Annotated in this window: 342 protein-coding genes and 5 tRNA genes (2 of these 347 running past the window's edge); 189 read left to right on the forward strand and 158 right to left on the reverse strand. The window is 46.7% G+C overall.

The genetic code is table 11. The features are described from left to right. The 5 genes from GWR21_RS28870 to GWR21_RS28890 form a co-directional block, all read right to left on the reverse strand. On the reverse strand, window positions 1-417 hold the 5' portion of the coding sequence (locus GWR21_RS28870) for an STM4013/SEN3800 family hydrolase (protein ID WP_317165763.1). Its footprint begins 399 nt before the window's first position; the window shows 417 of its 816 coding nt (coding positions 1-417); it begins with the start codon at window positions 415-417; its stop codon lies beyond the left edge, outside the window. Next, window positions 402-1,031 (reverse strand): HAD family hydrolase, encoded by a 630-nt coding sequence (locus GWR21_RS28875; RefSeq protein WP_162335165.1) that lies wholly within the window; start codon window positions 1,029-1,031, stop codon window positions 402-404. Before GWR21_RS28875 ends, GWR21_RS28870 begins: the two co-directional genes overlap by 16 nt. Next, window positions 1,025-2,137 (reverse strand): STM4014 family protein, encoded by a 1,113-nt coding sequence (locus GWR21_RS28880; protein ID WP_162335166.1) that lies wholly within the window; start codon window positions 2,135-2,137, stop codon window positions 1,025-1,027. Before GWR21_RS28880 ends, GWR21_RS28875 begins: the two co-directional genes overlap by 7 nt. A 6-nt stretch (window positions 2,138-2,143) precedes the next feature. Next, window positions 2,144-3,061, reverse strand: a complete 918-nt coding sequence (locus GWR21_RS28885) for an STM4015 family protein (protein ID WP_162335167.1) — start codon at window positions 3,059-3,061, stop codon at window positions 2,144-2,146. Window positions 3,062-3,147: 86 nt separating this feature from the next. Continuing rightward, window positions 3,148-3,513: a hypothetical protein gene (locus tag GWR21_RS28890; RefSeq protein ID WP_162335168.1), complete on the reverse strand. Its 366-nt coding sequence runs from the start codon at window positions 3,511-3,513 to the stop codon at window positions 3,148-3,150. A 98-nt stretch (window positions 3,514-3,611) separates the two neighbouring features. On the opposite strand from GWR21_RS28890, the gene GWR21_RS28895 reads away from it, so the two are divergent. The 4 genes from GWR21_RS28895 to GWR21_RS28910 all read left to right on the forward strand — a co-directional run bounded on the left by GWR21_RS28895 (window position 3,612) and on the right by GWR21_RS28910 (window position 10,480). Continuing rightward, the gene (locus tag GWR21_RS28895; protein WP_162335169.1) at window positions 3,612-4,160 is read left to right on the forward strand and encodes an RNA polymerase sigma-70 factor; all 549 of its coding nucleotides are present in this window, start codon (window positions 3,612-3,614) and stop codon (window positions 4,158-4,160) included. An 81-nt stretch (window positions 4,161-4,241) separates the two neighbouring features. After that, window positions 4,242-5,291 carry a FecR family protein gene (locus GWR21_RS28900; protein WP_162335170.1) on the forward strand — a complete coding sequence of 350 codons (1,050 nt, stop codon included), beginning with the start codon at window positions 4,242-4,244 and terminating at the stop codon, window positions 5,289-5,291. Window positions 5,292-5,385: 94 nt separating this feature from the next. Continuing rightward, window positions 5,386-8,559, forward strand: a complete 3,174-nt coding sequence (locus GWR21_RS28905; protein WP_162335171.1) for a SusC/RagA family TonB-linked outer membrane protein — start codon at window positions 5,386-5,388, stop codon at window positions 8,557-8,559. 19 nt (window positions 8,560-8,578) lie between these two features. Then, window positions 8,579-10,480, forward strand: coding sequence for a RagB/SusD family nutrient uptake outer membrane protein (locus GWR21_RS28910; RefSeq protein ID WP_162335172.1), 1,902 nt, complete (start codon window positions 8,579-8,581; stop codon window positions 10,478-10,480). A 98-nt stretch (window positions 10,481-10,578) separates the two neighbouring features. Here the strand turns inward: GWR21_RS28910 and GWR21_RS28915 are convergent, their stop codons facing one another. The 4 genes from GWR21_RS28915 to GWR21_RS31975 all read right to left on the reverse strand — a co-directional run bounded on the left by GWR21_RS28915 (window position 10,579) and on the right by GWR21_RS31975 (window position 13,183). Beyond that, window positions 10,579-11,298, reverse strand: a complete 720-nt coding sequence (locus GWR21_RS28915) for an AAA family ATPase (protein ID WP_162335173.1) — start codon at window positions 11,296-11,298, stop codon at window positions 10,579-10,581. 129 nt (window positions 11,299-11,427) lie between these two features. Continuing rightward, window positions 11,428-11,934, reverse strand: coding sequence for a YkgJ family cysteine cluster protein (locus GWR21_RS28920; RefSeq protein WP_162335174.1), 507 nt, complete (start codon window positions 11,932-11,934; stop codon window positions 11,428-11,430). A 37-nt stretch (window positions 11,935-11,971) separates the two neighbouring features. Next, window positions 11,972-12,670, reverse strand: coding sequence for an HAD family hydrolase (locus tag GWR21_RS28925; RefSeq protein ID WP_162335175.1), 699 nt, complete (start codon window positions 12,668-12,670; stop codon window positions 11,972-11,974). A 165-nt stretch (window positions 12,671-12,835) separates the two neighbouring features. Further along, on the reverse strand, window positions 12,836-13,183 hold the full coding sequence (locus GWR21_RS31975) for a glycosyl-4,4'-diaponeurosporenoate acyltransferase CrtO family protein (protein WP_394367241.1): 348 nt from the start codon (window positions 13,181-13,183) through the stop codon (window positions 12,836-12,838). Here GWR21_RS31975 and GWR21_RS28930 point away from each other — a divergent pair. The 7 genes from GWR21_RS28930 (at window position 13,072) to GWR21_RS28960 (ending at window position 20,082) form a co-directional block, all read left to right on the forward strand. Further along, window positions 13,072-13,560 carry a CPCC family cysteine-rich protein gene (locus GWR21_RS28930; RefSeq protein WP_162335176.1) on the forward strand — a complete coding sequence of 163 codons (489 nt, stop codon included), beginning with the start codon at window positions 13,072-13,074 and terminating at the stop codon, window positions 13,558-13,560. The genes GWR21_RS31975 and GWR21_RS28930 overlap by 112 nt on opposite strands. Window positions 13,561-13,988: 428 nt before the next feature. Next, on the forward strand, window positions 13,989-14,318 hold the full coding sequence (locus GWR21_RS28935) for a hypothetical protein (protein WP_162335177.1): 330 nt from the start codon (window positions 13,989-13,991) through the stop codon (window positions 14,316-14,318). A gap of 229 nt (window positions 14,319-14,547) precedes the next feature. Next, complete coding sequence (locus GWR21_RS28940) at window positions 14,548-15,540, forward strand: ABC transporter transmembrane domain-containing protein (protein ID WP_162335178.1); 993 nt, start codon at window positions 14,548-14,550, stop codon at window positions 15,538-15,540. Window positions 15,541-15,542: 2 nt separating this feature from the next. Beyond that, a complete protein-coding gene (locus GWR21_RS28945) occupies window positions 15,543-16,910 on the forward strand; it encodes an HlyD family secretion protein (protein WP_162335179.1) in 1,368 nt (455 codons plus the stop codon). Window positions 16,911-16,937: 27 nt separating this feature from the next. Continuing rightward, the gene (locus GWR21_RS28950) at window positions 16,938-18,398 is read left to right on the forward strand and encodes a TolC family protein (RefSeq protein ID WP_238430076.1); all 1,461 of its coding nucleotides are present in this window, start codon (window positions 16,938-16,940) and stop codon (window positions 18,396-18,398) included. A gap of 167 nt (window positions 18,399-18,565) precedes the next feature. After that, window positions 18,566-19,303, forward strand: coding sequence for a hypothetical protein (locus tag GWR21_RS28955; protein WP_162335180.1), 738 nt, complete (start codon window positions 18,566-18,568; stop codon window positions 19,301-19,303). Beyond that, window positions 19,303-20,082: a formylglycine-generating enzyme family protein gene (locus GWR21_RS28960; protein WP_162335181.1), complete on the forward strand. Its 780-nt coding sequence runs from the start codon at window positions 19,303-19,305 to the stop codon at window positions 20,080-20,082. The genes GWR21_RS28955 and GWR21_RS28960 overlap by 1 nt, the downstream gene beginning before the upstream one ends. 26 nt (window positions 20,083-20,108) lie before the next feature. Here the strand turns inward: GWR21_RS28960 and GWR21_RS28965 are convergent, their stop codons facing one another. From GWR21_RS28965 to GWR21_RS28975, 3 genes are all read right to left on the reverse strand, one after another. After that, complete coding sequence (locus tag GWR21_RS28965; RefSeq protein ID WP_162335182.1) at window positions 20,109-20,540, reverse strand: hypothetical protein; 432 nt, start codon at window positions 20,538-20,540, stop codon at window positions 20,109-20,111. A gap of 418 nt (window positions 20,541-20,958) precedes the next feature. Beyond that, a complete protein-coding gene (locus GWR21_RS28970) occupies window positions 20,959-21,792 on the reverse strand; it encodes a tetratricopeptide repeat protein (RefSeq protein ID WP_162335183.1) in 834 nt (277 codons plus the stop codon). Next, the gene (locus GWR21_RS28975; protein WP_162335184.1) at window positions 21,731-22,927 is read right to left on the reverse strand and encodes a sigma-70 family RNA polymerase sigma factor; all 1,197 of its coding nucleotides are present in this window, start codon (window positions 22,925-22,927) and stop codon (window positions 21,731-21,733) included. The genes GWR21_RS28970 and GWR21_RS28975 overlap by 62 nt, the downstream gene beginning before the upstream one ends. Window positions 22,928-23,452: 525 nt before the next feature. Between GWR21_RS28975 and GWR21_RS28980 the strand changes: the two genes are divergently transcribed. Beyond that, on the forward strand, window positions 23,453-23,890 hold the full coding sequence (locus GWR21_RS28980) for a hypothetical protein (RefSeq protein WP_162335185.1): 438 nt from the start codon (window positions 23,453-23,455) through the stop codon (window positions 23,888-23,890). A gap of 7 nt (window positions 23,891-23,897) precedes the next feature. Here GWR21_RS28980 and GWR21_RS28985 read toward each other — a convergent pair whose 3' ends face one another. Together GWR21_RS28985 and GWR21_RS28990 are read right to left on the reverse strand one after the other, a co-directional pair. Then, window positions 23,898-24,977 carry a hypothetical protein gene (locus GWR21_RS28985; RefSeq protein ID WP_162335186.1) on the reverse strand — a complete coding sequence of 360 codons (1,080 nt, stop codon included), beginning with the start codon at window positions 24,975-24,977 and terminating at the stop codon, window positions 23,898-23,900. 202 nt (window positions 24,978-25,179) lie between these two features. Continuing rightward, window positions 25,180-25,629 (reverse strand): GyrI-like domain-containing protein, encoded by a 450-nt coding sequence (locus GWR21_RS28990; protein WP_202929004.1) that lies wholly within the window; start codon window positions 25,627-25,629, stop codon window positions 25,180-25,182. A gap of 171 nt (window positions 25,630-25,800) precedes the next feature. Here GWR21_RS28990 and GWR21_RS28995 point away from each other — a divergent pair, with 171 nt between their 5' ends. After that, window positions 25,801-26,682, forward strand: coding sequence for a helix-turn-helix domain-containing protein (locus GWR21_RS28995; protein ID WP_162335187.1), 882 nt, complete (start codon window positions 25,801-25,803; stop codon window positions 26,680-26,682). Window positions 26,683-26,749: 67 nt separating this feature from the next. Next, complete coding sequence (locus tag GWR21_RS29000; protein WP_162335188.1) at window positions 26,750-27,487, forward strand: SDR family oxidoreductase; 738 nt, start codon at window positions 26,750-26,752, stop codon at window positions 27,485-27,487. A gap of 211 nt (window positions 27,488-27,698) precedes the next feature. On the opposite strand, the gene GWR21_RS29005 is transcribed toward GWR21_RS29000, so the two are convergent. Then, window positions 27,699-28,511: a helix-turn-helix domain-containing protein gene (locus GWR21_RS29005; RefSeq protein WP_162335189.1), complete on the reverse strand. Its 813-nt coding sequence runs from the start codon at window positions 28,509-28,511 to the stop codon at window positions 27,699-27,701. Between the two features lie 72 nt (window positions 28,512-28,583). Between GWR21_RS29005 and GWR21_RS29010 the strand changes: the two genes are divergently transcribed. Further along, window positions 28,584-29,831 (forward strand): S41 family peptidase, encoded by a 1,248-nt coding sequence (locus tag GWR21_RS29010; protein WP_162335190.1) that lies wholly within the window; start codon window positions 28,584-28,586, stop codon window positions 29,829-29,831. Window positions 29,832-30,091: 260 nt separating this feature from the next. Here GWR21_RS29010 and GWR21_RS29015 read toward each other — a convergent pair whose 3' ends face one another. Beyond that, window positions 30,092-30,646: a 2OG-Fe(II) oxygenase gene (locus GWR21_RS29015; protein ID WP_162335191.1), complete on the reverse strand. Its 555-nt coding sequence runs from the start codon at window positions 30,644-30,646 to the stop codon at window positions 30,092-30,094. 190 nt (window positions 30,647-30,836) lie between these two features. Between GWR21_RS29015 and GWR21_RS29020 the strand changes: the two genes are divergently transcribed. Both GWR21_RS29020 and GWR21_RS29025 read left to right on the forward strand, forming a co-directional pair. After that, window positions 30,837-31,556, forward strand: a complete 720-nt coding sequence (locus GWR21_RS29020; protein WP_162335192.1) for an ATP-grasp domain-containing protein — start codon at window positions 30,837-30,839, stop codon at window positions 31,554-31,556. A gap of 205 nt (window positions 31,557-31,761) precedes the next feature. Beyond that, complete coding sequence (locus tag GWR21_RS29025) at window positions 31,762-34,224, forward strand: glutaminase family protein (RefSeq protein WP_162335193.1); 2,463 nt, start codon at window positions 31,762-31,764, stop codon at window positions 34,222-34,224. A 128-nt stretch (window positions 34,225-34,352) separates the two neighbouring features. On the opposite strand, the gene GWR21_RS29030 is transcribed toward GWR21_RS29025, so the two are convergent. From GWR21_RS29030 to GWR21_RS29050, 5 genes are all read right to left on the reverse strand, one after another. After that, window positions 34,353-36,368 carry a M13 family metallopeptidase gene (locus tag GWR21_RS29030; RefSeq protein ID WP_162335194.1) on the reverse strand — a complete coding sequence of 672 codons (2,016 nt, stop codon included), beginning with the start codon at window positions 36,366-36,368 and terminating at the stop codon, window positions 34,353-34,355. Window positions 36,369-36,417: 49 nt separating this feature from the next. Continuing rightward, a complete protein-coding gene (locus GWR21_RS29035) occupies window positions 36,418-37,173 on the reverse strand; it encodes a hypothetical protein (protein ID WP_162335195.1) in 756 nt (251 codons plus the stop codon). 255 nt (window positions 37,174-37,428) lie between these two features. Beyond that, complete coding sequence (locus GWR21_RS29040; RefSeq protein WP_162335196.1) at window positions 37,429-37,923, reverse strand: cupin domain-containing protein; 495 nt, start codon at window positions 37,921-37,923, stop codon at window positions 37,429-37,431. Between the two features lie 49 nt (window positions 37,924-37,972). Then, window positions 37,973-38,917: an NAD(P)-dependent alcohol dehydrogenase gene (locus GWR21_RS29045; protein ID WP_162335197.1), complete on the reverse strand. Its 945-nt coding sequence runs from the start codon at window positions 38,915-38,917 to the stop codon at window positions 37,973-37,975. 130 nt (window positions 38,918-39,047) lie between these two features. Beyond that, complete coding sequence (locus GWR21_RS29050; protein ID WP_162335198.1) at window positions 39,048-39,782, reverse strand: helix-turn-helix domain-containing protein; 735 nt, start codon at window positions 39,780-39,782, stop codon at window positions 39,048-39,050. 371 nt (window positions 39,783-40,153) lie between these two features. On the opposite strand from GWR21_RS29050, the gene GWR21_RS29055 reads away from it, so the two are divergent. Beyond that, window positions 40,154-40,624 (forward strand): hypothetical protein, encoded by a 471-nt coding sequence (locus tag GWR21_RS29055; protein WP_162335199.1) that lies wholly within the window; start codon window positions 40,154-40,156, stop codon window positions 40,622-40,624. Between the two features lie 174 nt (window positions 40,625-40,798). Here GWR21_RS29055 and GWR21_RS29060 read toward each other — a convergent pair whose 3' ends face one another. Beyond that, window positions 40,799-41,671, reverse strand: a complete 873-nt coding sequence (locus GWR21_RS29060; protein ID WP_162335200.1) for a helix-turn-helix domain-containing protein — start codon at window positions 41,669-41,671, stop codon at window positions 40,799-40,801. Window positions 41,672-41,817: 146 nt separating this feature from the next. On the opposite strand from GWR21_RS29060, the gene GWR21_RS29065 reads away from it, so the two are divergent. Further along, window positions 41,818-42,933 (forward strand): sialidase family protein, encoded by a 1,116-nt coding sequence (locus GWR21_RS29065; RefSeq protein ID WP_162335201.1) that lies wholly within the window; start codon window positions 41,818-41,820, stop codon window positions 42,931-42,933. 144 nt (window positions 42,934-43,077) lie between these two features. Here GWR21_RS29065 and GWR21_RS29070 read toward each other — a convergent pair whose 3' ends face one another. Then, window positions 43,078-43,470: a winged helix-turn-helix transcriptional regulator gene (locus GWR21_RS29070; RefSeq protein WP_162335202.1), complete on the reverse strand. Its 393-nt coding sequence runs from the start codon at window positions 43,468-43,470 to the stop codon at window positions 43,078-43,080. Window positions 43,471-43,584: 114 nt separating this feature from the next. Between GWR21_RS29070 and GWR21_RS29075 the strand changes: the two genes are divergently transcribed. Then, window positions 43,585-44,280, forward strand: a complete 696-nt coding sequence (locus GWR21_RS29075) for a nitroreductase family protein (protein ID WP_162335203.1) — start codon at window positions 43,585-43,587, stop codon at window positions 44,278-44,280. A gap of 295 nt (window positions 44,281-44,575) precedes the next feature. Here GWR21_RS29075 and GWR21_RS29080 read toward each other — a convergent pair whose 3' ends face one another. Continuing rightward, window positions 44,576-48,427, reverse strand: a complete 3,852-nt coding sequence (locus GWR21_RS29080) for a hypothetical protein (RefSeq protein WP_162335204.1) — start codon at window positions 48,425-48,427, stop codon at window positions 44,576-44,578. A gap of 24 nt (window positions 48,428-48,451) precedes the next feature. Beyond that, window positions 48,452-48,736: a hypothetical protein gene (locus tag GWR21_RS29085; RefSeq protein WP_162335205.1), complete on the reverse strand. Its 285-nt coding sequence runs from the start codon at window positions 48,734-48,736 to the stop codon at window positions 48,452-48,454. A 1,286-nt stretch (window positions 48,737-50,022) separates the two neighbouring features. Between GWR21_RS29085 and GWR21_RS29090 the strand changes: the two genes are divergently transcribed. Then, window positions 50,023-53,250, forward strand: a complete 3,228-nt coding sequence (locus GWR21_RS29090; RefSeq protein ID WP_162335206.1) for a chemotaxis protein CheB — start codon at window positions 50,023-50,025, stop codon at window positions 53,248-53,250. Between the two features lie 10 nt (window positions 53,251-53,260). Beyond that, window positions 53,261-54,904, forward strand: a complete 1,644-nt coding sequence (locus GWR21_RS29095) for a Na+/H+ antiporter (protein WP_162335207.1) — start codon at window positions 53,261-53,263, stop codon at window positions 54,902-54,904. Here GWR21_RS29095 and GWR21_RS29100 read toward each other — a convergent pair. The 3 genes from GWR21_RS29100 to GWR21_RS31415 form a co-directional block, all read right to left on the reverse strand. Then, entirely contained in the window at window positions 54,885-56,021 is a 1,137-nt protein-coding gene (locus tag GWR21_RS29100; RefSeq protein WP_202929005.1) for a fatty acid desaturase family protein, read from the reverse strand. The two genes, GWR21_RS29095 and GWR21_RS29100, sit on opposite strands and share 20 nt — an antisense overlap. Window positions 56,022-56,770: 749 nt before the next feature. Then, entirely contained in the window at window positions 56,771-57,259 is a 489-nt protein-coding gene (locus GWR21_RS31410) for an amidohydrolase family protein (RefSeq protein WP_202929006.1), read from the reverse strand. Window positions 57,260-57,422: 163 nt separating this feature from the next. Then, window positions 57,423-57,701 carry a hypothetical protein gene (locus GWR21_RS31415; protein WP_202929007.1) on the reverse strand — a complete coding sequence of 93 codons (279 nt, stop codon included), beginning with the start codon at window positions 57,699-57,701 and terminating at the stop codon, window positions 57,423-57,425. A 342-nt stretch (window positions 57,702-58,043) separates the two neighbouring features. Between GWR21_RS31415 and GWR21_RS31980 the strand changes: the two genes are divergently transcribed. Both GWR21_RS31980 and GWR21_RS29115 read left to right on the forward strand, forming a co-directional pair. Further along, window positions 58,044-58,148, forward strand: coding sequence for a hypothetical protein (locus GWR21_RS31980; RefSeq protein ID WP_394367280.1), 105 nt, complete (start codon window positions 58,044-58,046; stop codon window positions 58,146-58,148). Between the two features lie 271 nt (window positions 58,149-58,419). Further along, window positions 58,420-58,941 carry a hypothetical protein gene (locus GWR21_RS29115; protein WP_162335208.1) on the forward strand — a complete coding sequence of 174 codons (522 nt, stop codon included), beginning with the start codon at window positions 58,420-58,422 and terminating at the stop codon, window positions 58,939-58,941. Window positions 58,942-59,025: 84 nt separating this feature from the next. Here GWR21_RS29115 and GWR21_RS29120 read toward each other — a convergent pair. Continuing rightward, window positions 59,026-59,110, reverse strand: a tRNA-Ser gene (locus tag GWR21_RS29120). 147 nt (window positions 59,111-59,257) lie between these two features. Here GWR21_RS29120 and GWR21_RS29125 point away from each other — a divergent pair. Next, on the forward strand, window positions 59,258-61,294 hold the full coding sequence (locus GWR21_RS29125; RefSeq protein ID WP_162335209.1) for a T9SS type B sorting domain-containing protein: 2,037 nt from the start codon (window positions 59,258-59,260) through the stop codon (window positions 61,292-61,294). A gap of 23 nt (window positions 61,295-61,317) precedes the next feature. Here GWR21_RS29125 and GWR21_RS29130 read toward each other — a convergent pair whose 3' ends face one another. The 6 genes from GWR21_RS29130 to GWR21_RS29155 form a co-directional block, all read right to left on the reverse strand. Continuing rightward, window positions 61,318-61,773 (reverse strand): MerC domain-containing protein, encoded by a 456-nt coding sequence (locus GWR21_RS29130; protein ID WP_162335210.1) that lies wholly within the window; start codon window positions 61,771-61,773, stop codon window positions 61,318-61,320. A gap of 197 nt (window positions 61,774-61,970) precedes the next feature. After that, a complete protein-coding gene (locus tag GWR21_RS29135) occupies window positions 61,971-62,546 on the reverse strand; it encodes a histidine phosphatase family protein (RefSeq protein ID WP_162335211.1) in 576 nt (191 codons plus the stop codon). Window positions 62,547-62,603: 57 nt separating this feature from the next. Continuing rightward, window positions 62,604-63,272: a response regulator transcription factor gene (locus GWR21_RS29140; protein WP_162335212.1), complete on the reverse strand. Its 669-nt coding sequence runs from the start codon at window positions 63,270-63,272 to the stop codon at window positions 62,604-62,606. Between the two features lie 58 nt (window positions 63,273-63,330). Continuing rightward, window positions 63,331-64,071, reverse strand: a complete 741-nt coding sequence (locus GWR21_RS29145) for a sensor histidine kinase (RefSeq protein WP_162335213.1) — start codon at window positions 64,069-64,071, stop codon at window positions 63,331-63,333. A 36-nt stretch (window positions 64,072-64,107) separates the two neighbouring features. Further along, on the reverse strand, window positions 64,108-64,770 hold the full coding sequence (locus tag GWR21_RS29150; RefSeq protein ID WP_162335214.1) for a hypothetical protein: 663 nt from the start codon (window positions 64,768-64,770) through the stop codon (window positions 64,108-64,110). Between the two features lie 24 nt (window positions 64,771-64,794). Further along, entirely contained in the window at window positions 64,795-65,307 is a 513-nt protein-coding gene (locus GWR21_RS29155; RefSeq protein WP_162335215.1) for a hypothetical protein, read from the reverse strand. A gap of 349 nt (window positions 65,308-65,656) precedes the next feature. Between GWR21_RS29155 and GWR21_RS29160 the strand changes: the two genes are divergently transcribed. Further along, complete coding sequence (locus GWR21_RS29160) at window positions 65,657-66,313, forward strand: MarR family winged helix-turn-helix transcriptional regulator (RefSeq protein ID WP_162335216.1); 657 nt, start codon at window positions 65,657-65,659, stop codon at window positions 66,311-66,313. Here GWR21_RS29160 and GWR21_RS29165 read toward each other — a convergent pair. Beyond that, a complete protein-coding gene (locus GWR21_RS29165; RefSeq protein WP_162335217.1) occupies window positions 66,308-67,765 on the reverse strand; it encodes an aminotransferase-like domain-containing protein in 1,458 nt (485 codons plus the stop codon). The genes GWR21_RS29160 and GWR21_RS29165 overlap by 6 nt on opposite strands. A 147-nt stretch (window positions 67,766-67,912) precedes the next feature. Between GWR21_RS29165 and GWR21_RS29170 the strand changes: the two genes are divergently transcribed. From GWR21_RS29170 to GWR21_RS29205, 8 genes are all read left to right on the forward strand, one after another. Beyond that, window positions 67,913-68,182: an ArsR/SmtB family transcription factor gene (locus GWR21_RS29170; protein WP_162335218.1), complete on the forward strand. Its 270-nt coding sequence runs from the start codon at window positions 67,913-67,915 to the stop codon at window positions 68,180-68,182. 77 nt (window positions 68,183-68,259) lie between these two features. Next, on the forward strand, window positions 68,260-68,868 hold the full coding sequence (locus tag GWR21_RS29175) for a TetR/AcrR family transcriptional regulator (RefSeq protein WP_162335219.1): 609 nt from the start codon (window positions 68,260-68,262) through the stop codon (window positions 68,866-68,868). 53 nt (window positions 68,869-68,921) lie between these two features. After that, window positions 68,922-70,163, forward strand: coding sequence for a TolC family protein (locus GWR21_RS29180; protein ID WP_238430079.1), 1,242 nt, complete (start codon window positions 68,922-68,924; stop codon window positions 70,161-70,163). Window positions 70,164-70,182: 19 nt separating this feature from the next. After that, entirely contained in the window at window positions 70,183-71,115 is a 933-nt protein-coding gene (locus tag GWR21_RS29185; protein ID WP_162335220.1) for an HlyD family secretion protein, read from the forward strand. A 2-nt stretch (window positions 71,116-71,117) separates the two neighbouring features. Continuing rightward, the gene (locus GWR21_RS29190) at window positions 71,118-72,038 is read left to right on the forward strand and encodes an ABC transporter ATP-binding protein (RefSeq protein ID WP_162335221.1); all 921 of its coding nucleotides are present in this window, start codon (window positions 71,118-71,120) and stop codon (window positions 72,036-72,038) included. A 33-nt stretch (window positions 72,039-72,071) separates the two neighbouring features. Continuing rightward, window positions 72,072-72,815 (forward strand): ABC transporter ATP-binding protein, encoded by a 744-nt coding sequence (locus tag GWR21_RS29195; protein WP_162335222.1) that lies wholly within the window; start codon window positions 72,072-72,074, stop codon window positions 72,813-72,815. A gap of 11 nt (window positions 72,816-72,826) precedes the next feature. Further along, window positions 72,827-73,933 carry an ABC transporter permease gene (locus tag GWR21_RS29200; RefSeq protein WP_162335223.1) on the forward strand — a complete coding sequence of 369 codons (1,107 nt, stop codon included), beginning with the start codon at window positions 72,827-72,829 and terminating at the stop codon, window positions 73,931-73,933. After that, on the forward strand, window positions 73,930-75,045 hold the full coding sequence (locus GWR21_RS29205) for an ABC transporter permease (protein ID WP_162335224.1): 1,116 nt from the start codon (window positions 73,930-73,932) through the stop codon (window positions 75,043-75,045). The genes GWR21_RS29200 and GWR21_RS29205 overlap by 4 nt, the downstream gene beginning before the upstream one ends. A gap of 69 nt (window positions 75,046-75,114) precedes the next feature. Here the strand turns inward: GWR21_RS29205 and GWR21_RS29210 are convergent, their stop codons facing one another. After that, on the reverse strand, window positions 75,115-76,542 hold the full coding sequence (locus GWR21_RS29210) for an aminotransferase-like domain-containing protein (protein WP_162335225.1): 1,428 nt from the start codon (window positions 76,540-76,542) through the stop codon (window positions 75,115-75,117). A 131-nt stretch (window positions 76,543-76,673) separates the two neighbouring features. On the opposite strand from GWR21_RS29210, the gene GWR21_RS29215 reads away from it, so the two are divergent. From GWR21_RS29215 to GWR21_RS29265, 11 genes are all read left to right on the forward strand, one after another. Continuing rightward, a complete protein-coding gene (locus GWR21_RS29215) occupies window positions 76,674-77,204 on the forward strand; it encodes an ArsR/SmtB family transcription factor (protein ID WP_162335226.1) in 531 nt (176 codons plus the stop codon). A gap of 14 nt (window positions 77,205-77,218) precedes the next feature. Continuing rightward, entirely contained in the window at window positions 77,219-78,130 is a 912-nt protein-coding gene (locus GWR21_RS29220; protein WP_162335227.1) for a DNA-3-methyladenine glycosylase family protein, read from the forward strand. 22 nt (window positions 78,131-78,152) lie between these two features. Next, window positions 78,153-78,641: a methylated-DNA--[protein]-cysteine S-methyltransferase gene (locus GWR21_RS29225; protein WP_162335228.1), complete on the forward strand. Its 489-nt coding sequence runs from the start codon at window positions 78,153-78,155 to the stop codon at window positions 78,639-78,641. Between the two features lie 229 nt (window positions 78,642-78,870). Further along, a complete protein-coding gene (locus GWR21_RS29230) occupies window positions 78,871-80,277 on the forward strand; it encodes a pyridoxal phosphate-dependent decarboxylase family protein (RefSeq protein ID WP_162335229.1) in 1,407 nt (468 codons plus the stop codon). A 44-nt stretch (window positions 80,278-80,321) separates the two neighbouring features. Then, window positions 80,322-81,236, forward strand: a complete 915-nt coding sequence (locus GWR21_RS29235) for an EamA family transporter (protein ID WP_162335230.1) — start codon at window positions 80,322-80,324, stop codon at window positions 81,234-81,236. After that, window positions 81,220-82,152, forward strand: a complete 933-nt coding sequence (locus tag GWR21_RS29240) for a GNAT family N-acetyltransferase (protein ID WP_162335231.1) — start codon at window positions 81,220-81,222, stop codon at window positions 82,150-82,152. Before GWR21_RS29235 ends, GWR21_RS29240 begins: the two co-directional genes overlap by 17 nt. Before the next feature lie 109 nt (window positions 82,153-82,261). Beyond that, a complete protein-coding gene (locus GWR21_RS29245; RefSeq protein ID WP_162335232.1) occupies window positions 82,262-82,819 on the forward strand; it encodes an NUDIX domain-containing protein in 558 nt (185 codons plus the stop codon). 24 nt (window positions 82,820-82,843) lie between these two features. Next, on the forward strand, window positions 82,844-83,635 hold the full coding sequence (rlmB, locus tag GWR21_RS29250) for a 23S rRNA (guanosine(2251)-2'-O)-methyltransferase RlmB (protein ID WP_162335233.1): 792 nt from the start codon (window positions 82,844-82,846) through the stop codon (window positions 83,633-83,635). Window positions 83,636-83,649: 14 nt separating this feature from the next. Beyond that, the gene (locus GWR21_RS29255; RefSeq protein ID WP_162335234.1) at window positions 83,650-84,495 is read left to right on the forward strand and encodes a hydroxymethylglutaryl-CoA lyase; all 846 of its coding nucleotides are present in this window, start codon (window positions 83,650-83,652) and stop codon (window positions 84,493-84,495) included. Window positions 84,496-84,504: 9 nt separating this feature from the next. Beyond that, window positions 84,505-85,482 (forward strand): GSCFA domain-containing protein, encoded by a 978-nt coding sequence (locus tag GWR21_RS29260; RefSeq protein WP_162335235.1) that lies wholly within the window; start codon window positions 84,505-84,507, stop codon window positions 85,480-85,482. 105 nt (window positions 85,483-85,587) lie between these two features. Then, window positions 85,588-85,663 (forward strand) — tRNA-Lys (locus GWR21_RS29265). Window positions 85,664-86,546: 883 nt separating this feature from the next. Here GWR21_RS29265 and istB read toward each other — a convergent pair. The 6 genes from istB to GWR21_RS29300 form a co-directional block, all read right to left on the reverse strand. Further along, window positions 86,547-87,278, reverse strand: coding sequence for an IS21-like element helper ATPase IstB (gene istB, locus GWR21_RS29275; RefSeq protein ID WP_162335236.1), 732 nt, complete (start codon window positions 87,276-87,278; stop codon window positions 86,547-86,549). Between the two features lie 58 nt (window positions 87,279-87,336). Beyond that, complete coding sequence (gene istA / locus GWR21_RS29280) at window positions 87,337-88,722, reverse strand: IS21 family transposase (RefSeq protein WP_162335237.1); 1,386 nt, start codon at window positions 88,720-88,722, stop codon at window positions 87,337-87,339. A 15-nt stretch (window positions 88,723-88,737) separates the two neighbouring features. Next, the gene (locus tag GWR21_RS31985) at window positions 88,738-88,893 is read right to left on the reverse strand and encodes an HTH domain-containing protein (RefSeq protein WP_162335238.1); all 156 of its coding nucleotides are present in this window, start codon (window positions 88,891-88,893) and stop codon (window positions 88,738-88,740) included. 237 nt (window positions 88,894-89,130) lie between these two features. Next, window positions 89,131-90,120 carry a DUF4974 domain-containing protein gene (locus GWR21_RS29290; protein ID WP_162335239.1) on the reverse strand — a complete coding sequence of 330 codons (990 nt, stop codon included), beginning with the start codon at window positions 90,118-90,120 and terminating at the stop codon, window positions 89,131-89,133. 135 nt (window positions 90,121-90,255) lie between these two features. Next, a complete protein-coding gene (locus tag GWR21_RS29295; RefSeq protein ID WP_162335240.1) occupies window positions 90,256-91,398 on the reverse strand; it encodes a FecR family protein in 1,143 nt (380 codons plus the stop codon). A 72-nt stretch (window positions 91,399-91,470) separates the two neighbouring features. Then, a complete protein-coding gene (locus GWR21_RS29300) occupies window positions 91,471-92,025 on the reverse strand; it encodes an RNA polymerase sigma factor (RefSeq protein WP_238430081.1) in 555 nt (184 codons plus the stop codon). Between the two features lie 221 nt (window positions 92,026-92,246). Between GWR21_RS29300 and GWR21_RS29305 the strand changes: the two genes are divergently transcribed. Together GWR21_RS29305 and GWR21_RS29310 are read left to right on the forward strand one after the other, a co-directional pair. Beyond that, window positions 92,247-93,269, forward strand: a complete 1,023-nt coding sequence (locus tag GWR21_RS29305; protein ID WP_162335242.1) for a CBASS cGAMP-activated phospholipase — start codon at window positions 92,247-92,249, stop codon at window positions 93,267-93,269. Beyond that, a complete protein-coding gene (locus GWR21_RS29310) occupies window positions 93,266-94,141 on the forward strand; it encodes a nucleotidyltransferase domain-containing protein (RefSeq protein WP_162335243.1) in 876 nt (291 codons plus the stop codon). Before GWR21_RS29305 ends, GWR21_RS29310 begins: the two co-directional genes overlap by 4 nt. On the opposite strand, the gene GWR21_RS29315 is transcribed toward GWR21_RS29310, so the two are convergent. The 7 genes from GWR21_RS29315 to GWR21_RS29345 all read right to left on the reverse strand — a co-directional run bounded on the left by GWR21_RS29315 (window position 94,135) and on the right by GWR21_RS29345 (window position 104,993). Further along, window positions 94,135-95,949: an O-antigen ligase family protein gene (locus tag GWR21_RS29315; protein ID WP_162335244.1), complete on the reverse strand. Its 1,815-nt coding sequence runs from the start codon at window positions 95,947-95,949 to the stop codon at window positions 94,135-94,137. The two genes, GWR21_RS29310 and GWR21_RS29315, sit on opposite strands and share 7 nt — an antisense overlap. A gap of 2 nt (window positions 95,950-95,951) precedes the next feature. Next, window positions 95,952-97,415, reverse strand: coding sequence for a TolC family protein (locus tag GWR21_RS29320; protein WP_162335245.1), 1,464 nt, complete (start codon window positions 97,413-97,415; stop codon window positions 95,952-95,954). A gap of 4 nt (window positions 97,416-97,419) precedes the next feature. Next, a complete protein-coding gene (locus GWR21_RS29325; protein WP_162335246.1) occupies window positions 97,420-100,452 on the reverse strand; it encodes an efflux RND transporter permease subunit in 3,033 nt (1,010 codons plus the stop codon). Then, window positions 100,449-101,555 (reverse strand): efflux RND transporter periplasmic adaptor subunit, encoded by a 1,107-nt coding sequence (locus GWR21_RS29330; protein WP_162335247.1) that lies wholly within the window; start codon window positions 101,553-101,555, stop codon window positions 100,449-100,451. Before GWR21_RS29330 ends, GWR21_RS29325 begins: the two co-directional genes overlap by 4 nt. A 5-nt stretch (window positions 101,556-101,560) precedes the next feature. Then, window positions 101,561-102,043, reverse strand: a complete 483-nt coding sequence (locus GWR21_RS29335; RefSeq protein WP_162335248.1) for a hypothetical protein — start codon at window positions 102,041-102,043, stop codon at window positions 101,561-101,563. After that, on the reverse strand, window positions 102,043-103,221 hold the full coding sequence (locus GWR21_RS29340; protein WP_162335249.1) for a DUF4221 family protein: 1,179 nt from the start codon (window positions 103,219-103,221) through the stop codon (window positions 102,043-102,045). Before GWR21_RS29340 ends, GWR21_RS29335 begins: the two co-directional genes overlap by 1 nt. A gap of 368 nt (window positions 103,222-103,589) precedes the next feature. Then, window positions 103,590-104,993: a TlpA family protein disulfide reductase gene (locus GWR21_RS29345; RefSeq protein WP_162335250.1), complete on the reverse strand. Its 1,404-nt coding sequence runs from the start codon at window positions 104,991-104,993 to the stop codon at window positions 103,590-103,592. 69 nt (window positions 104,994-105,062) lie between these two features. Between GWR21_RS29345 and GWR21_RS29350 the strand changes: the two genes are divergently transcribed. From GWR21_RS29350 to GWR21_RS29360, 3 genes are read left to right on the forward strand one after another with little or no spacing between them, the layout of a single operon-like run. Further along, entirely contained in the window at window positions 105,063-108,038 is a 2,976-nt protein-coding gene (locus GWR21_RS29350) for an efflux RND transporter permease subunit (protein WP_162335251.1), read from the forward strand. Between the two features lie 10 nt (window positions 108,039-108,048). After that, on the forward strand, window positions 108,049-109,083 hold the full coding sequence (locus GWR21_RS29355) for a glycoside hydrolase family 18 protein (RefSeq protein WP_162335252.1): 1,035 nt from the start codon (window positions 108,049-108,051) through the stop codon (window positions 109,081-109,083). After that, window positions 109,076-110,671: an alpha/beta hydrolase gene (locus GWR21_RS29360; protein ID WP_162335253.1), complete on the forward strand. Its 1,596-nt coding sequence runs from the start codon at window positions 109,076-109,078 to the stop codon at window positions 110,669-110,671. The genes GWR21_RS29355 and GWR21_RS29360 overlap by 8 nt, the downstream gene beginning before the upstream one ends. 171 nt (window positions 110,672-110,842) lie before the next feature. Here the strand turns inward: GWR21_RS29360 and tnpC are convergent, their stop codons facing one another. The 4 genes from tnpC to GWR21_RS29380 form a co-directional block, all read right to left on the reverse strand. Then, window positions 110,843-112,333 carry an IS66 family transposase gene (gene tnpC / locus GWR21_RS29365; RefSeq protein WP_162335254.1) on the reverse strand — a complete coding sequence of 497 codons (1,491 nt, stop codon included), beginning with the start codon at window positions 112,331-112,333 and terminating at the stop codon, window positions 110,843-110,845. Window positions 112,334-112,382: 49 nt separating this feature from the next. After that, window positions 112,383-112,739 carry an IS66 family insertion sequence element accessory protein TnpB gene (gene tnpB, locus GWR21_RS29370; RefSeq protein WP_262888477.1) on the reverse strand — a complete coding sequence of 119 codons (357 nt, stop codon included), beginning with the start codon at window positions 112,737-112,739 and terminating at the stop codon, window positions 112,383-112,385. After that, on the reverse strand, window positions 112,740-113,072 hold the full coding sequence (gene tnpA / locus GWR21_RS29375; RefSeq protein WP_162335256.1) for an IS66 family insertion sequence element accessory protein TnpA: 333 nt from the start codon (window positions 113,070-113,072) through the stop codon (window positions 112,740-112,742). It abuts the gene before it with no gap. Between the two features lie 71 nt (window positions 113,073-113,143). Next, window positions 113,144-113,419, reverse strand: a complete 276-nt coding sequence (locus tag GWR21_RS29380) for a hypothetical protein (protein ID WP_162335257.1) — start codon at window positions 113,417-113,419, stop codon at window positions 113,144-113,146. 285 nt (window positions 113,420-113,704) lie between these two features. Here GWR21_RS29380 and GWR21_RS29385 point away from each other — a divergent pair, with 285 nt between their 5' ends. Next, complete coding sequence (locus tag GWR21_RS29385; protein ID WP_162335258.1) at window positions 113,705-113,956, forward strand: hypothetical protein; 252 nt, start codon at window positions 113,705-113,707, stop codon at window positions 113,954-113,956. 314 nt (window positions 113,957-114,270) lie between these two features. Here the strand turns inward: GWR21_RS29385 and GWR21_RS29390 are convergent, their stop codons facing one another. Continuing rightward, entirely contained in the window at window positions 114,271-115,326 is a 1,056-nt protein-coding gene (locus GWR21_RS29390; protein ID WP_162335259.1) for an acyltransferase family protein, read from the reverse strand. Between the two features lie 273 nt (window positions 115,327-115,599). Next, complete coding sequence (locus tag GWR21_RS29395; RefSeq protein ID WP_162335260.1) at window positions 115,600-116,694, reverse strand: baeRF3 domain-containing protein; 1,095 nt, start codon at window positions 116,692-116,694, stop codon at window positions 115,600-115,602. 555 nt (window positions 116,695-117,249) lie between these two features. On the opposite strand from GWR21_RS29395, the gene GWR21_RS29400 reads away from it, so the two are divergent. Together GWR21_RS29400 and GWR21_RS29405 are read left to right on the forward strand one after the other, a co-directional pair. After that, on the forward strand, window positions 117,250-117,873 hold the full coding sequence (locus tag GWR21_RS29400; protein ID WP_162335261.1) for a hypothetical protein: 624 nt from the start codon (window positions 117,250-117,252) through the stop codon (window positions 117,871-117,873). 89 nt (window positions 117,874-117,962) lie between these two features. Further along, window positions 117,963-118,238, forward strand: a complete 276-nt coding sequence (locus tag GWR21_RS29405) for a zinc ribbon domain-containing protein (RefSeq protein ID WP_162335262.1) — start codon at window positions 117,963-117,965, stop codon at window positions 118,236-118,238. Between the two features lie 334 nt (window positions 118,239-118,572). Here the strand turns inward: GWR21_RS29405 and GWR21_RS29410 are convergent, their stop codons facing one another. After that, window positions 118,573-118,869 (reverse strand): hypothetical protein, encoded by a 297-nt coding sequence (locus GWR21_RS29410; protein WP_202929008.1) that lies wholly within the window; start codon window positions 118,867-118,869, stop codon window positions 118,573-118,575. A 272-nt stretch (window positions 118,870-119,141) separates the two neighbouring features. On the opposite strand from GWR21_RS29410, the gene GWR21_RS29415 reads away from it, so the two are divergent. Then, window positions 119,142-119,681: a hypothetical protein gene (locus GWR21_RS29415; RefSeq protein ID WP_162335263.1), complete on the forward strand. Its 540-nt coding sequence runs from the start codon at window positions 119,142-119,144 to the stop codon at window positions 119,679-119,681. A gap of 73 nt (window positions 119,682-119,754) precedes the next feature. On the opposite strand, the gene GWR21_RS29420 is transcribed toward GWR21_RS29415, so the two are convergent. Further along, entirely contained in the window at window positions 119,755-120,027 is a 273-nt protein-coding gene (locus GWR21_RS29420; RefSeq protein WP_162335264.1) for a hypothetical protein, read from the reverse strand. 202 nt (window positions 120,028-120,229) lie between these two features. Between GWR21_RS29420 and GWR21_RS29425 the strand changes: the two genes are divergently transcribed. The 4 genes from GWR21_RS29425 (at window position 120,230) to GWR21_RS29440 (ending at window position 124,527) form a co-directional block, all read left to right on the forward strand. Continuing rightward, the gene (locus GWR21_RS29425; RefSeq protein WP_162335265.1) at window positions 120,230-120,631 is read left to right on the forward strand and encodes a barstar family protein; all 402 of its coding nucleotides are present in this window, start codon (window positions 120,230-120,232) and stop codon (window positions 120,629-120,631) included. A 207-nt stretch (window positions 120,632-120,838) separates the two neighbouring features. Then, complete coding sequence (locus GWR21_RS29430) at window positions 120,839-122,572, forward strand: tetratricopeptide repeat protein (RefSeq protein WP_162335266.1); 1,734 nt, start codon at window positions 120,839-120,841, stop codon at window positions 122,570-122,572. 185 nt (window positions 122,573-122,757) lie between these two features. Continuing rightward, the gene (locus GWR21_RS29435; protein WP_162335267.1) at window positions 122,758-123,078 is read left to right on the forward strand and encodes a hypothetical protein; all 321 of its coding nucleotides are present in this window, start codon (window positions 122,758-122,760) and stop codon (window positions 123,076-123,078) included. 429 nt (window positions 123,079-123,507) lie between these two features. Further along, the gene (locus GWR21_RS29440; RefSeq protein WP_162335268.1) at window positions 123,508-124,527 is read left to right on the forward strand and encodes a lipase family protein; all 1,020 of its coding nucleotides are present in this window, start codon (window positions 123,508-123,510) and stop codon (window positions 124,525-124,527) included. A gap of 197 nt (window positions 124,528-124,724) precedes the next feature. Here GWR21_RS29440 and GWR21_RS29445 read toward each other — a convergent pair whose 3' ends face one another. Together GWR21_RS29445 and GWR21_RS29450 are read right to left on the reverse strand one after the other, a co-directional pair. Further along, window positions 124,725-125,672 (reverse strand): hypothetical protein, encoded by a 948-nt coding sequence (locus GWR21_RS29445; protein WP_162335269.1) that lies wholly within the window; start codon window positions 125,670-125,672, stop codon window positions 124,725-124,727. 97 nt (window positions 125,673-125,769) lie between these two features. Beyond that, a complete protein-coding gene (locus GWR21_RS29450) occupies window positions 125,770-126,342 on the reverse strand; it encodes a helix-turn-helix domain-containing protein (RefSeq protein WP_162335270.1) in 573 nt (190 codons plus the stop codon). A 526-nt stretch (window positions 126,343-126,868) separates the two neighbouring features. Here GWR21_RS29450 and GWR21_RS29455 point away from each other — a divergent pair. Then, window positions 126,869-128,569, forward strand: coding sequence for a GH39 family glycosyl hydrolase (locus GWR21_RS29455; RefSeq protein ID WP_162335271.1), 1,701 nt, complete (start codon window positions 126,869-126,871; stop codon window positions 128,567-128,569). 80 nt (window positions 128,570-128,649) lie between these two features. On the opposite strand, the gene GWR21_RS29460 is transcribed toward GWR21_RS29455, so the two are convergent. After that, complete coding sequence (locus GWR21_RS29460; RefSeq protein ID WP_162335272.1) at window positions 128,650-130,947, reverse strand: GH92 family glycosyl hydrolase; 2,298 nt, start codon at window positions 130,945-130,947, stop codon at window positions 128,650-128,652. A 729-nt stretch (window positions 130,948-131,676) separates the two neighbouring features. Continuing rightward, a complete protein-coding gene (locus GWR21_RS29465; protein WP_162335273.1) occupies window positions 131,677-132,219 on the reverse strand; it encodes an NAD(P)H-dependent oxidoreductase in 543 nt (180 codons plus the stop codon). A 94-nt stretch (window positions 132,220-132,313) separates the two neighbouring features. Here GWR21_RS29465 and GWR21_RS29470 point away from each other — a divergent pair, with 94 nt between their 5' ends. Together GWR21_RS29470 and GWR21_RS29475 are read left to right on the forward strand one after the other, a co-directional pair. Beyond that, a complete protein-coding gene (locus GWR21_RS29470) occupies window positions 132,314-132,688 on the forward strand; it encodes a winged helix-turn-helix transcriptional regulator (protein WP_162335274.1) in 375 nt (124 codons plus the stop codon). Between the two features lie 201 nt (window positions 132,689-132,889). Next, window positions 132,890-132,962 (forward strand) — tRNA-Lys (locus GWR21_RS29475). A 384-nt stretch (window positions 132,963-133,346) separates the two neighbouring features. Here GWR21_RS29475 and GWR21_RS29480 read toward each other — a convergent pair. After that, window positions 133,347-133,736: a hypothetical protein gene (locus GWR21_RS29480; protein ID WP_162335275.1), complete on the reverse strand. Its 390-nt coding sequence runs from the start codon at window positions 133,734-133,736 to the stop codon at window positions 133,347-133,349. A gap of 69 nt (window positions 133,737-133,805) precedes the next feature. On the opposite strand from GWR21_RS29480, the gene GWR21_RS29485 reads away from it, so the two are divergent. Further along, the gene (locus tag GWR21_RS29485; RefSeq protein ID WP_162335276.1) at window positions 133,806-134,963 is read left to right on the forward strand and encodes a hypothetical protein; all 1,158 of its coding nucleotides are present in this window, start codon (window positions 133,806-133,808) and stop codon (window positions 134,961-134,963) included. 169 nt (window positions 134,964-135,132) lie between these two features. Here the strand turns inward: GWR21_RS29485 and GWR21_RS29490 are convergent, their stop codons facing one another. The 5 genes from GWR21_RS29490 to GWR21_RS29510 form a co-directional block, all read right to left on the reverse strand. Beyond that, window positions 135,133-136,017, reverse strand: a complete 885-nt coding sequence (locus GWR21_RS29490) for a bestrophin family protein (protein WP_162335277.1) — start codon at window positions 136,015-136,017, stop codon at window positions 135,133-135,135. 220 nt (window positions 136,018-136,237) lie between these two features. Beyond that, window positions 136,238-138,226, reverse strand: coding sequence for a heavy metal translocating P-type ATPase (locus tag GWR21_RS29495; protein ID WP_162335278.1), 1,989 nt, complete (start codon window positions 138,224-138,226; stop codon window positions 136,238-136,240). A 20-nt stretch (window positions 138,227-138,246) separates the two neighbouring features. After that, the gene (locus tag GWR21_RS29500) at window positions 138,247-139,437 is read right to left on the reverse strand and encodes an efflux RND transporter periplasmic adaptor subunit (protein WP_162335279.1); all 1,191 of its coding nucleotides are present in this window, start codon (window positions 139,435-139,437) and stop codon (window positions 138,247-138,249) included. A gap of 10 nt (window positions 139,438-139,447) precedes the next feature. Further along, window positions 139,448-143,773 (reverse strand): CusA/CzcA family heavy metal efflux RND transporter, encoded by a 4,326-nt coding sequence (locus tag GWR21_RS29505; RefSeq protein WP_162335280.1) that lies wholly within the window; start codon window positions 143,771-143,773, stop codon window positions 139,448-139,450. 194 nt (window positions 143,774-143,967) lie between these two features. Next, window positions 143,968-144,270, reverse strand: a complete 303-nt coding sequence (locus tag GWR21_RS29510) for a hypothetical protein (RefSeq protein WP_162335281.1) — start codon at window positions 144,268-144,270, stop codon at window positions 143,968-143,970. A gap of 143 nt (window positions 144,271-144,413) precedes the next feature. On the opposite strand from GWR21_RS29510, the gene GWR21_RS29515 reads away from it, so the two are divergent. The 9 genes from GWR21_RS29515 to GWR21_RS29555 all read left to right on the forward strand — a co-directional run bounded on the left by GWR21_RS29515 (window position 144,414) and on the right by GWR21_RS29555 (window position 153,562). Then, window positions 144,414-144,761, forward strand: coding sequence for a hypothetical protein (locus GWR21_RS29515; protein ID WP_162335282.1), 348 nt, complete (start codon window positions 144,414-144,416; stop codon window positions 144,759-144,761). A 71-nt stretch (window positions 144,762-144,832) separates the two neighbouring features. Further along, window positions 144,833-147,004 carry a TonB-dependent receptor gene (locus tag GWR21_RS29520; RefSeq protein WP_202929009.1) on the forward strand — a complete coding sequence of 724 codons (2,172 nt, stop codon included), beginning with the start codon at window positions 144,833-144,835 and terminating at the stop codon, window positions 147,002-147,004. Between the two features lie 198 nt (window positions 147,005-147,202). Then, on the forward strand, window positions 147,203-149,128 hold the full coding sequence (locus tag GWR21_RS29525) for a tetratricopeptide repeat-containing sensor histidine kinase (RefSeq protein ID WP_162335283.1): 1,926 nt from the start codon (window positions 147,203-147,205) through the stop codon (window positions 149,126-149,128). Further along, a complete protein-coding gene (locus tag GWR21_RS29530; RefSeq protein ID WP_202929010.1) occupies window positions 149,118-149,759 on the forward strand; it encodes a response regulator in 642 nt (213 codons plus the stop codon). The genes GWR21_RS29525 and GWR21_RS29530 overlap by 11 nt, the downstream gene beginning before the upstream one ends. A 131-nt stretch (window positions 149,760-149,890) precedes the next feature. Further along, on the forward strand, window positions 149,891-150,316 hold the full coding sequence (locus tag GWR21_RS29535) for a hypothetical protein (protein WP_162335284.1): 426 nt from the start codon (window positions 149,891-149,893) through the stop codon (window positions 150,314-150,316). A 27-nt stretch (window positions 150,317-150,343) separates the two neighbouring features. Continuing rightward, the gene (locus GWR21_RS29540; protein WP_162335285.1) at window positions 150,344-150,955 is read left to right on the forward strand and encodes an SIMPL domain-containing protein; all 612 of its coding nucleotides are present in this window, start codon (window positions 150,344-150,346) and stop codon (window positions 150,953-150,955) included. Between the two features lie 584 nt (window positions 150,956-151,539). Beyond that, a complete protein-coding gene (locus GWR21_RS29545) occupies window positions 151,540-152,145 on the forward strand; it encodes a hypothetical protein (protein ID WP_162335286.1) in 606 nt (201 codons plus the stop codon). A 77-nt stretch (window positions 152,146-152,222) separates the two neighbouring features. Next, window positions 152,223-152,804, forward strand: a complete 582-nt coding sequence (locus GWR21_RS29550; RefSeq protein ID WP_162335287.1) for a Crp/Fnr family transcriptional regulator — start codon at window positions 152,223-152,225, stop codon at window positions 152,802-152,804. A 77-nt stretch (window positions 152,805-152,881) separates the two neighbouring features. Continuing rightward, window positions 152,882-153,562, forward strand: coding sequence for a CPBP family intramembrane glutamic endopeptidase (locus GWR21_RS29555; protein WP_162335288.1), 681 nt, complete (start codon window positions 152,882-152,884; stop codon window positions 153,560-153,562). A 68-nt stretch (window positions 153,563-153,630) separates the two neighbouring features. On the opposite strand, the gene GWR21_RS29560 is transcribed toward GWR21_RS29555, so the two are convergent. From GWR21_RS29560 to GWR21_RS29570, 3 genes are all read right to left on the reverse strand, one after another. Further along, a complete protein-coding gene (locus tag GWR21_RS29560) occupies window positions 153,631-156,699 on the reverse strand; it encodes a beta-L-arabinofuranosidase domain-containing protein (RefSeq protein WP_162335289.1) in 3,069 nt (1,022 codons plus the stop codon). 324 nt (window positions 156,700-157,023) lie between these two features. After that, entirely contained in the window at window positions 157,024-157,545 is a 522-nt protein-coding gene (locus GWR21_RS29565) for a YbhB/YbcL family Raf kinase inhibitor-like protein (protein WP_162335290.1), read from the reverse strand. A gap of 95 nt (window positions 157,546-157,640) precedes the next feature. Then, window positions 157,641-158,501 carry a helix-turn-helix domain-containing protein gene (locus tag GWR21_RS29570; RefSeq protein ID WP_162335291.1) on the reverse strand — a complete coding sequence of 287 codons (861 nt, stop codon included), beginning with the start codon at window positions 158,499-158,501 and terminating at the stop codon, window positions 157,641-157,643. 171 nt (window positions 158,502-158,672) lie between these two features. Here GWR21_RS29570 and GWR21_RS29575 point away from each other — a divergent pair, with 171 nt between their 5' ends. Further along, window positions 158,673-159,539 carry a DMT family transporter gene (locus GWR21_RS29575; RefSeq protein ID WP_162335292.1) on the forward strand — a complete coding sequence of 289 codons (867 nt, stop codon included), beginning with the start codon at window positions 158,673-158,675 and terminating at the stop codon, window positions 159,537-159,539. Window positions 159,540-159,598: 59 nt separating this feature from the next. Here the strand turns inward: GWR21_RS29575 and GWR21_RS29580 are convergent, their stop codons facing one another. Then, complete coding sequence (locus GWR21_RS29580; RefSeq protein WP_162335293.1) at window positions 159,599-160,180, reverse strand: DUF4291 domain-containing protein; 582 nt, start codon at window positions 160,178-160,180, stop codon at window positions 159,599-159,601. A 416-nt stretch (window positions 160,181-160,596) separates the two neighbouring features. On the opposite strand from GWR21_RS29580, the gene GWR21_RS29585 reads away from it, so the two are divergent. Both GWR21_RS29585 and GWR21_RS29590 read left to right on the forward strand, forming a co-directional pair. After that, window positions 160,597-161,493 (forward strand): DUF6263 family protein, encoded by an 897-nt coding sequence (locus GWR21_RS29585; protein ID WP_162335294.1) that lies wholly within the window; start codon window positions 160,597-160,599, stop codon window positions 161,491-161,493. Between the two features lie 159 nt (window positions 161,494-161,652). Beyond that, complete coding sequence (locus tag GWR21_RS29590; protein ID WP_162335295.1) at window positions 161,653-162,204, forward strand: hypothetical protein; 552 nt, start codon at window positions 161,653-161,655, stop codon at window positions 162,202-162,204. 103 nt (window positions 162,205-162,307) lie between these two features. On the opposite strand, the gene GWR21_RS29595 is transcribed toward GWR21_RS29590, so the two are convergent. Further along, on the reverse strand, window positions 162,308-163,792 hold the full coding sequence (locus GWR21_RS29595) for an MFS transporter (RefSeq protein ID WP_162335296.1): 1,485 nt from the start codon (window positions 163,790-163,792) through the stop codon (window positions 162,308-162,310). Window positions 163,793-163,956: 164 nt separating this feature from the next. On the opposite strand from GWR21_RS29595, the gene GWR21_RS29600 reads away from it, so the two are divergent. Beyond that, window positions 163,957-166,197, forward strand: coding sequence for a patatin-like phospholipase family protein (locus tag GWR21_RS29600; protein ID WP_162335297.1), 2,241 nt, complete (start codon window positions 163,957-163,959; stop codon window positions 166,195-166,197). Here GWR21_RS29600 and miaE read toward each other — a convergent pair. Beyond that, complete coding sequence (gene miaE, locus GWR21_RS29605) at window positions 166,194-166,790, reverse strand: tRNA-(ms[2]io[6]A)-hydroxylase (RefSeq protein ID WP_162335298.1); 597 nt, start codon at window positions 166,788-166,790, stop codon at window positions 166,194-166,196. The genes GWR21_RS29600 and miaE overlap by 4 nt on opposite strands. Window positions 166,791-166,816: 26 nt before the next feature. Between miaE and GWR21_RS29610 the strand changes: the two genes are divergently transcribed. From GWR21_RS29610 to GWR21_RS29625, 4 genes are all read left to right on the forward strand, one after another. Beyond that, a complete protein-coding gene (locus tag GWR21_RS29610; RefSeq protein WP_162335299.1) occupies window positions 166,817-167,926 on the forward strand; it encodes an aminotransferase class I/II-fold pyridoxal phosphate-dependent enzyme in 1,110 nt (369 codons plus the stop codon). A gap of 52 nt (window positions 167,927-167,978) precedes the next feature. Further along, complete coding sequence (locus tag GWR21_RS29615; protein ID WP_162335300.1) at window positions 167,979-170,402, forward strand: penicillin acylase family protein; 2,424 nt, start codon at window positions 167,979-167,981, stop codon at window positions 170,400-170,402. Between the two features lie 75 nt (window positions 170,403-170,477). Further along, a tRNA-Lys gene (locus tag GWR21_RS29620) sits at window positions 170,478-170,550 on the forward strand. A gap of 567 nt (window positions 170,551-171,117) precedes the next feature. Next, on the forward strand, window positions 171,118-172,002 hold the full coding sequence (locus tag GWR21_RS29625; protein ID WP_162335301.1) for an AAA family ATPase: 885 nt from the start codon (window positions 171,118-171,120) through the stop codon (window positions 172,000-172,002). Between the two features lie 69 nt (window positions 172,003-172,071). Here GWR21_RS29625 and GWR21_RS29630 read toward each other — a convergent pair whose 3' ends face one another. Both GWR21_RS29630 and GWR21_RS29635 read right to left on the reverse strand, forming a co-directional pair. Further along, window positions 172,072-173,472, reverse strand: coding sequence for a M23 family metallopeptidase (locus tag GWR21_RS29630; RefSeq protein ID WP_162335302.1), 1,401 nt, complete (start codon window positions 173,470-173,472; stop codon window positions 172,072-172,074). Between the two features lie 16 nt (window positions 173,473-173,488). Beyond that, a complete protein-coding gene (locus GWR21_RS29635; protein ID WP_162335303.1) occupies window positions 173,489-175,273 on the reverse strand; it encodes a mechanosensitive ion channel family protein in 1,785 nt (594 codons plus the stop codon). A 162-nt stretch (window positions 175,274-175,435) separates the two neighbouring features. Here GWR21_RS29635 and GWR21_RS29640 point away from each other — a divergent pair, with 162 nt between their 5' ends. The 3 genes from GWR21_RS29640 (at window position 175,436) to GWR21_RS29650 (ending at window position 180,756) form a co-directional block, all read left to right on the forward strand. Beyond that, window positions 175,436-175,891 (forward strand): MarR family winged helix-turn-helix transcriptional regulator, encoded by a 456-nt coding sequence (locus GWR21_RS29640; protein ID WP_162335304.1) that lies wholly within the window; start codon window positions 175,436-175,438, stop codon window positions 175,889-175,891. Window positions 175,892-175,908: 17 nt separating this feature from the next. Then, a complete protein-coding gene (gene ppsA / locus GWR21_RS29645; RefSeq protein ID WP_162335305.1) occupies window positions 175,909-178,515 on the forward strand; it encodes a phosphoenolpyruvate synthase in 2,607 nt (868 codons plus the stop codon). 117 nt (window positions 178,516-178,632) lie between these two features. Further along, entirely contained in the window at window positions 178,633-180,756 is a 2,124-nt protein-coding gene (locus GWR21_RS29650) for an NHL repeat-containing protein (RefSeq protein WP_162335306.1), read from the forward strand. 120 nt (window positions 180,757-180,876) lie between these two features. Here the strand turns inward: GWR21_RS29650 and GWR21_RS29655 are convergent, their stop codons facing one another. Together GWR21_RS29655 and GWR21_RS29660 are read right to left on the reverse strand one after the other, a co-directional pair. After that, a complete protein-coding gene (locus tag GWR21_RS29655) occupies window positions 180,877-181,743 on the reverse strand; it encodes a DUF808 domain-containing protein (RefSeq protein WP_162335307.1) in 867 nt (288 codons plus the stop codon). Window positions 181,744-181,847: 104 nt separating this feature from the next. Beyond that, the gene (locus GWR21_RS29660) at window positions 181,848-183,737 is read right to left on the reverse strand and encodes an amidohydrolase (protein WP_162335308.1); all 1,890 of its coding nucleotides are present in this window, start codon (window positions 183,735-183,737) and stop codon (window positions 181,848-181,850) included. Between the two features lie 541 nt (window positions 183,738-184,278). Here GWR21_RS29660 and GWR21_RS29665 point away from each other — a divergent pair. Together GWR21_RS29665 and GWR21_RS29670 are read left to right on the forward strand one after the other, a co-directional pair. After that, on the forward strand, window positions 184,279-184,800 hold the full coding sequence (locus tag GWR21_RS29665) for a DNA-deoxyinosine glycosylase (RefSeq protein WP_162335309.1): 522 nt from the start codon (window positions 184,279-184,281) through the stop codon (window positions 184,798-184,800). A 109-nt stretch (window positions 184,801-184,909) separates the two neighbouring features. After that, window positions 184,910-185,479 carry a hypothetical protein gene (locus tag GWR21_RS29670; RefSeq protein WP_162335310.1) on the forward strand — a complete coding sequence of 190 codons (570 nt, stop codon included), beginning with the start codon at window positions 184,910-184,912 and terminating at the stop codon, window positions 185,477-185,479. Between the two features lie 17 nt (window positions 185,480-185,496). Here GWR21_RS29670 and GWR21_RS29675 read toward each other — a convergent pair whose 3' ends face one another. From GWR21_RS29675 to GWR21_RS29690, 4 genes are read right to left on the reverse strand one after another with little or no spacing between them, the layout of a single operon-like run. Beyond that, entirely contained in the window at window positions 185,497-186,072 is a 576-nt protein-coding gene (locus tag GWR21_RS29675) for a DUF4256 domain-containing protein (RefSeq protein ID WP_162335311.1), read from the reverse strand. A gap of 9 nt (window positions 186,073-186,081) precedes the next feature. Beyond that, a complete protein-coding gene (locus tag GWR21_RS29680; protein ID WP_162335312.1) occupies window positions 186,082-186,480 on the reverse strand; it encodes a DoxX family protein in 399 nt (132 codons plus the stop codon). Continuing rightward, the gene (locus tag GWR21_RS29685; protein ID WP_162335313.1) at window positions 186,464-186,955 is read right to left on the reverse strand and encodes an SRPBCC family protein; all 492 of its coding nucleotides are present in this window, start codon (window positions 186,953-186,955) and stop codon (window positions 186,464-186,466) included. The genes GWR21_RS29680 and GWR21_RS29685 overlap by 17 nt, the downstream gene beginning before the upstream one ends. A 6-nt stretch (window positions 186,956-186,961) precedes the next feature. Continuing rightward, entirely contained in the window at window positions 186,962-187,288 is a 327-nt protein-coding gene (locus GWR21_RS29690; protein ID WP_162335314.1) for an ArsR/SmtB family transcription factor, read from the reverse strand. Between the two features lie 228 nt (window positions 187,289-187,516). Here GWR21_RS29690 and GWR21_RS29695 point away from each other — a divergent pair. Both GWR21_RS29695 and GWR21_RS29700 read left to right on the forward strand, forming a co-directional pair. Continuing rightward, window positions 187,517-187,588 (forward strand) — tRNA-Val (locus GWR21_RS29695). Window positions 187,589-187,620: 32 nt separating this feature from the next. Further along, entirely contained in the window at window positions 187,621-188,991 is a 1,371-nt protein-coding gene (locus GWR21_RS29700; RefSeq protein ID WP_162335315.1) for an SDR family NAD(P)-dependent oxidoreductase, read from the forward strand. 20 nt (window positions 188,992-189,011) lie between these two features. Here the strand turns inward: GWR21_RS29700 and GWR21_RS29705 are convergent, their stop codons facing one another. Then, complete coding sequence (locus GWR21_RS29705) at window positions 189,012-190,262, reverse strand: hypothetical protein (RefSeq protein WP_162335316.1); 1,251 nt, start codon at window positions 190,260-190,262, stop codon at window positions 189,012-189,014. Between the two features lie 112 nt (window positions 190,263-190,374). Here GWR21_RS29705 and GWR21_RS29710 point away from each other — a divergent pair, with 112 nt between their 5' ends. From GWR21_RS29710 to GWR21_RS29770, 13 genes are all read left to right on the forward strand, one after another. Further along, window positions 190,375-190,779 (forward strand): HYC_CC_PP family protein, encoded by a 405-nt coding sequence (locus GWR21_RS29710; protein WP_162335317.1) that lies wholly within the window; start codon window positions 190,375-190,377, stop codon window positions 190,777-190,779. A gap of 255 nt (window positions 190,780-191,034) precedes the next feature. After that, window positions 191,035-191,412: a heavy-metal-associated domain-containing protein gene (locus GWR21_RS29715; RefSeq protein WP_162335318.1), complete on the forward strand. Its 378-nt coding sequence runs from the start codon at window positions 191,035-191,037 to the stop codon at window positions 191,410-191,412. 76 nt (window positions 191,413-191,488) lie between these two features. Continuing rightward, window positions 191,489-192,775, forward strand: coding sequence for an efflux RND transporter permease subunit (locus tag GWR21_RS31740; protein ID WP_162335319.1), 1,287 nt, complete (start codon window positions 191,489-191,491; stop codon window positions 192,773-192,775). Between the two features lie 7 nt (window positions 192,776-192,782). Continuing rightward, window positions 192,783-194,717, forward strand: coding sequence for an efflux RND transporter permease subunit (locus GWR21_RS31745; protein ID WP_202929012.1), 1,935 nt, complete (start codon window positions 192,783-192,785; stop codon window positions 194,715-194,717). Further along, window positions 194,701-195,954 (forward strand): TolC family protein, encoded by a 1,254-nt coding sequence (locus tag GWR21_RS29730; protein ID WP_202929013.1) that lies wholly within the window; start codon window positions 194,701-194,703, stop codon window positions 195,952-195,954. Before GWR21_RS31745 ends, GWR21_RS29730 begins: the two co-directional genes overlap by 17 nt. Beyond that, entirely contained in the window at window positions 195,932-197,134 is a 1,203-nt protein-coding gene (locus GWR21_RS29735; protein ID WP_162335321.1) for an efflux RND transporter periplasmic adaptor subunit, read from the forward strand. The genes GWR21_RS29730 and GWR21_RS29735 overlap by 23 nt, the downstream gene beginning before the upstream one ends. A gap of 13 nt (window positions 197,135-197,147) precedes the next feature. Continuing rightward, entirely contained in the window at window positions 197,148-198,362 is a 1,215-nt protein-coding gene (locus tag GWR21_RS29740) for an efflux RND transporter periplasmic adaptor subunit (RefSeq protein ID WP_162335322.1), read from the forward strand. Window positions 198,363-198,408: 46 nt separating this feature from the next. Beyond that, window positions 198,409-198,957: a DUF3347 domain-containing protein gene (locus GWR21_RS29745; RefSeq protein WP_162335323.1), complete on the forward strand. Its 549-nt coding sequence runs from the start codon at window positions 198,409-198,411 to the stop codon at window positions 198,955-198,957. Window positions 198,958-199,121: 164 nt separating this feature from the next. Continuing rightward, window positions 199,122-199,613, forward strand: coding sequence for a hypothetical protein (locus GWR21_RS29750; protein WP_162335324.1), 492 nt, complete (start codon window positions 199,122-199,124; stop codon window positions 199,611-199,613). Between the two features lie 5 nt (window positions 199,614-199,618). After that, the gene (locus GWR21_RS29755; protein WP_162335325.1) at window positions 199,619-200,437 is read left to right on the forward strand and encodes an SOS response-associated peptidase; all 819 of its coding nucleotides are present in this window, start codon (window positions 199,619-199,621) and stop codon (window positions 200,435-200,437) included. Window positions 200,438-201,014: 577 nt separating this feature from the next. Beyond that, complete coding sequence (locus tag GWR21_RS29760) at window positions 201,015-211,865, forward strand: Ig-like domain-containing protein (protein ID WP_162335326.1); 10,851 nt, start codon at window positions 201,015-201,017, stop codon at window positions 211,863-211,865. A 1-nt stretch (window position 211,866) separates the two neighbouring features. Continuing rightward, window positions 211,867-212,853, forward strand: a complete 987-nt coding sequence (locus GWR21_RS29765; protein ID WP_162335327.1) for a PorP/SprF family type IX secretion system membrane protein — start codon at window positions 211,867-211,869, stop codon at window positions 212,851-212,853. 293 nt (window positions 212,854-213,146) lie between these two features. Beyond that, complete coding sequence (locus GWR21_RS29770) at window positions 213,147-213,686, forward strand: hypothetical protein (RefSeq protein ID WP_162335328.1); 540 nt, start codon at window positions 213,147-213,149, stop codon at window positions 213,684-213,686. A 76-nt stretch (window positions 213,687-213,762) separates the two neighbouring features. Here GWR21_RS29770 and GWR21_RS29775 read toward each other — a convergent pair whose 3' ends face one another. The 10 genes from GWR21_RS29775 to GWR21_RS29820 all read right to left on the reverse strand — a co-directional run bounded on the left by GWR21_RS29775 (window position 213,763) and on the right by GWR21_RS29820 (window position 228,669). After that, window positions 213,763-214,206 (reverse strand): lipocalin-like domain-containing protein, encoded by a 444-nt coding sequence (locus GWR21_RS29775; protein WP_162335329.1) that lies wholly within the window; start codon window positions 214,204-214,206, stop codon window positions 213,763-213,765. Between the two features lie 317 nt (window positions 214,207-214,523). Beyond that, the gene (locus GWR21_RS29780) at window positions 214,524-215,957 is read right to left on the reverse strand and encodes a TolC family protein (RefSeq protein WP_162335330.1); all 1,434 of its coding nucleotides are present in this window, start codon (window positions 215,955-215,957) and stop codon (window positions 214,524-214,526) included. Further along, the gene (locus GWR21_RS29785; RefSeq protein WP_162335331.1) at window positions 215,950-219,123 is read right to left on the reverse strand and encodes an efflux RND transporter permease subunit; all 3,174 of its coding nucleotides are present in this window, start codon (window positions 219,121-219,123) and stop codon (window positions 215,950-215,952) included. Before GWR21_RS29785 ends, GWR21_RS29780 begins: the two co-directional genes overlap by 8 nt. A 26-nt stretch (window positions 219,124-219,149) precedes the next feature. Next, complete coding sequence (locus tag GWR21_RS29790) at window positions 219,150-220,232, reverse strand: efflux RND transporter periplasmic adaptor subunit (RefSeq protein ID WP_162335332.1); 1,083 nt, start codon at window positions 220,230-220,232, stop codon at window positions 219,150-219,152. Window positions 220,233-220,400: 168 nt separating this feature from the next. Further along, window positions 220,401-220,796, reverse strand: a complete 396-nt coding sequence (locus GWR21_RS29795) for a hypothetical protein (protein ID WP_162335333.1) — start codon at window positions 220,794-220,796, stop codon at window positions 220,401-220,403. 144 nt (window positions 220,797-220,940) lie between these two features. Then, complete coding sequence (locus GWR21_RS29800; RefSeq protein ID WP_162335334.1) at window positions 220,941-221,828, reverse strand: retropepsin-like aspartic protease; 888 nt, start codon at window positions 221,826-221,828, stop codon at window positions 220,941-220,943. Between the two features lie 126 nt (window positions 221,829-221,954). Next, entirely contained in the window at window positions 221,955-222,554 is a 600-nt protein-coding gene (gene wrbA, locus GWR21_RS29805) for an NAD(P)H:quinone oxidoreductase (RefSeq protein WP_162335335.1), read from the reverse strand. 162 nt (window positions 222,555-222,716) lie between these two features. Beyond that, window positions 222,717-223,091: an SPW repeat domain-containing protein gene (locus tag GWR21_RS29810; RefSeq protein ID WP_162335336.1), complete on the reverse strand. Its 375-nt coding sequence runs from the start codon at window positions 223,089-223,091 to the stop codon at window positions 222,717-222,719. A gap of 135 nt (window positions 223,092-223,226) precedes the next feature. Then, window positions 223,227-225,374 carry a RagB/SusD family nutrient uptake outer membrane protein gene (locus tag GWR21_RS29815; protein WP_162335337.1) on the reverse strand — a complete coding sequence of 716 codons (2,148 nt, stop codon included), beginning with the start codon at window positions 225,372-225,374 and terminating at the stop codon, window positions 223,227-223,229. Between the two features lie 25 nt (window positions 225,375-225,399). Beyond that, a complete protein-coding gene (locus GWR21_RS29820; protein WP_162335338.1) occupies window positions 225,400-228,669 on the reverse strand; it encodes a SusC/RagA family TonB-linked outer membrane protein in 3,270 nt (1,089 codons plus the stop codon). A gap of 796 nt (window positions 228,670-229,465) precedes the next feature. Between GWR21_RS29820 and GWR21_RS29825 the strand changes: the two genes are divergently transcribed. Beyond that, window positions 229,466-230,491 carry a lipase family protein gene (locus tag GWR21_RS29825; RefSeq protein WP_162335339.1) on the forward strand — a complete coding sequence of 342 codons (1,026 nt, stop codon included), beginning with the start codon at window positions 229,466-229,468 and terminating at the stop codon, window positions 230,489-230,491. A gap of 128 nt (window positions 230,492-230,619) precedes the next feature. Here the strand turns inward: GWR21_RS29825 and GWR21_RS29830 are convergent, their stop codons facing one another. From GWR21_RS29830 to GWR21_RS29855, 6 genes are all read right to left on the reverse strand, one after another. Further along, window positions 230,620-233,220, reverse strand: a complete 2,601-nt coding sequence (locus tag GWR21_RS29830; RefSeq protein WP_162335340.1) for a S9 family peptidase — start codon at window positions 233,218-233,220, stop codon at window positions 230,620-230,622. Beyond that, the gene (locus GWR21_RS31785; protein ID WP_317165765.1) at window positions 233,220-235,217 is read right to left on the reverse strand and encodes a TlpA family protein disulfide reductase; all 1,998 of its coding nucleotides are present in this window, start codon (window positions 235,215-235,217) and stop codon (window positions 233,220-233,222) included. Before GWR21_RS31785 ends, GWR21_RS29830 begins: the two co-directional genes overlap by 1 nt. A gap of 120 nt (window positions 235,218-235,337) precedes the next feature. Continuing rightward, window positions 235,338-236,696, reverse strand: a complete 1,359-nt coding sequence (locus tag GWR21_RS29840; RefSeq protein ID WP_162335341.1) for a RagB/SusD family nutrient uptake outer membrane protein — start codon at window positions 236,694-236,696, stop codon at window positions 235,338-235,340. Window positions 236,697-236,707: 11 nt separating this feature from the next. Then, complete coding sequence (locus tag GWR21_RS29845) at window positions 236,708-240,262, reverse strand: SusC/RagA family TonB-linked outer membrane protein (protein WP_162335342.1); 3,555 nt, start codon at window positions 240,260-240,262, stop codon at window positions 236,708-236,710. A gap of 223 nt (window positions 240,263-240,485) precedes the next feature. Continuing rightward, window positions 240,486-241,643, reverse strand: coding sequence for a FecR family protein (locus tag GWR21_RS29850; protein ID WP_162335343.1), 1,158 nt, complete (start codon window positions 241,641-241,643; stop codon window positions 240,486-240,488). Between the two features lie 75 nt (window positions 241,644-241,718). Further along, the gene (locus GWR21_RS29855; RefSeq protein WP_162335344.1) at window positions 241,719-242,339 is read right to left on the reverse strand and encodes an RNA polymerase sigma factor; all 621 of its coding nucleotides are present in this window, start codon (window positions 242,337-242,339) and stop codon (window positions 241,719-241,721) included. A 291-nt stretch (window positions 242,340-242,630) separates the two neighbouring features. On the opposite strand from GWR21_RS29855, the gene GWR21_RS29860 reads away from it, so the two are divergent. Continuing rightward, window positions 242,631-243,872: a PQQ-dependent sugar dehydrogenase gene (locus tag GWR21_RS29860; protein ID WP_162335345.1), complete on the forward strand. Its 1,242-nt coding sequence runs from the start codon at window positions 242,631-242,633 to the stop codon at window positions 243,870-243,872. Between the two features lie 166 nt (window positions 243,873-244,038). Here the strand turns inward: GWR21_RS29860 and GWR21_RS29865 are convergent, their stop codons facing one another. After that, window positions 244,039-244,590 (reverse strand): lipocalin family protein, encoded by a 552-nt coding sequence (locus GWR21_RS29865; protein ID WP_162335346.1) that lies wholly within the window; start codon window positions 244,588-244,590, stop codon window positions 244,039-244,041. A 120-nt stretch (window positions 244,591-244,710) separates the two neighbouring features. Here GWR21_RS29865 and GWR21_RS29870 point away from each other — a divergent pair, with 120 nt between their 5' ends. Next, window positions 244,711-245,760 (forward strand): sensor histidine kinase, encoded by a 1,050-nt coding sequence (locus GWR21_RS29870; protein WP_162335347.1) that lies wholly within the window; start codon window positions 244,711-244,713, stop codon window positions 245,758-245,760. Then, window positions 245,735-246,496, forward strand: a complete 762-nt coding sequence (locus GWR21_RS29875) for a LytR/AlgR family response regulator transcription factor (protein ID WP_162335348.1) — start codon at window positions 245,735-245,737, stop codon at window positions 246,494-246,496. The genes GWR21_RS29870 and GWR21_RS29875 overlap by 26 nt, the downstream gene beginning before the upstream one ends. Window positions 246,497-246,912: 416 nt before the next feature. Here the strand turns inward: GWR21_RS29875 and GWR21_RS29880 are convergent, their stop codons facing one another. Continuing rightward, on the reverse strand, window positions 246,913-247,377 hold the full coding sequence (locus GWR21_RS29880; RefSeq protein WP_162335349.1) for a MarR family winged helix-turn-helix transcriptional regulator: 465 nt from the start codon (window positions 247,375-247,377) through the stop codon (window positions 246,913-246,915). A gap of 154 nt (window positions 247,378-247,531) precedes the next feature. Here GWR21_RS29880 and GWR21_RS29885 point away from each other — a divergent pair, with 154 nt between their 5' ends. From GWR21_RS29885 to GWR21_RS29915, 7 genes are all read left to right on the forward strand, one after another. Then, window positions 247,532-248,575 carry an HlyD family secretion protein gene (locus GWR21_RS29885; RefSeq protein ID WP_162335350.1) on the forward strand — a complete coding sequence of 348 codons (1,044 nt, stop codon included), beginning with the start codon at window positions 247,532-247,534 and terminating at the stop codon, window positions 248,573-248,575. A gap of 18 nt (window positions 248,576-248,593) precedes the next feature. Continuing rightward, window positions 248,594-250,171, forward strand: a complete 1,578-nt coding sequence (locus GWR21_RS29890) for a DHA2 family efflux MFS transporter permease subunit (protein WP_162335351.1) — start codon at window positions 248,594-248,596, stop codon at window positions 250,169-250,171. Window positions 250,172-250,192: 21 nt separating this feature from the next. Further along, window positions 250,193-251,482 carry a TolC family protein gene (locus GWR21_RS29895; protein WP_162335352.1) on the forward strand — a complete coding sequence of 430 codons (1,290 nt, stop codon included), beginning with the start codon at window positions 250,193-250,195 and terminating at the stop codon, window positions 251,480-251,482. A gap of 264 nt (window positions 251,483-251,746) precedes the next feature. Next, entirely contained in the window at window positions 251,747-253,954 is a 2,208-nt protein-coding gene (locus tag GWR21_RS29900; RefSeq protein WP_162335353.1) for a peptidase domain-containing ABC transporter, read from the forward strand. 31 nt (window positions 253,955-253,985) lie between these two features. Next, a complete protein-coding gene (locus GWR21_RS29905; RefSeq protein ID WP_162335354.1) occupies window positions 253,986-256,550 on the forward strand; it encodes a lantibiotic dehydratase in 2,565 nt (854 codons plus the stop codon). Window positions 256,551-256,553: 3 nt separating this feature from the next. Next, on the forward strand, window positions 256,554-257,378 hold the full coding sequence (locus tag GWR21_RS29910; protein WP_162335355.1) for a thiopeptide-type bacteriocin biosynthesis protein: 825 nt from the start codon (window positions 256,554-256,556) through the stop codon (window positions 257,376-257,378). Continuing rightward, window positions 257,359-259,200, forward strand: a complete 1,842-nt coding sequence (locus tag GWR21_RS29915) for a lanthionine synthetase LanC family protein (protein WP_162335356.1) — start codon at window positions 257,359-257,361, stop codon at window positions 259,198-259,200. Before GWR21_RS29910 ends, GWR21_RS29915 begins: the two co-directional genes overlap by 20 nt. Window positions 259,201-259,267: 67 nt before the next feature. Here GWR21_RS29915 and GWR21_RS29920 read toward each other — a convergent pair whose 3' ends face one another. The 9 genes from GWR21_RS29920 to GWR21_RS29960 form a co-directional block, all read right to left on the reverse strand. Next, the gene (locus GWR21_RS29920; protein ID WP_162335357.1) at window positions 259,268-260,188 is read right to left on the reverse strand and encodes an alpha/beta fold hydrolase; all 921 of its coding nucleotides are present in this window, start codon (window positions 260,186-260,188) and stop codon (window positions 259,268-259,270) included. A 169-nt stretch (window positions 260,189-260,357) separates the two neighbouring features. Beyond that, a complete protein-coding gene (locus GWR21_RS29925) occupies window positions 260,358-260,546 on the reverse strand; it encodes a pinensin family lanthipeptide (protein WP_162335358.1) in 189 nt (62 codons plus the stop codon). 68 nt (window positions 260,547-260,614) lie between these two features. Then, window positions 260,615-262,747 (reverse strand): TonB-dependent siderophore receptor, encoded by a 2,133-nt coding sequence (locus tag GWR21_RS29930; protein WP_162335359.1) that lies wholly within the window; start codon window positions 262,745-262,747, stop codon window positions 260,615-260,617. A 26-nt stretch (window positions 262,748-262,773) separates the two neighbouring features. After that, window positions 262,774-264,222, reverse strand: a complete 1,449-nt coding sequence (locus GWR21_RS29935; RefSeq protein ID WP_162335360.1) for a DUF3526 domain-containing protein — start codon at window positions 264,220-264,222, stop codon at window positions 262,774-262,776. Next, on the reverse strand, window positions 264,206-265,630 hold the full coding sequence (locus GWR21_RS29940; RefSeq protein ID WP_162335361.1) for a DUF3526 domain-containing protein: 1,425 nt from the start codon (window positions 265,628-265,630) through the stop codon (window positions 264,206-264,208). Before GWR21_RS29940 ends, GWR21_RS29935 begins: the two co-directional genes overlap by 17 nt. Before the next feature lie 24 nt (window positions 265,631-265,654). Further along, window positions 265,655-266,359, reverse strand: a complete 705-nt coding sequence (locus GWR21_RS29945; RefSeq protein WP_162335362.1) for an ABC transporter ATP-binding protein — start codon at window positions 266,357-266,359, stop codon at window positions 265,655-265,657. Between the two features lie 52 nt (window positions 266,360-266,411). After that, window positions 266,412-266,744 (reverse strand): hypothetical protein, encoded by a 333-nt coding sequence (locus GWR21_RS29950; protein WP_162335363.1) that lies wholly within the window; start codon window positions 266,742-266,744, stop codon window positions 266,412-266,414. An 83-nt stretch (window positions 266,745-266,827) separates the two neighbouring features. After that, window positions 266,828-267,661 (reverse strand): hypothetical protein, encoded by an 834-nt coding sequence (locus GWR21_RS29955; RefSeq protein ID WP_162335364.1) that lies wholly within the window; start codon window positions 267,659-267,661, stop codon window positions 266,828-266,830. 106 nt (window positions 267,662-267,767) lie between these two features. Then, window positions 267,768-268,973 (reverse strand): multidrug effflux MFS transporter, encoded by a 1,206-nt coding sequence (locus GWR21_RS29960; protein WP_162335365.1) that lies wholly within the window; start codon window positions 268,971-268,973, stop codon window positions 267,768-267,770. A gap of 161 nt (window positions 268,974-269,134) precedes the next feature. Between GWR21_RS29960 and GWR21_RS29965 the strand changes: the two genes are divergently transcribed. From GWR21_RS29965 to GWR21_RS29985, 5 genes are all read left to right on the forward strand, one after another. Then, window positions 269,135-270,004 carry a helix-turn-helix domain-containing protein gene (locus GWR21_RS29965; RefSeq protein ID WP_162335366.1) on the forward strand — a complete coding sequence of 290 codons (870 nt, stop codon included), beginning with the start codon at window positions 269,135-269,137 and terminating at the stop codon, window positions 270,002-270,004. 272 nt (window positions 270,005-270,276) lie between these two features. Continuing rightward, entirely contained in the window at window positions 270,277-270,963 is a 687-nt protein-coding gene (locus tag GWR21_RS29970; RefSeq protein WP_162335367.1) for a hypothetical protein, read from the forward strand. 34 nt (window positions 270,964-270,997) lie between these two features. Further along, window positions 270,998-271,741, forward strand: coding sequence for a hypothetical protein (locus tag GWR21_RS29975; protein WP_162335368.1), 744 nt, complete (start codon window positions 270,998-271,000; stop codon window positions 271,739-271,741). Window positions 271,742-271,821: 80 nt separating this feature from the next. Then, entirely contained in the window at window positions 271,822-275,277 is a 3,456-nt protein-coding gene (locus GWR21_RS29980; protein ID WP_162335369.1) for a hypothetical protein, read from the forward strand. After that, the gene (locus tag GWR21_RS29985) at window positions 275,252-287,479 is read left to right on the forward strand and encodes a LysM peptidoglycan-binding domain-containing protein (RefSeq protein ID WP_162335370.1); all 12,228 of its coding nucleotides are present in this window, start codon (window positions 275,252-275,254) and stop codon (window positions 287,477-287,479) included. Before GWR21_RS29980 ends, GWR21_RS29985 begins: the two co-directional genes overlap by 26 nt. Window positions 287,480-287,533: 54 nt before the next feature. Here the strand turns inward: GWR21_RS29985 and GWR21_RS29990 are convergent, their stop codons facing one another. Together GWR21_RS29990 and GWR21_RS29995 are read right to left on the reverse strand one after the other, a co-directional pair. Beyond that, the gene (locus GWR21_RS29990; protein ID WP_162335371.1) at window positions 287,534-288,973 is read right to left on the reverse strand and encodes a TIGR04222 domain-containing membrane protein; all 1,440 of its coding nucleotides are present in this window, start codon (window positions 288,971-288,973) and stop codon (window positions 287,534-287,536) included. A gap of 6 nt (window positions 288,974-288,979) precedes the next feature. Then, the gene (locus tag GWR21_RS29995) at window positions 288,980-289,684 is read right to left on the reverse strand and encodes a hypothetical protein (protein ID WP_162335372.1); all 705 of its coding nucleotides are present in this window, start codon (window positions 289,682-289,684) and stop codon (window positions 288,980-288,982) included. 185 nt (window positions 289,685-289,869) lie between these two features. On the opposite strand from GWR21_RS29995, the gene GWR21_RS30000 reads away from it, so the two are divergent. From GWR21_RS30000 to GWR21_RS30010, 3 genes are all read left to right on the forward strand, one after another. Continuing rightward, window positions 289,870-290,217: a hypothetical protein gene (locus GWR21_RS30000; protein ID WP_162335373.1), complete on the forward strand. Its 348-nt coding sequence runs from the start codon at window positions 289,870-289,872 to the stop codon at window positions 290,215-290,217. A gap of 53 nt (window positions 290,218-290,270) precedes the next feature. Then, a complete protein-coding gene (locus GWR21_RS30005; RefSeq protein WP_162335374.1) occupies window positions 290,271-291,107 on the forward strand; it encodes a PIN domain-containing protein in 837 nt (278 codons plus the stop codon). Window positions 291,108-291,177: 70 nt separating this feature from the next. Continuing rightward, on the forward strand, window positions 291,178-292,008 hold the full coding sequence (locus GWR21_RS30010) for a class I SAM-dependent methyltransferase (RefSeq protein ID WP_162335375.1): 831 nt from the start codon (window positions 291,178-291,180) through the stop codon (window positions 292,006-292,008). A gap of 194 nt (window positions 292,009-292,202) precedes the next feature. Here GWR21_RS30010 and GWR21_RS30015 read toward each other — a convergent pair whose 3' ends face one another. Further along, a complete protein-coding gene (locus GWR21_RS30015) occupies window positions 292,203-292,469 on the reverse strand; it encodes a hypothetical protein (RefSeq protein WP_162335376.1) in 267 nt (88 codons plus the stop codon). Between the two features lie 193 nt (window positions 292,470-292,662). On the opposite strand from GWR21_RS30015, the gene GWR21_RS30020 reads away from it, so the two are divergent. From GWR21_RS30020 to GWR21_RS30115, 20 genes are all read left to right on the forward strand, one after another. After that, a complete protein-coding gene (locus GWR21_RS30020; RefSeq protein ID WP_162335377.1) occupies window positions 292,663-292,992 on the forward strand; it encodes a Bor family protein in 330 nt (109 codons plus the stop codon). A 26-nt stretch (window positions 292,993-293,018) separates the two neighbouring features. Continuing rightward, window positions 293,019-294,530 carry an FAD-binding protein gene (locus GWR21_RS30025; RefSeq protein WP_162335378.1) on the forward strand — a complete coding sequence of 504 codons (1,512 nt, stop codon included), beginning with the start codon at window positions 293,019-293,021 and terminating at the stop codon, window positions 294,528-294,530. Between the two features lie 307 nt (window positions 294,531-294,837). Then, a complete protein-coding gene (locus tag GWR21_RS30030; RefSeq protein ID WP_162335379.1) occupies window positions 294,838-295,632 on the forward strand; it encodes an MlaE family ABC transporter permease in 795 nt (264 codons plus the stop codon). Between the two features lies 1 nt (window position 295,633). Continuing rightward, window positions 295,634-296,407 (forward strand): ABC transporter ATP-binding protein, encoded by a 774-nt coding sequence (locus GWR21_RS30035; RefSeq protein WP_238430084.1) that lies wholly within the window; start codon window positions 295,634-295,636, stop codon window positions 296,405-296,407. A 3-nt stretch (window positions 296,408-296,410) separates the two neighbouring features. Then, entirely contained in the window at window positions 296,411-297,430 is a 1,020-nt protein-coding gene (locus GWR21_RS30040) for an MlaD family protein (RefSeq protein WP_162335380.1), read from the forward strand. Between the two features lie 584 nt (window positions 297,431-298,014). Next, the gene (locus tag GWR21_RS30045) at window positions 298,015-298,557 is read left to right on the forward strand and encodes a sigma-70 family RNA polymerase sigma factor (protein ID WP_162335381.1); all 543 of its coding nucleotides are present in this window, start codon (window positions 298,015-298,017) and stop codon (window positions 298,555-298,557) included. 99 nt (window positions 298,558-298,656) lie between these two features. Then, window positions 298,657-299,628: a FecR family protein gene (locus tag GWR21_RS30050; RefSeq protein ID WP_162335382.1), complete on the forward strand. Its 972-nt coding sequence runs from the start codon at window positions 298,657-298,659 to the stop codon at window positions 299,626-299,628. 55 nt (window positions 299,629-299,683) lie between these two features. Continuing rightward, complete coding sequence (locus tag GWR21_RS30055; RefSeq protein WP_202929014.1) at window positions 299,684-303,172, forward strand: SusC/RagA family TonB-linked outer membrane protein; 3,489 nt, start codon at window positions 299,684-299,686, stop codon at window positions 303,170-303,172. 11 nt (window positions 303,173-303,183) lie between these two features. Further along, on the forward strand, window positions 303,184-304,692 hold the full coding sequence (locus GWR21_RS30060) for a SusD/RagB family nutrient-binding outer membrane lipoprotein (protein ID WP_162335383.1): 1,509 nt from the start codon (window positions 303,184-303,186) through the stop codon (window positions 304,690-304,692). Window positions 304,693-304,720: 28 nt separating this feature from the next. Next, entirely contained in the window at window positions 304,721-306,235 is a 1,515-nt protein-coding gene (locus tag GWR21_RS30065; RefSeq protein WP_162335384.1) for a DUF5689 domain-containing protein, read from the forward strand. Window positions 306,236-306,333: 98 nt separating this feature from the next. Then, entirely contained in the window at window positions 306,334-307,740 is a 1,407-nt protein-coding gene (locus GWR21_RS30070) for a calcineurin-like phosphoesterase C-terminal domain-containing protein (RefSeq protein ID WP_238430086.1), read from the forward strand. A gap of 254 nt (window positions 307,741-307,994) precedes the next feature. Further along, window positions 307,995-314,534: an Ig-like domain-containing protein gene (locus GWR21_RS30075; RefSeq protein WP_162335386.1), complete on the forward strand. Its 6,540-nt coding sequence runs from the start codon at window positions 307,995-307,997 to the stop codon at window positions 314,532-314,534. Window positions 314,535-314,558: 24 nt separating this feature from the next. Next, window positions 314,559-315,527 (forward strand): PorP/SprF family type IX secretion system membrane protein, encoded by a 969-nt coding sequence (locus GWR21_RS30080; protein WP_162335387.1) that lies wholly within the window; start codon window positions 314,559-314,561, stop codon window positions 315,525-315,527. A gap of 17 nt (window positions 315,528-315,544) precedes the next feature. Beyond that, window positions 315,545-317,356: an OmpA family protein gene (locus GWR21_RS30085; RefSeq protein WP_162335388.1), complete on the forward strand. Its 1,812-nt coding sequence runs from the start codon at window positions 315,545-315,547 to the stop codon at window positions 317,354-317,356. 154 nt (window positions 317,357-317,510) lie between these two features. Continuing rightward, window positions 317,511-318,365, forward strand: a complete 855-nt coding sequence (locus tag GWR21_RS30090) for a helix-turn-helix domain-containing protein (protein WP_162335389.1) — start codon at window positions 317,511-317,513, stop codon at window positions 318,363-318,365. Window positions 318,366-318,506: 141 nt separating this feature from the next. Next, the gene (locus GWR21_RS30095; protein WP_162335390.1) at window positions 318,507-319,076 is read left to right on the forward strand and encodes a DUF417 family protein; all 570 of its coding nucleotides are present in this window, start codon (window positions 318,507-318,509) and stop codon (window positions 319,074-319,076) included. Window positions 319,077-319,112: 36 nt separating this feature from the next. After that, on the forward strand, window positions 319,113-319,652 hold the full coding sequence (locus GWR21_RS30100) for a carboxymuconolactone decarboxylase family protein (RefSeq protein WP_162335391.1): 540 nt from the start codon (window positions 319,113-319,115) through the stop codon (window positions 319,650-319,652). 186 nt (window positions 319,653-319,838) lie between these two features. Beyond that, a complete protein-coding gene (locus tag GWR21_RS30105; protein WP_162335392.1) occupies window positions 319,839-321,548 on the forward strand; it encodes a trypsin-like peptidase domain-containing protein in 1,710 nt (569 codons plus the stop codon). Window positions 321,549-321,654: 106 nt separating this feature from the next. Further along, window positions 321,655-321,927 carry a UBP-type zinc finger domain-containing protein gene (locus GWR21_RS30110; protein WP_162335393.1) on the forward strand — a complete coding sequence of 91 codons (273 nt, stop codon included), beginning with the start codon at window positions 321,655-321,657 and terminating at the stop codon, window positions 321,925-321,927. A gap of 113 nt (window positions 321,928-322,040) precedes the next feature. Next, complete coding sequence (locus GWR21_RS30115) at window positions 322,041-322,598, forward strand: GNAT family N-acetyltransferase (RefSeq protein WP_238430088.1); 558 nt, start codon at window positions 322,041-322,043, stop codon at window positions 322,596-322,598. Between the two features lie 35 nt (window positions 322,599-322,633). Here the strand turns inward: GWR21_RS30115 and GWR21_RS30120 are convergent, their stop codons facing one another. Together GWR21_RS30120 and GWR21_RS30125 are read right to left on the reverse strand one after the other, a co-directional pair. Continuing rightward, window positions 322,634-326,857 carry an nSTAND1 domain-containing NTPase gene (locus tag GWR21_RS30120; protein ID WP_162335394.1) on the reverse strand — a complete coding sequence of 1,408 codons (4,224 nt, stop codon included), beginning with the start codon at window positions 326,855-326,857 and terminating at the stop codon, window positions 322,634-322,636. Continuing rightward, window positions 326,854-328,926, reverse strand: coding sequence for a CHAT domain-containing protein (locus tag GWR21_RS30125; protein WP_162335395.1), 2,073 nt, complete (start codon window positions 328,924-328,926; stop codon window positions 326,854-326,856). Before GWR21_RS30125 ends, GWR21_RS30120 begins: the two co-directional genes overlap by 4 nt. A gap of 382 nt (window positions 328,927-329,308) precedes the next feature. On the opposite strand from GWR21_RS30125, the gene GWR21_RS30130 reads away from it, so the two are divergent. From GWR21_RS30130 to GWR21_RS30240, 24 genes are all read left to right on the forward strand, one after another. Then, complete coding sequence (locus GWR21_RS30130) at window positions 329,309-331,138, forward strand: beta-N-acetylhexosaminidase (protein ID WP_162335396.1); 1,830 nt, start codon at window positions 329,309-329,311, stop codon at window positions 331,136-331,138. Window positions 331,139-331,817: 679 nt separating this feature from the next. Further along, window positions 331,818-332,432 carry a DUF4255 domain-containing protein gene (locus GWR21_RS30135; RefSeq protein ID WP_162335397.1) on the forward strand — a complete coding sequence of 205 codons (615 nt, stop codon included), beginning with the start codon at window positions 331,818-331,820 and terminating at the stop codon, window positions 332,430-332,432. Window positions 332,433-332,434: 2 nt separating this feature from the next. Continuing rightward, window positions 332,435-333,658 carry a hypothetical protein gene (locus tag GWR21_RS30140; RefSeq protein ID WP_162335398.1) on the forward strand — a complete coding sequence of 408 codons (1,224 nt, stop codon included), beginning with the start codon at window positions 332,435-332,437 and terminating at the stop codon, window positions 333,656-333,658. 11 nt (window positions 333,659-333,669) lie between these two features. Continuing rightward, window positions 333,670-335,067: a phage tail sheath family protein gene (locus GWR21_RS30145; RefSeq protein ID WP_162335399.1), complete on the forward strand. Its 1,398-nt coding sequence runs from the start codon at window positions 333,670-333,672 to the stop codon at window positions 335,065-335,067. Window positions 335,068-335,171: 104 nt separating this feature from the next. After that, window positions 335,172-336,116, forward strand: a complete 945-nt coding sequence (locus GWR21_RS30150; protein ID WP_162335400.1) for a hypothetical protein — start codon at window positions 335,172-335,174, stop codon at window positions 336,114-336,116. Window positions 336,117-336,159: 43 nt separating this feature from the next. Further along, on the forward strand, window positions 336,160-337,002 hold the full coding sequence (locus GWR21_RS30155; protein ID WP_162335401.1) for a hypothetical protein: 843 nt from the start codon (window positions 336,160-336,162) through the stop codon (window positions 337,000-337,002). Window positions 337,003-337,045: 43 nt separating this feature from the next. Then, window positions 337,046-337,489 carry a phage tail protein gene (locus GWR21_RS30160; protein WP_162335402.1) on the forward strand — a complete coding sequence of 148 codons (444 nt, stop codon included), beginning with the start codon at window positions 337,046-337,048 and terminating at the stop codon, window positions 337,487-337,489. Window positions 337,490-337,491: 2 nt separating this feature from the next. Then, a complete protein-coding gene (locus GWR21_RS30165; protein ID WP_162335403.1) occupies window positions 337,492-337,956 on the forward strand; it encodes a phage tail protein in 465 nt (154 codons plus the stop codon). A gap of 21 nt (window positions 337,957-337,977) precedes the next feature. Continuing rightward, on the forward strand, window positions 337,978-338,148 hold the full coding sequence (locus GWR21_RS31425; protein WP_202929015.1) for a DUF5908 family protein: 171 nt from the start codon (window positions 337,978-337,980) through the stop codon (window positions 338,146-338,148). Beyond that, entirely contained in the window at window positions 338,148-338,855 is a 708-nt protein-coding gene (locus GWR21_RS30170; protein WP_202929016.1) for a CIS tube protein, read from the forward strand. The genes GWR21_RS31425 and GWR21_RS30170 overlap by 1 nt, the downstream gene beginning before the upstream one ends. A gap of 2 nt (window positions 338,856-338,857) precedes the next feature. Continuing rightward, entirely contained in the window at window positions 338,858-340,648 is a 1,791-nt protein-coding gene (gene vgrG / locus GWR21_RS30175; protein ID WP_162335404.1) for a type VI secretion system tip protein VgrG, read from the forward strand. Between the two features lie 14 nt (window positions 340,649-340,662). Beyond that, window positions 340,663-340,953 carry a PAAR domain-containing protein gene (locus GWR21_RS30180; protein ID WP_162335405.1) on the forward strand — a complete coding sequence of 97 codons (291 nt, stop codon included), beginning with the start codon at window positions 340,663-340,665 and terminating at the stop codon, window positions 340,951-340,953. A 25-nt stretch (window positions 340,954-340,978) separates the two neighbouring features. After that, window positions 340,979-341,437, forward strand: a complete 459-nt coding sequence (locus GWR21_RS30185; protein WP_162335406.1) for a GPW/gp25 family protein — start codon at window positions 340,979-340,981, stop codon at window positions 341,435-341,437. Further along, complete coding sequence (locus GWR21_RS30190; protein WP_162335407.1) at window positions 341,437-345,435, forward strand: baseplate J/gp47 family protein; 3,999 nt, start codon at window positions 341,437-341,439, stop codon at window positions 345,433-345,435. The genes GWR21_RS30185 and GWR21_RS30190 overlap by 1 nt, the downstream gene beginning before the upstream one ends. A gap of 30 nt (window positions 345,436-345,465) precedes the next feature. After that, complete coding sequence (locus GWR21_RS30195; protein WP_162335408.1) at window positions 345,466-347,145, forward strand: tail fiber domain-containing protein; 1,680 nt, start codon at window positions 345,466-345,468, stop codon at window positions 347,143-347,145. 40 nt (window positions 347,146-347,185) lie between these two features. Further along, window positions 347,186-354,373, forward strand: a complete 7,188-nt coding sequence (locus GWR21_RS30200) for a hypothetical protein (protein ID WP_162335409.1) — start codon at window positions 347,186-347,188, stop codon at window positions 354,371-354,373. 28 nt (window positions 354,374-354,401) lie between these two features. Next, entirely contained in the window at window positions 354,402-357,602 is a 3,201-nt protein-coding gene (locus GWR21_RS30205) for a hypothetical protein (protein WP_162335410.1), read from the forward strand. After that, window positions 357,602-359,392 (forward strand): contractile injection system tape measure protein, encoded by a 1,791-nt coding sequence (locus tag GWR21_RS30210; RefSeq protein ID WP_162335411.1) that lies wholly within the window; start codon window positions 357,602-357,604, stop codon window positions 359,390-359,392. Before GWR21_RS30205 ends, GWR21_RS30210 begins: the two co-directional genes overlap by 1 nt. A 69-nt stretch (window positions 359,393-359,461) precedes the next feature. Next, window positions 359,462-363,505 carry an eCIS core domain-containing protein gene (locus tag GWR21_RS30215; protein ID WP_162335412.1) on the forward strand — a complete coding sequence of 1,348 codons (4,044 nt, stop codon included), beginning with the start codon at window positions 359,462-359,464 and terminating at the stop codon, window positions 363,503-363,505. 4 nt (window positions 363,506-363,509) lie between these two features. Then, window positions 363,510-364,145 (forward strand): hypothetical protein, encoded by a 636-nt coding sequence (locus GWR21_RS30220; protein ID WP_162335413.1) that lies wholly within the window; start codon window positions 363,510-363,512, stop codon window positions 364,143-364,145. 28 nt (window positions 364,146-364,173) lie between these two features. Next, window positions 364,174-364,956, forward strand: coding sequence for a ParA family protein (locus tag GWR21_RS30225; RefSeq protein ID WP_162335414.1), 783 nt, complete (start codon window positions 364,174-364,176; stop codon window positions 364,954-364,956). A gap of 22 nt (window positions 364,957-364,978) precedes the next feature. Next, window positions 364,979-366,502 carry an eCIS core domain-containing protein gene (locus tag GWR21_RS30230; RefSeq protein WP_162335415.1) on the forward strand — a complete coding sequence of 508 codons (1,524 nt, stop codon included), beginning with the start codon at window positions 364,979-364,981 and terminating at the stop codon, window positions 366,500-366,502. Between the two features lie 46 nt (window positions 366,503-366,548). After that, window positions 366,549-367,928: an ATP-binding protein gene (locus GWR21_RS30235; RefSeq protein ID WP_162335416.1), complete on the forward strand. Its 1,380-nt coding sequence runs from the start codon at window positions 366,549-366,551 to the stop codon at window positions 367,926-367,928. 165 nt (window positions 367,929-368,093) lie between these two features. Next, a complete protein-coding gene (locus GWR21_RS30240) occupies window positions 368,094-369,653 on the forward strand; it encodes a M81 family metallopeptidase (protein WP_162335417.1) in 1,560 nt (519 codons plus the stop codon). Window positions 369,654-369,691: 38 nt separating this feature from the next. Here the strand turns inward: GWR21_RS30240 and GWR21_RS30245 are convergent, their stop codons facing one another. Then, entirely contained in the window at window positions 369,692-370,108 is a 417-nt protein-coding gene (locus GWR21_RS30245) for a hypothetical protein (protein ID WP_162335418.1), read from the reverse strand. Window positions 370,109-370,188: 80 nt separating this feature from the next. Here GWR21_RS30245 and GWR21_RS30250 point away from each other — a divergent pair, with 80 nt between their 5' ends. Then, window positions 370,189-372,852, forward strand: coding sequence for a T9SS type B sorting domain-containing protein (locus GWR21_RS30250; protein ID WP_162335419.1), 2,664 nt, complete (start codon window positions 370,189-370,191; stop codon window positions 372,850-372,852). A gap of 150 nt (window positions 372,853-373,002) precedes the next feature. Here GWR21_RS30250 and GWR21_RS30255 read toward each other — a convergent pair whose 3' ends face one another. Next, complete coding sequence (locus GWR21_RS30255; protein ID WP_162335420.1) at window positions 373,003-376,497, reverse strand: ABC transporter permease/M1 family aminopeptidase; 3,495 nt, start codon at window positions 376,495-376,497, stop codon at window positions 373,003-373,005. Continuing rightward, the gene (locus GWR21_RS30260; protein ID WP_162335421.1) at window positions 376,491-377,393 is read right to left on the reverse strand and encodes an ABC transporter ATP-binding protein; all 903 of its coding nucleotides are present in this window, start codon (window positions 377,391-377,393) and stop codon (window positions 376,491-376,493) included. Before GWR21_RS30260 ends, GWR21_RS30255 begins: the two co-directional genes overlap by 7 nt. A 204-nt stretch (window positions 377,394-377,597) precedes the next feature. Between GWR21_RS30260 and GWR21_RS30265 the strand changes: the two genes are divergently transcribed. The 5 genes from GWR21_RS30265 to GWR21_RS30285 all read left to right on the forward strand — a co-directional run bounded on the left by GWR21_RS30265 (window position 377,598) and on the right by GWR21_RS30285 (window position 382,418). Beyond that, window positions 377,598-379,082 (forward strand): sensor histidine kinase, encoded by a 1,485-nt coding sequence (locus tag GWR21_RS30265; RefSeq protein ID WP_162335422.1) that lies wholly within the window; start codon window positions 377,598-377,600, stop codon window positions 379,080-379,082. Further along, window positions 379,079-379,810, forward strand: a complete 732-nt coding sequence (locus GWR21_RS30270; protein WP_162335423.1) for a LytR/AlgR family response regulator transcription factor — start codon at window positions 379,079-379,081, stop codon at window positions 379,808-379,810. The genes GWR21_RS30265 and GWR21_RS30270 overlap by 4 nt, the downstream gene beginning before the upstream one ends. A 4-nt stretch (window positions 379,811-379,814) precedes the next feature. Next, complete coding sequence (locus GWR21_RS30275) at window positions 379,815-380,222, forward strand: NUDIX hydrolase (protein ID WP_162335424.1); 408 nt, start codon at window positions 379,815-379,817, stop codon at window positions 380,220-380,222. Window positions 380,223-380,243: 21 nt separating this feature from the next. After that, the gene (locus GWR21_RS30280; protein ID WP_162335425.1) at window positions 380,244-381,227 is read left to right on the forward strand and encodes an aldo/keto reductase; all 984 of its coding nucleotides are present in this window, start codon (window positions 380,244-380,246) and stop codon (window positions 381,225-381,227) included. 75 nt (window positions 381,228-381,302) lie between these two features. After that, the gene (locus GWR21_RS30285) at window positions 381,303-382,418 is read left to right on the forward strand and encodes a metallophosphoesterase family protein (RefSeq protein WP_162335426.1); all 1,116 of its coding nucleotides are present in this window, start codon (window positions 381,303-381,305) and stop codon (window positions 382,416-382,418) included. An 8-nt stretch (window positions 382,419-382,426) separates the two neighbouring features. On the opposite strand, the gene GWR21_RS30290 is transcribed toward GWR21_RS30285, so the two are convergent. Further along, entirely contained in the window at window positions 382,427-383,128 is a 702-nt protein-coding gene (locus GWR21_RS30290) for an alpha/beta fold hydrolase (protein ID WP_162335427.1), read from the reverse strand. 80 nt (window positions 383,129-383,208) lie between these two features. Here GWR21_RS30290 and GWR21_RS30295 point away from each other — a divergent pair, with 80 nt between their 5' ends. Continuing rightward, window positions 383,209-384,267 carry a M48 family metallopeptidase gene (locus tag GWR21_RS30295; RefSeq protein ID WP_162335428.1) on the forward strand — a complete coding sequence of 353 codons (1,059 nt, stop codon included), beginning with the start codon at window positions 383,209-383,211 and terminating at the stop codon, window positions 384,265-384,267. 674 nt (window positions 384,268-384,941) lie between these two features. Here GWR21_RS30295 and GWR21_RS30300 read toward each other — a convergent pair. The 10 genes from GWR21_RS30300 to GWR21_RS30345 form a co-directional block, all read right to left on the reverse strand. Beyond that, the gene (locus tag GWR21_RS30300; protein ID WP_162335429.1) at window positions 384,942-386,024 is read right to left on the reverse strand and encodes a PorP/SprF family type IX secretion system membrane protein; all 1,083 of its coding nucleotides are present in this window, start codon (window positions 386,022-386,024) and stop codon (window positions 384,942-384,944) included. Between the two features lie 11 nt (window positions 386,025-386,035). Continuing rightward, window positions 386,036-390,922 (reverse strand): Ig-like domain-containing protein, encoded by a 4,887-nt coding sequence (locus GWR21_RS30305; RefSeq protein ID WP_162335430.1) that lies wholly within the window; start codon window positions 390,920-390,922, stop codon window positions 386,036-386,038. Window positions 390,923-391,204: 282 nt separating this feature from the next. Next, complete coding sequence (locus GWR21_RS30310; RefSeq protein ID WP_162335431.1) at window positions 391,205-392,389, reverse strand: acyltransferase family protein; 1,185 nt, start codon at window positions 392,387-392,389, stop codon at window positions 391,205-391,207. 37 nt (window positions 392,390-392,426) lie between these two features. After that, window positions 392,427-393,068: a hypothetical protein gene (locus tag GWR21_RS30315; protein ID WP_162335432.1), complete on the reverse strand. Its 642-nt coding sequence runs from the start codon at window positions 393,066-393,068 to the stop codon at window positions 392,427-392,429. A gap of 188 nt (window positions 393,069-393,256) precedes the next feature. Beyond that, complete coding sequence (locus GWR21_RS30320; protein ID WP_162335433.1) at window positions 393,257-393,919, reverse strand: hypothetical protein; 663 nt, start codon at window positions 393,917-393,919, stop codon at window positions 393,257-393,259. 176 nt (window positions 393,920-394,095) lie between these two features. Beyond that, window positions 394,096-395,700, reverse strand: coding sequence for an alpha-N-arabinofuranosidase (locus GWR21_RS30325; protein WP_162335434.1), 1,605 nt, complete (start codon window positions 395,698-395,700; stop codon window positions 394,096-394,098). 74 nt (window positions 395,701-395,774) lie between these two features. Continuing rightward, window positions 395,775-396,950 (reverse strand): tetratricopeptide repeat protein, encoded by a 1,176-nt coding sequence (locus GWR21_RS30330; RefSeq protein WP_162335435.1) that lies wholly within the window; start codon window positions 396,948-396,950, stop codon window positions 395,775-395,777. 64 nt (window positions 396,951-397,014) lie between these two features. Beyond that, the gene (locus tag GWR21_RS30335; protein WP_162335436.1) at window positions 397,015-397,176 is read right to left on the reverse strand and encodes a hypothetical protein; all 162 of its coding nucleotides are present in this window, start codon (window positions 397,174-397,176) and stop codon (window positions 397,015-397,017) included. A gap of 168 nt (window positions 397,177-397,344) precedes the next feature. Continuing rightward, window positions 397,345-398,466 carry an acyltransferase family protein gene (locus tag GWR21_RS30340; protein WP_162335437.1) on the reverse strand — a complete coding sequence of 374 codons (1,122 nt, stop codon included), beginning with the start codon at window positions 398,464-398,466 and terminating at the stop codon, window positions 397,345-397,347. A 140-nt stretch (window positions 398,467-398,606) separates the two neighbouring features. After that, window positions 398,607-399,515, reverse strand: a complete 909-nt coding sequence (locus tag GWR21_RS30345) for a ClpXP adapter SpxH family protein (RefSeq protein WP_162335438.1) — start codon at window positions 399,513-399,515, stop codon at window positions 398,607-398,609. A 190-nt stretch (window positions 399,516-399,705) separates the two neighbouring features. Between GWR21_RS30345 and GWR21_RS30350 the strand changes: the two genes are divergently transcribed. The 10 genes from GWR21_RS30350 (at window position 399,706) to GWR21_RS30395 (ending at window position 415,792) form a co-directional block, all read left to right on the forward strand. Further along, window positions 399,706-400,035 carry a winged helix-turn-helix transcriptional regulator gene (locus tag GWR21_RS30350; protein ID WP_162335439.1) on the forward strand — a complete coding sequence of 110 codons (330 nt, stop codon included), beginning with the start codon at window positions 399,706-399,708 and terminating at the stop codon, window positions 400,033-400,035. A gap of 188 nt (window positions 400,036-400,223) precedes the next feature. Further along, window positions 400,224-404,363 carry an RHS repeat-associated core domain-containing protein gene (locus GWR21_RS30355; protein WP_162335440.1) on the forward strand — a complete coding sequence of 1,380 codons (4,140 nt, stop codon included), beginning with the start codon at window positions 400,224-400,226 and terminating at the stop codon, window positions 404,361-404,363. A 19-nt stretch (window positions 404,364-404,382) separates the two neighbouring features. Continuing rightward, window positions 404,383-404,988, forward strand: a complete 606-nt coding sequence (locus tag GWR21_RS30360; RefSeq protein WP_162335441.1) for a DUF416 family protein — start codon at window positions 404,383-404,385, stop codon at window positions 404,986-404,988. Between the two features lie 160 nt (window positions 404,989-405,148). Next, complete coding sequence (locus GWR21_RS30365) at window positions 405,149-406,213, forward strand: zinc-dependent alcohol dehydrogenase (RefSeq protein WP_162335442.1); 1,065 nt, start codon at window positions 405,149-405,151, stop codon at window positions 406,211-406,213. Window positions 406,214-406,356: 143 nt separating this feature from the next. Further along, window positions 406,357-408,516 (forward strand): glycoside hydrolase family protein, encoded by a 2,160-nt coding sequence (locus GWR21_RS30370; RefSeq protein WP_162335443.1) that lies wholly within the window; start codon window positions 406,357-406,359, stop codon window positions 408,514-408,516. Between the two features lie 14 nt (window positions 408,517-408,530). Next, window positions 408,531-409,301, forward strand: a complete 771-nt coding sequence (locus GWR21_RS30375) for an SDR family oxidoreductase (protein ID WP_162335444.1) — start codon at window positions 408,531-408,533, stop codon at window positions 409,299-409,301. A 48-nt stretch (window positions 409,302-409,349) separates the two neighbouring features. Beyond that, window positions 409,350-409,886, forward strand: coding sequence for a DUF4142 domain-containing protein (locus tag GWR21_RS30380; protein ID WP_162335445.1), 537 nt, complete (start codon window positions 409,350-409,352; stop codon window positions 409,884-409,886). Window positions 409,887-409,907: 21 nt separating this feature from the next. Further along, window positions 409,908-410,558, forward strand: coding sequence for an alpha-ketoglutarate-dependent dioxygenase AlkB family protein (locus tag GWR21_RS30385; RefSeq protein ID WP_202929017.1), 651 nt, complete (start codon window positions 409,908-409,910; stop codon window positions 410,556-410,558). Window positions 410,559-410,990: 432 nt separating this feature from the next. Beyond that, window positions 410,991-414,005, forward strand: coding sequence for a SusC/RagA family TonB-linked outer membrane protein (locus GWR21_RS30390; RefSeq protein WP_162335446.1), 3,015 nt, complete (start codon window positions 410,991-410,993; stop codon window positions 414,003-414,005). A gap of 17 nt (window positions 414,006-414,022) precedes the next feature. Then, window positions 414,023-415,792, forward strand: a complete 1,770-nt coding sequence (locus tag GWR21_RS30395; protein ID WP_162335447.1) for a RagB/SusD family nutrient uptake outer membrane protein — start codon at window positions 414,023-414,025, stop codon at window positions 415,790-415,792. A 286-nt stretch (window positions 415,793-416,078) separates the two neighbouring features. Here GWR21_RS30395 and GWR21_RS30400 read toward each other — a convergent pair whose 3' ends face one another. The 6 genes from GWR21_RS30400 to GWR21_RS30425 all read right to left on the reverse strand — a co-directional run bounded on the left by GWR21_RS30400 (window position 416,079) and on the right by GWR21_RS30425 (window position 423,887). Further along, window positions 416,079-417,554 carry a TolC family protein gene (locus GWR21_RS30400; RefSeq protein WP_238430091.1) on the reverse strand — a complete coding sequence of 492 codons (1,476 nt, stop codon included), beginning with the start codon at window positions 417,552-417,554 and terminating at the stop codon, window positions 416,079-416,081. Continuing rightward, the gene (locus GWR21_RS30405) at window positions 417,508-420,675 is read right to left on the reverse strand and encodes an efflux RND transporter permease subunit (protein ID WP_162335448.1); all 3,168 of its coding nucleotides are present in this window, start codon (window positions 420,673-420,675) and stop codon (window positions 417,508-417,510) included. The genes GWR21_RS30400 and GWR21_RS30405 overlap by 47 nt, the downstream gene beginning before the upstream one ends. Window positions 420,676-420,699: 24 nt before the next feature. Next, window positions 420,700-421,785, reverse strand: a complete 1,086-nt coding sequence (locus GWR21_RS30410) for an efflux RND transporter periplasmic adaptor subunit (protein ID WP_162335449.1) — start codon at window positions 421,783-421,785, stop codon at window positions 420,700-420,702. A 167-nt stretch (window positions 421,786-421,952) separates the two neighbouring features. Beyond that, complete coding sequence (locus GWR21_RS30415; RefSeq protein WP_162335450.1) at window positions 421,953-422,375, reverse strand: hypothetical protein; 423 nt, start codon at window positions 422,373-422,375, stop codon at window positions 421,953-421,955. A 253-nt stretch (window positions 422,376-422,628) separates the two neighbouring features. Beyond that, on the reverse strand, window positions 422,629-423,615 hold the full coding sequence (locus GWR21_RS30420) for a hypothetical protein (RefSeq protein WP_162335451.1): 987 nt from the start codon (window positions 423,613-423,615) through the stop codon (window positions 422,629-422,631). A gap of 92 nt (window positions 423,616-423,707) precedes the next feature. Continuing rightward, the gene (locus GWR21_RS30425) at window positions 423,708-423,887 is read right to left on the reverse strand and encodes a hypothetical protein (protein ID WP_162335452.1); all 180 of its coding nucleotides are present in this window, start codon (window positions 423,885-423,887) and stop codon (window positions 423,708-423,710) included. An 82-nt stretch (window positions 423,888-423,969) separates the two neighbouring features. On the opposite strand from GWR21_RS30425, the gene GWR21_RS30430 reads away from it, so the two are divergent. Beyond that, window positions 423,970-424,587, forward strand: coding sequence for a dihydrofolate reductase family protein (locus tag GWR21_RS30430; RefSeq protein ID WP_162335453.1), 618 nt, complete (start codon window positions 423,970-423,972; stop codon window positions 424,585-424,587). On the opposite strand, the gene GWR21_RS30435 is transcribed toward GWR21_RS30430, so the two are convergent. The 5 genes from GWR21_RS30435 to GWR21_RS30455 form a co-directional block, all read right to left on the reverse strand. Further along, window positions 424,588-425,502: a Ppx/GppA phosphatase family protein gene (locus GWR21_RS30435; RefSeq protein ID WP_162335454.1), complete on the reverse strand. Its 915-nt coding sequence runs from the start codon at window positions 425,500-425,502 to the stop codon at window positions 424,588-424,590. 66 nt (window positions 425,503-425,568) lie between these two features. Then, window positions 425,569-426,381 (reverse strand): HEAT repeat domain-containing protein, encoded by an 813-nt coding sequence (locus GWR21_RS30440; RefSeq protein ID WP_162335455.1) that lies wholly within the window; start codon window positions 426,379-426,381, stop codon window positions 425,569-425,571. A gap of 150 nt (window positions 426,382-426,531) precedes the next feature. Continuing rightward, entirely contained in the window at window positions 426,532-427,095 is a 564-nt protein-coding gene (locus tag GWR21_RS30445; RefSeq protein WP_162335456.1) for a PhnA domain-containing protein, read from the reverse strand. 165 nt (window positions 427,096-427,260) lie between these two features. Beyond that, a complete protein-coding gene (locus GWR21_RS30450; protein WP_162335457.1) occupies window positions 427,261-428,022 on the reverse strand; it encodes a hypothetical protein in 762 nt (253 codons plus the stop codon). A gap of 24 nt (window positions 428,023-428,046) precedes the next feature. Continuing rightward, window positions 428,047-428,238 carry a hypothetical protein gene (locus GWR21_RS30455; protein WP_162335458.1) on the reverse strand — a complete coding sequence of 64 codons (192 nt, stop codon included), beginning with the start codon at window positions 428,236-428,238 and terminating at the stop codon, window positions 428,047-428,049. 525 nt (window positions 428,239-428,763) lie between these two features. On the opposite strand from GWR21_RS30455, the gene GWR21_RS30460 reads away from it, so the two are divergent. From GWR21_RS30460 to GWR21_RS30470, 3 genes are all read left to right on the forward strand, one after another. Further along, window positions 428,764-429,648: a sugar phosphate isomerase/epimerase family protein gene (locus tag GWR21_RS30460; protein WP_162335459.1), complete on the forward strand. Its 885-nt coding sequence runs from the start codon at window positions 428,764-428,766 to the stop codon at window positions 429,646-429,648. Window positions 429,649-429,909: 261 nt separating this feature from the next. After that, the gene (locus GWR21_RS30465) at window positions 429,910-430,254 is read left to right on the forward strand and encodes a hypothetical protein (RefSeq protein WP_162335460.1); all 345 of its coding nucleotides are present in this window, start codon (window positions 429,910-429,912) and stop codon (window positions 430,252-430,254) included. A gap of 813 nt (window positions 430,255-431,067) precedes the next feature. Then, window positions 431,068-431,517, forward strand: coding sequence for a cold-shock protein (locus tag GWR21_RS30470; protein ID WP_162335461.1), 450 nt, complete (start codon window positions 431,068-431,070; stop codon window positions 431,515-431,517). A gap of 129 nt (window positions 431,518-431,646) precedes the next feature. On the opposite strand, the gene GWR21_RS30475 is transcribed toward GWR21_RS30470, so the two are convergent. Further along, window positions 431,647-431,988, reverse strand: a complete 342-nt coding sequence (locus GWR21_RS30475; protein WP_162335462.1) for a winged helix-turn-helix transcriptional regulator — start codon at window positions 431,986-431,988, stop codon at window positions 431,647-431,649. Window positions 431,989-432,092: 104 nt separating this feature from the next. On the opposite strand from GWR21_RS30475, the gene GWR21_RS30480 reads away from it, so the two are divergent. Next, a complete protein-coding gene (locus GWR21_RS30480) occupies window positions 432,093-432,479 on the forward strand; it encodes a DoxX family protein (protein ID WP_162335463.1) in 387 nt (128 codons plus the stop codon). A 114-nt stretch (window positions 432,480-432,593) separates the two neighbouring features. Here GWR21_RS30480 and GWR21_RS30485 read toward each other — a convergent pair whose 3' ends face one another. Both GWR21_RS30485 and GWR21_RS30490 read right to left on the reverse strand, forming a co-directional pair. Continuing rightward, window positions 432,594-433,169 (reverse strand): hypothetical protein, encoded by a 576-nt coding sequence (locus GWR21_RS30485; RefSeq protein ID WP_162335464.1) that lies wholly within the window; start codon window positions 433,167-433,169, stop codon window positions 432,594-432,596. A 245-nt stretch (window positions 433,170-433,414) separates the two neighbouring features. Continuing rightward, complete coding sequence (locus GWR21_RS30490; RefSeq protein WP_238430093.1) at window positions 433,415-434,194, reverse strand: DUF3667 domain-containing protein; 780 nt, start codon at window positions 434,192-434,194, stop codon at window positions 433,415-433,417. A 91-nt stretch (window positions 434,195-434,285) separates the two neighbouring features. On the opposite strand from GWR21_RS30490, the gene GWR21_RS30495 reads away from it, so the two are divergent. Then, window positions 434,286-435,038: a response regulator transcription factor gene (locus GWR21_RS30495; RefSeq protein WP_162335465.1), complete on the forward strand. Its 753-nt coding sequence runs from the start codon at window positions 434,286-434,288 to the stop codon at window positions 435,036-435,038. Here GWR21_RS30495 and GWR21_RS30500 read toward each other — a convergent pair. Together GWR21_RS30500 and GWR21_RS30505 are read right to left on the reverse strand one after the other, a co-directional pair. Then, window positions 435,035-435,844: a helix-turn-helix domain-containing protein gene (locus GWR21_RS30500; RefSeq protein ID WP_162335466.1), complete on the reverse strand. Its 810-nt coding sequence runs from the start codon at window positions 435,842-435,844 to the stop codon at window positions 435,035-435,037. The two genes, GWR21_RS30495 and GWR21_RS30500, sit on opposite strands and share 4 nt — an antisense overlap. A gap of 43 nt (window positions 435,845-435,887) precedes the next feature. Then, window positions 435,888-436,859 carry an aldo/keto reductase gene (locus GWR21_RS30505; RefSeq protein ID WP_162335467.1) on the reverse strand — a complete coding sequence of 324 codons (972 nt, stop codon included), beginning with the start codon at window positions 436,857-436,859 and terminating at the stop codon, window positions 435,888-435,890. Between the two features lie 403 nt (window positions 436,860-437,262). On the opposite strand from GWR21_RS30505, the gene GWR21_RS30510 reads away from it, so the two are divergent. Together GWR21_RS30510 and GWR21_RS30515 are read left to right on the forward strand one after the other, a co-directional pair. Further along, complete coding sequence (locus tag GWR21_RS30510) at window positions 437,263-437,511, forward strand: hypothetical protein (RefSeq protein WP_162335468.1); 249 nt, start codon at window positions 437,263-437,265, stop codon at window positions 437,509-437,511. A gap of 180 nt (window positions 437,512-437,691) precedes the next feature. Continuing rightward, the gene (locus GWR21_RS30515; protein WP_162335469.1) at window positions 437,692-438,264 is read left to right on the forward strand and encodes an RNA polymerase sigma-70 factor; all 573 of its coding nucleotides are present in this window, start codon (window positions 437,692-437,694) and stop codon (window positions 438,262-438,264) included. A 102-nt stretch (window positions 438,265-438,366) separates the two neighbouring features. Here the strand turns inward: GWR21_RS30515 and GWR21_RS30520 are convergent, their stop codons facing one another. From GWR21_RS30520 to GWR21_RS30545, 6 genes are all read right to left on the reverse strand, one after another. Next, window positions 438,367-441,963, reverse strand: a complete 3,597-nt coding sequence (locus GWR21_RS30520; RefSeq protein WP_162335470.1) for a glycoside hydrolase family 2 TIM barrel-domain containing protein — start codon at window positions 441,961-441,963, stop codon at window positions 438,367-438,369. 22 nt (window positions 441,964-441,985) lie between these two features. Beyond that, window positions 441,986-442,954: a BT_3987 domain-containing protein gene (locus GWR21_RS30525; RefSeq protein ID WP_162335471.1), complete on the reverse strand. Its 969-nt coding sequence runs from the start codon at window positions 442,952-442,954 to the stop codon at window positions 441,986-441,988. Between the two features lie 30 nt (window positions 442,955-442,984). Beyond that, window positions 442,985-444,733, reverse strand: a complete 1,749-nt coding sequence (locus GWR21_RS30530; RefSeq protein WP_162335472.1) for a RagB/SusD family nutrient uptake outer membrane protein — start codon at window positions 444,731-444,733, stop codon at window positions 442,985-442,987. Window positions 444,734-444,751: 18 nt separating this feature from the next. Continuing rightward, window positions 444,752-448,048 (reverse strand): SusC/RagA family TonB-linked outer membrane protein, encoded by a 3,297-nt coding sequence (locus GWR21_RS30535; RefSeq protein ID WP_162335473.1) that lies wholly within the window; start codon window positions 448,046-448,048, stop codon window positions 444,752-444,754. Window positions 448,049-448,311: 263 nt separating this feature from the next. Beyond that, window positions 448,312-449,433: a FecR family protein gene (locus tag GWR21_RS30540; protein WP_162335474.1), complete on the reverse strand. Its 1,122-nt coding sequence runs from the start codon at window positions 449,431-449,433 to the stop codon at window positions 448,312-448,314. A 259-nt stretch (window positions 449,434-449,692) separates the two neighbouring features. After that, complete coding sequence (locus GWR21_RS30545; protein ID WP_162335475.1) at window positions 449,693-450,232, reverse strand: hypothetical protein; 540 nt, start codon at window positions 450,230-450,232, stop codon at window positions 449,693-449,695. A gap of 351 nt (window positions 450,233-450,583) precedes the next feature. On the opposite strand from GWR21_RS30545, the gene GWR21_RS30550 reads away from it, so the two are divergent. Next, window positions 450,584-452,410 (forward strand): T9SS type A sorting domain-containing protein, encoded by a 1,827-nt coding sequence (locus tag GWR21_RS30550; protein ID WP_162335476.1) that lies wholly within the window; start codon window positions 450,584-450,586, stop codon window positions 452,408-452,410. An 81-nt stretch (window positions 452,411-452,491) separates the two neighbouring features. On the opposite strand, the gene GWR21_RS30555 is transcribed toward GWR21_RS30550, so the two are convergent. Next, window positions 452,492-453,451, reverse strand: coding sequence for an MBL fold metallo-hydrolase (locus GWR21_RS30555; RefSeq protein WP_162335477.1), 960 nt, complete (start codon window positions 453,449-453,451; stop codon window positions 452,492-452,494). Between the two features lie 551 nt (window positions 453,452-454,002). Between GWR21_RS30555 and GWR21_RS30560 the strand changes: the two genes are divergently transcribed. Further along, on the forward strand, window positions 454,003-455,055 hold the full coding sequence (locus GWR21_RS30560; RefSeq protein ID WP_238430095.1) for an LLM class flavin-dependent oxidoreductase: 1,053 nt from the start codon (window positions 454,003-454,005) through the stop codon (window positions 455,053-455,055). A 44-nt stretch (window positions 455,056-455,099) separates the two neighbouring features. Here GWR21_RS30560 and GWR21_RS30565 read toward each other — a convergent pair whose 3' ends face one another. The 6 genes from GWR21_RS30565 to GWR21_RS30590 form a co-directional block, all read right to left on the reverse strand. Then, window positions 455,100-455,726: a glycosyltransferase gene (locus tag GWR21_RS30565; RefSeq protein ID WP_162335478.1), complete on the reverse strand. Its 627-nt coding sequence runs from the start codon at window positions 455,724-455,726 to the stop codon at window positions 455,100-455,102. A 19-nt stretch (window positions 455,727-455,745) separates the two neighbouring features. Beyond that, window positions 455,746-458,136 carry an outer membrane beta-barrel family protein gene (locus GWR21_RS30570; protein WP_162335479.1) on the reverse strand — a complete coding sequence of 797 codons (2,391 nt, stop codon included), beginning with the start codon at window positions 458,134-458,136 and terminating at the stop codon, window positions 455,746-455,748. 97 nt (window positions 458,137-458,233) lie between these two features. Then, the gene (locus tag GWR21_RS30575) at window positions 458,234-458,554 is read right to left on the reverse strand and encodes a 2Fe-2S iron-sulfur cluster-binding protein (RefSeq protein WP_162335480.1); all 321 of its coding nucleotides are present in this window, start codon (window positions 458,552-458,554) and stop codon (window positions 458,234-458,236) included. A 27-nt stretch (window positions 458,555-458,581) separates the two neighbouring features. Then, window positions 458,582-459,883 carry a GlcNAc-transferase family protein gene (locus tag GWR21_RS30580; RefSeq protein ID WP_162335481.1) on the reverse strand — a complete coding sequence of 434 codons (1,302 nt, stop codon included), beginning with the start codon at window positions 459,881-459,883 and terminating at the stop codon, window positions 458,582-458,584. A 39-nt stretch (window positions 459,884-459,922) separates the two neighbouring features. Continuing rightward, the gene (locus GWR21_RS30585) at window positions 459,923-461,224 is read right to left on the reverse strand and encodes an SPASM domain-containing protein (protein ID WP_162335482.1); all 1,302 of its coding nucleotides are present in this window, start codon (window positions 461,222-461,224) and stop codon (window positions 459,923-459,925) included. Then, window positions 461,221-461,373: the 3' portion of a hypothetical protein gene (locus GWR21_RS30590; protein WP_162335483.1), read on the reverse strand. The gene runs 360 nt beyond the window's last position; 153 of the gene's 513 nt are visible here — the last part of the coding sequence; its start codon lies off the right edge, out of view — the gene reads right to left on this strand; it ends in the stop codon at window positions 461,221-461,223. The genes GWR21_RS30585 and GWR21_RS30590 overlap by 4 nt, the downstream gene beginning before the upstream one ends.

Genomic DNA, 461,373 nt, shown 5'->3' on the forward strand with positions numbered 1-461,373 from the left:
AAGGGAAGGGAGCACACAACCCAGTGCAGTCTGTTTGTTAAAGAAACCTACACCACCTATGCAGACGGTTTTAAATCCCTGTTCTGCAAAGCCACTTACAATATCAGCCGTTTCGAACACCAGGGTTTTCTCTCCGGTCGTTTCACTTCCTGCGAATCTTGCTGCAAACATCCTGGGTGTCTTCTCCGGTGTGGCCGGAGTAGGCAGAAAGCCTGCAAAGAAGGCATGATGTGCCGCATAGGTAAAACTACCAGGCGTACTGCATCGCTGCCACCCTTCGGGCATATATCGCCGGAAATTAGGTGTTCTGTTTTCGAGGAATAAGGAAGCCGCTGCGTCATACCGCAGGCTGTCCAGCGTCATGAACAGTATATTCATATCCCTCGCAATTTCTTTCATGTTCAGCATTCCGTCCATCGATGCAGTTCTGTTATGTGTTGTATTACTATAGCAGGATTGTTCCTGTCGGATGTCTCACCATATGCTACCCAGCAGGTGTTTAATCCACATGCCTGCGCTCCCAGGATATCATTGACCAGGTCATCTCCGATCATACACGCCTGGGCCGGTGAGATGGCTAATGTCTTCAGTATCTCCCTGAAAAATTCCGGGTTTGGTTTGGCCTTGCCCATCTCTCCGGAGATAAAGATATGTTGAAAACAGGCTGTCAGACCACAGGCTGCCAGTTTTAAGCGCTGTATGGTTCCGTTGCCATTGCTGGCCAGCACCAGCTGGTAGCGGCGCTGTAACTGCTCAAGCAGTTGCCGTATAGCGGCATCCGGTCGCAGGGAACCGATGATGAGCTGTTGAATACTACGTAACAGCGTGTCAGGTGCAGCGGCGGGCATCAGCCATTGACAAAAGGCTGTCCTGTCTGTGTTACCACCCGCATCCTGTGCCATGACCTCATCCAGTGTATGCGATACTTCAGGATGTTGCCGGAGCCAGCATTGCATCGCCTGCCGCATAGCCCTGTTCCTGTCAAACAGGGTATTATCCAGGTCGAATATCAGGACGGGGTTATTCAGCATGGCAGGATCGATTGCCGGTGAAGAATAGCGGATAATTCCGCTTCATAGCAGGTTTCTCCCTCATCCAGCAGGTTGGGAAGCAGGTCGCCGAAGGCGTTGACTTCCAGTACATGCGGACGAAGATCGCGGGCCGTCAGCAGTATATCAATTCCCATATAGAATGTGTCAGGAAAACAGGCAGCTGTCTGTTCTGCCAGTTGTTTTACTGCCGTCAGTCGTTGTGCTCCGAATGTATCCAGGAACGTGGACATATTCCCCCGTTTATTACCCAGGTGCAGATTTGTGATCACCTGTTTACTGGTACGCAGCACAGTATGTCTTGCACGCCCTCCGATCACCAGTACCCGCACATCAAAGTAGCGGTCTTCCAGGGTCGCTTTAGGCAGCCATTCTTCTATCTGCACCCCGTCTGTCATCACGGTATTGATCAGGTCAGCAATATCTGGTTCATGTGAGTAGGTACGTACCTTCAGTGAATTATACAGCCTGATACCTCCTGGTGTCCGCCGGAGGTCCGCAGAAGAAACGGCCTGTAAATGATGGCCGTTTCTCCGGAAGGCGATCACGCCGGAGGCAGAGGAAGCATGTGCTGGTTTAATGAATACGCGGGAGACCTTCACCTGTTCCATGACATTCACTAAGGTGGCATAGTTACTGACTGGGGGCAATATCCGGGGTACCGGAATATGATGTTGTTGCAGATAATGCTGGCAGGCAGCTTTATCAAACATCAGACTGATATCTTCCGAAGTATTCATCCGGATGATGCCGGGGCCGGTCAGTGAACCGTCTATCTCTTTCAGCAGGTGCTGAAACCCGGTGTACCACGGACGCATATACCGGATAATACCATGATCATACACATGCAGGTCTTCAGGGATTGTCCCGTTGGACAATCCCCGTTCTATCAGTAAGGCCCTGACGAATTCGTTCTCTCCCGGAGAATCGATCTTTACGATACTTCCTGCCGGTATGTCCGGTAGCCGCCGGCCCGTTAATATGTCTGTATATGGAATGACTGTCACGGTAAGGCCCTTGCTGACAGCTGCTTCGCAGAATGCGGTCGTTCTCCTGTTCTCTGCATTCCCAATGATCACCACATGCATATGTTACTACTCAGATACTTCTATGTATGGACCGTATTCATCCATCGCTTCCTGTTCGTCAATGTTCATTTCAACGCCTATACCCTGTAGTTTTGCCATCATGTTATTGGAGAGATAATGATGTCTCAGATTCAGGAAAGTCAGTTTTCTGATATGGTCGCTGTGCAGTAATGCTTCGCCACCCTTATCGGTTAGTGCGCCCATCGAAAGATCCAGTGTGTGGAGTTTTTCGGTGAAAGGTGCCGCGCTGACCGCAGCAGCAATATCATCCTGGATCTCACTGTTCATCAGTCCGAGATATTGCAGCCCGGGGAACTTTTCTCCGGAGATGATAGGTGCATAGTTACTAATCGTGGAATCAAAGCCATAGTTCTCAGATCCCAGCCAGAGTACCAGCTTTTCGAGTTTAGGCAGATCAGCAGCCAGTATATCTTCTAAGGTAGTGGTAGACAAACCACCTGTTTCAACGATCAGTGTTTTCAGATTGGCATGTGCCAGGTTCGAAAAGCGTAAACCTTCACCACCCCGAACCTGGAAATGTTCCAGTCCGGTATAAGTGCTCAGTAAAGGATGCATATCCGACTGCTGGATCCAGGAGATCTCACATTCTTCATAGGTCATGTCACCGATGAAAAGATGTGTGAGTTGTGGCAGTTTACTGTGGTGTTCCACCAGTTTCTGTATAACTGATGAAGAGTCGGTTGAACTATCTGCGGAGAACATGCCAATGATCAGTTCTTTCACTTCGCCCGCACGGGGATCATTCGCAAACGCATCTACTTTATTGCTAAATGCATCGGCTGGTTCATCATAGTCAGTACTGATACGGTAAACAACGGTCTCAGGATTAACAATACCGGTTTCAGGGTTAAAAATTTCGACTCTTTTCCCTTGGAATTCACTCAGATTTGAAGTAACGGTCATTCTCTTTTTTTGGGGGCTAATATAAAGGAATTTATTCAGAGATGCGGTGCCAGTCAGTAACCGGTACAGCATCTCTGAATAATAATTTAATAATGGAACTGTACATAGGTTGTCAACGAATTTCCGCAGGTACATGTCTCTACATATACCACAATATAGCCGCCGCCAGGCAGTGTTGCATAGCCTTCAAACCGGGTGCAGGGAGAGCTGCTGGTTTTTGACAATACAATCAGTTGGGGTGATGCCGTAGAACCGGACTCTTTATACCATGCATGTGCAATATCGCAGGTAGAGCTGGTTTCAACGCAGTAATACTTTCCATTGAGATCATTGTAATAGTTACAGCTGGCGTCTGCCTTTACTTTCTTTACAGGTTTAACTTTGTCGGCAGCATGGGCGTTGGCAAACAGCGTGAAGCAGAGAATTAACAGGTACGTGAGATGTTTTTTCATAAAAACGGGTTTCGGGTTGGGTTAAATAATTATCTTCAGTAAGGTATTATATTATTTTCGAATTTTACAGTCCCTGAATTATTTTCTATATTAGATGTATGTCCACGTTTAATACAATTTCCGCGCTGAAGGAAGGTGACCCTTCCGTTTTCAGTGATATATTCAATGAATATCACCGGAAGGTATATTTCTACATCCTGTCAAAGACACACTCTCCCTACATAGCTGAAGAAACCACACAGATCACTTTTATTAAATTATGGGACTACCGGCATCAGCTGAATGAATCCGAACCGGTCAGCAGACTGATATTCCACATCGCCAGGGCGACTTCTATAGATCTGCTCAGAAAGGAAGTCGTAAAAGGCCGCTTCCTGAAACAGGAAAGACCCCGGGAGGAAGATACCGGTAACATAGCCGACACGCTTGAAGCCCGGGAAATGCTGCTCAGGGTCAGACAGGCAGTGACCCATATGCCTCCTGTCAGAAGAAAAGTTTTTGAACTCAGCCGTTATGAATTTAAATCCTATAAGGAAATAGCCGATCAGCTGTCCCTGTCCGTTAAAACTGTAGAAAATCACATGTCGTTAGCCCTCAGTTATTTAAGAAATCTGCTCCTCTTATTATTGCTATTCTTCCAGCGCTGAAAAAAATATTTTTCCTGCCATTAGGGGTATGCTCTTTTTCAAACGATATATATAACAAAGGTCCCATTATCTTAACTCAATATGATGCAAAGGGAATTGATTGATAAATATTTCAGGAACGAATGTTCTGATGACGAACGAAGACAGGTACTGGAATATTTTAGGAATAATCCCGAAGAATGGAACAGATACCTGAACGAGGAAGACTGGGATGATTTTATCGTGAATGAAGACCTGGCGCCAGGTCATTCAGCAGCGTTATTCAAGGAAGTAAGCAAACGAACCTTCAGAAAACCTGGAAGGAGCACACTTGTCTGGCTGGCTGCTGCAACCGTTGCGTGCCTGCTTATCGCTTCTTTCTGGCGGTATCTGGCAGTGAGAGAAACGCCTGGGCAAACAACAATAGCCAATACTGGTAAGAATGGTCAGCTGACAGAGAAGAAAAATGATACCCATGTTGCTATGCGCGTACAGCTGGCAGATGGTTCGACTGTATTACTGGCACCCGGTAGCTATATCCGGTATTATGAGCCTTTCCTGGCATCGCATGGTCGTACGGTGCACCTATGGGGGAAAGCCCTGTTTGATATAACAAAAGATAACAGCCGGCCTTTCACTGTCAATGCGGATATGCTGGCCACGACAGTACTGGGCACTTCATTTACCGTGGAGTCAGTCGCTGAAAGCACTTTCATCAAAGTGAAGCTGCATGAGGGTAAGGTACAGGTAGCAGCTGCTGATACTATTGCGCAAACCTGGAATGGTAAAGAGGTCTTATTTCCCGGAGATGAACTGATCTATAATAAAACGACCATGCTGGCCAGTGTAAAACGACATGTGGCAGCGGAACAACTGGTCAGGGCTGCACCGGCATTGGATAAGACGCATAGTGTACGCAGACCCGATTCTTACACCTTCGACATCTCACCGCTGTCAGAAGTGTTCGATCAGCTCAGCATTTATTACCAGGTAGAGATCTATTACTATCCTTCTGAGATAAAGAATAAATACTTCTCCGGAAAGATGCATAAAACAGATACGCTTTCAACAATACTGAACGATATAGCAATACTAAACCAACTTGTCATTGAGAAAAACCAGGATCGTTACATCATAAGAAAGAAAAATTAGCCAAAGTATGTAGACGTAAACTATTGGATATCGGATCGCTGACAGGATCAGCGACAGGGACCTTATTTGCCTAATATCAGACATTACACAGAAAATGAAAAAGTGCAATTCCACGTATGCGCTGCTATGCGTAGCAGCCATTATGACGCTCATTCCATGTAGCCTGCATGCGCAGCAAAGCCGTGCAGATGTATCAGGTATCGTAAAAAGCGAAGAAAGCGGAGAACCGCTCTGGGGAGTGAGTGTTACCGTTAAGAATGCGGCGAACAGTTTTACTGCCTCCGTACAAACTGACAGCGCCGGCTTCTTTACCTTCACCCGCTTACCTGCCGGTCCGGGATATACCTTCGCCTTCTCCTTCATTGGATATGAAAAACAAACGCTTGCCGGCTATAACCTGAAAGCCGGCGCAGCGTTTTCCCTGCGGGTAGACCTGAAGAACAGCGAACAGAAAATAAATGAGGTCGTGGTCGTGGGCTACGGCTCTATGCAGAAGAAAGACCTGACAGGGTCTATCAGTCAGTTAAAAACAGCCAGACTGGAAAAGGAAAGTCCGCGTTCTATACAGGACCTGTTACGTAGTGGTGTGCCAGGTCTCTACGTCGGACAAAACACTTCTGCCAAAGGTGGAGGCGATATGCTCGTTCGCGGGCAACGATCGCTGAAGGCCAGTAATGATCCGCTCATTGTACTGGATGGTGTGATCTTCTTCGGAGAACTATCCGAGATCAATCCACAGGATATAGAACATTTTGACATATTGAAAGACGCTTCTGCGGCAGCTATCTACGGTGCCAAGTCAGCCAATGGTGTCATTATCATCACTACAAAAAAAGGCACTTCCGATAAGCCGGCTATCCGGTTTGATGCAAACAGGGGCGTTGCCACCCATGGTAAGAAACGCGCAGTATATGACGCTCCCGGCTATCTGCAATTCCGTTCTGATCTTTTCAACAGTACTACCCGGTGGGCCGCGCCGGGAAAGTATGTCAACCCCACACCTGAAAATCTTAACAGGTACGGTATCACACTGGATGACTGGCTCGCCTATGACGCCTTAACCGGTACACCGGAAGAGATCTGGACACTACGTATCGGCCTCTTTGAAAAGGAAAGACAGAACTATGCCAGGGGCAGGACATACGACTGGTTCGACGGCTCTTTCCAGCACGGGATACAGCAGAATTATAATGTAAGCTTTTCCGGCAGAAGCAAAGATGCGCTCAACTATTACATGTCCATGGGGTACCTGAATAACGAAGGTATTGTAGTAGGCGATAAATACCGCTCCTACAGGTCGAATATAAAAATAGATGGTAAAGTCAATAAGTGGATGCATACAGGCGTGAATATCAACTTCCAGGACAGGTCAGATGGTAATCTGGCTGCCGACTGGGGCGGACAGATCATCAATAATTCTCCCTTTGCCAATCCACTGGACACTAACGGTATCCTTGACGGGCAGCCCATGGGTGCCAGTGTGAACCAGGGCACCAATACGGCCTATAGCAACCAGTTCAAACAGCTGGAAAAAGGCTATACAGTGCTGAACACCACCATCTATCAGACTATCAAACTTCCATTTAATATTAGCTACCAGCTGAACTTTTCTCCCAGGATGCAATGGTTCTACAACCGGTACCACGAGTCCTCGCAAAATCCGCTGTGGGCCGACAATGGAAAGGTTATAAGAGAGAATACCAAAAACTTCGACTGGCAGATTGATAACATCATCACCTGGGACTATACATTCGCCAAAAGGCATAAAGTGAAAATGACCCTGCTGCAAAATGCAGAAGAGCATTTATCCTGGAATGAAAGTATCACTGCCCGGGACTTTTCTCCGACGGATGCTCTCGGCTTTCATAATATTGGCGCTGCCAATCCGTTAAAGACGACCATCAGCAGCAATGACCAGCGCAGTACCGGCGATGCCTTAATGGCCCGGCTGTTCTATGCATACGATAACCGCTATATGCTGACGGCCTCCGTACGCAGAGACGGCTATTCTGCCTTCGGTGCTTCTCACCCAAGGGCCACTTTCCCCTCACTCGCATTTGCCTGGAACTTTACAGATGAACGCTTCTTTCATTTTAATGCAATGAGCACCGGTAAGCTGCGGTTGTCCTGGGGAATGAACGGTAACCGCTCTATCGGGATCTATCAGGCGTTGTCTAATCTCACCACCGGGGCAGGCCGCTACGCCTATGTGCAATCGAATGGAACGGTGTACGAACTGTCTCAGTTGTACGTAGACCGCATGGCCAACTATGACCTGAAATGGGAAGCCACTTCCTCCTGGAATATCGGTCTGGACTTCGGCTTCCTTAACAACCGGATCACTGGTAATATGGAGCTCTACTACATGCCGACTACCGACCTGCTGATGGACCAGTCCTTACCCGACTTCACAGGCTTCAGTACGGTAACGACCAATCTCGGCGAGGTGGTGAACAAAGGATTTGAACTGGGTATCACTTCACAGAATATACAGAAAAGAAATTTCGACTGGACCACGACCTTCGGCTTCTTCTTCAACAGAAATAAGGTAAGACATCTCTATTATACCTATGAGGACATGCTGAATGCGGATGGTAAAATAGTCGGTTCAAAAGAGATCGACGATATCTCTAACGGATGGTTCATTGGCCGGGATATTGCCGCTATATGGACCTATAATGTACAGGGCATCTGGCAGGAACACGAAAGAGAACAGGCAGCGAAATATGGAGAGATCCCGGGCGATGTGAAAGTGGAAGACGTAAATGGGGACGGTAAGTATACTAATGAAGACAAGCGTTTCCTGGGTTCTACCACACCACGCTTCCGGTTTACGCTACGGAATGATTTTATGTTGTTCCGAAACTTCGATCTCTCATTTAACATCTATGCTAACTGGGGACACAAAGCCACCAATACAGATTACCTGAACAACTTCGGTTCTCAGGCAGACAGGATCAATTCCTATATCAGGGAATACTGGACGCCGGAGAACCCTTCCAATACCTACGCACGACTGAACTCAACCAATGTGCAGAACATCACCCCGTCACGTGTGATCGATAAAACGTACATCCGCCTGGACAATATATCCGTATCCTACTCGCTGCCGGCCGATATTGCCCGCAGAATGGACATGACCCAGCTGAAAGTCTATGCAGGTATCCGCAACGTGGCGGTGTGGGCTAAAGACTGGGAATACTGGGATCCGGAAACGACTTCTCTGATGCCAAGGTATTACACAGTAGGAATCACTGCTTCCTTTTAATGTTTCAAACTGAATTGATATGAAGACTATGCTGAATAAAGTAACAAGGATAGTGTTGCTGACACTGACTATTCAAGTACTGGAAGGATGTTCGAAAGACTTCCTGAATCCTGATCCCATGTCTTTTTATGAGCCGTCTATTACCTTTACCTCCAAGGAAGGATTACAGGCAGCTATTACCAGCTGTAACAGGAACCTGACCTACGTATGGACAGGTGAGGGAGCGCCGCTGCTGACTGACCTGCTCTTTTCAGACGTGGCTATTGACGGTACGACAGATAAATCCGGCCCGGCCCAGGACCTGAATGCAATGATCACACCCACGTCTAATAACAATGACATCAATACCAATAAGATCAATTTTTTCTGGTTTGAAGGCTATAAAGGCATTAAATATGCCAATACGATCGTCACCAACCTGGATAGGGTGCCCGGCCTCGATACTACGCTGCGGAACCAGATGATGGGCATGGCTTATTTCCATCGTACGTTCCGTTACATGTGGCTCATCTTCGACTTTGGAGATGTACCCCTGCTGACGAAAGAGATCACTTCTCCCAAGTTCAACTTCCGGTCCACCAAAAGGCAGGTCATCCTGCAAAAACTGGTGGCAGATATGGAGTTTGCAGTGCAGCATGTACCTGCTACCGGCGATTACGGTACTGTCACCAAAGGTGCCTGTCAGCAGTTATTGATCAAATGTTACCTGGCTGCGGGTGAGTTTGATAAAGCAATAGCAGTTGCTAATACACTGATCAATGCGTCCGGTTACTCCCTCATGATGGACCCCTTCGGTACGTTCGTCAACCCAATGCCCGCAGTCCATAACATTACCCGCAATGTTATATGGGACCTGCACCGTGCACAGAACAAGTCGATCGCTACCAACAGGGAGACGATCTTTAACATCATCAGCCGGGAAGATTTCGCCAATAGCCGCCAGAACATGGTGACCATGAGAAATGCCCTTCCGTTTTATTCCGGTACAGGTAATCAGCTGATCACGACTCCCTCCGGCAAACAGGGGTTAAGCACCAGTTACACGCAGACAAAAGACAAAATAGACCTGCGTAAGACGTACGGTAGAGGTATTGCTAAAACAAGGCCTACCTGGTACAGCAGTTTTACCATATGGGAAGACAGCAGTGACCTTCGTCACAGCAGTAGTACGGGCAACTGGATGCATATGGAAGACATGGTCTATAACCACCCCTCATTGCTTAGCAACGGAGACACCTACTACGGACAAAAACTTCAGAAGTATAACGCAGCCGGTAAGATACTCGTGAATGATACGATCAGGACATGGTTTGACTGGCCCCATTATAAGATATGGGTAGAGACGCCAAGATCGGAAACGGTCGACAATTATGATGGCGGCGCCAGTGACTGGTATATCTATCGGCTGGCAGAAACATATCTGTTACGTGCAGAGGCTTATTTCTGGCAAGGAAATATGGCTGCTGCTGCCGAAGATGTAAATACGATCCGTCGTCGTGCACACTGTACAAAAATGTATGCCGCCGGTAATATGAACATAGGGGTAATTCTGGATGAAAGAGCGCGGGAGCTGTACTATGAAGAACTGCGCCATATGGAACTCAGCCGCATCTCTTACATCTTTGCGACCACAGGAAAGTCCGATGAATTCGGCAAGACCTATCAGGTAGATAACCTGTCAAAAAGCAGCTACTGGTATGAAAGGGTCAGTAAGTATAATAACTATTATAACAAGGGCGTGAAAACAGTCTATGGTACACAGTTCACCGTCAGCCCATACCATTTGTTATGGCCGGTACCACAGTCTGATATAGACGCTAACAGGAACGGACAATTGAACCAGAATTTCGGGTATTCCGGATACGAGTTTAATCAGGCGCCGATAGATAATCTGGAGGAGGCTATCCGTGCGCAGGATTAGTGTGCGGTATAGCCTGGGACTATAAACGAAAAGCGCCGCTACAGTAAAGGATGTACCGGCGCTTCTGTTATTATATTGTCTGATGGTAAGCAGGTTGCTTATGCTGTCACTGGCAGTTTACTTTCCAGGTGTCTGATCACAAATGATTTGATCTGTGTATAGGCATCATCTCTGGCTTCTGCATAAGAGATGTTATACTTCCGCGTAATGGTCTGCATCTCTGCCGGGAATCTTTCCAGTAATTTATCATAGTAGACATCCAGCTCTTCCTTGTTGGGTAGTTCATAACCAATTTGTAACTGGAACCGTCTTAACAGTGCCTTATCGATGATATGCGCATGGTTGGTAGCAGCGATCAGTAATGCTTTTTCCGGGAAATAGTCGATCAACTGTATCATAGTATTCACCAGCCTTCTCATTTCCCCCACGTCTTTGTCGTCGTTTCCACGGGCCTTACCTACCTGGTCAAATTCATCCAGGAATAGCACGGCTCTGTCCCTTGTGGCCTTATCGAATACCTGTTTGATATTCTGAGAGGTTTCCCCGATGCGTGCGGACACAATACTACTCAGGTCGAGGATCAGGAGCGTCCTGTTCAATGCCTTTGCGATGGCTTTGGCAGTTGTTGTCTTCCCGCAACCGGAACTACCATGCAGCAGCAGTTTATTATTGACAGGCAATCCGAACTTATGCAGTTCTTCTATGTGGAAGTGTTCTTTGATCAGCTGCTCAATTTTTGTTTTGTTGTCATGACTTAACAACACATCACTCAATGATACCTGCTCTCTGTCGTTTATAATAAAATCGGCGACGTTCATCTGTACTTACCTGTTTTATATATGATGGAGGTAGCAGACCAGCGATCTGCTGCCTTTGCGGATGTAAAATTAAAAAGGAAATGAGTATCCTGCCAGGGCCAAAAGGCATAAAAGCAGGTAGTCCAGCCTTTATTGATTAAAAGCCAGTCTGCTCTTCATTTCTTCCACTACATTATAGATGATCGGACAACGGCCATAATGGGAAAGTGTGGCGAAAAGCCTTCTGTTGAACTTTGGCATATGCAGACCCGGAAACTCCCTGCACTCTGAGAAACGCTGTTCGTAGATAGTACAGCAGTTATTCTTCAGAAAGTGGCATGGGATCGTATTCATGATCATCATGCTGTCATTGGAGCCGGTTTCGATGTACGCCCCCTTTACGTCGGCTTCCGTCCGGTCCAGGTGTGTGGCCAGCCGGGTCAGTTCCTCTGCAGTTACGTTGATCATCAGGGAGCGGCAGCAGTTGCCACAGGCTGTACAATCTATCTGAGGCGTGACAATAGCATCCAGCTCCTGTACCAGCGCATCGATCTCATCTGCATCTTTTGATTGCAGAAATGTTCTGAATGCCTGATTCTCAGCTTCCTTCTCCTGGCCGATGGCCGCAATTTCCGTAAGTGTGGTAATGATTTTCAAGCCGCAAAGGTACGTAAATAACTACTGTCCGCACCGGCTAAAATGCCATTGTCAGGGGTAAGATGTCTGAAATGCCCTGAATGGTAAAGTCTGGCTTTAGTTCTTCACAGATCGCCGGATGTCCATAACCATAAGCCGCCCAGCAGGAGCGGATGCCGCAGTTGCTCGCAAAAAGTATATCGGCATGGGTATCACCAGTCATTAAGACCTCCCGGCCATCTTTTATATTAAATTGCTTTTTAATGACAGCCTCATACATCATGGTGTCAGGCTTGGGCTTCAGTTGCAGCTCCGGCATGACGCCTTCTGCCATGATCAGGTCCGTGAGTGCATGGAGTCCGTGGGACTGTAATGATTGCTCCACCGCTGCAACCCCCTTATTACTCAATACAATGACCGTCTTGCCTGCTGCCTTCAGCTGTTGAAAGACGGTCAGGGCGCCATCAAACAGGACCGTCAGCCGGGGATCGTGCTCCATATATAGCCGGCGGTAGGCCTTTACCAGGACGTCCGTATCTGCCGTTGTCACTTGTGCTGCATCCGGGTGTAGTACCCTGAGTGTTTCGTGCAGGTTGATACCTGTGCTGACGGCCTTCAGGATCGCAGCTTCTTCCGGTATTTTAACCCCGCTTTCTTCAAAAGCATGTTGCAGGGAATAGACAATAGTAGGAAGCGTGTTGCAGATAGTGCCGTCATAGTCAAACAGGTAGTAGTTGAATGGATGGGTGTTCGTCATGGTTCCGTTTGATGGTGAAATATGCGCCCAAAATTACCGAAATAGGACATACCTGCCATTTTGGAAGGATTTTATCTGCTGCCCTTACTCCCCTGATACCCGGCAGCTCTCCGCCTTCGACCTGGCCAGTGTGGAATACCTGCATATTCAACTGTCTGCTACGCATCATAACATTCGTCTCAGTCTTATACGCACATACTGTTGCAGGAGGACCGGATACGCATTAAATATAACATTACACACGATCATCACCGGCATCCATCGCCATTGATAGCTCAGCGCATGTCCCGTGAGGAGCAGCATTACCAGCAGTAAGCCATAGTGGGGGGCCGGCATCAGGCAAAGAGGGGCACAAATAACTACTTTGTTGCTTTTCCGGGAATGGAATACCTTTAGTCCATATGAACGATGCCGAAATATTAGCCGCTTTCCATGCCAGGAGGTACCATTACGATACCTACCTGCAGGCCAACGATATCCAGCAGTATACCTGTCCGGGATGTGGTTTTCCATCGCTTAACGAGCGGGGAGGTTTTAACATATGTGATGTGTGTACCTGGGAAGATGATGGTCAGGATGACCATGCAGAGGGGCTGATAGCCGCATTGCGGGTGGAAGGTGTGCAAATATCCGGGCCTAACGGACAACTGTCTTTAACAGACAACAGGATGAATATAGGACGGATACTGGAAACAAATACAGAACTGATCAACGGTGAGATAGATTTTGATGTGGCCAGGGTGTTGCAAACACTGGATTTCTACCGGCAGCGCAAAGTGGAGATAGAAGGAAGAATGACAGGAGAGGAATCTTTGCAGGACCATATTCTCCTGGAATGGAAGGAGGTAAAGAAGGATTTGCAGATGGCATTGATAGTGCCAAAAGAATAAAATAGTTAAAATAATGTAGTGCAGCAGCCTTCAGATGTAAAGATCTGAAGGCTGTTGTCATTATACAGATAAGGTACAGGTCATCGTCTGTTATGGAATGCTCCTGCCTTATCTCAGTGCTCTTTTTCCGGGTCGGTCAATGAGACTTTCGCCCCGATATGGAGGAGCCGTGTACCAAACATCCGGTAGTGTTTTTGCGTACAACCAGGAATAAAATGACGCTTTTAGTAACAGCACAAAAACGCTGCGGGGGGGTAAAAAGTAAGAAGCGCATAAGGGAATGGTAAGAGACAGGTAAGAGCGCGGTAAGAAACTGGTAAGAAATGAGATAAAAAGTAATTTTTTTGTTAAATAGTCCCCCTAAAGTGGCTACTGGTTTGTAGAAGATGTTGTCAGGCTATAATTTTGTGTCTGAAGAAATAGTGAACATGTCAAAGCATTTGTCAATTAAGGGGGTCATATGGATACTGCTCATTACAGTGTTTGCTGTAAAGTCATGTGATTTCTTTATTCACTATGGTAGTAGTTTTAAAGCATACGATATAGAGAATGCCGGCGATGAAGCGCCCACTCCTGATAAAGGTGAAGATTGTTTTAAGAGTGTCAAGAAGATCTTTTCATACTTTGGGGATGACATCCTGTCAAATATAAACTGGGCAGCACCGCTGTCAACTCAATGGTGCGTCTATAGTTTTTTCATTTTTAAGGAACCGCTCAGAGACGTACTGACACCACCTCCTAACCACCATACTGCCTGATATTACTCACACTGACCTTAGGCGTTTTCTGTGCGCAGGGCAGATCCGTTTTTTTATATCACACTATACTGAGTTTGTCCGGTACATGACTTATGTGTATGTACGGTTGAACTTATGTGTCTGTGCGGTTGATTGTCTTGTGTGCCTACTCATTTTTAGCAAACGTATTCAGGCAGTGACCTGGTTACTGTAACTGATTTCATTTATTACCTCATATCAATATCTTTTTATGAAGAAAAAGAAGCATGCAGACGCTCCTTCGCCGTGGCAAAGGCTGGTGAGTTTATTGCATCATGAACGCGGCTCTATTAACTATATTTTTATTTATGCTGTACTGATAGGTGCGATCGGACTGACGCTTCCGCTGGGAACAACAGCGGTTTACAATCTGTTGTCCAACGGTTCCATGTATAGCTCTACCTATATATTGATCGCTGTCGTACTGATAGGTGTAGTCATTGTCGGCGCATTGCTGATCGGCCAGTTAACTCTGGTAGAATACCTGGAGCAGAAGATATTTACAAAAGCCTCCATGGAATTTGCATACCGTCTGCCGCGTATTAAGAAAGAAGAACTGGAGGGCGAACATCCACCTGAACTGGTGAACCGTTTCTTTGATATTCTCACCATTCAGAAAGGTTTAACCAAACTGCTGGTAGATATCGTTGCCGCCTCTGTACAGATATTTTTCAGTGCTATCCTGCTTTCTTTTTATCACCCGGTATTCATGGCGGTAGGACTTTTCGCTATTCTCGCCATCGGACTGGTGATCCTGTTGTATTACAAACAAGGGGTACAGACCAGCATGGAGGAATCAGGTCATAAGTATGAACTGGTCGCTCACCTGGAAGAAGTAGCCGGTGACCTGGACAAATACCGTGGCAATCCGGACATGATGAACCAGGTGGTAAGGACGTCCGACGTTATCACCGCAAGGTACCTGTCTGCACGTAATGATCATTTCAGTGTGTTAAGAAAGTTCTTCATCAGCTCTGTGGCCGTGCGCACTATTCTAATGGGTGGACTGTTGCTGCTGGGTAGCTACTTCGTGGTGGAAAGGCAAATGACTTTCGGACAGTTTGTGGCTGCTGAAGTGATAGTCGTGCAGATCAGCTATGCTGTAGAGAAACTGATGACGAATCTGAACACCATTTTTGACATGGTTACCGGCAGCGAGAAACTGGCTGTAGTAACTGATCTGGAATTAGAAGAGGAAAAATAACAATGACTAATCTAGCACATAATAAAGTACATCATACACAGATGGAGTCACTGTGTGTACAGTCCCATCAGGAGCTCATTAATATCAGGGCTTCACGTATACTTGGCAGGATCATTACGGTCCTCCTTATCATGTTCTTCATTATTCTCTTTTTGCCCTGGCGCCAGACTATTCCCGGCAGAGGTACCGTTACCGCATTGACGCCGGAAGACCGTCCGCAAACCGTGCAGAACCAGATCGGTGGCCGCATAGAGCGCTGGGCGGTTCGTGAAGGACAGGAAGTGAAGAGGGGCGACACGATCCTGGTGATCTCTGAGACCAGTCAGTCGTACTTCGACCCCGAACTGCCTTTACGGCTGAATGAGCAGCTGGAAGCCAAGAAAGGAAGCGAATTGGCGGCTATACAAAAGATGGAAGCCACCAATGCACAGATCAGCGCTTTGAACAGCGGTTTGCAGTATCAGTTGCAGGCGGCCGAGAACAAGGTCCGCCAGTCTGAAAACTATGTCAGGATAGACAGTGCCGACCTGGTGGCGGTGCAGAATTTATATGAGACCTCCAAAGCCCGTTTACAGCGTTATGAGGCCGGCTATCAGAACGGCTTATTCTCACTCACGGATATAGAGACCCGTCGTTTGAAACTGCAGGAAGATAATGCGAAAGTGATCGGTCAGCAGAGTAAGCTGAATAACTCAAAGCAGGCATTGCTGAACGCCCGCATAGATCTGGATAATATCAGGGCCAAGTACCAGGAATCGCTGGCGAAAGCACAGTCAGATATGAGTTCTGCATTGTCCAGCCGTGCCAGTGTAAAGGGCGAGATCGCCAAGCTGCGCAATGATATTTCCAATATCACTATCAGACGTGGTCTTTACATAGTACGTGCACCACAGGACGGCTATGTTGTTAAAACACTGAAGGCGGGTATTGGTGAGAACATTAAGGAAGGCGAATCTATTGCTACACTGCAGCCACTGCATCCGCAGGTAGGGGTCGAACTGTATGTTAACGCTATGGACGTACCGTTGATCCTGGATACGAGCGACGTACGTCTTCAGTTTGAAGGATGGCCGTCAGTGCAGTTCTCCGGATGGCCGTCAGTAGCCGTAGGAACCTTTGCAGGTAAAGTATGGACCATTGACCGCGTAAGCAGTAAAGGTGGTAAATACCGCGTGTTGATCAAACCGGCTGTACCCGTTCCTGTAAATGATGAGCCATGGCCGGTTCAGCTCAGACAGGGGTCAGGTGTGTATGGCCGTATCATTCTTCGTTCCGTACCACTATGGTATGAGATCTGGCGACAACTGAACGGTTTCCCGCCAAGTCTGGAAGAGGAACCTTCGGAGAAGATGACCGATGGTAAGAAATAGTTAAGACGGTAAAATTATTTATATAACATGATGATGAGATTAAGACGTTATATAGCTGCCAGTTTGTTCGTGTTACTGTTGCCGGGCGTAAGCGTATTTGCGCAAACGCCACAGGCAGCGGATACGGGTAGGGTGTTTTCGCTGGAAGACCTGGAAGCAATTGTTTTCAGTCATCATCCTATTGTGAAACAGGCCGCATTATTAAGCGAAGCTGCAAGGGCTAACGTATTACAGTCGCTGGGATATTTTGATCCTGCACTGAAGGCCGCATTTGCACGTAAATTATTCGGGAATACAGAATATTATGATAACTGGGGTGGAGAACTGAAAGTACCATTATATGTGGCAGGTGCCGATCTGAAGGTCGGTTATGACCGCAATGTCGGCCCTTATACAGCGCCACAGTATTATACAGGGAACACTGGTCTTACAGCAGTAGGATTAACCATACCGCTGGGTCAGGGGTTACTGATCGATGCACGACGCAGTACCCTGTGGCAGGCCAGGGCCATGGTGAACTATGCAGAAGCAGATAAGGTGAAGCAGATCAACGGCGTATGGTTCAGTGCTGTGCAGGATTACTGGAACTGGTATTATGCCTACCGGGAATATATGCTGGTGAAAGAAGGGGTAGACCTGGCCATGAAGCGCTTCCAGGCGGTGAGGAATCAGACGCTCCTGGGAGACAAGCCACCTATTGACTCCATAGAGGCAGGTATTATCGTACAGGAAAGGGAGATCCAGCTGACAAAAAGTGTGATTGAATTACAGAACGCCATGCTCGTCTTGTCCAACCACTTATGGAATGAGAATGGCAATCCGCTGGAACTGCCTACGAACGCCGTCCCTCAGCAGGTAGACCAGAACCTCGCACTGCCTAACAGGGAGCTGCTGGATGCGTTATTAGGTCAGGCAGATAAGAGACATCCGGAACTGGTGAAGCTGCGCGCCAAGGGGGACCAGCTGGATATTGAACGCCGTTACAGACAGGAGACACTGAAGCCCAAGGTGAATGTCAGCGGGGCATTATTATCCAGAAGAAGGGACTTCAGCACACATGTACCGGAGTATTATGACTTTAACTGGAATAACTACAAGATAGGGGTAGAGGTGGCCTTTCCGTTGTTCCTGCGTGCAGAGCGTGGTAAACTGAAGGAAGTGAAGATCAAGCAGCAGCAGTTAGACTATGACCTGATACAATCAGGCCGTGAGATCGGTAATAACATTACGGCGTCCTATAATAGTCTTACTGCCTATAAGTCCCAGATGACGGTGCAGATCCAGAGTATTAATAATCAGCAGTTACTACTGACAGGTGAGTTGCAGAAATTCGATCTGGGAGAAAGTACCCTCTTCCTCATCAATAGCCGCGAGAGTAAACTGATCGATATGAAGATCAAGCGGGAAAGCATTATCTCGGGTTATCAGAAAAAGCTGGCAGAGCTGTACTACAAAGCGGGTACAAGACAAAACCAGCCTAACTTATAAACAGATCAGTCAGCACAGCGAGCGATATTGTGTCAGCATCCCGGTTACGCGTGTAGCCGGGATGTTTTGTTGATGTACTACTGTACCATACAGGTAAATACCGCTGATTTCCGGGAGTATTTTTATGTAGTACATTAGTATCTTTAGCGGTAAGAATGCATCTAACTATGAAACTAAGAGCTGCTATAATTGCTTTGTTGTTACCGCTGGCCGCATTGGCCCAGGAAGAGAATACGGAAGAAACCTGGAAGCCAGCCAGTGCAGAGAGCCAGGCCTATCGTGAGTATAGGCTGAAAACTACCACTCCGCCCTATGGCCTTGCAAAGGTAAAAGCCCTGATCCAAAAGAACGCCTCCAGCGAGGAGGACTTTACGGTGATGCCTGCTAAAGACTATTTGTCGCTTACGCTCCGCGAGAAATTTACCTATCATATGATCAATCCGGAATCATATAGCCAGAACTGTGATGTCGAACCTCCTATCCAGGATGAGCACAAAAAGATATTCGGTCATCTGCCAGACGTTTATGCTGAGCTTAACTGGAGTGAACGTCAGCGTGACTTCCTGCAGGCTAACAGGGACTCTGTAATGGCTATCATTAAGGAATCTGCTAACCGTAGTAAACGGCTGGGGCTCAACTATAAAATGGCACTGGTAGAGATCAATGCTGTTGAGATGGTGCCGTTCCTGGTGGAATTCTTCAAACGCGATCACAAAGATCTGGACATACTTACGGTATTGATGGAGTTGATGGAACAGACGAAATATGAACCATTTATCAAATCAGCTTCCCATACCAAACTCTATAGTAAGAACAGTACCTATAACTCGTTCCTGGTGTTCAACCAGGCTAATGAAGACCTGATCATACAAAGGGCGATGGCTATGTATAACGCTGCCAACTAATGATATTCTCACTGCTGATAAGTTTATTGCTGACTGATACGTCTTTCGTACAGGTACCTGCCGGCGATTACTGGGTCGGCGCTAAAGGCCATGCCCTGAATCCTCAGCGAAAGGTGCATGTTGATGCCTATGCTATCGGTACAACGGAAATCACCAATCAACAGTTTGCCGCATTTGTAGCTGCTACGCATTATATCACTGATGCGGAGCGGCTGCACAATGCCATGGTTTTCGAACCGGGATTGAAGGAATTTCGCTGGTTAGAAGATAGTACTGCCTGCTGGCGGTATCCTAATGGGGTAAGCCGGGGCGGTATTGAAGAAAAAATGCAGCATCCTGTCACGACTATCAGCTATAACGACGTACAGGCCTATTGTCAATGGGCGCAGGTAAGACTTCCCTCGTTCGAGGAATGGGAGATCGCTTCCCGTGCCGGCGCAAAGACCACCTATTTCTGGGGAAAGGACAGCCGCTTGATCGGTCGCTATGCAAATATCTGGCATGCCCATGACCACCTGGAGGCAGATGCAACCGACGGATATGTATATACAGCTCCGGTAGCCAGTTTTGAACCTAACAGCTGGGGGCTTTACGACATGTACGGTAATGTATTTGAGTTTTGTGAAGGGCATCTGAAAGAGGAGAAAACGGTGCATGCACGGGGCGGTTCATGGTGGTGTAGCCAGCATTCCTGTCACTATTTTAACTCAGTGGATATCGGAAGGGTGCACAGAATGGCCTCTTTCAGCAATCAGGGGTTCCGGGTGGTGAGGCGATGACAGCCATGTAGCTGGGATGTGCACTTTTATGGCATTTTCAGCGCTTTCCGGTAGCGTATGAATGACCAGATCAATCCTATGATAAACGGCCCGTTTAAAAGCCCTAAATACTGCAGATCGTTACTCGCAGAAGATAGTCCGATATCCAGGTAATACCTGTACTCATGAATGATAATAAAGATACAGGGTGACAGCGGTAACAGGAACCAGCTTAAGAACGTCAGTAACCGGTTGTTACGTACTCCTTCCAGTTTGCACAGAAAAATGGTCAGACATAATACATTCATCATCAGGCAGTATAGAAATGTCATTAAAATACCCATCCCGATGATAGCTTCGGGGGTAAACCATTCACTTCTGTATGATTTATTCTCCAGTACGATAAAAATGGAGGTGATGACAATGGTGATCAGGAAGGGCAGGAGTGTTGCCTGTTGATAATACTTACTTAATCTCATCAGGTAATGGGTATGGGAGTCACGCATGCCGGTCATTGCTGCAGCCGTGGATCGTCCGCTGTTTTAGTATAGGGTGAATATACCCCAAATATACTACTGTTCTGTCTGTCTGACAACAGACGATGGTATTATGACTTTTTTAATACTGCTTACATTATCAATAGGCAGATGAGCAACTGATAAGCTTACTTTAGTATCATTAAGAGGTTACTTCAAGGTCACCAAAAGGGCACTTCAATATCCCCGGGATATTGAAGTGCCCTTTTGGTGACCTTGAAGTAACCTCTTTGTATGAATATCTGATACTATATTCACACCGTATACATGCTTGTAAAAAGCATCATCATAGCAGTGGACAATAGTTATCCATGAGTTTGTTGGTGTTATTTCAATCTTACAGTGGCTGAAAGCGGGGTATTTACAGATTATTAAGGGCCATCTGTGCTCTTTTCTTCATTCGGCCATTCATATGAACCAGTTCCTCAAACATACGACGGGCCTTGACCTTCTGTCTTTTGAATTTATAACACATAGCCAGCTGGTAATGAGCCATTTCCCTGTATCGGCTGGTACTATCGGCAGTTAGCTGTGTAAACCTGGACATCGCGTCATCCAGTTTGCCGTCGTGATAGAAGGCCATGGCAGTTTTATACAGCGACTTATCCGGTTCGGCAGCATCTTCTGCAGTCGCATTATCAACAGTAGCTGACTGGGCCGTTGCTGTTCCTGCAGCAGGAAAGGTCGCTGTTACCCCAGTAGTTGCCGCACGGGCCTGGGAGGTGGAGGCCGGCTCCTTCGGACCTGATGCAGGAGCAGCAGCTGGTACAATGGGTTGTTCTACAGCAAAGGAATGTTGTTTGTCCTCATTTTTCACCTGATCATGGATCAGGTAAGCGCAAACTACTATCAGCAATGCTGCTATTACACCCCAGAAGTAAGTTAAAGCGTTCTCTTTGATCTGAACATTCTTCTGGTATCGTTCTGCTTCGTAAACGGAAGCTACATGACTACTGCTACGGATATACTGCTGTACCTTGACACCCATTGCCTGATATTGGGTGTGGTATTTTGGCTTCTGGAGTACTTCTACTGCCTCGCTGCACAATTCACAATTCACAAGATGTTGTTCCAGCAGGTGTTTCTCCATATGAGTTAAACGGCCATCTACATAACGAGGCAGCTGGTCTTTACTAAAACAGTGAACCTTGCTGAAGATCTTTAATATCTTGTCCTTGTTTTCCAGATTTTGCATAATCGAGGTTTATAGCTTTTTCTTGGTTGTCGGTTTGGGGAATTTCCAGAATGATCGTCCGTCTGCGTTTGGAAGGCTTAACAGATGCCGGGGGCATAGTTTCTTCTGCCTGTCCATCTGAAACAATTTCCAGCACGGCGGTCGGTTGTTCCTTTACAGCAGTAGCATAGGCCAGGTGGGCGTTTGGTACCTGTGTATCGGATACGATGTCCTCAACATTTACCGCCATCCGTGTTTTCCTGGGTTTTTTAAATGCAGTAGGCTTGGCTGGCTCCTGCGCATCTGATATTACGTCTTCCACATTGATCACCTGTGTTCTCTTGGTGGATCTGGTTTCTCTCCGTGGTCTGGCAGTTTTCAGATTAACCGGCACACTGTTTTCTTCCGCTATTACGGGTTCGTTATATTCCACGTTAACGACTATTGTCTGAGGCGGTTCGGGTGTATCAGATATTACATCTTCTACATTGATCACCTGTGTACGTTTGGCGGACTTGGTTTCTTTCCGTGGTCTGGCAGTCTTCACATGCGCAGTTACAGTGGATTCTTCGGTCACCACTGGTTTGCTATGCTCCAGGTTAGCGAGCACCTGAGATGCCAGTTCCTGTTTGGACTGTTTGATCAGTAACCGGGTTTCTTCCAGTGTATAGCCTCTTTCACCGGCTATTTCTGCGAATGTTTTCTGTTCGAGATAGAATTCGGTTAACATATCTCTGTCATCGTCTGACAGCTGGTCAAAAGCCGCCTGCATCGCAGCAGAGATGTGTTGTTTCTGTAAGAGGTCAATGTTCGCTTTCTCTACTTTGTATTCAATCCGCGTGATGTCGCTCGAAGCGGAAGTAGGGAAGTAGAAAGCGTTTCTCTCGGTCCGGCTGCCCTGTGACTTTACAAAGAACTGCATCCATTCACCAATTTTAGGAATGGTTTGTGTTTGCAGACTTTTAAAGAGCCTTTTGAGCAAAGACGGAAAGAAGTCGTCCGGCGTATTGCCGTAGCTATTCAAAGAAGGTAGAGAGACGGCGGCCAGCAAATGACTATATCGCTCAAGTAAGATTCCTGCTGCTTCCTCATCTTTCAGCTTTCTTGCCCGGGCCATCAGCTCATTATCTGGCAAATTGGCTAGTTGTTGTAGCATAGGTTTAATAAATATTTACTATTGGAAATATATAGGAAATAAACGCATTGATATTTTAGCCAATAAGTATGCCGTATGTACTAAAAATAGGGAAACGAACTGGAGTATATGGCTGTATTGTTCTGATTGTCAGTGGATAGTGAAGTGTCCGCTATTGTGTAGACGTATTGTACCTATTATATTAATTTAAAAATAATATTGTAAAATTTATTAATAATAATTTATTTTTTTATAATGATTTGGTAACCACATATATGTATGGCTTATTCTTATCAAGTAGTGATGGGTGTTCTGCGTTGATGTGTGCAGTCTAAGTAGTTATCTGTCAGTTAGATATGGCTTTTTAATGCCGTTTGTGATTAACCAGCACATATTGGGGAAAAAGAAGTTACAATTTGAGGAAGAATTGATGAGCGTGTGGAGCAGTGCAAAAACTGATATATGATTGCTCCTTAAGTTAGTATCTTCGTTATAAATACGTCGTTATACCCTTATTAAAATAGTCCCTAACCTAAATCTTACTTCATGGCTGCCGTTGCTATATTACTTGGCTATCTGATTCCGATCACCTATATTCTCGTGATGCTGCTCTCGCTTTACTGCGTAGTCCGCATGCGAAAAAGGCTGGCGATCGCTATCCCGGCGGCCCTCTTCTTTATCTTTCTGCTGATCACTGCTGTTCTATTTATAAAGACAGGAATTAAGCAGCAGGACAAGGATCTGCAGGCATTGCTGGGATACTATACACTGACGTCACTGGATGGGCAGGATTGTCCCAATTGCCTCGTGCGTCTGAACGACAATTATGAGTATGATATTCTCAAAGATGACCAGGTGATCGGACATGGGAAGTGGTGGATGGAATCGGCTGTTGATCTTCCCGGGAAATACCTGAAGATCGAAAATGGTCCTGCTGGTGTGATCTGGCCTCAAATAAGGACCATCGACTATATAAACAGGTAGCGTAATTTTATCTGTTATCAGGTCGCGGATTGGTCGCCCGGATATTTGCATCTATCAGGACACCGATGGATCTATCTTTAACACCATAGTCTCGCTGCAGCACAGCTTTCCTGATCACCTGTAAACTGATAAAAGATTCATCATTGATGCGGGACAGGTCACCTTCAAAGTGTTCGGTCAGTACTTTCCCGTTAAGGATATAGACAACGGTACTGTCCACCGCCAGGGAAGGAACTGTTCTGGCGTAACGGGATGACTTACTTTTAAAGAACTGCCAGTATCTTTTCCGGGCGAATGGCTTTGTCTCGATAAATACCACTCCATTTCCACCCTGTGGTCCCAGTAATTCAGCCCCTTCCGCGTTTTTGTAGATGGTGACAGCTGCAATGTCAGTCGGTTGGTAGGCCTGCATTTGTTCCCTTGTTACGATCACACTATCGATAAAAATCAGTGGGTCTCCGGCCAGCTTCGGCTGCTTTTTGTCGGGTTGATCAAATACACCGTAGCAGGAAAGCGTGATGTCAATCCCGGCTACCCGTTGATCCATATAGTGTGCTTCATCCAGTGGGTACCGTGGTTTATCCGGATCGATCTTCACAAAAAAGGAAAGCGTATCATTCCCTATTTTCCAGAAGCCTGAACAGTCTCTTGAACGCCATAATTCTGTGAACTCAGGATAGCGTGCAAGTACCTCTTTTACTGTCAGGTTCTTTACATCGACGTTCCGGCCATCCGGCAATGGGCCGCTATAGTTGCTGGTCAGTCGTATTTTGCTGATATAGTCCTTACTTTGATCTTTCTGAAAGATCATACCCGGGTATTTGACAGAGGAAAATCCTTTGCCGTTCTCATAGCGGGTATCCTGCGCATAGCAATGCTCCGGTGTATCCATTTCCTCTACTATTACAGGCTGCAGGTCATCCGTTGCATTCCGTAGATCGGTGAGGGTTGTCTGGCACAGGCATACACTACCTACCATGATCTTCTTTTCCAGGGATGTGTGTAATGATGAAACAGGTTTGTTCGTCTGGGCATGCACTGTTAAACAGACTGTCGATGACAGGAGAAAAGGCGTAATGTATTTCATGGATATTTTATAGCTACAGTGGTTCTAATTTAAGGACCTTCTTTGTTAAACGCGAATTTATTTTTGGTGGAGCATATGTTTGTCTGCAGCTGACGAGAGGTGATCGGTGTGGGGGATACGGGCACTGCTGCAGCCAGTTATCATTTGTGCTGAAGATATAAATGATAGCTGGCTGTAACAGATAAATGCTGTTGATGAGACATTACTTAATGGCAACGAAGATATCAACGGCTGCATTTTCGGGGTCCTGTGCCCGTGCTCCATACGCCTCGAAATCAGCTGTAAAGGTTCTTTCCAGACCGGAGTTCCAGATCTTTACCCATTCATTATAAACAGATCCCTGTGATATATTTCCTGTCGCCACCTGCTGGTGGTATTTACCCGCAGGGATCACTTTTCCTGCCATACCCGCGGGGATCTCGTCCAGGGTAGACACTTTACAACCCACAATGGTGGTATAAGGTTTTGTATGATCTTTTTCATAATCCGTATAAACAGCATAGATCGTCTGATCAGTTTTATTAGGTATCCTGTCTGCTATTCCTTCTGAGAAGAAACAGTGCCATAGTGCAGGAATATCCTGTGCTGATTGTCCATTTTCATTTGTAGTGACCACGTCGATGCCGATGATGTTGAAGGATGGTATTTCCATGTAGTTGATCCGTTTTAAACAAAAGTACGGTAGCGATGTGACAACCCTATGTCAGCAGTGTAGCAAACTATCTGTTTACCCACTGTATGCCAGGCAGTGGTGATATATTTTTTAGTACTACCGCAACCATTATCTTTCTATAATATCTTTGTTATCCGTAAAATATTCATCATGGAAGAAACGAAGGGACTATTGGAAAAGATCAGGCATCATGATAAGGTGTGTATCGCACTGAATGAGCACTGTGCCATTCCGTTGCCGGATGACGTAATGGAGATTTTGCTAAAGCCTCACCGGCTTACATATTATTATTTTCAGTACATAGAGCGGGGTACGGCGACCTTTAAGGCTGACCTGCAGGAGTTTACGGTGAATGATGGTGAGCTGGCCTTTGGCCTGCCTAACCAGATATTTACCAAGCTGCCCTACGACAAAAACATGCGGCAATATGCGCTTTCATTTGATGAGCATACATTGACGCTGTTACCTGGACATTATCCTTTCCTGGTCAATCCATTTAATGTAAATACCCTCTCTTTTGATAAGGAGGGGCAGCAACGCGTGAAGAACCTGCTAGCGGGATTGTTTCAGTTGCTTCACAGTCCGGGAAAGCAAAAGAAGGCTGATGTTATTTTGGCGCACCTGCATACACTGCTTACCGAATTTAACTCGGCTTATTTTGAGCAATACCAGCGCCAGGAGATCGTTTCGGGGCCCAAATTATCCAAATACATTGCCTTCAAGCTGGCTGTGGAAACGAACCTTACGGAGCAACATGATGTGCAGCATATTGCTGAAGAGCTGGCATTGAATGCCAGTACATTATATAGTATTGTGAAGGAGTATGCCGGTGTTTCGCCTAAGGAATGGATCATTAACCGCCTGATGATGGAAGCACAGCGCAGGTTGCAGTATTCTTCCATCTCCGTGAAGGAACTGGCGTATGAGCTGGGCTTTAGTGATCCGGGGTATTTCTCCCGCCTCTTCAAGAAAAACACTGGCATGAGCGTTAGCCAATACATAGCTGAGCTACGCGATTTGTCCCGGAATTAAAAAGATTTATCCCTGTTCTCCGGTCGGCAGCTGCATAGCTTTGCTTCATACATTAAATCAAAAAATTATGAAGTCAGCGCTGGTAACAGGTGCCAATAAAGGTATTGGTTTCGAAGTAGCGAAAATACTCGCTCAACAGGGATTCTATGTTTATATCGGTAGCCGCCTGCCGGAAAATGGGGCAGCCGCTGTGGCCAAACTGCAAGCACAGGGATTAAGTAATATAGAAGCCGTACAACTGGATGTAACTGACCAGCGGTCAGTAGATGCCTCGAGAAGGATCATAGGCCAGAAAACAGGCATTTTAGACGTCCTGGTGAACAATGCCGGTATTGCCGGAGAATATGAGCAATCTGCACTTTCCTCTGCAGTAGATCAGTATCAGCTTGTTTATGATACCAATGTGTTTGGTGTTGTAAGGGTTACACAGGCATTCATGGACCTGCTTGAAAAGTCGGCAGCCCCACGCATCGTAAACGTGAGCACCAGTATGGGATCGCTTTCGCTTGCGGCAGATATTTACAATGATAATTATCCTAAACGATATGTTGTGTATCAGTCTTCAAAAACGGCGCTGAACATGTACACCGTCCAGCTGGCGTACGAGCTGCGTCATACGCCGTTTAAAGTGAATGCCGTTTGCCCTGGCTGGACACAGACAGATTTTACGGGTCATCAGGGAACGAGTACACCGGAAGAAGCGGGTCAGCGTATTGCCAAATATGCCTTAATTGGAGAAGAGGGACCGACTGGTCAGTATTTCAGCGAAGAGTATTTTGCTGCACCTGCTAATTGTCCGTGGTAAGTTTGAGCACCAGCCTTCAGATCTTTCGGTTTGAAGGCTGTTTTTCTACAGACATAGGGAATAACTATGGATAGTGATCGTTGAATCCGTAGATACCACCGGTAACAGGATCATCTGTCCTGTCGTCCAGCCTACTTCAGCTGAAGCGGGGGAGACGGCTAACGTGCGATATTGTCAAAGAAATATGGTGCGAAGGAAGTGGCCCGTTTTATCAGATGAGATGCAGGAAATTCTCTGCCAGAGGATTCATCTCATTAAAATAAAGACCGGGAGAGGACCCTACGATCTTCATGAAGTCCTTATTAAAATGAGCCTGGTCATTGTATCCCAGGTCGTACAGGATATTATTATAATTCAGGTGAGAAGATTTATAGCGTTTACTAAAGGCCTTGATCCTGATAATGCCTGCATATTGTTTGGGACTCATGCCTACAAAATCAACAAACTTTCTTCTGAAATTCCGCTCACTCATCAGGTGTGTATGATGTAATACACTGATGTCAAGGTTCCCTTCCGCCATATGAATGTCTTTTACGGCATGTAGTATATTATCCAGGTGATATTCGTGGCTACGTTGTGCTACATATTTCATGAGCAGCTTTTCCAGGAAGTAATGTTTGTCGGCCTCAGACGACAATCCGGTCAGCTGTTCAAGTAACAGGTAGATATCTTTCCCGAATATATCAGCGGCATCAACCGTAGACGCTTTGATATGCTCCAGGCTATCCTTTATAAACAGATGCGCTGTGCCGGGTTGGAAAACGATGCCTACGAGATGCACCTTGTCGGCATAACAAATGAAGCTTCGGTCCGGATAAAGCCCTGTTAAAGACACAGCTGGCATATGATGGAACTGTACTTCATCACGGGACAGACTTACCCCTTTACCTAAATTAAAAACCAGGTCCAGCGTACCATCGGGAAGGCGGCGGTGAATGGTATTGTCACATTCATTGGCAATTACGGAATAGAAGCACTGTACATATTTTGCCAGGAATAGGGGGCTGGTCTTAATGATACCCATAAAAGAATGGCCGATTTGTACAAACAAAGATATGGCATTTAATTCTAACATTGTCCCCGATAAACAATCATTATGAAGGCATTAGCATACCTCTTATTATTAGTAACCGCACCCGCAATGGCACAGGATCTTGGTAACAGTGAAAAAACCAGGGTTATTGATGCTATCTCTCAGCAATTAAAGACCTTGTATGTGTACCCGGAGGTCGCAGAAAAAATGTCTAAACAACTGCATACAAATGCAGAGAAGGGACAATACGCTCAAATTAAAGACCCTAATGCGTTTGCAGAACGGCTGACTACGGACTTGCTGGCGGTGAGTCACGATAAACACCTGAGTGTCAATTATGATCCCCGTCCGGTGGAGCCACATCCGGTGATGGCATTTGACCAGGAGCTGGCAAGGTCCAGGAATTTTGGATTTAAGGAGCTGAAGATCCTTGACGGGAATATCGGGTACCTCAATCTCAGTTACTTTGAAGATCCTGCTAAGGCCGGGGGAATGGCTGCCACAGCCATGAACTTCCTCAGCAATGCAGATGCGATCATCATCGATCTCCGCAACAATGGGGGTGGTTCTACTGATATGGTACAACTGCTGGCGAGTTACTTCTTTGAAGGCGAACCGAAGCCGCTGACCGATATTTACTGGCGCCCGACCAATAGCCTGGTACAATATAGAACACTTCCCTATGTGCCGGGAAAACGTATGCCTGCTGTGGACGTCTATCTGCTGACCAGCCAGCGTACCTTTTCTGCTGCGGAAGACTTCAGTTACAGTCTGCAGAACCTGAAACGCGTGACTATCATTGGTGAGACGACCGGAGGCGGCGCCCATCCGATAGATCAGGCAGTTGTCAGTGATCATTTTATCGTGACCATTCCGGAAGGCAGGTCTATCAGCACCATTACGAAAACCGACTGGGAAGGTACCGGTGTTACACCTGATATTGCTGTGGCGGCAAAGGATGCATTGCTGACAGCGCAGGTGAAAGCGCTCAGCAAGGCACCGGAAGGCGACTATCAGGCGAAATGGGCGCTGATGGGAATAAAAGCGAAACTTAGTCCTGTCACACCGTCTGCCGACAACCTGAAGGAGTATACCGGCAGTTATGGAGAAAGAATGATCTCCGTCGAAGATGGCCAGCTGTATTATGCTAAAGCCGGTGGTCCGAAAAGCCGTTTAATTCCGATGGACAAAGACTTGTTTGCCATGGAGGATAAAGAATACCTGAGGATCAGGTTTGACCGCAAAAACGGGGTGGTGACAGGTTTTACCAGGCTGTTTGAGGACGGGACGGCAGAGGTAAGTTTGAAATAAAAACAGTCGGCAAGTATACTGCTTTCGCTCCTACAGGCAACAGCGCCAGATACAGCTGGCTGCTGTTGCCTGTAGGCATTTCAGGTGTGCGGCACCAAATATGCCAATCTCCTACTGCCGGCTTCCTGCCAATGCCATGTTAGCCACAAATGTAACATCACCTGGCATAGCTGGTCTACAAAAGCGAAAGTTAGCCGACTACATCGGAACTCACTACCAGAATGGTTGTCGCGTTCATCATCGTTTGTAGGAGACTGTGATCAGCCCGGGATACTGTACATAATATCCGTACGCAGTACATACTTCACACCAGCGGTCAGTAATGCACCTTCATGCCTCAACGGATGATGAAAGATCAGCGCAGATCCTGTTTGCGGCCGAATCGTTTCACCGGAAGCAAAGATAGTTTCTCCACCTGTATACTCATTATTCAGATAGATCAGAAAAGTATACTGACTGGCTTCATAGGGGTTTCTATTAAACGAACCATCTTTGTGCATTTTAAAGCGTTGTCCGGGACTGTATTTATAAAAGCGAAATAATTCATTCAGTCCGCAGGCACTTTCTCCTGACTTACCTTCCGGCACTAATCCCTTCAGGCGCTCCCATATAAAGGCTGCATATACTTCATCTTTATAAAGTACTCTTTCATTATTCCTTACGCCTTTGATCATACGCTGCTGCCCACCACCGACATCAACAGTGGCCTCCTCATAGCCCATCTCTTCGCTTTTCCGGATCAGGGTGGCACATTCATCCCGGGTAAGAAAGTTGTCAATCGTAAATATGTCCCGGGTATAAACAATCTTTTCCATAATCAGTTTCCATTGGATGTTATCAAGGAGTTACAAAGATACCATAATTTTATTTGTGTGTTTATGACGCAAAGAGTTTTTTTCAGCATCTTTGTTGTCTTCCAGGCTGAAGATGACGAAAATTGGGTAAGGATGCTGTTTAAAACCAGTACATTTGCAGCCGCATAATTAAACATTATTGTAACCCCCTATGAGACAATTACCTATCCTTTTGATACCCGAAAAAAGAGCTTTTCAGTACGAGATGCTTGATAAGTTCTGGCGCTGGCAGGGAGGTCAGGTCAGGGTACTGGACAACTACCAGGTGAAAGATGATGCTCTTTCCGGACAGGAGATCGCTATATACGGACATCGCGAGTTTGCCACAACTGTGGCAAAGATGTACGGGGTCCGCCTGTTGTCGGTCGACGGCAGAGCGCTCTCCAGGTTTCAACCCGAATATCTGGAGAGAAATGTGACGCATGCCACTATTGGAACCGTAACGCGTGAACAGTTTCCTGCATTTATAAAGCCGGTAGTTCACCGGGTGTTTCCTTCAGGTATTTATAAAAGTATACAGCACTTTAAAGAAACGGTCGATGGTATCCGGCGCAGGGAAGAGATCATCGTATCACAGGTGATACCGCATAAAATTACGGCAAAGGCCAGGGGGTTCATTTTAAATGGTAGAATAATGGCGGCATCCGTTTATGAGGGGCGTACATTGCAGTCATCCACAGAGAGTTTTATCGAGTTAGCGGCGGAGGCGCACCGTGCCATTCTGCCGGCTACGTGTGTGATAGATGTTGCGGATACATATGAGCTGGGCTGGATGGTGTTAGGCATTAAAAATACCTGGGAGACGGACCTGAAAGGGTGTTCCGCCCGTGGAGCGATTGATTGTATTGTCGCGGCCACACTGAATAAATGATAGCGTATATGTATTATGTGTCATTATTAAAAAAGGCCGAGCAAAAGGTAGGGCCCGGTGTGATCAGGAAACCCGTATCGGTGAAAATTGCAGAAACATGCAAAACTTATCCGAATTATTGCAATCTTGGGGCGGAAATCATGAACGTAAAATTCCGGTTATCTATTTTAACCCGCTAAAATTCCATCATTTACAAAAATCGAAGATGATTAAAGTCAACAGATTAAAAGGTCTCAGCGTACTTGCATGCTTTTTTTACACTTGCCAGATACAGGCGCAGGACAGAATAGCGCCTGCATATCCACTTATTACCCACAATCCTAATTTTAGCATCTGGTCAAACACAGACGAGTTAAGTAATTCGACAACGATGCACTGGACAGGAGCAGATCATTCATTACTGGGGATGGTCAGCGTGGATGGGAAGGTATATCGTTTCCTGGGTAAAGAGGAAACAAGATATAAGACGATATTGTCAGCGGCCGATGAGGCACCATACGAGGTAAGTTATACAGAAACGCAACCCGATGGTAACTGGTCCTCACAGGATTACAAACCAACCAGCTGGAAGTCTGGTCAGGCGCCATTCGGTGATGATGATAAAACTGTAAAAACATTATGGAAATCTGACAATCTATGGATCAGGAGAACATTTACAGTGAAGAATACATCCAACATCAATGATCTGTTATTGAAGCTGAATCATGATGACAATGTGGAAGTATTTCTAAATGGCAATAAGATCTATGAGACGACTGGGTGGACGAATAAATTCACATACATCCCGGTCGATAAGAAAATGCTGAAATCTGGTCAGAATACCATTGCCATTCATCTGGCCAATACTGCTGGTGGCAGGTACCTCGATTTTGGTCTGGCAGATAAGCAAAAGGAAGCTGACGAAGGGCTGGTGGCGAAACAAACAAAATCAGCCATCACAGCCACACAAACCAGCTATGAGTTTACCGCAGGCAATATTGATCTGCAACTTACCTTCACCTCACCTCTTTTGCTAAATGATCTGAAGCTGTTATCCCGTCCGGTATCATACATCACATATGCCGTAAAAGCAAATGATGCGAAACAGCATGCTGTGAAAGTCTTTTTAGGTGCATCATCTGATATCGCAGTTTATCAGCCATCTCAGCCTGTTGTTGCCCAACGTTATGATACAGGTAAGATATCTGTGTTAAAGGTGGGTACCAAAGAACAGCCTATATTACAGAAGGGCGCTGACGATATGCGCATCGACTGGGGCTATTTTTATGTAGCTACACAAAAGAACACTGGCGCTGTTCAATACATTACCACTGGCGCTGATGCAGTAGCTGCCTTTAAAAAAGGAATGACCGTATCCTCCGCATCAGAAGGAAGATCATTGTCGCTGAATACAGTTATTCCATTTGGTACTGTTGGCAGTAATAAGGTAGAACGCTTTATAGAACTAGGGTATGACGAAGTGTATGCTGTTCAGTACTTCAATAATAATTTAAGACCGTGGTGGAATGCTGCAGGTAGTGAAACAATGAATGGACAACTGGTCAGCGCTAACAATGAATATAGCACCGTCATGCAAAGATGTAACGATCTGGATAAAGAAGTATATGCCACTGCATTGAAAGCAGGAGGGGAGGAATACGCGCATATATGCGTATTGGCTTACCGGCAGAGCATCGCGGCACACACGTTGGTTAAAAGTCCTGCCGGTGAAACCTTATGGTTATCAAAAGAGAATAACAGCGGTGGTTTCATTAATACCGTTGACGTAACTTATCCTTCTGCACCACTTTATCTTATCTATAATCCTGAGCTGATGCAGGGCATGCTGACCGGCATATTTCATTTTAGTGAATCCGGTAAATATCCTCATCCATGGGCGGCACATGATCTGGGAACATATCCTAAAGCTAACGGTCAGACTTATGGCGAGCCGATGCCGGTAGAGGAATCAGGCAATATGATCATTTTATGTGCGGCTATCACCAGGGCGCAGGGCAATACAGATTACGCAAAAAAGCATTGGCAAACACTGACAACCTGGGTAGATTACCTAACCAGGGAAGGTCTGGATCCCAAGACACAATTATGTACAGATGATTTTGCCGGACACCTGGCCCGTAATGCCAATTTATCGGTTAAAGCGATTGTAGCGATTGGATGTTATGCGCAGATGGCAGAACAACTAGGTGAGCACGAGACAGCCAGGAAATACCGTGCTATTGCGGAAAGTATGGTGCCCAAATGGATGGAAATGGCAGATGCCGGAGATCATTATGCGCTTACATTTGACAATAAAGACACCTGGAGCCAGAAGTATAATTTGATATGGGATAAGGTTTTACACCTTAATCTGTTCCCTCAGAAGGTATATGACACGGAAACAAAATACTATCTCACAAAAGGTAACAAATTTGGTATACCACTGGATAGCCGTAAATCCTATACCAAGAACGACTGGATTGTCTGGACAGCCACGTTTGCACCGGAGAAAGAACAGTTTGAAGCATTGATCAGGCCTCTTTATATACACGCTTTAGAGACGCCTTCCCGTGTGCCGCTGAATGATTTTTACGATTCCGAAACCGGCATCCGTGAGAACTTTAAAGCCAGAAGTGTTGTCGGTGGATTCTATATGAAAGTGCTGGCTGACAAATTGCGCACTAATTAATGTAACCAGGATCAGGTCCATGCAGCGACTATCTATTATACAATAGATAGTCGCTGTAATATCACCGCTATCTTGCCGTAGATTTACTACATCTTATAGCTGATAAGAGGTAAGACGAAGTGTATGTATTACCAGATCCTGATCCGCTTATCTTTGTCCAGGTACATTTTTGCTCCGGGTTGTACATTGAAAGCGGCGTAAAATGCTCCTATATTCATCAGCGGGCCATTTACGCGCCACATCGGCGGAGAGTGAGGATCGTTATTGACCCAATAGCGGAGGTATTCGTCTTTCATTTTTACCCGCCAGATCCTGGCTATAGAGAAGAAAAACCGCTGATCAGGTGTGAAGCCGCCGATCTTCGTTGTATCCTGACCTTGTTTGGTCATTTTAAACGCATCGTATGCCACGGCAACTCCACTGATATCTGCCGTGTTTTCTCCTACTGTAAGGCCTCCTTTGATATGAATGCTATCCAGTACGACGAACTGACTATACAGGTCAATAACCTGTTGTGTTTTAGCCTTAAATTTCTCATAGTCCTGAGGGGTCCACCAGCTTTTCACATTGCCATCTTTATCAAACTGAGCCCCCTGATCGTCGAAAGTATGCGTCATTTCATGCCCGATCACCATACCAATGCCACCATAGTTAAGTGCGTCATCCGCATTATTGTCAAAGTAAGGCGGCTGTAATATTCCGGCAGGAAAGACGATTTCGTTCGCGTAGGGATTGTTATAGGCAGTAACTGTGGAGGGGGTGGTGAACCACTCCGTCTTATCTACTGGTTTTCCCAGTTTGGCCAGATTGTACTGGAAGTTATTTGCGGCTGCGGACACTACATTTTCAAAGTATTTATTCTTAACAACAGTTACACCGTTGTATTCACGCCATTTATCAGGGTATCCGATCTTTTTTGTGATAGCAAACAGCTTCTCTTTTGCTTTTTGCTTTGTGCTGTCACTCATCCAGTCCAGCTGGTCTACCCTGTTGGAGAATGCTTTCTGCAGGTTATTTACCAGCTCCAGCATGCGTTTTTTAGCGGATTCAGGGAAGTATAACTTCGTATATAGTTGTCCTAATGCCTGACCAAGATAGTTGTCTACTACACCTGACATAGTCTCACCACGTGTTTTTTGAACAGCCTGACCCGTCAGTGCCTTATTATATTCAAAGGATGCCTTTACGAATGGCTTGCTGAGGTGATCTGCATAATTACTGATGTAGTTCGCGCTGAGGTATATTTTCCAGTCTTCAACCGGAATGGATTTGAGCAGTGAGTTCAGTTTATCATAATAGCCGGTCTGCGCTACATCCAGTGAATCCATATTAGCGCCCAGCCGCTCAAAGAATGCTGTCCAGCCGATATTAGGTTGTTGTTTATTTAAATCAGCCAGTGCTACTTTATGGAAATTACCTTTTACATCACGTAGATCAATATTGGTCTTATGTGCAGTAGCCAGTTGCTGCTGAATACTGTATACCAGTACTGCGTTTTTTTGTGCGGACGCAGTATCGCTTCCCGTTAGTGTAAACAGGTCTGTGAGGTATTTTTTATATGCCTGTTGTATAGCAACGGTGGCCGCGTCTGTTTTAAAGTAATAATCTCTGTCCGGCATACCAATACCAGTCTGGTAAATATGTCCCATATTCATACTACTGTTCTCCTGGTCAGGCAATACCTGGAAGTCAATAAGTGATACATTTGACAATTTGACTTCTTCGGACACGAACGTCATCATATCTGCAATACTGCTGATGGCCTTGATCCGGTCGAGGCCACCTTTAAGTGGATCGAAGCCACGTTGATCGATCATGTTGGTATCCATACCGGCTGCAAAGAAGTCGCCGATCTTTTGTTCCAGACTGCCGGGTGTATTGTTGCTTTTCGATACACTGTCAAGGATGCCCAGTAGTTTCAGCCGTTGCTGATAATTCATAAACCGGTATGCGCCTACGCCCGATTGACTTGGCGGGATTTGCGCCGTATCATACCATTTTAAATTGACATAATTGTAAAAGTTATCGCCCGGTTGGATGGTTGAATCCAGTCCTTCAATAGCGATAAAGGATTTTTCTTTTGTGCCCGGCTGGCAGGCAGCAAATGCGCCGAAGAAAAGGGATAGCAATAGCCAGTTTCTCATATAGATCATTTAGGAAGAAATGATGTAAACAATTTGGAAAGTTATCTTATCAGAATTTGATAGTAAGCTTCTGTGATACAAGCTTATCATCTTTATAGTATTCAAAGAACCACTCACCGTTCATTTTAAAAACAAGACCTTTTTCTACACCATTGTCTGCAATGAAATGATCAGGTTGCGATGTTTTCAGTAATGTCATTACTTTCCGGGGAGAGGTATCGATCAGTTGATAACCATTATTAGTCGCCTGTGCGTATAGCACATCTTTATTGTCGGTGATCGTAGCCGGAGTGGCGGCAACAGGAGCAGGTGCGGCAGTAGCAGGAGCGGCTGCTGGCGTAGCCGGAGGTGTTTGCTTTACCTGATTGGCGCCTGTACTGTCATACCTGTACTGCGCATCTTTCAGTGAAGCAAAGGCCTTTGTTAAGGCTTCCCTGTAAATGGTGCTCCATTCTTTCTCCCTGCTTACACCTTCTTCACTTTTATAGACTATATTGTCCTGACAGTCTTTTAATAGCACTGTCAAGCTGGTGGACAGGAATTTCTTTTTCTCCAGAAGGTCTACCTTTAGCGCGCTACACTTGTTGTTGACAATATCGGCGGGTAAAGGTTCTTTGGTCATAAAGCAGGTGAATCCTATACTTTCCAGCCAGTATTTTGTGAGTGTATTGGTCCCATACTGGTCGTCCTGTTTAAAGATGTCAAATCGTTCAGGTACTAAGACGTATTTATAATTATTGATGGTATTTTGTGACCTGGCTATAACGGCAAAGAACAGGGCCAGGACTAAAGCAATTACTTTCATATACGTTGATTATTAAGTATTATAACGAATATAAGCAAAACAGCTGTAAGAAAAATGAGGGAGGAGTTTGATGCTGTTGCTTTTCAGATAATGCTACTTGAAATGCACAGTCGATAGCATGTAGCCGTCTACGGGCGTTGCACCGATAAAGGAGCAGTCTACCGATTGGTCATATTATGGTAAGGGAGACCGCTCATCGGTGATGTATAAAAAAGCCTTCAGATCGGTCTGAAGGCTTTTTGCTTTTCTACCCGGCTATTTGTCCAGATAATCAGGAGGATAAATTTCCTGTCCATATTTTCTGGCTGTAGTCATCAGTCTGTTGATTGTGCTTTCATCCAGTGGCGGTGCCGGCAGAAATTCGCCGGCCCTGACAGGCGTACCTATTTCCTCAAAAAAAGCATCTAAACCTGCCGGTACAACGGTACAGAACAGTTGCGCCATATGGGTACTGATATTTTTAAAGCCATGAATGGCCCCTCCCTTTGGTATGGTAATTACATCTCCCTTGCGGGCAATAGTTTTTCCTCCCTCCATTTTAAATTCAATTTCCCCATCCACTACATAAAACGACTCCTGGAAAGATGCATGTGCATGGGGACCAGGACCGCCACCGGGAGGTATCAGCATGTCAATCATGGCAAATTCGTTGTTTGTCTGGCTACCAGGGATCACGATGCGATAGGTAGCACCAGCTATGGACAGATGGGTACCTTCATTGTTACGGATATGTCTTATGTTGTTTGTCATATGTTTTGTTTTGAAGTGTTCTAATAAAAGGTGTTACTAACATACCGGCTTAGTTGATTTCAATGGCCACTTTGCCTATGATGCCACCGGCTTCTGCGTATTGATATGCTTCGACAGACTGGTCAAAGGGAAATATACGGCTGACTTCAATTTGCAGCCCCTCATGGATGGCATTCAACAACATGGTCATGTTTTTGGAAGATGGCTGTGAGAGGATAACAATATGCTTTTTGGCAGTGAATAGATTTTTAAAAAGGGACGTGGGAATTTCGATTGGCCGCGGTGTAGGATTCAGGAATAGTGAAACAGGCTTCATGATCTGTTTCGCATTTGCATATCCCATTTTACCGGAAAGATCAATTACGATGTCGTACCTTTTCTGCTGCGTAAGCACATTTTCCCTGGTGAAATCTATCACTGTACTGGCACCCCATCTTTTCGCTACAGCTGTACCTTTCGTATTGGATACAGCTGTGATGTTTGCTCCTTTATCCTTTAATAATTGCAACAGGAACATACCAAATCCACCTGTTGCACCATTCACCAGTATGTCGGTACCAGGTGCTATTTTGCCTGTTTTTTCCAGGGCTGCTACAGCAGCAGCTCCAGCAATTGGGACTGAAGCAGCCTGCGCATAGCTGAGCATAGCCGGTTTCTTCCATATGTTACTGGAAGGGATAGCTACATATTCGGATAACGCGCCGTCTTTCATATTGTTCTTTACAACGCCAAATACTTCGTCTCCTTTTTTAAAGTGCGTTACAGCAGAACCGGTTTCTTCAATAATGCCGGCAAAGTCAACACCGGTATGTTTTGGGAATGCTGAACCGGACATCAGTTTCATTTCACCCTTCCTGATCTTCCAATCCATAGGATTGATGGAAACAGCTTTGACTTTAACCAATACCTCATTTGCCTTAATAACAGGTGTGGGTTCTTCCACTGGTTGCATAACCTCTGTGTTGCCAAATTTTTGATATACTATCGTTTTCATGGTGTTTTTTTTCGTTTGATTTGATAGCACAAAGATGGAAATAACGAAACCAGAAAACTTGTATCAGATCACTATTCTGCCTGTGATGGGAATTTACCGCTAAAATTGGCAAAAGGAGGATGAACGGCGATCAGTATACCTGTATAAGATCGCTGTTAAGCTTTAATGCCTTAGGGGGCATACCAAACATCTCATACATATATTTATTCAGTTGGGGAAGGTCATAAAACCCTGTGTCATATGCAGTGTCGGTCAGACTTCTGTTCTTATCCGAAAGTATATAGTAAATGACCTGGCGGAGCCTCGTCCACAGCAGGTATTTGGACAAACTGCTGCCGGTTTGGGCTTTAAACAGGGCCGCCAAACGGGAAGGAGAGAGGAATACAATGTCGGCAAATGTCTGTGGGGTAATGTCTTGTCGGAAGTAATTAACCTTGATATAGTCTACTATCTTAGTTACACGCTCGTCGTAATGAACCACGGGCAACCCTGAGAGTAATGCGTCAATGATACTATAGATGTCGAAGGTCTCTTCACCTGTCTGAAAGAACGTATTGATTTCCATAGGCGAATGAAAAATGAGATGGTTTTCACCCGGCGCCAGCCTTTTTAACAGCTCCAGACCGATGGTGGAATAGGGTTCGATGTTCAGAACGTTTAAACTCCCTTTTTCTGCTGTACAGAAATGAGCAATCTGTGGCTTAATCAGAAAGCCGTGAATGCCTTCATACAGTTTCCCATTAATAGTGGAAGTAAAAGGTATATCGTTGGAAAGGACGACCTGGTAGGCAGCGTGATGATGTATCTCTACGGTGAGATTATGGGCTTTTAGTGCCAGAATAAAAGGATTGTTGATCGTTTTCATCTTGCTGGTTTCATGAAAAACGCCGGTATGACGTTAGTGCAGACGTAGGTAAATATTGCTATAATAAAGTCGGAACTGCGTATAAATATATGCATTATATTTAAGGGGTGTACCGGTCGGGTATAAGTAAGCTTTGAGAATGTTTGAGGAAGCCTGGTCAATTAAACGACGCGTTGAGTTGCAGTGTCTGGGTACGGCTTATGCCGCATTATCAACCCTTCATGACGCGAAAGCGAGGTCTCGTGTACTTTGTTAGGCACCGCATCAAAATCCTTACTAATATTGTGTTGTCAATCGAGGTCAAAGGGCGGCGTTCGTAGTAAGATGAGGCTCCTGTTGTACCACGTTAAATAATGAACTAAACCTGGCTTATGAAATTTTTCGTTAGTTTTCTTTTTTTGCTCTACGCAGCGACCGCGCTGGGACAGGCATCCTTCCCTAAAGGGTTTAAATTAATAAAAGGCGAACATCCGATTGGAGAAGATGACATGTATTCCAATGGAAAAGATGCTTTTCAGATGCATTTCTTTTCAAGGGCATATGAAAACGACTATAGCTGGAATGATGATGGCTATAAGCAATTCATGACTGAATCGTTCGGGTTCCCCATGTACCGGACTAAAGATAGTCTACTGTGGGGAACAGGGAAAATTAATAATTATTATTCCTACGTGGTGGTAGACTGGCATGGCGAGATATTTGAGCTTTTTTCGGACTACAATGACGCGGACTTTTCTTTTTATTCAAACTGGCTGCTCTCTTCTATCAGAGAATATCGTAAAAAAGGAAAAGTATTCATGTTCCAAAAGATGTATGATTTTTATTACAAACCCCGTGTTTAACTATAAACCTGACCAGATTATATCGTTCAGTGAGGGGATAATGTCTGGAGGACATAGCGCCTCCGGATATTTTGTTCAGCTTGATGGTTTTGGAAAGGACGGGGTACTTCTGACTACAGGATAACTACACCATCTGAATTTGTCTTACCCTTCACCGGATCTTTCACCAGTCTTTCACTCTATAGTGAATTTATACCCCCTGCCGGGTACGGTAGTAAATTTAATGGAGTTATCGTCACTTAATTTCTTACGTAATTTGGACACCAATACATCAACATTTCTGCTGATAACCACTATGCCATTATCTTCCCAGATCTCTTTCATTAGTTTTTCCCTTTCTACGATCTGATTCATATTCTCTGCGAATATTTTCAGTGCTTTTGTTTCTTTTTCCGAGAGCGTGATATTGTTATCCTTCATTTTGAGAACATTACTATCGGCGTGGAATCTGAAGCTCCCTAATTGTATATAATCCTGGTTATCAAAAACAGCCCCTTTGTCTTCTTTTTTTATATCTGCTTTTTTACCAAACCTATTCTTTACGTAAAAACAAATGACACTCAAGGGAATAGCCAATGGTAGTAGCCAAAAAAAGTTAAATTGAGCCTGCTGCAAAAGGTCAATTTCGATCATGTAGCAACCGGTCTCCAGTTTACGACCTCTGCAAGGCGTTAAATCGCCTTTTTGGTTATTGATTTCGAATGCAAAGACAGTTTCATTTTGTTTACAACTCCTCAGGTTCACTATATAATCTTTTGCCAGGGCATCTTTTTGAAATGTGCGTTGTACTAAATTGATGAGTGTATCTGAGACGAAGCCAAGATCATTCTGGAAGGAGATCTGGTACGTGGTCCCATTTAATTTCCTGACCGGTAGCACCCGGGATGTAGAATCTTTAGCCGCAAGTAACAGCTGATGTCCCAGATCACGTAATACAACTTCCAGGTGTTTCTCAGGGATGTCATTCCTTCTATTGATAAATGTAACGGTGGAGATTGACGTTATAGTTATCATGATCAGGGCTCCGAACAGCATAAATGGCTTCATGCGTGTAAAATTATCTATTAAGCATCAGTTACAGGTCGTTTTACAAACTTTTACGCATCTTTTACATCTTTTTTACGGCTAAAAAACTTCAGCGTAATTGACACCCAATACATTTACGCTGTTGTTTCATCAAATCAATTACGGTCATGAAAATCTATAATTTTGCTTTTTTGCTCCTGATTCAGTCCCTGTATTCCTGTGACCAGGCGCCTGAAATACAGCAGTCGGCTCATCTCGCGGATAGGCTACACGCACAAAAAACAGATACCACTGCAACTGCCAGCTTTGTTTTCAGATCTGCGGACGGCGGACAAACATGGCAGGACATAAGCAATGGGTTACCCGAACCAGTGAAGGATGACTATGGTGTTGGCAGAGATATTTTTTATGCAGATGGCAGTGGGCTTTATTTAACCGATGGAAACTGGATCTATCACACCGACACCAGTTCAACCGCTCCTTTTTGGACCAGGGATATTTTCCCTGACAAACATAGCAATATTGCCCCTGGTAGGACCGGGGTATTTGCCTATAACTTCTATAGCCCCATTTTACAAAAGCTAAATGGAACAAATGTCTGGTCGCCCGTCTTCACAGATCTGCAGGAGAAAAAAGTACGCACGCTTATCGAAACCGCGGGAGGTACTCTTTTCATTGGTACTGACGAGGGCCTTTTTAGATCCACCAACAATGGAAAGACATGGAAACCAGTCTATGCCTGGGGCTTGTTAGGGAAACTGGTGGAGCTGGATGGCGTAATGGTGGCTACTTCCAGTAGAGGTATAATCAGATCGACCGATGGGGGAGAAAACTGGGAGTTGGTCGTTAGTGAGGGGGGCGTGGGCATCGATGTAGAGAGGATCAATGGTGGATTCGCTGCGATCAATTATAGTACAGCAGCCGGGACCAGGAGAGTACGAATATCCTATGACGGCGGAAAATCCTGGCAGCCCATTGATGCGGGCCTTCAGGTGCAAACTTTTAAGGACTCACCCATGCTGCCCATGGATGCGGGCAATCCGGCACAGGGTGCTGACTCAGTTTGGCATCCTAAAGAATCGGCCATGCCGGCGGAAGAATACAAAACTTCGATTATCCAGGTGGGTGAAAGCTTCTTTTGTGGTCATTCTGATGGTGTTTACAGGACATCAGACAAGGGAAAAACATGGAAGTTGATACTCCCTTCTGTAAAAGGGAAGATGTTCAAATTAGCTGTTTCTGGTAACGTGATTTATGCTATACAGCTGGATAATCATTGTTAAATGCCCGGAAACGTTGACAGTGAACGTCAATCAATCTAAAGCCGTGTGCATGATCATTTGCAATAAATAAGCCTTCAGAGCGATCTGGAGGCTTCTTAAAGGTTAACGCTTCCCGTTGCTACAACACCAAAGAAGAGAGCGATATTATCTCGTAACACTCATTGGCTTTTCAAACTTCGCAGCGTTAAAAATTCTTTCTCTATGCGCCAATCCCCAATCGGCCAAACCATCAGTTAACTCCTTCAGACGCTGCCCATATTGCGAGATCTTATAAGTCACCGCCAGCGGCTGACCCTCTGATACTTCTCTAATAATCAGCCCGTTTATCTCCAGATCTTTCAATTCCCTGCTCAACACTTTGCCGGCTATTCCGTTCAGATCTTTCAACAACTCTGAATAACGCATAGGCCTGTAACAAAGATGAGCAAGGAGCACAAGCGTCCATTTACCGCTAAGGATATGAAGGGTATCATCAATTGCACGAACCTTTCTCATGCATTCAGTGAATGTCGGATAATTTAAATTTTCATTTTCCATATGCAAGTTGGTTACTTTTTTGTCACTAAGTTGCCCTGTATGTCACCACCATTCGGCTCCTTAAAGTTACTTATTTACGTCAAGTGAATTTACATTTGTTGAAAATTGGATAATATGAGTTTACTCGAAGATTTACAGTGGCGCTATGCCACTAAAAAGATGAACGGCACGAAGGTTTCTCAGGAAAAATTAGATTATATCTTAGAAGCTGCCCGTATGGCGCCTTCTTCTTCCGGTTTACAGCAATATAAAGTGATCGTGATCTCCGATAAGGCACTGTTGGAAAAAATACAGGGTATCGCTTACAATCAGAGTCAGATTATGGATTGCTCACATTTGCTCGTTTGGGTAGCATGGGACGGATACAGTGACGAACGGATTAGTAAGGTATTCAACTATATGATGGATGAGCGCGGTTTACCACGCGACACGATGGATAGCTATAAGAATGTGATCCTGAACCTATATGGAACGAAAGGTGCTGATTGGCAGGCCCATCATGCGGCAAAGCAAAGCTATATCTCTTTTGCAATGGCTATGGCTGCAGCTGCCGAGCAGAGAGTTGATGCTACGCCTATGGAAGGTTTCACTCCTGAAAAACTGGATGAGCTGCTGAACTTAAACGGAAGTGGTTATAAAAGCACAGTGATATTGCCTTTGGGATATAGAGAAACGGAAAATGATTGGTTGGTGAATATGAAGAAGGTCCGCACTCCCAGGGAGGAATTTATCACTGAAATGACGATTGCCGATGCGGCCGATGTGGAAACTGGTGGGGGATTCGATCTGAACACTACTATTAAGAAATAAAAGTGTTATCGAAGTAAATAACCAGAGCCTTCAGAGCGATCTGAAGGCTTTCACTTTTTTTTGGGCTACCATGGACAGTGGCCATTGGTTATGATATTTTAGCGGAGTCACTGAAAGAAACACAAAAGGCTCAGCGACAACATTCAAATATAGTCATTCAGGAGCCAGCATTCAATAGGCCAAACACACTAAGTCCTGAGCAACTGAATTTTATCAGAGACTGCCAGTATCGTTCCCATTTTCTGACAGATTTTCTAACCGTTGGTTGATGATCGCCACAGACGGACTAATCACCTTATGAATCTGACAGGTCAATCAGCATATGGAAAACTTCCACCTGTTTATCATGGCAGGTCCTGGCTATTCTGAGGTGATTGACATCTTCATAATGTGAAGTCAGGTCCTCAAATCCCCTGGCTTTATCCATGGGGAATTTTAATTTGGTTTTCTTTATATCCTGCTGATATTTGCTCCAGATGGCATCAATGTTTTGTTGTTTACCGATATAATAAATAATCATGTAATACCGCTCAAGGTTTTTCGCATAGTCGAAGATTTTGATCATGTGACTCTGCGTAGTTCGGATATTTTTAGTTTCCAGATTAAGTGCCTCAATTAACGCAAAAGTAGTTCCGCCGCTTTCGATGGTAATATCAGTTTCCCCTGCATTTTTACCCGTAGCGGAATTTCCTTTTCTGGCCTGATCGGTAATGCTCCATCCCCAGATCTGGAACCTGAGCTTCAGTATCGCCAGCAACAAATCGCTGAATCGGTCTTCATGTTCAATTGTTTTTACCCCATGTATTTTATCACACAATACTTTAGATGCCTGAATGATTTCATTTAATACAAATTCATTCAACATTCTCCTGTCGTTAATCACCTCGGGAGTGACATGTGGAATTAACCTGGCCGGCAGATTTCTTATTTCTCCCAAATTGTTTCGGTATTTTCCCAGTACACTCTGGCTTACAGAGGAGTCTTTGAGCATTCTGATTTCTTTGGTCAGTTCATGACCGTTATTTTCCAGAAAATTGACGGCACTTCGCATATAGGAATGTGCCGTATCAAACATTTCTCTCCGGTTATAATTCTCATACACCATCATCAGTATTTCCTGATCATATAGAAAAGGTTTTGATAAGAGATTAATGGTCTGATCAAATTTGACATCGTCTTTCACCGCCACATAATAGTATAACTGATTTTTCGCGATGGGCTGTTTCAGCTTAGTCAGTTCATTTTTCCGGTCATCCGGCAGATCATTTAGGAATGTGTCCCATCGGTGCTGAGCGGCTATGAGCAGATCAGTGTCATTTTTATCCTGGGAGGCCTTTAGCACCTGGCCCCGGAACAGGTGATAGGCATACCTCACATTATGTTCATCATTGGACAGTAAGCTTTGAAGAGACTTGATCGCCACATCGTATTTCTTTTCATTATACAACTTATGCAAGGCGATAAAAAACGTCTTCAAGTTTCGAAGACTATGATCTTTTTTACCGCCTGAATAAGGTTTGACCGGAATTTCTATGGCAGCAAGTTTATGAGCGTCTTTTTCCTCTAAAGCCAGGATCAGATCAACGTTAAACAACAGATATTTGGTATACTGGTTGTGCGGGTCTCTCTTTTTAAAATGCGCCTGTATTTTCTCCATCAGGGGTTTCGCCAGCTGTCGGTGCGCATCTGAATTTGCCGCCTGTATCAGGGTGTCTTTTAAATCAGTTACGGTAAACCGGCTGTTGATGTATTCGTCCATATTAACGTTTTTGATCCGTTCAGACACCAGGTCTTTATGGACTTTTGACTCAAAAATATTGATCGCGTTGAGCATGCTCCCAATGTCAATACTATCGGCGAAAAAGTTTTTAATCAATTCACTTCCGGACTGTATGGGAAGATAATTGATGAAGCTGAACAATAGCGAACGCGGACTCAGGTAATGCGGATCATTGCCGGATAAACTGACTTTCTCATCAAAGATATTGATCCTTTCGTTTTGGAGCTGATCAACCGAATGCTTTATGGCCAGCTCGGAAATCCAGCCTTCCAGCTGGTTTAAGGAATCTTTAACAGGCAAATGTTCCAGCTCATATTCCATACGTTTTTCACTTATGCTGATATAAGCGAGTAGCAAGGATTTAACAAGCACTCTTAGTTTATCCGCCTGATGACTGTTTAAGTCGTCATACTCCGCTTCTTCGGTGTTGAAATCAACCGAATCCAGTATGGCCTGATAATAATCTGACAGCAGGTTTTCCCTGGCGAAACACAAATACAGGTATCCCCAGTCAATAATTTCTAGACCAAAGGTATTTAGCCCTCTTCTGACCAGTTTCTGTTCGATCTTTGAAGAAAAATGATTCATCATTTCCACTTCTCTTAAATGAAAGTAATCCAATAAACAATCGCGCAGCTGAAGCAGCAGGCCTGAAGCGGAGCTATGGATATCAGCTTTCTCCCTCCCGGAGGCTTCCCCTTCGATAAAGTTCATGTTGGACAGCCTTAACACTTCTACAGATACGTCCAGGTAAGCAGAGTCCAGGGAAATGTTTTCGGAGGATCGTATGGTGACAGGATCGTAATCCTCGAGCAGATACCCAGCCATTCCGGGCAGCAGACGAATCACCAAGCGCGGGGCGATCTGGCTTGCCGATTGAAGATGCACATAATCGTATTTTTTCAGTCTGAGTAGTCTGAGCAGTTCATCATATCGCTTCTTATAAGCATAATGACTGACATATTGATCATTCGAATGATAGCGGAAAACTTTCTTTGCCGTATCCATGATGACCCTCATCAGTGCCGTCGCATTTGCCGTCAGATCAGTCCCCGAAGAAACACAAAGGTCAAGTACCAGGCTATAGGATTGCAGGAACAGGTCATTGGTAATTTCGAGTTGCTTTTCCCTTCGTCTGTCAGGATTTTCAGAGATTTTCAGCAGCTCATCATTGACCGGTAACCGGTCAACCAGCCGGAATGCCAGCGGTATAAGTTCGGTATCATTTAACAAGTAAGGGATGACTTCAGGATATTTCTCCGGGATTTCATGGTATAAGATCCACAACAAAAACGGACGTGTCAAATCTTTTAATATTTTGTTGACAGCCTTGTACGGTTCATCCCCTGGTGAGGGATTTTCAATCAGAATTTTCAGCAGCTGGGAGTAATAAATGCGGGTTCGCTGATAGTCGAAGATTTGCAAACCTAGTTTTGTATGCTCCACACTCTGAATAAAGTGAAATACACTTTGGTAATTAAATTCAATCCTGGGAATTTCTCTTCCTATGGAGATATGCATATGGCTTTCAGCATCCAGCCAGATCTTTTCAAACTCAAAATCGGTTTTCAGCAGATCCGGTTCGGATTGCAGGTAGGTGTAGGCCAGCCAGGCGAACATTCTGCGCTGGTCATTATCCAGGTAGTCCGCAACATGGTAATGGTATAAGTCAATGCCGTTTGCCAGCTTTACAAACCGCTTAAATTCTTTGATGGTAGTCTGCTTTTCACAGATCAGCAACCACAGGGTGGCGCTCACTTCATGACGAAGGTAACGGAGATAATCATTGCCTTTATAAATAAAAGTTTCTTGGTCTGTATCTAAATGTAGAATCCCGCGCTCCAGCAGAAAATTTTCAGTTACCTTTTTGTGCGCGTATTTTTTCATCAGCGGCTGAAGTTTTTTCCTGGAGATCGTCGGGTGCTTGCCGTCAAAGCATCTTTTTGAATATAGCTGTAAACAACCTACAAGGTGTTCTTTACCTACAGGAATGTCTGTCGCCTTTCCCTGTTCCTGATAATATCCGACCTGCCATATATAGTGTCCCACTAATAGAGGCATCACCAGCTCATCATGAACGTTTCTGATCCAGTGGATGCGCTCAAAATCATCTATACATAACTTGGTCTGATGCAGTCCGTTGTATTCATTGATGATCTTTTTAAAAGTTGCTTTACTGCGGTCGGTAAAGGACAGTTGCAGTATGATATGGGCAATGATCAGGGAAAGATTGTATTGAAGATTCTCTGATTTGATTTTAGCGTTCACATGACTGAGATAATCATTCTCTGTTTTAGAAATGTAATTTAGCCTGCTGCTTAATGATCTTATTTTCTCCTTTGCGCTGTAGTCTAGTTGCAATCTCATTTCTGCTGAGGTGTTGACGTTAATTTATGCTCTGTTTTCAGGTACGTATGGCCGTTCCGGAGGGATGCTCTCCATCACACGACCCAGAATACGAATATAGGGAATTTCACCGGGTATGACGACCGTTTGAGTCGTATCTGGCTGCTCCGGATGTATGGTTATGTAAGGCGGTAATGACTGGGAGCCGCGGTTCAAATGAATTGCCTTTAAAGTAATGACATCATCGGTATACATCCTGCCGATGTAATCGGTAAACGGACGTATTTTTTGATAAACCAGCGTAAGCGGATCCCTCTTTGAGATAAGCATTCATGTTCTGATTTGCGTAAACAGGAATGATTTTCCCGTTTGAATACAGAGAGAACGTTCCTTGTATTTTTCTAACAGCCTTAGGGCTGTCGGAAGCAGCGGAATCAGTATGGTCGATTTGGTCTTCTTTCTGGTGTCTGGCATGTATGAACTCCTGTACGTGTGCTCTTGCGGTTACGCATCTCTCGTGCGTACGTTCCGCATATACCCCTGTAGGTATCAGTGCCAGCAGCTCATCATTGTGAAGGTGGAGTTCTTCCAGGACTTTTCTTTTGGAGAGTGTATTGCCATCAACGATATCCAGTATCCGTTCGCGGTAATGGTGACGTCGTTCTGAATTAGTTCAGATCTGTCATGTAGATTTTTAATGTCAGGGTATCTAAAAAGGCGCTAAGGGACCGAGTGCCTTCCTTGCTGCTTATGGGTTTCACTGCTTAGGGATCCCATCTTTCTAGATCACACTTTTTTTGGTTGATTCTTCTCTAGGGGTTCCGCCTACCGTAATGCGCATGTAGACGAACCGTGTTTTCTGAGCGGTGTTCTCTGGTACCTTTAAAAAGAAGAGTAACCCAAAACTTGTTTCCAACATAACTTCAACGATTAACTATTGATAAATGTCGATTTATTGCTCATTAAAATCAAGTCGTAAATGTGCTTACATGTTGGTATTCAGTTTGCTGTGTTGGCTTTCGTAGCAGTTTTTTAACATTCAAGACTGCCACAAGGACTTTGCGCACTTTTACAAGTTTTGGTGATTGCACCACAACGAAAAAGGGCCTGCAAATCTTGAATTTGCAGGCCCTTTTTAAGCTTTAAAAGACCTTTGGAGGTGTTTCGATGTCGTCTGACATCTCTTCACTTCTTTAGCGGGCTACTGGGGACAACTTTCGAACCAGTTTGAGGGGGACTTATCTCAAATTTTGACTTTTATTAAAGAAAGAGTTTCGCTTTCCAGCAAAGTGAGGGCGACAATATTAGGACCAGTAATACATTTATCTCATCGATATTGAGTTTTTATAATATTTATCTTCACTGTGGACGGCTAAAATAACTGATTCATAAATGGTTAAGACATCGGGGGCGTCAGAGGTGTCCGGACATGGGAAAAGATAAGAACGCTCGCGATGGAATGGATAGTTTACATAAGCCGGTCGAGTACCCATCACCTTTCAGCTAATTATAGGCTGGCGTTATTTATCCAGAATATAGTACTACCTTGTGATTATAATCCTTACAGCTTTTCCCATATATTTCTTATCTGTTTACACTTTAAATTGTTTATTGCTATGATTACGAATGGGCCTCATCATATCATTGCAATAGGTGCCTCTGCCGGCGGAATGGAAGAGATTAACGCCTTTTTTGATAACACACCTGTAGATGGCGTTTCTTACATCATCATTCAGCATCTGTCACCTGATTTTAAAAGCAGAATGGTGGAATTGCTTACCCGGCATAGTAAATTGTTTGTTGAGCAGGCAGCCAATGACATGGAGATCAGAGTTAACCACGTCTATCTGATTCCAAACGATAAGTTTATGACTACCCGGAATGGCAGGTTGTTTTTAACCACTAAAGAACATGTGAAGGCGCCACATCTGACGATTGATATATTTTTCAAGTCGCTTGCCGCCAGCTATGGTAAAACGGCGATCGCTATTATTCTCTCGGGATTGGGAGTAGACGGTACAGAAGGAAGTATCGCGGTAAAGAAAGCCGGAGGGATGGTCATCGCCAGGGACCCCGAAACAACGGGATTTCCTGGTATGCCAGCCAGTGCCATTGATACGGGTATGGTGGATTTTGTCTTGGAGCCTGCATCAATGCCTGATATAATTGAAGACTATATAATGCATCAGAAACAAATAATGGTTAACTCGGAAGAGGATGAGAGAACGCTCATCACTATTATTGACTTAATCAAGGAAAAATTACCTCTTGATTTTTCGGACTATAAACTGACAACGCTGCTTAGAAGGTCCATGCGCAGGGCTGCGTATTCAAATTTTACCAGACTGGAGGATTATTTTGAGTACCTGAAAGTTACTCCGGACGAGGTAGTAGCGCTCGCGAAGGATTTCCTGATCAGTGTTACTTCTTTCTTCAGAGACCCGGAAGCTTTTGAATTCATTGAAAAAAACATATTACCGGATTTATTGTCAAATCTTGCTCCTGGTGAGGAGCTGAAGATGTGGATCGCTGGTTGTGCCACGGGAGAAGAGGTATATTCAATTGCTATGTTGATCGCAGAACAGTTAACAGGGCCATATCAGAATGTTCCGGTCAAGCTTTTTGCAACGGATCTTGATACTCATGCTTTGCATTATGCTGGTAGGGGTGTTTATCAGTGGAATAGTGTAAAAGATGTATCTCCGGAAAGGCTGAGCAAGTTTTTTGTGAAAGAAAAAGATAGCTATCGGGTATTGCCGCTGATAAGGCACATGGTGATATTTGCTCAGCATGATCTGGTAAAGAATCCTCCCTATTGCAACATGCATTTTATCAGCTGCCGTAATCTGCTGATTTATATGACACCTTTTTTGCAGAAAAAGATATTTTCCATGCTGCTCTTTGGCCTTAGGATGAATGGATATTTATTTTTAGGGTCTAGCGAGAATCCTACGTCGATTATCCAAAGTCTTCAGGTAGTTAATAAAAAGTGGAGGATATATAAGAATGTCAATGCAAAAAGAATTATCAATTTTGATACATTTTCATTACCTGAATCGCTGAACTTCAAAGCAGCAGTACCTGTAAAGGAGAATGTTAGCAGGACTAATGGCCACAATATATCAGAGATTATCTGTGGGGTACTGGCAAATGAGATGGACTATCTGGCTGTTTGTATCGACGAGAATCAACATGTTGTTAAATCTTATGGGAATACATCCAAATACCTTTTGCAGCAGAATTTTAATTCCTATCTGCCGGAACTTTTGCCGGAACAACTCTTGCTGGCATTTAACAGTTTAAGTAGTCAGGTGCTGAAAACAAATAACGCGGCTGGCGTTAAAGGTATTCCTGTTGATATTGACGGCCAGGATCAATTGGTTCGCCTGTCTATTATGCCATTGAAGATTGAACGTGCAGCAGTTGGCTTGTTTCTGGTAGTATTTGAACGGGATTTCGAATCGGTTGCTGTGCAAAATGAATATCCTGTTTTTGATGAGAGGGTATATAACAACATGTATGTCTCAAATCTAGAACATGAATTAAAAGAGCTGAAAGATAAGCTGTACGCCGCGTATGAAACAATAGATGCTTATAACGAGAACATGCAGTCCTTCAACGAAGAGCTTATCTCCTCTAACGAGGAAATGCAGAGCACCAATGAGGAGATGCAGTCAGTGAATGAGGAATTGCATACAATCAATGCAGACTATCAGATTAAGAACAGGCAACTATTGGAAATTAATGATGATTTGAATAACTACTTCAGGAGCAATATAAACAGTCAGTTGTTTGTAAATGAGCATCTTCTTTTAATGAAGTTTTCTCCTGCTGCTGTACAGCTGATAAACCTGCAGGAATCCGATATAGGAAGACCGCTTAGTCATATCTCGGGTAATATACCGTTAGATGGAGTTATAGAAGACATCTGGAAAGTGATTCAAAAGGGCGAAGTGATTTCAAGGGCGATCGCGGCTAATAACGGATTATGGTATCAGATTATGGTCATGCCTTACATACAGCAGGCGGACAATAAGCGAACGGGTGCTATTATTACCTTTAATGATATTACTGAGTTAAAAAGGGCGAAGCTTGAGCTGGATGAGAAAAATGAAAGCCTGATGCGGATAAATGCAGATCTGGACCATTTTATCCATATAGTGTCCCATGATTTGCTGGAGCCGCTTGGCAGCATTGAATCCAGTATTGCTATTATGAATGAAATGGATATGGCCGACCCGGAACTGAGCAAGTACATGGAGATTACCCGATCTTCCATAAAAAAGTTCCGTTCACTGATAAGAAATATGGGTGCCATTGCCAAATTAGAGAATAATATGTCAGACATGGAGTTTGTCGATATTGAAGATATCATTAACAACATAAAGTGGAGCCTTGATGGGAGAATAAAATCGTCTCACGCTGTAATAACCACGCAGCTTGATGTAAAAGAGATCTTTTTCTCAAAAAGGAACCTGAGAAGTATGCTGTATAATATGATCTCTAACGCCATTAAGTTCTCTAAACGTACAAATCCTTTAGTACATATTCATACCTGGCAGGAAGAAGATTTTATTGTGCTGAGTGTTGAAGATAATGGTATTGGCATTTCAAAGGAGGGAATTGCACGGATATTCGATGTTTACGGCAGACTAAATAATGACATAGAGGGTAATGGTGTGGGATTGTACCTGGCAAGAAAGTTGGTCCATGCCGTTGGAGGAGATATGATCGTTGAAAGTGAGCCAGGTAAGGGAAGTAAGTTTATGATATATCTCAGATCAAAGAAGAGATCGTCAGTGTCCGATATTGGGTTGACCAATGATCTGAAAGAAGATCATTAATTGCGATAGAATGCAGCATTTTGAGGCGGTAATTTTGATATTAGCTATCCTTGTCGGTTTATCTGCGATTGCGGACAAAATTAAGCTCCCATTTCCTATCTTATTGGTGATTACCGGTACTATTGTAGGTATTGTTCCAGGATTTCCTCTTCTCATTTTAGATCCTGCAGTAGTCTTTTTACTGTTTCTACCTCCGTTGCTTTATGATGCAGCATCTCATACCTCATGGCACGACTTCCGGTCCGAGATGCTGCCTATTTCAACTTTGGCGATCGCGCTTGTGTTCTTTACTACCGTAACGGTCGCAGCAACTGCCTATTACTTTATTCCTGAATTCAGCTTGCCATTGGCTTTCGCATTGGGTGCAATTGTTTCCCCTCCGGATGCGGTAGCAGCCAGTAGTATAACCAAGGGGCTACAACTGAACAGGCGTGTAACGACAATTCTGGAGGGAGAAAGTCTTGTTAATGATGCCAGCGCCCTGATAGCCTACCGGTTTTCATATATTGCAATTGTTACAGGTTCTTTTGTATTCTGGGAAGCCGGATTACAGTTTTTATTACTGGTTTGTGGAGGGACCTTGTGTGGCTTAGTGACAGGATACATTTTTGTATTGATGCACGAGAAAATTAAGCGAAAATCCATTGTCAGTACCAGTCTCACTTTGCTGACTCCCTTTGTTTCCTATCTATTCGCAGAGATGCTGCATACTTCAGGTGTACTTGCTGTGGTAAGTGCGGGTCTGTTTATATCATGGAGATCTCCACGGATATTTTCTTATCAGACCCGAATGCGATCAAAATCTGTATGGGACACGCTAATTTTTATCCTCAACGGATTCATATTTTTACTCATCGGGCAACAACTGCCTACTGTTCTGAAAGACCTCAAAAACTATTCTTTTGAAATCTTGCTTCTGTATGGTTTAATAATCAGTTCGGTAGTTATTCTAGTTCGGATAATGTGGGTCTTTGCCACCGCATATTCTCAGCATATCTTCCAATACAAAATGAAGGGTGCTGATTTTAAAGACACACAGTCTGAAAGAGTAAATATCTGGAAAAATGTATTGATTGTAGGCTGGACGGGAACCAGGGGAATTGTATCAATGGCTACAGCATTGTCCTTGCCGCTAACAATGGAGGGGGGGGGCCTTTTCCCGCAACGGTCGTTGATCTTATTTCTGACGTTTGTCGTTATTTTCGTAACGCTCGTTATTCAGGGCATGTCTCTACCTCTACTCATACGTATTTTAGGTGTAACACCAGCTGATCAGTCCAATAGAAATGAACTGGAACTACAATTATTTCTGGCGCAGAGTATTATCTATTTCATAGAGAATGATTTGCCGATCAATCTGGAGGCCAAGTTGAAAGATCAGGTAAAAGCAAGATATGAGGCTACTGTCAATCAGTTATCAAAGGAAACGGAAATGGAAGATAACCCGATCGAAAGCATGGAAGAGCACAGGTTGTTGATACCACTGGCTCCTATTATGGCTGCAGAGATAGAAATAAGTAAATTTCGTCGTGAACTTTTAATCAGGCTGCACGAAGATGGTTCATTCGATCATCAGACCATTAAGCAGCTCGAACAGGAATTGGATGTCGATGATCTCAGGCTGAACAGGCTTCTTAAGAGAGAAGACGAGTAGCAGGATCCTCTTTTTTTCCCAGCATCTTAAGCATTTTTGCATGTTCCAGTAGGGCTCTCACAAAAGTTGGCTGAACATGATATGGAAGTGAGAATGATTCTGCAGTTGTCTTTACAATGGAAGAAAGCTTTTTGTAATGGATATGGCATATTCCTGTGAATAGGTGATGCTCTATCTGGAAGTTCAAACCGCCAATAAACCATGAGAAAATACGGCTTCTGGGCGCGAAATCAGTGGTGTTGACAAGTTCGTGGATCGCCCAGCTGTCTTCCATACGATACGTACTGTCGACGATCACCGGTAATGAAAAGGGAGAACTGGCCATTATATGAGATGGTTGGAAAATACAGGAAAGCACAAGTCCAGCAGTGAAATGCATGACACAAAAACCGCCAAGCACATAATACCAGGCCTGGCCAGAAAACAGCAACGGCAATACCAGAATATATGAGTAATAGATTATTTTATAAAATGTGACTTCAAGTACAGCCTTTCGCAGAGATATTTTTTGATTACTGAGCAGGTTGTGTTGTTTATAACGGATTACCTGAAGATAGTCTTTTGCCGTCATCCAGAACAGGGTCATCAACATATAAAAAAACCATGCATACAGATATTGGTAACGATGATACCAATACCGCCGCTGCCTGGGTGATAAGCGTAGAAATACAAAGCCACTGATGTCGTCGTCGAGGCCATCAATATTAGTGTAAGTATGATGTAAAATATTATGTTGTATTTTCCAGGTAATGGAATACCCGCCTATTACTTCGAGAATGTACCCTAAATATTTATTTACTTTCTTATTTGGCGAATACGTTCCATGATTAGCATCATGCATTACGGAGGCGCCTATCCCTATCATTCCCCATCCCATCACAAACCAGAGAGACCAGAACAGCAAAATATTATTTGCGCCAAGGCCCGTAATTATTAATATATAAGGCACGAAATAACACAGCAACATGGCTACGGTTTTTCGCCACATACCAGCATTCGCATAAGGGGAAATACCGTTTGTCTCAAAATAGGCATGGACTTTTACTGTCAGGGTATCAATGAAACTATTACTCCCCTTGGGTGCAAACCTGACTATATTTATTTTTCCAATGCTCATATTAAGACATTATTTGGGGCATCTGGGCAAGGCATTGAACAAATACATGTAGCCTGCTCAGCCATTCATGTGAACTTATTTTTGATTCGATACTTTTGTTGATGTTAATTGCTTCGAGAAGGTCATAACTAAAAGAGGTATGTAGCTCTTCTACCGTTCATGGGTTCATTCAAGTAAACCTTTTTTCGTGTGATGTTTTTACCATTCACCAATGCCGCTTCTTCTAATCAGTACAAATATCGTTCCTCCGGAACGCTGATTGCATGCCGGCGCTTTTAACCGAAACGCAGCGGGATGAGATGAAGTAGGTAGATCAGAGAACCAGAGCGATCGTTTATGTATGTGGTGGACATATTTTGCATGCAGCTAGAAAAGCAGGGGCTGTCGTATCGGCGTGAAGGGGTACAAACATGTCGTGATGAATAGATTGCATGCTACCAATATGAGTATAATTAACCCCAAATTACGTAAGTCACCCTTATTACTTAATGAGACTATAATGAACTAACACAGCCAGATGAAGGGTAATTTCAAGATTAAAAGGTAATATCAGAATTTTAACGGAAATTCCAGTTCATATTCTTCAACTATGAAAAATGCCTTCCAATTTTTACATCTGAAGGCCTTTAATGTTGCCAGATCCGTCGATTTTTTATGCGGGCTACCTGGGGCAGCTTTCCAACCTTTTAGACATTGAACTATCCCCAACAATGATATTTTTAAATGTACTTAAACCTCAAACAAGTAAATCACCTGGTGTAATTAATACCAGCTTTCCAGACAGCCATCATAGAAAGAGAATCTGAAATATTTGTAGTCGGGTTGCCCCTTACTAATAACAGATCGGCCCTTTTCCCTATAGCAATGATTCCTCTGTCGTCCAGACTGAATCTTTTTGCAGGTAGGGAAGTGGCAGCCCTTAATGCCTGAATAGGCAATAAACCAGCTTCGACAAGCAATTGCATTTCATGATGGACACTGACCCCGTGAGCAAGGCCACCAAGTGTCGGTATAGGGAATGAAACGTCTGTCCCAACTAAAAGATCTACACCCGCATGATGAAGGTCGCCAAGGTCTTTAAAGCTATTTTGAAGGTCGCCTTGCGGAAACGTATGAAAGCAGGAGCACATAGTATTTACCCAAACTTTATCTAGTTTGTGTATAACACGTTCATCATGTGCAATGTGACAGGCATTTTTACCTATGATGGAGGCATTTAAAACCAGGCACGGGGTCACAAATACTCCCTTTCTGCTATTATTTTAATTAAATCAGGGGTCCATTCCGGCCTGTCAATGAATAAGTGCGCCAGCCCATCGATGCCTATTTCAACTGCCAGCCTTGCGGCTTCAGCCGTTAGCGTATGAGCAATAGCTATTTTGTTGAATCGATGAGCTTCGTCTACGCCATTTTCATCACTTCTTTATTAAGTATCGGCAAACCAGGTGCATTCATCACTGTTCCTTCTTCGATCATAATCTTAAAATAACAGGCGCCATTATCAATCTGCCTATGGTAAGGCTTATATGCGGAATAGGAAAATGAAACGTCAATGCGCCCGTCAGGTATAACAATGACATCGATATCCTCGTCAGTTGAGTTGTTCAGCATCCAAAAACTTTCCACAAAATCTAGAAGCTGAATAGTAGGATGTACTTGTTGATATTGAACTGGTATCATTTTTCAATTTAGAAGACAAAGATAACGCAGGATGCTGTGATCGGACTGGAAGTAATTTTATAAAGTATTTCCTAAAATGTCATGTCCTTTTAGATCTTAAGATAAGTGAATTTACACATGCAGATGCCGGGCAAATGAATGTGTAGTATCTTATTAACCTGCCTAGTGAAGTTCTCTTGGATTTATTGAAGTGAAGATGACTTCTTTGCCGTCTTAAAACAACCATTTGTGACGGCAGACAATATGGTCGATTGATCCGATGTGAATAAATTACTTGCATACAATGGTTTTGAAAATACATTAAGGAGAGGACTTCCGACTAATAATTAATATAACAAGGAACTGGGTTTGATTCTTGAAGATATACACGATGAAAATGTTATAGTCAAATCGGATACACTTTTTTTATTTATACTGTTATTTTATACAGCTTTTCAGGATCAATAATTATTGCTGTTTTTTCAAATGCTGAAGGCTCAGTTAAAAAGATAAAGTATTGCAAGACCGCAGTTTTAAAATCAGTTTTTGGAGAATCATTGTAACTATATTAAATTCATTCCTATCAATATCCTAGCCTTTTTTAAGTCCCTTATGCATAAACAGCAAACATTACTTATACCTGAAGACTATACTGAGTTATTTTACTGGGTAAAGGAAAGGACGGAAACATTCTGGAATAAAAGTAAATCCTTAAATCGTATGGACCGTATTTGAGGATGTGTCACCATCCCGGGGTGTATGGTTGAAGTTCTGGGGCGCCCGGCCAGCTTCTGTGAAAGAGAAGGAGCGTATTTTTGCTGACTGGTTTGCGAAAGCACCGAAATTATTGCCCATTACTTCACATAGATTTTTAGTTAGTCAGACCGATCTGGTTGATCGGCCCGTGCTATCTGTTTATGGATCCGATACCATCGTGTACGGATGGGATCTCAGGTTGTATCTGCTGTATGAGATTACGGATCACCTGGATCTTTACACACCAGTGTTTGATGAAGAAGATCAATGCTATTATGCTGAATACAGAGATGAATTAACAAAAGTATTTGATATCGCACGACAAAGGTTACCAGGTAAAGATATCCCTTACTGGAAGGAATTAATACTGTATTGGAGCTCGGGGTGGTCAAGCTTTGGATTAACACCTCCTGGTGATAACGGAGAATGGGGGCAGCCCATCATGCCAACGTTTATACTAGACGACCAGGAAGCTATTCAGAAAACGTTCAAAGGATTTGAGTAGATGAAAGTAAATGTAAATGTCTCATAGATCATATTTAAATGAACAAAAAAGCCTTCAGATTAATCTGAAGGCTTTTAATTACTGCGGAGAAAGAGGGATTCGAACCCCCGGACCTTTGACAGTCAACGGTTTTCAAGACCGCCGCATTCGACCGCTCTGCCATTTCTCCGGTGCAAAAGTATAAAACTGAATCAATTTTCAAAAAAAAACTTTTCCGGACATATAATCATTCTGGTAAAATCCTTTGTCAGATAGCGTTTGCTCGTAAAAAAAAACTATTTTTAAGCCATTACAGATACCCAGCACGGATTAAAACATGCAATCTAAACTCATTCTCCTGTACCCTTTTCTCTTCCTGCTATTTGCTAACATTGTCAAAACGCAGGCGCAGACCACTTGTACAGCGATCGGTCAGAACCCCTCCACAGCATTCCCTGTATGTGGAACAAAAGTGTTTACCCAGGAATCTGTGGCTACCTGCGGGGGACTACCCATTCCCGGTCCCGCCTGTAACGGTGTTAACGACGGCGGGCATACAGATATCAACCCCTATTGGTACAAGTTCACCTGTTATAAAGCTGGTACCCTGGGATTTAAAATTACCCCTAAAGTATTGGCAGATGACTATGACTGGCAATTGTTCGATATCACTGGTCATCAGCCTAACGATGTTTACACAGACCGCAGTCTGTACGTGTGTATGAACTGGTCAGGGGAGGGCGGAGTAACGGGCGCTTCTGGTGCCGGGGTTTCTTTTGATGTGTGTGGCGGCTTCGGGCAGTTACTGTTCAGCAAAATGCCCACATTGATAGAGGGACATGAATACCTGTTGCTGTTGAGCCACTTCACACAATCCCAGTCGGGGTATGACCTGGAATTTACAGGTGGGACAGCCGATATCACCAGCCCTGGCATTCCGGAACTTAAATGGGCCAGCTACTATTGCCGGGATAACACCATCGGTATCAAGCTTAGTAAGGAGACGCTTTGTAAAACCCTCACCACTGACGGGACAGAATTTGTTTTCACCAGTGGTACCGGAGGTACGATTGTCTCTGCTACCGGGGTAAACTGTTCTAACGGTTTTGATGCAGACTCAATATTGATCAGGCTGAAAAATCCATTGCCACCCGGCGACTATACCATTGCGACCAGAAACGGCAGTGATGGTAACACAGTACTGGATGTATGTGGTAATGCGCTTGCAGTAGGAGTGGAGGCCAGTTTTCATGTGGAAGTGCCTCCCGATGTGGTATTAAGAAATCAGATCACCGTTGGTTGTGCACCAGATCTTGTTAAGATCCCATTGTCTGTGCCGGTTCGTTGTAGCTCCATAGCACCTAACGGCAGTGATTTTCGCCTCACCGGACAACCAGGTGCCACCATTCGCAGTGCTTCGGGTATATGTGATCAGAATGGCCTGACAGACACTATCCTGTTGCAATTCTCACAACCCTTGTACAGGAAGGGGAGTTATACTATCACGCTGACCACAGGAAGCGATGGTACACCTATTCTCGGAGAGTGTGGACAGGCGGCTGCGCTGGGACAGGTCATCTCATTTCAAACAGCCGATACCGTATCTGCTGATTTTACATTCGGCCTGAACAGGGACTGTAAACTGAGTGTGCTCGATCTGATACATAACGGGTTACATGACGTGGACTACTGGCGCTGGACATTCGATTCAACCGATGTGAGATATACGCAGAACGTTAATAAGTTATACGGCGATTTCGGCATAAAAAACGTCTCTCTGTTCGTTTCTAACGATGTCTGCACAGACTCTGTTTACAAGGAGATCAACCTGGAAAGGACACTGGGGGCCATATTCGAAGTGGACCCCGGTACCTATTGTCCAATGGACATCGTGACACCAGTGAACAAAAGCTTTGGTGATATCGTCTCTTATTTATGGGATTATGGCAATGGTAATACCAGCACCTCACCTGAGCCGGTGCCACAACAATATTACCCCACCAGGAAAGAACAGGATTACCGTATCCGGTTAGTCGTACTGGACACACAAAACTGTCTGGATACTGTAGATCATGTTATAAAAGCGGCGATGAGCTGTTACATTGATGTACCAACGGCATTTTCGCCTAATAATGACGGTATGAACGATTTCTTATATCCGTTAAGTGCTTACAGAGCGATAGATCTGGATTTTTCTGTATACAATCGCTTCGGTCAACTTGTATTCCACTCAACCGACTGGACACAGAAATGGGACGGCACCGTCAAGGGCAAACCTGCTGATGTCGGCTCCTATGTGTGGATGTTGCGTTACACGATAAAAGATTCAGGTAAAAAAGTCTTTAAGAAAGGAACAACCGTACTGCTGCGCTAGCGGCGGTACGGACCTGCTAATGGTCAGGCTGCCATAGAAGAAGTCGTGGAAGTATTGGCGGAATGACTATGTACTTCGCAATTACGGCAGCCTTTCCAGTTTTTAATATGTGCAGTGATCAGTAAGGTGGCTCCCACCAGTTTCAGGCCCATTTCGGCAACACTTCCATGAATAAAGTTCCCGCTGATCATCAATATCAAGCCTACCGCAAAATATACCAGCACAGATCTTTGTCCATGCAGGCGCTTATATCCCTTCCAGATCGCCCAGCCGCCAATGCTCATAGAGACAAGCACCGTCAGTACCTCCAGATAGACATTTTTCAGAATATCTATATCAAATAGTGTCAATGTAGTAAAGATCACTGGTAGCAATACACAGTGAACAGCACACGCCAATGAAGCGCCTACGCCAATTGCATCCCATTTTGAATCGTAGGCATGACCAGCCTCCCTTTTCTTTATTGTTAATTTCTCCATGGTTCCTCTTTTCGTTCTGCGGGAGGACAAAAGTAGTTAAATGAAACGGTGATGCAAAAAATAATTAAGATCTGGATGGACTGATACTACACTAGTACCCAAGCGGTGTCAGGCTGGTAGCATTATTGGTAATATGTTAGTCTGAAGAGGAAGACTTTTTAAAATTCCGGTGATGGCAACCCACTGGTTATTTTCCGTTACACCAGGTGAGCAGTACAATTATATAACTCACATTCCCATACATCATCATTCACGGTAAAACGGGTCACAGATGTATTTTTCAGGTTAGCATCCTGCATGAGGCCTGGTGCCAGCTTTTTTAGCAGGTACCTGATAAAACTACCATGGCTCACAATAACAATGTGTTTACCGGCGTGTTCATGCATCAGATCGTCCAGGAAAGCCATACCACGGGTTACAACGGCCTGTTCTGTTTCCATGCCCAGCTCCAGCTGACGCCATCCTGTTCCCCACTTTGCTATTCTCTCCGCTTCATTTGTGCCTTCTGTTTGTCCGCCGGACACTTCCATAATTCGCTGATCTTCCCGGATATCTTCAATACCAAGGCTGGCAGCAATGATCTCTCCGGTCTTTTTTGCGCGGGATAAATGACTGGTATAAATGATATCCCAGGATTCGTCAGAAAGGCGTACGCCCAGTTTCCTGGCTTGTTCCAGTCCTTCATTGTCCAGAGGAATATCTGTGCTCCCCTGCATTTTTCCTTCCTTGTTCCATGCTGTACTTCCGTGACGGATCAGGGCTATACGTGTCATAGGCGCTCTTATGTTGGTTGCCGCAAATATACGCCATCCTGCCCAGGAAAGGAAACCTCAGCGCAGTTCCGCTTCGCTGATCAGGTTGTTTTTTAGTGCGAAAACCACTACACCGGCGGTATTTTTGACATTCATTTTTTCCAGTATACGGGTTCGGTGCCCTTCAACAGTACGCTTGCTCAGGAAGATTTTTTCTCCTATTTCCTGCGCAGTGAATTGCTGGCAAATAAGACGGATAATTTCTTTTTCCCTGTCTGTAAATGTAACCGCTGCATTATCACGTGACGGATTGAACCGGCTTCTGACAATCATCGATGCCAGTTTAGCAGAAGTTTGCCGGCAGTAAAAGATATTGTCCTCATATACACTGTTAATTGCCTCAATGATCTCCTGTTTGTCGGCATTTTTTAGCAGGTATCCCTTTGCCCCTGCTTCCAGCATCTCCACAATAAGCTCTTCTTCATCAAACATAGACAAGGCAATGATTTTAACAGCCGGATTTCGTTGCAGCAGGGCGCGTGTAGCACTGATGCCATCCATTAACGGCATTCTGAGATCTGTCATGACCACATCCGCTTCCACCGTTTCCAGTAGTTCCAATAGTTCCCGTCCATTGCAGGCCTGTCCAACAAGATGAATGTCGCGTTGTCTCGAAAGCATTAATGCAAGTCCGTCACGGAATATCTCATGATCGTCAGCTATCACTAATCGGATGTCGTGATTCATTGAGTGTAAGAATTGGGGTAATAAGTGAGACTGGGATTTAACGTGGTATAAAGTTACATTATCCCACCGGTATTTTTACGAAATAGTTAGTACCCTGGCCTGGTGCAGAATTAATATGCAGGGAGCCACGGAGTATGTCTGTGCGGATAGCCAGACTTTTCATACCAAGTCCGGCAGACTCTGTTCTGGCTTTTTTTACATCAAATCCGACTCCGTTTTCCTTCACCAGCACCAGGTAGAAGCCGTTCTCCCTCGTTAGTACGATCTGTAGTTGTGTGGCTTTCGCATGTTTCAGCGTATTATGGGTGATCTCCTGGATGATACGGAAGATGTGGATCTCTTTTTCGGGAGCAATGTCGATCTTGCCTGACGTGTGAAACTTGATGTCAAGCGACTGTTTTCCTGAAAGCTGGCGTATAAATTCATGTAGTGCTTCTGTTAATCCTTTTCGTTCCAATGTGGCTGGCAACAGGTTATGAGAGATCTGCCTTAGTTCCTTTATGACTTCATCTATGTAACCGGAAGAACGGGCGATGACCTGATGGTCACGCTCATCTGTCACTTCAATACTGTGAATATTCAGCTTGATAGTAGACAGGAGTGGCCCCATACTATCGTGCAGATCCGCCGCTATTCTTTTTCTTTCATTTTCAAGGATGGTGATCTCTGCTACGATACGCTCACGCTGCAACTGTATGTAACGGCGATGATACAGCACAATAGATATAACAAAGAAAAGAATGATAACGGCTATCAGCAGTGAAATAAATATGGTTATATAGAATATTTTATCGTCCATGGACTATCGTCGTTTTGGGGGCGTTGTGGCTTGCAGCTATGCGTCGAAATGCTTGTTAAAATAATAGGATGGCTTAACAGGTATGCATAGTACCGCTATTGCGTAGATCAAATTTACAAAAGCGTTGATATAATTGAACATAAAAATAATGCGCAGGGACAATACGGTATCTGACCCTATAAACATCGCTGCCTCATAAATGATCTGGTAGACGAAAATGATGATAAATCCCATACAGACAAGGAAACGCGCGTTCTTGAACAGCGACTTGTTGTCTTTTACGATCAGGTAATTGATCTCATTGATGCTGAGTAATACAGTGATAAATGCATAGGTAACTCTGAAGTAGGGACTGAAAGTCTCTATCTTATTGCATATAAGATTTTCTGTGATCCATATTGCTGCGAAACCGGATAATAATCCGATAAAAAGCGGTCGCTTTCTGCTGAGTGTTCCCCATATGAAGAACTGGTACACGATCACCAATGACTCGGCAAGACCGTACAGGTTTAGCGGAACAGCGTTGCTCGTGTGCAGCACACTGATGCAGATGAAGCAGATCGTTTCCGACAGGAATGCCAGTGAAAGCAGCAGCAGAAAGGGCTGAAAGCTTGCAACGGTCCTGTTGAAGCGGATCAGCCCTATCGCTAAAGGAATAATGACTAACTGGCTTACCAGGAAGGCGCCTATATTATTCATCAGGACAAGGATAATAACGGTGGATTATAATGCGCTTTTACAAAGTGGCGGACAACGCTGACCACTTTCCATTGCCTGCACTTCATTGCCGGCTCTGGCAGTAGATATACCGGGGATATTGGCTGCTTTTTCCCTGGTGACGAGTGTCGTCAGGATATCTTTCCCTTCAGCATCTACGGGCAATAGCACCATGCGCACCTGCCCCCTCTGGTCTTTACCCATATAGATGCGAAGCCCTGCAGCTCCCTTGGCATTCAGTATCGCGGCAATCGCATGACGATTAAATGTCTCTCCCTCAGGAATGTTAAAGGCACTGTCAAGATAATTACCTCCCAGTCTGGCCTGTAACTCCTTTCTACCGGCAAGAAAACCCTGACGCAAACCACGGGCTTCTTCTATTGGAATGACGTGTTCAAAGGCTCTTCCTTTATCGAGGGGTATTTCTCCATTTTGGGGGGCTGGGGTGTGCGTACAGGCAGAAAATGCGGTAAGCAGGATGGCAGAGGAAATGATACGTACCATGTTACGGTGCTTCATAATAGCGGTTTTATAATGAATGAATACTAAACTAACAGATATGGCCGGGATTATTCCGGGTAGAAATGCTGAAAATAAAACGTATAAATACCTATTGGGGCGTAATTAATTAGGAACTAAGATCAGGAATCAGGAATTCCCCGCAATTCATGCACTGCAAATATAGTTATTGCCCCTATATCAAAGTTTTCCATCTGCTCTTCCCATGAATGCCTATTCTGCAATTTCAACATCGATCTATGGCTGATTCCTGATTCCCCATGGGCCAGAATATCAAAAAAAATCTAATATCTGGTACTTATATAAGTATTATCGTTCATTTATTTTTGTCCTCCTTTTAAAATTGACAATGGAAAAAACATCAGGATTCAGTCCTGAGCAGCAATTAACATCTCTCGATGCGAGACTGTTATTATCGTTACAGCGGCTCAGTGACATGCTCAAGGCAATGCAGTGGGAACAGGCCAGGATCCTGGGCATTACACCTTTACAGCTTCAGATACTATTATTCACCGGTCACCATACAGCAGAAGTCAATAAAGTGGCCTATATAGCAACAGAATTACAGTTGAGTCGTCCGACTGTCAGTGATGCAGCTGCTGCACTTGTCAGTAAAGGATTTCTCCGGATAGAAGAAGATATGAGGGACCGGCGTAGCTACTCCTTTCTGCTGACAGATACAGGGCACGAGGTGCTCGCAAAGGCAGAGCAATATACCGGGGAACTGGATGCGATTCTGCAAAAAAGACCTTTGCAGGAGAAGAGTGGTTTATATCAGTCTTTGGTGACTATTATCGCCGGACTATATGATAAGGATAAAGGTGGTATGCAGCGTATGTGCTACAGCTGCGCCCATTATGACGGTAATAAAAAAAGGCAGCACGCATGCCGCCTTTTAAAGAAAAAATTATTGTCATCTGAACTGCAGATCGATTGTTTACATCACTCCAGTTTGACCACGTCAGTTAATAACGCAGCACCAACTGAGAACGGTCCTCTCTTATAACTGCTGGATCACTTTGGCCAGCTTTCCCAGTCCTTTAATGATCCCGGTTTCATTCATAGAGGCATAACCAAGTCTCAGGCCGGGCGCATGACTAAACATAGGATTATAGTAGCTCAATGGATTTACCACGTTAACCCCCGCCGACTGTACTTTCTGTAGCAACTGTTCCGGTTCCACCTGTTTATATAACTGCAACCATATGGCCAGGCCGCCCTGTGGACGTGTATAGTATGCCTGTCCTGCAAACACGGAATGGATGATACTATGTGCCAGTTCCAGCCGTTTCATATATACGTACCGGGTATTATGAATATGCTTTCTGATATCGCCAGCAACCATCAGATTTGCCACCGCCTGCTGTAATACCGGATCCCCCTCTCTGTTCACTATACTACGGTAAGCCGCAAGCGACCGGATAAAGGCCGCAGGTCCACATACAAAGCTGATAGGTAATGTATGCATGACTGAGCCTATATAGATAACATTATCTGCATGTGGCATACCTGCCAGTGGAATATAATGTGTGTCAAAATGATATTCATGGTCATAATCATCTTCTATGATCATGAAATTATATTGCTCGCTTAATGCTAATAACTGTTGCCGTTTCTCTACAGAGAGCGTGCTTGTTGTCGGATACTGATGATGCGGTGTTATATATAACGCCTTCAACGGAGTTTGCTGGCAACATCGTTCCAGTTCCTCCAGGTTGATCCCCTGCTGATCTGAATGAATATAATGCAATTGAGCTCCCGCCATGGTAAAGGCCTGCCAGGCAGGCTGATAACCAGGATGTTCAACCGCAATATGATCACCAGTAGTCAGCAGCGTTTGCGCCGTCAGGTATAAGGCCATCTGTACACCCTGGGTGATACAGATGTTCTCCGTCGTAACGGCCAGTCCCCGGTCATTGTTCAGCATCGCATTGATCTCCTGTAACAGATACTCATTGCCCCGGTCACTGTTATTATTGTAAATAGTACGCTGGTCGTCCTGCTGTACCAGTCTGCGGCACTCCCGGGTGATTTCAGTAACCGGGATCAGCTTCAGATCTGGTAAGCCATCATCAAACGCAATATCATAGTCGCCGGTCGGATTAGCAGGGGGGATTGATATATTTACATGACGAAACGGGATCTGTAAGGCCGGTTTGGCGGCCGTCTCCCGTCCGGCTGTTCCGGCATGCCCGGAGGGCATACTATCACTGACGCGGGTCCCACTTTTATAATGAGAGGTCAGCCAGCCGGCCGAAATAAGCTGATCATACACAAGCATGACAGTATTCCTGTTGACTTTCAGTTGTTGAGCCAGTACACGGGAACCTGGCAGTAAGGCCCCCGGAAGCAATCTGCCTCGCACTATCTCGTTGATTATATACGCTTTTATCTGTTGGTATATTGGCTCTTTGCTGTTAAACGACAGCTGGATCTGCACATGCCTGTAACTCTTCATAGCTGGCAATAAGGTGTCATTGATATACGGACATCAGACCTATACGGTTGTTAATTTTTGTTAATGAAGAAAATAATTATAAATATGAGTCCGCTATTTCTCATTGCTGTATTTTCATAGACATCGAAAAATATCTATTTTTACAGCATGGACGCAGTCACGATAGAGAAAGCAGCAAACGCAATAGCTGATAAGCACCGGTTATCCATTATACTGGCCGCATCCCGGCAATCTGCTATCCAATGCTGTGAGATCACAGAGCTGACCGGTTTGTCTCAACCTACTGTATCTCATCATATTAAGATCCTGGTAGACAGTGGAATACTGATTTATGACAAAACCGGCCGGAATGTTCAGTTAACCATTAATAAGGAGATGATGAAGCATCTCTCCACTTTCTTCGGCCAGTTAAGCTGATCTTTTTTGAAACTTTTTGCAAATTAATAATGAGGCATTACCTTTGGTTAACCAAATGGTTAAATCGGATAGTTTAGATGGCACAGGAAAAAAATACAGAGGAGCTGATCATAGAAGCGGCCAGAAAGATATTTGTCAAACGTGGGCTGGCAGGTGCCCGGATGCAGGATATCGCAGACGAAGCCGGGATTAATAAGGCAATGTTGCACTATTACTACCGTAGCAAGGAAAAGCTGTTTGAGATCGTATTTAATGAGGCATTTTCCAGCGTAGTAAGCGCCCTGGGGCAAATACTTGAAGGACAGATGCCTATAGAAGATAAGATCAGGAAGGTGATAGACAATTATATAAATGGGATCGCGGAAGTGCCTTATCTGCCAATATTTATACTGAATGAGATCAATCAACAGCCTGAGATCATGGTTAAACGCCTTAGTTCACAGGCCGCATTTCCCAGTATCCTGGCATTCATGAAAGAAGTGATCGAAGCCGGTAAGAATGGTACAATTAAGAACGTCAGTCCTATCCAGCTCTTTCTGAATATTATATCACTCTGCATATTTCCGTTTGTGGCCCGGCCATTGGTACAGGGAATATTTCAGCAGGATAATATCCAGTTCGATCTGCTGATACAGGAGCGAAAGCAAATGGTGGCAGATGTCATCCTTGCCTGGTTGAAGCCTTAACAGGCTTTTTTTTGAAACTGACATTAACCAATTGGTTAAAATAAATAGTTAGTATGATGAAGTATCTCGTATGGGCCATCGCATGCTGCAGTATCCCTGCTATGGCGCAAACCTCCCTGACGCTGGAAAACTGTTACCAGCTGGCACAAAAGAACTATCCGCTTATCAAACAACGCGAACTGATCACTAAAGCAGGTAGCTATACGGTAGCTAATGCGGCCAAAGGTTATTTGCCACAGCTCACCTTTACCGGACAGGCCACTTACCAGTCGCAGGTGGTTGAAATCGCATTTCCTGGCGCGCCACAACTGAGTAAAGATCAGTATAAAGTGCAGGCCGAAGTTTCCCAGACGCTTTTTGATGGCGGCAATGTCCACTACCAGAAAGAACTGAGTAGGGCGAATACAGCCATCCAGCAACAACAGCTGGAAGTTAACCTGTACAATGTGAAAGACCGCATTAGCCAGTTGTTCTTCGGCATTCTGCTCATTGATGAGCAGCTCCGCCAGAACCAGTTGAGAAGAGAGGATATCGCCAGTGGCGCACACAAAACAGCCGGTGCGGTCAACAACGGAACGTCACTACGTAGCCACCTCGATGAACTAAAAGCGGAACTATTGAATGCGGACCAGTTACGTATACAACTCAACGCTAATCGTACTGCGTATTTACAGATGCTGGCACTGTTTATCAATCAGCCACTGGATGAACGGACTGTCCTGATAAAACCTGAACAGGTGAATTTATCACCCGAAATACGTCGTCCTGAGCTGGCATTGTACGATTATCAACAGCGAAGCTTTACCATCCGGGAAAAGCAACTGAAGGTAAATTATCTGCCGAAAATCAGTGCGTTCGTACAGGGGAGTTACGGCAGGCCTACACTCAACTTTGTAGGTAATGATTTCGGGTTTTACGGACTGGGTGGTATCCGCTTTAACTGGGCACTGGGTAGCTTATATACTAATAAGAACAGTAAGCAGTTGTTGCACATCAGCCGTCAGGATGTGGAAGTACAGAAAGAGACCTTTCTGTTCAACACCCGGCTGACAATGACCAGTCAACAGGCACAGGCCGCTCAATACAATGATCTAATCCAGAAAGACCAGGAGATCATCGATCTGCGTTCTTCCGTGAAAAAGGCGGCCATGGCTCAGCTGGAAAACGGCGTGATCACCTCACATGACTATATCAGTCAGGTGAATGCTGAAAATCAGGCCAGACTCGCACTTGCGCTGCACGATATACAATTGCTGCAGATACAATACAATCACAAAAACACATCCGGTAACTAATAAAATGACTAGCTGATATATGAAATACTTATCTCTTCCTGTGCTCTTCTGTTGCCTGGCAGCCTGCTCTTCAGGAGACACGGCCTCCGATGCTTCCGGTAATTTTGAAGCGGACGAAGTAATTGTTTCCGCTCAGCAGAACGGGCAACTATTGTCTTTTACTGCGAAAGAAGGAGATACGCTTGCGAAAGATGCTATTGTCGGAAAAATAAATGTCAATGGGATCTCCCTTCAGAAAGAACAGGCAGAAGCGACTATTGATGCATTAAAGGAAAAAACGACTGATCCGTCACCACAATTGGCCCTCGTCAGAAAGCAACTGGCGGTACAGGAAGCGCAGCTGACGCAGTTAGTGCATGAACAGCAACGTACAGAGAATCTTGTAAAAGCCGATGCAGCAACACCTAAACAGCTGGATGATATCAATGCGGCTGTTGATCAGATGCAAAAACAGATCCAGGCGACCCGCCAGCAACTGACCGTCAGCGAGACTAACATTGCTAACCAGAACAGAAGTATTCTGAGTGAAAGATCCCCGCTGGAGAAGTCGCTGGCCAGATACGATGATGAGATCAGTAAGGGGATCATTGTGAACCCGGTAAAGGGAACGGTACTCGCCAGGTATGCCCTGCAGGGAGAAATGACGGTGGTCGGTAAAGCGCTGTATAAGATCGCGGATACGGACACGCTGTTACTGAAGGCCTATATCACGGGTAAACAACTGCCGGAAATCAAACTCGGTCAGTCCGTAAAGGTGCTGATCGATGCTGGCGACAAAGCATATAAGACATATCCAGGCGTGATCTCCTATATATCTGGTAAGTCGGAGTTTACACCTAAAACTATCCAGACAAAAGAGGAACGCGCTAATCTTGTATACGCCATCAAAATACGCGTTCCTAATGATGGATACCTGAAAATAGGCATGTTCGCACTTACCCAATTCCACTGATCATGGATACAGTAATACTGGAGAATATCAGTAAGTCATATATAACACACACAACACCTGCACTAAACGATGTGTCTTTTTCCGTCGGGAAGGGGGAGCTGTTCGGACTGATCGGACCAGATGGTGCCGGCAAGTCCACCATCTTCCGCATACTGACGACCTTGTTGTTGCCGGATAGTGGAAAAGCCACCGTAGCAGGATATGATGTAGTAAAAGATTACCACGAGATCCGTAGTTGTGTAGGATATATGCCCGGTAAGTTCTCACTCTACCAGGATCTTACGATCGAAGAGAACCTGCGTTTTTTTGCAACACTCTTCGGTACGACAGTAGCAGAAAACTATGCCCTGATCAAAGATATCTATGAACAGATCGCACCTTTTAAAGACCGGAGAGCAGGAAAGCTATCGGGTGGGATGAAACAGAAGCTGGCCCTTTGCTGTGCATTGGTGCACAGGCCCGAAGTACTTTTTCTTGACGAACCAACTACGGGTGTGGATGCTGTATCCCGCCAGGAATTCTGGGAAATGTTACGACGCCTGAAAGCACAGGGGATCACTATCGTGGTATCTACTCCATATATGGACGAAGCCAGTTTGTGTGAACGGATTGCGCTGATCCAGACAGGGACGATCCTTTCAATCGATACCCCTGATAATATCATCCGGGCATACCCCGGAAAGTTATATTCCCTGAGAGCGCCCAAAGTATATCTGCTGCTGCATGATGTGCGGTTGTATGAGGGTATTGACCAGTGTTATGCTGCTGGTGAAACATTGCGTGTATCATTTAAAGATGAGCGGAAAGATCATCCTGCATTGCTGCGGGCGTATCTGCAGCATAAGGGGCATCCGCAGGTATCAGTTGATCAGATCACACCTGACATAGAAGACTGTTTTATTGAGAAACTGAGTGATCAGTAATATGTCCTAACCAAAGAAAAAAACAAGCTGGCTATGAGTAACAAGGCAATCAGCTGCAAAGACCTTACGAAACGCTTTGGTGACTTTTTCGCGGTCAACCATATTTCTTTTGATGTGGAACAGGGTGAGATATTCGGCTTTCTGGGGGCAAACGGAGCTGGTAAGACCACGGCCATGCGGATGCTTTGTGGATTATCCTATCCGACCTCCGGTGAGGCAACAGTAGCCGGCTTTAATGTCTTCAGACAACAGGAGGAGATTAAAAAGAACATCGGATATATGAGTCAGAAATTCTCGTTGTATGAGAGTCTGACGGTAAGAGAGAACATCCGTTTTTATGGTGGTGTATACGGTCTTTCAGACAGACAATTGAAAGAGAAGGGTGATGAACTGTTGGAAAAGCTTGGCATGCAGCAGGAAGCAAAGATGATGGTTGGAAGTCTGCCGTTAGGCTGGAAGCAGAAACTGGCCTTCTCTGTGGCAATCATCCATCAGCCACGCATTGTGTTTCTGGACGAGCCAACCGGTGGGGTAGACCCCGTTACAAGAAGACAGTTCTGGGACCTGATTTACGATGCTGCAAAGCAGGGCATCACTGTATTTGTCACGACACACTATATGGACGAAGCCGAGTATTGTAACAGGATATCCATTATGGTTGACGGACGGATCGATGCGCTGGATACACCCGCTAATCTGCGGACACAGTTTGGCGCAGCCTCCATGAACGAAGTTTTTTATGCATTGGCCAGAAGCGCAAAGCGTTCTGCCGACTAAAATCTATACACATGAAACAATTCATGGTGTTTGTCAGAAAGGAATTTTATCATGTTTTCAGAGACAGGCGGACATTGCTCATACTTTTCGGATTGCCTGTTATGCAGATCCTCCTGTTCGGCTATGCGCTGACCACAGAGATCAAAAATGCCCAGATCATCATTGTAGACCATGCCGGTGATGCGGCATCCGGGAAGCTGATCGCTATGATATCAGCAAGTAAATATTTTAATATCAGTCAGCAGGCATACGCTGATGACGATATCTATACAGACTTTAAAAAGGGAGCGGCAAAATGTGCGTTGGTCTTTCCTGCCGGTTTTGGAAATGACCTGCGGAACGGTCAGGTAGCACAGTTACAGATCATTACGGATGCGACAGATCCTAACACGGCAAAAACGCTTACCAATTATCTCACAGCCATAGTAACCGATTACCAGCAGCAGATCAACCCAACTGCCAATATACCGATGCGTATAGAACCAGTGACGAGAATGCTGTATAATCCTGCGTTAAACGGATCTATGAACTTCGTCCCGGGTGTGATGGCCCTTGTGCTGATGATCATCTGTACAACCCTGACATCTGTCTCTATTGTGCGGGAGAAAGAGATGGGTACTATGGAGATATTGTTGGTGTCTCCATTTAAACCTGTATATGTTGTACTAGCTAAAGCCGTACCTTATCTGGTCCTGGCCATGGTTGACTTTGTGATTATCCTGTTATTGAGCATACTGGCGCTGGAGATGCCTGTCAGGGGAAACCTGCTGTTGCTGTTTATGGAGAGTACGCTGTTCATTATCAGTTGTCTTTCGCTGGGGCTGTTGATATCGAGCGTAACGCGCTCTCAGCAGACGGCCATGATGGTTTCGATGATGGGCATGATGTTGCCGACTATTTTATTTACCGGCTTTATTTTCCCGCTGGAGAATATGCCATTGCCCTTGCAACTCATATCCAACCTGCTGCCTTCCCGCTGGTTTTATGTGATCGTGAAAGCAGTCATGCTCAAAGGACTGGGCATAGGTGTGGTGTGGAAGGAAACACTTGTACTGGCTGGAATGACGCTGGTATTACTTACTATCAGTATTAAAAGTTTTAAAACACGGCTGGCATGAGAACATTGCGACTATTGCTGGAAAAGGAATTCAGACAGATATTCCGCGATAAGGGACTGTTGCCTGTCATCTTTGTAATGCCCATGATACAGTTGCTTATCATGCCGCTGGCAGCAAACTTTGACGTGAAGCATATTAATCTGGCGGTGGTGGACAGAGATCATTCTACCTACACGCAGCAAATGGTGGCTAAGATCGCTTCGTCTGGCTACTTTTTTATAAAAGGTTATTATACAGATTACACACCTGCCCTGCACCAGGTAGAGCAGGAAAAGGCGGATATTATCCTGGAGATACCAGCTCACTTCGAAAGGGACCTGGTAAAGGAGAACAAAGCAGCTGTATATCTCGCGGCAGATGCAATTAACGGTACGAAAGCAGGACTGGGCAGTGCTTATCTGAACACGATCCTGGGCGATTTTAACAACGAGATCCGCATGAAATGGTTACCTGTAAAGATGCCTGGTGCCGGGACAATAGATGTAACGTATTCAAACTGGTTCAATCCGAATATGAATTACCGGTTATATATGGTGCCGGGTATATTGGTATTGCTTGTGACAATGGTAGGTGGTTTTATTGCAGCGCTGAATATCGTGAAGGAGAAAGAGATGGGTACGATAGAGCAGATCAATGTCACACCTATTAAGAAATGGCAGTTCATTCTGGGTAAGCTGATCCCTTTCTGGGTGATTGGCATGGTCGATTTTAGCCTGGGATTATTGCTGGCAAGATTTGTCTACGGCATCATCCCGTTGGGTAGTCTGTTGCTGTTGTACAGTTTCCTGGCAGTTTATCTTGTTGCACTGCTTGGGTTCGGACTGCTAATCTCTACCTATAGTGCTAATCAGCTACAAGCCATGTTTGTAGCCTTCTTCTTTATCATGATCTTCATGCTGATGAGTGGATTATTTGTTTCTGTGGATAATATGCCTGGATGGGCGAAGGTGATCGCTAAACTGACACCGGTAACGCACTTTATTGATGTCATGAGGATGATTGTACTGAAGGGGAGCCGGTTTGCGGATATAAAAATGCAGTTCCTGTATGAGATAGCCTTTGCAGTGGTATTGAATGGATGGGCTATCTGGAACTATCGCAAGACAGCATAAAAATCTAATAGTATATACAGTTGTAGGTTTAAGCAATGGACCGGGATAGTCTTGTCCCGGTCTTTTATTTTAAGAGAGTTTTCTGATCAGGCGTCCCAGTGTTTTTAATCCATCATCCACCTGCTTACTCCACGGATTGCTGTAGCTAATGCGCATACAGTTATTATATCTTTCCTGTAACGAGAACATCCTGCCAGGTGCAAAAGATATTTTATGTTTGATGGCCTGCTCGTACAGTTCATAGGTATTCACCCTGGGATTTAACTCCACCCACATCACGAAACCACCTTGCGGGCGTGATACACAGCAATCCTCCGGGAAATATTCCCGTATTGCCTGCAGGTGCCGCATATACTGTGTATGCAGTGCTTTTCGCATGCCTCTCAGGTGATGTTCATACCGGTCATTTTCCAGGAAACATGCGATGGCCGCACTTGGAATAGATGCGGATGAAATGGAATGATGGCGTTTCAGGTTCAGTACTTTTTCAAGGTATCTGCCTGGCACCGCCCAGCCCACCCGATAGCCCGGAGCTACAGACTTGGAGAAGGAGTTACACAGCAATACCAGGCCGCTTGTATCAAATGTTTTGCATACACCTGGTCGTTCTTTACCAAAGTACATGTCTCCATAAATGTCATCTTCAATCAGTGGGATATCATATTTCTCCAGGAGTTTCACCAGCGCCTGTTTATTGGCGTCTGGCATACAGGCACCTAATGGATTGGTGAAATTGGTGACGAACAGGCAGGCCTTTATTTTAAATTTAGGGATCGCTTTATCCAGGTATTCGATATCGATGCCTGTACCAGGATGTGTGGGTACTTCCAGCACTTTCAGTCCCAGCGTTTCTGCCAGTTGCAGAGACCCGTAATATGCGGGACTTTCCACAGCGATCGTATCTCCCGGCTGCGTCACAGCGGACAGGCAAAGCGTCAGCGCATCCATGCATCCGCTTGTGGTAACAATCTCATCTTCACTGACAGCGCCACCCCATAATATAGAATTGCGGGCGATCTGTCTGCGGAGGTCTGCGTTTCCCTGTACAGGTTCATATCCCACACCCGCGAAAGGTGTCTTTCTTAAAGCCTGGATCAGTGCTTTCGATATCTTGGCTGCGGGCAGCATAGATTCCGGTGGCGCGGCAGAAGCAAACCGGGTAATATTTTCGAGTCGCATATCCTGAGATACCTGTGTGATCATTTCATGTACGGTAACTTCCGAAGGTTTCCTGACCGCTTCACATGCTTTAGGCATTTCGGGCATCCGGCGCGGACTGAATATGACGTAATAACCTGACTTTGGCCGGGATTCAATAAGTCCTTTCGCCTCGAGGTGATAATATGCCTGAAAGGCCGTACTCATACTCACTCCCTGTTCCTCGCTCATCGTCCGGACGGAGGGAAGCTTATCTCCGATCTTTAATACTTCTTTGGCAATGAGCTGCTCCAGTTTGTCGGCAATCTGCAGATAAAGATGTTCAGCAGTTTTTAGCATGGCATAATTAATTGAACTGATCTGGTTCAAATGTAAGGAAATTTAAACTGATATGCCTGACGAATGTAGCAAGAAATGGGTTTTGAGCAACAAAAAAGTTGCATAACTTAGTGCAACTAAAAAATTGCATAATGGATGAGCTATTCAAAGGTGTGTCGGATCCTGTAAGGCGGGAAATCCTTGCATTGTTACGTTTGCAGCCACTAAACGTGAATCAGATCAACGAGCACTTCAGCCATATCAGCCGGCAGGCAGTATCGAAACATCTGCAGTTGCTGGAGGATAGTGGATGGATAAAGATCTACCAGGCCGGCAGGGAGCGGTACGGTTACCTGAACAAGGCCGCCTTTTATTCTTTTAAAGAGTGGCTGGACAGCTACCTCCAATGGGGGGAACGTTCCCTGGAAAACGACCATGGTGTCTTTGTGGAGGAAACGGCCTACAAAAAGGGAGCGCCGCTTAGCCATCCGGTAATGCTGCAAGCCATGTTGAGCAAGGACAAAGAATTTGACGGGCTGTTCTACAATGCCGTAAAGACGACCGGGATTTTCTGTAAACCATCCTGCGCTGCCAATCCAAGGCCGGACAATGTCGTTTTTTATATAACAAGAGAGGAGGCACTAAAGAACGGATACCGGGCCTGTAAGCGTTGTAAACCATAATACGGCAAAACACTATGTATAATAGGCGAGAAATAAGTATACCAGTTACTGATCATGATAACTTTTCTTTCGCGGAATGCCTGGTGTTTCTGGGCAGGTCAGAAAAGGAGTGTCTGCACTATGTGGCAGATGGGGTTGTGCAGAAGATGGTTGTTTCCAATGGCCATCCTGTGTTACTGGAGATCAGTGATGATCCTGCAGCAAAGGGACTGAAGGCTGCTGTAGTTAATAGTGATGCAGACGATGTAAATATAGATGAGGGATATATTCGCCGTTATCTCACACATTGGCTACATCTGGATGCCGACCTGCATCCGTTTTACAGCTTTGCGGAGAAAGATCCTGTGCTGGGACCGCTGGCCGGCAGGTATAAAGGTTTGCGGCTCATAGGTGTGCCTGATCTGTTTGAAGCGCTGACCTGGAGTATTACAGGCCAGCAAATCACTTTGTCCTTTGCATATACGCTCAGGCAGCGGTTTATCCAGGCATTTGGCTATCATACTGTGCTGGATGGAAAGGATCATTATATATATCCTCATCCAGCTGTAGTAGCCGCATTGGAACCCGTCTCGCTGATCAGTATGCAGTTTTCGCGGAGTAAGGCGGATTACATTATCGGCCTGGCGAAATCCATGACCGATGGCCTGCTCACTGATGCGCAGCTCTGGCAAATGGACTACCAGCAGGCCAGGCAGCACCTGATCTCATTCAGGGGTATTGGTAACTGGTCAGCCAACTATGTACTCATGAAGTATCATCGGCACCATCAGGCATTGCCATTGGAAGATGCTGGTTTGCATAATGCGTTGAAGCAACAGTTGCAACTGGATGTAAAACCTCCGCTGGCGCAGGTGCAGGAATATACGCAGCATTGGGGTGAGCATGCCGCTTATGCTACCTTTTATCTATGGCGATCATTGTATTGAGCCTTTTTTAACTAAATTAATCATGATCACAGAACATACGCACATCATCAATACCCCGGTAGGTGCATTGACCATTATAGGTAATGAAAGCGCTATACACACACTCACTTTTAAAGAAGGACAAACGCCGACACATGAACCGCTACCAGATGTGATACGGCAATGCATGGAAGAGATGAATGAATATTTTGCAGGTAGCCTGCGCGCCTTCACGTTTCCGGTTGCGCAACCAGGAACCGCATTTCAGCAATCTGTGTGGCAACAACTGATGACTATCCCGTATGGGCAGACCATTTCCTATCTGCAACTGGCCAAACGTATCAATAATCCTAAAAGCATTCGTGCAGTTGGTACTACCAACGGAAAGAACAGGATTGCGATCGTAGTACCCTGTCATCGGGTTATAGGCAGTGATGGTACGTTGACCGGCTATGCGGGCGGGTTATGGCGAAAGAAATGGTTGTTGGAACATGAGATCAGACAGAAATCTGGTTCTTTGGAATTATTCTGATAAAAGAGACATGAAGGCGTAGTGAGCTGCTGTGCATCATCCGGATAAAACATTCCGCAATAAAGTAAAACTGAAAAATAACGAAATAAAACCGCCTGAAACTATCAACTAATCAAGCTGCCCCTTTTTCAATCTGATCTGGTCGAAAATTACAAAACTGAATCTGTTTTATGTGCCGGAATTATTTCAATTTTGAAGTCTAGTTCCCTAACAGTTAAACAAGCCTCCAATGAACCAGTTATTAAACCAGGATCTGCAGCAGATGGATAATTTTCTACAGGAAATAAAAGATTACAGCGTGTTATTCCTGTCAAGCATAGATACATTGCCTGTGAAGGCTGGTACTGCTTCATTTGGCCCGTTTGATCTGCCACGAAAGGGATTGGGAGCAATGCACACGCTACAACAGTTCAGAAAGCGATACGAAGAGCATCTTACAGGTAACAGCGGTCCCCGTAACTGGGGCTTTGTAACCGGTGGTAGTACAATACCTGCGATCGCAGGTGACTGGCTGACGTCTGTATTCGATATGAATGCATCTGACAGAGACATACCGCCATTCAAAATAGAAACGGAAACCATTGCTATGCTCCGGCAACTGTTTGGGTTGCCGGACGCATTTTCCGGCAGCTTTGTCACGGGGGCAACGATGGCTAATTTTTCAGGACTGGCTATTGCGCGCCAGTGGTTGGGAGAGCAACTGGGAGTAGATGTTGCACAGGAAGGAATGGGCGCATTATCGCAGGCTAAGATCGTTTCCTGCGTTCCACATTCCAGTACAGTAAAGTCTATGGCCATGCTGGGTTTCGGAAGGAATGCGCTGGTGAAGATCCCCGCACTGCACGATCGTGAATCGATCGATATCAATGCACTTGAAGAATATCTGAAAGAGCATAAGCAGGAACCATTGATCGTGGTAGCCAGCGCTGGTACTGTCAATACAGTTGATTTTGATGATCTGCAGGCGATTGCGTCGTTAAAGGAACAGTATGGTTTCTGGTTGCATGTGGATGCTGCGTTTGGCGCATTTGCGGCCTGCGTCCCTGCATATCGTCATCTGTTAAATGGCTGGGAGGCGGCGGCCAGTATTACTATAGACGCCCATAAATGGTTAAACGTGCCTTACGATGCGGCGATGATATTTACCCGTCATCTGCAGCTGCAACTGGATACATTTAAGAACGCAGGAGCAGCTTATCTTGGTGATCCGGAGAAAGATTTTAAGTACAGTAATTATACACCGGAAAATTCCCGTCGTCTTCGCGCATTACCTGCCTGGTTTACGTTAGTAGCGTATGGTGCCGAAGGATATACTGCTATTGTGAATAATAATATTGAGTTAGCCCGCCAGTTGGGAGCGCTGATCAGCAGTAATGATGCTTTCCGTTTACTGGCCCCTGTAAGGCTCTGTGTAGTCTGTTTCACATTGAATGTAGCGGATGAGGAGAAGCAGGCAGCGATCAATACGTTCCTGCAGGCATTGAACGATAGTGGCAAGGTAATGCTGACCCCAACGGTTTATCACGGAGTACCGGCTGTACGTGCCGCACTGGTGAACTGGCGGACGACACAGCATGATCTGGCTATTGCCTGGGAGGATATGCAACAACAGGTGGCAGGGGCGACGGTAGCATAATACACTCATACATTATTCATCACAATCCATAACAACTTCGGAGTATGAAAAAGTCAAACACGAATGCCTATCTGGCATTGGTGGTAGTCAGTATTTTCTGGGGTACCACGTATCTGGCCTCCAGGATCGGCGTGCGTCATACACATGGTCTTATGTTGGCAGGCGCCAGACAGACAATCGCAGGGCTGCTGCTAACAGGTTTCTTTTTGCTGAGAGGGTATAAGTTCCCGGAGAAGTTTGTTCTGTCTCGTTTATTTGTGATCGGCATCATGATGCTTTGCCTGAGTAACGGACTGATTACCTGGGCCATGCAATATATTCCCAGCGGCCTCTGTGCGATTATTGTTGCAACAGTACCTATCTGGATAACGATATTCAGTTATTTTCTTGTGCAGCGTACGAAGTTCACTATATTATTAATAACTGGTATGCTGATAGGGTTGCTGGGCGTTGGCGGCATATTTTATGATTATCTGTCGAGTCTGACAAATCCGGAGTTTCGCTTTGGCATTTTTCTGACAATGATCTCCTGTGTGAGCTGGGCGATCGGTTCGGTACTAACCGCCAGATGGGCACTCAAGATAAACTTTTTATACGGCGCAGGTTTTCAGATGTTATTCAGTGGTGTTGTAATGGTGGTCATCGCCATGCTGATGGGGTATTCCTTACCGTTAGATAGTTTTAATACGGAACTTTGGGGAAGTCTGGTATATCTCGTCTTCGCGGGTTCTATACTTGGTTACTCTTCCTACGTCTTTGTGCTGAACAATCTGCCTCCCTCTCTGGCTTCGGTATATGCCTATATCAATCCGATAGTGGCCGTGTTACTGGGGTGGCTCATCCTGCAGGAGCACCTGAACTGGACAACAGGAATATCTTGTCTTGTGACACTGGGAGGTGTATATCTGGTAAACATAGCTGTAAACAGGAATAAAAAACAATATGGCACCACTAAATAATGACGTCACACTTCTGACTTACGAACCGGCACTTCAGCCGCATTTTGAACGACTGAACAAGTGGTGGATAGAACGATATTTCACAGTAGAGCCGGTGGATGAGGATGTGCTTGGCCATCCTGATAAGCACATTATAGAAAAAGGAGGAGAGATCATTTTCGCAAAAGCAGATGATAAAATAGTAGGTACGGTCGCGTTAAAGCCTATTGATAGTACAACTGCTGAGATGACTAAGATGGGAGTGGATGAAGCGTATCACGGATATAAGATCGGGCGCAAGTTAGTGGAAGCTATATTAAACCTGGCCAGGAGTAAGGGTTTGACGAGAGTGGTATTGTATTCCAGTACGAAACTGGTGACCGCACTGGCGATGTATGAGAAACTGGGGTTCCGGGAAATTCCTGTTGAAGCAGGGCGTTATAAGCGGAGTGATATTAAAATGGAGATCCTTTTAACAGAGGAAAACCCCCATTATGAGATCGCAAATTCGCTGTTGCATACAATAAATCTGGCTGTACCACTTTTATGTGACATCCCTGAAATCGAAGCAGCAGAAAGGCTTTCCAGGTATAAGTGGAGTCCGAAGGAGATCATTGGGCATTTAATTGACTCAGCAATTAATAATAATGTTCGTTTTATACGATCACAACAAATATCTTTGCTGGAGATTCCTGGCTATACACAGGAATTTTGGGTAAAGGGGCAAGCCTGGCAGTTCAGCAGCTGGCAGGAATTAATTCAATTATGGGCGGGCATGAACAGGCACCTGGCGCTAACGATACGTGCCATACCCGCCGGAGCACTAAATAACCTTATCAGTATTAATGAGAAAGAACCTGTCACAATGCAATATGTGGTGACGGATTATTTGCATCATTTAAAACATCATCTATCACAAGTGAAAATAATATTATAAAAGATACGATTTAGATTTAGGTATGATGTTCAAAAGGTATTTACCGCCGACATCTGGTTGACACCGTCTCGTTTTTAACGAGGCGGTTTTTTTTTGTTTTCTTTGCTGTATGGAAATGCAACAAAATCCCTGGACGATACTCTCCAGTGAAAAGAAATATGATAATCCCTGGATAAAGATCACAGAACACCAGGTAATTAATCCTTCCGGTGGCAAGGGCATTTATGGGGTGGTGCATTTCAAGAATGCAGCTATTGGCGTGGTCGCCCTGGATGAGGAGAACAATATTTACCTGGTTGGACAGTACCGTTTTCCACTTGAACAGTTTAGCTGGGAGATCCCCGAGGGCGGAGGTCCACTGGGCATAGACCCATTACTGGGAGCACAGCGGGAATTGCTGGAAGAAACCGGGCTGGTAGCAACAGACTGGCAGCCGATCGTCCGGATGCACTTGTCTAATTCCGTCTCGGATGAAGCGGCTGTGGTGTTTCTGGCCCGTAACCTGGAACAAAGGGAGGCGGAACCGGAGGAAACTGAGCAATTGTTCACCCGGAAAGTGCCTTTTGAGACTGCTTACCAGATGGTCAAAAACCATGAGATCACTGATTCCATGTCTGTTGCGGCTATTCTGAAAGTAAAGCTGATGATGCTGGAAGGGGAAATTTGACCATAAATTCCGTTCTTTGCGGTAATGGAACAACGAAAATTTAAAAAGCCTGGCGGTTTCCGTCAGCAAGCTCCCAAGCCCAAGGCATCGTCCATGGTGATTGGCAGGCAGCCGATTGTGGAAGCGATCAATGCGGGTAAGGCAATCGAGCGTATTTTTATGTTGCGCGGAGCAACAGGGGATATCATCCCTCAGATAAAGCAGTTAGCCGATCAATATAATATCCCAATCAATCTCGTTCCGGTAGAAAAGCTGAACGGGTTAACAGCTGCAAATCACCAGGGCTGTATTGCCATTACAGGCAAGGTGAGCTATCTTGACCTGCAGGATGTGATCTCGCATGTTACAGATCAGGGAGAGACCCCTTTGTTCCTGATCCTGGATGGCATTACAGATGTCCGTAATATCGGAGCTATTGCCCGTAGTGCAGTATGTTGCGGCGCTCAGGCGATTATTATCCCGGACAGAGGAATTGCTGCACTGAACGAAGAGGCGATTAAATCTTCCGCAGGTGCACTGGAGAAGATCTCTATCTGCCGTGTGAACAGTTTGCTGAAAGCGATCGATACCCTCCACCTGAACGGTATTAAAGTGATTGCCAGCGAGATGGAGGCAGAAACGAAGCTGTATGACTGCGAACTGAAAGAGCCGGTAGCTATTATTATGGGCTCCGAGGATAAGGGTGTGTACCCGGCACTGATAAAGGCTTCGGATACATTGTTCCACATTCCTATGGCCGGAAACTTTGAGTCATTCAATGTCTCTGTGGCTGCTGGTATCATTCTGTATGAAGCCATGAAACAGAGAGGCGCATAAAAAATCTCCAGTAAATGAAATTGATCGAATGTCCACGTGATGCCATGCAGGGATGGCACAGATCCATCAGTACGGATGAGAAGGTAGCATATCTGAACGCTTTATTAAAGGTAGGATTTGATACCCTTGACTTTGGCAGTTTTGTGTCTCCCAAGGCCATTCCTCAGATGGCGGATACCGCAGCCGTGATATCCCGCCTGGATATGAGCCATGTCAGAAGTAAACTGCTGGCCATCGTAGCGAATCAGCGGGGGGCTGAAGAAGCTGTGGTGTTCGACGAGATCGCTTACCTGGGTTATCCATTCTCTATTTCTGAGACATTCCAGCTGCGCAATACGAATAAGACGATTGACGCATCCCTTGAACTGGTGGAGACCCTGCAGGAGTTATGTATTAAAAACACCAAACAGCTGGTTGTCTATATTTCAATGGGATTTGGCAATCCCTACGGAGACCCGTACGATCCGTCTGTCGCCCTCAAATGGGTAGACGAACTCGTACGAAGGGATATCACAACGATTTCCCTGGCTGACACCGTAGGCATTGCTAATCCGGAGATCATCACACAACTTTTCTCTACACTTATTCCTGCTTATCCTGCCGTGGAATTTGGTGCGCACTTCCATTCTGCCCCTCATAACTGGGAAGAAAAGGTAGCCGCCGCCTACGATCAGGGTTGCAGACGTTTTGATAGTGCCATTAAAGGAATAGGCGGTTGTCCGATGGCTAAAGATGAACTGGTAGGCAATCTGGCTACAGAGCGTCTGCTTGACTTCAGCGTACAGCGCCATGAGCAGCTGGGACTCGATTCCGCTGCCCTGCAGGCCGCCCAGGAAATAGCCGACCGTATTTTTTATTAGTCTTGCATCATGACAAACTTTCGTTTGACCTTTCCTGTTTCACCGCTTTCAACACCCGTAAGGTATACCGACAAGATCCTGATGGTAGGGTCCTGTTTTGCGGAGGAGATCGGTGAACGTCTTCAGCAATACCATTTTGATGCTGTGATCAATCCACATGGCATCTTGTATAATCCGATCAGCATCACCCAGGCGCTGCATACCTATCTGGATGGCAGGCAATATACGGCCGCTGATCTCTTCCAGCATAATGATCTGTGGCATAGCTGGGATCATCACAGCCGCTTTTCCGGTCCCGATCAGGAATCGGTGCTTGCTGGCATTAACGCCGCACAGGAAACGGCCGCTAAGCAACTGGAAGCGGCAGACTGGCTGATCATCACACTTGGTTCTGCATTCACCTATACACTTGCTGCTGTCAACCAGGTGGTAGGCAATTGCCACAAGGTACCTGGTTCCGCTTTTCACAAAAAGTTATTATCTCCTCCTGACGCTATCTCCGCGCTGGATAACCTGATGCATCGCCTGTTCTTTCGCAACAGGAAGGTGAAGATCATGTTTACGATCAGTCCTGTACGTTATACCCGTGATGGTGTGGTAGAGAATAACCTGAGTAAGGCTGTGCTGATACAGACAGTGCATCACCTGGTTAATAAATTTGACAGGCTCTTTTATTTCCCGGCGTATGAACTGGTCATTGATGATCTGCGTGACTACCGGTTCTATAAAGAAGACCTGGTACATCCAAATGATCTTGCCGTAAATTATGTCTGGGACCACTTCACAGCAAATTGTCTTGGAGAGGAAGACAGGCAGTTATTACCACGTGTTGCAGAATTGAGCAGGGCAAAACAACATAAACCTTTTAATCGTGAAAGTGCTCAGCATAAGCAGTTTCTGCAAACGTACGCACGTAAGACTAAGTTATTAATGGAGGAGTTTCCGTTTTTAAAGCTGCATGAGGAATGGCAGTATTTTAATCAGTGATTGCACTACTATGTGCATGACTTGAAAATTATTTTCAAAAAAAGTAAACAGAATTGTGAAGTTGTAAATATTTTATCCTAATATTGCATCCCGTTTCGGCGGAATGATTCCGTAGCTCAGTTGGTAGAGCAATACACTTTTAATGTATGGGTCCTGGGTTCGAGTCCCAGCGGGATCACCAAACCCGACTTCTTGAGAATACTCTCAAAAGGTCGGGTTTCTTCTTTGTATGAATTGCCCGTCAGATCTGCAACGAGCGAGAATAACGGATTCATTTTTGTGGTTCGAGGTACGTCATTTTCCTTGTTATAATAGATCCCTTCAGGAAATATCATTTTCTGTAATCTTTGTTTTTCATTATAGCTGCTAAAATTCCACATGAGAGCGGGTTTTGTGACATGCTCAGTAGCGAATTCAATGTATTTTTCCAGGTTCGAGGCATTTAAAGGGAAAGGTTGTAGTTGATCCAATAATTCTTTACGTTCAACATTATATTTAATAATGAATTTTTCATAAAGTTCTTCTTTCACCTTACCCTCGACATAACGTTCTTCCAGGTTTTCGATCTTTTGTTCCAGTTCTGTTAGTCGAACTCTATACTGTTTAGCTGTTTCTTCTCTCTCAGCATTTATGGTGGTAAACAGCTTTCTCAATTGCAGCTGAAATAGGTCGATAACTTCTCAGGAAGAGTTATCTCACTCAAGATAGCCATAAACCTCTCATGTAGCTTGTTGGCGCTAATATGGCAAGAGCATTTGCTACCATTATCACACTTATAATAGTATAGATTCTTCCGTTTAACTAAATAGCCTCTCAGATATAAGTTGCACGCTTCGCATTTCATGAATAGTTTCAGCGGCAGTGCCTCGTTAAGCGGATTTTGTACGAAGCCGTGAGTTACCTTATTCTTTTCTTCGTTGGCTATTAGAAAGATATCCCTACTTACTAGCTTTTCATGTTTTCCCTCAACAACTTCCCCATTTAGTGTATATTCCGGACAAAGTGAACCACCATTCCGGTGCAAAGTGAACCACTTATAAAGCACATCAATAGCGTTATCAAAGTTAGTTAGTTTTTGCTTTACGTTTTGATTCACCCTTAAGATCTATTTTATGCATGCGGGCTGTCAATCTGTCCATAATAGCATCTGCGATGGTAGGTTCATTTAAGTAATCATACCATTTGCTCAGCGGTAGCTGAGCCGCAATAATTGTAGATCCTCTACCATACCTGTCTTCCATAATCTGTAGTAAGGTGAGCCTCATATCATGCGTAAGCGGTTGCAGGCCGAAGTCATCTAATATCAGCAAAGGTGTTTTAGCGAGATGGTTTAACCATTTTACATAGGTCCCATCTAATCGGGCTGTTGCTAGCGATTCAATAAATCTATTCATGGAATAATACAGCGTGCGATAACCAAGAGTACAGGCCTGACGGCCCAATGCACAAGCTAGATAACTCTTGCCACAACCGGTAGAACCACTGATTACAATGTTCTCGGATTTTTCAATAAAAGAACCATCGCAAAGTAGCTGTAGCTGTTCGGCAGTAAACCCTCTTGCTGGGGAGCAGTGTATTTGTTCCAACACTGCCTGGTAACGTAATTTGGATAATCGAATGTATAATCCGGTACGTTGCTGACTACGATACCCTAATTCAGCTTCTGTAAGCATCGCCAGCAGAGCATGAGCTTCTGGTTGTTGATGTATGGGAAGATCCAGCAAGGCTTCATAACGTCCAGCCATACCATGTAGTTTTAGTTGCTGTAGCTGGGTTACTGTTTGTTCTGTATTCATGTTGCTTTTGTTTTTATGGTTCTAATAATTATTATAGAATGTGGCGAAGGGAGTGTTACTAAAAAGCATCTTTTCCTCTTAGATTATCATGTAATGGCAGTTGAAAGGCCACCTTACTATCATCGGGAAGTGATTGCTGATCTAAATTATTGGAAAGTATATTGTTAATAATCCTGTAGGCATAGGTGCCGCCTTGCAAAGCTCTCTTACAGGCAGCTTCCAGCCGTTCGTTGCCATACGTCCTCGCTAGTCTCAACAACCCTTTACAAGCGAGGAAAGCCTGCTCACTGAACTGCTTGTTTAGCAGTAATTTGTCTATATATTGGCTGGTAGCTATACCTATAGCGGTGGCTTGCCTGCGAAAGTAATCCGGATCCCAGCCTTGCTGGTAATGCTGGTGTGCTTCCGGCATATGTTCTTTGCAGGTGGTATAGCCATGGCGCTTGTAGCTTCGCTTATGCAATGCTATCCTTTGATGTGCGTAATAGATCTCTACGATGTCTGTATCATATATTGCCTTAACAGTTTTGCTGATGTAAGAACAAGGAACACTGTAGTAATGCCAGTCTTCTCCTAATACGATGTGGTAATTACGCTGCACCTTTGCTTCGGTACTATGCTTAATAGAAAACGGATGATCTGGCAAAGGTTGTAGCTGAGATTGTTCCTGTTGTTTAAATAACTGCAATCGACTGTATTGCTTCCTGTGCATCGAACGACTATTATGTAAGCTAAGCTGCTCATTAACGGCAGCACTCAGTTCTTCCAGGCTGAAAAATACCTTATCACGTAATGGTGCATAGATACGCTGATAAGCTAATCTTACAGCACCTTCTACTGTCGCCTTATCTTTAGGTTTAGCTACCCGCGCCGCCAGCAATGTTATATTGTAATGTAACGCCCATTGCTGTATCATATCTGTGAATACAGGCTCATAACGACAACTTTTGCTTACTATCTGCTTCATGTTATCTGTCTTCAGGTTGAATGGAACGCCTTCAAAGTATTGCAGACAATTGTTCAATGACTTTGCCAACTGAGGAAGAGTAGCATCAGGCATAGGTACAACATAGGTATAGCCACTGCAGGGTAGTACACAAACCAGCACAGGGCAATAGATAATCTCACCTGTTTGGCGATCCGTATAAGCGAGTTTATCACCTGCAAAATCAACCATCATCATCTGGCCAGGAGGATGCTCAAAATGCATGGAAGTATCCCTTATACTACTATGACGAGATAATAAATCACAGAACTGTGAGTAGCCATAGCCATCCGGATACTGTTGCAAATACTCCTGCCACAGGAGTTGGCGGGTAACTCCGGTACGTTTAAGTTCAAGGAGAAAATAGCTTACCCGATCTTCAAACGCCTGTCTGCGCTCATCTTTGACGGGAAAGACTACGGCGTTGTATATAAGTTCGCTGAGCGCCGCATCGTCCATGGCTAATAACTGTTGTCAGCTATAGCCAGTAGCTTTAAGCCGTTGAAGATAATGGCGCACTGTATTGCGCGATATGTTTAACTGAAGGGCAATCTGCCGTTCAGAGGAATTACGTGATGAATGCTGGATAATACTGCGTACAATATGCATCTCTATAACCTTGTTGGCCATTGCTATCCGGTAATTTTTACCGCAAAGCAATGGATTACTGAATAGATGTGCTATTGTATGCGCTTTGTAAGTGGTTCACTTTATGCCGGAATGGCAGGAATAATTATGATGCAGGGTGGTTCACTTTGGTCCGGAATCCTGGTTAATCAGCAATATAAATCTGTTATAGGTGGTTCAGTTTACCCCGGAATCACTGGTTCAGTTTGGACTGGAATTAGTGGTTCAGTTTACTCCGGATTATACACTGATCGAATTAAGTGGTGAAATTTTGGCCCCACCGGATGCATTTTCATAGTAGGATAAAGACTGCGAAGGGAACGGCACACCATCAATAATAAACAATGTTTCATTACCATTTGCAATGCTGTTACGTCCCCTGATGTTGATATTTAGGGACGAACCTGGAACACCGTTATTCTGACTGATATTCAGCCCAGAGATCCGTCCTTCCAGGGCCATGACAAAATCATTAACTGGTTGCCTTTCGATCTCCTTAGCGGTAATATGTCCTACTGACCCAGTATTTAGTTCTTGTTTCGTGGTATAATACCCCTTATTAACTACAACTTCCTGTAAGTCGGCAGAGTTCAGCGATAACTTAATACTCATGAAATCTGAAGATGCAGGAAGCGATACAGAAGCATAACCTATGTAGGACACTTCAATAGTCGATTTGTCATTGATACCATTTAGCTCAAAATTACCCTCGCTGTTGGTAATTGCTACTTTACTATCGGCCTTTACAGACGCGCCAGCAAGCGGATTACCACTTTCATCGGTAACCTTTCCCCGAACGGTGATCGCTTGAAACATATCTAATACTTTATCAAGAAAGCCAGGCTTCGGTTTTGCTTTTATCGTGATGCTATTTTTCTGAATGATGTAGTTGAACGGCTGATCTTTCATGATCACCTTCAAAGCATTTTCCAGGGTGCTGTTTTTCAGATCGGCAGTGACCGGCTTTGCAGTCTTTAGGATGTGCGAAACATAAAAGAAGTTGTAACCGGTTTGCTTTCTCAGTTTTTGCAGCACCTCATGAAAGGGTGCCTTGGACACAGACAGGTTGATCTGCTGCGCATAAATATTGGCTGAAACGTTGAGACTTAACAGTAAGATTGCGGTGATAAATTTCATAACCAGCAGATACTTAATTAATGGTCGGCTGTGGCGCTGTAGCCATGATTTTTCAGGCAAGCAGCAGCCATTGCAATGAATATTTAAATTCATAACTTTGGTTTAGTTGGTTGTTTAGATTGGTTGATACAAATTGGTCTTACAGATAACTAACTATAGCCGGGTAGTGTACAAGACTTCCCGGTTTTTTTATCCGTAAGTTTTATTATGCTGTTGAAATGGGTCTGGTTACTTACGCATAATCCTCCTTCCGTCAAATGTTAATGGTACATCACTGGCAGTCTCCAGTAGTTTTAATACATCTGTCAGCTTATCTTTTCTGGATATTTCACCGTTAAATTCGGTATCTGGCAATGTAGAATAATCTACTTCCACGTCATACCATCGGGCCAGCTGCCTAACGACATTTTTCAGACTGGTATTATGAAATATAAAAAGCCCATCTTTCCAGGCAATGACGTCATTTGCGTTGACCTGTTCTACATTAAAACCTGATGGGGTGGTGATGCTCTGTTGTCCTGGCTTCAGTTTGATCGTTTTTGAAGTTGCTGGCAGTGTAGCATTGATCCGGCCTTCAACGAGTGTCGTTACTCTAGGCTCTTCTGCATAGCTGTACACATTGAAATGTGTTCCCAGTACTTCAATGAGCTGTCCATCGCATACTACTCTAAACGGCTTCCCCGGATCTTTGGCAATCTCAAAATATGCCTCTCCTGACAGTTGTACGCGGCGTTCGGAATGATTAAAATGAAGAGGAAACTTCAGTGAACTTCCTGCATTCAAAAATGCAGTACTACCATCTGGCAGCTTCACGAAATACTGCCCTCCGTTAGGGGTAGATATTGTATTGTAACCACTTCCTGCTATTCCGTCCTCAATGGTATAGACTAGCTGCCCATCGGCGGCTTTGCTGATAGATACATTGCCTTGTTTAGCTATTGTGCCATTGATCTTGCTATCCAGATCGATCTGCTTACCATTGGCCAGTGTAAGAATGGCTTTATTCGTACCAGGTAGTCTTTCCAAAGCTACTTGCGGAGTGGACGGCTTATGGCTGTTTTTTGTAAGCACAAAATAAGTTGTGCCAAGACCAATGACAATCGCGACCGTAGCCGCTACGCGAATGAACAGGCTGCGGCTAATGCCGTTAGCCTGCCTATTCCGGTCCATCCTCATCCAGATACGTTGATACATCTTTTCGAGCCGCTCGTCCTGCAAGGTATCAGGCATCGTCTTGCCAAACTCATTATAAAAGCTATAGAGCAATAGCTTCTCTTCAGGAGTGCAATTCCCATGTTCAAATTTTTCTAATAATGCCTTGGCCTCTTGTTCAGTCATGTTTTCGATACTCCAGGTTTCAAATCTCAGCATGTGATTTGAATGGCCCTACAAATACCAAATGTCCAAACAGCTGTATATATATACAGCCGTCTAAAAAAAGAATTAAAATAAAGAGAAGAGGATGGTGAGTTTAGACTTGAGAACTTTCATCGCTCGGTTAAGCTGGGTATTCACAGTACCTTCAGTAGTTTGAGTAATAGCGGCAATTTCCCTACGGGATAGGTGCTGATTTCGACTAAGTTCCCAGGCTTCGCGCATTTTTGTCGGCATGCCAGCTACCGCATCTTCAATCTGGCGTCTGAGTTCTTTTTCCAAAATCAAATCGTCAGTTGTAGTTTCAGCGTATTCTGAAAACGAACTCAAACCTTCAATATACTTTTGTTGATTTTTGCTTTTCCGAAACAACATCAATACGCCATTTCGGACAGCACGATAAAGATAGGAATCCAGAGAACTTTTTATCTCCAGCTTTTTCTCATCCGCAAGGAGATTGGAAAAGATATCATGTACCACATCTTCCGCAGCATGTTCATCCTGCAACATTTTGAAAGCATGTTTGAGCAGCAACGGCGCATATCTGATGTAAATCTCCTCAACAGCTGCATGATCTCCACCGGAAAGCAGATGTACCAATTCACTGTCAGAAAGAGATTGCATTGATCCCATCAGTCTTTTAAGATTAGCCAGTTACGCCAACAGGGATAGTTGTAAACCAAATGTAATTACAAATTTTCCTAATATCAAGCAATCGTAAATTAAACATTAAGCTGTCGTTCACGGATAAACGTATAGTGCATTCAACACATACAAGACTTTTCTAATCGTATCAGTTAATTCTTTATTTTCGAGCAACTAATACTTATTTGAGTATCTAAATTATGCAGGCAGATCAACCATTCAAGATCCTCGCTATAGATGGCGGGGGCATCAAGGGACTTTACAGCGCATCCATTCTTGCCCGTATTGAACAAAAGACAGGAAAGAAAATTGGCGATCACTTCGATATGATCTGCGGCACCTCAACGGGAGGGCTTATTGCATTGGCATTAAGTACAGGCAAGCCCGCCCAGGAAATTGCAGACATGTATTTCAACAGGGGCCGGGAAATTTTCACGGTATCTGAGATCAGACCTATACGATGGCTGCAACGCAGATGGCAATTTATGTGTCAGTTGCTAGGATATGGAAAGTTTTCAGCCGACCCATTGAAGCAAATCCTGTCCGACATGTTTGAAGAAAAGACGATGGGCCAGGCCAATAACCTGCTGTGCATCCCCAGCTACAATTTGATCAGAGGCATGCCCCGTGTATTTAAGTATCCCCATGCGGAAGGTGGCTTCTTCATGGACCGCGACATCAAAATGGTCGATGTTGCACTGGCTACCTCCGCTGCGCCGACCTACCTGCCCATCCATGAGCACAACAACATTTTATATGCAGATGGCGGTCTATGGGCCAATAATCCGGCTCTATGTGGTTTATTGGAGGCACTGGATTTCTTTGTCGGTCCCGATAAGCAATTCAGCAGCTTCAAGATACTGTCTGTCTCCAGTGTAGCACAGCCAAGCGGGTGGGCCTCCACTTCCAAGCGGCACAGGTCTTTCAGGCATTGGGGCAACAAACTGTTTCAGGCGTCAATGGATGGCCAGGCTTATTTTAATGACTTCTTTCTAAAAAGAATCATCAATAACATCCAGCCATCAGGTACCTATTACCGCATTCCTCCGCCAGCACTTTCCAAACAACACATCGGATTGATCGATATGGACATTGCTCACCAAAAAGCCCTAAAGACCCTGAAGGCAATGGGTGACCAGGATGGTTACCATTACGCCATTCAAAATGAAGTATTAGAATTTTTTGATCACCCAAAAATTTACCAAACCAACCCAAAACCATGAACATTACTGAAAATCAACTGATCGCCTGGTCACGGCCAGTTAGCGACTCCGAAGACGCGATGTGTCAGAGGGCCATTACACAAATCACTGAAGCATTGCGGGCAAAATTCGGCACCAAAGTATCTATATTCCTGCAAGGCTCTTACCGCAACAATACCAACGTCCGTAAAAACAGTGACGTGGATATCGTGATGCGCTTCGATGATGCATTTTATTCCGATCTTGTTAGGCTAAACGCAGCAGATGCCGCGATTTACAACGCAAGGCATACAGACTATGGTTATAATTTCACGCAACTGAAGAACGATACAGAGCAGGCGCTACGCATCGTTTTTGGCGATGATGTCAAACGTAAAAACAAATGTATTGAAGTAAGGGGTAACACTTACCGTGTAACAGCAGACGTGATCCCCTGTTTTACTTTAAGACGACCAGCAAACCTTGAAAGAATTGAAGCAGAAGGTATCAAATTCTATAGCGAAACCAATCAGGAAATCATCAGCTTTCCCAACCAGCATTACGAAAACGGCACGTCCAAGACTAATAACACCTACCGTTTATATAAAAGAATGGTTCGCATCCTAAAGGTGATCAACAATCGCCTTATTGATGATAATAAAATATCAGACAAACTGGCCTCGTCATTTTTCATTGAGTGTCTGGTGTACAATGTTCCTGATCATTATTTTATCAATGGCAATTACACCCAGACCCTACGCAACGTGATTAGCAAGATATATGAAGACATGCAAGCCAACGCCAACTACAAAGAAGTTAGCTGCTTGCTATGGCTTTTTGATAGCCGATCACCAAGAACTCATAAAGATGCTTTGGACTTCATGCAGCACTGCTGGAATTTCGTAGGCTATTGATCGGTTTTTCCCTCAATAAATAACCGCGCTTCTTCCTTGATCCTGGTGACCGTTGGTGAAGGAATTTTAACAGGCATAGTAATGATGTACTTTGCTACATTCTTTGCTTCAACATGCCTGTTCATGCGCTGAAGCAGCTTCATTTGTTCATACCTCGGTCCGAACTTTGAAGGGAGGTAATACGAAAGATACCGGAATCTATTAAGCGCGTTAGCATAGTCGCCTTCTTCAGCATAACAATTCGCGAGTTGCAGACTGTTCTGATACCCTCTATAATAACAGTGACTATCACTGAAGCATTGTTTTGCGCGGGGCAACTCGCCATATTCCAACAGCACCATACCCATACGCGTTAATGCTTTTCCGTCTCTGGATAAATTGATGCTGACATCCCTTTCCAATGCCGATAGTTCTGCTGGCGATAAGTTATGCATGTTTTCAGCTATGGTCAGATTTGCTATCGCGCAAACCTGGCTATAATTCTTCACACCGCAAAATAGCACCAGGGCAGATATGACTACAAGAATAGGATACCTCAGTCTTGCATCAGATCTCAGGAAGATACTTGAATCAGCGTCATAGCTGCCCTTGAGCACAAACAGCACCAGAAGCATCAAAAGCGGAGTACAGTGAAAACTATAAAATGTAAATCCTGAAATCAAAATAGCTGCAACCGTTATCTTCAGCGTCCAGGCCAGCCTTTCCCCAGGATGGCCATTAGAAGACCGGAAGAAAATAAATAAGGAGCCTGCCAAAAGTAGCATTCGCAAAATTCCAACTTCGCAAAGCAGCTGTACATATTCATTGAACGCATTGATCGTCTCCCCGGCAGAAAGAAAATAAGCGGTTGGAACTTTATGATGTGTCTGAAAATATTCAGCCTGCCATTGTGGATACCAGTAACTAAATGTGCCTGGTCCGGTACCCAGGAGAGGACGATCCTTAATGTGCTGCCAGCACACTTCCCAAATGAGCATTCTTCCTTCAGCCGACTGGTATTTTAGATGATAAAGCGAATGAATTGCCCACAAACCAAATCCAATTATGATGATCCCTATAAAAGCGGTGAGTGCTTTGTGTCTCATTACCCATACCCAGGCAGCCCTTCCGTATGCGCTCAGTCCCATGAGTCCATTGATCACCATCAAAGTCAGAATTGAAGTGCGGGAAACGGTGATGGCAAGCAATCCTAAAATCAGCAGTGTAATCAGAAGATATCCGCCGATGGATACCCATTTTCCAAACCGATGCCCGGCTGGGACTATCACACAATAAACGATGATAGGGAAAGTAGCCACCAGAAAAACAGATAGTGCGGCAGAGTTGTCAAAATAGCCTGTTATTGCCAGCGATAACGGTATACTTCCATGATCAGCAAATACCTGTAGGTAGGCTTTCCCAATCTCCACCGCCGCAGAGACAATGATGAAATATAGAAAGTATTTGATCAGGCGGCCTTCCACATGGAAAAGAAAAATGTACCCAGCCAGAGCAGCGCAATACAAATTGTACAGGTGCTCGTTACCTGAATATAATATTGGTGAATCATAATAAGACAGCAACAAAAAGAAAACGATTACCACTATGTAGCAGATGCGGAACAGGCTAAAGTCTTCCTCATCTACCACGCTCCAGATCAGGAAATTAAGAAATACGCCACTACACACAGCAAATAGTGGATAATGTGCAGACTGGTCCAGTTCCAGATTTGTCGTGTACGGATAAGCTGTGAGGTAGTAACCAAACAGGCAACAACAGCAGATCAGGCCCAAGTATTTATATAGCCAGTTGAGAATCTTAGTTACCATGATCAATCATTCGTTTCAGCAATAGCTTTTCCAATAACCGGATCAAAGCCCGTCAGCTTACGGAATCCAAAATGACCCTTCCAGTATTCCCGCAACGCAGCAGTATATTTTTTTCTGGCTGCGTCTCGTTGAGCCTGCGCGATCGACAATTCAGTCACCGTATACTTGCCCGCCTGATAATTAGTCAGGGCAAATCCATATCGATTTTCTGCAACTTTTTGCACCTTCTGTCCCTGGAGTACATTATTCTGTAAGAGCACCAGGCTTTCGACAAGTGTGGTTATTTGTTGAGCAAGCGTGCTTTCATCAAGCATGTTTTGGTATTGCTGGAGCTTAAGGTTCGCTTTCGCAGTGCTGATTTTTGCGTTACGGCGGCCCCAGTCTACCATTGGGATGTCAAACTCGACACCTACTGTGGTCTGCGATTTCAAATCTCCGTATGCACCGGCAAACCGTAGATCACTGTTATTATATCCCATTGTGGCCGCCACATTCACCCCGTATTTTTCCGCCTTCGACCTGGCGAGTTCACCTTGCGCCTCCAACTGCTTTCTTTCAAAGGCAATGTATTCAGGCCGGTTTTTTTTGGCAAATGCCAGTGCCTGCGCAGCGTCCGGATAATAAACGGTAGCCAGTTCCGGCATCAGCACCTCAAAATCTTCAGCCGCTGTAATTCCCGCGAAAACCTTCAGGTCCAGCCTCGCTATTTTGAGTTGATATTCCGCAGTCTTCAAAGTTTGTTCGGCCTCCAGCACCTGCAATTCAAGTTGCGTCAGCTTGTCCTGGTTGGTTGTACCAAGGGCGATGCGTTTAGTTTCGACATCATAATTTGCCTGGTAGTCCGATACGTTTTGCCGGGATACTGTAATGTCGTTCTGCGCCTCAAGAACATTAAAGTAAAGGTCTGTGGCTTTTAGCCTTATCTCTTCCATTTCTACAGAAAAAGCCTTTTTTGCTTCAGCGAAACGCAGGGGTTCGATCTTCCTCGCCCAGCGCATAGCATTAAAGCCTCCTAGCGGCTGATTTAGGGCAAGAAATATAGGTGTAGCATTATACTGCTTGAAATTGGTAATATAGTCGTCAAATCGGCTCAAATTCGTGTTTAACGAGATTTGCCCGCCTGTGGCAGTAATGGCCTGGCTCAGGCTGAATCCTGCGGTGCTGAAATTCTGCTTAACCGGTATGAAAAGGATCTTGCCATCAGGCTGGGTAATGGGTGCATAAGATTTATTATACATCGGTACTGCGCCGCTAAAGCTGATCTGAGGTCGCCGGTCACTTTTATAGGTTTGAAATACATTGTTCGCAATCTCCTTTTGTGTTTCAGCCAATCTGGAGTGTATCGAATTGCTGGCCGCAATGCTCAGTACCTCTTCCAGCGTTAGCTTTTTTTGTGCAAAGATGGCAGGTCGGTAGAGTAGCAATGTTGTCATTAGGAACCACAACACTATATAAATCTGTCTCATGTCTTTAGATTTTTCCAGTCCATTTTTGAATGTACCAATAGGCCAGTGGGATGAACCAGGTGGTGAAAAACGTACCGATCGTAAGGCCACCAATGATTACAATAGCCATCGGTCGCTGCAAGTCGTTGCCGATCCCGCCAATAAAAAGGATAGGCAGGAGTGCGATACTCGTAGTGAGTGACACCATCAACAGGGGTTTAAGGCAGATTTCACCTGCTTCATGTATCATCTGGTGCAAAAGCGTTTCATCATATTCACGTCCTGCTTTTCTGTATTGGTCGGCAAGTTTGTTCAGCGTTTCAATTTTGAGCAGGGGATCATCAACGATGAGTCCCAACACCACGACAAAGCCTATGGCCGACATCACGTTGAAAGTCCCCCCGGTAATCAACAACAGCAGGCAAGCACCCGCAACGCCGAGCGGAATGGTGAGCATGACGATCACGGGTTGTACAAAGCTCTCAAACTGGATCGCCAGGACTGTGTACAACATCACCAGGACAATCAGGAAGATGAGGGACAATTGTCGCATTAACTGCCGGTTTTCAAAATACTTCCCCGTAAAATCGACATCGTATCCAAGGCTTCTGGCTTCAGCAGTAATTTCATTCAAGATGGCTTTGATATCAGGTTGTTCAGATAACGCGATGGATCGGTAGGTGCCGTCTTTGTCTGCACTGATGGCAGAAAATTGCAAGACCGGTTCAAAACGAATGAACTTTCGTATGGGATAGGCGATCCCCTCGCTGTTTCTGACAACCGCGTCCAGCTTTTCTTCAACCGAGCCGCTTGCTTCGGTCACCAAAACACGAGTTTTATCACCTGTGGCATCCACCGCACCCGCCTCAGCACTTCCAAACAACACCTGTAATTGCTGATCTATCTCGGCCCGGTTGATTTGATACCGGTTCATTGCCTCCATATCCAATACGCCACGCATAGCCGGTTCGCGCATCATCGATGGCTCTGGAGCATATTGAACGCGATTCACTTTAAGCCAGTCCGTCAGAATATCAAGATTTTGTGCTGAGCCTCCTTTAACCAACGGTTTGAATTTAACCCTGACATAAGGCTCATCATTTACGAACAACTGTGTAAACGCGTTCGGAGCATCGAGAATATTAAAGGTGCATTTAGGATACCTGACCAACTGCTGTTTCACCATCCGGTCAGCCAGTAGCTTTTCCTTTTCAGAGGCGCATTCATAATAAACGTTTGCCTGATAGATGGTCGTTCCGTCCTGCTGAAAAATATATTGTGTGGCACCCACATCACTTTCTGAAACTGCAACCACGGGCGATAGCTTTGCAATCAGCGCCAAGGAGCGGGCCTTGTTTTCCTGCAAATCAAGCGGCTCGTTCCAACTGATCTTGATCAGACTTTCTTTTTTTTCGATAGCCGGTAGGCTTTCAAACGGAATGAAAAAGGCCAGCCCAACACCCAAGGCGATTACAAGTAGTGTAATCGCAAAGAACAGCTTACGTTTCAATAAGACAAACGAAATCATGCTGTGGTACCGGTTCCGTACAAAAGTGTAAAATACAGTATCCTGCTTCAACCGCTCTGGCGGAGACTTCAGCAAAAGTTTATAAAGCACGGGTGTCAATACGAATGCAACCAATAAAGAGACAAACAGCGATATGGTCAGTGCTATACTTTGGTCCATCACCAGCGCTCCGGAAAGTCCGTTGAGTATCACGAGCGGAGCATAGACCACCACCGTGGTCAATACCTGGCTGATCACGGGTACCGCCATTTCATTTGTACCCCTAATTGCGCTGTCAGTTACTGAAAGCCCGGCAATGCGCTTGCGCGTAATCTCACCGATCACGACAATGGAATTGTCTATCAGCATACCAATGCCCAGCGCAAGACCGGACAGGGAAATGATGTTGAACGAAAGGCCAAACAGTTGAAAGAAGATAAAGGTGATCAACAGCGATATCGGAATGCTGATACTCATGAGCACAGGTGATGCCCAGTTACCGAGAAATAGAAACAGTAAACCGATGGTCAGCGCTCCACCGAGTATAATATCTTGCTTTACATTGTCTATACCAGCATCAAGCAAAAAGCTCTGGTCCTGAGAAATGTTGAAACGTGCCTGGGGATACTGTTTCTGAAAAGCACTGACCAAACTTCTGATCATTGGCAGCAATTCATTCATGCGGCTTTTGGCTTGTGCCTGAACAGTAACTACTACACCAGGCTTCCCATTGTATAGATGATAACCGGTAAGCTGGTCCGTGTCCATTTCTACGCTGGCAATTTCTTTCAGTTGCACGGGCTGGCCTGATAAGCCTTTGACTGAGACATTACCTAAATCGCTCACGGTACGGACCTGGTTTTCCAGTCTGATGAAATACTGGTATTGCCCGTCTTTGAGGTTCAGACCGCCAATTTCCATATTTGAAAGTCTCACGGCCTCCAGCAAGGCAGATGTAGTTATACCAAAGGCATTCATCCGGTCCCTGTCAGGCTTCAATATGGCAACAGTACCTCGTTGTCCATTCATGTCCACTACCGAGACACCGGGCAGCTGCTCCAGCCGCCGCTTCAAAACTTTTTCTGTGAGATCCGACACTTCCTGATAGGTTGCATCTGAAACAGGCACCACCTGGATACGGACAACAGGTATATCGCTGGTATTGATGCGGACTACCTGCGGACGGGGCATATCAGGCGGTAGCCGCCCAAGCAGTCTATCCATCTTTTCATTTACCTCGATATATGCCAGCGACATGTTCGCACGGTAATCGAAGTCCAAATACACAGTTCCCAGGTGGTTAGATGCTTCTGAATGTAAGCCGGTTAAATCATCTACCAAAGACAGTTGTTCCCGGATAGGCTTCAGCACCTGATCTTCAACCTGTCTTGCGGAAGCATTAGGGAAATTGACCTTAACGATCATTCGTGGTACATCAATAGCGGGCAACAGGGATACAGGCACCTGAAAAATGAGTACCAGGCCAAATGCCATCAAAGCGGCGAATAAAACCAATATGGCAACTGGACGGTTGATGAAATATCCGATCATTGGCTTTCTTCTTTCACGGCAGATTCGTGTACCAATTGGAGATTGTTGGTGATGATCACTTTTTCTCCGGCTTTTAGCCCCCCGGTGATCTCGACCTCCTTACCGTTATCATGTCCGATGCTGACATCATTCCAAATGGCCTTTCCGTTAGCATAGGTAAATACGACAGGCTTTTCATTACGCTTTACCAATGCCGCTTTAGGAATTACAATGCCTTCAGCTACCCGCGCATTTACCAGAGCAGAGCAGTGCATGCCGGGGAAAAGCCTTGCGTCCGCAGGAGACTGCATGATCTTTATCCGCAGCGTGACCATGCCATGCGCATTCACATAGGGATCAATATTTTCAACAACTCCCTTTATCATCGCATTCCGTTCAGATACCGGAAGCAGATCACAGACAAGGCCGGGTTTCAAAATTTTAAAGTCTGTTTCCATTACTTCAGTTTCCACATAGAGGTCATGGTCTGTATAAAGTGTAAACAGTCTTTCTCCGGCACTTAAATGCGAACCCTGCTGCACGAGAACACCACTCAGTACGCCGTTGAAAGGTGCTTTTATGATCGCATGATTCAACATTTCCCTCGTCTCCCTGATATCCTGTTCAGCGACAGCCAGCCCGGTTGCAATGCGCAATTTCTTCCGGATGGAGTCCTGTTCTTCCAGTGGCCTGCCTTTTAGCAATTCCTGATAGCCAAGGAGCTGGCTTTCGTATTCCCTGCTGGCATTGAATCGCGAAAGTTCGGCACGTTCCAGCTTCATTTTGATCAATGCCTGATCCAGGACCGCAATCGTATTTCCTGCACCGTAACGCCTGCCGTTAGCACCTGCAAAGACAGCTATCTTTCCTGCTGTTTCCGAAATGAAAATTTGTTCGCGGGCGGCCCTGATTTTGCCTTCTGTCTTCAGATGATACTCAAAAGGTTGCCGTTTCGCTTCCGCCGTTTTCACGGTGGTTATTGCATCGGAAACCTGAACCAGTGACGTATCCTGATCTGTAGAACTATCACGGGCGCTTCTTGCCTGGTTGCAGGCATGCAAACCAACGGTGGCAAGAATGAAACCCGCCAGATAACTTACAGCCGAATGTTTAAATGGGAACATTTGAATCAATTCACTTCTTTATGTAATGCTTCCAGCTGCGCGTCCACTTTATCTGGTTCTACTATCTGTGGCTTATTCATTTTGCCGTCATTGTAGGTTACCAGCGTTACAAATCCATGGGTAAATCCCTCACGGATATACTGCTTTGCGGTATCCTGTAGAATGTTAGACGAGGAGAGTTCCGCTTCTGTATACTCGCTGGTCATTACACGCCTGGACTGCTCACTGGTCAGGATAAAGGTGATCCGATCATTATTCAGGTGCGCTTTGGAAAATTTGATGCACTTCTCTACGCACTTTCCGCAACCTCCAACAGGAATCAACAGGTAGTAATATTTTCCCGGCTTCGCAATCGTATCTTTCGTGAGTAATTCAAAGCGGCGTTGTGTTTCATCCTTAGAAATCTGCCTGTCTGCATTTCCACAGGCCATAGCAAAGCAGGCCATGCTCACCAGCAAGGCCGTATTGAATAGGGTATTGAGCTTCATTATTTCACGATTTTAAATTTGCTGTAAGAAATAAAGCCTTCGGAATTTTCGGGGTTTGCGCTGTGGTTGTTACTGATGTAAAGGCCATCCTGGCCGATGAAAAAATCACGGAAATAGTGGATCTTTGCTTTCAAATCAGTTTCACCTTTCACAGAAAAATCGTCCGCATCGAGGATCTGCACCGTGATCGGCTTGTCCAGCATCGCACTAAAGTAATCCATATACTTTTCATCCTTTTCTACCGGACGGAAAACAAAACGGTAAAACACATTTTGATAGGGATCATAACGTAAAAGATAATTCAGGTAAGCATTTTTAGCACCATTGTTTAATTCCTCCATGCTAGGCTCTTTGATGGAAGGGGCCGGTTGATAGCCTGCTACACCTGGCACATAGTGGGCAGTGACTTTCTCATCATTTGGATTGTAGGCATAAACAGAATCGCCAATCGGGAAGCTATAAGCAATTCCATTTCGGTACCTGCACACGGATGGCTCCCAATGGTACGGTGCCCAGTTGTCTTTTGGGTTCATGTAATCAGCCGGAAACCTGATCTGTTTGACCAGCTGAACCTTAGCCTCTTTAAGACTGTAATGGTAAACAGGCAGGTCTGTAAATACATACTTATCAGATTTTACTTTCAGGTTCATCACACCGAAGATCTGATCGTTCAAGATGATCGGCTTATTATTCACCGAAAACCACAATTCGCGTGACTGATCAAATCCAGGCAATTTCAACTCATAAGATGTCAGTCTTTTTCCTGAACTGTCCATGAGATACAAGGTGTGGTGATCATCGCCTCTCACCAGGATCGAATCAAAACTTTTGAAATCAGCAATGTAAAAATGCCCGATCCCGTTTCGGCCTTCAGTTTCAAAATGGATTCGTTTACTCAGACGTTTGGAATCCAGGTTGTAAATATTTAGATTATTGTTACGTTGATCGGTAACCGCAATGTAGTTAGAGTCCAGATGTTTGAAGTAGTCAACGTTGACGTATGTAGTATTAGGACTGATGGAATCTACAGGTATCTTCAGGTCACCGTCTTTAACGAGCTTCCAGGTGCCAATGTTATTGCGGTCATTGTTCTGAGCACGCTTGTCATTAGGCTGATTACAGGCACACAGCGCCATGCACAAAACAGCGCAGAAGGGTCGGGAAACAAAATTAAACATATTGAGTATTTATCAGGGGAGTTACAACAGGGGAAAAAATTATAGCAGGCTAGACTTGCTCCGCCTGCTATAATTAAAAATGTATTCTGCACATTACTTAGTGGCTGCAAGGGCAGCTTGAAGCGGTGCTGTAAGCGCAGATGCCTCCCGGAGGCCATAAACATTTTTGACTACCGTCATCGATCATAGCTTGTGCGCTTTGGGAGTACGCAATACCTCCGATAGCAGCTGCAACAACAGCCGCGAAAACTAACAGTTTTCTTTTCATAAAAGGTGTGAGTTGAATGGAGTTAAAAAATAGATACCGTTCCTCTATAGTGTACACGCAATTTAATTTTTTTCGTGGACACGAAAGCGTTAATAATAAGTTAACGACCTATTTTTTTTCGCAGATAATCAATTATTTGTGATGGTGGGAGCGCAGTGTTTTCAGCTACTTTTCCGTCTGGTCCAATGATTACATAATGCGGAAAGCCTTTGATTGAGTAAGCCGAAATGAGCTTATTTTTTTCAGATAAATCTGAGTATAAGTTCACACCAACTGGAGAAAACTTTTTCACTGCGGTCAGCCATTCATCGTGTTTACTTTCTGCACACACATTGACCAATAGTAGATCATCAGATAGTTTATCAAGGCCCAATTCCTTTTTCAGTGCCATATCACGGCGGCAGGGTATGCACCAGGTAGCCCAGAAATCCAGATAGATCCACTTGCCTTTGAAATCGGAAAGTGATACACGTCCGCCATCCAAGTCTGAGAAAGCAATATCTGGTACTTCGCTGCCGGATTTGAGAACAGCGGCTCCGTTTAATTCATTTGCCTTTTCATTCAGCATTCCCTGTACCAATACTGCATTGGCCATATCTTTCACCTTGGGTACAATCTGCTGCCAGAAGACAGTATATTCGGCCAAGGCTGAATGATTGCCTATAGTTGGTATCATAAACGAATACCAAAATGCCAGGAAGTTTTCCAGCGTATTTTCTGTGTAGCCATCAGTCTGCATCGCCTTCAGTGCTTTACCCAAGCGAGCGGTATAGCTTTCCTTATCATTATCTGCGCTCTTTTTAAAGTAGTAGAATGATAGATACATATAAAAATCAGCCTGGTAGTTCAGGTCAGCACTATCTGGCAGTTTCATTGGTATGCGCAATGTGCTGTCCAGTTTCAACAATGCACTGAAGTCCAGTCCTTTTTTGTTGGCAGCAATGAATTTAGCCGTTGTCGCCTGCATAGCGATCAATGTAATTTCCCGGCTATAGAAGTCTGACGGCAGTCGATGCTTCCATTGTTGCAGGTAAGCTGTTTCGACACGCTGAAAACTATCGACAAGTGTAAATATCCGTTTTTCAGACATCGTTTCCGGTAGCTGAAAAGTTCTGGAAGATGCAGACATATAGCCTAATTGCTTTGCCTTCGTCTCATAGTACAAAGCGGGACCAGTGAAGACTGGGCCGGATTCATCAAACTCAATCGTGAGCGAATCTTCCGGACGGATATATAACGTAAATGGTTTGAGCAAGTCTACATATAGCGTAGCCATGACCGGGTGCTCCAGTTGCAGGCTCATTGTTTCCCTGGACGTTACCGTAAGCGGTTCGCTTTTCAGTTGATTTGCAGGTAGGAAAGGCGCATAAAACAACTTCACAACTTTAGGGCCGGAACTGGATATAAAAGTGATCTGCTGTCCGTGCAAAGCTGCGCCCGGCAGTAAAACAGCAGGGAGAGTATAAACACAAAATCCTATAAGCCAGAAAATTAATTTTGTCATTATAAGCGTTTTAATCTAATATTAACGAATAAATCCCAAATAAGAACCGCTCACATTCTGCATTTTTTTATGACGTTTCTTACCCCTGTCAGACTGCTGCTGATTTACCTTGTATTTGCCATGATGGGCTTATTGGCATTGCCCTATATGCGGATCGATTTATTGCCCGGACAAATGGGCAAAAGTCTTACAGTGAACTATCAAACGGCAAATACATCTCCTGAATTGAATGAAAGCCGTTACACGAGCATGTTGGAGAATGGCCTTTCACAGTTAACGCAGATCAGGCACATGGAATCTGTTTCTACCGAAAGTGGCGGTGAGGTGGTGATTAGGTTTGACGCGGCGGCAGATTTGAAAGAGAAGCGTTTTCAAATGGCAATGCTGATCCGTCAGCTGTATCCTAAGCTGACAGTAGGAATCAGCTATCCAACAATTGCAAACACCACGACCGTAAGCAAAATGGAAAGTGAAGCCATTAGGGTATACATGATCAATGGTCCGGGAGATAGAAGCAAACTCCAAAAGCAGTTCAGCCCATTACTCCATAAATTTTTTCTTGCGATCAAGGACATTAGGGAACTTGAAATTATTGGTGCTCCAAAGCAGGAAATTTCAGTGACTTACAACAGGTCAAAATGTGCTGCATTCCACGTAACCAGCACGGAAATCAGACAAGCGCTGTCTGAGCAGTATCGATTGACGTTTCCCTGCATGATACGCGATGATCATGGACAGAAGCTTTTCATTACTATTGGCGAAAATAGCCCTACGCTACAAAGCCTTTCGGACGCTATGGTTGTAAATGAAAGCGGACAGGCGATAAAACTCGCTGCACTGGCAGAAATTTCACAGCACGAAACACTGATCACCGATTACTACCGGATCAATGGTCAAAATGCGCTAAACGTAAACCTTTACCCAAAGCCCGGATCGAATGCCCTGGCACTGAGTAAAAAGCTGGACTTAGCAGCGAATGAAATCAACAAGCAGCTGCCTCCAGGTTACAGCCTTAAACTGGTTTATGACAAAACGGCCTTCCTGCACGCAGAACTTCAAACCAACTACAAACGAAGTGCATTAGCCATTGGCATTCTTCTCGCATTCATCCTGGTAGCCTACCAAAGTATAAGATCGACCATCGTAATACTCAGCAGCCTGGTTGTAAATATCTGCATCGGGATATTGTTGATCTGTTTATTCCAGGTCAATATCAATCTTTATACCGTAGGCGGTGTCACGCTTGCGTTTGGCCTGATCATCGACAATGCAATTGTGAATCTGGATTATTACCAGCGCCACCGCAACCTCAAAATTCTTCCGGCCATGCTGGGCGCAAACCTTTGTATCATCACCGGGCTATCCATAGTTTACATGCTTCCAGATCAGGAAAGTAAAGATTACAATGACTTTTGCGCCATGATCATACTTTCGCTTTGTGCTTCGCTACTGGTGGCAGTAGGATTTACTCCAGCTGTCTCGTCATTGCTTCAGAACCATAAGCTCAATTTTAGTAGTCATAAGATACGTAGACGAATGTGGCGTTTGTACACCATTTACCAAAAATGCCTACAGACCCTCGCACCAGGGAAATATGCGATATCCGCAATATTCTTTGTATGTCTTGGAATTGGCTGCTATTTATTTCAAACTCATATCGGCGAAAGGTCCGGAATACGCAATCCGGATCAAACCAAATTATATCTGACCTGCAACCTGGCTGATGGTCATACAGCCCTTCAGATGAACGAACTCTTTCAGCCTATGGAAGATTATCTGAAACAACAAAAGGGGATTGATAAGTTCATCACCTATATCCAAAGCGGGCAATATGGCGGGATAGAAATATTCATCAAAAAGGATCATGTACACGGTACGTACACCGCCCAGCTTTATGATGCACTGGTATCCAGGACAAACGCGATTGAGGGCGTAAAATGGCAGCTGTGGGGATTGGGTAAGTTTCATAGTACCAGCAATCACCAGCAAGCCGCCAGCTACAGTGTATTGCTCAGAGGATATCACTATCAGCAGCTGGAAGATCAGGCCCATCGGCTCCGGCATCATCTGCAACAAAATAGCCGTGTGGTCCAGGTGAATGTGAATGCGCAGTACAGTATGCGCGACCGGGAAATGACGAGCAGTTCATTTTCTACCAATCCGGCCAATAGCCGACTGGTATACAATGCACTGCATGACTACCAGGCAGAAATCCAGCCTTTATTATTGGTACAGAACAATGGTGAATATAGTCCGGTATATGTCAGATCAGGCGGCTGGCAGGAACGCAGCCAGTTCGAGTTCCTTCATGACCCAGCTACACAGGATAGTATGCCCTTCAGCCTCAATCAGTTTGGACAGTTGGCCCGCGAAAAAGTCAGCAACAAAATATATAAGAAAGACAGGCAATACCTGCGCGTAGTCAGCTATAACTACCAGGGCGATGATCAATTTGGTAGCCAGCACCAGGCGCTTGCCATCCGTCAGTTCAATGTTGTAATGCCTGCTGGCTTCAGTGCTTCAAAGTATGCTTTCAATTTCAAGGAAGAAAATAAGGCGCTACCAGTATGGCCGCTTTGGTTACTGGTCGCGCTGAATTTCGTGATTACCTGTATGGTTTTTGAAAACCTGAAGCAACCACTGCTGCTGATCAGTCTCATACCACTATCTTTTACCGGGCTGTTATATGTGTTTGCGCTTACAGATCACTTTGTTGATCAGGGAGCATACGCAGCTTTTCTGATGCTTGGGTGCCTTGCTGTAAATGCAGGCATTTTTCTGATCAATGATTACAATCATAGTTCTAAGCGTTATTTCACTGACCCATACCAACGTCTCGCCAGGGCTTTCTTTGCAAGAAGCAGACCCATCGTGCTTACGATCATCAGCTGTTGTTGCGCGCTGTTGCCCTTCCTGTTTGACGGCGAGGACGTGATCTTTTGGTATTCCTTTTCTGTCGGTACACTTTCAGGCTTGCTTTTCAGCTTCCTCACGCTTTTCATTTACCTGCCACTGATGCTGGCACCAAGGTATTCAAAATCATAACTAAAGTAGCATGCGCTTAATTATTTTAGCAGCCGGTCTATTTGGTCTTGGATTGACCGTATACTTTGTAAAGGACCGCTTTAAGACCAACCGCACGATCCTCGGACAGCAAAACGCGATCTGGTCTGAAAGTATTTATTTCAGGGGCCATCAACCCACGACCAAAGTACCTTTAGGTGACCAGTACATCCAGGACTATGCTGGTGTACTCAAAGCGAACAATATCAAGTATGCTTACTTCTACGCAGGGCCTATAGGTAAGGACGGCCATCTTCCAGCATACGTTTTCTCGGACACAGCCAGAGCTTCTATCAGAAAATTCAGACAACTTTACCCGGAGCTGATCATACTTCCCTGGTGCGGTGGGATACAGCACAAAACGATTTATCTTGAAGACAGCACCTGGAGAATTACCGCCATTGGTGACCTCAAAAGGATGATCGATACTCTTGGTGTAACCGGCGTTCACTTAGACTTTGAGTATTTTATGCCGCAATATCAGCACTTAGATTCGGCTGTAGCACCGGGTAATGCCGGAGAAATGGCAGCTTACCCAGGCTACGTTAATCAATTTCACCGGCAATTGAGAGATAGTCTCCCCCAAGCCTTTATCAGTTCTGTCGTTACGTCAACCTGCCCGGCATCAATACACTGGAAGCGCAAAACCAGTTTGGATGAGTTGCGGGGCTTACTGCCGTATGTAGATCAGATTAGTTTTCTGTTTTACGATATGAATATACACGATAGCATTGCTTTCCGGCAATGTGCCATTCAGCAGGTGAAAGATCTCCAGGAACTGAAGAAAACCCATCCGGTGCAGATGTTAATTGCGATAGCTACCTTTCAGAATACGCCGGAATACCGTGAGTTTCACGACATGAAGGTAGAGAACATTATCAATACACTCAGTACCCTCAGAGATGTAGAAGCGATGATCAAACCAGACAGAGGAATAATAGATGGTATTTCGATCTACTGCGGCTGGGAAACAAATATCAACGAGTGGGAAGATATTGCAAACAACTGGACACAGTATCATGAATAGAATATTACAAGCATTAGTACTGGTCACCAGCCTTTCTGCAGGTTGTCAGCCCAGGAATACCCAATCAGATATAGCTGGAAGTAGCCTTTACAAAGAGACTGACCAAAATCTGTTGAAACTCCCGGACGGCAGCATCGTGTACATAAATCATTCTGGGAATGCTTACGCGCTGAACCAGGTAAAAGATGGGCAGTCGATGCCGATAAGCACGTTTAGCCACCCAGTGTTTTTTCCATTTTTGTACAATGGAGAAACCGCATGGCTGACCGACTCATGCGGCAACGAACTGTATACTTCAAGTAAAGCAAATTTTAACCGCATATCGGGCAATACCATCGACCGCATATACACCAGCAATACCGGCAGGTACCTGATTTATAAAAAGACAGATGAGGGGGTTTTCCTTTTTGACCAGCAGACGCAATGCGAAACCTTACTGGAACAACTCACAAATGAGTTTACGCATCTGGCTTTTGACCCAACTGACAGTATTGCCAGTTACAAGGATGGCGATGATCTGTTTATCTTGCACCTCCCATCTGCAATAACAGGAAAATTAGCTGTTCCATTATCCGGCGAAAAATTCAATCCTTGTCCGTTTGCAGGAAAAATCTATTTTGCTTGTCGGGATACTGCTCAGTTTACGGCCATCTATAGCTGCGACCTTTCAAGCTCCGAAATAAGTAAGGTTCACCAAACCTCCAACGAACTGCGTTTGCCAACTGTTACAGACACTAGCCTGTATTTTATTGAGATCATCAATAGCCAATACCTCTTACGCCGCAAAAGCCTGACCTCCGGAAAGGTTGATCAGATCACGGACAGGGGCGTAGTTTATACCTACATACCAGGAGAAAAACAGGTTTATTATAGTTATGCTGATATTAACAGTACTAAGAGCCTTTATAGTTATCGGTTGGATACACGAACAAGTGTTCCCATAGACAGCATCACCTTGTTTCCAGATCTTGAAGCAAAACCGTATGTAATAACTCCAGGGGATACTGTTCATTATCAAATCTCCAGTAACAAGGCAATTAGTCGGCCAGGGACAATTCTCTTTATTCATCCGGGGTTGCATGGCGATTATTCGCCAAGGTTTGAGCCTTTGTTGTATCATCTGGCTAACGCGGGTTATCTGATTATTTGTCCCAACTATCCTGGTTCAAAAGGTTATGGATATGATTATGAACATCAAAACCCTGAAGCAGCTGTAGAAATGCTGTCCAAAATGGCGCAGCAGATTCGCAGTCAGACCAGCAAACCTTTGTATTTGCTGACCTCCAGTTCGGGCAATATACTGGCAGAGCGGCTGCTTAATATGGAGAAATGCCAATTTACTGCTGCTGTTTCCCTGTTCGGCATTCCAGGAGCAGCACCTACCCCCAAAGTACCGGTGCTGTATCTTTTAGGTGAGAATGATCAGCAAATCAATTATGGCCGCCGTAAGGAACAGCTGAGCACTGCGGCAAAAAAGCATCCAATAAGTATTTACAGCTATCCCTGTGAGGGCCACTGGTTCAGGGATAACGCAAGCCTTCAAGATGCAAGTGAAAGAATCGTTAACCATTTCAAGCGGCAAGATTAGACTGCAAAACAGTCTCACCACTATGAGCGAACTTTGAACTGCAACGCAACACCACCTACTATACGCAAAAGGATGATTTTTGCTTTTTTCATGACCAAAGTTGTCAAACAACTTTAGTGTAAGTGTGTAAGTATCCGGTAGATAGCACCTATGTAATGATTTTGGAGAGCGTTACTTTTGCTTCGTGATCCAGATATGAGGTAGGAGCTCTTTGATTCTGTTGATAGGATGGTCGTTAATTACCATTAAAACGTCCTTTAGCCAAAGGCTGGGATTAATGTTATGTAGTTTACAGGTTCCGATCAGGCTGTAGAGCATTGCAATTCGCTTTGCTGATTCATGGCTCCCGGCAAGGAGGTAATTCTTTCGGCCTATAACAGTCGCTCTTATAGATCTCTCAGCCGCGTTATTATCTGGATGTAGCTTTCCATCATACACGAAGGCACAGAGTTTATCCCAGCGTTTTATACTATAGGCAAGGGCTTTTCCTATCGGGCTTTGTGGAAGTACCTGCTTGTATTGGTCTTCCATCCAGCTTCCTAATTCCTTCAGTATAGGTAAGGAGTGCTTCTGTCTTGAAGCTGCTCGTTTTTCATTGTCGTGATTTAACGCCCGGCTATCGCGTTCAATCTGATAGACGAGCTGTAACTGTTCCAATACATATTCTGCTCTTTCCCGGTCGCTGTAAATAGCGTCAGAGAAGTACCTTCTTGCATGAGCAAGACAGTGGATCAATGTTATATTATTGGTATCAACGATGCTATTATATGCAGAGTAAGCGTCTGTTTGCAGCGTACCATAAAAATCTTTCAGCATTTCTGCGGGTCCTTCCCGGCCACGCCCGGGTTGATAATCAAAGACAAGCAGCTTGTTAATACTATCCTGATAGAGCCAGTAATACCCCCGATGAGTGCTCCCTTTCTTATCCTTGTCGAGCACCGGTACCGATGTCTCATCAGCCTGCAAATAGTCAGCGTTGAGTACTTCTGTTACCAGCGCTCTGTAAATAGGAGTAATTAACGCAGCTGTCTTAGCAAAACCATCACTCAGCGTTGAGTATGGTAGCTTTATGCCATCTCTTTCCAGACGTTGTTGCTGGCGATGCACGGGGAGATGATCGCAGATCTTCTCAACAACCAGTTGAGCCAGTAAGCCTGGCCCCATCATCGATTTTGCAACTGGTAATGTTGGCAAAGGTCCAACAATAATTTTTGACGACGTCTCATTCGCAGATGGGAGAAGGTACTTGTTACGGATGTAACGGACTACATAAATTTCAGCGGGTTTGTATTCCAGCACTTCAGTTTCAGTGGTGCCAATATGTTTACTACCAGCTGGTATATGGTCTGGATCTATAATTACATCTTCTCTTCGTAAGTGAGATGGTATGGTATGACGGCTATCTCTGGCTTGAGTCGCATCTTGTTTTACAACTTTGACATAAGTCACCTTCTTTGCATCTAACACGTTGCAAACAGCAGCAGATTGTTCTGTTGGAATATCGAGTGCCAGTTGATTCTTATCTGCGGGAATAAATCGCTCCTGGCGAACTCCGAAAATCATCTTCTTGAGCTGATTCAATTCATGCTGCAGCTGCTCAACCTTGTTGATGGCAGACTCATAGAGCTGTTTGTAATCATTATCTTCTGCTGACGTACTCATTGCAATTGCAATGTTATCACATGTAAATCAATTATTTGTTAGCGCGATGTTAATGATCGGCAGATTGTCGAAAATACCGCCTGCGGTACTGGACTTTATCCATCTGAATGCCTTGCATAATAAGCATCAATTGTGTAGAAGTAAGCGAGGATTGTACGCCACCTGGTTTGGGAATCTCAAATGTTCCCTTCTCAAGCCGCTTGTAATAAATCGCAAATCCATCTTGCTGCCATTGAAGTAGCTTGATATGTGTAGCTCTGCGGTTAAAGAAAATATAGACATCTCCGGTTAAAGGATCCAGATGCATCTGTTGATTGACAATAGCCGCCAGTTTGTAAAAGCTATTACTTATCATGATTGGCTGAGTATACAGAAAATACCTGCATGAGGACGAGAGTGCCAGCATTTATTTACTGTTTAGTAGCTCTTTTAGCATGTCTGTATTGACCGCCGAATGAAAAATTATCCTGTTACCTGATAAAGATATCACCTCCGCGAATGGAAGTGCAATATCTGGTATACTCGCCTTAGAAGGTGTCAGCTGAATGAAATGTTTTCGTCTGGGAACTTTTGCCGGAGTGGCAAACTGCTTCCTCCAGTTCTTGAGCATGGAGATCGTGATTCCATGATTATCACAAAACACTTGCATCTTTACGTTTGACTGGCTCCATTGCATCGCGATATTCTTCTTCTCCGATATTGTAAATGAACGTATCGTGGAATTATTGGATGGTTGCATACAGGGCATATTTAAACAACGCAAACATAAACCCTCAGACTTACATGCCGAAGATGCTGTCTACCGGAACCTTACTTTATCGGAGACGATTGTAATTCCTCTAGCAACTTTTTACGTTCTGTGCCGTATTTATCAGCGAACTTTTTATGAAGCTCTTCTGTGATCTTTTCCTCGATATAACGTTCTTCCAGCTTATCAATCTTTTCTTCCAGTTCCGTAAGTCTTGTTTTAAGATGTTTAGTCGTCTCCTCTCTTTCTGCATTGATTGTAGTAACTAGCGTTCTCAATGGCAGCTGAAAAAGAGGGATATATTTTTCAGGAAGGGTTACCTCACTGAGAATAGTCATAAATCGGTCGTGGAGTTTAGCTGCGCTTATATGGCAATAACATTTGCTGCCATTATCATGCTCTTGCTGAGACGAAAAAATAAAGATTCCAATTTCACCTGGAAAGATATAATCATACATCAAATCTGCTCATCTAAGGCAGGGGTTGTCTGCCATTGATGATAATAGTCATTAGTTTCGATGACCAGGCTTCTTTTTAGAATAATTTTGAGTGCATAGATTTGAATGATAGAGCTGGTTGAGGGATGTATACGATTAATAATGAATCAATAAAATCTCAAAATTATGTGCCGTTTCATAGAGCGGATTGCCGCTGATAAGGGAATGCTTACAGAAGACGTACAGTGTATCGTTACCGCGGTTACGGGGTATCTTGTTAAAAAGGTGCCTGCCCTTGAGCAAGTAATCGAGGACGTTTTTGAGGATGCGGGAGAGGATCTGCTGAATGATCACATAGGAAAAATGATAATATCGATACAAAGAGACCAGTGGAAGGAGAAGTTCAAAGATTTCCTGGTTTATCCTGTTGGAAAATAGTAGTGTGGGCCGCAAAAGAATAAGTAATTCAGAAAGGATAACCCCGTTGAACAACAGGGTCAAAGGATAGAGACCGGGAATTTACTTCTTCACTAAAAACACAGGAGCCATACTGCTCTTTCAGACACAACAAAAACATTTGCCTACTACAAATCAGATGTGTTGAAGAAAAGAAGAACAGCTGCAGGTGTACTTGGCGAGTCTAAGCGAATGATGTTCCGTATTGTGCAGCAGTATTAACCGTAGGGCTGCATCGAAGAAGATAGAAAATAAATGGTCATCTGTTATTACCGGGCTGTATAAGTTGACACGCGTTATGAAGCAATCTCTTTCGGCCTTTTTTTCATCAATGGCGTCTCAAAATATTTGAATAACAGGGCAGAAACAGCCAAAGTGATTAGCAGGCCGGCTGCTTTTGAAAGTACTTTATGCTGTATGAGTTTATAAACAGTGAATAGTATAGGAATGTGGCTTAAATAGATAGAATAAGACCATGAGCTGATATTTTCTATCCATTTTGAGCATATGCTGAAAATTCCCTGAGGTTTAGGTAACATGCTCAATGCTGGTAACATTAGTGAAAAGCTCAGTGAGCTGATCACCAGTAAATACCTCCTCTCGATCGTAGCGCTGTTTAACGATCCCGCATGATAAATGCCTGCATATGCAATCACAAAAAGGATACAGCCTAATGAAAAGGCTATCCACTTTTTGAGGTTATTAAGTTCAGCGTTACATAACCAGAAACTTATCAATACGCCGCAGCCAATTGCATCCAGTCTGGCCAGTGTTACACCCCTGACACCGGTAGTGACTTCCTGATGCATTAGTATTTCCCGAATTATTGCTGAAAAGATAAAAATTACACTTAATGCGATAAGAAATGTCGATTTGCGTTGAGGAAGCGACCGGTTTATAATGAATAGTATCAATGGAAACAGGAGATAAAAAAACTCCTCCACACACAAACTCCAGGCCACTCCAAAAAAGCCATCCTGACGGCTTAGTAAATTCTGACCGAACCATAGGTGTTTACCCAGAACTGATAAGGGAGGGAAGCCCCCCGCAATAAAGTAATGGTAAGGCAGCATAAGAAGCAGAAAAAGATAGTAATTTGGTAAGGTACGCCACCATCGGCGTGACCAGAAGTTCATGACATGCCTGAAAGACCATTTGTTTGATGCTGAATAACTACGCCATAGAATTTGTCCGATCAGAAAGCCACTTAGACCAAAGAAGAGTTCTACTCCCCCAAAGCCAAGGTGATCAAGTTTCTTAAAGAAATGTGCTATTAACACGAGAGTAATAGCAAATGTGCGTGCGAAATCTAGTCCGAAGATACGGGAAGGTAGTGTGTGTGTCTTATACATAGGGGCATATTTATGTACTCAATAATCTGTCGGCAGGCGGGGTATGGTTATTCTACAGTTGTGTTAAATGAATTTCTATCTTTTTCCTGGAAAAAACAAGAGGTGGGAATACATGTTTTTAACTTGAAGTTATTGAAAAATATTATGTGTATTAATGAATGTATGTGTGACAATATATTCTACAGGTACTAAAGGAGCAGATATACTCATTACCTTAAGTAGCAAGGAGCATATTGCCAGAGCAAAGCGGCAACTGATTTACAGGATTGGGGGTCAATGAAAACCTGCCAGCGCTATATGATGATAAGCCTCCAACATACCATCGTCTACAAATTTGATATCCCCACCGTTTGACAATATTTGCGCTATTATTTCATCAACAGCGTCGATGCTATCGGTAGTGGTATTTTCGGATTCTTTCGTAAATCCAGGCTTTGTCAATACTCCGGGTCGCGTTTGAAATCTATAGTTTTGTTCTATTACCAGCAAGCGCCCATTTTTCTGAAACGCCTTTTTCCATACATCTTTTATTCCGCATGCCAGCTTTCCATTATCAAACAGTTCCCGCAGCTGCAATAAAAGATGGGTATCTCTTACCTTTTTCCAGTCTGAAACGGATGGTCGAAGCGAAGACTTTAATTGATAGATGTCAGCATCATCAAAGTTGCCATGGATATAGTTAACAATCCGGTTTCTATGATGGCTGATTTTAGAGAAATGCCCCAACATCTTTTCTGTTCCTAAAAGGAATATCGGTAAGTCGTAGACCTTGAGGAATTTTTCCAGTTTTGAATCAATATAACGTAACCATTTTTCTGTAGCAACGTCTTTGGATGAAGAAGGATCAGAGAAGTTACTTACCCTTTCCGGTAAATCGTATTGGATATCGTCAATGTCTTTCGTCTCAAGATTGATAAGAGTCGTAAACTCTGATGTATTTCCCAGAATGATCCGGCTATTTGCCTTGCTTAGCACCAACACAAGATATTGTTGCTGTTCCTTAATGTTTTTGACAAAATCTCGTATCTTAAAAGGTTGATCAACATACAGCTGACTTTCTACCGGCGTGTTGAGGTAATATATGTGCTCAGAAACCGGAGATGCATATATCACTACCCCTTTCCGGCTACCTGATATATTTACGGATTTTATCAGGGTTTTCAATTTGTTATCCATGAGTGCTATTGTGTCGTCTGGATAATTGCGGTGTTTTAGCTCTTTTTCAATGGCAGTTATCGATAACTGCAGGTGAAACGCCAACTCTTTCCGGGAGCCCGGTTTGGTTTCTATCGGCATGATAATGGAAACACTTGGCCGATCGGTAGAGGAAATTATATCCATCAGGTCTTTATTCATTTTCGGTTTCATGGTAAAATGTTTGTTTTCAATAATAATGGTTCTTCTATTTCTAAGCTGTCGTATCGCACACAAATAATCGATGAGTATAGTCAAGCAGTTGAATGACAGTGATCACTCACCACTCCCCGGATCTTAACAAAAGAATATTTTATTAACCTGCTGACATAAATAGGGTTGCCACCCGTGCGTATTTATTTTGGCTAAGTAGGTCCAGTTCCAATCCAGTATGTCAGCCATCATCATGTATGATGATCATGGTCATTTCCCATAATATGTTTATATCCCAACTTTAGTACCGTCCCGTTGTGACTTTAGAGTTGATCGCCAGCCCCATTAAAGCTTATCAGATTGTCATTTTATTATCTTTTAAATTCTACCATTGTGAAAACATTAATTACCTCTCTATTCAGCTTATTATTGTGCAGCGCTCTTTTTTATAGTTGCGATAAGCATGATTATCCATACCCGCACCCACCGAGGTGTCAGATCACTAAACTAAAAGGAGAGATACTCTTCACTGACTCAGTTTTGATCACCTATAATGCTAAAGGGAATCCTGTCAGTATGACAAGAACTCATGTCGGAACAGGAGCCCCGAATTTTCTTTTTCGCTACGACAAATACAATCGTCTAACTGACATCATTGGTGCTTACAGTGGCAATGTAACATTCGAAACATGGCATCATTACGTCTATAATAATAACAGTTATAGTGATGCACTAAGGCCGGTTACAGACACCACATACACTTTTGGTGTCATTGGCACAGGCCCGCTTCCTGAACAGATTTTCCATGGTGTACGCTATACCGACTTTACCTATGATCGTTATGGTAGAATTATAGTCGCCAGGGAAGTCGATATCAGACCTATCCCTGACACCCGTGAACTGCGCTATTATTATAACGCCGCAGGAAATCTTATTGCCCTCGCAACCACTTACCCGCAAGGTATAGATAGCATTAACCTGGTTGCTTACGACAATAAGATCAATCCGCATCAGACACACCCCATCTGGCAGTTGATAGATCGGAATTACAGTGTGAATAATCCATTCACGGCTGTTGCATATAATAACTTCGGACTCCCAACTGTTATCGGTGGAAAAGAAAGCGCAGGTGAGTTCCTCGGATATGATTTCATCGGAGAATTGACAATAGATTATAACTGCCATGGGTCAGGTCATTGATCATTCAGGACAACAGTCCTGTGCTGATTTATCAAATCAGCACAAGCATTTTAATCTGCATATATCCATTAAGTCTAAATCATTTTATCATGCAACCACAATTATTCTGTCAGAGTTGTACGCTTCCTATTGATGATATAGAAAACAGAGGCACTGAAAGGGATGGATCAAAAAGTGATTTGTATTGTAAATACTGTTATCAGGCTGGAGCGTTCACTGATCCTGATATGACGCTCGAACGAATGAAAGAGATAGCAGAAACGGAAATGAGAAAGAATAACTTACAGGAAAATATCATTCGTCAGTCCATTGACATGATACCCCGACTTAAAAGATGGCAGCGGTCTTCCTTAGCCGGTAGTTAATTTGTGCAGCATCAAAAAGGCAAATTTGAAACAGTTTTAGACTGTCAGAGGCATATATCATTCGATTCGCAAAAAGAGGGTCAGCAAAATTCCCTCTTTTTGTATGTTTTTTTGGATAAGCGTGGACGTATTCAGGGGGAATGTTGGGCAAGAAAATTCCTGGCCAGCCTGTCGTGACATGAAATCGCCACTGACTTTATCGAAGTAGTGCTTATCAGAAACGGTCCGGGGCATTGTTGATGGCGATTAGCGGTGCTGTTTCATGATTGATCCAGGCACTATTATCTGTAAATAAACTCAAAGCAAACGCCCTTAAACATAGCAGCAACTACGTTTAAGGGCGCCTTTTTATAAGTATCACCCAGGCAGTAGCAGGTTGCCTGGCTTTTTCCGATCTCGTATACACCACCAGACAAGTGAACGCAACTATCAGGATAATCCGCAGTACCAAAGTAAGCTGTAATAACTCCGGGCCAGCAAGGTTCTTCGCCTCGTTCAGTGCCAGCGCTTCGGGTGTCCCTTCAAGGTCCGTCGCATAAGTCTGTAGTTGATCACCTGCAGGAAGGTGCTTGATAATCAAGCCGTCATAAAACCCTCCCTTGAACATCGTGTATATCGATACTGCGGACATGCCTTCTCCAGGAAAAGAAGGGTTTACACATCACACATGGGACTTGTGGGGCTGGGGAAAAAAGAGTTTGTCATCATTGACATGCCTATCCAGTCAGTGCCTGTTACCTGTTTAGTATCCAGTGCATGCCGTCATCATAAGGTTATTTAGAGGATATCTATATATCGCCGGGATATTGAAGTGATATACAAATGACGTATTAGTACTCATTTAGACTGGAGACCTGATCGATTTCATGTATATTTGTAACTATAACCTCAAAATTGATCATTATGGCCATTGTTAAAGACAATATCCTCCTGCAACTGGTGCGGGGTTCTATCGGTAGACAAGTCACTATTTACGAACGGAATGGGCAAATCATTATGGCGAAGAAACGCCGCCCTTCTAATCGGAAACCAACAAAAAAACAGCTGGAAGCCAGGCATAAAATGCGCATAGCGGCGGATCTGGCGAGGGATATGATGAACGATCCCGCGATAAAGGCCTATTATGCGTCGCTGGCTGGCCCAGGGCAGAATGCCTATAATATGGCCGTAAAGGATGCTTACCGCTCTCCCGAGGTCCAGAATATCACATTAGAAGATACTGAAGTGATCGTAACTGCCAGGGATGAATTTCGGGTGGCCGAGGTAGCCGTGCAGGTAGTGGATACTGATGGTGTTATTATTGAGAGCGGTCCGGCGGTATTGGGCCGGAATGGAATAGATTGGCATTATAGATCAACCGCGCGGCCCGTTGGTGGCAGGATCATCATAGTGGCGGTCGATTTGCCGGGAAGAAAAACGGTGAAAGAGTTGTTATTGGGCTAAAGGAAAAAGTTCACCTATTGAAGAATGTATCATTTGCATTTCAGTAGCATTATTATTGAAATGTCAGGCGTCGTTATTCCTGCCGCAACGTCTCTACCGGATTCATCACCGCCGTCCGATAAGTCTGTATTCCAATCGTCAGTACGCTCACCAGTGAAAGACATCCCAAACATCCGGTATAAATCCCCAGACCCGGCGTAGCCCGATACGTGACCGGCATTTCATACACTGCTGCACTTGGTCTGAATGCCAGCAGTAACAACGGTTGCGTTGTGTTGGCAGCAATATATTCATAACTATCATCCCAACGGAGAGAATCCGGAAAGCAGCTGGGATGATGCTGCACACTTTAAAAAAGTATTACACTCCACTGTGAACCCTGATATTTTCAGGTTCGCCATTAATACGATTGAGTTGATAGAACAACGCTTGCTGAGGCCTTAGCTGAATCCTTCGGATAATATCAGAGTAATAGCCGATAAGGATAATATCGGCGTCAGTGTAGTGGATTGCCAGTATTTGTGTCTTTTTTGTAGTTTGCCGGCAATATGAAGAAGCAGCTTGTTATCAATGGAGACCATATACATGATATTCCTTCGTTCTACAAAGAGATCAATCGCGTATTCATGCAGGAAGAAGACTGGGAAATAGGTAATAGTCTGGATGCATTTGACGACCTGCTCTACGGAGGATTGGGTGCTATCAAAGGGCAGGAGCCGGTGCAGCTGATCTGGCTACATATCAGCAAGAGTAAGGATGCGTTAGGATATGAGGCTACGAGGAATTATTATCTGGAAAAACTGGCGCCGGGGTCACCGTTTAATAAGACGCATTTCACTGCGCAGTTGTCGGCATTGGAAGCGGGAAAGGGGCAAACTTATTTTGACATCGTGTTAGAGATCATTGCAGGGCATAAGAATATAGCATTGATAAAATCATCATCTAAATAGTTTACAGGAATAGGTTTGTTGGTTTTACGCATCGTATGTCATTTCTCCGGACAAAGGTAGGCTTTAAAGCACCAGTTCCATTTTTCTATTACTGGCACATTTTGTAAATTGTTATAGCTAAGAGAACGTATATCGCTGTTATTCTATACGTTCAGCATTGAGTGGAGCTTACGATATGCATCAACCCCCCAAATAAATAAGCTTCTCATGAAACACAACTGTTTAAAGATGGCGGCCATTTTAATGCTCTTTGCATGCAGTAATGTCAAGTCATCCAAAGAGCAGCCTTCTGCCGATATAGCAGCAGCTACGATCTCCTGTGCCACATCCAGCACCATGGACAAAGACTGGTATACTTCCGGTAAGAAGGCGCCTAAGTTAAAGGGCCTTGAGGGGATAGATTTTCACATCTCAGCCACCCATCCCGGGGCCAGGGAATATTTTAACCAGGGCATGATGCTCGCGTATGGCTTTAACCATGCTGAGGCTGCGCGTTCCTTTTATGAAGCCTCCCGGCTGGATAGTACCTGTGCTATGGCTTATTGGGGATTTGCGTATGTACTGGGGCCCAACTACAATGCCGGCATGGAAGAAGATAATTTTCAGCGGGCCTATGCCGCAGCAGTGAAGGCACAAGCGCTTTCAGCGAAGTGTATGCCGAAGGAAATAGCGTTGATCAATGCACTGGTCACCCGCTACGCGAAGGAGCCACCTGCCGACCGGCAGCCGCTGGATATTGCCTATGCGGCAGCCATGAAGAAGGTATATGAGCAGTTCCCTACAGATCCCGATATCGGGGCACTCTATGCGGAAGCATTGATGGATCTTCATCCCTGGGATCTATATGATAAGAAAACGAAGCAACCGCGTGCCTGGACACCGGAGCTGCTGAGCGTACTGGAACACCTCATCCAAATCAACCCCCGTCATCCGGGCGCCCATCATTTCTATATACATGCGCTCGAAGCATCTGCTACTCCCGAAAAGGCACTGGCAAGCGCGCAGGCGCTCGACACATTAGTGCGCGGAGCAGGGCATTTGCTGCATATGTCTTCACATATTTATATCAATACCGGCGATTACCACCTGGGTTCACTGTCGAATGTGCAGGCAGTGGCGGCAGATAGTAGTTATACGACTGCGTGCCACGCCCAGGGAGTATATCCGCTGGCTTATTATCCGCATAATTACCATTTTCTGGCGGCAACGGCTACACTGGAAGGCCATTCAAAGCTGGCGTGGATGGCGGCGAAGAAGCTACAGGCACATACTGCGGAAGATGTTATGCGGTTGCCGGGGTGGGGCACCCTGCAGCACTATTATACGATACCTTATTACATCGCCGTCAAGCTGGGTATGTGGGATACGATCTTTGCGCTGCCAGCTCCTGCAGAAGACCTTGTCTATCCGCAGGCTATCTGGCACTATGCAAGAGGGATGGCGTATCTGGGAAAGAATGATATCGCTGAAGCACAGCAGGAGATGGGCTGTCTGGGAAAGCTGGCGAGGGATACTACACTGAAAGATTTGACTGTCTGGAATATAAACACGATCGCTGATCTGGTACGAATTGCGGAGAAGGTATTATCTGCCGGAATAGCGGCGAAGCAGCGTAAGATGGATACAGCTATTGCTTTATTGCGAGAAGCGGTGGCCATGGAGGATCAGCTGAACTATAATGAACCTCCTGACTGGTTCTTCTCTGTCAGGCATCAGTTGGGGGCGGTATTACTCAAAGCTGGTAAATATAGAGAGGCGGAGGAAGTATATGTACGGGATTTGCAGATATGGAGAAAGAATGGCTGGGCTTTGATAGGGTTGTATCATGCATTGACAGGTCAACAAAAGACCAGTGAAGCAAAGCGGGTGAGAGCTGCGTTTGACCAGTCATGGCGGTATGCGGATATCACTATCGCATCATCTTCGGAAGTTATTAACTAGTGAATAGGGTTGTTTGTCAAGAGAGGCTACCGCTAATTTGTAATCTTGATGTTCTAATTCCATAGCCTATCATTTCTGCACTGTAACAAATTATAAATTGATTAATAATTTTATGCCTTGTAATTTACTAATAGCTGGAATATTTCGATGTCCCTTCGTTCTTAAGTACTACAGGATTGGTAGCTGTGAAACAAAGAAATAATGGCGAGCCTCGCTCTTCACTGAAACCCAATGGAGAAATACTTCCTTATTCTTTTGTAACAATTGAAACCAGTAACGCGGATTTTAATACTCTGAGCACGCAAGTGCAGGATACAGTCAGCTTCTTAAAGTTGCACCGGGATCAACTTATGCAAATTAAAGGAACAGAGGGTGTTGAACACATAAATTTAGACTTTGGAATAGAAATGACAGATGGAAAGTTTTCAGAAAAGATATTTCTGCCCATTGAGCTAATTAGTTTAGCCGCCGAACTTAATATGACTGTGCAGCTTTCGATTTATTAAGAAAAAAGAATAGTTCACTATTTTTAATCATTTAGATTTACGACTATAGGGGGCAACAAACCTCAAAGGCGAAGCGTATAAGTACCCCGCTAGTTGAGACAGGTCTGGGCTTTTACAGGTGTGCTCCTGGTCATGAGGAGAAGCTGCATGCAGAATATCAGGATAGTAGTTTATTACATTAGATATGTATTGTGTTTAGTCTCCCGATTGTCATGTATCGATCCACTATAAATTTATTCAATATAAAAAACATTAATTTGTTTATAATGCTAATAATCATTTACTTGGGACAGTTATCTTTTTGAATCTCATAATAACACCACGATGAATGTTTGAAAGCCGGACAACTTTCTGCCCTTAACACAATAGGAAGTGTTATTCAATTAATCACCCCACTATTTGTTTTTTTAACTTCAAAATACCATAACCATGAACTCCGAAAACAATGCGGTTGCTCCCGGGTACAGAGCACTAGCCTTACAGTTTTGTTTTGTTGCTTCCGGTGAAAATCCTGAAGGAAATTTAAGTAAGCTGATGCCAGGCTGGCAAATGGTCTGGAGCAGTGGGCAACCACGTGATCCCAACTACTTTTTTGTGGCCAAGGACACTAATTATACGGCTGAGGATGTTTTTGTGCTTGCTATCAGAGGGTCCGTTATGCCTACCGAAGACTGGGATACATTAGTGGACTATATTCTGGAAGATCTGAATAGTGTACTGTGGCCATGGAAATACGGTGGTACCGCAGCCGCGATCAGCGCAGGCGGAGCCATTGCCTTCCTGGAAATGGAGAAAGTACATAATGCGTTGAAGAATAGTGCTCCTGAAACACTGCTTGACTTCCTCACGAAGAACGCAGTAGGAGATCGTAAGAGACTGATCATTGCAGGGCATAGTCTTGGGGGGAACCTCGCTAAAGTTTATGCTTCATACTTCATGCAGATGCTGAAAGTGTCGATGCAGGGAAAAATATACCTTATTACCTTTGCGGCACCCGCATCCGGCAATGCTGCATTTCAGGCTGATCTGAACAGAAAGATCTCTTCTCAGGAGCATTGCCAGAATTTAAATGATATAGTGCCTTTTTATCCAACAGTGGCAGGTCTTCATGCTATCGGTACTTTATACAGGCCAGGCCCACGTGCTGCTAACATCAACATGAGCTATATGGATAAGCATACAAAAAGAATGGAAAAGATGAATCTACAGGAATTCTTCGACAAGCTAGCCGTAGATTTTACAATATTTAATTATCAGCAACCGCTTACTGGGTACTGTACATTCCTTGCGTCTCCGCTGCTTGGTACGGCTGATGAATTAGTGGATGAATTGAAGTATTGGCAATTGCAGACAGTGCGTCAACATCAGATCGCTGTGTACGCGCATCTTCTTGGAATAGATCTTCCTAAGAGGAACACACAAACACCGGCTGCTGAAGCGACTGTTTAAATGTTTCACTAAATAGTCAAAGGGCGTCTGCTATGTTAAATGACATTGGCAGGCGCCCTCTGATGATTAGGATGGCAAAGGCAGACAGTGCATGAATATTCGTCAGAATTTTCCTGTTGACAGAAAAAGAGACATCGGGTATTCCCTGGGATCATCACGTAGCCGGGAATGCTGTCGAAGGATAGTTGCCCCATGGTCTATAGTATACAGAACTTTTTATTTCGTGTATCTATCACCAGTATGTTATGGATAAAGAGGGCATTACCAGTCATTCCACCCATGCCTGACTTTTTCATTGCGCTTACCTGTGCATCGCTGACACCTTCTATATAAGTGATGAATCCCAATGGAAGTTTTTTGTCAGCTATCGTTATACTATCGGTTGTTTTAAAGCTGGTAGCTGTGAGCAATCGTCCCCAGGACGACACATTCCGGCTTGTTGGAAGTGCCCCGGGGGACGCTAACTGTAAAGCTGTGGCCTTGTCAGTCAACAGTCCGTAAGCACTCGATCCCGTATCAAAAAAAGCGATCTTCTCAGTGCCTCCGACAGAAAAAGGAAGAAGGATCTTTCTTTTTTCATATATCAGATCAGCCCAGGTCTGCCCCGCCTGTTGTTGGGTATGAGGGTCACTGATCAGCATATACTTTTGAGGATAGTTAATGACAACGGTCTTATTATCAATAAGATCTGTTCCCAGGGTGCCGATAATCTCCATCGCATTGTGTTGCCAGTTAATACCGGTGCTGTCAAATTGTTTTATGACCATTTCCCTGACCAGTACTGGCATATTCCCTATCCTGATGCTGCACTGCTGCAACTTTCCGGTTGTATCTGAGATACGGGGTGTTTGGGGATAACGGTCGCCTATTGCCTGTAACTTATTTCTGTACAACATAGAATAAGGGGAACCGGTATCAAATTGCATATAAAATATGCGTGGACAACCTTTAAATCTGACGGGAATAAGGAGGGCACTATATTGACTGTCTTCCGACTTTGCCCATGAAAATGGAAGCTTGTACTCTTTTCCTGCGGGTAGTACCAGCTGATTGACAGGAATGTCCTGCGCATGACAGCAGAGACAGGTATAGAAGAAGGTGGTGAGTAACAGTACCGTCTTGCGTAGCATAAATAATGGGTGCATCTGATGTGTTTTTGATACAGCGAAAGTAGGCGAGGGGATGCGCCGCAACAACGGCATTTCCACGTCATTTGCACGACATTTATTGTAAACCAATAAGTTAAGTCCTTCTTTGAATGCGCATGCTGTTATACAAGATCAGTCCTGCATTCAGGAAATACATGAAGAAGAACGGGCACAAATAGTGTATGGTGTAATGCTTATTACCCGATATTTTTACTGAGAGAAGGTTATAGGCAAGTGTTAGCAGCATGAGCAATTGCAAAATGACCACCCAATATACCTGCTGTCGTACTATTTTCCGGCCAAGGGTCAGTGCCTCTCCGTCTATATTTGTTCGCTTTTTTAATAAGAAATTGGGTATCAGAAAATGTGCCCAGGGAATAACGAGATAAGAAAAACAAGATAAGTTGACTAATTTCAAAAAATGGGTAATGTCTTCTGCTGGCAGTGGCGTGCCGGTATCCTGTACCCCCGATCCCGCATTTGTCAATGTTTCATAAGGCACATCCAATGCTTTTGCAATGGCTTTTAGTGTATAACTCCTCGGAACGCTTTCTCCATATTCAACACGCTGTATAGTGCGTACCGTCACCTGCGCGAGATCAGCCAGTTCTTCCTGGGTATATCCTTTATCTTTACGGGCCTTACTGATTCGTTCATTCAGTTTCATCACACAGGATTTACAGAAAAAAACGACGGAACACCAGTTCCGTCTATAAATTCAACGATCAACAGATACCGTTCCCAGTTATTTTTGCCTGGAGGTCCTTACAAGAAAGTAAATAGTCATCAGGAACGTTAATACGTATACAATGCCTATTCCTGTTTCCTGGAATCTAAAAGTTTTAAAGTCGAACTGCTTGTAAATGGTCCATCCTAAAACGATTGCTACAATTACCAGTGGAAAAGGTTGTCCTTTTTTGTTGCTCATTAGGTCAAAGGTTTAGTTATCATATATGCTATAGTCTTAACCAGCGTAGTAGGCCAGACAAATGTATAATTTTTACACTTAAAATTTTATCAAAATAATTTATTGTCAGCGTTTGGGTTGATACTGGCTTTTACGCTGTAGTCTGCTGTTTCGAGTGTAACACCTTTGCATGTACGGTATTGAAAAACTGGGGTGTCGATCCCGGGAGGGTGCCGATAGACATTCAATCAAATTGTATTAAATTTAGCTGACCAATTAACCCGTTATGAAAAACATTTTATTGACCGGCATTTGTATAGTCTTGAGTCAGGCTTTAACAGCACAGGTTTCTCCGTCGTCTTTCAAAAACAATCAGACTGCATATGTTGATATCAACCTGGAACAAACAGTAGGCCCTATGAAGCCTGTATGGGCCTGGTTCGGCTATGATGAACCGAATTATACCTACATGAAGGACGGAAAGAAGTTGCTTTCCGAAATAGCTAAACTCAGTCCTGTTCCCGTATATGTGAGAACACACAGTCTGTTGGTAACGGGAGATGGTATTGCCGCACTAAAATGGGGCTCGACAAATGTGTATACCGAAGATGGTGATGGTAAGCCGGTTTATAACTGGACTATCATGGACAGTATTTTTGATAGCTATATCAGTCGTGGCATGAAACCATTGGCACAAATAGGTTTTATGCCGCAGGCATTATCTACGCATCCCGAACCTTACCGTCATTATTGGAAGCCAGGTGATCCCTATACGGATATCATTACCGGCTGGGCCTATCCTCCCAAAGATTACGATAAATGGCGGGAGCTGGTGTATCAGTGGGCAAAGCACGCTATTGAACGTTATGGAAAAGAGGAAGTGGCAAGCTGGTACTGGGAAGTTTGGAATGAGCCGAACGGACACTATTGGAAAGGGAGTCAGGAAGAATTTTTTAAGTTGTACGACTATGCTGCTGATGGCTTGAAAAAGGCGTTGCCGACAGCCAGAATAGGAGGGATCAATATTGCTGGAACAAGTGGCAGAACGGCTACGGAGTGGACAACTAAATTTATTGAACATTGCATTTCCGGTACCAACTACGCTACCGGCGAAACAGGTTCACCCTTGGAAGCGGTGCTGTTTCACGCGAAGGGAAGCCCACGACTGATAAAAGGTACAGTGAGAATGAACATGGCTCCGCAACTTCGGGATATTGCTGCCGGATTTCGTATAGCGGCTTCATATCCGCAAACCCGTCATCTACCGCTGATCATCGGAGAGTCGGATCCGGAAGGTTGTGCTGCCTGCGGAATGGCCACTAATCCGGAGAATGCCTACCGTAATGGCACCCTCTACTCCAGTTATACTGCTGCTTCCTTTGCGCGGAAATATCTCCTGGCAGATCAGTATGCTATTAATTTCCTTGGCGCAGTATCCTGGTCATTTGAATTTGAAAACCAACCGTGGTTCTATGGTTTCAGAGACCTTGCTACGAATGGGGTAGATAAACCGGTGCTGAATGTATTCAGGATGTTTGGTATGATGTCCGGCGAAAGAGTAGCGGTGTCCGCGAATCGGATGTACCCGCTGCAAACAGTGCTGGATTCCAGTATCAGAGGTGAGCAGACTGAAATCGGGGCACTTGCTGCCAAAGCCCCCGGGTCAGCAACTGCAATGGTCTGGAACTACCATGATGAAGATAAACAAGGCGCTGCGGAGCCAGTAAATGTAACATTCAGGGGCGTGCCGGCGAAGCTGGTCTCCACTAAAACTTATCTCATTGACAATGCGCATAGTAATTCCTATGAGGTATGGAAAAAGATGGGCTCACCACAGCATCCAACTAAAAAGCAGATCACAATACTGGAGAAAGCCGGCATGTTGCAATGTGTGCAGCAGCAGCAGCAGGCCATTAACAATGGCGAACTAAAGCTCACCCTCCATTTACAGCGACAGGCAGTAGCTTTGGTAATATTGAACTGGTAGTAATGCGCTGTTTAAGCCGGTGTAATAATAGCGGTATAACATGCGAACACCGGTACGACATGAGATGTTCGCATGCTATTTTACTGTATGGATGGGGGAGGTGTATGAATACCCCATTTTTCATTAGGCATATTCCCCATTCTCATCAGCAGTTTTCCTCCTTTCATCAGTTCGTCGCGGTATAGCCATGCGTTATCAAGCGGCTTACCATTAAAGCTGGCCGATTGTACGTAGATGTTTTGCTTACTATTATTTTCCGTAATGATGACGAGTGTATTGCCGTTACCCAGTTTGATGTCTGCCCGGTCAAACAGTGGGCTTCCCAGTTGGATAACAGGCCGCAGGTCGGTCAGCCCTTTCACATCGAACAGTCCCAGGGATGCCATCACATACCAGGAACCCAGTTGTCCCTGATCTTCATCCTGTCCGTAGCCATACCCATGGATGCTTTCTGTTCCATAAAATTCATCACAGATAGCCCGTGTCCATTTCTGCGTAAGCCAGGGTTTACCAGAATAGTTAAACAGCCAGCTCACATGCAGATTGGGCTGGTTGCCATGATTGTAACTGGCCTTTATACCTGCAAATGCATCGATCGTTTTTCCTCCTCCGAAACTGTTTTGCTGAGCTGTGCGGAAGATATCGTCCAGTCTAGCGTTAAATTCATCTTTGCCAATAGCTGCGATAAGACCCGCAGGATGTTGCGGTACATAAAAGGTGTACTGAATGGCATTACCCTCCTGAAATCCACGCCAGGGCTCCAGTGGATCAAAATTGCTGATAAATTCACCAGTGGCCGTTTTGGGCTGTATCAGTTTTGAAGCAGGATTGAAAAGCAGTTTCCATCCATTAGACCTGCTGATGAAATAATCATAGTCAGCCTGCTTGCCCATGGCTTTTGCCATTTGCGCTGCTGCGAATGCACTATAGCTATATTCCAGGGTGTGTGATGCTGAAAACCTGGAACCTGTGGAATCAGTTCTATCCTCTTCAAGAAAAGGAGCGTAACCATATTTATTAAAAGCGGATACGTCCAGTTTACCGGAGCCTACGGGTCTGTTTGTTCCATCTGTTTCGTTTGCCCTGATGGCCTTGTATGCCAGGAGTGTATCGTAATCACGGATGCCACACTGGTAGGCTGCGGCAATTGCCAGTCCTACAAAGTTGGTCCCCACGCCGGAGGTGAAATGTCCATTGGAGACACCGTCGGCAAACCAGCCCTTTTTCTGATAGACATCCATTTGTGAACGGACATAGTCGTTGTAGTGCTCAGGATATGCCAGTGCCCAAAGCTGCGTCAGGTTCCAGAACGCTCCCCAGATTGCGTCAGTATTATAAAGGTTTGTCTGCCCCACATCGTTGATAATGCCACGGCCCAGGAGTGCATGATATAGTCCGGTGTAAAATTTGGTCTTATCCTGTATATTAGTGCCGGTTACCGCGAGTTTCCCCAGCTCCCGTTGCCAGATCTGCTGCGCACGTTTTTTCGCCTGGCTGAAATCGAGTTTGGTTGCTTCTGCTTCAAAGTTCATTTTAGCATTTAGTGTTGACGTATAGGATAGTCCGATCTTTAATTCTACAGTCTCCTGACTTGTTGTAGCAAATTCAAGGAACAGACCAGCTCCTTTGCCCTTTATCTCCCGGGTGTCCTCTTTTACTTCATGATTATTGAACGCGCCTACCGTCTGAGGTTTCTTACTGATCTCGCCATAGAAATACATATTGATCCTGCCCTGTGGGTCATACTTTTGAATATAGGCTGGGTAGGTGGTGACAAATCCCTCAAAGTGTGTGGCATCAGTCATACGGACGCCTGCATCGATCACTTCACCACTTTCTCCCTGTTTATTGCCAATATCGAGTATGATCCTGGCATCCTGACTGGCAGGAAAGGTGTACCGGTGAAATCCTACACGCTCAGTAGCGGTAAGTTCAGCAGTGATATTATAGTCATCAAGTTTTACCTTGTAATAGCCTGGCTGAGCCACTTCATTCCCGTGGTCAAACAGCGAACGATACCCGTTTTTTACTCCTTTTTCAGCATCTTCCAGCTGTCCGGGAATCAGTATTCTTTTACCAGTTGCCGGCATGACGACGATACCACCAACCTGCCATTCATGGAAATGAGCGAATCCTTCGATTGACCGGTGTCTTGTGTCATAACCGACTGCTTCCCACCCACTGGGATTGCCATAATGCCCGTTCGTGGAAGGGGCCAGTTTGGCCATGCCGTGTGGCAATGCGGCTGGAGTGTAGAAGAACCACCGGCTATGCGCGGTGCCTATACCCGGATCTGCATATCGTAGCAGGTTTTCCTTCTGGGCCGCACAGGAAAAAAGAAATGCTGTTATGACTAGGAGGTATATATGTCTGTACATTGGCTGTTGTTATGTATGTACAAACATAAGATTTTAAGTATAGAATGTCAAGGTGAAATAATTTTTCCCAATAAGTGCTGGTAACCTGACCACCATTGCAGCAATGTCTCCGGATGGCACTAATACCACTAATTATATCTCTTACGACAATAAGATCAACATGCATCAGACCAATGCTATCTGGCAGTTAATAGACAGGGATTATAGCGTTAATAATCCATTTACCGCAGTTTCTTATAACTCCTCAGGGCTGCCGACAATTATAGGTGGCGAGTCAAGTTCGGGGAGATTCCTGGATTATAATTTCACAGGCCAGCTCGAAATATTCTATGACTGTCGTGGCGTTGGCCATTGGTAGCATTTAATGTTTAAATGATGATCTGAAGAATGCGTTGAAAGACTTCCAGTGTTCTGTTACCCTAAGATCCTAACAATTCTTACGCATACAGGAACGGGGCATCAGGTACCTGGCGATGAACAGATCGATCTGGCATGTGAGGCGCTGCATCATGCAGCCGATAGGGTATACAGGCCGATGCACGGAGATGATGTGCAGCTACTACTGGAGAAACATTGTCTGTGCAAAGGACTGTAAGTTTATCCTTAACTATCAATAAAAGCGGAATGCCTGGTTAATACGCTGCACCTGCTAACAATTAAAGCACATCTTCTCATGGAAATCAGGAAGATGTGCTTTTTCATTATGCGATATTGTAACTGGCGATGTCATCACTGCGCTGCCAATTTCCGGAGAAAGATCAGGTAGTCTTTCGCACTTTGTTCGATCCGTTCTTCTGTTGCATGGTGTTCTGCTCCATAGAACGCAAAGAGCGGCCGGTAATCGGCCTTCACATAGTCAAAAGTGAGCTCAAATGGTGTTGTTAGTTGTTGAAGGGTATATTTATACCTGGCTCCCTGATTGTAATCCTCCTCATCAACGCCAGCTGAAATAGCCAGCGCAATTTTTTTGTGTTGCAGCTTATAGCCGCTCTTGCTACCATAAGCCCATCCGTAGGTGAGTACCTCATCCAGCCATGTTTTAAATAAGGGCGGGCAATTAAACCAATAGAATGGAAACTGGAAGATGATGTTGTCATGTGCTGATAATAATGCCTGTTCCCGCTCAATATCTATTCTTCCGTCCGGATAACTGGCATGCAGATCGTGTACAGTGTATAATTCTTTTTGATCACGTAAAACTTCTATCCATCTTTTGTTCACCTTTGAGCCCGCCAGATCCGGGTGTATCACTATTACCAATGTTTTATTCATGTCGCTGCTTTTTTATCACTTCACAAAAGTATCTAACTTTGTAAATTGTGTGTACATCAGATGCTGAATGTAAGGAACTAACAAAAGTGTAACTATGAGTAAGATCAAATCATCATCCACCCATCAGGAGAATAAGCAGTTGCTGGAGGCGGAGTGCCCTGAGATCTATGCTGCCAATCAGATCAGCGGGCAATGGACCGTTGCTATCTGTTGCTGCCTGGCGATCGGCACACGGCGATTTGGAGAACTGAAAAAGGAACTGCCTACTATTACAGAACGTATACTCACACTCGAGTTGAAAAAGCTGGAGCAAAGGCAGCTGATCGTACGTACGGTATATGCAGAGGTACCCGTACGTGTTGAATACGAATTGACAGAGATCGGTAGAGAGCTGGTGCCCATAATGGAGCAGTTACAGCACTGGGGAATACGGCATAAGGCATGGGTTTCCCGCGAACAGACCGTATAGGTTTTAGCGAATGATGTCATTTGTACTGGATATTTTTCTGCGGCGGCGTTTTTTCTGATGTTTTTTTAAAATAGCTGTAATGTACGTCTGTCGGGTATTTGTGGTGATGATGGTTGTTTTTTATTGAAAATATTTTAAATAAAGTGCTTGATATTTAAAATTATTGCCTATCATTGCACCCCGATCGAAAAGAAAGGGAATGATTCCGTAGCTCAGTTGGTAGAGCAATACACTTTTAATGTATGGGTCCTGGGTTCGAGTCCCAGCGGGATCACAGAAAATTAAACGCTTCAAGTTCTTGAACTTGGAGCGTTTTCACTTTTAGGGAGTTTCACATACTGCTTATATCAACGATTGGTAGGTTAGAGTCTCTTGTCTGCTTTGGCGGCACGATGTTCATTCCCTTTAAAAATGGCCTTGTCTGTGCTATTTGTTTACTCTTCACTCTTTCATCAAACCAATGCCCAAAGAAATCTGCATAGGTGTCATATGTTTCTTCACTTACAAGACCTCTGATGAAATTTTCAAAGTCCTTCGCCAGAAAAGTTTTTTATAATTCGATTCCTGGTCGGCATGCAACGCTTCGGGCTCCCGTCTTTTCCTCATTTCGAGTAGCCCAGCATTATAATGGATCTTTATTAAAAGCATATTCCAACAGCTAGCTTTTATAGTTATCAATACCAATCTGCATCGACTTCTTTCTGCATTCCTCTGAGGCTGTTTCATCATACCAGGTGACTTGAAAATGATCGCATGTAACTGCTGCAGGTAAATCTTCTATCTGATACGTGATTGAATTGCGACCGACACAAATGACGTTGCCAAAAAATGGGAATGCCTCCAGCACCCCTACACGGAATGCCGGAAGACCTGCATTGGTAAAGGCAAGAGGATCAAACAGCATAGTGAGTCGTTTATTCGGATGTATCATGTCAACTGTATCGGTGTGCAGGAGCTCTTTTACCTGCTGGTATCGAATGGCTGTTTCTGCTGGCAATATGATTTCTTTCATTGTCTGCTCATAACCGTCGAATAATATAGCGCGCATGGGGTATTTATGGTTTGACAACAAAAATAATAAGTTCATTTATTATTTTCGTGATATAAAATGCATGTTATGTATACCCCAAATATGGCAGATATCCAACGGATAGCCCTGATTAATGACCCTGTACTGCGCAATGTACTCATTACACAATCTTATTACGAGCTCTCGCAGATTATCATGTCCCGTACAGGGGCGGTAGCGAATTGGTGCACCTTCGCCACATGGGCGTCCAAGCAGGCCGGGCAGAGTATCCGGAAAGAAGACCTGCAGCGTACACTTGAAGCTCGGGTTGATATTGGACTGCTGAAAGAATTTCAGGCACTTATTGCCATTGCGGCGGAAATGGGTATTGGCGCCGGGTTGAGCGCCAGGCTTCATATGCTGGTAAAGAATAGTCTGCTTGGACGCATCGTTGATCGGACAGCCGAGGCAGTGGCCAGGGGAAATAAAAAGGTATTTGAAGAGATAGGCTTTCAGTTCGCCAGGTTTATTACTAGTTGCTTCGACCATGCGGAACCCGATTTACCAGGTTGTGAATCGTTTTGCAGGGAAATGCGTGATGGTGATCCGCCTGACGGGCAGCAATATTTAAAAAGCGCTTTCACAAATTACTATATGGCTTTTTTCGAGCATGACGAACAATTACGCCTGGAAAAATTACTGCTGGCAAACCTGCTGATCGGATTTCATGAGCAAACAAGGTTACAACCGGAAATCCTGGATTCTCTTAATGCTGCGTTTACAGGAAAAGATGCTTTTCGCAAAGAGGTGATTGATTTCTTATTTCCTCCCGGAAGTTGGCGTACGCAGGTACGTTTGCTCTATCTGAAAGCTACCGGAAAGGCTTCCCGCCTGGAGGCCGCAATTGACAGACTGACAACGGAGCTGCAGCACATAGTACGGAAGCAGATTACCGCCTGCCTGATGACGCTTAGTCTGCCGCATGAGAGACTATTGTTATCCAAAGACCTGCAGCGTACCTACCCCAGGGAGCTAAGCAAGCTTTCCTGTAAGGACCTGGTTGAATTGATGACAAGAATTGATACGACCCCTGATAGCTTGAAAGAAAGCGGTACTGAAGACTGGGGCGATCTCACTGATCGTATGCATTTTATTACGGAGCTTTTCCGTTGTTATCAGTTTGATGAACAGCTGCATCTGTCTGCGTTTGAATCGGTGCAGGTAGCGGCAATGAAGAGGGGAGAGGTGCCAACGGGACGGTTATAGCAATATGCTATCAGGTATAAAGGAGGCGTAATAGCCGGCTTGGACGTCTGATGTCATCAATAAAAAGCCCGGCTTCTTAAGCAAAAGAAAACCGGGCTTTGATGAATAGTCTTTTAGTGCATTGCTGTTCCAGACAGCAGTACCGTATTTATTCCATAGATTTGTAAGCCTACATAATATAATAGCTGTCTTCATTTTTTACGAAAACAGGAGCTGGTTCGCCAATGATCTCAAGTAAATTGGTTTCGATTGTCTGACAGATGGTGGTCATAGGTGTGTCCGTTGGCTTATTCTCAAAAGGGTCCTGCATGATAATTGCCGTTTGTTCAATAGCGATAAACAGCATTGGCACCAGAAATACGATCACTATTTCCATCCATTTTAACCTATCCTCTAGCCCAAAGGGCAGTATGGTCATCAATACATAGATCAGAAAATGGATCAGTAAGCTATACGATTTCGGGAATACCGTTTTCTTTATTCTTTCGCATTTACCCATCGAGTCACATAATCTGGCTAACGTAGCGTCTATCTGAACCTGTCTGTTGGGATCAAGATTGAATTGCGCAGTAGCATCGGCCAGTACCTCCGCATGTTTGTTCATGAGGAAATTCGGCCAGTTTGTGCTCTCTGTCATGTACATTGACAGATGTGCCTTGACTTTTTCCGAAGAAGGCGTGCCTCTTAAAGACTCTGACAGTACATAGCACCATATAATCTGGCGGTGAGCAAATGTTGCAACAATCGCTGATGCTTCCTGCTGAGGCATGAAGAGTCTGACTTGTCTGATTAGTGTGCGGCTGTCGTTGACAATAGCCCCCCAGATAACCCTCGCCTCCCACCAGCGTTCATAAGACTGAGATGTTCTAAATGCGAGCAGTAATGACAACATCGTTCCTATCAGCGCTGATATGGCAAGTGGAATGGAGAAATTTTTCAACATCCCATAATGATCTAAAGATCCGGCGACGATGGCATATGCCGCGATAGCTGCAAGATCCCATTTTATGAGATTGATAAAATATGTTATTGAGATGCTTTTATTGAGCAACATACCTGTAATATGGTTTATTGGGGATTTATAACGCTCTCAGCTAATCGTTCAATGTTCATCTGTATTCCAGTGACCAGCTCTCTTGGCACTCTAAAATACTGATGTTTCTTAAAATAGGCAGTATTTATTTTGTCCGGGTCCGTAGCTAATGGTGCTTTCCCGGATGCCTGGTCGTGATGCAACAATTAGCATAGGTACGCTACTAACAAACAGGAGCTGTTTAATCGTCCATGTTAGTGCGTTGTATACGAACCGCATTAATGATGGACAGTAACGCGACGCCTACATCCGCGATGACCGCCTCCCATAAAGTAGCAACCCCACTTGCACCCAGCACCAGCACAGCGATCTTAACGGACATCGCCAGTATGATGTTCTGCCAGACAATATTGCGGGTAATTTTGCCGCACCTGATAGCAGTCACTATCCTGGATGGCATATCATTCTGTATAACTACATCTGCCGTTTCAATTGTCGCATCACTTCCTAAACCACCCATTGCTATACCAACATCTGCCAACGCTACGACTGGCGCATCATTAACGCCGTCCCCGGCGAAAGCTATTTTGGCGCCGTTCGCTTTTAGTGTTGTTACTTTTTTTACCTTACCATCTGGCAACAGGTCTCCATATGCTTCCTGGATCCCCGTCTCTTTGGCCACTTTATCTACTACACGCTGTTTATCACCCGATAGCATGACAGTTCTCAATTTCAGCGAATGCATGGCTGCTACCGCTTCCCTTGCGTCTTCCCTGACCTCATCTGCTATAGTGATGTAACCTGTGTATTGATCATTTACAGCAGTTACAACGATTGTATCCACCTCTTGGCGTACGTCATCAGGGAATGGTATGCCATACTTCTCCAGCAGTTTTACATTTCCTGCCAGTATTGTTTTGCCTTCTACATTGCCGCTCAATCCATGTCCCGCTATTTCTTCCATCTCATCAACTTTGGGTAGTGGTATCTGATCGCCGGCATATTCCACGATGGCGCGTGCAATAGGATGAGTGGAAGCGCTTTCCAGTGCTGCTATTAACTTCACCAACTCGGTTTCGCTCATACCTGCCGCAACTACTTTCCGGACTTTGAAGACGCCTTTCGTCAATGTCCCTGTTTTATCCATCACAATGGTATCCACCTTCGTCAGCGCGTCCAGGAAATTACCTCCTTTAAGCAGTATACCGTTCCGCGCCGCCAGACCAATTCCGCCAAAGTATCCCAGGGGAATAGATACGACAAGACCACATGGACAGCTAATGACAAGAAAAACAAGTGCGCGGTAGAACCATGTCTGAAAGACATAACTTTCTACAAAAAATACAGGCAATACAGCAACGGCAAGCGCAAGAAAGAATACTATAGGTGTATATATCTTCGCAAACCGGGATATGAATAACTGCGTCTCGGACTTACGCGCAGTTGCATCCCGGACCATGTCCAGTATCTGGCTTAGCTTACTATCCCTGAACAAAGTGGTCACTGTTATTTCCACCACGGTGTTCAGGTTGACCATACCCGCTAATACAGGGTCTCCCTTGTACTTTGTATCCGGTTTACTTTCGCCCGTTAATGCTGCTGTATTAAAGGAGGCGCTATCAGATAATAGCAGCCCGTCCAGTGCTACCTTTTCTCCCGGTTTAACCTGTATTTTTTCATTTATAGCTATTGCTGACGGATGTATCATTTCGGCCTTACCCTCTCTTATAACAGTTACTTCTTCCGGACGAATATCCAGCATCTTTTTGATATTGGCTTTTGCCCTGTTAACAGCTGCGTCCTGGAACCATTCACCAATACTGTAGAATACCATTACGGCAACACCCTCAGGATATTCTTTTATGATAAAAGCACCTATTGTCGCAACGCTCATTAATACAAATTCATTAAACACATCCCCTCGTGTAGCCTTCCTCCATGCCATTCGGAGTACTTTCCACCCCGACAGCAGATAAGCCGCCAGATTGATGGTTAAGGAAACAGGCTGGGAAAAGGTGATGTTAAAGCCATATTCGAGTATCAGTACAACAACAAGGATAGCCAGCGCGGCTATCAGGTCAATGTGTTCCCGGATGGAGCTACTGCCGCCAGCAGCTCCGTGATCATGCCCGTCATGCCCGTCCTCATCGTGATCATGAGTACGATTATTAGCTATTATCCGATGTTCGTGGTGCGTTTCAATATTGTTTGCGGAGGTCTTATTATTCATAACAATTGATTAGAGACTGATTATTCCTCTTCACCTTTATTGGTGAGTTTAGCTAATACAAAAAAGGTTCCTTTGGTAACCAGTAACGCGCCCGCAGGAATTGGTTCAACCGGTGTGATCGCAGTATATCCCATGTCCGTTATACCTTTGGCGACAGCCCATTTTTCAAAGAAATATACCGTACCGTCTCCTCCAGATTTGTCCGCCCGGGTAGATACTTTCTTTTGCAGGATAAATACGTAATCCTGACCTGCATGACTGACGATCGCCTCTGTAGGCACAGCAGGCAGGAATAATGTACCTGTGTTAATGATCCCTGTTACATTCATACCCTCTATCAATCCGCTTTTTTCTCCTTTTACAACAGCATGTACTGGAATGGTCTTGGTATTGTTTTCAAATGCCGTACCAATGGAAAAGATCTCCGCGTCATACCTTTGACCAGGATTATTGGTAAGTGTAAAGCTAATGCTCTGTTTGGTCTTAAGTAATGGGAGATCTTTTTCGTACACAAACAAGTCCAGATGTAGTTCGGAATTATTGACGATCTGTGCAATGGGCATTGATGCATTGACCTGCGAACCTATTTGTGCTGATACGGAACTGATGGTCCCACTGATAGGAGCGGTGATGGCAACAGTCGTATTAATCTTGCCATTAGCAACAGCATTCACCGAAACACCCATGGCTGCTAACTCCTGCTGCAAGGCATTGCGGCTGGACGTTAAGGTGGTTAGTTCCGTCTGTACACGCTGAAGATTTTTCATGGGCGCCGCGTTCCCCTGTACCAGTTCTTCCTGCCTGTGCAGCTCTGTTGCTGTCAGTTTGATCTGTGCCAGCGTCGCCTGTAGCTGTTGCTGTGTCTTCGCCAGTGACGGATTCGTCAATGTCGCTATTACCTGTCCCTGTTTGACATAATCACCAGGTAATACGTGTAATGTTTTGATGACGCCATCGATAACTGAAGTGACAATTGCCTTATTCTGGTTAGGAACGTTCAGCATACCATTCGCTTTAATCGAATTGGTCAGGTCCCTGTACTGTACGGTATCCGTTTGAATGCCTACAGCGTCTACCTGCTCCTGTGTTATTTCAGCAATTGTTGTATTCTCGTGAGCTTCGGTCTCCTTTAGGGCTTCCGGCTCCTTCCTGCTGTTGCTGCATGAAGCCAGTGCTGCACCTGTTATTAAAAAAAGAAGTAGTCTTCGCATTATAATATTTTTACCTGTTAGTATAGTAGTTGAACTGGATAACGGACTGATTGTATTGGTTGAGTACGTCCAGATAATTACGTTGAATATCGATTGCCTGGGTAAGGAATTGGGATAACTCGGCAAAGCTGATCTCACCGGCTCTGTAGCTTAGTCCCGCCGCCTTAATAATGGCGTCCGCCTGTTGTAATCCGGTGGACTCGTAGTAACGTAGCAATTCTCCGTTTTTGCTGACTTCTTTTAATAGCTGTCGGTACGATGTGCCAATCGCCAGTTGCTGGTATGACAATAAAGACTGCTGGTACGCCATTTCGAGTTCGGATGCTTTCACCGAATGACGATAAGCCCCCCTGCCCAACAGGGGAATACCCACGCTGACGGAGAAACCTGAATAGGGATTGCTCATTCCGTATAGCCGTTGTGTAAAGAAACGTCCCTGAAAGTCAGGCATACGGGAGCGTTTTGTGACCCGCAGTTCAGCCGCAGAAATAGCAATGTTCTGCGCCTGCAACGATAGTAGCGGATGCATTTCGTAGTTGTTGGCAGTATCAGCGACCGTCATTTTCTCCAGATGCTTGTTCTCTGGCATAAAAGGACTGTCGGTATTCATCAGTTTTTTCAATGTTTCCTGTTGCGCTTCTATGTCTTTCGCGATCAGCTGAAGTTGCACAGTAGTCTCTCTTGCCTTGGCAATGCCTGCAATACTATCCAGACCGGCCGATTCTCCGGTGCGGGCTCTCAGTACCGATGCTGCGGAGAGCGTGGAATATATACTATCCAGCTTTATCCATAACCGTTCGCGACTTTGCAGGTACCAAAGTGAGTAATAAGCACTGGACAGCTCTCTTCTTAAATCAAGTACCTTCGCTTGTTTGTTATATTCAAATGATCTGCGTTGTTCATTGAATACCTCTCTTCTGGCCTTATAGAGGCCCGGCCAGTCGAGTGTCTGCGACACACCGATCTTTAATATTCCCCTGCTGTCACTGGGTCTCAGATCTTCGTTCTCCGCAAATATGCCGGTATTAGGAATGGTGAATCCCGTTCTGCCAAGCGCCTCACTTTTTTGTAACTGCAGTTCAGCCCCTTTTACCTGCAGGTTGTGCTGCAATGCCTTCTCATATGCCTGCTGAAATGTGATGCGTGACGCAGGAGCGCCCTGCTGTGCACGAGTGGCAGTTGCAGCACCCAGGCATATTAACAGGAGCAGTGTTTTTGTCATTCCAGCTATACTCATCTTTGCTGGTTTGTTAAAGAGGAGATATAATAGTGGCAATACGATCAGTGTGAGTAGGGTCGCCGTAATGAGTCCCCCGATAACAACTGTGGCCAATGGCTTTTGTACTTCCGCTCCGGCGCCGGTGGAGATAGCCATCGGGAGAAATCCAAGTGAGGCAACTGTGGCCGTCATCAGTACGGGGCGCAGTCGCTCCATCGTACCTCGCCGTATCCTTTCAAGTGGATCAGTAACGCCCTCTTTTTCCAGGCTATTGAATGTTGCAACTAATACGATGCCATTCAGTACCGCAACACCAAACAGCGCAATAAAGCCGACACCAGCAGAGATAGAGAATGGCATACCTCTTAGTAGAAGCGCAGCGACTCCACCTATTGCTGACAGGGGGATCGCTGTGAAAATAAGCGATGCCTGTTTAAAGGAATGGAAGGTGAAATAAAGTAGCATAAAGATCAGCAACAGTGCCGCGGGAACAGCGATCTGTAATCTCGCGGATGCTTTTTGCAGATTTTCAAATGTTCCGCCATAGGTGAGATAATATCCTGTAGGCAGCTTATAGGTAGCCAGTTTTTCCTGGATCTCCTTCACTACTGTTGCTACATCCCGGCCGCTTACATTAAATCCGATCACCAGCCTTCGTTTTGCATCTTCTCTGCTTATTTGCGCCGGACCGTCTTTGAAGCTCACTTTTGCTACCTGACTGAGGAGTATCTGGCTGCCATTAGGCAATGGAACAAATAAATTGGCCACGTCGTCAATAGACTGTCTGTTGACTGTATCCAATCTTACCACCAGATCAAACTTACGCTCATTTTCAAATACTGATCCGGCCACTTCTCCCGCGAATGCGGCACTGACAATTTTGTTGATATCAGCAATATTAAGATCATAGTTGGCGATCCGGCTCCTGTCATACTCAACTGTGATTTGTGGCAGACCGGTTGTTTGTTCAATTTGAGGAGAAGTGGACCCTTTCACCGATTCGATAATTTTCGCGATCCCGGGCGCTAACGCAGCGAGTGTGTCAATATTCTCTCCAAAGAGCTTGATGGCGACGTCTTGTCTGATACCCGTCATTAGTTCGTTAAAACGCATTTGTATCGGCTGATTGGCTTCAAAGAATACACCGGGTATTGCTTCCAGTTTATGCTCAATCATACTGGCCAGCTCATTGTAATCGTCAGTACTTGTCCACTCATCTTTATTTTTTAGTGTCACGATCAGATCCGTTGCTTCAGGTGGCATAGGGTCGGTCGGTATTTCTGCACTCCCTGTTTTTCCAATTACCTCTTTTACCTCCGGAAATGTTTTAATGAGGCGGGAAGCCTGCATAGATGTCTCTATGCTCTGCTGTAAGGATGAACCGGCCGGAAGGATACAATGGAATGCAAAATCGCCTTCCTGCAACTGGGGGATAAATTCACCTCCCATACGACTAAAGAGCAGCACGGTAACAGCGGTTAGTACGACCGCGCCTCCTACTACCACATATTTTAATCTGATAGCCCATTCTAATGCCGGACTATATACTCGCTGGAAGAAATGCATCATCCTGTCTGCAAACGTAACCTTGTGACGCATCTGTTTAGGCAGCATCAATGCGGACATCATCGGGATGTAGGTGAGGGATAATATTAATGCACCGATGATCGCAAATCCTACTGTCTGTGCCATTGGCCTGAACATTTTTCCTTCTATACCCACAAGTGTCAGTATCGGAACGTATACCACAAGGATGATGATTTCTCCGAATGCTGCACTATTACGGATCCTGGAGGCGGAAACAAACACTTCTTCGTCCATTTCCTCCTGCGTCAGTTTTCCTTTATTGTTTCGCATAGCGAGATGATGCAATGTGGCTTCGACAATGATAACAGAGCCATCTACAATAAGCCCGAAGTCAATTGCACCCAGACTTAACAGGTTAGCGGATACGCCGAAGATGTTCATTAATGCAAGTGCGAACAGCATGGAGAGCGGTATGGCGGAGGCCACAATTATACCCGCTCTGAAATTACCCAGGAACAATACAAGTACAAGGATAACTATCAGTGCACCTTCAATAAGGTTTCTTTCTACAGTGCTGATAGCCCGGTTCACCAGGGTGGTCCTGTCAAGGTATGGTTCAATGGTAACGTCGGCTGGCAGCGATCGTTTGATCTGTTCCAGGCGGGCTTTTACTTTCTTTACAACATCAGCACTATTGGCACCTTTAAGCATCATGATAATACCACCGACAACTTCTCCTTCACCATTACGGGTCATGGCCCCATAACGTACAGCACTGCCAAAACGGACATCTGCTACGTCTTTAACATATACTGGTACGCTTCCGGTGTTCTTAACAGCGATCTGTCTGATATCATCCAGAGAGTTGACCAGACCAATTCCCCTGATGAAATATGCATTGGGCTTTTTATCAATGTAGGCACCACCGGTATTCTCATTGTTTTTCTGTAATGCACTGAAGATATCAGCGATGCTGACATTCATAGCTTTCAGACGATTAGGATCGACTGCAACTTCATATTGCTTCAGCAAACCTCCGAAGCTGCTTACTTCTGCCACTCCGGGTGTTCCGTATAATTGTCTGGCGACGATCCAGTCCTGCATAGTCCGCAGATCGGTGGCATTATATTTATGCTCACTTCCTTTCGCCGGATGGAGCACATATTCATAGATCTGGCCCAATCCTGTACTCACAGGCGCCAGTTCAGGCATATCTACACCTGCCGGGATGTGATCCCTTACAGCCAGTAAGCGTTCATTAATGAGCTGTCTCGCGAAATAGACGTCTACATCATCATCAAATACAGCTGTCACTACGGAAAGGCCAAAACGCGATATAGAACGTATTTCGGCCAGATCAGGGAGATTGGCAATACTTTGCTCCACCGGATAGGAAACGAACTGTTCAACTTCCTGCGTCGCAAGGGTAGGGGCATTGGTGATGATTTGTACCTGGTTATTGGTAATATCGGGCACAGCATCAATGGGCAACTGAAGCGCACTCCATACGCCCCAGAAGATCAGTGCTACCGTGAAGAAACCAATCACCAGTTTGTTTTTTATACTAAACTGAATGATCCTGTCTAACATATTTGTAAGGTTTCCGCTGTTCCCCTGTGTCATATCAGGTATATGGCAAATGCAGGCATGCTTAATGGACAGACCATTAAATGCAGACTGATGGGTACAGGTTGGCATTAAGCAATTGGTCAGCTTAATACGGCATTGTTATTTAATTATTTGATGGATAGAGGCGAAGAGGAACGCCCTTGAATATGGGAAGCTCAGGCGACCCTGGGAGGCTGGTAATGGGGCTCGCTATAGGTGGAAAGTATGAAGCTGAGCGGCCCTGCTACATGCTTTATAAATTGTAAGGGCGCTTCCATACTGAAAGATTGTATTTCCGGTACATTGGCGCCGGCAACACAGGTTGAACACGTTGCTGCAAACGGAGAACAATCTCCCTGGCTTTTGTTACCATCCTTCTCTGAAGAGGTCGTCTCCTGTGCACAGCTGTCCCAGAGACAACAGGGAGCAACTGTTTCCAGTAAAATGAATAATGATAATATGATAGCCAGAAAACGCATTACGGGTATAAAGGTATTACATACGTGTAAATCTGCAATAACTAATATTTCAACATTGTTGCATGTGTACTGTTGTATATCCCTGTTAAAGTAACTGATAAAAGGATCAGCATATCAATATTGAAAGTATACACTTGTAACGAATGAGATACTATATTTGCGTCATGAAATGGCTGATGATCCTTGCTTCCATATATGTCCTGCTGCTGTCAGGTATCCCCTGTTGCGGAAATGACGCCTGTTGCAGGGAGGAATATGCATGGGCTGAAAGCGGAGCACATCACGACCATGCAGATAATTCTAAACCCGGGCTACCCTGCAGTCCTTTTTTCTCCTGTACTGCCTGTCATGCCCTGGTTGCCGTAAATCATACGGTCAATATACCCCTTCCAACTGGCATTGAAAAGAAGCTGTTATTTAGCTATATTGATAAATCATTACCGACATTCGCTGCTGCTGTCTGGCAACCCCCACAGACTATATTTTCTTAAACTGCACTATTTTACTTTCAGCTGTCTTTAAAATAAGGCGGCGCATTTTATTACATAGCTCTAATCAAAGAATGAAGAAATTATACAGTGCCACGGCGCTGCTGTTTTTTACACAGCTGTGCATGGGGCAATATGCACTAAAGGCCATTGTAAAAGACGCTGATACAAAAGAGCGTTTACCCGGGGCGACCGCTGTTCGGTTGCATACTACAAAAGTGGCTCAGTCTGACAATAACGGCTTTGTAACGATTAATGATATTCCTTGTGGTGAACAGGTGATTGCATTCCGCTTTCTCGGATATCAACAAAGAACGGACACCATTTTGTTCCCGCAGGCGTCCGATACACTGGAAATATTACTGGAGAAGGAAGGTGAAGAACTAGAGGAAGTAGTGATCTCATCTACCCGTAGTAACCGTAGTATAACAGATATTCCAACACGGGTTGAATTCATTGCGGGCGAGGAGCTGGAGGAAAAGGGAAATATGAAACCGGGAGATATCAGAATGATGCTCAATGAGAGTACCGGTATTCAGACGCAGCAGGTATCAGCCACCTCAGCTAACGCCAGTATTCGCATACAAGGCCTGGACGGCCGGTACACACAACTATTGAAAGACGGATTCCCACTTTACGCAGGTTTTTCCGGCGGACTTGGATTACTGCAAACTCCTCCGTTAGATCTGAAGCAGGTGGAAGTGATCAAAGGGTCGGCTTCTACCTTATATGGCGGAGGTGCTATAGCAGGATTGGTGAATTTAATCTCGAAATCGCCCGCTGAAGAAAAGGAACTGCGCTTTTTGATAAATGGTACTTCCGCAGGAGGACTGGATCTTAACGGCTTTTACGGACAACGGTTTGACAAGGTAGGTGTTACTGTTTTCGCTTCCCGTAACAGTAACAAACCATACGATCCTTCTAATACCGGATTTACAGCCATTCCGCAATTTGAACGGTATGTGCTTAATCCAAAGTTGTTTATCTATGCTGGTCCCCGTACGACGCTGAACTTCGGCGTGAATGCAGCTATCGAAGATCGTACCGGTGGCGATATTCAGTACATTAAAGGTAAAGGAGACAGCACACATAGTTATTTTGAGAAGAATAAAACACAGCGTTTCTCTACGCAGCTCTCTTTTGACCACGCGTTTGATGAGAGCAGCAGGCTGCGGATAAAGAACTCGGTAAACTATTTTAACCGCAAATTGTCTATACCAGACTATGTATTTGACGGAAGACAGATATCTTCTTATACGGAGGCAACCTACAGTAAGCAGTTTGAAAAGACAGACTGGATAGTAGGGTTCAATGCATACACCGATAACTTTAGCGAGCAGCCGGATGATACTATTGCAAAGCGTAACTACGATCAGCATACGGTAGGATTATTCGTGCAGAATGTATGGAAGGTAAGTGCACTGTTTCAGCTTGAAACCGGGCTTCGTGGCGATTATGTCAATGATTATGGAGTTGCATTATTGCCCCGGATTGCTGCTTTATTGAAGTTTTCTTCAAAATTTTCTTCCAGAATAGGCGGCGGTTTGGGATATAAAACACCTACCATATTCACAGAAGAGACCGAAAGAATACAGTACAGAGCCTTATTGCCTGTTAACAGTGAGAGCAACAAACTGGAACGATCCTATGGAGCCAATTTTGACGTAAACTACCGCACCTCCCTGTTTGAAGATAGAGTAGGTTTGGGCATCAATCAGCTGTTTTTCTATACACGTATTAATGATCCGCTACTACTCACAGGGTCAGCCGGGAACCCATATCGCCTGTCTAACGTGAAGGGTTATATAGATACAAAGGGATGGGAGACAAATGTTAAGGTAAGCTATGGCGACTTTAAGCTATTTTTAGGATATACCTTCACAGACGCCCGGTTAAATAACGATGGAATAAAAATGCAGCAGCCATTGACCGCCAGACATAGGCTCAATAACGTACTGATGTATGAGGTCGAGGAAAAATGGAAGATCGGACTGGAGGCATATTATTACAGCAAACAGCAGCTAAGTGACGGTACAACAGGTAAGTCATACTGGATATGTGGCTTTATGGCGGAAAAACTGTGGGAACATTTTTCATTGTTTGTCAATTTCGAGAACTTCCTCGATACCCGGCAAACCAGATTTGATAGCATTTACAATGGGACAGTCACCCGGCCGGTATTCCGGGAGATCTATTCACCACTGGATGGTTTTGTTGTAAATGGTGGTCTGAAACTGAATTTGTAGAACATTTTCTTACCTGCTTACATATAGTGCGCATCGGCAGCCTAAATACGCAGATAACGAACGGTAGTTGCCGGCACATGCCGGCACTACTACGCTTCTATAGCCCGGTAGTACCGGATTTTCAGTCTCGTCTGAATCGCTGACTTGTCTACGCCTGTGATATTTATTATCTTTCGTCGCCCAAACAACAATATATTCTTGATCAAAGCAACTACCATATCTGTCCAAACCTGGCGAAACCGTCTGCTGGCCCTGCTTTTTACTAGTCTGCTGATGCCTGCCTTTCCCTGTTTGGCACAAAATGATGCCGGCTTCACGGGTTATGCCGGGGTGCCTGTAAAGACACCAGACTCTCTTTTTAAAAAAGTACATCTTGCTACCGATGTTAAAACCAAAATACAGGCAATACAGCCGTTATTGTCTTTCCATGCCACTCATGGTACGACCGATTCGGTGATACTTTATGCACTGGATCTGATCGGTGACCTGAATCAAAGCAAGCTGCCGGCAGCGGACCGGCTCTCCTGCCAGGTTTTCCTTTATCTTACGCTCGCCAACGCGTATAATGAGGAAGGACTGTACGACGAAGCCCTGCGCTTTTATCTTCAGGGGCTAAGGATTGCAGCGTCTCTCGGTAACGAGGCGGCTGTTAATGATAATAAACTGGGTATTGCAAACGTATATGCTGCCCGTCACGAGCATGAGAAGGCGATAGCCGCATATAAGGATCTGCTGGACACGGCGCCTGATGAACGACTGAAGCATTTGGTATATGAAAGGCTGGGAATTATTTTCCTTGAACAAAAAGATCTGCCGCAGGCGAAACAGTACACTGAAAAAGCATTGGTATATTTCCGGCAGCAACAGCAGGAAAAGAAGGAACTGAAGGCAGAACTGACACTGGGTATTATTGCGGAATATAACCAGCAGGGTGAAAATGCCTATTCGATCTATAACGAAGTGAAGAATAAGGCGCAGCAATACCAGTTTTACGATCTGTATATTGAAGCAGGACAAAGGATGGGAGACCTCCTGATCGCTCAAAAGGAGTACGATAATGCAAGGGCCCTTTTGTCCCTGGTCTATTCCAATGCGCTTCAATGGAACGATCTGAAAGCACAGTTGAAAGTACTGAACAGTTTACGTAACGTACACGCTGCTATGGGCGATTATCAAAATGCGTATGCGCTCATGACACAGTATCTGGGCGTCTCCCAGGAATTGCTCACCAGGCAGAATAAGCGGGAGATCAACGAGCTGGAAATAAAATATCAAACTGCCCGGAAGGAGAAAGAGATATTGAACAAGGAAAATGAATTAAACTACCAGAAAACAGTAAAATATAGTTTGCTGATCGGGTTCCTTGTTATCCTGCTTCCAGTCATCGGTTTGCTATACATGTATTATCAAAAACTGCAGGCACAGAGCAAGCTGAATACTACGCTGGAAGAAATGAACCGGCAGGAGATCGCGGCGCTGCTGAAGGACAAGGAACTTGAGTTACTCAAAGCCTCTGTCAGCGGACAGGAAAAAGAAAGGAAAAGGATTGCCGGTGAATTGCATGATAGTATTGGCGGTAACCTTGCTGCCATCAAATTACAACTCTCTAATCACACGGGAACGGATAAGCTGCAGAACCTTATCCGGCAGGTGGACGATACCTATCACCAGGTACGTGACCTTTCTCATGATCTTGTTCCGCCGCAATTCAGTAACACCGGCTATGCAGAACTCATTGCCGGCTATATCAGGCAGTTCAACGTGCCTGGTAATGCTGCTATCACTTTTCATGCTTTTCCCAATGAGGAGATTGACAGGATCGAAACTTCTCTGAAAGTAGAGATCTATAAGATCATTCAGGAACTGATCACCAATGCGCTAAAACATAGTAAGGCCACTAAAGTAGAAATACAACTCACACAGCTGGACGGCATGCTGAAGCTGTTATTTGAAGATAACGGTCAGGGATTTTCGCTGGAAACGGTGAAATACGGCCTTGGTTTTCAGAATATTCAAACACGTGTGAAACTGTTCGATGGGATTTTCACTATCGACTCTTTTCCTTCGAAAGGCACAGTAATTGACATTGAAATACCCTTAAATCAGGAATATTGTGAAGTATAATATTATCCTTGCTGACGACCATAAATTGTTTCTGGAAGGTCTTATGAGGTTGCTTGCGCAGGAAAATGATATTGATGTATGTTATTATGCCCATAATGGAGCGCTGGTTGTGAAGTATCTTGATCAGCATCCGGGTGAACAGGTAGATCTCGTTATTACAGACATCAGCATGCCGGATATGGATGGCATCACACTTAATAACTACATCAAGGAGAAAAGACCCGAGATCAGCACATTGGTGGTAAGTATGCACACTGATGCAAATATGATCGATGCGCTCATCCAGAATAACGTAGACGGCTTTTTATCAAAGAATGCTGATTCAAATGAATTACTGGAAGCTGTAAGAACCATCCTTAAAGGAAGCAAATATTTTTCAGAAGCGGTGAAGCAGGAATACCTGAAGAGTGTATTCAATAAGGAGAAGGAAACCCTTGAAATGCTTACCTCGCGTGAAAAGGATGTGCTTAAGCTGATAGCCGAAGAGTACACCACACAGGAAATAGCTGATAAACTCTTTCTTAGCAAGCACACTATTGAGAGTTACCGTAAAACCCTCATTATTAAACTGAAAGTGCGAAATCTTGCCGGACTCACCAGGTACGCGGTCAAGCTGGGGCTCCTCAGCTAACCCCCTGAAAACAGGGTATCGGATTTCACTGGATACGATGTTGCTCTCCACCTGGCACGGGACTACCTTTGTTGCATAACAAAACGGAACAATCCCGTGTCAAACCATTTCTTAACTATAAATGCAACATCATGATCTACGGAATAACATTAATCCTGCTGAGTATCATCGCCGTTCCTTCTCTTATATTATCCCGGAAGCCTAATGCTAAGGAGCTGCTGGAAAAGGTAGCGCCATACCAGGGATGGATTGGAATTGTGTTTTGTTTCTGGGGTATCTGGGGACTTGTCACCGCCGTTTTAAACGTAGGCTGGCTTACGGCTGCGCCTATCTGGTGGATCACCCTGACTGCAGGCAGCCTGGTGGAAGCATGCCTGGGCTTTTTACTCGGATTCCCGCTTATTAACAAGTTCTTCCTCTCCGGCAATGAAAAGGCCAGGGAAAAGGCCGTACGTATTCGTGCACAGGTAGCACCAAAACAGGGTAAACTGGGTATACTGGGTATCATCGTCGGCGCATGGATGATCGTTGCGTCTTTCCTCTTTACGATTGCCTAGTTTTTTTTCACTACTCAACTATCAAGGATGAAAAACGTAATAATGGCCGCCATCATAGCGATGTCGGCATTGGGAAGCCATGCACAGGAGATACGGCCGAACACCATTCAGGTGAATGGCATCGCTAAAGTGAACCGCGAAGTGGATGCCTACCTGGTGGATGTTACCATAGCAGTGGAGTACGGAGAAATTGAAAGTAAAAAGTCTTTCGACGACCTTAAAAACAGCTTTTTCAAGAAGGCAAAGGAGGCGGGGCTGGATCAAAGTCAGTTCAGGGAAGATAAGATGAGATACCAGGCCTTGCAGCTTTTCAGGGAAGGTAGTTTATACACTTTCACGGCCCGTTCGCAGGACGAAATACTGAAGGTCACCAGACTGGCGAATGGCAGTGTTATTAATATCACCAGTGCAAGGGTAAAGTTCAAACCTGTGGTGAAAGATGAGAAGCTCTTCGAAGCCGCCCTGCGCAATAGCAGAGAGAAAGCGGCAATCATTGCCAGGACACTCAACAAAAAACTGGGCGCCGTATCAGGTGTAACAGACCTTACCCCACAGGAAACAACAGTAGAGGAAAATTTTTACTTTAAGCCAGTTGATGATCAATATATCTCTCTGTTAGTAAGTTTCGCGATTGAATAGCCGGTCTTCATCCATTGGTTGAAGAGGAAGCTTCAGGTTCTATGGCCTGAGGCTTCTTTTGTATAATGATCTTTTTAATGACCGTTTTCAGCACTCTTCGCTTTTTCCGCCGCCAGCCGGGCCATTCCCTTGTTCCTCGCTTATGGCCGAACTCCGAAAAGTATACCTTTCAAATAAGGTTCCCGTTTCGTTTTTGCATCTATCGAACACATATTCTTCCGCAGCCACCGGTATTGTGTTCACTTTTGTCGTTGATTAGCTAATATGATAAAATAAGTTTCAGCTTCATTATAGAGATTTTAAATGTAAGAAGCAGCAGTGTAAAGGTCGTTCTATCATGGGAAGTTTATTAATTTCTCTCATGTGCTCATCCATAGCCAGAGCACGATCGCTTTCACCTGGATGGATAAACAGTACCATCTTTCTGCACCGGCGTCCCGGTTTTGCTTCCCGGCTATCAGAAGTACCCATTCGGCGAAATAAACCCTCCGGGTCAGTTCTCCTGAGTACATTTGACGTGTCACTAACAAACAGATTTAAACACGGTTTTAAATACTGACTATACACTTTAAACCAGTAATAAGATGAAAGACGTACTCACTCAGGCACTGAATCAAAACAACACAACTACTACCGAGATCAGGCAGACACCTGATAATGCACTATCCGAATCATCCGTAAGCGCCATCATTAATGCGCCTATTGAAAAAGTAAATATTGCGGACTGGTTACTCAATCTGCCTGATGCCGAATACCAACGCTGCTCTGTCAATCACATAGCTGCTGGCGCCACGGCCACTTTTGATGGGGTACCCATGTCCATCAATGTTGAAACCATTGGTAACGCACTTGTCATACAGCATTACGTAGCAACGGTTCATCAACCCGATTACTGCCGTATGCTGTCCGTTTCTGATACGATAACGGCGAGTGGTAGATCAAAAGTACAGGTATTATGGGAGCTGAGGGCCGAGCGTATTGACGACAATACTACCCGGTACACTAATACTATTCATGCCACAGCAACCCCGGCATTTCTGGACTTTATAAAAGGGCATGGAATCAGTCTGCAGGACGCCGCAAGAGCCAGACAGGAAGCCTCTGATGCCCATAACAGGGAGGAAACGCCTAACTTCGCGAAGAGCATTGAGAACAAGGCGCTCTACGGACAGTATAACCTTCCCTTCTAAACGCAGTTAGCACAATATCCTTTACATTTGCAGCAGAGATAACCTGGCCAGGTTTACTAACGTATCACATTCTGTTTATGGAGCAACCAACAGCTAAAAGGATTAAGGAAATATTTGACCCATTCTATAAAGCGGATGTAAGTTTATGGACCGCATTCGCGGAATACCTGCACCCGCGCACGTTTAAGAAAAACGACATTATAAAGGAATATCATAAAACAGAAAAGTACCTCAACATCCTGATCTCAGGTTCCGTTGCGCATTTCGTTCATGCAAATGAAAAGGATACCTGTATCAATCTGTATTATGAAGAACAGATCTTCAGCGACTATCTGTCTTTTCTGACCCAGGTACCCAATGTCATAAAGACCCAGGCACTGGAAGATACCATCGTCTGGTCTATCAGTCATCAGGACCTGAATAACCTGTATGCCAGATCAGCAACAGGTATTTTTATTGGCAAATCTCTTTCAGATGCCATGTTCATCCGCAAGCAATCCGAGCAGATAAGCTTACTGACCCTTTCACCGACAGAGAGGTACCTGAAACTGATCAGTGAACGGCCTGAGATATTCCAGCGTACATCCCTTAAAATTATCTGTTCCTACCTTGGTATTACTGCCGAGAGCCTGAGCCGTATCAGGAAGAAGATTTCCTGAGCGATCACTTTCTTACCTTTCGTCAATTTTTTAGCGGACTTATATTTCTACTTTTGACTGGTAATCCAAATATAGAAATGAAGAATAAAGTTAATTATCCCGCTATCATTACTTTTTACATTATTGCAGTAGCACTTCGTTATCTGGCCACTAAGACGCCACTTCTGGACGCTGTATCAAATGACTTTTTAAGGGTAGTGCTGCGTGGGATAGGCCCGGCAGTTGGCGCCCTTGTTGCCTTTTCTGTATTCAGAATAAAGCCTGTGCTCTCATTAAAAGGGAATTACAAACAACTGATCGCTCCATTCGCTTTATACTGGGTATTCCCCATTGCCCTCATTTGTGGCATTGAATTCTTTATGAAAGGAAGCATTTCCTTTGTGGCAGTTTCGGCTATCCTGGTCTACGGGCTCATGGAAGAGATCGGATGGCGTGGATTTTTACAACAGGAGCTTAAATCATTGCCCCCCATCGTGTCCATACTGATCGTGGCTACCTTATGGTTCCTCTGGCACCTCAACTTTGATCTGACCAGCTCCAATCTGCTGTTCTTCGGTATTATCATACTCGGTACCTGGGGGATCGGGAAAGTGGCTGATACGACGGCATCCTTGCTTGCAGTAGCAGCATTTCACTCACTGAATAATCTGTTTTCGGAACTGAACGGGCTTAAAATTATGATCCTGGTGATCCTGATAACCACCTGGGTCGTTTCTCTGATCATCAGAAAAAGATACTTTAAAGTGAGCCTGGCTTAAATATTTTTTAAACGAGCGGGGTGCTTATTGTATGAAGTAGGCCCACCGCTCGTTTATCGTCCGGCGGACTATTTTAACTGCACATCGAGGTAAACAGAATGTCTTCCGTATGTTTCGTAGAACGGTTTAAAGATCACATCATCGATCGTAAATTCCAGCTGCTGAGGATCTCCTTTAATGGATTTACTGATGTCGGCTGCATCCAGGGTGACCTGCCGCCAGGTTGTTCTTGCCGCGGGCTCCTGAGCGGCCAGTAATACCGGGCCGTAAAAGAGGCTGGCAATATTCTGCTGATCCATCACCGGATCCAGGTGGAACTGGAAAGGCATCTTCAGCTCTATTACGTCGCCATCTTTCCAGTCACGGCTTATTTTCAGGTAGCTTCCCGGTATAGCCTTGCGGGTCTGTTCCTGACCATTGATCTTTACAAAGAACCCTTTGGTGGCCCAGCCAGGCACCCGCACATGGATATCAAATTTGCCATTACCCCTGATAGTCAGACGGGTGTTGTCTTCATGAGGAAAGTTGGTGGTCTGTTCTACGGTCACCTTCCGCTCTGTCCATTGCAATGTAGAAGGGATATACAGGTTTACATACAGCGCCTGGTCATCTTTGCTTCTGAAGTAGATGGCGTTTTGCAATTTGGTGTTACTTTCAATAGCCGTGCCATTACAACAGGTAAAGCCAGTCATATTCGGATTGCCGAACTGCTTCATAGATCCGGGTCTAAGTGGCACATGGTATGTATTAGCAGGATTGTCTTTGGCTACTGACGCCAGAATATGGTTATATAGTGCACGCTCGTAATAGTCCATTAACGCTGCCCGCTGATCGAAGAGGAAGAGATCACTGGTCAGTTTAAGCATATTGTATGTGGCACAGGTCTCGTTTTGTCCGCCTTCAGAGAAGCCGTTCTCGTACAATGTCGCCGGCTGACTAATAAAACATTCTGCATTCGCAGGGTTCCGTGCACCTGCCACACCTCCGATACTGTACATATAGTCGTTAACCGCCTTATACCAGAAGTTATCCGCTATATTGTAATACGCTGGTTTATTAGATACACGGTACATTTCAATGCTGCCGACAATCTGAGGAATATGCTGATTCGCATGCAGTCCACGGAAAATATCTACATTCCTGGCTAATCCATGTGAATGTGCCTTATCGCCAAAGAATACCTTGATATTATCAAATAACTGAGCTGTTTTCAGGTACCTGGATTCACCGGTGATGCGGTACAGACGGGCCATTGCCTCATTCATGCCCCCAAATTCACCCGCAATATAGGTGTTCCACATCTTGATCAGCGTATCCTGTGGTAACCGGCTGAGACGGGCGTATACCCAATCACCCATGCCGGTAGCCACTGACAGGGCTTCCTTATTTCCGCTTACTTCATATACATCCAGTAAGCCGGCCAGGATTTTATGCAGCGTATAGTAAGGCGCCCATACCTGGTTTTTCTGTCCACCATATTGGGCGCCACCTTCCAGCATGATAAACTGGTCCGGTGGGTAAGCACTGATAAATCCTGTTCCCCAGTTCCAGTAATCGGTTCGTATACCCTCATCACTCAGATCAGAGTCATAGGTAGCCTTTCCTGCGCCTTTGGGCACTGCCGTTGGATCGGACACAAAGGGTGCACCTGCCTCTTTCGCTTTACCTGATAATTGCGATAATGTGTATAGGGTATGAACCATATACTGCATTTTGCGGGAGAAGTTGGCCTGAATGGCTGTGTCATAGCCAGTGCTGGCGTACGCCTGGGCGATTGCTGTCAGGTAATGGCCGGTAGCATGGCCTCTCAATTTGGTATCCTTACTATCCCAGACTTCCAGTGGTTTTGCGCCTTCAGGCTGCGGCTGCCCGAAAGCGTGCCGGAACATATACAGGAAGGAGTTAGGATCAGTAGTGGCTAGTGTCCTGATGAATTTGTCCCTGTTTTCGGTAAACTTTGTCTCATGGCCATGAGCATCGTTTTTTAAAGAAACCTGCGTAAGATCAAATGCCGCCAGCTGCATACGGGGGGTACGCAATGGGGTTGATTTCTTCACTGTCACAACTGCTTTTGGCTGGAAATCCGTTCCTGCGACACGTCCTGTGATGGTGTAGTGTCCCGGTTTAAGCACAGCGCTGTTATCTATTGCCGCAGGCCACAATACACGTACCAGGGGACCCTTCATATTATTCCGGTAGGTACCCTGCACATAACTGGGCAGCCGGGGCAGATTACCAACTGCTGTTACGACTGCCACATCCGACACTTTTACCAGATAACTATTATACAACTGTTGCTCATTGGCAGGAAAATGAGGCAGATCATCCTCCTGTTTACCTGTTGTATTCACTGACCCTTCATTAATACCTTTCTGTGCATTATTATAGATGCCAGCTACCTGTCTTTTATTCAGCGCCACGCGGTAAATACGGAAATCATGTATCATCGCATTGAGATAGGGATCTTCCGGTGATAATGACCTGCCGATATACAATGATCTGTTATTGCCCGAAGGCTCACCAAAGACCGCTGAGAGTTCTGAAGGGATATCTTTGGCCTCACCAGCTGGTTTACCATCCACATATATCACCATTGTTTTTGAGGCCACGTCTATCACGATGGCAAGATGCACCCATTTATTGAGTGGGATGGCCGGTGCAACGGCCCCTTTGTTATTACCTTTCTTTGCCGTGATCAGCGACTGATAGCCTTCCTGCGTGGTAGTGCCGGTGGGTGCTGAAAAGAAGTGTTTGATTGTATCTTGTCCGAAATCAAAGAAACGCTGGCCGCGTTGTTTCCCGCGCAGGTATATCCATCCTGATATACTGAGCGATTCGAGATCTGTTAGTGCTTCTCCCGGAAGTGTTACGAAGGCATTGCTGGTTCCCGGCAGGGACAATACCTTCCCGAACCGGTCGTCATTGATAAACCGGATGGCATCACCGGGGGCTTTGGCGTGTAGATTATTGCGGGACCAGTCTTTAAGATCTCCATTAAAAACATAACGTGCAATCATTCCCGTTTCACCAATGCCATCCAATATCTGATCGCCGCTTTGTGCCATGGCGGGGTTTAGCCCCTGCGCCAGCATAAACATACATAGGATGACACGCAAGACTACCTGGTACTTTTTCATATTTGCATAATTTTCATCAGTCTCCCGTATTGATGTATCAATAAGACCTATTGTGAATGTAAATGGTTTTAAATCAATACATTTAGCCTGATAAGGGATTGTTGTATAGTTCCCCATGAAGCTATGAATAATCCCTACATGACTATAAGTCTATTTTAGCTGATAATCAAATGATTTTAACAAGTATGCAGGTGGTGGTGGCTGGCGGGCACGTAACACCTATGTTACCTCCGGTATGGTACAAGAGGTAACACAGGTGTGCTGACTGTTATTAAAAACGTCGTGAAACCGGCATTTCAATAACAGCTAGTTAGCATAAAATGCTTACTGTTTTTGTCCGTAGACGATCAGTGATGCCTTGCCCAGTGTAGAAAAATGCATGTTGAATCCAACGAACGCAGGTGTCACATTTTCATCCAGTTCAAGGTGCTGACTCAAAGCATGTACGGTGATCAGGTACCGGTGTGCAGGACCTTCATTAGGTGCTGCACCGACATAACCCGGCATGCCGGTATCTGTATTACTCTGTATCGCACCTTCAGGAAGCAGTTTCTTACTCGTATCTCCTGCATTGGGTACCAGTTCGCTGATATGCGCAGGAATATTAAAAACAACCCAGTGCCAGAAGCCACTGCCCGTTGGTGCGTCCAGGTCATAGATGGTGACGGCAAAACTTTTTGTCCCTTCAGGAGCATGCTCCCAATAGAGCTGTGGAGACTGATTCCCTCCGTTAAAACCCCAGCCATTGGCATATTGCTGCAGAGATAGCTGCCCGCCGAGTTCTTTGCTTTTTAGGGTGAATGTCTGTGCAGTTGTGTTGTCGCCGGATGTAGTTGCTGTTGCCATAATCTGTTGTGTTTTTGTTTAAATGATGGCTCAAAGGTAGCTGTGGCGACAGGCTGGAATAAACAGATAACCGTTCAGAAAGTGTTGCTAAACGGTCAATTTGATAGTTGATATTGTTTGGGGGTAATGCCGTGTACCTGTTTAAAAGACTGGATGAAACTGGAGAGGTTCTCGTACCCCAGTTCATAGTAGATCTCACTGGCCTTTCTATTTTCCTGGCGGAGCATTTTGGCAGCCCGTTCCATTCTCTTCTCCAGGAACCATTTGTTCGGACTATTGTCGTAAATACGGGCGAACCTGCGTTTAAAAGAAGATAGGCTCATATTACACAGGAACGCGAGTTCTTCTACCGATACATTACTTTCTATATGAGATGTGACGGCCTGACGTACGATCAGATCGTCATTGGTTTCACTGCTCATGTGCCTGATCTGCTGGATCTGTCCCGGGTAATGTATGGCAAGGTATAGGAACAGTTCCTCCAGTTTTACTTTTTGCAGATGGTGATAGACCGGCTGATCGCCAGTCAGCATGTTGTCGAGGGACTGGGTAAAGCTCACCAGGAAAGGATCTTTATTAAATAACAAAAAGGGGAGGTCACCTGCCACTTTTTCCTGCATACCAGGTAGCGCATGGTGCCGCTCAAAAAAGTCGGTCAGTAGCTGACTATCAAATAAGATAAGGATACTGTGATAATCTGCCTGTGCTGTTGCCACTTTTTCGCTCATAAGGCAGTTTCCCGCAGCCAGCATCACAAACTGGTGAGGCTGGACAGTCACCTGTGTACCAGCAAAATGGACCGTCTTTTCTCCTTCCAGTAAGAACGTGATCATGTTTTGCTGCAGCATGATCTTCGTTTTCAGCGTAGGTGTATGGGTACGATACCGAATGATAGAAAGACGTTCCTCGTCCTTTTTTTCTGCTGCTGGTTTCGTCGCTAAAGCTTTCCTGTCCATAGTGTACAAAGGTAGGGTATTCCTTTAATCTCCGGTTGGAAGGGCTGCCTGGTCTTGATAGTATTCCGTATCTTCGCAGCCCTGAATCTCATTCCGGACTTTCTCTGCCCGATAAAACAGGTCCAATCCCTGGCTGAGGCAGACACAACATATATAAAACTATTTAGTTAAATGATTTACATTCTTTTAAGTGTAATCTGCAGCGTTACGGTAGGTATTATTCTTAAACTGGCTAAACGCTACGAGGTCAGTATTCTCCAGGCTATTGCCACAAACTATGTAGTGGCGGGTGGGTTGAGTTATTTCCTGTATAAGCCGGAACTGTCGATGATAGATGCGCATGCGCCCTGGCAGTTGTTTGCCGGTCTGGCGTTATTGCTGCCTTCTGTATTCTTAATATTAGGGATGTCTGTAAGACAGGCTGGGATTGTTAAAACCGACATTGCCCAGCGGCTGTCCCTGTTTATTTCTATCGTGGCCGCCTGGCTATTGTTTAAAGAGACATTCAACAACTATAAGATCATTGGACTGGTGCTAGGGTTTGTAGCGATATTCTTCGTGCTGAATAAGCCAAAAGTCCAGTCAGACGACAACAAACAGTCGCTTGCGCCCTTGCTGGTATTTTTAGGGTTTGGTATTATAGACATTATGTTTAAGCAGGTAGCGCTGGCGAAAGAGCTGCCTTATACCACATCACTGACCATGATCTTTATACTATCATTTACAGTGGCGGTTGTTTTCGTGATCGTGGAGGTACTGCGGAAGAAGACGGTATTACATATGAAGAACATCCTCTGGGGTATGCTGCTGGGTGCTTTTAACTTCGGAAATATTCTGTTCTATATGAGAGCACATAAGATCCTGCATAACAATCCTTCTACTGTGTTTGCGGCGATGAACCTGGGTGTGATCATACTGGGCAGCCTGGTGGGGATCACTATTTTCAGAGAGAAACTGAACCGCTACAACTATATAGGTATCGTACTGGCGATTGCTGCTGTGATCTGCATTACATTATCCCAGCTGTACGCGCGTTAATACCGGTTCTTTACCATTTTCCATCTGAAAGTGGCGGTAGTAGTTCGTCATGTGATTCATCAGCCCAGTTTAAGATCAGGTAAGAGATATGGCTGTTCATCCGGTAATAAAGACAATGCTTCTTCCCGTTTACCTGTTTTCACCAGTTCCCTGATATGCTGCACCCGTGCGGTAATATCATCTATCTGGGTGATCCATTCATTGACGTACTTCTCAACCGCAATACCTGTTATGCCCACCTGTATGGCCCGGTGTGGTAAAGCATGGAGATCAATGTCCCGCTCAGGGTCCCATTGCACCCTGGCCGGCGAGATCTTCAGTTGCTTACTCCATGCTGCGGAGGAGGGATAGATGGTATGATCATACTTCGACAGGCACGCATTTCTCAGCGCCCATTCAAAGCCTTCTCTTTTTATTTTGATAGCTAAAATATACTCCTGGTCCTCCTTTGTCGCCCATCCGGAACGATACATCGTCCAGAGGAATGATGGTTTGATCCAGGTCATTCTTTCCATTTTAAACGGAGGGGAAACGAAGGTTTGTTTAGCTACTGCGGATAATGCGATGCTTTTGTTGTAAGCCTGATATACCGTGATCGTTTCTTCATCATATACAGCACGGATCGTTTTTTCTTTCGTCATATTCGTTATAATGTATCGGGCTACAAAGATAAGCGACCTTATTTAAACCGCATGGCTGCCGGCAACATATCTTCCTGTGTAATTCCTTGCATAAATTTCCCTTTTGCGTAGATCAAATCTCGGATCAGCAGATAATGCCATACCGGACTGCCGGAGAAATAAACGTTTGCTTACACCAATAGCTGGTGGCCAGGTTTATGTCCGCTGGGCACTTGTATCACCACCACCTCGGTACATCCAACCGATAAATTGTTCTTATTAATTTAACTCCCCCAAAAGCATAATCTGGCCAGATTGCGATATGATGGTATGTTCACCTGTGTTGTTTTTGATTGATTATCACAGCGATAATGCTTGTCGGTAAATTGTATAATCATTTTTATATATTTGTTTTTTAAAACCAATAGCATTTACCTATGACCAAAAAGAGTGTTGTCCTGTTGACGGGCCTTATCTTCGTTTCAACGATCCTGACAGGACAGGTAAGAAAGACGATCATTCCAACATTGAATCCTGGAGAGCAGTACATTTTCAAGAACACAACCATTAACGACATTCACGAAGACGGTGTACGTACCATTAATCAGACTTATACGGCCAACTGGTTCCTGCGTGTGATAGGAAAGACAGCCGACGGCAAAGTGATGATGAAAGCTACTTATCTGAAGATCCAGCAGAGAACAGAACATCTATTCACACATGAGGCGACGGGCTTTAACTCCGATGATTTCAAAGAGTATGTAGTGAAAAGCCTGAACGATGACTTACATGCGCAGAACGATAGATTGCGTAAATTATGCGAAGGTATGATGGGTAAATCATTTACACTTTACTTCGACGATAACCTGCGTATAAACAAGGTAACTGGTGTGGATACACTGATTGAAAACGCGCTGATCGGTATGGATGAACAGGCGTCACCTGCTTTACAGAGCTTTCAGAAATCTACCAGAGGTACGATCAACAATGAAGAGATCTGGAAGGTCTTCGATGGCGCATTCGTGTACATTCCTGATGAAGCAGTAGGTACAGGTGACAAATGGAGCAAGGATGAGAATCATAATGTGGGTCCGCTGAAGGTAAATTACGTAGTGAAGAGCGAAGAAGACAACAATATGGAGATTGCCGTATCTTCTGCTGCTGCGATCAATAGTGATATCCAGGTGTCTTATTCCAGGAAAGGCACTATTACAGTAGATACTAAAACCGGACTATTGGTACAGTCTTCTATTAAAGATGATATGAAACCAAGAGCTGGTAACATTACAAGACTCGTGATCAAGACTGTCAAGAACGAACTGCAAAAGAAATAACAGCTAATGCTGGTGAAAAAAAGGCTTCAGTTACTGGAGCCTTTTTTTATATATTTATCACCGGAAAAGTCCTATGAGTCATTGTTAACTTCACATGAATCAGCAGATTCCCGGAGAGACGATCTCTCTTTAATCCAAACCTGTTTAAAATCATATCGAATGTCAGAACCAAGATCCTTGTACATAAAGCTCAGAATAAGTAAAGAAAACCTGGAAAGCTTCTTCCGGGATGCACCTGCTAAAGCTCCAGTAGACGAGCAATGGGAAGCATGGTGGAATAGCCGTGAAATGTATTCCAGGTCGAAGTTGATCGAAATACCAGCCTACTCAGATGACACGAATCTTGAAGCCCTCAGGCGCTGGCAGGATGATGGGATAGAAACGCTCAGCACTGAGCTGAACGAAGACGGAGAATGGACGTATACAATCATGATGTTCAGCCAGAACTACTTCGATATTCTGCCGATGCTGAACCTGCTGAAAAGCATGGAACGCCATCTGGCTCCTGATGATACTGGTGATGCGATCATTTATGATTACATCTGGGGTGGCGGCGATGTAATGGCGCATATCAGGTATGAAGGCCAGCAGGCAGCGCTGCAGCTTACCAGGCATCAGCAGGAACTGGACGCGTCCGTGCGGAATAAAATGAAGGCGACGATGGATGCCGTCTTTGATAAGCTGAACGAACAATACGGCGACGTAGACTGATGATGAACAGGCCACCGGATATTATCAGATGATCGTATGAACAATAAACCCGCTTAAGTAAAGATCTTAAGCGGGTTTGTTTGTATTGAAGATGAGGAGATGATCACTCGTTGCTGATCATATTACTTTTAATACCCGTCACCCCGATCAGGAAGCACACCAGTGCAATAGCTATCGGATAGAGCAATCCTGCCAGGTGGTTGTGCGTTTCTGTTACCAGTAATGTGGCAACAGTTGGCAGCAATCCGCCAAATATCCCGTTCCCTATATGATAAGGCAGGGACATCGAGGTATAGCGGATGCGCGTAGGGAATAATTCCACCAGGAAGGCGGCTATAGGTCCGTATACCATGGTTACAAAGATCACCTGTATAAACACCAGCAGGATGAGTTGCCATAGCTGAGGCGTACTTACAATGATCTCACGGGTGGTTTCTGCTTTACCATCCGTAGCAATGGTTGTCTCGCGGAACTTAGAGCCATCAGTGTATGTTTTTGTTTTAATGGACTTCTCTATGTTCTGCATTTTTTCATTCCGGGAGATGGTGTTCTCAATGCTGTAGCGGCTGGTATCTTCATTTTTCAGGCTGAGATCCGCCACCCTGTCCATACCCGCGTAGATCGGATAATAGGCGAGTGCTGCCACCAGCATACCTGTCATCATGATCTTTTTGCGCCCTATCTTGTCGGATAATTTACCAAAATAGATAAAGAACGGGGTACCGAGCAATAATGCTACTGCGATAATAATATTGGACTGTACAAATTCTACCTGCATGGTTTTCTGGAGGAATGACAGTGCATAAAATTGTCCGGTGTACCAGATCACGCCCTGACCCATGGTGGCGCCAAACAGTGCGAGCAATACCATGCGCAGGTTCTCTTTTTTACCAAAGCTTTCCTTCAGCGGATTGAGTGATGTTTTACCTTCTGCTTTCAGCTGCACAAACAGTGGTGATTCTTTCAGTCGTATCCTGATATAATAGGACATGAGTACCAGGAAGATAGACAGCCAGAAGGGAATACGCCATCCCCAGGCGTTGAAGTCTTCGGGAGTGAGGCTGGACCGGGTGATCAGGATCACCGCAAGCGATACGAACAGACCGAGTGTGGCGGTCGTTTGTATGAAACTGGTGTAATAGCCCCGCTGATCATGAGGAGAATGCTCCGCGACGTAGGTGGCCGCGCCTCCGTATTCACCACCGAGGGCCAGACCCTGTAACAGCCGGAGGACCAGTACAATAATTGGCGCGACGATGCCGATGCTCTCATACCCGGGTACAAAGCCGATGGCAAAAGTAGAGCCGCCCATAATGAGCAACGTTAGCAAAAAGGTGTACTTACGTCCCGTGAGATCGCCCAGGCGGCCGAAGACGATCGCCCCGAACGGGCGTACAATAAATCCCACGGCAAAAGTGGCCAAAGTGGCAATGTAGGCCAGATCAGGATTGCTGGGAGGAAAAAATTTCTGGGAAATGATGGCCGACAGACTACCAAAAATGTAGAAGTCATACCATTCAATGAGTGTCCCGGCGGAGGAGGCCAGTATTACCTGCCAGATGGTTTGTGAGACTTTGCTGTTGTTCATATACGTGGTTACTTGGTTGATATCGATGTATAATATAGGTAAATTGTTGTAAATGTTATAGTATTTGCATATTTAATAGGGGAAAAGGGGGAATAGTACGTCTTTTATTATAGTTATTTTCTTTTAACTTTAATGAGACTTCAGGATAGCTCTACAAATCATATATGCGTAAACGACCGGCTTTAGTTTTTTTATTTATCATACTGTTGCTACCCGCAGCGGTGTTCGCCCAGGATGCGGCAAAAAGACCTAAGATAGGTCTGACACTTAGTGGCGGCGGAGCTAAAGGGCTGGCACACATAGGTATTTTGCAGGCGCTCGACAGTGCCGGACTAAAGGTTGACTATATCACCGGTACCAGTATGGGAAGTATCGTAGGGTCGCTCTATGCTATGGGCTATTCCGGCGATGCAATTGAGAAACTGGCCCGGGAAATGGATTGGAGTAACCTGTTTTCGAATCAGCCGGTGCTGACGGACATATCCTTCGAAGAAAAGCGGGAGTATAATAAATACCTGATAGAGATCCCTTTTGAATACGGTAAACCCAAACTGGCGTCTGGCGTGATAGCAGGCGAGCAGCTCTGGCTGGAACTGGCCCGGTTGTGCTGGCCGGTGAATAATGTGAGAGATTTTTCCCAATTTGATATACCCTTTAAATGTATTGCCACAGATGTGACCACAGGAGACATCGTTACGCTGGATACCGGTGATATTGTCATGGCCATCCGCGCCAGCATGGCTATCCCTTCGGTGTTCACGGCAGTGAAGATTGGCGATAAGAACCTGGTGGACGGAGGGGTGGTACGCAACTTCCCTGTTATTACAGCGAAAGATATGGGGGCAGATATCGTGATCGGTTCCAACGTCAGTAGTGGTCTGCGTAAGGCGGAGCAACTCGCAACGCCACTGGATATTATTTATCAGCTGGGCTTTTACAAGGATGCGGAAGATTTTAAACAGGCAAAGAAACTGACGGATATCTACATACATCATCACCTGGATAATTATACGGCGGCCAGTTTCGGGAGCGTGGATTCCCTGCTGGCAATAGGAAAAAAGAAGGGTGATGAGATGTACCCTGTATTTAAACATATGGCGGATTCCCTGAATGCACTATACCCGCCGGCCACGCCCTTCCGGAAGAACAGGTTACCGTTCACGCCGGATATTGAACTGATAGATATTAAGGTCACCGGACTGGTACATTCAGATGAACGTTTCTTCAAAGGAAGGCTGGGACTGGTAAAAGGAGGTTGTTATACGCCTACTGATCTGAAAGATGCCGTACTGAATGTATTTGGTACCCGTTTCTATAAAATGATCACTTATGACCTCGAAGCGAAAGGGAACGGTAAAAGCCTGATGAATGTCCAGGTGGAGGAGAATCCGTTAACCTATGTGAAGTTTGCCTTGCAGTACAACAGTTTTACGAATGCCAGCGCTATTATTAATATCACACAGCGCAATTTTGTGGTGCCTAACTCCAGGGCGTTTGTTAGCTTAGCGATCGGGGAAAATCCAAGAGTAAAGGGAGAATTATTCAAATACCTGGGACCGAAGCGGAATTTTGGTTTCGGACTGGGCGTTGATTTCGAAGACAATGCGCTGACGCTCTACAAAGACTATAAGCGCCAGATGGAATATCATCTGAAATACCTGAATGGCGAAGCCAAGCTGCAATATACCCTGAACAGTATGATGGCGATAGGCGTAGGCACCCGGTTTGAGTTCCTGAACATCAGCCCGCGGTATGAGTCTGTGGAGGTTTTAAGGGGCAATGGTAATCAGCTGAATAGCTTCCTGTATTTCGGCGTGAACTCACTCGACAGAAAGATCTATCCGCATCGCGGTATGGACCTGCAGTTTGAATCAGGATGGGTGTATCGTCAGCAGACGGGCTACAGGGTATATAAGGACGGAGCGGAGATCATGCCGGAGGACTATGGTTATAAGTTCAACAATTACCAGCGTACCCTGCTGCGTATGAAGTATAACCTGCCTGTCAATCCTAAAGGTACGATGCAGCTGGAGGCAGGAGGTGGAGCTAACTTTACGCATCGCCAGGGGCCTATCAATGCCTTCCTGCTGGGAGGATTGAACACCGTGATCCGTAACCAGTTGCCTATTGTGGGTATCAGGGAGGCGGAGATCACAACATCAAGTGCGGCGACCCTGCAATTGTCCTATCAATATGAATTTATGCGGAATGTTTATGCGATTCCCCGTGCGGGCGCAGTGTTGTATGACTTCCTGGGGGATGTATCTTCGAAGTATAAGTATATGAGCGGGTATGGATTAACAGGGGGATATTCTTCCTTTATGGGGCCAATAGAAGCGTCCGTCATGTATTGTGACCAGGACGGACGCCTGCGGATGTATGTGAATATCGGATTTAATTTCTAGTGCATTCTGTCACCGCGCACTTCCAGGTTTTGAATGATGTCTGCCTCCAGTGTCAGCCATTCCTGCCAGCGGGCCCTTACCCTCTCTTCCGGTATATATTCATTGGCCAGGTCTATGAACAGGCGGTAATGCCCTGCTTCAGATATCATGAATTTGCGGTAAAATTCTTTCAGATAGGCATCTTCCAAACCTTCACTGAGCAGGCGGAAACGTTCCGCACTGCGGGCTTCAATGAGCGCAAATATGAGTAGTCTGTCCAGCAGTACTGATTGCGGATCACCACCTTTGTTCTGATGGAGCATCAGCGCGTTCACATACATATCTTTGCGCTGTTTGCCCAGGGAGAACCCACGTTTGCGCATTTCAGCCAGTACCTGCCGGAAATGTCCCCATTCTTCAGTGACGATAGGAGCGAGTTCCTGTACCAGTTTATCCTTTTCAGGATAACGCTGTATCAGGGATATACAGGAGGTAGCCGCTTTTTGTTCACAGAAAGCATGGTCAGTCAGGATCTCTTCCAGAGAGATAGCGGCCAGGTTTACCCAGCGCGGGTCAGTAGGGAGGTGTAGCCCTAATATGGAGACTTTACTCATCCGGCAAAGTTACTTAGCTTTGGGAGATGAAAGAAGATTTTCTTTTGCAGCAACTGGCTCAGCGTGAGGCGCAGCACGCATTCCGCCGTCTGAGACTGCCGGCTCCGGGGGCAGTGGATTTTTGTTCAAATGACTATCTGGGACTGGCACAGAGTAACGCTATGCAGGAGGCAGTGCATACGTTGTTACAGGCAAGACCGTATATGCATGGTAGTACAGGTTCGCGATTGCTGGCCGGTAACTATGCATGGGTGGAGGAGGCGGAAGCGATGCTGGCTGCCTTTCATCAGGCGCAGACTGGCCTGATCTATAACTCAGGATATGATGCCAATGTGGGCTTGTTCTCAGCAGTGCCACAGAAGGGAGATACGATCATTTACGATCAGTTGATCCATGCCTCTATCAGGGATGGGATACGGTTGTCAAAGGCGCAGGCTTTTTCTTTTCTACATAATGACATAGCCGATCTGCAGAAAAAACTGCAACATGGTGTGGGAAACATCTTTGTGGCCGTGGAATCGGTATATTCTATGGACGGAGATTTTGCACCATTACAGGAAGTGGCGGCACTTTGTGAGCAGACAGGGGCCAACCTGATCGTGGATGAGGCGCATGCGACAGGTGTGGTAGGAGAACGAGGGGAGGGGCTGGTGCAGCATTTACGGTTGCAGGAAGCCTGTTTTGCGCGCGTGCATACATTTGGTAAAGCCGTGGGCTGTCATGGCGCGGTGGTCTTGGGGAGTGCTCATTTGCGTGACTTTCTGATCAACTTTTCCCGTTCATTTATCTATACGACCGCGTTACCGCCAACTGCTATTGCGGCTATCGTGGCGAGTTATGAGTTATTCCCCTATATGCAGTCAGCGCGGGCGCATTTAGCGGCATTGATCACCCGGTTCCGGGAGGGAGCAAAAGGGCGGGCGACGTTATATAGTGAGACGCCTATTCAGATCGTACTGACACCCGGAAACGAGTATACCCGTGCGCTGGCAGGAGAATTACAGCTGGCCGGATTCGATGTACGCCCGATCCTGCATCCGACCGTTCCTAAAGGGAAAGAGCGGTTACGTATCGTATTACACAGCTTTAATACAGCAGCAGAGGTAGACCGCCTTTTGCAGGCACTGGTGAGGTGAAGGCAATAGGCTGCATTATAATTTTGTATCTTAGCATAACAAGATAGCACGTATGAGATTTGTTCCCTTTACCGTTTCGGCGGTGATCACCATTGCACTAATTATTTGCCTGGACAGGTCCTGGGGCGCACTTCCTCCATTCGGACGGTTGTTAAGTCCACAGGAAGGTTTCTGGCAGAATGCGACCTCTATCAGCAAGGATTATAACGAAGAGCTGCAGGTCCCTGGTTTACAGGGAAAGGTAGACGTTTGGCTGGATGACAGGATGGTGCCACATATCTTTGCTGAGAACAGCGCAGATGCTTATTATGTGGAGGGATATATGCATGCCCGTGACAGACTGTGGCAGATGGAGCTACAGTGTTTTGCAGCCGCCGGACGTTTGTCAGAGATCCTGGGGCCTAAGATGATCCCATACGACCGTCAGCAGCGTCGCACGGGGATGTTATATGGAGCGGAACAGGCAGTAAAGGCCATGGAGGCAGATCCGGTGGCTGGTCCGGCGATAAGGGCCTATGCAGATGGTATTAATGCGTATATCAGTACGCTGACAAAAGCAACACTTCCGTTAGAGTATAAATTGCTTGATTATAAACCAGAGAAGTGGACAACGCTTAATTCAGGTTTATTGCTGAAAATGATGGCCGCGGATCTGGCTGGCGGAGCGAATGACCTGGTATATACAAATGCCCGCCGTTTATTCAGCAAGGCGGATTTTAACCAGTTATACCCTGACTTCGGCGATAGTATTGATCCGATCATTCCGGCAGGTACGTCCTATCCGGCACCGACGGTAAAGGCTACGCCTCCGGCGGATAGTATATTGACGGCCGCTGGCATTTCCCTGAACTTTAAGGAAGAAAGGCCTGACCCGGATAACGGCAGTAATAACTGGGCTGTAGCCGGATCAAAGACACGTGCAGGCGCACCGATCCTCTGTAACGATCCGCACCTGGGATTAAGTCTGCCGTCTTTATGGTATGAGGTGCAGCTCCACACACCGGAAATGAATGTCTATGGGGCTACATTACCAGGCGCACCGGGTGTGATCATTGGTTTTAATGATCACATCGCCTGGGGAGTGACCAACGCGGCGGAAGATGTGAAAGATTATTACCTGATGCAGTTCCGTAACGGCAAGCAACAGTATATGTTCAACGGGACGTATCGTGATGCTGACCTGCGGATTGAGAAGATCAATGTGAAGGGCGGACAGCCTTACTATGACACGGTGGCCTATACTGTATGGGGACCAGTAGTCTACGATGCCGGTTTTCCTGATACGGCGACTCATCAGCAGTTCCTGGCTATGCGCTGGAAAGCCCTTGACCCTTCTGTAGAGATCCGGACATTTCTGGAACTGAATAAAGCGCATAACTATAACGACTATCTCGCTGCTTTAAAATATTACACCTGTCCTGCACAGAACTTCGCGTTTGCCGCAAAAACGGGAGAAATAGCACTCTGGCATAATGGTCAGTTCCCTTTACGCTGGAAAGACCAGGGAAAATGGATCATGCCTGGCGGGGATAGCGCTTTCGCCTGGCAGGGGTATGTGCCACAGGAGCAGAATCCACATATGTATAATCCGGTACGTGGGTTTGTCAGCTCTGCGAATCAGCATCCGACGGATAGTACTTACCCTTACCGGTATGTGGCAGACTTTGACCTGTTCCGTGGGAAACGTATCAACGAAGTATTGGCGGCAGACAGTCAGATCACTGTACAGGATATGATGGACCTGCAGAATGACAACCTGAACCCGTTCGCCAGGGCAGCACTTCCACTGATCCGTAAGCATTTACCAGCATCCCTGCTGACCGCAGACCAACAGGCCTACTGGAAAATGCTCGATAAGTGGGACTTGCAGAGTAGTCCGGACAGCAAGGGGGCAACACTGTTTAATATCTTCTGGGATAAGATGCAGTCGGCCATCTGGGACGACGATATAGTGATAGACAAGGTACCGTTGCAACAGCCATGGGAGAAGACTACATTGCTTTGGCTGTTACGGGATTCTTCTATGAAATACATCGATAATATCCATACAGCAGGAAAGGAAACACTCTCACAGGTGATGCTGAATTGTTTTGCGGCCACTGCTGATAGTGCCAGATCTCTGGATGCGCAGCAGAAGCTGGAGTTTGGCCGTTTCCGTGGCACGAATATCCGTCACCTGACGAGGTCTATTGCACCATTTGGGGCGATGAACCTGCGTACCGGCGGAGGGCGTCATATCGTCAATGCGACGAAGCAGACGCATGGTCCGTCCTGGAAGATGGTAGTACAGATGAGCGCGAAGACGGAAGCGTATGGTATTTATCCAGGTGGTCAGAGCGGAAATCCGGGAAGTCCGTTTTATGACAATGCGGTACAGGACTGGGTACAGGGAAAGTATTATCTTTTACATGTGTTTGATAAACAGGAGGATAGCGATCCGGCAGTAAAGTTTAAGATACATTTTACGAAGGGATAAAGATTTTTTTTAGAAATATTTGGCAGGGAATATATAATTCCTATCTTTGCACTCCCAATCACGGAAAAGGGGAATGATTCCGTAGCTCAGTTGGTAGAGCAATACACTTTTAATGTATGGGTCCTGGGTTCGAGTCCCAGCGGGATCACAAGAAAAGACTGCGCGAACAGCGTGGTCTTTTTTGTTTCAGGTGCAATGCCTGAAATTCCTTTAAGAATCCTAAATTAATGGGTTAACTTATCGGTCAATAAACCTCTGCAAATGAAAGTCAGAAGCATTACAATCCTGATTTGTATCACTTTCAAAACCTTCATTTAGATCTGACGTATCCTGCCGGGCACCCCAAAGCTGGTCGGGCGTTAGACAAAGTTTGTATCATTGGACAGAGTGGAACTGGAAAGACGACCTTATTGAAATTAATTTCCATTCTATCATATCGCACTTCTCAATTTGATCAGGTTGGATCGTTGGATAAAATTAAAAACATTGAGATTGAGTTTGAGTTTAGTGATGTGACAGCTACCAAATATCTCGAAGCTGATATAAGTTCTGACGACACTGTCAAATCATATTGGAGAAATTATTTGAAAGCAGGAGAGCCACTATCACCTGATGCAGTAAACAAATTGTGGTCGGAATAAATAGCAGGATATTACCTTTATCAATCTACTTTCCCGCAGATTTGGTCTATGATCTCGAGGCTGATTCCTCGAGTGTGAATGACTATACTAAAAAAAGGACTATCGACTTTTCTACGGAAAAAGCTGCAGATATCTGGAGCATTATTCTTAATAAAATTCAGAAATATCAGGAAGAAGAATTGAAGATCCGGCAACAAATATCGAAGGTTGCGGAGAAGAGTGACAATATTCAGGAGATACAGCGGGCAGTAAAGGAATTGGAAGAATGGCGCCAAAGTGCATTCAATCCGGTTGAAGATGTTGCCCAAAATTGTTTGAATGATGTATTACATCATTTTGGACTAAGGGTCAAAACAGCGCTTGATTTCCAAAAGAAGGAAGATATCGGATTCCTGAAGATAGAAGATTTTGAGAACAATGAAGTTCCGAATGGTTTATTAAGCACTGGGACAAAGCAGGTAATGCTTTCAGCACTCCCCTTATATTTACTTAAGCCGAATAAATGTCAGATTTTGTATGATGAGCCTGAGCGTTCATTGTATCCCGACTTACAGCGTTTCATTATTGATTATTATGTGAGTTTAACTACTGATTCCCAGTTCTTCTTTTCAACTCACTCTCCCATTATAGCTTCTTCTTTTGAGCCATGGGAGATCGTCGAACTGAAATTCGATGAAAAGTGGTATGTGTATAGGGATAAGTACTACGAAGGGGAAAACCATGTGGACAATTACTTTGTTGATCCACGGTATTTAGATTATGACCTGATCCTAAAGAAGGTTTTTGATCTGAAAGACACCAGTAGCGATCTGCGAATGGAAGCACTGGTGGAATTAAGTATGTTGAAAAATCAGTTAGACACACTGAAACAGGAAGGTAAATTACAAACTGAAAAAGCAAAGGCAATCTTGACACGTTATAAATCGCTGGCGCAAAAGCTGGCATGGGAAACCGAATGATCCGATCATGCGTAAAATTGATAAGTCCAGGTTGTTGGCCACCAGATATAAAGAATGGCTGTGGCGCAATTATAACCTCACCCAGCCCCTTTCTTCCCCATGTTTCACAAAATAAAACGCCCCATTTGTCCCCATCAGCTGTATCCCGCTACCCGCAGGAATAGTCGTTTTCACAGCCGCCAGAGTATCAGGTTGATCTAACAGTGGCACTGCCGCTTTCACTGTCTGTTTCCTAAACGACGACACTGCCACGCGTTTACCCTCCACAAAGCCTTCCCGGCCATCCATCAGCGATACCTTATACCATGATGCCGTTCCTGCAAGGATAGCTATCACACTATTGGCAGGCAGTTTCTCTACGATAATGGCCTTCGGTGAAGGAGCTGCATATAACGGAGTCGTTGTATTTACACGGGCTGTTTGTTGTAGCAGGGTAGTATCTACATACACTGGTGGAGCAGGTGTCCGTTGCCGTAGTACAAATGGCATAGGATCAATGGCTCCGTTACCAGTATAGATACCGAAGTGCAAATGAGTAGGCGTATGCCTGGCATTACCTGTATTACCCATTAATCCCAGGGTATCGCCGGTATACACACGCTGCCCTTCCTGTACAAGTTGTGCATCAAGATGAGCGTAATATAAGCTGTAGGAAGCGTGGTCGGGGCGCATAAATATGACCTTTCCTCCCAGATTATTCTCCCGTGTACTGGTAACAATGCCGTCAGCGGCAGCCACCACAGGCGTTCTGAATTTGCCAAAGATATCTATGCCCTCATGGCTGCGTTTACCACCATCCCGGTTGTCACCCCAGAAGCTGCCAATGGTAGGATTCGCGTTATTCGGTACCGGAAAGGCTAAGGTTGGTCCTGTACTGATAGACAGATCATAGCCGCCGCTTTTTAGCAACTCGGGTTGTAACCGTAGGATGAATTGTCCATCAGCTTCTACCACATGTTCCAGTTTCCAGGTAGTAGAATCTGCGGCTGCCAGTAGCGAGGGCGCACTCCCTGGTTTACCGGGTTGGAGTAGTTCGGCAAAGAGCCGGAACTGACCAGCCGGTTTCATATCTATCTGTATGATAATTCTTTCGCCACGTCTGGCGGAAAACAGCAGGCCGGCAGCGGCCGGTTTCTCTGCAGCAAAGTACCCGGTTTCTCTATATGGAATGGCGACAGAAAGGGGCTGACTGATCGCTTTTTGCGCAGCGGAAAACCAGCGTATGCCTAGTTCGGAGGTAGACAGACCGGCGTCTGTGATACGGCTGGCATACTGCTCATGCGCGGACTTTTCCGTAAACAGGCCCTTCCTCGAAGAGGAGCAGGCCATAGCGAGTATACTGACAGTAAGCAAGAGGCTCCGGGCTGTAGTTCGCATGGGCGTATTATTTAATGTATGATCTTTCATTACCAGTGAAATAGCTGCAATTGTCGCGCCACTCATTCCGCTGGTCCTATCTTGGTAGATCATGTGAGCATCATGCGAATTACTTGCCTTCCTCCCTTACAACATGGTACGACGGGGACAGTATTTCGATATTGGCTTTTTTGAACATATCCTGGATATGCTCAAGCAGATTGCTGTATATCGCAGCTTGTTTATTTGCTTCTCTGGTATAGGCGTTGATCTGATAGGAAATACTAAAATCATCAAGGCTGGTTTGTAATACAAAAGGTTTGGGAGACGCCTGTATATGTATTGTTTTAAGGGCCGCTTCGATCAGTAGTTCATATACCTGTTGCCACGGCTCATCATAACCGATGGTGACGGTGTAATGTACGATCAGCCCGTCTTTTTCATTTTGCGTATAGCTGGAATAATTCACAGTTGAACTGGATAATACGGTCGAATTAGGTACTGTAATATCTTCATTTTTGATTGTTCTTATCCTCGTCACCAGCATTGATTTTTCTACCACATCACCTACAACGTCACCAATCTTCACCCTGTCTCCAATTCTGAACGGCCGCATGTACGTAATGACAAGACCTGCAACAATATTACTGATTGCACTGGATGAGCCGAGAGAGAGCAATATGCCAAGAAACACAGAGACTCCCTGGAATGCTGGTGAACCGGAGCCCGGAAGAAAAGGGAATATCAGTACCACCATGAAAGCATATAGCGTAACTCTCAGGATATTGAATGTCGGGATGGCCCAGTCAGCATGGAAGCCCCGGAACTGTATACTGCCCCGTTTCAGTTCGTTGAACATATACTTCACGGCTCTTATCACATACCGGAATATCAGGTATATGATAATTATTTTAAACAGGTTGGGGAGGTAAGCCAATATAGCATTGGCGGCGGACTTCAGCGGCGAAAGTATCCAGTCAAGAAGGGTATGTGTCCAGGATTTGGTTTCAGGGAAGATACTGAACAAAAGGGGAAGAGATAGATACAATACCAGGATAATGACAAGGATCTTTAACAGGAAGTTGACCCTGAGTAAAAGAAATTCGAGATGATCTGCTGTAATTATCTTCAGTTTTTTAAGCCGTAACTCTTTTATGTGTTTTTCCTTATTGAGAGATATCATATCTGCTACCCGTCTGAATAGCTTATTCACCAGGAAGACCACAACTGTTAGCAGCATGATGATCAGTAATACCAGTCCCAGACGTTTTAACAAATTGACCAGGCTATGTTCCTGACGTTCTCCTGTGACCGTCTGTTTGATGGTTCGCAGGTACTCATCCGCCAGGGCAGCGTTGCTTTTACCAAACCACAGGCCGTCCAGGTTACCTATACTAACAATTACATCTGTGTTATTGTAGGTGATGTCAAAATATCCTTCATTCTCAACTATCCTTAGTGAATCGGATTCGAAAAATGGCATTTTATACAGGTTCTCTATTTTATGTGATACCGACTTCGCCCTTTCCATTGCATTAAAGGAGCCTGTCCTTGTATAAATATAAAATAACGTATCCTGGTTAAGTATGACAGGGTATCCTGTAGTTGATTTTTTCAGTGTCTTTAGTTTCTCCAGTTGTGCAATATTTCGCAGGGAATCGCTCACCGCGATCTTCCGTAACTGGGCTTCGAGTTCCTCCGTACGTTTAACATTGCCAGCCACAGCAGAGAGCTCGCGGGTCAACTGCATTTTGACAAGGGAGTCAATTCTCCTTTGTTGTTCGTCCTTCATCAATATTGCTTCATTAATAGCAGTGCTGTTTGTGTCATGGGTAGTCGCAGGTTGTTGCGCCAGGCAGCAATGCCTGGTTACCACGGAGCATAATATCAGTAGTAATATCCTGGAATAAGCCATAGTGTTATTTTAGCTAGTTAAGGATCAATGTCTTAAAGATAAGACATTCAGTATTATTGCCTGTAAAAGAGCGCGTATGTTTTAGCCCCCGGGAAATTTATCTCGTTGTATTTGTAAGATAATATTATCTTAGTGGCTAAGATATTTACCAAATAAGATAAGATGAATAACGACGAGATCACCCGTATAAGGCGGCTGAGTCAGCAGTATGCGTACACTTCCATTCATATGCATGAGGCGATTGCCCGAAAAGCCGGTCTGCCGGGAACGGACCATAAATACCTGGGCTTTTTACTGCAAAAGGGTAGTATGACGGCGGGAGAACTGTCTGCATTCACCGGCCTGACTACAGGGGCGGTGACCGGATTAGTAGACCGTTTCGAAAAAAAGAAGCTGGTCAGAAGAGAGTTTGCTGCAGATGACAGGCGAAAAGTGATGATCGTGCCCGATACGAAGAGGATAATGGACCTCTTAGCCCCGCTGTATAAAGACTTCCGGAGTCAGTCTGAACAGCTGATCGCTTCTTTCTCGGATGAAGAAATAAAAGTCCTTGAAGCCTACTTTTCAAAGGCTATTGAGCTAATGGATAAAACGACCTCCTGGGTCAACAATGCCTAATTGTCAAAAGCAGCAATATGAGTTCGTACATACTTGGTTTTGAGAGAATAGATAAGACACAACTGGGGCTGGTGGGTGGTAAAGGGGCCAATTTGGGAGAGCTGTCCCGTATTGCAGATGTACAGGTGCCTGGTGGCTTTTGTGTTACTACAGCCGCCTATAAAGAGGTCATTGGAAATCATCCGGAGGTAAACACACTACTTGATCAACTGGCGATATTGACGATAGACGACAGGAAAGAGATCGGAGCCTTGTGTGCCCGTATCCGTGAGGTGATTGAACATGCACCTGTTGCCGCGCATATAGCCGGCGAGATCGTCAGCTATCTTACACAGTATGATGTACAACAGCCTTTTGCCGTGCGGTCCAGTGCGACGGCCGAAGATCTTCCTGCTGCATCTTTTGCAGGGCAACAGGACTCTTATCTGAATGTTACCGGAGAAGGCGCTATACTCAAACATATCCGTAAATGCTGGGCATCACTTTATACTGACCGCGCTGTAATATACCGTCTGCAACAGGGATTTGACCACAGAAAGGTGTATCTGTCTGTCGTTGTACAGCAAATGATCTTCCCCGAGGTATCGGGCATCATGTTTACCGCAGATCCGGTAACATCAAACCGGAAGATTGTTGCTATTGATGCGGGCTTCGGGTTGGGAGAGGCCCTGGTTGGCGGACTGGTCACTGCTGATAACTTCACAGTCCGGGAGGGTAAGATCATCAACCGGAAGATCGCTGTGAAGAAACTGGAAGTCCGGGCTGTAGCTGGCGGCGGTACAAAGGTGCAGGAAATCGATGCTGAGCGTCAGTGTAAGGCTTCCTTACGAGATGAAGAGGTGATCTCACTGGAACGTCTCGGACGGAAAATAGCCGCTTATTTTGGCGTTCCGCAGGATATAGAATGGTGTCTGAGCAATGGGACGTTTTATATGCTTCAGAGCAGGCCGGTCACTACGTTATATCCTGTTCCGGTAAAAAACGACAACGAGCCTCATGTATACATCTCGGTAGGGCATCAGCAAATGATGACAGATGCGATGAAGCCGTTGGGATTGTCTATGTTCCTGCTTACGGCCGCCCGCCCGATGGACCATGCCGGTGGGCGGTTGTTTGTAGACGTCGCCCCCGATTTGGCATCTCCTGCTAAAAGACATGTGCTCATAAATGTGCTTGGCAAAAATGACCCGCTTATAAAAGATGCGCTGACCAGTATTATGGAACGAACGGATTTTATACGACCATTGCCGGAGGAAGACAACATCTCCGGGCCAGGTAAAGGTCCGCAACCCCGCGATTTCCAGACACTGAGTAACTATGATCCGGAAGTGGTCACGGAGTTAATACATGGGAACCAGAAGTTGATTGACACACTGAAGCAGCAGATTCAGCTGAAATCAGGTACAGATCTGCTCGATTTTATAAAGGACGATGTACAGCAATTAAGGAGCGGCCTCTATGACCCGCGTAGTTTCGGTGTGGTGATGACGGCTATGAATGCTGCATCATGGATCAATGAGAAGATGATGCTTTGGCTGGGTGAAAAGAATGCGGCAGATGTACTTTCTCAGTCTCTTCCTCATAACGTCACTGCTGAAATGGGCCTGGCACTGCTGCATGTCGCAGACGTTGTACGCCGCTATCCCGCAATAGTTGAGTATCTGCAACGGGTAAAGGACGATAATTTCCTGGATGAACTGAGCCGGTTTACTGGTGGGCTGCAGGTCAGGGATGCCATCAATAACTATTTGCAGCAATACGGGATGCGCTGCCCGGGAGAGATTGATATCACAAAAACACGCTGGAGCGAAAAGCCGTCGATGCTGCTTCCTGTTCTGCTCAGTAACGTTAAAAACTTCCAGCCTGGCGCCGGTGAACAGCGATTTGAGCAGGGACAACACGAAGCAGTAAAAAAGGAAGAAGCATTGCTGTATCGTTTAAGACAACTACCAGACGGAGAACAAAAGGCGCAGGAAACTAAGCAGATGATCGCCCTTGTGAGGAGCCTGGCGGGTTACAGGGAATACCCCAAATACAGTATCGTTAACCGCTATTTCATTTATAAACAGGCATTATTGCAAGAAGCCGGGAAACTGGTTCAATCCGGTGTTATCCGGGAAAAGGAAGATATCTACTATCTCACCTTCGGAGAACTGCGAGACGTGATCGCGACTGGTATCATCGATGAGCAGATCATTCAGAAGGCAAAAGCGGAATACGCATTATTTGAAAAACTAACACCTCCAAGAGTGATCACTTCAGAAGGAGAGGTCCTTTCAGGGAGGTATAAACGGGATGATCTTCCGGCAGGTGCTATCGCGGGGCTGGCCGTTTCTTCCGGCATAATAGAGGGGCGCGCAAGGGTGATACTGGATATGGGCGCTGCTGATCTGGAAGAAGGGGACATACTGGTGACTACATTTACTGACCCCAGCTGGACTCCATTATTTGTAGCGATAAGAGGGCTGATCACTGAAGTCGGCGGACTAATGACGCATGGTGCTGTTATTGCCCGGGAGTATGGCCTGCCGGCTGTTGTTGGTGTGGACAACGCTACGCAACTGATCAGAGACGGACAGCAGATACGTGTAAATGGAACGGATGGATATATAGAGATACTATAACTCACTATTCAACAGGATTGCCATATATTTACTTTACGGAGCCCCTATTTTGTCTCCTCCCGTTATGTCTGTGTGAATGTTACTCTTAAATGCTAAATCCCCTAATCTCTGGTTATCATGTCTACAAAAGCAGTTCGCTTCCATGTGGAAGTAAAGGACGTGGAAATCACGTCCGGTCATTATATCGTGCATGCCATTGCGCCGCCCGCAGATTTCTCCGCCCAGCAACATTTTACAGGCAATACCTTTGAACATGTTATTTCAGGTGGTAGTCAGTATTTTGCCGTATCCGTGGTCATTACCAGTTATAAACAACATGGTCAGTCATATAGCTGTGCAATGCCTGTCAGTCTGCTGGCTACCTTCACATTGCCTGACGCTGTTGATGTCAAGGTGTGCCCCGAGTCCTCAGTCGCATCTATATATACCTTTGCGGGAATGGCCCATGTGGACGCCCACGGCAACGTACGGATAGCCGGTACTGAACGCAATATGAAGATCGCCTATGGTATGAAGCAGCAGCTCTATCGCACAGAAGGTATCGTGGCAGATATGATCAGGCAGTCCCCAAATGGATTTGAAACAAACAGTTACCCAATGTTCAACTCATTGTGTAACCTGTTCTATTATTGCCTGACTGATACAAAATTTTACGAGGCGTTCCTGGGATGTGTATGGCATCCGGAAGACGTGAAGAACGAAAACTTCCTGCAGGCATTGCGACATCTGTTGCATGATCCGTTTACAGGTGCCAGCGCTATTTACAGATTGCTGGCTGACAGACCGGAGATATACAAGGACTCGCTTATCTCGATGAATTTACCGGAAGATAGAAAGGTGCCTGACAACTGGACATTGACCTTAAAACTGAATAGTTCCGGGTCGAAGAACTTTATTCCGAGTGGGTCGGCTTTTGTTGTATTCGATGCGGATGATAATGCCTGGATAGCGAATAATTTCAGGGCAGGATCAGGAGATTCAGGTACGCATTGCCCTGTTTATAAATACGATGGCACACCTGCCAGTTTCTCGCCGGTACAGGGAGGCGGTTTGCTGGGTGTAGCATTTGGCGCAGCAATAGATCCTGCTAAAGCATACATCTCTTTCGGGAATTTCGGGTGGGGGTCAGAATATAACAATCCACAACAGGGCAGCATCTCCCGGTTTCACAAGGACGGACGACCTGTTTCGCCGGCTAATGGGTTTACCATCGGGCTCTCCCGTGTGCAAGGTATGGAGTATGACCGTCATGGTAATTTATGGATGGCCTCTGTAGGCTGTCAGGATCCATTTGCGCCGGCGCCGGCAGGTCTTTATCCTTTTACCAGTGAGCCAAGTGCAGTAGTTGTATACCTGAAACAGGACGATCCTGAAAAGGAGCCTGCCAGGGAAAATGTAGTGATCTGCGATGAGTTCCCCATAAAACATACGTCCACATCTGACCCTGTATATGCCCGCACGCCTTATCTGAAGATCTTCGATGTAACGCCCGATAATAAAGGAAATGCCTATGTCTCGTGTATAGGTAACTACGACAGTGAACATCCGGACCAATGTGTGGTGGCGGCTGTCTATAAGGTAGCGCTGGAGCAGAACAGGCTCGTTGTTAAATGCAGCTGGTACAGTGAATATACCAATACCCGCACAGGACAGACTGGTTACGAATCCCTCCGGCAGGTAGCGATTGATGGAGATGGCAATATCGTAGTTGTTGGTGTAGCCAGTAGCAGGGCTACAGTACTACATCCGGATACGCTGAAGAAGATCACCTATTACGATGTTGAAACCTATAACCCATGGGGCGTAAAGATAGACCGGAAAAAGACGGTTTTCCTGGCTAATTTCGGCCGGGACGAGGGAGAACGAGCAGGTGATCATACACTTGACCTGCAGGCCCGTTTTGGTGTGACAATGCTTCGTGACCCTGCTGACCCTGCCAGTGCGAAGCTACTGACTCTTCCCACGGGTGGCTCGGAAGTAATGCTGGCAAACGGGCATCCGCTATATGGTAACCAGACCAGGCCCGGAAAACCAATCCTACTGGTAAAGGGAGAACCCGTTCCCACGCCTGTTCGTATGAAATGTTACCAGCCTATAATGCGGCTGACTTCAACCAATATAGACGGTGCGGGTAACCTCTGGTGTATGAATAACTGGAAGCCTGCTGCCCTGGTGGATGTGCTCAGTAACCCTGGTGGTGATGGGGTAGTGATCTTTCTCGGTATCGCAGCACCTGAGTGAAGCGCCCGGTTTTTACCTGTTAGTTGATGAATAGCGCAGATTAGCCAGGGCCCTGGCTGCGTCGGCAATCCCGGCCATCATCTGACGCCGGGATTTTGTTTGTATCTAAAGATGTGAAAATTATCGTTTGAACAGTGCGATCAGTTTTTTACTTCCTGTGATCAGCAGTACCATGAGCAGACCTGCGATCAATCCGAAAGTCGCTTCTTTTACTATCCCAATCAGATTCGGCATAAAATGATGCAAGTATTCAATATTATGGGCGAAGATACCACCGGCCACTAAGATCAGTGCAATGGTCCCCACAACTCCCAGTATCCTGATCACAACCGGCAGTGATTTTACCAGCAGACGGCCCAGCACGGAAAGGAAGCCTTTATTACGGGAATGCTTGATAAGTTTGTAACCGGCATCATCCATTCTGACAATGATGGCAACAATACCGTATACGCCTATAGTTGCCAGAACAGCCACAATAGACACAGTAACGATTTGTGTCATCAGAGACTTCTCCAATACAGAACCAAGGGCAATAATTACGATCTCGACGGAGAGAATAAAGTCGGTGGTAATGGCAGACTTGATCTTCGCTTTCTCTGCATCCTTCGCATTTTGTTGTGCATCAGCAGCGGCTTCATCGCTTTCATCTGCATGATGGAAGAAGTACTCAATAATTTTCTCCACGCCTTCGTATGCCAGGTAAAATCCACCCAGGATCAGTGCTATTTTGATGGCAACAGGTAGGAACGCATTCAATAGTAATGCAATAGGAACAATGATCAGTTTGTTGATCAGTGAGCCTTTCGTGATGGCCCAGAGCACAGGCAGTTCCCGTGAAGAGAGGAAGCCAGTCGCTTTTTCCGCGTTTACCGCTAAATCGTCGCCTAATATACCTGCCGTCTTCCTTGTTGCTACTTTAGCCGCCACGGAAACATCATCCATTAGTGTCGCTATATCATCCAGAATTACAAAGATGCCTGATGCCATAAAAAGTCATTAATTGGCTGCAAATTATAACTTGGAAGCGACATTTTTTATCAGGATGTTATTAAAAGAAAGAGCCAGTGCGTCAGACACTGGCTCTCAAATTATTATGCGACGCTCATGTTCGCTTCCTGTGGCTGACTGACATACACCTGTAAGCCACCTACCCATGTTTCAAGTACGGGAATGTTCCGTATATGCATATATGGATCCTGTATCGTCAGCGGGTCCGCCTGCAAAATGACGAAATCTGCAAAGTGACCAGTTTTCAGCGACCCTGCCCAGTTCTCCGCATAACACTGCCAGGCTGCATCGTATGTGATTGCGGTTAATGCCTGGCTTGCAGAGATACATTCATCCGGGTGTAATGACTGGAGGGCCGGATCGGCTTCCATAATACGTGTAATGGATTGCTCCATCATCCTGAGTGGTCCCAGCGGACTTACATTCTTGTCACTATGCAGGGTGATCCTCATACCTGCTTTCAGAGCCGAATTACAGCGATCCAGCATTTCACTCTTATCACGGAAGATCGCTTCATGGAAAGCATATCCCCAATAGCCCACGTGGCCGATCAGAAAACTTGGTGATACACCCAGCGACTTCATTGTAAGCAGGTTGTCCTGGGTGGTCAGCGAGCAGTGTTCTATCCTGTGACGTGTGTCCGTAATAGGCTTTGGTATGTAATCTTTGAACATCTCGATACCAAATTCGATAGCACGGTTACCATTGGCATGTAACATCAGCGGCCACCGTTTTTGTCCGATCACCATTTCCATAATGGCCCTGTATTCATCCGGAGGCGTCAGCGGTCTTTTGGTTTCTTTCTGGCCAAAATTGAATATACCATAGTTGTGCTCGGGCTTACACCTGTAGGGCTCGGCCTGGTATCCGGTCAGTCCCTGATTCGAACCATCGGAGATCACTTTTACGTGTGAGATATATACATCTTCATATTTATCCGGCGCTTCATAGGTTGGCAGGTCCGTTGCTTGTTGGAGATCGCTTACTATCTGCGCAGCACCTATACGCACCTGCCGTTTGTGTACGGCGAGATAAACATCCAGCAGCATTTTCAGTTCCTTGTTCATACCTGCATCATACAGGAAGGTGACACCACGCTGGTTGGCGGTATCAAAGAACTGTTTGATGTATTTAAATGACTGGAGGAACATGTTCACGATCTGTGCCGGAGGAATGCTGATGAGGGCAGGGTGCATCTGTTCGGCTTCCTGGAGGCGACCATGGGTTGCGATCTTGTAGGCTTCAAATACATCGAGATATTTTTCCCGCAGTTTTGTATTCCTGGGATGATGGAATATATCATACAGTGCCTTGGTATTCGCATACATAGTATGCATAGACGCACTCATGATCAGCAGGGGTACTGCTGTGGTGATGTCATCCATCAGCTGTACATTGATGGTGATCAGTTCCCGGTTGTTATCCTGCAAGGGCATTAATGCGGGATCCAGGCCTGCAGCCAATAACCATTCGTTTTCTTTGACGGAATGTACTTTCTCTTTCAGGATGTCGCTGACCATCGTCATGCCATATCCTTCACGTAAAACTTGTTCATGAAATGCGCCTACATCCACCCATGACATGAGCAATGCCGTAGGTATAATGTGTACATGTGGTTCGATCAGACCAGGTAACAGGGTATGTCCGGGTTCCAGTTCTCTTGACGTGTAATCCGGATAGTTTTGTTGCATGTAGTCTGATACATACTGTTGATCACCGGCGGCTACTACTTTGCCATCAGCAAAGCCTACCGCTTCAACTTTATCTACGGAGCCATCGATCATAGGTCGGATGGTGCCGCCATAGAACATGATCGCCTGTGGTTCGGCAGTTTCGATATCGTTTTTTTCAGTGGGAAGCGCTGCAAAGTTCTCTTTACTGAAAAGCTCATCCTTTAAGGCAGTGACAAGAGGGCTGTTGCAACCGCATTGCGTGCAGGAATGGTTGTGTAGGTGTTCGTGTTGGTTTGACATTGTATTTGAGGTTTGGTTATTGCTAACGAATGTCCGGAACAGCCGCATGCGATCAGAGGGTGGCTGTTACATTAAAAATATGTTCGGTGCGATTACAGGTAATTACATTCTGTGACAATCAATAAGGTGCCGTGGCGTTTGTTACTCGCTGGTTATTCATTACAGGCGATGGTATGGATAAATGAGGTCAGGGTATGTAAATTATGGAATTTGTTTGGATTCAGCAAAATGAGATCAAAAGCATATTTAAAATGCTGTTCTATTGGCCTGTGCCAACTTTATGAAAGCGCGTGATCTGGGTGGCATAATATTAACTGAAGAATACATTGCCAGTTATTGCAAATAACATTTAAAAAAAGTACTTCCCTGTTGCATAATTTGAGCGATTGCTAAAACATCCTTACATTCGGCGATACAAACCCCAAATTGTACGGGTATTTAATTCTTATAGCTAAATATTAAACTTTATTTGTCATCGTGTAGGAGGATAAATGAACGTAATCATTACGAGTATCCCTGAAAAGTTAGCAAGTGTAAATTTATGAGCAACAGAATCCAATGTTTCCCCTCCCTGTTCAATGAACATTCCAAAATTCTTATCCTCGGCACCATGCCTGGCGTGGAATCCCTGGATGCAAAGACTTATTACGCCAATGAGAGCAATCATTTCTGGGACTTTATGTACAGAATACTGCAACCGGATTATCCGGCGTACCAGCCTTTTGATTTTGATACACCCCGTGAAGAGCGTTATCAGTTCTTATTGTCCCATGGTGTGGCATTATGGGATATCATAAAGGATTGCGTACGGGAAGGCAGTAACGATAGTAAGATCGCAGATCCTACCTTTAACGACATCACCGGTTTCCTGGAGGGAAAAGCTATCAAGGCAGTGCTGTGTAATGGAGAAAAACCGCTGATCTATCTCCGAAGGATCGGGCAGTTGCAGCATATCCGTATCCCGGTGGTGAAGATGAACTCCACCAGCTCCCTGAATCCGAATAATACCTTTATTGCACTGGAGGAATGGCAGCACCAGGTGACCAGGTGTCTGAATCTCTGAGATACCGTCCCGATCTGATCACAGCAGTCAGACAGACAGCTCCATGGACGAGCCTGTATGGAATGAACAGCATGTCTCATTATTTCTTATTTTCAGATAAAAAATAACCATGTTCCGTCAATTTCTACTGCTGAGTGTCATGGTGCTGTCTGTGACCTTTGTAGCTGCACAATCTGCGCCGGTAACGGATGTTTCTACCAGTTTGCTGAACTGGACCAAACACCTGCATGCAGATGTTGACAAATATTTCACCCGTGAGAAGGGAGAGGAGCTGAAGCGCAATCTGGACGCCCTGCGGCGGGAACTGACCACCTATGCAAAGGCCAGAAAGAACCTTTCTGACAGCATCTTCCGGTATAATATTGCTCCCGGCAGGAAGGATCCCCATAACCTGGAACTGCTAAAGACCAGGATGGGAGAAGTCATACGCCAGATGCGTAGTGTTACAGACCTTACTAATGACGAATTAAGGGCGGAAGGAGACCGTCTCAACGATCAGATCTACAATGTGCTGAACGGTGAGGGAACGCAGTATTTATCCTATCTGGAAGCCTTCCTGGATGGTATGGATATTAGCAGGAAGAACATTGCACTGGATGCCAGCGTGGCATACGACCGGCTGCATCAGTCCATTGACCTGCTGACTGCCATTCAGGATAAAGTGAGCCGTAAGATGTAGTGCATCATACCAGGTAGTTATACCCGCAGTGCACCACGGAAGCCCCTGGCTGCGTAATAGGAGGATGCGCCATTGTGATAAATAAACACATGGTCGTACCGGCGGTCGCCAAAGATAGCACCACCATGTTTCCTGATCGCAGGTGGCGTGACAAGCCAGCTGGATGTTTTTGTGTCGAAGTTCCCCAGTAGCTGCAGGGCCCTGTATTGCTCTTCATTCAGTAGCTCGATGCCCATCGCAGCGGCCATGTCCATGACATTGTCTTCCGGCTTGTTTTCTTTGCGGGAATCCAGCGCCTCGATATCATAACAGAGACTTCTGCGATCTTTAGGACTCTCTGCTGAGCAATCAAAGAAGATATATTCACCTGTCTTCCTATCGTGATCAACCACATCTGGTTCACCACCTGTCATTTCCATTTCATTGAGTGACCAGAGTTTCTCCGGTTTTGCCTTCAGCGCAGCGGCTACCTCTTCCCATTCAATACCTTTATGCCGTTGCCTGTTCTTTTCAAAACGTGTTTTTAATGTGGCCGTCAGCGTCGCTGCTTCATCTGCAGACAATTTCTTTCTGATCGTGGAGGTGTTTTTCATAATGGTAAATTATATCGGTGAATAGGCGGGTGTGATTTGCGTTACTTTTCTGTCTGCTGGTCTGAAATACCAGGAGATGACAGTTAAAGTTAATAGTAATAATGAAGGAAATATCTCTTTGATAGCATCCCCGGCGGCAATATGTGAGAATATCGCTCCTGACATCACGAAGAAGAAGCCGGCATACGCCCATTCCTTCACTAACGGAAAACGTGGTGCCAGTACGGCGATGACGCCCAGTATCTTCCAGATACCCAGTAATGTCATGAGGTAAGCCGGATAGCCCAGGTTCTTAACGAAATCCACCTCCTGCTCTGATTTGAGTAACTGTACCAGGCCGGTAGACACCATGCCTAATGCCAGCCAGAGTGTGGCTATCCAATAGATGATCTTATTTCTCTTTGTCATGATGAACGGGGTTTAGCCTGCCAGCAATATCCTGTAGTTTATTATGTGCCATATTGAGTCCCTGCGCGAAAGGCAGTTTCAGCATCTGGTCTCTCATATCGCGGGATTTATAGATGATCTTCATGGTCAGTTTGCTGGTCTCTTCGCTGAGTGCTTCAAACTCCAGGAATTCCAGTTGCGCGGGATAAGGGGTATTCTCCATCTGAAATGTACGTACGATACGCTCGTTAGGGAGAAACTCATGGATCACACCATTGGCACGGAACACCACATTACCTTTGGGATCACGAGTTTCAAACTGCCATCCGCCGTGTTGCCTGTTTTCGAGTTTCAACACATTTGTGCTCATCCATTGCGCCACGATCTCCGGTTCTTCATAGGCTTTAAAGAGAAGTTCCAGGGGCAGGTCAAATTCCCTGGTGATCACCAGTTCCTGCTGATTGTCTTCAGCGTGGATTTTTGTTTTCAGTTCCATAAGACGCTATTTTTTTGATTTGTACTGTTTCATGATGTCTTCGAGTTTGTTGAACCTGTCGTCCCACATCTGTCGGAAGGGTTCAATGAAATCTGCTATCTCTTTCATTTTTCTGGCATTGATGTGATAGTAAATCTCCCTGCCATCCTGCTCCTGTTTCAGTAGCTCACATTCGGTGAGTATCTGCAGGTGTTTTGACACAGTAGGTCTTGCCGTGTCAAAGTTCGATGCGATGGCGCCGGCCGTCATAGACTGTGTCGTGGCCAGTAATAACAGGATAGCCCGCCTGGTAGGGTCTGCTATGGCCTGAAATACATCTCGTCTAAGGATCATTATGTAGTTATTTGACTACAAATATATGTGTAGTCATTTAACTACGCAAATATTTTATTTCATAGGACCGGGGATTGCCCCGCATACTTTACCTCCATATACACATTCATTATTAATAATCAGCACGTAGTAAGCGTAAAAAATTAAGCGGATATGCCAGCCGGATTTTTTATCGGCGGAGGTTTACACTATATAAAAATAAATATATATATGTTATATTCGCGGCGGTTTGGAGTGGCACAATGGAAGCGCATCTGCCCTACACGCAGAGGGTTACAGGTTCGAATCCTGTCTCCGGACCGCATTTTTTTCAGCACCATAAGCAGATCATCATGCAGGAATTTTCGCAGCAGGAGTGGGATAAGTTTTATGATATTTTGCAGTTCCTCAGCAAGCACCCCTTCGATTCTCCCAACAATGACCGTCTGAAAGGGCTGGTGACTAAAATTTATAAGACTGCCAAAAAGGACCTGAAGCAGGCCGCCGCCATAGAGCGTAAGGAAGCTAACATGACAGTAATGGCACAGACAGGTGTATTCAGGCAGGCAATGCAGTTGTCAGTCAGGAAAGTGCCTGAGAAGGTCATCCCCATCCCGATGCAGCAAACCCTGCGTAATGCCATCATTTGTTATGCCTGCAGAAATCTTTATACAGAGCTGCATCATCATTATCACAGGCTTTGTCCTGTCTGCGCGGAAATACACACACAGAAAAAGGAACAGCGCCTGTCCCTGCACAACAGAACGGCGCTCGTCACCGGTGCCCGTATGAAGATCGGGTATGTAACTGCGTTGAAGCTGTTGCGCGACGGGGCGACTGTTATTGCCACCACCCGTTTTGCAGCAGATGCATTACTGAGCTATAGCAAAGAACCTGATTTCCATGTATGGAAAGACCGGCTGTTTATTTATAGCCTGGATCTTATTTCTATCCCACAGGTAGAAATGTTCCTGCAATATGTGCACACTAACTTCAACAGCCTGGATATTATTATTAATAATGCCGCGCAGACGATCTCTTATCCTGCTGCCTATTACAAGCCACTGATAGATAAGAAGCTGGAGTTAGGTACAATCGCACCCGAAGACCAGACCAGGATGCTGGTGAATCCGCTGGTAGGAGCGCCGCTGAAGCTTGAAACGAATGAACAGTTACTCGAACAGCATACTTTCTTCCCTGCTCAGCAGACTGATTTCTTTGACCAGCCACTGGATCTGCGGCCCAGTAACTCCTGGACCATGAAGCTGGAAGAAGTGGATACCGCAGAAGTCCTGTCAGCGAACCTGGTGAATAATATTGCGCCGTTTATGCTGAACAGCCGTCTGAAGCCACTACTGCTTAACTCTCCCTACCAGGATAAATATATTATCAACGTAAGTTCCTCCGAAGGTCAGTTCAGCTATAAAGGCAAGACGATCTATCACCCGCATACCAATATGACAAAGGCGGCATTGAATATGATGACCCGCACGAGTGGTAGCGATTATGCGGAACACGGTATCTATATGAACAGCGTGGACGTAGGTTGGGTATCTACGGGTAATCCGATAGAGAAACGTACACGTCTGGAAGGAAAAGGCATTGTACCGCCGTTGATGTTAGAAGACGCTGCTGCCCGCATTTATGACCCCATATACAGGGGAATGCAGGGCGAAGCGTTGTCCGGAAAGCTCTTCAAGGATTACATAGAGGTAAGCTGGTAAGTAACTGCGTTGCTGACACTTTAATCAGCATGATTCAGCATGTCATTAAGCTGTGTAATAAGCTTGTTTATTTTCTCTGCTGATTGTTTACCTGGTACTGTCAGGTAATAGTTGCGTGTCAGCTTATAAGCAGTTGCATGCTTGTAGTCAATTTTGTTCAGGTGCAGAATGCCGGCCAATGTGCTCTTTTCGAAATACAACCCTATCCTGACCGGCGCACTGATGTCATACACCGTATATAAACCTTCCAGGCAATATGCTGTATAATCACCGTTTGTACACTGCCGGAGGCCGAAGCCTTTGATAAAATCCCGTAGTGCTGACAGTCCGGCGGTATTTTCACTGATAATCGCACTGAGTATATTCTCCGGCAGGGTATTCGGTTTTATATTCTGCATCGCGGTATAACCGCCTATTTGGACGGTTTTATTTTCCCGGTACTGTTGCTCATCCAGATGTATATCATTGAGCGCTTTTCCGACTGTCTTACCCTTCACATATAACGGACTTCCTTTTTCAATAAGATGCTTGGTAAACTGCGCGGGTGTTAAATCGACTGTCAGACCGATAGCGTACCAGTTGTTCTTTTCATTGCCTCTTGTTACCGGAACGTTGTCCGCTAAAGTGAATAAAAGGTTACCATTCACCTCATCCCTGATATTAGCCGGACCGTCTATTCTTTCACTGATGATCAGCGGATCCACCAATGGTACGGGTGTCGCCACTACCTTGCAGCAATAGCCATTCTCTGTCATAGGGGCACTCATATAGAGGCCGTTTCTACTGATGTCCATGTTGATCGTTAAGACCGAGTCAAACAAGATCTTCCCATCTCTGATTTCATAGTAGCGGGTAGGCACATAGTACATGGAGTCCTGTGTGGTGTAACTTTCTGTGATATCTTCACCACCAAATTCAGGGTAAGGGTCGTCATCCCGGTTTCTGATCTCCGAATTAATGGCTTTCAGCACAAGCGCTACTTTGTCAGCAGTGATCTTAAAGCAATGTAGTTTCTCTTCCCGTGGTCTGCCATCAGCAGGTACGAACAGGAATGTGGAGCCGCTGGTTTCTATCAGCCGGCATTGCCTGTCCGTAAAATACAGCTCATCTTCCGGATCAATAGTGAACAGATTGTTGCCATTGACATAAATGCCATTCGTGCGAACACTGATAGTCAGTCCCTGGCTTGTTTTGAAGGTGTTTTTTGTCTGGGCAACACAATCCACAAAGGCAACAACGGCCAGCACCAGTAGAAAAAGTGGTTTAAACATGGGTTCAAGGTATAAGGAGGGGCTAAAATACAGGTTACCGTTCAATTAAATATAAAACCGTGTAAAAATAATATAAGTGCTTGTTGGGAATTACTGTTATTTTTGCTGCGGAATGAAGAAAGTCCTTGCACTCATATTAGCTGTCTTTTACATGGCGACATCCACCGGAGCCACCCTGCACGTGCACTACTGCATGGGTAAGCTGGTTGATGTACAGCTGTGGAAAAGTGATGTGAAGAAGTCCTGCAGCAAATGCGGTACTGAGTCGGGTAAAAAGAACTGCGTAAGAAAGTGCTGTAAGGACACGCATAAAACTGTGAAGCTGGAAAAAGACCAGAAGACTGCGGAACGGATGGTGGAAGCCATGCAGTTTACCGCACTGGTAACACCGGTTGACTATATTGCACTTTCACCTGTTTTTACTTCTTCCATTGTGGAAGAGTATCCTGTTAGTAATGCTCCGCCCCGGAGTAGTAAGATACAGCTTCATATCCTGCATTGTCTTTTCCTGATCTGATCCATCCCCATTCTCACGGCGTATACATCTTCGTATACTGATCTGCCAACTCTTTCAGGCAGTTGACCGTCATTTCACATGCTGATATTTTTTCTGAGGTAGTCATTGACGATCAAGCCTGATAGCTTTTTACGTCCACACGTATCCGCTATCACTGCTGATCATTGCTCCGCCGCGAACCGGCAAGGGAGCACGCATGATTATGCCCGGCAAATGAACAACATCCTTTCACACACATTTTTTAAATCACATCATATGAAACAAGTACTGTCTCTTTTAATCGTTATGATTTCTTTTCTGAGTACATCCGGCGCGTTTGCACAATCTGCAAAAACGGCTTCCTTCAAGGTATATGGCAACTGCGGTATGTGCAAAAGCCGCGTAGAGAAAGCCCTGGTTACGGAGGGCATTTCAAAGGCTGAATGGAATGTCAATACTAAAATGATGAAGGTGTCTTATGATCCGGCAAAGATCAGTGAAGATGCCATCCAGCAGCGTGTTGCCGCAGTTGGGCACGATACGGACAAGGCTGCTGCTACTGATGCCGTATACGCTAAACTTCCAGGATGCTGCCAGTACACCCGTAAAGGAGCTCCGGCCGGCAGTGAAGCACCCGCACATCCGCATAAATAAGCACTGCTGATAGCATAGCATAACCGACCAGCTGTGGGAAACATTTTACCACAGCTGGCTACAGAAAAGAAGAGATATGATACATCGTATTATTGAATGGTCACTGCGTAACCGGTTTATTGTGCTGGTGATGGCACTTGCTTTATTTGCCTGGGGCGTATTTTCCGTGAAAAAGAACCCTGTTGACGCTATCCCTGACCTGTCGGAAAACCAGGTGATCGTATTTACAGAATGGATGGGCCGTGGCCCTCAGCTGATCGAAGATCAGGTCACCTACCCACTGGTGACAAACCTGCAGGGGCTCCCTAAGATTAAATATGTACGGGGTTCTTCTATGTTCGGTATGAGTTTTATCTATGTCATTTTCAATGACGATGTAGATATCTACTGGGCGAGGGAACGGGTATTGGAAAGACTCAGTACTGTATCGCGTACGCTGCCAGCGGGTGTGACACCCCAGCTGGGGCCTGACGGCACTGGTGTGGGACATATCCTGTGGTATACCCTGGATGCACCGGAAATGGACCTCGGTGAGCAACGTGCATTACAGGACTGGTACGTGAAGTTTGCATTGCAGAATGTAGAAGGCGTGAGTGAGATCGCCTCTTTCGGCGGCTTCCAGAAACAATATCAGATCACTTTAATACCAAATAAACTACTCTATTATAAGTTGTCAGTTGCTGACGTGATCAATGCCGTAAGGACCAACAACAATGAGTCTGGCGGCAGAAAATTTGAACTGAGCGACATTGGTTACATTATCAAGACTTCCGGTTATCTGAAATCTGTTGAAGAGATAGCCAACATCGCTGTCGCAACACAGGGTGGTATTCCTGTGCGTGTGGCCGACATTGCTGCTGTCCAGATGACCGGCGAAACAAGACTCGGCATCTTTGACCAGGATGGCGAAGGCGAACGTGTAGGTGGTATTGTCGTGATGCGATACGGAGAGAATGCTGCCGCTGTTATTGATAAAGTGAAGGCAAAGATGCAGGAGGTGGCACGTGGATTCCCACAGGGTGTGAAGTTTGACATTGTCTATGACAGAGGTGAACTGATCAAGGAATCAGTAGACGCTATCCGCCATACGCTGATAGAGGAGATGATCGTGGTGTCCGTTGTCGTGATCATCTTCCTGTTTCACTGGCGTAGTGCGCTGAGCATTATTATACAGATACCTATTACGCTGGCAGCCAGTTTCATACTGTTGAACCTCTTCGGTATTTCGTCCAATATCATGTCATTGACAGGTATTGCGCTGGCTATTGGTGTGATTGTCGATAACGGGATCATCATGAGTGAGAATGCCTATAAAAATCTGTCCGAGCGCTATGCGCAATGGCAGCAACAACAGAAAAAATAAGCCCATCATGCATTGGTTAAAGAAAATATTCAAGAGATCACCCGAATGGATCACAGAGGAAGAACGACTAAAGATCATCGAGCAGTCCAGCAAACAGGTATCCCGGGGTGTGTTCTTCGCTACTATTATCATTATTACTTCGTTCCTGCCTGTATTTATGCTGACCGGGCAGGAAGGAAAGCTGTTCCACCCGCTGGCATACACCAAGACATTTATCATGATCATGGATGCCTTTCTGGTGATCACGCTGGCGCCCGTACTGATCTCTTTTTTTATGAAGGGAAAGTTCAGGCCGGATAATGCGAACCCGGTAAACCGTGTACTGGAAAAGATCTATGAACCGGTTATCCGGGGGGTATTAAAATGGCGTAAGACAACTATCGCCATCAATGTGATCGCCCTGGTCATTACAATTCCGCTGCTGAGAAGTCTGGGAAGTGAGTTTATGCCACCGCTTGATGAACAGAGTATCCTGTTCATGCCGGTGACATTGCCGGATGTGTCCAATGCAGAAGTAAAGCGCATTTTGCAGGTGCAGGACAAGATCATTAAGTCGGTGCCTGAAGTCGATAAGGTGTTGGGAAAGGCCGGACGGGCCAGCACGGCGACGGACAATTCTCCTATCAGTATGATCGAGACCATCATCATGCTGAAGCCGAAAGCAAAATGGAGAAAGGGCATTACAAAGAAAGACATTATCGATGAACTGGATGCCAGATTACAGATCCCCGGTGTGGTGAATGGATGGACGCAGCCGATCATTAACCGTATAAACATGCTGGCAACGGGTATCCGTACAGATGTGGGCGTGAAAGTCTATGGCCAGGATCTGGATACTATTTCAGTCGTATCTGAACGTGTAAAAAAGGCGCTGGAAGGTACTACCGGTATTGCCGATCTGTATGTGGAACCGGTTACCGGAGGTAAGTACCTGAGTATCGATGTACGCAGAGAGGAACTATCGCGTTATGGCCTGAATGTAGACGATGTAAATCAGACGGTGGAAACAGCGCTGGGAGGCGCGCCTATTGGCACTACCATCGAAGGCAGACAGCGTTTCCCTATCAGCGTGCGGCTCGCCCAGGAGTACCGGAATAGTATAGAACAAATTAAACGTATTCCGGTCATCTCACCAGGATTCGGAGAAGTGCCATTGTCTGCCGTGGCGGATGTGAAATTTGAAGACGGTCCGCCGATGATCACGTCAGACAATGCCATGCTGCGTGGTGCCGTATTATTCAACGTACGTGGCAGGGATCTTGGCAGCACAGTGAATGAGGCCATCGGTAAGATGAGCCACGCCAAAGGGTTATTGCCGAAAGGCTACTACCTGGAATGGAGCGGGCAATATGAAAACCTGATCCGCGGACAACAAACACTCATGTGGATCGCTCCGGTGGTGCTGGTCATTATTTTCTTCTCCCTTTATTTCGCCTTCCATTCTATCAGGGAGGCATTCCTGAGCCTGATCACCGTGCCTTTTGCACTGATAGGAGGTGCGTATATGATCTACTTCTGGGGGGTGAATTTATCGGTTGCAGTGGCGGTTGGTTTTATTGCGCTCTTCGGTATCGCAGTAGAGACGGGTATTGTAATGGTTATTTACCTGAATGATGCGATGCAGCAACTCGTGAAGGAAAAAGGGAATTCTTCTGCAACCATCACCCGGGAAGACCTGCGACAGGCTGTGATCAATGGTGCTGCTAAACGCCTGAGACCTAAGCTGATGACGGTATGTGTGTCGCTGTTCGGACTGGTGCCGGTATTGTGGGCAACCAGTGTTGGCACTGATCTGATGCAACCCATCGTACTGCCAATGATCGGTGGTGTGCTGACGTCATCAACGCATATCTTACTGGTCACCCCACTGATCTTTTTACTGACGAAAGAATATGAATTACGCAAGTATGGAAAATTGGAGATCCATGAGATACATCACTAGTTATATACTCCTGCTTATGATGACGCTGCCGCTTACGCTGGCCGCGCAGCAGGTACCCGTGCTGTCATTGGATACCATCCTCCAACGGGTAGACCGTAATAATCTGCTGTTACAGTCCTATGGACTGAAAGCAGCCAGCTATCAATATGAGGCGGATGCCGCAACTGCCTGGATGGCCCCCATGTTCGGCGTAGGTACGTTCATGACGCCATATCCCGGGCAGCAGGTAATGGATGAGAGAGATAAGGGTAACCTGATGTTTCAGCTGGAACAGGATATTCCTCATCCGGCAAAACTGCAGGCCAGAAAGCGATACATCGCTTCGCAGGGCAATGTCGAAAGGGCTACCCGGGATATTACCCTGAATGACTTCAGATCACAGGTAAAGCGGCTTTATTTTAACTGGCTGATCGCTGATCAGCGTATAAAGGTGCTGCGGGAAAATGAAAAGATCATGGAAACGATGAAGAAGATAGAAGAGGTACGTTTCCCTTATAATCAGTCGCAGTTAAGCGGCGTATATAAAGCGAATGCGAAGATCGAAGAGAACCGTAATATGGTTCGCATGCAGGAAGGTACCATCGCACGGGCGAGAGCATGGATGAATAGTCTGATGAACGCGCCAGGTAACCAGCTGTTTGAGATCGATACCAGCTGGCAGCCGCAGTTTGTAGTGGCCGCTTCGTATGATACAAACGCGCTCGCCGTTGTGCGAAAGGACATCGTTAAAATGGATGAAGGTATCCGTTCAATGCAACTGAATATTGAAAGTATGAAACAGGAGCGGAAGCCTGATTTCAGGATACGGTTTGATCATATGTCTCCTTTGGGAGAGATGATGCCAAAAGCATACAGTGCAATGGGGATGGTCAGTATCCCGATAGTGCCATGGTCTTCTAAAATGTACAGATCCGGGATCCGGGCGATGCAATACAACGTGCAGGCCATGGAAAAGGAAAGGGCTGCTATGTTACAGGAAACCCAGGGCATGCTGTATGGTATGCAGTACGAGATCCAGTCAATGCAGCGGCGCATAACAGCCATGGAAGAGAAGATCATTCCAGCCCTTCGCCAAACGCTGGAAGTTAATTTCCTGAATTACCAGGAGAATAAACTGGCTTTGTCTAACGTGATCGATTCCTGGGAAGCACTCACCATGATGCAGTCCGGTGTACTGGACGAAAAGTTGAAACTCTATGAAATGATAGTCGATTATGAAAAGCAGTTATATCGTTAAAATATCCCTGGCGGTTTCTTTTGCTATAGCCGGACCGATGGCGTGTAAGGAAAAAGCTGCCCCGGCAACACAGCATGGACATCATGAAGCGGCTGTAGACAGTAGTGTGCGCCGGCTGACGAAGCCAGTGAATGTCCAGGTGGTAGCAACGCTGCCGGTGGTGAAGGCCGATAGTGGCGCGCGGATCATTACGGCACGGGTGAATGGCGTGGTGACGTATGATACGCGCAATCAGTTCAGTATTGCCAGCAGGGTAAGTGGCCGGATAGAGCGGTTGCTGGTCAAATACAATTATCAGCCTGTAAGGAAAGGGCAGCTGATCATGGAGATCTATTCTCCTGACCTGGCAGCCGCACAGCGGGAAATGTTATTTGTTGCGCGCAACGGAGGTGAATTACTTGCAGCTGCCAGACAGCGTTTACAATTACTCGGTATGCAGCCCGGGCAAATTGATCAGGTACTAAAGACCGGTAGTGTGATGTATCGCATTCCCGTGTACTGCATCGCTGATGGATATATCCTGGAGAGATCGGCTGCTGCAGCGCAGGTAACAGCAACAGCATCGTCCGCTGCTACGGGTAGTGGTGATGGCATGAGTGCTATGGGCGGAGGCGCTGCGCCATCGCCCGTAACTGTTGCCGCCGCTGTACCTTCGGCTACGCCGGTATTATTGCGTGAAGGTCAGTATGTCAGCGCCGGGCAATCGGTCTTTACGGTGTACAACGCGCAATCGCTGGTGGCGGAGTTTGCATTCCCCGCTGCACTGGCGGCAGCTATCCGGAAAGGACAGAAAATACTATTCTCTGCTGTGGCGAATGACAACGACCTGGAATCTGCACGCATCGACCTCATAGAGCCGGTGTTCAGAGATGGGCTGAACTTTATGCGCACACGTGTATATCTGAAGAATAGCCGGCTGAAAGCAGGCCAGTTGCTGACGGCCAGTATTCCTGTTGTGTACAGCCAGGGATGGTGGCTACCTGTAAAGGCTGTAGCACACCTGGGTGATCAGTCTGTTGTATTCAGGAAAGAGAAGCATATGTATGTGCCTGTTGCTGTAGAGACAGGTGTTACAGCGGATGATATGATACAGGTGAATACTTACATCGGCAACTGGGAAATAGCGTCAAATGCTGCCTATCTGGTCGATAGTGAGAGTTTTATTAAAGCGAATCATTAATGCAACAATGGGTATGGAAAGAAAACATTTCTTAAAGGCAGCTGCTTTTGTAACCCTCATGCCTGTATTGTTCCTGCAAGCATGTGTTGAGGCTGATAAGAAGGACGGGAAGACAGAGCAGAAGCAAACGTATAGCTGTCCCATGCATCCGCAGGTAGTGCAGGATAAACCTGCTACCTGTCCGATATGTGGCATGGACCTGGTCTTATTTGATAAGAACAGTAAAGAAGCATCACTGACGCTTGGCGAAAGTCAGATCGCACTGGCGAATATTACCACGATGGAAGTGGGTATGGGGTCGTTATCGGATTTCAAACACCTTAACGGGCGACTGGCCATTGATCCGGAGAAGACGACAGTTGTGTCCAGCAGGGTAGCTGGCAGGATCGAGGTGCTGTATGTAAAAGAAACCGGCGTAAAAGTGAACAGGGGGCAGCCATTATATCAGATCTATTCTGAACAGCTGAATGCACTGCAGCAGGAATATCTGCTGGCGGTGGCACAGACGAAACAGTTCCCCGATGATGCACGGTTCCGGCAGATAGAGGCCGCTGCGCGTCAGAAGCTGGTACTGTATGACCAGCGCGATGAGCAGATCGCACAGCTGGTACGGTCCGGGAAAGTGAATCCCTATATGACGTATACGGCTACTGCGGGTGGTGTTGTGTCTGAGTTGCAGGTGACTGAAGGACAGTACGTGGCAGAAGGAGGGGTGATCATGCGGCTGGAGGCATATGACCGGCTATGGGTTAAGGCTGATGTATATCCTGCGGAAGCGTCACTGGTCCATGTAGGACAATCTGTGAAAGTGCTCGTCCCTGGTTGGGAAACGGCGGCTCAACCAATGACCGTTCAGTTCATCGATCCTGCTTTACAGGGCGGTAGTCAGCTGATGCAGTTACGGGGTACGGTGAATAACCCGGATAACCGCTGGCAGCCAGGGCAACAGGTAAATGTATTATTGCCGGTGAAGCGTAAGGAGGAGCTTATTCAGTTGCCGGTAGATGCGGTGATCAGGAATGGTAAAGGCGCGCATGTATGGATAGAAACTGCGAAGGGGAAATATGAACCGAGACGGGTAAGTACCGGTATAGAGAATTTTGATGCGGTTGAGATAACTGACGGTGTGGATGAGGGAGACAAGGTAGTGATCACCGGGGCCTACCTGCTGTATTCCGAATACATGCTGAAAAAGGGTGCTGATCCAATGGTAACGATGATGGAATAATCCGGAAGAGGCAATAATTATCTGATCTATAACAACACACAAATCAATGAAACAATTCATGAAAGTTGCCGTATTACCGGCAGTAGCAGCCTTTTTTATCACCGCTTGCGGCAGTACAGGCAGCAGCAGGGAAACACCTACAGAAGATACTACTGTTGCACTACCTCCAGCGTCTGTATCCGCAACCGGCATAAAGCTGAAAGATGATAAACTGAATGCCGTTTATCAGCAATATACACAGTTGACCTCCGCGCTGGTGAAAGGGGATGTGAAGGAAGCCCGTTTAGCCGGCAATGCGATAGCAGCAGGTGCAGCAGATATGAAAGATGGCGCAGGGCTGACGGCAAGCGCGGCGAAGATTGCTGCTACCGCAGATGTCGAAGGACAGCGGACCGTTTTTTCCCAGTTGAGCAATGACCTGATCTCGCTGGTAAAACAGTCGGGTGTCCAGTCAGGAGAGCTGTATGTGGATTTTTGTCCGATGGCGATGGAAGATAAAGGCGCATTTTGGCTGAGTAGCAGCAAGGCTATACAGAACCCTTACTTTGGCGATGCGATGATGACCTGTGGCGAGGTGAAGGAAACGATCCGGTAGCACTGGGCATTGGGAAGCAGGAGTTAGGAATGATGTTACAATAGTCTTCCACCCTGGCAGGGAGCGTTCCTGGCTATTAGTCAGGAACGCTCTTTATTTTATGGTAGGATCGCATGATGAAAAATTCCTTATTCCTGATTTCTAATTTACTTTTGCATCGCAAAATGAGCCGTCTATTTACATATAATCCTTTCGAACCACTGACGCCCGCATTTATCGATATACTCACAGCTCGGGCTCATCACTATCTGGTCGTACAGCAGTTCCGGTATCCGGGTATTGCGGAGAATAAGGGATTTATGGCCACCGCCTATCCAGCAGCAGAACAGGCGCATGATCATTTCCTGCAACTCCGGCCAGGCGAAGGAAAGGTATTACAGTTACACCAGGGAGGTGACAGGGAAAAGCTACTGTCACTGATGGTGGAAGGATCGTCCTACCGTTTCTTTTATAGTACGACTCCTGATGCGGATGCCTGTAGAAAGTTATCGCAGACCTACAAACAGAAAGTAAATACATACATACGGAGTCAGTTGCATATAAAGAATGACGGTGGATATGATGTGACATTAAAAGTAGTTGCGGGCAGGTTTATGGCCATCATCACTTCCGGACAACAACGAAAGGAAGTATTGTTTTATGATATAATCAGATAGTAAAGATGTGCAGAAGTATCTCCATGCATTGTGAAATAGCGCTTACGACTGATGTTTTTCCTGAAATGGAAAACAGGAAGCAGGTGATGTTTGATGAAGTAGCGCGAACATATATTGACGCTACGCAGTTTCCGCTGACAGATGTTATTGCCCGTCAGCAGGACCGTATCATATTGTCTGAAATGTCGTGGGGCGTTATGCCCCTGTTTGAAAAGGACAGGGATAAGATCGTTGCCCGCAGGATGGATATGGTCAATGCAAGAGCGGAAAGAGTGCTGGATGAAAACGCCTACTGGTTTAAGGCTGGACTGGTGAGGCAGCCGGTGCTGGTGCCTGTGACCAATATTTTTGAGTACAGGCATATCCATGGATGGAGTAACAAAGTGCCCTATGCTATTCGTACAAATCAGCAGCCCGCATTACATCCGTTCTATATTCCGGGTATGTACCAGTTACATCAGGAGTTCGATGCAAAAGGACAACTAACAGAAGTGGGTAGCTTTACGATCATCACTACGGCGGCAAATGAAGTGATGCGTCAGATCCATAACGGAGGCAATAATCCGCATCGTATGCCGTTATTCCTGCCGCTGGACATGGCGAAGCAATGGATATCTCCGAAACGAACGAAAGGCGATGTAAAGGAGATACTGAACTACAGTATGCCTGCAGAAGAGTTAAGTTACCATACGGTGTTTACACTGAACGGAAAGAAGAGTCGTCCTGATGGTCAGCCGAAAGATGCTTACTGGGAATGGCCTAATCTGCCTGCATTAGGAAATGATTACCCGAAGGGAAGTGCGAGTCAGACGTCGTTGTTCTGACCTGATAAATTATCTATATAATACTACTTGTTTTAGTATAGCCCGCAGCTGACAACATGCTGTATAATATCCTTGAGCCGTTCACTCCTGCCTCTAATGATGCGTTTACGGTAGACATAATTGTGCAGGGATACCTGCATAATTCGCATTATTGCCCGACATGCCTGTTTTATCGCGCCTGTCATCTATCATTTTCATTATGAATAACCTACACTCTTTTACAGACCTGTACACTGCTGAATGTACTGCAACTGGCCTGTCTGCTCTCTGAATTTTTTTTTTCGCTGACAATTGGTTGTATATCAGTTCGCAAATATGTAAGCGGCGAATCTGTCTTAGGATACGTATACAAAGATTAATCTTATTTATATATTTTTATATATTTGCGGCTGATGGGACTGGTAAACATTTTCACAACATTAGGAAAGATTATCGGAATTGAATACCTGGATATGGAAAGAGTTTGATCTTCGCGTTTATCGCCCCAGTTTTGCCTCTGGCTGTGTAATGAGGAATTGTACCGTCCCCTGTACCATATGAATAACGGCAGTCTAAAGGACAGCCTATAGCTATATCTATGAAAACACGTATCGTAAACGTCTTATCAAGCCTGGTCTTGGTACTTTGTTCATTGGTCACGTTTGGCCAGATGCCCTCAAGTCCCTGTAACCCCAGTGGTGGAAAGAAAGGGGATATATTGGGTATTGAAACCAAATACAGGGCACCAGGTGGAACTGCTCCGGTGTTCACGATTCCGGCAGGTACCAGGTCAATAACGGTCTACATATCTTCCGAGACAGGACTGAACACGATTGCCGACAATCCGCAGGGTGATGAAGACTTCATTACTATCAACGCGATTATCGACTTGTCAGCCAATACTTCTTCCGGTTATGTAAACTATGCGAAGAACACATTTGTTGACGGATCGGGTACTAACCTGTATGGCTGGCAGAAAGCACCACTGAACGCTTTTATTCCCAATGCAAGTAAGATAGGAGATGCTACTCCCAACCTGAACAACGTAAACTTTACGGTGGCAGGAAATACATTAACGATCACCGAAGCTGTGACGGACATCCATTCTTCTTATTACGTGGAATATGTGTCTCCTTACAATAACTCCATCAATCCGATGGACCCTCAGGTAAGAGCGTTACTGCATGGTACAGGTGTAGCCAATACAGACCTGGTAGTACCAATTCCCGCAGGCGCCAGCATTATCAGTATATCAGGTAAAGGAACCAACTCAAGTGCCGCAGATCTCAATACGTCTGCCGGTACAGAAGAAGGGTATTCCAATCTTCGTGTAACCGTAGACCTGGATGCTGGCCTGACCGATGGTATGATCACACTGGCGAACGGTGGTGCTGACGACAGAAGATCTACTTATGTTATCAATAACCTGTCCAGTGCATCTACTGCCAACTTCCTTTCAGCTGCCGGTATTGCCGGTGACTATGCATCCAAACGTACCAGTAATGGCGCGGTGGGGGTGTATAATCCGCAGATCTATGTGAGTGGGACGAACCTGATCATCAGACGTGATGCCAGCTACGCCAGAGACTTTGATGACGCCTATGTTATAGAGTTTTACCATAGAGTAGGACAGGGGATGAGTGCAGAGTTTATTAATTCTGATATTCAGCCCATCCCTAAAGGGGTGAGTTCTATGACTGGTGTAAGCCGGACATTTAATATTCCGCCCGGAACGAATGCGATCTATTTCAATGAAACAGGTAATGCGTGTAACACAGACAGAGAGGCGAATGAAAACTCCATTGCCGCTTATGCATATATTGATCTGACCACAGAGACCGCCGCTGGTTATTTTTATCAGCAGGTAGGTCTGGATGGCGCCAACAGACGTGATGATAACTATGCATTTAAAGGCGTTCCCCTTAATAATACCAGCACACGTTCCCACGCAGGCACAGTAGGTTTTAAGGGACCTAACAATTATGATATCGTTTTTTCATTGTCGGCCGATAAAACACAGCTGACTGTTACCAATATGACCGGACTGGCAAATCCTGATTATCAGTTTTTGCTGTCAATGGACTATTATGGTGCCAGACCGGATGTCGCATTTGACGCGTCCAGTGTAGCACTGACGAAAGGACCTTCCTGTAAAGTGGTGACCGCCACCTTTAACGTATGTAACCCGGGTGCGGGTAATAGTAGTGGCGGGATGCCGGTATCCTTCTATCATGGAGATCCGACGACAGATCCTGCGGCTGTATTATTATATACAGGTGCATTTCCGGAAGACCTGCTGGAAGGAGAATGTAAGGTGTTCTCTTTTGATATCAACATGAACAGCTTCATCGACCTGAACATCGATATGACCATTGTCCTGAACGACAACGGCAGTTTTGTTCCTGGTGGCGTAGGTACCGCTGTTGGTACACCCTTTACGTTAAGTTCACTTGCTACGCAGAGTACAGTCTATAAAGAGTGTAACTATGATAATAACCTCATCACAAGAACACTGAATGTAAATAACTGTCCCGTTCCTAACCTTGACCCTGATCTCAGCTCAGGTGCAGCAGGTAACTATAACTATCTGAACTATTTCAATGCAGGGAGTGCAACCGGTGCAAAGATCAATGATGCAGATCTCAGTATCCTCGATCCGGGAGGTACCACACTGGCGCGTGCAACTGTTACACTGACCAATATCCTCGATGGTGCTGCTGAAGCGATTTTTGTGAATGGCACATTGCCGGCGGGTATTACAGCTACAGGTAGCGGTACAGGTACGATTATATTAAATGGTGTAGCATCCCAGGCGGACTATGTAACTGCGTTGGGTATGATCGAATACCGCAATAGTAATCCGTCTCCTAATACGACCAACCGTACTATCACAACGGTATTGTACGATGGACTGGAGACTGGTCCGGCGTCAACGACGACTATTGTTATACTGACTGATCCGCGTATCAATGTAGTAGGTAATGCGACTGCCATTGCAGATAACAGCACAACTGTCAATACGCTGGATGGTACAGATTTCGGTATCACTATCTCCACTACCGTTCAACATACCTTCACGATCGGTAACGTTGGTACCGGTGTTATTAATCTGACAGCTACTCCGGCTATCAGCTTTGTATCCGGCGATCCGGGATTTACTATCGTTACACAGCCAGGATCTACTTCACTGCTGGTCGGGCAGACGACCAACTTTGTCATAAGGTTTGATCCGGCAGCACATCCGGTAGGTGTGTACACAGCCGTAGTGCGTATCGTGAATAACGAAACCGATACGGACAGAGCCGATTACACATTTACGGTGTCAGCCACCGTGAATGGTTTACCAGTGATCACTGATAACACAGTAAATGGTAATGAAGATAATACACTTACTTTCACTGCCGCTGATTTCACCAGTCATTACAGTGATCCTGATGGTGCTCCGCTGAACAGTATAAGAATTACGAGTCTGCCGCTGAACGGTAGTTTCAGGCTGAATGGTGTAGTGATCAGCGTCGGACAGGATATACCAGTTGCCCAGTTGGGTAACATTACATTCGTTCCTACCGCTAACTGGAATGGTACAACAGGTTTCGACTGGAGAGCATATGATGGTACTTCTTATTCAACGGCGACTGCCCGTGTTACTATTAATATTCAGCCAGTAAATGATGGCCCTCAGATCGTTACCCCTACAAGCATTGCGGTGACGGAAGATATATCGGCCTCCCTGAAAGATATCTCTTTCTCAGATATAGATGCAGGCACAGGTAGTGTGACAGTGACATTCTCCGTACCGAATGGTACATTGAATGCGGTGAGTGGTGCCGGCGTGGTTGTAAGCGGTACGCCTGCTGCACTGATATTGACGGGTAGTATTCCGGATATCAATGCATTCCTGTTGGCGAATAACGTGACTTATTCGTCTACGCAGAATCCGCCTACTACTGTATTGTTAACGGTGAATATCTCTGACAATGGCAATACAGGTTCAGGTGGCGCTTTGCAGGCTACAGCGACAGTGCCGTTAGGTATTACGGCGGTAAATGATGCACCGGTAGCGGTAGATGACAGCATCACTGTAACAGAAGATATTCCGTTCACAGGTAATGTATTGACAAATGATACAGATGTAGAAGGAAATACGCTAACTGCCTCAATGGTAACATTGCCGGTAAACGGTACGGTTGTATTGAACACAAATGGAAGTTTCACTTATACACCGAACGCTAACTTCAACGGTCTGGATAGCCTCGTGTATAGCATATGTGACAATGGCACACCAAGCCTTTGTGATACAGCAGTGGTAAGAATTATGGTTACTCCTGTCAATGATGCGCCGATAGCGGTTACTGACAGTATCACTTTAAATGAAGATGTACCATTCAATGGTAATGTATTAACGAACGACAGCGATCCGGAAGGAGACGCCTTAACCGCTTCCCTGGTTACTGCACCAGTAAACGGTACAGTGGCGCTGAATCCTGACGGTAGCTTTACTTATACGCCTAACGCTGACTACAATGGACTGGATAGTTTAGTGTATAGCGTATGTGATAATGGCACACCAAGCCTTTGCGATACAGCGGTAGTAATATTTACTATTACGCCAGTAAATGATGCACCGACAGCGGTTACTGATAGTGTCACTTTAAATGAGGATGTACCATTCACTGGTAATGTACTGACTAATGATAGCGATCCGGAAGGAGATGCCTTAACTGCTTCCCTGGTCACTGCACCAGTAAACGGTACAGTGGCGCTGAATCCTGATGGTAGCTTTACTTATACACCTAACGCTGACTACAATGGATTAGATAGTTTAGTGTATAGTGTATGTGATAATGGTACACCGAGCCTTTGCGATACAGCGGTAGTAATATTTACTATTACGCCAGTCAATGATGCACCGACAGCGGTTACTGATAGTGTCACTTTAAATGAAGATGTACCGTTCACTGGTAATGTACTGACTAATGATAGCGATCCGGAAGGAGATGCCTTAACCGCTTCCCTGGTCACCGCACCAGTAAACGGTACAGTGGCGCTGAATCCTGACGGTAGCTTTACTTATACGCCTAACGCTGACTACAATGGTCTTGATAGCCTTGTCTACCAAGTATGTGATAATGGCACACCAAGCCTTTGCGATACAGCGGTAGTAATATTTACTATTACGCCAGTAAATGATGCACCGACAGCGGTTACTGATAGTGTCACTTTAAATGAAGATGTACCGTTCACTGGTAATGTACTGACTAATGATAGCGATCCGGAAGGAGATGCCTTAACCGCTTCCCTGGTCACTGCGCCAGTAAATGGTACAGTAGCGCTGAATCCTGATGGTAGCTTTACTTATACGCCTAACGCTAACTTCAATGGATTAGATAGTTTAGTGTATAGCGTATGTGACAATGGTACACCTAGCCTTTGCGATACAGCGGTAGTAATATTTACTATTACGCCAGTAAATGATGCACCGATAGCGGTTACTGACAGTATTACTTTAAATGAAGATGTACCGTTCACTGGTAATGTATTAACGAACGACAGCGATCCGGAGGGTGATGCCTTAACCGCTTCCCTGGTCACTGCACCAGTAAACGGTACAGTGGCGCTGAATCCTGACGGTAGCTTTACTTATACGCCTAACGCTGACTACAATGGTCTTGATAGCCTTGTCTACCAAGTATGTGATAATGGCACACCAAGCCTTTGCGATACAGCGGTAGTAATATTTACGATCACGCCTGTCAATGATGCACCGACAGCGGTTACTGATAGTGTCACTTTAAATGAAGATGTACCGTTCACTGGTAATGTACTGACTAATGATAGCGATCCGGAAGGAGATGCCTTAACCGCTTCCCTGGTCACTGCGCCAGTAAATGGTACAGTAGCGCTGAATCCTGATGGTAGCTTTACTTATACGCCTAACGCTAATTATAATGGATTAGATAGTTTAGTGTATAGCGTATGTGACAATGGTACACCTAGCCTTTGCGATACAGCGGTAGTAATATTTACTATTACGCCTGTCAATGATGCACCGATAGCGGTTACTGACAGTATCACTTTAAATGAAGATGTACCGTTCACTGGTAATGTATTAACGAACGACAGCGATCCGGAAGGAGACGCCTTAACCGCTTCCCTGGTCACTGCACCAGTAAACGGTACAGTGGCGCTGAATCCTGACGGTAGCTTTACTTATACGCCTAACGCTGACTACAATGGTCTTGATAGCCTTGTCTACCAAGTATGTGATAATGGTACACCAAGCCTTTGCGATACAGCAGTAGTAATATTCACTATTACTCCTGTCAATGATGCGCCAATAGCGGTTACTGACAGTATCACTTTAAATGAGGATGTACCGTTCAGTGGTAATGTATTAACTAATGATAGCGATCCGGAAGGAGATGCCTTAACTGCTTCCCTGGTTACTGCGCCAGTAAACGGTACGGTAGCCCTGAATCCTGATGGTAGCTTTACTTATACGCCTAACGCTGACTACAATGGTCTTGATAGCCTTGTCTACCAAGTATGTGATAATGGCACACCAAGCCTTTGCGATACAGCGGTAGTAATATTTACTATTACGCCTGTCAATGATGCACCGATAGCGGTTACTGATAGTATCACTTTAAATGAAGATGTACCATTCACTGGTAATGTATTAACGAACGACAGCGATCCGGAGGGTGATGCCTTAACCGCTTCCCTGGTCACTGCACCAGTAAATGGAACAGTGGCGCTGAATCCTGACGGTAGCTTTACTTATACGCCTAACGCTGACTACAATGGACTGGATAGCCTCGTTTATCAGGTGTGTGACAATGGTACACCAAGCCTTTGTGATACAGCAGTAGTAATATTTACTATTACGCCAGTAAATGATGCACCGACAGCGGTTACTGATAGTGTCACTTTAAATGAAGATGTACCGTTCACTGGTAATGTACTGACTAATGATAGCGATCCGGAAGGAGATGCCTTAACTGCTTCCCTGGTTACTGCGCCAGTAAACGGTACGGTAGCCCTGAATCCTGATGGTAGCTTTACTTATACGCCTAACGCTAACTTCAATGGATTAGATAGTTTAGTGTATAGCGTATGTGATAATGGTACACCAGGCCTTTGCGATACAGCAGTAGTAATATTTACTATTACTCCTTTGAATGATGCGCCAATAGCGGTTACTGACAGTATCACTTTAAATGAAGATGTACCGTTCACTGGTAATGTATTAACGAACGACAGCGATCCGGAAGGAGACGCCTTAACCGCTTCCCTGGTCACTGCATCAGTAAACGGTACGGTAGCCCTGAATCCTGACGGTAGCTTTACTTATACGCCTAACGCTGACTACAATGGTCTTGATAGCCTTGTCTACCAAGTATGTGATAATGGTACACCAAGCCTTTGCGATACAGCGGTAGTAATATTTACGATCACGCCTGTCAATGATGCACCAATAGCAGTAACTGACAGTATCACTTTAAATGAAGATGTACCATTCACTGGTAATGTATTAACGAATGACAGCGATCCGGAAGGAGATGCCTTAACTGCTTCCCTGGTCACCGCACCAGTAAATGGAACAGTGGCGCTGAATCCTGACGGTAGCTTTACTTATACGCCTAACGCTGACTACAATGGACTGGATAGCCTCGTTTATCAGGTGTGTGACAATGGTACACCAAGCCTTTGTGATACAGCGGTAGTAATATTTACTATTACGCCTGTCAATGATGCGCCAATAGCGGTTACTGACAGTATCACTTTAAATGAGGATGTACCGTTCAGTGGTAATGTATTAACTAATGACAGCGATCCGGAAGGAGATGCCTTAACCGCTTCCCTGGTCACCGCACCAGTAAACGGTACAGTGGCGCTGAATCCTGATGGTAGCTTTACTTATACGCCTAACGCTGACTACAATGGATTAGATAGTTTAGTGTATAGCGTATGTGACAATGGTACACCGAGCCTTTGTGATAGCGCGGTAGTAATATTTACTATTACGCCTGTCAATGACGCGCCAATAGCGGTTACTGACAGTATTACTTTAAATGAAGATGTACCATTCACTGGTAATGTATTAACTAATGATAACGATCCTGAAGGTGATGCCTTAACCGCTTCCCTGGTCACTGCGCCAGTAAATGGAACAGTGGCGCTGAATCCTGACGGTAGCTTTACTTATACGCCTAACGCTAACTTCAATGGCTTAGATAGTTTAGTGTATAGCGTATGTGATAATGGTACACCGAGCCTTTGTGATAGCGCGGTAGTAATATTTACTATTACGCCTGTCAATGATGCGCCAATAGCGGTTACTGACAGTATCACTTTAAATGAAGATGTACCATTCACTGGTAATGTATTAACTAATGATAGCGATTCGGAAGGAGATGCCTTAACCGCTTCCCTGGTCACCGCACCAGTAAACGGTACAGTGGCGCTGAATCCTGATGGTAGCTTTACTTATACGCCTAACGCTGACTACAATGGATTAGATAGTTTAGTGTATAGCGTATGTGACAATGGTACACCGAGCCTATGTGATAGCGCGGTAGTAATATTTACTATTACGCCTGTCAATGACGCGCCAATAGCGGTTACTGACAGTATTACTTTAAATGAAGATGTACCATTCACTGGTAATGTATTAACTAATGATAACGATCCTGAAGGTGATGCCTTAACCGCTTCTCTGGTCACTGCGCCAGTAAATGGAACAGTGGCGCTGAATCCTGATGGTAGCTTTACTTATACGCCTAACGCTGACTACAATGGCTCAGATAGTTTAGTGTATAGCATATGTGACAATGGTACACCGAGCCTTTGTGATACAGCAGTAGTAATATTTGCTATTACTACTGTAAATGATGCGCCAATAGCGGTTACTGACAGTATCACTTTAAATGAAGATGTACCATTCACTGGTAATGTATTAACTAATGATAGCGATCCGGAGGGTGATGCCTTAACTGCTTCCCTGGTCACTGCACCAGTAAACGGTACAGTGGCGCTGAATCCTGATGGTAGCTTTACTTATACGCCTAACGCTGACTACAATGGACTTGATAGCCTTGTCTACCAAGTATGTGATAATGGCACACCAAGCCTTTGCGATACAGCGGTAGTAATATTTACTATTACGCCAGTCAATGACGCGCCAATAGCGGTTACTGACAGTATCACTTTAAACGAAGATGTACCATTCACTGGTAATGTATTAACGAACGACAGCGATCCGGAAGGTGATGCTTTAACTGCTTCCCTGGTCACTGCACCAGTAAATGGTACAGTAGCGCTGAATCCTGACGGTAGCTTTACTTATACGCCAAACGCTAACTTCAATGGATTAGATAGTTTAGTGTATAGCGTATGTGACAATGGTACACCAGGCCTTTGTGATACAGCAGTAGTGATCATCACTGTTACACCAGTTAACAATGCGCCAACCGGAACCGGTGATACGCGCACTACTCCGGAGGATACCCCTGTAAATGGCGCTGTAACCGGTGCTGATGCAGATGGTGATCTACTCACCTATACACTGGGTACAGCCCCTGTTAACGGTGGGGCGATCGTGAATGCTGACGGTACCTATACTTACACACCATCACCTGATTATAACGGTGTAGATAGTTTCACAGTAGTGATCAGCGATGGTAACGGTGGTACTGTCACTGTAAATGTCAACATCACTGTAACACCGGTGAATGACGCACCGACTGGTACCGGTGATACCCGTACCACTACAATAAACACGCCTGTAACCGGTGTTGTAACCGGCACTGATGTAGACGGTGATGTGCTGACCTATACACTCGGCACCGCTCCTGCGAATGGAAGTGCTGTCGTGAACACGGACGGTACTTATACCTACACGCCCGATCCTGGCTTCAGCGGTGCTGACAGCTTCACCATTGTGATCAGTGATGGTAATGGTGGCTCCGTAACGGTCACAGTAAGTATCACGGTGATTGCCGTAAACAATGCGCCAACTGGTATTGGCGATGCACGTACGACACCGGAAGATACGCCGGTAACAGGTGTTGTAACCGGTACCGATGCAGACGGTGATGCACTGACCTATACATTGGGCACTGCACCTGTCAATGGTGGTGCTATCGTAAATGCAGACGGTACTTACATTTATACACCTGCGCTGAACTACAATGGGGCTGACAGCTTCACGATTCTGATCAGTGATGGCAAAGGCGGCACTGCTACTGTCACTGTTTATATCACCGTTACGCCTGTGAATGACGCACCAACGGGTACCGGCGATACCAGAACAACACTGGTGAATACTCCTGTATCCGGCATGGTAACCGGTACGGATGTAGATGGCGACGTACTGACCTATACACTGGGTACGGCTCCGGTAAATGGTACCGTTGTCGTAAACACAGATGGTACCTATACCTACACGCCTGGTAACAACTTTACCGGTGCTGATAGCTTTACAATAGTGATCAGCGATGGTAACGGTGGTGCGGTGATCGTGACAGTGAATATCACGGTGATCACGATCGTACAGTCTCCTGCTGTCGGACTGGTGAAGATCGGTACCATCAACGGTAATACGATCACCTACATATTCAATGTTACCAATACGGGTAATATCCCGCTGCATACCATAGCCGTCTCCGATCCTAAACTGGGTACAACGAAACACTATACCGGTGTATTACTGCCTGGTGCTTCTGTTACGCTGACTGCTGTATACAACATCACCCAGCAGGATAGAGAAAACGGTACAGTTGTCAATACTGCTACTGTTACGGCTATCACTGCCAACAATGGCACAGTGACCGACGTATCGGGTACAATGCTGAATAACGATACGCCTACAGAAACAACAGTGCCTGGTCTGCCGGAAGCCAATGACGACGAAGCAGAAACACAGACCAGTACGCCTGTCATCATCCCGATACTGGACAATGACGATCCGAAGCAATCAACCTTCTCTTTAGGTACACTGCAGATCGTTACGATACCTAAACACGGTCAGGTAACGGTGAATGAAGATGGCACGGTAAGGTATGTGCCTGACAATAACTATGCTGGTGAGGATGACTTCAGCTACCGGATCAGCGATATAAATGGCAACACGACTAACGTAGCGGTAGTGAAGATCACGGTTAAACAGTCGGACATCCGTATCGCTCCGATGTTCACACCGAATGGGGATGGTAAGAATGATGTCTTCGAAATCCGTGGTCTTAATAAATATGTAGAAAACGAACTGATCATTGTTAACCGCTGGGGGAACGAGGTGTTCCGTCAGAGAAACTACCAGAACACCTGGAATGGTCAGGGCTTAAATGATGGTACCTACTACTACCTGCTGCGCGTGAGAAAAGCAAACAGTGAAGGTTGGGAAGTATTGAAAGGATTCACTACGATCATTCGCAAAATCAAAGATTAATATGAAAAGAAGTATCATATTGATGATGTTGCTGCTGCTGGGCAAACTGTCGTTTGCTCAGCAGGACGCACAGTTCAGTCAGTACATGTTCAACGGTATCTACGTTAATCCTGGCTATGCAGGTTATAAAGAGGCGCTGAACATCCACGGTTATTACCGTAACCAGTGGACTGGCATTGAAGGTGCTCCCCGCAGTTTTTCAATTGCTGTGGATAATATTGCGGCTGATGGTAATGTGGGCTGGGGCGTTCAGATCATGAGCGACCGGCTTGGCGCGCAGAGTAATGAATCTATATATGCCAACTATGCATACCGTATAAGGACCAATGAGGATGGTACGGCCAGACTTTCCTTCGGTCTGAGCGCTGGTCTGGTACAACTGGGTATCAATGGTAAAATGCTCTGGACGCAGGACCCGGAAACAGAGATCATACCTGGCGTGATTAAGACCATGGTACCCGATGCAAGAGCGGGTATCTATTATGCCGACCAGCAGTTTTACGCAGGTATCTCGGTAGATAACCTGGTATCTCCTCACGTCAATAAATCCAAATATGCGTTTATCCCGCAGCCAAGACCGCACTATTACCTGACCGCAGGCATGATGTTGCCGGTGAATGAGCAGGTCCGGTTAAAGCCTTCCTTCCTGTTGAAAGATGACAGAGGCGGCCCGACAAGTCTGGATCTCAACCTCTTCCTGCTGTTTAAAGAAATGCTGTGGGTAGGCGGTGGTTACCGTACAAGAGTAGACCTCTACAGCAAAGCATACCTGCAAAAAACACTGGTCACTGCCAATGCGGCCATCGCCGCAGTAGAAGTGTTCCCTACTCCCAATTTGCGTGTAGGATACGCCTACGACTTTTCGATCGGACCATTGCAAAGCTATACCTCGGGTACCCATGAACTGTCAATCGGATACTCCCTCGGAAGTATCCTGGGTAACTCCGGAGGAAGCAAGTCGAGAGTGGAGTGTCCGAAATTCTTCTGATAGTTAGCAATGTTGATATAACAAAAAGCCGTTTGCCTGCCAGGTAAACGGCTTTTTGTTTTCGGTCAGCTGCTGGTCAGCAGTCAGTCAGTTGCCGGTAACATAGTAGTCAGCTACCTGTAAGGTATTCATGAAGTTCCTGGTTATTATCGTTATTATCAGGTCATTTGTATATCATTTATATATCAACCGGATATTGAAGTGATATATAAATGGCGTATTAGTACTCATAGAGATTGGATACCTGGACAATACTAAGTACCTTTGTAGCAGTTACCTCAAAATGAACTATTATGGCCATTGTTAAAGACAATATTCTCCTGCAGCTCGTCCGGGGCTCTATCGGCAGGCAAATCACCATCTACGAAAGGAATGGACAGATCATTATGGCGAAGAAACGCCGTCCGTCCAATAAGAAACCAACGCAAAAACAGCTGGAAGCCAGGTATAAAATGACCGTTGCGGCTGATCTGGCCAGGGATATGATGAATGATCCCGCAATAAAGGCCTATTATGCCTCACTGGCAGGGCCGGGGCAGAATGCCTATAATATGGCGGTAAAGGACGCATACCGCTCTCCTGAAGTCCAGAACATTCGTTTGGAAGATACAGCGGTGGTAGTAACCGCAAAGGACGAATTCAGGGTGGCTGAAGTGCAGGTACAGGTACTTGATGCGGAAGGCACTGTAAAAGAGTGTGGAGCGGCCGTTTTAGGCCGTAATGGGATCGATTGGTACTATCAGGCAGACGCACTGCCGGCCGGCGGAAAGATCATTGTGACGGCAGCCGATCTACCCGGACGGAAAACGGTCAGGGAACTGCTGCTCGTCTGACAATAGCAGCATTCACGATAAACCGTACGCATGATCTTTCACGCATACGGTTTATCGTGCTGGTGGAATAAACAGGCTACTGTTTGATATAAGTGATCGTCATTTTGTCTCCCTGTTTCAGGAAATTGTCAACAGCATACACCATTGTTTTGCAGTCAAAACTGGTGATTGCGCCTACTGATTCACCATCCAGTCTGAGGCTGTTCCCTTCCAGTTTCCACGTACCTTCCTCATTGTCTGATTCTTCACAGAGGATGCCTTTGTCTTCGTGACGGAGTATACCATTGTTAACAAAGATCAGGAGATCATCTTTTTCGCAGTCGTCTATGAAGGTCATGAAATCGATTGGCGGCACATTGCCACCAGCTGCGTACTCCATGCCGCCGAGTTTATAGGAACCGGCAATGTTAGCGGTGTTGATGAGGCATCCGGTAGGTTTATCCTCTTCTTTCTTACAGGAAGCGAACAGGGATACTGATACTAAGGCGATCAGGGTGAGTTTTAACATTGTTGTTTTCATACTGTTATTTTAATAGTTTAACTGTTATTGATAGTAATACCGGGGGGTAAAAGGAAAGGGTTGGGTAAGGCGGAAATATTTTTTAAGATTTTTTGAGAGGAGTGCCGGCGGGAATACTGGTACGGAACGATAGGAATATTGATGAGAAGACAAGAAATAAAAGCCACTGGATCTGGGTGATCATCGGGTCAGTAACGTTTTCGATCATATGAAACTTGCAGGGGAGTAGCGCTGACAATTTGTTTGATAACATTATCCGCATAACAAAAGGGCCGGTCAGAACAACTGACCGGCCCTCGCTATTATATAATGGCTGACTACTTCCATCCACCTCCCAGACCTCTGTAGATATTCACTACAGCGCTGAGCTGTGACTTCTTCGTCTCTACAAGTTCCAGTTTGGAATCCAGTGCATCCCGCTGTGTCATCAGCACTTCTAAATAATCCGCTCTGGCGGATTTAAAGAGGTCATTTGATATATCGATCGACTTTGTCAGTGCGTCTACCTGTTTGGATTTCAGGTCATAGCTTTTCTCCAGGTTACTGATATTGGAGAGCTGCGTAGACACTTCCACATATGCATTCAGAATGGTACGCTCGTAGTTATACAAAGCCTGTAACTGCCGGGCGTTGGCACTGTTAAACTCAGCCTTGATCGCATTCTTGTTGATCAGTGGTGCCGCCAGGTCTCCTGCCAGTGAATAGAGCAGGGAGGCCGGTGTTTTAAACAGATAGGTGGGCTTAAAGGCGTTGAAACCTACACCCGCTGAAATACCCAGTGAAGGATAGAATTCCGCACGTGCCGCTTTCACATCCAGTTTGGCAGCTGTCAGTTCCAGTTCTGCCTGTTTGATATCAGGGCGGTTGGCCAGCAGCTGTGCAGGGATGCCCTTATTGACCATATTCGGTAATACCGTCAGGAAGTTGCTCTTATCCCTTGGGATCTCCTGCGGATAGCGTCCCATGAGGAAATTGATCCTGTTCTCTGTTTCCTTGATCTGCTGTAAGATGTCATACTCAAGGCTCTGCGACTTCAGCACTTCGGCTTCAAATTTCTTCACGGCCAGCTCTGTTGCCCGGGTAGCCTCTTTCTGGATCTTTACGATCTCCAGCGCGTTCTTCTGCAGTTCGATGTTTTGTCTGACGATCTCCAGCTGGTTATCCTGCGCAAGCAGTTCATAGTAAGAGTTGGCGATCTCCGCGATCAGGTTGGTCAGTACGAAGTTCCTGCCTTCTACGGTAGCCAGATAGCGGGTAACGGCTGCTTTCTTGGCGTTGTGCAGCTTGTTCCAGATATCGACTTCCCAGTTGGCATAGGCCCCGATAAGGAAGTCCGGCAACGGGTCCGGCATTTCCTTACCTGGTTCTATTTCGGTAGTGGCGTCACCAGCACCCTGGCTGGTATAACGCCCTACCTTTTCAACGCCCGCACCTGCCCTTACACCTACTGTAGGCAGTAAGTTTGCCTGTCTGGACCTGATCTCATTTCTTGCTATGTCGATCTCCTGTAAGGTGATCATCAGCTCCTGGTTGTTCTTCAGTGCTGTATCGATCAGGTTGACGAGGTCTTTATCTTTAAAAAATTCACGCCATTGTATCAATGCGGTATTGGTCGTGTCCTGACTGCCGTCATAAGTGCCCGGCGCCGTTTTGGCGGCAGGCGGGTTTACGATAGCAGGTACTTTACAGCTGGCTACGGCCAGGCAGATGCCCAACGCCCCAATACTCCTTTTTATCCTGTACTTATACATAAACGTTATGATCAATTTCTTCGGTTAATGGATTCTCTTCTTCTTCTTTCACAAGCATGCGTCGCTCTGCTATCTTGCCAAATATGTAATACAGACCGGGTATGATCAGCACCCCGAAGATGGTACCGAATAACATACCTCCGGCAGCAGCAGTACCTATCGTACGGTTACCGATCTTACCGGGACCTGTCGCCACTACCAGTGGTATCAGACCTGCGATGAACGCGAAAGAGGTCATCAGGATCGGACGGAACCTCACTTTGGAACCTTCCAGTGCCGCTTCCAGTACCGTGGAACCGGAACGGTGTTTCTGTACGGCAAATTCGACGATCAGTACGGCGTTCTTACCTAACAAACCGATCAGCATTACCATCGCTACCTGCGCATAGATGTTGTTTTCCAGACCAAGTACCTTGATCAGGAAGAACGCCCCACAGATACCGGCAGGCAGGGAGAGGATCACTGCGAATGGCAGAATGAAGCTTTCATACTGTGCCGCCAGGATCAGGTATACGAAACCAAGACAGATCAGGAAGATATAGATCGCCTGGTTACCCTGCGCCACCTCATCTTTTGATATACCTGCCCAGTCAATACCGAAACCTCTTGGTAATGTCTTCTTCGCAACTTCATCAATGACCTGGATCGCCTGACCACTACTATATCCCGGAGCGGCGGAACCACTGATCTGGGAAGAGTTGAACATGTTATAACGGGTGATCTCAGACAGCCCATATACCTTTTCCATTTTCATGAAGGCAGAGAATGGCACCATTTCATCACGGTCATTCTTCACGTAGAGTTTCAGGATGTCTTCCGGCAATGCGCGGTATTGCGGAGAAGCCTGGATGATCACCTTATAGGGACGGTCAAACTTGATGAAGCTGATCTCATAGTTACTACCAATGAGGGTAGACAGCGTGTTCATGGCGTTGTCAATGGTCACACCTTTCTGCTGGGCGATGTCATTGTCCACTTTCAGCATGTATTGCGGGAAGCTAGCGCTGTAGAAGCTGAATACAGAAGACAGCTCCTTGCGTTTACTCAGTTCAGCTACAAATTCATTGCTGACAGTCTCCATCTTTTTATAATCACCGGAACCACCTTTATCCAGCAAACGCAATTCGAAACCACCCGCAGCACCATAGCCAGGAACGGCTGGTGGCTGGAAGAATTCGATGTTAGCGCCTGTGATGTCTTTACACTTTTCTTCCAGTTCCTCGATGATCTCTGTGACAGAATGTTTCCTTTCTTCCCAGCTTTTCAGGTTGATCAGACACGTACCGGAGTTGGAGCCGGTACCTTCCGTCAGGATCTCATAACCGGCCAGTGCCGACACAGAGGATACACCTTCGACATCTTCACATATTTTCTGTAATTTCTCTGCTACTTCATTTGTTCTTTCCAGTGAGGAACCCGGAGGCGTCTGAATGATACCATATAACATACCCTGGTCTTCATTCGGAATGAAACCGGAAGGTACGTGCCCGTTCAGATACCAGGTAGCCGCACAGAAGCCCGCCAGCAGGGCGAAAGTCACTGTTCTTCTGCTGATGATCTTCGTCAGCACCCTCATATATCTGCCCTGGGTTTTATCGAAGCCTCTGTTAAAGGCCGCCAGGAACTTGTCTACCGGAGATTTCTTCTTGTGTTTACCATGATTGTTTTTTAAGATCATCGCACACAACGCAGGTGTCAGCGTTAACGCTACCACACCGGAGAGGATGATCGCCGTAGCCATTGTGATGGAGAACTGGCGATAGAAGATACCTACCGGACCAGACATGAACGCCACCGGCACAAATACCGCCGACATGAGGAAGGTGATGGCGATGATCGCACCCGCAATCTCATGCATGGCCTTTTTAGTGGCTTTGAGCGGCGACAGGTGTTCTTCTTCCATCTTGGCGTGGACGGCTTCAATTACCACAATGGCATCATCCACCACGACACCGATCGCAAGTACCAGTGCGAAGAGGGTGATCAGGTTCAGCGTAATACCGAAGAACTGCATGAATACGAATGTACCAATGAGTGACACCGGTACTGCCATGGCCGGGATCAGCGTAGAGCGCCAGTCACCGAGGAAGAGGAATACCACGATACCCACCAGCACGAACGCTTCCACGAGTGTGTGCACCACTTTTTCAATGGAGGCGTCGAGGAATTTGGATACGTCATAGCTGATCTCGTAGTTCATACCTTTCGGGAAGGAGTTCGCCTTGATCTCTTTCAGCTTTGCTTTTACATCCTTGATAACCTGGCTCGCATTACTACCATAGGACTGTTTCAGTACGATGGCCGCAGATGGTTTACCATTCAGGTTGGAATAGATATCATACATCGAGCTGCCAAATTCTACGTCGGCCACATCTTTCAGGCGAAGGATCTCACCGTTCGGATTGGAGCGCAGGATCACATTGTCATACTGATCTTTGGAATTGAACCTACCGGAGTATTTTAATACATATTCGAAAGACTGGGAGCGCTTACCGGAGCTTTCACCTGTTTTACCGGGAGAGGCTTCCAGGCTCTGTTCAGACAATGCTTTCATCACTTCTTCCGCAGAGATCTTGTAGGCCAGCATACGGTCAGGCTTCAGCCAGATCCTCATCGCGTATTCCCTGTTACCCAGGATGTCGGCAAAACCCACACCGTCAACCCTTCTGAGTTCAGGCAGCAGGTTGATGTCGGCAAAGTTGAAGAGGAATTTCTGGTCAGCATTCGGATCGTCACTGTACAGGTTCACGTACATCAGCATGCTTGATTCCACACGGGAGACCTTCACGCCTTCACGCACTACCAGTGGTGGCAGTTTGTTCACGACAGAAGCCACACGGTTCTGTACGTTCAGGGATGCCTGGTTAGGATCAGTACCGAGGTTGAATACTACCTGGAGGGTCGCTTCACCATCGTTACCGGCATCGGAGGTCATATATTTCATGCCGGGAACACCGTTAATGGCTCTTTCCAGCGGAATGATCACGGATTTGATCATCAGCTCACCGTTCGCACCAGGGTACTCGCAGGTCACATTCACCTTGGGAGGTGAGATGGAAGGGAACTGCGTTACCGGTAAACTGGTAATGGAGATCACCCCCAGGAACACGATAATGAGCGATATTACTATTGAGAGGACGGGCCTCTGTATAAACTTATTAAACATTGCGCTACGCTGTTAGGAATGATAGACTATTCCGCTTTTAATCGCAGGTGGGAAATAACTTCTTGCGGTGCCTGATATTCATAGCTGATCTTGTCGTCATCCTTTACTTTCTGAATGCCTTCAAGCAGTATCCTGTCGTTCTGTGACAGGCCGCTCTGTACGATATACAGGTCGGGGATTTCACCACTGATCGTAATGTTTTTGGATTTCAGTACATTGTTTTTGTCTACGACGAAGACATATTTTTTGTCCTGGATCTCGTAGGTCGCTTTCTGCGGGATGATCAGTGCACCTTTTAATGGCATGGTCATTATCACCTTACCGGTTTCACCGTTCTTCAGCAGTTTGTCAGGGTTGGGGAACTTCGCTCTGAAAGCGATGTTACCTGTTTCATTGTCAAACTCACTTTCGATCACCTGTACTTCACCTTTGTAAGCCAGCGGACGGTTATTGGCCAGCAGGAGGTTGACATGGTTATCACCGCGGCTGTTGGTGTTGGTCTGATATTCCAGGTATTCCGGTTCGGATACATTGAAATAGGCAAACATTTCACTGTTGTCGGAAAGGCTGGTCAGCAGTTCGCCTTCATCAATGAGGCTTCCCAGTTTCTTCGGGATACGGTCGATCGTACCAGCGAAGGGAGCCCTGATCTCCGTAAAGGAAAGGTGCAGTTTCGCCAGTGCTATTTCAGCCTTTGCCTGGTCAAGTTTCGCCTGCGCCATGGCCTGTTCATTCCTGGAAACGATGTTCTTGTCAGCGAGTGTCTTTGCATTCTGCAGTTCAATTTCTGCTGCTTTTGCTTCTGCTTCTGCTTTCAGTAATTCTGCCTCATAGATCTTGGGCATGATCCTGAACAGCACCTGGCCTGCTTTTACGAATTGACCCTCATCAACATAGATGTTTTCGAGATAACCCTTTTCCTGGGCACGTAATTCGATGTTCCTGACAGAGCGGATCTGGGAAACATATTCTTTGTTAAAGGAAGTATCCATGACCATCGGACTGGTGACCGCGTACTTGCTTACTTCTTCTTTTTCTTCTTTGTGTGGTTTGCAGCCAGTATGCCATAGAAGTGCACACGTGCTGGTAAACATGACGATTCTCTTCATGATATTTGATAATAAACGATAGGATGCTAAAACTGCTTTATTCAGGATGATAGACAACAGCCCCGGAGATGGGAGCTAAAAACAGCTATGCAGAAGGGGAGTAGGGATATGGTTTACATCCGACTGACATGCGTAGATACACCTCCGTAAACTGAGGTATATCGTCAATCAGATTCTTAATGCGCGCTGGGTCAGATACTTACAGGACGTCTGATCAGCAGCGAACGGAGGGGCCTTAAAGTACCTGCGCAGATACCTCAGGCTGTTTTGATATGCATAGGCATCGCGGCCCTTGGCCAGTAGTTTGAACTTGGGAGAAAAGTAGTTATTGGGGTCTTCGTCTTCCACTTCTTCACTGATGATATATTCATCTTCAGTCACCGGACGGGTATCTCTGACCACGGAGCATTCCAGGCTCGCTGTGGTCATGTAGGATGGTTGTCCGGCTTCTGTCTGTGTGGAAATAGTGTAGCTTTCGTCGTTTTGATACGCACGTGCCAGGGAACTTTCGACCCCACTCAACAGCAAGAAGCACAGGTATACAAAAAATATAGCTACTCTCATTTGGGTTCCAAAACTAGGAAAACTTTATGCGAGAAAAGGAGGGCGGGATAAATTTTAATCAATTTTTAAAATCGGTCGTTTTTACGCCCCCGGAAGAGGATGGTAATCTTCCGGGAGCTTAAAATTTGCTTAATATGTTTGATTTTAACCTTGTACTAACAAAACTTTTTTATCGAGGTCAAAAGTGATCTTTGAACCCAGCCAGTTGATCCAGATGATGCCGTCATAGATCAGGCCATCCAGGAACTGTACACGGAAGTCCTTTTTGCTGACGGAAGGTGCTGCTGCCGCCGCGATGCTACTAATGGAAGTAACATAGATATGTGAAATATGGTCGGGATTGAACTCACTCTTTTTCTCGAAAGTCTTCACTTTCAGTGTGTCATTGACATCCACACCCAGTTGTTTCAGGTATTTGGCATTGAGCCGGTAGATCTCTTTTCCTGCCCCGCTATCCAGGGAAAGTTGCAGGTTGAGTGTATCATTGACCTTGAAGTAGGAGAAGATCGTGAGTGACTTATCCCTGGATTGTTCCAGCTGTACCGGAATGCTCTTCGCTTTCTTTCTGATATCGGACAGGGTCTGGGCAGATTCGAAACGCAGTACTTTTTTATCAAAGTCGATGGTGAAAGGCATTGATTCCACCAGTTTCAGGGAGAGGATACCATCAATGCCGCCGAGGTTAGCATCCAGATAGCTGATTTCCTCTACGGCCTTTTTAACCGGACCAAATTCAACATTCTTCACTTTATACAGGTCGATGTCCAGGCGTTCACCGGTAGCACGGAAGCCGGTGTAACCACCATCTTCTTTCGTGACCTGTTTGAGTTTCTCAAAGAAAGATTTTACAAAAACGGTGAGTCCAGCACCTGTATCAAATATGAAATTGCCTTCAACGCCGTCAATTTTCGCTTTGACCAGGATATGGCCGGATTCCAGCAGGGTAAAGGGAATTTCATTTTTCTGTGACTGGGAGAACGACACGACAGGTATGCAGAGGGCTAAGCAAATAGATAGTAGTACGAACTTCATTTTTCTTTCAAAAATAAACATTTTCGGCTACAATCGTTTTCCCGGAAGTGTTGTAGGGTAGAGCCGGAAAAGGGGCCACAGTGGCCCCTCTGAATATACTTCGGCACATACAATGGGTGGCATTATCTATGCGCCCTTTAACCTGGCTGCGATCTCGGCTACCCGGCGTCCCTGGAGTTTGCCGGCTGTGATGGCCACTTCATCCGGGTCCAGTTTACCATTGTTAGAGGTAAAGGAAGCGCCATAGGGGTTACCCGATTGGAACTGGCTGGGTTCGACATAGCCAGGAGCCACGATGATCATACCCCAGTGATAAAAGGCAGTGTTCAGGGCCAGGATGGTCGCTTCCTGTCCACCGTGCTGGGTCGCCGTTGTGGTAAAAGAGGAACCGACCTTGTCGGTCAGGGCGCCCTTTGCCCATAAGGCCCCCGTCTGATCAATGAATGCCTTCATCTGTGCTGCCGGCAGACCGTATCGGGTCGGTGAACCGAAAATGATCGCGTCGGCCCATTCCAGGTCCTCGTTGGTGGCCTCGGCTATGCCGGACGTCTCTTCGATATGCTGTTTCCATACCGGGTTATTGCCCCAGAGCTCATCCGGCGCAGTCTCTTTTACCTTTAAGAGACGGGTTTCCGCACCAGCGGCCTTTGCGCCGTCCTCTACTGCCTTTGCCAGCAGATGGGTAGTGCCTGTCTGACTGTAATAAATGATTGCAACTTTAGCCATGGATTATACTTTAGATCTGAGTAAACACGAATATTAACATCATTATGCGATGTATTGTTGGGTTAGTTGACCATTTAAGGCACAAACGATGTACCAAACAGCATTAATAGAAAAAGCATTCCCTGGACAGGGAATGCGTCACCTCTGATAATTGAGATAGTGTCAAATATTTGCGAAGCTTTTAGCGTTTGTGCCTGCTATGATCTTTGTGGCCGATGCAACGCCCATTTCAAGTATACCTACCGCTAAATGCGGAAGCCAGACATCTGCCGCAAAATTCAGCAGCCAGGGAGACAACGCCAGCAGGATACCTGAAATAACGTCCAGGGTCAGATGTGTACTCATATTCAGTCTGTGAGAAATACCCAGCTCATAGTCGGTCAGCAGACTATAAACAATGGTAAAAAGACCCATTCCCACCGGTACCCAGCTTTCCGCACCGCCCTGATAGAACCCGAAGATCCAGGGGGCTGCTATTAGCAGGACTGCCACGATATAATCGAGGTAGCCGTGTAGTTTCGTTCCTATAAATCTCATGACCGGATGTTTTAGTTACAAAAAGAAATACAGCAATTATGCCAGCCCCTTTTAATTGTTTCCAGACCGCATGCAGGGGAGGGAAGTGTTGACAATTATACATGCAAGGTGTAGTTAAGACCTACTGTTGTTGCATCAGTATCCTGGATTCTGGTACGCAGCCAGTGCCGACGGATCTAACGCCTGTCCATTCTCATCGGTCAGCTGTCTCAGGAAATCATTCGGCCAGGGTCTGAATGTAAATTCTTTTTTCATCTGCCCTTTACCATTGCCGTCCTGTCCATTACCATTCGCCGTATTGCTAGCACCCGGCCAGCGGCCTGATAGCGGAGACGCCATCTGGTTCAGGTAAATAGTGCGTTCATACAGGATCCCCGCATTATGCAGATCCTCCCACAGTACACCCTCTGCCAGTTGTTCCCTTGTCTTTTCATTGTAGATGAACTGGATGAACATGTCCTGCATGCTGGTAGCTGTTGGAATATAGTGTTCCGCTAATGCTTCCGGTGTGCCGGGAGTGAACTGGTTGATCGTAATACGGATCGCATTATAGGAACTGCCATCAGCAGGGTAGGGAGATATTTTTTCGGGTGTATTCAGCGCGGCTGCTTTTGGTTCCCATTGAACCAGTACTTCCGGCCGGCTTTCCCCTGCTTTGTATGCGGCACGCTGGCGCAGCACATTGATATCATCCACCGCCCTGTCATAAATGCCTTTACGGCCATATGCTTCGGCACGTAGCAGGTAGGTCTCTGCCAGTCTGATAAGGATAGCGTCCCTGGTACCACTTTCACTGTTAAAGTTGCTTTCATCGGCACTACCACCTCTCAGCGGATCGACGTACTTCTTTACAGAGAGATAAGGAGAGGGGGCACCGGTATTCAGACCGATAGCGTTCTGATTGTAATTAAGGCGGTAGTAGTACCTGCCGGTGACGTCCGACTTTACCCAACGTACGATGAACTGATAGGGCTGACTCATAACCGTGGTAGAGTCCAGCGCCTCTGACTGTTGATTTTCCAGGTAGATAAGGGCTCTTTTGCCAGGTAGTGCTCTTGGATCGCCCGGATTCACTGCTGCCTCTCCGGCAGGCTTGTGCGCGTTCCACCAGGCAGCGGCGGCGGCTGTCCAGGTAAATCCGGCGGTACCATTGCGGATATACTCGTACTGGAAGGTTTTGTAATACCTGGAATCATGCACTTTATCAGTAAAGACGTCATACCCAAAGTCGGTCGCCTTGAAAGTGCCGAAAGGACGGCCGTAGGCCATAGAGCGTATCACGCCGGTAGCATCAGTATAGTTGCCGGTATGGTAGTTTGCTGAACGGTTGCCAAAGCGACCGTTCAGTGACGTATTGACATCAAACTGCGCGGCCCATAACACTTCTTTGTGGGGCGTTGTTTCAGATACCTTGGGGTCGAAGAGTGTCCAGTAATCTGGCGCCAGGCCGGAAGGGCCACCTGCGGCATTGATCACTTCCGTACTCAGCGTGATGGCCGAGTCAAGGTCTGTCGGTACATTCCCTTTGTACAACATGCTGAGATGCTTTTCTGCGTTGTTCATAAATGGAGCTGCCTGTGCACGGCTCAGGTAAAGCTTAGCCAGAAAGTGTCCCGCTGCCAGTTTACCTGCACGTCCACGGTCGGTGATAGTGAGTGGTAAGTCTTCATAGGCTTCCCGCATATCACTGATGATCTGTTTATAGATATCTTCCAGTTTGGCCTTGGGGTAATAGTATATCTGGTTGTCTTCTCTTCTGGGCACCAGGAGCAGCGGTGCATCTCCGAGCTGATTCGTGATCAGGAAATATGCCCAGGCGCGCAGGAACAGTACCTCTGCCCGTCTTGTTTTGCGGTAAGTTTCGTCGGCGCCGAACTTGCCGGGTCTTATTCTTTCTATAATATCCAGCGCGATGTTACAGTTATTGATCTGTGGATAGGCACCCATAGGCGCGTTGCTGGCGTTAGCGGCGCCCAGATAGTTATAGACATTGCCGGTGATGCTGCTCACGTTTGAACCATAGCGGGTTGCTGTCAGCGTGGCATAGGTGTTATCGCTGGTCATGTAGGCATCTGTCTCACCCTGTGTGAGTCGTGCACCATTGCCGTCCCACTCGTGTTTTACACGGGCATATACGTATAGTCCGTTAATGAGACCATTGAGCCCGTCTTCCGTATTGTAGTAATCCTGTGTCAGATTGGATACCTGTTTTTCGTCCAGGAATTTTCTACAGGATATGTTGCCTGCTGTAATAAGTATCAGTATCAGGAGATATTTTTTCATACCAGTTATTTAATATCGTGAACGATCAGAGTCCGACCCTTACTCCCAGCACTACGCTGCGTGGAAGGATGGTGTTGTTGTTGATGCCGCCCAGCGGATTAGTGTTAAATGAATTGGGTTGTGACTCAGATGACCAGTTAGTTTCATCATCCGGGTTGATACCCATTTTCACTACATCCCCGCCGAAGATGAAGGGATTCAGTACCTGTATGTTGAACTGTGCGTTCTTTATGTTTGCCCTGCTCAGTAATGTAGAAGGGATGTCATAGGTCAGCGAGATGTTTCTCACGACCGCAAAAGAGCCATCTGCATATTGCATAGCCGAAGCAATGTTGGTGTAGCCGGTGGTGCCCAGCATCTGTAAAGGCCATTTGCCGCTTTGGTTGGTCCAGCTCCAGAAGTCTTTTTCATTTCTGCCGAATGTACCTGGATAACCACCAAAATAGGTCTGTCCGATACGGGTGTAAATGAATGTACTCAGACTGATACCTTTATACCGGAATGTATTGGTGATACCGCCATACCATTTAGGTCTGGGCGTACCTCTGATGACATAATCATCTGCATCTATTTTGTAGTCACCGTTCTGATCGACCACTCTCACGGTGCCGGGTCGGAAGTCAAGTCCGCCGGTAGTTTTGAACTTTTCCATTTCTTCCAGTTCCTTTGGCGTACTCCCCCAGATACCATCATGCTGTAGCTGGTAGAATACCTGCCATGGCTGTCCGATGAACAGGCGTGAGCCAATGATATCTTCCTTACCATTGATCAGTTCCACGATCTCTTCCCGGTTGCGGCTCCAGTTGATCTCTGTGCTCCATGTAAAGTCTTTGGTCTGTACGTTGACAGTGTTCAGGGTGATCTCTACTCCGCGGTTCCTGGATTTACCGATGTTCATGATCTTGGTGACATAACCTGACAGGGCAGGGATATCTCTGGTGAAGAGCAGGTCCGAGGTATGCTGGACGTAATATTCTGCGGAGCCGGAGATACGGTTGTCCAGTATGGAAAAGTCGACACCCACATTCATCTGCGCTGTTTTCTCCCAGCTGAGATCCGGGTTCTGTACAGACTGAGGTAACGCACCGATGGCAGGTGTTGAGCCAAATACATAGTTGTTGCGGCTCAGCGGGCCAGTCGTTGTATAAGGAGCGACGGAGGAGTTGCCCGTCACACCATAGCCGATACGGGGTTTCAGTTCGTTGATCCAGGTGGCATTATGAATGAATTTTTCTTCCTGCATTTTCCAGGCAAGGGCGAAGGAGGGGAAGAAGGCCCATTTATTGCCGGGGGATAATACAGAGGAACCATCCCAGCGGCCGGAAGCCGTTAACAGGTATTTATTCAGCAATGTATAGTTGACCCTACCCATAAAGGAGCCAAGCGTATTTTCTGTGAATCCGGTACCGATGCCAGGATTCCCCTGCGTGTTAGATGCCAGGTCATACCATAGACTGAGCGGTATGACGAGACCACCTACACTGGTACTGGTATTTTCTCTGCGTGACTTCTGTGCGGATTGTAACAGGGTCACGCCAAGAGCGTGCGCCTTGCCAAGGTTCTTATCAAAATAGAGCAGGTTTTCCATTACCCAGGAGAAATTTTCTTCGCGGGCATAAGATGCGGTGTTGGCCCTCGCACCAAGGTGCGCGGTAATATTGGGACCGGTCCAGGCGCCGCTACGATAGTTCCTGATCTGGGCGCCGAAGTTCGTACGGTATTTCAGCCAGGGCGTGAATTTTATTTCGGTGTAGAGATTGCCGAGCGCAGAAGAGGAGCGGCGTTCATTGAGTCCCTGCCCGATATCAACCAGCGGGTTCCACATATTCAGATTGCCACCGGCATTCCGTACATAGTTGCCACTTTCATCAGTAGGTAGTGCCCAGGGATATTGCTCGATAGCGCGGCCGAACAGGTCTTTTGCACCAGTATTACCCTGATTGGCAGTGGTGCCGTAGTTTTGTTTGGAGAGGGAGGCAATGACGGACATACCCATGGAGAACCATTTATTGGCATTGATATCGCCGTTCATATTCAGGTTAAAACGTTCGAAGTCCTGATCACGCTGAACGCCGGTCTGTTTGTTATAACCGAGTGACATGTACAGTCTGGAAACGTCTGTTCCGGAAGAAACAGCTACCTGATGGTTTTGAGTAATACCCATGCGGGTCACGGCGTCTCTCCAGTTGAAGGTGGGTATATTGGCGGAGTTATATACCGGTACCATGGCTGGCCAGCCGAGTGCCTGTTCAGCAGCCGTTGTCGCTCTCATTTTCACGCTGCCATCGCTGTTCCATTCGTATCCTTTCATGGCAGCTGCGAGCAGTTCGTTGTAGTTGCTTGTTACGCCTGAGGCAGAGAAGTTCAGGCTATCCAGGTGCGGGTCGGCGTACCATTGCTGCGGCGCTACTTTGAGGTCAGCCGGTGCGCCAGGCTGGTAACGCCTGCCGTTGATGAGACCATTGCGAAGGCGGTCAATGTATTCACCCCCACTGATCCAGTCGGTGAGCGATTTATAGCTGTCGAATGAAACGGTAGAAGAAAGGCTGACGGACATCTTTCCACGGGTGCCTTTTTTCGTCGTGACCAGTATGACACCATTGGCACCTCTGGAACCATAGATAGCAGTAGCAGATGCGTCTTTCAGGATCTCTACGGAGGAGATATCGTTGGGGTTCAGGTCATTGATAGAAAAGGAATTGACACCCAGTACAGATACGATAGGTACACCATCGACTACATACAGCGGTTCATTGGAGGTATTGCCCGAGCGGGTACCGCGTATGCGTATGGAAGGCACCTCTCCGGGCTTGATATTGGTCGTAACGTTTATGCCGGCAGCTTTTCCCTGCATAGCCTGTGCGAGGTTGGCGACCGGGCGTTCCTGTATTGTTTTGGCGGAGAGGCTGGTCAGTGATCCGGTGACGTCACTTTTGCGCTGTGAGCCGTAACCGACTACGACCACTTCATTGATCGCTTTGGATACCGATTGTAAAATGACATCAATAGTGGCACGGTTGCGTACAGGCAGCTGTTGTTTGTCAAAGCCGACAAAGCTGAAGGCGAGTGAAGAACTGCCGGAGTTTACCTGGAGGGAAAAAGACCCATCTGGTTTGGTGGTGGTCATGTGCTGTGTGCCAGGCTCCATCACTGTCACACCTTCCAGCGGTTGCTGATTAGTGTCCGTCACTCTACCCGTTACACGGAAGGCCTTTTGTGCGGATAGGCACAATGAGATCAGCAACGGGAGTGCAGTGAGGAAGACACGCTTTAACAGGGTAGTTTTGTTATTCATAATGTAAGCGATTGTAAAGTCAAAGAGTTGATGGTGATGCTGAATGAATGCCTGTGCTGTGATTTGATCCCCCCGGAAAAAAGAAAATAGCAGGTCCATATCAGGACACGGTGTGTCCTGATGGTAATAGCAATAACAGGTCTCTCAGCAGTTCGCTATGCGAATGCTTCGCCTGGTAAGAGGATGGTTGATGATGAAAGTGCCGGTTTGAAGGAACTGTTCCTGGTCACTGTTATTCGTCTGTTACGGTTGACTGTCTTTCCAAAGTTTTCACAGAAGCGGATCGTAGGGGAATGTGGTCAACTTATCTGTTGTCTTCACTGTCTGTTCTTCAAAACGGGCGGTTCAATAGTTGTGTACTGCCGGGCTTTTAGCGTCAGTATTGTCAGTCTGGATGGTATTGCCTGCCGGTAGTATTAAAGCTGAACGGTTTTGTCGTATTGAAAGATGGTAACGGTAATTGCTGTTGTTGTACGCGATCGCATAGGTGACAGCAGGACATAGTAAGGTAAACAACGTTTCTTCATAACGGTGAGAATTTGTGGAATCATGTTAAACAAACACTATACTACAATTAAGCATGCGAATAAGTATCCTATAGTGTCCTATGGACACCTAAAAAAAAGGTTTTTGCTCACAGCAGACTCCGCTATTCCGTTGATCATCATTTTATTAAATGTAGGCAGCGAGGTGGCCGAAAATCCGGGAAACTTATTACCTTAGTTGTGACTCATTGACCATAACACCACGTCTTTACATTACCGGTTCCCGTTTAACAACTATAAACCACATAACAATGAAGCCCATTACCCCTAACGTTACCAGTAACAGCGGACAGCCCGCACAAGCTTCCACAGCCGTATGGCTTTGTTTTCTTACTTACAGTTCCAATCCGTCCGGTGACATCGGCACCTATCTTCCCGGCTGGCAGATCGTCTGGAATGGAGTGGAAACCCCTGACGGCAACTATGCCTTCATCGCATCAGATGCCGCTGGGGATACCTTCGCACTTGCTATCCGTGGTTCTTTGCCACCGCAGGACATATTTGAGAAGTGGGATGCCTTCGCCAACTGGATACTGGAAGATCTTAATGTGATGAAACAGACAGACTGGACCTATGCGGCTGCTGCCGGCGCCGTGATAAGCAACGGCGCTTATCTTGCATTTGACAACATGCAGCACATGCAGGATTCGCTCCATTCAGGACTTTCCCTGATCCAGTTCCTGCAACAGAAAGTGATCGGCGCCGGTAAGCAATTACTGATCACAGGTCATAGCCTGGGAGGTAATATGGCGAATGTATATGCTTCGTACCTGGTGAGTCAGATCACTACGCCTGGTTATGTCAATAATAATCTGTCCCTGTTCACCTTTGCGGCGCCTGCTGCCGGCAATGCGGCCTTTGCACAGGACCTGGACAATAAGTTGCCTGATGCTTATCACTATCAGAATGTAAATGATATCATTCCTAATTGCCCGGTGGCAGACAGGCTCATTCTGACAGGTCTCTTATATATTCCTAAGCCGGCTGCTGCTGATATTACGACTACCTTCGAGGATGTGACCGTATCGTTGCAGGAAGCGTTTCTAATGTTAGGTGGTATATTCCTGCTATATAAGTATCAGCAGGAGAGCAGGAATTACTTCATATTTGGTACTGCCCTTTACAAGGACTATGAAGCGCCTACGCTGAGAGACTGGTTCTTACAGGCGGGTTCACAGCATGCACTGAGTAATTATGCAACCTTCCTGGGAGTGGATCTGCCGGTTATCCCAAACAATTTCATGGTACAACCACCCGTTGCATCTGTATTAGGCTGATCGTTTTCAACACACCATAATTGAAAAGGGTATCCATTATGCAGGATACCCTTTTGCGTTTACATCTAAATCTCAGGGCTTGTACTCGATAGTTGGCAGCCGTTATGTATTATGCTTATGAAAAAAAATCAATAGTCGTATTTCTGGTCTACATTGCGTTCATCTACACTGATCCCTTCCTTCATCCATCTTGGCATTGGCTTGCCTTTCAGGTAGTGGTCGAAGAACTGCCCCATACGGAGTGTCCAGTCCTGCTGTGCTTCCAATGAGCCCAGCGAGTGGTTCTCCCCTTTATAGTTGAGCAACCAGGCCGGCCTGCCCAGTCTGCGCATCGCAATGAACATATCCAGGCCCTGTGTGAAGGCGACAGCACCGTCTTTGTCGTTATGGAAGATCAGCAGTGGTGTCTGTATCTTATCTGCGTTGAAGATAGGAGAGCTTTGGATGAACTCTTCTCTGCCAGTCCACAGTGTTTTACCGATACGGCTTTGCTCTACTTCGTATTTGAACAGGCAGGGCGCTCCGTTCTGGCGGATTGCGAAATAGTTATAGGTTGCATTGGATACACCTGCACCTGCATTTACACAAGTGAAGATGTTGGTGCGTGTTACCAGGTAATATACCTGGAAGCCGGACCAGCTATGTCCCTGTAAGCCTATCCTGTTCTTATCAGCTACCCCTCTTCTGATCATTTCTTCTGTACCACTTACAACAGCATTATAGGTGCTTTCACCAGGAAACCCGATTTTGTAATGAATGTCAGGACGGAACACTACATAGCCATTGCTGACATAAGTTGGAATATCAATGGTGCTGGTACTGTATTCAGGAGCAAAGTATTTATGCAGTTCACCGCTATGTGTTTCATAGAAGTCTACGATCATCGGGTAGGTCTTCGTGCTGTCATACCCTTCTGGCACATACAGCACTCCCTGGTTCTGTTTCCCTTCATAATTTTTCCATTCTACCAGTTTCGCCGTACCCCAGGTATATTTTTGTTGTTGCGGATTGGCATCTGTGAGGCGTTGTTCCTTTTTGAAACCAGTCTTGCTGAACCACAGGTCGGGGAAGGTGTGGAAGTTCTGTTTGAAGTACACGAAACTACTGCCGTCGCCGGATATAGCACCTACACTTACCGAGTAACCCGGGTTATCGGTGAGCAGTGTAACTCCTTTACCTGCAGTCAGCTGATATACGCCAGCCGACTTGGTCCGCTCGTTGAAGCTCTGCAGGTACATTGACTTTGTCAGGTCCACATGACTGATGAACGGAGTAGACATCCATCTGAGTGTTACCTGGTGTGCGCGGCCATAGCCATTCGTAATACAGCGGACAGCCTGTTTGCCTTCCAGGTTGATCGCCCAGATATCATATCTGTCATAGACCAGTGCGGTATTACCATTGTCCGTCCATCCTGCAAGACCATAGGAATGAGCCAGGGACGGATGATCATGTTCTTCATCGTATAGTGCCTGACCTATCTGTCCGGAGATCGCTTTGAATACACCAGCCTGCGGGTCGAGTACCTGCCATTCTTTCTTTTCCTGGTTGAAGATCACGGCATATTTACCGTTAGGGCTCCAGATCGGATTCTCTCCGCAGTCCTTTGCCAGCAACCTGCGTTCACCGGTGTGTACATTCACCAGGTAGATGTCGGCATTGGTATCATATTTCCAGTCGACCATCGGGACATAAGGTTTGCTATCCGCGATGAAGGCGTAGTCATAATTTTCCGCCTCTGGTGCGAGTAGCCGGCCTGCTTTTTCCGGTGCCACTTCCACGACTTTCTTTTCGGCTATATGATAGATGAACTGAGCATCGTCCATCTGCGTGCCGTTATATACACCTTTGCGCTGGCGGCGCTGGGAGACAGGTTCGTTCCATGTCCAGAGTTCCAGTTCGAAGCCGGTATTGGCAGGTCTTTGCATTTTGGGCTGCTTACCGTTATAAGCTACTTCCAGCAATACATGTTCAGCGTTGGCTGAAATGTCATATGTCTTTGGCCGGATGGTGTATCCGGCGGGCGCCGGAATATCTTTATAATCCAGCAGCAGGGTATGTTTACCCGTCTTCAGGGAGAAGGCATAAAGTGCCGATCCTGAGAGGAAAGTGCCCTCCTGTGTTTCCTTGCGGAAAGTAAAATCACTGACCGTACCCTCAAAAACCGGTTTGGCTGTTCCCTTTAATGGTCCTGCCATCAGCTGGTCTTTCTGGAGGAACAGGATAGCGCGGTCATTATCATAGAGGGAGAATTTGGCGGTGCCATTGAGTACCAGGCTGTCCTGTGTATCGACGTTGTACAGGAAAGCGTTAGCTGCACCATTCTGCCAGTTGGTGTAGGACATCCACGGAGAGGAGGCACTGGTCAGGATATAGCCGCTTTTCATCCAGGGCAGTTGTTTGCCGTCTTTCAGGCGAGTCAGCAGGATGGAGGACTGGCCATTTTTGTTCTGGCCATATTTCATCCATTTACCTGCATTGAAGAACTCCGGATTGTCAGCGTCTTCCAGTTTAATGGTCTTGCCGCTGCCTGTGTTCACAAGGTACCGGGTACTTACTTCATTCTCTGTGATGCTGTAGACCGCCCATGTGCCATCGTAAGAGACCGCGGGGCTGGCTACCTGGTTCCATTCCCTGTAGTTAGCCGTATCGAGCGACCGGCGTTGCGACATGGCGGGCTGTATAGCAATACAACCCACCATGGCAGTTAACAAAATAAATTTCCGCATTACTTTTCTGCTTTTAATATTTCAATTACGTAAGTCAGTTCGTCATATAATTTGCTTGGGCTACCCTGGTACCCTTCCGCTGTATAGCGTATTACGCCGTTTTTAACCACTACTTTCCTTGGGATCGCGGATGACTTGAAGATGGGTGTCATCGATCCGAATACGCCCCTGTTGTTACCTGTTTTGCTATCTGTTTCATCGAAGAGTACATTAAAACGATAGCCGGAAGATTTGATATATTTCTTCACTTCGTTTTTGTACTCCTTGTCATTTTCCTCTATAGAGATAAAATAGAATCCTACACCATGGTCGGTCGCGTATTTGTCTACCGCCATCTGCATACCAGGGAAAGCCATTTTGCAGGGGCCGCACCAGGTGGCCCAGAAGTCCAGTACCACGATCTTATCTTTCCAGTCAGCACTATTGACAGTTTTACCATCCATGTCTTTCAGACGGAAAGCTTTATAGGGAATATTGATCAGTGCCGCTTTTATTTCTTCTTTTGTTTTGGCAATGTCTTCAGCCGATTTGAGTGACTCTATATATTTCTCGAAGCCATCAGCATTCCCCTTTCTTTCTACATACAGCTTTTTCAGCTGTTCGATCATTTCAGGAGAGGCTGCATTGGTGCTGATACACATTTCGAGTGTAGGTAGCAGCATTTTTTTGTTGCCGGTGTTCTCCAGGATAGTCAGTCTGGCTTCGTTCAGCTTAACGTTGCTGTATCTGGCGGCTTCAGACAGTTGAGCGAGGTAGGGAGTTGCTTCGCTGTATTTACCCATTTTGGTTAGTAAACGGATGTGTATCATCAACTTAGAGTCCAGTTGCTTTATGGCGTTGTCTCTGGCCTGTCTGGGCGTGTAGCGTGTGCCTTCCTGGTAAGACAGGTCATTAACTTTCTGCGACATTGCATCTATGTAGGCTTTAGAGATAGGGTAAAGCTGTTCCAGCGGTACCAGTTTCAACCCAAAAGCTTTAAAGATGTTACCATGGTAGATCTCGTTCAGTGTAGCGAAGTTCAGTTCAGGTATCAGTGCCAGGAATTTGTCAAACATGCCCTTGTCGAAATACAGGGTAGCCAGTGCTCTGTAAGTGTTCAGGTATATGAAGTTTTGTGTTACCTGTCCATCTTTTCGATATGCTGCGACCGGGAAGTCCTGCAGGAATTTTTCCAGCCTGGCGATCTTTTCTTCGGGTGCAGTGTTGGGAGTAGCTGCGGCATTGTACGCGTCAAAGCGCATTACCCTGCCGTGGGGGAATTTCCGGATAATGACCTGCTTTACGGAATCTGCTTTCTGTGCGTCTTTTATTTTGAATCGGTAGGTGTCCCAGATAAGCTGGTAGCCAGCTTCACCGATGTCTGGCATTTGTCCGAAGCGTTCCAGATTGCGTGGCGCTACTGCTGCAAACTCGTCTCCTTTTGACACCTGGAGCATAGCCAGGTAGCTGTCGAAGAACTTTGGCATGTTCTGCGGGAAGTCTTTCATCTCTTTTCTCACCCACATTTCCAGTGCTTCATCACTGATATTGAATTTTTCGAAGTATCCTTCTGGTGCGAGGTGTGCAGATGGTCTGCGGAAAATGCCCCAGGCGAGTACGCTACCAGGCAGTTTTGCACCTTCCTTATTTACGGTAGTCGCTACATATCCGAAGTCATTATTGTTATCGGCCAGGTTCACAAAGCCATTTTCTTCTGTCACAAATTTGATGGCAACGAATGCACAGTTGGCCGGTATGCCATACTTACCATCCCATGTGCCTTTGTGCCGGCTGAGTGTAATATCGTCGGCTACCCAGTGATAATCATTGAACATATAGATGATGCCCTGTATGTTCTCTTTCCCCTCCAGGGGCCCGCCGGCAGGATTGTAGCTGAGCCTTATCGTGTCTCCTGCTACCGGTGTGCCGAGTCCTTTTAACCTTACGCTGTCTGTCTGGCTGTATGCCTGGCAGGAGATGCCAAGGGATATCGCCAGTGCGCTCATCCATTTAGTCATGATATTTGTTTGATTTGCAAGGCATGGCCCCGAGAACGACCGTACTGTGACAACGGTCGTTCCCTCCGGGCAGCCTCAGGTGATTGTGGGTTATGGTTATGGTTGGTTTGTGATTGAAACTTATGGATTCTGCTCAATCTCAGGATTCAGGAGAATGTATTTCTGTCCGATCGGATACACGTAGCGGTTGCTGTTGGGTTCCAGTGTATAATCAACACCTTTGAACCGGCGTGTAACTGTAGCGGCGAAAGCAGCATCTTTGTTTAAGCGTTTCTGGTCCAGCCACCTTAAGCCGGTGCCGAAGAACTCTCTCCTGCGTTCATTGACCACGCTGTTCAGTGCATCTGCAGCGGTACCTGCCTGCAGGGCGGTATAGTCTGCCGCAGCGAAACGTTTTTCTCTCAGTGTATTCAGCAGGTCGATCGCGGTGTTCACATCATTCTCCCTGGCAGCACATTCTGCTTTTACCAGCATCATTTCCGCTACGGTGGGCCCGTTGGCAATGGCATTACCTTCACGGCTGTATCTGTAACGCCAGTAGCCATAGCCCGTGAAAGCCGGGAAGAAGCTGGCGCCCGGTCTTACAAATAAAGTGTAGCGCAGGTCTTTGTCACCCAGCAGGGATAACAACGCCGTATCCAGCTGGATACCCTGGAAGGTGAAACCATTCACGATCTTGGAGAAGATGACTTCCTTATCATTTAGTCGGTAAGGGAAAGCGGCAATATTGGTAGTATACTGACGCAGATCAAGGATGTCGGACTGAATGGAGAGGCTCAGATCCGCATAGTGCTTTGCATTGGCGAAGTCGCGCATGCCGAGATAGGTGCGGGCCAGTATCGCATAGGCGGCTGATTTTGCCGGACGGGTATTATAGTCCGGTAAGTCAGGCAGCGCCGGTATCGCTTCTTTCACATCACTGATGATCTGGTTATATACTGTTGCCACGCTGGCTCTTTTCAGACTGGCAAACAAATCTGGTGTCAGCAGCAATGGTACACCAGGATCAGTTGCTGCGGTGGCTGCATCATACTGTTTTGCATACAGACTTACCAGGCACCAGTAGCTATATGCACGGTGTACGAGTGCTTCCGCATACAATTGCTTTTTATCGTCTTCCGTACCTTTTTCACTGGTCAGCACGCCATTCATGACCTCGTTACAGGTATAGATGATCTTGTATAGCTTCTCCCAGTCTACATCTCCCTGAATGTCCGACCAGTATTGTGGTTGCCAGGTATATGCATTGGCATTGATGTCCGTGAGCCCTACCTGTTTGGAGGAGTCCAGCAGGCGGGTGTCATCGCCTGAATAGATCGACAGACTGATGCCGCCCTCCATAATATTGTTGTTGTCCAGTATGGCGCGGTAGTCACTGGTATATTTAAAGGTACGGGTACCTATCTGATCGATCTCTACGTATTTACGGCAACCGGTTACAACCAGTAAGGCCGCCATAAGATATATTACTCTTTTCATGTTGGTCACTGTTAGAATGATACATTGATGTTGAACAGGTAGCTGGTCACCGGTGGCATACTGTAATAGTTTGCGCTGGCGTTGAGGTACTCAGGGTCATAGCCCTCCTTGTTCTTTGTCCAGATCAGCCCGAGGTTGCGTGCGCTGCCGCTCACAGACAGGCTTCTGAAGACACCCTTTGGTAATATACCTGCCGGGAAGTTGTATGCCAGCGATATCTGTTGAAGACGGATATTATCAGCGCTTCTTACCAGTTTATCGGAGAACCTGTAACGGGTGATGCTGTTAAAGTTGACATTGCTCAGGCCTGGTACATCTGTAAATGCCTCATCACCTGGTTTGCGCCATCTGTGGGCAAGTGCTTCCTGTCTTCCGACAACACCATAGTAATCACCACTGAACATCGGATAGTTATTAATGGAGGGTGCCAGGAATTTATGTCCGAAGTAATAAGTCATTTGTACACCCAGTTCAAAGCCCTTAAAGCGGAAGGTATTAAAGAATCCACCGTGATAAGGTGCTGAGGTCTGACCTACATATTTAACATCGTGGATGTCGAAAGCAGAGGTCAACTGCGTGGTGCTTTCAATGATCTTGTCATTCCTGTCATAGATGCGTGTTTGTCCGGTCTCCGGGTTCAGTCCTGCGGACCTGTACACGAACATTGCACCAACCGGATAGCCATTCAGTATGGTGCTACCCATCACGATGGTAGAAGCGAGTGTGGTATTAAACCGGGAATCAGTCACTTTTACCTTACCGTACGCAAAGTTGAAGGTGGATGTGATCCCCCAGTTTTTGTGATCAGCGATCTTCGCGGTTATACCTGTTTCAATACCATGACTTCTCATCGTACCGGTGTTATAGCTCAGGGATGACCATCCGTAGGTAGGGTTGAACGGGAAAGTGGCCAGGATCCCTTCACTTTTCTTCTGATAAGCATCTACATTGGCCGAGATCCGGTTATTCAGCACGGCAATATCGATACCCAGGTTGGTGGTACGGGTGAGTTCCCATCCCAGTTGCTGGTTAGCCGGATTCTGGATGCTGGCTATAGGCAGTTGCGTGCTCGGATCGGTCATATTCAGTGTAATGACTGGTACATTGCTACCACCCAGCGGAACAGAGCCTCCTGTACCATAGGTAGCCCTCAGGGCGAGGTTGGTCAGCCACACGAATGACTGCATAAAGTCTTCCTGCTGAGCGGCCCATTTGACACCAGCTGACCAGAAAGGTTTAGCGCGTTTGCTGCGATCCAGTCCGAGCAGGGTATAGTCGTCAAAGCGCATACTACCGCTGAGGTTATACCGGTTTTTATAGGTGTATCCGGCATTGCCAAAGTAAGAGAGATAACGGTTACGTTGTTCTGATATACCCGTCTGGTTGGTGCCCAGGGTGGTTGTCCAGCCGTACATGGTCATGAACGGAGTGGTCGGATTGACGGTAGCGAAGCTATTCGCCGCCGGGTCGTATCCATATCTGACACTACCATAGCTCTGTGCATAGGTTTGTCTGATCTCAGTACCGGCGATCGCTGTCACCTGGTGATCGGTGTTGAACGAATAGTTGATATTCAGCATGCCCCGCAGGTTGTAATCCCAGGCATTGATATCCGTAAGTGTCACGGTACCACCGTAAGGCACATTGTATACCGGTTTGCGTGTAGCGGGTGAGATAACGGTACCGGTATTGACGATCGTCCTGGCAGCATAACTTTCCAGCTGGTTACTGGTATTCATGTTGGAGATGTTCCGCTGGTACATTCCGGAGACGTCCAGGTTCATCCAGTTGGTCAGCTTCACGTTCAGACCTGTGTTCAGGCGGATGATATTGAGCATGGTGGTGGTATTGCCATACTGCAGTTCATCCACTGGGCTGTAGGTAAATGGTAAATAGCCCAGTTTTACGAGGCTGTCATTTACCTCGGGACGCATGGTAATGCTGCGTCTTATTGGCTGGTTATTGGCATCTACCACCATATCATAAGGACGGAGGGAGGTAAGTGATTGTCCCATGGCTTCTACGGCCGCGATGTTGGCAACACTTTTTGCGTACTGGTAGTTAAAGCCTGTTCTCAGTTTTACGCGTTTGTTAAACAGGTCATTGGTGAAATTACCGGTCAGGATCGTGTTCTGGGCACTGTTGCTCCGGTAGATAGGCAGGTCTTTGTTGAAGTTGGCCGAAATATAATAAGTGTTATTGTCACCACCACCAGATACGGACAGGTTGTGTTGCTGATTAATAGCCGTGCGCAGCAGATATTTGCGGATCTGTGACTGATTATTTCTCTGTCCGATCGCTGCGAGTGCTGCGTCCGCTTCTGCCTGTGTAGCCGTACCGCGTTTTACTTTGAACAGCCATTCGATGACTTCACTCGGATTATTATTTTGTAAAGGGAAATACCAGGGCAGTGTGGTATTGTCAGTAAAGAATCCTTTGTCGTACATCTCTCTTTCCAGGTCTACATATTCAGCAGCGCTCATCCAGCGGAGTTTAGAGAAGGAGGGCGGCTTTGATACGCCCAGTGTGGACGAGAGACTGATGGTCGGCGCTCCTTTTTTACCTTTCCTGGTTTCGATGACGATCACACCATTTGCACCGCGGGAACCCCATATAGAGGTGGCTACCGCATCTTTGAGGAAGGTGATCTGTTCAATATCGTTCGGGTTAAGCGTAGAGAGCACGGAACCATTGGATGACTGCACGCTACCCAGTGTGGTCAGGTTCTGCTGATCAGTATTGGGAGCGATCAGTGGAAATCCGTCAATAACGATCAGCGGTGCGGTATTCACACTGTATGTGTTGATCGTGCGGATCTGTATCCTGTTGGCCCGGATGTCAAACCGTACGCCTGGTACTTTTCCTTCCAGTTTCGCCAGTATATTGGGTGCAGGCACGTCCTGCAGCTCTTCGGCAGTGATGACGTTATAGGCACCGGTAGCGCGTTCTTTGGAGATCGTCTGGTAACCGGTAGATACCTTAACATTAATTTCATCGATATTGATAGTGGCACGTTTCAGCCGGATGGTCAGATCGGTGCTGTTGGAGATCTTCACTTCCTGCGTCTGATACCCTACGTAGCTGATGATCAGCACATCGCCGACATTCACGGTAATCACGAAACGGCCGTCCTGCTGATTGATGATAGAGCGTTCCGTGCCTTTTACCTTCACGGTAGCGCCGTATAGTACATTTTCATTGTCATCGAGCACAATACCCTGGACGAACACTGCATTAACAGCACCGGGCTGCTCTTCCTTAACGGGTGAAGACGCCTTTTTGCTTACGAAGATGGTCTGCTCGCGGATCAGGTATTGCAGTGGCTGATCTTTGAATATAATGGTCAGAAATTCGGTCAGCGGCATGTTGGCAGCACTGACATTCACTGTAGGCGCCTCTTTCAGTAAACGGAGGTCGCAGAACACATGATAACCCGTCTGGGAGCGGATGGTTTCGAACGTTTTCTCCAGGGGAATATTCCTGCCGGAGAGCGTAACGGACTGAGAGACTCCTTTTGCACTGGCCCCCATCAATGCAACGGTCAGTAATAAGATGGTTAGTTTCATCACTAACATGATTTTGGTTGATAACCGGCTGCCACTGCGCCGTCTCGCGGGCATGGCATGGCCTGTCCGGTTACAAGAAGCAATTTTTTGCATAACTTGCAATTGGTTAGGTTGATTTGAAAAACAGTTTTCCGAAATAATTGTCTATCGTCCACCCTGACTAACAGGCCGCTCTGACTCCTACCTCAGAGCGGCTTTTGTATAGGGATAAAACTCATTGTTCTTACGGCAGTACGATCAGTTTTCTGCCTTCTATACGAAAATTCACACCTGACAATTTCAATCCTTCCAGCACCTGTGAAAGGCTCAGGTTCCTGCCTATTTCTCCGTAGAACCTGATATCCGGAACATTCTTTTCATATATGACTTCTATATCGTACCATCTTGTCAGTTGTCTCATAACTTCTCCGACGCCCATACCGTCGAAGTTAAAAATGCCGTCTTTCCAGGCGGTTACCTGTCCTGTGTTAATCTCATTGTTCACCTGTATTGTCTCTCTTATCGCGGCCTGTTGTCCTGGTTTCAGCACCGCGCTTCCGCCTGTTGTGTTCACTCTGATACTGCCTGTCAGTAAGGTGGTCCTGATGCTGGACTCGTCTGTATAGGCATTGATATTAAAGTCAGTACCGAGTACTTCTATCGTGGCTTTATTGTCTATTTTCACCCTGAAAGGTTGTTGTGCGTTGGGTGTTATTTCAAAATAGGCCTCCCCGCTGATCTCGACTGTCCTGTCTGTGCCGGTGAAGGCGGTCGGATATTTCAGCATACTGGCTGCATTGAGCCAAACTTTAGAACCGTCAGGCAGTACGAGCCTGAATTGTCTTGCTATTGGTGTACGAATGGTGTTGTAGCTGGCGGTGGATGCGCCGGCGGCATCATAGGTCAGGCTGCCGCTCTGTAATATTACCCGGCTACCATGCTGGTTGCTGATCTGGCCATTGCCAAGACTGTCAAGTGTGATCTGGCTGCCATCGGCCAGGGTCAGAATAGCGCCGTTGCTGCCGGGCGCTATATCCTGTCCTGGCTTGTTCACTGCTATATCCTGTTTTGCGGCAGGACGTTTTAATATTGTCCAGGTACCTGCTGCCAGTACGAGCACGGCTGCTGCTGCTGCCCACCACAGGCGGGAAAGCTTTCTGACCGGCGCACCCTGTTCTTTGTTGTCGAGGGCGGTTAGCCGGCTGTTCAGCTGTGTAAGGAATGCCGGACTGGCTTCTTCATATACAAGTGGCTGTCCGCCGTCGGATGCCCGTTGCAGCAGGTTATGAAATTCATCGGCGCTCACATTGTAATACCAGGAGAAGAAGTCGGTGGCTTCCTGGTCCGTCAATGTGCGGTCCATATATCTTTTTAATAATAGTATCTTTTGGTCGTCGGTCATATAGGTCTATATACTACAGACGAACACCTGTCAGATTTGTATACGCTCCGGAGAAAGTTTTTTTTCTTTGGCTGATCATTTGCCTCTTAACCACAACAGGAAAAGGAGGGATACCATACCGCCGTGCTGCTCCAGGATGGATTTCAAGGCATGAAAGGCGGCATAATAATGTTTTTTGACAGTCACTACTGCCATATCATATTTATCGGCAATTTCCTCAAAACTGAGCCCTTCTTCTGTCCTTGACAGGAAGATGTCCCTTTTCTTCGGGTCCAGTTCATTGATGGCCCGGATGGCCAGGTCATGCAGTTCTTTATAGACTAACGGTCCTTCGCCGCTGGTTGCTTCCGTAGCGGCACGCTGAGCGATGGTGTCAATGGCTTTCAGATGGACTTTCTTCCGCCTGAGCTGATCAAATAACAGATTTCTGGCAATCCTGAATGCATAGTTCTCGAACGATTTCACCAGTAACAGCTTCTCACGGGTCTTCCAGATCCGGAGGAAAGTTTCCTGTAACAGTTCGTCGGTTTCGTCCCGGTCCTGCGTAATAAATGTGATGGCTACCTGTAAGAAAGGGTAGTAGTGTGTATATAACTGTCCATAAGCATCCCGGTCGCCTGCTGCGGCTGCTCGTACTAAATTATTTTCATTGTCCGGTAGTACGCGTTGAAATGGTAGATGTTCCCTTTGCGTCAATAAAATAAGCGAATATCTCGCAAGATAAGGAATCAAAACTGGCTTTTCTAGTTCATTTTCCGGAAAGTCATCTGATGAGGGAAGATCGCTCCAACAGGATATTTTATATATTCCTTTTATATTTCACTAATTTCAGGCGTTGGATTGGGGGAGCTTGACAAGTATATGAAAACAGGCCAGTGTCTGTTATCGTAACGTTACCCACGCTGCATGCGGACTATTTAAAAACAGTGTCAGCTGATACACCGGCTTGCAGACACCAATCCGGATTATTTAACTATATTGATCTTTATGAAAAAATCACTTCAGGCAATTATTGCCGGAACGTCTTTCGTTCTCGCATCCTGCGGCGCTCCTTCGGGGCAACATACCGGTGCTGACAGTACTGCTACTGCAGATACCTCACTGGGTCCCGTGGAAACTAAAAATCCTAATACTGATTACAAACCGGCATTCCCCGGTCAAACCCGTGTGAATGGGGTGAAGACAACGACTCCCTATGAAGGGACCGTCCTGTCCGACAGCCTGGAAAATCCCTGGGGGATCACCTCTTTACCTGACGGCCGACTGCTGATCACGGAGAAGAAGGGCGTCCTGCGTATTGCTACTATCAGCGGACAATTAAGCCAGCCTATTACGGGTTTACCTAAAGTAAATCCTGACGGACAGGGTGGACTGCTTGGTATCAGGGTAGACCCTGACTTCCAGACTAACCGGATGGTATACTGGGTATTCTCTGAACCACGCCCGGATGGTAACCTGACGGCTGTTGCCAAAGGTAAACTCTCCGCTGATGAGAAAACTATTGAAGGCGCTACCGTGATCTACAGAGCTACGCCTGCCTTCAAAGGCACGCTGCACTATGGTGGAAGGATCGTTTTTGATAAAGAAGGCAACCTTGTTGTAAGTACAGGTGAACGCTCTGATCTGCAGACACGTCCGCAGGCGCAGCAACTGAGCTCTGCCTTGGGTAAGGTACTCCGTATCACCAAAGAGGGTAAACCAGCTGCGGGCAATCCATTTGCTGGTCAGGCAGATGCCCGTCCTGAAATATACAGCTACGGCCACCGTAACGTACAGGGACTGGCCTTCAATCCTGCAACCGGTGATCTGTGGGAAACTGAATTCGGTCCCAGAGGCGGCGATGAACTTAACCGCATCGAGCCAGGTAAGAACTATGGCTGGCCAACCATTACCTATGGTATAGAATACAAGGGCGATAAAGTTGGCGACGGTATCCAGCAGAAAGAAGGTCTGGAGCAACCTGTTTACTATTGGGACCCTGTGTTATCACCCAGTGGTATCACCTTCTATTCCGGTAAAGGCATCCCTGAGTGGAAGAACAACCTGTTCATTTGTGGTCTGAGCAGCATTCACATCGCCAGGATCGTGATCGAGAATAATAAAGTGGTAGGTGAAGAAATGCTGTTACTGAAAGAAGAACAGCGCTTCAGAGATATCACAGAAGGAGCTGATGGGGTGTTGTATGCGGTGACGGATAATGGAAGGCTGTATAGTATTCACAAGAAGTAATGATAAATCAGGAATAGGAAGTTAATATTATAACTGCCTTACTATTGATAAACAGGGGTGTTTCTACATGAAGCACCCCTGTTTGCTTAAAGGTTTTTTTCGCCTTTTTTAGCGGTTGGCGATAGGCATCTTTTCCTGTTATCGGGCCGGCTCAGTTCCTGATTCTTCATTCCTGATCACCATCATGTTCGCACCACACTAATGCATCTGTATCATAACCGATCTCCCTGGCCTTCGCCAGATAGCTTTCCTTCACATGATCAGGGATTGTCGTTTCCCTGGAAAGGATCCACATATATTTAAGATTATTTCCGGCGATCAATGCGTATTTATATTCTCTGTCAATGGCAATGACGTTATACCCGGCATAGAATGGTCCAAAAAAAGAAACTTTTAATCTGCCCATGTCCTCCTCTCTGGCAAATTTAGCTTTCCCGATACTTTCCTTCCACTTGTTCTTTGTGTAATCGTAGCCACGGTTATCGACCCGGATAGCCCCATCTTTCCGCAGACTGTAAGTAGCTGTCACGTTATTCAGGTCTTCTTCATACTTATAGTCCAGGCGGGCTATCTCATACCATTTACCAAGAAACTTGTCGACATAGAAGGGTCTTACAGCTACTGCACCTTTGGGGATGGTGACAGCAGTAGCGGTACTCAGCATCAGCAGACCGGCGCCCGCCAGCAGGGCTACGTGGACTTTATGTATTTTGACCATATTCGGTGGGTTTGAGGTATATAATCAAAATATATGCCTTTCCGACGCTTCGGGTACTGTTTTGTCCGTTTGGTAGTGCCGGCAATCATCCAGACCTGAAATTTGCCCTAACTTTAAACAATGAAAATGACTCCGCTGGTCAGGGAACTGATACGATATTGCTGGGTACTGGCCTTTATTGCTGCGGCATCGGCAGTCGTGTTCATGGTTGTTTTCAGACTGGGAGACGGTTTGCGCTGGGAAGTCATGGCCATGACGGGTTTACGGTCGCTGATCTCCGGATTTGCCAATGTCGCATTGATCTTACTGTTAAGGAAATGGTGTCCAACGCAAACTACCCACCAGGAGCGGACAACCAGGTATATACTCGGATACGTTCTTTCTTTTGTTTTGTTTACGCTGACCGTTCCACTGGAGTCTGTACTGCATCCGTCAAAAATCCATCCGGCATTGCTGGACCGGCTCCCCGGATTACTGGTAGTAAGTATATGGAATAATAGTCTTGTCATTGTCACACATAATCTCGTGATCCTACGTTTTGAAAAAGAAAATGCTGAACTGGAAAATTCCAGGTTGAAGGCTGCCAATCTTGAATCAGCCAACCTGCTGCTAAAACAGCAGATACATCCTCACTTTCTCTTTAATGCACTCAGCATGCTGAAAAGTCTGTATAAAACAGATGTGCCTTCAGGAGAGGCCTACCTGTCCCATCTCGTAAACTTTCTGCGTGCTTCATTATCAGAGCCTCAGTCACGTGTGACCCGCCTGGCTGATGAAATGAAGCTCTGTGAGGACTATCTTGAAATGCAGCGTATCCGTTTTGAAGATGCGATGACCTGTCATATCGATATCCCGAAAGAAGTATTGTCAGATGGTTTTGTGCCTTCCTTTTCAGTACAGTCACTCCTGGAAAATGCGATCAAACATAACGAAGCGACAGAGGCCTCACCACTGTTGATCAGGGTGTTTTACAGAGACGGATGGATCGTTACCGAGAATAACCTGCAGATCAGGAAATACATCGACGCACCCAGTGGTAAGGGGTTGATCAACCTGATAGAAAGATACCGGATCCTTACGGGCGACGATGTGATCATTTCCCAGGAACAACATACATTTGCGGTAAGCATTAAAGTGTTGAGCAATGAAGGTAGTGATCATCGAGGATGAAAAAGTAACAGCAAGAGATCTTGCTCAGACCATCACACAATTGTTTCCGCAGATAACCATAGAGAAGATCCTTGCTACGGTAAAGGACAGCATCAGCTATCTGAGTACAGACAGGACTGCTGACCTTATCTTTTCAGATATTCAGCTGGGCGATGGATTGAGCTTCGAGATCTTCGCGACTGTCGAAATAGATATCCCTGTGATATTCTGCACGGCATACGACGAGTATGCGCTGCATGCATTTAAGGCGAACGGATTTGACTATATTCTTAAGCCTTTTACAAACGAATCCGTCTCCGCAGCGATCAATAAATACATTGCTTTCCGTGGCAAGATCGCTGAACATGTTATTCCCTATAAGGCGCTGGAACAGTTGTTCACCAGTAAAAAGTCAGCAGATGCAGGCGCCGTACTCGTGTACCAGAAGGACCGTATTGTACCGGTAGCGCTGCCTGACATTGCCTATTTTTATCTGAAGAACGGTGTTGTGAACCTGATGACGTTTGAACATAAACACTATGTTGTCAATAAAACAATGGACGACATTGGTAAGATCACCGAATCGCTGTTCTTTCGTGCCAACAGACAATTCCTTGTTAACAGAAAGGCAGTAGTAGACGCCTCGAGTTCCCTGTCCCGTAAACTCACCCTTTCTCTTTCCGTACCCGTGCCGGAAACGGTGACTATCAGCCGTGAGAAGATGCCGCAATTCCTGGAGTGGCTTACACAGCGTTGACACCAGAACATCCCTATCAGACACCTCAGCCCGTAAATTGGCTGTTTCAATATGCTTTCACTCGTCCGCCTGGCTGTATATGCAGATATTTGCGTGTAACAGTAGTGTATACATTACTGTTGCATGCACTAGGTTACAGTTAAGGTAACCGCTAAGGAATAAACACACACTCAATTTTGTAACAGAAGATCAAACATGGCGGCGTACTCCTGCGCCGCCTTTTGTTTGTGTCCCGGCGATTCACGGTGTAGTTTCCGGGCATATTGATTGCTGTGACACGTATCATGTCTGGCTGCTTTCTATCAGTATTAACTGTTGTCGTATAAATCAGTCCATAGGTTTCCATGGCTGGACTGCATCTCCGTTTTCCGGTAAATCTCCTGAGACGTCAGTGATCTTCACCCTCGATACTGGCTTTACGGCAACCCCTGTTCATGCAGGGTAATGATCTCTTTCAACACTTCCATCGCAGTCTGATATCGTTCACGTCCGACGGTTTTCATATACTGCTTCCATAAGAGGATCGCTTCATTCGCTACAAGGTCCTGAAATTTCTGTCCCTCTTCTGTCAGGAACAGTTTCACGGAGCGGCCATCACTGTCGCTTTTTTCGCCCCTTACCATACCCGATGCCTCCAGCTCCCGAACGATCCTGCTGGCAGCCTGTTTGGTCACCCGCATCTTCTCTGCGATCTCATTATTGGAAATACCCTCACTGCCGATATTCATAAAAAAAGGCATGTAGGTCATGTTAAAATCACCATATCCCAGCTGCGCCACATTCCTGCTGCCCCAGTCATCCATCGCTCTTTTTAGGATATAAAGTGTCGCAAACAAGTTGTCTTCTCTGTCTGGTATTCTAATTTTTCCTTTTGTAGCCATACGCGAAAATAATCCTTTTTCCCTGTATAGTCCCTGTTTCAGGGCCGATTCCCGCCTCCTAATAAAAATAATCCAAAGAAAAAAATGGTAAATAGTGTTTACTATATAGTCAACACTGTTTACTTTTGTAACGAAAAAATAATTCAATACAGGAATGACACAGGAAAAAACGCAGCCATCTAAAAATCCGGTAAAGTTTATTGTACTGGGCGTAGCCGGAATAGCAGTCCTCTATTTTGGCGGAAAGAAGATGATTCACGCATATACACACGAAAGCACTGATAATGCGCAGATTGAAAGCAACGCCATTCCTGTATTAAGCAGGGTAGGCGGCTATATTGATACGTTCACCTTACAGGATTATCAGTCCGTGAAGAACGGAGAACTGTTGCTGACCATCGATGATAAAGAATACAAGATCGCTGTGCAGCAGGCTGAGGCTGACCTTGCTGCCGCAAAGGCGGATCTCATCTTTGCTGAAGCGCAGATCACCAATATCGGCTCTAACAAAGACGTGGCATCCGCAGGTGTCAGCGTGGAACAGGTGAACCTGGAAAAGGCCACCCGTGACCTGAAAAGAGACCAGGCATTGTTCAATGACGGCTCCATCACACAGCATCAGCTGGACAACAGCCAGTCTGCCTATAAAATAGCGCTCAGTCAGCTGGAATCTTCCAAAACGAGGGTTACCCAGGTAGTTACCCAGAACGGTACGGCCAATGCCCAGATAGAAAGGGCAAAAGCCAATGTAGCAGTGAAAGAAGCAGCCCTGGAAGCAGCTAAGCTGAAACTCTCCTATACACACGTCATTGCACCAGTGGCTGGCAGGATCGGGAAGACCAATCTGCAGAAAGGACAACTGGTACAACCTGGTCAGCAACTCTTCAGTGTCGTGAACAATGAACGTTACTGGATCGTCGCCAACTTCAAGGAAACACAGCTGGAAAAGATGAAGATAGGTCAGATGGTGAAGGTGGAAGTAGATGGTTATCCTGACAGGGAGATCACGGGTAAGATCACTGAATTCAGCGCAGCGACCGGTGCGAAATTTTCCCTGCTGCCGCCTGATAATGCCACCGGCAACTTTGTAAAGGTGACCCAGCGTGTACCTGTTAGAATTGAACTGGACCATGCAGAAGAACTGAAAGGTATGCTGAAAGCGGGTCTGAGTGTGACGGTGGATGTACAAGTTGATTAAGGCCTAAATAATTCCGGTATGGCGGTAAATAAATTTACACGGGCGATCATTGTGATCACCACTATTTCGGCGGCGATCATGGAGCTGATAGATACCTCCATCATCAACGTTGCACTCAATAATATCAGTGGTAACCTGGGGGCTACACTGGAAGATACATCCTGGGTGGTGACTGCCTATGCAATTGCCAATGTGATCGTCATTCCGATGACCGGATTCCTCAGCCGCTACTTTGGCAGAAAGAATTACTATCTGACATCGATCATCCTATTCACCCTCGCCTCTTATATGTGCGGCTCGTCCTCTTCTTTGTGGATGCTGGTCTTCTGGCGTTTCGTACAGGGTGTAGGCGGTGGTGCCTTGCTCTCTGTCTCACAGGGTATTCTGTTTGATGCCTTCGATCCTGCTGAAAAAGGAAAGGCGTCCGGTATGTTTGGGATGGGTATTGTAATAGGGCCTACCATTGGTCCGATACTGGGTGGTTACATCGTTGACAATTACGCGTGGCCGCTCATCTTCGATATTAATATTCCTTTCGGGATCGTAGCGTCCCTGCTTACCTGGAAATTTATTGATAAAAAGGAAGAGGAGTACAACATCGACAGGAAATCCATTCCTATTGATTATGTGGGTATACTCGCGCTCGCGGCAGGTATAGGTGCATTACAGTATATGCTTGAAAAAGGACAATCGGACGACTGGTTTGAAGATAGCACTATCCGTATCATGACAGCGGTGGCTGTCATCGGGCTGGGGTCCTTTGTCTGGTGGGAACTCAAAACAAAGTCGCCGATCATCAACCTCCGGGTGCTGAAAAGCAGAAACCTGATAGGCAGTAATGTCCTCACATTTGTATGTGGTTTCGGCCTGTTTGGATCCGTCTATCTGTTTCCGCTGATGGTACAGCGTGTCATGGGATATACCCCGACAGAATCGGGTATGTCGATGATCCCGGGTGCACTGGTAACCATTATGGTGATGCCGTTCATCGGGGTATCATTAGGTAAAGGGGTATCACCTATGTTCTTTGTGGTGACCGGTTTCGGTTTGTTCATCCTGCATGGATATACCAGTGCGCAGGCAGCACCGGATGCGAATAAATGGTGGTTTATGTATACGCAGATATTCCGTGGAGTAGGAACAGCCTGTCTGACGGTACCGTTGTTAAGCCAGGCCGTCGTCGGACTGAAACCGCAGGACATGGCCTATGGTATATCGCTGAATAATATGTTCCGGCAGATAGGTGGTGCTTTCGGTATCGCTATCATGAATACCTATTCCACACAGCGTTTTGCGGTACACCGTTCTGACCTGGTGTCCAATCTGCAGGGAAACAATGCACTGATGCATGAAAGAGTGGGAGGCATTGCGCAGGGCCTGATCAGTAAAGGCGTGAATCCTTTGGCAGCCAACACAGAAGGAGCCTGGTCCGGTCTTGACCATGCCATCAGCAACCAGGCTCAGATGCTGGCCTACCTGGACGGGTTCTTACTGGTAAGTGTCTTCTTCGTCTGTACGATCCCGTTCATGTTATTACTGAAAACGGAAAAGATGGATGCAGCAACAAGAGCGAGAATTGCTGCAGAAGCGCATTGATCTTATTTTAAAAATTACATCATGAGAAAAATAATTATCACGTCGCTTTTATCGCTGGTGGCTTTCAGTAGCCAGGCGCAGCAGGCGAACGGCGATCTGAAAGAACTGATCAACAGATCCTTTACTTATTTCCCACGGTTCAGTGAACTGGAGCAGTCGGTAAAGACACAGGAAGAACGGGTGACGTTAAGCAGATCCTATGGCTTGCCGAATGTCGCCGGCAGTGCAGGTTACCGCTATTCGCATCCGGTATCAGAGATGACGATACCAATCAACGGAGAGCTGAACACCTTCAAGATCATGCCTAACAGTAATTATAATACAGGAGTGAATGTCAGTTATGTATTATGGGACTTTGGTGTGGTAAAAGCGAATGTGGAGAGTGCCAAACGTGCGGTGCAGTATGCGAAGGATAACATTGAATATAATAAGTCGCAGATGGCTTACCAGGTAGCGGTGGTGTATTACCAGATCGTTTATCTGCAAAAGGCTATCGCAATACAGGACAGTGTACTGGCCTTCCTGAAAGCGAATAAGGAAGATACAGAAGTGAAGCTGAAGCATGGCGATGCCTTGAAGTATGATGTGTTGTCTATACAATCTACTATTGATCAGGAGAACAATACGCGCATTGACCTGGAAAATTCACTGGCAAAGCAGTATAATCTGTTGCAGTATACAACAGGTGTGAATGTATCTGACGGACAGGCATTCGATTTCCCACCGGCTACCGAAAATAAAGAAGGGGCGTTCATACTTGCACAGCAGAATAACCTGGAATATACGCTGCTGAAAGACCGGGTCAGTCAGTCGGAAGCAGGACTCGAAATCAGTAAGAAAGCAGGGCTGCCATCACTCACTGCGAATGCCAGTACCGGCTTCGCCAATGGTTATATGCCTGATCTGAACCAGTTCCGTTATAACTATGCTGCGGGCGTGACGCTGAGTGTACCCATCTACCAGGGAGCAAGGGCCCGTAAGCAACGGCAGCTGGCAATGAGTGAACTGAAGGAGTCGCAGCTGGCCATGGCCACATTGAACAATATTATACAGAACGATATCAAACAGGCATATACAGACATTGAAAGTAATCAGTCCAGGTTGGTCAACGCAAGGCAGCAGGTAGAAGAAGCAAAAGAGGCACAGAAATTAGCGCAGAGCAGATACAGGAATGGCACAGGTACCAACCTGGAACTGACAAATGCGAGTACGAATGTACAACGGGCAGAAAGATCGACATTACAGTATACTTATCAGCTTTGTCTCGCGCGGCTGGCATTGGCGAGCGTGTTAGGGACAAAGTACTGGTAAATTTTAACAGTTGTAGGTTTAGGTACGGGCGTTTCAGTTCTCTGAGATGCCCTTTTTGTAATCAGGCATGGGGAATCAGGAATCAGGTATTTTCTATCATGCGGTACTGCTACAGGGAATGAGCGTACTGCCCAATTTTGATCGGGAGTGCTCTCTTTTATTAATAGTCTATCAGGATACCTGCTTCCTAATGCTTAGTCCCTAATTTCTAATGAAAGGAAATGAAACGTTGTTTCATATTCTATTTTTACATAGATTGCAACAATGTTTCAATTCCTGTCTTCCAGGAAGTCGTTCCCGTTCTTTAGGCAGGCTGACGCGATGGATTGCGGACCTACGTGTCTGCAGATGATCGCTGCCTGGCATGGGAAGACCTATCCTTTGCAATACCTGCGTAGCAAATGTAAGATCAGCCGGCAGGGTGTCACCTTTGCCGACCTGATAGCGGCTGGTGAACAGCTGGGGTTTAATAGTCTGTCGGCAGAACTGCCCTTCGATGTGCTGGCCGTCAAAGCCCCGTTGCCCTGTATCCTTCATTGGGACCGGCAGCATTTTGTTGTCCTTTACCGGGTGACCAGGCATATGGCCTATATTGCTGATCCGGCATTGGGACACAGTGTGCGGTATACTGTACCTGAGTTGCTGGAGGCCTGGCAGATAGCCGGAAAGCCCGGAGTAGGACGGGCGCTGTTCCTGGAACCACAACCGTCCTTTTATACCGCAGCGAATGTTCCGGCGCCAACGGCCACATTAAAGACATTACTGCCTTACTTAACCCGCCATAGAAAGCAGTTGATACCGGTGGGCATTAGTTTGCTGATAGCGGCTGTATTGTCCTTTTTTACGCCTTTATTGACAGAAGCTGTCGTTGATCGTGGCATCAATCAGCGGGACGTTCCTGTATTGCTCCTGATATGCCTGGGACAGCTGGCATTATTCCTCGGAAAACTGATGGCAGATTTCTTTCGCGCGCGTGTACTACTGACAATGGGGGCACAGATGAGCATTATGATGCTGGAAGCTTTCCTGTTGAAGCTCATGCGACTGCCTTTTTCTTTTTTTGATAACAGGCAGGCGGGCGATAATATGCAACGCGTCACCGACAATCAACGGGTGGAAGATTTTCTGACCACCTCCGCAGTGACCTTTGTGATGTCACTGATGATAGTACTGGTGATGGGTGGAACATTACTGTACTACAACTGGCTGATCTTCCTCCTGTTTGCTGCAGGGGCCACGGCCGGTATTGTATGGACAGGCGCCTTTGCGGAAAGACGCGGCCGGCTGGACCAGAAGCGGTTCAGGGTATTATCGGCGAATCAGGATACCCTGCTGGAGATCTTTTCTGCTTTCCAGGAGATCAGGCTGACAGGAAGTGAACAACTGAAAATAGGACAATGGACGGATCTGCAGCAAAAGTCTTTTGCGGTGAAACTGGAAAGTCTGAAGCTGGACCAGTTCATCCAGGGTACCGGATTATTCATCAACGAAACCCGGAACCTGGTCATTACCTGTTTTACAGCGATACTGGTAGTGCAGGGACAGCTTACATTAGGGGAAATGCTGGCGATCACTTTTATCTGCGGACAACTCAATACGCCCGTCGCACAACTGGCCGATTTTATACGGGCCATGCAGAACACGAAATTCAGTCTGCAACGTATTGCAGAGGTACATCATGAGGATGATGAGGACCCGGTACAGTCAGATACAACCGCTCCATACATGGGCGGGAGAGATCTCCGCCTTTCCAATGTATTCTTTCAGTACGGTAACAAATACGCTCCTGTTGTATTGAACAATATTGCGCTGACCATACCGGCCGGAAAGATGACGGCCATTGTCGGCATGAGCGGGAGCGGGAAGACCACCTTACTGAAATTGTTATTGAAATTCTATCAGCCTTCTGCGGGAGAGATCTTTGCAGATGACCAGTCATTCACCGACATTACAGCTGCCGCATGGAGAGCGAACTGCGGCGCCGTAATGCAGGATGGATATGTATTCCGTGATACGATCGCCAATAATGTTTTCGGAGGTGCTGATGACAGAAATCATGACCGCATGGTCGCCGCCTGCAAGATGGCCAACATCCATACGTTCTTTGCTGCCATGCCTTTCGGCTATGATACCATGATCGGGAAGGATGGCTACGGTTTAAGTGAAGGCCAGACACAACGCCTGCTCATAGCGCGTCTCATCTACCGCGATCCTCCCTATATTTTTCTGGATGAAGCGACCAACTCACTGGACGCCAGCAATGAACGGTCTATTATTAATAATCTAAACGGGTTCTTTCATGGAAAGACGGTTGTGGTAGTCGCACATCGGCTTAGTACGGTGCGACATGCAGATCAGATACTGGTAATGGATAAAGGGCGTATCGTCGAATCGGGTACACATGAGACATTGACGGCTGCCGGTGGCGCTTATTACGGGCTTATTAAGAACCAGCTTGAACTGGGTAAGTAGAAATTTTTGTTACACCTGAAAATACCTTCCTATGGCACTCAGAATATTTCCGCATGTGCTGATACGCTATGCGGGCATGCCACTCCATGTATTGCATACGGCCGCGTTGCCGGATATGGAAAAGAACATCCGTGCTGTTGCACAATGGGAAACGCAGCTGCGCCAGCAGAAGAACGCTGTTTGTGAATTACTATATACTGCCATTAACCGGGAGACCGATGGCAGGAAAAGGCAGCAACTCCTGCAGTTGAAGCGTAATATCTTTAATGACAAACTTCTGGCAGTGCTATCAGCCGAAATGCCTCATGAGGTACAGGTGTACCTGCAGCAGATGAAAGATCGGGAGAAAAGCATACAACAATGGCAGCAGGACATTCATACAAATATCATTGCCGCCAGGGAGGCATTGCAGCAGTATGTTCAAACGGAGTCATTGCGCAGGGGTATTTTGTTATCAAGCCCGGTGTTGTATGAACAGCTGAATAATTTTGCGGCAGCGGATAGCCGGCAGTTCAAAAGCCGCGAGCTTAAGAATGAATATAGCCTATTGCGGTATCTCAGTCGTATGGCGGCAAAAACCTCTCCGTTCAGCACCTTCACCTACATCGGTAATGGGCAGTTGGTAAAGCAGGTTGACAAGACAGATGCGGGGCAGGTGCACAGCAGCATACGACTACATAATGGATTGTTCAGCTATCTCCGGTTACTAATGGTGCATCATCCCGTGCTGAATGAAACAGTCCTGCTAAAATTAAATGTGACTGCAACGCTGGAGCGCGATGAGTTGCATTTCCTGGTGAACTACTTTAATGTGGAGGCTTTCCAGCGACTGCCGGCCAGGAACCTGCCGCTATGGTTGTTCCATTATCTGAAGGATCATAATGCGGTGGTGAATATCGGTCAGCTGACGGATCATCTGTGCACACAGATAGCAGACACAGACAGGACGGTGATCAAATCGTTTCTGTTGAAATGTGTGCTGAACGGATTGCTGGAGCCATCTATTGGCTGCTCGGGTATCGATCCCGAATGGGACAGGCAACTCCTCTCATTCCTGTCGCCATATACAACAGTGCCGGAGGTAAGTCGGGTACATACAACCTTAACTGAGCTACAGCTGATCAGGGAAGCCTATGCTATTGCTGATGCCAATAGAAGGCGTCAACTATTGCAGCAGGCATCTGTTATGCTGAATGAACTCTTTCATGGGTTACAGCAAGAGGCCGGACTACCGGATGAAATGCCTGTTGAAGAAGGCGCTTTCCGGTTATTTCGCTTTCAGGCCCGCCGGTTCCTGCCGCAGGATATATTTTATGAGGATACCTACACGAAGCAGTCCGGTAGTTTATCCGCAGAAAAAGTGGCTACGTTCATGGAGGAAATTAGCCAGCTGTGTGGACTGCTGCGCCCATTAGATGCATTACAGGAAGAACGGGAACACATGCGGACCTTCTTCCTGCAACAGTATGATACAGGAACAACCATACCGGTCATACAGTTCTATCATGATTATTACCGGTTTGAGAAGAAGCCTGCCGCCGGCCAGGGGCCAAAGAAAGAGGTCCCCCCGATCATTTTGCCGGAGACATTACAAACAACCCTGGATAATGACACCGTTCATATTAACGCAGGAAATGAAATGGTGTTATCAGCTACTAATGCGGGAGGCGTGTTTGCACAGTTCTATCAGGAGGGTGGGCAATTGCAGGGTGTTGTAAATGCCTTGTTACCAGGTATGGGAAAAGTAGCAGGACGTTTCCTGCACTTGCTGACACCGTCAGTGACAGAAACGTTCAAAATATGGAATGAGCAGTTGCATGTAGAGAAGCTGCTGCTGGAACTCAATGATGGGTCGGTGTTCAATGCAAATATACATCCACCATTGTTATCGTACGAGGTATGTATGCCCGGCGGCAATAATATATATGCACCGGAAGCGCAGGTCGCCTTACAGGAGATAGTGGTGCGTTATAATCAGGCGGATGATGCCTTGGAACTATTTCATATTAAGCAGCAAAGAGTCGTGTATGCGTATGATCTGAGCCTTGAGTCTTTTTATAACCGCTCTCATTTTTACCGGTTACTGGCACATTTCAATGAAGAGCAACGGGTTCCCGTGAGAGGCCTGATCAGCGCCATTGACCGGCAATACATGGACAGCTTTTCTCCGGATGATGATATACAGGTACGTCCGCGTATACGTTTTGGAAAACAGGTGATATTGAGGCGCAAGGGATGGTTACTGAAGACATCCGGCATACCTGTTTGCGGACAGGAGGAGTCGAACGCGGCTTATATCATACGGTTAAATATGTGGAGAGTGCAGCATGGACTGCCTGAGCAGTGTTTTTTATTCCTGCAATCGCCTTACATACCTGTGTCTGTCGCGTCGCAAAATAAATTACAGCGGGATGATTACAAGCCACAGTATATGAGTTTCGGTCATCCTTTGCTGGTACTGTTGTTCAGGAAACTGCTTTCGCGGGCAGGGGAATGGTGTTACCTGGAAGAAATGTTGCCCGCAGCTGCACATGTAGATGCAACCGGGGAAGATGGTATTGTGAAGGAGTATCTATTACACTGGTATAACTGGTAGCGTATGCAAACAGTATGGTTATCCGCACATCTTTTCTATGCTGGTGATTTACATGTATTACTCCGTGAGCTGGTGATCCCTTTTCTGAAAGACAGGGGCTGCCCGGCTTTTTTTATCCGGTATGGTGAAGGTGGTTTACATATCAGGTTGAGGTGTCAGCTTAAGGTATCGGATGTAACCGGGGTACAGGTAGCGCTGTTAGCGATGGAGAACATATTTGAAGGACTGACGGTCCGGTTTACAGACTACATACCAGAAATTAACCGGTACGGTGATGCACGTAGTATAGGTTGGGCAGAACGACAGTTTGTAGCATCTTCCAGGTACGTGCTGGAGGTATTATCTGCCGTACCGGAATGGTCTACATCGGCTGCATTGATACAGGCACTCCGGATGAATATTGCTATGGCGTGGGCATTAGAGACAGCTGAAGAGGAAATAACAGCCATCTGCAGCCTGTTCATTAAAAGCTGGGTGCGCCGTTTACTTGATCCGTCTAAACCTGCAGGAGAACAGGAGATGTATTACACTGGTTTAATGGAAGCGCGGTTTAATAGTTATGCGAACGTCTTATTGCCGGCGGCAGGCGGTATATGGCATGCATTGCGGAATGAGAACGCGGACAGTTCTTTGCAGGTATTTGCCGAAGAGAACAAACATGTTTTCAGGCAGTACCGTGGGTTAGGATTTGATACCAGTAAGATGCGGGATATTGTTGGCAGTTGTATGCACATGGGGCATAATCGCATGGGGGTATCCAATCTGGATGAAGCCTACATTATGTTCTTTACGCTAAAATGTTTGCAGTATGTCTATGCAGGAGGATAAGCAGGTCATACTACAGGGCCTGTATGAGCTGGCCGCACGGCTGCTACCTGTTATGGACAAGCAGCAGATGATCTATGATCTGGGGCAGCCCGGTGTTTCAGTAGATCTGTTTAATGGGAAGGCAGGAGTGATACTGTTTTATTTGCGGCTGGCTGAATACGATCCCGCTTATCTGCAGGTGGCCTTGTCCGCTGCGGACGTGCTATTATCCCATCCGGCTATATTGCAGCAACAGTACTTTACGTTGTATACAGGCGCTACGGGCTTGTTATACCTGTGCATCGTGCTGTACGAAGCGACCGCATATGAGCAATATCTGGAACGCGCGCACGAACTGGCAGCTGCTTTTGAATACGGGATTTTAAACCAGGTGATACAAGATGATCTTATCAGCGGACATGCAGGTAATTTACTGGTGCTGACGAGGCTATACAGTTATAAAAGAAAGGCCGGTTTATTGTCATTGATACAGCGACTGGCGGACAGGCTAGTAGCGCATGCCAGGATCGCATCACAGGGTTTACGCTGGGGACACCTGAAGAGATCATATGATTGCCTCACAGGTATGTCACATGGTGCTTCCGGTATCGGTCATGCATTGCTACAGGTGTCTGCGTACTTTGGGGATGAGGAACTACTATCCCTGGCGCTACAGGCATGGGCCTATGAAATGACGTATTATGATCCGGACAGGAGGAACTGGCTGGACCTGCGTTTAACAAGTACTCACCTGCAGGAAGCGGATGTTGTGCACTGGCGGCTGGAGGATTTCAGGAAGTATATCAGTGATGTGAACGCGTGGGCGCATGGTGCTGCTGGTGCAGGACTGGCACGCTTACATGCCTGGAAGGTGACTGGCGATCCAAACTTCGCAGAGGAATGTGAGCAGGCGATCACACGCTGTCTTGATGACCTGGTTACTTTGAAGAGAGGTGATTTTACGCTATGCAGTGGATATGCCGGAGTGGCGATGTTCGTGTTGGAAGCAGCAACTTCACTGAACAGACCCTCATTGCGGGAAGCCGCACAGCAACTCGCAGTGAATGCGATTAAGTATTATGGAGAACATCGCACCTACAATAGTTATATCAGCAATGCAGATAGTGATCCCGGGCTCTTTTCCGGATTGGCGGGGGTAGGATATCTGTTTGCCAGTGTATTGCTGCCTGACAGGAGGGAACATATTACGGCGCCATTGATCGGCATACAGCGTAATGATCAACCTTTATATGCGCCAGGGGAACTGAGGCGCCGGTTGTTTGACCGTTATTATGCCAGGACCCTGGCAAAGTTAGTGGACCGATCCCTGAAAATAGATATGGATATTCATTCCCTGGAGCAGCTATTAAAGACATTGGGAGGGGAGGATGATACTTTTACCTATGAGTACAGCCTTACTCAGGTTTGGAAAACGCATCGTGGATCTTGGGCGTATACGCAAAGAGCGATGATACTGGCAGGCATTAATGATCAATTGCGGCGCGAGACGGACATTGTCCTATTAGATACCGTGTTTGAAATTGTACAGGGAGTGGAGGTCTGTACTACAGCACAGCCGATGCATCCGGTTGGCGAAGAAGACAAGGCGGACACGGAAGGGTATTATTATATTCATTATGCGCACCCGCAGGGTGTAAATACTTTTCCTGTCAGTCGCTTTACTGTCGTACTGCTTACTGCTATCGGGTATTCGTTACCGCTCGGGCAACTTGTAAGGGATATGCTGCATCCAAAGACAGATGTATCGATAGCTTTACTGCAGCAGATCGTATTAGCACAGATAAGACGCTTACTGCAAGAAGGATTTATTACAAAGCAATAAAAGGGGTGGCTCTGTATATATGAGCTACCCCTTTATGAGCTATATTTTTGGAATGTGCTGTATGGTCTTATTGCGCCAGGAACCCAACTACTTCTTTCACGAAAGCGTCAGCATTCTGGAACAGCGCCGCGTGTGCTGCATCCGGATATACTACCAGACGGGCATTAGGTAAATGCTGTGACATATTGATAGCGTTCTCCACAGGAACAGGTAAGTCTTCTTTACCCTGTGCAATCAGTACCGGAATGGTTACTTGCTTTAACTCATCCAGTGCAGCCGCATTTGGTTGCGCCCAGCCTAATACTGCCTGTACCGCAGCTCCCGCACTTTCCTGGCTAACAGCTGGATCGCGGTCGGTGGTGCGTTCGTGTACCCTGTTCCAGGATGCAGTACCCGCTTTTATACTTGCGTCAGACTTTGTAAATCCGAAGAACAGGAAGTTCTGTTCCGGTGTCAGCCCAGCACCTGCTGCCAGTAAATTAGTCAGGTTGGACAGACCTACGGCGCCTTTGGGGCCTGTACCAGTCAGGATCATTTTTTTGATCAGTTCAGGTTCAGTCAGCGCGACCTGTTGGGCGATAAAGCTACCGAGTGAGAAGCCTAATAAATTTACTTTCTTCAATCCCATGGCTTTGATAAAGGTAGTGGCGCCTTTAGCCATATCTACAATATTATTGGGAGTTGTACCTGTTGATGCGCCTACCCCATCCAGGTCCACCAGTATCACTTTGTAGTTCTGTGCGATACCATTGGTAACAGCAGGGTCCCAGTCATCCAGTGAACTACCTAATGGCGATAACATTAGAACAGGCGTACCTGACTGGTTGCCCAGTTCACGGTAAGCATATTTTGTACCACCAGCTTCGATGAATTTCGTTTTAGCAGTCTGGTTACTCGTATTGTCGGGTGCTGCCGGTTCACTTTTCGAGCAGGAAATAAGGCCAAGTGCGATTACAGCTGTGCTGATGAGGGTTTTGATCGTTGTCATGTGTGTTGTTGTTTTGATGGTTCAAAAGTCGATCGACCCTGGATGAAAGTCACGGAGAAATACCGTTAGGTGGACAAATTGGAGGGGCAATCGGGCAGATCGCATATCCAAAATAAAACGGGGTGTCTCTTTGTTGTAAAGAGACACCCCGTAGATGGTTTACCGTTTATTATGCGCAGATAATAGTGGTGCACAGGTGGCCTTCGTCATCTGTAGCTACGGTATGTGTAGGATGGCTTTGTCCTGCGAGACCACCAGCCAGACGAGTGTTCATTTCGCTGTCAATGCTGGTTACAAAGCTTTCAATTTTAAGATCATCAATGCTCAGTTTGATCTGGGATACCTGATTGTCTTTCATAAAATAGTATTTAATAGTTATGCCTACTGTTATGGGGTTTCGGCTTATCCCCTTATTGCGCAATGTTTTTATAATCTGATGCCAGCAAATATTTTACAGGAGAGGGGAGCACCCTCGATGTAGTAGTAGGTGCGTACGCCTTCTTTTATTGATCCGACCAGCATGTCGCCGCTGGAGAAGTACCGTCTATTGGTCAGGTTGTCTGCTATAAGGCGTACATACCATTTACCATGTGTGTAGGCTACGCCACCGTCGAACTTTGTATATCCTTTCAGGTCAAAGTCCGGTGTGTAGGTGGCCGTCTTCGTGACTGTCGTATGTCCGAGACTGATGCTGATCCTGGAGATCGCTGTCAGTGGTATGCTATACTGTGCCCAGCTGTTGATGACCTGCTCAGGTGTGAAGGCCAGCTTGTTACCTTCATTTTCCTTGCGGGTGTCTTTACTGGTGATAGCATGGATATAGGCATAGTTGGCGGAAACAGTGAGCCTTTCGGATATGCGGCCGGTGACATCTGCTTCCACACCAGTGCTGGTTGCCTGGCCGATCTGTCTTCTGAAACCGGGGTGTTCAAGGTCGGAGACGAGCAGGTTGTTTTTGATGATCCTGTATCCTGCAATACTGGTAAGAAGGCGCTGCCTGAACCACTCTTTCTTCAGGCCTGCTTCTATACTGTTCCCCCGTTGCGGATCAAACCTGTTGCCGCTGGCATCTACGCCAGACTGTGGGATGAACGACTGGTCGTACATGGCATACACGGCCAGGGAGCTGCTCAGGATGCGGGTAATGCCAAGTCTGGGAGAGAAGGCAGTTTCATCCCGTTGTGGTTGCCTGCTATTAATGGTAACAGGTGTATTGATGGTGAACCGTCCCCCGTAGTTGAATAGCCAGTTAGTGTAGATACGGCTGGTACTGTAGAAGAAAGCCGAGGTCCAGTTGTTCTCCCTGACTATCAGCGCCGGTTTGCCAGTCACTTGTACACTGTCCTTATTCAGACCATATGCAGGATGTGTCCTGTCAAATGTGAAGGCATATAGTCCATAGGCGTTGACGTAATGGTCTTTGCTATAGTTGTAGTCGAGTCCTGCAAAGACAGTATGTTCAATATGGCTGCCGGTTTTGAATTTTCCGCTGATATACGCCTGTACAGCCGCTACACGTCCGGTTATCTCATTATGTACAGGCAACCGGCGTGTCACGTTAGAGCTGTCAAAGTTCACCAGAGAGTAGTTGTCTGATATAAGATACCATACATTTGTGGAGTTGACAGTATACTTGGATTGTATAGTCAACCGCAGCTGCTCATTGAACCGGTGATGGAAAGCCAGTCTGATATGCTGAGAACTGGATCCTGATTGTGGCAGATGTGGATCGCCAGCATAGTTACTGCCGATCCGGTCTTTTAATACTTCACCTTCAGTGCCGATCTTAGTTACACTACTGCCTCCATCTGATCGCATGTCTATGAGGTTGTATTCTGCCAATACATAGGTATCAGGATTGAAGTTATAGCGGACCACCGGCGCAATGACGTATTTCTTTGTCTGCAGAAAGTCCTGGAAACTCTGCTGCTGCTGCCATACACCATTCAGCCGGTATGAAAGGCCTTTGTCCTTCGTTATACTGCCAATATCAGCAGAGGCCCGCCAGAGACCGAACCCACCGCCAGCCAGTTCCAGTTGTCTGATGCGTTGCGCTTTGGGTACCTTGGTGGTGATGTTGATACTACCTCCCGGATCGCCGGAAGAGATGAGGAAGCCTGCGGGCCCTTTAATAAAGTCAACCCGTTCAATTAAAGCAGCATCGTCAACAATAGCGCCCATCGTACTACGTTGCGGCATACCATTTATATAGGTCTCAGCATTGAATCCCCGCATCATGACAGTAGCGGAGGCGTCGAAAACGGAACTGTTGTAACCGATCTTTACGCCACTGGCATTGCGGACAATATCCTTCATGTCAATCCCCCCCTGTTCCCTGATCAGGTCAGCTGTTACACCCGTTATATTCTGTGGTATTTCAAGCAGTCGTCCTTCGAGTCTTAACACCGGTGACATACTATCAGCCTTCATACTTTTTTTACTTTCCATTACCTGAAATTCCTTCAGGTGTTGTTTGCGCAGGCTGTCTGCCTGCTGTTGGGCCTGTGTTTGCAGGACGAAAAGCGATAAGCAGCAGGAAATAGGTATTGATGTTTTCATCAACATAAATGTTTGTAATAATTGGTTTAAATACGGTGTTTCAGGAGTTTCTTTTCCAGTACCACTGTTCCTGCCAGTAGTAGTATAATAGCAAGTGACAGCATATAGCAAATCCCCCAAAACCATTGCCGGCTGCTATCTGAAGAATAGGAATGATCGTAGACGGGCATTGATCTGTAATCATCCGCCGTAAATGGTTTGTTATTGAAGTGGAATGGATACAGGAACGATTGCCATCTTTTCCGGAATAGCGCCGCCTGTGAGTTGAAGTGGTCATAGTCACTGACGTCCGTACGGGCGATGCTGTTCAGCAATGCCTGCGCATAGACCGGTGGGTCATACCGGTATGACGCAACGAGCAGCTGTAGGTCATGTGCCTGTATCGTTCTGACGCTGGAAAGTTCTCGTTGCATCCGCCTCGATACCACTTCATAATAGGCCATCATGCGGCGGGTGCTGCCCGTACTGGTATCGTAGGCATTGGCATTACGATAGACAGGATAATAGGTATAAAAGCTATCCAGCAATTGTTGTTGTGGCCAGTCCCACGTCTCCCATTCAATTTCCCGCTGACGCGATGCGTAGTTAGCTGTATGGTTGTCGGCATCCTGGTGATCGAGCCGTAAATGAAGCAGGGAAGGAAGTACCATGAGGAGTAACAGCCAGGTGCATAACATTGTCATCATATTAAGGACAGCGCCGGCATTCCATGACAGGATAAACCAGATGATACCTGTCCACACACCCAGGTAGGCTCCACTGACCGCCAGCCAGGCTATTGTTTCCCTCCCGGGCAAACTGCCTGTATATATTATACTGATGAGTAGAATAATGACAAGGCAGCACATGATTAGCAGATATCTCAGCAATAGGCGGAAGAAAAGGATGCCGGTAATGCTGCCTTTCTGTGTTACGAGCAGCGATAGCGTGCCTTGTTCTTTTTCCTGTGCGAGCAGGTTGTAGCTGATGCAGATCAGTGCGAGCGGCAACAGGTAGATGATCAGAAAGGAAACGTCAAAGCTGCCGGCCAGCAGGTGCTGTGGATTGTTGACTTTTTCTTCAGCAGGGATGTACTGCTGTTTAATGGTCACGGGGATGTAGTAGGTAGCGATATCGCTCATGCCTGTAGCCAGCACAGAGAAGGCTGTTGGCGGATGTATCGCTGTCCTGTGTAGTTTATAGTCAATCACTGCCGGATGTGTAGCCGCCAGGTACGTTGCTTTTCCTTCTGGTGAAGCCGTGTCGGCATGCAGTCCGCTATATAACTTTTCGTAGGCGATCGTATAGTCCCTCCGGATACTGTCCAGGGTGTTCAGCTGGCTTGTACGGCGGTGATGACCGAACGAAAGCGCGGCCATTCCCGCTGATATGATGATCAGTACCAATACAGGTAATGTGCCTGTCCGGAGCAGCATACGGAGTTCGAATGCAATGATCTGTAACCAGGTATAGATTTGATTATTCAACGCTCGCATAGTGTGTGATAATTTGTAACAGGCAAATAGAAATTATCAGCCATGCCAGTAAGGCCGCTATCATAGGCCATTGATGCTGTAGCACGAATCCAAGCTCCGGCGGTGTGTATTGAAAAGCTGGCATAGTACGGTAGAATGCGGTGGTGGCTGCTACCTGCTGCGCATCTTCCTGCTGACTCGCTGTTGCAAGCAGGTGATTCAGCCGCCGTATGAAGTCATTCCTGTAAGCGCTGGCGGCTTTATAAAAGTGCTGTTGCTGTAGATAACCAGTACCACACAGATCCATAGATATACTATGGACGGCCATATAGGGATCAATAAAGGCCAGGTAAGAGTTAAACGTATTCTGAGCCTGTATAATGCTATCTGTTTTGGCGGCATAGGTATCATAGACCATTTGTGTATAGTCTTCGCTGGCTTGCATGAGAATGGCGTTCAGGTTCACGGGAAGCTGCTCTATACTTTCAGCATGGTATTGTTGGAGTGTTGCATCAATGACCTGTTGTTGCCGTTGTTCCCGGGAAGAGTGACCATCAATGCCGGTTTTGATCGCTTTCTCTATTTTTTCCTGTAGCCAGTACCGGGAGGGTAAAGGGTATTGTTCCGCAGCTATACCAGCGCCCAGGCGTGGCACCATGATATTCCAGCAAAGCCAGATACCTGTCAGCAGGAGAAGTGATTGCCGGGCGTTCCGCGCGAATGCAGATACAGCTACTGCCAGTAGTACAAAGATGCTGACGTAGATGGCATAGATAAGGATCAATAACAGCAACCGCATGTAGGTGGAGATAGTTGTTGTATACAGATCACTTATGAACAGTAAAGGAAGATACATCAGTAAACTCACCAGCAGTATTCCGTTAATGGCGGTGAGCTGATATTTTACTTTACTCCGGATAATATGTGTCTGTGTGGATCCCTGAATGAGGAGTAGTTTTAATGTTCCGGTGCTTTTTTCCTGCAGGTAACTATTGTAGCAGGCAAAGATGATCAGCAGCGGCAGGAAGAGCAATAGTACGTTAGCAGGCGTGAGTGCTCCGAAACGAAGATATGTGTCCGCAACCCGTAATGCAGGAGTGGCCATGCTATGCTGCTGGTGCGCCTCAATACGTAAGGAAGAACCTGTAAAGTGTTCCATTCCGTTATCAAAGCTGCTCAGCAGGGACACCGGTTTAAATATATAGGTACCAAAATGAGCCGCACTATGCGGATCACCGGTTTGCAGTTGTTCCCATTGCTGCCGGAAATGCAGATTGGCAGTCTGACGTGCCCGCATAGTCTGGGCCGCCTGGTGATGTGTCCGCGCAAAGGCAATACCCATCAGCAGTATCATTATGAGCAGGGCGGCAGGTAGCGTATAGGTACGCAGTCCCGTCAGCCACTCTTTGGTTGTGAGTAGTAGCAACATGTTCATGAAATATGTATGGTAAAGTCAGACGGTGCGCATGTGCTCCATATAGATGTGTTCCAGGGTATAGTGATCAACTGCATCTGCTTCCATTGAGGTGATCAGCCGTCCGTTTTTCATAATACCTATATGTGAGGCTACTTCTCTGGCACGGTACAGATCGTGTGTAGCCATTAGTACGGCCCGTCCTTCATCACTAAAGCGCCGGAGAAGTGCAGAGAATTCGTTACTTGCATGCGGATCCAGTCCGGAGGTAGGTTCATCCAGCAGGAGGGCCGCTGCACCCTTGGCGGTAGCAATAGCAATACCCACTTTCTGACGCATACCTTTGGAGTATGTTTTAACGCTTCTGTTGACAGCATTTTCGGGTACACCAGCATCATACAGTAATTCAGTATAGTGATCGCGATGGAGATGCTTACCCGTCAGTGAGTGAAAGAATACAAGATTTTCCAGTCCTGTCAGGTGCGGATATAGCATGACTGTTTCCGGAATGTAGGCAATATGCCGTCTGGCTTCGTTAACTGACGCTACAACATCAATGCCATTGACCAGGGCACTGCCTTCCGTTGGCTTGAGGAAGCCAAGGAAGCAGTTGATGGTAGTCGTCTTGCCTGCACCATTAGGTCCCAGCAAACAGTATATTTCACATTTTTGTACAGTAAGGTCAAGCGCATGCAGCGCTGTATGCCGGCCAAATCTTTTGGTCAGCGCAATAGCTTGCAACATAGCATTATAGGAATGCGGTTATAAAGGGGATGTCAGAAAAGTGTGTGTAGCGTTAATTACGGGAAGTGGGAGGGCCTCTGTCCGGCTGCGTATCTTTAAACAGCTGAGAAGGTATATATAGATATGGTGTGTCTTCAGTGATATAATAAAATGCGGGCTCCTGTATGGCCGGTATCAATGGTACTACCGCATCTTTGGAAAGATTGTAATCACAGATCGTACAGTCATGCGTATGGTGTAGAGCCGGTGTGGAGGTCGCCGTTTTACACTTTACAGAAATGGTGTCATGACGATGGAAAGCTTTCACGCCCTGTACATACACTAATGCGGCCATGAAGAGAAAGGCCGTTAGTTTTTGTATGAATGTATGTCGGGTTGAACGCATAGCATAAAGATATATAAATGTAACTATGTTGCAAAAAAATAAAAGAGATATTTTTTCAGGAACATCGCCTGATCGTAAGGTCTTTATTGTGCATAAGCGTTTAATGCTGTCAGTGCATCACTGATCTTTTTTGCCCAGCGAGCCTGTGCGTCGGCATTCAGGCCGTGTTGCGTTTCTGCGTCGTACAAGGTTTGTTGCTCACGGTACAGATCATACGTTTGTAGGAAAGCTTCTTTTGAGATGCTGGTGGCACTGGCGGGTGTTAGCGCTGCGATAGCCAGTGTTTTTCGCAGACTTCTGGCATATGCTTCACAAAGGTCGAAATGTAATTGTTCATGCGCGAGGAGGGAGGGACTTTGCTGCCCGTCTCTTACGCTGCTCTGGTAACAGATAAATTCACTGGTAACGGTTACATTGGCTTTACCCGGTGCGTGTAAGGTATCTACCCGGATGCCGAAGCGGCAGGAGGTCCTTGCGCCGACATTAAGCTGACGGATCGTATTGGGATTGCCTTTATAATCATCCCAGGTTAATGGCCTGTCCGGACTCCAGGTAAATTTACGTTCATATGCTTTGGGGTCGTCTACTTTATACAGGTAAGCGCTGATCTGGTCACAGCGATGTTCCCTGTCAGGTGTACTATAGCTGGTTATTTTAATAACATTGGCGCCACGGGTCCTGGCAGTCTGTTTCATTCGCAACAGGATGTCATCGTATGCACAGGCTGGAGCGATGGTATTGTCTGTTGAATGCAGGACACCGGCTTTTTGTCCGCTGCTGAAACGGTCTTCTTTCTCCAGTACCAGCACGAAAGCGGTATCAGGAAGGGGAGACAGGGAAGTATATTCCACAGTGCGGAGTCGGGGAGAACAGGCAATGATGCAGATGGCCGGTAAAAGATAAAGTAGTTTTCTCATGAATGAATCAGCTATTAATCGTCTGTCGGGGGTGGTATAGCAGTAATCAGTTCATTGTAAGGTACAGAAAATATGCCTGATCTCATCCGGTCATCTGCGGATGTGCCTAAGCTGTCTGCAAAGTATGACTGATCAGTCGTTTCTTACCGAAGGCTATCAGCAGCAATAAAGTGAGTGTTGTACATCCGAACATGACACCTGCCATTACAACAGCCGTACCATTGAATAAAAAGCTGACCAGCCAGGAGGCCACAACGCCTGCGATCATCTGTATAGCGCCTAATACAGCGGATGCTCTCCCTGCTGCTGCTGTGAAAGGCTGTAGTGCCAGGGCAGTCGCATTCGGATTGATGAAACCAAGGCAGAAAAGGAAACTGAACGTCAGGCACAGGGTGAGTGGCGCACCGGCTATGTTCAGCGTGGTGGTGACCAGCAGTAGTAGACCTGTTATAAACAGGGCAATACCAGCGTAATAGGTAATTATCAGACTCTCATATTTCTTCAGCAGCACCCGGTTGATCTGGCTACCGGATATGAGTCCACAGGCATTTAATGCGAAGGCCCAGCTGTAAGCCGTGTCACTGAAGCCAAATTTATGCATGAATACAAAGGGAGAACCGGCTATATACGCATACAGCCCCGCGTAGCTGATACCACCTGCGAAGGTGTATACCAGGAAGGTTTTATTTTTCAGTACAGCATTGTACTCGGGCAAGATGTCTTTCAGGCGCATAGAGACCCCGGGATCGGCTTTTTGGGTCTCCGGCAATAATGTATAGGCGGCCAGGATCAATCCCAGTGAAATAAGCCCCATAATGCCAAATACCCATCTCCAGCCGGCCAGTGTATTCACCATACTGCCAAGGGTGGGTGCGATGATAGGGGCTACGCCCATGACGAGTACCAGTGTTGACAGGACCTTCGCGGTATCTTTTGCGGGGAACAGGTCCCGTACCATAGCCCTGCTGGCCACCATGCCTGCACAACCGCCCAGTGCCATGAACAGGCGTACGGTTATCAGCATATTGATATGAACCGAAAAAGCACAGGCCAGTGCCGCCAGCAGGTAGATCAGTAAACCGGCATACAGCGGTTTTTTACGCCCGAAACGATCGATCAGGATGCCATATATCAGTTGACCGGTACAAAGGCCCGCATAATAGCTCGTAAGCGAATATCCGACATGTGCCATATCCGTATGCAGGGAGGCGGCGATACCGGGGAAGGCAGGCAGGTACATGTCGATCGAGAACGGACTGAGCGCAATGAGCAGTCCCAGGATGATGATAATAGTGTTACGGTTGTTTTGCATATTGTCAGCTTAATTCGATACAAAGTTCGTCAGCCGGCGGTCCGGTAAAGGATACTTTTGCGTATATTCCGGATACAAATAGAACATGGCAATCCTGCTTTGTCCCGGTTGTAAGCTGAAATCCTGTTTCCGCAGGATATTTTTTGAACATTGTCAGTATCATGAAGCGTATCGATAAATATGAAGGATTGTATGGGGAACGTGCACCGAAACCTGAGACAGGTTACCTGTATTCAGAACTGCTGTGTACCCGTAGCCGGGAATACGACTGGTATATTGAGCCGCATGTTCATCCTGCGTTATACCAGCTGTTTTTTGTGGAAATTGGTCATTTTACCTTCTTCGAGGCGGACCGGCAGCGACGGCTGGCAGCCCCCTGTCTGATACTGATCCCGCCCATGGCCCTGCATGGATTTGACTATGAGTCGAAGGCCGACGGGCATATTCTGACATTGTCGGACGTGATGGTCGATACCCTGTTTCCCGGAGAGACGTTAACGCCGATGCTCACCGGTATACGTTGTTTCAATGATTTCAGTGGTCCCTATACGGCTACAGCTATACAGGCACTGATGCAGGCGGTAGGCATTGAATTGTTCAATGATCAGCCGGAAAAGCAGCTGATGTTACGTGCCTGTCTGCAGCAGCTTTTTCTGGCAGTTTACCGGATGTGGCAATATTCACAGCAAACCGCGACACAGTCAGATAATCATTCGCTGGGATACTTCCGTAAATTCCAGCAACGCATCAGGGAAGCGGGTACAACGCAAAGTATTGCGGCGTTGGCAAAAGAACTGGGCATTACACCTGTACATCTGAACCGCATTTGTAAAGAGGTAGCCGGAAGATCAGCAGGACAACTGGTGCAGGACCATCTGCTTGAAGAGGCGAAAAAATACCTTCGCTATACTTCTTATTCAATATCAGAAATCGCTTATCTGTTGAATTTTGAATATCCCAATTACTTTGCACGTTTCTTCAGAAAACATACTGGTATGACGCCGGGTGCATTCAGGGAGCATCAGGCATAGGTAGTTGCTTTTTATAATGGACAAATACCGCGTGTCTGCCAGACAGAACCTTTAAAGGTTCTGAAAAAAAATAATTTATAATTTCGAACCAAATGATTTTTGCTGCGTTTTATACATACGTCAGTTAGAAAAGATCGAATGTTATCCTCTTGAAAAAGCACAACAGCGGAAGTGATAGTGTTTCCCTTTATCGCTCCAGAGACTGGTTACAATGTTAAAGACGACAGTACCGTGCGCGTACTGTAAGCGATTATCTATTCCCGGATTTAAAAATGTCTGCTTCCATCGGTAGTACAATCGAGCAGGATACCTGTTCCATCCAGGTAGTGAATGTTGGTACGAATACGATTACGGTAAGGTATGAAGGCCTGCCTGGTAATCAACCCAAAGATTATGGGAATTTTGTGGCGGTATGGGAATCTACAACGATCCCCTGGAATGTTGTGCCTGTAAGGATTGCGCCGGTACCACAGAACTCAGAGTCGGGTGACTTTGTGATCGGTGGACTGACCATCACTGCTAATGCCTACATTGTTGGCTACGGCGTAGGACCGGCTATTACTGATATCTGTACCTGCGCTTTTATTTCGCCTATTGTGTCATTGGCCGCAACAAAGCCTGTTACAGTTTCGATGACGTTGCTGCACGTAGACATCAACTCATTATCTGTTCAGTATTTTACCCTACCCGGATACCTGCCGGGGTACTACAGGAACTGGATCGGCATATGGGAAGGATACGCTTCTCCATACAATGCCGTGCAGCCGATAGGTTTTACAAACATCACCAGTAATGCCAATCAAGGCGCTGTAGGTATTGATCATCTCACTTTGTATCCAGGTACTGTGTATACGCTTGTTTATTTTATGGGGGCAATGGATCAAAATTGCCAATACCCCAAGATATTAAAGAACGCCGCCGCCATACTCTACTTTGAGACACCGCCGGCCACTATCTGAAACCGTATTTTCTCACATTCAAACTCCAATACTCATGAGTACCAAACATGATTCTTTTGCCCCTGAAGTAGCCCCTGACACGCTTATTGCAGTGAATACGCGACTGCTGACCACCTCCATCAACATTACCCAGGCAGGACAGAACTTTGTAAGTGTATCCTACAATACGCTGCCTGGTAACAATCCAAGTGCAAACGGAAATTATCTTGCCGTATGGCAGACAAACGACAACAGTATTCCCTGGAATACACCTGCAATAAAGATAAAGAAACTCACAGGTGTCAACTCAGCAGGTGATACCATTATCGATGGTATTAACCTGACTGCCAACAGCTACCTGGTGGCTTATGGCGTAGGACCCGAATTAAGCGGCTCCGGTCAGCAGAAATATGGCAACGCCTGCGCGACTGCATTTATCTCCGCACTGGGACAGCCACCAAGAGATCCGTTCAGCCCAACCATCAAGCTGAATAACTTAGGTACCAATTCACTCATTGTGGATTTTCGCCTGCCTGTAAATATTACCCCTCAGTCTAATGGTGCATGGATAGGTTTGTGGGAAGCCGATTCTATCTCCTATAACACACAACCTGATTACGCAAACAGCATCACCATTGATAAGGGTACTGGCCAGGCATTCATGACCGATATCGTTATCGGACGTGATACGACCTACACACTCGGTTTATTCCTGAGCGGATGGCAGGGTAGTGGAAAGATTAATGGCCTTGGCGCTGCCGCAGCTGAGCTGACATTCCAGTCTCCGTCAGATCTTTAGTCAACAGATAATGCCATTGCTCCTTTGAACTTGTCATGGGCCATAAGCGATTATGGCTCATGACTATAACCCTTTTTACTATGTACTTCACCAGATCATTTACAGATAAGCTATATATCGCACAGAACACCTCCGGCGACAGCGGTTTTATGGCTTTGGTTACGCCGGTTAACGCGCCCGATAAAACACAGATCAGCCTTACCGAAGCACTGACCAATAATACCTGGGGCGGTAGTTTTACGATATCTGCAAAGACGCCTCAGATAACCAATAAAGCGCAGGCGGATGCTTTTGTAAATGCTATCAGTAATGTGGTGGGAATTACCAGGCAATTTATCTGGTTACGTGATGTCAATAACCTGACATCAGGTAATATGTTCAATGCCCAGTTCGGCGTCAGTGGTAATGCCGCTTCGCTGAATACGGGCCTGACTTTCGTACTTACGCCAACGCTAAACTTCCTTATCAGGAACGGTGCCAGCATTACGCCCGATGCCAATGACAACGCCCTGTTGTTCTCTGGCACCGTGATTGGTTTCGACGGCGCCAGTGCCCCGAAAATGTCTCAGGCAACTGAGGCGGCACTTCCCTGTACCGGTGGCACAAAAGGATGTATAGTATTTCCCGGTTTCATTGAACGCACTTCTTTGCTGAATAATATGCAATGGGGTTTCCAGTTGCTCATACCCGATGGGAATGGCGGCACACAATCCTCCTGGCAGCCTTTTGTGAATCCTAACGTTGGTCCTACACAATACATAGGGTTCAATATCTCTATTGATCCTACGGATGTATTTAATGAAGTATTTGATCCCTGTGACGGTAATGAATGTGCGATCCCGGCGGCATATGCGTCCCGCAGGACCTTCTTCGATTTTACCGGCAAAGACCTGAAAGAAAATGATGTCAGACTTGTTAGCTACTATACGACCGTATTTGGTTATAACGTGACCCTGGTGCCTGGTACCACCGGTAACGTTACCTACAATGCCCGCCTGGTATTTTCACTGAGTGATAAGGGTGGTACCGCATTTGTCGGTTTCCACCTGTCGCCGGAAGGAGACTATATTATAGCGTTACCGGATACTGCCGGGCAGGATAATTATTACTTACTCTGTGGCATGTCGGGTACTGAGTTCTTTAAAGTAACACCACAGATCAGCAGCGCTAAAGGTGACATCCTACGCTTCCTGTCGCGCAGACCCGCCTATGTGCCTATATTCCCTTTACCTGTGGCGTCACCCGTGGGCGTGCCTATTGACCTGAACCAGTCACCGTTGAATACGCAATATCGTACTTCCTGGGCTACAATAGTAAATAACTCCGGTAATCCGGTGTTTTATGTATCTCAGCCAGCTGGCGCGTCACTATATGGTACCGACAAACTGATAGAACCTAAGTTCAATGATCTGCTGGGACATACCACACCTGGTTTCCAGTTCTCCGCAACGGATAGTAGTTTCTTTCCGATGTTTCCTTATACGGGTATGAAGTCAGATTATAGTGTCATTCCTTCATCAGGTGTGGCAGATCTGGAGAGTACAGTGGTCAGCCCTGAACGCAGGCGTATCATTGCCGGCTTCACCGGCAATACCGGAGGGAATGGTAATCAGAAGAATGAAACGACACCGGCAGGGATTATCTCAGATATCACACAGGACGATCAGGGGGCTATCATTAAGTGGAATGATTTCACGCTGGGCTGGAATATTGATAACGGCGTGAAGTATACACTGGCTTTCCAGGACCCGCCTGTACCCCTGGTCAATGCACTGCAGTCCAGTGATGTTATGCTGGTGGTAGCAAATAATAAGCACCTGGGTACCTTCCTCAATGAGATGAGTATCGGCAGCTGGCTGATGAAGATCGATACAGGCGTCGATCAGGCTTATAATGACTATAGAAATGTAATCATCATCAAAGGACGGAAGGGCAAACTGTATGATGCGGGTGCTGAGGCAAACAGTCTGGTGGCGAATCCGCTGAACTGGACACAGCGCCGTGATTTTGCTATTCCTAATGATGATGAGACACAGCTCGTCATTCTTTCACAGTGGATCCAGAATTACTTCTCTGAAGCGGCCGGGCAAAGTGGTAATCCTTATTTTGATAAGTTCAATGCGATAGCCGCAGATGAAAACTGGACGGGTATTTTATTCCTGCGCATCAATGTCGAAGATGTACCTGTGAACCTCAAAGGTATTATGGCTGGCATCACTGATCCGGATGCTTTTAATGCGCATCACCTGGGAATAGAGATCAGTCCTGTGAAGAAAGGTGACAACGGGCCCATAGCTGATCATCCGGCGGCTATCTTTGGACTGATATACTACCTGGACCCTGATTTCACTGACCAGAAAGATCCTGAGACCATTGCGCCGGCTACCAATGGCGACTATGATTACAGACTGCTTTCCCTCAAAGTACTGTTTGAGAATACGGCTGTCAGGAGCTTTGAAAGCTATGCACAGCTAACCCTGAACAAGGTATTGGGTTCGGCGGTGACACGGATGCTCACGCCGGAAAGTATATATCACAATATACTGTTGACAGGTACTTTGCAGATCAATAATGGTAACCCGTTATATACATTGAGCAGCCAGAAGGATGACGCCTTTTATCTCAACAGCAATATCATCCGGAGAGTAGAGATCAATCATGTCATGCTTTCTACCCGGTCAGCCGCAGGCGCACCAGAGACGCAATGTTGGTTTGCCATGTCTGGCTTTATAGATTACTTCGCGCTCCGGGATGATACAACCGGTGTGTTTGATGTATTCTCTTTTGGTAATACTGATGGACAGGATATACCTGGACAGGGACTTGCGTTCTCTAATATGGGTATCAGTATGACCTTCCCGGCTGTTGAACCGGCTGACAGCACACTTACCTTCTCGACGGCGGAAATTACATTTGATCTGTCTCATAGTACACCAAGAACGAATTCACTTTATACCAATATGCTGCTGGATATGGAGTCGCTGCAAACTGGTACTGCTACCAGCACGCCTAAAGATAATGGCTACCTGGATGTATTGCCTGACCTGCGGATGAGTGGCGTGAGCGGGCAGGAATGGCTGGGACTGCGTATGAAACTGAATATGGGTACGCCCGGAGAACTGGCAGGTAAGATAGGGCTGAACGCCTGGCTGTTGTTGTACTGGTCGCCGGATAGTACGGATGACACGGGCTACCAGGCAGGGATCAGTATATCGCTGCCAGGCACGGAGAGCGGCGCAAAGCTCATCAGCCTGCAGAATGTAATGAAGCTGTCCATTGGTCAGATAAGACTGTTATATATCAAAGACAAGCAATCCTTCCTATTGTTATTTACAGACATCGCACTGAAGTTCATCGGTCTGCTGAAAATACCATCTGGCGGTAATACACTCTTCTATCTCTTTGGAAATCCCGGTGCAGGTGGCAAGACTTCCGGCCTTGGCTGGTATGCTATGTATGCAAAGGATGCAGTAAAACTGAATACACAAACCACCACTAAAGTTAAAGTTCATGAGCCACAACTTCTCGAGCAGTAATCCCATGGATATTGCTGCACAGTTAAATAGGATTTCAATGGTGTCAGATGGTGCAAATGAGGATAGCTTTCAGGCCGAGAAAACTGATACGATCAATTATCTGAATAAACAACAGGAGATAAGGGCATTGGTAGTAGGTAGCCAGAATTTTGGCCACCTGGCGGCCACCGTTGGTCTTATCAACAGGATGGCTTCTCTCTCGGACGATGTGTTGTATTCAATCTGTTTATATTATGCAGACAACTGGCAGGGGGAAACCGAAATAAAGATAGTGATAGATGCACTGCAGGTGCTATTGCCACAATTCAAGGAACTGAATACTGAGTTCAAAGTGATTTCAGCGCAGAACACGAACCGTGTCAGGGTGATAGATATTGTCAGGGATATTCCTTCTGCTATAGAGCTGGGTTTTACCGGTGGTTGTGATGATGGTGAGCGCTCCGATCTTAATGACGGTATCAAGGCGATGCAGGTAGATTATTTTCTGAAATTACAACCCTATTACTGGCATCTTGGGGCAGATGAGTGTATGCGACTTATCACCAATAAAGAGAAAACGGTGAGTCTGGATGATTATTACGAAGACGAGGGGATCAATTTTCACCGGTTAGCGTATTATAAGGCATCCGCTGTGCTCACTGATTTCGACAGACAGGTGATAGCCGATTCGAAATATGCATCTAAACTGGAGGTAGCGCTTTACCTTACACAACGTACACAGGCAGCCCAGCTGAATTTGTGTGCTGTATATGGAATAGAAACCTATACTGCACCGGAGGTCGCATTATATAATATCAGTGCCGGCATTCTTGAGACACAGTCTGAAGGAGCAGGAGGTGCTAAACAGTCACTACCATGTGTGGTGCTGCTGTTTCAGGAAATAACGGCAGCTGGCTGGAATATATTTACAACACTGGTGAGTGATCCATCTTCGCCTGCACTGGCGGACGAAGATAGGGCTTCTGCTACTTTTCTCAGTTGGCATAAGAAGAGAAATGTCTCAGCTAATGTGAGTGTCCTCGGTGGCCCGGACAATTATCCGGACCTGGGAACAGTGACTGCTGCGGTGAATCAACTCCATGCAGGGCAGGTGCTGGTTATTTACTTTGGGAATGTTCCCCAGACACTGTATGACTATCTGTATTCCTCGTCAACATATCCTACGGTGTTTGAAGGACAGGCAACTGCTTCCACGGTTTTCAATTTTGGGAAGCCGTTCTTTAAATACAGTAAGGGACAAGAGGACGTCACCACGGACTATCCCACCGTGGATAATATAGACAATGATGGGGAAGCGGGTGCTGACGCACAGAATAGCCGCAGGATAGCATCAGGTCTGTTCACCGCATCGCCGGCTACCTGGATTAGCAGGAAAGTTAAAAAGAAGCAACAGCATGAAATATTTCCTGTGTCAGGTATCAGCAGCATTAACAGACAGGCTTTCGATGATGAGGATGATGGATATTTTGATGAGATCGGAGATTATTTTCATGACGAAGAGAACGATAAGTTCCTATATGGAATGTCTGCATTGCTGACATTGAAAGAGAATGATTTTGTTTTCACTACTGACGAGGCCCTGAAGCTGCAGGCAGCCGCAGGCAATGAAAAGCTGCTGGAGTTCTATAAGAAAATAGAGGGTCAGTCTACAGTAGACCTGACTGCGGCGTTGGGCAGCGGTTTCTGTTATGACTGGTTTAGTAAGGTCTCCCTGAAGGGGACACTGACCGTGAACGATGCTGTTGCTGCTATTAATGGCGATAATACTTTGGTTACACTTAGCGGTAAGACGTCTTCTTTCCTGATACCAGGGTTAGGCGTTGCGTTTAAGTTCACGGAAAGCAAGGAACAGCTCCTTGCTGTTATGACGATGACTTTTGATGCAGGCAGTTTTAGTCTGCCTAAGGTTCCCTGGTTGCAATTTCCAGGTACCACTACCTGTGAAATGAACCTGGATCCGACAGCGACAGTGCCGGCCAAAGGTACATTCACTGTGACTGTCACAGCAGGCGTGACCACCACAATGCAACTGAAGATTCCTTCAGATCCCAATACCTGGTCATTACAGGCGCAGTTTGGCGATAACTTCCCTAATCTCAATGATATCTTTCAGTTTGTTGGTGGTATCAACCTGCGCGAGATCCTGCCGCAACAGCTGGGCATCGTGACAGATATCAGGGTGTCCAGCCTGGGGTTTGCCTATAATTATAGTACCGCTGCTATCCGTTATATTTCTTTCCGGGCCAGGACATCAGACGGAACTTCATGGAAACTTGTGCCTGGTGTGGAAATCAGCCAGCTATCTTTTGGGATGTCTGTGGATCGTCCCATAGATATGAACAACCGTGTTACCATTGGTAACATTGGAGGTGTGTTTGGTATCGGTGATGGCAAGCTGAGTATCAATGCAGGTATGCCAGACATCATCATAGATGGCGGCCTGTTGCCGGATAGTCCGCCTGTTTCTGTGCAGTCCATACTGTCCGCGTATCTGGGGGATCAATATGCGGCTGCGTTGCCCACCGCTATCAAGGATACGGCAATCGCACTACTGACATTTAAATTAAACAGTATTGCCGGTGTATACAGCTTCGCGATGAAGGTAACTGCTGACTGGCAGATCCCATTGGCGGGTGTCAACATATTTACGATCACGGAACTGGGATGTGACATATCGGCTATTGTCGCACAGGCAGATAATTCCGGAAATGCCGTGACAGCAAAGGATACCAGTGTGACGGGCAGCTTCTCCGGTTCAATTGTGATCCTGCCAGACTCAGATAAGATCACACTTGTTGCTTCTGCTGCGTATAAAGGCAGCGACAAGGGCTGGACATTCACCGCTAAACAGACGACTGGTGAGGTAAGCCTGATCAGACTGTTTACCGCTTATCTTCCAGCTGACTGGAAGCCAGACCCCTCCCAGTTTGACATTACCATTAATGGTTTAGGCATTACGATTGAAACCGTGACCAACTCGTGGGAATTTACTGGTAAAACAGCGAAGCCGATCCATATACCAGGTATTAACCTGGACATCACCATGAACCTGTTATGTGGCTACAAGGCGGCAGGAACAGCTGTAGACGCTGCAGCCCTGCTACTCTCATCGGGCGTGTCTGATGTGGTGATACCTGTGCTGGAAGTAGATAATGAAGGCGTATTACAGGTAGCTGGTTACTATGGTGCTCTCAGTGCCACGATCAAATGGGAGAATATCGAACTGACTGTTTTCTATGATTTCAAACCTGACTATAAAGCCTATGGCATCCGCTGGTGGGTACTGGAAGGGAAGATCGTAGAGCAGGGGGGGAAACAGATCGCTACCCTGAGTTTCCGGGAATCCATCACCTTAGGGGCGATGGTGGAGAAAATGATCTCCTGGGCCACGGGTTCTTCGTACAGTCTGGCAGCTCCATGGAGCATACTGAATGCTATTTCACTGAATAACCTTTCCCTCGAATATAACTTTACGGATAAACAGGTCAGCTTTAACGTGAACATCGGCCCGATAGAAATGGGCTTCGCACGTATTGATGGTATCTCAGTGACTTATAAATCCAATCAGCCGGATCCGGAAGACAACGGTGTGATCGTTGAACTGAAAGGGTCCTTCCGCTGGCAGGATGACAAGAGTAAGCCACTCAGCTGGGATGCCGCCAGACCTGAGACAACACCTGCTCCGGAAGGACAGGGGAACAAATACCTGGACCTGCGACTGCTTGCCCTGGGACAGCATGTAACGCTGCCCTGCTTTTTGACAGCTGATACTGTTCAGAAAGCGATTGAGTGTATGAAGCAGTTGCCGGTACCAGATAAGAACAATATCACCATTCCTCCTGTAACGCTGGATGCGAACAGCTCCTGGCTGATAGGAATGGACTTTGGCGTATTACGTTTCGGTGGAGATGATACTGATAAGAAGCTGTCACTGGAGGATGCTGCATCAAAAGCTGGTTACCTGCTGACCATGCAGATCATCTTCAATGATCCGAATCTGTATGCGCTGCGGATCAAGCTGGACGGGGAATCGGCGAAGGTGTTCAAGGGACTGGATTTCCAGATCATGTATAAAAAGGTAAGTGATACCATCGGTTTGTATAAGGCAGAGATCACATTGCCCGACAAGATGCGTTTCATCAGAATGGGACAGGTCAATTTCACCCTGCCGGTATTTGGTATGGAGTACTATACCAACGGCGATTTTCAGGTGGATGTGGGCTTCCCCTGGAAGGAAGATTTCTCCCGTTCATTTACCTTCCAGACATTGATATGGACCCCGGTAGGTATCCCTATTCCAGTCATGGGATCGTTAGGCGTGTATTTCGGTAAATTGTCCAGCGCGACGACCAGCAGGGTGCCTGCGATTGATAATGGTACGTTTAATCCGGTACTGGTATTTGGTTTTGGTATACAGTTCGGATTGGGTTATACATTTGATATTGGCATTCTGAGGGCAGGCTTCAGCCTCACCATTGTGGCTATCCTGGAAGGGATACTCGCTAAATTCAATCCTTATCAGCTCACAGATGGCAGTGGCAGAACCGACCAGCTGGAAACATCTTATTACTTCTGGCTGAAGGGCACGGCTGGCATCATTGGTAAACTGTTTGGTACTGTAGATTTTGCTATCATCAAGGCAGATGTAAATATCGATATCCGTATACTGGCATCCTTCACCTTTGCGCCTTACGAGCCGATAGAACTGAACCTGACCGCATCCGTAAGTGTGTCCCTCTCCGTAAAGATCAACCTGGGTCTGTTTAAGATAAAGATCAGTTTCAGCTTCTCCGCGAAGATCTCCCAGACAGTCACTATCAAGGGTATCGGTGGTACTTCTCCATGGCATGTAGTGCCTTCCGGCAATGCGATGGTATTGGCATACCGCAGGGGGCGTGTCAGGGCATTACAGCTGCGTGAAGCATCAGCTATTACGGTCAACTGGAATAACCTGGCAGCACCGGCGGCCACTATCCCCCTCAAAGGTTATATGGGGCTCGGTCTGACAATGGCAGGTGATAATGCAGGTCAGTTGTCAGAACAGCTGCCCTGTTATGTGGCCATGATGTTTATCGACTCTGTTGAGGGACCACAGGAAGACCGCACCAGTGCACGCCTGAAGGCATTCACGGATACACCAGATACTTCTTTTGAAGCACTTGCGAAAATGATCCTGCGCTGGGTGGCAGCCGCTCTGCAATCACAGCCGGTTACACCCGGTCAGGCAGACCAGGTGATCATCAGGGAAGATCAGCTCACGCAGTTGCTCGCTGTGTTAAATGATCCGGAAGGGGCAGGTATATTTACCAACGCCCAGATCAACGCCTTCATGACTAATCAGTTCAGTATGCAGGTGGCTGGTCCGGATACAGACCAGCAGGTGACAGGCGCTTACTTCCCGCTGGCGCCGGATGTCAGTCTGTCAATGGCTGCATATGGCAGCAGTTATCCTGCCCTGTCATACACACTGGGAGGCTATAATAATACCTCGGAAGATTACAGGAAGTTCCTCCGTGAATACTTTGAGCAACTGGCCGTATATGCGTCTCAGCAAACAGCTGCTGACGGTCGGCAATTCTCATTGCAGGATGATAGTAGCGAATCGCTCGGCAGCTTTGTCTTCAATGATTACTTTGTTATGATCTCGAGACAACTGGTGCAGACAGCACTGGATGCCCTGAAAGAGTTCAAGTATTTCGTTCAGGCAAATGATACGCCTGCACAGATCGTTAATACCGTTAATGCTGGTGCAAACCTCTCTGGTGGTGCTGCTTACTCCGTAGCGGAACTGTTTGCGGACAATAGCGCTGCGGCATTGACGGCAGGTAGTAAACTCAGTATGCAGGGCGCTTCCTGGATCGTACAGGCCAATGATACGTTCAACAGTATCGCAGCCAATACACTGTTTGGTGGTGCTTTCAATGGTGCGGCGCTGGCTGCACGTAATGCCGCGATGCAGCATACCCTGAACACTGGTATTACAATCAATTATCCGGACAAAACAGCTTATACTACGCAACCAGGAGAATCGCTGGATGATGTGGCAGCAGCGATAGGAGTCAGCACGAGCGATCTGATTGCCAATGGCGGTGTTGCGTCACTTGCCAATCTGCCGCTCCCGGTAGCGACATTGGCTTTACCTGACTTTGTGTACACTACAATAGAGGGGGATACACTACAAAGCATTGCGGCTAAATTACACCTGGCAGAAGAACTGCTGGCAGTGCCTGATAGCAATAGTAAAGTCACTAACCTGTTTGCTGGGGAGACACTTGACATCGCTAACCTGACCCAATATAAGGTTGGTGAACTGATAAAGGAAATGCAGGCTACACAGGGACTGCAACACCTGTCAGGTATGACCTCCCGTTACTATATGGCAGGGCTGCGTTTGCCAACAGATGGCATCTCTCCGTTGCAGAAAGGTATGTGGGTAACCGGTACCTCAGTTAATGACTATAAACTGCCGCCATTCGCAGGTCTTTATGCGCTTACTGGTCAGCAGTTCCCGGTACCGGCGTTAAACACAACAGATACATTTAATGTCACCATAGGTAACGGCGGTCTCGGATGGCTCACCTTCACCGGCGCCGATCCGGCTAACCTGACAATTGCTGTTGCACCAGGCAGTGATAGTGCCAACCAGATTACACTGGTCAAGGCATATGCGACCAGTAACAGGCTGGACACCGGTATGAGTTTCCTGGGTATGAACGGCATGTTCAACACCAAACCGGCTACTTATTCATTCTCTACACAGGTGGACTGGAGCGCTGCTTCTGTTTTTGCTATGCCATATAGCGGTGCCACTACGGGTACGCCAGGTATGCAGTTATGGATGTTACCAGACAACCTGCTACAGTTGCCTGATCCGGGGACACGTATGGTCAATCCGCGTATTATCGCGAAAGTTGGAACCTACCAGGAAGCTGTCAGGGGGATGGTCAGCCGCGATCTGCAGAATTACGGGTATGCTTCATTGGTAGCGTTCACAATTAAAAAGGTGCCGGTGGTGCTCACCAGTCCATCGACCCTGACGATCTATGAAGTAATGGGAGCCGATGGCAACAGTGCTAATATACTGGAACGTATAGTCAGTGAAGTGGGTAATGATGTTAGTATGATCCAGTCGCTGATCCTGGCTTACCAGGCAGATGCGACCAGTACGACCACCAGCGGTATTCAGACAGACAATGCTGCCGCCCTCACAATGGGACTGGCACAGGTGAACCTGTCTACCGAGACCAGGCCGGACATGACAATGGTAAGCAGTCGTGCGTTACAGCTGGATGAAAGTACTGGTATGACGTTGCTGAATGACAAAACTACCTTCATACGACTGTTATGGGAAGCAGCGATCACCCGCTCGGGAGGTTATTTCCTCTATTATTTTAACAGCGATAACAACGGTGGGTTACCCGACAGGATCTTCAATGACAAAGATGAGGCGCTGGTATCCCTGGTTGTACTATATGCTAAACCAGCAGAACAGGCATTACAGGATACGGTGACCGGATATATGAATGCGCTGGTCACTACGGAGACATTTGATCCGCAGAAATCAACACTGTTTGGAGAAGCAACTCCACTGGAAAATCTGACGGTTCCGGCAGATGCGACGCAGACACTCTCCAGTCTCGCTTATGCATATTATGGTAATGTGGCGGAAGTAGCAGCAGATAATGCAGGACTGCAACTGAGGAAGGGACTGACCATTAACGTGGCAGAAGGTGTCTACGAGGCAGGACCGGCAGCACCCGGTGGAGACCTGAATGCTATTGCCAGTTATTTTGGTACAACTGCACAGGCTATTCAAAGCAGTAATCCACAGCAGACAAGCTGGCCGGTAAAACAGTTCACATCGATCTATCTGCCAGCGCTGACAGTCAGTTCGAATGACTACAATACCTTAGGTGCGATTGCGAAAAAATACGGGTTATCGCTCACGGCGCTGGCTAATCAGAACAAGGATCTGCAGGGTATTTTCAGCGATGGACAACAGATCGCGATCAGTGGTGGTCCTGTAGAAATAGCGGCTACCGTACCTCAGGGCAATATCACCTGGGAAGCAGTACGTCAGCAGCCAGCGGCTATCCCGGATAAACCCGAAGGGGCGGACTATGGAAAGGTCTTCCTGCAGAATATGTATAGCCTGTTGTCTTACCAGGTCTATGGCAATGCATTCTTTAATGAAAGTAAACTGGGGCTACCAGCTAATCCAACCACTGAACCGGAAGACAACAACAGTCTCTCTAAAATGAATGTACCCAGAACGCTGGAGACAGGAGACGACTGGATATTCCGCGTAGCGGTGCCTTATACCCGCTTTGTAACCGCCAGTCCGGGTGTCGCCACCGGGTTATTACCTGATCCGGCGCAGAGTCCTTATAGCGGGTTAGGCAATCTGCTACAGGTGCAGTTCGCATGGCAGGACCTCTACGGTAACCGCCTGATCACAGACCTGTCTGATCCGCAGGCAGGAGACATTACACCGCTCAATATGCCGCCAGTGATCACTGGTTACAGTGATGCGCTCATCCCGCTGAATCAATGGCCGTCAATAGCCGCTGTTTATAGTGTAGACAAGTATACCACGCCGCAGCTGAATGTATCATTCAGATTTGATCCCACTGTGTATGATGGACTGATCGCCGTGACAGCAATTGATAGTATTACGATCAACGCCTTGTTTACCGTGACATTGGACAAAGACAGTGCGAATACAGCCGCTAACTACACGATAGACCAGGGCGTTACTGTTTCCGCAGCGGTGTTACAGCCGGACAACAGGACCGTGAAACTGACAGTCAGCCAACTGCCGGACAATGGTGAAGTGACGGTGAATATCAGCAATATCTATAATACTGATAAATCACTGACTTTCCAGGGATACGCCGCCTTTAACCAGACGGAGGGCCTGAACAAGCCTTCATCTTCTGTCATTGATAAGGCAGCAGGTGATCTGATAACATATACCCAGGTATGGTATCAGCTGACGGATAGTTATGGTGTCGACTTCAAAGTAGCTACAACCCTGGTAACCGAAAGCTATCAGCTGAGTCAGGCGCAGGTAAATAGCCTGGTGCAGGAATGGATCGCGTCGGTCTGGCAGTTCGTCAATAGCCGTGCACAGGGACTGACGACAGTTACTACGCCGATAGGACAGCATGACATCACCTTTGATATCGATATCACGAAACTCAACCAGGAGGAGATGTGGCGGCTGGATACGGGCTTTACCATTGAAAGGAGCAGAGGTGTTGTGATGGGAGATCTGGAAACAGCGGGTAATATCCGTTCAGTAACCACTGTACTGACACCTTTTGCAGGCGCCGCGGGAGATACTGCATCTGCGCTCAATTCATTTGTTGACAACTTTGAGGCAGCATTGGAGCAACCGGGTAATTACCGGCTGGAGGTAGCTACAGGTGTAGACAGGGAGGCCGCGCTGTCAGGTGCCCCCGGTAATCAGCTATGGGTAGTACGTACAGGACTGAAGAAAGAAACGGCGATCAACTATTATATCAATGATCAGCAGCCTGTATCAATTTTTGCACCGCGGCCGGTGTCCACACAACTACAGAGCAGGACAGGAGTGCCGATCTGGAATTTTGATCCGGTGAAGGGTATTTCTTTTGATGGCCAGCCTGACAGAACGCTCGACTTCTCCGGCATCGATATGGACCAGTGGGCACAGTACCTGTTTGGTGTACTGGATAATGTACTGACATCCTCGTTTGTCGCACCGGTGCAGCTGGTGGATCAGCATATGGGTACCGCTTATTTCCAGACAATGCTGGACAACAAACGGGCACTGGCAGATATAATCCGTGAATGGATGACCTTCGTTTTTGCAGATGAATCGGGGCAGTTGGCCGACATACAGGAAGCATTTAAGCAGCAATTACTCGTACGGCTGACAAATGCGTATACGGTGAAGGCGGGGGTGCAATATACAGCGGTGGTGAATGCAGGTGATTTCAGGCTGTTTTTCGCGGGTGTAGATAAAACCAAACCCAACCTCGTCAACCTGGTATTTACGTCGGATATCAGCCCGGAAACTGCTTCAAATGCGGCTAATTACAGTATCTCGGGCGGACTGAATGTAACGGCAGTGATCGCAGATGTTAACAATCCGCAGATCGTGACCTTACAGCTGAGCGGAAATGTTGTACCAGATGTGACGGTGGTGACAATAAAAAGCACTTTTTCCAGCGCCGGAGGCAGTACAATACAGCCGCCATTGTCCATGACCGCTGTATATGGTGCGGCAGCAACGCCTGAACTGTTTGGTAACATCAGCCAGAATTTCCGCCTGCTGGCAGCAGTGCCGGCGAAGGAAGACCTGCAGTTATTGTTGTACTTCTCCGGTGTGCCGGATGCAACGGTGGTTACCAACACAGATAAATACCAGGTGTCTGGTCTGACGGTGACCAAAGCCGTGCAGGACCCGGACAACCAGCAGATCGTTATACTAACAGTTTCAGGAGAGCCGGTGGCAGGTACGACTACCGTCGGCGTGACCCCGCCTTACTATGATGCATCAGGTGTTATGCTCCGGCCGGTGAGTGGTCTTATTGTGACTGCCACTGCGGATGTCAGCCACCGGACAGAAGGGATCAGTCTGACTTCGGCCAGGGTCAGTCTGAAGAACAGCGATAATGTGCCGCTGCCGTTCCTGGTATCGGCACCACAGCTTGTAAGAAATGACGATGGAGCGGTTCTTTCCTGGATAGACCTGGATACTTCCTATGAGGTGAGTGCTATAGAACATCAGATCGCATATCTACCGGATATAGCTGATTACAGGGCTTCCAGCTGGCTGAATTTTGCAGACCGGCCTGAAAGTCTGCAGACAGATCTTGGTCCGGTGAAAGTGCCTATGATCCTGCGGGCATATCCGACGCCACCTTCTATGGATAAACAGACAGGGGACTACCTGGTGAAGGCAGATAAGTCACTGAGCAATATTCTGTACTGGAATTATAACATCAATGTTTCACAGACGTACCATTATCCGCAGGATGAGCTGAATTTTACGGTACTGTTCAACGTGACACCTGATCCGGCTGCGAAACTCTTTGGACTGAAAGATGCATTCAACGAGCTGGCAGAATTCGTGACAGTCTATCCGGATGTAGCGAAAGTGTTCAATGATACGTTGATCAAAATAGATGCAAAGACAACAGACCAGTCAGTGTTTGATCAGTCTTCCACCGCATTACGTTCATTTAATGAGATGATAGGCAGGATCATCACCGCCGCCGCCGGTAATAATCTGAAAGCGTTCAATATGTACGCGTCTCCATGGGTGACCACGGTTGATCCTTACGTATTCAAACTGACAGAGGGTACAGGTACGGTAGATGTATATACGAATATATTGACCGTTACATTGACGGGAACACCGCCGGCGGGTATAGGTATACCAACAGTATTGATACCTGGTTACGATACGCAGGTCTACGGTACACCAACAGCAGATACCTTCAGTTATTATTTTACTGCGAATGGCATACCGCTTTCAGCAGCCGTGGGACAGGCGATAGCACCACGTGTGATACAGCTGCCGGACCTCAACCTGTTCGCACGGCAGAATATTCAGACCTCCGTTGAGATGAAGCGGAATGTGGATCTGGTACCTGGCCGGCAGACGGCGGACGATTTTATATACACGACCGGAGAGACTGCCTTCCCGGACCTGTTTAATCCGGTGCTTAATTATGCAGCACCGGTTGATATAGCGGCAGTGTCTACGGGTAGTGATCAGAAAGCGACTTTAAAAGCACAACTACAGTCGTTGTTTGATGTATTGCTCAGGTATAACTCGCAGGAACTGCTCAGTTTTATGATGACCTGTTCCTATAATTATCAGTTGAACGCTGACATGCAGGGACTGGGTGAATTGCAACTGCCGGTAGTCATGCAGCCGTTGCAAACATTCAATGTAGATACTAAAAGCGTGGATACAGATTATAAGACACTGGTGGATATGATCGACGGATGGACCGGTAGTATACAGACCTGGTTCAATGAACATAAGCCAGACCCCATGGCCGGAAGATTATATTTTGAGTTATCTGTCTTCTCGAACCTGGATGATAATACGCCGAAGCCACTGTTACGACTGACAGGATTATACCTGGACCTGTTGTATATATCAGATGTGAGTACCGTATTCTTAAAAGAAGGCGTTCTGTAGTCATATAGCCCGGAGGCATCGTATGTTTCCGGGCTTCATTGCCGGATATGGCGACTAATCACCACCACCACAACCGCCACAACCGCCACCACAACTGCTACCGCAACTGCTTCCACTGCTGCAGCTACTACCACTGCTTCCGCAACCCGATGCACCTCCGAAGTCTTTACTGGCAGGATCGCCGTAGGTATTGCGGAAGGAGGAAATATGATCAGCAGCAAATACTGCGGTGAGGAAAGTAATATCGCTGAAACCGCTTACAGCCGGCAGACCTCTCATGGCATAGCTGGGAACAACTGTATCGGTCTGCTGTTCTATCCCGTCGTATCTTGCCTGAAAGAGTTCCTTCGCTTTTTTATACATCGAAAGGTCTCGTCTCCAGCCTTTTCTCAGGATCATACAAAGGAAGTATACAACAAGTATTTCCACGAACAGGAAGCCAACAGGTTTGTGGTTGATCAGTCCCTGTACGATCCTTAGGGCCGGTAAAGCATAGAGTATTGCCAGCAGTGAGGTGATGAACGGCCGTTTCTGTACTGCAAACTGATCCATGGCAATGAACACAGGATGACTGGCATCAGCAGCAGTATACCAGCTATCGTATATCTGTCTGTATTCAACGATCGCCTGATCATTTGCCTGTTCATAACCCGCGATGAGCGGATTCAGTTCTTTTTGACGTGGAGTGTACCCTTTTTTCCTGACCTTAAAGGAATGGTTATCTTCCGCTACCAGTAATCCACGTTTGATCAGATCGACAATACCGGTTTGTACCGCGCGGCTTTTCCCGTACACAAAGGCAGCTGCCTGGAAGGGGGATGCATCTTCCGGAAAATATTTAGTCAGCAGTTCATTGGCCTGTTCCTGACTTTTTTGCTGATAGAGGAGATACATGATGAGGTAACAGCTGGCAAATACCATGAAGAACCAGATGAACTGCGGACCTTTCAGATAGAAGGGGAATGGCTGACTGAACACGATCCCTGAGAATATGAAAGGAAATGCTGCCAGCGCAACGAACCATATTTTCAGTCGTTGCGTCCACGCTACCGGTGGGTATGCAGGTACCTGTACTTGAGTGGCCGGGGCAGGCCAGATATCTTCCGGCGGAGCGCTTTCAAAAGTCAGCAGGTATAATTCCCGTGTGGCCTTATACCAGTCAAGGTGCCTGTCATCTTCCTGTGTCCCTCCTGCAGAAGGATAGTGGTGAATATCCTTTTCAAGGGTGTTCCGGCAGAAATCTATCCAGTAGGATTTGGTATAGGTCAGATGGAGATGCCATACTTCATCTACAACACTGGAAGGTGCAGCGCCGGTTGGAGAGATACAACAGAGTAGCATAAACTTCCTGTACTCTTCAATCGCACGTTGGGTGAAAGCGGGCGTCCAGCCCTGTTCAGCAGCCAGCTTTTTCGAAAAGGTATTGACTGCTGTGCTGTCATCGAAAGTAAAGTCCCTGATCTTCGTCCAGAGGGTTTGGTGTGCTTGTAACATAGGTTTTCAGGTTACGTTGTTAAGGTAATGTAGTTTATTGTTTTTTTCATATTCATCAGTTTTGCCATCACCGCATCCTTCTCCTCCGCCACAGCTGCTTTCATAACTGCTGCTACTGGCACTGTGCGACCTGCCGTATCCATTTTGACGGTTGTCGGATGCGCGGTGTTCACCGGAGCAGCATTGTGCTGATTGAAAGGGAGAGGCATCTTCATGGAACCAGCAGATAGCGTTCAGCTCAGTTTGTTTCAGTTTGTGTTGCAGATAGCGGGAGAGGGCGGGCAGTATACAGGCGGTATAGACAGCGAAGAAGATGATGAACGCCGGACCATTGATGAAATAAGAGGTAGGTTGCCGGAATACGAATATGCAGAAGGCGAAAGTAAGCAGGAGATAAGCCGTAAAGGCGATGGTCATTTTCGTGCACCAGGTAAACGGAGGGGCTTTGATCGGCGGGATCTTTTTCCCGGGAGGAGGCCAGATGTCTGTTGGAGGCCATGTTTTATCTACTATTTGCGGTGGTGCAGCGCCTGTTGGAGATACACTACATAGCAGCAGGAATTTTTTGTGTTCTGATAATGCGCGTGCTGTAAATGCGGTTGTCCAGTTTTGTGAAGAGGTTGTTTTTGGGGCGAAGGAGTCAGTGGCGGTGCCATCATCGAAAGTAAAGTGTCGTAGTTTGTTCCAGCGGGTCTGATATGCTTTTAACATAGGTTAAACGAGTACCTTCACAATGTAAATTAGGGGGATTTTTCGATATCTGTTCATTTTGTTCAACTTTATTTTTGGTGTTTTAGGTTAGCCATTCTATCTGCTTGTAAATAAATTGAATACCAGTTTTGTTCAGTGTGCGTGGCGAGGTGTGCTTTATGTAGTTTTATGGGAAATTATAAAAGATGATCAGATTTGTTATTACAAAAAAGGCAGAGAATAACTATGCATTTGACCTACGGCCTGAGATAGGGGAACGTTTTATTCAAAGTGTCAGGTTCCTAAATGAAGATGCCTGCCGGAGAGCGCTGGCAGATTTTAGAAATGAGGCGCAGTTAGAAGAAACTTATGTGCGTTCGACTACGATTCAGGGGGATAGATTTTATTTTACAATGGTTACCTATACTACGCTTACAGCGAGAAGTAGTGTTTTTAATAGTCCCGAAGCAAGGGAAAGCGTTATAGAGACAATGAAAAAGTATGTGGCTGATGCGCCCATTGATCCTGTAGTGGTGGATAGGTGTAAAGTATAGTACCATTTTTTGCGCCATTATTTGTTAACCATTATATCAATGTTCAGATTGTTATGAAAATCTTTATTGATACCAATATTTTTCTTGATTTCTATCGCTCGAATAATGATACCATAAAACTTTTAGAGACACTTGATAGATATTTTGATAGTATAGTTTTAACGGAGCAGGTTGTTATTGAATTTGCCCGTAGCAGGGAGGCCGTTATCAGAGATGTCAGAAAGCGTTTTCTGGCTGAAGGTACCTTACAACAGTTTTCGAGTTCTTTTCTTCACAGTTTTTCTGAGTTTAAAAAACTGATCATGCTGAGAGGACAATATGATGAGCAACAGAAAGAGGTAAGGAATATCATAGACAAGGCGATCATAGCTGAGGGAGAAGACCCGGTTACTTTTTTCTTTAACGAGTTTGTTAATCATTGTGACAGCAAAAATGCTATTCTGAATGTTACGCCTGAAATTGTCACAAAGGCATACAACCGTAAAATGATGGGTAGCCCCCCTGTTAGTAAGGACAGGTATTCGATTGGAGATGAGATCAATTGGGAAATAATATTAGCCAATGTAAGGGATAACCTGATATTGGTTACACGAGATAGCAGTTATCAGGAGAATTTTAATTTTCTGGATTTCGATTTCCTTCAGGCTTCTGGTAGCAAGATTGTTAAAGTGACCGATAAAATTTCAGATGCTCTTCAGTTAATTGACGGGATGGCCAATCCTGCATTTAAGGCACTGGAAGAACAAATGTTGAAAGATATCCGTTATCTGAATAACTACTGGAGGACACCAGTAGAGAAAGACAAACCTATATTTTCCCATGAGCTTCAGTCGGACGAAGAAAGTGTAAAGTTGCCCACTACACCGCCGGATTTTGATATGGGTGAATAATCCAAAGCATACTAAAAAGACTTGCAGTTTTTCCGGAAAATCAACAATTTTGCCGTTCTATAACCAGAATATGAAGACGGCTAATTTAGTCAGCAAAACACTTGAGCAGTTTTATTCAGAAACTTACGAGGAGATCCGACTGGAAGTGGGATTAGGTCCACTCGAATTTGAACGCAATAAGGAACTTATTCAACGGTTCCTGCCGGCAAGAACAGGCGTCGTCGCAGACGTAGGAGGTGGTCCGGGTGCATATGCTGCCTGGTTGGCCAAAGCCGGTTATGACGTTTACCTGTTCGACCCTGTGCCCAAACACATAGAACAGGCCACAAAAAAAGCGGCTAAATATAAGAAGCATCCATTCAAGGCTATCCTGGGCGAGGCCCGGAATCTGGAACTGCCTGACAGTGCTGTGGATGTGGTAATCCTGCACGGTCCACTATACCATTTACAGGAAAAGTCCGATAGGATCGCGGCGCTTAGAGAGGCATACAGGGTACTGAAACCGGGAGGCGTGCTGCTCGGCTTTGCTATTAACCATACAGCCTCTACCCTCGTTGGGTTGGCGAATGGTCATATTCATGACAGAGCGTTCCTGGATATGTGTAAGGAAGAACTGTCCAGTGGTCTGCACAATGCGCCCCACAACTGGCCGGGTATCCTGCCAGAAGCGTATTATCATAAGCCATCGCAGCTGGTGGCAGAGGTAAAGGCTGCTGGCTTTGACCATCTCGATACTTTTGCTGTGGAGGGGGTGATCTGGATGGATAGTAAGTATTTTGAGAACAGGGCCGACGAGGTGAAGAAACAGCAGCAGATGGAATTACTGAAGGCAACAGAGAATAATCCGGAGATGCTGTCAATGAGCCCGCATATGATGATTGCAGGGCGCAGACCAGCGTGAGGCATAGGGTATTCCTGTAATCGTATAACGAGCTGTTTTTCACAGCGTAACATGCTATAGATGATAGGAAATGACTGTGGACGTAAAAAGGTCTGTATTGAGATGACCGCTCAGGTAGTGGTACAATAACAAACAGGAAAGACTGCTTTTAAGCAATCTTTCCTGTTTATCTTCATATGCAGTACCTTATGTTCTCAGGAGGCTACTGCAGGTGGTTCCGGTACAACCGCCGGTTGCGGCTGCGCTTCATTATGCTGAATAATATTTTTCGCTGCCTTTTTAGTCTCTTTGTCGTGTTGCTTTTTCAATAGGTCTTTGTAGAATACAGCCAGTTTGTCGAGCTGCTTATCCAGATATTCCTCCATCTTTTCCTTACTCTTTCCGCTTAATCCGTCCAGCTGGGCCATCATTACAAAGGAAAGGCGTTTTTTGAGATCCTTTTTATCAACTTTGTGTTTCATACAGCAAATGTAACCGCTGTGCCGCCGGGAGTCAATTGATAAACCCTCAGAATAAATGTACAAAACATGGTTTTGGCCGGATGGGGCGGCAGCCAGCGTACCGTAATCAGGTATTTCCACCTGAACTTTTCCGCTGCTTAATAGTTACTTTAGTAGAAATAATCTTACCATGCGTTGCCCCCAATCCCACAACATGTTCAGAGCCGGTCTGCTGTCTCTGATATTGCTATGTTTCGGTAGCTGTTATTCATATCGGATAGCCACCCATGCCTTATCTTCTACAGGAGCTTCCCCCCGAAACAAGATCCGGACCTGTAGTCTCTTCTGGGGATTGATCAATAAACCACAGATCATTCAAACGCCGGTATGCGACTCATTGGGTGTCAATGGGGTGGCCGAAGTAAAAGTGAAGAATAACCTGGGTAACGCCTTACTGACAGTTTGTACACTGGGTATTTATTGTCCGCTTACATTGGAGTGGCAGTGTGCAACTCCTTGCACACCAACAGCCGATCCGCTGTAATATTCCTCACCCCAAAATTATCCGTTATGAAAATTATCAGGAATGGTTCATTCTCCTGGAGTAATGAGCATGGTACTTTTTCACAGCCTGTAAAAGACCTGTATGATCTTGCCAATGAAACGACTGGTACTGCCCTGGAGATCTACAACGATACCACCAAAGGTATACAGCAGATCATCCGTGAGGCTATACAGAGTAATACGCCGTTAAGAGCCCTGGGGGGAAGCTGGTCTTTCACGCCTATTGCTGCAAGCCGGGGCATTATTCTAAACACCAAACCACTGAATATCCGCTTTCCCGTCTCTTCCACCAGTGTTTCTCCCCGGTATAAGGGAGATCCGAAGTACCTGTGTCTCGCCCAATGCGGCAACCGCATCTGGGAACTGAACAAGTATCTGCATGGACGGGGGCAATCATTGTCTTCCAGTGGGGCCAGTAACGGACAAACCATTGCCGGCGCAATAGCCACGGGAACACATGGCGCGGCACTGGATTTTGGTGCTTTGCAGGAAAATGTTGTGGCGCTGCATATCATTACAGGGCCGGACAGTCAGCTATGGCTGGAGCGGGCTTCCTACCCGGTAATGGGGGATAGCTTTGCCGACAGGCTGGGAGCGGACCTGATGCGGGATGATGAGGTGTTTGATGCTGCATTGGTGGGCGTAGGCGCTATGGGATTTGTGCATGGTGTAATGATAGAAGCGGTAGACGATTTTCTGCTGGAGTCCTATCAGCGGCGGGTGCCATATGATGACGCCCTGATCCGGCAACTGACACTCCTGGATTTTTCCAATCCTCACTTACCCTGTCCAGGGGAGCGCCCGTTCCATATGCAGATGATGATTAACCCCTATGATATGAAGAACGGTGTATATGCGACCACCATGTATAAACGGCCTTACAAGGAAGGCTATACGCCCCCTAAGCCCAATGGCGCGGGTATCGGCCCGGGAGATGATGCTCCCTGTTTTATCGGAAAGCTGGCAGGTATTATCCCCGGGGCTGTACCCATGCTGGTAACGAAGGTACTGGGCGAGAGCCTCAATATACACGAACAGCAATTTGGCCGGTTAGGAGAGATCTTTAATAATACCACGCTGAGAGGAAAGATTGCCAGTGCTGCCGTCGGAATACCGCTTACAGCTGTAACACAGGTCGTGCAGACCCTGATGGCTGTGAATGAGTCTGATGGACCTTTCGTCGGGTTGTTTGCCTTTCGTTTTGTGAAGTCTTCTCCTGCTACGCTGGCATTTACACGATTTGCACCTGTTACCTGTGTAATGGAACTGGACGCGGTCCTGACTCCGGAAACACAGCGTTTTTACGACGCCGTCTGGGATAAGCTGGAGCAGTTACAAATACCCTTCACATTCCACTGGGGAAAGATGAGTACGATCCATCCTGACCGGCTCCGTCGCATGTATGGTGACAGTCTTGATAAATTCCTGCTTGCAAGGTCAAGGATCATTGAACCTGCTACAGCTGGTATCTTCAGCAATGACGTCATGCGGTCATGGGGTATTGACCCGGTAAGCTAACCTGTACCAGCCAGTTACGTCTGCTGTAAGACTTGTCCGGCCGTAGTCAAAGTTGCACACAACGGCTGAACGGTGTGCAACTTTAGCTACATGTTTATTTGTATTACCAATCTTTTCCATACACCTGCATTTAAATTTTTATTATTAAATAGTTATATATGCAATCCTATTGCGGATAAGTCCGTATCTTGGAATTTTACCTGAAATTTGCCCATAGGTAACCGGGTGGTTTAACAAATGAGAACTAAAATTGTATTTAGTAATGAATAACAGGCGGCTTATCTTAGCAAATTCTTAATAACAACGAATGGACTCAAACATCGAACAACCGGAAAAGCCAGTCATATCGAAAGGTATTGACGGTTTTTTCAAAGACATTTACAACATCTTTCTATTCATCGCCAGGATCTTTACGGAGGCCTTCAAACGGCCTATAGAGATACGTGAAGTGATTCGTCAGTGTTATCAGGTGGGATATAAGTCGCTGGCGCTGATCACCATGACCGGCTTCATCACTGGTCTTGTATTTACAAAACAATCCAGACCGTCACTTTCTGAATTTGGTGCGACCTCCTGGTTGCCTTCGCTGATCGCTATTGCAGTGATCAGGGCACTGGCGCCGCTGGTAACAGCACTGATCTGTGCCGGTAAAGTTGGGTCCAGTATCGGTGCCGAGCTAGCCTCCATGCGTGTAACAGAGCAAATTGATGCCATGGAGGTTTCTGCTATTAATCCATTTAAATTTCTTGTCACTACCCGGGTAATGGCCACTACCATCTCCATTCCTATCCTGGTAGGCTATACTGGTCTCGTAGGTTTATTAGGCTCCTACCTCGATATCCATCTGAACGAGCAAACGTCTTTTGTCAGTTTTTTTCAGGAAGCATTTAAGAATATATCCTTTCTGGACTTTATCACTACGGGCGTCAAGGCCGTCGTATTTGGCTTTACAATTGGCGTGGTGAGTAGTTACCAGGGTTATCATGCTACACAGGGTACCCAGGGGGTAGGTAAAGCAGCGAACATCTCAGTGGTAATTTCTATGTTCCTGATCTTTATCGAAGAGATATTTATTGTTCAAATTGCCAATTCTATCCGTTAATATGAAGTCATTTACGCCGGAAATAAATATGAACGAGAAAGTGATTGATATCCATGACCTCTATAAGTCGTTTGGTAGCAATCACGTTTTGCGTGGTATTGACATCACCGTGCACAAAGGTGAGAACGTGGTGGTATTGGGCCGTTCCGGTACCGGTAAGTCGGTCTTGATCAAAATTATCGCAGGACTGCTAAAGCCGGATGCCGGTTTCGTAAATGTGCTGGGTAAGGAAGTCGATAAACTCGGCACACAGGACCTGCGTGAACTCCGTCTGAAAGTAGGGTTCTGTTTTCAGAATGGTGCCTTATATGACAGTATGACCGTAGGGGAAAACCTGGCTTTCCCACTGAAACGAAATACGCCGAAGATCACCAACGAACAGGTAAGAAAAATGGTGAATGTGACCCTGGAAGCTGTTGGCCTGGCAAAAACCATTGACCAGATGCCTTCAGAATTATCCGGTGGACAGCGTAAACGTATCGGTATCGCCCGTACACTGATCCTCCGTCCGGACATCATGTTATATGATGAACCGACCGCCGGCCTGGACCCCATCACCTGTACTGAGATCAATAATCTGATTAACGAAGTACAACGCCGCTTCCATACAAGTTCAATTATCATCACCCATGACCTTACGTGCGCCAAAGACGTAGGCGATAAGATCGTCGTGATGAAAGAAGGAAAGTTTGTAAAACAGGGCACCTTTGATGAGGTATTCAGCACCAAGGATGAACTCATCAATGAATTTTATGACTATAATTTTATACAGTAAGATATGAAAGAAACAAGCAACAGACGCTCTGTAATAGTAGGCATTTTTATATTTATAGGCTTGCTGATCGTTATAGTAGGCGTACTTACACTTGGAGGACAAAAGAAGGCATTTGTTAGCGCAATCAGAGTGACTGCTACTTTCTCTGACATCGGCGGCGTTCAGACTGGCAACAACGTCTGGTACTCTGGTGTGAAAGTCGGAACTGTTAAGAAGATCACCTTTATGGAGCATGATAAGATACAGGTGGATATGAACATTGAGAAAAGCTCAGCCAAGTTCATACATAAAGATGTATTAGCGAAAGTAGGTTCCGATGGCCTGGTAGGTAACAAGATCATTGCATTGTCCGGCGGCTCTGACGGTACACCGCCTATCGAGGATGGCGATCAGCTCAAAATAGCAGTGGCCATCAGCCCTGATGAGATCATGACCACCCTCCAGGAAAATAACAAACAATTGCTTGTCATCACGGGGAACCTGAAAACCCTCAGCCAGCGTATTGTTGATGGTGAAGGTACGCTTGGTAAACTGGTGACCGACGAGTCACTTTACAATAACCTTGCGCAGACCATGGTAACCTTCGAGAAGGCAGCTAACAATGCCGAGAGACTTACGAAAGGTCTGGCTGATTATGCCTCGAACCTGCGTAGGGAGGGGTCGCTGACAAATGACCTGATCACTGATACAACTGTATTCAGTAATCTGCGTACTGCTGTCGCCCAGATGAAAGATGTGGCAGGTAATGCGAATGTTGTCGTATCTAATCTGAAGAGTACCACTGAAGGACTGAATCAGAATCTGAACAGTGCGACTTCTCCGATAGGGGTGTTGCTGAATGATCCGAAGTCAGGTGAGGACCTGAAACAGACGTTGCGCAACCTGAATGTAAGCACCGGTAAACTGGATGAGGACCTGGAAGCATTGCAGCATAATTTCCTGTTGAGAGGGTACTTTAAGAAAAAGGCGAAGAGAGAAGAAAAAGCCAGGAAGGATAGTATTAAGAATGCGCAGCAACAGTAGTTAATCTTACTGGGATCATATTTATAGAGCCCGTGCAAGCAATCTGCTTGCACGGGCTTTTTTGTTGTTTTTCCTTTAGTAAATGGTTGAAATACAGGTTATCCGGTTAATACCTGCTGTTTATCTGCCATGTATCCGAAAGGTGTTAAAAAAGCACCTGATAGGCTCACTATTCTATTACTAAGAGGGCACCAAAAGGGTACTTCAATATCCATTGGATATCGAAGTGCCCTTTTGGTGCCCTCTTAGTGATACTATATTACCCAATTAGTATGGGTGCCAGGCACAATTGTGATATCCGCCTGAACAGCACCGTTGTTCCGGGAAGACCTCCCCTGAAATATCTACTTAACTTAACAATTACTTAATTCAAACTTAACATTGCCCCTTTATTTTAGCGCCCTGAAAAATAACAGGTACAGCTACCACCTCTGAATTGTCAGGTGAAACATTCATGCCGCTATGTAACGCTGATACGTATATCCCGAACATTGTTCAGGGCTATGCAGTAATGTTCGGACAGGCTTAACATTCCCTTTACAATGACGGTGTACTTTTGTTCCGTAAACACCAGGTAAAAAAAGATGCGAATTAAAACTACATATAGTGCTTCATCTGACCCTGAGATGTACTTTGACAGGCTATTTAAAGAGACCTATGCAAATACTGTCGCATACCTGGAGAAAATCAGCAGTGATAAAGATCTCGCCCGGGACCTTGCACAGGAGGCCTATCTGAAGGTCTGGCAAAAACTGGAACTCCTGCCGGAGGAAGATGAAGAGACGCTGAGATACATTCTGATCATCGCGCGCAACTGTTTCCTTGATCACCTGAAAGGAGTGCTCAGGGAGAAAAAACAACAGGATGCCTACGCCACTGTCTTTATTGAAACAAGTGCTGCCGCCAATCATATGGAAGTAAAAGAACAGCAGCAGATCATCGATCATACCATTAATACACAAGACGAATCCGCACGCCGCTTCTATCTCTTAAACCGCGAGGAAGGTCTTACCTACAAAGAGATCGCCTTACAGGAAGGTGTATCTGAAAAGACCGTTGAACGCTATATCGGAAGAGTACTCCGCACCTTACGTACCCGCCTTGCCAGTTTTATTTTTCTTTGGTAACAATTCCTTAACCTGAAAGCCTGACGGTGCCGTAATCATTTTACTGTTATTATAATAAACTAAGTCAGCTAAATGCATCTACAGTATATCCGGAAACGATTGCAAGATCTCAGCACAGGTAAATTAAGCGCCGCACAAAAAAAGGAACTGCAACAACTATTAGATGCATTGACAGAACATGAGCGCGCTGCATTATTCCCCGTGGAGGAGTATATACAGAAAGCTGATCACCAGTTGCCGGATGAAGAAGTAGGTGCTGCACTCGCCCGTCTGAAACAAACCCTCAAACCAGGTAAGGTCATCCTGTTGGCCCGCTGGCGAAAAGTGAGCCAGTACGCCGCAATCCTGGTGCTGGTAATGGGTAGTACTTTTCTGCTGAGAAAGAATGCCGGCATCTTTATCAGAAAGAGCGGACAGCCAGCAAAACGTTATCATACCATGAAAGTGGCTGATGGCAATCATGCTACACTGGTATTGAAAGATGGTACACGCATCATCATAAACGGGGGCAGTGAACTACTTTATCCTGACAACTTTGATAGTAAGGAGCGTATGGTTTATCTGAAAGATGGCGAAGCTTATTTCGAGATCGCCAAAGACGCAGCACATCCGTTTGTAGTAAAAACGCAACAAATGAGAGTGCGGGTATTGGGAACCTCATTCTCCGTAAGAGATTATAAAGAAGAACATAAGGCTTCCGTTTCGGTCAATAGCGGAAGAGTAGCACTCGAGAGCTTCTTAAAAGCAGGACCATGGCTCGAATTAGTAGCAGGCAATGGATCAGTGTTAGATAAGTATAAAGGGACATTTACAAAACAGGACATCGACATCTCAGCAACAACCGCCTGGATAAGAGGAGAGTTTAATTTCCAGGACGCCACTCTACAGGAAGTATTACATGTATTACAACATAAATATGCGGTACGATTTGAAGTGAAAGATTCAACCATATTGAAACGTAGATTCACTGCTACTTTCAGGAATAACAGTATTAATAATATCATGCAGCAGCTGAAGCTGATGGGTAACATTGAATATACTATTACAGACAACCTAATACAAATACAATAACACTGCCCACTGTGGGGTGTGAACAAATTCGGTACAAAAGCTAAATTATAATTGAATGGACAAAAGTACAAATAAGCGGGGTGGCCCGCTAGGGAATTGCTGTCCGCAACTGAAAGGGATTATCAGGAATGCGGGGCTGCTGGTACTATTATTCCTTACTGCATTCATGCCTGCTTCCTATGCGCAAACGGGCGAAAAAAGGCTTGACATCGCTATGGAAGGTCAGCCGCTGAAAGATGTATTTCAGTTTATCCAGAAGAACACTTCCTTTGTCGTTAACCATAGCGAAGACGAAGTGAACAGCAATATAAAGGTGACAGTAAAGCTGAAAGAGGCCACTGTTCCTGAAATATTGAGAGCTGCCCTGAGCAATACCGAGTACCAGTTTATCCGTAACGGTAACTCATTCGTGATCGCACGCAGACAACCTGATATCGTTATCCGCGGTAAGGTGTCTGATGAAAAAGGTGATGCCCTGATCGGTGTGAATGTACGTCCGAAGAGTGGTAACAGAGGTACTGTTACGAATGCGGACGGACAGTATACCATCTCTGTTCCTGCCGGTGGTACTTCCCTGGTATTCTCCTTCCTTGGATATACCATTCGTACTATACCGGTACATGAAACCCAGACACTCAATGTACAGATGATCCCTGATGCAAAGGCACTGAGCGAAGTAGTCGTTACTACCGCGCTGGGTATCAAACGAGAAGAGAAAGCGCTGGGTTATGCAGCCACTGTTGTTAAAAATGAACAGCTGACGGAAGCTGTTTCCAACAACTGGACGGATGCATTATCAGGTAAGGTAGCTGGTCTGAACCTGGTGAGATCCAATGCGGGTCCTACCGGTTCCAATAAGATCATCCTTCGTGGTGAGAGTAACCTGAATGGTGATAACGAAGCACTGATCGTGGTAGACGGGGTAGTGATCAACCAGAGTAGCGGCCGTCGTAGTGCTATCAGTGGTGAAACGCCATATGGTACCGGTAGTGATAACATGCCGGCTGATTATGGTAGCGGCCTGAATGACATCAACCCGGAAGATATCGAATCTATCACCGTACTGAAAGGCCCCGGTGCTGCGGCATTATATGGCCAGCGTGGTGCAAATGGTGCACTGATCATCACGACTAAATCTGGTAGCCCGAAAAGAAAGGGACTGGGCGTGACTGTCAATTCAAACGCATCTGTTGAACAGGTGAACCGCTGGCCTTCTCTGCAATATGAATATGGCCAGGGCCTGGATGGTGCTGCCTATTATTCCTATGGCGCTTCTGCTGATGGTGCAAGCACGAGTGGTACCAGCTCTGCATATGGTCCGCGTTTCGAAGGACAAAAGTTTTTTCAGTATGACCCTGTTACACAAACAGTGGGTAAGGAAAGAACACCATGGGTACCGTATAAAGATCAGCTGCAGCAGTTCTTCAATGTAGGTCAGACCTATACCAACTCTGTAAGCCTGGACGGTGGTACTGATAAAACAACGGCGCGTTTCTCCTTCACGAATGTGAGCAATAAATGGATCATTCCGAATACCGGTTATGGCCGTAATACAGTAGCCATCTCCGTTAACTCAAAGGTGAACGACAAATTACAGATTTCTTCCAAAGTGAACTATACAAACAAATTCAGTGATAACCTGCCAGGTTCCGGTTATGGTAACCAGTCTTTAATGTACTGGTACATCTTCTGGCAGCCAAATGCTAACCTGGACTGGCTAAGAGATTACTGGGGTAATGGCATGGAAGGTAAACAGATCAAGTATCCGTTCAGTTCCTTCCCCGAAAACCCGTATGCGGTGGCGTATGAGTTCCTGAATGAAACCAACCGTCATGGCATCACCGGTAACGTACAGGCAACCTATAATATCGTGAAGGGGCTGAGTCTGCAGGTAAGAACATCTATTGACTTCGCCAATGAACACCGTGAGCAGAAACGTCCGTATGATGCGGGTGCCAAGTTCCAGAGAGGCAGCTACCGTACACAGAACATCTTTGGTATGGAATCCAGCACAGACTTCCTGTTGAAATATGACACGAAGCTGGCAAGAGAACTCACCTTATCTGCAACAGCTGGTGGAAGTACGCTGAAGAACACCTACAACAAAGATGAGGTGCGTGCTGACTCCCTCACTTATCCGGGTATCTACAGTATGTCGAATGCTGCTGGTCCATTAGTGACAATGCCTTACAGATCCAGATATGCATTCAATAGTGTATACGGACTACTGGCCCTGGGTTATAAAGAGTTTCTTTTTGTAGACTTCACTGCGCGCCAGGACTGGGCCAGTACACTCGCCACACCGCGTCGTACAACTAACGCGGGCTTCTTCTATCCTTCAGCTAACACCAGCTTTATTATATCCGAAGCGTTCAAAATGCCAGGAGAAATAAGCTACGCTAAAGTAAGGTTCTCTGCTTCTGCTGTAGGTAGTGGTGGTACGACCGCTTACCAGACGGCCTATGTGTATCAGTCTGCAGGTAGTTTATATAGTGGCGGTCTGGAAAATCCTGCAGGTTTGGCCAATCCTAACCTGAGACCTCTCAGAACGATCTCTTATGAAGCGGGTGCAGTAGCCAAATTCTTCCACAACCGTGTAGGTTTCGATCTGACATTGTACAGAGGCTTATCGAGAGATCAGCACCTGAACCGAATTGTTGACCGCGCTTCTGGTTATACTACCGTACTGGTGAATGCCGGTGAGGTAAGCAATAAAGGCATTGAGCTGGCATTGAATGGTATGCCAGTGTCGACAAAGAATTTTAAATGGACGACCAATGTAGTCTTCTCTGCTAACCGTAACAGGATCGAGAAACTGGTGGATAGTTCACTGGTACTGAAAACTGGTTACGTAGGTGGTGGTCAGATCGTAGCACAGGTAGGTGGTAGTATGGGTGACCTGTATGGTCGTGGTTATCAGCGTGCTCCCGACGGACAGGTTATCTATGATAAAACAACCGGTGTCGCACTGATCACAGAAGGTGTTAAATATCTGGGTAATACCATTCCTAAATGGAAACTCGGTTTCAGCAATGATTTCAACTACAAACAGTTCCATCTGAGCCTGCTGTTCGATGCGCAGTATGGTGCGGTAGCACACTCACTGATGCATTACAAACTGGCAGAACAGGGTAAAACAACTAACACCCTGCCCGGCCGCTACAATGGTATCATTGGTAATGGTGTGATAGCAGATGGAGATGGTAAGTATAAAAAGAATGATGTTATCGCTACAGATATCGATGAATACTACCGTTCTCATTATGGTGTAGACAACGCAGAAGGCAGCACTTTCCGTACTGACTTTATCAAGTTCAGGGAAGCGCGTCTCGATTATACACTGCACCCTAAAGTGGCAAAGCGTATGGGCTTCCAGCGTGCGACGTTCGGTGTATACGGCCGTAACCTGTTCATCTGGTCTCCATGGCCAATGTTCGATCCTGAATTCGGTACTATTACCGGAACTGATATCGTACAGGGTTTTGAAGTAGGACAGTTCCCTTCTACCCGTACAATGGGCGCTAACCTGGTACTTGTATTCTAATCCAAAAAGTAATGAAGCACATTATAAATAAAATATCAGCTGTCATCGTGATGGGAAGTATGTTGTTCTCATCCTGTACAAAAGACTTTACAGCAACCAATACCGATCCTAACGGCACACCGACAGCATTGCCGCAGCAGCTGATGGCGCCGGCACTGGTGGGAACGCTGGGGTATAACATGCTCCGTAACCGCAACTTCAACAATGAACTGATGCAGGTAACGGTAGATGCGAGTGATGCAGAAGGTAAGGTGTTCAGATATGATTACCGCGCCACCTGGGCCGACTATCTGTACAATGGTCTGTATTCCGAACTGACCAACTTTAAGGATATGTATAAAGTGGCCAGTCAGCCACTGAACTACAACAAATCCTATATGGGTATCTCTGTTATCTGTCAGTCATGGGTCTATTCCATCCTGACAGATACTTATGGAGACATACCTTATTTCCACTCCAACGAGGCAAGGGACAGCGCTATCTATGAACCAGCCTTTGATGCGCAGAAGGATATCTATATGGATATTTTCAACAAACTGGATTCTGCCAATACCTGGTTGTCTGCAGGTACTGCCATCAATGGCGGCGGCGACCCTGTGTATGGTGGTGTGGTAGCTAACTGGCGCAAGTTCGGTAACTCACTGTATTTACGTTTGCTGCTGAGGGTTTCCGGCAAATCAGAAATGACGGAGTTCTGTAAGGCGAAGATCAGGCAGATCGTAGAGACGACCACTTATCCTATTATGGCCAGCAACGCAGAATCGGCTATTCTGAGGTGGACAGGTGTTGGTCCGCTGACGTCTCCATATATCGGTGTGAGAGAGCAGGACTTCAGATCGCCTGGTATTGCCAGCTTCTTCATCGATAACCTGAGCTCCTGGAATGACCCGCGTATCGATATCCCTACCTATGGAACCAGTAGTATTAACAGATGGGGTATTGCACCTTATTCTGGTTCCTACCAGGGTATTCCCAGTGGGTATGCGCCCGGAGAGAATCCTGTGAAGAAATGTTATTTCTATTCCAATACCTCTGCTGTGTCACTGATGACAGAGCCGATGACCGGTATGATGATGAACTATGCGGAAGTGAAGTTCATCCTGGCAGAAGCAGCTATCAGAGGATGGATCACAGGATCAGCAGAGACTTACTATAACGACGGTGCATTGAACAGTATTACCTTATGGTTGCCTAACTATGCGGTGCCTATTAAGGACTTCCTGACTGCCGCGGATATTGAGTGGGACGATAAGCTGTCATTTGAGGATAAGATGGAACGTATTCACAAACAGAAGTATTATGCCTTGTTCCTGACAGATATGCAGCAGTGGTTTGAATATCGTCGTACTGGTCACCCGTACCTGCCAAAAGGTGCAGGTCTGAAGAATGGCGGTGTGATGCCAGCGAGAATGACCTACCCTGTGTATGTGCAGTCCACCAATCCGACAAATTATAAACTGGCAGTTGCCAGACAGGGGGCAGATCAGATCTCTACCCAGGTTTGGTGGCAAAAACCATAATTGATCATTCAATACGAAAAATACTGTCATGAAAAAGATATTCTTATACGCTTTCTATTTAACATCATTCATCTCCCTGGGGGGATGTGTAAAGGATACTTATCCGGGCGCTGAGATAAGTCCCTATATCGCCATATTCGACATCAGGAACCTGTACAGGGGTGAAGACCTGGTACTGAACAGAGACAATATGAAAGGGGGTACACGCCTGGCTGCGATGGTCGTATCCGATCATTCAGGTGGTAACCTGCCGGAGGGCCTGCTGGTAGTGCAGGACGCCCGCCGCTTATCTGCCCTGCGTGGTATCTCTATTCCGCTGGGCGCAGATGCTGCTTCCTTCGTGCCGGGAGATTCCGTTATCATACATGTGGAAGGTAAAACACTATCGAGAGTAAATGGCATCCTGGAGATCAAGGGGGTAACCAGGGGCGATATAGAGAAAGTATCTTCCGGTAATGAGATACCTATTAACCGTGTAACGATCGGCCAGATGCAGACCAGTCCTGATACGTATGAGAGTACATTGTCAGTGATCGTAAAAGGGACATTTGATCCGCTGCCAACGCCAACGGATGTACTATCCGGAGATAAGACCCTGAATGATGGTTTTGGTGATATTATCTTACATACGGAAGCAGCTGCGTCTTTCGCAAAAGACCCTGCTTTCGTGAATGCCAACTATTTTGGGATCGTATTCAATACACAGGTGAAGGAAGGACAGCTGGTGCCACAGTTCAGGGTACGTACCGGTGCGGATGTAAGGAAGCTTAGCTCTGATATACAGGTGGCTCCGGTACTGATCACTGGTTTCATGAGTGATGTGGCAGGTGGTGATGGTAACTATGAATATGTGCAGCTGATGGCGACAACGGATATCGACTTCGCAGCGACACCATATGCAGTGGTTGTAACGAATAATGCCAATGCATCTACACCTACGGGCTACCCTTCGCAGGGCTGGGCTACCGGTAATATGCGAACCTACAAATTTAGCCTGAGCCAGGGGAAAGCGGCGAAAGGTACTTTCTTCTATGTAGGGGGTGCCGGTAAAAAGATCAATGGTTCCGGTTCTACAGACATGGCAACGTCCAACTGGGTGAGAGCATTTGACTACACTAAGAATGATGGTGATGGTTTCGGCCTGAAGACAGGCGGTCTGCTGCCTAATAGTGGTAACGCTTCTGGTATAGCCGTATTTAAGGACTCTGCCGTGACAGTCAATTCTACACCGGTAGATGTGATCTTTATCGCCACAGGCGGTAGCCTGTATCAATCGGGTAAAGGTTACCGTATAGCCAACACCGATTTCTATGATATCATTAACCCGATCACCATGGCACAACAGCCGTTCTACAGACAGGGATCTAATACACTCAGCCTGGTTTACAACACAGCTGACCTGGGCTATTTCAATATGCTGGGTGGTATGTACAATCCGGCTTTGGGTAAGTGGGTAAGGGCAAGAGCACAGAACAACAGACTGCTTACTAAATCTTCTCCGCTTTCAGATATTGAAGGCGAAGGCGCTACAGTTCTTAAATAAAAGATTAAACAGTTATGACGCTTAACAGACGAAAATTCCTAAGGAATCTTGGTATTACGGGATCACTGCTCACAGTGCCTTCGGTAATGCTGAACGCAATGCCATTATTCAAAAAAGGTAACATTGACCTTTCCAACATCACGTTAAAGGGAAAAGTGCAGAGCAATGGTAAAGGTATTCCCGGCGTACAGGTCACAGACGGTATCAATATCGTACTGACTGACAGGAATGGCGATTACCTGCTGCAAAGCAATGCGACTGCGGAGTTTGTATATATCAGTGTACCAGCGGGATATGCGTTTCCGGAAGAAAAGGGCATCGCAGCATTCTATAAGCCACTGACGAAAGGTAATGCGGTGATAAAGCATGATTTCAGCCTGGAAAGACTGAAAGTGGACGACCGCAAACATACGTTTGTAGTCTGGGCGGACCCACAGGTGAAATCAAAGAAAGATGTGGAGCAGTTAATGAGCCAGTCAGTACCGGACCTGCAGGCATTGGTGAAATCCTATCCTAAAGACACGTTGCTGCATGGTATCGGTTGTGGAGACCTGGTTTGGGATGAGTTTGAACTGTTTGCCGATTATAAAGAAGCGGTGTCTAAATCTGGTATTCCCTTCTTTAACGTGATCGGCAACCATGATCTGGATATCGAAGCCCGTACAGATGACGGATCTGCCAATACCTTCAAAAAACAGTTCGGTCCTACGTATTATTCCTATAACAGGGGAGAGGTGCACTATATCGTACTGGATGACGTCTTCTTTGTAGGTGCTGCTAAAAGCTACATCGGTTATATCACGGAGAATCAGTTGCAATGGCTGGAACAGGACCTCGCAAATGTGAAACCAGGTAGCCTGATCGTGCTGAGTACACATATCCCGACCTTCACAGGTCAGCAGAGACGGAACGGAAAACCGGAGGAAATAGGTGGAGGTACCGTTGCCAACAGAAAACAGCTGTACAAGATGCTGGCTCCTTTTAAAGTACATATCATGAGTGGACATACGCACTTTAATGATAACTGGGAAGAGGGAGATATCATGGAGCACAACCATGGTACGGTATGTGGTGCATGGTGGACCGGTCCGATCTGCGGAGATGGTACACCAAGTGGTTATGGTGTATACGAAGTAGATGGTACAGATATCAAATGGTATTATAAATCAACCGGCTTACCAAAAGAAACCCAGCTACGTATCTATCCGAAAGGAAAAATAAAGGAATCGCCTGATGAGATCTCAGCTAATGTATGGAACTGGGATAGCAAGTGGAAAGTGGAATGGTATGAAGATGGTGTATTAAAAGGCCCTATGGAGCATCGTGTGGCTTACGATCCATGGGCAGTAGAACTGTATTTAGGTCCAACGCTTCCTAAAACCCGTAAGTTTGTAGAGCCTACACTCAACGATCACATGTTCTTCGCCAAACCTTCACCTGATGCGAAGAAGATCACGGTGAAAGCTACCGATAGATTCGGTAACGTTTACGAAGAATCCATCTGATAACAATGTTTCAATTTTTCAGAAAAGGCGGGTCATGACAATGGCCTGCCTTTTTCTGCTATAATATATTGAGTTAATGAGTTATATTTGCGCCATCGAGTACTTGGATGTCGATTGAGTGGGATACACTATCGGCATTTTTTTATGGGCATTGTTCGGAAAGATCATAATGTTCTATCCCTTATTCAAGTAGGGGAGGTACTTCCTTATATCTTTGAATACACTACATGCAGCAGTTGTAAACTGAAACACCTATGAATTCATTTTTCAGTAGGGCACTATCGGGCATATGTCTGATGCTCTTCCCCATTCTTGTGTACGGACAGTTACCTTACAGTCCCTGTAGTCCGACAGGAGGAAAAAAGGCCGATGTTCTCGGCGTAGAGACAAAATACCGGGCCCCTGGAGGAGCCGCCCCCACCTTCACCATCCCCGCAGGCACGAAATCCATTGTGGTGTATGTTGCTTCGGAAACTGGTATTAGCACAGCCCCGGCAAATAACATTGACACATTAAGGGGCGACGAGGATTTCATTACGATCAATGCCATTATTGACATCCCCACCAATACTTCCTCCGGTTTCCTGAACTATGCGAAGAATACCAACACCAACGGTTCGGGTACAAACGTATATGGCTGGAAAAAGGCACCACTGGGCGCACTTATCCCTAATGCAAGTAAGATAGGTGATGCATTACCCGACCTGAACAACGTTCGGTTCTCCATTACAGGTAACACGCTGACCATTGCCGAAAATGCGACGGGTATCCACTCTTCCTTCCATGTTGAATACCTTTCCCCCACCACTAACTCCCTGAATCCTTTACCTACTGTTATACGAAGTCTGCTACATGGTGCTGCTGCTGCCAACACCGACCTTGTGGTACCTATTCCGGCAGGAACACAGCTGATCAGTATATCCGCTAAGGGTAGTAACACCAGTAATGCGGACCTGAACAGTGTTAACGGAACGGAAGAAGGATATTCCAACCTGCATTTCCTCGTAGATGTAGATAAAGCCCGGATCGATGGTTTCGCTACACTGGCGAATGGTGGTTCTGAAGACAGACGGTCAACATATGTTATCAGTAACAAGCCAATAGCCGCAACCGGTACTTTGCTGACTTCCGGTGTTATCACCGGCGACTATACGGCAAAGAATACTGATCCGGGTGCAGTAGGTGTATATGACATGGAGTTGTATGTAAGTGGTGGCGACCTTGTCATTAAACGTAATGCCAGTTATGCCCGCGACTTTGATGATTCCTATGTACTGGAGTTTTATACAAGAACCGGACAGGGGATGAGTGCGGAGTTCATTGATTCGGATATCCGCAATATCGTAAGTGGTTCATATCCTGCCGCCGGAGAGACCAGGACATTTAAAATTCCTTCCGGTACCAACTTCATTTATTTCAATCAGACAGCCAACGCGATCAACTTTAACTTTGAAAGTAATGAGAACCCGCTGGCGTCTTATGCATATATAGATCTGCAGAAAGAAACAGCTACTGGTTATTACTACCAGCAGGTAGGTTCTTCTTCCGGTACAGGCAGACGTGAAGATAACTTTGCGTTCCGTGATGTGCCACTGGATAGTACCAGCACTAAAGCACATGCGAATACCGTTGGCTTCAAAGCGGGGTATCCGTATGATCTCACTTTCAAGCTGTCGGCCGATAAAAGTGAATTAATTGTTACCAACAAAACCGGTCTGGCCAACCAGACGTATCAGTTCCTGTTATCAGCTGATTTCTATGGTGCGCGTCCGGATGTAGCCTTTAATCCGGCTAACATCACGTTTACCAAAGGGGCTAACTGTAACATGGTAAAGGCCCATGTACAGATCTGCAACCCCGGTTCCGGTAATAATAATGGTGGTATGCCGATCGCTTTCTATGAAGGTGATCCGACGACAGATGCAACAGCGAAGCTGTTATTTGTAGGTACTATACCTACACAGATTAAAATGGGAAACTGTGCTGACTTCACGTTTGACCTGGATCTGAGCGGAAGAAGCAACCTGAATATCGGTATCTCTATGATCCTGAATGATAATGGTTCCTTTGTTCCGGGTGGAGCAGGAAGTGCCGTGGGTACGCCTTTCGCACTGAGTAGCCTGGCCACTCAGCATCAGTTCTATACGGAGTGTTACTATGATAACAACCTGTTCAGCACAGTATTGAACGTGAATAACTGTCCGGTACTGGACCCTGACCCTAACCATAGTTCTGGTGCTGCAGGCAATTACAGTTACCTGACTACCTATAACGCAGGCGGTCCTGGTGTGAAGATCACTGATACCGATCTGACGATCATTGATCCTGATGGGGGCACAATCGCTTCTGCGACGATCGTCCTGTCCAATCATCCGGATGGTGCGCTGGAAGGACTGCATATCAATGGTACGTTGCCGGCAGGTATTATCGCTACAGGTGATAGCACCGGTACGATCGTACTTACAGGTGCCGCGTCCCAGGCTGATTACATCGCTGCCATCGGATTAATCGAGTATTATAACAGGAACCTGACACCTGATCAGACCGATCGCACTATTCTTACTACCCTGAATGATGGTACAGAGAATGGCCCGGTGGCAACGACCACTGTCCAGATCCTGACTGAACCACGTGTAGCCGTATTTGGTAACGACACGAAGATCCAGGACAACAGTACTACCACCAATACGGCCGATGGTACTGATTTCGGTGTGGTGGCGATCGGTTCGGCTGCTACAGAACACAGATTTGTGGTATCGAATGTGGGAACGGGGGCGCTGAATGTCATTAGCTCACCAGCAGTTGATATTGCAGGTGATCCGGGATTCACTATTACCGCGCAACCCGGTACGAACACACTGAACGGCCATGATTCAGCTGCTTTTAAGATCAGCTTTGACCCTGCTGCACATACAGCAGGTACCTATACAGCCACCATTACTATTCTGAGTGATGATGCAGATACGGATGCTGCTAGTTACACCTACACGGTAAGTGTTGTGGTGCACAACCTGCCGACTGTATCCAATAGCACTGTCAATGTGGATGAAGACAATACATTAAGCTTTGCTGCGACAGATTTTACCAGCAATTATAGCGATATAGATGCCGCTGCACTGACTACAGTAAAGATCAATACCCTGCCTGCCAATGGGACATTTGAACTGAATGGTGTAGCTATACTGGCCGGACAGGAAGTCACTGCTGCAGACCTGGCAAATATCACATTCATTCCGGCCGCTAACTGGAATGGTACCACTTCTTTTGAATGGGTTGCTGCAGATGATCATGCGTATGCTGCTACGGCGGCAACAATGACGATCGTTGTCGCCCCGGTTAATGATGCCCCTGTTGCTACTGTACCAGCAGGTATCAGTGTAACAGAAGGTACACCGGCCAATATCACTGGCGTTTCATTTGCGGACGTGGATGCTGCAAATAATACAGTAACAGTTACGATATCCGTTCCGGAGGGTAGCCTGGCGGCTACTACAGGTGCGGGTGTAACTGTAGGGGGGACTGCTGGTGCGCTGACATTAAGCGGTACAGTAGCAGATATCAATGCATTTATCGCAGCTGGTAATGTGGCCTACGCTACTATCTTAAATCCTTCAGCAACAGTCACCGCTACTGTTAATATTAATGACAATGGTAACACCGGCAGCGGTGGAGCCCTGCAGGATACAAAGACATTCCCGCTGAATATCACGAAAGTCAATACTCCTCCGACAGGAACTGGTGATACAAAAACAACTCCCCGTAATACGCCGGTAAATGGTGCTGTAACGGGTAATGATGTTGATGGAGATCCACTGACCTATACGAAAGCAACTGATCCATCTAATGGCTCAGTGACTGTGAATCCTGATGGCACCTATACTTATACGCCGGCCGCCGGTTATGTAGGCAATGACAGCTTTACTGTTGATATTGCCGATGGTCAGGGTGGTTCGACCACTGTAACCGTTAGTATCACTGTGACTCCGCCGCCGAATAACCCGCCAACGGGTGCAGGTGACACGAAGACGACCGTTCGTAATACACCGGTAAATGGTGCCGTGACCGGTAGTGATGTGGATGGGGATGCGCTGACCTTTAACAAAGCAACAGATCCGGCTAATGGCTCAGTAGTTGTAAATAACGATGGCACTTATACCTATACGCCGGCAACTGGTTATACCGGTCCCGATACTTTCACTGTTACGATCTCTGATGGTAAAGGTGGTACAACTAATGTAACCGTAAATATCACGGTAACGGCTCCGCTGAATAACCCGCCAACGGGTACAGGTGACACGAAGACAACCGTTCGTAATACACTGGTAAGTGGTGCCGTAACCGGTAATGATGTAGATGGGGATGCACTGACCTTTACCAAAGCAACAGATCCAGCTAATGGCTCAGTAGTTGTAAATAACGATGGCACTTATACCTACACACCGGCAACTGGTTATACCGGTCCCGATACTTTCACTGTTACGATCTCTGATGGTAAAGGTGGTACAACTAATGTAACGGTAAATATCACGGTAACGGCTCCGCTGAATAATCCGCCAACGGGTACAGGTGACACGAAGACAACCGTTCGTAATACACCGGTAAATGGTGCCGTGACCGGTAGTGATGTGGATGGGGATGCGCTGACCTTTACCAAAGCAACAGATCCAGCTAATGGCTCAGTAGTTGTAAATAACGATGGCACTTATACCTATACGCCGGCAACTGGTTATACCGGTCCCGATACTTTCACTGTTACGATCTCTGATGGTAAAGGTGGTACAACTAATGTAACCGTAAATATCACGGTAACGGCTCCGCTGAATAATCCTCCGACCGGTACAGGCGACAGTAAGACAACTACACGAGACACACCTGTGAATGGTGTGGTAACAGGTAGTGATGCAGATGGTGATGTATTGACCTTTGTCAAGGCAACGGATCCTGTTCATGGTTCCGTTACTGTAAATACGGACGGTACTTATATTTATACCCCTGCAGCTGGTTATACCGGTACGGATAACTTCACCATTACGATCAGCGATGGTAAAGGTGGTACGACTAATGTAACCGTGAATATCACTGTTACACCGGTTGTTACGCCACCGGTGAACAATCCTCCGACCGGTACGGGCGATACTAAAATTACCAACCAGGATACGCCTGTAAATGGCGTAGTGACCGGTACAGACGTAGACGGTGACGCACTCACTTTTACGAAAGCTACTGACCCTGCGCATGGTTCCGTGATCGTACATGCCGATGGTACCTATACTTATACGCCAGCTACTGGTTATGTAGGGAATGACAGCTTCACGATCACTATCTCAGATGGGAAGGGTGGTACTACTACGGTAACGGTAAATGTTATTGTTACTGCTCCTGCAAACAATCCTCCGACCGGTACGGGCGATACTAAAATTACCAACCAGGATACGCCTGTAAATGGCGTAGTGACCGGTACAGACGTAGACGGTGACGCACTCACTTTTACGAAAGCTACCGACCCTGCGCATGGTTCCGTGATCGTACATGCCGATGGTACCTATACTTATACGCCAGCTACTGGTTATGTAGGAAATGACGGTTTCACGGTCACAATTGCTGATGGTAAGGGTGGTAGCACGACCGTGACCGTTAACATCACGGTTACGCCGGTAGTAACACCTCCGGTTAATAATCCGCCAACAGGCACTGGTGATAGCCAAACCACTAATCAGGATACACCAGTAAATGGTACAGTAACCGGTACAGACGTAGACGGTGACGCACTGACCTTTACGAAAGCCACTGACCCTACCAACGGTACTGTGATCGTAAACGCCAATGGTACCTATACTTATACACCGGCAACTGGCTACATAGGCAATGACAGCTTCACGATCAATATTGCTGATGGCAAAGGCGGTAGCACAACCGTAACCGTTAATATTGCGGTAACGCTGGTAGTAACACCTCCGGTTAATAATCCGCCAACAGGTTTCGGTGATTCTAAATCAACACCTGAAGGCACCGCGGTATCTGGTAAGGTAACGGGTACTGATGTCGATGGTGATGCACTGACCTTTATGAAGGCAACTGAACCTGCACACGGTACTGCTGTTGTCAATCCCGATGGCACCTATACCTACACACCTGCCACAGGTTATACCGGACTGGATAACTTCAATATCACTATCAGTGATGGTAAGGGTGGTACGGCTACCGTGACCGTCAATATCAATGTAATGCCGGTGATACAGGATCCGGTAGCCGTGAATGACAGAGCGGAAACCAAAGCCAATACGCCTGTTACAGTGAACGTACTGGATAATGATGATGCCCGTAATGCCACACTCGACGTAACCACTGTCACCATCGTCGGTGGACCTGCACATGGTACTGTCAAAGTGAATGAAGATGGTACCATAACCTATACTCCTGATCCTGGTTATACCGGTGAAGAGACCTTTACTTACCAGGTGAAGAATACGAATGGTCAGGCGAGTAACGTGGCTACTGTTGCCATCACCATCACTGCCACCAGCATCAACGTACCAAATCTTTTCACGCCGAATGGCGACGGTAAGAATGACTTCTTCGAGATCCGTGGACTGAACCAGTATGCGGAAAATGAGCTGATCATTGTGAACCGCTGGGGTAACGAAGTATACAGAACAAGAGGTTATCAGAATACCTGGAAAGGTGACGGATTGAATGAGGGGACCTATTACTACGTGCTGCGTATCAGACGTAACAGCACAACAGAATGGGAAGTGATGAAAGGATACGTTACACTGATCAGGGCTTTTAAATAATAATGTGAACCACAGACCTTTACTATGAAAAAGATATTTTTGATAGCTGGACTGCTGACATCATTTGGACTGACTGTGCATGCCCAACAGGATGCACAGTATAGCCAGTATATGTTCAACGGTATTTATATTAATCCCGCTTATGCCGGTTATAAGGAGGCATTGAACCTGCATGCTTTTTACCGTAATCAGTGGACGGGCATGACGGGGGCTCCGAAGAGCTTTTCCCTGGCTGTAGACGCAGTCGCCAATGATGGCAACGTCGGTCTTGCATTTCAGGTATCGAGTGATAAACTGGGGGCGCAGGATAACCTGTCCGCCTATGTTAGTTATGCTTACCGCCTCCGGTTGAACAGGGAGGGTACCTCACGCCTTTCCTTCGGTCTGAGTGCAGGGCTGCTGCAAACCGGTATTAACGGCTCGGAACTGAATCCAAATGATCCGGAGACAGACATGCCGGCCGGCCTGCACAGGCTCACCCCTGATGCGAGAGCAGGTATTTTCTTTGCGAATGAGCGGTATTATGCCGGTTTTTCTGTTGACAACCTCGTTGTACAAGCTTTCGACAATAAAGGCCGCTTTCTATATCTGCCACAAACAAAACTGCACTACTACCTGACTGCTGGCACCCTCATTCCGCTGAATGAAGACTTTCAGCTGAAGCCGTCCTTCCTTTTAAAGGATGACCGTGGTGGACCTACCAGTCTTGACCTGAACGCATTCCTGCTCATCAAAGAGATGGTATGGATCGGCGGTTCCTACCGTACGGGGCTTAAGATGTACGATAAGGACTATCTGCAGAAAAACCTGATGTACCGCAACGCGGCCGTGGCTGCGGCGGAGATCTTCCCTGTGCCTAATCTGCGCATCGGCTATGCCTACGACTTTTCTGTTGGTCCGCTACAGAGCTATAGCGGAGGTACACATGAAATATCTGTAGGGTTCACATTCAACAAACAAAACATCAGAATGGCCACGCCAAGGGTATTCTAATGTCTTAACCATTGACGATGAAAAAACTGCATTACGCGATAGGTTTGTGTTTTATGCTGATGACAATGTCAGTAAAGGCGCAATACATCATCAAAGAGGCTGACAAGGCATACGATAACTTTAAGTACGCTGAAGCGATCGGTCTTTATGAGAAAGCTTATAATAAGAAGGCAAGCCTGCATGCGGCAGAACGTATCGCAGACTGCTACCGGTTTAATAATAACTACCCCGAAGCAGAGCGCTGGTATGCTGTAGCAACAGCTATGGAAGGGAGCAAAGCAGAGAATACCTACTTTTATGCCCGGGCATTGCAGAACAACTCTAAGTATGCAGAAGCCCGTACACAGTATGAACGCTATGCGGGTGTAGAAAAAGGCATCACGCCTGAGCAGCACAATATCTGGATCGCCTCCTGCGATTCTGCTATTACCTGGATGCAAACACCGGACCGTCTGCAGGTCGACAACTATAAGACAATCAATTCCGGTAAGTCTGACTGGAGCGCGGTGCCTTATATGGGCGGACTGGTATTCACTTCTGACCGTCACGCCGACGGAGTATACCAGCCCAAAAAACACCGGTTCTTCCTGCATTTCGATACGCGGGTAAAACCTGATCCGCTGATGAACAGCTGGACAGGCGATGATTACCTGCACCTTTTCTTTAAACCGGGTACGGCGGACAGCGTGCAGTTGTTCCCGTTGCACACGGGTACTGGTTACCATGTGGGATCAGCCAGCTTCACCAGGGATGGGAAAGAAATGTTCTTTACCCTGACCCGTATCCCCGGCAGGGGAGACAGGGCAAAGGGGAAGTCTACAACTGTCAATGTAGAGATCTACAGCAGTAAAAAGGATGCCGCCGGTAACTGGTCTGCTCCACTGGCTTTCACCCATAATAATGTCAATGCCTATTCTGTGGGCGATCCCTTTATTACGGAAGACGGTATGGCGTTATATTTCGCGTCCAATATGCCAGGTGGTGCAGGCGGGACAGATATCTACGTATGTTACCGTACAGCTGCAGGAGAATGGGGACCACCGCTCAACCTGAAAGCAGTTAACACAACCGGCAATGACCGTAGTCCGGCACTGACAAAAGATAACATACTGTACTTCTCCAGTGATGGACGTGTCGGTATGGGTGGACTTGATATTTACAGTGTAAAACTGGATAAGTCTGGTCAGCACAACAGTCCTGTGAAGAACATGCGTTATCCGATGAACTCACCCCAGGATGATTTCGCTTTCGGGATGACGGAAACGGGCATGGGGTACCTTTCTTCTAACAGGACCGGCGGTAGCGGCAGTGATGATATCTATACAGTAGCAGCCCTGCTACAGGAAGAGGTGCCACCGGCTACACCTGATACGATCAATAAAGTGCCGGCCAAACCGGATACAGTGGCTACGCCATCGGCCCCTGTAAATCCACCGGTGATCACCCCTGCGCCAGCAAACAATCCTCCGGCTCAGCACAATGGTCTGCTGGACATCTATTTTGATTTCAGTAAGGCTGATATCCGTCCGGAAGCGGCGAAAGTACTGGATGAACTGGTACAACTGCTGAAGGCCAATCCGGATAAGCTGGTTGAGTTGGGTGCCCATACCGACGCCCGTGGTAATGATGCCTTCAACCTGGCGTTATCACAGAAACGTGCTAACTCCGTAGCCAGCTACCTGGCAGGGAAAGGTATCGCGAAGAACAGGATACTGGCAAAAGGCTATGGTGAAACAAAGCTGTTGAATAAGTGTGGTAACGGCGTACAATGTACAGAAGAAGAGCACAAGCAGAACAGAAGGACCGAGTTCAAACTGCTGGATAAATAAACAAATGATCCTCTTTTATAGCAAAGGCCCGGGCAGACGATCGTCGTCCCGGGCCTTTTCCATAAAATCCACTTTCTTAACCGTAAGACCGACAATCTGTTTTATATTTACTTGTCTATTTTTGTACTGTTAGTAAAGACAATCGTAGTGCTGCATGAAAAGAATATGTTCCTCTTCTGATGAGACCTTACTCGCACTGGACGCAGGTGAAGACTGTCTTGCCACCCCTGTTCAGTTTTCTGAATATACCATGGTGTTTGTAGAAGAAGGAGAGGGACTGTATCACGCGGACTTTGGCGCATTTCCTTTTAAAGGCCCCGTACTTTTGTTTTCCACTCCCTTGCAGCTGATCTATATCGAACAGCAGCGGGCCTGTAAGATGTCAATGTTGCAGTTTCATAGTGATTTTTACTGCATTGAATATCACAAGGCGCAGGTAGCCTGTAATGGTTTGTTGTTTAATAATATTTACATTGAACCATCAGTAAAGATGACAGAACGGGAAGCCCGCGTATTCAAACATCTGCTGGAAGAGCTGTCCGAGGAGTTTGATATAACCGGATGTGACGAGATTGTCATGCGGGGCTATCTGCAGTTATTGCTGGCTAAGTCCAGTAGCATGAAGACACGCTCTTCCGCTAATCTGGCCGATCCGAAGGAAAGGGATGAACAGATGGAACATTTCAGACAGCTGCTGGACCAGCACTATCTGACACTGCATAAGCCCGCGGATTATGCAGCGCTGCTGGCCATGTCACCCAATAACTTTACCAAGCGTTGTACTAAGTATTTTAAGAAATCACCTTCTGCAATGATACAGGAACGTCTGATACTGGAAGCCAAGCGACAGTTACATCTGACCCGCCGTAGTATCAAGGAAATAGCCTATTCTCTTCAGTTCAGCGACGAGTTCTATTTCAGCCGCTTCTTTAAGAAATTTACCCGGGTCTCTCCACAGACCTTCCGGCAGCGCACCGGCATCTCTATAGTGGCTGATCTTCCCCAGTAATAAGGAATTGTCTTATTGTCCCCTGACCTGACGCCTGGCATATTTGTCCAAGTGACGGATTGTTATGTCCATGTTCCGGCAGCACGGAGCGGTCTACCTTTACATCGTCAATAAGCACACAAAACAACTAAGTAACAGATCATGAAAAATTCAATAGCAAACTTTATAGCACATCTCGATCAGTTTGGTAAAAAGGCAGTTCGTCTCGGTATCGTTGTTGTATTCCTCTGGATTGGCGGACTGAAATTCTTCACATATGAAGCGGATGGAATTGTGCCATTCGTTGCCAATAGCCCTTTCATGTCTTTCTTCTATCATCATCCTGATGAATATAAGCGTCACATAAATAAGGAAGGCGAACTGATCCCTGAAAATCACCAGTGGCACGTAGAAAATAATACATATGGTTTTTCTGCAGGACTGGGCATCCTGCTGGTAACAATGGCGATACTCGTGGCATTGTACAAGGTCGTTCCTTTTGCCAGCATGATCGGCAGCATCCTGATCTTCATAATGACATTAGGTACGCTCTCCTTCCTGGTAACGACGCCTGAAAGCTGGGTACCGCATCTCACTGATCACGACTGGGGCTTCCCGTTCCTGTCCGCCCGTGGCCGCCTGGTCATTAAGGACATCGTCATCCTGGGGGGTGCGATCATTACGATGAGTGAGTCTGCGCAACTGTACCTGAGCAGACAAAGGAACAGGTAAACGAAAACATAATTGTTAGCATAAATAACTAAGTATATGAAAAAGATAACAGTTCCCACACGCGAACAGGTAAGTACAGGATCACAGGAAATATTTGACCTGCTGCAAAAGAGACTGGGTAAAGTACCTAATCTGTATGCCACTATTGGCTACTCTGCCAATGCGCTGAAAGGGTTCCTTGAATTTGAGAAGACATTGAACGGAGGCGTATTTCATCCGAAGGAAAGAGAAGCGATCTCGCTGGCCGTATCGGAAGTGAATGCATGTACCTATTGCTTATCTGCACATACTATGGCAGCACTTAAACTGGGATATACACAGGACGAAACCATCGCTATCAGAAAAGGAACAGCAGGTGATGCCAAACTGGATGCTGTTGTTAAGCTGGCACAGGCCATTGCTACTAACAAAGGCCACGCAGCACCAGAGCTGATAGAGGTTTTTTTTGCAGCTGGTTATAAGGAAGACGGTCTGATGGAATTAATGGGACTGGTCGTAGTGAGGACATTTACTAATTATGCCTATGCGCTGACAGACGTACCGGTTGATTTTCCGGTAGTGGAACCACTGAGTTAAGGGTTGTTGTTTAATAAAAGAGGGATGAGCGTTGATCACGGTCGATGTTCATCCCTTACCTGTTTTAATGCATATCTAAATCCTTCATTATAAATTTCCTGCGTATTCCCAGGGGCAGGGCATAGAAAGATGACATCCATGAATTATCTTTAGCTTTCCGGTTTCAATTGCCGGGTACCAACCAACATGAAAAAAAGCCAACTATTATTCCCGTTCCTGCTGATGCTGGCAGGAAAGACCTATGCACAGCGTGCCGTGACTAACTGGGATGCCTTTACTATCGAAGCGGACACTCAGTTAAGCGATTCGCTCAGACAATCCTGCCTGCGGATGTGGGAATATGATACCACAAGTCAACAGCAAATGAGCGCTCCCTTCAGTGGTGTTATTGTTACACCCGAAGGGCATATTCTCACAGTGGCCCATACCACCATACCCGGGCATATTTACCAGGTTAATTTTTACGACGGAAGAACGGCCATCGCCCAGGCGCTCGGTAAGATCAATTTTCCGGAGACACCCGAACTACCCGATGTGGCGATGATGAAGATCATCACACCAGGTAAATGGAAAGCTGTTGTTATGGGCCGGTCTGCGTATCTGGATAAAGGACAATTCTGTATGAGCATAGCTTACCCGGAAAGTCTGAACCAACCGGTACCGATGCTCCGCAAGGGTAATATTACCACTGTTAAGAATGAAAAGGGTTTTATCGAATCGACCTGCCTGATGGAGCCTGGCGATTCTGGCGGCCCTATGTTTGATAACATGGGCCGGCTAATAGGTATGAGGAGTGCGATAGGGGTAGGGGAAGGAGAGAACTATGATGTGCCTGTAGATCTGTACCGAAAGTACTGGACGGCTTTGAATCAACCTGTTCACTACACAAAATATCCTGAACTGACAGATAGCCTTCCGGTTCCCGCCGTTTACAGAAAGTCTGCTGTTAGTGTGTGGGGTACGACCAAAGAGAAAGCACTTGATCTACCGGGAATGACTAGATATTGTGTGAAGATCAATAGCGAGATAAAGGGAACGCCTGTTGCGGTTAATGGTACCGTATTTAAAGTTGACGGGCGCGTTGTTGTGGTGAGTAAGGGCTCAGCAGTAGGAGCGTCACCCGTTATTTTATATGGGAAAAAACCAATTAAGGCGACCATCATTGCCCGCAATAAAGAGAATGACCTCGTCTTGCTGGCGCCGGCAAATGCAATAAAAGCAGGATTATCGCCTACACCCAAACCGGATACCGTTACCCGGTTCGTAGGTAGATTATTACTGTCTCCGCAAACTGACACGGCTGTGATACAGAGCGTAGTGGGTAAGGAAGTGTTCAACCTGCCTAAAATGTATAACACCGGATTCCTTGGCGCTGCTATCGCTCCCGACAAAACACCTTTGGCGCTGACATTTGTAATGCCCGGATCACCAGCTGCAGAAAAAGGCGCTTCCCCGGAAGATGAAATTATTAGTATCAATGGTGTAGCGCTTAGTAAGCCGGAAGATTACGGCAGGGAACTGTATAAATACTGGGCAGGTGATACCATCCTGATTACAAGACGTTCACATGCCAGTGAAGAAGGGCCTTCAGGTACCACCGTACATTATGCCGCTGAGGTGACTGATTCGGTTGTACTGGGAAAACGCCCGGTACCACCGGTAAGCCATCCTGCCGAAATGTTCAGAGGTGGTAGAAGCGAAAGAAGAGACGGTTTTCAGCAGGTGATCGCGCATGATGGCATCCTGAGACCGGAACAGTGTGGAGGGCCGGTGTTTGACGCCTATGGTTATTTTATCGGACTGAATATCGCCCGGTTCTCAAGAACGGTTTCTCTGGCGCTTCCTGCTTCGGTAGTGTATGACTTTATCAATACGCACCTGCCGGGTAGAGAATAGTACATCATTTTCCCGTTTACAGACAACAAATCGAAGTACGGAACTAATGGGAAAGTCCTAACTTGTTGTCTGTAAACACTTTTGTGGAATAGTAAAAAGCTCCTATATGAAAGATCAGAATATATGTCAGCATATCCTTGCCATTAAAGAGGTGCAACTGAGCGAAGATCATGTGTGTGAGGAATGTGTCAAACAGGGGACTGACTGGGTGCATCTGCGTACCTGCCAGACCTGTGGCGTGACGCTTTGCTGTGATCAGTCGCCAGAAAAGCATATGACCCGCCACTATCATGCAAAACATCATCCTGTGGTGGCTTCAGCAGAACCTGGAGAAAGGTGGCTCTGGTGTTATACTGATGAACAGTTTGCCGATTATTAGCAGGTGAGGGTGGCAGGTACCTCCCAAGGGCATGCACCTTTTTATGATGAATCAGGCAGGGTGCTACTAAGGTAGGGGAGTATGACTTATCCTACTATGGAGAAATGCCGACTATGAATTTCACTTATCTGATAGAGAAAAAAGCATTTATGGAACACATCACCCTCAGCAAAGCAACAGCTGCCGATTGGCAGACTATCCGGGACCTCGCACGGGCAACGTTCTTTGAGACCTTTGCCGCCGGTAATACGGAGGCGGATATGGCTGAATACCTGGAGGAGACCTTCAATGATACAAAGGTGCAATCGGAACTGCAGGTAGCAGACTCGCAGTTTTATATAGCCTGGGATGACAAGACGCCGGTGGGGTATCTGAAAGTCAATACAGGCCCTGCGCAGACAGCGTTACAGGATGCTGACTCCCTGGAGATAGAACGTATTTATGTGAAGAGCAGTCACCACGGGAAAAAAGTAGGGCAGGTACTGTATGAGAAGGCGCTGGAAGTAGCCCGGCATCAGCAGAAGAAGTACATCTGGCTCGGTGTCTGGGAAGAGAATCCACGGGCCATCAGGTTCTATGAAAAGAACGGCTTTGTCGCATTTGATAAGCATATCTTCAAGGTAGGCACTGATGAACAAATCGATATAATGATGCGGAAGGAACTGGAATAGTGCATGCTATTATGTTTGAGCAGCATATTTGCTGATCAGCGGACGGCTATATCTTCCAATGCCTTTTCTATTTCGGCAGCTGTGAATATTCTGAGTTTGTGCTGAGCGGCAAGGGCATTGGGAGTACCTTTTACCCAGATCTTCATTCTTGGTCCACTCATACTTAGTACCATTTCCAGGTTGGTCGGATTAAATGCCCATGAAGTATAGTTTGTATAGCCCCCAAACCGCTCTACCCGTTTCCCATCTTTGTCGTACACCAGCAGGGTGCCGCTTTCTCCCGTGAGCAGATAATCTCCTTTTTCAGATAGCACCATACGTTTGCCGTAAGGAATATCATTCGGGATCTTTCTGGCAGGTCCCGGCACCGTGAAGGTATACAGTATCGGCACACGTGCGAGTTGCGGTCTGACAAAATTTTTGCTGATCGCCTGTTGCTGCTGTAGTTGCAGGACTTCATCCGACTCCGTCATAAAGGCGATGCATCGCAGGTTATCTGCAATGCTGATGACGGAGATCCTGGAGTAACCTTTATCCAGCGGGATGTTATACCGCGCAGAAGAGATCCTGTTGCCCATACTTCGCACGATCATGATATCATTATCATGGACGGCAATAAAGCCGCTGCCATTCTTTGACAGATAGCCGGTTGGTTCTTTATAGCTGCGTAGCAACCTGGCATTTAACAGATCGTATGCCTCTATCAGATCGTTCTTTCTGATGTAGACCAGTGAATCATTGGAACTGACCTGTACATCATCTGTATTATTGCCCGAAGGGACGACTACTGTATTTTGTGCATTAACGCTCCTGCGGATAATGATCGCGGCGGGGGTGACGAAGAGTATTCTGCCACGTGCGGTATAGACGGCTTTGATGATGTTGTCGAATTTTTCAGAGGAATTGAGTAGTACGCCGTCAGCACTATAGTTATATAGATGGTTTTTGGTAGCGATCAATATACTGTTGCCGTTCGGGTGGAACTGTGCAGACAGGATCTTCCCGTCGACCTGTATAGCCGTATCACGGTTGGCCGTGAGGTTCAGCAAAGAGAGCCTGTTGTCTCCCTGGATCGCGACAACCGTTTTACCGTTATCCGAAAAGAAGGCAGAAGAAACATTATCTATGATGAAAGATTCATAAAAGTTGTTCCGCCGGTTGAGTGTATCCTGGATATAGTTCCTGATCACGGGGTTGGCGCTGTCGTACTTGAGCGATTCTAATGCCAGCTGATAGGCTAACGCCGGATCAGAGCGCATGAGGGAACGTGACCGGGTGAGAAATGAGGTGGTGAGTTTGGCATATTCCACTTCCCGGGTTTTATTTTGTATGATAACGAGTTGCCTTTTCAGTGAGTCAGAATAGGTACGCAGTGAGTCTGCTTTAGATTGCAGACTCAGGGAATACCGCCGTACTTCTTCCTGAGATTGCAGCAGTGCGGCCTGTTTGACCAGCAATTCTTTTTTTTGTCGTTCTACTGTGAGGCGGGCCTTCTTTTCTTTGGTCGCGGCAGAATCGGCTTTTTGTCTGGCGATATAGGCATCTTCCGCACTTTCCCGGGCCAGGTCCGCGGCGATGTTCAGTGAGTCATTCAGTTTTTTCAGATCGACGGCAGAGTTTTGCAATCGCCGGTTCAGGTCCTGGATCTTACGTACCGCCTTCTCTGACTTATTCCATTGACTGGATACATAGCCGGCAGCGATCAGCAGCGATATTAGTCCTAAGGCCAGTAATATCGTCCGTTGTTTTTGCAGGCGTGTCTTTGCTTTTTCTCCTTTTAGTTTTTCGGTCAGCAGTTCTTTCTCTCTTCTTCCTTTTTCGCTGGCGAGTTTGGCCACAGCCTCCTGTCGCCGGAGCTTTTCTTCCACGAGTTCTTCTTGCCGGCGTTTCTTCCGGTCCTCCAGTTCGTTACGGCGCTGGAGGCTTTTTTTGACGAAGTCCGTTTCCTGTTTATTGAGCCAGTTGTCGGGCGACTTCATAATATTTACCAGCGTATTCAGTTTAGGGTCTTCGTGCCACAGCTTTTTATTGTTGACCTTATAACGTTTCACTGCATCGGAGAGGTCTTGTTGTAAATAGAGCAGGTCTTTACCGAATTGTTTGATCCAGTCGCCTATCAGGTTCCAGGAGCGGATAAGAGAGTCATGGGCAGGTTCGTAATAGATCTGCCCATTTTCATCCGGGCCTGAGACGATCAGGCGGCTGTTGACCAGTTCATTGAGCACCTTTTGTACCCTTTCATTTTCAACAGGGCTTTCATATACCAGGTCTTCGGCGAGGATACGTTTAGAGGCTTTTTCATTGATGCTGAGAGACAGCATACGCAGCATCACATTTTTAATGGTCTGCTGTGTTTCGTGGTCGGAGCTGGTATAGAGTTTTGTGGCCCTGAGTCGCAGTCCATCTACAACGCCGCCGATGGCGTTGTAATGATCTTCGGTCAGGTAGCCGTCGTTGGCGCCGCTTTTTGCATATTCGATATACATCTGTTGCAATGCGTAGGAGAGCAGTGGCAACGTGCCGGCGGACTGCATGACGTCACGCACAATGTTGTCAACGAGGTAAGCCGGCTTGTATTCCAGTCCGGCGAGATAGGCAGGTTCAGTGATGATCTCTCTTACAGCACTCTCCATGAGATCGGGTACTGTTTTCTTGGATTCCCGCCACCCGGTTAGTGTTCTTTCAAATTCATATTCATAATCCGACCTTACACTGAGGATGATCTTCAGTTCCCGTGAATGCGGGTCCTGACTATTTTGCAGGCTATTCAGGAGGAGAATGAACGCTTCACTTTCCGCGGTGGACGACTGGGTGCTGAGTTCTTCAAACTGATCAATGTACAGAACGAATTTGCCGCCTTCGGGCGCCTCTAATCTTCTGGTGATCTCTTTGCCGAATACCATGGGGTGTGCACCGGGTTCACCGTTAATGACCTGGTAGCCTTCCGCTTTCAGCGCGGGGATGATACCTGCTTTTATGATGGACGATTTACCGGAGCCGGAGGGGCCGACGATGACAAGCAGCCGTTTGTCTTCAAAGAAAGTGAGCAGCTCGCGGAGGATGAGATTGCGGCCAAAGAAGATGGTGGCGTCTTTTTCCTCGTAGGCGGGAAGGCCTTTAAACGGATTGCCCTGCACCGTTGGATGAGGGTTGCGGCCACGGGAGGCGGCGGTCTTCTTTTGTACGATAAGGGGAACAAGGCTGTCATGGGTGAGGGAATAGACCTCTGTGTCCCCTTCCCGTGTGCATTTCACCAGTTTACTTTTACGGAGTTCATTGAGCCAGGTACGGGCGGTAACAGCGTCAATGTCGGATATATCGCTGATACGAAGCGGTTGTTTGGTCTGGGAGCGGGACACAAAATGCTGCAGCAGGTACCATAGTCCGCCAGTCTTGCCTTTGGACACCCTGTCGGCTACAGCATTCAGGTATCGGGAGAGGACATTTCTGCCGTCGCCGATCTCCCGGAGAATGTTATGGGTGAAGGCGATGTCTTCGTCCGGCGCTGCTTTTGCAGCAGCTTTTTCCCAGGCCCAGAAGAGGTATACCTGGAGATTGCCCAGGTCCACACGGCCCTCCACAGCGCAATCAGTCGCTATTTTGGTGGCGCAGGTGAGTTGATCCCCATCAGGGGTGAGGATGTTGTATTTGCAGAGTAGCCGGGAGACCGCCTCGGTGGCTTCAGGGATACTCATGGGTTCTATTTTGACGGAAGATTTAAAAACCGTCAGGCCAGCATCCTGGAATAATTTCAGGTGACCATGGTATTCCTCCCGGACCACGAGGATGATCTTACATTGTATGTCGTTGTTCAGGATCTCTTTGATCGTACTTATAAAGGCCTGTATTTCGTCATTATTGCCAAAGATGAATAATTCCTCCAGTTGGTCGAAAACGAGGAAAACGGGCTTAAAATGCTTCAGGTATACCTTTCGGATACTTTCGGGTACAGGGACGGGAGGTGTTGAAAGAGGCTCACCAGCCTGTTCGGCCAGTTTTTCGATGAGACTGCGGTTGATGTTATCTTTTCTCAATACCCAGATGGCGTGCCAGTCGGTGCGTTTGAACTTATTGGCGAGGCCGCACTGGATCAGGCTTGTTTTGCCTACACCGGAAACACCATAGATCAGTATGAGGTTGGTGGCGAAGGAAAGGTTGTACAGCAGGTCTATTTCTGTAGTACGGCCACCCCAGATGTCTTTGTCTTCCTTGGTGTAGGACTCCAGCAGTTTAAACGGATTGTCCATCAGTTTCGTCATGGTTGGCTGTTTATGGGAGTGGATGACTGCACGGTGACCGGTGTTGCGGCGATCTTTGTGCGGTAATAATTAAATTCAGCATGCAGCTGCAGGAGTCTGTTGGTAATCCTGTTTTTCTCCTTGTCCGTTTTACTCGCCATTTCTTCGATGAACCTGAGCGTTGTTTTGGTGATCGTGGAGGAGCCCAGTTCGATCTCCTGTGTTTCCGGCAGAATGTGGATCAGTCTTTCATTACTGGTAAGGCTTTTATAGACGATGCCATTGCCTTCAGTATAGTTATAGAAGTAAAGGTCTACACCATCATACTCACATAGTACGTTCTTATCTATCAGAAAAGGGGAGAGCGACAGGTATTCGAACATCCGGTAGATCTCTTTCACCAGTATGACGGAGTAGGACTCAGCGTATTCAGGAAGGGATTGCAGTTCCATGACCTCCATCCTGTCGGAGATACGTTGCTCCAGTAGCATATACCGATGGAAGTAGGTCTTGACGAGGATGTTCCTTTTCCGGATAGCTTCCACGTTTTTGATAACGACCATTTTATACTGAAGGATAAAGAAGAGTTCTCTCAGTAGATTGATGAGCCCTGTTTCAATCAGTTTACAGTGATGAATATAGGCCGCAGACGTATGCAGGGTTGGTAGTTTGGCTTTAATGCCCTTGATGAGCATATGAGAATTGAAAAAGTTGCTCTCATACGTGTTGATAGTTTCATAAAGCAGATATTCCTTCACGAATGCGGCGATCTGTGTTTCATCTTTCAGGTTCTCCTGGAGTACCTGGCTGATGACTTCTATAAATGACGTATAGTCAAAATCCTGTTCGGTCTCTTTGGTTTGACGGAAGTAGCCAAGAATGATTTCCTTTTGTATCGGGTTAAGAATAAGTTTCTTTCCAATCTTTTCTTTCAGCTCGTATACCTCCAGGAGGTCTGACAGGATGGTGGCAGCGGCCAGCTTTACCAGGATCTCGTAGAAGTTGATCTGCAGATCAAGGAATTCGGCATAATCATCCGCAGTAAGCAGGTTCTCCTGGCTGAAAGAATACATTCTTTGCAGCAGTTTACCGAGGGGCAGGGGGAAAGTATTGATCAGTTTATCAGCGATGTCAGTCAGGCTTTGTGGGTCCTGCAGGTAAGCGATATAAAGATCATCGATCTCTTTTAACTGCAGGTTGCGGCGTTTGAATTTATCGTTGATATTCTCGAGTTCTATTTCAAATTCTTCCTGTGACAGGTCTTCCTTGTTTCTGATGGCAGTGATCAGTTGTTCCTTTTCCTGGTGAAGGCTTTTATACAGGCGACTGGCATTGGCAGCCAGTGCGCGGATCAGTGCATCATTGGGGAGGTAGTTTTCCCGGTCGTCATATTGTTCATTGAGGTATTGTGTGAACGACCAGTCGTCGGTCTGGAACTCTTTATAGTAGATACCCCAGGGAAATTGTGCGGGATCGCTATTATCCGGAGGATCATCATCCGTAGCGATGGCCCGTTTGGTACCGATATATCGGTTAGGTCCTTTGGGAAAGAGAGCGAAGTGCTCCCCGGACAGTACGAATGTCTTGGCAAAGTCAAAGGCTTTCCCGATAGGCCATGACTTGGTTAATGCTGTGTAGAAGTAGATAGAGAACTCGCAGGCGACCTTATCATATACGGGTCGTTGGGTGCCGATCACGATGGGCACACCTTTTTGCGGATGTGCGGCGTCGGGTGTATGGAGTGCGTCTACAATATCTTTGGAGGCACATGCATTGAGGAAGACGAGTTTGAGATTAGGGGCGAGGGTCAGCAATTCAGCGAGGCCTTCTTTTCTGAAAGCACCTTCTTTTTCGAAGATCAGGGCAAGGCTGTTACCATGTCCGGAAAAGTGCATGATCTCTATGTCGGGGCCATGATCGGCGAAGTAACGGAATATATCGTCTTTAGTTGCACTGATGAGGATATTAGTATCCAGGTACTGCTTGATATTTCCGAAATACGTATTGAGCTCTTTGATCTCTCTTTCGACAAATTGTAATGGCTCCTCTTTTATGTCGTTGGCATACGCCAATAGCGCTATTCTTGCCATTTCCATGTTGTGTTTTAAGCGGCGTGGAAGGATATATTGGGGTTATAACTTATTACGCTGGGGCTAAAATTTTACTTTCTTCTGCTATGCAGCATTTAGCTGCTATGTAACTTGCATGTAATCTGTAATATGCTGGTATTAAGTTAAGGAATTTAATTGCAATTGAGAAATATTATGGATGGTAGCGGACTGCGCTTTGATCCGTATTAAATTCTTTCTATATTGGCCGTTAAACAAAGCCCGTTACGGAAAACCAGTATAAATAGTATCATGATAAGATAATTATGTAAAAAAAAAAGGTCTATTCACAGTTACAGGCAGTTACAGGTAAATTAATCCTACACCAGGCAACGAATTTCGTAAACCTATTTAAAGCAGCAAGATGTTAAAAAGAATCGCAGCTATTTTAGCCATTTCACTTGGCGTAAGTGGCGCTCATGCACAAAGTAACTATTCTATTATTCCGAAACCGGCATCCGTACAGCCAGCCAGCGGCCGCTTTGAGCTGGGACGGCAAACTGTGCTCGTGGCACAAACCGATGCGGCCCGAAAGAATGCAGATCTGTTTAATGAGTTCCTCTGGAACCGCTATGGTATTAAGCTGACTATTAGTCGTGAGATCAGCGGCAGGGCAATCATACTGGAAGACCAGGGCGATGCGGCAGCTCCGGAAGCGTATAACCTGGCTGTAACCCCCGAGCGTATTATGATCAGGGGTGGTAGTGCCGGTTGCTTTTATGGTCTGCAGTCCGTATTGCAGCTGATAGAAGAGCAGAACGGTGGGCTGTCGGTGCCGGCAGTGACTGTGGCTGATAAACCGGAGTTTGGTTATCGTGGTGTCATGATTGACGTAGCCAGACATTTCTTTTCTCTCGATGAGATGAAGAAGATCGTTGATCTGATGGCTTACTTTAAATTCAACAGGCTGCACTGGCATCTTACAGATGATCAGGGGTGGCGTCTGGAGATCAAGAAGTATCCTAAGCTGACACAGGTATCGGCGTGGCGTGATTCCAGCATCCTGGGACAATATGGCGACTTCAAGCCGTTTGTATATGATGGGGTGAAACATGGCGGATATTATACCCAGGAAGAAGCGCGCGATCTGGTAAGATATGCGGCAGACCGTAAGATCACCATTCTACCGGAGATAGAGCTGCCAGGGCATAGTACAGCAGTGTTGGCTGCTTATCCGCAGTTTGGTTGTAAAGACACTACTTATCATGTACCGGGCTACTGGGGCGTGCATTATGCGATTTACTGCCCGAAGGAAGAGACCTTCAGATTCCTGGAAGATGTACTGACCGAGGTAATGGCCATCTTCCCGGGTGAATACATTCACGTGGGTGGTGATGAAGTACCTAAAGAACACTGGAAAGAGTCTTCCTTTGCACAGAACATGATCAAAAAGCAGCAGCTGAAAGACGAGCATGAGCTGCAGAGTTATTTTATTTCCCGTATAGAAAAGTTCCTCAATAAGAACGGACGCCGTCTCGTGGGATGGGATGAGATCCTGGAAGGGGGGCTGGCGCCGAATGCCACCGTGATGAGCTGGAGAGGAGAGAAAGGGGGGATCGCGGCCGCAAGAATGGGGCATGATGTGATCATGACGCCTAACAGCCATCTGTATATTGACCATTATCAGTCCAAGAATAAGGAAGAGGAGCCTACGGCTATCGGCGGCTTCCTGCCGTTGGAAAGGGTGTATAGCTATCACCCGCGTCCTGATTCACTGACGGCTGAGCAACAGCAGCATGTGTTAGGTGTACAGGCAAATCTGTGGACGGAGTATATCGGCACCAATAATAAGCTGGAATACATGCTTTTCCCGCGTATGCTGGCACTGTCTGAAGTAGCATGGACGGCAAGGGGACAGCGCAACTATGATGACTTCTCTACGAAACGTTTGCCTTCCCGTTTACAGGAGCTTGAAAAGCTGCAGGTGTTCTATCGTATACCGGAGGCGAAAGTGACATTTGGCAAGAATGCGGCGGGTATGAGGACGGCGGAGATCATGCCTTTTGTGGCGAATAGCAGTGTGTATTATACAGTGGATGGTCATAAGGCCGATCAGACCGCGAATTTGTATAACGGGGCGATTGTATTGCCGGTGAAAGGGAAGAGTGAGAAGGCGATGGAACTGAATTATATTATTGTGACGCCAGGGGGCAGGGTGAGTAATATGTTTACCGTATCGCTGGAAGAGAAATAGTGAGCAGGAGGTAACTGTTTTAGAAAGCAGCCGTTCATCAGGAGATGGGCGGCTGTTTTTGCTTTCGGGGAGGTGTTGGCGCATATATGGCTATTGCGGCAGAATATCGTCGTGGTAGTTTCGTAATATTGTATTGCAATCACAGGAAAGCAATATGTATAAAAGGTAGGGAAGTACATGATCTATCAGTAAAGCGATACAAAAACGGAGCGTTGATTAAAGAAAAATATTATGATAAAAAAGGGAAGCGTATAAGACGTTGAGTAGGTCTTGCGTACTTATACGCAATTTCTTTTTATGCTGTTTTTTAGTTTTTTATTTTATAAATAATGCCTATTTTTACATCTCTATGGTAATCGTGTGTTAAGCGTTTGAAGAACTCCAAATATCGAAACAGATTAGAAGACAGTTTTTTTTAATTACCCCGAAACGAAAAATCATAACAGAAGAAGAACTTTTAATTATTGATGCGCTGCAGTCACCGCAACATGTGCATTATGGTTAATTATTACACCCCAAAGAAGTCACCCCATAATGAGAATGCTGTTCGTGCTGTACAGGAAAGCTAACCTTGTGTTTTCCTCATCAACAGTATCGAAGAATCATCTATCATATCGAGTATGCAGCTGCTGGCAATAGCCACCGGACTGATTCCCGTGTCTTGATTAAAATCATAACCATGATATTCACTGCTTTTAAGTTATTAAAAGACCAGTTGGATAGTTATATACAGTCCTTCAATCCTATGGGGAATGACCCTGAAAGCCATGTAGTATTGGACAATGTAGCTACGCTGGAAACACCTGACAGGCCGCCGGGCGCAGAAGAACGGATCATCCTGAGCATGGTGAACATTGAGGAAGAAGCAACCCTGAAAAATAGTACACATTTTCACAGGAATGCCCAAGGCATTGCCTATCATAATCCTCCTATATATCTGAACCTGTATATGTTGGTATCCGCGCATTATAAGAATTATGAAGATGCGCTGTCCCGGCTATCTCAGGCTATTCAGTTCTTTCAGGGTAAAAGCAGTTTTACGCTGAAGAACTCCCCTAATGAAGTCCTGATCAATAATGGTCAGGCATTGGATGACCTGCAACTGCATCTTGAACTGTTTTCTCTTTCGTTTGAGCAACTAAATCACTTATGGGGCGCATTGGGTGGTAAACAAATGCCCAGCGTATTATATAAAGTAAGACTGGTGAAGATCACCGAAAACAGGATAACAGGACTTGGTACGATCGTAGAGCAGATCCAATCAAAAGACAGTATTGCTTTCCCCAAATCATAATAATGGCTTTTCAGATTACATACAGGCGCCTGGCGGTGGTAAATATGTTGCATAGCTTCTACTTGGACAAGGAGGGCAGCAACTATTACGGCCTTTCTCAGGAAGACCAGGAATTCAGATTGGCCGATCTGCTGATGGATAACCGGTACAACCTGATGGATGATGTTAGCATCACGCCTACACCTGCTACCGAGAAAATATTAAAAGGACAACGTATCGTATATCGCCAGACGTCTACAGGTATCGTGCTCGGCGTAGCCTCTGCGCCCGGAGCTGATGGCGCACTCACAACAGCGGTGCCGATCAGTGGTACACTGCGGTTGCAGTTTCTGATCCGTATCAGGAATGCAGCCCTGTTATCGCGTAGCAACCTGCGTATTAACCCCCTGTTTCCTGCAATTTATTATTTCACGAATGATGATACGACGACCGGTAAATCTTTTCCCTCACTTTCTTCCGCCATACAGGAAGTCGTGAACGGAAGAGTATATGAGATGGGTGAGTCTGCCATTGTTAACGGTAATGTGTCACAGGCTGTCACACGTACCGACAATGATGCTGCCGGTTGGGTCAATACAGACGATTACCACTGTATCAACGAGTATGACCGCATCCTGTTACCAAAAAAGTTCAGTTATACTTTCGATGTAACAGGCATTACCGAGGCAAACTTTATACTCATGAAGGGGGCAGATGAAATAAAAGTGCTGCCCTTCCAGCAAACGACAGATCTGCATGACGCTTTGTTAGACTTTACCGGTACGCCGGACGGGATCTACACATTGAAGATCACCGGCAGCAACAGCTACAACCGCAGCTATACCGTATACCTGCATGCAACGTTGTACCAGAGAGACGCATGGGGTGTGCTCGATCTGGTCATGCATACAGCAGATGCCAGCTTTCAGCTGATTGATGCCGATGGACTGTTAGCTGTGCCTACGGCACCTGTGTTTGAGCTGCGCTTCGCCAGCCGGTCCACCTACTGGAAATATTATTTGCAGAAGGGAGATCCGCCAGGATCAGACAGTAACTGGGATGAGGTATCGCCGGCACCTCCCGGTATCCGAAAGGTCATCATCAGTAAACAACCATACCCGCTGATGCAGGCTTATCGAAAGGTGAGCTATGCTGCCATCAGTCTTCCAAACCCGGATGGAGAAATGATCAGCAGACAAGGCGATCTGATATGTTCCGAAATTTTACTTCCTAAAATGAAATTATAAATCGATCAACTATGGCAAACACATATTATACACCAGGTGTGTATATTGAAGAAGTCTCCAAGTTCCCCCCGTCCATCACTGCAGTAGAAACAGCGATTCCTGCATTTATTGGTTTCACCCAGACCGCTATTGTAGATGGTGCTGAGGTATTCGGTAAGCCGATCCGTATCAGCTCCCTGCTGGAGTATGAGAACATTTTCGGTGGCCCTCAGCCTGAAGTGAACCTGATCGTAACGATCACCAACAGCGAAACTTCCGGTACCCGTTACACTGTAAGCTATGACCCTGCTGATGGAAAGGGACTGTCCAAACACATTATGTACTATTCCTTACAGCAGTTCTATGCCAATGGTGGCGGCCCATGCTGGATCATCTCTGTAGGCGCCTACCAGGAGTTCGGTACGCCGATCATTGAACAGGATCCGTTCATGGATGCGCTGACAGAACTGAGAAAACAGGATGAGCCTACGCTCATTATCTTCCCTGAAGGACAGAACATGCCGCCAGATACTTATAAAACGTTGCTGGAAGCTGCGCTGACACAGTGTTATGATCTGAAGGACCGTTTTGTGATCATGGATATTTTTGATAATGGTCTGACATTAAAGACAGAAGGAGAGATCCTCCAGGCTGCACAGGATTTCAGAGATGCGATCAACTCTCCTTATCTAAGTTACGGGGCTGCCTATTTTCCTAATATCCGTTCTACTTTTGATTACGCATATACCGAAAGTACTGTTGTGATTGTGAATGGCAGCGCGCCTAACTTCGGCGGACTGACCAGTCTGGAAAAAGCGAACGTGAAACTGGCCATTGCCAATTATTCTATTATCCTGCCACCATCTGCTGCTGTTGCCGGTGTATATGCCCGCGTGGATAATTCCCGTGGTGTATGGAAGGCGCCTGCAAACGAAGGTCTGCTGGCGGTATCAGGCGTGACCTGTGATATCAGCGATCAGATCCAGCGTAACCTGAACGTAGACGTTAATGCAGGTAAGTCAATCAATGCGATCCGCTTCTTCTCCGGCAGAGGTATCAAGATATGGGGTGCACGCACGCTGGACGGTAACTCCAACGAATGGCGCTATGTATCTGTCCGCCGGTATTTTAACATGGTGGAAGAGTCTACCAAGAAAGCATCTGAGGCATTTGTATTCGAGCCGAATGACGCCAATACCTGGGTGAAGGTGAAAGCCATGATCGAGAACTTCCTGATTAACCAATGGCGTTCCGGTGCACTGGCTGGTGCTAAACCTGAACACGCATTCTATGTTAAGATCGGTATCAACGAAACAATGACTGCATTTGATATCCTGGAAGGAAAGATGATCATTGAGATCGGTCTGGCGGTAGTAAGGCCGGCAGAGTTCATTGTTCTGAGATTCAGTCATAAAATGCAGGAATCATAATTAATTAGGAATTAGGTGATCTTTTAGATTTTAACTGCTAATTGCTGATTTATAGAAAGCGTACCCCAATAGTAATAACTCCCACCCCAGAAAACAAACCACATATGAGCGACTATAAACCTCCGGTGGAAACACCGGTAGTACAATGTGTACCGCCATCCCCCTCTCAGTTTGATCTGCTGATGAAAGACTACGGACTGCTCCTGAAGGACGAGCTGCAGCAGAAATCGGCCAGCCTGGAAGCAGAGGTGATTAAAACCAGCACTGCCAGCCAGGTCGTATGCGTAGAGCGTAAGATCAATGAGAAGTTCGCACGTGCCGTGAAAGAATATAATTTCCTCAGTAACTGCGTGACTGTATACACCGGCCAGGACCTGGAAGGACTTACCAGTACAGTAACACTGGCACAGGGTAAGTATACCAGCGTAAAGACCTCTTTCGATGCCGCAGTGGCAGCGATCAAGGCAGCAAAACAGAAGGCAGGACTGGTGCATACACTGGCCGGCAAACTGCGAGATGCAGTAGCTGACTCCTGCAATTCTGAAGAGCTGAAGCTGATACGCGAGAACCTTTCAAAAGGTGGCCCGGGTAAAAAGAACCTGGAAGACAGCGTACAGGAATTTGTATCCTACGCAGAAAAGATCGTTAACCAGGCGGACGACGTAGCACAGGCGGCTGTGAAAGTAGCCGGTATCAATGCCTTTGTTAACGTCGAAAACCTGGTAGCACTGATCGGTACTGCCAAAGCAGATGGTACTGCCTTCATCACGGACGTTGACAATAACGTGAAGAATGCGCAGAAGAAATATGATGATTCCCGCAAACCACTGGGCGAAGCATTAAAAGAGCTGAGCAAGGCCAGCACCCTGAAGAATGTAGCCTGGGTGGTGAAAGATGCGGTAGGTGACGCGTCCAAGTTTGTAGAGGATAAAAACTGTAACGGCGGTGGCTGCAAGAAGCTGGACGATATTTCGGAACAGGCGGAACATGCTTTCGACTGTAATAACTGCGATCCTGTAAATGAGCAGCCGGATTCTGAAGCACATTAAACTGCATTCCACATTATTTAAAACCGTTTACAATTAAATCATCATGGCTTTCAATAAAGATACCGTTCAACAATATCTTGACCGCCTCAAAAAAGATTGCATTGAGGCAGATCAGGAGCTCAATAATGCCCGGGCCCAGGAGGCATTTAAAAAAAGCGCGCTGGAGAAAAAGAAGCGCTGGTCAGATGTATTGAAAGATATACTGGCGACGATCACGGAGACTAACCGCCTCGGTATGATCTATCTCGGCACGCTCGAAAGAACGCGCAAGTACAACAAGAAAACCGGTAAGAACGCACACCTCTGTATTGATGCGATCAAGATCCTCATCTGCGAAGCAAAGGAATTACTGGATTGCTCTGAAGTATTGAAAGGACAGATCAAGGTGCTCACGGACCGTATTGACAATAAGATCCCATCTAAAGGCGCTAATTCTATCATTGCAAATCTGACGGCATTGAAAACAGCAGAAGATGATGCACTGACAGCGATCAAAGATGCCATCAACGCCCTGTTGATCACCTATCGTCAGGAAGAGGAGCTATGGGGACTGCTGGCCGGCGATAAAGGACTGCTCTATCAGGTAGAAGGGTCGTATGCACTGGTGACAGATGGTAAGAAACCGGACCTGGAAGACTGTGCGTCCTGTCATCCGCAGAAAACGCCATTGTTCCCGATGGATGACGAAGCGTGTGACTTCTACACCAAAACAAAACACCAGTATGAAAATACACTCGATGAACTGAAAGACCTGCAGAAAGATGTAGAGGTCGTGTCCTGCAAACGTGAATTTGCACAGGCACGTAAGGATGCACTGGATAAGGCATATGCAGCAGCACTGGCAGCTAAAGCATCAGAAACCGCACCGGCAGCTGCTAAAAAGTAAACAAAGTTTCCATATTCAATCATAACAGCACAAAAGAATAAAAATGGCAAATTATCCATTACCCAAGTTTCACTTCCAGGTAGAATGGGGTGGTAAAAATATCGGTTTTACGGAAGTAACCGGTCTCACTGTCGAAACAGAAGCGATAGAATACCGCCATGGAGCCAGTCCTGAGTATCATAAGACCAAGCAACCCGGTCTTAAAAAATACAGCAATATCACCCTGAAGCGGGGCACCTTCCAGTCAGATAACGAATACTTTGACTGGTGGCAGGAAACCGTGTTCTTTCAGGAACAGAACGGTAAGTACCGCAGGAATATCACGATCAGCTTACTGGATGAAATGCATAAACCCATCATCGTATGGAAGGTGAAGAATGCATGGCCGATCAAGGTGCAGTCAGCTGATCTTAAAGCAGATGCCAATGAGATCGCTGTAGAGAGTGTGGAACTGGTACATGAAGGTCTGGTGATCGAAAATAAATAATGATGGCAGCCGCGAATTATCCTCCTGTAGGGTTTCATTTTAAAGTAGAGTTCCTGTTCGATAAAAAGGGGACTGTCCAGCAAACGGACAACGACATCCTTTTTCAGTCGGTATCAGGACTCAACTTTCAGATGCAGACGGATACCCTGCGGGAGGGAGGAGAGAACCGCTTTGAGCACGTAATGCCGGTGCGCAACAAATGCTCGGACCTGGTGCTGCGCCGTGGTATCTTCAAACCGGCGGATTCCATCGTCTCACAATGGTGTCTGGATGCCTTCAAGAACTTCAGCTTCGCACCGATTGATCTCATTGTAACACTGCTCAATGAACAGCATCAGCCGCTGATGGTATGGAAGGTACACCGTGCCTGGCCCAAGAACTGGAAAGTGGCCGACTTCAATGCCGATAAAGGAGAGCTGGTCATTGAAACATTTGAACTGAATTATAACTATTTCAGTGTGGAATAGCAGACAATTAAATGCAGGATTATGCCCGTAGAGATAAGAGAAATGGTCATTAAGGTGGCAGTAGACGAAGCCGCCGGTAATAAAGGAAACAAAGGTGGCGGTAGCGACCAGCAGGAGGGATCTCCTGAGGCGATCGTACGCACCTGCGTGGAGAAGGTGCTTGAAATCCTGAAAGATCAAAGAGAACGCTGATGGCAAATAAAGAAACAGCGAATGTTGAGAAGATCGTTATCCGGCCGTTTCTGGACTCAAAACAGAAGCAGTCGGCCGGAAGCGACTTCACCATTCCGATCAACCCCGAAGGATATGCGCAATCCTACAAGGTAGAGGCCAAGGATAAAGCCACCGGCGGTAATCAGGGCAGCGCACCAGCGTATAAGTTCACCGCACCTGAACAGCTGAAGCTCGATTTCACACTGGACAATACCGGCACCATCGAAGGTAACATCCTGAATGGCACCGAAGTGAAAGACCAGGTGGACCAGCTGCTGAATGTCGTATACAAGATGCAGGGAGAGGCACATAAACCCGCTATTTTGAAAATTCAGTGGGGATTGTTCACCTTCGACTGCATCCTGGCTACCCTGGATATCAACTATGTGCTTTTTAAGCCCAATGGCGCCCCTTTAAGAGCAAAGGTGAGTGCTTCGTTCACCCAGTATACTGAGCCCAAAAAACGGGTCGCAAAAGAGGATAAACATTCACCCGACCTGTTCCGGAGCATCCGGGTAGCTGACGGTGATACCCTACCACTCCTCTGTTATAGGAGTTATGGCGATCCGGCCCTGTATATGCAGGTCGCCTACTATAATGAACTGGTCAGTGTGCGGAAGCTCCGCACGGATGATGAACTGGGCTTTCCGCCAGTGAAACAGTCAGAAACGCAAAAAACTTCCTGAATATGGCCAATGAGGAAAATATAGCCACGGACGAACGGATCATACCAACTCCCGGCATTTACGATTATACCAGCTTTGAAGTGCTGATCAACGGCAACAGGGTGGGTGACCCCAACTATCAACTGCGCTCGGTATCTGTCGTAAAGGAAGTGAATCAGATCCCTTATGCCCGTCTTCAGTACCTCGATGGCGATGTATCTGATGAAAAGTTTGCGGTAAGCGAGGCTGCCGATTTCATTCCGGGTAACAAGATAGAGCTTAAGGTAGGACGCGATGGCAAAGAGACAAGCGTGTTCAAAGGCATCATTGTGAAACATGGCATTCGTGCCGGAGAGAACGGCAATGCCAGTCTGCAGCTTGACTGCCGCGATGAAGCGGTATCCCTGACGCTGGGCAGGAAGAACAAATACTTCCGGGACATGACGGATAGTGATGCTCTGCAGAAAGTGCTGGGTAGTAAGTCTGGTACTCTCGCATCTACTGCTATACAACATAAGGAGCTGGTGCAGTACAATTGTACAGACTGGGATTTCTCGCTTAGCCGCGCTGAGATGAACAGTTGTGTGCTGCTCGTGAAAGATGGAAAGGTGGATATGGTGAAACCTGCGCTGGCAGGTTCGCCGGCACTGACCCTCGTATATGGTGCGACAATAGAAGAATTTGAGGCAGAGATCGATGCCCGTACCCAATGGCAGGAAGTACACGCAAGTGCCTGGAGTTACAAAGACCAGGCAGTGACAGAAAGCTCTACCAGCAGTGTGTCGTTCAAAGAGGCAGGCAACCTGTCCGGCAGCACACTTGCAAAGGTAGCCGCTCCGGACAAGCTCGAATTACGGCACAGTGGACTGGTGAGTGAACCTGAACTTAAAGCCTGGGCAGAATCAGCCATGTTGAAGAGCAGGATGGCCAAGATACGCGGCAGGGTAAAGATCAAGGGCTCTCCCTCCACCATTCCCGGAGATACAGTTGAGCTGAAAGGGTTGGGTAACCGCTTTAACGGACTGGTATATGTCAGCGGTGTGCGGCATGAGTATGCGGAAGGTATCTGGTCCACACATCTGCAGCTGGGTATCTCTCCTGAATGGTTCCATCACAGGGATGATCTCATTGAAACCCCTGCAGCAGGTATGATGCCCGCAGTACATGGATTGCAGATAGGTGTAGTGGTACAGCTGGAAAGTGATCCTGACGGAGAGGATCGTATCCAGGTGAAGATGCCACTGACCGATAACAATGATAAAGGCACCTGGGCACGTGTCGCCTCACTGGATGCCGGCAATGACCGCGGTTATTTCTTCCGTCCGGAAATAGGGGATGAGGTGATCGTAGGCTTTGTCAATGATGATCCACGCTTCGCAGTCGTCCTCGGCATGCTGCACAGCAGTAAAAATCCGGCTCCTGTACCTGCAAAAGATACGAACCACATCAAGGGACTCGTGACCCGCAGCAAGATGAAGACCATGTTTGATGATGAGAACAAGGTGATGAAGATGGAGACACCCGCAGGAAATTTCGTTGAACTGAGTGAGAAAGATAAGGCCATCACTATCCAGGACCAGCATGGCAACATGATCAGGATGGAACAGGGTGGTATCACCATTAAAAGCGCCAAAGACATTAAGATGGAGGCTGCCGCTGCTTTTTCCCTGAAAGCCGGTACTGACATCAAGATAGAAGGTATGACCATCTCCGGGAAAGCAGACACCACACTGGAGATGAACGGTCAGGCCAAAGCAAAAGTAGCCTCTTCCGCCATGCTGGAACTGCAGGGCGGAATGGTAAAGATTAACTAGTAAAACTGATTATAATGCCCCCGGCAGCAAGAGTTACAGATATGCATGTCTGTCCCATGGTGACAGGTGTAGTACCCCATGTGGGAGGCCCGGTTACCGGACCCGGCGTAGCGACAGTGCTCATCGGTGGTATGCCGGCCGCAGTAGTAGGAGATATGCTGGTATGTACCGGCCCTCCCGATGTCATCGTAAAAGGCTCCGCCACTGTACTGATAGGTGGTCGTCCCGCAGCCCGTATGGGCGATATGACCGCACATGGAGGTACGATTGTACTGGGCCTGCCCACGGTGATGATAGGAGGATAACATAGATCGTATAAAAGTTTTGTTTATGCCCGACGCAAAAGATTTTTTAGGCTGCGGCTGGTCGTTTCCACCCACCTTCCGCAAAGACAATGATAATAGTGATTGTTACGCCGTCATGGCCGTAGGCAGGGAGGATATAGAACAAAGCCTGCATATTCTTTTGTCGACCAGCCTGGGAGAGCGAGTGATGATCCCCCAGTATGGTTGCAACCTGGCAGACTACCAGTTTGAATCCATGAGTAATACACTGATCGGCTTTGTGACAGACATGGTGACTAATGCCATCCTGTATTATGAGGCAAGGATCAAGGCAGACAAGATCACTGTTTCCCAGTCAGACTCCTGGGATGCAATACAGGGATACCTGCGCATCAGTGTTGATTATACTATCAGAGCGACTAATTCACGGTACAACTATGTATATGACTTCTATGTACAGGAAGGCCGTGCAGAAGGAATAAATGCAGCTATAGCAATAAGATAATGAATGCTTCAGATAACATATCGAATAACCTGGTACGTGATGGCATAAGCCAGTTGCAGCGTAAAATGGATGCGCTGTCGACAGATAAAGTACAGATAGATGAACGTAGTACGGCTCAGTTACTGGGATTCCTGTACCGCTACGCCAGATATGTACTTTACTATGACGATACCGATCAGCCGTCCCGTAAAGCAGATGCCACAATGGTATCACGCGGTGACTGGCAGGATTTCTTTCGTAATAATCCTCCTTTTCAATACGCTGCCATCCAGCAGTTTGATACAGCAGGTTTTGATGCCGCCTATCAGAAGGCCCGGACGGAGCTGTCGCAACAGATACCTGCCGATCAGTTCTGGTCTATGTTCTTCCGCGTGCTGGACATCGTGATGCAGCTCGATAGCTGGCATATGCAACTGGAGAAATCAACGGGTCTTTACGGGATGCTCAATGCGCTCGTATCATCCGACTTTAGTAAAGCATTACACCGCCTGATCGCCATCGCCAACACGATGAAAGAGGCCGGAGAAACATTGCCGGATGAAGCGGTGAACAATATTGCTATACTGCGGAAGAACGGAGGCTGGTCACTGACGATGGATAAGCTGATTGCGAAAGATGCTTATCTGGTACGACTGGGTGGTTATCCCCGCCGTAAGAGAGAAAAGATGCTGGTGCAGATGGATGAATTGTTCGTTATCTTCTACAAAGGCATCCGCCAGGTGCAGGACTTTGCCGTGCAGGATTTTGATGCAGTCATGAAAGGATCACAGCAGCATCAGCCACATGTGGGTCTGCTCTATGCTTTCCTCCAGCTCTTTGCACAGGTGAAGACCCAGATGAATACGCTCGGTCGTCAGCACCTGAACTTTTTCTATGAGGAAGTGCTGCAGCTGAAGAAAAAACCGCTGGTGCCCGATCATGTACATCTGGTGACGGAACTGGCCCGCCAGTTACCGGACTACCTGCTGAAAGCCGATACGGGGGTCAAGGCAGGAAAGGATGAACAGGGGAAAGATGTAACCTTTTATACGGAAGATGACGTCGTGCTGAACAAAGCAAAGGTCAGTGAGTTGCGGACCTTATTTAAAGACGATAAGGCGAATATATATATAGCGCCGGTGGCTGCCAGTGCAGATGGTCTCGGAGAAGGATTCCGTAATCCTGTCTATAACAGCTGGCCTTTACTGGGTGCTGCGGAATACATCAGCAAGAATAATCCACAGGCCGGTCCCGCCCATTTCCCTTTTGCAGCGACAGGTTTACTGATTGCCTCGCCTGTATTGTATCTGAGGGAAGGTACCCGTACGGTAACAGTGACACTTGAGCTGACGCCCCCATCAGAAAAAGCAGACCAGTTGGCTGCATTACTCGCAAAGCCATTCTATGTGTTGAATGAGGAGGTGCTGACTGCGTTTAAAAAGGGGGGTATTGACTCGGGCACAATAGCTGCCATAAAAGCAAAAATGAAACTTGCAGGTATCACTGAAAAGTGGCTGGATGATGTAACGGGTGATACTGAGTTTAAAAAATATACCGGTATAAGCGAGCAGCAGCTGCAACCTGCGAAAGACATTGCAGTCAGAAGGCTGCTGCAGGTAGATTGTACAACTGAAGAGGGATGGTACCCCGCACCTGTCACGGCTATCTCATTGGCTGCGGGGAAGCTGGTGTTCAACTTCGTACTCGCCGCTGATGCACCTGCACTGGTGACACCTGCAGCAGATATGGTGAAGGCGGCCTATCCTGTCAGTGACCCCCTGTTGAGAATATTGTTCAATCACGGCTTACACTATCACCTGGCAGAGCAACATGAACCATGGTACGATGTGCTGAGTAAGCTGGTGATTCAAAAGACCAGCATCAGCGTACATGTGACCAATGTGAAAGATCTGCTGATCGGTAATGACGAAGGTCCGCTGGATCCGAATAATAAGTTCATCCCATTTACCAGCGTACCGAAAGCGGGTGGTAATTTCTATATCGGCAGTGATGAGGTGTTCAGAAAGCGGTTGACAGACGTGAAACTGAATATGGAATGGGAGGGGTTACCGGATAACTTCGCCACGCACTATGCAGCGTATAACATGGGTATTGATAATACTTATTTTACGGCTGCGCTCCAACGACTGAATAACGGAACATGGGAAGATATTGCTGGTGGTAATGTCATGCAGTTGTTTGATCAGGATGGTGGTAATCATCTGCAACGTATGCGGCAGATCACGGTACCTGAACCTGGTAGTATCCCGCTGGTCAAACAACCTGCGCCATTGATCCCCTATAACAATACTACATTGTATGGGTTCCTTCGTTTGAGATTAGCACATAGTTTCAAACATGATGAGTATCCGGGTGTACTCGCCGACCAGTTGTTAAGACTGGGTGATTTAAAGCTGAATGAAGCGAAGAGTCGTGCAGCTCTTGTAGTAGCACAGACGCTTGATACAAGGACAAAGACATTTTCAGTAGCGGATCTCGCGGGTAGCCTGCATAGCGCCGATCCTGAACAGGAGCATATCGATCTGAAAGCGGCAGCAGATACAGCCTTCAATAGTGCAGGTATCAGTAAAAGCTACGCAGATTATCTGAACGCTTACCTGGTAGGATCACCTGATGCGGTAAAAGGTGTACCACCACCACCGTATACGCCTGTGATCAAGTCTTTTTACCTGGAATATAAAGCAGAAGCCCGGGATACCGAAGTGACGCTGTTACACCAATACCCTTACGAACCAGGTAACTATCAGTTATTGTCTTCAGGAACTGCCAGCAGTTTGATGCCGGTGTATGAAGATGAAGGTACACTGTATATCGGACTACAACAGGCAGTACCGGGTACAAATGTGACATTATTGTTTCAGCTGTCTGAGTTCACGGCCGACCCTGACATCCGCAGGGCTTCCATTAAATGGCATTATATGTCCGGTAATGAATGGAAAGTACTGGAGAATAATTCACAGATCATCAGTGATACTACAAAAGAAATGCTGGTATCCGGGATTGTAACGATCGCCTTGCCATGGGATGCAGATACCGCCCATACTGCATTGCCTTCAGGCTATCACTGGCTGCGTATCAGTAACCATCAGTATTCTTCAGCAGTATGTGAATGTATTGCGGTTATGGCACAGGCTTCACTGGCGACGTTCCGCGATCAGGAGAATGATCCGGTTCGGGTAGGTACGGCTATGCCGGCACAGGCAGTGAACGGGCTGGTAGTGCCAGATGCGATGGTCACAAAGATCAGTCAGCCGTATCCTTCCTTTGGTGGAAGAAAAGCAGAAACGACAGAAGAATTTTATATCCGCGTCAGCGAACGTTTACGCCACAAAGGAAGAGCGATCAACGTTTTTGACTACGAACGCATCATACTCGATGCATTCCCGGAGATCTTTAAGATCAAATGTATTCCGCACTCCAAGATGTGTAGAGACCAGGAGGGAGAGATCACGCAACTGGCGTCACCCGGATGGGTAACACTGGCGGTAATACCCCGTATAGACCAATACCCTTCAGATGAGCGGTTTAGTCCAAAAGTGAGCCGTATTGTGCTGGAAAGGGTAAGTGATTATCTGCGCAGCCGTACGTCGGTATTTGCAAAGGTGCAGGTCATCAATCCGGTGTACCAGCCCGTTAGTTTCAGCGGCAACATCCGCCTTCGTGCCGGAACAGATGTCAATTTCTATCTGAAGAAACTGGTCAGCGAAGTACAGGCGTATCTGTCGCCCTGGATCAATACCGGTTCGCAGGACATCATATTCGGCGGTACGCTGATGATGTCGTCAGTACTGCAGTTTATCGAACAGCGGGAGTATGTGGAATATGTCACAGACTTTATCATGTTCATGAAAAAAGGAAATACAGAGGGGCCGCCTGTAAAGGCGATCACGGCAGATACTCCATGGTCTGTACTGATAGGAGGAGAACAATCGTATACACCAATCATCACCGATACCTGCACAGAGACCAGTCAGCAAGCGGTGTTCAGGATTAAATAAAACATTCACAAAAAACTAAAAGATACTCCCATGTCTATAACAACCAGAGCAGCGCTGAAAGCACAATTCAAGACAGGCGCTATACCCACCTCGCAGGATTTCTTTAACCTGATCGATTCTACACTGGTGAGAAGGGATGATGCTTTCTTCGGCAAATGGGCAGCTGGGACCTGCTATTACGAAGGAGATGTGGTCATCTATAACAATGCATTGTATACCTGCGTGCCTGCTGGTGATAAACCATGCGGCTGTGAGGGAAAGGAAGGAGGAACTGCAGACAAGTCCAAAGGACATTGCGCCGTAGACAATCCTGAGATAGATTGCACAAACTGGAAAATGCTCGATATTGATGCTTCTGATGAAGATTGGGAGATCGTTCGCAATGAAGATAAGGTACCTATTATCATGTATGCCAAAGTATTTGGTAAGATCGGTATGGGTACTGAAGACCCGAAGGCCCGTGTGCATATACACGTGGATGAGGTAAAGGGAGATTTTCTGTTCAGTCCTGATAATGCACAGACACCGGAGTTTGTGATACAGCAGACAGGCGATGGCGTACAGTCATTATCAGAAAAACTGGCGGACAATAAAGCCGTCTTTACCACTAATACACAGGGCTTCCTTTTTACGACGACGGTGCCTCCGGTACCAGCAGAAGGAGAGGAGAACGTGCCGAAAGAAGCTGCGGCAATAAAGCCTGTATTCATCACGACACCTGATGCAGGAGCTGCTGTAGGTGTTGGTACGACAGCACCAGAAGCCGCCGTGGACATCCAGAACCAGCCAGGCGCCAGACTTTTATTGAATCCCGTACAGGCGGTAGTACCACAGGCAGTGTGGATGCATAAAGGGGAGTATGGTCAGCAGACCTATCTCAGCACCGCGCTTGATGGTAGCGCATCTGCTTTTACGACGAATGCACCTGATGGTTTTTATTTCCGTAAGGGACTGGAAGAGGGTAAGAATTATCTGAAAAACATAGCGAAGCCTGGTGCGGAAACATTGTTGTCCATCAAGCCTGATGGCCGTGTAGGTGTAGGAACAGAAACACCGGTGACGAATGTAGAAATCACAAAAGATAACAGCGCAGGTGCTTTCCTGTTCTGCCTGGATAATACGAATCCTGGATTCAGCATCATCAATAATCGTCCTAATAACGAGAAGCGTAACTACCTGTTACTCGGTGCGGATAACGACTGGGGTGCGCTCCTCACGGATGCGTCTAAAGGTTTTGTGTTCAGGAAAGGGGGGGAATATGGTAATGGAAATGAGATAGAGATCAATCAGGGCGATGACCTGGTGACGATCTCCAATGAAGGGAAGACCATTGTCGGCGGATTGACACCTGAGGGATTTGACCTGAATGTAAAAGGTAAGTCAAGAAGCTTTGGTCATTACCTGGATACAGATGTACGTAAAGTGACCAATCAGGCGAAACTGGGAACAGTGCTTGATAAAGTAAGAAAGCTGAATCCGATCACGTTCAACTTTAACCAGCGGGCGAATTGTCCCGGTAAGGAAACACAGATAGGTTTTCTTCCTCATCAGGTGGAGGAGTTTTTCCCCGAACTGGTCAATACGGACAGCGATGGTACGCAGACACTGGCATACGCTAATATGGTGGCTATACTAACAAAAGCCATCCAGGAGCAGCAGGACACGATCACCACACTGCAGAAACGCCTTGATGCCCTGGAAGGAAAATAACAGGATGTGACACTGATACATTACCCCAAGCACTCTTACAATGCCTGATCTCAAATATATAACTACGGATAAGAACAGCGGGTTCCCGGAATACCTGGACTTTGCCACGCTGCGCAAGCTGGGGATCCAGCACATTGCGGAGCTGTCAGGTAAGATATGGACGGACCACAACCTGCATGATCCTGGCATCACTATCCTGGAGGCACTGTGTTATGTGCTGACGGACCTGGACTACCGTACCAAACTTGATTTTAAAGACCTTATTGCCGCGCCGGCAGGTGCTGTTGAGGATAATTTCTATACAGCTGCACAGATATTAGGAAATAATCCCCTGACAATCGCAGACATCCGTCGCATGCTGATTGATATTAAGGGCGTGCGTAATGCCTGGCTCGCACCTATCAATGAAGGAGAAACAGAAGCGGATTACTCCCTGGTGTATGATTGTACCTCCGGTGTACTCGATAACGCAAGACTGACAAGGGAACACGCTGCCATTCCGCTGAAAGGACTGTACCGTGTATATATCGAACCGGATGACGTCTATGCCGCTGCCTACGAAAAAGATGCCTGTGGCAATGATGTGTTCCCGATGGATACCTTGCTATCGGAAATAACCACACGCCTCCATTCCCATCGTACGTTGTGTGAGGATTTTCCGGATGTGGTGGTGTTGGAAAAAGAACCTATCAGTCTTTGTCTGCATATAGAACTGGCCGCTAATTATAACCCGGATGATGTACTGTTAAACATCTACAGCAATATCCAGGACTTTCTTTCCCCTGCACCTGTCTTCTACACTTTGCAGCAGTTGCTGGAAAAGGGGCGAAGCATGGAAGAGATCTTTGAAGGCCGGCCATTTGATTTCCTCAGGAATGCGCCTTTACAACAGAACGGCTTCATTGATGTAGCAGAGCTGGAGAACCTGGAACGTATTACCGAACTGCGTGCATCCGACCTGTACCGAATCGTCATGAGTGTGCCTGGTGTGGCGGGTGTCACACGTTTAATGATGACCAGCTTTGATGAGGATGGCTATGCTCCCACAGATATAAATGGTAATCCGGTTAAGCAGGAAGGAGAGGAATGGTGTCTGCATCTGAAGAAAGACCATCGTCCTGTATTATCTCCCGAAACCTCCAATGTTATTTTCTTCCGTAACAAGCTGCAGTTTGGCGCCAACAGCGAAGTGGTGAACCAGCGTTACAAGAAAGGGATATCTGATTATAATAAGTTTCCCAAGGCGTCCGCCTCACTAGATACTATTGTGCCAAAAGGACGTCAGCTGGACCTGTCGCAGTATACCTCTGTACAGTATGAGTTTCCGAAGGTCTATATGATCGGAAAGAATGACGTACCTGGAGATGCCACTGCCGCCAGAAAGGCACAGGCTTTACAGTTACAGGCTTACCTGTTATTCTTTGACAGATTGCTGGCCGATTACTTTGGACAATTATCGTCTGTCAGGAAATTGTTTTCTCTGCGGCCAGGCGGTGAAGACGATGCGCGGACTTATTTTCCAGCGGATCTTACCGGTATTCCGCAACTCCCATCACTGTTGCGTTATAAGAAACAATTACCTAAGACGACACAGGGTAATTCCTATAACGGTATGCAGATCGCTTATGAACCTTCCCAGACGGGTACAGAAAGAAGGGAGTATAAGTCCCTGTATCTCCGTGATGAGATGATACGTCGCATCATTAGTGAGTGCACGAATAATAGTGTAGCGCGCAAAGTGCTGCAGCAGGAGGAAACCGGCGACTGGTATTTTGAACTAACAGACGCTGCTGATAACACATTACTTGAAAGTGCCATCTACTTTGACACGGAGCAGGCTGCGCAGCAGGCAGCACTGGATGTTGTATTCCTGGCAACGTTATCTGGCAGCTATAGCCGCAACAATAACCGCAAAGACGATATTTATACTTTTGACCTGGTATATAGTGATGCTGGTGATACAGAAATGCTGACAGCCTTGTATGAAACGTCTGAGCAATACCTGGAAAGAAAGGAGCGATTCCTGGACCATCTGTTGTCAAGATTTTCTGAAGACTTCACAGACTATGCCCTGATGATGTACAATATCAGCGGCAGAAAGAATGATCCGGAACGTAACATTGCAGATAAAGCAGCTTTCCTCTCGGCTTATCCGGAAACTAGTGCGAATCGTGCACAGGCATTTAACTATAAAGAACCTGGTACCGGATTTCCGGTCTGTGGACTTGAGAAAAGAATGGCAGGTCTGATGGGTATACGGCAATCTCCTTCCGCCTCACTGAATAATTTTGACCTTGTCTCCGCTGAGAAGCAGACAGGTTTCATCATCCGGCTACCCGATCAGGACACTCCATTGTTTGTCAGTGACAGTTTGCATGCCGCCGAAGATATTGATGAAATCTTCTTACAGTTCCGTGAACTGGGTAAACATAAAGCAAATTACCAGCTTTATGGTTGCACCGGAGAGGGGGTATATGGATTCTCTATTCAATCGCCTGTCAATGCAAAAGAATGGGTCTCGGCGACATGTATGGTTGAATATACCACCGAAGAAGAAAGAGACGCATTGGTTGACTGGTATGTGAACTTCTTTTGTAAGGATGGCCGGTATACGATCTATCCGCAGACAAAGGAAGGGTATTACTTCCTGTTACCAGATGATTACGGCAAGACGCTACTTAAAAGTAAGGAAGGTTCTGATACACAGGCACAGGCATTATCTCATGGATATGATATTCTTGAAGTATTGCAAGAGGACACTGCATGGCAAGTGGAACAGGACATGGCTGCAGCTAACTTCAGAATAGTGATCGTAAAGGATGGTGTACAGCTGGCATATCATCCGCAGACATATGGTACAGCGGAACTGGCTATGCAGCAGATGAAAGAGCTGCAGGCATATTTTCAGCGTCATTACCTGGTGTATCAGCGTGAATCGACATCCCTTTATAACTGGAGGGTAACATATGATGAACAGCCGGCATGGGAAGGTATTCTTCCGTACAAAGATGCTGCGCAACTTCCGGTAGCTTTTATGCAGTTTGTAGAACTGGCAGCAAAAGCGGATAACTATCAGGTCGTGCAGACTGGTGACGGAGTGTTCCGTCTACAGGTGATACGTACTGAATCCGGAGAAGAAGAGGGCACGGCACTGATGACAGTAATATCCATGCATCTCTCTGATTTTAGCACTAGTGAAGCGGCACAACAGGCATTACATACCTATGCGGCATTGTTCACCCGTTTATGGCTGACCGTCAGCGAGGTAGTAACGACCGTGCCTGCTGCAACCTATTCCTTCAAAGATCTGGAGCCTTCTCCCGATATGCCTGCTGTATTGCTCACCACTGCCTATGCAGTGCCTGATGGCGCCGCAGTAACGCAGGTGACCCGCGGTATCATTCGTGCTGCAGCTAATCCGAAGCATGTACTTATCGCTATGCTGGACGATTGCAGGTATGTTGTGCAGGTGTGTGACGACCATGGTCAGTTGCTGGCGGTGAGTGAGGAAACCGGTGATCATGTTATGGCTACCCGGTTGCTGGAGCGTATTCTCCTGAAGGCAGGGCAGGATACGCTGTGGGTAGAGAAAGGGCCTTCCGCTGAGATGTATGGCTTCTATTGGGAGGATACAGCATCCAATACACCATTACTGCAAAGTATAGGGGTATGGGAAACGCGCACTGCTGCTGTAGCTGCTTTTATGGATTGGGTACTGACTACATCGTCCGATCATATACAGCCGGAGCAGCAACCAGCAAACGGATACGGGTACATTGCCTACAAAGGTAAAGTGCCTTTCGCCAGACAGGCAGTATGGTATGCATCAGCGGACGAAAGAGATGCAGCAATGCTACTGCTGCAGGCGCAGGCGAACAGCTTACAGACAGGTACGGGATGGTCCGTCATTACACCAGCGCATTTTTATTTTAAGATAAGCGATAAGGATGGACTGCTCCTCCAGGAGCCGCATTTCTACAACAGCTATGAGGAAGTGCGCACAGCCTTCTATCAGACCGTCAGATTTGGAAAGCAGCGACAGTATTATCTGCTGACAATACAGGAAGGCTGTACCTACAGCTTTAAGATTGTCGACACAGACAAGAACGTATTGGCAATACATCCCTTTTATTATACTTCAATGACAGCACGAGACGCAGCAGTAGAGCGTACCCTGCGTTTCCTGCAGGAGCATGGTCAGGTGGTTACTGAAGTAAAACTGGCAGGTGCCTGGAAGTATGGCTGGCAGTGGTTATCCTGCTGTTGCTGGCAACCAGAAACTGCGCTGGAAGGACTTGATGAGAAACCTGAGAAGGATGATGCAAGGAAAACAATGGACTACATCATCGATCACCTCGCTATAAAAGAGAACAATTACGCCATTGAAGAAGAAGAGAATGGATTCCGGTTGTTTGTAACAGAGGGAGAAGGCGGAGAACGGATGGCCGTGCACCCACATTGGTATCACTGTCTGAGAGAGGTTGAAGCTGCAAGGGACAGATTGATTGCCTGGGCGGTGTTCCGGTTAAGCACTATTCCATCCGGCCGTTATGCGCAGGTTGTGGAGGTCCGCACTGATCTGTACAAAAACGGAGATGAAGAGCGTGCCTTCGGTTACAGGTTGTGGGATCGTGATTTCAGAATAGCACGTTATCTGCAGGAATTTGATACACCACAGGAACGTAAGGAGACGGTTATTGCATTGCTGCAGCGTTACCGTCGCAAACTGCCGGCATTTACCTCACTGGAGAGAGGTTCTTCTGCTGTAGTGCGTGACAATGTACTGTATTATTATCAGCTGCGCCGTAATGATCTTTTGTTGTGGCAGAGCGTAACTGGTTATGCTACGGCCGATGGTGCCGCGGAAGCATTTGCCAGTGAAAGCTGGCGCCTGTTGCAGCGGATGCAGCAACAGGAGAGCTACAGTAGCTGGACACCGACCACTTCCCAGCTTTATCTGAATGATGAGCAGGGGAACCCTTTGGCAGTGGCCACTATTACCCCTGGTAGTTATGAAGCATATACGGCTGCTATCAGGGAAAGACAACAGTTCGCCCGTAAACATGGTGTGTATCGCAATGAAGACGGCACATTCAGCTTTCATATTTATAATACGAAGGCAAACAGGTACGAGTGGGAAAGTATGCACACTTACGTAAATGCTGTCGATGCGGAGAACGCATTGCTGGAGTTCAGACAGTTGCTATTGTTCCGTGGGAACTATTGTCTGGATGATGAGACTGTCGGTTGTTATTACTCTATCAATATAGGTAAGGTACTGCTTGATATACAACATGTCACGCGTAAGTGTGATGATGATAAAGAGCAACTCAGGGAGGCGGATGCCTGGGACCGCCTGCAGGTTTTTTTGGATAACCTCGATCCGGATAACCGGAACTTTTTCTCTTACACTGATCACGCGGCAGGTTGTCGCTATGCATTCAGACTGGTAGATGATGCGATCTACCGGGTGGCGCAGTACACCGCCTGGGATCAGGGCATGGAAAAAAGAGAGGAACATCGTATGGAGCTGCAGGCCGATGTGAACTGCAAAAAGAAATTATATGGGTGGTTTGTAAAGCCGGAAGGTAATAATAGTGACCCGCGTATACTGGACTGCTATTTCGACCATCCTGAGAAGATCAGTTTTAATGACCTGTGGATGAGTTACGGACAGATACCGGCGTTCGATCAGATATGGACAATCGCTGAAGAGCGTCTGCCATATGTGGACGCAAAGCTCTACTATTATCAGTTGCACAGTACAGCAGAGAAGGACGGTAAGATCATGTGGAAGGCGGTAAGCCGCTATAATTCGTCTGCGCTGGCAGAAAAGGCAGAAGCGAACTTTTATGTGTATCTGCTGGAGATGGCCCGTTCTGAAGCGTCATATTACTATGAGCCAATGGCCGGTTGTGAGAATGCCTACACACTGTATCTGAAAGATATGGATGGTAAGATCATTGCAGTTGCGCCGGATATTATCTGTGGAGAGGACATGGAGAATGATCGTGCGACACGTATATTTAATGCGATGTTATTCCCTATCGTGGAAAACGGTAAGCAGTATAGTTTCGAGATCAATAATATTTTACAGCTCACTGGGAAAGAGCCCAGTTATGCGTATAAAACCATCTGGGAATCTGTTCAGCAGTTTGATACGCCAGGAGAAGCAAGAGATGCACTTAATACCGCATGTACATTGCTGGCGGACCTGCGTAATTATGAGCGTGGAGATGAAAATGCCTGTGGACCGTTCAGTGTGACACTTGTGAATCCTGAAGGTATGCTGGCAGAGCATCCACTGACTTACAACAGTATGTCTGCACGTAATGCGGCGATGGCGTATGTGTTGAATGCCGTCAGTGCGGAAGGACTACATCTGCTGGAGCACATACTGATGCGTCCACGTACACAGCAACAGTCATATCAGGCGCTGAAGCTGGAATTAAACTGGTATGCACAGCGCGAGTCGCCCGTATTATTACAGATAATCAGCGAAGGTGTGTTTGCAGATGCAGCCGCCTATATCACCGCATTGAAACAGGCGGCAGGCGCAGATAAGGTATTCGTAGACTATCAGACATCTGCTATTACAATTTCTTTCTATAAAGATGATGAGAAGCTCGCGGCAGCGAAACTGCCGGTAACAGAAGCAGTAATGGCCTTACTGAGTGACCTGACAGTTGTGCGCGCAGACATGAGGGCATTGTTATCTGAAGTGCCTTCAGGCAATGTATCCGTTGTGGAGGTACCGGTCGTATGTAGTACTGATGCCGCAATCCTGCCGGTATGCGGGAATGTATGTCTGTGTTGTGAGGAAGGAGAGGCACTGGATGAAGAGAACGCTATGTATTGTGACCGCACATTCATGGCAGATCCATATTCTTTTTGGGCGACAGTGGTATTGCCTGCATGGCCGCAGCGATTCCGGCTGGCGCGGTTCAGGCAGTTCTTTGAAGATACCCTCCGCAGGGAGGCACCGGCACATATCCGTCTCAATATTCTCTGGATCAGTCCACAACAGATGCTTCAGTTCGAAGCTGCCTGGAAGAATTGGCTCGCAGCCCTCTCCCGTGAGGATAGCTGTGACTATGAAGAGCATCTGCAAGCATTGAATACTGTATTAAAAGGATTAAAGAATGTATATCCGGCCGCTTACATGTGGGATGATGACGGAGGAGACGATAAACCATTGGTGTTATTGGATGAAGCCATGCTGGGCTAGTGTTAACTAAAATAAAATTCTTCACAAAATGATAATTAATAATTCTACCTCTTTCCCGATTTTCAAAAAGGGGCAGCAGTTGAAGAGTAGCAGTCTGACCGGGATCGTCAATTTTGCCAAAAGTGAGATCATGGATACCCGCATGTATCTGGAAGGTGCTGGAATATTTTATGGATTGGAGGTGACAATTGATCAGCAAAATGGTGCCATCCGTCTCTCTCCGGGGGCGGCAGTAACATCCGACGGTAAGCTGTTTTCGCTGGAGAAAGAGATCATATTTAGAAGTGTTAGTGATGTGCAGATCCCACTGCTCACCAAGACGCCTACAGTAGGTTTGTTGAGTACAGGAGAGGAGAATCATAATAAACTGGTGTATCGTATCACAGGTGTCGACCCTGATAATCCGAACGGGACACCTGATGCCAGGACGTATCTCATTTTCCTGGTCATGACAGAAAAGACTGCCAGCGAGGATAGTTGCCTGTATGGTCAGGACGTAAGTGAAACCTCTCAGACAAATACGGTGCAGGCAGTCCTGGTTGACAAAAATGATATTGATCCCAATGAGCTGAAGAAGTGGATGATCAGTGTTAGCAGTAACACACTGGGGGACGACCCGTTTATTAACCGGTTTGGCTATACGGAAGAAAATAATAAACCGCTTATATCATTTGCTGGTTTCACTGATTGGGGGAAGGTTAGTGATGGCTTTGAGGCTGTATGTAAAGCAGCGGAGCCGCTGATCGCAACGTCTTTTAAGATGATGTACGATCAGGTGAAGGATAAGCTGGGATTAGACCCTGTTAATCCATTCACTGGTGTTGGCAATGTGCTGGAGACATTGAGAGCGTACGTAGAGAACGGCGGTGGCATATTGTACCCCTGGTTGTATGATTACTACAGGGACCTGATCGCCGCTTATCAGGAGCTGGTATCGACAGACCTGTTTAGTTATTTATCTTATCTGCCTGCAAAAGACCGCTTCGAACAATATATTTCTTTGGGTAGTATACGGGGAGAACAGGGTGTGAAATATCGCATTGGATTGTACCGTCCACCATTTGCGGATCTAAGCGTGAATGCACTTCAGAAGCCTAAACAGCTGATTGAACGGCTAGTGTACCTCGTGGATACAGCACATACCCGTTTTCAGGATGCCACTGGCTTCCCGCCCACGACTGTTGGTTTTACGCCTGATGCTGGTATCAACAGAGAGTTGTCTAAACGGGCGATACCCTTCTATTATAAAGATCCGGCAACACTGGCAGAAAGCTGGAGTGCTGAACTGACCCGCAGCGGACGTCATAGTACGATACCAGGTATTAAGGATGACCGGGACCGCAGCTACCTGCTGGCTAATATGGACGGATATGAGTTCTTCAGAATAAAAGGGCATACCGGCGCACTCATTGATCCGACGATGGACGCGATCGAAGCACAACGCCGCGAGCTACATCTCCCTTTTGATATTAAGGTGTTGTACCTGGGAGCAAAGGATGATATGACACAACTGATAAAGGAGCGTTCAGCTACTTTCAGCGACCTGACAGTCATATTGGAGAAGATCGTTAATGATATCCGCTGTGCACGTACCTGCTCTGATGAGTTCGAGATACGCATCTTCAGGAGGAAATTCGACCGGAATGATATCGGGTCCATGTTTGAAGCGCTGGTATTGTTGTTTGATGGTACGAAAGACCTTGATGAAAAGCTGCGTGAACTTTGTGACAGCGATAATTTTTGTTTTGATGAAGATAAGACCTGCTGCCGCTCTCACTTAACATCACTGTATGCGGTATATGTGGAGTATGTGCGCCGCAAGGAAGAACTGGCAGGTAACCTGTTGTTTCATTTGTTCGCAGAAAAACATCCGGGTATAGAACACAATGGTGGCGTGCCTAAGGGAGGTACACTGATTCTTGTATGTGGGAAAACTGATCCGGCGTTCCTTTCTGAAGAGAAAAAGTCCAGCCTCGTTAAACTCATGCTGAGTGATCAGGCGGCCGGCATCAGTATGGTGGAGGAACTGGGTAATTACCAGGTACTGGCCGATTTCTGCCTTCCTTATACCTGCTGCTCTGACAGGCCTTCTATTAACCTGGTACTACAGGAAGCGCCACCGGTAGCATTATTCTCTATTGAAGAACAGACACATCTGCCGGAAGGACAGGGTACAGCTGTTGTGCTAAAAAATGAGTCGCTGCGTGCAGACACCTATCGCTGGACGCTGAAAGACTATGAAGGCACCGTATTAAAAGAAACGGATACCTCCGATATCAATGAGCCGGGTAAGTTTGAATTACTGGTAGAGGATGGAGTAGTCTTCACCATTACACTCACTGCTTCACGGGAAGGTATGAGTAGTAAATATGCTATCGAGATGACGATCTGTCCGCAGGGAAAGGTACAGGTGACCAGTAATGGCAAGCCAGTCGTTGACTGGGATGTTAGTCAGCAGTCAGAACTGGGTATAGAAGCGTTCCCTTATGGTGGTAGTTTCGCAATGGTATTAAAACAGAATGATAATGAGCAGGAGCTTGATCCGACGGAATATGATATTAACTGGAAGGAAGATAAAGAACATCTGACGCTGGCCATCAAGCAGCCGCAGACAGGTTTATATCAGTTGCGGTATACATTTGAAGATATAGAAGATTGTGAGAAGGGATTAGCGATCCTGGATATACACACCAGGGTGTCTACAGCGCCACAGCCTGTTCCGGTGAACAGGGATGTTAGTCCGTCGCCCGCCACCGGGCATGGTGCAGCTGGCAGCACAATAGATGCAGCTGTATTCAATAAGCGTATTCTGAGTTACCGTAGTGGTGTGAATGCGATGTCTAAAGAAGATGATAGCCTGCTGGCAGATAGTCGCTGGGCAGATACAAAAGCTTTCCTGCTGGCCGGTGGAGCACCAGAGGACCTGCATACAGCTTACGAGAAGCTGCAGGCCACTTTACAAACAGGGTTTACTAAACTGAAGGTAGCACAGAAAACGCAGGTCATAAAGCTGCTGATCTATGCAACTGCGTACTACATAGACAGGCTCGTCGTAGCTTCACCCGATAAAGTGCCGGCCATTGCAAAGAAGCTGATCAAGGCTGCGGGCGAATCAGTCGGCGCACAGAAGGACGGTGCGCAGCAATGGGCACAAATATGGACTGATGCGGGTATCATCACACAGGAGAATGAAAAAACAGTGGCAGCATATAAAGGGTTGATTGCCTGATGGAACAACAACATGCTATAAGAAAACTGGTGGTGGAGGTGCAATTGCCTTCCAGGGAGGAGGCTTTTTCTCTTCAGGGGGCGTTGAGCACGCGCTGCAATACTGAGCTGGTGCCGATGCTGGCGGAGCTGCTGGACGGTTGGGCTGATCCAGATACGTTGTTACAGATAGATAAGCTGGAAATTGATCTGGGTAGTTGCAGCATACAGGCATTACGTGAAGATCTGCCGGAACTGGTGATCACCTATCTGCGTAAACATTTCCAGGGCATGCTGACAACCGGTTCACCCGGGCTGCAATTACAAAGGCGTCCGCTGGTACAGGGACACTTTGACAGCTGGTTGCATTTTATGGAGCACGGCGTATTGCCATCTTCCGCCGTGAAGTGGGAACAGGAGGAATGGGAAGCGGGTATATTGACGGCACTGGCCACGGAAACACCGGCTTTGCGCAGATGTCAGCAGTTGTTTGTGGATCATTCATATGCTGTCAGACGACTGGTCATACAGTTCTCCCGGGGCTTCATTTATAACTGGATATTAGCCTGTAGCGCGGGTGCACACCGGCAGTCGCTGGTACTGATGGAAGAATGGGAAACATTTGTTTTCAGTACACGGTTTGCCAATGCACTAGAGCAACAATTTAAGTCGATACGATCTATGCCGCCTGTATTGCCGGAGCATACCATTTATGCGGAGCGTGTCATGGAGTGGCTGATCAGAGAAATCGTGGTCACCGGCAAAACGATCAGTCATCCGGCATTGCTGGAGCAGCTGATACGTCTACTGGGTTCCGGAAAAGAACTGCCGGATTATCTTTTTGCGCTCGAAAGGGTGGCTATAGCTGGCGTAAAAATGCCCGTAACAGTCCATGAGGCAGTCGCCGCAGTAGCAGGACGTTATGGTGGGGAACTGTCCGTGCGCAGGCAGCAATTTAGCAGAGGTAACGATGCAGAAAGACAGTTGATGGAACAAGATGGCGGAAAGATGCAGCAGCCATCGGCAGAGAAGAATGCACATACAGAAAGAGGGCCGGCCGACCTGCATCAGCGGCAGGTGAAGAGGAAATCTGCTGCAGATGGAGAAGGAACCGGGATGAAAGATAATAAGCGCTCATCAATACAGCCAGATAACGCATCAGCAGAAGGTACCGCCCCGTTTAAAACACACCCTGAAAAGTCAGACGTTGAGAGAAAGGAGGCTTATGCAGCAACGGATAGTGAAACATTTAGTGATAATAAAGTGCCAGAAAAGGATGATCGGCTACCAGGACATCTTCCCGAAGAAGGTACCGTGTATTATATCAATAATGCAGGCCTGATACTACTGCACCCTTATTTATCGTACTGTTTTGATGCCCTGGGACTAAGAGAAGGCCGCGAATTCAAAGACGCGGCAGCCAGACATAAGGCGGTGCAGCTAGTAGGGTATATGGCTTATGGAGAGGGCGATATTCCTGAATATGATCTTGTACTCCCCAAGTTATTGTGCGGTATTACGCCGGCGGAGCCGATCAAACGGTTTGTTCCGCTGTCGGACGTTGAGAAAGAAGAAGCGGATCAACTACTGACAGCTGTGATTACCCATTGGAATGCATTGGGTAATACTTCTCCAGATGGTTTGCGTGGAAATTTCCTGCTACGGGAAGGAAAACTGGAATGGAAGGAGGAAGAATGGCAATTGTACGTCACACGGCAGGCATATGATATGTTGCTTAACCGTTTGCCATGGGGTTTTAGTGTGGTCGGATTGTCATGGATGCCATGGCTGATAAAGACGGTATGGATCTGAGCTGTAATTATGTTTTAACCCCTTATGCCATATGAGATGTATGATTATTAACACCCCGATCAAGGACAAATGATCAAAGCTACCGATAATAAGAGCACTACTGCAAAAACGCGGCAACAGCCTGCGGGCGGATCCTTTTTCAATAAAGATAAAGGAGCTGACAGCAAGTTTTTGGGTGAAACTACCACATCGGATGAATCCTTTTTCGTTCAACGGAAACTTAGCATTGGAAAACCAGATGACCATTATGAGAAACAGGCTGACCAGGTAGCCGATAAAGTAGTACAGCGAATGAGTCAGCCTGCTCCGGCTCCTGTTGTTCCGAAGGCCACTACCGTGCCAGCTGGTACAGTGCCATCTTCTGCGGCGCAGCATGGAGCAGTACAGCTGAAAGAGGTCGAGAACAAAGAGGAGGATATACAGACCGAAGAGAAAAAAGTGCAACGTAAACCTATATTTGATAGTATGGGTGATCCGCCGGATGATATCCAGAAGAAGGAAGCTGCGAGCGCCGCAACTCCTGATGCGAAGACCAGCGGAAGTAATAACCTGGAGCAGCGTTTGCAACAAACGAAAGGTGGAGGTGCTCCATTGCCTTCTGATACACGGACTGCCATGGAGTCTGCTATTGGAGCCGATTTTAGCGGCGTCAGGGTGCATACAGGTACCGAAGCGGCTGCATTGAGCAGCGAGCTGGAGGCACAGGCCTTCACGCATGGAAATGACATCTACTTCAATCAGAATAAATTTGATGCCACCAGTAGTACTGGCCGGCATTTGCTCGCGCATGAGTTAACGCATACGGTCCAGCAGGGGGCTGCTATTCAAAAGAAGGCAGCGCCTGAAGGCGAAAGAAAGAGCGATGATGCGGAGAAATTGACAACAAGGGACGGGCTGGAGGATGCTGCCGTGCAGAGGAAGACAGATCCTGCCTCCACAGGTGCTGGTAATACGATACAATGTGCTCCTGTTAAGGCGGCAGCAGCTACTCCTTCAGTAGCATCCGGAGAAGTGGTAGATGTTTCCGGCGGTAAATTCAATCCTTCTGCAAAACTGGCGGAGGAGATCAGAGCGTCGAAGCATAAAGGTATAGAGGTGAACATCGGTGGCGGCAAGATAGCAGGTGCAGGTGTCATCAAAGTGAGAGAAAAGGAAGGCGTGTTTGAAAGCCTGAAGAATGCTTACCTCCCGTTGAACATGCCAATGTTCAGTGCTGCAAATCCGGTGCTAGCCGTAAGAGTGGCCAGTGGTGAGGTAAGTGGTTTTGCGACCATCGGCAAGAGTAATGCACCAGAGGCCATTCCGCAATGGTTACGTAAGCATGGAAAGGCATTGGGCTGGCTTACAGGAATTGATGTAGAAAATGTTTTATCCAAGGCGACAAATACCTTCGAAAATGGCACCTTCACTTTTACGCTGAATGGTACAAAAGTGAAGGTAGGTGGATTTGCGACTGCCACAATGGACCTCGGTTTTGTGAATATGAAACCAACGGCTCATGTGGTGGCAGAGATAGATATTAACGGAGTGGCTAACGGTAGTCTGGATATTACATTACTGGAAGATAAAATGTCGGGTGAAGGTGCATTCGCGGTAAGCTTTAAAGGCTTCTCCGGAGAGGTGAATGCGCAGTTCCGGGAAGGTGTGCTGGATGTAAAAGGACAGGTAGGCTATTCAGGCGATAGGCTTAGCGGCTCTATCATGTTGATGATGACGGATAAGAAGACCGCGGATACCTTTGCGGTCACTCAACTTGGAGGCGCGCCGGCAGAAGATGCTGTTATTCCGGAATCAGTGCCCGCTGCGGAAGGCAAAGGTCCCCGAGGGCTGGCTGGCATGGGTACATTGACCTTTAACATGACCGAATGGTTCGCAGGTAGTGTGAATGTGATTGTTGATGGTAAGGGTTGTGTGACGGTAGTGGGTAAGATTGCTCCTCCGAAAGAAATTATTCTGTTCCAGCAGAAAGACTACAGCAAAGAGTTATTCAAACTGGAAGCCCGTGCAGCGTATGGTCTGCCGGTAATTGGTAACGTGTTTGTCTTTGCAAATGTCGCATTGATCGCGATGGCGAAAGTGGGGCCTGCGAAGATCTATAACATAGAAGTGGCGGGTACTTACTCTACCAACCCTGATGTGGCGAAGAGTATTACCATGTCGGGCTCACTCAACATGTCTGCTTATGCAGGGTTGCGCCTGCGGGCAGAAGGTGGTGCAGGAATAGAGCTGGCAGGTCACGATATTAAACTAGGTGTTGGACTAAACGCTGATGCGGGTGTCAAGGGATATGTCGATGCGCGTCCGACCATTGGCTACCGGGATCCTGGTGAGTTCTTCTTTAAAGGACATATGGAGATAGCGGCACAGCCGTTCCTGGGATTGAGCGGAGACCTGTTCGTAGAACTCGATAGTCCATGGTGGTCTCCGTTACCTGATGAGAAATGGACCTGGCCGATCGGTGCACTCGAATATCCTTTACCAGGTGAATTTGGTATCGGTGCAGATATGGAATACGTCCTTGGTTCCGGGAAAGTACCTGAAGTGAGCTTCAGTGAAGCGAAGTTTGATGGTGCCAAATTTATGACCGACCTGGTCGATGATAATGTGCCAAAGAAGGGCGGTGCGGGAGAGAAGGAAAAACCAGGTAAATTCGTAGACGGTGGCGCTGCAAGTGCTGCTCCGGCTGCAGGTACACCACCACCTGCCGCTGCTCCTGGTAAGCCTGCTGCGGGCAAGGCTCCCGGTAAAGGAGGTGCAGGTGGCCCCGGCGGTAAAGGCAAGGGTAAGGATAAAGGTACTGATAAGGCTGATCCGGATCAGATGAAGAACTTCGCTGCTGCTATGCAGAAAGTAAAAGCGCTCGAAGGGCACAAGCCGATGACGCGTGCTGAGCTGACTGCTGCTATTGAAGGTATAAAGAAACAACATAATACTCCGGGTATCACATTCGAACCGAAAGGAGATGTCTGGATGGTGACAGGTGTCATTAAGGGGAAACCTAACAAGCAGTCTGTAAAGGTGAAAGCAGACATGAAAGCAGGTGAGGATAAGGATACGAAAGGTGTCGACAAGGAGAAGGAGAAACAGCTCGATCTGGCAATCACTGATGTGAAGAAAATAGATGCTGATATAGCAGGAGATGGTAAGATGGGTGAAGATGAAGCGAAGGAGGTTGCACATAAAGCGCAGCAGAAGCACAGTAACGTATTCAAGTCTATTAGTGTACTGAATGGTGGTAAAGATGCAAAGCACTGGGAGTATCTGTATGTACAGCGGGCGAAGGATAAGAAGCCTGTCATTACCGGAGCTGATAAAGAAAAACTGAATGCACGGATCGAAAAAATGATGTATGGTACCGTTAAGGTGGCGGATTGTAAGAAGCTATTGGCAACTGCTACAGGAATAGTAGGGGAATCCGTGATCGAGAAGATCTTTGAGATGGAAGAAGAACCGAAGGCATTTCATACACTGCTTAATCAGATTATAACCGAGAGCAAAAAAGAGGGTGGATTAAAGGGCGGTTTCAGGATTGAGAAAGATGTATTTAGTACTTACATAGAATTTATATATACAGGTCTTATCAAGCAAGGCGCTTATGTATCATTCGTAAAGGAATTTTTTATACGCCCTGATAATGGACATAATATAGCTAAAGTTATAAATAAGCAAATGTTCCTGGACCTGCATGTTACCAGGGAGATCGAAGCGGCCGGTATCAAGGGCGTAGGAACCACGATGCTCGATATGGCCATCAAGCATTATAAAGAGACACATAAGGAGATCCGGGCACAGTGGAATGCTAACAGACAGGAATATAAAACGAATTACTTTGGATGGTCCGATAACCTGGCGAAATTCATTGAATTACTGCCCTCCATGTCGGAAAAGGAAGCCGCGCTCCTGACATGGACCGGAAGACAGTTGACCAGGAAATTCAAATACAGGGTGAAGGACGTTCCAATAAATATAATACGTGGTGATGCAGCATATTTCCAGGAGCTGTATAATAAGCCATGGAAAGAAAAGAAACCTGATAATGCACTCAACCCAGGTCATCCTCATAATATTAGAACAGTAGAAGTTATCTTTGAACCAGACCCTGATGCTAAATAATAATATGAAGTATAGGAAAGTATATATCTGCTCTGAACATACGAATGATATGCTGGAACTGAACAGCTACTGGCCTTTATTCACTGAGGTCAATGATATCATTTACAATACGCCGGGTCTGAGCGTACCTGATAACCTGCTTGGTCAGGCCGATTTTGTGATAAAAGGCAATGATGGCTTACTACTGATCGTTGCAGTCAAAAAGAACCTCGATGAAAAATTAGCTACATTTGAGCCTCCTGCATCACCTTCTACATTTACGATGCTGTATGGAAAGAGATACGACATGGATATCAGGAATGATAGTCACAATCTGATTCATTCAATTGGTGTATTGCTGAAGATACTGGAGACGGAGCAGGAGAAAAATGGAAGTGTCTGGTTCTATAATATGTCCGCAGTAGATGATATCAATCTCCGGATATTACGCCTGATAAAGAGGGCGGGTGAAGCTGTAACTTTAGACGCTATAGCCGATACGATTAAGATGGCCTATGCTCACCAACTCCCGAGCAATGATGAATTGTGGGAAAGACTGGCACTACTGCGCGCCAATTATTTTATCGCTGATAGCCTTGCCGAAGGTGGTGTTGTCAAATGGTATCCCACCGAAAAGTCAATCAGGATACAACCTATTTAGTGATCAATTACCTGTTTAATTCGACCCCATGATCGTTCTGTCCGTTGCCATACAAAAAGGAGGTTCAGGCAAAACCACCACCGCATTGAACCTTGCAGCCGCCCTCCAGCGTATGGGAAAGAACGTGCTGCTCATTGATCTCGATCCCCAGGCGAATCTGACCCAGTCACTGGGTATTGCGGACGATTCAGACCTGAGTATTTATGAATTGCTGAAACAGGCCGCTACCGGCGAACTCACTGATGTACAGCATGCGATTGTTAATACCAGCATATTACCGCTCATTCCCGCTAACCTTGAACTGGCCAGCGCCGAACTGGAGTTGGTAAGTATGTACGGTCGTGAGCAACTGCTCAACCAGATACTAGTTCAGTTAGGGGATGAATATGATATTATTGTGATTGATTGTCCGCCCGCGGTAGGCATGCTTACAGTCAATGCACTCGCCGCCAGTGATTACGTACTGATGCCGCTGCCGGCAGAGTTCCTGCCATTCAAAGGGGTGCAGCGATTTATGAAGAACGTACAACTGATAAAGAAACAGCTGAATAAGAAGCTGGAAGTCCTTGGTATCGTATTGACAAAATTCGACGAACATAAGAGCATGCATAGGGACGTGCGTGCCCGTCTTCATGAGATGTATCCTGATAAAGTACTGGAAACATCGATACGTAGCAATATATCTCTTGCCAAAGCACAGGAACAGGCGAAGGATATATTCTCATTGGATAGTAATGCCAATGGTGCGAAAGATTATCGCGCGCTGGCAACAGAGATAGCCGGACGTCTGGTGACAACGGCAGCACAATAGCCCCAATTTTAAAACGATAGATATGAAAACGAGTAATAGTCGTCGCTATCGCAGACATCGTAACCCCGAAAATACAGATGCGAAGGAAGGACCGTTCTTTACTCCTGCGCACAACGCGGTACAAACAAAAACAGATGCGTTCTTTCAGCCTAAGCTGGCCGTTGGTCAGCCGGGTGATAAATATGAGAGAGAAGCCGATGCCGTTGCCGATAAGGTAGTTAATCAGCCATCAGCTAAAGGTAATGGCGTACAACGGAAAGAGATATCTGCCGTGCAGGCAATGCCGGAAAAGAAAGAAGACGAAAAGAAGGTGCAGAAGAGACGGGACAAAGAAGAGGAAGTCCCCGTACAGAAGAAGGATGCCCCTCCTGGAGATAAAGAAGAGAAAAAACCTGAACAGTTGCCGTCTAAGAAAGAGGAAGAAAAGCCGGTTCAGAAAAAAGATGATAGAGCTGCGCCTGAGAAGCAAGAAGAAGAGAAGAAACCCGTGCAGAAAAAAGAAGAACCCGAAAAAAAGCCTGCCGCCGATGAGGTGATCAAAGAAGAGAAAGATGATAAGGAAAAGGGTGGGAAACCATCTGTAATGACGAAGAAAAATGTTTCACAGGCAACGGAAGAAGGCAGCGATCAGCTTGCGCAGCAGTTAAGGGAACAGCAGGGGAATGGCAGTCCAATGTCTCCGGCGATGAAAAAGGAGATGGGAACGGCCATCGGAGCAGACTTCAGTAATGTGCGTATCCATACAGGAGAAAAGGCGGCTGAACTGAACAGGGAACTGGGCGCCCAGGCATTTACACACGGTAATGATGTGTATTTTAATAACGGTAGATACGATACTGATTCCGCCGCCGGTAAACATTTGCTGGCACACGAACTGACACATGTGGTCCAACAGGGTGCTGCACCTGCCGCAGAAGGTAAACAGACCTCACCTGCTGCAGGACATACCGCTCCTGGTATACAGCGTGAGATCTCTACGCCGCTGCCCGAAGGTGTAAAGCCGGATGAGAAATCAGAGATCGCTGAGTTTCCCGTTGGTAGCTTCAAGGTGCAGGTGAAACCCGACAGAAAGGCAACCGAGGAGGATAATATTGCACCTAACAAAGCAGAAACAAAAGGTGATATCTCTACTTATATCAATTTTACTACAAATGGTAAAGGTGAGATAACTAAGGTCTCAATTTCCAAGACGCTGATCATTGAAACCGTATATGGCGCTGATGTGACTTCTAAAAGTGATTCAGGATATGGCCGCGGGCATATCAAATCTGATAAGGATAAGGGAAATAAATCACTGGGCTTTCATGAAGGTAATCATGGCATTGATTTTATGAACTACATCAAGTCGCATAAGTTCCCGGAAATTGTTATTAAAAAGCCAGTGTCCCAGGCAGAGTTTGATGCGCTGAAAGCAAAGTGGGATGTCAAATTTGACGCCTATGTGAAAGACATGATGGCGAAAAGTAAAAAGGACACGGACGATGTAACAGATCCTCCTGCCGCAGTGCCCGCACCGGCGCCTGCTCCAGCCGCTCCATCAAAATGATAATCCGCAGTCACCTGCTGCGATGAAATAAGTGTTTACAAATATTATGATCGATAATCAAAAGAATGCGCATGTCTTACAGGAGTTTTTATCCTGGCTGCGTGACGAAATGAGGAAACGCCTGGCGCAGTATTTCGGCCCGGAGAATAACGTTATTCCTGTTATACCTGATCCTGATCTCACACCTGGTACATCCTGGACGGATGCACCGATCGTGAAATTTATCAACGAGAACCAGCTGGACAAAGAAGCCCAGCTGTTACTGGTGATGGCCATTGCACCTCATGTGAATGCTGTGTTTTTTGAGGAAGTGATCAATGAATTCCTGGTGGATAAAGGAGACTTTCCCCTGATCGGCTGTGTAAAGGGAACACAGTTCAGGGGACTATTACCTACAGGAGATACTTTTCTCTTTCTGCTCGCGGGCACTGATCTGTCTGGCCGCATAGAGAAAATGGCATACTTTAGCGAATCACACGTATTTGCTAAGCGACACGTACTCTGGCTGGATAAGCCCGAACAGGGAGAGCCGGTAATGAGCGGGAAGATTGTGTTGTCGCAGGAGTACATCGATCTGTTCCTGACGGGCAGTTATGCAAAGCCACGGTTCGGAAATGACTTTCCGGCAGAAAGTATCACTACACCGCTGGATTGGGCTGACCTGGTAGTAAATCCACAAACGATGGAGCAGTTGCATGAATTGAAGAAATGGCTGAGGGTGAAACATCAGCTGCGGGCAACTAATAAACGGCTGAAACCCGGTTTCAGGGCATTGTTTTACGGACCTCCCGGTACCGGTAAAACATTATCTGCCTGTCTGCTGGGCAAACGCGACCCGGCGGAAGACCCTGAAGGTGTAGCAGAAGACCTGGACGTATTTCGTATTGACTTATCACTGGTGGTCTCCAAGTTTATTGGGGAGACAGAAAAGAATTTGTCCTCGCTGTTTGACAGGGCGGAGCATAAAAACTGGATACTTTTTTTTGATGAAGCCGACGCTTTGTTCGGTAAACGTACCAATATCCGTGATGCGCACGACAAATATGCAAATCAGGAGATTTCGTATCTGTTACAGCGTATCGAGAACTACAACGGACTGGTGATCCTTGCTTCTAACTTCAGGAATAATATTGATCCTGCTTTTTCGCGGCGTTTTCAGTCGATCATACAGTTCCCGATGCCTAATCAGGCCGAACGCCTGCAACTATGGAAGATGATCCTGCCGGATAGTATGATGGAAAAGGAAGGTATCCTGGAAAAAGTGGCTGCTACGCATGAGATATCAGGTGCATCTATTATCAACGTAGCACAGTACTGTTTCCTGAAGAATATGCAGTATAACGGACAGATCCTGCCGGTATCGGCAACGGACCTGGAAGAAGGCTTGGTGAGAGAGTTTAACAAAGAAGGTAAAATCTATAAATGATTCCCCCACTCGGTTGTTCCTCCGGAACGGACGATAGCCTATATATTAGCAGCATAAATATTAAATACTGGTTATTAATTGTTAATTCATCATCAGGAACTGCCAGCCTTTTTAGCTAACTTGACAGCGCTTGCTCAGGCGATGTTAATCAGCTAAAATCTATATATGAAGCGCATATTTCTGCTAATGGTGTCCTGTTCTGCGATCGTCTCCCTGACGGTGCATGCACAGCAAAAGAAACTGCCCCGGATCGCGATTGCGGGACTGGGAATTGAATCCAGCACATTTTCTCCTGCATTGACAAACGAAGAAGCCTTTCACGCCCGCTACGGTGCGGAGGTATTTGGCGCCTATCCGTTTTTTGCGGTCGATTCTCCCCTGAGAAGCAGGGCCGTATGGGTGCCTGCACTGGTGGGCAAGTCCCTGCCTGGAGGTGCCGTAACCCGTGAAGCCTATGAGTCGCTGGTAAATAAGGTACTGGACTCGCTAAAGAAGAATGCACCGTACGATGGATTGTTCTTCGACATTCATGGGGCTATGAGTGTTGTGGGACTGGATGATCCGGAGGGAGACTTCATTACGCGCATCAGAAAAGTGATCGGCACTAAGACGATCATATCAACATCTATGGACCTGCATGGAAATGTCTCCTGGAGACTGGCAGAAAATACAGATCTGATCACCTGTTACAGAATGGCGCCTCATGAGGATGCTATGGAAACTAAACAGCGTGCTGTCCGTAACCTGTTGGAACGTATAGAAACGGGTAAAGGAAAACCGGCATTTAAAGCCTGGATCCCGGTTCCGGTGCTTTTACCAGGGGAAAAGACCAGCACCCGCATAGAACCCGCTAAAACGGTCTATAAGGCAGTAGCACCGGCTGCCGCACAGCCAGGTATAGTAGATGCAGCTATCTGGGTGGGATATGCCTGGGCGGATGAACCACGTAACCATGCGGTTGTGATGGTGACCGGAGATGACAGAAAGAAGGTTACGGCGACAGCAGAACAACTCGCCAAAAGTTTTTGGGCAGTGCGTAAGGACTACGCTTTCGTGGCGCCGGTTGATGATCTGAAAGGGAGCCTGGACAAGGCGGTTGCCAGCAACAAACATCCTTTCTTTATCAGCGACTCCGGAGACAATCCTACAGCCGGTGGCGCCGGCGACGTGACATGGAGTCTGACTGAGATCCTGGCCCGTAAAGAATTCCAGTCCGAAAATGGTCCGTCACTGATCTACGCATCCATCCCGGGGCCTGAACTGGTGGAGAAAGCCATCGCTGCCGGTGTAGGCGGTCACGTGGATGGCTATGCCGGAGCAGCAGTTGATGCCCGTTACGCACCGCCTGTCAGATTAAACGGCACGGTAGAAGCGATAGAAAAAGGAGACAGGGACGCTGTAGTAGAAGTTGTGGTAAAAGTAGGTAGTGTACATGTGATCGTTACACAGAAACGTAAACCCTATCATAAAGAGAAAGATTTCACCAGACTGGGGCTCAATCCACGTAAATCGGATATTGTAGTCGTGAAGATAGGGTACCTGGAGCCGGAACTGTATGCCATGCGGGCCGACTGGATACTGGCACTTACACCAGGAGGTGTGGACCAGGACCTGAGCCGTTTACCCTATAAAAGGATAGAACGCCCGATGTTCCCACTGGACGCTGACATGAAAGATCCGGACCTGTCAGCTAAACTGGTGCCTTTATCAGGCAGGCTGAAGTAATGAATAACAAAGCGTATGTGTAACCGCATACGCTTTTTTTATTGCATACTCTCCCGCAGGAAACGGAGCCTGTCCTTTTGTGGGCCCCGCTTGAGAGAAATGACCTTTAGTGCTGCCTCCCGCTTAGAGAGATAGGTGACCAGGAAATCCAGTTTAGCCATCAGCCGTTGTAACGGCTCATATGCTCCATGGTCCAGTCTGATATCGGCTTCTTCAAACAGCAGGTCAGTAATGGTGTCCAGCGTCTGTAGATGCACGTTATTGTCCGCAATAAATGCCTCCAGCTCATTGACAGTAAGTCTATCAAATGATTCCTTTGACTCAAATTTTGTGGCTTTAAAGACAGTACGAATGCTCTCCAGAGCCCTGGCAGGCTCGCTTCTTTTCATACTGATAACCGCCCTCAGCACCCTTCCCAGTTCTTCGATCATTTCCAGTATGTAATCCTTCCGCATAGACCCCTAATTTTTAAACGACTATTTTATTTACCTTCACGCCAGCATTCATTGAGAATAATCACACACAAAACCCAACCATGAGATCCCCTTTTCTGCCTATGTTGGTACTGTTTACCCTTGTCTGTTCCCGTATAGCCGCTCAGGTAGCGAATTTTACGGTACCGGATACCGTGTGTGTAAACCAGACGTTCAATATACAAAATAATTCTACCGGAGGCAGTACTTGGTTCTGGAATTTTTGCTCAGGCAGCCTGTTCAGTACACCGGTAGTAACGAATCTTACCAATATCAATGGTGCGTTACGTACACCTACATTCCTGGCAATCGCCAATGATGGGGTTAATTATTGTGCTTTCATAACCAATAATATAGGAGAGCTGGTACGTTATAGTTTTGGGAATAGCTATCTCAATACGCCTACTGCCGAGAACTTTGGTAGCCTGGGAGGTGTCATTCCCAATCATACAGAGGGGGTGCAGATCGTGCAGGACGCCAATGGCTGGCATGTGATCGTTGTGGGAGGCACCAGCGAGATTCAGCCCCGTATTGTCAGGGTTAGCCTTGGTAATTCCCTGGCCAACGCACCTGTTTCGTCCGTGAACTGGGGAAATCTGGGCAGTATGGACTACCCTCATGACCTGTTTATTACCCGGGAAGGTACTAACTGGTACGGCTTTACCGTAAACTTCCTCAGTAACAGCGTAACCAGGTTCGACTTCGGCAGTTCTGTGGCCAATACGCCTACTGCCGTGAATCTTGGCAACGTGGGAAATCTGAACCACCCTACCGGCGTTTTTGCCACACAGGAGAATGGCAATTGGTATGTATTTGTAACAAACGAGGCTGACAATACCATCACCAGAATGGATTTCGGCAATAGTCTCGGCAATACACCCACAGGTGTTAACCTCGGCAACGGCGGCGGTATCATCAATAAGCCCAGGGATATTTCGGTGATCAGGGATTGCGGAAAGATCTTCGGTCTGGTTGTAAGCGCTGGTGCATCCGATCTGACAAGAATTGATTTTGAAGGAGATATTACAAGTAATTTTACAACCACTGCGCTTAACTCCGGTGCTGGCTTCAGCTTCCCGCACTCCATTTCCACGATCTTCAGAGAAGGGGATAATCTGTACGCGTTTATCACGAATGCGACGGGGCACCGGCTGTCCAGGTTCGTATTCAACAGCTGTAATACTTCCAGTATCGCCTCGTCCACATTGCAGTCTCCACCGGCGGTTTTCTATAGCCAGCCAGGTATATATACGATCAATCTGCTGATGAATGAGTCTTTACCGACACAAAGCACTTATTGCAGAACTGTGGTAGTATTAGACCCGCCTGTTGTAGACCTCGGCCCTGATCAGCAGGTATGTGAGGGGGGATCGGTAGTGCTGGATGCAGGACCAGGTTTTAGTAGTTATCAGTGGAGCACTGGCGCTACGACGCAGACCATCATCGTTTCCCACTCCGGGAACTATCGCGTGACGGTCAGTAACGGAGGGTGCACAGCAGCTGACGATGTAAATGTTACCGTTGCACAGGTGCTGAATATGACCACCGATATTACCGATATCACCTGTTCAACTCCACAGGGGAGTATTGCAGTAAATATAACAGGTGGTACTGCTCCCTACACGTACTACATTGGTGGTACCAGCAATGGTAATAATAATGTCTTTAATAACCTGATAGAAGGTATTTATACTATCAGGGTAGCCGATAACGGTGGTTGTGAAGTAGCGCGCCTGGTAGAAGTACATAAAGATGCGACAAAACTGTTAGCAGCAACTGCCGCAGGTATTTCTCCCACCTGTAATGGGCGAGAAGATGGTGTTATCACAGTGACGATAGAAGAAGGAACTCCTCCTATCGAATATGCACTGAATGGAGGTAGTTTCCAACCAAACCCGACGTTTCCTGATCTGGCAGCAGGCGACTATGTGGTAACAGCACGTAATGCTTCCTGTAGCCTGGATATTCCGGTCACCCTCACTGAAGCTGCTGCACTGACTCTAACGTACAATAAGACAGACGAACATTGTGGTGACGCGAACGGTGCTATCGCTGCTATCGTAACGGGTGGCACGCCTCCATACACATATACCTGGAATAATGTGGCAGGTAGCACCACCATCAGTAATTTACAGGCCGGCACTTATCAGCTGGTGGTAAGTGATAACACGAATTGTGCAGTACAGGAAAGTATTATGCTGGATAATGTGGTACTGCCACCCGTGTATATCAGCAATAATGATACAACTATTAACATTGGTCAGTCGGTACAGCTCAATGCCTATAATGCTGTGGATTATGCCTGGACGCCGGTCGCCGGACTAAGTTGCGTTACCTGCGCGGATCCCGTAGCGACGCCTTCACAGACAACTACCTATACTGTAACAACGGTGACGGGTATGAACTGTGTGAAGACCGATCTCGTGACTATTAATGTAACTTTTAACAATTCGCTTTATATTCCTACTGCCTTCACGCCCAATGCGGATGGTGTGAATGACCTGTTTGTTATCAAGTCCCGTGGTGTGGCTACGTACAATATTCAGATCTTTAGTCGCTGGGGCCAGCTGCTCTTTAATTCCACTAACCCTGGCGAACACTGGGACGGCCGGTATAAAGGTGTATTGCAGCCGGCAGGGTCCTACATCTATGTAGTGACATACAGCTTCTTTGGAGATAAAAGCAGTGAAACTACTCAGAAGGGCGTCTTCACGCTAATACGATAAGCGGCATCTAACTGCAGGTTGACTGGCGCCCACAGCCTGCAGGTGCTTATATTTACAGCCTCACATACAGGTGTTTCGGTCAGGGCAAACGTATTATGCAGCGGGGTGCCTTTACGCCGATAAGATAAAGGGTTAACAAACAACGGATAGTTATAACGTTGCGATATTATTCTCCTGGTCGGGATCTGGTATATAACAATAAGGGTCAATAGCGACTGTCACAGGTGCTGTATCTGTCTGTATAGTCAATAAAGTCTTACTGTCAGAGAAGTGATGTTTCTGCAGGTACAGGGGTGGGGAAGTCTGCCATTTTTCTACCGGGTGCCCGAACACCGCAATGTCTATATCATCGTCAGGTGCTGACTCTTTACCTGTAGCAAGGTCCTGTTTAATAATATTGATCTCAAGTGTGAGCTTATATTGTCCATTTTTTTGCCGTTCACAGGAACGGATGCTGATCTGCTGGAAGTAAATGAAGGTTCGCTGTAACCAGTCATTAATATGCCTGATCTCCCGGTCATCAGCGGTAGCATATAATTCCTTCACGAGGTCTGTTGCCCGGGCTTTTGTATGCGGATATGCGTGTTTTGCCAACAGGCGGTGAAGAGCGTTATTCAGACGTGCTTCTCCCAGTAATTCCTTCAGTCCGTACATGGCCAGTGTTCCTTTCTGATAACAAACGGCGGACTGCCCCACGGTCCCTACCAGTGGCAGCTCCCGCTCATTTTTATCCTGCATGACGAAGTACAGATGGTTGTCATTCTGCAGATATTTCCGTAATAATGTACGTCCCTGCTGTTTTTCGAGTACCATCGATTCTGTATACTGTGCCAGTGTTTCTGTCAGGAAAGCCTTGCCCGGTTGGTCAGCAGGCGATAACAGATTGGCCCACCATTGATGTGCTGTCTCATGCACTGTTGTGCCATAGGCATAGTTGACTTTATTGCTGTCGCTGAAGTTTGTCTGGAAGTTCAGACGCTCCGCACTGAATATTACTCCCGGATAGGCGGTGGCGGCGCCTTTATAATGTGGTATCTCTGCCAGTGTCAGTGTTTTGAGCGGGTAAGTGCCGAATTGTTCACTGCCGTAGTCAATGGCATCTTTCATACCCTGCATCATGGCAGCTAGATTTTGTGTATGTCCGGGATGATAGAAAATACGGTACGTTATGCCTTTGTATATCTCTTTGCTAAGCGCATAATGCCCGGCGGCGAAAGCAAACATGAAATTGATAGGTGCAGGCGTCTTGTAATGGAAATACCTGCGTCCGTCCTTCAGCCAGGTTTGCTGCAGTTGTCCGACTGTCACCACCTGCTGATCAGGAGCAACGGAAATCGTTGTTTCATAGTCGATCAGGTGATAGTTGCTGTCCGTAGAGAACAGGGCGACATGAGGCAGCATGCCATCGGTCTTCCTGGTGACTGAATCGGTCACTTCCCAGCGATCATTGTACCCCAGAGATGGGACAAACTTCTCCAGTTCGACATAAGAACCATTGCTGACAACCGTATGTTCCTTATTCAGGTCAGTAAAACCGGAGCGGATGATCTCCATCGTAAAACTTAACTGTAGACTATCGCCTGGATACAGCGGCTTTTTCAGTTCATACAGATATTGTTTAAATACCGGATCGTATGTCATATTCGCTGCGACTGGCAGGGAAATGTGGCAGCTGTTCACTTCGGGATCAATACTTATCCAAAGTTCTGGGATGGGAACAGTGGTTTGATTACTGAGCTGATAGGTGCCATTGACGGTGTATCTCCCATCCCCCGGATAGAGGTCAACGTGGGTACGTACAGCAGTGATCACCGGTTGTGGCATATCGGCCATCGCGCGGTATTGCTGTTCATAACGGAGTCGCCAGCCGAGTTGCGCTTTGGCACTCCTGTATGTTCCCTCGATATTGGTTTTATAGTAGATGAAACTACCGACAGCGATGTACAGCAGAGCGGGTATTGCAACCGCCCATTGAAAGCGTAACAGTCTGAATCGCTGTTTAATATAACTGCTTCTCTGCCAAAGCTGCACTGTCAGTATAGACAGTATAGTAGCGGCCAGAGACCAGTATAACATATACCAGTTGAATGCTGTTGCATAATGTCCAAATCCGTTCATGTCTGACCAGGTCATATCCGGTGCGGTAGCATAACGTAGCAGGTAGTGTTCGATGCCGAGTCTGCGGCTGGAGATGATCAGCAACGCCAGGAACATATTCAGTACCATGCCCAGGTACTTATTGCCGGCGAGGGTTTGTATAAATAATGTTAGTACCGCAAAGAGTAATAATGGTATCCCGCTGTAGTAATACAGGGACAGATAAGGAAGCATGTCTATATGATAGTAGCCATTACTCACCTGTAAACTGATGCCAATACCAATATTCGCTGTGATCAGTGTAATGACCAGTATGACGAGTGTACTATATTTAGCTGCCCACATCATAGTATCTGGCAGGGGAGTGCTGTACAAGAGGGAGGCTATATTATTACTACGTTCTCTGTCCGCCAGTTCAGCTGTATAAAAGATGATCAGCAACATGGCCGGTTTCACTGACCGTAATGCATCTGCCATAAAACCTGTGGTGGCGTAGAATTGTACACCATAGGCGCCGCTGTACAGTGTGTCTTTTAATTCTATCGCAAATATAAATATCCAGAGCGCCAGCATTACCAGGAACGGAATATGTCTGAAAAGCTGTACGACTTCCAGTCTGCATTGTGACAGGAAACTATTCCAGTGATAACGGTATCCGGCGACGGTGCTGCTGACCGGTGTATAAGATATGGCGGCCACCGGTGTGGCTTTCGCTGACGCACGTTTTCCGGCTATTGTCACATGAAGGCGGAAGGAGAATGCTTTATAGGTAATGAACAGTAGCATAGTTGATAAGGCCGTCCATAAGAGCCTGTTTTGCAGGAAGAGGCCTTTTAGCTCATATAGCTGTTGATTCCGCTGTACATCTGACCATAGGCGTGTGTCTCCCAGGAAGATTGCCAGTCCGAATGGATCGACCAGTAATGATAACGGATCCGGCGTGCCTGTCTTTAACGCCGAACTGGCAAACAGTGGAGAGTTACCAAGTATTGCTGCTATGGAGTAAAGAATGTAGAGCAGTACACCGGCTGTATAGATCGCGCGGATACTCCTCGTCAGGAGCGCCGTACAAAAGATCACGGTACATACGAACAATACATTCGGTAATCCCATTACCAGCAATGGTTGCAGGAAGAAGGACAGTCTGAAGATGCCTGTCTGCCCGCTGTTAATCCCCCAGGCACTGATCGCTATGCCTGCTGTCGCTAATATCAGTGTCATAAAAACGACTATTAATAAAGCGGAGAACCTGACCAGGAAATAAGGCAGTTTCTTCACCGCTGTCGTAAATAGTAACTGATCCATTCTGTAGGTAGTATCCCGCAATACTACACTCGCACAACATATGGTGCTCACGAAGATGGTGAACAGGGAAAGTAGTCCGGTGATATACGTGACTACATAAGGGCTATTCGTATGTACGGTATTACCGCCAAAATTCCCCTGTGCGCAAAGGACGCCTAATGCCAGGAACAGCAATGCCGTCACCTTGAAGATAAGCTGCCGGACATGATATCGCATTTCAAAGCAGAACAGATCACTTAACATGCTGCGACCTCCTTTCCGGAACGCTGGGTCCCAAATAATGCGGAGAAGTAGACATCTTCCAGGTCAGGTGTAAATGGCTGGAAGCCGGATTCCGGGCAGCTATCCGCCAGGACATGCAGGTGAATACTACCGGCAATCCTCCTGGTTGAAATAACATCCATGGTTGACAGGTAATGTGGTAATGCCTCTTTTAAGACCGTTTTTCGCCATATCTGTCCTTTGAGTGTATGGGTCAGCTCAGCCGGTTTTCCGCGTAATATGACCTTCCCGTTTGCCAGCACGGCCATCTCCGGACAAAGATCATGTACATCCTCTACAATATGCGTAGACAATAGTACCACTACCTGTTCTCCGATCTCACTCAGCAGGTCATGGAACCGGTTCCGCTCCTGAGGGTCCAGTCCAGCGGTCGGCTCATCTACGATCACCAGCTGCGGATTGCCCAGTAAGGCCTGTGCAATACCAAAGCGCTGCCGCATCCCGCCGGAGAAAGTACTGACCGCCTGTTTCCTCACGCCATATAAATTCGTTTGCTGTAAGAGTGCCGTTACCTGTTCTTTTCTTTCGGCTTTATTTGTAATGCCTTTGAGTATGGCAAAATGGTCCAGTAATGTATAGGCGGAGATCTTCGGATATACACCGAAATCCTGTGGAAGGTAACCCAGCTGATGACGTAATGCTGCGGGATGATGAAGGATGTCTTTCCCATCAAATAATATTTCTCCGCTGTCGGGTAACTGTAACGTGGCCAGTGTGCGCATGAGAGACGACTTACCTGCGCCGTTGGGACCCAGCAGCCCGAACATACCATTAGGGATATCAAGGGATACATTATCCAGGGCCTTCACCTGATGGCCATAGCTTTTGCTGAGTTGTCTGATCTGTAGTCGGTACATGTAACGGTGTTTTGTATGAATAGGTCTGCAAACTATACCACCGCTGCTGAGCGCTCAACTATATATGAGGAAAGACAGGGCGGCCATGACAAACGCCCTGTGCCGGCTTATATCCGTCATTGTGCACTTACATCATGAAAATAGCCTCTTTCGTCATTAATTTTTGTACGGACGATGGAATTAGCTTTTTTTTACCCGTCATATATGGATGCATTAAAAGAAAAAGGAAGCTTTGTTATCCGTGGCCTGGAAGTCTGGCTGTTCGTCGGTCTGCTGATCTGGGTGGTCATACTGGGACAGCGGACAATGACCTGGGAACTTTTCGGATCGCATATGGCTGCTTTAGGCTTGCCGGAGCTGCCTGTGCTGCTGTTCACCTGGTACAGCAAACCATTACAGGCACGGCTTACAAACACGCAGTACCAGCTGGTCTGGTGGGGAGTGTTTGCCGTTATGTTACCGCTACTGAGCGTGTGCAGTTGCTATTATCATCCATCCGCAGTAACAGCCGGTCATTATCTAACCAATATCTTATGCTGTATTTCGCTCGGCGTACTGCTGGTCGCCAGTAGCTATTATCAGCGGGAGATGCGGCATGTCAGCTGGATCAGGCGGATCAGTCTTGATAAGGCGGTCCTGATCAGTCTTGCACTGATCGCGCTATTGTTATCAGTGATGGCCGTATCCAGTCTGAACAACCCTCGCTATCATACAAAGGACCAGCTGCTGATAGGGTATGAATTCAGTCCCGTAAAGATCATCACTCACTTCGGTCTTTTTATCGCGTTACTCGCACAGTTCCTGTTTATGTACTGCTGCGGCTATGCCCTGTATTATCTGAATAGTCGTGTGTTAGTGGCTCAGATACTCAAACGGCGCGGTATCATTTTTTATCTTATGAGTGTATTTGCACTGGTAGCGGTATTGTATCCGTTTATAGGGCAACTATTGGCCTGGATGCCCATTAACAGCCTGTTAGGGGGTATCTTCGATAGGAATCCTTTTGTACTGGAGAACAGCTTTGGTGCACTGATGATTATGTTTGCCTCCCTGCCAATTGTACTCGCCATTCAATGGACCCGCCAGAACAATCGTATTGTTGCATTGGAACAGGAGAAAACAAAAACAGAGCTGGACCTGTTAAAACAGCAGCTTAACCCTCATTTCTTCTTTAATACATTAAACAACCTGTACGCTTTAAGCCTGCAGCGGTCGAAGCAAACACCTGATAGTATCTTACAGCTGTCAGAGCTGATGCGTTATGTTATTTACAAAGGACAGGAAGAACGGGTCACTATAAAAGAGGAGCTGAAGTATATCGAAGACTATATGGACCTGCAGCAGATGCGGCTCCGTCAAAAGCCGGACGTACATTTCATAAAAGATATTGAAGATGAGACGCAGATGCTGGCCCCCATGTTACTCATCGTATTTATAGAGAACGCTTTTAAACATGGTATTGAACCAGCGGAAGAACAGGCGTTCCTGCGCATCCAACTGATATGCCGGCAGGGCAAGATACATCTCATCTGTGAGAACTCCGTTGAACCAGGCAATACCACCACCCGGGGCATCGGACTGACTAACCTGCGAAAGCGCCTGGAACTATTATATCCCGGCCGCTACCAGTTAGAAACCGGTATAAAAAATCATACATTTAAAGCAGTATTGCAACTATATCCTGCATGAGTTTACGATGTTTAATAGTAGATGATGAGCCGCTAGCACACGATGTGATCCTGCGGTATATGGAAGACGTTCCTTTCCTGGAGCTGGCCGGCCAGTGTTACCGGGCCACCGAAGCGCTGGAAGTGCTCAGCCGGCAATCCGTTGACCTTATCTTTCTCGATATCCGGATGCCTAAACTCACCGGGCTGGATTTTCTGCGTACTTTACAGCAACAGCCACTGGTGATCATTACCTCTGCCTATGAGGAGCATGCGCTGGAGAGCTTTGAGCTGGAAGTCTGTGATTACCTGTTAAAACCTTTTCGCTTTGATCGTTTTCTGAAAGCGGTGAACCGTGCATTCTCCCAATACCACCTGAAGCAGCAGGCCAGTCATCCGATACCTGTACCCGCTCCGCCTGTGGCCGAACAAACACAATTGTACATCAGATCCGATAAGAAGATCATCCCGCTTAACCCGGACGACCTGTACTATCTCGAAAGCCTGGGAAATTATGTCAAGGTCTGGGAAGCCAGCCGTTTTCTACTCACACCACGCACCCTGTCCAGTTTTGAAAGCCAGTTACCTGCAGAAACGTTTATCCGCATTCATAAATCTTATATCCTCAATAAGAAATTTGTGAGCTATCTTGAGGGCAATACCGTTACACTGAAGAACGGAAAGCAATTGCCGCTTGGGAAAAATTACAAACATCAGGTGAAACAGTTGCTCGGCGGACGAAATAATTAGAATTATGGCAATATTAAAGACCGTTGGCCTCCTGATCATTCAGGAGCGGAAGTTATTACTGGCATTCAGCAGGAATAAACAATGCTTTTATTTACCTGGTGGCAAAGTCGATGCAGGAGAAACAGAGAAAGGCGCATTATGCAGAGAGATCGCGGAAGAACTGAATGTGGTGCTCAGTGAAGCCGAACTGGAATTCTACACGCATATCACGGCGCCGGCTTTCGGAGAACAGAATGGTGTGATAATGGAACAGGACTGTTACCGGCTGCACAGGCAGGTGACACCGGTACCATCAGCAGAAATAGGAGAGATCCGTTTTTTCTCTTCGGATGAGTATGCGCAACAGCAGGCACAGGCACCGGGCGCCATTGCCGTGCTGCGTAAACTGAAGGAGGAGGGTTTAGTAGATTGACAGACCACAAAATAAACAGTTATGAATTACAGACCATTTAAAGACGTACAGGTAGCTGAAGTAGGATTGGGCACCTGGCAACTGGGCAGTGCCGACTGGGGAAACGTGTGTGATGAAGATGCCCTGCAGATCTTACAGGCATATACCGATGCTGGTGGCAACTTTATTGACACTGCTGATGTATATGGCATGGGGGTGAGTGAAACTATTATCGGTAAATTTTTATCCACTGTCAATAAAGAGCTGTTTGTCGCTACGAAGCTGGGCCGCAGAGGGGACAATGGTAATGGCTGGCCGCAGAACTTTTCCTATGATGCCATGAAGCGTCATACAGAAGCTTCTTTACAGCACCTGGGACTTTCCCGTTTATTCCTCCAGCAGCTGCATTGTATTCCTACGGAAGAAATGCAGTCCGGAAAGGTATTTGATCACCTTCGTAAGCTGCAGGACCAAGGACTGATCCGCTATTTCGGCGCCAGTGTAGAGACTTCGGAAGAAGCACTGATCTGCCTGGAGCAGGAAGGACTGGTTTCTCTGCAGATCATCTTCAACCTCTTCCGCCAGCATGTCGCCGATGAGATCTTTGCAAAGGCACAGGAAAAAGGTGTGGCATTGATCGTGCGGGTGCCGCTGGCCAGCGGACTGTTAAGCGGTCATTTCAAAGCGGATACCGTATTCCCCGAAAAAGATCATCGTAACTATAATGCCAATGGCGCTGCCTTTAATGCGGGAGAAACGTTCTCCGGAATAGACTTTAAAGAGGGCGTACGCCTGGCAGCCGATATGCAGCAACTATTACCGGAAGGTTCCATGGCGCAGTGGGCTATCCGCTGGATACTGGACCACCCTGCCGTGACCACGGTTATTCCAGGTGCATCCAGGGTCGAACAGGTGACCAGCAATGTGTCTGCTTCTCAACTGACGCCTTTATCTGCAGGTATCCATACACAGCTTAGAAAGCTGTATGAGAAAGATGTGCATGGCAGGATCAGGGGCCATTATTAACCGGTTGATTACACACAGGACTACCTACTAGTTAGTTTTGGTTATATCTTTACCCCCGGAACAGAGAAAATTGTCATGAGATATAACACACCTGTGCTTAAGAAAGACCAGCCCGATGATTCCTATAAATTCCGTGCATTACCACCACCCAGTGGAAGTTATCCGTACCGGTTGCTTTTAAAGGACGTACTGCCATCAGCAGATGATAACAGTATGGTCTTTCATATGGTCGGTGATACCGGAAGTCTCCGTAGTCCTGATTTTCAGCGTGAGGTGGTAGGCCAGATGGTAGAGCAGTTCCACCTGGCTGCTCCAGAAGAGCGTCCGCAATTCCTCTATCACCTGGGAGACGTGGTATATAACCACGGTGAGGCGTCGCAATACCAACGTCAGTTCTTTGGCCCATATAAGGCTTATCCCGGGCCTATCTTTGCGATTGCGGGTAATCATGACAGCGATGTCAATATGGACGGTCCTGTGGCTTATAATGCGCTCGAACCATTTATGGCCGTTTTCTGCGACACTGCTCCGCATACCGTCTCATTCAGTGGCGGCGCCGAAAGAAAAAGCATGATCCAGCCAAATGTCTACTGGACACTGAAGGCGCCGCTGGCCAATATCATCGGGATGCATAGTAACGTGCCGAAATTCGGTATCGTAACAGATGAACAGAAAGCCTGGCTGAAAGAAGAGCTGATCGCTGCCAACAGCGAGCGCCCTGATAAAGCCCTGATAATCTGTATACATCACGCGCCCTACACGGCCGATATTAACCATGGGTCCAGTCTCCCAATGATCACGCTCCTGGAAGAGGCATTTGCCGAAACAGGCGTACGCCCGGATATTGTCTTCAGCGGACACGTACACAACTACCAGCGCCTGAACAGGCACTATCCCGATGGGAAGTCAGTTTGCTTTATTGTAGCCGGTGGAGGTGGATACGACGAACTACATCCTATCGCTTCCCTGGACGATAGCCGGTTCACTAATGATTATCCCCTTTTTAAATATGTGTCGCTGGACGCCTACTGTGATAATAAACACGGTTTTCTGAAGGTCGCTATTCAGAAGACCGCAGCAGGCCTGACCCTGACCGGCAGGTATTATGCAGTACCGCATAGTCCAAGGCCGGACGCGCCCATAGACGCTACCCTGGAAGACACGTTCGTATTAGCGCTCGGAAGGCCCTGACCAGCTGATCAAACGTCTGTCAGCATCCCGGCTGGCTGCAGGAAGTAAGTCAGCAGGGATATGTTGACCTGCTCTATCGGATGTGGCGTGCCGGGCAGTACGGCCATCCGGGCGCCCGGAATACCTCTATAGGCTACCACCGTTTCTTCCAGTGTCACCATTTTATCCCTGTCGCCCAGCATAATAAGCGCAGGGGTGGAGATCTCTTTATATTCATCCGGTTTCAGCGGATTATCCTTCCCCATTGCCAGCAGCATCTCTGCTGTTCGCTGCAATACCGTTTTCCAGTCGTTCGGCGCATGCAGCCGGGCCAGATTATCTGCGAAAGCGGGCACCTTCTGCACGATGATATCTGCATCCAGCATCTTTACTTCTCTGGCAGCTGTTGTTTCGTCCCAGTGGAACTTGGTACCTAATGTAATGACCCTGCTGATCAGGTCAGGATATTGCCTGGCAAGGTACAGCGCCACATATCCCCCCATACTGTAACCAAAGATGGTAACTTCCTTTAGCTTATGCTGACGGATGTATTGCAGGGTGGCTTCAGCGAAAAGTGCAATAGAGAAACGCTGTTCCGGTAGCGGAGCACCGCCGTGTCCCGGGAATTCAGGTAAGTGTACTTCATAATGCGCTGCAAGTTGCGCAGCCAGTGGTTGTAACTGTGTAGCCGCGCCAATAGCGCCATGGAGCAATAACAAGGATGGTTTCATCTAATGAAGATACAGAAATGGATTTATTAAAAAGTTCGTCGTAGATTTCGTTTCATTTGATCGTTCTGTTAATCTGATCTATGTATAAAGGCACCTTTTATAAGCAGCCGGCAGCTGAAATGATCCCGGTATCCTTCCGGATCTATGACGATGGTCTGCAGTTTGAGACCATCGGCGACGAAACTCCCCTGCAAAGCTATCTCTGGCTGTTCACCGCTATTCATTTTGAGGTAACCGGCGATTATTTCATGCGTATCATGCATCAGCAGCACGTAGGGCAAAAACTGGAAATAAATGATCCGGCATTTGTAAAGGTATTCCTGCGAAAATATAAACACTCAAAGCACTTCTTCCGCCGCAGTGGTATGCAGACGGCCATCGTTGCGCTCTCCGTATTCATAGGTTTAGTATTACTGGCTTTCTTTCTCGTACTGCCATGGACGGCGGATAAAGTAGCTAACAATCTGCCACGCACCTTCGATCAGCAGCTGGGACAAACGGCCATGGCGGGCATGAATGAAGTCACCGATGACAGTGCCAGCGCACTGCTTGCACAGTTTGCCGCGCAGATCAGATGGGATACACCTGACACGCTTACTTTCTTTGTCGTACCCAGTGCAATAGAAAACGCATACGCGCTCCCCGGAGGCTATGTATTTCTCTATACCGGCTTATTAAAAAAGCTGGATAAAAAAGAGGAGCTGGCCGCTTTATTATCCCACGAAGTGGCACACATTACGTACCGGCATTCCGTGCGTAAACTATGCCATGACATGAGCACTAACGTGGTATTGTCACTGCTACTGGCCAATACGGGTGACATGGCCAATATGTTATTCTCCAATGCGAATGATCTCTACGGCATGAAATATTCCCGTAAATTCGAGAAGCAGGCAGATATTGCCGGTATGCATACCCTACGTAACAATCATATTGACCAGCAGGGAATGCTGGCGCTCATGGAAGTATTGAAGCAATTGAGTGACCGGTCGGATGCACCGGAATTTATCAGCTCTCATCCGCTTACGACCAGCAGGATCAATTATATCAGGGAAGACATCAGTAACAACCGGGCTACAGCTACTGAACATACAAAAATGGAAAGCCTCTTCCGTCAGCTGAAAGCGAAGTATCACTAAACGCACTTTATCTCTCCCGCCTAATATTTCAGATAATTTTCTGGTACAGGGCAGTCTGCCGCGGGCAGACTGTCCTGTTGTGTGGTGTATATACCGTCCGGTTTACCGGCTTACAGGCAAATCATGCTTACCTGTGCCAGCCGTGATGATGGTGATGGTGGTGCGGACGTGGCGGATGACGGTAGCCTGGTCTTTCATAAGCGACCATGCAGCTGCTTAATCCCGAGATCAATAGAATGGCAACGACAAAATATTTTAAAGCTTTCATGTGGTGAAGTTTAATTAAGCGTAATCAATATGAAAGTTCAACGTCTGCAGGCGGTTTAAACTTCTTTCGTGTATCATAATGACAAAACTGTGCCAGACAGCGTCCGGAACTGTTATTTACTGTTAACGCGATTGTTATGCAGGGAACACGTGAGATGCTGGTACCTGGAAAATGAGGAGAAAAACAGGGTTAAAACGGCTTACTACATAAGTACTTATAGTTCACCAAAAGGGCACCTCAAGGGCACTTCAATATCATAGGGATATTGAAGTGCCCTTGAGGTGCCCTTTTGGTGAACTTATATTAAGCCGATCAGGCATTCGTAAGTACAGGAAAAAGAAGAGGGTATATCAGTTTTTAGCTGATATACCCTCAGGTAGTATTATTCAGTACTGAAAATCGTTGTTTAACGCCCGAATTTAGGACAGGATGACTGCCTTCTCTCTTCCTTACTCCTGGTGTCCCTGCTACTGCTCAGGAAGTCCCGGTAGGAGAGCACCAGCTCAAATCCACCACGCCGCTGTGAGGCGACCGCCAGCTTATCTACATTGACATCATAGCTCATCCCGATCATAAATTGTGACCACTGTAACTGTATAACGGGAATGACGGCATCCCGCATGCGGTAGAGCATGCCCAGGGTCAGTGTCTGCTGATCAAATTCATGACTATACATCGCGCCGGCTTGTATCGTGCTGATGCCAATAGGCTTGAGCCGGCGGTTGAACTGCCTGAAGTAGTCTGCATACAGTATAAAACGGTCGGTTTCACTGGTAGGTGCCGACAGTCCCGCATTCAGCGTAAACTTCCTGTTAAGTGTAATGATATGCCCCTTAAAGAAACTTACCTCCGGCATTGTGATATGATAAAGTCCCGCGCCTGCGAAATAGTCAATATCATACATGTCGTCCAGGCGGTTTTTAAACACACCGTTGTAGCTCAGGCCAACAGAGGCATCAAAATAATTGACGCTGGTATTATCAAATACCTGACGCGAAGCAGGACTGATGCTATAACTACCATTACTGCCCGCCACATACTGATCGTTAAATATCAGTTTGGTCTGGTCAAAACGTTGCTGCATCGATCCTCCCATGAAGCCGAAACTGAGATAGGAATTCCGGTATTCACTGAGGGATACGCCGTAAGTCAGGGACGGCATGATCTGGGTGGTATTGAACTGCGACGTGCCGGCGACATCTCTCAGTATCTGCAGACCAAAAGTCGCATAGCCGTCTTTGACAAAATTGACCGGTGTTTTGAACTCCGTACTTAATCCGAAAGTCCTGTATGGGATCGTTACACTTTCCCATTGATTCCTATAGGAGGCTGATACCCGGATGTTACCGGTGAAAACCCCCGCAAGACCCGGATTGCGCAGTAATGGCTGTTCATAGAACTGTGAGAACCCTACGTCCTGTGAAAAACCTTTGGAAAAGGTAAGACAGCTTATCAGCAACAGTGAACACGTTTTTATAGATCGTCTCATAGATAAGTTGTTTAGAATAAAGTAACATTTCCCTTAAAGGTGTAAGGCACACCGTTTTCGCAGATCACATCTACCGTATAGATGTATACGCCTGTATCAGCCGGTTTACCATTGACACGTCCGTCCCAGCCGAAACTGGTATTGTTCGGTGGGAAATTGCTCCGTTCAAACAATACCTTCCCCCAGCGGTTGAATATCCGGAATGATTTGATGCTGTTGATACCGGTAGCTCTGACGATCAGCCTTCTGTTCTCCGGGATCTCTCCGGTAGGCGCAAAGGCATTTGGAATAAAGACCTGCGACTCCTGACAGAACACCCTTATACAGATCTGATCACGCGCTTTACAGCCAAAGGCATTCGTTACTTCCACCTGGTAGCATATATCGTTTTTAATAGTGGCAACAGGCGCGCTGCATAGTGCGTCATTGCACCGCAGGTCCTGTGCAGGTGTCCAGGTATATTGCGTGACCGGTGACACACCTGGCGCATTGGCATTGCTGATCGTAGTGGTGAGTGGGAACAGATACCCTGTAGGCAGGCTCACTGTATCCTGTGGTAAGGTGACAACCGGATAAGCACCTACCTGTATCATCGTATCGGCAGATGCGGCGCAACCCGTTTCTGATGAAGTGACTGTCACCGTATAGATACCGGCATGAGTGACCTGTACATCATTGATCGTTACGGCAGGTGTATTAACCGGTAATCCCGGACCGGGGCCCTTCCACAGGTAATTCAATGATGTATTCCCGGGAATGGAACTGAACGCCTGTAATACCAGGTCATCACCCACACATAAAGGCGATCTCGTTGAAATAACCGGCAGGGAAGGACCTGCTAAGATCTTTACTTCAATTTCAGCCGGCAGGGAGATACAGTTGTTCTGCATCGCATACACAACGTAAGTACCTGCATCTGTAGTGGTGACGCCCGGGAAACTCACCACAGTGTTCCGGCTGGTATCAGCGAAGGTGCCGAATGCAGGACCTGCCCATACGTATTCGACAGGGCCGTTCGCTTCACTGGTAGCAGAGAGGGCCGTTAACGTCAGCGTTGCGCCTGCACACAACGGCGGATTATAACCCGCTACTGGTTGCGCCGGTGGCGAAGGGTCTTTCAATACAAAGACATCGGGGATCTTTTGTGCCATACAACTACCCGCGGTCTCCACATATATCTGCGAATAGGTCCCGGCGGTCAGTGGTACGGTGATGTTACCGGATGCATCTGTCCGCGTCTCATATGTGTAGGGCAACTGGAACTTATTATAGTGTACGGTGACCGGCATATCCGGTACCGCAGCGTTATTCAGGTCGAGTACATGCAGGTCGATACTACCGGAAGGTACGCCACATCTGGAAGGGTTGCTGGCAGTGGCACTGGTGATTTGCAGGGTCGGATATACGATGGCGACCACCGGTGCTTTCGGACTCTCACATCCTTCAGCGTTGGTCTGACTGACATAGTAGCGGTAAGTAGCAGCAATACCTGTAGTGATCACCGGAGGGGTGGCGAGCGGCTGCTGATCATTGTCATACCAGTTGATCGTATTTCCCGGCGCTGGCGTTACCCATAGGGAAGCGGAAGGCATGCCCATACAGAACTTGGCGGTGTCTGTTACAGGTGCAGCTGTGACAGGTTTGACGGTGAGGTTCAGATCGTAGGGCGCACCGGAACAGGGAACTGCCGCCGGATTCACAGGAGTGACACGGATGGTGAGTACCTGGTTGGTAGTGCCGGTATTGGTAAACGAAAGTGATATCGACGGGCTGACACCATTGGCAGTACCCGAGCTGACGCCGGCCACACCGGTAGGAAGTGCGCTCATAACCGTCCAGTTGTAGGTAGTGTTATTGACCGTGGATGTTGGCCGGAAGGAGGCTGTACTACCCGAACAGATCGCCTGTGCCGCAAGCGGGAATGAGATGACCGGTGCCTCATTGACAGTCACTGCCGCAGTAGCCGTATAACCCGGGCAAGGTGCTGACGGTGCGATGATGTATTGCACGGTGTATTGGCCGGGTGTGCTGCGCGACGGATCGATCTCTCCGGTAGTTGCGTTGACAGACAGTCCGGTACCGGCACTGAAGGTGCCACCTCGTGTACCAGAAAAGGTGACCGGCTGTGGCATTGCGTTACTACCGCAATAAGGTGACCCGGCATAACTGATGGTGGCTGCAGGGGTACTGTTGACCGTTACGGTCGTTGTGGTACGATACTGCGCACAGCCGCCGGTGCCAGCTACGGTGTAGGTAATGGTATATGTGCCGGCGACAGCGCCCGCTGGCGTAAGTGTGCCCGTTGTTGCATCAATAGGCAGGCCACCGGCGGGGCTGATAGTATAGGTACCTCCGGATACACCGGTACGCGTGGGCGTTACCGGCAGATTAGGTGTGCCTGTTGTGTTGGGCATATTACATAATACGGCAGGTTGATAGGTAATAGCAGCAGTAGGCGCCTGTGTGAGGGTTACCTGTGTGCTGGTCGTGAAACCCGCGCAGGGGGGCGATGGCGCAATGGTGTAGGTCACTATATAGGTACCTGGTGTACTGCTGCCAGGTGTGATAGCGCCGGTGGCGGCATTGATGGCCAGACCAGTAGCGGAAGAGAAGGTACCGCCGGCGTCGCCGGTCAGGCGTACACTGGTAACACCATCCGCAGAACATAGTGCCGGATAACTGATCGTCGCCGAAGGCGTACTGCTGACAGTGACAGTGGTACTGGTCACGTAGTCCGGACAAGGTGCCGTACCCGGTATGGTATAGCGAATGGTATATGTACCGGCTTGTGCGCCTGAAGGTGTGAGCGTACCGGTGGTAGCATCTACAGAAAGGCCGGTGGATGGAGAGATCGTATAGCTGCCACCTCCGGCACCTGTTCTGGTAACACTTACCGGTGGATTAGGTGTTGTTGCCGAATTGACCACGTTACATAATACAGACCGGCTATAGGCGATGGTTGCAGTAGGACTGGCCGTCACATTGACCTCTATGGCTGCCCGCTGACTTTCACCGCAGCCTGTTACCTGGCTGACATAGTAGGTGGTGCTGCCGGCAGTAGCGGTAGACGGTATAGGCGGTGTATTGGAGCCGGTGCCACCATTCGCGGCAGCGTACCATAATAGTCCGGTGCCGTTTGCTGACAGGGCACTGGCCTGCTGGTACTGGCAATAATTGACAGGCGAGGTTACCGTTGGTGGGCCTGCCAGTTCACTGACAATAACGTTGATCGCTGCCCTGGGACCTTCACAGCCGTTGACCGTCTGACTCACATACCAGGTGAAGGCACCTGGGCTGGTGGTTACCGGTGTGGGTGCGGCAGAAGACCCTGTGCCGCCGCTGGCAGAAGTATACCAAAGCAATCCTGTGCCTGTCGCGGTTAATGGGGTGGCCGCCTGAGTACGGCAAAGCCCTACAGGGGAATTGACGGTGGGTGGTTGCGGCAGTGGATGGACGATGACAGTGATGGCGGCTCTCGGACTTTCACAATGATCAGGTAGTGTCTGTGTGACGTAATAGGTGAAAGTGCCTGGCCGGTTGGTCGCTGGTGTAGGCGGTGTAACGGCGCCTGTGCCGCCGCTGGAAAAGCTATACCATAACAGGTTGGTGCCTGTGGCGGTCAATGGTACTGCAGACTGGTCTTCACAATAGGTGACCGGGGCCGCTGCTACCGTAGGCGGAGGGGAGACATCCCGTATCACGATCTGCCTGGTTTTTACATCATCCCCGCAGGCGTTATTGGTAGCGGTCAGTTTAACAGTGTAGGTACCTGCACCGGGAAATGTGTGACAGGCAGGAGTTCTGTTTGTAGACGTAGTGCCATCTCCGAACTCCCATAGGAAGTTCGTATTCCTGTTACAGCTGGTACCACCATATCCATCCTCTGTCAGGTTGGTGAAGCAGACGGGCGTATTGATACAAAGCGCCTGCGGCGTACTGAAATCGGCCACCGGCTTTTTCCGGATGATGATCTGGTCGAGTGTATAGGTGGTGGTAAAACAACCGTTGCTCACTTTTAGTGTGGCAGTAAAGTCCACTGCCGGACATGAAGAGACGCTGTAGGTATGTGTAACGAGATGCGTTGTTTGGGTGGGATTGAGCGGATGTTGTAATACGAGGGGCGGGGTGCGGTCACCGAAGTCAATTTCGTAAGTGGTACCAGGGGTGTTATTGAACCAGTTACCTATCTGGAATTCTATCGGCGCTGGTACGCATAGTCCGGTGGTAGAGGTAGATGTACTGAAGCTTGCGAGTGGGTTCTTTCCATTGTAGAACTGGTATGTCCTGGTTTGTGTACAGCCATTGGGAGGCGTGATCGTGATCGTCACCGGGAAATACCCCTGTGAGTTATAGGTATGACTTACTTCTGCGTTTGCCGGCCAGGTACCTGGTGTAAATGCAGGTGATCCATCTCCCCAGTTGATGCTGTAAGTACTATTGGGTTCCGGCGTAAGTGAGCTATTCGCTACACGCAGGGTATAAGATAAGCTGCCGTCACAGTTGGAGAATTCAGCGTCTTTTGTACCGACGTCCTGTAGTTCCGGTCGGGGAATGGGCCTGATGGTCAGGTTGCCTGTGGCGGTGGCAGTACCATCAGGCGTCGTAACAGTGATGCCGCCTGTCGATGCACTGGTGGAGACAACTGCCGTAATAGTCGTCGGACTGGTAACGGTGAAACCCGCTGCATTGGCGCTACCTATACTGACAGCGGTTGCCCCGGTGAAGTTGGTGCCGGTAATGGTAATGGCTGTTCCCTGGCATACATTCCCCGGTGTAAAGCTGGTGATCGTTGGTGCTTGTCCGAAGGTATACAGCGAGCAAAGGAAAAAGACATTAAATAAAATAAATAAGTTTACGCAGTTGTGGGATAAACGACATGTAGGGGCAAATAATCGCATAAATAGTTGTTGCTGTTAGGGACCTAACCATAACATCCAGGTAGGTGATTATGTTCATCAGGTCAGAAAAAAAGAGCAATCTTTTGTGTTAGTGATGTCATATGCCGGTAGGGTCTTTGAGATAGGCACGCACGATCCGGTAGCTGTGTGGCATGGGGGAATGTGTGTCTGGCATACAATGGTGTTTAGGGGTGATAAAAAAATTGCCAGGAAATACTGTAATTCCCTGGCAACAACAATATGGAGCGTAGTCATGACGTGCTGCGTCATTGCCATGCAGGATCAGGCATATCGCTGAATGATCTTTATTCTCCGCAGCAGGATACTCAGTCCCCAGCTCAGGCCCACCGAAGAGGAGAAGGACAGTGAAAATTTCACAATGGCAGGTAACGGTACATCGAGCAGCGCGAATTGTGACCAGATGACGAAGATGTAGTGGATGAGATAGATCAGGTACGCATTGGCCGATAGTGAGTCCATCAGGGGAACAGCGTTGTTACACTTCGCCCGGAAGGTGGTCAGGAAGGCCAGGCAACTGCATACGCAGGAGCATACATACACGGTGAAATAGATCATATATGCGACAATGGGCGACAGTGATCCATTCAATGCCAGCTGTCTTAATGGCTCATAGATAGTGTTGATGGTGATCAGGGAGTACGCAATAAAAGCCAGTACAATCCATAGTTTCCATTTGCGTGTCAGGGCGGCTGTCTCCGCGAAAAGGCCCTGCTGAAAGTTATCACTACCTACGATTGTGCCGAGTATGAAGTAGGCGAAGTAGAGCATCACCCTGCTCAGCTGAAAATCAAAAGGTCCCCATCCGGTCCAGGTACCCATACCTACGATCATGGCCGTGGGTACATACGTGAGCCAGGTGATCAGGATAAACAGACCAATGAATAGCAGCGGACGTTCACCTAACGACTGTATGACCTTACCTGTCCGGCTGTAGAACGATCGTAACAGGGGATAGGTAACGGCAAATATGGTATTGAAGGCGAACAGTACCCAGATAAACCACGGCGGGCCTACCGGCCATTGTTCAATGGTAAAGAAATCTACCACATAGTCAGCGACGTTCCAGCTATGATGTGCCAGATAATATGCCGGAAAATGCGCTATGAGCATGAATAGGGATACACTGATCATGAAGGGTAACAGTAGTCTCAGGAAGCGGTCTTTGATAAACGCAACCACACCCTTTCTGGCAATGCTTTTGGTGAGGAACAGTCCGCCGATAAAAAACATCAGCGACATAAAAAAGATATCATTGAAGTTCTCAAAGATATCAAGCCCTATCCATCTCCTGGCATCCACGACAGGATGCGTAGAACTGATATAGGCGTTTGCGTCGAAAGCCGCAAAGGTAGTATAGGCGAGCGAGCAATGGTGAGCGACCACCAGCACAGTAATAGCGCTGCGCAGATAATCTATCCAGTTGTCGCGTTGGAGATGGTTGGTCATAGCCGGGTGTACATGATGTTAAGATAGTATTTTTTGATCACCAGCTGATGTGAAGAATGCTGTGCCCTTCTACAAAGTTATCCAGGAAGTTTTGCTGAAAGTTTTCTGCCCTCCATTTGTAATCTTCGTTATTAGAGTCATCCAGGTGGCCGAATAACCGTATCACATCTTTTCTGCTGAAGTAGGATCCATCATTTCGGAAATCATCATAGAAACTGCCTTTCACACCTTTTCGCTGATAGCCGATCTCTTTATAATAAATGATCTTTCTTTTTTCGTAGGTCATTGCATACGATATAGCAGTGTAAGAGAAGTTAGCTGTTGTCAGCATCCCTGGATGCTCGAATTTACGTTGCGTGCTGAAGGTATAAGTGTCATCCGGATCGAGACTATAACGCTTTTCAATCTTCGAGATGTCTGTATTGAGCATGAACGTTTTGTAGATGAGCGCCACTTTGTGCTCCGGGACGTCATTACTCTCCTGATATAGTTGTAGTTGTTGTTCAGTGTCAAAGATGATGATCTCAAAATACGTTGCAGGTTCAATGATGGTGTTGATCAGGTGCTCATTGCGGTGGATGATCTCAGGAAATACTTCAAGGTCTTCCAGATAATAGAAGGCATTGTATGCTGGTTCATATTTCTCAGTAAGGGTATAATGATATAGGTCTAGTCCCATTTTATTGCAGGATGATACTATTAATTATTTCCTGAAAGATACTGTTTTCTGATAGTTTTAAAATGCAAAACCGGCGAAGGTAATCCCTGCGCCGGTTTCATCTGCTCCGCTGTTCTATGTCTGTCAGACAGTACTATAATCAAAATAAGTTACTAGTACTCAGTTATTATTAGAATAATAGATCGTGCTTATTGTCCCATGAATAATTCCCCCATTCCGCTGTCTATCCAGCGCTGTTTGGTGCTTAGTTTAAAAGGCTCCATGGCTGGGATAGTACGTTCCCGCAGGTTGACAGCGGAGAGTAGTCCCATGCCCAGTTTGACAGTTACACTGAGGAAAGTGCTCAGGTAGAGTAGTGTGTCAATATCGTCCTGATGCAGGGAGCTATCGGTGATGACTGCTTTGGTAACTTCCTGTAGTAGTACCTGTACCTCTTCCGCTGAGACCCAGCTGATGATGCCCATACCTTCTGCGCAGTAGATGGAGGAGTAGTTCATATTGCCAAGTACATTCATGATCCTGCGGCCTTCCGGGCTAAGTTGAATGTCGGGCAACCAGTGATAGAAACTCCTTTTTCCTGTAGAGAGATAGGGATGGTAATCGGATACCGTAGAAAAGATCAGCAGTTCGAAGAACATGCCCAGGTCATACCCCCAGGGTTTATCGGACATAAAGGTCTGCTGGTGCTGCATGTAGTTTTCCTCATAGCCCGGATAATTCCGGTAGCCGTTTTCCATCTGGCTAAAGAGATAGACCATTTCTCCAAACGTAGGTTTGTGCTTTGTAAGATAGATGGAGGTCTGGTTGTATATATCCCAGATCCTGAGATCCTCCCTTTGCACACTGGGCATGAGTATATCATTAAATTTTTTTTCATCAAATAGGTGCAGGGTATGCCAGTCGCCCATAAACAGGTAGTGTTATTGTAGGATAGTGTAATGTACAAGCGCGCCAGCTACAGCCAGACGCGCTTGTGTAAAGATATTATTTATTCAGAGATGTATGACGTAGCATGGCAACGCCACTATCATTTATGAGATACATTTTTAAATCGGATAGCTGTCACGGAATGTGCCGGGAAGGTATAGCTGGTGAATGGGCCGCGTAGTTGCTTTTCGGTTTCGGTCACCACATTTTTCGCCGGATTATCTAATGTATTGACCGCGTCAATGCCGGCAGCATTCAGCTCATAAGCTGTAACAGGCGTGTATTTAGTGTCAATGCTCCTCAGGTCTGCTTTGATGGCCAGTTCCGGATGTCGGTTCACGGCAAATATTACCAGGCTGCCATCTGCTTCATGCATGGTCACTGCCACGTCTAATGCTTTGGCATCTTTAGATCCGGGTACCTGTAGGTCGGGCGTGGTGACAGCCGCTTTCAGACTGATATTACCGGCATGCCGTCTGTAGAACTGCATAGGGTAGTAGATGGTCTGGCAAACGGAAGCCGTCTTGCTGGTCATGATAGGAGCCAGTACATTGACTGTCTGCGCCCAGGTGGCCATACCTACAATAGATGCCTGTCTGATCATGATGTTGAAGAATGTGGCGGTGCCGAGTGCATGTTCCCAGGTATAATATTCTTCCAGCTGATACGCGCCGGTGCCACCTGGTTCCCAGATACCCAGTTCATCGATAGAGATCTTCACGCCGTTTGCCCGGTGCGGGAACCGGTACCACTTACTGAAGTCGGTGACCTTTTCGGTCGTATGTGTCTGTATCTGTCTTTTCAGGGTCAGGATCAGTTGCTCCATATTGTCCACCTGCGGAAAAAGGGAGGCTGGTTTTGTCTTGTCAGAGCTTACATAGTGGTGCATGGAGATGTAGTCGCACACAGGCCCCATTTCCTTCAGCACATGGTCATTCCAGGCATCATCTGCCCCACATAGCACGAGCTTGGCGTCTTTGTCCTGGAGCTTGATAGCTTTGGTATACAGCCAGGCTTCTTTGACAAACTCCTTTACGTCCTGTAAACGGCCAATATCAGGGCCGGCAGCTTCCTCATTTCCTATACCCCAGTACTTTACCTTAAACGGATCGGCATGCCCGTTTTTACGGCGCATATTGGCATAATAGGTATCCTGGGTACCATTGCAGTATTCTACCCAGTTGCCCGCTTCTTCTGCAGTGCCAGTACCCATATTGACAGCAAAGTAAGTATCTGTGTTCAGGAGCCGGGCGTAGGCAACCGCTTCGTCTGTACCGAAGTGGTTATCTTCTACGCCTCCCCAGATGAGGTTCGGCCGGCTGCGTCTTTCACTCCGGGGGCCTACACCATCCATCCAGCGATAGATCTTGGTAAAGGTACCACCAGGATAGCGCAGGATGCTGGGCCTTAATCCGCGGATCTTTTCCAGCACGTCTTTTCTTATGCCATTGGCATCGGACAGGGGAGAGCCCTCTTCGTAGATGCCGCCATTGACTGCCCTGCCCAGGTGCTCGATAAACTGTCCGTAGATGCCATCATCGATCGCTCCCTCCGGGTGAAGGAAATCTATTTCAATGCTTGCATTCAGGGGTACGCTACGGCTGATAGAACGGGCAGCGGCGAATGCACTGCCTTTTAATGCGAGGCCTAATCCGCTCACCCCTATCAGACCGATAAAATTTCTTCTTGTTACCTGCACATTCATGTGGGAGATATTGATTGTTCACTGATGAACAACAAGATGGTGAAATTTCAGGAGAATACATAAACAACATTGGTTTAATCCAGTTCTTGCAATAATTCAGCTATTTTCTGCCGGTACATGGCATATAAAGGTTCATTATTATAGTATAATGCCTTTTCCAGGTTGTGCCGGGCTTTCATTTTATCGCCTGTCTCTTTGTAAATGAGCCCGAGTTGATGATATGCGTTGTAATGGCTTTTATTCAGCATAAGGGATTGTTCGATCGCTGCGATACCATCTTCTACCTGACCAAGCTTGTATAGGGAAAATCCAAGATTAGCAAGGGCGTCATCGTTTTCCGGGTCGAGCTGTAGTGCCTTTTTCAGATGCACCTGGGCTTCTTCGTATTGCGACTGCTCCGAAAGATAGTAGCCGAGTAGGTTCAGATCGAACGCGTTGTCAGGATCCATTGCGAGACGCCTTTTGGCTTCGTTGATCATATATGATTCATCGCCGTTTTCTGCTGCAATGAACCCTAACATGTAGCGGCAGTTTTCATGATACGCGGGCTCGTCAAGTAAACTTTCCAGTATGGGCGATGCGGTATCAAAATCTCTTTGCAGATAGCGGGAGAGGGCGCTGAAATACAGACACTCTTTATTATCTGGTTCGACCGCCAGCATTACTTTGCACAATGCATACATTTCCTCATACCGGTCATAGCTTTCAAGTATGGAAACAACGGTCAGCAGCTTCTCACGGATCTGTTGGCGATTGGCTTCACTGAGGAAGGACCATGTCCTAGGTAGAATAGTTTCTTCCCATTCCAGCGGGAGTTCGGGCAGACTAGCCTCCGCACCATAATGTTGAGATAGCACCTCCTGCATCAGTATTCCCCTTTTGTTAAGAAATTCTCTTACAGGATTGTGAAAGGCCAGTAATACAATCAGTACGTCTACCGTGTTTATCGCTTCGTATCCTCTGGACATAGCTAATACTTCCGCATGGGCGAGGATGTTTTCTGCTACTACTGTTAACGGCAGAGAGTCATCTATATCGCCTTCCTCATCAGGTTCCAGTTCTTTTCTCGATATCTCCTCCCATTTCTGCTGGTCAACATCCTGCAGATATTTGCTCGCAAGGCATGGTGACCTCAATATGGATGCTAGTAAGTGATGGCTATGGATATAGTAGTGTTTGAAGTCTATGGAAACCTCACGGGAAAGTTGAATGACTTCCTCTAACTCCTTGGTCATGGTAAAATCATGCATAGTATCATGTGTTTTTATTATTTCAGATGAATCCAGCGAAGCCTGGATACAGGTTCGTAATCCTTTATCTCCAGTGGTGTCCATACCACATCCGGCCCATCATGCAGGTTGCCAATGTAAAAGGAAGTGTAGTAGTCGCATCTACGGTATCGTTTACCGGATGTCCTTCCTGTATGAGGTACCCCCATCTGATGACATCTATTGTCTCCAGATAGGGGCGTGCCATACAGGGCGATTTTAACATTGCCAGGAATAAATGATCGATGTGTATATATCCATGGCTATACGCCACGGCTGTCTCGCGGGAGACATGCATAACTTCTAACGCCTCTGGCGTGAGTCTTTTATATAAATAATGCATAGAATAGGGATACACTTAATATGCCTGATATTATCAGGCTTTTATTTTCTTCTTCAGCCAGGCTCTCACCGGTTCATCATAATACTTCAGACTTAAATAACCCACTGCCACAGACACGATGAAAGTCAGTATACCATACGCCACGCCTAAGGTCATAGGGAAATCAGGGCCTTTATATTTAGCCACCCAGCCGGTGTAAATATAGATAAAAGGATAGTGTGTAATGTAAATAGGATAAGACAGGTCCGCCAGGAACTTACAGATCCTAGACTCTTTTGCACCGTTTACCTGTCCGCTGGCACCCAGGTAAACGATGAGCGGGAACACCAGCATGATGACCACCGACTCATAAATACCATTCATCCACAGATGATCGGCGCCGCCGATACGGGGAATGGCCAGCACGATCGTCAGTAGTACACCACACCAGAGGAAGGCATTATGAATGCGTGTAGGCGTTGTGACACGTGATAATAACAATCCGCCGAAGAATGGGAACATCAGTCTGGTAAACCCTATACGCAGTTGTTCCGGTGTAACGGACCATCCGCCGATCACGTCGCCGGTCGGTCCGAATACCGTGTAGTGTATCAGTGCGATACCGGAGATGGCGACCAGTATAGATAAGGCTGTTTTAGGCAGCTTTCTGATACCCAGGGCGTACAGGATATTTGCGACATATTCGAAGAACAATGACCATGCTGGTCCATCCAGCGGATGCATTTCCTGCCAGCCCCTGATATCCATAGAAACGGGTATAGGGATCAGTGTGAGACCGATCAGTGCTACCAGCAGCAGCTTACCTACCGGCACGGTGTGAATGGCCGGGAAGACAGGGGAGTCCCCGAAATAAAAACAGACCGCACCGATGATCGTCCCCATGATCACCATCGGCTGGAGGCGTTCCAGCCTGCGTTTGAAGAAAGTACCAATGGTCAGTTTTTCCCAGCGGTCGTCATAGGCATACCCGATGACATAACCGGATAACAGGAAGAAGAAGTCTACGGCAAGGTAGCCGTGATTGATCATCAGGTCAAGGTGACTCGTGGAATACGCTTCAAGAATGTGGAATATCACTACGATCAATGCGGCTATGCCACGTAAGCCATCCAGTACCAGGTAGTGAGGTTTGGTTGATAACGGTTGAGTACTCATAGTGGCCGTCAAGATATACAGAAAAATCTTCAAAAGATAGTCTTTTATCACTGCCGGACTAAAAAGACCAACGCAGGCAAATCAATGCCTGCGCTGATGTATGCGATGTTTTGGGGCATGGCTGTTGTAAGGAGGGATGCTTATTTCCGGGTCCACAACGGGCCATTTTTGGAGTTGAACTTTTCCAGTAGTTTCTTATTTGCAAGATCTTCGAGAATGGCCCCACTCTGCGGTATTGTCTGGCCGCTGAGTTCTGCGAACTCTCTCGTGGTCAATGTCCGGAACTGTCTGAACAATGCCTCCCAGGAGTGATCGCTGGTGGTCTTCTGCGCATCGGGTACCAGTTTCAGGATACTGTTCTCAAAAGACGCATAGGGTTTAGCCCCGTAGACCATTTCCTGGTGGCCGCTGTTGCTGGTCACAAACAATGTAGGAAAACCTCTTACACCATACTTTCGTGCGATGCCCAGGTCCTCCTGAAAACGTTGTACAGCAGAGGTTTTAAAGTCAGTTTTCAGCCTGGCTGTATCCAGTCCCGTTTCCATTGCTGCCTGACCAAGATATTCCCATTTAGTGATATTCTTTTTCTCCAGAAATACCATTTCCCTGATCCTTCTCATGAAAAGCTGTGCTTTCTCTTCGTCCTGCATCTGTGCAGCTTTGAAGGCAATGGAAGGAGGATAAGAGGACGGCAGCGGGTCTTCCAGCCATACGTCTCCATCGATAGGCATCTGGTAATACTGACTGACCTCATCCCAGTGGTGGGCTACGTCAGCAGGTTTACTGATGCCGCCGCTGTTATAACTCCAGTCTGGCAGCAGCCCGCCCATACGATATTCAATTTCTATATAGCTGCCGTACTCCATTTTTAATTTGCGCAGCTGCGGCTCTATACCCCAGCAACTGGAACAGATAGGATCGGTAAAATATATGATCTTGACAGGTTTGCTTTCATTGTTCACTGCAATAGCGGCCGTCCCGCCGGTACGGCCAGGCATTTCACATACGCCGGTCTCCGGGTCGCATAACAGCGGATTATTTGTTTTCATCTGATGAGTTTGAGCTTGACACGTTGAAAAAATAAGTATAGTCAGGGATAGTAGGAACTGTTTCATTGTTCGTTCACTTTTTGCATAAATTCTCCTTTTTACCAAAGTCATCCGCGCTATTGATCATTTTTGCAATATTTTAATGCAAATTTGCCAAGATGAAATTCATCCAGCAATAAGTCAGAAAAACATGACCACTAATAAAGAGATAAAATGCCAGCCTGAATGTGATGCAGAGAAGCTGCTGAAGCTGCTTTCCGGAAAATGGAAGCCTCAGATATTTAAACTGGCGGTCGCTGGTCCGCTCCGTTTCAGTAACCTGTTGCGTGAGATTCCCGGCTCCAATAAGCAGTCACTGTCAGTGGCCCTGAACGAACTGGTAGAAGAGAATGTACTTGAAAAGATAGTGGTGAAGCAAAAGCCCTTACATATCGAATACCTTTTTACAGACAGGGGCCGCTCACTGCTAAGTGTATTCCATAACCTGGAGGCTTTGGCCGGTTCGGAAGAGAAGAAGTAGAGCCATCCAACCCGCGGCCGATCAGCCACCCGACAGTGTATCAGTTCGTATGTATGACAACGTGCTGATACATTCTTTGTGTAGTTACAGCGTTGTAATTTCCCCGGAAAAACCTTATCTTACAATCGTTAGCCTGTCCTGACCCCATACCTGAAACCATATCGTTCAGCAACCCAAATAGTCACTGTATGTTGGTGAGTAATAAGCACTTCACACCTGTGATCGGACTTGACATCCACATTGTTATATTGTTCGGTTTCCCCATTCCGTTACCACACCCCTATATCGGGTTTGTGATGGATCCCATGGATTATATTCCCTTTGTTGGCGCTACTACAAAAGTAAACCATGTGCCCAGGGGGAAGAGTGATACTTCCGGTATCATCATCATTCTCTTTCATATTCCGATGGGCGGCCCATTCCTGCTGACGCCTATGATCGGACATGATTCCGTTAACTTCTTTGGCAGTAAAAAGGTGACGGTAGAAGGCAATCTCATGACCCCTGCCGGGCATATGCTGATGACCTGCAATGACATTGGTATTCCCCTGTCGTTACAGCCGGGAAAAAAGCTGAAGCCTATTCCCAGCATGTACCTGCCCACATCTTTTTCCATCCCGCTGTCATTTGGTAAACCTGTGATGGTAGGTGGCCCATATGTGCCTGACTGGTCGGGCGCTTTGCTGAACCTGGTAGCCTCCTTCGGATTCGGTGCATTGATGAAAGGTATCGGCAAACTGGGTAAGAAGGCATTAAAGCGGTTTAATCACGCATTACAGAAGAAGATAGGCAGCAATAAGCTCAGCTCCTTCCTTTGTAAAAAAGGATTTGAGCCGGTTGACCTGGTACAGGGTATCGTCATCTATGATGGTATTGACTTCACGTTACAGGGACCGATTCCACTGATATGGTCCCGTTCCTGGAATAGTGATAGTCCGCATACAGGCACGCTGGGACATGGCACGCATCTGCGGTATGATATGCAGGTACTGGAGTATCCGGAAGAGGATATAACAGCTGTATTGCTGGGGCATGGTCGTAGCGCCCTGTTCGGGCAACTTGCCTACGCCGGCGAGTCCGACTTCCACCGAAGTGAGAACCTCACATTAACACGGACAGATATTGACAGGTATGAGTTATTCGATCATCAGGAACGATTGCTGTATCTCTTCGAACAGCTACAGCCCGGAACGGGAAAATACCAGCTGCATGCTATAAAGAATGAGGCCGGCTTTGCAATCCGTTTCTTTTATGACCATAGTGCACGCCTTACTGCCATGACAGATAGTGCCGGCCGGCAACTGAAAATCAAAAACGACCTGAATGGCTGTATCACCGCAGTAACTGCCCACCACCGGGGGCAGCAACGCACGCTGATCAGCTACGCATATAATGCAGCGGGCGATCTGACGGCTATTACAGATGCAAATGGCGCTACCACCAGTATTGAGTACAGGGATCATCTCATGATAAAGAAAACGGATCGTGGCGGACAATCCTTTTACTGGGAGTATGACAACAGAAAACGTTGCGTACATACCTGGGGAGATGGCGGCCTGCTGGAAGGCTGGATCGCCTATCATCCGGAGGAGGGCTATAATGATGTGACTGATGCGCTGGGGAACACCACCCGCTATCATTACACGGCTGATTTCCTGGTGACACAGATCACTGACGCACTGGGTTATTCCCGTTTTTATGAATATACCGAAGACTTTGAGCTATACCGGGAGATTGATGAAGAAGGTACACTGAAAGGATATGTCTATGACGATAGAGGTAACTGTATAAAGGTAGATCAGCCAGATGGCAGCTCCTATACTTTTGCCTATGATGATACCGGAAGAATGCTCGTGTCTAAAGATCCACAGGGCAATACCCGCTCTTTTGTATATTACGAAGATGAAAAGAAAAAAGGATTATTACATACGGTAACCGATACCGCTACCAGTATGGTCACCTTCTACTACAATGAAAACAACCTGCTTAGTCATATTATCAATCATAAAAGACATAGGACACTGCTGGAATATGATGATGATCACAATCTATCTTTACTTGTCTCTCCTGATGGTGGTCGCTCCACCTGGGAATATGATAACTGGGGACAATGCATGATCACCCGTAATCCGCTGGGACAGGCCCGTTATTTTAAGTATGATGCACTGGGAAGGGTCACTGATCTGATACTGCCTGATGGCAATGAAATCAAGCTTCAATACAATGCGTATGAGGAAGTGATCTGGCTGAAAGATAAGCACCGGGAACTCCGTTTCGATTATACACCGATGGGGCGACTGAAACTGCGTGAGGAGAATGGTGTGAAACAACATTTTCTGTATAACAGGAATGAACAGCTGACGGCACTGATCAACGAGCATGGCGAAAAATATAGTTTTACCAGGAACAACCGGGGTGATATCATCGGGGAAACGGGATTTGATGGTCAGCAGAAACGGTATGAACTGGATGCTACCGGTAAGATCCTGAAGATGATCCGTCCGGGTAAACGCTGGTCGGACTATGAGTATGATGTCAACGGCAGACTGACACGTGCAGAGCATAGTGATGGCTGCTGGCAGACTTTTACCTACGACCGCAACGGACGCGTGATTGAAGCGGTGAATGAACACAGTACTGTGCGTATAGAACGTGATCCGATGGGGAATGTGCTGCGTGAGTGGCAGAATGGACATGTGGTTTCCGCTACTTACGACCGGCTCGGCCAGCGTAGTGGTATACAGAGCAGCCTGGGTGCTGATATCTCACTGGAGAGGAATATAATGGGACATGTCACTGCTACGCATGCAAGGATGGGAGAAAGTGAAGATCCCTGGGACGTATATATTCTGCGGAATCATCTCGGTATGGAAATAGAACGTAGCTTGCCGGGCGGTGTAAAAAGCAGCTGGATATTTGACGATGCGGGCATGCCCGCTGCACATTTTGTCGATAGTAACGCACGGGAAATGCGAAGAAGGCACTACCGCTGGGACGCGAATCATCAGCTGAAGCAGATCGTCGATGGTATCAGTAAAGGTGTCGTGAAATTCGGACAGGACGACTTTAGTAACCTGGCATGGGCCCAATATGAAGATGGTCAGTACGATTACCGGCTGCCGGATAAAGTAGGTAACCTCTACCGCAGTCAGTTGCGGAAGGATCGAAAATATGGCGCTGGCGGGCAACTACTGGAAGCTGCGAACGCACGGTTCATGTACGATGAAGAAGGGAACCTTACCCGGAAGATCGCAGCGGGAGGAAAGATATGGGAGTATGAATGGTATGGAACCGGTATGCTGAAGCAGGTGGTACGTCCGGATGGAAAGACGGTCGCATTTCGTTACGATGCGCTCGGCCGGCGTATTGAGAAAATATACCAGGATAAGATATTTCGTTTTGTGTGGGATAGTGATGTGTTGTTACACGAATGGTCTTACGCTGTGAAAGACCGCCCGGTGATCACGATTGATGAACTGGGGAACATACGGCAGGGAAGTCCGGAGCCAGTACCCCCGGAGACGCTGGTCACCTGGGTCTTTAATGAGGGTACTTTTGTACCGGCAGCACGTATTGCCGGTAATGAGCAATATTCGGTGATCACAGACCATCTTGGCACGCCCTGTGAAGTGTATGATGCACGGGGTGAGAGAGTCTGGAACTGTGAGCTGGACGTTTATGGCAATGTACGCCGGCTCACAGGAGACAAACAGCTGATACCATTCCGTTACCAGGGGCAGTATGATGATGCGGAGACCGGCTTGTATTATAACCGCTTCAGGTACTATAGTCCGGAAGAAGGGGGGTATATTAGTCAGGACCCCTCCGGATTAAACGGTGGTATGCGTCTGTATGGGTACGTGAATACTACCGATTATGTAGACCCGATGGGACTGATACCCGTGCCGCCACAGGGACCAGTTACACCACTAAAATCGCCGCCTACAGATGCGATGATGCGTGCCCGGGCAGATGAACTGGCAGAAATGTACGGCAGTAGTAAAGGCTGGAAGACGGTAGCAGTCGCACATGCAATAGATCCTAAAACCGGTGACCATTTTCTGGTTATCTCAGCCAGTGATAACCATCTGAGGCCAGTGATCAGGGAGGATGCCATTGACGCCAGTAAAGGAGAGATGCGTGCACATGGCAAAGGGCATGCGGAGGTCACGGCCATTAACTTTGCAGAAGGAAAAGGACTTAAAGTAGAGTCGGTCGCTGCCAGCCGTCCAATCTGTGGTAATTGTGAGGACTTCATTAAAAAGAAAGGTGTCCGCCCTGCGAGCGATCTGAAATCGGCTTTAACGGGAGCGAGTACCTGTAAATAAATCATTAATAAATTTCACCATGCTGGAAAATTTGGAAGAAACACTGGAAGCATTAGGAGAACAGGACCTCTCCCGCTATGCACTTGCCAATGCAGAATCTTTATGGATCACTTTCCGTGATGTATACGAAAACGAGTTTGATGGAGATGCTGCGCTGATCAATAAACATCTTGATAGTGCCTGGGCACTGGTAGATGCAGAAGACAGAACTGAAGCAGCGGAGATGGAGGAGGAAGTGAAGTCTCAGATCCCTGATCTGGATGACTATGATGAGGTCTATGCAACGGAATGGCGTTCCGCACATGCATCCGCTGCACAGAATGCTGTGATCAGTGTGTGGCAGGCAATTGCGAGTCTGCATAGTGGCGAAGGCGTCCAGAATGCCATTGAAACAGCCTCTATCACAGAGAGTACGATCGACCTGCTCATCAATACCAGGCAAAGTATTGTAGAGGGCGACAGCTTCGACTACGATGATGAGTTTGTAGAGAACCATCAGATGATGCAGGATGAGCTGGCACGCCAACAGGAGAGCATCGATGCACTGCAGGGGGACGATAAGGACATCCGGAAGTTCGTGCGGCCGTTGTCGCTGGATGCACTTGGCAGCATCACACCGGAATAATAGCAGAGATCATATACCATAACCCGGTACGACGGTTAAAAGCATCTGCCTATGGCGGATGCTTTTTTTATTGGTATGTATACCTCGGGATATAAGCCTGGGCATGCTATTACCATCATGGATTCTTTTTTGTAATTATTCCTTCAAAACAATATGCGTTATGGAGGATAATATGAAAGCAGCAGTCAAGAAAGCTGATGGAACCTTTGAGATGAAAGAGGTTGATACTCCCAGGATCACGCAGCCTGACTGGGTAGTCGCACGCGTTAAGGTGGCGGGTATCTGTGGAACTGATCTGCGCCACTGGAAGAAAAATGAGGAAGGTCTTACCGGTAAGATCATGGGGCATGAGCTGGCTGGTGAAGTGGTAGAGGTGGGTAGTAATGTTAAGCATGTAAAGCCGGGAGACCGCGTCGTTATTGAAACCTTACTGGGTGATGAGACCTGCGAATGGTGCCGTGTGCAACAGTATAATGTATGTCCGCATCTGTACGAGGTACGGATGAAAACGATCTCCCAGGCGTTTGCTCAGTATGTGGCAGGTCCCGCGAAGAAGTTTTATAAATTACCCGACAATGTCAGTTATGAAGAGGCCACATTACTGGATACGTTTTCCGTGGCACTGCATGCCCTGAAATTAAGTGAGCAAAAGATCAATGATAAAGTTGCCATTATCGGCGCGGGACCTATCGGACTGGGGCAGCTACAGCTGGCGAAGCTCGCGGGTGCAGACGTGATCATTACGGACGTGATCGATACCTCCCTGGAATTGGCGAAAGCATTAGGTGCGGATGCTGTTGTCAATACAAAAACAATGGATGGGTATAAGGAGGTAATGGCGTTTACAGGTGGCAGGGGAGCGGATGTTACCTTCGAATGTGCCGGTGGTCCTTCTATGCCTGTCACCTTACCACAGGCCGTTTCATTCACCAGGAGAGGAGGCAGGGTGGTGATCGTCGGTGGTTTCGATCCGGGTATTACCACAATAGGACTGGAATGGCAGCGTATCCAGATGTCTGAGATCCAGCTGATACCAAGTGCAAGTTATGCATTCTGGGACATCTATCCGGAGATGCAGATCTGCCTTGACCTGCTGGCGAAGGGGCAGATGAATGCAAAAAAAATGATCACACATACTTTCCCTATTGAACAGATCAATCAGGCATTTGAAGTAGCACAGGACAAAGAGAAGACCCACGCCGTGTTTGTTGCACTTACTGTATGATCATCAATTATCATAGGCATGTGTGTATCAGCGCCAACAACGCTGTATCCAAATGACCGCATAAGTGCGATATAGATAAGGATGGTACAAGGGAAAATTCCGGGAACATAATTTGCCACAGTTAAGGAAACCTTGTTTGTGATATGTCGGGAGCTATCTCAATATGGTCGGCTACAGCTGTAGATCAGTTAGGTATATTACTCACCGATCCGGTGTATAAAGTGACTATTCATGAGTTTGAGTTTTCGGTCTGTAAACAGGAAAATGCAGTATGGATCGTCGTGACAGGACCCGAGCAGGTGAAACTGATCTTCCGTACTGCCTATGCGCCGGATGGACTGGAAGTCACGCATAGCGAAAAGGTGAATGGTGGGTTCAGTCTCGACATCAAAGCCGGCATAGGTATATTTTCTGTGGCTGTCACATTTCCTGAGGAAGGACGCCCGCTATTACATTATACAGTAACATTTAAGCCCACGCAGGAGTTCTTCATACCCTACTGGCCAAAAGATATCGTGGTACCTGATGCAGCTGGTGAGGTTTATCTAAGTCAGATCGGTTTACGCTCAGGGTTCGTATATGCTGGTTTGAAAGCGCCCCGGGGCGGATCTTTTCTTTACATGCAGAACCTGTCTGCACTCTCAGACTATTGCGAATTAACAAAGACATCTGTTGGTGGAACAGTAAGCGGAGAGTGGCCTGAGATGGGCTTCTCACTACCTGCTGCTACAGAACATCCTTTGCCGGCAGACAGAGCGATCGTGATTTCAGACGCATGGGTGTCATTCAGCAAATATCTGCCTAAAGATCAGTTTGAGATTGCTAAACAATTTCTCTCGCACCTCGGATCAATATATCTGTATGTATCTAAGCCAAACGTACAGTATAATAACTATCCGGACATATTATCAGAGGCATTACATGATCTCGGATGTGATAAATGCTGGACACATCATGACGGCCATTCCTATCTGAAGGCATATGTGGGAGATAATGAAACACCTCCTGAAATTATGGTACAGCTGGCCGTATTGCTGCCTGTTCTCGATTATATACAGTGGAGTGGACAAAAGGTGTCGATCATGGACCGTATCCGGGACAATCTGGGCACATTCTGGAATGATGACCTGAAGACGATCATGCGCTGGTTGCCATCTCTTGAACACAAGCTTGACGAGTGTGAACCTCAAAAGACGCCACGTGTGATGGATTCATGGTACCTGTATCATCCGCTACTGAATTTATCGAGGCTGGCACTTGCAGGGGACAAAACTGCAGAAAAACTATTTATCAATTCACTTGGTTTCGCTATTCACGTAGCCCATCATTTTAACTATCGCTGGCCTGTATTTTATAACATGGAAACCCTGGAGGTGATCAGGGAGGAAACAGCCCCCGGAAAGGGGGGGGAAAAAGATGTGGCAGGGATATACACGCTTGTTATGTTGCAGGCCTGGGAACTCACCGGGGATGAGCAATATCTCGAAGAAGCCAGATCAGCTGCAACTACGCTCCGCGATTATGGGTTCCATATTTTCTACCAGGCGAATAATACTGCTTTTTCTGCTGGTGCGATGCTGCGCTTGTTTAAAGCAACAAAGGATGATCTGTACCTGGATCTTGCGTATCTGTGCATCGCTAATCTGTTTAAAAATATGGCCTTGTGGCAGGGTGAATATGGATACTGGAAGCACTTCCCGCTGTTCTTTGCATTATTCCCGCTCGACGACGCTCCTTATACAGCTGTGTATGAGGAACAGGAAGGATTTGCAGCCATACATGATTTTTTAAAACATGCACAGGGACTTGAATTGTTACCATGTGTGAATTTGTTGCTCGCGGAGTTTATTAAATATGCGGTGTCAAGATCCGTGTTCTATTATCCTCCTATGTTGCCGGACAAGATGCTCGCCAAGGAGGCAAAGACAGGGCACCTGGACCGGCACTTATGGATCGCGTTAGAAGATGTTCGTGATGGCTGGGAGCAGTCAGGTAGTGTAGGACAGGAAGTGTATGGCGCTGGACTCGCATTTGGCATCCTGCCCCGCCATGCCATACGATTAAAGAATGAATCGTTCATGATCTTCATAGACTATCCAGTTGCCGGTCAGCTGCAGGAAGGGAGGTCGCTTCATTTCAGGATACTGGGACATAAACTGCTGACCTGTAATATCCATGTTATTACAGCGAATGGTGAACTGTTACCAGCAGTAAATGTTCGCGCAGCAGAACAGGAAATAACAGCAGTTTCCCCTGGTAAATACATATTAAATGGTGATCAGCAGGTGACCATCACCTGGTAATAAAATTATACATTATGGAATCTACAGTAAACGAATATAGCAGTATGTTGCCTGTTTCCATTCATGGCAAGTCAGTTATTATCACGGGTGGCACTACCGGTATCGGGCGGGCTACGGCTGTCCTGATGGCTTTTCAGGGAGCCAATGTACTGATAGTCGGAGAAGATCCGGCCCATTTACAGGACACGATAAACAGCGTGCAGCATGAGCAGCTGGGTGGTAGTCTGACTGGGCTTACAGCGGACCTGGCGACAGAGGAGGGCGTCCAGCGATTATTCTCTGCAGCGGATAAACAGTTCGATAAGCTGGACGTATTTGTTAACAACGCCGCATTGGCTTATCAGGGTGTGGAAAGTGGCAATTACCAGGAATGGCAGAAGGTCATTAATACGAACCTCCTGGGCTACATCGCCTGTACACGGCATGCAGTGGAACGCATGAAGAAGCACCAGGAAGGACACATCGTGAATATCGGCTCAATGAGTGCAGATGTGCGTGAAAAGGACAGCTCCATCTATGTGGCTACCAAATCAGGCATACAGGGCTTTTCAGAAAGCCTGCGAAAGGAAGTGAATGAAGCGGGTATCAAGGTATCGCTGATCGAACCCGGTGCTGTTGGAACTGACATGCAGCCGGTCAGTCTGGAAGACCAGCGTAAAAAGGAAGAAAAATTAGAAATGCTGAAAGCAGAAGATATTGCTGCTGCCGTACTGTATATCGTTTCTCAACCCAAACGCTGCGATGTCGTAGATCTTAAAATAAGACCACATCTGCAGCTGATATAGTTAATAGAAAAGCTACACTGATTTATTCAATTTATCAATTTACTGTTCATGAAACATCTTAAATTTTTCCTCGCGGCAGGACTGACATTGTCTGCGCTCAGTTTTAATGCCTGTTCTGATGATGATGACGATGATAATCCATTGGTCACAAAAGAAGACAGAAATTTCATGACTGAAGCCGCCTATGGCAACTGGAGTGAAGTCGATATGGGTAAACTTGCAGACTCTCTTTCTAATGACGGGGGCGTAAAAATGTTCGGTCAGCACATGCAGGAGGACCATTCCAAGGCACAGGACGAGTTAAAGGGAATTGCTGATGGCTTTGATGTGGATCTGCCCGCTGCGCCTGACAGTGTTCACTTTGCTGCAAGGTTGTCAATGAAAGGCCTGCCTCCCGCTGCATTCGATACCGCCTATATAAAAGGACAGGTAAAGGACCATGAGAAAACGATCGCATTATTTGAGAATGCGGCCGCCAATGCCAACCGCCAGCAATTGCGGGACTACGCTAACAAGCATCTTCCTACCATTAAAATGCACAAGGAAATGGCCGACACAATGCTGGTCAGGCTGCTTGCCAGATAAATTGCTAAAAAATTTAGTATTATGTCTGATTTTAGTACCTTCGCTATCATGACACTGTTTGAGGATATTGACCTGTTTGATGAAGGAAGGAAACGGTTTACGGATTATCAGCTGCCGGATACGGAACTGAAGCTGTGGGAGCGGTTTTTTGAGAAGAAGGCTTCAGATGACTATTTTAAAGCGCTCAAAGCTGTCACTCCCTGGCAACAACGTACCCGCAAGATGTATGATAAGATCCTTCCTGATCCCCGCCTGACTGCCTTTTACGGCGGGCAGAACGGGCTGGAATGGACGCCCATGCTGCTGGATATAAAAGCAGCGGTAGAGATGGCATGTGGTATTACATTTAACCGGGTATTGTTGAATTATTACCGGGATGGTAATGACTCGGTATCCTGGCATAGCGATAACCCTTCTTCCAGCGGCCAGCATCATGCGATTGCCTCTGTGACCTTCGGGGAAACCCGTTTATTCAAGGTGAGGCATAAAGAGCGGAGGGATATATTACCACTTGATATTCCGCTGACGCATGGCAGTTTTCTGCTGATGGGAGAGACGATGCAGGCCTATTATGAGCATCATGTACCGAAGACGTCAAGAGAAGTGGGTGGTAGAATTAACCTGACATTCCGTATATCGGATACGGTGGAGAATACGAACTATGTGACATGAGAATTGATTGTAATTTCAGATAATCAAGGTGGCCATTGGTCACCTTTTTTCGTATCACCATAGCCAAACCCTTGCCTGTCAGGTAATTCTAAAAAAAGAGGCAGTGAAAAACACGTTGAATTAAAATAAACATAACTTTGAGTTAATAATGAATCTCCCAAAAGCGCCTTATACTTGCACCCGATTTGAAAACGATGCTGACTTATGGGGGATTTCTATACAAGCGATACAACAATTTTGATGCAACCGATGTTAAGCAAACATTGGTTAGCCAAAGAGCGATATTTTACAGGGGTAGCATTCCAGGAGACTATCAACCGGTCCACGTTGCGGGGTTTTGATGTATAAGACTATACAACTATGAGTGTCAATGACCGTCAGGTCGTTATTATTTAATACTTCTTTATTACATAAAGTATAATTGTAGATTGCATGAACAAGCAGTTTCTTTTAATGGTAGCGGTATGGCTTTCGGCCGTAAGCCCTTCCATGGCCAATGCGGCAGGTCATTTTGTATATGATCAGGTGACCCGCCAGGAACCAATCAGGGGAGTGGTGCTCGGTAGCGACGGTACGCCGATTCCAGGTGCTTCTGTAAAATCGCTGACTTCTAACAAGGGGACAACGACCAATGAGCGGGGAGAATTTACCCTGCAGGCAGCAGCAGGAGATAAACTGGTTATCACCTTTATCGGTTACACCCGTCAGGAAGTGACCGCTACCAGCACTCCTATGCGTATCACTTTGACCGGTAGCAACAGCCAGCTGGGTGAAGTAGTGGTAGTAGGTTATGGTAGCCAGACAAAAGCTGACGTAACGGGTGCGCTGACCCAGCTGAAAGCTGATAATATTAAACAGGGCGTAACTGTTTCTGTCGATAACATGCTGCAGGGTAAAGTATCAGGTGTACGTATCGCGCAATCCAGCGGTGAACCAGGCGCCGGTGTGGATGTGTTCATCCGTGGCGTGGGCTCTATCCGTAGTGGTAGTACGCCGCTCTTCGTAGTGGACGGTATTCCCTTAAGTAATGATAACGTAAGTGCAGGTGGTACTGACTTCGGTCTGGGTTCTTCTGAGCCTAAAAACCCGCTGAACTTCCTGAACACCAGTGATATTGAAACCATCACCGTACTGAAAGACGCTTCTGCAGCGGCTATCTATGGTGCAAGAGGTTCCAACGGTGTAGTGCTGATCACTACCAAACGTGGTAGCAAAGGCGCTTCCACATTGACTTATGACACTTACCTGGGTACTTCCAAGGTGATCAAAAAACTGGACGTACTGAATGCTGATGAATATCGCAAAGCGATCAAGGACCCGGCATATGACCACGGTAGTAACACGGACTGGCAGGACGTGATCTATCGTAATGCTTTTGTACAGAACCACAACCTGTCATTTGCGAAAACAACCAACACGGGTAGCTACATGGCGTCCCTGTCTCACATGGACCAGGATGGTATCGTTGAAACAAGTTCCTTCAAAAGAACCACGGCAAGGCTGAATGCAGAAGAGTCTTTCTTTGATGACAGACGCCTGGTGGTGAAAGTGAACCTGACTGCCAGTAATATCGACGAAACCGGTATCCCTAACGGTAATACTGCCGGTTCTGATGGTCAGCTGATCATTCACGCACTGATGGCAAATCCTACCCGTTCAGTATTTGATTCACTGGGTAACTATACCAACTTCAACATGAATGCTCACTATAACCCGGCTTATCTGCTGAGCATTTATAAGGATAAGACCAATACCTTCCGTGTGCTGGGTAACGTTGAAGCGGCCTTCAGACTGGCGAAAGGTTTGAACTATCGCTTAAACTATGGTATTGATAAATCCAATTCTGAGCGTAACTCCACTATCTGGCCAAATATTACGGACAGAACTCCACTGGGTGCTTACGTACAGAATAACCTGCAGTCATATACCACACTGCTCGACCAATACCTGACCTATAACAAATCATTCAACAAGCACTCACTGGAACTACTGGGTGGTTTCTCCTATCAGCAGTTTAAATTCGCTGGTACGGCCTTCGGTATGCAGAATATCGCTAAACAGGGACAGGGTGTTGATCCTGAATACAACCCTGGTTACGCCGGTACGCCGATCGTTCCAAGTGGTTTCGCACAGGAGAATGAATTACAGTCTTACTTCGGTCGTGTAAATTATAACTACGATAACCGTTACCTGGTAACCGCTTCCCTTCGTGCAGATGGTTCCACCCGTTTCGGTGAAAGCAAAAAATATGGTTACTTCCCATCCTTCGCTTTAGGCTGGACGCTGTCCCAGGAGGGTTTCATGAAAGATATCAGCGCTATTCAGAACTTAAAACTGAGAGCCAGCTGGGGGCAGACCGGTAACCAGGAAGTACCTAACAAGATCACCCAGGCGAGCTACTCACTGGCTACAACAGCGGGTTATTACCTGAACGATGATATGAAGATCGTGAACGGAGTACTCGTTAACCGTACCGCTAACCCGAACCTGAAATGGGAAATGGTGGAACAGTATAACATCGGTGTGGACTTCGACCTGTTTAAAGGTAAATTATATGGTTCACTGGAGTACTATAATAAGACGACCAAAGACCCTATCCTGAACATTCCTTCTGGTCCGCTGAGCCCGACCACTACCGTTTGGAAGAACGTAGACGCGAGCATCGTGAACAAAGGTTTCGAGTTCATGCTGGGTACTACCCTGATCCGTACCAAAGACTTCACCTGGTCACTGGATGTGAACGGTTCTACTGTGGCGAATACTATCAAAGACCTGCCGGTTTCTGAACTGTATTCCGGTAGCATCTCCGGCCCTGGTCTCTCTGGCGTAAACGCTAACATCTATAAGAATGGCTACGAAGCAGGTTCATTCTTCATGCTGAAACACCTGGGTTATGATAAGGATGGTAAAGATATCTTCCAGGACAGGAACAACGATGGCGTTATCAACGCTGCTGACCGCCAGATCTTCGAAGGTGCTATTCCTAACTTTAACTTCGGTCTGAACAGCCAGCTGCGCTACAAGAAATTCGACCTGGCACTGGCCGTGATCGGACAAACTGGTGGCTACCTGGTAAACAATACTGCACTGGACCTGAACATCAACAGCCTTGCATCTGACCGCAACGTACTGAGAAAATTCTATGAAGCAGGTGCAAATCCAGCTAACTCTGTGCAGTTGTCTACACTCTACCTCGAGAAATCTGACTTCGTACGTTTAAGCAGCCTGCGCCTCGGTTATACATTCCAGTTTGATCGCCTCGCATGGTTAAAATCAGCTAATCTTTATGTAAGTGGTTCAAACCTGCTCACCCTCACCGGTTACTCTGGTTATGATCCGCTGGTGAACACTACCAAAACTGTTGGTGGTAACCAGTCCCTGGGTATCGATTACACCACTTATCCGGCTGCAAAAGCATTCCTGGTAGGTGCAACTGTTAAATTTTAAGCGATAAGAATCCGATCATGAAAAAGAAATCATTCAAAATATATAAATACGCCTGTATCGCACTGACCGCCGCAATGGTAGGTGTAGGTTGTACCGACCTGAAAGAGCAGGTGATCGACGAGGTACTGGGTTCCAATAACTCTAATCCTGAAAACGCGCTGGCAGCCGCATACGGCCAGATGGGCGATGCAACGTTCGTTGACCACGGTAACGTATTCGCTTTACAGGAATATTCTACCGACGAAGCTATCCTGCCTACCCGTGGTAGTGACTGGGGGGATGGTGGTGTATGGCGTGCTATACACGAATTTACCTGGGCACCGGATAACTCTGTAGTGAACAATACCTGGAACAACCTGAATGCAGGTATTACCAAGTCCCTGACTGCTATCGGTACTATTGAGAGCAGACCAGACTTCACCAACAAGAAGCTGTTCCTGGCAGAAGCAAAAGCGATGCTGGCCTTCTATACGTTCCATACACTGGACCTGTACGGACAGGCTCCTTACCGTGATCCGTCAAACGTGAATGCGCCGGTAACGGTTAGAAAAGCAGCTACTGCTATCGATGAGCTGATCAAAGAAGTAGAAGCCCTGGTGCCTGATCTGGCTAACCTGAAAGAACAGGGCACGCACAATGGTCGTTTCACCAAACAGGCCGCTTATGCGCTGCTGGCTGACATGTACCTGAACCGTGCGGTATTCAAAGATCGCTACGCTGCTACCTTCAATTTTAAAGAAGCGGCTGTAAGCGGCACCGGTACTGATATGGACAAAGTGATTGAATACACTTCCCTGCTGATTAATAATAATCAGTTCTCCCTGGAAAGTAACTATTTCAAGAACTTTGATATGGATAACGCTGGTCGTCCTGAGCTGATCTTTGTAGTGACGCAGATCAAGAATACACTCCGTAACAGCGATAACGACTTCGCTTATATGTCTATGGAGAGAAACCAGAAGCCTTCTCCTAGTAACAGGGGAACCAATGCTTCCTGTATCACTCCCCAGTTTTACGATACATGGGACGGTAACCATGACGATCCGCGTTTCTCCCGTCACTACAGATATTCAGACGGTACATGGTTCATGAACGATGGTACTGACGTTAGCGTACCTGCTACCAGCATCGTACCTAACAGTGCACAGTTACCATGGTTCCACTTTAACCGCGGCTTGCAGGTAGGTCAGCAGTATGGTCCTAAACTGGTATCAAATACTGCGTTCGAAATGACCGCCGATGGTCGTATCAAGGTAAGTAAACTTTTCTGCGAAAAGAATACTACTTTGGCGATGGACTTCACACCGGCACTGGTGTTTGACAATCCTGCACAGGCTATCTTCACACAGGCACAGATCAACCAGGGTGTTCGTTGTTTCAAATTTGAATTCGATCCGGAAAGAGATAACGGTTCCAGCAATGTTGACATTCCGTTATACCGTCTGGGTGGTATCTACTGTATGAGAGCAGAAGCTTACTTCCGTAACGGTCAGACTGCCCTGGCACTGGCTGATGTAAATAAACTGCGTACCAGCAGAACCCGTGAAGAGCTGTATGCCAGCGCTCCTGGTAAGGAACTGACTGCCCTGACTGAACAGTCACTGTATAATGAAACCGGTTTCGAAATGTACTGGGAAATGTACAGAAGGAAGGCGGCTATCCGTTTCGGTAAGTTCGACCTGGCAGGTACTGCAAAGAAAGCATCTGAACCTTACAGAAGAATATTTCCGATCCCACAGTCTGCGATGGATGCTTCCAAGACATTCACGCAGAATGATAAATACTGATCACGTTTTTCTTTTAACACACACTGAGAACAAAGGCCCGTCATTGTATGGCGGGCTTTTTCTTTTTTATTAATATTAGTCCTCTAAAATATACTTATGGACGCCCAGTCACCCCGGCCTACATCATTCACCGCTGCAGCAGTGCTTGCCCAACTAGACCAATGTGCTGCAGGTTTTTTAAAACTATATGACATTCACGGCTGATAGCGATGAAGGACCTACCTTAAAAACAAAGCCCACCCTTTTGGTGAGCCTTATTTATTCATCCTGATCGTCTATCCTTTCTTTAATTCCAACCGCCACCCAGTGCCTGGTAGATATCCACCAGTGCATTCATCTGCGCTTTCTGTGTCTCTATCAGTTCAAACTTAGATTCGAGTGCATCACGTTGTGTCAGCAGTACTTCCATATAATCAGCCCTGGCCGATTTGAACAGGTCATTAGAGATATTGATCGACTGCGACAATGCAGCTACCTGCGCTGATTTCAATGTATAACTCTGTTGCAGGTTCTGGATCTTTGACAGGATATTCGCTACTTCCACGTACGCGTTTAGTATACTGCGTTCGTAGTTGTATGCCGCCTGTACCTGTTTGGCACTGGCGCTGGCATATTCCGCTTTGATCGCGTTCCTGTTCACCAGCGGGGCTATCAGGTCTCCGCCGATAGAATACAACAACGACGAGGGTGTTTTAAACAGGTAGCCTGGATTAAATGCCTCATATCCGAAGGCGGCGGAGATACCCAGCGATGGATAAAACCGGGCTTTCGCTACCTTGATATCGAGTCTGGCAGCCGTGAGTTCCAGTTCCGCCCGTTTAATATCAGGCCGGTTGGTCAGCAGTTGCGAAGGCATACCTGGTTTGATCGCCGCCGGCATAGAGGTACCGAAGCTGTCTGCATTCCTGGCAATAGGTTGCGGATAACGGCCTAACAGGAAGTTGATCCTGTTCTCCGTCTCTGTGATCTGCTGCTGGATATCATACTGCAGGCTCTTCGTCTTTAACACTTCCGCTTCAAATTTCCTCACAGCCAGTTCCGTCACACGCGTCGCTTCCTTCTGGATCTTCACGATCTCCAGCGCATTCGTTTGAATATCGATATTTTGTTTGACGATGCGCAGCTGATTATCGAGTGCCAGTAACTCATAGTAGGAATTAGCGATTTCCGCAATCAGACTGGTCACCATAAAGTTCCTGCCTTCCACAGTAGCCAGATACCTTGTAACAGCCGCTTTCGTCGCATTATGCAGCTTATGCCAGATGTCTATCTCCCATGTGGCATAGGCAGCCACGAGGTAGTTGGGCAATGGATCAGGCATCTCTTTGCCCGGTTTGATCTCCGTAGTGGCATCGCCTGCTCCCTGGCTGGTATAACGTCCTACTTTTTCTACATCAGCCGCTCCCTTAATGCCAACAAATGGCAGATATTCGCCTTTTCTGGCCCTTATCTCGTTCTGGCTGATACTTATCTCCTGTAAGGTGATGTTCAGCTCCTGATTGTGCTGTAATGCCGTATCGATCAGATCGCGCAGCATAGGATCGGTGAAGTACTCTCTCCATCTGATCTTCGCCGTATTTGTGCTATCACCGGTGGTGTTGCCATAACCCGCAGGTGTGTTTGTATTTTCCTTTTTCTCTACCGTTTTGGGAACGCTGCATGCGGTAAAACCCAGTGCAATACAGCCGCCTATGATGTATTTGTATCGCTTTCCTTTAAACATTGTGCTCAATTTCTTCAGTGAGAGGAAGTTCTTCTTCATGTTTTACCAGCTGGTGTTTCTCCGCAATTTTACCGAAGAAGTAATACAGTCCGGGTACCAGTACCACCCCGAAGATCGTTCCGAATAGCATACCGCCGGCGGCAGCTGTACCGATCGTACGGTTACCGATCGCACCCGGACCGGTTGCGAATACCAGTGGTATCAAACCCGCAATAAAGGCGAAGGATGTCATCAGAATGGGACGAAAACGCGCCTTGGCACCTTCCACCGCCGAGCGGAATACGGACTCGCCTGACTGGTGTTTCTGTACGGCAAATTCCACGATCAATACGGCATTCTTACCCAGCAGACCAATCAGCATGACCATACCTACCTGCGCATAGATATTGTTTTCCAGTCCCAGTAATTTCAGGAAGAGGAACGCGCCAAACACACCTGCCGGCAGTGATAACACGACCGCCAGCGGCAACATGAAACTTTCATATTGCGAAGCAAGGATCATATACACGAACGCAAGACAGATCAGGAAGATAAAGATGGCCTCATTACCACGGCCTACCTCATCTTTCGTCATACCGCCCCAGTCAATGTCGTATCCTCTTGGTAAGGTCTGTGCCGCTACTTCCTGGATCGCCCTGATCGCATCGCCACTACTGTAACCCACTGCAGGAGAACCTTTGATCGCCGAAGATGTGAACATGTTATACCGCGTGATCTCATTCAGTCCATAGACCTTTTCCATCGACATAAATGTAGACAGCGGCACCATTTCCTCCCGGTCATTCTTCACATAGAGTTTCATAATGTCGTCAGGATTAGACCGGTATTGCGGACCTGCCTGTACCATCACCTTATACAAACGGCCATAACGGATAAAGCTCGTCTCGTAGTTACTACCGATCAGTGTGGACAGTGTTTGCATGGCGTTAGCGATGGTCACACCTTTTTGTTGTGCGATAGCATTGTCAATGTGCAGCACAAATTGCGGGTAGCTGGCACTGTAGAAGGTAAAGAGAGCGGTCAGTTCCCTGCGTTTTCTTAATGCATTCACAAAGTCATTGTTCACCTTCTCCATCTTCTTATAATCGTTGCTACCTGTCTTATCCAGCAGGCGTAGGTCAAAACCGCCCGCCGCACCATAACCGGGAACAGCTGGTGGCTGGAAAAATTCCACAACGGCTCCGGGGATGTCTTTAGCTTTCTCTTCCAGTTCACGTATGATCTCTTCAGCAGATTGTTTACGCTCTTCCCAGCTTTTCAGGTTGATCAGACAGGTGCCCGAGTTGGAGCCGGTGCCTTCCGTCAATATCTCATAACCTGCCAGCGAGGAAACTGACTGTACACCGTCTATTTTCTCCGCTATTTTCTGTAATCTGTTTGAGATCTCATTCGTCCTTTCCAGTGAAGAACCCGGAGGCGCCTGTATCACGGCATAGATCATACCCTGATCTTCCGCGGGAATAAAGCCCGGCGGCACCGTGCCGCTGATAAACCAGGTGGCCGCACAGAACGCGATCAGCGTACCAAAGGTGATCACGCGGCGGTTCACGATCTTCTTTAACAGGTTAGTATACCTTCCTGTCAGCCGGTCGAAACGGTTGTTAAACCAGTCCAGGAACCTGTTGATTGGCGTCTTTTTTCTCGCCTGACCATGTGTGTTCTTCAGCATCATGATACACAGGGCCGGCGTCAGCGTTAATGCGATCACACCGGAAAGTACGATAGCCGTTGCCATAGTGATAGAGAACTGTCTGTAGAAGATCCCTACCGGACCAGACATGAACGCCACCGGAATGAACACTGCTGCCATTACCAGCGTAATAGCGATGATCGCTCCGCTGATCTCATGTACGACGTGTTTGGTAGCCATGTAAGGCGAAAGGTGTTGCTCCGCCATCTTGGCGTGTACAGCCTCTATCACCACAATAGCATTATCTACCACAATACCGATGGAGAGTACAAGCGCGAAGAGCGTGATCAGGTTGAGCGTCAGTCCGAAGAACTGCATGAACATAAATGTACCCACCAGCGATACCGGTACTGCCAGCGCAGGGATCAGGGTAGATCGCCAGTCACCCAGGAACAGGAATACCACAATACCTACCAGCACGAATGCCTCACCCAGGGTATGTAACACTTTCTCTATAGAGGCATCCAGGAATTTAGATACGTCGTAGCTGATCTCGTAGTCCATACCCTGCGGGAATGACCGCGACTTGATCTGCTCCAGTTTTTCTTTTACTTCCTTGATAACCTGGCTCGCATTACTACCATAGTATTGTTTCAATACGATCGCGGCAGAAGGACGGCCGTTCAGATTGGAATAGATATCATAGAATAAACTGCCGAATTCAATATCCGCCACATCTTTCAGGTGCAGCAGTTCCCCGTCGGGATTAGCCCGGAGGATAATATTTTCATACTCCTCCTTTGTACTGAACCTACCCGGGTACTTTAACACATATTCAAAAGCCTGCGAACGTTTACCGGAGCTTTCCCCCGTTTTACCCGGAGAGGCTTCAAGGCTCTGTTCATTGAGCGCTTTCATAACCTCTTCTGATGAGATCTTATAGGCCAGCATTCTGTCCGGTTTCAGCCAGATACGCATGGAATACTCGCGGGTACCCAGGATACGTGCACTACCAATACCCTTCAGACGTGACAGTTCAGGTAAGATATTTATATCTGCATAATTATAAAGGAACCGTTCATCTGTATGTTCATCTTTACTGTACAGGTTCACATACATCAGCATCGCCGGTTGTTCAAGGCTGGTCAGCAACCCTTCGCGGATCACCAGTGGTGGCAGCTTGTTGATCACTTTGGCGATGCGGTTCTGCACGTTCAGTGCGGCCTGGTTAGGATCTGTACCCAGGTCAAAGACCACCTGGATATTCGCTTCACCGGTGTTGGTCGCATCGGACGTCATATATTTCATGCCGGGTACCCCGTTTATAGCTCTTTCCAATGGGATGATCACGGTCTTCACCAGCAGTTCACCATTGGCGCCGGGGTATTCGGCGGTTACTTTTACGGTAGGGGGAGAGATCGCGGGGAACTGTGTCACCGGGAGACTCATAATGCCCAATACCCCCAGCAGCACTATAATGAGTGAGAGCATTATAGAGAGGACGGGCCTTTTAATAATATTACTGAACATGTTGCCTGTTTTTTAATGGTTACACTATTCTGCTTTCAACCTGAGGTGTGTGATGACAGTTGCCGGGTCCTGATATTGATAAGTGATCTTATCATTGTCCTTGACCTTTTGTACACCTTCCAGCAGTATCCTGTCATTCTCTGTCAAACCACTCTTCACCACGAAGAGGTCCGGCATCTGTGCCTCAATAGCGATCTCCCTTGATTTTAACACATTGTTCTTATCAACTACGAACACATATTTTTTGTCCTGGATCTCGTAGGTCGCCTTCTGTGGAATGACCATGGCATTCTTCAGCGCAACGGTCATCAGCACTTTACCGGTCTCACCATGTTTCAGCAGTTTATCCGGATTAGGGAATTTCGCTCTGAAGGCGATGTTACCTGTTTCGTTATTGAACTCACTTTCTATTGTTTCAACAATCCCCGGATATTTGAATAGCTGATTATTGGCTTCCAGCAGTTGTACTTTTGTTTTTTCTCCGTTCTGTTCACTGTTCTTATAGTCAAGATATTCCGGCTCGGAGACGTTGTAATAAGCGAACATCTCACTGTTATCGCTTAGGGTAGTGAGGAGTTCACCTTCTTCGATCAGGCTGCCGAGTTTCAATGGCAGTCGGTCAATATAACCATCAAACGGCGCTTTGATATCCGTAAATGCCAGGTGTACCTTGGCGAGGGAAAGTTCTGCATTTGCCTTTTCCAGTTTGGCTTTGGCCAATGCCAGCTCATTAGGCGAGACGACGTTCCTGTTAAACAGCGCCTGTGTATTCTGTAGTTCGATCTCCGTTGCTTTTGCCTCTGCCTGCGCTTTCAGCATTTCGGATTCATAGATCTTCGGCATGATCTTAAACAGCGATTGTCCTTTTCTTACGAATTGTCCTTCATCTGTCAGGATGCTTTCCAGGTATCCTTTTTCCTGTGCCCTGATCTCAATATTACGTATTGAGCGGATCTGCGAGACGTATTCCTTCATAACGGAGGTGTCCATTTTTATCGGACTGGTCACAAAGAATTTACTCTCGCCTTCTTTTTCTTCTGCGTGTGTAGATTTACAGCTGGTATGGCACAGCATGGCCCACAAGCCCGTAAGCATGACAATTCTTTTCATAGTAATTGCTTTTCAGCGCGGTATATTATTTCGGATAATTTGTTTTAAGTGATGTGTATTGACAATACACGGCCATGTATCTGATAGCAAACGCTATCGGATAACTGCATGAAATAAATAAAGCAGGAAGGACCGGACTGTTGTAGTATACAGCCGGGAGCGTCAGATCAGATCCTGATCACCAGGTACATGATGTAGCGGTCAGCAGGCAGATAGGATAGGAGCTTATTATAAGCTAAGCCGGGTCTAAAATGACGGGAGAAATAATCAGTAAGGTCGTTGGAGAAGAAAGCAGTAAGGTAACGGGGTATTTCGAGAGTCTTTTTGAAGGCGGTCAGATCGTCGTCTTCTTCATTATCAGCGGCAAATATTTTTATGTAGTTCTTCTTCGGTTTGCCGGGTGCATGTAACCTGCTATAAACCGTATGCCGTGATGAAGAAGTGGTCAGCTGCTGACAGGCCGGATTATCCACCGCCTTTGCCAGTATAGCACCTGTCGTATCGCCGCTCAGGTGAGCATGCGACTGGTGATATACGCCTAGCAGAAGAAAAAACAGCGTTATAAAAAATCCGTTGATCCACTTTCTCATCAGATGCTAAAATTATATAAAGTTGGTTATATAGACAAGTCCGGATTACATAAACGGAAAAAAGTGTGGTTATAAGTAGTAATAGTAAGCGTTAATATGTGTAGCAATGACAGTTGATCACTTTGGCTGATATGGGGGAATAATAGTATGGAAATCAGGAGAAAGGGATGGATCAGGTAGCATGCATATAAAGCGCAACGGCGGCCACATGATATATCCGCGGCCGCCGTTCAGTTTTATGATTTACGATCAGTTATCTCATGATGCTCTTCACCTCCTGGATAAAGCGTTCAATCTTCCGTGTATTCCGGAAGGTAGACAGCTGCATGGCTCTTTCTTTCTTGTCTCCCGGTTTATAGAAATGGATGTTTACCTCTGTACCGGAATAAATACCATTATAGGTTCTGCGTACGGTCTGGAAAGTAACAAAGTGTTCAAATGCAAATTGATAGTTACCCAGTCTGATAGGGCTCTTTCTTTCAATCATGCGGGTGCCTGTATTAAAAGTCACCTTTGTAAAGGCACCGGAAATAAGTAAGATGCCGAATATGATCGCGCCGACGGTCAGGCACAGCTTACCTATTATATTCACGTCGTGTATCCAGGCGAAAGCCGTGCTTTCATGTATACCAAATGCCAGCAGGGCGATACCTGAGCAGCATAAACCTATCCGCGATGATTTCAGCGTATAGATGCCGCCATCTGATACAAAATACTGGTAGTCGGTGATCATCTCTGTTTTTTCCTGTGGTAATGGATCTGCTGCATCCAGGAACTGATGGATCAGTGGGATGACTTCATTACTGAAGGCGACGGCATTAGTATCGGTATCTTTCCCGTAGCCGGATGATAGATTGATGCCCCTGCCATATTTATTGGCTTTGGTGAACATGGCGAAATTAAAGGAGCCCATCGACGTGATAATATTGACGCCCTGTAGTTTATCAAAAGGAATACTTCTGACAGGAATAATGCCAAACAGCATTTTCTTCATCCTGTTATTCGTACGGTCGAAGAGGATATATGTAAATCCTCCCATGATGAACAATGCCAGTGCGAAAAAAAGAAAGGAGGCAACGGGTAGGGTACCAATGACATTTTGCTCGCCTATGCTGCGGAAAGCAATAATAATTCCGGCGAAAACAACGGCCAGTGCACCGCCTAAAATAAAAAATGATCTGTAGGGATAGATAACGATCCTGTCGGATTCGATCTTCCATCGGGTTTTTGTTAAAGACATTACTGTATGGTTTAAACGAACATTCGTATAAAGATATTGCTATAATCTGAAAAAGCCAGTAGATACCGCCTGATTGCCATACATCGTATCCATCAGCCCATACCGTAGGACCGGTCCAGTTGCTTCATTTTGTCTGTATCCAGCCTTACTGTCAATAGCTCCCTGATCTGTAAATAGATGCTCTTTTTTACCCACTTATGCATCGTAACCAACGTATCGTCATCATCCCCCAGATGCTCGTAAAACGATACACCTGCGGCATTCTGTCCCAAAATGCCTGCAGTTTGTCCTAATTGCCCCACCCCTGACTAAAGCTTCGCCGGTACATTTGTAGTGTACTAAAAACAAAATGTTATGAGAAAGATTATTGTCTGTATGTTTCTGACGATGGATGGGGTATTGCAGGCCCCGGGCGGTCCGGAAGAAGATCCGTCCGGTCAGTTCGAATGGGGTGGATGGATGTTTCCTTACGGCGATGATCTGACTGATAAGAAGCTGGAGAAGATCATGTCAGGTCCTTTTGACCTGCTACTGGGGCGTCGTACATATGATATATTCGCCGGATACTGGCCGGGTAGAGAAGATGCAATAGGACAGCTCTTTAACCGTATCTCGAAGTACGTGGTATCATCTCAGCAACTTGATTTAGCCTGGGCACATGCTAACCTGATCACGGGAGATGTGGTAGCCGGACTACAACAGCTGAAAGCACAGGATGGACCGGACCTGCTGGTGCATGGGAGCAGTGTGCTGGTGCAAACCCTGCTGGCCCACCAACTGATCGATGAACTACATACCTGGATCTGCCCGATCACACTGGGAAAGGGCAAGCAGCTTTTCCGGGAGGGCACACAGCCACAGCAATGGAAGCTGACAGATACCGTGGTCGGTTCTAAGGGGACGATCATTGCCACTTATGTACCTGACGGGGAGGTGCAGATAGGATCCCTTATGGCAGAGGAGGCAAAATAGCTATTTGCCGTATTGTGTTTTTAAGGCATACAGGATGCCCATTTTAAGGTCATAGGTTGACAGGTGCAGCGTCTTGAACGGAATGTGTTCCAGTACGTAATTTGTCAGGATGGCGGCAATAACGATCATATCTACTCTCAATGAAATGAGTCCCTTCATATGTACCCGTTCTTCATGCGTAGATGCGATCAGGCGTGCCGAGAGTGCTTTATAGCCAGCGATATCGAGTGGCATAGTGGCGATAGCACGAACTTCTTCTCCGTTGTTCAGCAGGGCTGCAAATGATTCAAAAGCACCAGCCGATCCGATGAGGGCTGCAGGTCTGTATTGTGCGCAGACGGTCTTCAGTTCATCCAGTGTCTGATCAAGCAGGGTAGTGATGGCATGGTGATCGCTTTCACTCATCGGGTCCGAATGAAAATAGGCCTGCATGAGGCGCGCGGCGCCAATATTGTAGCTTTTTTTCCAGACGATGCCCTGTTCGTTACCGATGATAAATTCTGTGCTGCCTCCGCCTATATCCATGACCAGGGATGTTTGCTGAATGACGCCCGTTGCCTGTACACCATTGAAGATATAGGCTGCTTCCTGGTCTCCCGAAATAATTTCAATGTCAATACCGGTCTCTTTTGCTTTGTCAACAAATGCCTGTCCGTTCGTTGCACTTCTGACAGCCGATGTTGCGGTTGCTTTTACGATCGCAACATCATGGGCAATGATCTGCCGGTGAAATTCCTCCAGCGTTTTGATCCCTCTTTCAAAAGCTTCCGGGATGATCATATTTTCATTGATGCGGCCCTGTCCTAACAGCACGGGTACGGTCGTCCTGTACAGAATATCCGCGCCGCCATGAGTCAGGTCCGCAATGATGAGGTGAAAGGTATTGGTACCAATGTCTATAACTGCCGCTCTCATGAAATTCATCTGTTTTTACAAAGCTATTAAATTAGTACTTATCGGGTAATGCGTACGCTATGCATCTTATGCAGTCAGTACTTCGATCGCATCTTCCAGTTTACTGAGCCATTGCGGATGAACGGTACGGTCGTTTGCGGATTGTTTGTGTAGCTTTTTCAGCGGAGAAAGAAATTCCTGTCCGCCTAAAGCAGCGATCGCATCAAATAACAAGGTGCCTGTTTCTCCTGTTGACAGTTCCTTCCTGATCACCTCATAAATGCCGGGATCTTTTCTGCTGGCTAGTCCCATGATGGCTTCCATGCGGGTATCTTCATCCGTGTCGCTGATCCTGGCCCAGAGTGCATCCCGTATGGCTTTATTATTCCGGGTGATCATTGACCCCAGGGAGAATGTCGCCCAGTCACGGACGTCGGTATCTTTATCCCCGGAGAGATCGATCAGCATATCAATGGCAGCGGGTTTATCTACTTTCTGTAAGGCATGCACTACGCCGTAACGGACCACCGCATACCGGTGTTTTTTCAGATAGGATAACTTTTCAATATCCTTATCGTCCAGACCTGTATTATTGTGACCGATCGCGTGTAACAATGATTCCAGCACTTTTACATCACGCTCATTTGGTAGTATCCGCATGTATAATGCCAGTGTTGGTTTTTGAAACGGACGTGCTGCCCCTCCCAGTTGTGACAGTACATCGATGCCTATGCGTCGTTCACGTGGCAGCGTTGATTTAACAAGTGCTGAGCAGCGTTTGAACACTGCTTTTTCAGGACGGGTGCAGAGTGTTTTGACATTATCCCAGTAGGTACGGGTCGACTGATTATTCAGTAAGCGTTCGAACAGCTTTTCGTTTGTCCAGTTGATTCGGCTCATGCAGGAAGGTTAGTTGGAAGGCGAAGGTAAAGAAATTAGGGTTGGGGAATCAGGAATCAGGAAAATTCCGAGGGAAAGAGAGGACGGAGGAGTCGGGGGACAGCGGAAAATGGAAGCTGTAGCAGCGGACGCCACTACAGCCAGGTATCATTATGACTTACGTACGTATTTTGTCAGTATCACGATAGTCTGTTCGTTAATCTTTCCTTCTATTTGTTCGTGGTTATCAGCTACCAGTCTTATTTTACGGACGATGGTACCTTTAGGGGCCATGAAGTTGGCACCTTTCACGTTCAGGCCCTGTGTCAGCACAACGGTGTCGCCATTGACAAGCTCAGTACCATTGCTGTCCAGGTGTATGGCTTTTACTTCAAAAGCGCTTAATGCCCAGTTGCTCACTGCCTCATCGATCTCTACGGAGTTGATGATCTCAGTGGCCCATTCCTGGTCTTTGTATTTATAGAGTAAACGGTAGCTTAAAGCCTGTACACTGGGTTCGGTATTCCAGATGCTGCCGGCCAGGCAATGCCAGTGCATAACGGCGGTCGCATCTTCCATAGCAGAGAGGCAGGTTTGACATACGGCTACTTCGTTTTCGATGGCGTCGTTGTTTTTAGGACTTACCGCGTAGGCGATGGCAGCAGGTTCACTGGTACAAAGTTCACAGGTGCCATTGCTGCGTTCATTCAGGGCAGGCGTAATAGTTGTGCTCATTAATATGTAATGTTGGATAAAGACCGCAAAGATACGTTATAGTGGCGGGAGTGCGCGATATATATATTAATATGATAGCTGTTAAATATCATTTTTTAAACGCGCCAAATACCAGTATCAGGTAGCTGAGGGGCATGATGGACTCCCCATCACCGAAGAGCCGGATCACATCAGGAAATCGCCCCAGAAGGGTACATTTCTCAATCCTGACCTGTCTTCATACATAAAGTAGGGTTTGTATTCATCATTCAGTACCCATTCCCAGGAGTCGTGGGACGCGTTGTACGTACGGTGATAGATATCGAGGTGCTCGTTAAATTCGTGCAGCAGGTATTTTCTCAGATCGAGTCCGTAGCAAACAATATCCGCACCCCAGACGGAGACAACAGGTCTTGTATCCAGTGCCGGGTCAGACACGAGGAAGCGGTGATCATTTAACGGAACGAGTTTAGGGGCTTTTTCGAATACGCTGGTAAAGATCTCTGTTCGTTCACTGTCGGTGTCGGGTCTTTCACCCCATGACCTGGTTTGCCAGATGCCCATGCGGAGTACATCATCCAGTATAGTGTTGTAGGCGAAGCGGAGACGGAGCTTGATGGCTTCTTCATCTTCAAACCAGTTATAGAGAAAAGGGTGTTCAACGTAATTGCCTTTGGTAGCGCCGAACTGCTCATATACTCTTTTCTTCCTGTCGATGGTATGCAGGATTTTCAGGAATGACCGGTGTTCGGGTGCAAACACAACGCCATATCTGTCCTGCACCAGGTCAATCTGTTCATCGGTCATGCCGATCCATCTGGCGCCCTGAATCCATTCAGGACACAGGTTCTCTTCCGGGGAAGCATTCCTGTCCTTGCTCCAGTATGTTTCGGTATGTTGTTTAAACCAATGAAAGAAAGCTGTATGATCTGCAGGAATTAGTTGCATTTAATGAGTGTTCTGTTAAGCGTATTAAGTATCGTTGTTCGTCCAGTAAGCCGTATCCGTAAGGTCAGTAAAGGTGCATTTACCGTTAATGACTACGTTGTGTGAGCAGGCGTATTGAACCGGGTTGTTTTCCAGAGATGTCTTCAGAAAGAAAGAACCCGCGTAGATGTGTACGCGGGTTCTTTCTTTCTGAGTGAATGGTTGTGACGTAGACACTTCAATTCACTTTATAATAAGGCTGTTACAGCTTAGCGTAATCTCCGGCTACCAATCAATCCACCTTCTGAGCTAATAAATAAAAGATCATTTTATGGCAAAAATGCCAGGGGCGGCAAATATATGACTTACCTCAGAGACTTCAAATTGATTTGTGCCATTGTGGGTAACTAATTGTTATCAACATCCATTGAAAGACAATCTTTCATCAACGGCTGACTGGCGAAGTGGCTGGTATGATTTACAGGAATGAATTGAACACGAAGCGGGAGTTGTAATTACCTCTGGCAGGTGATGATGCAGATACGGACTGATATTTGCATGGAGAGGGTGGAAGGGGTTGCGGTTTCCTGCAAATTTTAATACTTTTAAACGTTTTTTGCTGGCAGAAAGGCGCTGGATCCACTATGGAAAAAGATAGTTATTGTGGCAAGGGAACACCATTGGCAGTGATTTGTAAGGTATAAAAGGCTTGCATAATATTACAATTGGTATTATTTTCAACTCCTCGTAAATTGATTAACAATGCATTCAAGAAGAACATTTATTAAGCAGGCAGGTATCGCATCCGCAGGTATTTTACTGTTTCCATCATTAGAGAGTCTGGCTGGTTCAAAGCGTGTGAAGAATGTAGGTATCCAGCTGTATACCCTGCGTGACCTGCTGCCCAAAGACGTAAAAGGAGTGATCGCACAGGTAGCCGCGGCGGGTTATAAGGAAGTGGAAACCTACGGTTACAGCCAGAAAGGCGGTTTCTGGGGACTGTCTCCAAAAGAGTTCAAAGCCCTGCTGAAACAACATGGCCTGTCAGCTGTGAGCGGACACGTAGGTCTTGACGGATTTATCAAAGGCGACAGTGCTGATGAACTGAAAGCGAATATTGAAGCATTGAAAACAATTGGTGCTCAGTACCTGGTAGTACCATACCTGGGCGACGATATCCGTAAAACTGCGGATGACTATAAGAAAATAGCGCAGAAGCTCAATGAGGCTGCAGAGATCTGTAAGGCTTCGGGTCTGCAGCTGGGTTATCATAACCACGACTTTGAATTTACAAAGTTTGGCGATACAACCGGTTATAACATCCTGCTCGATAACACCTCTCCCAAACTGGTAAAATTCGAAATGGACCTCTACTGGGTAGTGCGTGCAGGTTATAAGCCAGCGGACCTGTTTGAGAAATATCCGGGCAGATTCCCGATGTGGCACGTGAAAGATATGGATAAGAATAATCCTGATCTGAATGCGGAAGTAGGTACAGGTAGCATCGACTATAAAGACATCTTCGCGAAAGCATCTGTTTCGGGTATGAAGCATTTCTTCGTAGAGCATGAAGATAACTACAAGCCAGATGAACTGGGGTCTATCAAAACCAGCATTACCTATATCAAGGCGAATCTGGTAAAATAGCCACTGATCTTCGGTTATTAGGGTATCAGGCAGCCACTGCAGCGATGCGGGTGGAGGTCTGATACCTTTTTTGTGTAGTGTCGTATAAGGTATCTGACATAGGTATCGGTAACCAATGTATCTGCGTTTATCTGATCGGCCGTAATAACAGATATCGTTGTTGACCGCTTCCTTTTATTTATAACGTTATTGTGTGTATGAAATATATGACTTTCCCGGGATGTCGTATATTTATCTTCTTTCATCTAAAGCCGGTTTTCTATGTTAGATCAGGATTTTTGCGCCTTTCTGGAATATCAGATCAGTAGTGCGTTGCAGCAGCTGCAGCAGGATGAGGGGAAGGGATACTGGTGTGACGGGGTTTTACCATTGCCCACGCAAGATTATTCTATACAGGCTGTCAACCGTACGCGGGAGATCATACTAAAGGCGTTTATCGGTAAAGACGGGCAGTCGGCGTATATATTGATCTTAAAACTGGGTAATAAGGCATTTAGCAGGTATTCAAGGAATCTGGATATCACTGCACATATGCCGGACGTCACGGATGCCGGTAGCTGGAATATTGATATGACAGAAAAGACAATGGAGATCCGGTTCAGGTAGTGGATGGAAAGGCATGGCGTAAAATAGTAGTTCGCCACATGAAAATTGTATACCGATGGGTATGGTAGCTAATACGTCGGGGAGGAAGGTAGCCCATATAGTAGCAGCTAAAGGCTATTGTCACTGCCCGGTTGTCATTTGCGCGGCACGGTTGACCCCGGCATGCCCGGTTTGTAAGGCGGTGCCTGCTACCGGTGAACCGGTTACTGTTTAACTGACGCAATGGACGGTGTCAGTTGTACGTTTATAAAGAACAATAGACAAAGCGGCCCGACGCCGCTCAGGTCGGGCTCCTATGCTGCGGTACAAGCGGTGATACCGTCAGTTGTATTACGATTTAATGTAATGACAGCAATCATGAATGATCATTCTGCTATTTATTCGTTTTAAAACCGTACCTTTACAGATCATTTGGCTCCTGCCTCGGCTTCTTCTGATTTAGTCTGGATAACTTCTTTTCTTCCTCAGTCTTCGCTTTTCCAGCTGCCGTATTGCTCACATTTTAAACATTGGTTATGGATAATTTTGTAGGCAGTTTAAGTAGGCAGGCAGCAGTGTATCAGTTATCTGGTCTATTATCTCCTTTGGAAACGGTATCGCCTGTTAAAGTCGTCACTGGCTTACGGCGGCGTTCAGAGATGTGAAGTGTCGTTATTGTGATACCCGATGAGATGGCATCAGCGTAGGCTGTAGAGAATGCTGACAACGTTTGTATAGCGTCATATATGATCGCAATTTAATATTGAATAAGTTAATACGTTCCGCATCGTTCGCGGTTGCAATATTGCAGTAGTACCTAAAACAGGAAAAACTATGAGTGAGTCTTTTTCAAAAAAAGAACAAAGAAATAAGAAAGCTAAAGCTAAGCAGGACAAAGCCCAGAAGATGGCAGACCGCAAGGCTAACAACAACAAGGGTAAGAGTTTGGAAGATATGCTGGCTTATGTAGATGAGAATGGTAATCTTAGTCCCGTACCGCCAAAAACGAGAAATACGGAGGACATTTCGTTAGAAGATATTAATATCGGAGCTACGCCAAGACCTGCCGAAGATCCTACCAGGACCGGATTTGTTTCCTTCTTTAATTTCTCCAAAGGGTTTGGATTTATTACAGATGACAAATCAAAGGAAAGTGTGTTCTTCCACATTAATCAGTTAGCACAACCCGTAAACGAAAAAGATAAGGTTTCTTTTTTAATGGAAAGAACTCCACGTGGATATAGCGCTGTTAATGTTACAAAGATTGATGCCAAAGGCAAATAAGATCTTTCAGCATAATCGTTATATCAGACAGTAGCAGGCACATGCTATTGAATTAAGCTATCGTTGGTGAGAATCATACTAGTGATTTCTCATCAACCATCTGCTTAATGTGCCAGATGCTCCCCCCTTTTATCTGCCCATTACTTTCTTTCTATGGGATAACCCCCAGAAATGCAGCTCGTCAAGGACTTTCTCCAGTGAAAGGCCATGAGGGGTGATCGTGTATTCTACCATAGGCGGAAAGGTATCATATACTTCTCTTTTAATCAGTTTATTGGCTTCCAGGCTTTTTAATTCCTTCGACAGTGTTTTGTCTGTAATGCCGTTGACCGCTTTAGAGATCTCCCCGAACCGTTTAGGTGCCCCTTCGGATAAGGCAAAGAGGATCAGTAGCTTCCATTTGCCTTCCAATGCTTCCAGTGCATCCCTGATAGACAGCATTGTTTTAGGACACCCACCTTTTGCTAACATATATAACGCTTTACTTTCCTGTGGGATAGCGCTATCCGGTTGGATAGTACTATCGATCGGATAGTAAAGCTAGGTAATTTCGGCGGCAATTACTTTAAAGCAATATGACAAACACAACATCTGTATCGAAAACACTGAACGTATTCCTGTGGATAGCACAATGGCTGTTAGCCATAACGTTGCTGTGGGCTGCTACGATGAAATTATCTAAGTCTGCCGGCGAACTGGCTGCTATGTGGCCCTGGACAGCTGCACATCCCGTATTGGTGAAGGTAACGGGTATCATAGACCTACTGGCCGCTTCAGGACTTGTACTGCCCCTACTCTTACGCATAAGGCCACAACTGACGCTGCTTGCCGCTTATGGCGTGATGGCACTGATGCTGTCAGCCTGTATCTTTCATATAATGAGGGGAGAGGCACCTGCTATCGGTTTTAATGTGGTAGTGGGCGCGATAGCAGCGTTTATTGCCTGGGGGCGGCGACGTTAGTGGCAGGAGTGGAGCAGTGGATACAGGGGCGCGCTGATCTCTCTGCTGTAGAGCGTCACGGGCTGCTGACAGGAGATGCAGGCGGGCCTTTATTTTAAGGGCCCGCCTACGTATTTAGCGTACTATATACATCAGATCCTCGAAGTCGTGTGCCCCCACGAATACAGGCACATTCGTCCAGGCGGCCTTGCCCTTTTGTGCCGTTACGGTCAGCTTCACCAGTTCATGTAAGCGCAGTACAACGAGATATTCATGTAATTCACATGCCTGCCGCAGGTTATTATCCCGGTAGCCTTCCGACTGCATATACTGCTGGTTAGCCTTCTGCAGGGCCTCAAAACCCGTGATCGTCGGACTTTCGGTTGACTCCCCGCTGAATTCGGTCAGCCATTCAAAATTGCCCGGACTATTCAGTGTATCATAGGCCAGCAGGTGAATAAACCAGCGTTCATATTGCGTAGAAAAACTGTTCATTTCAACATAGATGGCCTTTACATCCATCTCTTCCTCTGTTATCATGGTCTCATAGAAGCTGTTCAGAAATTTGGTCAGGCCCGGCTGCAGGTGCAACAGGTTCTTTCCGATGATTTGGTGGAAGTCCGTTTGCGGTAACTGACTGAGTGCAGCTTCTGTCTCTCTGATAGCGTCTTCTATCTTTCCGGCTTGTATGAGTTCCTGAATTTGTTCCATGATCTTATTGGTTAGGCTGCAAAGAAAGGTAATAATCTCATAAATACCGTGAAGACCCTAAAACAGTGCACGGGCAAAAGTTGTTGGATGACTTACAGTCAGCATCGCTGGGCGGAGCGTTTATTCTAAATGGCAAGCAACTAACGGCAACGGTAAAAAAGGCGCTCGTGCCAGGACTGTTTAAGGTGAAAGTCATGATCCCGGCGGCCGGTGATGCGCCTATAGTCGTCTGGACATTTGCATCATTATACCTTGTGCGCTAAAGCAATTGCAACCCCGATCAGCACGGCAATGATCATAAACGACAGACAGCCCAGCAAATAGGCAGCCAGCGAAAGCAGATAACTCCCCAGCTTTCTGCCATTAAAAAACTGTCCTATTGCCCACGCACTATACACGAACATAAGGGGGCCGGATACTTTGGTCAGGTTACTGCCGGTTAATCCTTCCGCAACGGCAAATACTGCTAGTAACAGCATGCTTGTCCCCATGACGAAACACAGCATGATCAGTACTTCAAAGAAGTTGTAGTCGCTTTTCCGGAAGAACAGCTTTAGCCATACCGCGATGCAGGCGCCCATAAGAATGTTGGCATATCCATAGTGTCCCTGTATCCAGTTCATGATCCCCGATACTGCTGGCTGTGCTGGTGCATCGGCACTCATATAATGATTTTCTGTATGAAAGTAGTGCGCAACGATCGTGTAGATGAGGGAGGTAATAATAATGAAGATCACCGGTTTAACCAGCCGGCTCCTGTCATCTGAGATAAACGACCTGATATTTTTCCCCGGCTGGGTCAACAGTGCCCTGATGGTATACAGAATGCCTTTTTCGAAGTGTAGTATATGCTGGATCTCATGGACAATATAATGCGCATCCACTCTTTTTAAGGTAACAGGCGTGCCACATTTACCGCAGTAACTATCACTGACAGTCTCCTGACAGTGTCTGCAAATCGTTGTATCGTCCACCAGGGGGTGCATTTTGCGCAGTTGTTCGGTGCCGGCGCTTGCTAGTTCCATAATACAATAGGTATTTTCATCAAAAGTGAAAACAAAAAATTTGCGAAACCCTACACTAGAGTGTAAATTTATATTCGAGTAAATGTATTAAATGAAGAATAGTTCCAGCTTACTGACAAGGAATAAGTTAGGGGCGGTCCAGGAGGCAGACCAGGATACGCAGCACTACCTGGAGGTGGTAAAGGCATTTGCCCGGCTTACCTACGAAAGCGTGTACGTGATCGATTATACCGATATGTCATTTGAGTATGTATCAGATAATCCATTGTTTTTGTGCGGGTATTCCTCCGAAGAAGTACTGCAGCTGGGATATGAATTCTACTTTCGCCACGTCCCTGAAAAGGACCTGGAGATGCTGTCGCGGATCAATGAAGCTGGCTTTGACTTTTATGCTAATATTCCTGTGGATGAAAGAAAACACTACAGTATCACCTATGATTTCCACCTGATAAACAAAGAGGGAAAACAGGTGCTGATTAACCATAAGCTGACGCCACTTTTCCTTACCGTGGATGGCAAAATGTGGAAGTCCATGTGTATCGTATCATTGTCTCCTCATCAGTCAGCCGGTAACGCGCGTATCTATAGACAGGGAGCAGGCGACCTGTGGGAGCTGAACCCGGGCACCAGAACGTGGCATAAAATGGAAAAGCCGGTGCTTACTGAAAGGGAGATAGAGGTATTACGTTTACACGCACAGGGACTCAATATTAACCAGATTGCCGAGCGGTTGTTTGTCGTTCCTGATACAATTAAATACTACCGGCGACGTATATTTGAACGGCTGCAGGTCACTAATATCGTAGAAGCGCTGTCTTACGCGGTTAACAGTAAACTCATTTAATCCCACGCTGTAGGCGCTTTACCAAATTTCTTCTTAAAAGAGTGAGAGAAATGGGACAGGCTCTCAAATCCCAGGTCAAGATAAATAGCCGACGGCTTTTTACGCTTGCTCTCTATCAGATGCCGGGCCTCCGTAAGCCTTCTTTCCAGTAGCCACTGCCGTGGAGCCATGTCGAATATTTTCTGGAAGTCGCGTTTAAACCCTGCAAGACTTCTGCCCGTAAGCTGCGCAAATTTCTCCACCGGGATATTATAGTGAAAGTTGCTGCGCATGAACTTTTCCAGATCTATTTTATAAGGCTCTGAAAAGTCAAACAGAAAGTCCCTGAGGGCAGGTATGTTGTTAAGAAGGATATATACCGCTTCTTTCACTTTAAGCATTCCCACATGGCGGGTTATTTTCTCATCCGGATGCCGGACATAGGGAAGTAAGGACTGGAAGAACGCATGCAGGAACTCATTGCCCGGAATATTGATACACGCAGGTCCCGTATATTTATGATGCACCTCTATCTGTTCCTCCAGCGCGATCTGCCTGAGTAATTCCTCCTGTAGCCGGATCACAATGGTCTGATAAATTCCCCCTTCCGCAGGAACTTTCGTGATTTCTCCCAGTTGATTTTTCTGTACCAGCAGCATTTCCCCCCGCTGAATAGAAATGTGCTGTGTGGCAGTCTCCAGGTGAAAAGTACCAGAGACCTGTAAGATCAGCGTGTTGTGCTCCATGAATGCTATTTTCTCCTTCCTCATGGACGAGTGATAGGAGAAGAAGAGCACGCCGGGAATTATTTCGGAACGATTGATCATAATGTAAAGATAGGAAAGAGAAGGGGCTTGTAAGCCCCCCTCATTATCGCTGAAGGTAGGTGCCTCCGAGTATCGCGTTTTGAGAAAAATGGGTGTTAAGCGTATGCATTTCATCAGGCGTAAATACTATCTCCATTGCCTGTATGTTTTCCGGCAGCCTTGATCTCCGGCTCATACTGACCAGTGGCATGATATGATCGCCCTGTGCATTTACCCAGGCAATCGCCAGTTGTGTCGGCGTAAGTCCTTTATCCTTTGCCATCTGCTTTAATACTTCCACTTTTTCCAGGTTCTTTACCAGGTTGTCCCCCTGAAAGCGGGAGAAGTGGTGGCGATAGTCATTTTCAGGAAGTGGGGCTTTTAAATCGCCGGTCAGTAAGCCTTCTGCGGTATTCGCAAATGCCACAACGCCTATTCCCAGTGCTTTGGCCGTGGGAAGCAGGTCACTTTCTATCTGGCGGTCGGCCAGCGAGTAGCCTATTTCCAGTGCTGCTACGGGATGAATACTATGAGCTTTACGCAGCTGGTCGGCAGTTATTTCCGAGACGCCGAGATGACGCACCTTTCCCTCTTTTATCAGATCGGCGACAGTGCCGATCACATCTTCAACAGGAACACTGTTATCCAGCCGGCAGGGTTGGTAGAGATCGATGGTATCCACTCCCAGTCGTACCAGGGAGTAATTAATGAAGTTTTTGATAGCGATAGGACGGAGGTCTAATCCGAGTACCTTGCCACCGTAAAAGATCGCACCAAACTTAACACTGATAAAAGCGTCATCCCTTCTGCCTTTGATCGCTTTACCCACCAGCATTTCATTGTGCCCGCTGCCATAAAAGTCGCCTGTATTCAGGAAATTGATGCCGCTGTCCAGCGCCATTTCTATTGTAGCAATACTCTCGTTCTCGTCGGTTGCGGCGCGTCCCCAGGTAGAGGACATACGCATACAGCCCAAACCCAGTTTAGACACGAGTGGCCCGTTATTGCCCAGGGCGATCTTTGTTATTGTTGTCATTGCCATTATTAATTGATTTGATGACACAAAGATCCACTTTTGATAGCGGTCCTATTTTCCTTAATGGCTCAAATTACTTGCCTGGACGGCTCACCCGTCTTTATCCGTTTGGTTATAATGGCTCCTGATCCGGCTTAGTGTTTCGCGGGTTAGTCCCAGGTAAGAGGCGACCACCATAACGAGATAACGGAACTGCATTTTTTCTAACGTGTTGATTAGGGCGCCATAAACATAACAAGTATTTGAGTCTTTTTATGTTTATTGTCCGGCGGCTGAAAATCAGTATACGAAGGATGCCGTTTCGTTATAAAGAGATATTCAACAGGGAACCCATCGCCAGCCTATTGTATAACCTGAATAATTCCTTAACTTATGCCTCTAACAATAAAACCTATATTTTCCTATGACCACCAGGAAGCCCACAGAAATGAGCAATGACGAATTGCTGAAGAACGAAAAAACAGCCAAAATAGGGTTCACACTGTCACTCGTCGCGGTGTTATTGATGCTGGCAACTGGCATATACCTCACGCTGACAGATAAGAAGTTCAGTACTATGATCGCTATTGGCACCTCATTAAGTGTCATTGCAATAGTAAACGGTAAGAACTTAAAAGCTTTACAACAGGAGAAAAAAATCAGAAATTTATAACCCTGCTCACTGAGGCAATACCGGCCTCACCACATGGAGCGGTTGTGCTGAAATAGCATGGAGAAAAGCAACCAGTGCGCTTTTCTCCTCAGCTGTCAGCTGTAGGTGTCACATTTATCAGCTTGCTTTGATAAGCCACAAATTTAAATTACCTTTCGATATATATTTCCCGTTCCGATAATGCAGCCTGATAACTATACCAACCAAGAATTGCTGGGCCTTCTCAGGGCCGGTGAGCATAGGGCATTCAACGAGATCTACCATCGTTATTGGGATAAACTCTTCTATATTGCTGCCAAAAAGCTGGAGGAATACGGAGAAGCGGAAAGTATTGTACAAGACGTATTCGTAGATCTCTGGCGCCGCCGTGAGGAACTGGATATATATGAGACGCTGGAAGGTTACCTCGTAGTGGCGGTCAAATACCGCATCATTAACTACCTCGCCAGACAGGACCGTATCAGAACGTATGAGCAATACCTTATCAGCCAGTTAAATACAACACACTCCGGTACAGAAGAATGGATCAGCTTTGAAGAACTGCGCCGGTGGTTGATGAAGATGGTCTCGGGGCTCCCTGAGAAATGCCGTATGGCTTACCAGTTACGTGAGGAAGGGTATACGCAAAAAGAAATAGCGCGACAGATGCAGATTTCTGAAAAGACCGTAGAAACCCATATCAGCCGCGCTTTAAAAACTATCCGGGCCAGTATCAGTCAGCTTTTTTCTTCCCTGTTATCACTTCTTCTCTAATAGCTGAAAGCATGGAAGACAAACAACACGTTTGCCTTCCATACATGCTCATCTGCTGACACGCATATTTGAAATACACTGTGCCTGCTATAGTTACCTCGCCTACAGAACAGCCGGTCTTATGGTAAAAGACAGCTGACATGGTGCAACCGGTACCAGGTACTGTGGCAACTGAATAGGACCACAACTTCCATTACCCACACCCATCTGCGATGCATCCAGTGTGAGCACTGTTTCTTTCCGTGGTTTTAACTCATAGCGATGTGCAGCCTTGCCGAGGTCCTGGTCCGTTAAGTGCAGCGCGCTGAAGCTCATAGTGTCATGACTGACAATCTCAATCCCCCGTTTTGCGCCTGAAAGACGTAACCAGCGAACATCTTCCCGGTTACCCATTCCCTGTGGCTTATCATACAGCTCCTCCATGTCTTTCACCGCACGACTGAACCGGCCCACAAATGCCGATTCTTTACGGTCGATGTAGTTTTCATGTGGTCCGCGGCCGTACCAGTCTACCTGTTCCAGCCCTTCATCCAGTATCAGGCGTACCCCGAGGCGGTTGATGAACTGCGTGGTTTTATCGGGAGTGAGTGTGGCGTCTACTTTTATTTCACCAGTACCATAGATGATGTAGTCCAACCGGGCACTGACGCCGAAGCCGCTTTTGGTATGCACGCGAATAGCCGTTTTTATCTGGACTGCCGTCTGGTTAGGGATCACCTCCATCTTATTCAATGTATATTCCGGTTGATCATAACCCAGGGAACGGGTATCGTAGGGCTGTCCCCAGTCTCCCGTGTGGTCGTTGTCCAGCATGGCCCGGTAAAGGTTAACAGCAATGCCGTTGTCTATACCTGAGATGTATTGCTGCTGTCCATATGTCAATCCGGACAGACGGCCTGTTTGCTTATCGAACTGCACCAGCATGTCTTTTCCGGTAATGACCACATGGCTATCTGTCTGCTGTACCACAACTGGTCGCTGCGCATAATTATCCGCCACCAGCGGTTTGGCCGGTTGCTTTACCAGGAGTTGTTCTGCTGCTACGACATGCCCCTTTTTCGCCCACAACTGATCCTGTGACAAAGCCACTTCCATGTTCAGGAAGTACTCTCCAGCTGGCGATAAAGCTGACAGGTTACAGGGAACGGTCAGCACGGTATCCGCTCCTGGTTGCAGGGAGAGATACGGTAGTTCGCCCTGCTGTACGGCTTTACCATTTTCCAGTAAGGTCCATTTGATCCGGAAGTCAGAGAGGTGTAGGAATCCATACCGGTTACTGATCTTTACCAGTCCTTTTTGCAAACCGGCATCGGCAAACTTCACATACTGATAGACCTTTGCTACTTCCAGGAGTGCAGGCTTCACCTGACGATCAGATGTCACCAACCCTTTTATACTGAACGTACCATCATTCGGCTTATCTCCCAGATCTCCGCCGTAGGCGAAATAGGTTTTGCTGGTATCTCCCGGCACTTTTGCCTGGATACCCTGATCTACCCATTCCCATATGCAGCCACCGATCAGTCTTTTATGGCTTTCTATCGCATCCCAGTATTCTTTGAGGTTGCCTACCGAGTTGCCCATCGCATGCGCATATTCGCACATAAAATAAGGCTTCTCTGAGGGTGCTTTACCGCGTTCAATAATATAGTCAACGCTGGGGTACATATTGGACTCTATATCGCCTACCTGGTTCATTCCTTCATAGTGGATAGGACGTGACAGATCCAGCTTTCTCACCGCTTCCCTTGCCGCAACGAAGTTCGGTCCGGCACCGGCCTCATTGCCCAGTGACCAGATGATGACAGCCGCATGGTTCTTATCACGTTCTACCAGTCTTACAGTACGGTCAAGAATGGCCGGCTGCCAGGAAGGGTAGCTCGCTATCTTCTGGTGACCATGTGTTTCATGATTCGCCTCATCAATAATATACAGGCCATAATAGTCGCACAACTCCAGCCACACCGGATCATCCGGGTAATGACAGGAGCGTACGGTGTTAATATTATGCTGCTTCATCAGGAGGATGTCCTGTACCATACTTTCGACTGTCACCGCCTTCCCCAGTACCGGATGTATCTCATGCCTGTTAACACCTTTCAGCAGTACTGGTGTACCATTCACCAGCAAACGGCTGTCGCTGATCTTCACATCCCTGATACCAAATTTAGACGTCAGTACTTCTGTTACCTGTCCGGACGCATCCTTCAGGGTAAGGAGAACCGTATAAAGTGCCGGTGTTTCGGCAGACCATAATAACGGATGATCTACATCGCAGGATAGATGGCAGGTGGCTGCCGGCCCTTTAGCCGGTGCTGTGATATTGACAGGTGCTATCTTTCCGGCAGACTTGCCGTCCTTATCCAGTATTACTGCCTCCAGCGTCGCACTTGTGCCCTTGCCATTGTTCTGCAGCTTTGCTTCAATGGAAAAATGTGCGGACGTATGATCCGTATTTAACGCCGAACGCATGAAGTAGTCACGGATATGCAGTTTCGGCACAGCAAAGAGGTATACTCTTCTGTGAATACCACTGAAACGTGTCATATCCTGGTCTTCCAGGTAACTCCCATCACTGTATTTATATACCTGTACTGCAATGGTGTTCTTTCCCGGTTTCACATATGCACCTATGTTAAACTCAGCGGGACTGAAGCTGTTTTCAGAATAGCCTACCTGCTTCCCGTTTACCCAGACATACATGGCGCTGATCACTCCATCGAAATGCAGGAAGATATCCCTGCCTTTCCAGCCGGCTGGTATGATGAATTCCCTGCGGTAGGAGCCAACAGGATTCGGCTCCCTGGCAGCGGTCCAGTCACCTGGTACTGTGCCCATTACTCTGGGTGGATCATTCCTGAACGGATACGTGATATTCGTATAGATCGGCGTACCATATCCCTGCATTTCCATATTAGAGGGTACCGGTATTGTCTTCCAGTCACTGTCATCATATCCGGTACGGTAGAAGTCTTTGGGTCTGTCGGCGGGTTGTTTTACCCAGTTGAATTTCCATTGACCATTTAATGACTGGTAATAAGGAGAGATATTGCCGGAATCACTGAAAGGCGTCGCTTCCGTTGCTGCTTTTACTGATGGAAAGGGAATATAGGTAACGTGGGCCGGCTCTTTATGAACGGCAAACACGCGCTCATCTTCCCAGTAGTCTCCTTTTTGCGCTGCAGGCGTCGTGATCTTCGCTTTTACAGGAAGGATCCGCCAGTATTGAGAAGGATCTGTACTATCCGCTGGTGCCTGGAATAATCGTGCCTTACGCGTACAGAGACGCTGTCCGCTGGCGACGCTGGTAATGGTGAACGTTCCGTTTGGTTCCTGGTGGATCAGCCATTGCTGGTTGCGGTTATCAGGTTCATGGTCCCACAACAGTACGGGGTTCCCATTTTTGCCTGCCCTGTTGCCATTGTCGATACTTTTCTGGCCGAGCGCCATATTGACCATCCATGCGCCATTCTCCAGTCGCTGTAATGTCCATGCCTGTGTAGCTGCTTTCTTTACTGCCGGAGCCAGTTCCACAGGCGCATTATTCTGACGGTTCTCCTTAACATCGGCCACCTGTTCCTGCTGGCCGACTAACTGATAATATTTCTTTTGATCGAATTGTGCTGATGACTGTAAATACATCAGTACAAAGCCTGCCGTCACTGCGCGGACCTTCCATGTAAATAGCATTGGTTTCATATATCTCTAAATCTATAATGTCCTAAAAAGCGCCCAGTTCAGCAAGGTGTGTATACGGTACATTACCAAAGTTGCTTAATATGGTTATTTTAAAATAACGTCCTTCGGGGAACGTTGTTACAAAAAAACGTTGTACTGCGTTCACATTTTGCAACGTAAATGTTCCTGCATCTGTCCAGGTAGTGCTATCATCACTTACCTCCAGCTTTACCTGGTTGGGTTTACCACTGTTGGTACTCTGTCTGCCAGTCATCACCAGACCATGAATGGTTTTCTTTTCTCCCATATCAATGGTCATCCAATGTGGGGGCGGTGCAAAGCCTCCATCCCACTTCGTGTGCCAGAATGTAGCGGTGTTTCCGTCTATTGTGTGCATGCCCAGTCCACCGTTAGCTCCTTCTGCCGGTTCTTCAGATGAGATGCCGGCGACTGACCATTGCGTACGGTCATAATCGGTAAAATCAGTAAAGTCGAGAGATGCGCGTATAATGTAGTAAGCCGTCTGTAAGGCCGTGTTCAGCTTCACGTTATTACTCACCTGTTTAATAGAGACAGCCAGCAGATAATCTTTGAACAGTACCATCCCTTTCGTGGGATTGATGCTGATCGCCAGGGGCGCTGTTGACATTTCTCCTGATGGGATAACGCTGCTCAGTGTTTCCAGCTGATAGCAGCTTTCTGGTAACACCGCATAATTGGTTCCATACTGTGTATTATAGGTGGCCACTTTAGCTACGTCATTGATGAATTCAACGCTGATCGGTTGTGCAGGTTTCTGGAACCCGCCATAGCTCGCGCCATACGTGATCTTGTAGGTAGTATCCGCCATACGGAGTACCGGTGTGTTCATGTTCCTGGCCGCCGCTGCCATGTATACCTGACTCGAAGCGGCAACCTGATCTTCCTTTGGAATTTCGATCTTCTCACAGCCGGTTATGAAAAGTAGTAACACCGGTAACAGGAGAGAAGCTGTTATATATCTGAATGTCATGTTTTATCGTGATTGTAGTGATGAATGTTTTTACCAACCCGGATTCTGTACGAGTTTAAGACCGCGGTCCATTTCATACTGTGATAGCGGGAACCAGTAATAAGCGTCTTTCCACGCGCGTGTATCGGCTATCACCCGCTGATAGAATTCCGTACCATCTTTATTTACGTTCATACCATGGAGGTCTGTCATGATGGATTTTACGATCTTCCATCTCCTCACGTCAAACCAGCGATGACATTCGAACGCCAGTTCAATACGTCGCTCAGCCCGGATCATTTCAATCAGTTCCGCGCCATGCAAGGTCGGCATCTCACCACTGCCATATTCGATAATACCCGCTCTCTTGCGGATCAGGTTAAGGTATTTCAGTGCTTCTGCATCATTGCCGCCATATTCAGCCAATGCTTCTGCATAGTTGAGATAGATCTCACCCAGACGTATCAGCACATAGGGACGACTGTTACTAATGCCTGCCAGCCTGTTGGTCTCGGGAGACACATTTTTCGCCACCAGGTAACCGGTGTGGGAATAATCTTCGCCTCCGTTTTTCTTCCCGTCCTTACCGGAATAGGTCATGTCAACGGTGATAGAATCCTGTGTAATGGCACCACCTTTATATTTCGCACCATTGTACAGGATGGATGCATAGAAGCGTGGCTCCCGGTTCAGGTACATATTATGCACGCCATTGGTAAAGCCTGTTTCCGTGTAGAGCGGTGATTTTGAAATGGGCAGTCCATCTTTCATGAAATAGGCGTCCACCATTTCCTGCACAGGAGAGATGCCATTCCATCCGCCGGCGGAGCGTAGCGAACAGTTGTAATCCCAGTTCCACAGGTCATTATCTTTACGCACGAAAATACATTCGTCATTCCATGGCATTAAATGAATACCCCGGTAAGACTTCACCGGGTCGCCGGAAGGGTCTTCATACAATCTATACAGGTTAAGGTCAATGACTGCTTTTGCCGCATCTGCCGCTTTTTTCCAGCGCTCCCGGTCAGGCGCCTGAGAGATGAAAGGCTTTCCCGCTGTATTCACAAATGATGCAAATGCGGTGTTCCCGTTATATTCCGGACTTGCGGCATACAACAGGAGTCTGGACTTGATCGCCAGTGCTGCTCCTTTGGTCGCCCTGCCATAATCGCGGTCGCTGGCTGGTACCAGGGGTAATGCAGTTGCTGCCTTATCCAGTTCTGCTGCGATGTAGTCGACACATTCATCGAAGGTATTGCGTGGCAGCATCATATCTGCTGATGGGGCATCTGCCGGGAGCTCATTATCTCCCAGCAGTACTGCCGGCCCATACTGACGTATGATCATGAAATAGAACCACGCACGCAGGAAGCGCGCTTCTCCTTTATACTGGTCGATCAGCTTTTGACCATCCAGCGCCAGTATTTCTTTATTCCCATCAATATGATTAATAAAATACGTAGCCGAACGTATGCCATTGTAGTAAGACTGCCACGTGTAGAATGGCGCTGTACCCGGACTGAAGTTGCCGATATTCACCTGGTAGATAGTCCATTTAGCCCAGGCCACATTGATCTCATCACAGTTGCCCGTCCACGGATTCCCGTTCCATTGGTCACTTTCATCGCGGACGTAGTTGTAGATATTCGCCAGGTATTCTTCAGAAGGTCTTTTCTTCTGAAATACTTCTTCGATGGTTTGTCTGTCATTGGGGACCTGGTCCAGAAATTTAGAGCAGGACGATACAAGTATTAACAGCAAACAGATGCTTATATATTGAAAGGTGGTATTTTTTTTCATGTCTTGAAGGGTTTGTTGTTAGAACCGGCAGTCGATGCCAAAGCTGTATGTTTTCAGCAAAGGATACTGCGCGCCTTTACCATCTCCGAGCTCCACGTCCCACAGCTTGAAACTGCTGAAGGTAGCGGCATTATAGCCTACTGCATAGACCCTGAAGTTGCTGATGCCATGATTGTTCAGCCAGCGTTTGTTTTGTAGCGTATAGCTAACTTCCACATTCTGTAAGCGCAGAAATGCCCCATTTTTGATCCACCAGGTGCTGTTGGAATAGTTGGAGTTTGAGGTGGAAGGGTAGGTGAGCCGCGGGTACCATGGGTGTCGGTTATCACCATCCGGTGTCCAGCGATCGGTGATGTTACTGTAGAGATTCCCTCTGGAGCCTTCTTTCTGAAATGGTTGTAACCCCTCACCATTAAGTGATATATCTACATTGCTGATACCTTTGATCCAGGTGCCAACACTGAACCCCTTATAGGTGAAAGATGGGCCGAAGCCATAGACGATCTCAGGAATAGAACCATAACCAATAGGTCCCTGGTCATAGTTGTCAATACGACCATCGCCGTTGAGGTCCTGGTACCTGATATCACCGGGCTGTATATCGCCTGTCTGAACCGGGCTGTTGGCAATTTCCTCTCTGGACTGGAACAGTCCTAAAGCCGTTAATCCGAAACGTTGTCCCAGTTTGCGTCCTATCACCTGCTGCCAGGAGTACGGCCAGCGTGCATTAGCATCTTCCTTCACAATAGCACGGTTCCATACGAAGTTGCCACGGAATTCGAAGTACAGGTCTTTGGTCAGTTGTTTATTGAATGTAATGGTCGCGTCTACCCCCTTGTTCTTTACCGCACCGAGGTTACCATAGGGTGCCCGCTGAATGCCTGAATAGTTAGGCAGGTCGCCACGTTGACGGAATATGCCGTCCCGGTTTTCCATGAAGAGATCGGCAGTGACGGATAATGCCTCCTTCAATGTACGCAGTTCTACGCCCACGTTGGTCTTCTTTGCACGTTCCCAGGTTACATCGACAGCATAGTCGCCCACATCGAGCCCGCCGTAATTGTTGTTGGTATTCTTACCAAAGGAGTATCCTGTCGTAGTCGCCACGGTTGAAATGTACGCAAAACGACGACCGCCAATGCTGCTGTTACCCACGATGCCATAGGAACCACGGAACTTCAGGAACTGTATGGTCTGTTTGATGGGCTGAAAGAAACGTTCATTGGAGGCTACCCATCCTACACCATAAGAAGGGAAGAAACCAAAGCGGGCGTTCTTACTGAATGTCTCAGAGCCATTATAACCGAGGTTCAGTTCCAGTAGATAGCGCTCATCATATCCATAGGTTGCTCTTGCAGCAACGCCCTGGTAGCGGTAGGGAATGGCATCAATGAAGTTGCCGGCAAATGCGTCGGTACGATCGCTCTGGTTGTATAATAACATGCCGGTCACATCGTGTTTGCCGAAGGAGCTGTTATAGTTAATTGCCGCTTCAGAATAGAACTGGCGGCTGCCGTTGTTGTTCCTGGTGTAGCCGAGGTAGCTGGAGCCAACGCGGGTTTGCTCGAATACCAGGTTTCCGGCAGCATCGCGGTTGGTCGCAAACCACGTATCCACTGTTTTAGTGCGGGAGATCTGGTGATAGTTGTAGTTGTCAAAAGAGAACATGCCGTACATGGACAGGCCTTTCAGCAGCGGACTTAAATCCTGTGTGATGCGTGCGTTTGACCACAGCTGGCTGTTTGTATTGTTGACATAACCGCTTTGCGTGAGCATGTCGTAGGGATTCGCTTCTTCACCGCGTACCTGAGGAATGAGACCATTGGAATATTTGACGGGGATGATGGTCGGCGGCATGATATAGGCAGCATTCCAGATATCGCCGGTCCCTTTGCCGGGATAGTTGCCGTCGGAGATCCAGCCGGAGGCGCCAAAATCTACTTTTGTATTTTTAAATACCTGTAAGGTGAGGTTACTGGTAAAGTTGTAGCGGGTAAATCTGATGGCCGAATTATACTGTGCCAGTTCATCTGTTTTATATAAACCGGTTTCGTTGTAATAGCCTGCAGACAGATAATAGGTAGCTCTTTCTGATCCACCGCTGGCATTCAGGTTGACCCTTCTGTTATACCCGTATTTGTTAAACATTTCCTTCATCCAGTTGACGTTCGGATAAAGATCCGGATCACTGCCGTCGGCAGTCTTCTGTATTTTCTCTTCCGAATAGAGCGGAGTGGCACGTGGGTTGGTATTGGCATAGGCTTCATTTGCCATGCGGAGGTAAGTGACACCATCTGCGAACTGCGGTGTTTTCGTGAACTGGGTGATACCCTGGTTCAACTGCACATTGACCTGCGGTTTGCCCTGTTTACCTTTTTTAGTTTCGATCAGGATAACGCCGTTGGCGCCACGCACGCCATATACCGCCGTAGCGGAAGCATCTTTCAGAATGGTAAAGCTGGCAATGTCTTCCGGGTCGATATTATTGAACGTCCTTTCCACGCCATCTACGAGTACCAGTGGACTGCTGTTGGTAAAAGTAGAGATACCCCGGATGTATATCTGCGAACCATCGTAGCCTGGTTCTCCGCTACGTTGTACACCAATGACACCTGCTACACGGCCGGCGATGGCATTGGTCAGGTTGGCCGATGGGATCTTCAGGTCTTCCGCTTTAATGGAAGACTGTGCGCCGATCAGGCTGATCCTCTTCTGGCGCCCATATCCGACCACGACGATATCTTTCACACTACCACTTTTTGCTTCCAGTACGATGTTAATGGTCAGCTGGTCGCGGATAGCGATGGTTTGCTGGGAGTAGCCGATATACGAGAACTGTACAGAGTCGCCAACGTTGGCCCCGATACTGTATCGTCCCTGGTCATTGGTGGGCACGACCTTCCCGCTTCTTTTGTTCAGGACCGTGGCGCCGGGTAGTATTAAGCCTGCGGCATCTACTACACGACCGCTGATAGTCAGTCTGGGCGTATCGGCGACAGGCGGCAGCGACGCGTGACTGACAGCGCGGAGTCTGATAAATACGTTCCCCCCTTCCAGCGAATAGCTGACAGGCTGATCCCGGGTGAGCAGGTCCAGGACCTCTGTTAAACTGGCACCGTTCACCTGTATAGTAACAGGCGAGGTATGCTTCATAAGCACTTCTTTATAGAAGATAGAAATGCCTGTCTGTCGTGTCAGCTCAGGAAATATTTCCTGGAGGCTTTTGTTGCGGACAGAGAGTGAGACCTTTTGCGAATAGCCTACCGCATTGACGTGCAGGAAAGTCACAAGGAGTAAAAAAGCCGTTAACTTCATTATCAGCCATATTTTGGTTGATGACTTCATTCCATACGAAGCCCGTGCATTACTTTGAAAATGCATAAATTTGCAATGTTTGGTGGTTCTAAATCAGATTTCACCCGCTTTGCGGATGGAACCCAGTTACATGATTTTGGCTTTCCAGACATTTGAACGGGGGTGTTCCCAGCACCTCCGTTTCTGCTGGTAATTGTTTACGTGGTCAGTTACGATACATACATGTCCTGCATGTGGATTTTTGTTTTATAATCAGATACTTATTAAGGCAAAATGGTCACCTGTCGTCCTTCGGTTTTAAAATGCAGTGAGCTGGCTGTTGACAGTAGTTTTAATACATCCGATAACTTTGCATTTCTGCTGATACTTCCCCCATATAGTTCGTTGCTATTTCCTGCCAGATTGATAAATTCAATATCGTACCATCGGGAGATCTCCCTGAGGACTCCTTCAAAGTCTGCGTCGTTGAAAATGAAAAGGCCATTTTTCCAGGCCAGCGTTTTGTCTATGTTACCTGTTTTCACAGCGAGTGTCCCTGTATTCAGATCAGCAACCGCCTGTTGCTGAGGTTTTAGTTGTTTTATTGCAAGGCCGTTGATCACCTGTACGCTGCCGGTGACAAGTGTGGTGTTAATATGCTTTTCATCAGGATAGGCCATAATATCGAAACTGGTGCCCAGTACCTTGATATGTAATCCGCCCGCTTTCACATGAAAGGGCTGATTGGCCATCTGTGCCACTTCGAAATATGCCTGGCCGACCAGTTCCACCGTTCTTTCGTTTTTGTCAAACGCAGTGGGGTAGGTCAGTTTACTGGCAGCGTTCAGCCATACACGGGTGCCATCCGGTAACGTGATGGTGAATTTTCCGCCCCGTGGGGTAGCAAGTGTATTGATCTGCACAGTGGCGGAGGTGGTATGCTGATAGGAGAGCATGCCACTGTCTTCTTTAATGGCCTGATCGAGCCGCGCGCCGGTTGCCATATCATCCAGTATGACCTGGTCGCCATTCCCGAGCGTAAGTACGGCCTTGTTGCCGGCAGGCAGCGGGTCCGTTACAGCGATGCTGGTCTTTTTATCAACAATGGCGGAGGGAGTGAATAGCTGATATGCGATCATTGCGACCAATAAGACCGCTGCGGCGGCTGAAGTAATGATCAGGCGTCTTTGTGTCCTATTGGGTCTGATCCTGTCGGAAATGGCCTTTTTAATGCGTTTTTCGTGGATCTCCCGGCTGGCGGCAAAATCAGCGGGAATATCCAGCGTCTCACCATCGTCGTGGTTCAGCCACCGGGTCAGTTCTTCCTCCTCTTTTGGGGAGATCGTACCTTCCATTAGCTTACGGGAGAGTTCCCGGATACGTATGTTAGCATGTTCGTTGGCCATGTCAGAGATGTCTTTGCTTATAACAAGGTCAAACGAAAAGGCATGCACCCTGAACGGGGAGCAAAATATTTTTGTAGGAAGAGGGAGGGCATAGATTAACCAGTCGTGCTTCATAGGGCATACGAAGGCATTACCCCTGGCGTTCCAATGGTTTTATAAATTCCTGCATTTATTAATGCGAGCGAAGAGCGGCGTTACGGCCGACCGTAATACTGCCTCACCCCGGATGATAGGGTCCTGTATGCGGCGGAGTCTTCTGTTACAGCAATAGTAATTCTCTGACTGATCTGTTACCCGGCAGATCAGCCACTACCACAATGATCTTTCCGCCTGCAGGCAGCGTGGTTGGGTGATAGCGCCAGTCTATCCCGTTACGGCCTAAGACAGCGGGTCCGCTTTCCTTGATGACACCGTCAGCATCAACTACCTGCACCTGCACTTCCGCTACGCGAAATTCATCCTGCGTTGTCACAACCACTTCAGTTCCTTCCAGCCGGAGTTGCTGCACTTCCAGAGAGCGATACGCATCTTTTACCGCCATATTATAGGCATTCTGTCCCGGACCTGCGAGTGAAGCATAATAGGCCTTTATCGCAGGATCATTCATCATGTCCCTGGCCAGATCGGCCGCGACACGCATTTTGTGCCTGGCTTCCAGCTGTTTCTGTGTTGGTTTTCTGTTAGAAGGGCGGCGTTTCTTTGCCATGATGATCTGCCCGTTCCGTTCGTAAATAGTGAGTTGTTTTCCAATCGTGCCCCGCACGAGTTGCAGGAGGATATTATCCTTAACAATGGCCATAAATGTCAGTTTTGAGGTTTATAGGTACAAAGCTATTTGTATCCTTCTGAAAAGCATGTGGTATTCATATAAAATAAGTACTAATACTGCATATAAAGGGTACTTATATATCCTGTTGATATTGAAGTGCCCTTTATATGATATTCCGGTGACCGGAAAATAAGCAGACCAGATAGTATACAGCAGATAGTTGCACAGGTATCTTACGCTATATCACCTGATCGTAGGCACAAGGTAAAGTGTGACCGGCCCCGGCGACTGCGTGTAGGTTACAGCCATGTCTGCTTACCTTTTCAGCGATATTCTGTCGCCTTTTACGATAACCCTTTTGTTAACTTAAAACTATCCCTCATGAGCAAACATGTCTACCTGGTTGTTATTGCCTGGTTTATTGGTGTGAGCATTACCCACGGACAAAATGCGGATCAGCAGTACTATAATGCGTTCGCATTGCAATTCCACTACAAAGCAGCAAGTTTCGTCGTAGACACGCCATTCTCTGCTTCTGCTCCGCAGGCATTTTTGTTATGGAGCGCTAATGTTTACCAGGATTCCACGAAAAGTTCTTTATCACTCGACCAGTTTGATGCCAGCGGTAATTTCATTTCCGAGCATGTGGTGCCGCAACCAGGCAAAGGGCTGCCGTCGCTGTTGCCCAAGAAGATCTTCCGGATGAAGAACGGTCAGGGTTACTATCTGTTAGGTTATGTGATCCAGTCCACTAACCTGGTCAATGGCATCCCTGTGTATTCGACGCCGGTAATCGTTCGTCTGAATCCGCTACTGAACCCTGTCTGGGTACAGAAGCTGCATTTCAGCTCAGTGAGCACTGCCAACGCGAATGCGCTCATTGAGTACAATGATCTGATCGAGGCAGTGAATGGGGATGTGATCATTGCAGGGCGTTACAGTCCCGTGCCAGCCGGTCAGCAGATCAATGTGCTGGCGACGCGTCTCACCAATGGTGGTACCATCGTATGGAACTACCAGTACTCGACTAACTTCACCTGTAACGCAAATGCGTTGTCGCTGACAGAGGCGACTGATAACAACATTATCCTGACAGGTTATGTAGAGCTGTGTACCAATGGATTTGGTGGTCCCCGTCAGGCACTTTTCCTCCGTCTTCAGCCTGGCGGTGTGCCGGTTACCGGTTTCGCCTATATTGGCGCTACTACGGAATCGGCAGGTACCAAGATCGTGAAGCGTACCAGCATTGCGGGTAATGATGCCTTCTTTATATCCGGTTTTACGGATGTTACAGCAGCTACAGGTGCGGTGAACAGGCAGGTACTGATACTGGACGTCAGGGAAACGGGCGCCATCATAGGGGCTTTCCATGTAGGCGATGCCGGTACAGAGGAGTCTAATGATCTTGTTATCCGCGATCTGGGTAATCAGAACTATCTGCTTTACCTGACAGGGTTCACCACCAGTTACTACACTGCTGTGAGTAAAGAGGTGTTCTTCCTGCAACTGCGCTATCTGCCTGGTACGCTCGGGCTTGTGGAGTTCAGTACTTTTCCGCAAACGGCCAGCTATACGGAGCGGTATGGTGTGGAAATAAAAGCTGCCGGCAAAGACAGGTTTGCGATATTGGCCAACGCCAACTACATCATTAGTAGCGCCAGCAATACCAGTACATTCACCAATGTACTTATCCGTGATCTATCCACCACTAACCAGCAGTGTATAAAAATACACCAGCCACCGGTAAGTAGCCTGAACCTGAGTCCTAAACAGCTCACGGTATCACCGGTCGCACTTTCATTTAAACCGTATGCAGAGAAGTATACACTATTCCAGAAGGTATATCCGAAGGCACTCTGTGGTCAATTTAAGGTAAATGCATATGATGCACTCAGCAGTGGTGTGATAGAACAGCGGGTGGCTGCACCTGGTGTCCTGCCAAACAAGCTGGCGCCGGTGACCAGACAGGAGACAGTGAGTGTCTATCCGAATCCGGCCAGCAACTACGTATTTATCCAATACAGCAAGCCTATCACCGGTAAGGTGCAGGCGCGCGTATTTGGTGCAGATATGCGTTTGCTGAAAACGGTAGAGATCAGTGACAACAGCAGGAAGACATTGTCACTGGATGGCCTGCCAGCCGGTTTGTATTTTATACAGGTTGGTAATGACAGTAATAAAGAGATCTTTAAAATAATGAAGAACTAAAGACCTCTTGGTCATCGTCAGGAGCGTATCTCCTTACAAAGTAAGAACGTGCTGGTGTCGGCTGCCAGCACGTTCTTCTTATTATACGGTAATACCTTTATATACCAGTTTCGTGAAGAAGTCTGGTCCGATAACGAAATTACCCCACTGTGCATCGAAGTCACGCGTTGGTTTAGCCGCTACTACTTCTTTCATTGACATACCACTTTTCTTCAGCTTGATCACTTTTTCATTGATCGCCACCAGCATGTCCCTGTATGCGGTGAGTTGTTTTTTATCGCCTACCGGTCCATGCCCGGGAACGATCAATGTTTTGTCGGTAGTGACGCTGATATTATGATTGGCTGCTTTGATCATGCCCGCAATACTTCCGCCGGTGTTATAGTCTATAAAAGGATAGTAGCCGTTCCACCAGGTGTCGGCCACATGTAACACATCTGCATCAGGGAAATATACCGAAATATCCGAGTCAGTATGTGCAGGTGCATAGTGCCATAACCGGATGGTTTCTCCATCGAATTTCAGCGTATGTTCTTTTTCGAATACAGTAGTGGGAAGAGCGCCGGCAGGGGCAGGAGGGAAGGTGTAATTCCAGTCATCTACCCGGACGGTTTGCGAGAGCCGCTTGCGCGTGTTGGTATGTGCAATGATCTTAGCGCCTTCCTGGTGTACCCACTCGTTGCCACTGGCATGATCAAAATGCCAGTGAGTGTTGATCAGGTATTGTAAAGGGGCCTGGTTAATAGCGTTGATCTGTGCTTTCATTTTATCTTTTGACACATCTATTCCTGCATCTACCAGCAGATTGCCTTCCTTGCCGGCAGCCAGGATAATATTGCCCCCCGAGCCATCTAGTAAGGTGAGGTTACCACGCAGTTTGGTAGCTACAACAGGCGACTTTTTAGCTTCGCCGATGATCATTGTCACCGGGCTTTCAGACTGTGCGAATACCGATTTCGGGGACAGCATGAAGGCGCCGGCCAGCACGCCCACGGAGGAAAGGAAATTCCTGCGGTCTATAAAATGTTGTTGTGTTTTCATGTCAAAGTATTAATGTTCAATGAATGGATTATATCAATTAAGGCTGCTGTATATACCAGCAGCTACGCAGGCAGGGGCATGTATGCACCTTCCGCAGGTTGCTTTATGGAAACCGGGGCATGTCTCTTTTTTAGGTTCTGGTAAAAGAGGAATCTTGTCGTAAGGAGAAATTCAATTAGAATGCCAGAGCTACAACATGATGATTATTAATTTATTATGAGAAATGTTCCCTGGAAGTCGACAGCGATATTTCGCTAAATAGCTGATTGAAGACACCAATAATAGCGACATGTAAATAGAGGTATATCAGCATGCGGAGACTGGTACTTTATCTGATAGTCAATAGGGGGCAGGATTAGGTTAGTACAATACTTCCCTTTAGGAAACTACTATACTTTGTATAGTGATTTATAGTTAGCTTTGTCTATTATTTAATAAACAATGTTCTGGCTTCATAGGTGTCATTACCCTATGAACTCATTAACACGCCGGTGTTCAGCTATAATATTCCCGGGGGAATATGAACTGGAGGAAATGAGAAGAGACCCTGTATGTCAGGATCTGCGGGACAGGAAAAAGATACGATCAATATGGAGCAGAGACACATCGCATATTCTATTTTGGAGCTGGCGCTGGTGCCGAAAGGAAGCACCATAAAACAGGCATTGAACAACTCGCTGGTATTAGCGAAGGAAGCGGAAGCATTGCATTATCGCCGGTTCTGGTTTGCAGAACATCATAATGCGGATCACCTTGGCAGCAATGCACCTTCGCTGCTGGCAGGGTATATAGCGGATAATACGCAATCTATCAGGGTGGGCTCAGGCGGGATCATGCTGCCTAACCACTCGCCCTTAGTCATTGCAGAGCAATTCGGCACATTAGCACACTTATATCCGGGCCGTATTGATCTGGGCCTGGGAAGAGCTCCAGGTACCGATCAGCAGACCGCTCATGCGATCCGGTCAGATTTCATGCAGGCGGCACATTCATTTCCGCAGGAGGTAAGTAAAATACAGCAGTATTTTTCCACGGACAATAAGACCTCAAAGGTGAGGGCCACCATTGCAGAAGGAACCAATGTACCACTCTACATATTAGGATCAAGCACAGACAGCGCTCACCTGGCTGCGCAGAAGGGATTACCTTATGCCTTTGCAAGCCACTTCGCGACCACACATTTACTAAATGCACTGAGGATCTACAGGGAAGAATTCAGGCCATCTGCATCACTTGAACATCCGTATACCATAGCGGGGGTGAATATTTTCGTTGCCGATACGGACGAAGAAGCGGAGATGCTTTTCACCTCATTGGTGAGGATGTTCATTGGTGTACTTACAGGTGTAAGCGATGCGTTGCAACCGCCGGCTGAAATGACGGAGGATCTCCGGAATACAATGGGGCATCCGGCATTGAGTCAGATGCTGAAATACTCCTTCTTCGGCAGTAAAGAGACGGTGAAAAAGCAGATCAGTCAGTTCCTCGATGAAACGAAAGTAGATGAACTTATCTGTGTGTCTCCGACCTATGCTATTGAAGACAGGTTGAAGTCGATCCGGTTGTTTGCTGAGGTAATGAATGAGATAAACGGGAATAAATAGCGGGCTGGTGACGGGATCGTGCCGGATCGGCAGTCACTATCAGCTTATAGCCACGTGTGCAGCCAATAGTGAATCAGCGGTTTGGTAACAGCACGCTGGTACAGGTTCCGTGCTTCCTGATAGTCGAATTCAAACATATCTTTCACTACCACGACCTGTTGTCTGGTCTGGCTTTTTTTCATCGTCTCCTTCATTCTGAAGGGGCCTGTATACTGTGGCGTCTTCGGAAGCTGCTGTGTATGGAAAACACTGATGATATCATCTACCAGGGCTTTCAGATAAGGCTCTCCCTGCTCAGCTGCAAAGCATTCAGCAGCATATGTATCATTTACCGGGTCTACCAGTAAATACCCATGGGGCATTCCACTGATGAGATGATGATAATCTGCTGAGCTGACGAGTTCCACATCCCAGTCCACATAGTAACCGGAGTAGTGGTAAACGATCAGATACCTCGCAATATCTGATGCTTCTGCAAAGTTCCTTGCCTGCAGGAACGGAGCGAGTGCCAGCGGGTAATGTGTAGCAATAAAATCCCGGGTGGTAAGATAGTCCCATTGCTTTATCCCGAAACCGTAGTGCTTCATTTTGTTCCAGGAAGTCACGCATCTCCAGATCGTGGAGTTAGTGATATCAGTTAACAGAACCTGATGAATAACAGGTGCCACCATTGTAAACTATTTATGATGCTCAATACGCCCTTTGCTTTTCCTTCTCATTCATGAAGTTCCTTTGTCTGGGCGAAACTTTCGTACTGCCGAATCTGTAAGATAAGGTCACTCTCAGGTTCCTGGTATCGTAGTAATTATCATAATGCTGCTGCACACCATTGACAACGGCATGAAGCTTTGCCTGGGTGGTCTTCAGTATATCGCTTGCCAGTATTGCAGCATCCCACTTGTTACTGATTTTGTACCTGACAGCCACATTCACGTTATATCTTGGCGTTCTGCGAAATATGCCGGTGATCTGTGGTGAATAGTAGAAGAACGATAGCTGTGAACTGATCTTTTTACTGATCTTAAACGTATTATCCATGCTGAAATAGGCCACATAAACTTCATAGTTAGGTACGATAGATGTGTCTCGCTGCCTGATATTTCTGTGATAGCCAGTAACGATAAAATTAGATTCGAGCCAGCTTACCTTACGGAAGGTATACACAGCAGTCAGGCCCACCGTGGATGTGTTGTAGAAATTCTGCATGGTATCTACCACTATCTTCGAGTTCTCATATGGTATCGCTGTCTGCGCTATCTGATCGTTACCAAAGTTTGTATATAGGGATAAATTCAGATTATTGTTATTGGAGTAGTTCAGCTCCAGATTGTGTGAAAAGGAAGGTAACAGATAAGGATTGCCTACAGCGTAATAATACTGTGTGATATATCTTTCAAAAGGATTCAGACTGAGATAAGCTGGCCGGTCTATCCTGCGTCCATACCCGATTGAAAATATATGCTGGTCATTCAGTCTGTAAGATGAGTAAAAGGTCGGGAAAAGCTTCAGGTAGTCGTTCTTATAGGTACTTTCCAGTGTGTTGGAGATACCTTTGGTATGGGTGTTTTCTATTCGCAGCCCACCTTTAAGCTCAAATTTTTCGCCCAGGGCCCGGCTTACCGAAACGAACACGGCGCCTGTATTCTCGGTGAATTCAAAGCTGTCTTTGTAGTCAAACAAGGTATCCGTTTTTGCGGCTACAGCTGCTGCGGATAGTTCATTCCTGTTATGCGAACTGGAATAACTTACACCATAATTCACTTCAAACTGTTGTATCTTATGTTCAACGTCGATGTTCAGTGATGTATTTCTGAACTGATTATCGCCTATATTCCGGGAGAACCATTCCCTGCCGCTCATGGGTAGTTCATCCGGACCATAGGTGCCTGAATTGAAATCCCTGAAGTTATTATTGTGGCTCCGGTAATAGTCCAGGTCTACGACAATGCGCTGACCATCCTTTCCGAGGGAATAGGTTGAATTGAGGTTCAATGCCAGATTTTCTGTTTCAGCATGCTGGTGCCCGCTTCCGATAAGAGAGGAGTCTATATGTCCGCTTGTTTTTCCTTCTATTCTTGTGGAAGTCTGATCATTGGCATGTGGACGGCTGTTATTGTAGAAGGCCTGTGCGCCAATGGTAAGCTTATCCGACATAGTATAGTCAGCCTGCAGCCTTGCATTATATAGTTTCGTATAATTTCTTCTGTTACTTTTGCTTTCCCAGTTTTGTGTGGCATAGAGGATCCGTGGTCGTTCTATGGAAGCACTTGAACCTTCGGTCATGCTGGCATTTGTGGAAAGGGACAGTTTTCTTTTCTGATAGTTAAAGCCAAGGCCCAGGTTCCCGGTTGCATAAGTTGCCTGTGTATATACTGACCTTATCGAAGCGCTCCAGTAGTCGTTGACCACCTTTTTCAGCTTTATATTCAGTAAGCCCGAATTGCCTTCCGCACTGTATTTGGAGGGCGGCATTGTGATCACCTCTATACTTTCTATGTTGCCGGATGGAATACTTCTGAGGTAGGCAGCCAGGTCCTCACCGGATATCCGCAGCATCTTGTCGTTGACCATGACCGAAACGCTCCCCTTGCCGATTATACCCAGTGCGCCGTTCTCTGCCATCACCATTGGCGTTACTTTCAGTACGTCCAGCGCATCACCACTTAAGGATGCCATACTATTATTTACATTGAAGACCAACCTGTCCACCTTACGTTCTATCAGGGGCTTTCTGCTATTGATTTCCACCTGTTTTAGTTCGGTCACGCTATGACGCATGGTGATAACCAGTTCGCCTGCACTACCGGCACCCAGTGTCGTGTCAACGCTTTCAAAGCCGGTAAAGCTGCATTGCAGGCGGTACGTCGTGTTTGCTGGCAGGTCCCTGAATGCAAACACACCATTCTGATCTGACAAGGTATACTGCAACATCGCTGAGTCCCGGAATAGCTTAACAGTGACATATTCGAGCGGGCTATTTTCAGGGGTAACGATGCGCCCCTGAATACTTTGAGCGAGCAGGGAATCCGCCTGGAAAAGCAACAACAGCATGATAACAGAAACGTTTGCTAAAGTCTTCATAACAGGATATAGTAATTGTAGGGTTTTTCTTCGCTAGACAATTATACTATTTTGAATATAAAGTAGTAAAAAAATCTGATTCGGACATAAAAACCTATCATATACCCTTTCTGTACTTTGCCAGTTCTTTCTCTTTATGTGTGGAAATGACACTATCTGAAGTGATGTAGGCGGAGCAGGCAAGCATGTAGCCTTCATTCAGTTCAGTTTCACTTAGTACGGTTTGTGGCGTGTGTCGTACGGAGCCTGAGGAAAGCTTGCATACACAGCTGGAGCAATCGCCTGTGCGACAAAGGAACGGTAGTGTAACATCCGCATCTGCTGCGGCATTCAGAATAGATGTTCCATCGGCTACGTCAATCGTCAGATTGAGCCCCTTTTTATCATTGACGAGCGTTAACTTATAAACTGTTGACATGTTATAAAGCGGTTTAAGCGATTATGTTTATAGTACATGACATTTTTTAATGGCGAAGTTACCCAGACCGGCTACAAAGTAAGGCATCCGGCCCCTGACCTTCCTGTTCCATCCGCCGGATGCGGAATGTAAAGACAGGCACCATGTGTCAGGCAGATGGCTGCAGGAAAAACTAATGTCGAGCATGCAGTCGTCGGTCTGGGAATGTAGCATGCCGGCAATGTCATTTGCATCCAGGGACCTTTGATATACTTCCTGTTGATTGGCCACAAATGTGATGGTGGCAGCATCATAATCATCTTTGACGAAAACGCGGCGGGGAATGCGCAGTACATTGTTGACACAGCAACAGAAACTTTCCTGCCATTCTTCCTGCGTATGGTATACCTGCGGATTGGGTGGAGGTAAGTGCTTCAGTGTATATTGCTGTACCTGTTTTTTGCACAGTAATATCCCGGCATAATGTTCATAGTCGCTCAGGGACCGTACGTTGCCGAGACCATATACACCCCAGTCATAATAGGATGATTGTTCCCCGCTTTCAAAGAATTTCCTTAACCTGTCCATGGCATGAATTTCAACGGCCTCGGTAGCCGCATGATCCTCCCAGTGCTTAGGGCTTTCCCGTCTCGAATAGTAGTGCCAGGTGATATTGAGATGTGGATGGAACAGGTCATACCCATGTGTATAGGCACGGACGGCCAGGTTAATTTCTTCTCCCATGAAATATAAGTGCGGGTCGTCGAGTATCTCCTGACAGAAGGCGCCAATCGAAAAGGTGAAGCCGCCGGCAAGGAAGCGTGCCGGCACAGGACCAGTAAGTGTTTCCCAGTCAGGGATCTGGGCTGGCCAGCCGATAGGAAAGACGCCGCTCCTGTCGAATTCCCGGAAAATGATCTGGTTTGGCGGTACATCTTCGTACTCAAAGCCGGCCGGATCAAAGTGAGGCGGATAAGTAGTCAGCACCGGTTTGGGATAACCCTGCTGCTGCAGGGACAACAGCATGTCTATCAATACCGTGTCCCAGTTCCGGATGAACCGCATATGAGAGTCAACCTGTAACGTGTATTCCTCTCCTTTATACTGCTGTTGTATAAGGTTCCTGGCCCAGCAAAGTCCGCCAGACTCATTGTAGGGGACATCGATGATATTGAACCGGCTGTCTGCGCGGTACACGTCCAGTTCAGCATTAAAAACATCATCGGGGTGGTACTGATGACAGATCGTTATGCGCAGATTATCGGGCCGACCGGCTTTTTCCAGCAGGTCCCGAAGAGTGGAACCGAGCAGGAAATCCCTGTAAGCCGCGATTTGAACAAATATTAGCATTTTTATCCTTTTCTATGGTAAACAGCTCATTTCTCTGTCTTACGCTTCAATGATCAATTCATTCATACGCGTTTTCTGGTTCAGGTAGCTTAATATCAGCCGGTCCTCCATGTTATATTTAAAGGCAGGACATCCGCTTTGACCTTCCGCCCATTTTAAGCGGCAGCCACCACCGCAGACGGGCAGGAGATTACAGGTGTAACAGTCGGTATCGCCATTTTTTATTTCATGGACCCAGTTCCGGAATTGCGTATCGTGGGAGCGGAAAGGCTGACCTTCCAGCAGGTTACCCAACGTATTTGCACCTATGATAGCCGCAGTTGCAGCCGGCAGTGCGTTGCAGGAAAACAGATTACCCTGGAGGTCAACGGCAGCAGCTCCCTTGTCCACCGCTGCACAGGCTGTGAAAGTCCGGGCAGGTAGGATGCCCAGTATGAATCCCTGCTGAATAGCATAAAGCACGTATTCGATCTCGTACTCCGCTAACAGCGCTGCATCGGTCTGTCCATCTTCTGTCATCCCAAAGTGGAAGGTGACACGGTTTTGGGCATGGGCAGCAGCCAGTTTGTCGATGATATCTACCACCGCTTCCTGGCTGAATGTGTTAATATTGATCCGTATTTCGAAGATGATCCCCTCCTGTGGGAGGAATGGAAAACTGTTCAGAATATCCACGATGTTGGCGATCACCAGATGAGCGTTGGATGGCTGATCGTTTCCGCCGCCGTCCAGTGCTACATGATAGTTTTTGATGTTACAGCGGTAGAATAGTGTCTCAAATATCTCTTTGTGAAGGGAGGCGCCGTCACAGATCATAGCAGCGGTATACAGAACGGCGTAGCGGTCGGCCAGCATGCGGTTTAAGTCGGATAAATGAGCGATTGCCGGCAGATCCCTGGCGGGATCGCCCACATTCCAGATCACATTAAAAGCTTTGTATTTTTTAGAACGGAGCTGATTTTCGGTATAATGGGCCAATGCTTCCCTGACCGGGTCGCCCATCGATTCATTTCCCTGCTTTGGTGTACAGGAGGAACAACCGGACCGGCATGCCGCTGAAGTATTTATAAACAGGGAAAAGTTATCATGATACAGATCATTCCCGTCTAATATAGCTGCGAGTTCATCCCGTTCCGGCGGTACAAGTATGCTGACATGCTCCAGTTCTTTTCTGATGCCGTTATCCACCCGGTCAATGCAGCCATTCACCAGGTGGTGGAAAATGGATTCGCTCACCACAACGGTAACATTACTGATACATGAATAAATAATCCTTTGCGCGTCTGCACCTTCTTCACCATCATTCAGTGAGGTGCTGATGATATATTTTGAGAGCTTCATCGTTTGATCAGTTTTCTAAACATGGATACGAATACCTTTTCTTTAGCTGTTGTGACGTCGATGCTTACCTGCATTCCTTCCGAAGGATGTAACAGCCTGTTGTTGTGCAGGCGCAGATCTTCGCCGCTACCGGCTACCTTCAGCGACAG

Source organism: Chitinophaga agri (genome assembly GCF_010093065.1).
GTDB lineage: Bacteria > Bacteroidota > Bacteroidia > Chitinophagales > Chitinophagaceae > Chitinophaga > Chitinophaga agri.

What these genes read in the sequence shown, in the direction of transcription:
- GWR21_RS28875 (WP_162335165.1), bottom strand. Translation starts at nt 1,031, where the DNA reads ATGCTGAATAACCCCGTCCTGATATTCGACCTGGATAATACCCTGTTT.
- GWR21_RS28880 (WP_162335166.1), bottom strand. Translation starts at nt 2,137, where the DNA reads ATGCATGTGGTGATCATTGGGAATGCAGAGAACAGGAGAACGACCGCA.
- GWR21_RS28885 (WP_162335167.1), bottom strand. Translation starts at nt 3,061, where the DNA reads ATGACCGTTACTTCAAATCTGAGTGAATTCCAAGGGAAAAGAGTCGAA.
- GWR21_RS28890 (WP_162335168.1), bottom strand. Translation starts at nt 3,513, where the DNA reads ATGAAAAAACATCTCACGTACCTGTTAATTCTCTGCTTCACGCTGTTT.
- GWR21_RS28895 (WP_162335169.1), top strand. Translation starts at nt 3,612, where the DNA reads ATGTCCACGTTTAATACAATTTCCGCGCTGAAGGAAGGTGACCCTTCC.
- GWR21_RS28900 (WP_162335170.1), top strand. Translation starts at nt 4,242, where the DNA reads ATGATGCAAAGGGAATTGATTGATAAATATTTCAGGAACGAATGTTCT.
- GWR21_RS28905 (WP_162335171.1), top strand. Translation starts at nt 5,386, where the DNA reads ATGAAAAAGTGCAATTCCACGTATGCGCTGCTATGCGTAGCAGCCATT.
- GWR21_RS28910 (WP_162335172.1), top strand. Translation starts at nt 8,579, where the DNA reads ATGAAGACTATGCTGAATAAAGTAACAAGGATAGTGTTGCTGACACTG.
- GWR21_RS28915 (WP_162335173.1), bottom strand. Translation starts at nt 11,298, where the DNA reads ATGAACGTCGCCGATTTTATTATAAACGACAGAGAGCAGGTATCATTG.
- GWR21_RS28925 (WP_162335175.1), bottom strand. Translation starts at nt 12,670, where the DNA reads ATGACGAACACCCATCCATTCAACTACTACCTGTTTGACTATGACGGC.
- GWR21_RS28930 (WP_162335176.1), top strand. Translation starts at nt 13,072, where the DNA reads ATGAACGATGCCGAAATATTAGCCGCTTTCCATGCCAGGAGGTACCAT.
- GWR21_RS31975 (WP_394367241.1), bottom strand. Translation starts at nt 13,183, where the DNA reads ATGGAAAACCACATCCCGGACAGGTATACTGCTGGATATCGTTGGCCT.
- GWR21_RS28935 (WP_162335177.1), top strand. Translation starts at nt 13,989, where the DNA reads ATGTCAAAGCATTTGTCAATTAAGGGGGTCATATGGATACTGCTCATT.
- GWR21_RS28940 (WP_162335178.1), top strand. Translation starts at nt 14,548, where the DNA reads ATGAAGAAAAAGAAGCATGCAGACGCTCCTTCGCCGTGGCAAAGGCTG.
- GWR21_RS28945 (WP_162335179.1), top strand. Translation starts at nt 15,543, where the DNA reads ATGACTAATCTAGCACATAATAAAGTACATCATACACAGATGGAGTCA.
- GWR21_RS28950 (WP_238430076.1), top strand. Translation starts at nt 16,938, where the DNA reads ATGATGATGAGATTAAGACGTTATATAGCTGCCAGTTTGTTCGTGTTA.
- GWR21_RS28955 (WP_162335180.1), top strand. Translation starts at nt 18,566, where the DNA reads ATGAAACTAAGAGCTGCTATAATTGCTTTGTTGTTACCGCTGGCCGCA.
- GWR21_RS28960 (WP_162335181.1), top strand. Translation starts at nt 19,303, where the DNA reads ATGATATTCTCACTGCTGATAAGTTTATTGCTGACTGATACGTCTTTC.
- GWR21_RS28965 (WP_162335182.1), bottom strand. Translation starts at nt 20,540, where the DNA reads ATGAGATTAAGTAAGTATTATCAACAGGCAACACTCCTGCCCTTCCTG.
- GWR21_RS28970 (WP_162335183.1), bottom strand. Translation starts at nt 21,792, where the DNA reads ATGCAAAATCTGGAAAACAAGGACAAGATATTAAAGATCTTCAGCAAG.
- GWR21_RS28975 (WP_162335184.1), bottom strand. Translation starts at nt 22,927, where the DNA reads ATGCTACAACAACTAGCCAATTTGCCAGATAATGAGCTGATGGCCCGG.
- GWR21_RS28980 (WP_162335185.1), top strand. Translation starts at nt 23,453, where the DNA reads ATGGCTGCCGTTGCTATATTACTTGGCTATCTGATTCCGATCACCTAT.
- GWR21_RS28985 (WP_162335186.1), bottom strand. Translation starts at nt 24,977, where the DNA reads ATGAAATACATTACGCCTTTTCTCCTGTCATCGACAGTCTGTTTAACA.
- GWR21_RS28990 (WP_202929004.1), bottom strand. Translation starts at nt 25,629, where the DNA reads ATGGAAATACCATCCTTCAACATCATCGGCATCGACGTGGTCACTACA.
- GWR21_RS28995 (WP_162335187.1), top strand. Translation starts at nt 25,801, where the DNA reads ATGGAAGAAACGAAGGGACTATTGGAAAAGATCAGGCATCATGATAAG.
- GWR21_RS29000 (WP_162335188.1), top strand. Translation starts at nt 26,750, where the DNA reads ATGAAGTCAGCGCTGGTAACAGGTGCCAATAAAGGTATTGGTTTCGAA.
- GWR21_RS29005 (WP_162335189.1), bottom strand. Translation starts at nt 28,511, where the DNA reads ATGGGTATCATTAAGACCAGCCCCCTATTCCTGGCAAAATATGTACAG.
- GWR21_RS29010 (WP_162335190.1), top strand. Translation starts at nt 28,584, where the DNA reads ATGAAGGCATTAGCATACCTCTTATTATTAGTAACCGCACCCGCAATG.
- GWR21_RS29015 (WP_162335191.1), bottom strand. Translation starts at nt 30,646, where the DNA reads ATGGAAAAGATTGTTTATACCCGGGACATATTTACGATTGACAACTTT.
- GWR21_RS29020 (WP_162335192.1), top strand. Translation starts at nt 30,837, where the DNA reads ATGAGACAATTACCTATCCTTTTGATACCCGAAAAAAGAGCTTTTCAG.
- GWR21_RS29025 (WP_162335193.1), top strand. Translation starts at nt 31,762, where the DNA reads ATGATTAAAGTCAACAGATTAAAAGGTCTCAGCGTACTTGCATGCTTT.
- GWR21_RS29030 (WP_162335194.1), bottom strand. Translation starts at nt 36,368, where the DNA reads ATGAGAAACTGGCTATTGCTATCCCTTTTCTTCGGCGCATTTGCTGCC.
- GWR21_RS29035 (WP_162335195.1), bottom strand. Translation starts at nt 37,173, where the DNA reads ATGAAAGTAATTGCTTTAGTCCTGGCCCTGTTCTTTGCCGTTATAGCC.
- GWR21_RS29040 (WP_162335196.1), bottom strand. Translation starts at nt 37,923, where the DNA reads ATGACAAACAACATAAGACATATCCGTAACAATGAAGGTACCCATCTG.
- GWR21_RS29045 (WP_162335197.1), bottom strand. Translation starts at nt 38,917, where the DNA reads ATGAAAACGATAGTATATCAAAAATTTGGCAACACAGAGGTTATGCAA.
- GWR21_RS29050 (WP_162335198.1), bottom strand. Translation starts at nt 39,782, where the DNA reads ATGAAAACGATCAACAATCCTTTTATTCTGGCACTAAAAGCCCATAAT.
- GWR21_RS29055 (WP_162335199.1), top strand. Translation starts at nt 40,154, where the DNA reads ATGAAATTTTTCGTTAGTTTTCTTTTTTTGCTCTACGCAGCGACCGCG.
- GWR21_RS29060 (WP_162335200.1), bottom strand. Translation starts at nt 41,671, where the DNA reads ATGAAGCCATTTATGCTGTTCGGAGCCCTGATCATGATAACTATAACG.
- GWR21_RS29065 (WP_162335201.1), top strand. Translation starts at nt 41,818, where the DNA reads ATGAAAATCTATAATTTTGCTTTTTTGCTCCTGATTCAGTCCCTGTAT.
- GWR21_RS29070 (WP_162335202.1), bottom strand. Translation starts at nt 43,470, where the DNA reads ATGGAAAATGAAAATTTAAATTATCCGACATTCACTGAATGCATGAGA.
- GWR21_RS29075 (WP_162335203.1), top strand. Translation starts at nt 43,585, where the DNA reads ATGAGTTTACTCGAAGATTTACAGTGGCGCTATGCCACTAAAAAGATG.
- GWR21_RS29080 (WP_162335204.1), bottom strand. Translation starts at nt 48,427, where the DNA reads ATGAGATTGCAACTAGACTACAGCGCAAAGGAGAAAATAAGATCATTA.
- GWR21_RS29085 (WP_162335205.1), bottom strand. Translation starts at nt 48,736, where the DNA reads ATGCTTATCTCAAAGAGGGATCCGCTTACGCTGGTTTATCAAAAAATA.
- GWR21_RS29090 (WP_162335206.1), top strand. Translation starts at nt 50,023, where the DNA reads ATGATTACGAATGGGCCTCATCATATCATTGCAATAGGTGCCTCTGCC.
- GWR21_RS29095 (WP_162335207.1), top strand. Translation starts at nt 53,261, where the DNA reads ATGCAGCATTTTGAGGCGGTAATTTTGATATTAGCTATCCTTGTCGGT.
- GWR21_RS29100 (WP_202929005.1), bottom strand. Translation starts at nt 56,021, where the DNA reads ATGAGCATTGGAAAAATAAATATAGTCAGGTTTGCACCCAAGGGGAGT.
- GWR21_RS31415 (WP_202929007.1), bottom strand. Translation starts at nt 57,701, where the DNA reads ATGATACCAGTTCAATATCAACAAGTACATCCTACTATTCAGCTTCTA.
- GWR21_RS29125 (WP_162335209.1), top strand. Translation starts at nt 59,258, where the DNA reads ATGCAATCTAAACTCATTCTCCTGTACCCTTTTCTCTTCCTGCTATTT.
- GWR21_RS29130 (WP_162335210.1), bottom strand. Translation starts at nt 61,773, where the DNA reads ATGGAGAAATTAACAATAAAGAAAAGGGAGGCTGGTCATGCCTACGAT.
- GWR21_RS29135 (WP_162335211.1), bottom strand. Translation starts at nt 62,546, where the DNA reads ATGACACGTATAGCCCTGATCCGTCACGGAAGTACAGCATGGAACAAG.
- GWR21_RS29140 (WP_162335212.1), bottom strand. Translation starts at nt 63,272, where the DNA reads ATGAATCACGACATCCGATTAGTGATAGCTGACGATCATGAGATATTC.
- GWR21_RS29145 (WP_162335213.1), bottom strand. Translation starts at nt 64,071, where the DNA reads ATGGACGATAAAATATTCTATATAACCATATTTATTTCACTGCTGATA.
- GWR21_RS29150 (WP_162335214.1), bottom strand. Translation starts at nt 64,770, where the DNA reads ATGAATAATATAGGCGCCTTCCTGGTAAGCCAGTTAGTCATTATTCCT.
- GWR21_RS29155 (WP_162335215.1), bottom strand. Translation starts at nt 65,307, where the DNA reads ATGAAGCACCGTAACATGGTACGTATCATTTCCTCTGCCATCCTGCTT.
- GWR21_RS29160 (WP_162335216.1), top strand. Translation starts at nt 65,657, where the DNA reads ATGGAAAAAACATCAGGATTCAGTCCTGAGCAGCAATTAACATCTCTC.
- GWR21_RS29165 (WP_162335217.1), bottom strand. Translation starts at nt 67,765, where the DNA reads ATGAAGAGTTACAGGCATGTGCAGATCCAGCTGTCGTTTAACAGCAAA.
- GWR21_RS29170 (WP_162335218.1), top strand. Translation starts at nt 67,913, where the DNA reads ATGGACGCAGTCACGATAGAGAAAGCAGCAAACGCAATAGCTGATAAG.
- GWR21_RS29175 (WP_162335219.1), top strand. Translation starts at nt 68,260, where the DNA reads ATGGCACAGGAAAAAAATACAGAGGAGCTGATCATAGAAGCGGCCAGA.
- GWR21_RS29180 (WP_238430079.1), top strand. Translation starts at nt 68,922, where the DNA reads ATGATGAAGTATCTCGTATGGGCCATCGCATGCTGCAGTATCCCTGCT.
- GWR21_RS29185 (WP_162335220.1), top strand. Translation starts at nt 70,183, where the DNA reads ATGAAATACTTATCTCTTCCTGTGCTCTTCTGTTGCCTGGCAGCCTGC.
- GWR21_RS29190 (WP_162335221.1), top strand. Translation starts at nt 71,118, where the DNA reads ATGGATACAGTAATACTGGAGAATATCAGTAAGTCATATATAACACAC.
- GWR21_RS29195 (WP_162335222.1), top strand. Translation starts at nt 72,072, where the DNA reads ATGAGTAACAAGGCAATCAGCTGCAAAGACCTTACGAAACGCTTTGGT.
- GWR21_RS29200 (WP_162335223.1), top strand. Translation starts at nt 72,827, where the DNA reads ATGAAACAATTCATGGTGTTTGTCAGAAAGGAATTTTATCATGTTTTC.
- GWR21_RS29205 (WP_162335224.1), top strand. Translation starts at nt 73,930, where the DNA reads ATGAGAACATTGCGACTATTGCTGGAAAAGGAATTCAGACAGATATTC.
- GWR21_RS29210 (WP_162335225.1), bottom strand. Translation starts at nt 76,542, where the DNA reads ATGCTAAAAACTGCTGAACATCTTTATCTGCAGATTGCCGACAAACTG.
- GWR21_RS29215 (WP_162335226.1), top strand. Translation starts at nt 76,674, where the DNA reads ATGGATGAGCTATTCAAAGGTGTGTCGGATCCTGTAAGGCGGGAAATC.
- GWR21_RS29220 (WP_162335227.1), top strand. Translation starts at nt 77,219, where the DNA reads ATGTATAATAGGCGAGAAATAAGTATACCAGTTACTGATCATGATAAC.
- GWR21_RS29225 (WP_162335228.1), top strand. Translation starts at nt 78,153, where the DNA reads ATGATCACAGAACATACGCACATCATCAATACCCCGGTAGGTGCATTG.
- GWR21_RS29230 (WP_162335229.1), top strand. Translation starts at nt 78,871, where the DNA reads ATGAACCAGTTATTAAACCAGGATCTGCAGCAGATGGATAATTTTCTA.
- GWR21_RS29235 (WP_162335230.1), top strand. Translation starts at nt 80,322, where the DNA reads ATGAAAAAGTCAAACACGAATGCCTATCTGGCATTGGTGGTAGTCAGT.
- GWR21_RS29240 (WP_162335231.1), top strand. Translation starts at nt 81,220, where the DNA reads ATGGCACCACTAAATAATGACGTCACACTTCTGACTTACGAACCGGCA.
- GWR21_RS29245 (WP_162335232.1), top strand. Translation starts at nt 82,262, where the DNA reads ATGGAAATGCAACAAAATCCCTGGACGATACTCTCCAGTGAAAAGAAA.
- rlmB (WP_162335233.1), top strand. Translation starts at nt 82,844, where the DNA reads ATGGAACAACGAAAATTTAAAAAGCCTGGCGGTTTCCGTCAGCAAGCT.
- GWR21_RS29255 (WP_162335234.1), top strand. Translation starts at nt 83,650, where the DNA reads ATGAAATTGATCGAATGTCCACGTGATGCCATGCAGGGATGGCACAGA.
- GWR21_RS29260 (WP_162335235.1), top strand. Translation starts at nt 84,505, where the DNA reads ATGACAAACTTTCGTTTGACCTTTCCTGTTTCACCGCTTTCAACACCC.
- istB (WP_162335236.1), bottom strand. Translation starts at nt 87,278, where the DNA reads ATGAATACAGAACAAACAGTAACCCAGCTACAGCAACTAAAACTACAT.
- istA (WP_162335237.1), bottom strand. Translation starts at nt 88,722, where the DNA reads ATGGACGATGCGGCGCTCAGCGAACTTATATACAACGCCGTAGTCTTT.
- GWR21_RS31985 (WP_162335238.1), bottom strand. Translation starts at nt 88,893, where the DNA reads ATGGCCAACAAGGTTATAGAGATGCATATTGTACGCAGTATTATCCAG.
- GWR21_RS29290 (WP_162335239.1), bottom strand. Translation starts at nt 90,120, where the DNA reads ATGAATTTAAATATTCATTGCAATGGCTGCTGCTTGCCTGAAAAATCA.
- GWR21_RS29295 (WP_162335240.1), bottom strand. Translation starts at nt 91,398, where the DNA reads ATGCTGAGATTTGAAACCTGGAGTATCGAAAACATGACTGAACAAGAG.
- GWR21_RS29300 (WP_238430081.1), bottom strand. Translation starts at nt 92,025, where the DNA reads ATGCAATCTCTTTCTGACAGTGAATTGGTACATCTGCTTTCCGGTGGA.
- GWR21_RS29305 (WP_162335242.1), top strand. Translation starts at nt 92,247, where the DNA reads ATGCAGGCAGATCAACCATTCAAGATCCTCGCTATAGATGGCGGGGGC.
- GWR21_RS29310 (WP_162335243.1), top strand. Translation starts at nt 93,266, where the DNA reads ATGAACATTACTGAAAATCAACTGATCGCCTGGTCACGGCCAGTTAGC.
- GWR21_RS29315 (WP_162335244.1), bottom strand. Translation starts at nt 95,949, where the DNA reads ATGGTAACTAAGATTCTCAACTGGCTATATAAATACTTGGGCCTGATC.
- GWR21_RS29320 (WP_162335245.1), bottom strand. Translation starts at nt 97,415, where the DNA reads ATGAGACAGATTTATATAGTGTTGTGGTTCCTAATGACAACATTGCTA.
- GWR21_RS29325 (WP_162335246.1), bottom strand. Translation starts at nt 100,452, where the DNA reads ATGATCGGATATTTCATCAACCGTCCAGTTGCCATATTGGTTTTATTC.
- GWR21_RS29330 (WP_162335247.1), bottom strand. Translation starts at nt 101,555, where the DNA reads ATGTTCCCATTTAAACATTCGGCTGTAAGTTATCTGGCGGGTTTCATT.
- GWR21_RS29335 (WP_162335248.1), bottom strand. Translation starts at nt 102,043, where the DNA reads ATGAAGCTCAATACCCTATTCAATACGGCCTTGCTGGTGAGCATGGCC.
- GWR21_RS29340 (WP_162335249.1), bottom strand. Translation starts at nt 103,221, where the DNA reads ATGTTTAATTTTGTTTCCCGACCCTTCTGCGCTGTTTTGTGCATGGCG.
- GWR21_RS29345 (WP_162335250.1), bottom strand. Translation starts at nt 104,993, where the DNA reads ATGACAAAATTAATTTTCTGGCTTATAGGATTTTGTGTTTATACTCTC.
- GWR21_RS29350 (WP_162335251.1), top strand. Translation starts at nt 105,063, where the DNA reads ATGACGTTTCTTACCCCTGTCAGACTGCTGCTGATTTACCTTGTATTT.
- GWR21_RS29355 (WP_162335252.1), top strand. Translation starts at nt 108,049, where the DNA reads ATGCGCTTAATTATTTTAGCAGCCGGTCTATTTGGTCTTGGATTGACC.
- GWR21_RS29360 (WP_162335253.1), top strand. Translation starts at nt 109,076, where the DNA reads ATGAATAGAATATTACAAGCATTAGTACTGGTCACCAGCCTTTCTGCA.
- tnpC (WP_162335254.1), bottom strand. Translation starts at nt 112,333, where the DNA reads ATGAGTACGTCAGCAGAAGATAATGATTACAAACAGCTCTATGAGTCT.
- tnpB (WP_262888477.1), bottom strand. Translation starts at nt 112,739, where the DNA reads ATGCTGGCACTCTCGTCCTCATGCAGGTATTTTCTGTATACTCAGCCA.
- tnpA (WP_162335256.1), bottom strand. Translation starts at nt 113,072, where the DNA reads ATGCAACCATCCAATAATTCCACGATACGTTCATTTACAATATCGGAG.
- GWR21_RS29380 (WP_162335257.1), bottom strand. Translation starts at nt 113,419, where the DNA reads ATGACTATTCTCAGTGAGGTAACCCTTCCTGAAAAATATATCCCTCTT.
- GWR21_RS29385 (WP_162335258.1), top strand. Translation starts at nt 113,705, where the DNA reads ATGTGCCGTTTCATAGAGCGGATTGCCGCTGATAAGGGAATGCTTACA.
- GWR21_RS29390 (WP_162335259.1), bottom strand. Translation starts at nt 115,326, where the DNA reads ATGTATAAGACACACACACTACCTTCCCGTATCTTCGGACTAGATTTC.
- GWR21_RS29395 (WP_162335260.1), bottom strand. Translation starts at nt 116,694, where the DNA reads ATGAAACCGAAAATGAATAAAGACCTGATGGATATAATTTCCTCTACC.
- GWR21_RS29400 (WP_162335261.1), top strand. Translation starts at nt 117,250, where the DNA reads ATGACAAGAACTCATGTCGGAACAGGAGCCCCGAATTTTCTTTTTCGC.
- GWR21_RS29405 (WP_162335262.1), top strand. Translation starts at nt 117,963, where the DNA reads ATGCAACCACAATTATTCTGTCAGAGTTGTACGCTTCCTATTGATGAT.
- GWR21_RS29410 (WP_202929008.1), bottom strand. Translation starts at nt 118,869, where the DNA reads ATGTCCGCAGTATCGATATACACGATGTTCAAGGGAGGGTTTTATGAC.
- GWR21_RS29415 (WP_162335263.1), top strand. Translation starts at nt 119,142, where the DNA reads ATGGCCATTGTTAAAGACAATATCCTCCTGCAACTGGTGCGGGGTTCT.
- GWR21_RS29425 (WP_162335265.1), top strand. Translation starts at nt 120,230, where the DNA reads ATGAAGAAGCAGCTTGTTATCAATGGAGACCATATACATGATATTCCT.
- GWR21_RS29430 (WP_162335266.1), top strand. Translation starts at nt 120,839, where the DNA reads ATGAAACACAACTGTTTAAAGATGGCGGCCATTTTAATGCTCTTTGCA.
- GWR21_RS29440 (WP_162335268.1), top strand. Translation starts at nt 123,508, where the DNA reads ATGAACTCCGAAAACAATGCGGTTGCTCCCGGGTACAGAGCACTAGCC.
- GWR21_RS29445 (WP_162335269.1), bottom strand. Translation starts at nt 125,672, where the DNA reads ATGCACCCATTATTTATGCTACGCAAGACGGTACTGTTACTCACCACC.
- GWR21_RS29450 (WP_162335270.1), bottom strand. Translation starts at nt 126,342, where the DNA reads ATGAAACTGAATGAACGAATCAGTAAGGCCCGTAAAGATAAAGGATAT.
- GWR21_RS29455 (WP_162335271.1), top strand. Translation starts at nt 126,869, where the DNA reads ATGAAAAACATTTTATTGACCGGCATTTGTATAGTCTTGAGTCAGGCT.
- GWR21_RS29460 (WP_162335272.1), bottom strand. Translation starts at nt 130,947, where the DNA reads ATGTACAGACATATATACCTCCTAGTCATAACAGCATTTCTTTTTTCC.
- GWR21_RS29465 (WP_162335273.1), bottom strand. Translation starts at nt 132,219, where the DNA reads ATGAATAAAACATTGGTAATAGTGATACACCCGGATCTGGCGGGCTCA.
- GWR21_RS29470 (WP_162335274.1), top strand. Translation starts at nt 132,314, where the DNA reads ATGAGTAAGATCAAATCATCATCCACCCATCAGGAGAATAAGCAGTTG.
- GWR21_RS29480 (WP_162335275.1), bottom strand. Translation starts at nt 133,736, where the DNA reads ATGCGCGCTATATTATTCGACGGTTATGAGCAGACAATGAAAGAAATC.
- GWR21_RS29485 (WP_162335276.1), top strand. Translation starts at nt 133,806, where the DNA reads ATGTATACCCCAAATATGGCAGATATCCAACGGATAGCCCTGATTAAT.
- GWR21_RS29490 (WP_162335277.1), bottom strand. Translation starts at nt 136,017, where the DNA reads ATGTTGCTCAATAAAAGCATCTCAATAACATATTTTATCAATCTCATA.
- GWR21_RS29495 (WP_162335278.1), bottom strand. Translation starts at nt 138,226, where the DNA reads ATGAATAATAAGACCTCCGCAAACAATATTGAAACGCACCACGAACAT.
- GWR21_RS29500 (WP_162335279.1), bottom strand. Translation starts at nt 139,437, where the DNA reads ATGCGAAGACTACTTCTTTTTTTAATAACAGGTGCAGCACTGGCTTCA.
- GWR21_RS29505 (WP_162335280.1), bottom strand. Translation starts at nt 143,773, where the DNA reads ATGTTAGACAGGATCATTCAGTTTAGTATAAAAAACAAACTGGTGATT.
- GWR21_RS29510 (WP_162335281.1), bottom strand. Translation starts at nt 144,270, where the DNA reads ATGCGTTTTCTGGCTATCATATTATCATTATTCATTTTACTGGAAACA.
- GWR21_RS29515 (WP_162335282.1), top strand. Translation starts at nt 144,414, where the DNA reads ATGAGATACTATATTTGCGTCATGAAATGGCTGATGATCCTTGCTTCC.
- GWR21_RS29520 (WP_202929009.1), top strand. Translation starts at nt 144,833, where the DNA reads ATGAAGAAATTATACAGTGCCACGGCGCTGCTGTTTTTTACACAGCTG.
- GWR21_RS29535 (WP_162335284.1), top strand. Translation starts at nt 149,891, where the DNA reads ATGATCTACGGAATAACATTAATCCTGCTGAGTATCATCGCCGTTCCT.
- GWR21_RS29540 (WP_162335285.1), top strand. Translation starts at nt 150,344, where the DNA reads ATGAAAAACGTAATAATGGCCGCCATCATAGCGATGTCGGCATTGGGA.
- GWR21_RS29545 (WP_162335286.1), top strand. Translation starts at nt 151,540, where the DNA reads ATGAAAGACGTACTCACTCAGGCACTGAATCAAAACAACACAACTACT.
- GWR21_RS29550 (WP_162335287.1), top strand. Translation starts at nt 152,223, where the DNA reads ATGGAGCAACCAACAGCTAAAAGGATTAAGGAAATATTTGACCCATTC.
- GWR21_RS29555 (WP_162335288.1), top strand. Translation starts at nt 152,882, where the DNA reads ATGAAGAATAAAGTTAATTATCCCGCTATCATTACTTTTTACATTATT.
- GWR21_RS29560 (WP_162335289.1), bottom strand. Translation starts at nt 156,699, where the DNA reads ATGAAAAAGTACCAGGTAGTCTTGCGTGTCATCCTATGTATGTTTATG.
- GWR21_RS29565 (WP_162335290.1), bottom strand. Translation starts at nt 157,545, where the DNA reads ATGGCAACAGCAACTACATCCGGCGACAACACAACTGCACAGACATTC.
- GWR21_RS29570 (WP_162335291.1), bottom strand. Translation starts at nt 158,501, where the DNA reads ATGGACAGGAAAGCTTTAGCGACGAAACCAGCAGCAGAAAAAAAGGAC.
- GWR21_RS29575 (WP_162335292.1), top strand. Translation starts at nt 158,673, where the DNA reads ATGATTTACATTCTTTTAAGTGTAATCTGCAGCGTTACGGTAGGTATT.
- GWR21_RS29580 (WP_162335293.1), bottom strand. Translation starts at nt 160,180, where the DNA reads ATGACGAAAGAAAAAACGATCCGTGCTGTATATGATGAAGAAACGATC.
- GWR21_RS29585 (WP_162335294.1), top strand. Translation starts at nt 160,597, where the DNA reads ATGACCAAAAAGAGTGTTGTCCTGTTGACGGGCCTTATCTTCGTTTCA.
- GWR21_RS29590 (WP_162335295.1), top strand. Translation starts at nt 161,653, where the DNA reads ATGTCAGAACCAAGATCCTTGTACATAAAGCTCAGAATAAGTAAAGAA.
- GWR21_RS29595 (WP_162335296.1), bottom strand. Translation starts at nt 163,792, where the DNA reads ATGAACAACAGCAAAGTCTCACAAACCATCTGGCAGGTAATACTGGCC.
- GWR21_RS29600 (WP_162335297.1), top strand. Translation starts at nt 163,957, where the DNA reads ATGCGTAAACGACCGGCTTTAGTTTTTTTATTTATCATACTGTTGCTA.
- miaE (WP_162335298.1), bottom strand. Translation starts at nt 166,790, where the DNA reads ATGAGTAAAGTCTCCATATTAGGGCTACACCTCCCTACTGACCCGCGC.
- GWR21_RS29610 (WP_162335299.1), top strand. Translation starts at nt 166,817, where the DNA reads ATGAAAGAAGATTTTCTTTTGCAGCAACTGGCTCAGCGTGAGGCGCAG.
- GWR21_RS29615 (WP_162335300.1), top strand. Translation starts at nt 167,979, where the DNA reads ATGAGATTTGTTCCCTTTACCGTTTCGGCGGTGATCACCATTGCACTA.
- GWR21_RS29630 (WP_162335302.1), bottom strand. Translation starts at nt 173,472, where the DNA reads ATGATCTACCAAGATAGGACCAGCGGAATGAGTGGCGCGACAATTGCA.
- GWR21_RS29635 (WP_162335303.1), bottom strand. Translation starts at nt 175,273, where the DNA reads ATGGCTTATTCCAGGATATTACTACTGATATTATGCTCCGTGGTAACC.
- GWR21_RS29640 (WP_162335304.1), top strand. Translation starts at nt 175,436, where the DNA reads ATGAATAACGACGAGATCACCCGTATAAGGCGGCTGAGTCAGCAGTAT.
- ppsA (WP_162335305.1), top strand. Translation starts at nt 175,909, where the DNA reads ATGAGTTCGTACATACTTGGTTTTGAGAGAATAGATAAGACACAACTG.
- GWR21_RS29650 (WP_162335306.1), top strand. Translation starts at nt 178,633, where the DNA reads ATGTCTACAAAAGCAGTTCGCTTCCATGTGGAAGTAAAGGACGTGGAA.
- GWR21_RS29655 (WP_162335307.1), bottom strand. Translation starts at nt 181,743, where the DNA reads ATGGCATCAGGCATCTTTGTAATTCTGGATGATATAGCGACACTAATG.
- GWR21_RS29660 (WP_162335308.1), bottom strand. Translation starts at nt 183,737, where the DNA reads ATGTCAAACCAACACGAACACCTACACAACCATTCCTGCACGCAATGC.
- GWR21_RS29665 (WP_162335309.1), top strand. Translation starts at nt 184,279, where the DNA reads ATGAGCAACAGAATCCAATGTTTCCCCTCCCTGTTCAATGAACATTCC.
- GWR21_RS29670 (WP_162335310.1), top strand. Translation starts at nt 184,910, where the DNA reads ATGTTCCGTCAATTTCTACTGCTGAGTGTCATGGTGCTGTCTGTGACC.
- GWR21_RS29675 (WP_162335311.1), bottom strand. Translation starts at nt 186,072, where the DNA reads ATGAAAAACACCTCCACGATCAGAAAGAAATTGTCTGCAGATGAAGCA.
- GWR21_RS29680 (WP_162335312.1), bottom strand. Translation starts at nt 186,480, where the DNA reads ATGACAAAGAGAAATAAGATCATCTATTGGATAGCCACACTCTGGCTG.
- GWR21_RS29685 (WP_162335313.1), bottom strand. Translation starts at nt 186,955, where the DNA reads ATGGAACTGAAAACAAAAATCCACGCTGAAGACAATCAGCAGGAACTG.
- GWR21_RS29690 (WP_162335314.1), bottom strand. Translation starts at nt 187,288, where the DNA reads ATGATCCTTAGACGAGATGTATTTCAGGCCATAGCAGACCCTACCAGG.
- GWR21_RS29700 (WP_162335315.1), top strand. Translation starts at nt 187,621, where the DNA reads ATGCAGGAATTTTCGCAGCAGGAGTGGGATAAGTTTTATGATATTTTG.
- GWR21_RS29705 (WP_162335316.1), bottom strand. Translation starts at nt 190,262, where the DNA reads ATGTTTAAACCACTTTTTCTACTGGTGCTGGCCGTTGTTGCCTTTGTG.
- GWR21_RS29710 (WP_162335317.1), top strand. Translation starts at nt 190,375, where the DNA reads ATGAAGAAAGTCCTTGCACTCATATTAGCTGTCTTTTACATGGCGACA.
- GWR21_RS29715 (WP_162335318.1), top strand. Translation starts at nt 191,035, where the DNA reads ATGAAACAAGTACTGTCTCTTTTAATCGTTATGATTTCTTTTCTGAGT.
- GWR21_RS31740 (WP_162335319.1), top strand. Translation starts at nt 191,489, where the DNA reads ATGATACATCGTATTATTGAATGGTCACTGCGTAACCGGTTTATTGTG.
- GWR21_RS31745 (WP_202929012.1), top strand. Translation starts at nt 192,783, where the DNA reads ATGCATTGGTTAAAGAAAATATTCAAGAGATCACCCGAATGGATCACA.
- GWR21_RS29730 (WP_202929013.1), top strand. Translation starts at nt 194,701, where the DNA reads ATGAGATACATCACTAGTTATATACTCCTGCTTATGATGACGCTGCCG.
- GWR21_RS29735 (WP_162335321.1), top strand. Translation starts at nt 195,932, where the DNA reads ATGAAAAGCAGTTATATCGTTAAAATATCCCTGGCGGTTTCTTTTGCT.
- GWR21_RS29740 (WP_162335322.1), top strand. Translation starts at nt 197,148, where the DNA reads ATGGAAAGAAAACATTTCTTAAAGGCAGCTGCTTTTGTAACCCTCATG.
- GWR21_RS29745 (WP_162335323.1), top strand. Translation starts at nt 198,409, where the DNA reads ATGAAACAATTCATGAAAGTTGCCGTATTACCGGCAGTAGCAGCCTTT.
- GWR21_RS29750 (WP_162335324.1), top strand. Translation starts at nt 199,122, where the DNA reads ATGAGCCGTCTATTTACATATAATCCTTTCGAACCACTGACGCCCGCA.
- GWR21_RS29755 (WP_162335325.1), top strand. Translation starts at nt 199,619, where the DNA reads ATGTGCAGAAGTATCTCCATGCATTGTGAAATAGCGCTTACGACTGAT.
- GWR21_RS29760 (WP_162335326.1), top strand. Translation starts at nt 201,015, where the DNA reads ATGAAAACACGTATCGTAAACGTCTTATCAAGCCTGGTCTTGGTACTT.
- GWR21_RS29765 (WP_162335327.1), top strand. Translation starts at nt 211,867, where the DNA reads ATGAAAAGAAGTATCATATTGATGATGTTGCTGCTGCTGGGCAAACTG.
- GWR21_RS29770 (WP_162335328.1), top strand. Translation starts at nt 213,147, where the DNA reads ATGGCCATTGTTAAAGACAATATTCTCCTGCAGCTCGTCCGGGGCTCT.
- GWR21_RS29775 (WP_162335329.1), bottom strand. Translation starts at nt 214,206, where the DNA reads ATGAAAACAACAATGTTAAAACTCACCCTGATCGCCTTAGTATCAGTA.
- GWR21_RS29780 (WP_162335330.1), bottom strand. Translation starts at nt 215,957, where the DNA reads ATGTATAAGTACAGGATAAAAAGGAGTATTGGGGCGTTGGGCATCTGC.
- GWR21_RS29785 (WP_162335331.1), bottom strand. Translation starts at nt 219,123, where the DNA reads ATGTTTAATAAGTTTATACAGAGGCCCGTCCTCTCAATAGTAATATCG.
- GWR21_RS29790 (WP_162335332.1), bottom strand. Translation starts at nt 220,232, where the DNA reads ATGAAGAGAATCGTCATGTTTACCAGCACGTGTGCACTTCTATGGCAT.
- GWR21_RS29795 (WP_162335333.1), bottom strand. Translation starts at nt 220,796, where the DNA reads ATGAGAGTAGCTATATTTTTTGTATACCTGTGCTTCTTGCTGTTGAGT.
- GWR21_RS29800 (WP_162335334.1), bottom strand. Translation starts at nt 221,828, where the DNA reads ATGAAGTTCGTACTACTATCTATTTGCTTAGCCCTCTGCATACCTGTC.
- wrbA (WP_162335335.1), bottom strand. Translation starts at nt 222,554, where the DNA reads ATGGCTAAAGTTGCAATCATTTATTACAGTCAGACAGGCACTACCCAT.
- GWR21_RS29810 (WP_162335336.1), bottom strand. Translation starts at nt 223,091, where the DNA reads ATGAGATTTATAGGAACGAAACTACACGGCTACCTCGATTATATCGTG.
- GWR21_RS29815 (WP_162335337.1), bottom strand. Translation starts at nt 225,374, where the DNA reads ATGAAAAAATATCTCCTGATACTGATACTTATTACAGCAGGCAACATA.
- GWR21_RS29820 (WP_162335338.1), bottom strand. Translation starts at nt 228,669, where the DNA reads ATGAATAACAAAACTACCCTGTTAAAGCGTGTCTTCCTCACTGCACTC.
- GWR21_RS29825 (WP_162335339.1), top strand. Translation starts at nt 229,466, where the DNA reads ATGAAGCCCATTACCCCTAACGTTACCAGTAACAGCGGACAGCCCGCA.
- GWR21_RS29830 (WP_162335340.1), bottom strand. Translation starts at nt 233,220, where the DNA reads ATGCGGAAATTTATTTTGTTAACTGCCATGGTGGGTTGTATTGCTATA.
- GWR21_RS31785 (WP_317165765.1), bottom strand. Translation starts at nt 235,217, where the DNA reads ATGACTAAATGGATGAGCGCACTGGCGATATCCCTTGGCATCTCCTGC.
- GWR21_RS29840 (WP_162335341.1), bottom strand. Translation starts at nt 236,696, where the DNA reads ATGAAAAGAGTAATATATCTTATGGCGGCCTTACTGGTTGTAACCGGT.
- GWR21_RS29845 (WP_162335342.1), bottom strand. Translation starts at nt 240,262, where the DNA reads ATGAAACTAACCATCTTATTACTGACCGTTGCATTGATGGGGGCCAGT.
- GWR21_RS29850 (WP_162335343.1), bottom strand. Translation starts at nt 241,643, where the DNA reads ATGACCGACGACCAAAAGATACTATTATTAAAAAGATATATGGACCGC.
- GWR21_RS29860 (WP_162335345.1), top strand. Translation starts at nt 242,631, where the DNA reads ATGAAAAAATCACTTCAGGCAATTATTGCCGGAACGTCTTTCGTTCTC.
- GWR21_RS29865 (WP_162335346.1), bottom strand. Translation starts at nt 244,590, where the DNA reads ATGGTCAAAATACATAAAGTCCACGTAGCCCTGCTGGCGGGCGCCGGT.
- GWR21_RS29870 (WP_162335347.1), top strand. Translation starts at nt 244,711, where the DNA reads ATGAAAATGACTCCGCTGGTCAGGGAACTGATACGATATTGCTGGGTA.
- GWR21_RS29875 (WP_162335348.1), top strand. Translation starts at nt 245,735, where the DNA reads ATGAAGGTAGTGATCATCGAGGATGAAAAAGTAACAGCAAGAGATCTT.
- GWR21_RS29880 (WP_162335349.1), bottom strand. Translation starts at nt 247,377, where the DNA reads ATGGCTACAAAAGGAAAAATTAGAATACCAGACAGAGAAGACAACTTG.
- GWR21_RS29885 (WP_162335350.1), top strand. Translation starts at nt 247,532, where the DNA reads ATGACACAGGAAAAAACGCAGCCATCTAAAAATCCGGTAAAGTTTATT.
- GWR21_RS29890 (WP_162335351.1), top strand. Translation starts at nt 248,594, where the DNA reads ATGGCGGTAAATAAATTTACACGGGCGATCATTGTGATCACCACTATT.
- GWR21_RS29895 (WP_162335352.1), top strand. Translation starts at nt 250,193, where the DNA reads ATGAGAAAAATAATTATCACGTCGCTTTTATCGCTGGTGGCTTTCAGT.
- GWR21_RS29900 (WP_162335353.1), top strand. Translation starts at nt 251,747, where the DNA reads ATGTTTCAATTCCTGTCTTCCAGGAAGTCGTTCCCGTTCTTTAGGCAG.
- GWR21_RS29905 (WP_162335354.1), top strand. Translation starts at nt 253,986, where the DNA reads ATGGCACTCAGAATATTTCCGCATGTGCTGATACGCTATGCGGGCATG.
- GWR21_RS29910 (WP_162335355.1), top strand. Translation starts at nt 256,554, where the DNA reads ATGCAAACAGTATGGTTATCCGCACATCTTTTCTATGCTGGTGATTTA.
- GWR21_RS29915 (WP_162335356.1), top strand. Translation starts at nt 257,359, where the DNA reads ATGTCTATGCAGGAGGATAAGCAGGTCATACTACAGGGCCTGTATGAG.
- GWR21_RS29920 (WP_162335357.1), bottom strand. Translation starts at nt 260,188, where the DNA reads ATGACAACGATCAAAACCCTCATCAGCACAGCTGTAATCGCACTTGGC.
- GWR21_RS29925 (WP_162335358.1), bottom strand. Translation starts at nt 260,546, where the DNA reads ATGAAAGACAATCAGGTATCCCAGATCAAACTGAGCATTGATGATCTT.
- GWR21_RS29930 (WP_162335359.1), bottom strand. Translation starts at nt 262,747, where the DNA reads ATGAAAACATCAATACCTATTTCCTGCTGCTTATCGCTTTTCGTCCTG.
- GWR21_RS29935 (WP_162335360.1), bottom strand. Translation starts at nt 264,222, where the DNA reads ATGCGAGCGTTGAATAATCAAATCTATACCTGGTTACAGATCATTGCA.
- GWR21_RS29940 (WP_162335361.1), bottom strand. Translation starts at nt 265,630, where the DNA reads ATGTTGCTACTACTCACAACCAAAGAGTGGCTGACGGGACTGCGTACC.
- GWR21_RS29945 (WP_162335362.1), bottom strand. Translation starts at nt 266,359, where the DNA reads ATGTTGCAAGCTATTGCGCTGACCAAAAGATTTGGCCGGCATACAGCG.
- GWR21_RS29950 (WP_162335363.1), bottom strand. Translation starts at nt 266,744, where the DNA reads ATGCGTTCAACCCGACATACATTCATACAAAAACTAACGGCCTTTCTC.
- GWR21_RS29955 (WP_162335364.1), bottom strand. Translation starts at nt 267,661, where the DNA reads ATGAGAAAACTACTTTATCTTTTACCGGCCATCTGCATCATTGCCTGT.
- GWR21_RS29960 (WP_162335365.1), bottom strand. Translation starts at nt 268,973, where the DNA reads ATGCAAAACAACCGTAACACTATTATCATCATCCTGGGACTGCTCATT.
- GWR21_RS29965 (WP_162335366.1), top strand. Translation starts at nt 269,135, where the DNA reads ATGAAGCGTATCGATAAATATGAAGGATTGTATGGGGAACGTGCACCG.
- GWR21_RS29970 (WP_162335367.1), top strand. Translation starts at nt 270,277, where the DNA reads ATGTCTGCTTCCATCGGTAGTACAATCGAGCAGGATACCTGTTCCATC.
- GWR21_RS29975 (WP_162335368.1), top strand. Translation starts at nt 270,998, where the DNA reads ATGAGTACCAAACATGATTCTTTTGCCCCTGAAGTAGCCCCTGACACG.
- GWR21_RS29980 (WP_162335369.1), top strand. Translation starts at nt 271,822, where the DNA reads ATGTACTTCACCAGATCATTTACAGATAAGCTATATATCGCACAGAAC.
- GWR21_RS29985 (WP_162335370.1), top strand. Translation starts at nt 275,252, where the DNA reads ATGAGCCACAACTTCTCGAGCAGTAATCCCATGGATATTGCTGCACAG.
- GWR21_RS29990 (WP_162335371.1), bottom strand. Translation starts at nt 288,973, where the DNA reads ATGTTACAAGCACACCAAACCCTCTGGACGAAGATCAGGGACTTTACT.
- GWR21_RS29995 (WP_162335372.1), bottom strand. Translation starts at nt 289,684, where the DNA reads ATGTTAAAAGCATATCAGACCCGCTGGAACAAACTACGACACTTTACT.
- GWR21_RS30000 (WP_162335373.1), top strand. Translation starts at nt 289,870, where the DNA reads ATGATCAGATTTGTTATTACAAAAAAGGCAGAGAATAACTATGCATTT.
- GWR21_RS30005 (WP_162335374.1), top strand. Translation starts at nt 290,271, where the DNA reads ATGAAAATCTTTATTGATACCAATATTTTTCTTGATTTCTATCGCTCG.
- GWR21_RS30010 (WP_162335375.1), top strand. Translation starts at nt 291,178, where the DNA reads ATGAAGACGGCTAATTTAGTCAGCAAAACACTTGAGCAGTTTTATTCA.
- GWR21_RS30015 (WP_162335376.1), bottom strand. Translation starts at nt 292,469, where the DNA reads ATGAAACACAAAGTTGATAAAAAGGATCTCAAAAAACGCCTTTCCTTT.
- GWR21_RS30020 (WP_162335377.1), top strand. Translation starts at nt 292,663, where the DNA reads ATGTTCAGAGCCGGTCTGCTGTCTCTGATATTGCTATGTTTCGGTAGC.
- GWR21_RS30025 (WP_162335378.1), top strand. Translation starts at nt 293,019, where the DNA reads ATGAAAATTATCAGGAATGGTTCATTCTCCTGGAGTAATGAGCATGGT.
- GWR21_RS30030 (WP_162335379.1), top strand. Translation starts at nt 294,838, where the DNA reads ATGGACTCAAACATCGAACAACCGGAAAAGCCAGTCATATCGAAAGGT.
- GWR21_RS30035 (WP_238430084.1), top strand. Translation starts at nt 295,634, where the DNA reads ATGAAGTCATTTACGCCGGAAATAAATATGAACGAGAAAGTGATTGAT.
- GWR21_RS30040 (WP_162335380.1), top strand. Translation starts at nt 296,411, where the DNA reads ATGAAAGAAACAAGCAACAGACGCTCTGTAATAGTAGGCATTTTTATA.
- GWR21_RS30045 (WP_162335381.1), top strand. Translation starts at nt 298,015, where the DNA reads ATGCGAATTAAAACTACATATAGTGCTTCATCTGACCCTGAGATGTAC.
- GWR21_RS30055 (WP_202929014.1), top strand. Translation starts at nt 299,684, where the DNA reads ATGGACAAAAGTACAAATAAGCGGGGTGGCCCGCTAGGGAATTGCTGT.
- GWR21_RS30060 (WP_162335383.1), top strand. Translation starts at nt 303,184, where the DNA reads ATGAAGCACATTATAAATAAAATATCAGCTGTCATCGTGATGGGAAGT.
- GWR21_RS30065 (WP_162335384.1), top strand. Translation starts at nt 304,721, where the DNA reads ATGAAAAAGATATTCTTATACGCTTTCTATTTAACATCATTCATCTCC.
- GWR21_RS30070 (WP_238430086.1), top strand. Translation starts at nt 306,334, where the DNA reads ATGCCATTATTCAAAAAAGGTAACATTGACCTTTCCAACATCACGTTA.
- GWR21_RS30075 (WP_162335386.1), top strand. Translation starts at nt 307,995, where the DNA reads ATGAATTCATTTTTCAGTAGGGCACTATCGGGCATATGTCTGATGCTC.
- GWR21_RS30080 (WP_162335387.1), top strand. Translation starts at nt 314,559, where the DNA reads ATGAAAAAGATATTTTTGATAGCTGGACTGCTGACATCATTTGGACTG.
- GWR21_RS30085 (WP_162335388.1), top strand. Translation starts at nt 315,545, where the DNA reads ATGAAAAAACTGCATTACGCGATAGGTTTGTGTTTTATGCTGATGACA.
- GWR21_RS30090 (WP_162335389.1), top strand. Translation starts at nt 317,511, where the DNA reads ATGAAAAGAATATGTTCCTCTTCTGATGAGACCTTACTCGCACTGGAC.
- GWR21_RS30095 (WP_162335390.1), top strand. Translation starts at nt 318,507, where the DNA reads ATGAAAAATTCAATAGCAAACTTTATAGCACATCTCGATCAGTTTGGT.
- GWR21_RS30100 (WP_162335391.1), top strand. Translation starts at nt 319,113, where the DNA reads ATGAAAAAGATAACAGTTCCCACACGCGAACAGGTAAGTACAGGATCA.
- GWR21_RS30105 (WP_162335392.1), top strand. Translation starts at nt 319,839, where the DNA reads ATGAAAAAAAGCCAACTATTATTCCCGTTCCTGCTGATGCTGGCAGGA.
- GWR21_RS30110 (WP_162335393.1), top strand. Translation starts at nt 321,655, where the DNA reads ATGAAAGATCAGAATATATGTCAGCATATCCTTGCCATTAAAGAGGTG.
- GWR21_RS30115 (WP_238430088.1), top strand. Translation starts at nt 322,041, where the DNA reads ATGAATTTCACTTATCTGATAGAGAAAAAAGCATTTATGGAACACATC.
- GWR21_RS30120 (WP_162335394.1), bottom strand. Translation starts at nt 326,857, where the DNA reads ATGACGAAACTGATGGACAATCCGTTTAAACTGCTGGAGTCCTACACC.
- GWR21_RS30125 (WP_162335395.1), bottom strand. Translation starts at nt 328,926, where the DNA reads ATGGCAAGAATAGCGCTATTGGCGTATGCCAACGACATAAAAGAGGAG.
- GWR21_RS30130 (WP_162335396.1), top strand. Translation starts at nt 329,309, where the DNA reads ATGTTAAAAAGAATCGCAGCTATTTTAGCCATTTCACTTGGCGTAAGT.
- GWR21_RS30135 (WP_162335397.1), top strand. Translation starts at nt 331,818, where the DNA reads ATGATATTCACTGCTTTTAAGTTATTAAAAGACCAGTTGGATAGTTAT.
- GWR21_RS30140 (WP_162335398.1), top strand. Translation starts at nt 332,435, where the DNA reads ATGGCTTTTCAGATTACATACAGGCGCCTGGCGGTGGTAAATATGTTG.
- GWR21_RS30145 (WP_162335399.1), top strand. Translation starts at nt 333,670, where the DNA reads ATGGCAAACACATATTATACACCAGGTGTGTATATTGAAGAAGTCTCC.
- GWR21_RS30150 (WP_162335400.1), top strand. Translation starts at nt 335,172, where the DNA reads ATGAGCGACTATAAACCTCCGGTGGAAACACCGGTAGTACAATGTGTA.
- GWR21_RS30155 (WP_162335401.1), top strand. Translation starts at nt 336,160, where the DNA reads ATGGCTTTCAATAAAGATACCGTTCAACAATATCTTGACCGCCTCAAA.
- GWR21_RS30160 (WP_162335402.1), top strand. Translation starts at nt 337,046, where the DNA reads ATGGCAAATTATCCATTACCCAAGTTTCACTTCCAGGTAGAATGGGGT.
- GWR21_RS30165 (WP_162335403.1), top strand. Translation starts at nt 337,492, where the DNA reads ATGGCAGCCGCGAATTATCCTCCTGTAGGGTTTCATTTTAAAGTAGAG.
- GWR21_RS31425 (WP_202929015.1), top strand. Translation starts at nt 337,978, where the DNA reads ATGCCCGTAGAGATAAGAGAAATGGTCATTAAGGTGGCAGTAGACGAA.
- GWR21_RS30170 (WP_202929016.1), top strand. Translation starts at nt 338,148, where the DNA reads ATGGCAAATAAAGAAACAGCGAATGTTGAGAAGATCGTTATCCGGCCG.
- vgrG (WP_162335404.1), top strand. Translation starts at nt 338,858, where the DNA reads ATGGCCAATGAGGAAAATATAGCCACGGACGAACGGATCATACCAACT.
- GWR21_RS30180 (WP_162335405.1), top strand. Translation starts at nt 340,663, where the DNA reads ATGCCCCCGGCAGCAAGAGTTACAGATATGCATGTCTGTCCCATGGTG.
- GWR21_RS30185 (WP_162335406.1), top strand. Translation starts at nt 340,979, where the DNA reads ATGCCCGACGCAAAAGATTTTTTAGGCTGCGGCTGGTCGTTTCCACCC.
- GWR21_RS30190 (WP_162335407.1), top strand. Translation starts at nt 341,437, where the DNA reads ATGAATGCTTCAGATAACATATCGAATAACCTGGTACGTGATGGCATA.
- GWR21_RS30195 (WP_162335408.1), top strand. Translation starts at nt 345,466, where the DNA reads ATGTCTATAACAACCAGAGCAGCGCTGAAAGCACAATTCAAGACAGGC.
- GWR21_RS30200 (WP_162335409.1), top strand. Translation starts at nt 347,186, where the DNA reads ATGCCTGATCTCAAATATATAACTACGGATAAGAACAGCGGGTTCCCG.
- GWR21_RS30205 (WP_162335410.1), top strand. Translation starts at nt 354,402, where the DNA reads ATGATAATTAATAATTCTACCTCTTTCCCGATTTTCAAAAAGGGGCAG.
- GWR21_RS30210 (WP_162335411.1), top strand. Translation starts at nt 357,602, where the DNA reads ATGGAACAACAACATGCTATAAGAAAACTGGTGGTGGAGGTGCAATTG.
- GWR21_RS30215 (WP_162335412.1), top strand. Translation starts at nt 359,462, where the DNA reads ATGATCAAAGCTACCGATAATAAGAGCACTACTGCAAAAACGCGGCAA.
- GWR21_RS30220 (WP_162335413.1), top strand. Translation starts at nt 363,510, where the DNA reads ATGAAGTATAGGAAAGTATATATCTGCTCTGAACATACGAATGATATG.
- GWR21_RS30225 (WP_162335414.1), top strand. Translation starts at nt 364,174, where the DNA reads ATGATCGTTCTGTCCGTTGCCATACAAAAAGGAGGTTCAGGCAAAACC.
- GWR21_RS30230 (WP_162335415.1), top strand. Translation starts at nt 364,979, where the DNA reads ATGAAAACGAGTAATAGTCGTCGCTATCGCAGACATCGTAACCCCGAA.
- GWR21_RS30235 (WP_162335416.1), top strand. Translation starts at nt 366,549, where the DNA reads ATGATCGATAATCAAAAGAATGCGCATGTCTTACAGGAGTTTTTATCC.
- GWR21_RS30240 (WP_162335417.1), top strand. Translation starts at nt 368,094, where the DNA reads ATGAAGCGCATATTTCTGCTAATGGTGTCCTGTTCTGCGATCGTCTCC.
- GWR21_RS30245 (WP_162335418.1), bottom strand. Translation starts at nt 370,108, where the DNA reads ATGCGGAAGGATTACATACTGGAAATGATCGAAGAACTGGGAAGGGTG.
- GWR21_RS30250 (WP_162335419.1), top strand. Translation starts at nt 370,189, where the DNA reads ATGAGATCCCCTTTTCTGCCTATGTTGGTACTGTTTACCCTTGTCTGT.
- GWR21_RS30255 (WP_162335420.1), bottom strand. Translation starts at nt 376,497, where the DNA reads ATGTTAAGTGATCTGTTCTGCTTTGAAATGCGATATCATGTCCGGCAG.
- GWR21_RS30260 (WP_162335421.1), bottom strand. Translation starts at nt 377,393, where the DNA reads ATGTACCGACTACAGATCAGACAACTCAGCAAAAGCTATGGCCATCAG.
- GWR21_RS30265 (WP_162335422.1), top strand. Translation starts at nt 377,598, where the DNA reads ATGGATGCATTAAAAGAAAAAGGAAGCTTTGTTATCCGTGGCCTGGAA.
- GWR21_RS30270 (WP_162335423.1), top strand. Translation starts at nt 379,079, where the DNA reads ATGAGTTTACGATGTTTAATAGTAGATGATGAGCCGCTAGCACACGAT.
- GWR21_RS30275 (WP_162335424.1), top strand. Translation starts at nt 379,815, where the DNA reads ATGGCAATATTAAAGACCGTTGGCCTCCTGATCATTCAGGAGCGGAAG.
- GWR21_RS30280 (WP_162335425.1), top strand. Translation starts at nt 380,244, where the DNA reads ATGAATTACAGACCATTTAAAGACGTACAGGTAGCTGAAGTAGGATTG.
- GWR21_RS30285 (WP_162335426.1), top strand. Translation starts at nt 381,303, where the DNA reads ATGAGATATAACACACCTGTGCTTAAGAAAGACCAGCCCGATGATTCC.
- GWR21_RS30290 (WP_162335427.1), bottom strand. Translation starts at nt 383,128, where the DNA reads ATGAAACCATCCTTGTTATTGCTCCATGGCGCTATTGGCGCGGCTACA.
- GWR21_RS30295 (WP_162335428.1), top strand. Translation starts at nt 383,209, where the DNA reads ATGTATAAAGGCACCTTTTATAAGCAGCCGGCAGCTGAAATGATCCCG.
- GWR21_RS30300 (WP_162335429.1), bottom strand. Translation starts at nt 386,024, where the DNA reads ATGAGACGATCTATAAAAACGTGTTCACTGTTGCTGATAAGCTGTCTT.
- GWR21_RS30305 (WP_162335430.1), bottom strand. Translation starts at nt 390,922, where the DNA reads ATGCGATTATTTGCCCCTACATGTCGTTTATCCCACAACTGCGTAAAC.
- GWR21_RS30310 (WP_162335431.1), bottom strand. Translation starts at nt 392,389, where the DNA reads ATGACCAACCATCTCCAACGCGACAACTGGATAGATTATCTGCGCAGC.
- GWR21_RS30315 (WP_162335432.1), bottom strand. Translation starts at nt 393,068, where the DNA reads ATGGGACTAGACCTATATCATTATACCCTTACTGAGAAATATGAACCA.
- GWR21_RS30320 (WP_162335433.1), bottom strand. Translation starts at nt 393,919, where the DNA reads ATGCCCAGTGTGCAAAGGGAGGATCTCAGGATCTGGGATATATACAAC.
- GWR21_RS30325 (WP_162335434.1), bottom strand. Translation starts at nt 395,700, where the DNA reads ATGAATGTGCAGGTAACAAGAAGAAATTTTATCGGTCTGATAGGGGTG.
- GWR21_RS30330 (WP_162335435.1), bottom strand. Translation starts at nt 396,950, where the DNA reads ATGCATGATTTTACCATGACCAAGGAGTTAGAGGAAGTCATTCAACTT.
- GWR21_RS30335 (WP_162335436.1), bottom strand. Translation starts at nt 397,176, where the DNA reads ATGGCACGCCCCTATCTGGAGACAATAGATGTCATCAGATGGGGGTAC.
- GWR21_RS30340 (WP_162335437.1), bottom strand. Translation starts at nt 398,466, where the DNA reads ATGAGTACTCAACCGTTATCAACCAAACCTCACTACCTGGTACTGGAT.
- GWR21_RS30345 (WP_162335438.1), bottom strand. Translation starts at nt 399,515, where the DNA reads ATGAAAACAAATAATCCGCTGTTATGCGACCCGGAGACCGGCGTATGT.
- GWR21_RS30350 (WP_162335439.1), top strand. Translation starts at nt 399,706, where the DNA reads ATGACCACTAATAAAGAGATAAAATGCCAGCCTGAATGTGATGCAGAG.
- GWR21_RS30355 (WP_162335440.1), top strand. Translation starts at nt 400,224, where the DNA reads ATGTTGGTGAGTAATAAGCACTTCACACCTGTGATCGGACTTGACATC.
- GWR21_RS30360 (WP_162335441.1), top strand. Translation starts at nt 404,383, where the DNA reads ATGCTGGAAAATTTGGAAGAAACACTGGAAGCATTAGGAGAACAGGAC.
- GWR21_RS30365 (WP_162335442.1), top strand. Translation starts at nt 405,149, where the DNA reads ATGGAGGATAATATGAAAGCAGCAGTCAAGAAAGCTGATGGAACCTTT.
- GWR21_RS30370 (WP_162335443.1), top strand. Translation starts at nt 406,357, where the DNA reads ATGTCGGGAGCTATCTCAATATGGTCGGCTACAGCTGTAGATCAGTTA.
- GWR21_RS30375 (WP_162335444.1), top strand. Translation starts at nt 408,531, where the DNA reads ATGGAATCTACAGTAAACGAATATAGCAGTATGTTGCCTGTTTCCATT.
- GWR21_RS30380 (WP_162335445.1), top strand. Translation starts at nt 409,350, where the DNA reads ATGAAACATCTTAAATTTTTCCTCGCGGCAGGACTGACATTGTCTGCG.
- GWR21_RS30385 (WP_202929017.1), top strand. Translation starts at nt 409,908, where the DNA reads ATGTCTGATTTTAGTACCTTCGCTATCATGACACTGTTTGAGGATATT.
- GWR21_RS30390 (WP_162335446.1), top strand. Translation starts at nt 410,991, where the DNA reads ATGAACAAGCAGTTTCTTTTAATGGTAGCGGTATGGCTTTCGGCCGTA.
- GWR21_RS30395 (WP_162335447.1), top strand. Translation starts at nt 414,023, where the DNA reads ATGAAAAAGAAATCATTCAAAATATATAAATACGCCTGTATCGCACTG.
- GWR21_RS30400 (WP_238430091.1), bottom strand. Translation starts at nt 417,554, where the DNA reads ATGAAGAAGAACTTCCTCTCACTGAAGAAATTGAGCACAATGTTTAAA.
- GWR21_RS30405 (WP_162335448.1), bottom strand. Translation starts at nt 420,675, where the DNA reads ATGTTCAGTAATATTATTAAAAGGCCCGTCCTCTCTATAATGCTCTCA.
- GWR21_RS30410 (WP_162335449.1), bottom strand. Translation starts at nt 421,785, where the DNA reads ATGAAAAGAATTGTCATGCTTACGGGCTTGTGGGCCATGCTGTGCCAT.
- GWR21_RS30415 (WP_162335450.1), bottom strand. Translation starts at nt 422,375, where the DNA reads ATGAGAAAGTGGATCAACGGATTTTTTATAACGCTGTTTTTTCTTCTG.
- GWR21_RS30420 (WP_162335451.1), bottom strand. Translation starts at nt 423,615, where the DNA reads ATGTCTTTAACAAAAACCCGATGGAAGATCGAATCCGACAGGATCGTT.
- GWR21_RS30430 (WP_162335453.1), top strand. Translation starts at nt 423,970, where the DNA reads ATGAGAAAGATTATTGTCTGTATGTTTCTGACGATGGATGGGGTATTG.
- GWR21_RS30435 (WP_162335454.1), bottom strand. Translation starts at nt 425,502, where the DNA reads ATGAGAGCGGCAGTTATAGACATTGGTACCAATACCTTTCACCTCATC.
- GWR21_RS30440 (WP_162335455.1), bottom strand. Translation starts at nt 426,381, where the DNA reads ATGAGCCGAATCAACTGGACAAACGAAAAGCTGTTCGAACGCTTACTG.
- GWR21_RS30445 (WP_162335456.1), bottom strand. Translation starts at nt 427,095, where the DNA reads ATGAGCACAACTATTACGCCTGCCCTGAATGAACGCAGCAATGGCACC.
- GWR21_RS30450 (WP_162335457.1), bottom strand. Translation starts at nt 428,022, where the DNA reads ATGCAACTAATTCCTGCAGATCATACAGCTTTCTTTCATTGGTTTAAA.
- GWR21_RS30460 (WP_162335459.1), top strand. Translation starts at nt 428,764, where the DNA reads ATGCATTCAAGAAGAACATTTATTAAGCAGGCAGGTATCGCATCCGCA.
- GWR21_RS30465 (WP_162335460.1), top strand. Translation starts at nt 429,910, where the DNA reads ATGTTAGATCAGGATTTTTGCGCCTTTCTGGAATATCAGATCAGTAGT.
- GWR21_RS30470 (WP_162335461.1), top strand. Translation starts at nt 431,068, where the DNA reads ATGAGTGAGTCTTTTTCAAAAAAAGAACAAAGAAATAAGAAAGCTAAA.
- GWR21_RS30475 (WP_162335462.1), bottom strand. Translation starts at nt 431,988, where the DNA reads ATGTTAGCAAAAGGTGGGTGTCCTAAAACAATGCTGTCTATCAGGGAT.
- GWR21_RS30480 (WP_162335463.1), top strand. Translation starts at nt 432,093, where the DNA reads ATGACAAACACAACATCTGTATCGAAAACACTGAACGTATTCCTGTGG.
- GWR21_RS30485 (WP_162335464.1), bottom strand. Translation starts at nt 433,169, where the DNA reads ATGGAACAAATTCAGGAACTCATACAAGCCGGAAAGATAGAAGACGCT.
- GWR21_RS30490 (WP_238430093.1), bottom strand. Translation starts at nt 434,194, where the DNA reads ATGGAACTAGCAAGCGCCGGCACCGAACAACTGCGCAAAATGCACCCC.
- GWR21_RS30495 (WP_162335465.1), top strand. Translation starts at nt 434,286, where the DNA reads ATGAAGAATAGTTCCAGCTTACTGACAAGGAATAAGTTAGGGGCGGTC.
- GWR21_RS30500 (WP_162335466.1), bottom strand. Translation starts at nt 435,844, where the DNA reads ATGATCAATCGTTCCGAAATAATTCCCGGCGTGCTCTTCTTCTCCTAT.
- GWR21_RS30505 (WP_162335467.1), bottom strand. Translation starts at nt 436,859, where the DNA reads ATGACAACAATAACAAAGATCGCCCTGGGCAATAACGGGCCACTCGTG.
- GWR21_RS30510 (WP_162335468.1), top strand. Translation starts at nt 437,263, where the DNA reads ATGACCACCAGGAAGCCCACAGAAATGAGCAATGACGAATTGCTGAAG.
- GWR21_RS30515 (WP_162335469.1), top strand. Translation starts at nt 437,692, where the DNA reads ATGCAGCCTGATAACTATACCAACCAAGAATTGCTGGGCCTTCTCAGG.
- GWR21_RS30520 (WP_162335470.1), bottom strand. Translation starts at nt 441,963, where the DNA reads ATGAAACCAATGCTATTTACATGGAAGGTCCGCGCAGTGACGGCAGGC.
- GWR21_RS30525 (WP_162335471.1), bottom strand. Translation starts at nt 442,954, where the DNA reads ATGACATTCAGATATATAACAGCTTCTCTCCTGTTACCGGTGTTACTA.
- GWR21_RS30530 (WP_162335472.1), bottom strand. Translation starts at nt 444,733, where the DNA reads ATGAAAAAAAATACCACCTTTCAATATATAAGCATCTGTTTGCTGTTA.
- GWR21_RS30535 (WP_162335473.1), bottom strand. Translation starts at nt 448,048, where the DNA reads ATGAAGTTAACGGCTTTTTTACTCCTTGTGACTTTCCTGCACGTCAAT.
- GWR21_RS30540 (WP_162335474.1), bottom strand. Translation starts at nt 449,433, where the DNA reads ATGGCCAACGAACATGCTAACATACGTATCCGGGAACTCTCCCGTAAG.
- GWR21_RS30545 (WP_162335475.1), bottom strand. Translation starts at nt 450,232, where the DNA reads ATGGCCATTGTTAAGGATAATATCCTCCTGCAACTCGTGCGGGGCACG.
- GWR21_RS30550 (WP_162335476.1), top strand. Translation starts at nt 450,584, where the DNA reads ATGAGCAAACATGTCTACCTGGTTGTTATTGCCTGGTTTATTGGTGTG.
- GWR21_RS30555 (WP_162335477.1), bottom strand. Translation starts at nt 453,451, where the DNA reads ATGAAAACACAACAACATTTTATAGACCGCAGGAATTTCCTTTCCTCC.
- GWR21_RS30560 (WP_238430095.1), top strand. Translation starts at nt 454,003, where the DNA reads ATGTCAGGATCTGCGGGACAGGAAAAAGATACGATCAATATGGAGCAG.
- GWR21_RS30565 (WP_162335478.1), bottom strand. Translation starts at nt 455,726, where the DNA reads ATGGTGGCACCTGTTATTCATCAGGTTCTGTTAACTGATATCACTAAC.
- GWR21_RS30570 (WP_162335479.1), bottom strand. Translation starts at nt 458,136, where the DNA reads ATGAAGACTTTAGCAAACGTTTCTGTTATCATGCTGTTGTTGCTTTTC.
- GWR21_RS30575 (WP_162335480.1), bottom strand. Translation starts at nt 458,554, where the DNA reads ATGTCAACAGTTTATAAGTTAACGCTCGTCAATGATAAAAAGGGGCTC.
- GWR21_RS30580 (WP_162335481.1), bottom strand. Translation starts at nt 459,883, where the DNA reads ATGCTAATATTTGTTCAAATCGCGGCTTACAGGGATTTCCTGCTCGGT.
- GWR21_RS30585 (WP_162335482.1), bottom strand. Translation starts at nt 461,224, where the DNA reads ATGAAGCTCTCAAAATATATCATCAGCACCTCACTGAATGATGGTGAA.